The sequence below is a fragment of the Blastocatellia bacterium genome, from assembly GCA_016713405.1.
Taxonomy (GTDB): Bacteria; Acidobacteriota; Blastocatellia; order Chloracidobacteriales; family JADJPF01; genus JADJPF01.
Map to the genome: position 1 here is coordinate 115344 of JADJPF010000022.1, position 377157 is coordinate 492500.

Annotated in this window: 299 protein-coding genes, 1 tRNA gene, 1 other RNA gene and 13 pseudogenes (1 of these 314 cut by a window edge); 151 read left to right on the forward strand and 163 right to left on the reverse strand. The window is 34.8% G+C overall.

Translation table 11 applies throughout. The features are described from left to right. Positions 1-30 precede the first annotated feature (30 nt). Both IPK14_22015 and IPK14_22020 read right to left on the reverse strand, forming a co-directional pair. Entirely contained in the window at positions 31-438 is a 408-nt protein-coding gene (locus IPK14_22015; GenBank protein ID MBK7995952.1) for a RidA family protein, read from the reverse strand. Positions 439-468: 30 nt separating this feature from the next. Next, positions 469-1245: a 3-oxoacyl-ACP reductase FabG gene (locus IPK14_22020; protein ID MBK7995953.1), complete on the reverse strand. Its 777-nt coding sequence runs from the start codon at positions 1243-1245 to the stop codon at positions 469-471. 209 nt (positions 1246-1454) lie between these two features. On the opposite strand from IPK14_22020, the gene IPK14_22025 reads away from it, so the two are divergent. The 3 genes from IPK14_22025 to IPK14_22035 all read left to right on the forward strand — a co-directional run bounded on the left by IPK14_22025 (position 1455) and on the right by IPK14_22035 (position 4022). Then, positions 1455-2003, forward strand: coding sequence for a peroxiredoxin (locus IPK14_22025; GenBank protein ID MBK7995954.1), 549 nt, complete (start codon positions 1455-1457; stop codon positions 2001-2003). A 51-nt stretch (positions 2004-2054) separates the two neighbouring features. Further along, positions 2055-2528: a redoxin domain-containing protein gene (locus tag IPK14_22030; protein ID MBK7995955.1), complete on the forward strand. Its 474-nt coding sequence runs from the start codon at positions 2055-2057 to the stop codon at positions 2526-2528. A 312-nt stretch (positions 2529-2840) separates the two neighbouring features. Continuing rightward, on the forward strand, positions 2841-4022 hold the full coding sequence (locus IPK14_22035) for a hypothetical protein (GenBank protein ID MBK7995956.1): 1182 nt from the start codon (positions 2841-2843) through the stop codon (positions 4020-4022). A 53-nt stretch (positions 4023-4075) separates the two neighbouring features. Here the strand turns inward: IPK14_22035 and IPK14_22040 are convergent, their stop codons facing one another. From IPK14_22040 to tadA, 3 genes are all read right to left on the reverse strand, one after another. After that, positions 4076-4735 carry a pyridoxamine 5'-phosphate oxidase family protein gene (locus IPK14_22040; protein MBK7995957.1) on the reverse strand — a complete coding sequence of 220 codons (660 nt, stop codon included), beginning with the start codon at positions 4733-4735 and terminating at the stop codon, positions 4076-4078. Positions 4736-4897: 162 nt separating this feature from the next. After that, positions 4898-5521: a hypothetical protein gene (locus tag IPK14_22045; protein MBK7995958.1), complete on the reverse strand. Its 624-nt coding sequence runs from the start codon at positions 5519-5521 to the stop codon at positions 4898-4900. A gap of 12 nt (positions 5522-5533) precedes the next feature. Continuing rightward, positions 5534-8074 carry a Flp pilus assembly complex ATPase component TadA gene (gene tadA / locus IPK14_22050; protein MBK7995959.1) on the reverse strand — a complete coding sequence of 847 codons (2541 nt, stop codon included), beginning with the start codon at positions 8072-8074 and terminating at the stop codon, positions 5534-5536. A 150-nt stretch (positions 8075-8224) separates the two neighbouring features. Here tadA and IPK14_22055 point away from each other — a divergent pair. Both IPK14_22055 and IPK14_22060 read left to right on the forward strand, forming a co-directional pair. Beyond that, positions 8225-9524, forward strand: a pseudogene (locus IPK14_22055) (amino acid permease). Then, on the forward strand, positions 9525-10598 hold the full coding sequence (locus IPK14_22060) for a pyridoxal phosphate-dependent aminotransferase (GenBank protein MBK7995960.1): 1074 nt from the start codon (positions 9525-9527) through the stop codon (positions 10596-10598). It begins immediately after the preceding pseudogene. An 8-nt stretch (positions 10599-10606) separates the two neighbouring features. Here IPK14_22060 and IPK14_22065 read toward each other — a convergent pair whose 3' ends face one another. The 3 genes and pseudogenes from IPK14_22065 to IPK14_22075 form a co-directional block, all read right to left on the reverse strand. After that, entirely contained in the window at positions 10607-11785 is a 1179-nt protein-coding gene (locus tag IPK14_22065) for a beta-lactamase family protein (protein MBK7995961.1), read from the reverse strand. A 327-nt stretch (positions 11786-12112) separates the two neighbouring features. Beyond that, positions 12113-14611 carry a hypothetical protein gene (locus tag IPK14_22070; protein ID MBK7995962.1) on the reverse strand — a complete coding sequence of 833 codons (2499 nt, stop codon included), beginning with the start codon at positions 14609-14611 and terminating at the stop codon, positions 12113-12115. Between the two features lie 226 nt (positions 14612-14837). Beyond that, positions 14838-17364, reverse strand: a pseudogene (locus IPK14_22075) (hypothetical protein). A 545-nt stretch (positions 17365-17909) separates the two neighbouring features. On the opposite strand from IPK14_22075, the pseudogene IPK14_22080 reads away from it, so the two are divergent. Next, positions 17910-21183, forward strand: a pseudogene (locus tag IPK14_22080) (glycosyl hydrolase). Positions 21184-21370: 187 nt separating this feature from the next. Further along, positions 21371-22582, forward strand: a complete 1212-nt coding sequence (locus tag IPK14_22085; protein MBK7995963.1) for a PilT/PilU family type 4a pilus ATPase — start codon at positions 21371-21373, stop codon at positions 22580-22582. A gap of 51 nt (positions 22583-22633) precedes the next feature. On the opposite strand, the gene IPK14_22090 is transcribed toward IPK14_22085, so the two are convergent. From IPK14_22090 to IPK14_22120, 7 genes and pseudogenes are all read right to left on the reverse strand, one after another. After that, the gene (locus IPK14_22090; protein ID MBK7995964.1) at positions 22634-24625 is read right to left on the reverse strand and encodes a hypothetical protein; all 1992 of its coding nucleotides are present in this window, start codon (positions 24623-24625) and stop codon (positions 22634-22636) included. A gap of 25 nt (positions 24626-24650) precedes the next feature. Beyond that, on the reverse strand, positions 24651-24872 hold the full coding sequence (locus tag IPK14_22095) for a hypothetical protein (GenBank protein MBK7995965.1): 222 nt from the start codon (positions 24870-24872) through the stop codon (positions 24651-24653). A 26-nt stretch (positions 24873-24898) separates the two neighbouring features. Next, a complete protein-coding gene (locus IPK14_22100) occupies positions 24899-26035 on the reverse strand; it encodes a hypothetical protein (GenBank protein ID MBK7995966.1) in 1137 nt (378 codons plus the stop codon). A 10-nt stretch (positions 26036-26045) separates the two neighbouring features. Then, complete coding sequence (locus IPK14_22105; protein MBK7995967.1) at positions 26046-27374, reverse strand: prepilin-type N-terminal cleavage/methylation domain-containing protein; 1329 nt, start codon at positions 27372-27374, stop codon at positions 26046-26048. Positions 27375-27388: 14 nt separating this feature from the next. After that, positions 27389-27634 (reverse strand): hypothetical protein, encoded by a 246-nt coding sequence (locus IPK14_22110; protein ID MBK7995968.1) that lies wholly within the window; start codon positions 27632-27634, stop codon positions 27389-27391. Beyond that, on the reverse strand, positions 27555-28034 hold the full coding sequence (locus IPK14_22115) for a type II secretion system protein (GenBank protein ID MBK7995969.1): 480 nt from the start codon (positions 28032-28034) through the stop codon (positions 27555-27557). The genes IPK14_22110 and IPK14_22115 overlap by 80 nt, the downstream gene beginning before the upstream one ends. Positions 28035-28364: 330 nt before the next feature. Continuing rightward, positions 28365-29646: pseudogene (locus IPK14_22120) on the reverse strand (glucose-1-phosphate adenylyltransferase). 250 nt (positions 29647-29896) lie between these two features. Between IPK14_22120 and IPK14_22125 the strand changes: the two are divergent. Together IPK14_22125 and der are read left to right on the forward strand one after the other, a co-directional pair. Next, positions 29897-30820 (forward strand): pseudouridine-5'-phosphate glycosidase, encoded by a 924-nt coding sequence (locus IPK14_22125; GenBank protein MBK7995970.1) that lies wholly within the window; start codon positions 29897-29899, stop codon positions 30818-30820. A gap of 8 nt (positions 30821-30828) precedes the next feature. Beyond that, positions 30829-32193 carry a ribosome biogenesis GTPase Der gene (der, locus tag IPK14_22130; protein ID MBK7995971.1) on the forward strand — a complete coding sequence of 455 codons (1365 nt, stop codon included), beginning with the start codon at positions 30829-30831 and terminating at the stop codon, positions 32191-32193. Positions 32194-32249: 56 nt separating this feature from the next. On the opposite strand, the gene IPK14_22135 is transcribed toward der, so the two are convergent. The 19 genes and pseudogenes from IPK14_22135 to IPK14_22225 all read right to left on the reverse strand — a co-directional run bounded on the left by IPK14_22135 (position 32250) and on the right by IPK14_22225 (position 52709). Next, a tRNA-Leu gene (locus IPK14_22135) sits at positions 32250-32331 on the reverse strand. 29 nt (positions 32332-32360) lie between these two features. Continuing rightward, a complete protein-coding gene (gene secG / locus IPK14_22140) occupies positions 32361-32870 on the reverse strand; it encodes a preprotein translocase subunit SecG (GenBank protein MBK7995972.1) in 510 nt (169 codons plus the stop codon). Positions 32871-32894: 24 nt separating this feature from the next. Next, positions 32895-33650, reverse strand: a complete 756-nt coding sequence (locus IPK14_22145) for a triose-phosphate isomerase (protein MBK7995973.1) — start codon at positions 33648-33650, stop codon at positions 32895-32897. Between the two features lie 64 nt (positions 33651-33714). After that, on the reverse strand, positions 33715-34902 hold the full coding sequence (locus IPK14_22150) for a phosphoglycerate kinase (GenBank protein ID MBK7995974.1): 1188 nt from the start codon (positions 34900-34902) through the stop codon (positions 33715-33717). 14 nt (positions 34903-34916) lie between these two features. Then, on the reverse strand, positions 34917-35924 hold the full coding sequence (gene gap, locus IPK14_22155; GenBank protein ID MBK7995975.1) for a type I glyceraldehyde-3-phosphate dehydrogenase: 1008 nt from the start codon (positions 35922-35924) through the stop codon (positions 34917-34919). A gap of 197 nt (positions 35925-36121) precedes the next feature. Further along, positions 36122-36547 carry a type II toxin-antitoxin system VapC family toxin gene (locus tag IPK14_22160; protein ID MBK7995976.1) on the reverse strand — a complete coding sequence of 142 codons (426 nt, stop codon included), beginning with the start codon at positions 36545-36547 and terminating at the stop codon, positions 36122-36124. Positions 36548-36549: 2 nt separating this feature from the next. Then, entirely contained in the window at positions 36550-36897 is a 348-nt protein-coding gene (locus IPK14_22165; protein MBK7995977.1) for an AbrB/MazE/SpoVT family DNA-binding domain-containing protein, read from the reverse strand. A 142-nt stretch (positions 36898-37039) separates the two neighbouring features. Beyond that, positions 37040-38440: an ATP-dependent DNA helicase RecG gene (gene recG, locus IPK14_22170; protein MBK7995978.1), complete on the reverse strand. Its 1401-nt coding sequence runs from the start codon at positions 38438-38440 to the stop codon at positions 37040-37042. After that, positions 38416-39189 carry a hypothetical protein gene (locus IPK14_22175; protein MBK7995979.1) on the reverse strand — a complete coding sequence of 258 codons (774 nt, stop codon included), beginning with the start codon at positions 39187-39189 and terminating at the stop codon, positions 38416-38418. Before IPK14_22175 ends, recG begins: the two co-directional genes overlap by 25 nt. Positions 39190-39219: 30 nt before the next feature. Then, positions 39220-40554: a DUF512 domain-containing protein gene (locus IPK14_22180; protein ID MBK7995980.1), complete on the reverse strand. Its 1335-nt coding sequence runs from the start codon at positions 40552-40554 to the stop codon at positions 39220-39222. A 126-nt stretch (positions 40555-40680) separates the two neighbouring features. Next, positions 40681-41871, reverse strand: a complete 1191-nt coding sequence (locus IPK14_22185) for a class I SAM-dependent RNA methyltransferase (GenBank protein MBK7995981.1) — start codon at positions 41869-41871, stop codon at positions 40681-40683. Between the two features lie 65 nt (positions 41872-41936). Further along, complete coding sequence (gene bamA, locus IPK14_22190; protein ID MBK7995982.1) at positions 41937-44858, reverse strand: outer membrane protein assembly factor BamA; 2922 nt, start codon at positions 44856-44858, stop codon at positions 41937-41939. A 441-nt stretch (positions 44859-45299) separates the two neighbouring features. Beyond that, positions 45300-47648, reverse strand: a complete 2349-nt coding sequence (locus IPK14_22195) for an ATP-dependent Clp protease ATP-binding subunit (protein ID MBK7995983.1) — start codon at positions 47646-47648, stop codon at positions 45300-45302. A gap of 117 nt (positions 47649-47765) precedes the next feature. Continuing rightward, positions 47766-48475 (reverse strand): annotated as a pseudogene (locus IPK14_22200) (ABC transporter ATP-binding protein). 186 nt (positions 48476-48661) lie between these two features. Then, on the reverse strand, positions 48662-49768 hold the full coding sequence (locus IPK14_22205) for an ABC transporter permease (protein MBK7995984.1): 1107 nt from the start codon (positions 49766-49768) through the stop codon (positions 48662-48664). 196 nt (positions 49769-49964) lie between these two features. Further along, entirely contained in the window at positions 49965-50870 is a 906-nt protein-coding gene (locus tag IPK14_22210) for an ROK family protein (protein ID MBK7995985.1), read from the reverse strand. Between the two features lie 237 nt (positions 50871-51107). After that, the gene (locus tag IPK14_22215; protein MBK7995986.1) at positions 51108-51347 is read right to left on the reverse strand and encodes a hypothetical protein; all 240 of its coding nucleotides are present in this window, start codon (positions 51345-51347) and stop codon (positions 51108-51110) included. Between the two features lie 105 nt (positions 51348-51452). Next, positions 51453-52527 (reverse strand): annotated as a pseudogene (locus IPK14_22220) (threonine synthase). Positions 52528-52532: 5 nt separating this feature from the next. Beyond that, positions 52533-52709 (reverse strand): hypothetical protein, encoded by a 177-nt coding sequence (locus tag IPK14_22225; protein MBK7995987.1) that lies wholly within the window; start codon positions 52707-52709, stop codon positions 52533-52535. 93 nt (positions 52710-52802) lie between these two features. Between IPK14_22225 and IPK14_22230 the strand changes: the two genes are divergently transcribed. From IPK14_22230 to IPK14_22245, 4 genes are all read left to right on the forward strand, one after another. Then, the gene (locus IPK14_22230; protein MBK7995988.1) at positions 52803-55523 is read left to right on the forward strand and encodes an SBBP repeat-containing protein; all 2721 of its coding nucleotides are present in this window, start codon (positions 52803-52805) and stop codon (positions 55521-55523) included. Positions 55524-55621: 98 nt separating this feature from the next. Next, positions 55622-56629, forward strand: a complete 1008-nt coding sequence (locus tag IPK14_22235) for a cation transporter (GenBank protein MBK7995989.1) — start codon at positions 55622-55624, stop codon at positions 56627-56629. Between the two features lie 14 nt (positions 56630-56643). Next, positions 56644-57330 (forward strand): histidine phosphatase family protein, encoded by a 687-nt coding sequence (locus IPK14_22240; protein ID MBK7995990.1) that lies wholly within the window; start codon positions 56644-56646, stop codon positions 57328-57330. Between the two features lie 131 nt (positions 57331-57461). After that, positions 57462-58700 carry a GAF domain-containing protein gene (locus tag IPK14_22245; protein MBK7995991.1) on the forward strand — a complete coding sequence of 413 codons (1239 nt, stop codon included), beginning with the start codon at positions 57462-57464 and terminating at the stop codon, positions 58698-58700. 33 nt (positions 58701-58733) lie between these two features. Here IPK14_22245 and IPK14_22250 read toward each other — a convergent pair whose 3' ends face one another. After that, the gene (locus IPK14_22250; protein ID MBK7995992.1) at positions 58734-59111 is read right to left on the reverse strand and encodes a hypothetical protein; all 378 of its coding nucleotides are present in this window, start codon (positions 59109-59111) and stop codon (positions 58734-58736) included. A 335-nt stretch (positions 59112-59446) separates the two neighbouring features. Between IPK14_22250 and IPK14_22255 the strand changes: the two genes are divergently transcribed. Further along, positions 59447-63274 (forward strand): hypothetical protein, encoded by a 3828-nt coding sequence (locus tag IPK14_22255; GenBank protein ID MBK7995993.1) that lies wholly within the window; start codon positions 59447-59449, stop codon positions 63272-63274. A 225-nt stretch (positions 63275-63499) separates the two neighbouring features. On the opposite strand, the gene IPK14_22260 is transcribed toward IPK14_22255, so the two are convergent. After that, the gene (locus IPK14_22260; GenBank protein ID MBK7995994.1) at positions 63500-67135 is read right to left on the reverse strand and encodes an AAA family ATPase; all 3636 of its coding nucleotides are present in this window, start codon (positions 67133-67135) and stop codon (positions 63500-63502) included. Beyond that, positions 67089-67394 (reverse strand): protein kinase, encoded by a 306-nt coding sequence (locus tag IPK14_22265; protein ID MBK7995995.1) that lies wholly within the window; start codon positions 67392-67394, stop codon positions 67089-67091. Before IPK14_22265 ends, IPK14_22260 begins: the two co-directional genes overlap by 47 nt. Before the next feature lie 165 nt (positions 67395-67559). On the opposite strand from IPK14_22265, the gene IPK14_22270 reads away from it, so the two are divergent. Beyond that, positions 67560-68117, forward strand: coding sequence for a hypothetical protein (locus IPK14_22270; GenBank protein MBK7995996.1), 558 nt, complete (start codon positions 67560-67562; stop codon positions 68115-68117). A 136-nt stretch (positions 68118-68253) separates the two neighbouring features. Here the strand turns inward: IPK14_22270 and IPK14_22275 are convergent, their stop codons facing one another. From IPK14_22275 to IPK14_22290, 4 genes are all read right to left on the reverse strand, one after another. Next, positions 68254-68460, reverse strand: a complete 207-nt coding sequence (locus IPK14_22275; protein ID MBK7995997.1) for a cold shock domain-containing protein — start codon at positions 68458-68460, stop codon at positions 68254-68256. 392 nt (positions 68461-68852) lie between these two features. Beyond that, complete coding sequence (locus IPK14_22280) at positions 68853-69722, reverse strand: NAD(+)/NADH kinase (protein ID MBK7995998.1); 870 nt, start codon at positions 69720-69722, stop codon at positions 68853-68855. Between the two features lie 218 nt (positions 69723-69940). Beyond that, complete coding sequence (locus IPK14_22285; protein MBK7995999.1) at positions 69941-70336, reverse strand: hypothetical protein; 396 nt, start codon at positions 70334-70336, stop codon at positions 69941-69943. Between the two features lie 16 nt (positions 70337-70352). Next, a complete protein-coding gene (locus IPK14_22290; GenBank protein ID MBK7996000.1) occupies positions 70353-73379 on the reverse strand; it encodes a sigma 54-interacting transcriptional regulator in 3027 nt (1008 codons plus the stop codon). Positions 73380-73647: 268 nt separating this feature from the next. On the opposite strand from IPK14_22290, the gene IPK14_22295 reads away from it, so the two are divergent. From IPK14_22295 to IPK14_22335, 9 genes are all read left to right on the forward strand, one after another. After that, entirely contained in the window at positions 73648-75036 is a 1389-nt protein-coding gene (locus IPK14_22295) for a sigma-54-dependent Fis family transcriptional regulator (GenBank protein ID MBK7996001.1), read from the forward strand. Between the two features lie 8 nt (positions 75037-75044). Further along, positions 75045-76868: a hypothetical protein gene (locus tag IPK14_22300; GenBank protein MBK7996002.1), complete on the forward strand. Its 1824-nt coding sequence runs from the start codon at positions 75045-75047 to the stop codon at positions 76866-76868. 140 nt (positions 76869-77008) lie between these two features. Beyond that, positions 77009-77488, forward strand: a complete 480-nt coding sequence (locus IPK14_22305; GenBank protein MBK7996003.1) for a hypothetical protein — start codon at positions 77009-77011, stop codon at positions 77486-77488. Between the two features lie 218 nt (positions 77489-77706). Beyond that, positions 77707-78393, forward strand: a complete 687-nt coding sequence (locus tag IPK14_22310) for a zinc ribbon domain-containing protein (protein MBK7996004.1) — start codon at positions 77707-77709, stop codon at positions 78391-78393. Positions 78394-78463: 70 nt separating this feature from the next. Continuing rightward, the gene (locus IPK14_22315) at positions 78464-79852 is read left to right on the forward strand and encodes an MFS transporter (GenBank protein MBK7996005.1); all 1389 of its coding nucleotides are present in this window, start codon (positions 78464-78466) and stop codon (positions 79850-79852) included. Between the two features lie 345 nt (positions 79853-80197). Next, the gene (locus IPK14_22320; GenBank protein ID MBK7996006.1) at positions 80198-80935 is read left to right on the forward strand and encodes an SUMF1/EgtB/PvdO family nonheme iron enzyme; all 738 of its coding nucleotides are present in this window, start codon (positions 80198-80200) and stop codon (positions 80933-80935) included. A 176-nt stretch (positions 80936-81111) separates the two neighbouring features. Beyond that, positions 81112-81522 (forward strand): hypothetical protein, encoded by a 411-nt coding sequence (locus IPK14_22325; protein MBK7996007.1) that lies wholly within the window; start codon positions 81112-81114, stop codon positions 81520-81522. 252 nt (positions 81523-81774) lie between these two features. Continuing rightward, positions 81775-82860, forward strand: a complete 1086-nt coding sequence (locus tag IPK14_22330) for a tetratricopeptide repeat protein (protein ID MBK7996008.1) — start codon at positions 81775-81777, stop codon at positions 82858-82860. Between the two features lie 144 nt (positions 82861-83004). Continuing rightward, entirely contained in the window at positions 83005-83142 is a 138-nt protein-coding gene (locus IPK14_22335; protein ID MBK7996009.1) for a tetratricopeptide repeat protein, read from the forward strand. 57 nt (positions 83143-83199) lie between these two features. On the opposite strand, the gene IPK14_22340 is transcribed toward IPK14_22335, so the two are convergent. From IPK14_22340 to IPK14_22360, 5 genes are all read right to left on the reverse strand, one after another. Then, a complete protein-coding gene (locus IPK14_22340; GenBank protein ID MBK7996010.1) occupies positions 83200-85185 on the reverse strand; it encodes an SDR family oxidoreductase in 1986 nt (661 codons plus the stop codon). Between the two features lie 25 nt (positions 85186-85210). Further along, positions 85211-86179 (reverse strand): ROK family protein, encoded by a 969-nt coding sequence (locus IPK14_22345; GenBank protein MBK7996011.1) that lies wholly within the window; start codon positions 86177-86179, stop codon positions 85211-85213. A 39-nt stretch (positions 86180-86218) separates the two neighbouring features. Next, positions 86219-87934: a HEAT repeat domain-containing protein gene (locus IPK14_22350; protein ID MBK7996012.1), complete on the reverse strand. Its 1716-nt coding sequence runs from the start codon at positions 87932-87934 to the stop codon at positions 86219-86221. Beyond that, a complete protein-coding gene (locus tag IPK14_22355; GenBank protein MBK7996013.1) occupies positions 87873-88343 on the reverse strand; it encodes a serine/threonine protein kinase in 471 nt (156 codons plus the stop codon). The genes IPK14_22350 and IPK14_22355 overlap by 62 nt, the downstream gene beginning before the upstream one ends. A 75-nt stretch (positions 88344-88418) precedes the next feature. Beyond that, positions 88419-91982 (reverse strand): protein kinase, encoded by a 3564-nt coding sequence (locus tag IPK14_22360; protein MBK7996014.1) that lies wholly within the window; start codon positions 91980-91982, stop codon positions 88419-88421. Positions 91983-92250: 268 nt separating this feature from the next. Here IPK14_22360 and IPK14_22365 point away from each other — a divergent pair, with 268 nt between their 5' ends. From IPK14_22365 to IPK14_22390, 6 genes are all read left to right on the forward strand, one after another. Continuing rightward, a complete protein-coding gene (locus IPK14_22365; GenBank protein ID MBK7996015.1) occupies positions 92251-92967 on the forward strand; it encodes an FHA domain-containing protein in 717 nt (238 codons plus the stop codon). Positions 92968-92993: 26 nt separating this feature from the next. After that, complete coding sequence (locus IPK14_22370) at positions 92994-93821, forward strand: SDR family oxidoreductase (protein MBK7996016.1); 828 nt, start codon at positions 92994-92996, stop codon at positions 93819-93821. Between the two features lie 347 nt (positions 93822-94168). Then, positions 94169-94642, forward strand: coding sequence for a MerR family transcriptional regulator (locus tag IPK14_22375; protein ID MBK7996017.1), 474 nt, complete (start codon positions 94169-94171; stop codon positions 94640-94642). Between the two features lie 53 nt (positions 94643-94695). Continuing rightward, positions 94696-95496, forward strand: coding sequence for a ParA family protein (locus tag IPK14_22380; protein MBK7996018.1), 801 nt, complete (start codon positions 94696-94698; stop codon positions 95494-95496). Further along, the gene (locus tag IPK14_22385; GenBank protein ID MBK7996019.1) at positions 95450-96925 is read left to right on the forward strand and encodes a hypothetical protein; all 1476 of its coding nucleotides are present in this window, start codon (positions 95450-95452) and stop codon (positions 96923-96925) included. The genes IPK14_22380 and IPK14_22385 overlap by 47 nt, the downstream gene beginning before the upstream one ends. A gap of 8 nt (positions 96926-96933) precedes the next feature. Then, positions 96934-97140: a hypothetical protein gene (locus IPK14_22390; GenBank protein ID MBK7996020.1), complete on the forward strand. Its 207-nt coding sequence runs from the start codon at positions 96934-96936 to the stop codon at positions 97138-97140. Positions 97141-97387: 247 nt separating this feature from the next. On the opposite strand, the gene IPK14_22395 is transcribed toward IPK14_22390, so the two are convergent. From IPK14_22395 to IPK14_22405, 3 genes are all read right to left on the reverse strand, one after another. Continuing rightward, positions 97388-97699, reverse strand: coding sequence for a hypothetical protein (locus IPK14_22395; GenBank protein ID MBK7996021.1), 312 nt, complete (start codon positions 97697-97699; stop codon positions 97388-97390). Positions 97700-97828: 129 nt separating this feature from the next. Further along, entirely contained in the window at positions 97829-100429 is a 2601-nt protein-coding gene (locus tag IPK14_22400; protein ID MBK7996022.1) for a hypothetical protein, read from the reverse strand. 53 nt (positions 100430-100482) lie between these two features. Further along, positions 100483-101565, reverse strand: a complete 1083-nt coding sequence (locus IPK14_22405) for a hypothetical protein (protein ID MBK7996023.1) — start codon at positions 101563-101565, stop codon at positions 100483-100485. 414 nt (positions 101566-101979) lie between these two features. Here IPK14_22405 and IPK14_22410 point away from each other — a divergent pair, with 414 nt between their 5' ends. Further along, entirely contained in the window at positions 101980-102504 is a 525-nt protein-coding gene (locus tag IPK14_22410; protein MBK7996024.1) for a hypothetical protein, read from the forward strand. A gap of 67 nt (positions 102505-102571) precedes the next feature. Here IPK14_22410 and IPK14_22415 read toward each other — a convergent pair whose 3' ends face one another. After that, entirely contained in the window at positions 102572-103525 is a 954-nt protein-coding gene (locus tag IPK14_22415) for a hypothetical protein (GenBank protein ID MBK7996025.1), read from the reverse strand. Next, positions 103494-104312, reverse strand: a complete 819-nt coding sequence (locus tag IPK14_22420; protein ID MBK7996026.1) for a ParA family protein — start codon at positions 104310-104312, stop codon at positions 103494-103496. The genes IPK14_22415 and IPK14_22420 overlap by 32 nt, the downstream gene beginning before the upstream one ends. Positions 104313-104726: 414 nt before the next feature. Between IPK14_22420 and IPK14_22425 the strand changes: the two genes are divergently transcribed. From IPK14_22425 to IPK14_22435, 3 genes are all read left to right on the forward strand, one after another. Continuing rightward, on the forward strand, positions 104727-105746 hold the full coding sequence (locus IPK14_22425) for an NADP-dependent oxidoreductase (protein MBK7996027.1): 1020 nt from the start codon (positions 104727-104729) through the stop codon (positions 105744-105746). 118 nt (positions 105747-105864) lie between these two features. Further along, positions 105865-108042, forward strand: a complete 2178-nt coding sequence (locus tag IPK14_22430; GenBank protein ID MBK7996028.1) for a hypothetical protein — start codon at positions 105865-105867, stop codon at positions 108040-108042. A 310-nt stretch (positions 108043-108352) separates the two neighbouring features. Further along, on the forward strand, positions 108353-110299 hold the full coding sequence (locus IPK14_22435) for a HAMP domain-containing protein (GenBank protein MBK7996029.1): 1947 nt from the start codon (positions 108353-108355) through the stop codon (positions 110297-110299). Positions 110300-110421: 122 nt separating this feature from the next. Here IPK14_22435 and IPK14_22440 read toward each other — a convergent pair whose 3' ends face one another. Further along, on the reverse strand, positions 110422-111324 hold the full coding sequence (locus tag IPK14_22440) for a universal stress protein (protein ID MBK7996030.1): 903 nt from the start codon (positions 111322-111324) through the stop codon (positions 110422-110424). A 70-nt stretch (positions 111325-111394) separates the two neighbouring features. Next, a complete protein-coding gene (locus IPK14_22445) occupies positions 111395-111622 on the reverse strand; it encodes a hypothetical protein (protein ID MBK7996031.1) in 228 nt (75 codons plus the stop codon). A gap of 306 nt (positions 111623-111928) precedes the next feature. Between IPK14_22445 and IPK14_22450 the strand changes: the two genes are divergently transcribed. Together IPK14_22450 and IPK14_22455 are read left to right on the forward strand one after the other, a co-directional pair. After that, complete coding sequence (locus IPK14_22450; protein MBK7996032.1) at positions 111929-112939, forward strand: DUF2157 domain-containing protein; 1011 nt, start codon at positions 111929-111931, stop codon at positions 112937-112939. Then, positions 112929-114560: a GDYXXLXY domain-containing protein gene (locus IPK14_22455; GenBank protein ID MBK7996033.1), complete on the forward strand. Its 1632-nt coding sequence runs from the start codon at positions 112929-112931 to the stop codon at positions 114558-114560. Before IPK14_22450 ends, IPK14_22455 begins: the two co-directional genes overlap by 11 nt. Here IPK14_22455 and IPK14_22460 read toward each other — a convergent pair. The 13 genes from IPK14_22460 to IPK14_22520 form a co-directional block, all read right to left on the reverse strand. Continuing rightward, the gene (locus tag IPK14_22460) at positions 114544-115410 is read right to left on the reverse strand and encodes a carotenoid biosynthesis protein (GenBank protein ID MBK7996034.1); all 867 of its coding nucleotides are present in this window, start codon (positions 115408-115410) and stop codon (positions 114544-114546) included. The two genes, IPK14_22455 and IPK14_22460, sit on opposite strands and share 17 nt — an antisense overlap. Then, on the reverse strand, positions 115403-117307 hold the full coding sequence (gene shc / locus IPK14_22465) for a squalene--hopene cyclase (protein ID MBK7996035.1): 1905 nt from the start codon (positions 117305-117307) through the stop codon (positions 115403-115405). Before shc ends, IPK14_22460 begins: the two co-directional genes overlap by 8 nt. 142 nt (positions 117308-117449) lie before the next feature. Further along, complete coding sequence (locus IPK14_22470) at positions 117450-118676, reverse strand: serine/threonine protein kinase (GenBank protein ID MBK7996036.1); 1227 nt, start codon at positions 118674-118676, stop codon at positions 117450-117452. 25 nt (positions 118677-118701) lie between these two features. After that, the gene (locus IPK14_22475) at positions 118702-119025 is read right to left on the reverse strand and encodes a hypothetical protein (protein MBK7996037.1); all 324 of its coding nucleotides are present in this window, start codon (positions 119023-119025) and stop codon (positions 118702-118704) included. Continuing rightward, positions 119010-120278: an ABC transporter substrate-binding protein gene (locus IPK14_22480; GenBank protein ID MBK7996038.1), complete on the reverse strand. Its 1269-nt coding sequence runs from the start codon at positions 120276-120278 to the stop codon at positions 119010-119012. Before IPK14_22480 ends, IPK14_22475 begins: the two co-directional genes overlap by 16 nt. A gap of 87 nt (positions 120279-120365) precedes the next feature. Further along, positions 120366-120653 (reverse strand): hypothetical protein, encoded by a 288-nt coding sequence (locus IPK14_22485; GenBank protein MBK7996039.1) that lies wholly within the window; start codon positions 120651-120653, stop codon positions 120366-120368. 139 nt (positions 120654-120792) lie between these two features. After that, positions 120793-121920 carry an MCE family protein gene (locus tag IPK14_22490; protein MBK7996040.1) on the reverse strand — a complete coding sequence of 376 codons (1128 nt, stop codon included), beginning with the start codon at positions 121918-121920 and terminating at the stop codon, positions 120793-120795. 15 nt (positions 121921-121935) lie between these two features. Then, positions 121936-123075: an MCE family protein gene (locus tag IPK14_22495; GenBank protein MBK7996041.1), complete on the reverse strand. Its 1140-nt coding sequence runs from the start codon at positions 123073-123075 to the stop codon at positions 121936-121938. Positions 123076-123099: 24 nt separating this feature from the next. Next, positions 123100-123912 (reverse strand): ATP-binding cassette domain-containing protein, encoded by an 813-nt coding sequence (locus IPK14_22500; protein ID MBK7996042.1) that lies wholly within the window; start codon positions 123910-123912, stop codon positions 123100-123102. A gap of 8 nt (positions 123913-123920) precedes the next feature. Beyond that, the gene (locus tag IPK14_22505) at positions 123921-124691 is read right to left on the reverse strand and encodes an ABC transporter permease (GenBank protein ID MBK7996043.1); all 771 of its coding nucleotides are present in this window, start codon (positions 124689-124691) and stop codon (positions 123921-123923) included. Positions 124692-124775: 84 nt separating this feature from the next. After that, a complete protein-coding gene (locus IPK14_22510; GenBank protein MBK7996044.1) occupies positions 124776-125498 on the reverse strand; it encodes an HAD family hydrolase in 723 nt (240 codons plus the stop codon). Between the two features lie 2 nt (positions 125499-125500). Then, entirely contained in the window at positions 125501-127048 is a 1548-nt protein-coding gene (locus IPK14_22515) for an AarF/ABC1/UbiB kinase family protein (GenBank protein ID MBK7996045.1), read from the reverse strand. Positions 127049-127235: 187 nt separating this feature from the next. Beyond that, complete coding sequence (locus IPK14_22520) at positions 127236-127913, reverse strand: hypothetical protein (protein MBK7996046.1); 678 nt, start codon at positions 127911-127913, stop codon at positions 127236-127238. A 135-nt stretch (positions 127914-128048) separates the two neighbouring features. On the opposite strand from IPK14_22520, the gene rnpB reads away from it, so the two are divergent. The 3 genes from rnpB (at position 128049) to IPK14_22535 (ending at position 133062) form a co-directional block, all read left to right on the forward strand. Next, an RNA gene (rnpB, locus tag IPK14_22525) (RNase P RNA component class A) lies at positions 128049-128499 on the forward strand. Between the two features lie 43 nt (positions 128500-128542). Next, positions 128543-129373 (forward strand): hypothetical protein, encoded by an 831-nt coding sequence (locus tag IPK14_22530; GenBank protein MBK7996047.1) that lies wholly within the window; start codon positions 128543-128545, stop codon positions 129371-129373. Positions 129374-129420: 47 nt separating this feature from the next. Beyond that, entirely contained in the window at positions 129421-133062 is a 3642-nt protein-coding gene (locus IPK14_22535) for a protein kinase (protein MBK7996048.1), read from the forward strand. A gap of 108 nt (positions 133063-133170) precedes the next feature. On the opposite strand, the gene IPK14_22540 is transcribed toward IPK14_22535, so the two are convergent. Next, positions 133171-134109, reverse strand: coding sequence for a MerR family transcriptional regulator (locus IPK14_22540; protein ID MBK7996049.1), 939 nt, complete (start codon positions 134107-134109; stop codon positions 133171-133173). A gap of 493 nt (positions 134110-134602) precedes the next feature. Here IPK14_22540 and IPK14_22545 point away from each other — a divergent pair, with 493 nt between their 5' ends. The 3 genes from IPK14_22545 to IPK14_22555 all read left to right on the forward strand — a co-directional run bounded on the left by IPK14_22545 (position 134603) and on the right by IPK14_22555 (position 136436). Further along, positions 134603-135106 (forward strand): tryptophan-rich sensory protein, encoded by a 504-nt coding sequence (locus IPK14_22545; GenBank protein ID MBK7996050.1) that lies wholly within the window; start codon positions 134603-134605, stop codon positions 135104-135106. Positions 135107-135242: 136 nt separating this feature from the next. Continuing rightward, a complete protein-coding gene (locus IPK14_22550; GenBank protein ID MBK7996051.1) occupies positions 135243-135731 on the forward strand; it encodes a hypothetical protein in 489 nt (162 codons plus the stop codon). A gap of 24 nt (positions 135732-135755) precedes the next feature. Continuing rightward, on the forward strand, positions 135756-136436 hold the full coding sequence (locus IPK14_22555; protein MBK7996052.1) for a lysoplasmalogenase: 681 nt from the start codon (positions 135756-135758) through the stop codon (positions 136434-136436). Positions 136437-136447: 11 nt separating this feature from the next. On the opposite strand, the gene ppc is transcribed toward IPK14_22555, so the two are convergent. Continuing rightward, complete coding sequence (gene ppc, locus IPK14_22560) at positions 136448-139087, reverse strand: phosphoenolpyruvate carboxylase (GenBank protein MBK7996053.1); 2640 nt, start codon at positions 139085-139087, stop codon at positions 136448-136450. Positions 139088-139271: 184 nt separating this feature from the next. On the opposite strand from ppc, the gene IPK14_22565 reads away from it, so the two are divergent. Beyond that, complete coding sequence (locus tag IPK14_22565) at positions 139272-139592, forward strand: hypothetical protein (protein MBK7996054.1); 321 nt, start codon at positions 139272-139274, stop codon at positions 139590-139592. A gap of 15 nt (positions 139593-139607) precedes the next feature. Here IPK14_22565 and IPK14_22570 read toward each other — a convergent pair whose 3' ends face one another. Together IPK14_22570 and opgC are read right to left on the reverse strand one after the other, a co-directional pair. Then, complete coding sequence (locus tag IPK14_22570; protein MBK7996055.1) at positions 139608-140423, reverse strand: prolyl oligopeptidase family serine peptidase; 816 nt, start codon at positions 140421-140423, stop codon at positions 139608-139610. Between the two features lie 24 nt (positions 140424-140447). After that, positions 140448-141554, reverse strand: coding sequence for an OpgC domain-containing protein (gene opgC, locus IPK14_22575; protein MBK7996056.1), 1107 nt, complete (start codon positions 141552-141554; stop codon positions 140448-140450). A gap of 234 nt (positions 141555-141788) precedes the next feature. Between opgC and IPK14_22580 the strand changes: the two are divergent. After that, a pseudogene (locus IPK14_22580) lies at positions 141789-142342 on the forward strand (Uma2 family endonuclease). Positions 142343-142373: 31 nt separating this feature from the next. On the opposite strand, the gene IPK14_22585 reads toward IPK14_22580, so the two are convergent. The 3 genes from IPK14_22585 to IPK14_22595 form a co-directional block, all read right to left on the reverse strand. Then, positions 142374-143792: a tetratricopeptide repeat protein gene (locus IPK14_22585; protein MBK7996057.1), complete on the reverse strand. Its 1419-nt coding sequence runs from the start codon at positions 143790-143792 to the stop codon at positions 142374-142376. Between the two features lie 252 nt (positions 143793-144044). Next, a complete protein-coding gene (locus IPK14_22590; protein MBK7996058.1) occupies positions 144045-144860 on the reverse strand; it encodes an ankyrin repeat domain-containing protein in 816 nt (271 codons plus the stop codon). A 111-nt stretch (positions 144861-144971) separates the two neighbouring features. Next, entirely contained in the window at positions 144972-146408 is a 1437-nt protein-coding gene (locus IPK14_22595; GenBank protein MBK7996059.1) for a PLP-dependent aminotransferase family protein, read from the reverse strand. A 180-nt stretch (positions 146409-146588) separates the two neighbouring features. Here IPK14_22595 and IPK14_22600 point away from each other — a divergent pair, with 180 nt between their 5' ends. Beyond that, on the forward strand, positions 146589-146861 hold the full coding sequence (locus IPK14_22600) for a DUF2917 domain-containing protein (protein ID MBK7996060.1): 273 nt from the start codon (positions 146589-146591) through the stop codon (positions 146859-146861). Positions 146862-146905: 44 nt separating this feature from the next. After that, a complete protein-coding gene (locus IPK14_22605; protein ID MBK7996061.1) occupies positions 146906-147886 on the forward strand; it encodes an EamA family transporter in 981 nt (326 codons plus the stop codon). A gap of 96 nt (positions 147887-147982) precedes the next feature. On the opposite strand, the gene IPK14_22610 is transcribed toward IPK14_22605, so the two are convergent. Continuing rightward, positions 147983-148915 carry a VWA domain-containing protein gene (locus IPK14_22610; GenBank protein ID MBK7996062.1) on the reverse strand — a complete coding sequence of 311 codons (933 nt, stop codon included), beginning with the start codon at positions 148913-148915 and terminating at the stop codon, positions 147983-147985. A 48-nt stretch (positions 148916-148963) separates the two neighbouring features. Next, on the reverse strand, positions 148964-151024 hold the full coding sequence (locus tag IPK14_22615; GenBank protein MBK7996063.1) for a VWA domain-containing protein: 2061 nt from the start codon (positions 151022-151024) through the stop codon (positions 148964-148966). A 440-nt stretch (positions 151025-151464) separates the two neighbouring features. Between IPK14_22615 and IPK14_22620 the strand changes: the two genes are divergently transcribed. From IPK14_22620 to IPK14_22645, 6 genes and pseudogenes are all read left to right on the forward strand, one after another. Beyond that, positions 151465-153198, forward strand: coding sequence for a HAMP domain-containing histidine kinase (locus tag IPK14_22620; protein ID MBK7996064.1), 1734 nt, complete (start codon positions 151465-151467; stop codon positions 153196-153198). A 4-nt stretch (positions 153199-153202) separates the two neighbouring features. Then, positions 153203-153890: pseudogene (locus tag IPK14_22625) on the forward strand (response regulator transcription factor). 155 nt (positions 153891-154045) lie between these two features. Beyond that, positions 154046-155080, forward strand: a complete 1035-nt coding sequence (locus IPK14_22630; GenBank protein ID MBK7996065.1) for a serine/threonine protein kinase — start codon at positions 154046-154048, stop codon at positions 155078-155080. After that, positions 155077-155325: an FHA domain-containing protein gene (locus tag IPK14_22635; protein MBK7996066.1), complete on the forward strand. Its 249-nt coding sequence runs from the start codon at positions 155077-155079 to the stop codon at positions 155323-155325. The genes IPK14_22630 and IPK14_22635 overlap by 4 nt, the downstream gene beginning before the upstream one ends. A gap of 60 nt (positions 155326-155385) precedes the next feature. Further along, on the forward strand, positions 155386-157152 hold the full coding sequence (locus IPK14_22640; protein MBK7996067.1) for a DUF3160 domain-containing protein: 1767 nt from the start codon (positions 155386-155388) through the stop codon (positions 157150-157152). A gap of 146 nt (positions 157153-157298) precedes the next feature. After that, a complete protein-coding gene (locus tag IPK14_22645; protein ID MBK7996068.1) occupies positions 157299-158054 on the forward strand; it encodes an enoyl-CoA hydratase/isomerase family protein in 756 nt (251 codons plus the stop codon). Between the two features lie 71 nt (positions 158055-158125). Here the strand turns inward: IPK14_22645 and IPK14_22650 are convergent, their stop codons facing one another. After that, complete coding sequence (locus IPK14_22650; GenBank protein MBK7996069.1) at positions 158126-158515, reverse strand: hypothetical protein; 390 nt, start codon at positions 158513-158515, stop codon at positions 158126-158128. A gap of 329 nt (positions 158516-158844) precedes the next feature. Between IPK14_22650 and IPK14_22655 the strand changes: the two genes are divergently transcribed. Then, positions 158845-159321, forward strand: a complete 477-nt coding sequence (locus IPK14_22655; protein MBK7996070.1) for a hypothetical protein — start codon at positions 158845-158847, stop codon at positions 159319-159321. Between the two features lie 12 nt (positions 159322-159333). Continuing rightward, positions 159334-160854: an SMP-30/gluconolactonase/LRE family protein gene (locus tag IPK14_22660; protein MBK7996071.1), complete on the forward strand. Its 1521-nt coding sequence runs from the start codon at positions 159334-159336 to the stop codon at positions 160852-160854. 26 nt (positions 160855-160880) lie between these two features. Here IPK14_22660 and IPK14_22665 read toward each other — a convergent pair whose 3' ends face one another. From IPK14_22665 to IPK14_22675, 3 genes are read right to left on the reverse strand one after another with little or no spacing between them, the layout of a single operon-like run. Further along, a complete protein-coding gene (locus IPK14_22665; GenBank protein MBK7996072.1) occupies positions 160881-161588 on the reverse strand; it encodes a hypothetical protein in 708 nt (235 codons plus the stop codon). Positions 161589-161600: 12 nt separating this feature from the next. Then, complete coding sequence (locus tag IPK14_22670; protein ID MBK7996073.1) at positions 161601-162371, reverse strand: creatininase family protein; 771 nt, start codon at positions 162369-162371, stop codon at positions 161601-161603. 4 nt (positions 162372-162375) lie between these two features. Beyond that, a complete protein-coding gene (locus IPK14_22675; protein MBK7996074.1) occupies positions 162376-162735 on the reverse strand; it encodes a hypothetical protein in 360 nt (119 codons plus the stop codon). A gap of 242 nt (positions 162736-162977) precedes the next feature. Here IPK14_22675 and IPK14_22680 point away from each other — a divergent pair, with 242 nt between their 5' ends. Further along, on the forward strand, positions 162978-164294 hold the full coding sequence (locus IPK14_22680) for a tetratricopeptide repeat protein (protein ID MBK7996075.1): 1317 nt from the start codon (positions 162978-162980) through the stop codon (positions 164292-164294). 13 nt (positions 164295-164307) lie between these two features. Further along, entirely contained in the window at positions 164308-165045 is a 738-nt protein-coding gene (locus IPK14_22685) for an NAD-dependent deacylase (protein ID MBK7996076.1), read from the forward strand. Positions 165046-165114: 69 nt separating this feature from the next. On the opposite strand, the gene IPK14_22690 is transcribed toward IPK14_22685, so the two are convergent. From IPK14_22690 to IPK14_22715, 6 genes are all read right to left on the reverse strand, one after another. Beyond that, positions 165115-165606 carry a hypothetical protein gene (locus IPK14_22690; protein MBK7996077.1) on the reverse strand — a complete coding sequence of 164 codons (492 nt, stop codon included), beginning with the start codon at positions 165604-165606 and terminating at the stop codon, positions 165115-165117. A gap of 165 nt (positions 165607-165771) precedes the next feature. Then, positions 165772-166656, reverse strand: a complete 885-nt coding sequence (gene atpG, locus IPK14_22695; protein ID MBK7996078.1) for an ATP synthase F1 subunit gamma — start codon at positions 166654-166656, stop codon at positions 165772-165774. An 80-nt stretch (positions 166657-166736) separates the two neighbouring features. Next, positions 166737-168284 carry a F0F1 ATP synthase subunit alpha gene (gene atpA / locus IPK14_22700; protein ID MBK7996079.1) on the reverse strand — a complete coding sequence of 516 codons (1548 nt, stop codon included), beginning with the start codon at positions 168282-168284 and terminating at the stop codon, positions 166737-166739. 68 nt (positions 168285-168352) lie between these two features. Continuing rightward, positions 168353-168895, reverse strand: coding sequence for an ATP synthase F1 subunit delta (gene atpH / locus IPK14_22705; protein MBK7996080.1), 543 nt, complete (start codon positions 168893-168895; stop codon positions 168353-168355). Between the two features lie 3 nt (positions 168896-168898). After that, positions 168899-169447, reverse strand: a complete 549-nt coding sequence (locus IPK14_22710; protein MBK7996081.1) for an ATP synthase F0 subunit B — start codon at positions 169445-169447, stop codon at positions 168899-168901. 3 nt (positions 169448-169450) lie between these two features. Next, positions 169451-169924 (reverse strand): ATP synthase F0 subunit B, encoded by a 474-nt coding sequence (locus IPK14_22715; GenBank protein ID MBK7996082.1) that lies wholly within the window; start codon positions 169922-169924, stop codon positions 169451-169453. 253 nt (positions 169925-170177) lie between these two features. Between IPK14_22715 and IPK14_22720 the strand changes: the two genes are divergently transcribed. Then, positions 170178-170558, forward strand: a complete 381-nt coding sequence (locus IPK14_22720) for a hypothetical protein (GenBank protein ID MBK7996083.1) — start codon at positions 170178-170180, stop codon at positions 170556-170558. Between the two features lie 69 nt (positions 170559-170627). Here IPK14_22720 and ppk1 read toward each other — a convergent pair. From ppk1 to IPK14_22750, 6 genes and pseudogenes are all read right to left on the reverse strand, one after another. Further along, positions 170628-172752, reverse strand: a pseudogene (ppk1, locus tag IPK14_22725) (polyphosphate kinase 1). A 32-nt stretch (positions 172753-172784) separates the two neighbouring features. Next, positions 172785-173078, reverse strand: coding sequence for a hypothetical protein (locus IPK14_22730; GenBank protein MBK7996084.1), 294 nt, complete (start codon positions 173076-173078; stop codon positions 172785-172787). A gap of 33 nt (positions 173079-173111) precedes the next feature. Then, complete coding sequence (locus IPK14_22735) at positions 173112-175028, reverse strand: sigma 54-interacting transcriptional regulator (GenBank protein ID MBK7996085.1); 1917 nt, start codon at positions 175026-175028, stop codon at positions 173112-173114. Positions 175029-175251: 223 nt separating this feature from the next. Then, on the reverse strand, positions 175252-176550 hold the full coding sequence (locus tag IPK14_22740; protein MBK7996086.1) for a serine hydrolase: 1299 nt from the start codon (positions 176548-176550) through the stop codon (positions 175252-175254). A 21-nt stretch (positions 176551-176571) separates the two neighbouring features. Beyond that, positions 176572-176901: a hypothetical protein gene (locus tag IPK14_22745; GenBank protein MBK7996087.1), complete on the reverse strand. Its 330-nt coding sequence runs from the start codon at positions 176899-176901 to the stop codon at positions 176572-176574. Between the two features lie 21 nt (positions 176902-176922). Beyond that, complete coding sequence (locus IPK14_22750) at positions 176923-177447, reverse strand: putative metal-dependent hydrolase (GenBank protein ID MBK7996088.1); 525 nt, start codon at positions 177445-177447, stop codon at positions 176923-176925. A 194-nt stretch (positions 177448-177641) separates the two neighbouring features. Between IPK14_22750 and IPK14_22755 the strand changes: the two genes are divergently transcribed. Both IPK14_22755 and IPK14_22760 read left to right on the forward strand, forming a co-directional pair. Beyond that, entirely contained in the window at positions 177642-179093 is a 1452-nt protein-coding gene (locus IPK14_22755; GenBank protein ID MBK7996089.1) for a hypothetical protein, read from the forward strand. Positions 179094-179224: 131 nt separating this feature from the next. Further along, positions 179225-179764, forward strand: coding sequence for a TonB family protein (locus IPK14_22760; protein MBK7996090.1), 540 nt, complete (start codon positions 179225-179227; stop codon positions 179762-179764). On the opposite strand, the gene IPK14_22765 is transcribed toward IPK14_22760, so the two are convergent. The 4 genes from IPK14_22765 to IPK14_22780 form a co-directional block, all read right to left on the reverse strand. Continuing rightward, the gene (locus IPK14_22765) at positions 179761-181533 is read right to left on the reverse strand and encodes a GAF domain-containing protein (protein ID MBK7996091.1); all 1773 of its coding nucleotides are present in this window, start codon (positions 181531-181533) and stop codon (positions 179761-179763) included. The two genes, IPK14_22760 and IPK14_22765, sit on opposite strands and share 4 nt — an antisense overlap. Then, positions 181524-183395: a hypothetical protein gene (locus IPK14_22770; GenBank protein MBK7996092.1), complete on the reverse strand. Its 1872-nt coding sequence runs from the start codon at positions 183393-183395 to the stop codon at positions 181524-181526. The genes IPK14_22765 and IPK14_22770 overlap by 10 nt, the downstream gene beginning before the upstream one ends. Before the next feature lie 186 nt (positions 183396-183581). Beyond that, on the reverse strand, positions 183582-185495 hold the full coding sequence (locus IPK14_22775) for a hypothetical protein (protein MBK7996093.1): 1914 nt from the start codon (positions 185493-185495) through the stop codon (positions 183582-183584). 122 nt (positions 185496-185617) lie between these two features. Continuing rightward, entirely contained in the window at positions 185618-187966 is a 2349-nt protein-coding gene (locus IPK14_22780) for a hypothetical protein (protein MBK7996094.1), read from the reverse strand. A 337-nt stretch (positions 187967-188303) separates the two neighbouring features. On the opposite strand from IPK14_22780, the gene IPK14_22785 reads away from it, so the two are divergent. The 8 genes from IPK14_22785 to IPK14_22820 all read left to right on the forward strand — a co-directional run bounded on the left by IPK14_22785 (position 188304) and on the right by IPK14_22820 (position 198101). Beyond that, positions 188304-188528, forward strand: a complete 225-nt coding sequence (locus tag IPK14_22785) for a HEAT repeat domain-containing protein (GenBank protein MBK7996095.1) — start codon at positions 188304-188306, stop codon at positions 188526-188528. 34 nt (positions 188529-188562) lie between these two features. After that, positions 188563-189072 (forward strand): HEAT repeat domain-containing protein, encoded by a 510-nt coding sequence (locus tag IPK14_22790; GenBank protein ID MBK7996096.1) that lies wholly within the window; start codon positions 188563-188565, stop codon positions 189070-189072. A 30-nt stretch (positions 189073-189102) separates the two neighbouring features. Further along, positions 189103-190047, forward strand: a complete 945-nt coding sequence (locus IPK14_22795) for a hypothetical protein (protein ID MBK7996097.1) — start codon at positions 189103-189105, stop codon at positions 190045-190047. A gap of 252 nt (positions 190048-190299) precedes the next feature. Further along, positions 190300-191079, forward strand: coding sequence for a serine/threonine protein kinase (locus tag IPK14_22800; GenBank protein ID MBK7996098.1), 780 nt, complete (start codon positions 190300-190302; stop codon positions 191077-191079). After that, entirely contained in the window at positions 191055-193358 is a 2304-nt protein-coding gene (locus tag IPK14_22805; protein MBK7996099.1) for a tetratricopeptide repeat protein, read from the forward strand. The genes IPK14_22800 and IPK14_22805 overlap by 25 nt, the downstream gene beginning before the upstream one ends. A 10-nt stretch (positions 193359-193368) precedes the next feature. Continuing rightward, positions 193369-195606 (forward strand): tetratricopeptide repeat protein, encoded by a 2238-nt coding sequence (locus IPK14_22810; GenBank protein MBK7996100.1) that lies wholly within the window; start codon positions 193369-193371, stop codon positions 195604-195606. Positions 195607-195615: 9 nt separating this feature from the next. Further along, on the forward strand, positions 195616-196968 hold the full coding sequence (locus IPK14_22815) for a flavin monoamine oxidase family protein (GenBank protein ID MBK7996101.1): 1353 nt from the start codon (positions 195616-195618) through the stop codon (positions 196966-196968). Next, positions 196965-198101, forward strand: coding sequence for a carbon-nitrogen hydrolase family protein (locus IPK14_22820; protein ID MBK7996102.1), 1137 nt, complete (start codon positions 196965-196967; stop codon positions 198099-198101). Before IPK14_22815 ends, IPK14_22820 begins: the two co-directional genes overlap by 4 nt. 66 nt (positions 198102-198167) lie before the next feature. Here the strand turns inward: IPK14_22820 and IPK14_22825 are convergent, their stop codons facing one another. The 3 genes from IPK14_22825 to IPK14_22835 all read right to left on the reverse strand — a co-directional run bounded on the left by IPK14_22825 (position 198168) and on the right by IPK14_22835 (position 201821). Then, on the reverse strand, positions 198168-198545 hold the full coding sequence (locus tag IPK14_22825) for an RNA-binding protein (GenBank protein ID MBK7996103.1): 378 nt from the start codon (positions 198543-198545) through the stop codon (positions 198168-198170). A 425-nt stretch (positions 198546-198970) separates the two neighbouring features. Further along, positions 198971-199510, reverse strand: coding sequence for a hypothetical protein (locus IPK14_22830; GenBank protein ID MBK7996104.1), 540 nt, complete (start codon positions 199508-199510; stop codon positions 198971-198973). Positions 199511-199688: 178 nt separating this feature from the next. Next, positions 199689-201821: a protein kinase gene (locus IPK14_22835; protein MBK7996105.1), complete on the reverse strand. Its 2133-nt coding sequence runs from the start codon at positions 201819-201821 to the stop codon at positions 199689-199691. A 465-nt stretch (positions 201822-202286) separates the two neighbouring features. On the opposite strand from IPK14_22835, the gene IPK14_22840 reads away from it, so the two are divergent. Further along, on the forward strand, positions 202287-203429 hold the full coding sequence (locus IPK14_22840; GenBank protein MBK7996106.1) for a hypothetical protein: 1143 nt from the start codon (positions 202287-202289) through the stop codon (positions 203427-203429). Between the two features lie 201 nt (positions 203430-203630). On the opposite strand, the gene IPK14_22845 is transcribed toward IPK14_22840, so the two are convergent. From IPK14_22845 to IPK14_22855, 3 genes are all read right to left on the reverse strand, one after another. Further along, a complete protein-coding gene (locus IPK14_22845; protein MBK7996107.1) occupies positions 203631-204797 on the reverse strand; it encodes a TIGR02584 family CRISPR-associated protein in 1167 nt (388 codons plus the stop codon). A 79-nt stretch (positions 204798-204876) separates the two neighbouring features. After that, entirely contained in the window at positions 204877-205098 is a 222-nt protein-coding gene (locus tag IPK14_22850) for a hypothetical protein (GenBank protein MBK7996108.1), read from the reverse strand. A 44-nt stretch (positions 205099-205142) separates the two neighbouring features. Beyond that, entirely contained in the window at positions 205143-205316 is a 174-nt protein-coding gene (locus IPK14_22855; protein ID MBK7996109.1) for a hypothetical protein, read from the reverse strand. 1094 nt (positions 205317-206410) lie between these two features. On the opposite strand from IPK14_22855, the gene IPK14_22860 reads away from it, so the two are divergent. Together IPK14_22860 and IPK14_22865 are read left to right on the forward strand one after the other, a co-directional pair. Beyond that, complete coding sequence (locus IPK14_22860; GenBank protein ID MBK7996110.1) at positions 206411-206680, forward strand: hypothetical protein; 270 nt, start codon at positions 206411-206413, stop codon at positions 206678-206680. Between the two features lie 74 nt (positions 206681-206754). Next, positions 206755-207066, forward strand: a complete 312-nt coding sequence (locus tag IPK14_22865; protein ID MBK7996111.1) for a hypothetical protein — start codon at positions 206755-206757, stop codon at positions 207064-207066. Between the two features lie 251 nt (positions 207067-207317). On the opposite strand, the gene IPK14_22870 is transcribed toward IPK14_22865, so the two are convergent. The 6 genes from IPK14_22870 to IPK14_22895 all read right to left on the reverse strand — a co-directional run bounded on the left by IPK14_22870 (position 207318) and on the right by IPK14_22895 (position 213958). Further along, positions 207318-208043, reverse strand: a complete 726-nt coding sequence (locus IPK14_22870; GenBank protein ID MBK7996112.1) for a Uma2 family endonuclease — start codon at positions 208041-208043, stop codon at positions 207318-207320. A gap of 46 nt (positions 208044-208089) precedes the next feature. Beyond that, positions 208090-208512: a hypothetical protein gene (locus IPK14_22875; GenBank protein MBK7996113.1), complete on the reverse strand. Its 423-nt coding sequence runs from the start codon at positions 208510-208512 to the stop codon at positions 208090-208092. A gap of 163 nt (positions 208513-208675) precedes the next feature. Continuing rightward, positions 208676-209443, reverse strand: a complete 768-nt coding sequence (locus tag IPK14_22880) for a recombinase RecT (GenBank protein ID MBK7996114.1) — start codon at positions 209441-209443, stop codon at positions 208676-208678. A 77-nt stretch (positions 209444-209520) separates the two neighbouring features. Beyond that, positions 209521-209715: a hypothetical protein gene (locus tag IPK14_22885; GenBank protein ID MBK7996115.1), complete on the reverse strand. Its 195-nt coding sequence runs from the start codon at positions 209713-209715 to the stop codon at positions 209521-209523. A 253-nt stretch (positions 209716-209968) separates the two neighbouring features. Beyond that, entirely contained in the window at positions 209969-212875 is a 2907-nt protein-coding gene (locus tag IPK14_22890; GenBank protein MBK7996116.1) for a hypothetical protein, read from the reverse strand. Positions 212876-213076: 201 nt separating this feature from the next. Next, entirely contained in the window at positions 213077-213958 is an 882-nt protein-coding gene (locus IPK14_22895; protein ID MBK7996117.1) for a metallophosphoesterase, read from the reverse strand. Between the two features lie 170 nt (positions 213959-214128). On the opposite strand from IPK14_22895, the gene IPK14_22900 reads away from it, so the two are divergent. The 5 genes from IPK14_22900 to IPK14_22920 all read left to right on the forward strand — a co-directional run bounded on the left by IPK14_22900 (position 214129) and on the right by IPK14_22920 (position 219735). Continuing rightward, positions 214129-215004 carry a hypothetical protein gene (locus tag IPK14_22900; protein ID MBK7996118.1) on the forward strand — a complete coding sequence of 292 codons (876 nt, stop codon included), beginning with the start codon at positions 214129-214131 and terminating at the stop codon, positions 215002-215004. A 48-nt stretch (positions 215005-215052) separates the two neighbouring features. Then, positions 215053-215895: a hypothetical protein gene (locus tag IPK14_22905; protein ID MBK7996119.1), complete on the forward strand. Its 843-nt coding sequence runs from the start codon at positions 215053-215055 to the stop codon at positions 215893-215895. Positions 215896-216080: 185 nt separating this feature from the next. Continuing rightward, positions 216081-217868, forward strand: coding sequence for an OmpA family protein (locus IPK14_22910; GenBank protein ID MBK7996120.1), 1788 nt, complete (start codon positions 216081-216083; stop codon positions 217866-217868). Between the two features lie 84 nt (positions 217869-217952). Continuing rightward, positions 217953-218852, forward strand: a complete 900-nt coding sequence (locus IPK14_22915) for an ABC transporter permease subunit (GenBank protein MBK7996121.1) — start codon at positions 217953-217955, stop codon at positions 218850-218852. A 7-nt stretch (positions 218853-218859) separates the two neighbouring features. Further along, positions 218860-219735 (forward strand): amino acid ABC transporter ATP-binding protein, encoded by an 876-nt coding sequence (locus IPK14_22920; protein MBK7996122.1) that lies wholly within the window; start codon positions 218860-218862, stop codon positions 219733-219735. 96 nt (positions 219736-219831) lie between these two features. On the opposite strand, the gene IPK14_22925 is transcribed toward IPK14_22920, so the two are convergent. Both IPK14_22925 and IPK14_22930 read right to left on the reverse strand, forming a co-directional pair. After that, a complete protein-coding gene (locus IPK14_22925; GenBank protein MBK7996123.1) occupies positions 219832-220212 on the reverse strand; it encodes a PhzF family phenazine biosynthesis protein in 381 nt (126 codons plus the stop codon). Between the two features lie 5 nt (positions 220213-220217). Then, positions 220218-220730, reverse strand: coding sequence for a PhzF family phenazine biosynthesis protein (locus IPK14_22930; GenBank protein ID MBK7996124.1), 513 nt, complete (start codon positions 220728-220730; stop codon positions 220218-220220). Positions 220731-220888: 158 nt separating this feature from the next. Here IPK14_22930 and IPK14_22935 point away from each other — a divergent pair, with 158 nt between their 5' ends. The 5 genes from IPK14_22935 (at position 220889) to IPK14_22955 (ending at position 225481) form a co-directional block, all read left to right on the forward strand. Continuing rightward, entirely contained in the window at positions 220889-221581 is a 693-nt protein-coding gene (locus IPK14_22935; GenBank protein MBK7996125.1) for a molybdenum cofactor biosynthesis protein MoaE, read from the forward strand. A gap of 34 nt (positions 221582-221615) precedes the next feature. Further along, positions 221616-222899, forward strand: a complete 1284-nt coding sequence (locus IPK14_22940; GenBank protein MBK7996126.1) for a 1-acyl-sn-glycerol-3-phosphate acyltransferase — start codon at positions 221616-221618, stop codon at positions 222897-222899. Positions 222900-222950: 51 nt separating this feature from the next. After that, positions 222951-223904 carry a dihydropteroate synthase gene (gene folP, locus IPK14_22945; GenBank protein MBK7996127.1) on the forward strand — a complete coding sequence of 318 codons (954 nt, stop codon included), beginning with the start codon at positions 222951-222953 and terminating at the stop codon, positions 223902-223904. After that, entirely contained in the window at positions 223828-224973 is a 1146-nt protein-coding gene (locus IPK14_22950; protein MBK7996128.1) for a site-2 protease family protein, read from the forward strand. The genes folP and IPK14_22950 overlap by 77 nt, the downstream gene beginning before the upstream one ends. Before the next feature lie 79 nt (positions 224974-225052). Then, entirely contained in the window at positions 225053-225481 is a 429-nt protein-coding gene (locus IPK14_22955; GenBank protein ID MBK7996129.1) for a hypothetical protein, read from the forward strand. A gap of 214 nt (positions 225482-225695) precedes the next feature. Here IPK14_22955 and IPK14_22960 read toward each other — a convergent pair whose 3' ends face one another. From IPK14_22960 to IPK14_22975, 4 genes are all read right to left on the reverse strand, one after another. Further along, complete coding sequence (locus IPK14_22960; GenBank protein MBK7996130.1) at positions 225696-226001, reverse strand: hypothetical protein; 306 nt, start codon at positions 225999-226001, stop codon at positions 225696-225698. 24 nt (positions 226002-226025) lie between these two features. Then, on the reverse strand, positions 226026-226394 hold the full coding sequence (locus tag IPK14_22965; protein ID MBK7996131.1) for a hypothetical protein: 369 nt from the start codon (positions 226392-226394) through the stop codon (positions 226026-226028). Between the two features lie 64 nt (positions 226395-226458). Further along, on the reverse strand, positions 226459-227772 hold the full coding sequence (locus IPK14_22970; GenBank protein ID MBK7996132.1) for an ergothioneine biosynthesis protein EgtB: 1314 nt from the start codon (positions 227770-227772) through the stop codon (positions 226459-226461). Between the two features lie 244 nt (positions 227773-228016). Then, a complete protein-coding gene (locus IPK14_22975) occupies positions 228017-228229 on the reverse strand; it encodes a hypothetical protein (GenBank protein ID MBK7996133.1) in 213 nt (70 codons plus the stop codon). Positions 228230-228527: 298 nt separating this feature from the next. Between IPK14_22975 and IPK14_22980 the strand changes: the two genes are divergently transcribed. From IPK14_22980 to wecB, 8 genes and pseudogenes are all read left to right on the forward strand, one after another. Then, complete coding sequence (locus tag IPK14_22980; GenBank protein ID MBK7996134.1) at positions 228528-228869, forward strand: hypothetical protein; 342 nt, start codon at positions 228528-228530, stop codon at positions 228867-228869. A 12-nt stretch (positions 228870-228881) separates the two neighbouring features. Beyond that, a complete protein-coding gene (locus IPK14_22985) occupies positions 228882-229439 on the forward strand; it encodes a cob(I)yrinic acid a,c-diamide adenosyltransferase (GenBank protein ID MBK7996135.1) in 558 nt (185 codons plus the stop codon). A 203-nt stretch (positions 229440-229642) separates the two neighbouring features. Next, the gene (gene gndA / locus IPK14_22990; GenBank protein MBK7996136.1) at positions 229643-231070 is read left to right on the forward strand and encodes an NADP-dependent phosphogluconate dehydrogenase; all 1428 of its coding nucleotides are present in this window, start codon (positions 229643-229645) and stop codon (positions 231068-231070) included. Beyond that, positions 231070-232646 (forward strand): annotated as a pseudogene (zwf, locus tag IPK14_22995) (glucose-6-phosphate dehydrogenase). The gene gndA and the pseudogene zwf overlap by 1 nt, the downstream one beginning before the upstream one ends. A 78-nt stretch (positions 232647-232724) precedes the next feature. Next, positions 232725-233876 (forward strand): glucose-6-phosphate dehydrogenase assembly protein OpcA, encoded by a 1152-nt coding sequence (locus IPK14_23000; GenBank protein ID MBK7996137.1) that lies wholly within the window; start codon positions 232725-232727, stop codon positions 233874-233876. A 61-nt stretch (positions 233877-233937) separates the two neighbouring features. Then, entirely contained in the window at positions 233938-234684 is a 747-nt protein-coding gene (gene pgl, locus IPK14_23005) for a 6-phosphogluconolactonase (GenBank protein ID MBK7996138.1), read from the forward strand. Between the two features lie 164 nt (positions 234685-234848). Further along, entirely contained in the window at positions 234849-235637 is a 789-nt protein-coding gene (locus IPK14_23010) for a hypothetical protein (GenBank protein ID MBK7996139.1), read from the forward strand. Between the two features lie 21 nt (positions 235638-235658). Further along, complete coding sequence (gene wecB, locus IPK14_23015; protein MBK7996140.1) at positions 235659-236777, forward strand: UDP-N-acetylglucosamine 2-epimerase (non-hydrolyzing); 1119 nt, start codon at positions 235659-235661, stop codon at positions 236775-236777. Here wecB and IPK14_23020 read toward each other — a convergent pair. Together IPK14_23020 and IPK14_23025 are read right to left on the reverse strand one after the other, a co-directional pair. Further along, a complete protein-coding gene (locus IPK14_23020; protein MBK7996141.1) occupies positions 236758-237516 on the reverse strand; it encodes a hypothetical protein in 759 nt (252 codons plus the stop codon). The genes wecB and IPK14_23020 overlap by 20 nt on opposite strands. Before the next feature lie 23 nt (positions 237517-237539). Then, the gene (locus IPK14_23025) at positions 237540-237821 is read right to left on the reverse strand and encodes a hypothetical protein (GenBank protein MBK7996142.1); all 282 of its coding nucleotides are present in this window, start codon (positions 237819-237821) and stop codon (positions 237540-237542) included. Between the two features lie 65 nt (positions 237822-237886). Here IPK14_23025 and IPK14_23030 point away from each other — a divergent pair, with 65 nt between their 5' ends. Further along, the gene (locus tag IPK14_23030; GenBank protein MBK7996143.1) at positions 237887-239326 is read left to right on the forward strand and encodes an O-antigen ligase family protein; all 1440 of its coding nucleotides are present in this window, start codon (positions 237887-237889) and stop codon (positions 239324-239326) included. On the opposite strand, the gene IPK14_23035 is transcribed toward IPK14_23030, so the two are convergent. Together IPK14_23035 and IPK14_23040 are read right to left on the reverse strand one after the other, a co-directional pair. Further along, on the reverse strand, positions 239316-239765 hold the full coding sequence (locus IPK14_23035; protein MBK7996144.1) for a hypothetical protein: 450 nt from the start codon (positions 239763-239765) through the stop codon (positions 239316-239318). The genes IPK14_23030 and IPK14_23035 overlap by 11 nt on opposite strands. Before the next feature lie 568 nt (positions 239766-240333). Beyond that, positions 240334-243465, reverse strand: a complete 3132-nt coding sequence (locus IPK14_23040) for a UvrD-helicase domain-containing protein (GenBank protein MBK7996145.1) — start codon at positions 243463-243465, stop codon at positions 240334-240336. 542 nt (positions 243466-244007) lie between these two features. Here IPK14_23040 and IPK14_23045 point away from each other — a divergent pair. The 4 genes from IPK14_23045 to IPK14_23060 all read left to right on the forward strand — a co-directional run bounded on the left by IPK14_23045 (position 244008) and on the right by IPK14_23060 (position 248740). Next, positions 244008-244418: a hypothetical protein gene (locus IPK14_23045; protein ID MBK7996146.1), complete on the forward strand. Its 411-nt coding sequence runs from the start codon at positions 244008-244010 to the stop codon at positions 244416-244418. A gap of 84 nt (positions 244419-244502) precedes the next feature. Beyond that, positions 244503-245471: a thioredoxin-disulfide reductase gene (gene trxB / locus IPK14_23050; GenBank protein ID MBK7996147.1), complete on the forward strand. Its 969-nt coding sequence runs from the start codon at positions 244503-244505 to the stop codon at positions 245469-245471. Positions 245472-245558: 87 nt separating this feature from the next. Beyond that, the gene (locus tag IPK14_23055) at positions 245559-246248 is read left to right on the forward strand and encodes a PIG-L family deacetylase (GenBank protein MBK7996148.1); all 690 of its coding nucleotides are present in this window, start codon (positions 245559-245561) and stop codon (positions 246246-246248) included. A 128-nt stretch (positions 246249-246376) separates the two neighbouring features. Further along, the gene (locus tag IPK14_23060; protein ID MBK7996149.1) at positions 246377-248740 is read left to right on the forward strand and encodes an oligopeptide transporter, OPT family; all 2364 of its coding nucleotides are present in this window, start codon (positions 246377-246379) and stop codon (positions 248738-248740) included. Between the two features lie 205 nt (positions 248741-248945). Here IPK14_23060 and IPK14_23065 read toward each other — a convergent pair whose 3' ends face one another. The 4 genes from IPK14_23065 to gnd all read right to left on the reverse strand — a co-directional run bounded on the left by IPK14_23065 (position 248946) and on the right by gnd (position 255866). Then, positions 248946-252476, reverse strand: a complete 3531-nt coding sequence (locus IPK14_23065; protein MBK7996150.1) for a S8 family serine peptidase — start codon at positions 252474-252476, stop codon at positions 248946-248948. A gap of 255 nt (positions 252477-252731) precedes the next feature. Further along, positions 252732-253391 carry a phosphatase PAP2 family protein gene (locus tag IPK14_23070; GenBank protein MBK7996151.1) on the reverse strand — a complete coding sequence of 220 codons (660 nt, stop codon included), beginning with the start codon at positions 253389-253391 and terminating at the stop codon, positions 252732-252734. 46 nt (positions 253392-253437) lie between these two features. Then, entirely contained in the window at positions 253438-254949 is a 1512-nt protein-coding gene (locus IPK14_23075; GenBank protein ID MBK7996152.1) for a S8 family serine peptidase, read from the reverse strand. A gap of 17 nt (positions 254950-254966) precedes the next feature. After that, positions 254967-255866, reverse strand: coding sequence for a decarboxylating 6-phosphogluconate dehydrogenase (gene gnd / locus IPK14_23080; GenBank protein ID MBK7996153.1), 900 nt, complete (start codon positions 255864-255866; stop codon positions 254967-254969). Between the two features lie 374 nt (positions 255867-256240). On the opposite strand from gnd, the gene IPK14_23085 reads away from it, so the two are divergent. The 3 genes from IPK14_23085 to IPK14_23095 are packed head-to-tail and all read left to right on the forward strand — an operon-like array spanning position 256241 to position 258813. Beyond that, entirely contained in the window at positions 256241-256501 is a 261-nt protein-coding gene (locus tag IPK14_23085; GenBank protein MBK7996154.1) for a hypothetical protein, read from the forward strand. Between the two features lie 27 nt (positions 256502-256528). Continuing rightward, on the forward strand, positions 256529-258304 hold the full coding sequence (locus IPK14_23090; protein MBK7996155.1) for a hypothetical protein: 1776 nt from the start codon (positions 256529-256531) through the stop codon (positions 258302-258304). Continuing rightward, complete coding sequence (locus IPK14_23095; GenBank protein ID MBK7996156.1) at positions 258301-258813, forward strand: hypothetical protein; 513 nt, start codon at positions 258301-258303, stop codon at positions 258811-258813. Before IPK14_23090 ends, IPK14_23095 begins: the two co-directional genes overlap by 4 nt. Positions 258814-258821: 8 nt before the next feature. On the opposite strand, the gene IPK14_23100 is transcribed toward IPK14_23095, so the two are convergent. Continuing rightward, on the reverse strand, positions 258822-259103 hold the full coding sequence (locus IPK14_23100; protein ID MBK7996157.1) for a hypothetical protein: 282 nt from the start codon (positions 259101-259103) through the stop codon (positions 258822-258824). 181 nt (positions 259104-259284) lie between these two features. Between IPK14_23100 and IPK14_23105 the strand changes: the two genes are divergently transcribed. After that, positions 259285-259653, forward strand: coding sequence for a hypothetical protein (locus IPK14_23105; protein MBK7996158.1), 369 nt, complete (start codon positions 259285-259287; stop codon positions 259651-259653). Between the two features lie 86 nt (positions 259654-259739). Continuing rightward, positions 259740-261158 carry a serine/threonine protein kinase gene (locus tag IPK14_23110; protein ID MBK7996159.1) on the forward strand — a complete coding sequence of 473 codons (1419 nt, stop codon included), beginning with the start codon at positions 259740-259742 and terminating at the stop codon, positions 261156-261158. Positions 261159-261164: 6 nt separating this feature from the next. Here the strand turns inward: IPK14_23110 and IPK14_23115 are convergent, their stop codons facing one another. The 8 genes from IPK14_23115 to IPK14_23150 all read right to left on the reverse strand — a co-directional run bounded on the left by IPK14_23115 (position 261165) and on the right by IPK14_23150 (position 269845). Beyond that, on the reverse strand, positions 261165-261698 hold the full coding sequence (locus IPK14_23115) for a hypothetical protein (GenBank protein MBK7996160.1): 534 nt from the start codon (positions 261696-261698) through the stop codon (positions 261165-261167). A gap of 44 nt (positions 261699-261742) precedes the next feature. Beyond that, positions 261743-262069 (reverse strand): hypothetical protein, encoded by a 327-nt coding sequence (locus IPK14_23120; GenBank protein MBK7996161.1) that lies wholly within the window; start codon positions 262067-262069, stop codon positions 261743-261745. Further along, on the reverse strand, positions 262066-265866 hold the full coding sequence (locus IPK14_23125) for a hypothetical protein (GenBank protein ID MBK7996162.1): 3801 nt from the start codon (positions 265864-265866) through the stop codon (positions 262066-262068). The genes IPK14_23120 and IPK14_23125 overlap by 4 nt, the downstream gene beginning before the upstream one ends. Positions 265867-265913: 47 nt before the next feature. Then, positions 265914-267092, reverse strand: a complete 1179-nt coding sequence (locus IPK14_23130; GenBank protein MBK7996163.1) for a prepilin-type N-terminal cleavage/methylation domain-containing protein — start codon at positions 267090-267092, stop codon at positions 265914-265916. 10 nt (positions 267093-267102) lie between these two features. Next, positions 267103-267717: a prepilin-type N-terminal cleavage/methylation domain-containing protein gene (locus IPK14_23135; protein ID MBK7996164.1), complete on the reverse strand. Its 615-nt coding sequence runs from the start codon at positions 267715-267717 to the stop codon at positions 267103-267105. A 20-nt stretch (positions 267718-267737) separates the two neighbouring features. Then, positions 267738-268412 carry a prepilin-type N-terminal cleavage/methylation domain-containing protein gene (locus IPK14_23140; protein MBK7996165.1) on the reverse strand — a complete coding sequence of 225 codons (675 nt, stop codon included), beginning with the start codon at positions 268410-268412 and terminating at the stop codon, positions 267738-267740. Between the two features lie 63 nt (positions 268413-268475). Then, a complete protein-coding gene (locus IPK14_23145; GenBank protein ID MBK7996166.1) occupies positions 268476-268628 on the reverse strand; it encodes a hypothetical protein in 153 nt (50 codons plus the stop codon). A 137-nt stretch (positions 268629-268765) separates the two neighbouring features. Next, complete coding sequence (locus IPK14_23150) at positions 268766-269845, reverse strand: PilT/PilU family type 4a pilus ATPase (GenBank protein MBK7996167.1); 1080 nt, start codon at positions 269843-269845, stop codon at positions 268766-268768. A 408-nt stretch (positions 269846-270253) separates the two neighbouring features. Between IPK14_23150 and IPK14_23155 the strand changes: the two genes are divergently transcribed. Then, the gene (locus IPK14_23155) at positions 270254-271798 is read left to right on the forward strand and encodes an acyl-CoA carboxylase subunit beta (protein MBK7996168.1); all 1545 of its coding nucleotides are present in this window, start codon (positions 270254-270256) and stop codon (positions 271796-271798) included. Between the two features lie 22 nt (positions 271799-271820). Then, positions 271821-272561 (forward strand): hypothetical protein, encoded by a 741-nt coding sequence (locus IPK14_23160; protein ID MBK7996169.1) that lies wholly within the window; start codon positions 271821-271823, stop codon positions 272559-272561. An 86-nt stretch (positions 272562-272647) separates the two neighbouring features. Here the strand turns inward: IPK14_23160 and IPK14_23165 are convergent, their stop codons facing one another. The 3 genes from IPK14_23165 to IPK14_23175 are packed head-to-tail and all read right to left on the reverse strand — an operon-like array spanning position 272648 to position 277651. After that, on the reverse strand, positions 272648-275743 hold the full coding sequence (locus IPK14_23165) for an efflux RND transporter permease subunit (protein ID MBK7996170.1): 3096 nt from the start codon (positions 275741-275743) through the stop codon (positions 272648-272650). A 15-nt stretch (positions 275744-275758) separates the two neighbouring features. After that, positions 275759-276967, reverse strand: coding sequence for an efflux RND transporter periplasmic adaptor subunit (locus IPK14_23170; protein ID MBK7996171.1), 1209 nt, complete (start codon positions 276965-276967; stop codon positions 275759-275761). Between the two features lie 3 nt (positions 276968-276970). Then, complete coding sequence (locus IPK14_23175; protein MBK7996172.1) at positions 276971-277651, reverse strand: TetR/AcrR family transcriptional regulator; 681 nt, start codon at positions 277649-277651, stop codon at positions 276971-276973. Positions 277652-277965: 314 nt separating this feature from the next. Here IPK14_23175 and IPK14_23180 point away from each other — a divergent pair, with 314 nt between their 5' ends. The 6 genes from IPK14_23180 (at position 277966) to IPK14_23205 (ending at position 283454) form a co-directional block, all read left to right on the forward strand. After that, the gene (locus IPK14_23180) at positions 277966-280668 is read left to right on the forward strand and encodes a TonB-dependent receptor (GenBank protein MBK7996173.1); all 2703 of its coding nucleotides are present in this window, start codon (positions 277966-277968) and stop codon (positions 280666-280668) included. A gap of 60 nt (positions 280669-280728) precedes the next feature. Further along, complete coding sequence (locus tag IPK14_23185) at positions 280729-280980, forward strand: hypothetical protein (protein MBK7996174.1); 252 nt, start codon at positions 280729-280731, stop codon at positions 280978-280980. Between the two features lie 20 nt (positions 280981-281000). Next, positions 281001-281441 (forward strand): hypothetical protein, encoded by a 441-nt coding sequence (locus tag IPK14_23190; protein MBK7996175.1) that lies wholly within the window; start codon positions 281001-281003, stop codon positions 281439-281441. A gap of 214 nt (positions 281442-281655) precedes the next feature. Further along, positions 281656-282171: a DUF1772 domain-containing protein gene (locus IPK14_23195; GenBank protein ID MBK7996176.1), complete on the forward strand. Its 516-nt coding sequence runs from the start codon at positions 281656-281658 to the stop codon at positions 282169-282171. Positions 282172-282246: 75 nt separating this feature from the next. Next, positions 282247-282846, forward strand: a complete 600-nt coding sequence (locus IPK14_23200; GenBank protein MBK7996177.1) for an AI-2E family transporter — start codon at positions 282247-282249, stop codon at positions 282844-282846. A gap of 26 nt (positions 282847-282872) precedes the next feature. Further along, positions 282873-283454 (forward strand): AI-2E family transporter, encoded by a 582-nt coding sequence (locus IPK14_23205; protein ID MBK7996178.1) that lies wholly within the window; start codon positions 282873-282875, stop codon positions 283452-283454. A 10-nt stretch (positions 283455-283464) separates the two neighbouring features. Here IPK14_23205 and IPK14_23210 read toward each other — a convergent pair whose 3' ends face one another. Beyond that, positions 283465-284844, reverse strand: a complete 1380-nt coding sequence (locus tag IPK14_23210) for a universal stress protein (protein MBK7996179.1) — start codon at positions 284842-284844, stop codon at positions 283465-283467. Between the two features lie 324 nt (positions 284845-285168). Here IPK14_23210 and IPK14_23215 point away from each other — a divergent pair, with 324 nt between their 5' ends. The 15 genes from IPK14_23215 to IPK14_23285 all read left to right on the forward strand — a co-directional run bounded on the left by IPK14_23215 (position 285169) and on the right by IPK14_23285 (position 302125). Further along, on the forward strand, positions 285169-286788 hold the full coding sequence (locus IPK14_23215; protein ID MBK7996180.1) for a formate--tetrahydrofolate ligase: 1620 nt from the start codon (positions 285169-285171) through the stop codon (positions 286786-286788). 91 nt (positions 286789-286879) lie between these two features. Next, positions 286880-289714 (forward strand): insulinase family protein, encoded by a 2835-nt coding sequence (locus IPK14_23220; protein ID MBK7996181.1) that lies wholly within the window; start codon positions 286880-286882, stop codon positions 289712-289714. A 601-nt stretch (positions 289715-290315) separates the two neighbouring features. After that, complete coding sequence (locus IPK14_23225) at positions 290316-290882, forward strand: carboxypeptidase regulatory-like domain-containing protein (GenBank protein MBK7996182.1); 567 nt, start codon at positions 290316-290318, stop codon at positions 290880-290882. A gap of 64 nt (positions 290883-290946) precedes the next feature. Next, a complete protein-coding gene (locus IPK14_23230) occupies positions 290947-293091 on the forward strand; it encodes a TonB-dependent receptor (protein ID MBK7996183.1) in 2145 nt (714 codons plus the stop codon). A gap of 244 nt (positions 293092-293335) precedes the next feature. Further along, on the forward strand, positions 293336-294040 hold the full coding sequence (locus tag IPK14_23235; GenBank protein MBK7996184.1) for a helix-turn-helix domain-containing protein: 705 nt from the start codon (positions 293336-293338) through the stop codon (positions 294038-294040). A 33-nt stretch (positions 294041-294073) separates the two neighbouring features. Beyond that, positions 294074-294880, forward strand: coding sequence for an SDR family oxidoreductase (locus tag IPK14_23240; protein MBK7996185.1), 807 nt, complete (start codon positions 294074-294076; stop codon positions 294878-294880). A gap of 247 nt (positions 294881-295127) precedes the next feature. Then, positions 295128-295358 (forward strand): hypothetical protein, encoded by a 231-nt coding sequence (locus IPK14_23245; GenBank protein ID MBK7996186.1) that lies wholly within the window; start codon positions 295128-295130, stop codon positions 295356-295358. A gap of 21 nt (positions 295359-295379) precedes the next feature. Next, a complete protein-coding gene (locus IPK14_23250) occupies positions 295380-296006 on the forward strand; it encodes a hypothetical protein (protein MBK7996187.1) in 627 nt (208 codons plus the stop codon). 229 nt (positions 296007-296235) lie between these two features. Next, positions 296236-296862, forward strand: a complete 627-nt coding sequence (locus IPK14_23255; protein ID MBK7996188.1) for a hypothetical protein — start codon at positions 296236-296238, stop codon at positions 296860-296862. A gap of 265 nt (positions 296863-297127) precedes the next feature. Beyond that, positions 297128-297643 carry a hypothetical protein gene (locus IPK14_23260; GenBank protein MBK7996189.1) on the forward strand — a complete coding sequence of 172 codons (516 nt, stop codon included), beginning with the start codon at positions 297128-297130 and terminating at the stop codon, positions 297641-297643. A gap of 12 nt (positions 297644-297655) precedes the next feature. Then, a complete protein-coding gene (locus tag IPK14_23265; protein ID MBK7996190.1) occupies positions 297656-298243 on the forward strand; it encodes an NUDIX hydrolase in 588 nt (195 codons plus the stop codon). A gap of 36 nt (positions 298244-298279) precedes the next feature. After that, the gene (locus IPK14_23270; GenBank protein MBK7996191.1) at positions 298280-299287 is read left to right on the forward strand and encodes a hypothetical protein; all 1008 of its coding nucleotides are present in this window, start codon (positions 298280-298282) and stop codon (positions 299285-299287) included. A gap of 324 nt (positions 299288-299611) precedes the next feature. Then, positions 299612-300547, forward strand: coding sequence for a DUF1906 domain-containing protein (locus tag IPK14_23275; protein MBK7996192.1), 936 nt, complete (start codon positions 299612-299614; stop codon positions 300545-300547). 129 nt (positions 300548-300676) lie between these two features. Further along, entirely contained in the window at positions 300677-301243 is a 567-nt protein-coding gene (locus IPK14_23280) for a sigma-70 family RNA polymerase sigma factor (protein MBK7996193.1), read from the forward strand. Between the two features lie 12 nt (positions 301244-301255). After that, on the forward strand, positions 301256-302125 hold the full coding sequence (locus tag IPK14_23285) for a hypothetical protein (protein MBK7996194.1): 870 nt from the start codon (positions 301256-301258) through the stop codon (positions 302123-302125). Positions 302126-302140: 15 nt separating this feature from the next. Here IPK14_23285 and IPK14_23290 read toward each other — a convergent pair whose 3' ends face one another. Further along, complete coding sequence (locus IPK14_23290; protein ID MBK7996195.1) at positions 302141-305080, reverse strand: serine/threonine protein kinase; 2940 nt, start codon at positions 305078-305080, stop codon at positions 302141-302143. A 43-nt stretch (positions 305081-305123) separates the two neighbouring features. After that, entirely contained in the window at positions 305124-308102 is a 2979-nt protein-coding gene (locus IPK14_23295) for a TonB-dependent receptor (GenBank protein ID MBK7996196.1), read from the reverse strand. Positions 308103-308746: 644 nt separating this feature from the next. Between IPK14_23295 and tsaB the strand changes: the two genes are divergently transcribed. The 8 genes from tsaB to IPK14_23335 all read left to right on the forward strand — a co-directional run bounded on the left by tsaB (position 308747) and on the right by IPK14_23335 (position 315953). Continuing rightward, positions 308747-309574 (forward strand): tRNA (adenosine(37)-N6)-threonylcarbamoyltransferase complex dimerization subunit type 1 TsaB, encoded by an 828-nt coding sequence (tsaB, locus tag IPK14_23300; GenBank protein MBK7996197.1) that lies wholly within the window; start codon positions 308747-308749, stop codon positions 309572-309574. A gap of 13 nt (positions 309575-309587) precedes the next feature. Beyond that, a complete protein-coding gene (gene rimI / locus IPK14_23305) occupies positions 309588-310085 on the forward strand; it encodes a ribosomal protein S18-alanine N-acetyltransferase (GenBank protein MBK7996198.1) in 498 nt (165 codons plus the stop codon). Between the two features lie 20 nt (positions 310086-310105). Continuing rightward, a complete protein-coding gene (gene aroC / locus IPK14_23310) occupies positions 310106-311281 on the forward strand; it encodes a chorismate synthase (protein MBK7996199.1) in 1176 nt (391 codons plus the stop codon). Between the two features lie 35 nt (positions 311282-311316). Then, entirely contained in the window at positions 311317-311829 is a 513-nt protein-coding gene (gene def, locus IPK14_23315; protein ID MBK7996200.1) for a peptide deformylase, read from the forward strand. Positions 311830-311837: 8 nt separating this feature from the next. Further along, the gene (locus IPK14_23320) at positions 311838-312776 is read left to right on the forward strand and encodes a methionyl-tRNA formyltransferase (GenBank protein ID MBK7996201.1); all 939 of its coding nucleotides are present in this window, start codon (positions 311838-311840) and stop codon (positions 312774-312776) included. A gap of 71 nt (positions 312777-312847) precedes the next feature. Then, positions 312848-313834: an acetyl-CoA carboxylase carboxyltransferase subunit alpha gene (locus IPK14_23325; protein ID MBK7996202.1), complete on the forward strand. Its 987-nt coding sequence runs from the start codon at positions 312848-312850 to the stop codon at positions 313832-313834. A 99-nt stretch (positions 313835-313933) separates the two neighbouring features. Continuing rightward, entirely contained in the window at positions 313934-314809 is an 876-nt protein-coding gene (gene yhdJ, locus IPK14_23330) for an adenine-specific DNA-methyltransferase (GenBank protein MBK7996203.1), read from the forward strand. Continuing rightward, on the forward strand, positions 314802-315953 hold the full coding sequence (locus IPK14_23335; protein ID MBK7996204.1) for a restriction endonuclease: 1152 nt from the start codon (positions 314802-314804) through the stop codon (positions 315951-315953). The genes yhdJ and IPK14_23335 overlap by 8 nt, the downstream gene beginning before the upstream one ends. Before the next feature lie 87 nt (positions 315954-316040). Here IPK14_23335 and IPK14_23340 read toward each other — a convergent pair whose 3' ends face one another. The 12 genes and pseudogenes from IPK14_23340 to IPK14_23395 all read right to left on the reverse strand — a co-directional run bounded on the left by IPK14_23340 (position 316041) and on the right by IPK14_23395 (position 332433). Then, on the reverse strand, positions 316041-317150 hold the full coding sequence (locus IPK14_23340; GenBank protein MBK7996205.1) for a PDZ domain-containing protein: 1110 nt from the start codon (positions 317148-317150) through the stop codon (positions 316041-316043). Between the two features lie 111 nt (positions 317151-317261). Then, positions 317262-319163, reverse strand: a complete 1902-nt coding sequence (locus IPK14_23345) for a response regulator (protein MBK7996206.1) — start codon at positions 319161-319163, stop codon at positions 317262-317264. 19 nt (positions 319164-319182) lie between these two features. Then, positions 319183-319629 carry a response regulator gene (locus tag IPK14_23350; protein ID MBK7996207.1) on the reverse strand — a complete coding sequence of 149 codons (447 nt, stop codon included), beginning with the start codon at positions 319627-319629 and terminating at the stop codon, positions 319183-319185. Between the two features lie 11 nt (positions 319630-319640). Further along, positions 319641-321767: a PAS domain-containing protein gene (locus IPK14_23355; protein ID MBK7996208.1), complete on the reverse strand. Its 2127-nt coding sequence runs from the start codon at positions 321765-321767 to the stop codon at positions 319641-319643. 242 nt (positions 321768-322009) lie between these two features. Beyond that, the gene (locus IPK14_23360; protein MBK7996209.1) at positions 322010-325576 is read right to left on the reverse strand and encodes a protein kinase; all 3567 of its coding nucleotides are present in this window, start codon (positions 325574-325576) and stop codon (positions 322010-322012) included. Positions 325577-325641: 65 nt separating this feature from the next. Continuing rightward, positions 325642-327888, reverse strand: a complete 2247-nt coding sequence (locus tag IPK14_23365) for a molybdopterin-dependent oxidoreductase (protein ID MBK7996210.1) — start codon at positions 327886-327888, stop codon at positions 325642-325644. Positions 327889-327933: 45 nt separating this feature from the next. After that, positions 327934-329217 carry an NADH-quinone oxidoreductase subunit NuoF gene (gene nuoF, locus IPK14_23370; protein MBK7996211.1) on the reverse strand — a complete coding sequence of 428 codons (1284 nt, stop codon included), beginning with the start codon at positions 329215-329217 and terminating at the stop codon, positions 327934-327936. 6 nt (positions 329218-329223) lie between these two features. Beyond that, positions 329224-329688, reverse strand: coding sequence for an NADH-quinone oxidoreductase subunit NuoE (gene nuoE, locus IPK14_23375; protein MBK7996212.1), 465 nt, complete (start codon positions 329686-329688; stop codon positions 329224-329226). A gap of 21 nt (positions 329689-329709) precedes the next feature. Then, positions 329710-330945, reverse strand: coding sequence for an NADH-quinone oxidoreductase subunit D (locus tag IPK14_23380; protein ID MBK7996213.1), 1236 nt, complete (start codon positions 330943-330945; stop codon positions 329710-329712). 29 nt (positions 330946-330974) lie between these two features. Beyond that, a pseudogene (locus IPK14_23385) lies at positions 330975-331445 on the reverse strand (NADH-quinone oxidoreductase subunit C). Positions 331446-331507: 62 nt separating this feature from the next. Continuing rightward, positions 331508-332020 carry an NADH-quinone oxidoreductase subunit B gene (locus IPK14_23390; GenBank protein MBK7996214.1) on the reverse strand — a complete coding sequence of 171 codons (513 nt, stop codon included), beginning with the start codon at positions 332018-332020 and terminating at the stop codon, positions 331508-331510. Between the two features lie 2 nt (positions 332021-332022). Beyond that, positions 332023-332433 carry an NADH-quinone oxidoreductase subunit A gene (locus tag IPK14_23395; protein ID MBK7996215.1) on the reverse strand — a complete coding sequence of 137 codons (411 nt, stop codon included), beginning with the start codon at positions 332431-332433 and terminating at the stop codon, positions 332023-332025. A gap of 341 nt (positions 332434-332774) precedes the next feature. Between IPK14_23395 and IPK14_23400 the strand changes: the two genes are divergently transcribed. The 5 genes from IPK14_23400 (at position 332775) to IPK14_23420 (ending at position 336954) form a co-directional block, all read left to right on the forward strand. Further along, on the forward strand, positions 332775-333500 hold the full coding sequence (locus IPK14_23400) for an Rpn family recombination-promoting nuclease/putative transposase (protein ID MBK7996216.1): 726 nt from the start codon (positions 332775-332777) through the stop codon (positions 333498-333500). Further along, the gene (locus IPK14_23405) at positions 333482-333628 is read left to right on the forward strand and encodes a DUF4351 domain-containing protein (GenBank protein ID MBK7996217.1); all 147 of its coding nucleotides are present in this window, start codon (positions 333482-333484) and stop codon (positions 333626-333628) included. Before IPK14_23400 ends, IPK14_23405 begins: the two co-directional genes overlap by 19 nt. Before the next feature lie 218 nt (positions 333629-333846). Further along, the gene (locus tag IPK14_23410; protein ID MBK7996218.1) at positions 333847-335895 is read left to right on the forward strand and encodes a serine/threonine protein kinase; all 2049 of its coding nucleotides are present in this window, start codon (positions 333847-333849) and stop codon (positions 335893-335895) included. A gap of 118 nt (positions 335896-336013) precedes the next feature. Continuing rightward, a complete protein-coding gene (locus IPK14_23415) occupies positions 336014-336445 on the forward strand; it encodes a hypothetical protein (protein MBK7996219.1) in 432 nt (143 codons plus the stop codon). Further along, on the forward strand, positions 336409-336954 hold the full coding sequence (locus IPK14_23420; protein ID MBK7996220.1) for a hypothetical protein: 546 nt from the start codon (positions 336409-336411) through the stop codon (positions 336952-336954). Before IPK14_23415 ends, IPK14_23420 begins: the two co-directional genes overlap by 37 nt. Before the next feature lie 85 nt (positions 336955-337039). Here IPK14_23420 and IPK14_23425 read toward each other — a convergent pair whose 3' ends face one another. Both IPK14_23425 and IPK14_23430 read right to left on the reverse strand, forming a co-directional pair. Beyond that, positions 337040-339028: a fructose-bisphosphatase class III gene (locus tag IPK14_23425; GenBank protein ID MBK7996221.1), complete on the reverse strand. Its 1989-nt coding sequence runs from the start codon at positions 339026-339028 to the stop codon at positions 337040-337042. A gap of 94 nt (positions 339029-339122) precedes the next feature. Then, positions 339123-340188 (reverse strand): annotated as a pseudogene (locus tag IPK14_23430) (class I fructose-bisphosphate aldolase). Between the two features lie 278 nt (positions 340189-340466). Here IPK14_23430 and IPK14_23435 point away from each other — a divergent pair. Beyond that, positions 340467-342545, forward strand: coding sequence for a leucine-rich repeat domain-containing protein (locus tag IPK14_23435; GenBank protein ID MBK7996222.1), 2079 nt, complete (start codon positions 340467-340469; stop codon positions 342543-342545). Here the strand turns inward: IPK14_23435 and IPK14_23440 are convergent. The 4 genes from IPK14_23440 to IPK14_23455 are packed head-to-tail and all read right to left on the reverse strand — an operon-like array spanning position 342542 to position 344920. Further along, entirely contained in the window at positions 342542-343393 is an 852-nt protein-coding gene (locus IPK14_23440; protein ID MBK7996223.1) for a tetratricopeptide repeat protein, read from the reverse strand. The two genes, IPK14_23435 and IPK14_23440, sit on opposite strands and share 4 nt — an antisense overlap. A 17-nt stretch (positions 343394-343410) precedes the next feature. After that, positions 343411-343665 (reverse strand): galactosyldiacylglycerol synthase, encoded by a 255-nt coding sequence (locus IPK14_23445; GenBank protein MBK7996224.1) that lies wholly within the window; start codon positions 343663-343665, stop codon positions 343411-343413. Between the two features lie 24 nt (positions 343666-343689). Continuing rightward, the gene (locus IPK14_23450; GenBank protein ID MBK7996225.1) at positions 343690-344343 is read right to left on the reverse strand and encodes an RNA recognition motif domain-containing protein; all 654 of its coding nucleotides are present in this window, start codon (positions 344341-344343) and stop codon (positions 343690-343692) included. 34 nt (positions 344344-344377) lie between these two features. Next, a complete protein-coding gene (locus tag IPK14_23455; protein ID MBK7996226.1) occupies positions 344378-344920 on the reverse strand; it encodes a hypothetical protein in 543 nt (180 codons plus the stop codon). A 109-nt stretch (positions 344921-345029) separates the two neighbouring features. Here IPK14_23455 and IPK14_23460 point away from each other — a divergent pair, with 109 nt between their 5' ends. The 7 genes from IPK14_23460 to IPK14_23490 all read left to right on the forward strand — a co-directional run bounded on the left by IPK14_23460 (position 345030) and on the right by IPK14_23490 (position 357340). Further along, positions 345030-345479, forward strand: a complete 450-nt coding sequence (locus IPK14_23460; protein MBK7996227.1) for a carboxypeptidase regulatory-like domain-containing protein — start codon at positions 345030-345032, stop codon at positions 345477-345479. 16 nt (positions 345480-345495) lie between these two features. Then, positions 345496-348543: a TonB-dependent receptor gene (locus IPK14_23465; protein MBK7996228.1), complete on the forward strand. Its 3048-nt coding sequence runs from the start codon at positions 345496-345498 to the stop codon at positions 348541-348543. Positions 348544-348658: 115 nt separating this feature from the next. After that, positions 348659-350986 (forward strand): SUMF1/EgtB/PvdO family nonheme iron enzyme, encoded by a 2328-nt coding sequence (locus tag IPK14_23470; GenBank protein ID MBK7996229.1) that lies wholly within the window; start codon positions 348659-348661, stop codon positions 350984-350986. Between the two features lie 3 nt (positions 350987-350989). Continuing rightward, a complete protein-coding gene (locus tag IPK14_23475) occupies positions 350990-352366 on the forward strand; it encodes a PEGA domain-containing protein (protein ID MBK7996230.1) in 1377 nt (458 codons plus the stop codon). 147 nt (positions 352367-352513) lie between these two features. Continuing rightward, complete coding sequence (locus tag IPK14_23480) at positions 352514-355315, forward strand: IPT/TIG domain-containing protein (protein ID MBK7996231.1); 2802 nt, start codon at positions 352514-352516, stop codon at positions 355313-355315. Between the two features lie 140 nt (positions 355316-355455). Then, positions 355456-356628: a hypothetical protein gene (locus IPK14_23485; protein ID MBK7996232.1), complete on the forward strand. Its 1173-nt coding sequence runs from the start codon at positions 355456-355458 to the stop codon at positions 356626-356628. A 22-nt stretch (positions 356629-356650) separates the two neighbouring features. Further along, positions 356651-357340, forward strand: a complete 690-nt coding sequence (locus IPK14_23490; GenBank protein MBK7996233.1) for a YceH family protein — start codon at positions 356651-356653, stop codon at positions 357338-357340. Positions 357341-357408: 68 nt separating this feature from the next. On the opposite strand, the gene IPK14_23495 is transcribed toward IPK14_23490, so the two are convergent. Beyond that, positions 357409-357927 (reverse strand): NADH-quinone oxidoreductase subunit I, encoded by a 519-nt coding sequence (locus IPK14_23495; GenBank protein MBK7996234.1) that lies wholly within the window; start codon positions 357925-357927, stop codon positions 357409-357411. A 53-nt stretch (positions 357928-357980) separates the two neighbouring features. Continuing rightward, positions 357981-358517 (reverse strand): NADH-quinone oxidoreductase subunit I, encoded by a 537-nt coding sequence (locus IPK14_23500; protein ID MBK7996235.1) that lies wholly within the window; start codon positions 358515-358517, stop codon positions 357981-357983. 226 nt (positions 358518-358743) lie between these two features. On the opposite strand from IPK14_23500, the gene IPK14_23505 reads away from it, so the two are divergent. The 8 genes and pseudogenes from IPK14_23505 (at position 358744) to IPK14_23540 (ending at position 368670) form a co-directional block, all read left to right on the forward strand. Further along, positions 358744-359391 carry a hypothetical protein gene (locus IPK14_23505; GenBank protein ID MBK7996236.1) on the forward strand — a complete coding sequence of 216 codons (648 nt, stop codon included), beginning with the start codon at positions 358744-358746 and terminating at the stop codon, positions 359389-359391. Positions 359392-359437: 46 nt separating this feature from the next. Then, positions 359438-360013 carry an RNA 2',3'-cyclic phosphodiesterase gene (gene thpR / locus IPK14_23510; protein ID MBK7996237.1) on the forward strand — a complete coding sequence of 192 codons (576 nt, stop codon included), beginning with the start codon at positions 359438-359440 and terminating at the stop codon, positions 360011-360013. Between the two features lie 136 nt (positions 360014-360149). Further along, complete coding sequence (locus tag IPK14_23515) at positions 360150-360422, forward strand: hypothetical protein (GenBank protein MBK7996238.1); 273 nt, start codon at positions 360150-360152, stop codon at positions 360420-360422. A 251-nt stretch (positions 360423-360673) separates the two neighbouring features. Next, positions 360674-363091 carry an ABC transporter permease gene (locus IPK14_23520; GenBank protein MBK7996239.1) on the forward strand — a complete coding sequence of 806 codons (2418 nt, stop codon included), beginning with the start codon at positions 360674-360676 and terminating at the stop codon, positions 363089-363091. 289 nt (positions 363092-363380) lie between these two features. Continuing rightward, a pseudogene (locus tag IPK14_23525) lies at positions 363381-367173 on the forward strand (FAD-dependent oxidoreductase). Positions 367174-367260: 87 nt separating this feature from the next. Then, the gene (locus IPK14_23530; protein ID MBK7996240.1) at positions 367261-368082 is read left to right on the forward strand and encodes an endonuclease/exonuclease/phosphatase family protein; all 822 of its coding nucleotides are present in this window, start codon (positions 367261-367263) and stop codon (positions 368080-368082) included. A gap of 23 nt (positions 368083-368105) precedes the next feature. Beyond that, a complete protein-coding gene (locus IPK14_23535; GenBank protein MBK7996241.1) occupies positions 368106-368426 on the forward strand; it encodes a Uma2 family endonuclease in 321 nt (106 codons plus the stop codon). Between the two features lies 1 nt (position 368427). Then, complete coding sequence (locus IPK14_23540; GenBank protein ID MBK7996242.1) at positions 368428-368670, forward strand: Uma2 family endonuclease; 243 nt, start codon at positions 368428-368430, stop codon at positions 368668-368670. 19 nt (positions 368671-368689) lie between these two features. Here the strand turns inward: IPK14_23540 and IPK14_23545 are convergent, their stop codons facing one another. Genes IPK14_23545 through IPK14_23575 form a run of 7 tightly spaced genes read right to left on the reverse strand, consistent with a single transcriptional unit; the run spans position 368690 to position 376719 of the window. Beyond that, positions 368690-369430: a DedA family protein gene (locus tag IPK14_23545; GenBank protein MBK7996243.1), complete on the reverse strand. Its 741-nt coding sequence runs from the start codon at positions 369428-369430 to the stop codon at positions 368690-368692. A gap of 15 nt (positions 369431-369445) precedes the next feature. Then, positions 369446-371464 (reverse strand): Hsp70 family protein, encoded by a 2019-nt coding sequence (locus IPK14_23550; GenBank protein ID MBK7996244.1) that lies wholly within the window; start codon positions 371462-371464, stop codon positions 369446-369448. Further along, positions 371452-371964 (reverse strand): Hsp70 family protein, encoded by a 513-nt coding sequence (locus tag IPK14_23555; protein ID MBK7996245.1) that lies wholly within the window; start codon positions 371962-371964, stop codon positions 371452-371454. The genes IPK14_23550 and IPK14_23555 overlap by 13 nt, the downstream gene beginning before the upstream one ends. Then, on the reverse strand, positions 371957-372316 hold the full coding sequence (locus tag IPK14_23560) for a hypothetical protein (protein ID MBK7996246.1): 360 nt from the start codon (positions 372314-372316) through the stop codon (positions 371957-371959). Before IPK14_23560 ends, IPK14_23555 begins: the two co-directional genes overlap by 8 nt. A gap of 3 nt (positions 372317-372319) precedes the next feature. After that, positions 372320-375754, reverse strand: coding sequence for a tetratricopeptide repeat protein (locus tag IPK14_23565; protein ID MBK7996247.1), 3435 nt, complete (start codon positions 375752-375754; stop codon positions 372320-372322). Between the two features lie 21 nt (positions 375755-375775). Then, on the reverse strand, positions 375776-376381 hold the full coding sequence (locus tag IPK14_23570; GenBank protein MBK7996248.1) for a zinc ribbon domain-containing protein: 606 nt from the start codon (positions 376379-376381) through the stop codon (positions 375776-375778). A gap of 26 nt (positions 376382-376407) precedes the next feature. Then, a complete protein-coding gene (locus tag IPK14_23575) occupies positions 376408-376719 on the reverse strand; it encodes a hypothetical protein (GenBank protein ID MBK7996249.1) in 312 nt (103 codons plus the stop codon). A gap of 197 nt (positions 376720-376916) precedes the next feature. On the opposite strand from IPK14_23575, the gene IPK14_23580 reads away from it, so the two are divergent. Then, on the forward strand, positions 376917-377157 hold the 5' portion of the coding sequence (locus IPK14_23580; GenBank protein ID MBK7996250.1) for a hypothetical protein. The gene runs 155 nt beyond the window's last position; 241 of the gene's 396 nt are visible here — the first part of the coding sequence; it begins with the start codon at positions 376917-376919; its stop codon lies off the right edge, out of view.

Below are 377157 nucleotides of genomic sequence, written 5' to 3' on the forward strand. Positions count from 1 at the left end.
AATCCTCTAACTAATTTATTTTACGGCAAGTTAAATTATAGCCATAGCTTCTATTTCAACCTTAGCCTCTGGCTCAAGCAATGACTTAACTTCAACAAGTGCCATAGCAGGAAAATGCTTCCCAATTTCCTTACGATATGCAGCACCAACGGATTTGATTTGGTTTATATATTCTTGTTTATCAGTAACATAGATAGTTAATTTACCAATATCTGTAGCCTCACCTCCAGCAGCTTTTGTTATAGCAACCACATTGCTTAAAGCTTGCTCAAATTGAGCCACAAAATCTTGGCTAACTAGCTTTTGATCCTTATCCCAAGCAATTTGACCAGCAATAAAAAGCACTTGACCAGCTTTTTTTGCCAACATTCCATTGTTATAGCCAAGTGGTTTTGCCCAACCATCTGGATTTATTTTTTCAAATTTTTCTTCAGACATATAACTTCACCTAAAAGGATTAATTTTTAATTAATAAGGAATTGCTCCACCACAAATATTAATGGCTTGGCCGTTGATGCCTGCGGCAGAAGGTGACGCAAGAGCTACAGTTAAAAAAGCAACTTCTTCTGGCTTAAAAAGTCGGCGTTGCGGGGTCATTTGCTCTAAAGCTGTTCGGGCCTGCTCTTTGCTTGCTCCGGTTTTACTCATAATTATATTTATTGCATTTTCGCCCATATCAGTTTCAACATAACCGGGACAAATAGCATTAATTGTAATATTTTTTGTTGCAACATCTTGAGCAGCAGCTTTTGTTAAGCCTAAAACCCCGTGTTTAGAAGCAGCATAAGCACTTATATAAGGTGCGCCAGCTTTACCAGCAATTGAAGCAATATTAATAATTCGTCCCCAACCTCGTTCTAACATTTTTGGAAGTGCCGCTTTCATACATCGAAAAGTGCCATTAAGGTTAACTTCCATTATTTGCGACCAAAGTTCTTCAGTGCATTTTACAATAGGTGCGCTTGCAGCAATTCCAGCATTGTTAACCAAAATGTCACAACCGCCCCATTTTTCTTCTATTTCCCGAAAAGCTTTTTCAACACTTTCAATTTTGGAAACGTCTAGCAAAACAGCTAGAGATGGACGACCCAGGGCATCTATTTCTTGGGCTACTTTTCCAATTTCTTCACTGCTTCGAGCGGCAACAATAACGTGCGCTCCAGCTTGGGCTAAGGCTATGGCACAAGCGCGACCAATTCCACGCCCGCCACCTGTTACTAAGGCTATTTTTCCAAATAATTCCATAATTTTTAATAATTAAAACAGATTTTTTTCAAGATAAGTTGTCAGCCTAGCGCGAAAGTCCGTTTTAAGTCAAGTTATCCTGAAAGCAAAATTTAAGCTATTTCTGGGCGATTTTTCCGGGACTGATTATTGACACTCTTAAGAATCAGAATTATTCTAATTCGCAAATTTGCTAGAAATTAAAAATTCAAATTATACGGAGGACTTATATGTCTCAAGCTAAAGTTGGTCATGCAGCACCAAGTTTTGATATGCCATCTACAAAAAACATTGAGCAACTCAATGAAAATACAAAATCCTGTGATTACAAAGGCCGATGGCTAGTTTTACTTTTCTATCCTTTAGATTTTACTTTTGTTTGTCCAACAGAATTAACTGCTTTTAGTGATGTTTATGATGATTTCCAAGGTATTGGAGCAGATATTGTTGGTGTTTCTACAGACTCAGTTTATTCCCATCGTGCTTGGTTAAGAACCCCACGCAGTCAAGGTGGAGTTGAAGGTCTAAAATATCCTTTAGCAGCAGATTTAACTAAAGAAGTATCCCGCCAATATGGTGTTTTAATTGAAGATAAAGGTATTGCATTACGTTGCCTTTTCATCATCGATCCAGAAGGTGTATTACGTTATGCAGTAGTTCATGATTTAAACATTGGCCGTTCTGCTGATGAAACTTTGCGCGTAATCCAAGCTTTACAAACTGGTGGTCTCTGCCAAGCTAACTGGAGACCAGGTCAAGAAACATTAAAAGTTGGTTAATTGATTGATTAATAACATTTTATTGGCTTGCTTTAAGAAAGGAAAAACCTTATGCCAATGAGAATCGGGACACAACTGCCTTCTTTAGAAGGTGCAACAGAATGGACTAATAGCAACCTTGAAGAAGTAAATTCATTTATTCAAGGTAAGCCAGCTTTAATCCATTTTTGGGCGGTAAGTTGCGGTATTTGCAAGACTAATTTACCAAGAATTGCTGAATGGCGCGACAAATACAAAGAAGATGGCTTAAGAATAGTTGCTGTTCACATGCCACGCTATCCCGAAGACCAAGACCTTGTGGCAGTACGAGAGGCAATAGAAAAATTTGGTATCGTTGAGCCTTGTGCAATAGATAATCTGCACAAAATGCGAGACGCTTTCCAAAATGATCAAGGGTTTGTTCCTGCTTACTACCTTTTTGACCAAGAAGGTAAACTAAAAAGTTTTGCTGCCGGTGAACGAGGTTTAGATATGTTGTCTTCGGCTCTTAACCGTGTGATGACAGCCTTAAAGCCTGCTACTTAAAACTTATAAGCCAACATAGAATAAAAATAAGCGGCCTAAAAGCCGCTTGTTTTATTTTAAAAACTAATATGTCCTGCCAAAACTGGCAATGCTGCCAAAACTGACAAGTAACTTTTCCTGCCAAAACTGGCAAATAGCCTAAATTTAAGCTAAAAATTAAAAATCTACCTTCCATTAACCCATTGTTATACAACAAATAGCTAATTCAAAAATAAATATCAAAATTTTTCCACTATTGGCATTTGTTTTGCCATTGTTCTTGGTCAAACAAACACAAATCAAACATTAAATAAAATCAAGGAGATTAAAACAATGCCATCAATTAATTCTAACTACTCTGCTTCTTACAATAACTATGCTAATAACAACGAAAACAACCAATTTCAAAAAGCTAATACTGCTAAAAACGAGCAAACTGCTAATTCAACTAACACAAACACTCCTAATCCTGATGATTCTGTATTAATCAAAGGTCACGCTCGTGGCGGAGATTTAGCAGCTAATAATTGTGACCCAACAGATCATAAAAATTATAAAGCCGGTGTCATAGCTCCCAAGGATCAACACCAAGAAACTTCCCCCAATTATAACAATTACAAAAACAATCATAATTATGATTACAAATGTAATCCTGCTTATGGCGATATGATGAAAATGAAAATGCAACAAATGTGTGAGCCAAAAAATTCCTATATGGATAAAATGGATAAAGCGAACCAATGTGTTTCCAAAGCTTATGATATGGTCAACAACAACAATAGCTGGGAAAAAGCTGGTATGCAAGAAATGGATAAAAACGGTCGAGCCTACTGCGAACCAAACAAAATGGACAAAATGGACAAAATGGATCAAGCTAAATGCGAACCAGGTCAAGTAGAAGGGCCAAAAGAGCCAAAATTAGGTAAAGTAGTTGATAAAGTATTAGACCTAGTAAAAGATTCCTTAAAAATTGTTAAATCCGTACTTAAACAAAATTCTCAAATCATTGGTTTATTAGAAAAATTAGTTGACAAGCTTAGTGATACAAAAGCCCCAAATTCAACTAATGGTGCTGGTCAAGCTGATCCAACCAAACCAACAACCGGAACTGGTCAAACTGGTCAAACTGGTCAAACTGGTCAAGCTGGTCAAGCTGGTCAAGCTGATAAAAGCAACCCATTTAGCCAAATACTTGATTTATTAAAATCTGTAATTCAAATGTTAAAAGATTTACTAGCAGGCAAACCAGGTGATGACCAAGTTGTTAAACCAGGAATTCCTAAAGAACCAAAAGAACCCGTTGCACCAAAACCACCTCAAATGCCTCCAGGCATGGAGGTTGGCAACCCACCAACTAATAGCAAGGAAATTGAATTAGCAATAGCAGCATTAGAACTAGCTCTTAGTGTGTTAAAGAACAATGCTCAATCACCTGCTGAACAACAACCTCCAACTACTCAACAAGCTCCACAAAATGACATTAAAATGAATATGGCATGGCAAATGAAAGCATAATTATCTTCACTTACTAGTTACTCCCTAGCCCTACCCTACAAGGTAGGGCTTTTTTATTTTATCTTATTTCTATCCATATATTTATAAAGATAATCTGGCACATCTCCAATATTTCTTTCATCTGCAATTAATTCCTTAGTAGCTAGCTGCAATGGCAAAACCCCAGCCCAAACTGGCAAGTTATAATCTTCCTCATCATCAATTGGCTGACCTGTTCGCACTTTTGCAGAAACTTCTGTTAAGGGAAGTGCCAAAACCGAAGTAGCTTTAAGCTCTTGTTCATTGGGAATACGAGCTTCTGACCAGCGGCCCGGCATTATATGTTCAGTAAAAGCTTCTAAAGCTGACATTTTTTCTTCTCTGTCTGTTATTAGCGTTGCACAGCCAAACATCACTACTGATCGATAGTTAAAAGAATGATGAAAAGCCGACCTTGCCAGCACAATTCCATCAATTAAAGTTATTGTAACACAAACATCTATGCCTTCTGATAGCGAGCGCATCATCCTGCTAGCTGTTGAGCCATGAAATATCAATCTATCACCCTGGCGAGCATAACCCGTAGGAATTACATAGGGATTACCATCAGCAATAAAGCCTATATGACAAACAAATCCTTCATCAAGAATTTTATAAACAACATCTTTTTTATAATCACCTCGTTTTGGTAAGCGTTTTAATGTGGTTCGGTCTGTTGGAGTAAATTCTGTCATAAAATCCTCTAAAATTAATTTTATCTAAAGAACCAAAAGTTTCCTTGCTCAGTTTTTTGAATGAATTTATCGTTGACTAAACGACTTTATCAGAAGCAGCAATCAATAAATAAATCAATAAATCATTTAGCTAAAATTCTGTTAAGTTAAAAATTAATTATTTTATTCTCTGACTAAGCTTTGTAAAACACTTCGATCTAGTAAATAAAGTTGAAAGCCTTGGCAATTGTTGTTATTTATAATGGTGTTAAATATAAGTGTAAAAACAACATAATAATCATTTATATTTGAGCAAGCACGAGAAAACACAGTTTCTAAGTTTTTACTCCAATTATCAAAAAAAACTTCTGGTGTGCTAACTAGCGAATCTGCTTCACCAGGAAATGTTAAAGACAAGTTTTTAGCAAAAGAAGTAGCAAAACTTTCAGCTAAAATTTTTAGCACCATTTGAGGAGTAAAAGAAAAAAATGAGATTGGACGGTCACTTTTTGCACCTATTGTGCTAGCAATAATATTTAAGGCATTATCTTTAGAAATAAGTAAAAGGCTAGTAGCAGGTAATTGTCCTTTTATTTCTGTAGAAACAGCAACAGCAATTGTATCAGTAAAATTTAGTTGGTCTTTAATATCTTTGATAGAAAGAAAGTAAACTTTAGCATCTTGAGCTTTAATATTTAAGTTGAGTTTTTTGCTAGCTACAGACACAGCTTGAAAGCTAGATTTTTGGCTTAGTGAGTCCAACATTGTTAGCTGACGGCCTGCAAAAAGTTCTTTTCTATCTAGCATTAGTATTCCTTCCTATCCATAAATAGGCCTTAACACGGTTCTAATACGTGAGCTAAGTTCCTCAGAGGAAAACGGTTTATCTAAGTAATCATCTATTCCTAGAGTAAACCCTAATATTTTATCCTCAATACTATCTTTGGTAGACAAAATAATTACTGGTAAAAACGTAGTTGATGATTCTTGACGTAAAGCCCGTATAAACTCATAACCATCCATACGAAGGGTCATAATATCAACAACAACTAGTTGAGGCGTAAAAGCTAGCATTGATTCTAGGGCTTCAAAACCATCTCTAGCAACTCTAACATTAAAATTTTCACGGGTAAGATAAGTTTGTAAACCAATAACTAAAATCTCATCCCCTTCAACAATTAAAACATTATATTGTGGCCTTTCTGCTACCACATTTGTTTGTTGCTGTGTTGGTAGGTTACTATTAGGTAAAAATATATCTGTTTTATTTAATGGGTAGGATTCGCCTATGATTATTTCCTCCATCAATTCTTCATTGTAATTACTCAATAACAGTTGTTTAGGTGGATTTGCTGCTGAGAGTGAAAGGTTATTTTGATTTATTTTTTGTTCCTGCATTGGAGGCAAGGCCAATCTATTATATTCAGTGGGTAATAGCTTTTGCTGTGGTGCAGCAGCTAATAAATGGTCATTAGCTATAGGGGGAAAAGGTTTTCTAAGGTCAATGCGGCAAAAAGGACAGAGATTCCAATCGGGATCCATTTCTTTTTTACAGCTAGGACAAATATGGATTAAAACATAACTACAATAAGGACAAATACCAAATTGTTGTGTTAAAGTTTTTTCACAACCTGGACATTTATCCCCAATTTTTGAGTCTAAAACAAACACCCTTTCTAGTTCATCAATGGTTGTCACACCATAACGAAGTTTTTCTATACAATCCATTGCCATAGTAAACATACCATTTTCAATAGCTTGTTCTCTAATTTGTATATCAGAAGCATCAGCAACAATTAAACTTTGGATAGAATTATTAACATCTAGCACTTCATAAACACCCATTCGACCACGATAACCAGTATTTGAACATTTATCACAACCCTTACCCTTATAAAAAGTGTAGGAAAAATCTTCTCCTGCCTTTGCTTGTAACTGTTTCATAATATTTGGCTTGGGACTATGAACTTCTCTACAATTATTGCAAATTGTACGAACTAATCTTTGTGCAACAATGCCTGCAAGACCACTAGAAATTTGAAAATTTTCTCCTCCTAAATTCTTTATCCGTGAAATTGTTGAAGCAGCATCATTAGTATGTACAGTAGAAAGTACTAAGTGACCTGTGATAGATGCTTGCAAGGCAACTTCTAAAGTTTCAGCATCTCTAATTTCACCAACCATTATAACATCTGGGTCTTGGCGCAGTGCTGAACGTAGGCCATTTGCAAATGTAAGCCCTTTTTTCTCATTTATTTGTACTTGGTTAACACCTGGAATTTGATACTCTATTGGGTCTTCAAAAGTAACAATATTAAGCTTTTTCTTTAATAGTTCTTTTAGTAAAGCATATAGCGTAGTTGTTTTTCCTGATCCAGTTGGCCCAGTAACTAAAACAATCCCTTGTTTTAGTTCGCTAAAATGAAGCATTAAGCGCATTGCTGATGGAAGTAGTCCTATTTCATCTAAGGAAACTGTACTATTTGAAGCATTTAGCAAACGCATTACTACTTTTTCACCAAACTTTGTTGGAAGGGTTGAAACCCGAACATCAAATTGACGGCCCTCATAAGCCATTATCAACTTACCGTCTTGAGGAATACGGCGTTCAGCAATATCTAGTTTTGCAATGATTTTAATTCGGGAAACAATCCCATTAAGCATAGCTTTAGGGAGTTTCATAATGTCATTCATTATTCCATCAATTCTATAACGAACGGCGACTTCCTGTTGTTGGGCTTCAATATGGATATCACTTGCACCCATACGAGCAGCTTTTTGAAGTATTTTATTAACTATTCTTACGGTAGGAGCCGTTTGACTTTCTACTTTTAGCTTATTTAAGGCCATATTAGAATTGTCATCTTGATCGTTAACAAATTCCGGGCCTTGGCTATAACGAGCATCATTGATTATGTCTTCGATGTCTTCATCTATTGAATAACTTCGCTCTATTGCCGCTCGAATATCGGCATAAGAAGCTACTACAGGTGAAATACTACAGGTTAGCTTAAACTCAACAGCTTGGATAGCATTAAAATCTAGCGGATTGCCCATTGCTAATTTTAGTATTTTCCCAGTTCTGGAGATAGGAAAAATACTATATTTATTAGCTAATTTTACTCCAAAAAGCTGGAGTAACTCTTGATCCACTTCCATATCTGCTGGAAGTTCTACTAAAGGCAATCCTAATTGGGTAGAAAGAACCGATGCAATACCTTTATCAGTAGCATAGTTAAGTGAAATTAGAACTTCCGAAATAGAAACCCAAGGAGTTTTTTCCTTTTCTTTAGTTGCCGCTTCAAGTTCTTTTTCTGTAATTAGCCCCGTTTTAATAAAAATATTTTCTATCTTATCCATTGTGTTTTAGTTAATACTATGATCCGAAATTTGCTAACCAAGTGTAAAACATAATTTAATAGTATCAAATTTGTTTACTATACTTTAATTAATTATCAAAAAAAATCTTTTGCAACCTTAAATTACACTTTTTAGAAAAACTAGAAAAATATGAAAAAAATAGGCTTATTTGACACAACAATGATAGTGATGGGTGGAATTATTGGATCTGGTATTTTTATTAACCCTTATGTTGTAGCTCGTCAAGTTAATACACCAACATTAATACTTTCTGCTTGGGCTGTTGGTGGGCTTATTGCTCTATTAGGTGCTTTTATTTACAGTGAATTAGCTTCTCGTCTTCCAAATGTTGGTGGACAATATGCTTATCTTAAAGAAGCCTTTCATCCAATTGTAGCTTTTATTTATGGTTGGACAATGCTGCTAGTAATTCAAACAGGCGGAATGGCTGCTGTTGCTATGACATTTGCCCGCTACTTTATTGAATTAACTAATATAAACATAAAAGAAGGAATTATTGCAGTAGCTTCTCTAGCTTTCCTTACCTTAATTAATTGTTTAGGTTTGCGTGCTGGGAGTTTATTACAAAGTATTTTAATGGTACTAAAAATTTTAGCAATTTTAGCACTAATTCTTCTTGGTTTATTACTTAGTAGTCCTAGTGTCAATAATCCTACAAATCAGCCAAAAATAATTTCAAATCAAAATGAAATTTTAGCTTTTGCGGCAGCAATGACACCTGTACTTTTTGCTTATGGAGGCTGGCAAACGGCTAGCTTTATTTCTGGTGAAGTAGACAATGTAAGAAAAACCTTGCCCCGTGCTTTAATTATTGGTGTGATGGGTGTAGTAATACTTTATTTGGGTGTAAATTATGTTTGTATAAGTGTTTTAGGAACAGCAGGTTTAGCTAGCAGCACTACGCCAGCATCAGCCGTGATGACAAATCTACTAGGTCAAAAAGGAGCTAAATTAATTGCTATAGCTATTACAATTTCTACATTTGGTTACTTAAGCCAAAGTATGTTAACGGCTCACGAGTCTATTTTGCTATGGCAACAGATAAGCTTTTTTTTCAGCAAGTTGCATGGATTGATCCTGTTAGAAATGTCCCAAGTGTAGCTATTATTTTGCAAGGTTTTTTGCTTCGGTAATTGCTCTTTCAGGTCAGTATGAAGAGATCTTAAATTATGTAGTGTCAACAGATTTTATTTTTTTTGGCCTAGTTGCTCTTTGCTTGTTTAGACTACAAAGCAAACAAAAAACTAAGAACAACCAAGAAATTTATAAAATGCCTGCTCACCCTTTTTCAACAATAATCTTTATGTTAGCCTGCTGGACAATTGTTTTAAGCACAATTTATAAATATCCATTAAATAGCCTTATAGGAATAGCTATAATGCTGCTAGCAATTCCAGTTTATTTCTTCTGGAAAGGAAAACAAACTTAAATGAACATAGTAAAAGAATCTACTTATATGCAATGGGCCAAACTCCAAAGTAGCGGCAAATTTAGCCTAGCACCAAGTGGACTGGAAAATTACTCTATTAAAGATTTACCTGTTTCAATAGACGATTTAGAAATTAGTGGAAATAGCATTTATGGTTATGAACCTTTACTGCAAACCTTAGCAACAAAGTATAACGTTGATTCAAACTCAGTCGTTTTAGCAATAGGGACTTCTCTAGCTAATCATTTGGTTATGGCAAGCCTGCTAGAGCCAGGTGATGAGGTTTTAATTGAACAGCCAACTTATGACCCAATTCTAGCTGTAGCACAATACCTTGGAGCTAAAATAAACCGCTTTCCTCGACGTTTTGAAGATGGCTATCAAATTAACCCAGATGATATTAAAAAAGCTATTACTCCTAAAACTAAATTAATTATTTTAACTAACTTACATAATCCTACTGGAATATTTACTAGTGAAGCTATTTTATCTCAAATAAGCGAAATTGCTTACGGAAAAGCATATGTTTTAGTAGATGAAGTTTATCTAGAAAGTATGTTTGAAAAAACTCCCCGATCGGCTTTTCATTTAGGCCCACATTTTATAATTACAAATAGTTTAACTAAAGTTTATGGTTTAAGTGGACTGCGATGCGGTTGGATATTGGCTAACTCTGAATTAGCTAAAAAAATGTGGCTACTTAATGACTTATTTGGAGTTATGGCACCCCATCCAGCAGAATTGTTAAGCGTAATTGCCCTTAAAAATATAGATAAAATTGCTACTAAAGCCAAAAATTTATTAACCAAAAACCATTTATTAATTAACCAATTTTTAGATAATCAAAAAAATCTTGTTACTGTAAGACCAGAATTTGGAACTGTAGTATTTCCTAAGTTAAAAAATAAAAATGTAGAAGAACTTTGTAAACTACTAAAGCAAAAATATGACACAGTTGTTGTGCCAGGGAAGTTTTTTGAATCACCAGATCATCTTCGTATTGGATTAGGTATAAATCCAACAACACTATCTAATGGATTAAGTAATTTAGCTTTAGCTTTAGCTGAATTATAAGATTCTGGCTATTTCAAAAACATTTTTGCAATTTTCAATGAAATATCTGAAACATCAATTTCATCTGTATTTGCAAAAATAACAACACTTAAATTTTTGCTAGGAACACGGGCAATAACTGTTGCCCAACCATACCAAGATCCGCTATGGGTAATTAATTCTTGCCCAGCAATATCACCTATTGCCCAACCAAATCCATAACCCCATCCATCGGAATAGTCTATTTTTTCACCATTACCAAGCGTTCCAGCACTAAAAGCTAGTTTTAAGGTGTTTGCTTTGACTAACTTCTCTGTATAAAGAGCTTGATCCCATTTATACATATCTTGAACGCTAGTTAAAATACCGCCGTCACCATAACAAAGATCTAGCGAACTTTTCCCAAATTCAACATCCTTGTAATTTGAGTTTTTTAATTTATATCCTCTAGCTAATTTCTCTGGTAAATCCTTACTAGTTGTTATTACAGAACTTTCTTTCATTTCTAAAGGTTGAAAGATTTTTTCTTTTACAAATGTAGGAAAATCTTGTCCTGAAGCCTGTTCAACAATTCCAGCTAAAACCAAATATCCAGAGTTACTATACTCATGCTTTGTTCCTGCTTCAAAATCAGGTTCTTTTTGTTTAGCTAATATTTCTATTGCCTTTTTGGTGATAGCCACCGAATCTGTAAGATTTTCTTTGTCCTTAAAAGTTTCTATATAGTCCGATAGCCCACTTGTATGATAAAGCAAGTGTTTTACTGTAATTTTTTTAGCATAATCTGGAAAATTAGGAAAAAATTTAGTTAAAGGGTCGTCATAACTTAATTTTCCTGCTTCAGCCAAAATCATAATTGCCATAGCAGTAAATTGTTTAGAAACCGAAGCAGTATAAAAAATAGTGTCACCTTTAACGGGGGTTTCATTTTCTAAGTTAGCTATTCCATAGCCCTTACGGTAAATAACCCGACTATCTTTTACTACTAAAATAGCTAGTCCTGGCTCATTTTCTTTTACAGACTTAGACAAGAGTTTGTCTATTTTTGTAGTTATTTTTAATAACTCTTTGTCATCTAATTCTATTAAGTTTTTAGAGTTTATTTTGGTTTCAGTATTTGTTTTATTATCAATAAATTGACCTTCACGACAACTAACAAATAGAAATATAAAAATAATGTTGATTATAAGTAATAAAAAAAATTTCATAAATAAATTAAGTAATTATCTTATTATAAATTAAAATCTTATCTTAAATCCAAATTGGAAATTAATAAGTAACAAAAGCATTGCAGAAAGATCTTTTGAACTTATAACTCAACCACACAAGTTTGCACATTTTTATTTATTTGGTTTAAGAGATTAATAATAAAACTGATTTACTAGAAAAATAAAGCCGCAATACATAATCATTATTCTAAATAATAGTAGGGATATAAAAAACTTTACTTAAATTTTTAATAAAATTAACTTTTTAAAATAAAAGAATCTACCTAAAACTAGGTAGATTCTTTTGACTAAGGAAAATAAGCAAAATTAGTTAGAAGAATTGAGACGACCAGCGTTTTGGCGTTGGAGTTTCAAAAATTCCATTATTTCAGGATTATTACTGAAAATACTTTTCTCAATAGGTTTACCATAAGCTTCAGGATTATAATATAAACCTCGTTGGTCAGCCGGTTTAAGCTGATCTACTGGGGTTGGTTCAAATCCTGGATTATGACGTACTCCTGAAATCTCCCAAGAAACTTTCATTCCTGGTTTGCCACCTGCAATCTTGAACTTATTGTTGGTTACTTCTTTTGCAATATAAAGCTCAGCTTCACTACCAATAGGAGTGATTTGATATCTGAAGTCTTTATTAAGAGCTTCAAACCAATCAGGTAAATTGACCCAAGCTTCGCCATTTTCATCAAGAGCAATAGTGCCACTGTAGACATTTAATGCTTCTGAAGATTGAATGGAAGTATGAGATAAAGTTCTATTAGCAGGATCTAATGGATGATCCATAACAGAAGAAATTCTTCCAGGTAAGCTAAGTGTACCTTGGATAAGAACATTGCCAACAAAAGCACCAGCATTGTTGTTACTATTAGCAGGAGCCATACCTAATATAGCATTACTACCATTTCCTACTGCTACTCTTCCTGCTACACCATTTAAGCTAAGTGGTGAATTCACTGTTCCTTGTATTGCTGAACTTCCTGCAACAACGTTTGTTCCCGTTAATGTAACGGAGAAGGATGCTGGATTTGTTGTTCCTAATACTAATCCTGTTGTTCCTGAGAATGGCAATGCAAAAACTCCAATTGCACCTGTCGCACCTGTTGCACCTGTTGCTCCGGTTGCTCCTGTTACACTCGCTCCAGTTGCTCCTGTTGCTCCTGTCGCTCCAGTTGCTCCGGTTGCTCCTGTTGCTCCGGTTGCTCCTGTCGCTCCTCTTGCTCCGGTTACACTCGCACCTGTTGCACCAGTTGCTCCTGTTGCTCCTGTTGCTCCTGTTGCTCCTGTTGCTCCTGTTGCTCCTGTTGCTCCTCTTGCACCAGTTGCTCCGGTTGCTCCTGTTACTCCTGTGTTACCAGTTGCTCCTGTTGCTCCTGTTGCTCCTGTTGCTCCTGTTGCTCCTGTAATACTTGCCCCAGTTGCTCCTGTTGCTCCTGTTGCTCCTGTGTTACCAGTTGCTCCTGTTGCTCCTGTTGCTCCTGTTGCTCCTGTTGCTCCTGTCGCTCCTGTTGCTCCTGTTGCTCCTGTTGCTCCTGTTGCTCCTGTATCACCAGTTGCTCCAGTTGCTCCTGTTGCTCCGGTTGCTCCTGTCGCTCCTGTCGCTCCTGTTGCTCCTGTTGCTCCTGTGTCACCAGTTGCTCCGGTTGCTCCGGTTGCTCCGGTTGCTCCTGTTGCTCCTGTTGCTCCTGTTGCTCCTGTCGCTCCTGTTGCTCCTGTTGCTCCTGTGTCACCAGTTGCTCCGGTTGCACCTGTTGCTCCTGTTACACTTGCTCCGGTTGCACCTGTTGCTCCGGTTGCTCCTGTTGCTCCGGTTGCTCCTGTTGCTCCGGTTGCTCCGGTTGCTCCGGTTGCTCCGGTTGCTCCGGTTGCTCCGGTTGCTCCTGTTGCTCCTGTTGCTCCTGTTGCACCTGTTGCTCCGGTTGCACCTGTTGCTCCTGTTGCTCCTGTTGCACCAGTTGCTCCGGTTGCTCCGGTTGCTCCTGTCGCTCCTGTTGCTCCTGTCGCTCCGGTTGCTCCTGTCGCTCCTGTTACACTTGCACCTGTTGCTCCTGTTGCTCCTGTTGCACCTGTTGCTCCAGTTGCACCTGTTGCTCCTGTTGCTCCGGTTGCTCCTCTTGCACCAGTTGCCCCAGTTGCTCCTGTTGTTCCAGTTACACCTGTTACACCAGTTGCCCCGGTTGCTCCTGTTGCTCCTGTTGCTCCAATACCGGTTGCCCCGGTTGCCCCAGTTGCTCCTGTGTTACCAGTTGCACCAGTTGCTCCTGTCGCATTAATACCAAAATCTACAACAGGAACAACTTGTGTATCGCTTGTTGAAGCGTAGCGTCCTGTTGGAGATGTAGCAAAAGCCGTTAAACTTGCTTGAACTGAACCTTGGCCTGCTGATGAGGCAGAAATAAAATCTATATGAAGTGAAAATGAATCCCCTGCCGCAAATATCCTACGAGCTCCTGCACCCACAAAAGTAACTATTACCGCTCCGAATTGATTAGGGCCTTGTACTAAAAAATCATTAGTGGTAAATCCAGAGGGTGAAGGTTGAGAAACAAAAGCTTGTGGATTGACCGATGTCACCACCCCAAGAGTAGTATTAAATGTTATGGTAAATGTATCACCATTGGCTATTACGTTTGTACCGCCAACATTAGTAATACTAACAACCGTACTGGTTGCTTGTGATGTCTGAAAAATACCTGGCTCTACTGTTACATTAGGTATTATACCTGACACTTGTGCTTGGGTTGGGAGCGGCCATAACGGACATAGCAAGAGGCTCAATAATATACAGAGACCTACTCTGAGCTTGTGCATTTTTTCCTCCTTGTTTTCTTCTTTCTTTTGGTTATGGCTTTCTCTGCTGAGTTTGGACCTTAATTTCATAATTTTAACCACTCATTAAAGCTTTACCTAAAACCTTACTAAAGTTGTAGGAGTTAATCAAAATAGAAAATTTTAATTTTCACTTTGTACTTAAGACTATAGATTGTCCTTTTTGAAAATGAACAATCTATAGCCCTTAAAAGAAAACAAGTAAAAACTAATTAGAAGAATTGAGACGACCAGCGTTTTGGCGTTGGAGTTTCAAAAATTCCATTATTTCAGGATTATTACTGAAAATACTTTTCTCAATAGGTTTACCATAAGCTTCAGGATTATAATATAAACCTCGTTGGTCAGCCGGTTTAAGCTGATCTACTGGGGTTGGTTCAAATCCTGGATTATGACGTACTCCTGAAATTTGCCAAGAAACTTTCATTCCTGGTTTGCCGCCTGCAATCTTGAACTTACCATTTTCTAACTCTTTTCCAATGTAAAGTTTAGAGTAGGCTCCAATAGGAGTGATTTGATATCTGAAGTCTTTATTAAGAGCTTCAAACCAATCAGGTAAATTGACCCAAGCTTCGCCATTTTCATCAAGAGCAATAGTGCCACTGTAGACATTTAATGCTTCTGAAGATTGAATGGAAGTATGAGATAAAGTTCTGTTAGCAGGATCTAATGGATGATCCATAACAGAAGAAATTCTTCCAGGTAAGCTAAGTGTACCTTGGATAAGAACATTGCCAACGAAAGCACCAGCATTGTTGTTACTATTAGCAGGAGCCATACCTAATATAGCATTACTACCATTTCCTACTGCTACTCTTCCTGCTACACCATTTAAGCTAAGTGGTGAATTCACTGTTCCTTGTATTGCTGAACTTCCTGCATTGATATTCGCTGATCCTGATAGTGTAACGGAGAAGGATGCTGGATTTGTTGTTCCTAATACTAGTCCTGTTGTTCCTGAGAATGGTAGAGGAACTGTACCATTTGCACCTGTCGCACCTGTTGCACCTGTTGCACCTGTTGCTCCTGTTGCTCCTGTTGCTCCTGTTGCTCCTGTTGCTCCTGTTGCACCTGTTGCTCCTGTTGCTCCTGTTGCTCCTGTTGCTCCTGTTGCTCCTGTTGCTCCTGTTGCTCCTGTTGCTCCTGTTGCTCCTGTTGCTCCTGTTGCTCCTGTTGCTCCTGTTGCTCCTGTTGCTCCTGTTGCTCCTGTTGCTCCTGTTGCTCCTGTTGCTCCTGTTGCTCCTGTTGCTCCTGTTGCTCCTGTTGCTCCTGTTGCTCCTGTTCTGTTGCTCTGTTGCACCTGTTGCTCCTGTCGCTCCTGTTGCACCAGTTGCACCTGTTGCACCTGTTGCACCTGTTGCTCCTGTTGCTCCTGTTGCTCCTGTTGCTCCTGTTGCTCCTGTGTCGCCGGTTGCTCCGGTTGCACCTGTTGCTCCTGTTGCTCCTGTTGCTCCTGTTGCTCCTGTTGCTCCTGTCGCTCCTGTGTCACCAGTTGCTCCGGTTGCTCCTGTTGCTCCTGTTGCTCCTGTTGCTCCGGTTGCTCCTGTTGCTCCTGTTGCTCCTGTTGCTCCTGTGTCACCAGTTGCTCCTGTTGCTCCGGTTGCTCCTGTTGCTCCTGTTGCTCCTGTTGCTCCTGTTGCTCCGGTTGCTCCTGTTGCTCCTGTTGCTCCTGTTGCTCCTGTTGCTCCTGTTGCTCCTGTTGCTCCTGTCGCACCAGTTGCTCCGGTTGCTCCTGTTGCTCCTGTCGCTCCGGTTGCTCCGGTTGCTCCTGTCGCTCCGGTTGCTCCTGTTGCTCCTGTTGCTCCGGTTGCACCTGTTGCTCCTGTTGCTCCTTGTCGCTCCGGTTGCTCCGGTTGCTCCTGTTGCTCCTGTTGCTCCTGTCGCTCCTGTCGCTCCTGTCGCTCCTGTCGCTCCTGTCGCTCCTGTCGCTCCTGTCGCTCCTGTCGCTCCTGTCGCTCCTGTCGCTCCTGTCGCTCCTGTGCTCCTGTTGCTCCTGTTGCACCGGTTGCTCCTGTTGCTCCTGTTGCTCCGGTTGCTCCGGTTGCTCCGGTTGCTCCTGTTGCTCCGGTTGCTCCTGTTGCTCCGGTTGCTCCTGTTGCTCCGGTTGCTCCTGTTGCACCTGTTGCTCCTGTTGTTCCGCTTGCACCAGTTGCACCAGTTGCACCTGTTGCACCTGTTGCTCCGGTTGCACCGGTTGCAGAAATATTAAAATTTACAACAGGGACAACTTGGTTATCACCTGTTAAAGTGTATCGTCCTGTTATAGGTGTACTAAAAGCAGTTAAATTCACCAAAACAACACCTTGACCCGCTAATGAACCGGAAGTGAAGTCTATATGAACTGAAAATGAATCTCCTGCTACAAATGTTCTATTTGGGCCTACATAAGTAACAGCAACTTCACCGGTTTGAGTAGGACCTTGGACTAAAAATTGAATTGGACTAAATCCAGAGGGTGAAGGTTGAGAAACAAAAACTTGTGGATTGACCGATGTTACCGTCCCAAGAGTAGTATTAAAAGTTATACTAAATCTATCACCATTGGCTATGGTGTTGCTACCGCCAACATTAGTAACACTAACAACAGCACTAGTTGTTTGTGATGTTTGAAAAATACCTGGTTCTACTGTTACATTAGGTATTATTCCTGTGGCTTGTGCTTGGGTTGGGAGCGGCCATAACGGGCATAATAAGAGGCTCAATAATATACAGAGACCTACTTTGAGCTTGTGCATTTTTTCCTCCTTGTTTTCTTCTTTCTTTTGGTTATGGCTTTCTCTGCTGAGTTTGGACCTTAATTTTTATATTAAGATTTTCCGAACAATTATAATAGTAAGTACAAAAAAGTACAAAAATCTTTCACTAATTGTAAAGTTCAAAGAAATTATAATTGTCTAGCTATGGCTAATAATAGTAGAAGTTGTCTATCATTAAAACAAAAACTTTTACCATTATGCTATCTTTTGTAAGTAATTAAAAACAAAGTATAGTTTGATAAAATTAAAATTACTACTAAATATTTCATTTAGCTGTAATTAGCAAGTTTTTCTCTCAAAAGAAAAATCTTTGCTAATTACGTAATCTTTCTCCCTTTTCAACTTTTGTTACATAGTTAAATATTCCTAATACTAAAAAAGGGTTATTTATTATTTATAAACAGTAAAAATGTTTTATTTTTAATTTTCTCTAAGCTCTTTTCTGTTAAATAGTTATTTGTTAATGTCTAAGGCCAAACTCCGCACCAAAATTTTTATTTTATTATTTTAAGGAGAAAGTCACCGTGAAAATACTCTATTTGTTACTTGGTCTGTTGATATTAGTGCATAACCAAGTTGTTTATGGGCAAAAAGCTACATCAGAAGAAAAAAAAGATCCTTTAAGCTCTTCAACTTTTGGAGGCTTAAAATTTCGTGCCATTGGCCCAGCATTAACTTCTGGCCGTATAATCGCTTTTGCTGTAAACCCTAGCGATCGTAGCCAATATTATGTTGGAGTAGCATCTGGAGGTGTCTGGAAAACTACAAATGCTGGTACAACTTGGACACCTGTTTTTGATAATGAAGGATCCTACTCCATAGGGGCTGTTACTCTAGATCCAAAAATCCCGCTACAGTTTGGGTAGGAACAGGGGAACTTAATTCACAACGTAGTGTTGCTTATGGTGATGGAATTTATCGTTCTGATGATGGGGGTAAAAGCTGGAAAAATATGGGATTAAAAACCTCAGAACACATTGCCCGTATCATTATTGACCCACGTAGTAGCAACACTCTTTATGTTGCATCTCAAGGCCGTTTATGGGGCCCGGGCGGAGAGCGAGGTTTATTTAAGACTACAGATGGAGGAAAAACATGGAAAGCATCCTTAAGCATTAGTGAAAATACTGGTGTAACAGATGTTATCCAAGATCCTGTTAATCCTGATGTGCTTTATGCTGCTGCTTATCAACGCCGTCGTCATGTTTGGACGTTGATTAATGGTGGCCCGGAAAGTGCTATCTATAAGTCTACTGATGCTGGAGAAACTTGGACAAAACTAAAATCAGGTCTACCAAGTGATGACCTAGGTAGAATAGGATTAGCAATTTCTCCTGTAGATAATAAAGTTCTTTATGCAACTGTTGAAGCAGCAAATAAAAAAGGTGGTATTTTCCGTTCTACAGACTATGGAGCAACTTGGGAAAAGAGAAATCCTTTTGATGCTACCGCGCTTTATTATTCACAAATAGTTGCAGATCCTAAAGATGTTGATCGTCTTTACATTCTTAATACCTTTCTAATGGTATCTGATGATGGGGGTAAAACCTTAAATAGAGTTCCTGAAAAATTTAAGCATGTCGATACTCATGCAATGTGGATTGATCCTAAACATCCAAATTACTACCTAGTTGGTTGTGATGGTGGAATATATGAAAGTTTTGATCGTGGAGAAAATTGGAATTATAAAAGCAATTTATCTGTCACGCAATTCTATGATTTAACAGTAGATAACGCCACACCTTTTTATAATGTCTATGGTGGAACACAAGATAACTTTACTTTAGGAGGCCCTTCTCAAACCCGTAGTGCTTCAGGTATTACCAATGCAGATTGGTTTGTTGTCGTTGGTGGAGATGGTTTCCGCGTCCAAGTAGATCCACAAGACCCAAATATTATTTATGGTGAAAGTCAATATGGTGGACTAGTTCGGTTTGATAAGCGAACGGGTGAATTTATTGGCATCAAACCACAAGAAGCAAAAGGGGACGCGCCGCTTCGTTGGAATTGGGACTCACCCTTAATTATTAGCCCTCACTCAAACACTAGACTTTATTTTGCGGCTAATAAGCTTTTCCGTAGCGATGATCGCGGAAATAGTTGGAAAGTAATAAATAATGAGCTATCACGGGCAATTGACCGCAATAAATTACCTGTTATGGATAAAGTTTGGGGTGTTGATGCAGTAGCAAAACATGCTTCTACTTCTTTTTACGGCAATGCTACAGCACTAACAGAATCACCTAAAAAAGAAGGCTTAATTTATGTTGGTAGCGATGATGGTTTAATTCAAATTACTGAAGATGGTGGAAATAACTGGCGTAAAATAGAAAAATTTCCTTCCGTTCCAGATACAACTTATGTAACTAGACTTTTTGCTTCTCAGCACGACACTAACACAGTTTACGCATCATTTGATAACCATAAAAATAGCGACTTTAAGCCCTATTTGTTAAAAAGTACTGACACAGGAAAAACCTGGTCAGCCATTGCTAGCAATTTACCAGAAAACGGGCCTGTTTTAGCTTTTGCCGAAGATCATATCAACCCTAACTTACTATTTGTTGGTACAGAATTTGGACTATTTTTTACAATTGATGCTGGTAAGAAATGGATTCAATTAAAGTCTGGTCTTCCAACCATTGCAATAAAAGACCTTGTAATTCAAAAAAGAGAAAATGATCTTGTATTAGCTACTTTTGGCCGTGGTTTTTATATTTTGGATAATTATTCTCCTTTACGCACAATTACCCAAGATCTACTTTCCCAAGAAACAGTAGTTTTTCCAGTTAAAGATCCTTGGTGGTACATTCAAGCTGAACCATTAGAGGAGGACAAGGAAAATCTTTTCAAGGTGACAACTTCTTTGTAGCAGATAATCCTGCATTTGGCGCAACCATTACTTACTACTTAAAAGATTCTCTAAAAACCAAAAAGCAAAAAAGACAAGAAGCTGAAAAAGAAGCCGAAAAAAATAAACAAACTGCTCCTTATCCAACACCTGAGCAACTTCGAGCAGAAGATGAAGAACCGACCCCGGAAATTATACTAACTATTACTGATTCTAATGGTAATGTTGTTCGCAAATTTACTGGCCCAGCATCCGCTGGTATAAATCGAGTCACTTGGAATTTACGCTATCCTCCTGTCTCAGTTAACAGCCGTCCAAATACAGAAGGAGAATTAGCAGCTAGTTCTTTAGTTTTACCTGGTACTTACAAAGTTTCTTTAGCAAAACAACTAGATGGTCAAATAACCCCTATAGGTGAGTCCCAAACTTTTACTGTAAAAGTCTTAGACACTCAGCTAGCTACACAAAGCGACCGAGTTGCACATGTTGAATTTCAGAAAAAAGCTGTTAGCCTGCAACGTGCTGTATCAGGAGCATTACAGACAGCAAATGAATTAAAAGTGCGCCTTGGTAACATTAGACAAGCAGCTAAAAACTCAAGCGCACCTGATAATAAGCTAATTACGGATTCTTTAGCAGTAGAAAACAAATTAAATGAAATTCTTCTTCGCTTACGTGGTGATAATTCTTTGCGTTCTCGTAATGAAAATGTCCCTATTTCCATTGCTGAACGTGCTAGCAATGTTGTTGATGATCAATATCTTTCCACTGCACCACCAACACAAACGCAGCTTGATTCTTATAAAATTGCATCTGAAGAGTTTACTCAAGAATTAAACAAACTTCGCACTCTACTAGAAATAGACATTAAAAATTTAGAAAAAGCCTTGGATGCTATTGATGCACCTTGGACACCAGGAAGGCTTCCTGACTGGAAAGAAAAATAACTCTTAAACCCACCTAAAAAATCTATTAGCACAAGTTTTTTGCTTGTGCTAATAGACCCAGCAAAATTAATTAGCCTTTATAAAGTATGTCCTTGCTAAAAATTAGGAAAAAATTTACTATTTGCCTTACCTAAAACATTCCCAACTCAAAATTTTCCCATTTCCATTTAAGGAGATATTGCTGTCCATGTCTTCCAGCCAAACATCATCCAACGCTGCAAATGAAGCATTTAATCAAGTTTTACGTGCAATGATTTCTGTCTCTGACAAAGTAAGTGACTTGATTTTTTCACCTGGTCGCCCACCTCAAGTTGAGTTACTAGGTCAACTCCGCGCCGTAAAATTACAAGGATTAGAAATGTTAACCCCTGGTCATACCAAATCTATTTGTGACCTAATGACGGCTAACAATACTGTAGCTAGAGAAAAATTAGAAAAGTCTGGTGCTGCGGACTTGTCTTATAGTGTGCCAGGATTTTCAAGGTTTCGGGTCAATATCTTTATGCAGCGCGGAACTCATGCTATTGTAATGCGGGTAATACCTAATCGAGTACCTACATTTGTAGATCTAGGTCTACCCAATCAACTTAAAAGTATATGTGACTTAAAAAATGGGATTGTTTTAGTCACCGGCCCAACAGGAAGTGGTAAATCTTCTACCCTAGCAGCAATAATTAATATGATAAATGAGAGACATTTCTATCATATTGTCACCATAGAAGATCCTATTGAGTTTATCCACCAGCATAGAAGCTCAACTATTCATCAACGCGAGCTTTATGCTGATTGTCCTGATTTTAAGAGTGCGTTGCGTTCTGCACTTCGTCAAGCTCCAAAAGTAATTTTAGTAGGTGAAATGCGAGATATGGAAACTGTAGAAATTGCTTTAGAAGCGGCTGAAACAGGTCACTTAGTTTTATCAACTCTTCACACAATTGATGCAGCTAGAACAATTGAACGTATCATAGGCGTTTTCCCAAAATCAGAAGAACATATTGTTCGTATTCGCCTATCACAAACTTTCCGCTATATAATTTCCCAACGCTTAATTCCTCGTGCTGATTTGCAAGGTCGTATGGCTGCAATTGAGATACTTAAATCCACACAACGCACCCGCGATTATGTAGAAAAAGGCGAACAAAGCGGTAAAACCCTTGTTGATGCAATGCGAGATGGTGCTATAGATGGTATGCAGACTTTTGATCAAGTTTTAGAAGATCTTGTACGTAGTGGAACTATAACTGTACAAGACGGCATCAACTATTCATCTAATCCAGGCAATTTTCAATTGGCTATTTCAGATTATGTTGACCAACTTGCTACACAAGAAGCTATGGCCCCACCTAGCACATCAACATCAGGTTCATTTAAGGAATTACCCGACGGTTTTGAGAGATAAACTAAATTTAGGGGTGTAAAGAAAAACACTTACACCCCTAATCTAAAATACTTAAAACATAAAGCTACCCATATTAGAGCTAAGGCCATCAACAACAAGCCTAACCGAATTACTACCTTTAATTAAATTAAGCTTTTTCTTATTGCCTTTGATAGTAAATGTAGTATTGGTGACACTACGAGGTGCAATTGTAATTAACTTGTCATTAATAAATAGCTGTAAGGTGTTAGCACCGTTGGACATAAAGCCTATGCCATTGATGGTTAAGATCTTAGCTTGAAATGAAGCTTGGGTAATGGTTGGGTTGATTGTAAATTGAGCCGTTGCTTGACCTGTGTTTCCTGCTGCGTCTGTTGCTGTTATTCGTACTATTGCTTGTGGTGTTGTTAAGCTTAACCCAGCAATATTATTGAGTGTAAAGCTACTATCAGTTGCTCCAAAGCTTGCTACTTGAGTAAAGTTTTGCCCACCATCTAACGATAACAACAAGGCTTGAGACATAACAGCCCTATTATCAGTGCTTTGCCAGTTGACTTGGATAGGTTGACCTGCCATAACTTGTTGATTTGATGTTGGTTGGCTAATGGTTACTGTTGGTGCAAGGTTGTCAACTGCTGATTGAATGCGAAAGTTGTTAGCTGTAATTGCTTGAGATGAATTACCAGCAGCATCCCTAACAATTAAGCGCAGGCGAGCTTGATTTGTTTCAAGTGTTTGAGGAATTGCAAAATTAAAGCTTTGAGTTGAACCGGACAAGCCTGTTGCTAGTGTGGTTGTAAAAGTCATGCCTCCATCGGTTGAAAGAAACAAGTCTTGAGCAACCACCCCTACATTATCGTTTGACATCCAGCTTATTGCTAAATTGCTGCCACTGTTGAAGTTTTCGCCGCCCATTGGAGCAATAAAATTAACTGTAGGTGCTTGAGTGTCGTTATTGCCACTTCCACCCATTCCAATAGTAAAATTACCAGTAATTGAGTTAGCCCTTTTAGCCCCAAGGTCAACGGTTGAGACTCTAATTTGAGCTTTGTTAGCAACTTGGATATTTGGCACTGTCCAGTTAAAGTCTCTAGCGTCTGCTCTAAGTTGTTCTGCTCCAGGAATAACCGTAAAAGTCTGTCCGCCGTCGGTTGATAGTTCTACTTTGTGACTTGCAATTGAAAAGCTTTGTGCTGCAACCGTTGTTTGCCACTCTATTCTAAAGCTTTGTCCCGGCATTAGCTGTTGATTGGCTGTAGGGCTTGTTACTTGAATATTTGGCGGTTGCCCTATTGTAAAATTGCCAGCTAGCTCTATTCCAGAACAGTTTTCTATTCCAGTATCAAACTCGCGTCTTTGAAAAATTGGAGTATCTGTTTTAAGGTCAATAATAGATCTACCAGCCAAATCCGTTATATAAATTAAGCTTCCATCTGAAGATATAGCAAAATTTTGTATAGTAAAAGTATTAGCTGTAAATATTTTAGTCAATACTTTAGAACTTAAAGAATACTTATATAAATCCAATCCTCCAAGCTCAGAAATATAAAGTATGTTACTAGGACTAAACCTAACACCTGTTCTAGTAAATGAAGATGTGCTGTTAATATCAATTCTATCAATAAATTGTAAAGAGTTAATATCAATAATAATAATATTTCTAGGAACAGCCACAGCTAAGAATTTACCATCAGGAGAAACATCTACTTCCATAGGTCTTACAGATGTTATTGAATTAATTGGAATGTTATTAATTGTTGCTACAACTCTTCTAGTTTGTATGTCATAAACATTAATTATCCCTTCTGAAGAAATAAAAGCCTGTGTATTATTAGAACTAAAAACTACATCTCTAGGACTATCAATATTTATTGTGTTAACTGTAACTAAAGTTTGAGGGTCTATGATAATAATCAAATTATCAAAACCAAGTATAGCCCATATTAGTCCATCAGGTGCTAGCTTTACATTAAGAACTGGAAATGAATTAAGTATTGTGCGAATAGTACCTTGTTGTAAATCAACAACAAATAAACCTAAATTTCCTCCATTAAAACTAGGCAATGCTCGTGTAACAAAAGCTTTTGTTTTATCTTTTGATAATTGTATGTTGTCCTGGGCCTGGTAGGTTAATTTCTCCTATGCTTATATTAGTTAAAGCATCAATAATAGAAAGTCTACCAGAAGTTTGGGGATTAACACCTCGATTAATTGTCCTATAAACAACAGGAGTTCTATTTGATTGTTGAGCAAAAATAGGAATATTAAAGACAAAAAGAGTACAAAGTAAGCTTATAAGCCACTTTAGCATAAGAGTTCCTCCCAAATTTACTGCTATTAGTTATAAGTTGAACCTATATGGGTAATTCTAGCTGTTAGGAAAAATACATAACCTGAAGGATCAAGTCCTGATATTCCTTGTCTTCCTGTATTGGCAGAAGCACACCCTATTTGTGGTCTTGTTGATTTTAATACGACTAACCTAAGTGTTTGGTTATTTTCTGCTGGACATTCTATTACATTGAAACTCCCTCCTGTCTCACATAAATCTATAATTGCAAGACCATTAGGCAACCCTGCGGGAAAATTACTAGCGTCATAGCCTGGAATAACACCAGCAACACCAGTAGAGTTATCTTGAGCAACGAGAATGGCACAGGAAAATCTTTTGGGATCATTTGGTGGCATATTTGGACAAGGGAAAGTATTGGTTTGATTGAAGTTACAAGCGTTGCCAGCACCATTAAAACCATTGATGTAAAAATTGTTGGTTAAAGTAACGTCATAATAAATAACTAGGCCGCGAGTGATTTCGCCTTTGTTAGTGTGCATCGCTACATCGGCGCGGACTGACCATTGATATCTTTCTTCTCGCTCGTTGCCAAATCGTCCTCGAGGCATTACTTTTTGTCCTATGTAAATTGTTCTAAGTGTATACTCATAGTCATTTTGTAACTGGTAAACAATTGATTTTCTTGCTTGTTCTAGTGATGGATCTGCAAGTTGTGTCTTATGTTCTGGATAAAAAGCATTTAAGAAATCTATTGTTTTATTTGTTGCTCCATCTAAACCTTCAAAGATTTTTTCTGGTTCACATAAGCCAAATTGACTAGCAAGATTACTGGAAGATGTACCCATTGAAGAAGGAGGAGTAAGGACACCTTGGCAAACATAGGGTTGACCGCTTTGCGCTTTCCTTAAATGATCTACTAATTGTTGTTGGACACGATTATAAACTTCTTTAACGATTTTGTTACGAATTGGACTTGATGTTGCTAAAATCATATCTTCTGACCTAGAAACCGCTACATTTAAGTCAAGATTTTTAAGATGAACAGTGGTTCTAAGTGCAGGCCCTATTGAAGCCATTGTTACAATTATCATTATAAATACTGTAGTAACAAGTATTGCCCAACCTTGACGGCTGTTAAGCTTTCTTAGTAGTTTTTTGAATTTTGATGAGTTCTTTTTCATAACAGCCCCTTTATTCTAAGTTTTGTATAACTATTGGGAAGTTGATTGTTGCTTTTCGTGTAATCTGTTCTGATGCAGCACCTTGACCGGCTGGCAATACCCTAGTTAAAGTAATATTGACTGATTTAATATCATTAAGCCAACTAACTAGTGGTGTGTTTGGTGTTGGAACAGTAGTTAGATTTTTTAATTGGTAAGATACACTAATAGAATCTATTTCGCCTAAGTTGATTTCTGAGCCGCCTTGTACAACAAAATTGCCATTTCCATCAGGTAAAATTACCCCACCATCATTTCTTACAACTCTGCTGCTCATTTGATCTTGTTTTAAGTAAAAACTTGTTACTTTGATTGGAACTAATGTTGCGCCAATGTCAAATTCTGTTCTAGGTGAAATTACTGGATTAATTACTGAAGGGAAAACATCGGCACATTCTCCATTTGCACAAACATTGTAGGTTACATTAATAAATTTACGTGCTGCCGTCCCTGCGCTTTGTGTAGTTTGAGTTGCACTTACTATTTTTACAAATCTAGAAATAGGTCTAGTAGGTTCTACTGCATCATCTGGCTGATAAGGTGGTGTGCTGACCAATAGCATTATTTCGCCTGGTTGAAACATATCTGGGTTGGGAATCCAAGCTAATCCGTTTAAGGTTTGCTCTAATGGGACATTGGGCGGTGTATCTGGTTCATTTGAGCTTGGATCAGGTGTTGGGGTGTTTCTAGGGTTTGGGCTAGAGGTTGGGGATGAACTTGGGCTTGGAGTTGGAAGATCTTTAACTGGTGGACGTTGGTTTTGCTCTGCAATTGTTGAATTATCTTCTTTATCAGAACCAGCACCGGGTAAAAAAGTTGTTGAAACATTAGAAGGTAAAGCAATTCTAGCAGTACCAATATTACCAAGTTGGCTAGCAGCTTGAGAGAGAGAAAAACGAGGACGTTTAGCATCAGCATAAACAATAGTAACAGCATCAAAACCATTGACTTTATAAGGCGTTACAACTCCTAAAGTGATAGGTGTTAGCTGTCCCTTATCATTAGGTATCGAGCCAAATGCGGGTAAAATTGGGGTATTAAAAGATTGACCATTTGAAGTAGCAAGTCCCCTTGCTGGAAGGGTAACTAGGGATTGTTCTAAAGTAGTTTGAGTGCTTGCAAGAGATTTTTCTACATCAATTAACCTGGATTGCCTGAGATCTAGCTTAAGCCATTTGACATAAAGGCTACCTAAAGTAGTTAGTAGAATTGCACCTATAACAAAAACTACAATTGCTTCAACTAAGCTAAATCCTTGATGGCGTTTAAGATATGTTTCAATAAATGTAATGTTTTTCATGCTTCTTATTCCTTTTATTGCTCGGTTGAGCCATCAGATTTAGTAATTATGTGTGTACGTGCAATGGTTTGTGTGTCTTGGTAAACTACAATTACACAAGCAGTTACATCATTAGGATTTGGGAAATCTTTTCTAATTAACCATTGGCGACGAAACTTAGGAATAAGAGATTGGCTTGGATTAAGTACAGCAGAGGTTGAACAATCTAGCGTAGTTCCCCCCCCCGTAATTTTGCCTATTGTTTTTGTTAAGGTTACCAATAGGGTTTGTTTTGCCACCTTTTCCACCTTTACCGTCATCATCTTTTGGGCTGTCATTAGGGTTTTGAACAAAAGCACCTAGAAGACAACCTGACTCATTAAGTAGATCAAAGTAGCCATTTACAGGGTTATTAGGATCGATAGAACCAATTTGAGTTTGATTTTTAGGGATAAGATTAGCTTGGTTAACGCTGTCGTTATAAAGTTCAGTAGCTTTTTTTAAGGAAAGTAGATTAACATCGGTTAGTTTTTGAGAGAAACGGCCATTATTTATTGTGGATAACATGATTTTTCCAACACCAGCAAACATAATACCTATAAGGATCACAGCTATCATATATTCCGTTAAGGAAAAACCTTGTTGTTTATGCGTTCGCAAATACCTTAGTTTTTGAGACATAAAGGTAATCTCTAAACATTTTTATTAAACTTAATGGAAATGTACTAAACTGAATTTATTAACCAAGCCGTGAGTGCAAAATTATGCAAGTATTATAGCGGGATTATTTGGTTAATAAAAGTTTGTTGTTCTGAATTTTGAATTAATTTTTGTCTGAATTTTATTTGAGCTAACAGCAAGTTTTATACCTAGAACTAGTTAAAGTAGTTGGTTTTATAATTCAATAAGTTAGAGCTAAAGCAAGAGTTTTTAATATGACATTAATACCAAAAATGGCAGATTAGCAAGTGTCAAATTTGACTTGTCTGCCATTTTTGGCATTGATGGAAGCTAAATTACAGTACCATCTGCAATAGTAGTATTTTTAGGGATAATTACTATTCCTTCTCGGATATAATAATTTGGCCCATCATAATCATCTAAGCCTTTTTCATTAATAATACGCACATTAGCACCCACACGAGCATTAGTATCAATAATAGCTTTACGTAATGTAGTTCCTTCACCAATGCCAATCCAGGGAACAGAACTACGGCGATCTTTTTCAAGTTCTTCTAAAGATTGATAGGAATCTGCTCCCATTATCAGGCTATTTTCTATTTTTGTGCCTCCACCAATTCTACAGCGTAGTCCAATGACGCTTCTTTCAATATAAGCTTCATTGATAATACAACCATCAGCAATTATTGCATCACGTACTTTACAACCACGCATTTTAGTAGCAGGTAGAAAACGAGGACGAGTATAAATTGGTGCAGAAGTATCAAAGAAATTAAACTTAGGTAAAACACCAGTCATATCTAAATTAGCTCGATAAAACGCGCCTATAGTCCCAATATCTTCCCAATATCCGCCAAAGAGAAAAGCTTGTACATTAAGATCTTTTATTACAGCCGGAATAATTTCTTTGCCAAAATCAACACAGCTAGTATTTTCATATAGGAAGTTTTCAATAAGCTGACGATCAAAAATATAAATTCCCATTGAAGCAAGGTAGGGACGTTGCTTGGCCTCTTCTGGACTAAGCCCAAAAAGCGTTGTATCAACTTTCATCGCTTTTAGAGCTTCACCTGTAGGTTTTTCAGCAAATTCAATGATTCGACCAAATTCATCGGTTTTTAGTAAACCAAATTCGCTAGCTTCATTTTCTGAAACAGGAATGACAGAAATGCTAACATCTGCTTTTGTTTGCCGGTGTTTAGCAACAAATTCTCTATAATCCATACGATAAAGATGATCGCCTGACAAAATTAGCATTAATTTTGCTGCTGGATCAGTAAAATGACGTAAGCTTTGCCTCACGGCATCAGCAGTGCCTTGAAACCAGCTAACATTTTCTGGTGTTTGTTCTGCTGCTAAAACTTCAACAAAACCATTAGAAAAAGCACTAAAACGATAAGTACGGTTAATATGATTATTAAGGGAAGCTGAATTAAACTGTGTTAGCACATAAATTTTAATGATATCGGAATTTATACAATTACTAACAGGAATATCAATTAAGCGATATTTTCCGCCTAGCGGGACGGCGGGTTTAGAACGTTCTTGGAGTGAGTGGAAATAGTCTTGAACCCTGTCCACCACCTAAAATGACCGCAAACACATCTCTCATAAATCTCTTTTCCCCTTGCGGTTAGAATATGGTAAATAAACTCGTTTAAAGTGAGCGAAAAAATTATAATACCGTTTTCAAAATATGCTAAGTAATCAAAGCTTTTAATTAGCCCTGCCCTGAAAGCACAGAGCTATTATCAAAAGCCCTACTGAGGGTTAAAAAATAATAGATCCTCAAATGTTACATCATAGCGTTTAATATTAGGCAAGCCCTTCAGGGCTTTTGCATGTATTGCTTGTCTTAGGAGATAGCTTTGGCAACTAATTTAGTCATTTCTGATGATATTCAAATTGCACTTTCAGAAGGTGAAGCTGTTGTAGCACTGGAGTCAGCCGTAATTGCTACTGGGCTACCTTCACCACATAATTTAACGGCAGCTTATCGTTGTGAAGCAGCAATTCGTTTGCAAGGTGCTAAACCTGCAACTATTGCTATTTTAGCTGGAATGGCTAAAGTAGGCTGTAGTTCCGATGAAATAGATGATCTAGGTATTCGTGATGATGTTGTAAAGACCAATTTAAGCAACCTTAGTGCTATTATGGCTCAAGGACGTTGGGGAGCAACTACAGTTTCTACAACTATGCACCTGGCAGCACAGGCTAAACTTATGGTTTTTTCAACGGGTGGAATAGGTGGAGTCCATAAAGGGGCAGAAAAAACTTTTGATATTTCTTCTGACCTCTTAGCTCTTTCTCGATATCCCCTTATAGTTGTTGCTGCTGGAGCTAAGTCAATTTTAGATTTACCTCGTACAGTAGAAGTGTTGGAAACTCTAGGCGTTCCTATAATTGGTTATAATACTGATGAATTACCTGCATTTTACTCACGTAAAAGTGGTATAAAACTTGATATTGTAGCCCAAGAGCCAGCCGATGTTGCTCGAATTGCTAAAGAACATTGGCAATTAGGTTTAGGAGGAGGGTTATTAGTAGTAAACCCTATAGCAGAACATCATGAAATTCCCGCTCAGGAAATGGAAGAAATCTATAAGACGGCTATGGATAATGCCGCCCTTGAGCAAATAACAGGAAAAGCTGTAACTCCTTATTTACTGGCTAAACTAGGCAGTTTAACTAATGGTCGTACAATTACTAGTAATATAGCATTACTAGAAAATAATGCTCGCGTTGCTGGGGCAATAGCAGTAGCATTAGCAGAACAATTAAAATAGGTAATTTTATGGAAACAACAGAAATTTTAGAAGATTTAATAGAAACAAATAGTAATGATTTGCCCTCAGTAGTCATAGTTGGCCGTCCAAATGTTGGCAAATCTACGCTTTTTAATCGATTAACAGAAACTCGCCGGGCCTTAGTTGCAGATATTCCTGGTCTAACTCGTGATCGAATTTATGGACGGGTGCTTTGGTCTGGATGTGAATTTGAAATTGTTGATACAGGCGGAATTATTCCTGATGATGAAGCAGAAATCCCTATCAACATCTTGCGCCAAGCCAAAGTAGCATTGGATAAAGCTAGTTTAATTTTGCTTCTAGTTGATGCTAGAGCAGGAATTACATCTCTTGATGAAGAGTTAGCATATTTACTTAGGGGTTTAGGTAAACCTGTTTTTGTAGTAGCTAACAAAGCAGATGCTCAAAAAATAGAAAGTCATGCTGCTGAGTTTTATGCTTTAGGTTTTAATGAAGTTTTTCCTGTTTCCGCTGAACATGGAAATGGTACAGGTGAATTATTAGACGATGTGGTTAAACTGCTCCCTTTTGCAGAAAAAGAAGAAAAAAAAGTAGAAGAGATTAAAATAGCTATTATTGGTCGTCCTAATACCGGTAAATCATCACTTGTCAACAAGTTACTGGGCCAAGAACGAGTAATTGTATCTCCAATTGCTGGCACCACAAGAGATGCTATTGATACAGTCTTAGAGCATGACGGAAAAATCTTTCGCCTTATTGATACAGCAGGCATTCGCCGCAAAGGACGTACTACAGAAGTACTTGAAAAACTTTCTGTAATTATGGCAAAAAAGAGTATTGAAAAAGCTGATGTAGCAATTCTAATGATTGATGGTGTAGAAGGCCCAACAGCACTTGATGCTAACATTGCTGGCTATGCTCATGAAGCAGGTTGCTCAATGATAATTGCTGTTAATAAATGGGATTTAGTAGAAAAAGATACTTACACAGCAATAGAGTATGAAAAAGATCTAAGAGAACATATGAAATACTTGGATTATGCTCCTGTTACTTTTATTTCTGCTTTGACAGGCCAAAGAGTAACTAAAGTATTGGATATTGCTGCAAAAGCTTATCAAGCACGAAATGCACGTGTTAGCACAGCAGAATTAAACCGATTTTTTGAAGAAAATATTGCTCAACCTCGTGCTAGCACACCTAGTAAAAGCCCTGTTAAAGTACGCTATATTACTCAAGCAAGAACTTCACCACCTATGTTTGTACTTTTTACAAACACAAGTACAAAGCTACATTTTTCCTATGAAAGATATATTGAAAATCGTTTAAGAGATGAGTTTGGCTTTTTTGCAACACCAATTAGAGTTAAACAAAAAGGAAGGATAAAAAAGTAACTGCTAAAATCATAAAAATAAAAAAGGGAGAAAATTTTTCTCCCTTTTTTATTTTATGCCGGAGGGGGGACTTGAACCCCCACAGGTTGCCCTATACGCCCCTCAAACGTACGTGTCTGCCAATTCCACCACTTCGGCAAGTTATTAAAACTTTAAATATCTAAAGACTATTTGTTGTCTTTTTTAGCATCTTTATTAGCTTCTGGTTTAGAAGCATCTGTTTTAGTTGCACCTTCAGATTTGGCTTTATCTTCAGCTTTATTTTCTGCTGGCTTTTCTTCTGTTTTACCAGTTGCTGCTGGGCTTGCCGCTGGTGTTGGTACAGTAGTTTCACCAGTAGCAGCATTAGCACCTGGGCTAACAAGTGGAGATGGTAATGGTGTAGGTGTTGTTGCAGGTAAAACTGGGTCATCATCTAAGCCGGAAGCAACTGACCCTCCGCCTAATATTCCAGGCATAGAAAAAAGAAAAGATAAAATCATATAAAGACTAGCAGCAACTAAAGTAACTTTAGCAATTGTGCTTGCTGCACCTCTAGGGCCAAAAGCGTTTTGCGCTCCACCTCCACCAAGTGCTGATGCTATATCCCCTTTGCCTGATTGAAGTAGTACAGAACCTATTAAGGTTAAAGAGGCGAGTATAAAAAGTGCTAACAATAACCAACTATACCAATGCATGAAAATATATTACCTAACTTTTACTTACTTGTAGTTTACGATTTGTGCAAAACTAGTAGCGTCTAAACTCGCACCACCAACTAAAGCACCATCTATATCAATTTCTGCCATTAAACTAGCAATATTGTCCGGTTTAACACTACCGCCGTAAAGAATAGGTAGTTTTTGGCTTAACTCATCTCCCCAATTATCAGCAATCACATTGCGGATAAATTTGTGCATTGTTGCTGCAATTTTAGGTGTAGCTGTTTTGCCAGTACCAATAGCCCAAACCGGCTCGTAAGCGATGAGAATAAGCGAAAGTTCTTTAGCTGTCAAGCCCCTTAACCCACCCTTAAGTTGAGAACCTACGACATTTTCCATCTCTCCACTTTCACGATCTGCCAAACGTTCACCAACACAAACAATAGGTTTAAGTCCTGCATCCAAGGCAGCACGAACTTTTTTATTTATCATTTCATCTGTTTCTTTGTAATATTGCCGTCTTTCAGAATGCCCAATAATTACATAACTACAGCCTAAATCTTTTAGCATCTCGCCAGAAATTTCTCCTGTAAAAGCACCTTGTCCAGCACTTTCACAAAGACTTTGCCCAGCAGTCTTAATATTTGAACCTTCTAGGCGATCATTGACGGTTTTTAGCGCGGTAAATGCAGGAGCAACAACAATATCGCAGTGGCGTGAATTAACCACTTGAGGCTTTAAGTCTAATACTAATTGCACCGCCTCAGATAATAATTTGAACATTTTCCAATTGCCTACAATAACAGGTCGGCGCATTTTTTCCTCTTTTCACATAAATAGAATTTTAATAGCGTAAGGTTAAAACCCTACGCTATATATATTAAACTGCATCATTTAAGGCTTTTACTCCTGGGAGTTCAATGCCTGAAAGAAACTCTAAACTTGCTCCACCACCTGTTGAAACGTGGGAAACTTGATCTGCTACACCTGCTTGGTTAATGGCTGCAACTGAGTCACCACCACCAATAATTGTTGTACCTTGACAGTCTGCAACTGCTTTTGCAACTGCCATTGTACCTTGAGCATAGCTTTCTTTTTCAAATATTCCCATTGGGCCATTCCAAACAATGGTTTTTGCGCTAGCAATTTCCTTACAATAAGTTGCGACTGTTTCAGCACCGATATCAAAACCTGCTTCATCTTCGACTGTTTCACTAATAGAACAAGTTCTTAAAGATTCTGCTGTTTCCATATTTTTAGCAACAACATGATCTGAAGGTAAAACTAGTCGAACTCCACGACTTTCAGCCTTAGCCATTAATTCTTTAGCCAAGTCTAATTTATCGTCTTCTACCAATGATTTACCTATGCTCAGACCTTGAGCTTTTAAGAAGGTATAAGCCATTGCACCACCAATTAATAAAACATTGGCAGATTTCAATAAGTTTTCAATGACTTCTATTTTATCAGACACTTTTGCACCACCAAGAATAACTACAAAAGGGTGTTCAGGTGAATAAAGAGCTTTGCCTAAATATTCTAACTCTTTTTCCATTAAAAACCCTGCTCCAGCTTTAGCAGTAAAGTGAGTCATTCCAACCGTAGAAGCATGCGCACGATGAGCAGTGCCAAAAGCATCATTGACATAAATGTCACAAAGCGAAGCTAATTGACGGGAAAAACTTTCATCATTTTTTTCTTCTTCAGCATGAAAACGTAAGTTTTCTAGTAGCAAAACTTCGCCATTAGCTAAGTTATTTACTGCTGTTTCAACTTCACTACCAACACAGTCATTAGCAAATTTAACTTCTTTTCCAAGTAGTTCTGCTAGACGATCTGCTACAGGTTTTAAGGAATATTTAGCATTAACTGTGCCTTTTGGCCGTCCAAGATGCGAGGCAAGAATTAGCCTCGCACCTTTTTCTAAAGCATAATTAATTGTAGGAAGTGCCGATGTAATACGGGTATCATCGCTTACTTGCCCACCTGATAGAGGAACATTAAAATCCACTCTAATAAATAGACGTTTACCGCCAAGGTCTAAATCTCTAATAGTTAATTTCTTCATAGCCTACCCCTAATTTATAAACCCTTTGCTACTAAGAAGTTAATTAGGTCACGAACTCGACAGCTATAACCCCATTCATTATCATACCAAGCCATAACATGGACTAGGTGACTATCTACAACTTTAGTGTAACCAGCATCTACAATTGAAGAATGAGGATTACCACGAAAATCAATAGAAACAAGTTCTTCTTCGCAAAACTCTAAAATATTTTTCATCGGGCCGTGTGCAGCATCTTTTAGAGCTTGGTTGACTTCTTCTTTAGTAGTAGCTTTTTCTAATGAAACAACTAAATCTACAACTGATACATTAGGAGTAGGAACACGCAAAGCAATTCCATCTAGTTTTCCTTTTAGTTCTGGAACTACTAGCCCTATAGCCTTTGCTGCACCTGTTGTAGTAGGAATTATTGACATTGCAGCAGCACGAGCGCGTCTTAAATCTTTATGAGGTAGGTCTAAAATCTTTTGGTCATTGGTATAAGAATGAATGGTTGTCATTGAGCCACGAACAATAGTAAATTTCTCGTGTAGCACTTTAGCAACGGGAGCTAAACAATTTGTGGTACAAGAAGCATTAGAAATCACATGATGATTTGCTGCATTATAAGCCTCATCATTAACGCCTAATACTAATGTAATATCTTCGTTTTTACCTGGAGCAGAAATAATTACTTTTTTTACTCCATCGCGTAAGTGTAAAGCGCATTTATCTCTATCAACATATCTTCCTGTAGATTCAACAATAATTTCTGCACCAACAGCACCCCAATTAATTTTTGTTATATCTGGCTCGCTATAAACTTTGATTGTGCGACCATTAACAACTAAATCATTTTCATGTACTTCAACTTTAGCGTCAAAAGTGCCAATTATAGAATCATATTTTAGTAAGTGAGCTAGAGTTTTAGCGTCCGTAAGATCATTTACAGCAACAAACTCTATTTCTGGGTTATTAATTGCAGAGCGTAATAAATTGCGACCAATACGACCAAATCCATTAATACCAACTTTGACTGACATAAATAGACTTCCTCCTTGACCAACTTTGCATTGGCCTTAAGTAATTTTCATAAGTTTTTTAAAATAAAACGATTATTTGAACAAAGTTTAGAATTACCATAAATGCGCTATTTAGAGCAAATAAACAGCGCGGAAATTTATTTAAGGAAAAAGTTATATTGTGAAGTGTTTTAAGAATTGAACACTTAAAAGTTAAATTAGATTACCCAGTTTTCCACTTGAAATAAAGAAGGAAGATGTTTGAAGACTAAATCATTGCTAACAAGAATATAGCCATAACGATGAGCAATACAAGCAATCAGTAAATCAAAATCCTTTATAGGAGTAGCTTTGTTGTTCAACACAACTTTAGTTTTAGCAAAAAGTAACCAACAATCTTTATCCGTTATAACTGGACTAACAGTTAACAGAAAAGTTTCAATTCGTTGATAAGTTTTAGTTGGGTTAATGCTTGTTTCAGCACCAAAATACATCTCTCCTACCACTACATCACAGGTATAAGCAGGTTGGGAAAGATTTTCAAAAGCAGTGATAGCTTTGTTTTCTTGTTCTTTACGGTAAATGGGTTGTTTGTAAGAACCATTAATAATGTAAGAGCAATGGTTAGTATCTAGTAAGTACATAGTTAATCAAACTCAACTACCTTATCTGAAAAAGTCCGATTTTCTTTAATCAAATCAATATTAATATCTTCACTATCATCAACAGCATTTCCTTCAAGAGCTTTCAACATAGCTAAACGATCTTCTTTGCTTTGAGAAGGAGATAAAGTAGACTTTAAGTCGTTCCAAGTAAGAGGCATTGTCATGGATCGTTTCAAGCTTCTAGCGTCAACTAATTTTTTAGCTCTAATGATAATTTCATCATTTTTTTTGACAAACTCTATATAATCACCGGATTCAGCACCTAAAGCATTACAAATGTCTTCAGGTACAACTATTTGTCTTTTTGAACTCAGTTTACTAAGTATCATATTATTCCTCCTTACTTTACTGCTTAGTTTTATCTTAAATCTGTAAAGTAGTAAAACCAAATGTAAGTTAATATTTTTATTCTACAAGTTCAATTTTATATATCACTAAAGCAGTCCATAGCTTAAAGACTTAAAAAAATAACTATCCAATTGAGGCTAAACCAAAGCGAGGTTGTTCTATGACTCGTTGGATTAATTGATAGGCTAGTTTGTCATTATGAGAAAGTGTTAAGAGTAAATCTGCTTCCTGACGTGCAAGTTCAAGTAGTTTGCGGTCTCGGACAATGTTAGCTACTCGAAAAATCTGTTCACCTGATTGACGTGTCCCTAAAATTTCACCTGGGCCACGTAACTCTAAGTCTTTTTCTGAAATCTTAAATCCGTCTGTAGTTTGTTCTAAAACTCTTAATCGCTCGTTAGATTCCTTAGATTTACTTCCGGCAGTCATTAAAATACAGTAAGATTTTGCTGCGCCACGTCCAACACGTCCTCGGAGTTGATGAAGTTGTGAAAAACCAAAACGCTCTGCATGTTCAATCATCATAACACTAGCATTTGGAACATCTACGCCAACTTCAATAACAGTTGTAGAAACTAAAATATGACTTTGCTGAGCAATAAAATTTTTCATTACTTCTTCTTTTTCTTGAGGTTTCATCCGTCCATGTAGAAGACCTATAGAAAATTGAGGAAAGATGTCTTTTTGCAAGACTTCTGCCATTTTGGTAGCAGCAGCTAAATCCATTTTTTCTGATTCTTCTACCAAAGGATAAACAATGTAGCATTGACGACCTTGGCGAACTTCTTCAGCAATAAATTGATAAACTTTGTCGCGCGAGGCTTCGCCCCTAATTCGGGTATCTATTGGAGTACGTCCGGGCGGGAGTTCATCAATAATTGAGACATCTAAATCTCCATAAACCGTCATAGCTAGACTACGTGGAATCGGTGTAGCAGTCATTACTAGAACATCTGGGCGATAGCCTCGGCGGATTAATTCGGCTCGCTGCATTACTCCAAAACGATGTTGCTCATCAATCACAACTAGCCCTAATTTAGCAAACTTAACATCATCTTGAATAACTGCATGTGTACCAATTACTAATTGAATTTCATTAGCGGCAATTGCGGCTTTAACGGTTCTTTTTTCTTTTGCTGTTAAGCTTCCTGTCAATAACTCTACTCTATAGTTAGTTTTAGCAAATAATTTTTTAATATTTCTAGTGTGTTGCTCGGCTAGAATTTCTGTCGGAACCATTAACACGGTTTGATAGCCATTCTCTATTGCTACCACTATGGCTTGGGCTGCTACTATGGTTTTTCCTGCGCCAACATCACCTTGAAGCAGCCTATTCATAGGACGATCAGAAGCTAAATCTGTAACAATTTCTTTTAACACTCGTTTTTGTGCATTGGTAGGCTTAAAAGGCAAAATATTTAACACCGCTTGACGCACAGAATCATTAATTTCAATTTTTGTTCCTTTAGGCTCTTTCTCTCGTTCAGAACGCTTAACAGCTAAACCAAGTAATAGCCAAAAAATTCTTCAAAAATCAATCGTTGATGAGCAGGTGAAATTGCTTGATTATAATTATCTAAAGAAACATTCTCTGGTGGGAAGTGTATTTGTTTTAAGGCTTCGCCGCGAGTAAGCAAATTATTGCGGACTAGGATTTGTAAAGGCAGATTTTCCACTACGGTACTAAAATCTATTTTTTCCAACAAGTTATGCATGATGCTACGTAGTTGTTTAGTGCGAATGTCGCCTAGTTTTCTATAAACTGGGACAGAACGCCCCATATGGATAGCATCTTGGCTTGGGTCAGTTTCCTTATCAATAATTTCATAATCAGGACTCTCTATGGTTAAACTATTACGGTAAGTGTCATATTTCCATTGACCAAATAAAATTACTCGGCTATCACGAAGAAAAGTTTTTTCTAAAAAAGGTTGATTCCACCAAAAAGCGCGTATTCGCCCAGTTTCGTCTGAGCCAGAAAGCTCAAAAATTTTATGTTGATTAGCTTTTCCTACACGGTAGTTTCCAGCTACTTTTACTTCTACGGCTACAGCGGCTTCCATTCCTTCGGCTAAATCAGCGATTTTGGCTAAATTTGACCGATCTTCATAACGCATTGGAAGATAAAGTAGCAAATCTTCAACTTTTGCTTGAGCAGAACTAGAGCAAGCATTTAGCAAGGCTATTGATCCAGCCAAGTTTTGTGCCGTTTTTTTACCTACTCTGGGCAGTTCGCTTTCTAACTCTAAAATAGGTGTTGATAAGGTAATCATTAAAAATACTAGGTTAACTTTATTAGAATTTTACTTCATAAGAGAAAAAATAGATTTCCAACCATCTTTATAAACTGGTATACCTAATTTTTCTCTTAAGTCCAGTAAAGTCATATCATCTAGGAAACGTTCTTTTTCACCTGTTACACATTCTGGGGGTAAAACTAAAAAATCACCAAAAATATCTTTTTGTGCTAGCACAAAATCGCGCCCAGAAAGCAGCCCAGCAACAGTTGCTTCATCTCCAAAAAAGTCATTGACTACGGCGATAGGCTTTAATTCTGTTCCAAAATTATTGTTAAATTCAATGATGCAATCTTTTAAGATAGGATAAAAAAGTGTGCCTGTTGCAACTGTGCCGCGAATGGGCTTTGAGGCTGTTTTTTTACGTTTTAGTAGTTTTTTGAAATCTACTAAAAATCTACGCACCATTCCTACACCGTCTTCTATTTGTGGAGATTGACCATAATGGGCATTATTAGGAATTTCTCGGCCTGCTCTTAAATAAAATTCATCTCCAAGAAACGCAAAACGAGTTCCATATTTACGTTGAAACTCCTCTTGCCAAGGGCTAACTTGATCAATAACTTCAGCAGACCATTCAGGCGTTACGGGTGTAAGCAAATGACGACGTTTATGATGCTTATTTAAGCCTAGCGGGACAATGGCAGCAGATTGGACACCTGGATAAAGCTTAACTAAATCAAAGACGGTTTTTTCTAGCTGTTTTCCATCATTTATTGTTGGACAAAGCACAATTTGCGCGTGTAGTTCAATGTCATGCTCGACAAAATAACGCATTTTATCTAGTACATCATCAATTCGCTCACGTCCAAGCAAACGACGACGGACTTCTAAATCCGTAGCATGAACAGAAACATATTGAGGTGAAAGGCGTTGCTCAACAATACGATTTATTTCGTCACGGCTCATATTTGTCATAGTAGTATAATTACCGTGCAAAAATGATAGGCGTATATCTTCATCTCGAAAAAATAAAGATGGTCGTGCGTCTGGTGGGTTCATTTCACAAAAACAAAACAAGCACTCATTAGCACATTGACGGGGCATAAAAGTTTCAAAGTCTAGTCCCCAAATTTCCCCTTCTTCTAAATCAACATCTAAATTCCATTGCTCGCCAGAAGCTTTTTCTACAGCTAGTTTTAGTTGTTCTTCTGAGCCTGTAAAAAACTGGAAGTCTATATAATCTCGTAGCTTACGACCATTGATAGCAAGTATTCTATCCCCTACTTCTAAACCTAAGTCATAGCCTAAGCCATCTATGTCAACTGCGGTAATTTCTACGCCTCGTCTTCTTTTTAATTGGGCAACTGGATAAATACTATCAAATTGATCGCTATACATAAAAAAATCCTGACTAAAAAAGTAATAATAAAGGTGAAATTGGAGAATAAAAGAAGAATGCTAGCCTAGTCAAAAGCGATTGGCAACTATTTTGCCTGCTTTTTATTGAAATAGAAATATTTACCACTATTTTTTTAAGCTAGCTACAGTTTCTATATGATAGGTTTGAGGAAATAAATCTATGCCTACAACATTATTTAATTGATAGCCACAATCGGCCAAAACTCGCAAATCCCTCGCTAAAGTAGTTGGATCACAAGAAACATAAACAATTTCTTTTGGTTGTAAGGCAACAATGCTAAGAAGCGTTTTCTTAATTATTCCTACTCTTGGCGGGTCTAAAACTATTAAATCTGGCTTGATATTTTGACGAGACATTTTAGCTAGCCATTTTTCAGTAGAAAAATCATAAAACTCTAAATTATTGATTTTATTTTCCTTAATATTATGGGTTGCCCATTTGACAGCCGTCTTATTTACTTCTGTTGCAATGACTTTTTGATAATTTTTAGCTAGTTGTAGGGCAAAAAAGCCAACTCCAGCATAAAGATCTAGTGCGAGTTTTCCTTTTCTTGTGCCTATTACAATATTAAGAAGTGTCTCTAAAAGATGTTGATTAACTTGGAAAAAGCAATTTGGTTCAAAATAATAGTTAATACCTAAGACTTGTTGAAAAACTTCTTTTGTATCTAAGCTAGCTATTTTTTGGCTAGCTGATATGTTGTCAACTCCTTTGATCAAGTCAATTTTTGTGTAAGGAATTTCAGACAAAGCTATTTCATCTTGGGCATTTCGTAAAGTTTCTAAGGCTTGATTAAGTTCATTAGCTAAAATTAAGCAATTTTCTATATCACAAACCTGATGAGAACCAGCTTTATAAAAGCCTATTTGCAAGGGTTTTGTACTACGTTCTATTTTTAATTGTACTCGGTTTCTATAATTAAATTCTTCTGCATGTTTTACTTCAACTCTATTAGACAAAGAAAAACGTCCTATGCGCTTAAGTGAATCTTCTATAAAACTAGCTTTAGCTTCTAGTTGTGCAGAGTAATTTATATGTTGTAATTGACAGCCTCCGCAAAGATCAAAATATGAACAAGGTGCAACACGTCTCATTGAAGAAGAATTAAGAATTTCTACAACTTTAGCGCGAAAAAAGTTTTTTTCTGCTTCAGTAATAATAACTTTAACTTTATCTCCTGGAACAGTTTCAGGAATAAACAAAGCTACATTTTCTAAACGTGCTAGACCTTCTGCACCATAAATTAGTTTTTCTATTGTTACTTCATATTCTGCACCAAGTTCTATTTTAACCATAAACTTAAAAAGCACAGTAAGCAATAAAGCTACTGTGCTTTTACTAGCAACTCCTAAGAAAATTATTAGAAAGTACGTCCAATGCTAAAGCGAATGACTCGTTTTTGTTCAATAAAGATTTGACGTGGGTCATTACGATTAGTTCTAGCATTTGGGTTATAAGCAAAAATAAGCCGGAAAGGTACACCAACAACAGGAACTTGAACCCGAAGTTCAGCACCTAAAGAGCTACGGAAGTTTTGACCAATGCCACTAATTGCATTATTTACTCTAACTACAGAAGTATTAGTAACTTGTCCTTGGAAAGTAACAAAACGAAACCCTTTTGGCAAAGCTGTCAAAGGTGTTTCAGGAGTACGAGCATCATCAACTTCTTTTTGAGTAGCAACTAATCCACGAGGATTAAGAATAAACACTGTTTGTGGGAAGAAGGATGAAGGATCATCAGGAACAACAGTTCTAAAAGGATTTGACACTAAGCTTTGGTCTTCATCGTTACTAGTATTAAAAGCAGTTCCAGCATCAGCAAATAAAGCCATTGTTAGAGGCCCGGCTATAGGCAATCTATACTCAAGATTATAGAGTATTTGTGTATCGCCTCCAATAGGGGTAAATTCTGGAAAACTTTGATTGCTTACTAGTCTATTATTAAAAGTAAACTTATTTAGTACAGTAGCTTCAACACCTCGTAAACGTCTTCCAGGTTTTAAGACCTTTAACACTTTATTAGTACCAAGTTCTACAGCTTGAACATCTGTTGCAGTAAAGAAGCGGTCAACTTGGGCTAAAGGAGAAATTGAACGAACATTATAACCGCGCAAGGAATCTTCACCGCCTAAGAAGAAGCGATTAAAGATTGGAACACCGCCTATAAAAGCTAGTGAATTGGTTGCAGGAGAACCTCCAAAGGAAGACACTTTTTGGAAAGAAAATCTCATGCCTAATACATGGGGTTTTTCTCGTTTTAATATAGGAGTAAAGTATTTTACTTCAACTGAAGGGAAGAAGACCTTAACATCTCCGCCTAAACCACTAAAGGCAAATGAAGCGGCTAAGCTCATACCTGTAGTCGGATCAATAGGGCTGTTAAGAGTATTATAGTTAATAGTCGGGGTAATTGTACTAGTAGTAATATTTGGTTGAGTAAATGATACAAAAATATCATTAGCCATATCAGCATCTCGGTTAGCTGGTGGGTCAATAACTTTAGAAGAACTAAGCCCATAACTTAAGCCTACACGAGTAAACCGAGTATATTTGATATATTTTCTAGGAATAAAATAAGTTAATGGTGCTGTAAAATTTACGCTAAACCCTGTTGTGGTACGGGTAAAGAGAGCATCATCAAAATTATTACCAAATACAGATCCTATAGTTGAGCCATCAAAACCATTATTTAAGCCTCCGCTAAAGAATTTTAGCTTACTGGTAAAAACTGAAATCCCAGCACTAATTGGGCGGCCTTTTAAGTAAGGTTCAGTAAAACTAATAGAAAAATTTCTTTGTCTATTACCAGCTTGAACATCAAAAGATAGAGATTCACCATAACCAAACAAGTTATTGGTTGAATAGGTAATTCCTATAAAACTTCCACCAATACCAGAAACGCCACCTGTAAAAGAGATTTGTTGACGACCTTTTTCTTTTACTTTTACAAGTAGGTCAACAAAACCACTTCTATCATCGGTTTGTATTTGCACATCTTCTTCTTTAACTTCTTCAAAATAGCCTAATTGGTTAAGACGTAAACGACTAAGGTCAAAAAGTTCTTGGTTATAGAGATCGCCTTCATTAACTAATACTTCCCGACGCATTACAGTATCACGAGTGATTGTATTGCCAGCAAATTCTAAACGGCGGATAGTAAAGGGTTTACCCTCATCAATTACAATAGTAAAATCTACTGTATCATCTGCATCATTAAAATTTTGCTGTAAATCTGTAGTAGCTTGAATATAACCTGCTCTACCATAAAGTTTACGTAAACGTTCAAACACACCTTCACGAATAACTTTAGCTGAAGCGACTTCACCAGATTTCATTCCAGTAACAGCTAAAATTAAGTCATTATTATAGAGTGAGTTACCTTCAACATTAATTTTGCCAAAGTTATAGCGTTTTCCTTCATTAATAGGAATTTCTACTTTAACGCCTTCACCTTTGCGGCCAAAAATAGGTATTGGTTTACCAACTTTTCCAACATTTTCTAATTGAGGTTCGCCTATTTGAGGGCGAATATAACCTTTTTCACCTAGAAAGATTCTGACTCTTTGCAGATCTTCATCTAATTTGCGTTTATCATATATATCTTTAGAGTTAAAAGTAGTAAGAAAGCTAGATTGTTTTACTAGCTTCATAGATTTTCTTAATTTACGGTCAGAAAAAACTTGATTACCTTCAAAGTTAATTTTAACAATTCTAACTCTTTGACCTTCATTAACTACAAAGTTAACAGCCACAGTAGTAGCAGAAATTTCCTCAACTTGATCATCTATTTGAGCGTTTGGTTTACCTTTTTCTGCTAAAAGTTCCTGTAAGACTTTCTTAGCATTTTCTACTGTTACTGGGTCATAACGGGATTCTTTAGAGACTTGAACCCGGCGTTCTCGAAAACGCTGAATAACATCTGATTCTTGGACTGATTTTAGCCCATCATAAGTAATATCCCGAATAACAGGACGTTCTTTAACATAAAAAACAACTACTATGCCACCACGCGGGCCTTCTTCTTTGAAAACACGGCTTTCAAATTCATCAAAAAACCCTTGTCCAAGTACAGCTTGAAAATCTCGTTGTACTTGAGCATCGCTATATAAATCATCTCTTTTTGTTTGAATATAAAGGCGGATAGTATCTGTTGGGATTGCACGATTACCACGAATTTCTACATCTTCAACTCGTGATTGGTCTTGAGCTAATGCAGATTGAGTAAATAAGGCTAAAGTTACTATGATCGGCATTGCTGCCATAAAAAACAACCGCTTCATAAAAAGCCCCCGTAGAGGATATTAAATATTAAGTTTAATAAGCAATTTTGTTAATAATACTAGAGTTTATTTTGTGATATAGAGTTTATTCTAACAAAATAATCTGAATCTTAACTTGCCTAAGATAGGATAAAACTCTCAAATTAAAAGATTTTAGTTGGACAAAATAGGAAAAGCAAGGCACAGATGCTAAAGACTACTAATAATGTAAATGTTGCTATTTTCCCTAGCTTGTCAAACACGCTTTTATTTTACTATCCTAGCAATAATTTACTGGAATAGTTTATAAATTTAAGAATTTAGAGTTTTCACTTAATATTTTAATCATCATTTAATAGCTTCTCTCATCTTGCTTAAACCTAAAATCAAAAGTAATAGTTCAAATAGAAAAGAGCGCGAAACGCGCCCTTTTTATCATTATTTAATTATTTAGCTTAGTTTTTAGTGTGTTAGTAAAGGATCGGTTTCCTCTACATCTACTAAGCGATATTGAAGTTCTGCATTTTCTAAATAAATTTCTATATTTGAACCTTCACTAAATCGGCCTTGAATTACTGCTTCAGAAAGCGGATCTTCAACATAGCGTTGTAAGGCTCGTCTAAGAGGACGCGCACCATAAGAACGATCTGAACAAGTTTTTTGCAATAACCAACGTTTAGCATCATCAGTAATATTTACTGCTAATCGTTTTCGCTCTAAAGTTTTGTTCATTTGTCCTAAAAGCATACCTACTACTTGCATTAAATCATCTTCTGTTAGTGGATCAAATACAATAATTTCATCTAAACGGTTAATAAACTCTGGATTAAAGGTTTGGCGGACTGCTCCCATTACTTCTTCTTCTATTTTTTCATTTTGAGTTTCTGTAGAAGCTTGAAAACCCATATGACCACGTTTTTGGATAAAACGCGCTCCAATATTAGAAGTCATAATAATGATTGTATTTTTGAAATCTATTGTATTCCCAATAGAATCAGAGAGTTGCCCATCTTCAAAAACTTGTAATAGGATATTAAAGACATCAGGATGAGCTTTTTCTATTTCATCAAATAAAAGTACCGAATAAGGATTACGTTTAATCCTTTCCGTAAGTTGTCCGCCTTCTTCGTGTCCAACATAACCGGGAGGCGAGCCTATAAGCTTAGAAACCGAGTGTTTTTCCATAAATTCAGACATATCAAAACGAATCATTGCCCGTTCACTAGCAAAAAGAAATTCAGCTAACGAGCGTGCAACTTCGGTTTTACCAACACCGGTTGGGCCTAAAAATAAAAAGCTACCTACAGGACGAAAAGGACTTTTTAGTCCTGCGCGACTACGCCGAATTGCTCTTGCTACTGCGGAAATAGCTTTTTTCTGAGAAACAATCCTTTTATGAAGTTCTGCTTCAATTCTAAGAAGTTTTTGCATTTCTTCTTCTTTAAGTGAAGAAACTGGAATGCCTGTCCAACGAGCAATAACATCTTCTATGTCATCTTTAGTAACTACATGGCGGGAATCAAATTCATTTATTTCTTGCTCATAAAAAGATCGGTTATTATAAGAACGCGCAGTTCTAACTAACTCATAAGAATTAGCATTTTGTGAGTAACGAAGTTTTACCCTTGCACCTGCTTCATCAATAATGTCAATTGCTTTATCTGGTAAAAATCGGTCTGGAATATAACGGTTTGATTGATATACGGCTGCTTCTATTGCATCTTGCTCATAGCGAACTTTATGGAAAGATTCATAGCGTTCTTTTACACCTTCTAAAACACCTACAGCTTCTTTTTCATCTGGTGCAGGGACTTTTACAGCTTGAAAACGACGTTCTAAGGAACGATCCTTTTCTATTGACTTACGAAATTCTGCCGGAGTAGTTGCTCCAATACATTGAATTTCACCACGAGAAAGAGCAGGTTTTAAGATATTAGCAGCATCTAGTGAACCTTCAGCCGAGCCTGCACCAACTAAAGTATGTAGCTCATCAATAAATACTATATATTGTGGATTTTCTACAAGTTCACGCATAATAGTTTTTAAGCGTTCTTCAAATTGTCCACGATATTTAGTACCTGCAACAACTAAAGAAAGGTCTAGAGCCAAAATTCTTTTATCGGCTAAAAATGAAGGAACATCGCCCGACATAATGCGCTGTGCTAACCCTTCAACAATAGCGGTTTTACCAACCCCAGGTTCACCAATTAACACAGGATTATTTTTAGTTCGACGGCACAAGATTTGTACAACTCTTTCAATTTCATTAGCACGTCCAACTAATGGATCTAACTGACCTTGTAGGGCTGCTTCGGTTAAATCTCGGCTAAATTCAGCTAAATGAGGAGTTTCTTTCTTTTGAGCAGCATGACGCTCATTGCTACTAGAGCGTGTTAACTCATCTCGAATAGCGTTAAGGCGTAAGCCTCTTTCATGTAGTATTTCTGCGGCTACACTTTTCTCTTCCCGTAACAAACCTAATAATAAATGCTCTGTGCCAATATGACGGTGCTGTAAGCGTTCAGATTCTTCAGCAGCATAGGCCAAAACTCGTTTTGCTTCAGGAGAAAGAGGTAAATCTACAGAGGTAGAAACTTTTTCTCGCAAAATTGTACGGCCTTCAATTTCCTTACGAATAGATTCTATAGAGGCTTGAGAGTGGCGGAAAAATCTATTGGTAAGACCTTTATCTTCACGCATTAAGCCTAAAAGTATATGTTCAGCTTCAATTGCTGGGGCACCAAACTGACTCGCTTCATAGCGAGCAAAAAAGATAACCCGACGAGCTTTTTCTGTATATCTTTCAAACATGCCTATCTTTCGCCTTAGTTTAATGCCGTGTCTTAAGCTTGAGCTTTATGTCACGGGAATGAACGGATCTAAATAAGGGTTTTAATCTTATTTAATTAACTTAAAAAGAACTGCTATTTACGAACGTAAACGTCCATCTTCTAAATGCAATACCCGTGAGCAAATAGCTGCTAGACGTTCATTATGGGTAACTATAACAGAAGTTAGTGAACATTCGCTGTGCATTTGTTTAAGTAACTGATGAATTTCCTCGCCTGTACGACTATCTAAATTTCCACTAGGTTCATCAGCCAAAAGCAACTTAGGTTTTGTTACTAATGCCCTTGCTAAAGCAACTCTAGCTGCTTCACCGCCAGATAGCTCGCCAGGGCGATGTTCTAGTCTAGTTCCCAAACCAACCTGTTTTAATATACTACTAGCAAGTTGAAAGCTTTCCTTTTGTGTCAGGCCCCAACTAAAAGCGGCATCATAGTATTTTCAACTGCTGAAAACTCCGGTAGTAAGTGATGAAACTGAAAGACAAAACCTATGTCTTTATTTCTCACTTTAGCCAAGTCTACATCAGAGAGTTTACAAATGTCAAACCCATCCATAAATACAGATCCTTCAGTTGGTTTATCTAAACCTCCTAGCAAATGTAGCAAGGTAGATTTACCTGTTCCAGAAGGGCCAACAATTGCAATCATTTCACCATACTTAATTTCTAGAGTTAAGTTCTCAAAGATAGCAACTTTATTTTTACCAAGTTGGTAAGTTTTGGCAAGTGCCTTAGTATAGAGTAAAACACTTTTTGAATCTTTTGAATTTTTTATTTGTTCAGCACTCATCAAAAATTAAAATACCTAAATGTTAATTCTTAGTTAATACTTATTAAAAAGTGTTTTTGTTATTATTCATAACGCAAACTTTCAACAGGTACTAACTGCGAAGCTTTCCAAGCAGGATAAATAGTTGCTAAAAAGCTTATTACAAGTGTAATTGTAGCAACTAGAATTACATCTAGCAAACGAGTATTAAAAAGGAAGATAAGAAATTGAGTAAATTTTTGGGTCAAGTTGGATTAATTGATATTGATTGGCAAAATGGCTAGCCAAAACACCTGCAATAATACCTACTGTCATACCTACAATGCCAATAATTAAACCTTGAAGGATAAAAATTATTAAAATACTTCGTCGAGTTGCTCCCATACTCATTAGAATAGCGATATCTCGGTTTTTTTCTACTACCATCATTATTAAAGTAGTGATGATATTTAAGGCTGCAACTAATATAATCAAGCCAATTCCAACTAAAAAGCCTAGTCGTTGTAAATTTAGAGCAGCAAAAACAGGTTGATTAAGTTGTTGCCAATCTTTGGTTTTATAGCCTGGGCCAACACTAGCTAAAATTTGAGCAGCAATTTCTTTTACTTGATAAATATCTGTTAATTTTATTTGAATAACCTGGGTAGGTTGTTGGTTAGAAATCAGTTCTTTCATTGCATCTAGCGAGATATAGCCCCAATTGGAATCATATTCATAGAGACCTGACTTAAAAATTCCAACTATAGTAAAAACTTTTTGACGAGGAGCTAATCCGGCTGGTGTAAGCCGTCCTTCGGATGAAATAATAGTAATAGTTTCACCTAGTTTTACACCTAAATCTGTTGCTAGTTCTGCGCCTAAAATAATGCCTTCTTCGCCGGTTTCATTAGATTTTAGGCCATCAATTGAGCCTTGTGTAATGGTTTGGAAAATTTCATTAGCTTCATTTTTAGCTGTTAGGTCTACAGCTTTAACAATCGCACCCCGTGAATCTATTGCGCCATTTAAGTAAACTCCTGTATAAAGCGTAGCAGCAGCAGCCTTAACACCTGAAACTTCTACAACCTTACTAATTAGTTCATCTGGATTATTAAACGCGCTTTCATCTTCACGAAGCAAATTAAGGTGTGCAGTACCTCCAAGAATTTTATTTTGTAGGTCTTGTTCCATTCCACTTTGAAAAGATAAAACTATAACTAATGCCCAAACACCAACCATAATCCCTAGCATAGAAATTAATGTAATCACAGACAAAACGGCTTGACGACGTTTTGCCCGCAAGTAGCGTAAGGCAATAAAAAACTCATAACGCACTTTGGGTTTACCCTCTTTGCTTATTTTTACCTGCAACTAGATAAGCTTTCTCTGTTGGAACACAGGAAAAAGCAAAGTAGTTTACTTTATTTTTTAATGCTTTTGGAAATTTGTTTTGAACAAATAAAAAATAGCAGCCAGAAATTTCTAGCTGCTATTTTTATAAGTTTATTGAAAAACTCTTTTTGCTTTTAACTTAATATCGCCATAGCGCGATACCGCCTAAAATGCCAGCTTCATTACTAACAGTTTTTACATTTGTAGGTAAGTCACCTTCTAGTTTCTTAGCATTACCACCACCAATATAAAGCGCGCGGTAATTGATGATTCTTGCTAAAAGTTCAATAGCAGTTTTGACTCGTTTATTCCATTTCTTCTTGCCTGCTTTATCTAATGCTATGCGGCCTAATTGTTCTTCATAGGTGCAATCTTTACGGAAAGGATGATGTGCTAGCTCTAAATTGGGAACTAAGCGACCATCAACAAAAAGTGCTGATCCAAGACCTGTGCCAAGTGTAAGGACTAATTCAACACCTCTACCTTCAATTGCTCCATAGCCTTGAACATCGGCATCATTAGCAACTCTAGCAGGTTTGCCTAATACTTGAGCTAAAGTTCCAGCCAAATCATAACCGCGCCAGTCTGGATCTAGATTAGGTGCTGTATAAACAACTCCATCATGAACAACACCAGGAAAACCAACTGAAATACGGTCAAAACTTACTGGTTGAGCGTTAGCTAGTTCTATAATTACATCTACAATTGGTTGAGGTTTAGCAGGTTGTGGGGTATCACGTCGAGCGCGTTCTGTTAGCGGTACACCATTTTCATCAAGCACCATCATTTTAACGCCACTACCGCCAATATCTATTGATAATGTTCTTGGCCCAACTGGTGCAGCATCACTATTTTCAGAAACAGGGCCTTCAGCTACTACTTCAGCAATAACTTCTTCTGATGATGCTTCTGTAGGGCTATCAACAATAACGGCTGCTTCTACTACTGTTTCTGCTGACGGTTCAGTTTCAACAGTTTCAACTTCAGTTACATTAGTAACAACATCTGTAGATTTAGCGGATGATTTTTTGGTTCTTTTTTGCATATTATTTTCTTTTCCTGCCTTTCTGCTAAATGCCTCTCGGCTTGTCTGACTTGGTTATAATGAAAATGGTAATTCAAAAATTTTAGGTGATAAAAAAGTTGTGAGTTTGAGTAGTTTTAGATAACTAGGCAAACAATTTTAATCCAAAAATTTTTTTAGTCTACCAAAATATATTTATTTCTCGGAAAATTCCCCTATTAAAAATCTAGCAGCAAAAACTACCAGACTCATGGCTTATCAAAAAGTTTGAGGAGGTAAAATAACAGGTGTTTTTCCTGCTTTTAGGTGATCTTGTTTAGGCATTGCATAGAGTGTTAAACAACGCCTACAACGATAAAGCCCTTGTTTAGCAGGCAGTTGCTTTTTTAAGCTTTCTGGTGCTGTTAAATATTCCTTCAAATGCCCTGCACAAGACTTACCTTTGTCATTTTTTATAATACAATTGGCAATTATTTTATCTAATTTAGTAATTTCCATGCTCTTAACCTCTAAAAACTATAAGCCTAAAACTTTTTTTATAGCTTCTTTTTCATTTGCAACCATTATTGGACGATTAGCAAAAGCTGCTGGGATTCTATTTTCTTAGTAAGTTACTTCTGTTTTAGTTTTTGAATATTTACAAAGCGAATCTAGATGATAATTAACCGTGTAATCAGGATCTTTAAGCAAGTTTCCAGTTAAAATTGCTACTACTCTTTCATATTTATCTATTACACCATCTTCAACTAGCTGGCGAATCCCTGCTAATGTCACGGCTGAAGCAGGTTCGCAGCCTATTCCATCACTTCCAATAACAGCTTTAGCATCAGCAATTTCCGTTTCAGAAACTTGATGACAGCCTCCGCCCTGGCACCAATCTAAAGCACGTAAAGCTTTTTTCCATGACACTGGACGACCAATTTTAATTGCTGTAGCTAGAGTGTCAGCCTTTTCAACAGGAATTAATTTTTCTCGCTCGCCTTTTTGCCACATTTGCGCTAGTGGATTTGCTCCTTCAGCTTGAATAATGTGCATTTTTGGCATTTTATCAATTAGTCCTAATCTGTAAGGCTTCGGCAAAACCTTTACCAATAGCAGAACTATTACCTAAATTTCCACCTGGAATAACAATTCTATCTGGAACTTGCCAGCCGCATTGCTCTAAAAGTTCAAAAGCAATAGTTTTTTGTCCTTCTAAACGAAAAGGATTAACAGAATTAAGTAAATAAAGGTCACTTTCCTGACTAAGTTCTAAAACTAACTGCATTGCTGCGTCAAAATCGCCATCAATTTGTAGTGTTTTAGCTCCATAATCCAAGCTTTGAGAAAGTTTTCCAAAAGCAATTTGTCCGCTAGGAATAAAAACGGCTGCTAGCATCCCTGCTCTTGCTGCATAAGCGGCCATTGACGCAGAAGTATTGCCTGTACTAGCACAGGCAACAGCCTTTGCACCCAAAGCATGAGCTTGTGCAACGCCTGTAGTCATCCCGTTATCCTTAAACGAGCCAGTAGGATTTAAGCCTTGATGCTTAAATATTAGACTGTGTAAATTTGCATATTTAGCACTTTTTGGGGCAGTGTAAAGCGGCGTATTGCCCTCAAATAAAGTAACTATATGGCGTTGGTCGGCTAAAAATGGAATTAGTTCACGAAATCGCCAAACCCCGCTTTGATCCATTGGTATTAAAGAAGAACGACGAGCGCGAAAAAAAGCTCTTTTAAGCTGTGAGGATCATCTAGCCCTGTAAAATCATAATTAGCGTCTAATAAATCGCCACAATGCTGACAATGATAGATTTTGCTAGTAATTGGGAATTTTTCCCGACAATTTTCACTTATACACTGTAAATAAGCTGTCATGAGTTTATCTTTCTTTAGAGGCAAATTTTTTTGAGCTATCTTATCAGAAATTTTCTGTTTTAATCAAAATCCTTCAACTGTTTAGGAGTTTCTATGGTTCGCCAGTTATTAATTTATCAAGCTATAAAGCTAGTTGTCCTAACATTAATATTAAGTTCATTTAGCTATTATTTAACTAACAATTATAAAAACATAACTAATAACATTTCTGCTAAAACTTCCTTAAAAGCCCCATTACCAATAAGTTTTGAAGAAAATTTAGGTCAAGCAGATAAGGAAGTGAAATTTATCTCTCATGGCAAGGACTACAACCTTTTGCTAACAAGCAGCAAAGCTATTTTACTAACAAATGCTAAAGAATTTGAGAGCCTAGAACTAGAATTTCTTGGAGCAAATAGCAATACTCAACTTATTGGAAAAAATAAACTAACCACTAAAACCAATTATTTATTAGGAGATAATGAAAATAATTGGCAAAAGTCTGTTAATAATTATAAAGAAGTCGTTTATAAAGAACTCTATCCAGGGATTGACTTAGTATTTTATGGGAAAGAAAAAAACTTAGAGTATGACTTAGTAGTTGCTCCAAAAGTTGACCCTGGTTTAGTAAAACTCCGCTTTCAAGAGCTTAATAACTCTCACCAAACATCTATTGAAATAGATAAACAAGGTGATTTACTAATTGAAACAAAAAGCGGCTTAGTCCGTCAGCATAAGCCTTTTATTTACCAAGAAATAGAAGGCCGTCAAATCGCTATTAATGGTAGTTATAAAAAACATAATGACAACACAATTGGATTTTCACTAGCAGAATATAACCAGGATTTTCCATTAGTTATTGACCCAGAAATTTCATTTTCTACTTACTTGGGCGGACAGCTAACCGACCAAGCCAGCGCGATTGCTGTTGATAGAGAAGGAAATAGCTATATTGTTGGAACAACTAGTTCAAATAACTTTCCTTTAGTAAAACCTCTACAAGCTAGTCCTGGTGGAGGCCCGCTAGATATTTTTATTGCTAAACTAAGTGCTGATGGTAGTAGCTTAGTTTATACTACTTATCTAGGTGGTAGCAGTATTGATCAAGCTTTTGATATTGCAGTAGATTCATCTAATAATATTTATATAACTGGTCTAACAATTTCCTCTAATTTTCCAACCAAATCAGCATTACAAGCCCAAAAAGGCGGCGGAGTTTTTGACGCATTTGTTACTAAAATAAATGCTTCTGGTAGTGAGTTAGTTTATTCAACTTATCTAGGTGGCAATGATGATGACCAAGGATTTTCCTTGGCAGTTAATCAACAAGGCAATGTTTTTGTTACTGGTAGCACTGCTTCGCGCAACTTCCCAGGAGTTACAGAAGGTGTCTTAAATGGCATTACAGATGGCTTTGTCACTGAGCTAAACCGACAAGGAACAGCCGTTATTTATTCTCGTTTCCTAGGTGGTAATGATGAAGACGAAGCCTCAAGTATTGCTATTGACTCTCAAGATAATGCTTATATTACTGGAGACACATTTTCCCCTAATTTTCCGGTTAAAGACGGTGTGCAAGCTAATTTAGCTGGCGGACAAGATGCTTTTATTAGCAAATTAAACCCATCTGGTGATGTTATTTATTCTAGTTATTTAGGAGGAACTGGAAATGATTCTGCTATTGATATTGCTGTTGATTTAGATGGAAATGCTTATATTACTGGCTCAACAGCATCAAGTAATTTTCCTATTAAAGATGCTTTACAAATAGCAAATGCTGGAGGTGGAGACGCATTTATTACTAAAATAACTGCAAATGGTAAGGAATTGATCTTTTCAACTTATTTAGGTGGAACACTTACAGATAATGCTAGTTCTATTGCTCTTGATCCATCAGGAAACATTTATGTTAGCGGAACTACTTTTTCAACTAACTTTCCTATGCTAAGACCTGTTCAAGATAAAAATAAAGGTAATAATGATGTTTTTCTAACTAAAATAAATTCTGTTGGTAATAACTTACTTTATTCTACTTACTTAGGTGGAGCAGGACAAGATGATAGCCTTGGAATTACAGTTGACACTTTAGGCACAACTTATTTAGCAGGAACATCTATTTCTACAGATTTTCCTGTTGTTAACGCTTTGCAATCAGTATCAGCAGGAACAGCAGACGCATTTATTGCAAAAATTCTTGAGCCACTTGGCCCACCAGTCCCAGATTTTTCTTTAAGTGTTACTCCTAGTACACAAAATATTTTTGCTGGTAGTGCAACTAGTTTTACTGTTAACTCTAGGTCAATAAATGACTTTAACCGTCCTATTAATTTATCTGTCAACTTAACACCATCTGCCAGTAATTTAACTAGTAGTTTTGCGGAAACCACAATAATTGCTGGTCAAAGTACAACTTTAACAATTAATACTGATGCTAACACTCCTGCTAGTAATTTCGTTATTACCATTACTGGAAGATCAGACGACCTTGTTCGCACAACTAGAGTTATGTTGATGGTTCAAATGCCTGCTCCAAACCCAGATTTTTCTATTAGTGTTAACCCTTCTCAAATTGATGTAAATCGTAGACAAACTACAACAGTCAATATTAATGTAAACCGAACAGGTAATTTTGCTGGAAACGTTACAATAACAACATCTAATAACATTCGTAAAATTTTGTTAACTCCGACTATGCAAAGCACTTCTGGGGCAAGCGTTAGTTTTAGCTTTAAGGTTAAACGCCGCGCTCCGCGAGGCACTCAACAAATAACTTTTGTTGGTAGGGATGATAATGGTCGGACTAGAATGGCAACTCTAATGCTAAATATTAGATAGATTTTAGGTATTTTAGCCTTACCTGTCTTAGTTTGGCTTGAGAGGTGGAAAAAACCTTAATGTTAAAGCTATACTAAGTCGGGTAAGGAGTAACATAGATGTCAGAAGTTAAACAATCCATTTGTTCAGTCTCTCATATTACTCACGACTGTTATAACTTAGAGCAAACTAATTGTAATAACTCTACTAAACATACTCATTCTGACGATCATTCACATCATAGCCATTTAGGACATCATCACGGCTTAGATCTTGAAAAAGTTAACCTAAAACTTAAAATTTCTACTTTTGTTACTGTGTTATTTGTAGTAATTCAAGTAGCAGCAGGGCTTTATACTAATAGTATTGCGCTAGTGTCTGATGCTATTCATAATTTTACTGACGCATTATCTTTGATTATTGCATTATTTTCTATTTGGTTACAAAAACGCCCTGTTAGCTTGTCAAAAACCTATGGCTACAATCGGGCAGGTATTTTAGCTGCCTTTATTAATTCTTCTAGCTTAATGGTAATAGTTGCATTTCTTTGTTATGAATCTGTAGAACGCTTGTTTAACCCTCGTCAAGTAGAAACACATACAATGTTTTGGGTAGCAATTGTTGGACTAATTATAAATATTGGTATTGGTTTAGCTCTACATAAAGATAGCCAGCACGATATTACAATCCGTAGTGCCTATATTCATATGTTAGGAGATGCTGCAAGTACAGTTGGGATTATTATTGGTAGTATTGCTATTTATTACACTGGTTATATGGTTATTGACCCAATTATTAGTCTTGGGATAAGTGCTTTAATTTTATGGACTTCCTGGGATATTTTACAAGAAACTGTTCATTTATTATTAGAAGGAACACCAAAAGGAATAAGTGTAGATAATGTTAGCAAAGCAATTGAAACTGTTCCAGGTGTTCAAGCTGTTCATCATATTCATATTTGGGCTATTGCATCACAAGTAACCGCGCTTAGTTGTCATATTCGAGTTAATGATATGAATTTAAGCAATTGTCAAGATTTATTACTAAAAATAAATACTATATTAAAAGATAATTTTCAGATAAATCATACTACTTTGCAGTTTGAAACAACTTCAGATAAAAATTAAAAAAGATTAAAAATATGGTGACAAAAATAACTTTAGTTAGACATGCTCAATCTACAGGTAATGCTAAAGAATGTTTTACAGGACAAACTGATGTAGATTTATCAGAACTAGGTCATAAGCAAGCAGAACTAACAGCACAAGCTTTGGCTGATGAACAATTTACGGCTATTTATTCTAGCGACTTAAAACGAGCTTATTTAACAGCTAAATTTATAGCTAAATTTCATAAGTTAGATATAACAACTACACCAGATTTAAGAGAAATAAATTTAGGTATTTTTCAAGGTAAAAGTTTTATAGAAGTAGAAAAAGAATACCCTGAAGAGTTTACAGCTATTTCCCGTCGGGACTTAAATGTAGTAATCCCAAATGGTGAATCTCATGGAATGCTGCGAGATCGAGTAATTAAAGCTTTTAATAAAATAATTTCTAATCATATTGGAGGAAATATTTTATTAGTTGTACATGGGGGAGTTATTTTTCATATTAATCATTATATTTTAGGGATTGCACCAACAGAAACTTTTCGTCTTTCCTATAAAATCTCTAATTGTTCTATAAGTTGTTATGAAATGATAGAAAAAGAGCGTTGGAGATTAGTATCTTTTAATGAAACAGCACACTTAAATGAGTTAAAACAAGCTAGAAGTGTTAATTCTCAATTTTTAACCACTAGCGAAAAAATTTTTGGTTGTAGTTAAATAAATAGTTGCCAAAGACCTATCTTGATAGATTGCATTTTTGCAAAGCAAAGCCTTATTATTGGCTTTTAAAACCAGCATTTATTCTTAGTCACATCTTAAAGTAAGTAATTTTACAAGGAGATTTTTTAATGAATAAAAATAATAATTTTGATTTTAAGGCATGGTATAACCAAATTATTTGGGAAAAACAGCGTTTAGAAACAGAATTAAATCGTATTAGTAAATTAACTAATATCTTAGATTCATTCATTAACGAACAAGAATCTCCTGAAGCACAGTCTACTGACGAAAACACACCTATAACAAACGAATTTGAACAATTAACAACAATAAACAAAAAAATACAACTGCTTTATTTTCTATTAGATACTGTTAGAACACTATCTGCTGAAGTAGATTCAGAAAGACGGCTAGATTTAATTATGGAAAAAGCAGCACAACTACTTAATGCTGACCGGAGTATGTTGTTTTTACTTGACCCTGAAACCAAACAATTATGCGCTCAAATAGTAGATGATCAAGGTCAGAAAAATATGAAATTCTTGCGTAATCTAGGTGTAGTGGGAATTGCAGCCACTAGCGGACGCACGCTAAGTGTTGCTGACACAACAAGAGATGCAAATTTCAAACCTGAAATAGATGAAAAACCTGCCTATCATGCTAAAAATATTATTGTAACTCCTTTAAGAGATTCTACTGGAACTATTTTTGGTGTTCTACAAGCATTAAACAAAAATGAAGGCCGTTTTACTCCTGATGATGAGTATCTTTTCCAGGCTTTTGCTACACAAGCATCAATGGCAATTAAAAACGTTGCTCCTGGTATTGGCGCACCTCCTTTGGTAAGTAATCCACTGCTTTTAATTATGAAGGCTCTTTCTACAGGTCTTGGAATAGATAATCTATTACAAGCATTGATGAAGAAAACTACCCAAGTAATGAACGCAGACCGTAGCACTTTATTTATGGTTGATTATGATAGACAAGAAATTTGGTCAAAAGTTGCTGAAGGTGCAGGTATTAGTGAAATACGTTTCCCTTTAGGAGTTGGAATTGCTGGACATGTTGTTAATACTAGCGAAATGGTTAATATTGCTGATGCCTATAAAGATCCTCGTTTTAACCAAGATATTGATGCTAGAACAGGTTATTACACTCGAACAGTCCTTTGCGCTCCTCTACTTGATGAAACAAATAGAGTTATAGGTGTATTGCAAGTTCTAAACAAAAAAGATGGAACATTTAGTAAACAAGATGAATTGTTAATTGGCGCATTTGCTAGCCAAGTAAGTAAAGTAGTTAAAAGCTCTCAATTAGTACTTAATTTACTTGCAATATTAGAAAGTGAACGTGCTTTTGTTAAATAAAATGGCGGGGCAAAAAAGGTATTTTGTTATTTTTTAGCTACCTGGAGAGGAGCGTTTTGCTACTTGCTCTTTTAGCATTAATACTCCAGAAATACGCTTGTTTTCTAGTTCTAAAAAGTGCATTTCTGTTTTTAGCCTCTCGATAGCTTCTTGATGTTTTTCATGGTTACTTTTTATTGCTACTTGAAAATTTTCTTGAACTTGTTTTAGCTGTTCTTCTAACTGTCTATTTGTTTCTATTAATGGGTTTATCTGAGTCAATTTATTGTTTTGTTCATTAAATTTTACCTGCATTTCTCCAATTTGCGATAAAAGTTCCCTAGTGCGATATATATGATAAAAACCTAATGGTACAGGTAAAATAAAACCCATTGCTGCTAGTAATCCTAACCAAAAAACTTCTCCCTCCAATTGATTTATCCTTTCTTTTGAGTTTGAGCATTATTAGCTTCACTATTTATAGAAGTTGAATTAGAAGGTTTTGATTCTTGAGCTAAAACACTTATGTTTAATATTAAAAATAATAAAGTACTAAAAACTAATTTTTTCATGTTAAAATCCGCTATTATAAGTATTTATTCGAGTTATAGCTTGATTATATTATTAAATAATTAATCTGCAATAGTAGAAACTTATTTTCCCGCTTGGGAAAAACTTTGTTGCTCCAAAACCTTTATTACTCTAAAATTCTACTTATTTACCTTCACCAATTTAAATTAAAGTCAAGTAATATAAGCTGAGGAATTATGCTTAATAATAAATTATCCATTTCTTTTGCAAAACGGATAGTGTTATTTTCCTTATTAATTTTACTCTTACTAGTAGCTTATCCTAATCCACAAACTGCACGACTAGATAATACAAAATTAACACTAACTCAAGCACAACAAGCCATTTACAAAACACCAGCAGATAAATTACATAATTTTGCTATTGTAGATGGTTCACTCCTCTGTGCAACAAACCTAGGATTATTAACTTTTGACGGGCAAAAATGGAAGCAATTGCTAGGAGAAGAAACTTTTGCTGTTAAAGTTATTAATGAAAATTTAATTATAGGAACAAGGGAAGGAATCAAAATTTCTACTGATGGTGGAAAAAACTGGTATCTTTCCAATGAAGGCTTAGCCAAAGGTCTAGTCCCATTAGCAATTGAAGTTACACAGGCAGATAAAACAATTTATATTGGAACAGATCGTCATGGGGTATTTCGTTCAATTGATAGTGGAAAATCTTGGCAAGCAAGCAATAAAGGGTTGCCTCCATCAATTGGAGTAAATCCTTTTGCCGTAGTTAAACGCTTGTCTATATCTCCAGATAACCCAAACTTGCTTTTTGCAGCAACTGATTCTGATGGACTTTATTTAAGTTTTAATGGAGGAGAAAACTGGCAAACAGCTAAATTAAATCTGCCAGGTGCATTTAGCCATAGAGTTATTCCACCTTTTATTAGCTTTGATAAAGAATCTCAAAGTATCTATACCTTGGTTAATTTCCCTATACATTCACATTTACTTGAAAACCGTGTTTATAAAAGTATTGATAATAGTCAAAGCTGGGACTTAATTGGAAAATTAGAAGCAAATCAAAATTTCTATGATTTTTCTGTCACCAATAATGTTGCTACAGTAAGAACTAACAAAGAACTTAAAACAATTGATCTAAATAAATTAGCAGAAGAAACCCGTAGAAGCTTTTTAACTCTCTCATCTATTCAACCTCTAGCAACAAGCGTTCCTGGTACAGAACCAGATTATGAAATAAATGATCTTGCTGTTTTACATGATGATGGTAGTTTTACTAGTTTTTTTGAGCAAAATCTAACAGGTTTTGGCAGGGAGATAACAAAACGTTTCTATCAGCGTCATGGGGATGATTATGACATTATTGTAACGTTTTTAGACCCAGATTATGGTTTTCCATTTGCTGCTGGAGCAGTAGCTTATAATGCTCCAATACAAAATCAAGTTGGAGGAATTGGACGTTCAACAGGTGTTTTTAACGGCGGCCCAAGTGCTTATGGTAGTAAGGGGCGACTACGTGCATTCTGTAATTTAAATTTAATTTCACAGTATCCTAATAATTTTAATGAAAGTTTCTTTTTTACTAATTCGGCTGTAGATGTTCTTAGCCATGAAATGGGACATACATGGTCAGCTTTCTTAGATTTTGATGATAACGGTCTAACTGGTGATGAGCTTTTAGGTCGTCAACTTGCTCATTGGAGTTTCTTTTTTAACTCTGGCTCTTCTCAATTAGAAGGAAATTCTTACCAAGATTTAGGTAATGGTAATTTCCGCATCAATGGTGCTACTTCTCGTTATAATGATTTTGATCTTTATGCAATGGGGTTAAGCTCTGGTGTTGGTAATGCTTTTATTGTTAGTAGCCCCACAAATATAGATCCACAACTAACTTTAGATGGAGTTAACCCTTTAGATATTAGTCTATTAGAAAATCGTGGACTACCTCCTTTAGCTCCACCTGATTTTCCTACTCTTACTGTAACAGGTACTCGTAAAAATGTTACTTTAGCTGATGTGACTAAAGTAGAAGGCCCTCGTATCCCAAGCCAAGAAAGCGGAAACTTAAAAATTGCGTTTGTTTTAATTGCCCCTCCTGGAAAAGAACCTAAAGACCAAACAATAGAACAAGTTAACAACTTGCGTAAAGCCTGGATTAGTCAATTTTCCTCAATAACCAATAATAGACGTAAAGTAGATAGTTCCATAGCGTTTCAAGGTGTCTCAGACACTACTCCACCTCAAATAGTTGTTAAAGGCCCAAGTGGTGGTGATGTTGTTCCAGCAGGCGCAATTATTACTATTAGCTGGGATTCAAAGGACAATAACACTATTGCTAAACATGATATTCTTATGTCCTTAGATGGTGGTCAAACTTTCCCAATTGAAGTAGCTAAACTACTTAATGGCACAACTCAGGAATTTGATTATGCTTTACCACCAGAGCTATTTTCATCTAATGCAAGCATTAAAGTCATAGCTGTTGTCCATGCTGGCAATAGAGCCGATGACACAACTGATATTGCTTTTCAAATTGAGAGAGAAACCACTCCTCCAACAGTTAAAGTAAATAATCCTAATGGAGGTGAGCAAATTCTTGCAGGCTCCCCTTACTTAATTACATGGACTTCTACGGATAATGGCATGTTACAAAGCCATGACGTTAATGTTTCTTTAGATGGTGGCAAGACTTTTCGTAGCATTTTTAGTGGTATACCGGGTCGTACTCAAAGCTTTATTTGGCAAGTTCCAGCAGATTTAGTTGCTAGTGATGCCCGAATCCAAGTTGTTGCTAAAGATTCTGTTGGAAATATTGGAAATGATACCTCAGACAAATCCTTCTCTATAGTTCCAAAAGACAACACTAACCCACAAGTAAAACTGCTTAGTCCTTTGGGAGGTGATAATCTGCAAGCTAGTGGCAGATTTAATATTACTTGGACTAGTTCAGATAACCTTAAAGTAGCAAGTCATGAATTACAGTTATCTACTAATGGTGGACAAAGCTTTGACACAATTATTGCTACTGGCTTAAGTGCTGCAACACAAAACTTTATTTGGCAAGTTCCAGATTTAGAAATTACTACTGCTCGTGTCCGTATAACTGTTAAAGATGAACAAGATAACGTTGGACAAGACACAACTGCCAACTTAAATATTACTAGACGTGATGTTACGGCTCCAACAGTTAGAGTAATTTCTCCTAATGGCACAGAGAATATTAATGCAGGTGAAAATTTACAAATCAACTGGCAAGTTTCAGACAATGTAGCCATACAGTCACAAAGCATTAGCCTTTCTTTAGATGGTGGAACTAGTTTTTCTACTACTATAGCTGATGGCCTACCAGCTAATACTAATAGTTTTACATTTAAGCTACCAGATACAATTCAATCCACACAAGCAAGAATTAGAGTAACTGCTATAGATACTGCTAATTTAGCTGGTAGCGATGTTTCTGATGCTAACTTTATTATTAATGGTAAGGACACTGTAGCACCTAAAGTAACAGTAGTTTCTCCTAATGGTGGCGAAGTAATTGCTAATAGTGAGCCTGTTAAAATTACGTGGCAAGTTTCAGACAACTTAGCTGTCACTTCTCAAGATATACAAATATCTCTTGATGGCGGTGTAAGCTATAGAACTCTAAATAGCGGCTTAGCAGGAAATATTCAAGAATTTATTTTAGACCTAAAAACCCTTCAAAGTGAGCAAGCTAAAATAAAAATTGTTGCTCGTGACAACCAAAATAACATTGGTTCAGATGAAAGCAATAATGTTTTTGCCCTTTTAGCTAAACCAAGCATTTTGGATGTTAAATATAATTCTACTAGCCAAAACCTAAATATTTTTGCTAGTGGCATATCTGCAAATACAACAGTAGAAATTAATGGGCAAGCCATCCAATCAACAGCCAAATTTAAGGCTAAGAAAGGTAATTTAGTATTAAATGGTAGCCTAGCTGTATTAAATTTACGTAGTGGCGATAATATTATTTTAGTCAAAGAACGGGGATTAGTATCAGGTGCCTTTAAGCTAAATATTAGGTAGCCTAAAAATTACCAAGGGGCGAAAGAGTTTTTCAGCACCAAGAAAAACTCTTTCACTGCTTTGCAACTTTAACTGTGTATTAAAAATTATAATACCTGCCAAATTTAAGTTAATACAGCGTAAACTAAGTAGTCTTATATTCTTAAATCTTAAGCCCCAGCGAGGCGGCATATTTGTAGTGCAGGGCTTCAACCTTACGTATGATAGCGCAGCATAACTCTGTAGTTAATTAGAACCCTTCCATTTTCCGGGAGCAGACACATTAATAATTTTTTCTGGGGCAACAAATTTTTCTTTTGCAAACCAATCCATTGCTCTTTTTTGCAAGGCTTCTTTTTCTGATGTGTCAATTAATTGGCTACGACGATACCAACAAACGGCTAAATAAAGCTCCATTTGTGTAGTTTCAAAACCAACTTCAGCATCTAGCAAATAATTAATAGCCTGCTCTTTCTGCCCACGAATATCAGCAATTGAAGCAAGAATTAAACTAGCCAAAGCATTTCCCCAAGAGGCTTTTTCTTTATAAATTCTTTTTGCATCCTTTTGAGCTATTGTTAAATATTTGTTGGGGTCTTGTTGGCTATTTTGTGCTTGTGTTGCTAGTGCTAAAGCTGTTCGTGCGCGAAAATGAAAAGATTCAATTGCAATAATTTGTGTACGAAGGAAAAAAGAGCTACTTAAAGCAGGCCAAATTTTTTGGATACGTTGCCAAGCCGATTCAAAATTATTTTGATATAGATCTATTTCTACTTCTGTGTAAAGTCTCCAATAATGTTGGAGGTCAAAACTTTTTCTTACCCAACTTGCCATTGCTGCTTTAATTTCCTTGCTTGCTTCTTCTGGCTCATCAGCCGCTAGAAAAACCATATGTGACCAGATCCGCAAATTAGTAGCAGCAAATAAATCTCCTCGCTCCTGTGCATCTTTTAAGAAAGTAGAAAGTTGTTGAGTAAGCTCTGTAATTTTGCCTAAAAAAAGCAGAGTACGAACAAGAAAATAATGTGCTGTGTCCATCTCCCAAGTCACATTGGTACATTGTTCTTGTAAAATAGGCTCTGCTTTAGTAAACAATTGATAAGATTTTGCCCAATTGCCCTGCATATAAGCAGCAAAACCTGTTTCAAGTATTGAAAGCGCGGTTGTATGAGGCCGATTTATCTTTTTTGCTAATACCAAAGCTTGATGACAAAGTTGGTTAGTAAATACTTGACTACGAGAACCTTCTGTAGCTGAATGTCCTATTTCTAGAGCTAATGCACGAACTACGCGATAAGGTTCGCCAGCATTAAGAGCCATAAGCAAATGTCGTGCTTGAAAATCTATTGCTCGTTTGGTGTTAACATAGGCTAGTCCAACAATTGCAGACCAACAAACATCAATTCTTAAAAGTTCTTTACTATCTACTTCTTTTTCGGCACGTTCCTTAAATCCTAGTCCGCGTAACCAAACTTGAAAACGTGTAAATAAATAAGAAAGCAATGCTCCTTGAGTGGTTTCTGGTAATTTTATATCTACTTTTGCTAAAACTTTACGAAGTACAGAAATTCCTTCTTTAATATAACCATTAATTAAAAATTGCTCTGCTGCACGCCTTTCTAACTCAATTGCATCGCTACTTATAGCAGTTTTAGCAGCAATTAAATATGCTTGTGCTGCTTCGGCTCCACGACCAGCATTAGCTAAAGCATCTCCTAATTTAACTTGCAGTTGCTGTTCTTTTTCCTTTGGATTTAGACCCAAAGCCATTTTATAAAATCGTGCAGCATTATCAAAGGCAAGTGCTTTTGTTGCTTCCTCAGCAGCAACAATTGTGTAATACAATGCTTTTTCTACTTCTCCCGCAGCATTAAAATGAATCGCTAAACTCTTAGCATCTAGCTCGTTAGGTGTTTCTAGAGCCATTGCTAAATCCTTATGATATTCCACTCGTTCCAAATCTTTAATTTGGGAAATGACACTTTCTCTAACACCTTCATGATAAGGAACTAGCTTTTCTCCTGACTCATTGCTAATTACTCTAATTAAGCGGCCTACCCTAAGCAAAGAAAATGCTTCTTGTTCGTGAGAGTCTAATTTTACAGCCTTTTTAACAATTTGCCTTTCTATAGGTTGATCAGCAATTGCCACTAATTCTAAAAGCCGTTTAGCATCTTTTGGCAGTTGTAAAACTCTTTGTTTAACTACACGTTTAATTAAAGAAAATCCACTTTCAGAAAGGCTATTTTCTCCAATACTGCTTATTAGTTCATCATCAATACTAGAATAACGAGCAAGTTCATCAATCAATAAAGGAATACCTTTAGATTCTTCTGCAATAATTTCTGCTAATTTTTTAGTATTAGGTTGTTTATCGCTAAGTAGTGATAGGGCTAGCTCTTTGGCCGAGCTTAAAGATAATTCCTTAATAGCAATTTCTCGTGTATCAATAGCAGTTGCAGCCATAAATTGAGCATTAAAAAGATGTTTTAGAAGTAAACTATTTTCTTTATCTTCAATTCTATAGCTTGCAATTAAAAGCATTTCTGGTGCTTCAGGTGGACGAAGCAGTTCACTAAGTAAAACTCCACTGTCAACATCACCCCATTGCAAATCATCAATAAAGATAACTAAGTCCCGTTTATCGGCTAAGCGTGCAAGTAGCTCTCTTAGGGCTGAAAATGCTCGACGGCGCAGTTCTTGAACATTAGGAATATCTACTAGTCTCTGACGAATAGATGTAGCAGCTAAAACTGGTTTTAATACAGGAAAAAGCCTTGCTAAAACAGCCATATCTCTAGGCAGCAAGGCTTCTACTTCTGTTGTTGGTAGGCGTTTTAAGTATTGGCTTAAAGCATCAATAACACTATCTAAAGCTTTATAAGGAACATTTTCTTGACCATAACAACGCCCAAGTAAAACTACTAAATTTTGTTCTTTACTTTGTAGTTCATCAATAAAGTAATTGATCAAAGCTGTTTTACCAATGCCCGCACGACCTGGTAAATAAACTGTGACTGCATTACCAGCTTGCACAGTTTGAAAAGCATCCATTAAAGCAGCTAATTCCGTTTGTCTACCGCTTAAAGTGGTGTTTCTTGCTCCACTGCTAGCAACAATAGCAATGCTTTGCTCATCCTTGCCTAAACGCCGTAAAACTTCATCACCGCTTGGACGCAAAGCCGGATCACGGAACAAAAGTTCTTGACAAAGCTGATTTAAGTCTATAGGTACATTTTTTACTAGTTCCGATGGTGCTATAGGGTCTGTAGTTTGTCTTTTAATTAAAATATCCAAAATAGAACCTGTAAAAGGAGTCCGACCTGTTAAGGCTTCATAAAGAATTACACCTACACTATACCAATCAGAAGCCTTGGAAACAGATGATTTACTGCCTTGTTCAGGTGACATATAGGCTGGCGTACCAACAATATTCATACTTTCATGAATACCTTTTCCAGCAATTTCAACTGCCAAACCTAAATCCAAAATAACTACTCGACCCTGTGGAGTAACCAAAACATTAGAAGGTTTTAAGTCTCGGTGTAACTTTCCTGCTTCGTGTAAAACAAATAAGCCTTCTGCCAACTGTCGTAAAGCCGAGCGTAAGCGGCTTTCATCCAAAGAAAACTCTAAAAAATGAACGTCTGTAGATTCATTAGCAATCTTTTGGCTAATTATATTAAAGTCCTGACTACTAATTTGCTTTTGGGTTAAAGTCTTTTCCTGCTGTAATGTGTTTGACGGGTTTTTCTGTGTTAGTATTTCTTCCCCATCTGCTACACGTACTGTGTTTGCATTAATAATAGAATCTATGGACTCTAAACCTTTTTTATTATTCCAAAGATATTCTAGAAAATTTACCCCTTGAACTAGCTCCATGGTAAAAAAACCACTGATCTTCATCTGACATTAGTTCATAAAGAGAAACTAAATTATGATGATGGATGTCGGCTAGAGTGCGAAACTCTTGCTTAAAGCGATAAAGAGATTCTGCATCTGTTTGATGAAGCGTTTTTAAGGCTACAATGGTTTTACGCTCTTGATCAAAGACTTGATAAACGCTGCCAAAGCCCCCAGAGCCAAGTTGACGTTGTAATTGAAAACGTTTTGTACCAGTAAATTCAGATTTTATACCCATTAAAATTTTTATTAATTTTTGTTGAAAAACTTCTTTTCTTGACTTGTTAAATTGCTTTAATTATCTAAAAATATTAAGAATTATCTAGCCTATTTAGCATTGACACTAAAATAACTTGGGCTACACTAAAAACAAACTCAAAGCCAATTTCCGGGGACGTTAACCTTGACAACAGACGAATACTTAGACCGATTAGAAGATGATATGCGAAAATTACGCATAGAGTTTGATGTCTTCTTTAATGGTGGGGCAAAGAAACCGCCTTATGATACCAAAAATCGTGTAGAATCGCTAATCAAACGTTTTAGTGATGATCGTAATATGAGTTTTTCACAACGTTTTCGCTATAACTCTCTAGTAGCACGTTATACTTCTTTTCGTGAACTATGGCGTAGAAATATGCAAGCTTATGAGGAAGGTCAAAACCCTAATGCTAAATTAGCAGGCACTTTTGCTGAACGTCCCAGCGGGGGTTCTAGTTCTACTGTAGCACCTCCTGCTACTACGGCTAGAGCAGGATTTAGAGCAACAACTGTTATTTGTAAGGATCCACAACAAGAAGTTGATAAAGTTATTTCGCTTTATAATAGTGTGATTGATGCTAAACGCGCTTGTGGAGAGCCAACAGACAAACTTTCCTTTGAGCAATTCCATAAAATTATTGTAGTTCAAAGCTCAAAACTAAAAGCCAACTTCAATGTCCATCAATTAGTTTTTCAGTAGAAATTGATCAAGGTCAAGTAAAATTTAAGGCTAAAGGAAATACTTAAACAGATATTTAAATAATATAAAAATAAGAAAAGCCCTGACACTTCGGTAGTAGTGTCAGGGCTTTTTTAGCAGTAACCGCTAGCAGAAGTTATATTTTAATAACATTTTCTGCTTGAGGTCCTTTTGGGCCTTGTGTAATCTCAAATTCGACCATTTGTCCTTCATTTAAGGATTTATAGCCATCTTCTTTGATTGCTGAGTAATGTACAAATACATCACTGCCGCCAGGTTGTTCAATAAAACCATAGCCTTTGCTATTATTGAACCATTTTACTTTTCCTTGGGTTCTTGACATAAAACTGCTTTCCTCCTCTGATATTACGTGTGCCACAAACTTGCGTTAAGAAGGCTTGGCGTGTCTAGTATCAAATAACCCCATCAAACCCTTAGTAGCAAACTAATAGCCGCCAAAGGAGGAGTTTAAATTCCTCTGGCGGCTATAGTTACTTTTTTTGATTATGATAGCGGTACTGCACAAAACAAACTACCTAAAAACCAATACTTTTACTAATAAAATCTGCGTCACACAACTTGGGGCGTATAGTATCCGCTATGGATCAATATGTCAAGAAGAATGTCACCCATTTAACCTAACTAACTGCTAAAGCAAATTATATTAATACTTTACTTGCTTTTTTATGGTCATTTATGATTAGTTTTTATCACCTTTAATTTTAATTAACTAGATCATCCGCCCCAGCTTAACTTACTCTTTAGTATACTAAAGTAGTTTTTATTTGGTGATTGAATTAAGTGGAAGTAATTTTTATTTTTACGAACACTAATACGATCTTGATATTTTAAGGAAAAACCTATCTGACCATCTAAAGTTAAAGTTACTTCCTCGCGTGGTGTCATTAAAATTAATTCAATTGGTTCTTCATCTGAAATTACAAGTGGTCGATTAGTTAAAGTATGTGGACAAATTGGAGTAATTAGCATTGCATGAATACTAGGATGAATTAAAGGCCCCCCGGCTGAGAGAGAATAAGCAGTTGAGCCAGTAGGAGTAGAAATAATAAGGCCATCAGCGCGAAAACGTGTAATTAATTGTCCTGTCACCCAACATTCTAAATCTATCATTCTAGCTAATGCAGATTTATTTACTACTACATCATTAAGCACTACACCGTTAGCTATAAGCTGACCATTACGGGTTACTTGTGCATCTAGTTGGACTCGTTTTTCTATTTGATATTCATTATTTATTACTTTTTCAAGCATTGGAAAAAGTTCTTCTACTGAAAATTCTGTCAAATAGCCAAGCAGCCCAAAATTAATCCCCATAACAGGAACACATCGCCCAGCTAGTAGCCTAGCAGTTGCTAGCATTGTTCCATCACCACCTAAAACAATAATTAATTCTGATCTTTGGGCTAGTTCCTCACGAGAAACTAAAGATAAAGAATGATTATGATTAAGAAATTTACGTGTAGATTCTTCTACTAGGAAAGTAACACCCTTTTTAGTACACCATTTGCTTATGTCTGCAACTAGTTGCCAAGCATTTTTTATATTTGGTTTTACTAGTGCGCCAATACAATTAATCCGGCTCATTTTTATCCTGTTCAAAGTTTATTTCTATAGAATTACTGTTAGATTCATTATTAGATTTATTGAGTTTTGATTGTATTTCTTCAGCAATTTTTACTAGCCAAACAGGAATAGTAGCATAAGTTAATGGTTCTTGGTTGTTATATACACGATTATTAAGTTGTTCTACACGTCGTTCTACTTGTGCAAAAGCCTTTGTATCAGGCAGATCTTGCCAATCTTCATAACATCCATAGTTGAATACAAGGAGCAGGTTTAGCTTTCCAATGAACTAAACAACCAATTCCAGTTTCAAATAAAGGGCAGCTATAGGTTTGGCTAAAAGTATCTCCTAGCTCACTTAAGTTATAAGTTTCAATGCTTTCTTTTGCTCGGTTGATAATTTCTAGAAATTTTTCTTGATTAACCCGCGAGCTATTTTTTAGGGTTTGCCAGATGGCTAAGGCTTCTAAACGAGTGATGTTAACATTAACAAAACTTGAATCCTTACAACAAACTGTTTGACAAGTGCGACAATCTTTTGCTTTAGCTGTATAGTTTTGATTGATATAGCGAGAAAACCCTTGTTTTACTCGTCGTAGTTGTACCAGGGCTTGTGTCTGAGTCATATTTTTCATAATTATTTATGGCTAATTAATCATTATCATCGATATCTGGACTAACAATATTTAATCTTTTTTTCTTTAAGATTAGCCCTTGACGAGTTAGGCCAAGATCTTTTGCTGCACGAGTAATATTACCGTCATGACGTTTTAGAGTTTGTTCTATCATATAGCGTTCCAGACTATCTACAGCTTCAGACAAAGTAGTTGTGCTACTTAAATCCATAAGACTTTGCCACATTCCGCTACTAGAACCGCCTTTTGGTTGTAGAATTTCTGGGGAAAGATGTTCTGGGATAATCAACATTCCATCTTCAGTAAGGGCGGTAACTCGTTCCATCTCATTTTTTAATTGTCGAACGTTACCGGGCCAAGGAAAAGCTATTAGTGCTTCCATAGCCTTAGCTGAAAGGGTTAATTGCTTATTACATTTTTTAGAAAAATCTTCTAAAAAGAAATTTACTAATATTGGGATATCTTCTTTTCGTTCTCGTAGTGAAGGGATATGGATACGAATTACATTAAGTCGATGAAAAAGGTCTTCCCGAAAAAGCCCTTCTGAAACACATTTTTCTAAATCTCGGTTGGTAGCAGCAACAATTCTTACATCAGCTTTTACAGGTCGATCCTCGCCTACGGGATGAATTTCATGTTCCTGGAGAAAGCGTAACAATTTAGGTTGGACATGCATGGCAAGTTCGCCAATTTCATCTAAAAACAAAGTTCCACCCGTTGCAGCACGAACAATGCCTAAACTATCTTTATCTGCCCCAGTAAACGCGCCTCGACGATGACCAAAAAGCCGACTTTCTACTAATTCGGCTGGTACTGCGGCACAATTAAAAGGTAAAAAAGGTTTTTCTGCTCTTTTACTATTATTATGAATACTACGCGCAATTAGCTCTTTACCTACTCCTGATTCTCCAGTAATTAAAACTGTTACATCTGAAGAGCGGATTTTTTGGATTCGCTCTAGCACTTTATTCATTGACGCGGACTGAGTAATAAAAGTAGCAAAAGCCTTTGAGGAAACAGCTTTTACGGCTGTTGTATTTGTTCGGTTTGTACTACTGCGGGCTAGACTTCTTAATGTGCAATTTTCTAAACCTTGCTCAACTAGTTTTATAAGCGACTCAAAATGTCCAATTCTGGCGGGATTTTTAGCTCGGTCAATTGTGGTGTATAAAATAAAGCGGCGTGCAGGAATGTCTGACTGGTTAGTATTATCTGATAGCAACCTAACTTTTACGCCTTCTGGTAGTTGTTGGCTTTTATTTAGAAAGCCTTGAACTTGTTCTGTAACTCGATCTACCACTTTTTGATCTGCACCACGAGCAGTAATTAGTTTTAAGCTATTATCTTGAGCCAAATCATAAATTATTGCTTGCTCATTTAATTCATCTCGAATAATAGTAGCAAGTTCACGTAGCAATAAGTCATGTGAAGAAGTAGCGGCAATTAAACGCTCAACCACTAGGGCATCAAGTGTCAACATTGGCAGATAAAGACGACCAGACATAGAAGTTCGTCTCATATCTTCAATAGCTGCTACAGTTTTAGCGCGAGCCGGTTCAGCACGTAGATCAGAAAAAATCTTTAATGCTTTCTCTAAATGGCCTCTAGCCCGCTGCCTATCGGCAGTTTGTGATAGCACTAGCCCTATTTCATAATGAGAAAGACCTGCCTCATAGTTATAACTAATAGATTCTAAAATAGAAATACTTTGGGCAAGTGTAGAAATAGCTTGATCTTGAATTGCTTGTTGAGATTTAAGTTTCCCTTCAAGCCTGGAAACTATTCCAGAATGATAAAGATTTGGACTATCTTTCAAAAGCTTTTGGGCATTTTTTAAGCATTCTTCTGCTTCTGTAAGCTTATGTAGAGCAATATAAGTTTCTCCTAAATAGCCGTAAGTTTCTGCCATATCAACAATACGACCTATTTTAGTTTCAATTGCTAAACAATGCTGAATATTGTTTAAGGCCCCTTCATAGTCAGCACGAGTAAAGGTCATTTGCCCAAAGGCTAACCAACTAGCAGCTTCCAGGGATTTTGCACCGCTTTCTACTGATAAAGTTAAAGCTCGTTTTAGGCTGCTTTCTGCAAGTTCAAATCGCCCTTGAAGAAAATGCAGTTTTCCTAAAGTAATAAATACAGCAGCCTCATCACGTCGGCTTTGTCCACCTTTTAAGAGACGCATTGCAGATTGAATAGTAGATTCGGCCCTTGACCAATCACCAGTAAAAAGCAAAGCATCTGCTAAATTATTGTAGGCTAATGCACTAAAGTTTTTATCCTCTACATGCGACCAATGTTCTATAGCACGTTCATATTTTTGTACAGCTTTATGGATATTGCCTTCTTCAGTGTCGATAAAAGCTAAATTGCTAAATAATTTTCCTAAAATTAAATGGTCTGGAGGTGTTAATTGGTGGTCTTCTTCTTGTTCAAGAAGACTTAATCCCATTAAACAATCCTTTTTAGCTTCCTCTTGTCGGCCTTCAGTGCTATCAACTAAAGATAAATTCCAGTAAGTTTGTGCTAGTGAACGCACATCATTAACTAGACGTTGGGACTCCAGGGCAGTTAATAAATAATCTCGTGAGATTGAATATTCATCAATCATCCAATAAACATAACCTAGCAAAGCATTAGCTGTACCAATACCAGCATCAAAGCGAAGCTGTGAATAAATACGTAAACTATTATTAGCATATGAGATAGCTTTGGGAGGCTCATTTAGCCAACGATACAGGCTAGCTAAACGAAATAGCACTTGTGCCATGTTTGGGCGAGGAATATCTAGTAGATTGACGCTTACCTCATACTTAGAAAGCGTTTTTAAGGCTTCTTGGTAGCGGCCAACATTTTCTAAAAGTTCAGCTAATTGACAACGAACTTCTACTTCCTGTTCAGTAGTTATTCTACCTGTAATTAAGACTTCACTAAGTAGAGCAATAGCTTTTTCACTATCACCACTTTTTAGTGCTATACGTCCAGCAGTTAATTTTTCTGTTAACTCTGTTGAGAGTACAACCCATCGGCCTGTTGTCATCATGTGTCCTCATTTTGGTTAGCTGTAATTTGCTAATTTATATATTTTTTAATGCTAACCATAAATATCCTATCAATTTATGTAAGAAAAAATTTTTGGAAATTTGTTGATATTAAGACTTAAACAGAAGGAAAGTTTACAATGATGAAACAATTATGCAATCCAAATATTTGTATTTCAAGATTTTTCCGAAATCCTAACACATTGCTTTTGTGCTAAACTTGGTAAACAAAGCCCAAAACAAATCTTATTACCTTATAAGGTTAAAATTATGCCTAAACCCAAAGTAACAATTGTTGATGATGAAGCCAGTTCCAGGCAAGGATTAAGCGAACTTTTAGCAGCCTGGGGTTATGAAACTTCCCAAGCTGTTGATGGGATGGAAGCTTTTCATCTAATCCAATCTATTAAGCCTGATGTAGTAATTAGCGACGTAATTATGCCCCGTTTAGACGGCTTTGGATTGCTTCGTGAAATTCGTGATGTAATGCCCAATATCATAATTATTATTCTTACAGGTCAAGGTAATATTGAAATGGCTGTTCGGGCAATTCAAGAAGAAGGTGCATTTTATTATTTAGAAAAGCCTGTTGACCCACTAAAACTTAAAGTCGTGTTGTCAAAAGCTGTAGATTATGGTTCAACTCGTCGGGAAAATGAATCTCTTCGTCGCCAACTCTCAGACTATGGTATTTTTGACCATTTAGTTGGGGCATCGCTTCCAATGCGAGAAGTTTACACATTAATAGAACAAGTCGCCCCAAGTTCTGCATCTGTACTAATTACAGGTGAATCAGGAACAGGTAAAGAAATGGTAGCTCGTACAATTCATAATCTTAGTCCTCGTAAAGGTGCGCCATTTGTAGCAATAAACTGCTCTGCAATTCCTGAAACATTGATGGAATCAGAACTTTTTGGTCATGAACGAGGAAGCTTTACAGGAGCTTATGAAAGGCGTATGGGATGTTTTGAGCTTGCTCATACAGGAACATTGCTACTAGATGAAATTGCAGAAATGCCGCCAATTCTACAAGCTAAGCTCTTAAGAGTTCTGGAAGAACGTCATGTTCGACGATTAGGCAGTTCTAAAGAAATTCCTGTTGATGTTCGTGTAATAGCCGCAACTAATAAAGATCCAATGGAAGCAATAAAGAGAAATGAGTTTAGAGAAGACCTTCTTTATCGTCTCAATGTAATTACAATAAAATTACCTTCTTTAAGAGAAAAGCGAGATGATATCCCTCTACTAGCTCAACATATGATAGATGACCTTTCACGTAAACATCGCCGTCCAGTACGTATTATTACTTCTGAAGCTCTTAATATGCTTTTAGCTCATAACTGGCCCGGTAATGTTAGAGAATTACGAAATGTGATTGAAAGGGCTGTAATTATTTGTGATAAAGACCAAATAGAAAAACGCCATTTACCACCACATTTATTAGACCGCGAGCCAGAATACCCAAAGGAAATTCTGTCAATTCCCGTAGGTATTCCATTAGAAGAAGTAGAACGTCAAGTAATTCTAAATACTTTAGTGAAAACAGATAACAATAAAACTAGAGCAGCAGAAATTTTGCAAATTAGCTTAAAAACTCTTCATAATAAACTAAAATTTTATCGTGAAGCTGATCATAAAACGGACGATAAACAAGAATAATTATTCTTATGACTTCAAAATCACAAGTAATTTCCCATCAATTAAAATTAATAAGTGTGTTAGTTTTTAGTGTCGTTTTACTATTACTTATAACAAATCTCACTTACTTAATTACATCTAAACTAGAGTATGTAGACTCACGAGTAGCTTTACATAAAACAGAAATAGCTGCTTTGATAGAAACCTGCATTAAAAGCGAAAAAGACAAGTCTGCAACAATACTAATTAAATCAGACAATAATTTACAAGCAACACTGCAAACAGCCCTAAATCAATTAGAAGTAGCTAAATATATTGCTATTACAGATGAAAGCGAAAAACCTTTGGCTGTTGCTGCAACAAATCAAGTAGCAGAACTAGATTTTTCAGAGCCAGATATTAAAAATCTTAGAGACTCTAATATTTTTATTCAAGCAATTGTTTTACTTTGGGGTCAAAATTCTTATCAATATTCTTTTCCTCTTACGCTAGGGCGTGATGAAGAAGGCCAAAATTATGGTGTAAAAATACGTTTTGCTATTTTAACCTCAAATATTAGAATGCTTTTTTTAGATGCTTTGTTAGTTAACCTAATTTTACTTTTTACCAGCATTGTTGCTGCCGCAATCATCGCGCTTAAATCTGCTGATTTAATTACTAAACCTTTAGACGCACTCTCCAATCAATTAGAAAAGCTTGAAAAAGGTGAAGTTATCCAAGATGAAGAAACCTCTAAAATTCAAACTATGCCTAATAGCTTAAAGTTAAAGCTAAAACTACTTGGCAACCGCATGGCAGGCGAGCGCAACGAACTAGAAACAACTAAAGGACAGCTAACACAAATTATTGGAAAAATAGAAGAGCGTCTTTTAATGCTTAACCCTGATAAACAGGTGGTTTTAATGAGTCCAAAAGTTGATCATTTGCTAGGTGTAGCAGGCATTGATTTAGTCGGAGCAAAATTAAGCGATCGACTAGGCTCAAACCATCCTCTTATTGATTTAGTAGACCGTGTAGACCAATCACATACTTCTGTGGAAAACCTAGTTATTGTTAAACATATAGGTGAACAGGCGCGTCAAATTCTAGCTTCTGCCCAATATATAGAAGATCGTTCCGGCCCCATTGGAATTTTAATTAGCTTACGCGACTTTGATTCTTTTCGACAATTTCAGTCTCAATTAGATTATTCTGATAAGTTAGCTGCATTAGGTCGTATTACTTCGGGTGTAGCCCATGAAGTTAAAAATCCACTTAATGCAATGGTAATTCATCTAGAAATTTTACGCTCTAAACTTGACCAACCTGGTGCAGATATTACACCTCAGCTTGATATTTTAAGCTCAGAAATTAAACGTCTAGATCGTGTAGTACAAACCTTCTTAAACTTTACTCGTCCAGTTAAAGTTAACCTAGTCCCAATAGATCTTAATGACCTAGTACATCAAGTTACTCGTTTAGCCGCAGCAGAAGCAGCCGCTAGCCAAGTTGATATCTTAGAAGAACTTAGCCCAGAATTTTTACGCGTCAATGGTGATGCTGATCTATTAAAACAAACTTTACTAAATATTATTATTAATGGTTGTCAAGCTATGCCCAAAGGAGGCCCTCTAACAGTAAAAAGTAAAAGAACAGGTAACTATGCTGTAGTAACTATTTCTGATCGTGGTGTAGGTATTCCACCAGAACTACAACATAAGATCTTCCAACTTTATTACACAACCAAACCAAAAGGTAATGGAATAGGTCTAGCAAACGCATTTAGAACCATTCAGCTACATAATGGACGTATTGAATTTGAGTCAACAACAGATGTTGGAACAAAATTTAAGATCTACTTACCAGAAGTTTAATTTTTAGTAGTAGAAAAGTTTCTGATCGGCCAAGTGGCTTGTTTTTATAGCTTTTTGACAATTTGCAAATAATTTAACTTTTAGACTTGCCTTTTAAGTCAACAAGTGTTTTACTATGTTTTAGATGGAGGTAAAAGTTAATGTTATTTATCAAGAAAATTTCACATCTTTTCTTAGCTTTATTTTTAGTAGCTACCCTAGCACAAGTTAATTTAGCTAAAGCTACTGATAATGACGATGATGAGGAAATCATAGCAGAATCAACAGAAAGTAAACGTCCTCGCCGAGTACGTGCTGAAAGTGTAGAGGATTCTGAGCGTAATAGCGTAAGTGTAAGCCGTAATAGAAAACATGGGATTGTTCGACGTGGTGTAGTTGGTACAGGCAAAGGCACAGCTTATTTAGCTAAAGGTGGGGCAAAGGGTGTAGCTGGCGGAGCTAGAGGAGTGGCTATTGGTTCTAAAGGTGCCGCAATAGGAACAACTATTGGTTCCACTGCTGCTGCAAAAGCAACAGCTACCGCAGCAACCTCAACCGCAGGTGGAACAGCCTATTTAGCTAAAGGTGCTGCAAAAGGAACTAAATCTGGCTTTAATGCTGTAGTTGGAGCATTTAAATAGGCAAACAAGACCTGCCCTAAAGGACATGTCTATTACCAGGTGCTACTACGTAGCACAAAAGCTTTATTTCTTATAAGCCCTAGAAGGGCTTCTGAAAATAGACCTGTCCTTCAGGGCGGGTCTATTTTATTGAGCTTATCAGGTTTAGTTGATAAGCAACTTGACACTTTTGCAAAGCATCCCACCGCCAAGCAAATTTACTGGGAGGCGATCCGGGTATGCAATGTCAAGGTTGTGGTACAGCTATTAAAAAAGCTGGAAAAAATTGTCCTGCTTGTGGAGTAGAAATAACAGCTATTTCTACAGCTATAATTGCTCCACAAATTCGCACAAATACATTAGAACCAAGTTTTATAAATGAATTATCTCCTGCCTTAGCATCTGGAATAGGAGCTAAAGTTAAATTAAATGGTCAAGTTAATAATGAAAAATTAGCTTCTGCTTTAGTTACTGAAAAACCTTTATCTAATTCTTTTGCTAGCAATATGATTAACCCTCCTCCATCAGCAATGACTAAAGAAACAACTCCCCCTACAGAAGTTTTACAATTTACCTGTAGACGCTGCAACAATGAGTTAAAACCCGCTGCAAAATTCTGCTCCGTTTGTGGTACAACAACAGAACCAAGTACACTAGAAAGAAGTCTTAAGTATATTCAAAATATTTCCCAAGATGGCTTTAGCTTAGCAAAATCTCATATTAGTCAAAACACTTTACCTATTGCTACAACTATATCAGTAGTATTAGCTAGTCTTTGTCTACTAGCAGCATTTTTTCAATATTTGATCCCAACAAGTGTTGACGATCCATCAGCCTCACCATTAATCTATCATCTACGTAGTATCGAATTTCTTCTAGTGGCACTAGTTTTTGTGGTAGCAGGTTCAATTTTTAATCGTCGTTAATTGTTTTTAATTGTTCGTCGTTATTAATTGATAAACCCTGTTGCCTAGCTCCTTGTGCCGAAGGCAACAGATGCAAAAAAATAGCTCTACTCCATCACCCGCTAGTAGCAGCAAGCCTATTAGCGCGGCATATTCTTATTACGCGCTAGTCATCTTTTCATTGCTTAATCTACTTAATTATGTTGATAGATTTATCTTTTCCGCACTAATACCAAATATCAAAGCTGATATGCACTTTACAGATGCACAGATAGGTTATATGGGTAGTGCATTTACTATTGTTTATACAATTTTTTCTCCTCTTTATGGGTATTTAGCAGATCGACGCGCTCGAACAAGTTTAATTTCTTCTGGTGTAGCTATTTGGAGTATTGCAACTGCGGCAGCAGGACTAGCACAAAATTATTGGCAAATGTTGATTGCTCGTGCTGCTGTTGGAATTGGAGAAGCTAGTTACGCAACTATCTCGCCTGGTTTTCTTTCTGATTATTTTGACCGTAGCAAAAGAGGGATTGCATTTGGTATTTTTTTTACTGCTGTTCCCTTGGGTCAAGCTCTTGGTTATATTTTAGCAGGTAAACTTTCCCCACCTGATGTTTTGGGCTGGCGATATACTTTCTTTGTTGTAGGTATTCCAGGTCTATTGATGGCTCTAGCAGCACATTTTTTACGTGAGCCAGAACGAGGAAAATTAGACCAAGTTGAGCAAGAAAAACCCTTAGAAAAAACTGATAGCAATTCTAGTTCCCCAGCAAATGACTCTCTATTAAGTAGTTATAAAATCTTGATTAAAACCTATCCTTATATAATTGCTACTTTAGGTTATTCTGCGCTTACCTTTGCATTAGGTTCTCTATCTTATTGGGGACTAGAATTATTAGTTTCCAACAAAGGAATAGAAAAAGAGATTGCCAGCGTAAAACTAGGACTTTATGTTACTTTTGGCGGGCTTTTAGGGACGCTTATGGGTGGTTGGATAGGAGATAAATTACTTAAATGGTTTAAAGGAGGCTATTTTTTAGTTTGTGCCTTTAGCGCGCTTTTATCATCTATTCCTCTAACCATAGTGCTTTCATCATCTAACCCAGACACTATTTTTACAGCTATTTTTATTACTGTTTTTCTATTCTTTTTAGGTAACGGGCCGGTAAATGCCATTGTAGTAAATTCTGTGCCGCCTCATGTTCGTGCTACTGCTGTTGCAACTACAATTTTATCTATCCATGTTTTAGGTGATGCAATTTCCCAGCCGTTAGTAGGTATAATTTCTACTTGGATAACAAAACAAGGCTATGTCCCTGCTTTTATAACACCTGTTACTAATTTATTAGGCTTAGGTGCTAATCAAAGCCTAGCAATTGCAATGTTGATTACTCCAATAGCTTTAGCAATTTCTGGCTTACTATTTTTTTTAGGCTTAGTTGACAGAGAAAACTTTAAGAAAAATCATGATTTCTAGGAGCAAATAATCAACAAAATTAATACAGTGTAAACAAAAAGATTTTGTGTATTATTAAATCCCCTTTAAGTTCAAGGTAAGTTATGTCTAACGAAGTAGGTTTACCAGACAAATTTACTACAGCTAATAATCTATTTGTCTTTGAAAGTTAGAAAAATCAGAAAAACCTAAACAAAAAATTTATCTCAAACTCAAGTAGTTGCAAAAAAGCCAGTTAGAATAATTTCATTTTTATTATTTGGTCTGTTTTTAATAATTTACTGGTATTTTTTTATTAAACAAAGATAATTAATTTACCACTTATCTTTTAGTGGAATATTAAATTGCTGTTAGCTAAATAGTGTAATGAAAAAACAACTAATATTATTACTTGTTATTATTGTGTTTTCGGCCATTTCAGCTAAAACAGATGATGATCCAGAAGCTATCCTTGCTGCTAGCAAACCAGAAGATAAGCCTCGTCAAAGTGATAAGTTATTTGGAATCAAATATAAAGATATTTTAGTGCCGGAAACAGTTTTTATTAAAGATGGAAATTTCAACCGTGGTCAACCTAATCCAAATCTTGGTTGCCGAGATTGTGCGCGTAATGAACAACCTGTAGTAAAAATTCATATTTCTAGTTTTGAGATGGGGCGTTTTGAAGTAACTAATGCTCAATATGAACTTTTTGCTAAGGCAACAAACAGAGAAACAGCCGAATGGCGGCAATATTACAAAGAGAAAAGAGAAAATCATCCTGTAGTCAATGTTTCTTGGCAAGATGCACAAGCCTATTGTGCTTGGCTCCAAGCTAATACTGGCCGGGAATATCGCTTACCAACAGAAGCAGAATGGGAATATGCTGCGCGTGGCGGTCATACAGGTAATTATCCTACAGGTAACGAACTTGATCACAAAGATGCTAATTTTGGTGGTGGACAAAGCACAGTAGAAGTAAACAAATTTAAGCCTAATAGATTTGGTCTTTATAATGTGATTGGAAACGTTTGGGAATGGTGTTCTGATTGGTATAGCGAGACTTATTATAGCGAAAGTCCTACACAAGACCCTCAGGGCCTAGTCAAGGTCAATACCGTGTAATTCGTGGCGGCGGCTGGGAAGCTAAAGAAGACCATTGCCGACTAGCTAAACGTTTTTGGCATAATCCTGGCTTTCTGCTAAATGGTCGTGGCTTTCGTGTTGCAGTCACTATAAAACCTGCAAAATCAAATGATGTTAATGATGCAACCAAAATTTTACCTAACCTAAATAACTAAATGATTAAAACTGACAATAAAGTAGTAGCAATTAGCGAAAACCAAATAAATGATGCTGTTAATACCTTAACACTTGCTTTTGAAAAAGACCCTTTTCATCGATATGTTTTTGAAAATCACTTAAAACATTACCGAACTTTAGAACAAATTTTATTTAAGTATCTTACGGTAGTTAAATTTAAGCATAGCCAAAATATTCTTGGGGTGACAAGAGATAATAAATTAATGGGTATTGCTAATATTGAATCACCTGAATATAAGGAATCTTTTTGGAAAAGCTATATTTCACCTGATGTTAGCAGTTTGCTGTTACAAATGATTTTAGTTTCTGGCCTTGTGCCAACTTATCGATTAATTAAATACAGCCAACTAATAGGAGCTAAAAGCCAAAAAAACCTCATTTTTATTTAGTAGCATTAGGGTTAATCCACAAGGTCATGGTCAAGGCTATGGTAAATCTTTACTTAATCATTTACACGAATTATCACAACATCATCAACTTCGGTTGAGTTGCTCTAGACACGGCTAACCCTGATAATGTGCCGCTATATGAGCATTTTGGATACAAAGTAATTTCTAAAGAAACTTTTGGAAAAAGTCAATTTATGGTGTATGTTCAGAGCAAATAAAAATGAAAGGTAATGATAATATTAATACAAAAGTATGGCTAAAAATCAAGAAAACTTGCTAGTAAAATATAACAAAGCTATAAAAAATAATCCTACAGATATTTTTAGATATAAAGATCGCGTTGATTATTACATAGTACAAAAACAATTAGATAAAGCTTTAGATGACTTAAATAAAATTATTGAAATAGAACCTAATAATGACCTTGCATACACTTGGAGAGCAACGTTTTATGAAGAACAAAACGAGCTAGAGAAAGCATTAAATGATTATAATAAAGCTATAGAAGTAGAGCCTAATATTGCTTATAATTATACTTGTCGTGCAAATTTTTATACAAAGCAAAATTTCCTAGATAAAGCTTTAGATGACTTAAATAAAGCTGTCGAGGTAGAACCTAAATATGCTTATAGTTATAGTTGTCGAGGTGATTTATATAGTAAGCAAAATATATTAGATAATGCTTTAGATGATTATAGTAAAGCTATAAAATTAGATAAAAATAATGCTTATTGTTATAGAAGACGTGCTGATATATATAAACAACAAAATTTGTTAGATAAAGCATTGAAAGATTTAAGTAAAGCTATAAAATTGGATCCAGATTATGCTTATGCTTATGTTTCTAGAGCAACAATATATATAGAGAAAAATTTATTGAGTAAAGCATTAAAAGATCTTAATAAAGCTATAGAATTAGATCCAAATTACCCATATTATTATAAACGACGGGGTGATTTATATATAGAACTTAGATTATCAGATAAAGCCTTGGAGGATTATAATAAAGCTATAGAAGTAGATCCAAATTATAAATATTGCTACTCTGACAGAGCAGAAATATATTATGCAAAAAATGAATTAGATAAAGCTATATATGATTTTAGTAAAGCTATAGAATTTGGCTTAGGAACCGCTTATATTTATGCTTATCGTGCAGAACTATATATAAAGCAAAATATCCTAGATAAAGCTCTTATGGATCTAAATAAATCTATAGAATTATGTTCGGAAAAACATATCCCAGACCTAGACCAAATTTATAGTAATCGAGGGCTTGTTTATTTACGTGCTGGACAATCCTATTTAGCTTCATCAGAGATTACTAAAGGCTTATAACTACTAGAGTTAGCTTTAGCTGATTTTAACAAAGCCTTAGAAATAAATCCTAGTCTTGTACAAGCTACTAACAATAGAGGGATTGTTTATTTAGGCAAAGAAAAAATAGATGAAGCTTTGAGAGATTTTAATAGGGTTATAGAAGTGTTAAACCCAAATTTTGCAGAAAGCTACTATAATCGAGGCATTCTTTATAAAGTTATAGGAAATTTAGAACAATCTACAATTGATTACAACAAAGCTATCGAGTTAGAGCCTGCTTATAAAGATTTTCCTTATTAAAAACATCGCTTTGGGGGCGAGCAAGATGCTCGCGTTCCCAAAGGCTTAAACTCTTAATTAGAAATGGACTCCTCGCAATATTTCTTGTAGTGCAAGTTGCTCTGTAGTCATTTGAGAAGCCTTGCCATCTTTCTTTCCTTTTGCAGCGTCCGAATCTGGAAACATACGAAAACTTGTATTCATTATAATCTGTGCAATCTTTGGAACTAAGGCATGAAGAATTTCTCCAAAAACACCTAACCGAGTAGCTATTCTTACAGGCTTATGGACTATTGCATCTACAATTAAATTTGCTGCTTCTGTTGGCAGTAGTGCAGGAACATTTTGATAAATTTTTGTTGGTGCAATCATAGGAGTTTTTACTAGCGGCATATTGATAGTCGTAAATTTAATACCAACATCAACAAACTCTGATGCAGCGCAACGAGTCCAAGCATCTAGTGCAGACTTTGACGCTACATAGGCTGAAAAGCGTGGGGCATTAGTCAAAACGCCTATTGATGAAATGTTGATAACATGGCCTCGCTTTTGAGCTATCATTTTTGGTAGCAAGCCCATTGTTAGCCGCAATGCACCAAAATAGTTAAGCTGCATAGTTCGTTCAAAGTCATGAAATCTATCATAGCTTGATTCAATGCTACGACGAATTGAACGCCCTGCATTGTTGATTAATATGTCTACGCTGCCATGATTTTCTATCAATAGTTTTATAAAACGGTCACAATCCGCCATATCAGCAACATCAACAGCATAGGTGACAACATCTAAGCCATGCTCATTGATTTCTTTTTTAGCTGCTGCAAGTTTTTCTTCATCCCGACCACAAATAATAGTTGTAGCACCAGCCTCAGCCACTCTATAAGCTGTAGCTAGTCCAATTCCAGAAGAGCCGCCTGTTATAACTACAACTTTGCCTGCAACTTGACCACGCAGGGTTTTATCAATTGAAAGGTCTGGATCTAGGTTTCGTTCCCAATAATCCCAAAGTTTTTCTGCATAATCATCTAATTTTGGACAGCTAATTCCACTACCTTTAAGTGCTGCGGCTGCATCACGATTATCAAAACGGGTTGGATAATTTACAAATGAAAGAATATCTTCTGGTAGTCCTAAATCTGTCATTATAGCGTCTTTAACTCGTCTAACTGGAGCTAATGACATCATCCCATTTCTAATAGCTTTAGGGATAAAACCAAATAAAGCTGCATTAATACGCAGGCTCATAGTAGGAGCATGTGCAGCACGCGCCAAAGTGTTAAGGACATCTCCAATTCTCATTGGTTCAGGGTCAGTTAAATGAAAACATTTGCCGTCTAAATTTGGTTGATGGGCTATGTAGTCCATTGCATCCACTACATAATCAACAGGGACAATATTAATTCGCCCGCCTTCAATGCCTATAGTTGGCATCCAGGGCGGTAAAACTTGGCGGATACGTTGGATAAGCTTAAAGAAATAATATGGGCCATCGATTTTATCCATTTCGCCTGTTTTAGAATCTCCAACTACTGAGCCTGGGCGATAAATGCGAAAAGCTCCTTTAACTTCTTTACGAACAATCTTTTCTGATTCATGTTTAGTTGCAAAATATGGATGTTGTAGATTTTCAGCTTCTTCAAACATATCTTCTCGAAAAATGCCTTCAAACATCCCGGCTGCTGCAATTGAGCTAACATGATGGAAACACTTTGCAGCAATTATATTTGCTAAAGCGCTGGTGTTATGAGTGCCTGTAATGTTGACAGCTATTTGCTGTTCGGCACTAGCTTTTAGGTCATAAACTGCTGCTAAGTGAAAGAAATGATCTACTTTATTTAAGTTTTTTATATCCTCTGGAGATAAGCCTAGATTAGGCATTAACAAATCACCAAAAACGGCTATTGCTTGTTCTTTAGTAACACCCCAGTAACTAAGTAAAGCATCAATCTTACTTTCGCTTTCTTGTCTAATAAGAAAATATACTACACTATCTTTTCTTCCTAATAATTTTTTGACCAAGCGTTTACCTATTAAACCAGATGCTCCAGTAACAAAATACTGCATGTTTTATCTCCCTTTTTTCAAATATTTATTGTCGCATTGCTGTTTCTACATCATAAGCCATCATTGCGGCGCCTATTACGCCAGCATCATTTCCTAAACCGCCATCAGTAATTTTGCAGTCTGCAAGAAGGTGAGCAAAACTATATTTATTAGCTGCTTGCTCAATAGCAGTAATTAAAAACTCACCTGCTCCCATAACAGGGCCGCCCAAAACAACTATTTCTAAATTAAGCAAATTAATAACATTAGCAATAGTTAAGCCTAAATAATTAGCAGTTTCCAGCAAAATAGCACGAGCAAATTTATCACCTTTGCTAGCGGCTTCTACTATATCTTCACAAGTAAGCTTATTTTTCATTTGACTAGCTAGTAGTGATTCAGTAGCAAAACATGGATCAACAAAAAGCTGTTCTCTAGTACGACGGACAATATTTGGCCCAGAAGCAATTGTTTCTAAACAGCCTTGTGAACCACAACTACAGTCTAGGTCTTGGCTGCCTATTTTCATATGCCCAAATTCACCTGCATAACCTCGCACCCCGTGTTGGAGTTGCCCATTTAATACTAGTCCGCTTCCAATACCTGTTCCTAAATAAATATAAATAACATCATTCATATTTAATGCTGCACCACAACGCCATTCACCATAAGTTGCAGCATTAGCATCATTATCAATAATTACAGGTAGCCCAATAGCTTGAACTATTTCATGATGAACATTTATATTTGAAACATCTGGTAAATTAGGCAAAACTTTAACTTGTTGGGCTTGATAATCCACTAGTCCAGAAACTGCTAGTCCAACGGCTGCAATAGGCAGTGGTGCATCAGCACGCGTTTGTTTAATTAAATCTATAAGCCCATCAACTAAAGTTCGTCCATTTACAAGTTCTGTTGGTACTCGATCTTGCTTAATAATTTTTCCAGCAGTATCAACTATAGCTATTCGTGTAGAACGTCCTAAATCAACACCTATATATAAAGTATTATCCATAACCAACAGCCTTCTTTTATATATTATCAGACACAAGTTTTAATAATTAACTTTTTGAATATGTTTAATAGCCCAAAAAGCCTTTGCTCTAACGCCTTCATCTTCATCTTTGCGCAAGCGGTCTTCAAGTGCTGGTAGAACTTGCATTTGAGCAATTTCGCCTAAAGCTTGAGCAGAAGCAAAACGGACATTTGCATCTGAGCGCAGTAGAGCTTCTGTAAGTTCTGGACAAGCACGAGCATCTTTTAAGTGACCTAGGGCTAAGGCTGCTTCGCTTGCTAGTAAACTAGCTTCACTTGCTAGAGCATCTATCAACAAAGGGACAAGTTCAACACTAGCAAGACGACCAGCCGCGGCAGCGGCAAAGCGAGCAGTATCAAAATCATATGAACGCATTGCACTTTCTAGCTGCATTTGAACGGCAGGACTAGCAGCGCGACCAAAACGGGCTAGAGCTAGAGATGCTGATCCTTTTACTTTAGGACTTTTATCTTTTAATGCTGCGGCTAAAGCATCTATTGCTAATAAATCTGCCGAATATTTTAACTTAGAAATAGCATCTAGCCGGATTTCTTCATTTTTATCTTGCAAGAGTTCAAAAGGACTACTTTTTTGCTTTATTTGTAAAAGCAAAGTTTGACAAATACCATCTTGTGAAATAGAACTTTCACTGCTTACATCTGCTTCAACTTTTTTAGACCAAACAATTGCACCTGTATGAGTATCAAAAAGTTGTGCAATAACATAAACCTTGTCTTCAACAGAAATAAAGCTTGTAGTTAAAATAGCATCAACACCAAGTTCTTGGCCTATTTCAGAGGGGTTTATTTCTAGATTAATATATTTAGCAACTTGACTTGCAGGGCGAACAGACAAAGACTTAAATTTGCTAAATTCTGTTATTAAAGTTTCTAGTAAAGCCATTCCCCAAATTTCATCATAAAGCCCACCAAGTTTTTTTGGTGGCATAATGGCTAAAGTCTTGTGTTGACCAGCAATTAAAGGAAAATCATCATCAGAAGTTAAGCTATTTTGATTTTCACCTGCAAGGTCACTAATAACTATTTTAGTTGGAGCAGTTGCAGCATTAACCTCTTTATTACTACCACTACTAGCATCTTGTTTACTAGCTTCTTTACTAACTTCTTTAATAACAGTAGTTTCCCGTATATTACTTGGTAAAGATAGTCCTAATGTAGCAACTGGACTAGCAGCAGGTTTTGATGTTCGCCGCAAGGATTTTGGCAAAAGTCTATCTAACCAACTAATTTTTGCATTTTCTACAGGAGCAAAAGGTTTAATAATTCCATCTGGTACAGCTTTGTTGGCAGAGGCTTCTGAACCAATAAACTTTAAGTCTGCAATCATTTCTGGCATTGATTGATAGCGTTTATCAGCGTCTTTTGCCATTGAGCGTTCTAAAAGCTCTTGAAAGCCTGGTGCAATATTGCTGTTTAGTTCTGTTACTGCACGTGGAGTTTGTTCACAAACAGATTTAATGATGTCTCGTGGATCCTTACCTGTAAAAGGTTTTATACCTGTTGCCATTTCATAAAGAACTGTTCCAAAAGAAAAAATATCACTACGTCTATCAATTCGCTCACGTCTAGATTGTTCTGGTGACATATAGGCAGGCGTGCCAGGAGTCTCAATTATTCCCATCATATCTAGCTGACGGGTAAGAGAATTTTTCTCATAAATATTTTTTGCTAAGCCAAAATCTAACACTTTTGCCTGACCACGAGGAGTAATCATTATATTTTGGGGCTTGATGTCTCGGTGAACTATTCCAACATATTGCGCTAGAAAGCGCGTCTGCTACTTGTAAGGCAATAGAAATCAATGTGTTATTAGCTAGAGGTTGGTTATTTATAGTCTGTTTTAAGGTTTGGCCTTCTACATACTGCATAACAATAAAAAACTGGCTATCTTTTTCCTGAATTTCATAAATCATACAAATATTAGGGTGATCCAGTACTGAAGCTAGCCGAGCTTCACGAGCAAATCTTTTGCGGGCCGTATCATTGGTTAATAAATCACTAGAAAGCAGTTTTAAGACTACTGTCCTATCTAATTGGGTGTCATGTGCCTTGTAGACTTGTCCCATACCACCTTTACCCAATATTTCTAGTATCTTGTATTGAGCTACTGTTTTTCCAATCATTTCCAGCCCCCTTAAAATATTGGCTCTAGTAAAATTAACTTATTTTAAGCACAATTTAGAGAAAAACAACTACCATTAAGAGCTAGATTTACTTTTTATTAAAGTTTGGTATTTATACTTTAACAATGGATTTTTCTCTATTGCCTCATCAAGTAAGGTCTTTGACTCAAGCAAAACAGTTTCTTTTGATATGTCAAATTCGGCTTTTAATGATAAAACAATAGATTTTAATGCTTTTGCTTCCAATAATTTATCATTAAATTGCTCGGCTTTTGTAAGTAATTCTATAGCTTTTTGAATTTCTAAGGTAATTTTTTCTTTTTTCTCCCTTTTCCAATAAGCTTCTTGATAAAAACATTCTGCTAATTTTAAGTAAATTTCTGCGCTTTCGTTATTTAGCTCTAAGGCTTTTTGAAAATTATTTTTGGCTTGCTGAAAAGAATCTTTAGGAGAAAGATTTTTGATTATTAAATTACGGGCAGTTAATGTATCAACCTCAGCTAATCTTAAGTAAAGTTCTGGGTTGTTTTTATTACGATTAATCCCTTCTTCACAAGCAAAACGAGCTTTTTTTAAGCTTTCTGTAGCATCCAGGTTTTGATTAATACTATATTCAGCCGCTACTAACCAGGCTTCAGATAAAAATCTATATCCATCAGCAAAAGGGCCTAGTTTAAGACCTTTTTCAAAACTTTCTACTGATTTTTTTACTGACTCTGTTGGGTCAAGTCCTGCGGCTAGCTCATAACGTGCTTTGGTACGAAAAGAAATGCCTATGTTATTGTGTGGATAAGGATGATTAGGATTAATTGCTATAGCATTTTGATAGGTTTCAATAGCTAAATTTAGCCATTTTTCAGGATTTGTTCCACAAAATAAGTCATATTCTCCCATAATTTCATAGGTATTTCCCAAGGCATTATGGTTAAAAAGGTCTGTTTTATTAAGCTCTATAGCTTTTTTATGGTTCTCTATTGAGTAATTTAATGAGTTAATAGCATCAAGCCCTATGCTAAATTCATAACGTCCTTTTTGCCAGTAAATATCACCTAAGTTTTTATAAATAAAATCATAGGATAGGTTTTGTTTTAGAGCAGTGTTATAAGTAGCTAGAGCTTTTTCTAGAGTTGGACGCGGATCTTGGCCTAGAGTCATTTCCTGAGAAGCTTTTCTATAGTAGGCTGCTCCTAAATAAGCATAAGGAATGCCTGCTAGTTCTCCAGTAATATTAGTTTTTTGAGACTTAGCTTTCTGCTCATTAAGGTCAATAGCTTTTTGAGCCATAACAATAGTTTTATCAAATGCTACTGGATCTTGGCCTAATCTGATTTGATATAGCCCTAATGTATGGTAAATCTTAGCTTTAGTTATATGTGTGCTACTATTTTCTGGATTAACAATTAAAGCTTTATCACAAGCAGCTAAAGCTTGCTCAGATGTAGCTTCGGGGGATTCACCTGTGTCAAACATAATTTCCATTAATTTTAAGTTTCTCTCTGCTTCTAGTTCATAAAGCCCTGCATCACTGCGAGCAATATCTATAGCTTGTTGAAAGGCTAGTTTAGCTAAATCTAGGTCTTGTGTAGCAGATTTGTAATCACCATTTTTAAGCTTTCCCACAGCCATTTGTTGATAAATTCTGCCTTCTAAGCGTTTAGCATCATATAGCCAGGGTAGTTCTGTAAAAGCATCTTTAGATTTTGCCAAAGCAATATCAAATTGGTCTTGATAAAAGGCTATTAACCCTTCTGCATATAATCTATTTACGCTATTTTCACTACCGATTTTTAAGTATTTAATGGCAGGATCACAATATAAAGCTTTTAGTTCTGCTAATCTACGTTCTTGAGCTTCTTTGTTAGAAATAAATTTTACTTCATTACGTAATTTTTGGTATAGTTCAGCTAAAACATAACCTAAAACATAAGCATTATCAGGTGTTTTATAATTATTCTCCCAGGATTTTTCTAAATATAGCCGGGCCATTTCATAATCTTGCAAAGCTAAATAGCCACAACCAAGAGAGTAGTAGCCTGGGCCTTTTGCTAAATATCCTTCTGACGCAATTTTTTCATTAATCGCCTTAAGTCGTTTTTCTATTAAAACTCTTGCTCCTTGAGTGTTATTAAGAGGTAAAGAATTTGAATAGCGCAAAAGTTGTTCTATTTCTTTTACTTCCTGACCAAAAACTTGTGTAATTCTTTCTCGCTCTTTAGATAGCCAACTAGTCCTAATCCACATACCTGTAGAAAACATAATTAATAGTGCTACTAGAGATGCTATTGCTACTTTTGCTTTATGTTTTTTTATAAATTTTTTTAATCTGTAGGTTTTTGATGTTCTAGCTGTAATCGCTTCACCATTTAAGTAAAGCTCTAAATCTGTAGCTAGTGCTTTTGCTGATGGATAACGAAGTTGAGGATCTTTTTCTAAACATTTCATTACAATAATATTTAGATCCTCGGCAATTGCATCATTTATTTCTTTAAGTGGAGTTGGAGCATCTTGGGTAATTTTTAAAATTACATCAAAATAGTTTTTTCCCTTAAATGGAAGTTCTTCCCCTAAAAGCTCATATAAAGTGACTCCAAGACTATAAACATCCGTTCGACGATCTAAAAGATGTGTTCTGCCTTTTCCTTGTTCAGGTGACATATAAGAAGGTGTACCTAATATTACCCCTGCACCTGTTCCATTAATTTCGCCAACCTCCCGGGCTAAGCCAAAATCTACAATACAAGGCGACCATCCTTTATCATCAGTATTTTCAACTAATATATTTGATGGTTTTATATCTCGATGTATAAGTCCTTGTTTATGTGCAGTATGTAAAGCTTCTGAGACATCTTTAATAATTTTTACTTTCTGCTCAACACTTAATGTTTCCTTAGCTCTATCCAAGGAAATACCATTAATATATTGCATTGCAATATATTGACGACCTTGAAATTCTCCTATTTCATAGATTTTACAAATATTTTCATGTTCAATTCTTGCTTGAAGCCTAGCTTCCCGAATAAATCTAATTACTAGATCTGCTTCATCTTCGACTAAAAATTTTAGTGCAACAATTCTGTTTAGTTTTGGGTCAACAGCGCGAAAAACTTTTCCCATCCCCCCAACACCAATTAATTTTAGGTCTTTATAACGTTCCCAGCCGCTTAGCAAAGCTTCTTCGCTTAGTTCATCTGTAGTAAATAATGATGCTTTTGGTTTAGGTTTGCTATTATTTGAAGTTGTTGGTTTTATTATTGTTACTTGTTGATAAATATTTTTTTCTGTACTTAAATCATCTCCATTTAAGTTTACTAAAGTAACTGCTGTAGATGGCGTTTTATCATTAAAATTTTTAAGTTCTTTACTAGTAAGATTTTCTTCCTCTTTTATTTCTTCTGTTTGTCTAGTGATTATTATTTTTGTTTCTTGTGCTAAATCTATATCTTTAGCGAGTAAATCTAACGTCTCTTCAGAAATCAAACCTATTTCTAAGAGTCTTGCTATTTTATCCCCCCATTTTTCTACACGTTCAGAACTAAGCTTTATTGTTTCGCTAGACTCTTCTAAACAGCAATCCTCTTCTAACAATAACCCTTTTTCTACTGCTTGTTTTAGAATCAAATCTTGTAACTGCGAGTCCATATATATTTGCCCAAAAGTAATTACTTAATATAAAGTCTACTAAATTTATTTAATAGCTAAAAGCAAGTCCTTAAAATACCAACGCTTTATAGAATACAGCAATTTTTTATTAACACCAATTTTAATAAATACCTACTTTTTTCTTTTATTAAACTATTGCACCTTGGCTTGCTTAAATAGTATATTGCAACACCTTTCTTAGTTTTATAAACCTACAAATTAATAATCTCTCTATTGCATTAGGAGGCAGTAAAATCATATTTACTGTATGAGATTTACTGAAGTAGTTATGAAGGAATACATAATCATCAACCATTTAATTGGCTCAAAAGCTGGTCAAGTTGAAGGGTTCTTAGTTAGTACTTATTCAGAAATAACTATTGGTAGGGATTCTTCCTCTGTACTTAAATTTGATAAAAATAAAGATATTATGATCTCTTCTCGTCATGCAAAAATTACTATTTCTAATAATCCTCGCCAATTCTCTTTGCTAGATCTTGATAGTCGTAATGGTACTTTTATTAATAAGCGTAGGGCTATTGGAGTCACAAAATTAAAATTAGGAGATATTATTCAAGCCGGTTTAGATGGCCCAGCCTTTGAATTTGACTTAAACCCTCGTCCAAATTTACCTGATATTCCCAGCACTGGACAACTAAAACGAATTGTCCTACAACACTTATCAGGCTCAAGAATTAATCAATCAGACTTTATTTCATTAAATGATTTTCGAGAGTTAGTTATAGGTCGTGGCACTACCTCTATGATTAAGTATGATCAATATCAAGAATATATGCTCTCAAGAGAACAAATTAAAATAACTCCTGATCTTAAACACTCTGGACAATTTATTATTACAGACTTAGATAGCAAAAATGGGACTTTCTTAAATAATGCTAAGCTATTAGGCTCTGCTCCAATAAAATCTGGAGATACAGTAACTTTTGGTGGTGATGGCCCAAGCTTTTTATTTAAGATACGTTAAAGATTTTTACACCCAATGGAGGAAAAATGCGATTAAAAAATAAAGTAGCTCTAGTTACTGGTGGAGGCTCTGGAATTGGACAAGAAATTTGTTTGCTATTTGCCCGTGAAGGTGCAACTGTTGTAATAAATGATATTGTACCTTCTGCAATAGAAAAAACTCTCCAACTATTAGGGGATCTTTCTACCAACGCCCTAGCAGCACCAGCCGATGTTTCTGATAGTAGCCAGGTAAAACAAGTCTTTGCTGATCTGCTAGCAAAATATGGTACGCTAGATATTTTAGTTAATAATGCTGGTATTGGAGAAGTTAGTTCAGAAAAAGAAGGAATCCTTAACCGTGTTGCAGAAGCCCAACTAGCAGAAATGTTTGAAGGAGAAATTAAAACTCATTGGGCAGTAACTGAAAATTTATCAGACGAAGACTGGGATAAAATGCTTAAAGTTCATTTATATGGAACATTTTATTGTACAAGAGAAGCATTAAAGATTATGTCAGGAAAAAACTATGGTCGGATCATCAATATGGCTTCAATTGCAGCAACATTAGGGCTTGAAGCCTCGCCACACTATTCAGCAGCTAAAGCAGGAATTCTTGGTCTAACTCGTGCTGTAGCTCGTGAAGTTGGCACACGTTCAATAACGGTTAATGCTATTGCACCAGGTTTAATTGAAACCCCTATGACAGATATGATTTCACCAATGATAAAACAAGCTTGGATAATGGGAACTCCAGCAAAAAGAGCAGGCAAAGTTAGTGAAGTAGCTAGTGCGGCACTTTATCTTGCAAGTGATGAAGGTAGCTTTTTTACTGGACAAGTGCTTAGCCCTAGTGGAGGGGCTTGGATGGCCTAAGCTAATTGATCTCAATATTTAGGAGCATAGACAATTTTTCTAAATTACTGTTATATGTTCCTAATTCAACCTACATTAAATTATTTACTTACCAATAGTTGCATATACATTATTATAACTATAACTATTTAGTAGCTTTATCAGATCAAACTTTACCTTCTAAGAGATCACTTCTATTTTCTTAATTGTTTGTATCTAAACAAATTACCAAAAACAAGTTTTTTTATTTGTTAAAAATCGTGTTTTTTGATATTTAAAAACAAACAACAATACTTGTTAAAAGTTATTATTAAGTTGTTGTCTTCCAAAGTCTATCAATTATGACCCATTATAACTGGAGTAAAAAAATGAGAACACTTACTAAAGAAGGGAAGTTGCGTTCAGCTAGGTTTATTTTGCCAGCACGTACTTATACAGTTGGAGAATTAATGCAAATTACTGGTATGACACGACAACAAGTAAGCTATTGGTCAAAGTTAAATATTGTAATCCCAAGTATTTCTCAACATTCTGAAAGCACTGGCCCAGGCTATAAATCTCTTTATGCTGTTACGGATGTAATCGAAGGATTAGTTGTATCTGAACTACGCCGTTCAGGTTTTTCTTTGCAAGCAATTCGTAAAGTTGTAGCTCGTCTTAAGGCTGAAGGAATAGAACTTTATGAATCCGCTCCGTTTCTTCTAACTGATGGTCGATCAGTTTACTATGCCTATAGCGATAAAGAGGTAGTAGATTTACTTCGCGCACATCGCCAGCAACTACTACTTTTATCACTAGAGGAACAACTAGGCAAAGTTCCTGATATTCGCAAAGCCGCCTAATGGCAATTGCTGTTGGCAAAAGTTTTGTTTTATTCATTTTAAGGAGAAATTTAATGTCCACCGTCATTGCAATTGCTAATCAAAAAGGTGGTGTTGGCAAGACGACCACAGCAGTCAATTTAGCTTGTTTTCTAGCCCATCCTCAATCAATTAAAAAAACAGCACGAGTCTTGATAGTTGATTGTGATCCTCAAGGTCATATTGCTAGATCTTTTGCTATTGATTCTAACTCTATAGAAAAAACCCTTTATGGTGCGTTACTTGGACGTTGTGAACCAGTAGAAGCTATTAGAGAAGTACGGGGAAATTTAGATATTTTGCCATCTAACCGCGAATTAGCTATTGGTGAAATTGAACTACGTGAAGTAATTAACCGTGAACGTAGATTGCGCCAAATGCTATCTAAACTAACTAATTATGACTACATAATTATTGATTGTCCTCCTGGATTAAACCTACTTACTATCAATGCTTTAGCTGCGGCTCAAATAGTCCTAATTCCTGTTTCTACCTGGCTTGCACTAACTGGAATAGGCGATCTAGCTGAAGTGCTAGCAGAACTTGTCCGAGAATTTAACTTAAATGTCACTATTTTTGCTGTACAAACTTTCTTTCGTTCAGGTGTAAGAGAATCAGAGTCTTTAAGAGAAAGGCTTAAATCTGACTTTGGAACTAATTTACTTAATTCAACTATTAATCTAAACACTGCTATTTCTACAGCAACAGCAGAAGGTCGCCCTATAATTGATTATCCAAACACGGCTGGCTATGTTGATTATGCTCGATTAGCCAAGGAGGTTGTTACACGTGTCGCAAAAGAAGATAAAGCCGCGCGCAAAGTCCGCAAAGGCTGAGGATAATATAAAAACAGACGCTTCCTCAGAAGCAACTATTCGTAACACACCAGCTACTCGTGCATTAAGGTTCCTTTTAGGCAAAGAACCTTATTCAGAGGAGTTAGCTCAAGTAGATTCTTCTGTTGGCGATCTTAATGATCTTGATGATCTTAATGATCTTGATCAGTCGTCAACTCAGTTGATCTCTAGCCCGATCTCTACAGCGATCAACCCAACTCCCCAATTGATCGAATCTCAAAAAAATGATCCTGCTTCGATCTCAGATCAGCGATCTAGCCTTGAAAATACTACGATCGCTAGCACTCAAAGAGCTAGCTCTATTATAGATAGCTCACAGAGCCGGCTCACACAGACACTTTCTCAAACTGAAAGGCTCACAGAGAGCCAGCTATCACAGAGCCGGCTCACAGAGAGCCAGCTATTAGCGAGCCAGCTAGAAAAAACTATACCTTTACCAGAATTAAAAACACAACCTAATTTACTAGAAGAATCCGAACAAATAATAGATATTCCTCTACCACAACGCCCAACACCTTTAGGTAAAATCGAAGCTAGCCCTATAAATATTAATTGGCGTAGTGTAGAACATAGCCGAATCCCACAAGTTGTTTTTGACGAAATTTTGCCACAACTTCCCCCAATGACCCATACTCCTTATTTACAACTATTGCGTTTAACCTTTGGTTTTCAAAGAAATAGCTGCCATATTAGCTTAGAAGCTTGGGCGGCTCGCTGTAATCAATCTTTAGCATCTATTAAAAGACAAGCTGTTATTTTGCAACAAAGAGGATTACTAAAAAAAGAAAGTGTTGTTTTTGGAGGTTCAGCTAGAGGTTCATATTTTTGTCCTGTTATACCAGGTATTCTTAATGATGAAGAAACTAGTAATAACACCAGTAAAATACCTCTTGAAGTTAATAATAATAATTCTAGCCGGCTCACACAGAGCCAGCTATCAGACAGCCGGCTCACACAGAGCCAGCTACCACAGAGCTACATGAAAGATCATGATCATGATCTTAGAAATAAAAAAGATCATCTCGAAAAGCAGGTGATGATGATTTATCAAGAGTTAACTGGAAACCGTCCAACTTTAGCTGACCTAACAGCTTATAGAAAAATCGCCCATCTTGGACAAGAAAACATACTTGTGTATATGAAACAGATTTTTGAACGAAGTGTTGAGCCTATAGGCTCGTTTGCTTATTTTGGCAAAGCTATAGACAAGGCTACTCAAGAACAGCAACAAACCCGTGCATCACAAAGACGCAAATTAGAAAGAATAGTTGAACAAGTGCGCCAAAGTCGTGTAGGTGGCCGCGCACTTTTGTCAGACCTGCTAGAAAGCATTAAACAAGCTTGTATTCGAGATAATGTCACTTACAATAATGATTTAGTAAATGAAATTTTAGGAGTTGCCAAGTAGGGGTGATTATGAGCAACAGAGATGATGATTTTAAGAATCGTTTTTTTTCCAATCTGCTAAAGGAATATGAAAAAGTACCAGGCTATGAGTCTGCCTATGAAAAATGCCCAGAATGTGAACGTCTTGTGCCACGTTCAGAGCTAGAAGCTTTTGTTGGGATATGTGGATGGTGTAGAGGTTATTATTTGCGAGAAGAATTAAAATTTGATTTATAGCTAAAATGAGCTATAAATCCCCTCAGAACATTTTTTGAAACTGTTCTAAGGTGGTAGGCTGTTTTTTGAAATCTTGCCAGTAAGAAGAGCCTTCTAAGCGTTTTGAGAGAGGATCTTTTAAGCGTATTAGAGAGAAAAAAGGGATAATTAAAAAATAGATTAGAGTGAGCAAAATGGTTGTTTGAATTTTGCCCAAGATATATGCAAATCTTTTCCAAGCTGCCCAAATAGATTTAAGTATTTCCTTCTATGCTTTTTTATCAGTTAAAAGAATATTTTTTGCTCTTGCCGATTTTAAGACATCGGTTTGTGGGTCAAGTTGTAAAAATTTAGCTCCAGCACCTTTACAGCCATCAGCAAAGACAGAAATTTGTGTAGGAGCAATCATTGCAACACCATGACCGCGTACACGAGCAAATTCTAAAAAACCTCGTGCTAGTTCCATAGAGCTAAATATAGGTACAGTTAAGCCTTCTGAAGTTTCAAAGCCATAGACAGCTTCCCCAAGGTCACGTTTTATATAGAAAAATATTTGACTAGCAATAGGTGGACTACTCATTGAATTTGCTCCTTAAGCTTTTTGTTGGTTATCTTAATCAGAATCATAGAAAAAAGTAAAATGCCAGTTGCAAGAAAAGCAACTGGCACAAATGGACATTAAAATTTTACAAATGGACAAGGATTTGTCCTAGCGGTTCCATTGAGCTTCAAAAACTTTTGCAAAGTCTGCACGACTAGCAGTTTTATTATTAGCCCAAAGGGTTGTAAATGAAGTGTTAAATTTTTGTTCTTGAGGGCTACCGGCTTGGATACCAAGTTTTTGGTAAGCATCGCCATATTTGGTAATAAAATCAATTTGTTCTGAAGCTTTATTACCATTTTTAGCTACAAAGTCTGGTGCCATACCTCTAATTTTAGCCGCAGCAACCGCTGTATCTGGTGCAACGCCTGCTCTAATTTGTAGTAGAGATGACATAATACCTGAGCGATATTTACTTGAACTGCTGTCATGAATATAAACACCATTAGCACTGTTTGGATCAGCTTGTTGGGCTTTTCTTGCATTATCAACTACTGAGAATAGTTGATTAATTTGGTTAGCTGTTGGAGTGCTAGCATCTGAAAGAGGAATATTTATATATTGTAATCCTGCTGCACGAGCGTCAGTTTCAGTTGTGCCAACTTCATTGGGTTCACGTAAGTCAATTTCAATACCAATTTGACGATTGTTTTTAACCCAATTAAATGGATCTGCTGGAGGGCCATCTTTTGCAACAGGTGCTGTGCTAGGTGCGCCACCTTGGTAAACACCTGGTTGGAGTAAGAATAGACCTTTAACCCCATTTTGTTCTGCATCCATATCTACAGGGGTACGAGCTACTTCATCAGCTAAGAAGGTTTGTGCCATTTGAGCAGCAATCTTTGGATCATCAAAAATTTGTCCTACTTCGCGGTTTCTAATTAAACCGCCACCAGTAAAGTTTTGTGAACCAATAAAGGTCTTATCATCAGCAATAATTCCTTTAGCATGTAGGTAGTTACGAGACATAAAATCAGCTTTTATACCAACTGCACTTAGTTGATCAACAGCCTTTTGATTTGGTTGAATTGGGCGTTCAGGGGTAGTTTCTACTTTACCCACTAGTACACGAACATCTACACCACGTTCTTTAGCAGCAATTAGTTTATCTATAAGTGCTTGATCTGTAAGAGTTTGGTTATAGACATAGAGACGATCTTTTGCTGAGTCAATTAAGTCTCCAATACGAGAATTAGCATTATCTGGAGTTAAGACTAAATGCTTAAAGGTAATATCAGAAGTGCTTTGACGGTTCCAGTCACGCTCAAAGAGTGTTGCACCTTCCTTAACAGCTTCTGCGCGGGTATCTTCTACCCAAAAATCAATATTATTCCATTCAGGTTTAGCACCTTCACCCAAGCCACCTTTAGTAAGATTACCTGTGCCAAAGAGCATATCCCGGTTATCAATGATCATAAACTTGGCGTGATCAACATTCATGTTGGTATTAAATTCTGGTGGAGTTTCTCTTACATCTACACCAGCAGCACGAAGCTCAGTAGCTTTTTCTTCAAAGTTGTTATATTCACCAACTGGTTTAGGCTCAAGCATTACCCGAACTTGAACACCACGTTTAGCAGCGGCTTTTAATGCTTCTGTTACACCAATATCTGTAAGTAGGTAAACTTCTAAATCTACAGTCTTGGTTGCACTATTGATAGCATCAATAAGAGGTTTGCTAGTAGAGTCAGGCATTCTATGAATACGGACTTTTTCAGCTTCTTGAGTAATATCACCAGCAATAATACCTGTAGTCTTTAGATCTTTAATAAAGATATTTTCTAGGTCTTTTACTACACTAGGAGTGTCAACAATTTGACCAAATTCTCTATTATTATAAAGACCACCGCTAGTAAAGTTTTGAGAACCAATATAAGCCTTATTATCAGCAATCATTGCCTTAGCGTGTAAGGTTTCATATTGACGATAGTAAGCAACATCAATACCGGCTGCTTCTAATTTAGCTTTAGTTTGAATAACTTTATCTGTACTTCCACGAGGAGCATTGACCATTACTTTAACATCTACACCACGTTGTTTGGCTGCAATGATACGGTCAATCATTGGCTGGTCTGTTAAGCTTTGGTTATAGACATAAAGTTTTTCTTTAGCATTATCAATAAAGTCAAAAAGTTTTTGGCTAGCATTATCAGGAGTTACTACTAAATTCTTAAAATCTATACTTGTAGAGTCTCGACGATCCCAATCAGCATCAAATAGCTGACTTGCTTCACTAACAGATTGAGCGCGTGTATCTCTAACCCAGAAATCACGGTTATGAAAATTAGGATCACCTTCACCTAAACCGCTTTTTACTAAATTACCTGTACCAAATAGGAGTTCTTTTTTATCTACAACAATAAATTTAGCATGGTCAACTTTGTTACCTGCGCTAAAGATTTCTGGAGTAGTTTTTACTTCAATTCCAGCAGCACGAAGTTGATCTTCAGTAGGTTTATTTGCATCTTTAATACCTACTACTTGAGGTTCTAACATTACACGAACCTTAACACCACGAGCAGCAGCTTGTTTAAGAGCATCCATGACTTTAGGTTCAGTAAAGAGATAAATAGAAACATCAACGCTATCCTGAGCGCGGTTTATGGATTCAACTATTGGAGCGGCTGAAGAGTCTGGCATTGGGAAGAGTTTAACTTCTTCCATGCCGGGAATATCGGTAGGTTTAGTTTTCTTTAACTCTTGTAACATTTGATCAAAGCTTAAGCCAGTAACTCGGGTTTGCTCATCACCAGATAAAGCTCTTAATGTATCAAATTCTGCTTGGGGCAGGTCGCCAACTTTTTGGCAAATTCTTGCTCAATAGTCATGTTTTTCTTGCCAGTATTTCTTATTAGTGACTCATCCATTTGAGTTAATCTAATAGCAGTAGTGTCTGGCAATTTTTTAATTGTAGTCAGAGAAAACCCTAGTTCTTGTAATCGGGTACGTGCTGCGCTAGCATCACTAGGAGTTGGGCCAGGGGTTGGTGTAGGAGTTGACTTGCTTAGCTCTGCTACCATTTGATCCAAACTTAAATTAGAAATGCGGCTTTGTTCTACACCTGGCAAGCTACGAAGTTTGTTATAAGAATCTGAGGGAAGAGAATCTATTTTTTGAGCAAATTCTTGTTCAATTGTAAGATTTTTCTTTGCTACTTCAGTTAATATCCCACTATCTAAACCAGCTAATTTTGTTGCAGATTGGTCAGAAAGCTTTTTAGTAGTGGTTTGTGAAAAGCCCATATCTAATAAGCGGGTTCTAGCTTCTACTGCGCCAAGAGCAGCAGCGGCATTTGTGGTGCTTGGTTGAGCAAGAGAATCAACTGTTTGCTTCATTGAAGCTACTACTTCATTAAATGAATCAAGCACTTTATTTATTTGGCTTAACACTTGTGTTTGTTGAAGTGCAGAATCTGTAGAGGCTAAGACTTTACCTGCTTGTAATTTATCAATATCGCTACCAAAATCAACGGTATTTTTTACAGTGCTAAGAGATTGCTCGGTTTGAACTTGACGAAGCGCGCTAGTTTGTTGGGCGGCTCCAGAAATGTTTTTCATATACTGAGTTAAATTTTCACGAGTATAGCTAGTAGGTTGGTTTAATGAAGCCCGTTGAGCAAGTTGTGAGGATAATTGCTTTTGAATAAAGCTATTACCAACACTTAGTTTTCCTCTTGTAAATTGTGATGATAAACGGTTGCTACGATTAGGATCTGCTACTTGTTGAAAATTTTCTGGTTGTGCTTGGGGTGTAGTGCTGGGTGTTGGTTTAGAAGTTTCTTCTAGTTGATTGCGTAAAGTTTCTATAGCTTCGCCTGACCTTAAATTCACATCCCGAACAGACATAAAATCTCCTTAAATCTTTATTTAAATCTTAATTTAGATAGGAATATATTTGTTTTGTCTAAAAAAAATTAGACAAAACAGCTTACTTTTTTATAAGGTAAGTTTGATGCTTAAGGATAGATGAGGTGTATGGATATATGGATTTTAAGCGGCCTTACTGTCCTACATTGGTAGGAAGGTTTTCTTTTATAATTTTATTAAAATATGTTACGGTTTTTACACTCAAATATCTATCCAAATTCTCAGAAAATAATAGCATAACTTATTTTTCTTGGATACCTTGTATTAGTAATTTTTTGAAAATTTTTGCTAAAAATATTTTTTTGTTTTTTATGAAACATTATTTTTTAATAGTTAAAAAATTGTCTATTAATAATGGTAGAAAAATCTAACTGATTTAGGAGAAAATAATCTATGAAATATCAGTTGCCTACAGTTTTATTACTACTTGTATGCTCATTTGCTTGTATTGGTAAAGAATCTAGTACTACTCCTAGTATTTCTAGTCCAACCCCTAGCGCATTTCCAATAAGTAATATAGATAGTAAAAAAACTAGTGAAGTAGGAGCAGAAAACTCTTTTATTGGTTCAATAGAGAGTATAGAAAATAAGAAAAAATTAATTGCTTTGATTGAAAAAAGTGAAAATAAGGAAATTAGTTTAGATTTAAGTTTATCTAATGCTCAAATGTTAGCTATTTATGATTTAGGAGAAAAAGATAAAATACTAGTGGATTTAGCTTATAAAGAAATGCCTGAAGATCCTTTTCCAAATGCTGGCTATCAGTTGATAATAAAATTTTCTGGAGAAGATCCTAAAGTAGTTTTTCAAGACCAAAACATAGAAACTCATAGAATCAAGGCTAAAGTAACAATAGGAAGTTTTGCTGGCCCTAATCAAGGAATTATGTCAGCTACAGGAACTACTGTTGTAAATTAGTTCTACGGTAGTTTTATATGCTAGAGTGGAATAAGTTTTGTATTTTATTCCACTCTAGCACCATATACTATAGCTTAAAATAATTTATAACTATCTCAGGCAAATACATTTGATAATCTGTGCCTTTATAGCCACCACGATTATGATGTGCTGTTTTACGTACCCAACCAAGTAAATTAAATATCTCTAACACATCTTGAATACGTCTTTTGCTTAAGCCAACTTCTTGGGCTAAAAGCGACTGGCCTGCAAAAAACTTTCCTTTTGCTGTAGGATCTCCAAAAGCTTTTCTATAACAATGCCTAAGAGTTAGTTTTGAATCTTTATCCAAATGAGTTATTACATTATCTTCTATCCAATGCCAGGCTTGAGCATAAGCATACCAATAGTTTGAGGAAATATTTTCTTCTTCTGGAAGAGCTTGCCAATTAACTAAAACTAAGCGTTTTAACATTGCTACATCTGTTCTTAAACGTTGAGGAATTTCTTCTAAATTTATGTTAATTTCTGCTACAGTAGCATTGTCAACTACAGTGGCAATTTTGGTTTCTTGAACAGTTACTATATTATTTACTTGTTCTGCTACAGTAGCAGTATTAACTACAGTAGCAGAAACTAATATAGATAATTTCTCTTCGTCTGATAACGGCACATTATCTTTTAAGGAAAGAACAGATTCTACAGTAGGCACTGATGCTATGGTAGTAACAGAATCCACAGTAGTTTTTATTTGCTCATCCTTATCTAAACTTAAATTTTCTATGGTAGTAGATGCTATAGTAGAATTAAGATCTACAGTAGTTTCTATTGCTGCGCTATCTAAATTTGCTGAATCTTCCACGGTAGAGGGCTGTTCTACAGTAGTATTAGAATCAGGCTTTAAATTATTAGTTTTGGAAAAAGCTTCTGCCATAACTTCTTCCATAGATTTAGGACGCTGCATAAAAGCAGGTTTTATTTCCAGGTGTTCACCAAAAAAGAGTTTTTTCTTATCCAACTTGTCTGTTTGCTTGCGAGCCAATTGAGAGTACCTCCTGAGGTGAAGTTTGAGCAATTTTAAGAGCTAGACTTTTATAGTCCTCTGCTGCACGAGAACGAGAGCTATATTCTAGTATTGTTTCACCTTGAGCCGCGGCACGAGTTACTTTAGTATCAAGGCGCACAGGTGGAAGCACTAGTTGTCCATAAGTTTCTACTAAATAATCAACTACAACTTTAGCCACACTTGTAACATTATTTTGAAAAGTTGGTACAATGCCAAGAATAAGAGGATGGCGACGGAAAAATTTTTCTGTATGTTCTATGGATTCAAACGCATGTGCTACACCTTGAACAGAAAGCGTATCAGCAGCACAGGGAACTAGTAGTTCATCAGCATAACAAAGAACATTTTGCACCATTAAAGAAAGTGAAGGCCCACAGTCCAAAAAAACAAAATCATAATCAGAGGCAAAATTATGAAACTGTCGTTCAAGTGTCCATTCGCGTGCTGGAAAAGCATGCATTTGCATTTCTGCCATAGCTAATTTTTTATTAGAAGGAATAATGTCAAAGCCTTGTCTTATTTTTTGTACTACTTGGCTAATAGGAAATTCTGAAATCAAAATATCATAAAGTGTAGGGCTATTATCCCTATCTAACTTTAACCCTACTAAGCTAGAAATATTTCCTTGTGGATCACAATCAATAATTGCTACCCGATATTTTTCTTGTGCAAGAAAATGAGCTAAAGAAACGGCTGTTGTAGATTTACCTGAGCCGCCTTTATGGTTCATTACTGCAATGGTTCGAGCTTTATTTTTCTTCATGTATTAAGCCTTAAATCTGAAATTTTTTATTATGCTACAGTAGTTTTTTATTCTAGTGAAGTGCATTTGGCTACTGTGGAATAAACTACAGTGGCAAGATAAACTATAGTAAATATTAAAATAATTATCAATTTATTACTTTGGCTATAAAATAAACCACTGTAGCATAATAAACTATAGTTATATTAATTATTTTATTGATCGAAAGAGCTTTAGTCCGATAATATAGTTGGGTTATCTAAAATAAAAATCAATAACAAATCAATAAGGGCGGTTAATAAATGGTGTTTAGGTATGAAAATTTTTATATCTTATGTTAAATAACCATACTAAGAATTATTAATAATTTGATAGCAATATTTGTAAGTAACTCAATAACTTATTGTTTTAATTAAAAATTTAAGGAGCTTTTGTATGACAAACATTAATCGTCAATGGCGGCTAACTTCCAGGCCCGTAGGTTTAGTAAAGGATTCAGATTTTGAATGGAGAAAAGAAGCTTTACCCACACTAAAAGAAGGTGAAGTGTTGGTAAGAAATATTTATTTATCTTTAGACCCTGCTAATCGAATCTGGATGAATGAGCAAGATAGTTATATGCCTGCTGTAGGAATAGGTGAAGTAATGAGGGGTATGGCTTTAGGCGTTGTAGAAGAATCTCAAGATAGTAATTTTCAAAAAGGGGATTTAGTCCAAGCCATGATAGGTTGGCAAGATTATGCTGCTTTGGATGGAAAAACTTTAACCATAATTCCAAAAGGATTACCTATACCACTTACAGCTTATTTAGGGCTTTTTGGACACATTGGCTATACAGCATATTTTGGGCTTTTAGACATCGCTAATCCTAAACCAGGGGAAACTCTAGTTGTTTCTGCTGCTGCTGGTGCTGTTGGATCGCTTGTAGGGCAAATTGGAAAAATAAAGGGCTGTTATGTAGTTGGCATTGCTGGAAGTGATGAGAAATGTCAATGGATTAAAGAAGAATTAGGTTTTGATGCAGCCATAAACTATAAGACAGAAAACGTTTTTAACCGCCTTAAAGAACTTTGTCCAAAAGGTATAGATATTTATTTTGACAATGTTGGAGGGCAAATTTTAGATGCAGTGCTAGCACAAATTAATAAATTTGCTCGCATTTCTCTTTGTGGCTTAATTTCTGGCTATAATGTGGAAAAGCCTGCACCAGGCCCTTATTACTTTCCTAATGTCTTAATTAAAAGTGCTAAAGTACAAGGTTTTATTGTTATTGATTATTTAGACCGCGCCCAAGAAGCTAATAATGATCTTGGTAAATGGTTTATTAGTGGTAAGCTTAAGTATAAAGTAGATATTGTAGAAGGACTAGAAAAAGCTCCTCAAGCAATTAACAAGCTTTTTGATGGTTCTAACCAAGGGAAATTATTAGTTAAAGTTTCTGAAGAACCTAGCTAAAAATTTTTATATTTTATCTTAAATTAGGCTTGACTTTTCGCTTGTATTTCGTATATTCTCGCCTAGTTTAACCTTAATCTATATAGACTGAAGATCTCTATTTTGAGGGAGGATTTTGATGCGATACTTAAAAATAAAAGATAATCTTTATTTATATGAACAAATTGTTCCACAACAAGAAAAAACTACTAAGAAAGATACCTTAAACCATATTTGGATCTATGATCGAAGTGGTTCAATGTACTATTTGCTTTCTGGATTAGCAGATGATTTAATCGTCCGCGCTCAAACTATTCCAGTAGGCGATACAATTACTTTAGGTTGGTTTAGCAGTGAAGGAGAATTTAGATTTATCCTTAAAGGTTTTCGAGTTACAGAAGAAAGAGATTACAAAATAGTTGCAGATACAATTAATAATAATAAAACTACACTTGGTTGTACTTGTTTTTCAGAAATTCTACTTGATACAGAAAATGTAATTAATGATTTAGCAGCAATTAGCCCTAATTTTGCACTATGTTTCTTTACTGATGGTTATCCAGTTGTGAGCAATTATAAAAAGGAAGTAGCTAATATTCAAAAAGCTATTAGCAATATAGAAGCATCTTTATCTTCAGTCTTATTAGTAGGTTATGGTGATTATTATAACAAAGAATTAATGAGTGATATGGCAGAACGCTTTGGTGGAATGTTATGCCATTCTAAAGATCTACCTTCTTTTAACGTTTCAATGGAGAGCTTTTTAGTTGATGCTAGAGAAAAAGACCTTAAACAAATGGTAGATCTTATTAGCCCATCTTCTTTAGGTGTAATTTTTAGTGTAACAGGAAACGCTGTTAATATTTATCAACCAAATGACTCTCAACAAATTCGGTACTCTCCTAAAAAAGACTCTGATAATAGAATTTATGTACTTTCAGATACTTACTTAAAAGGTACAGAAGTAGTTTTAACAGATAAGAATGTTAGAGGTGAAGATACAGAGACGGAAAGCTTTGTTAAAGCGGCTTATGCTGCTGCAATGATTTTAACTCAAAAAACTAAAACAGAACTTGCATTAGATATTCTAGCTTGTTTAGGAGATAAAGCTTTTATCAGTGGTGTTAATAACGCTTTTACTAATGCTGAATATGGAAAAGTCGAAGCTAGCATTCAAAATGCTATTAGCAATACAACAGAAAGATTTTCTCAAGGGCGTGATACTAAATTTTTGCCAGCAGCAGACGCATTTTGTCTTTTAGATATGTTGGAACTTTTAATGGAAGACAAAGAAGCTTATTTCTACCCCTACCATGAAGATTTTAACTATAAACGTATTGGAATCCCTACCAAGACAAAAGAAGGCTATCCAAAATTTGTGGCAGAAGAAAATGTCAAATGCCCACTAGATGGACTAACTTGGAATAGCACAAAATTAAATTTATCTATCAGAGCTAAGATAAATGGAGCAGTAGAATTAAAGGAAGGCTATCAAGAACATGGTTTTGAACAAATATTTCGCACCTGGATTTATAGAAATTATTCTTTAGTAAGAGATGGTTTTCTTAATATTTTAGTTTTACCTGTTTCTATGTCTGAAAACTCTTTTAATAGATTAAAAGCAGAAGGAGTAATTGATCTTGAAGAAACCTACTCAGATTCAAATAAAATTTACTCTCTTCAATTAGATAGAATTCCTGTAATGAACCGAGCTATTGCCAATGGTAGGACTTCAGCAACAGATATTTGCCGTAAGTCATATCAAGAATTAGAGTTAGAAGCTAAAATCAAAGTATTAAACTTCCTTAAAAATGAACTTGACCCAGAAGGAACTAAGCTACAAAAAACACCCTACACCCCAGAACAAGAAGCTTTTTTAGAAACTAACGGTATTGGGCGAAATGGTTATGCTCCACCTACAGAAAAACAAGAAGCGACCGATAAATATATTGCTAAAGAATTTGAAATAAAAATTGCTAAACATTCCTCACTTCCTAAAGTTGATGAAATTCGCACCAAACTTAAAGATGGTAAAGCTATTAATGCACCTGGTCTTTTAATTAAAAAAGGCTTAGAGTTTTATCAAGCCAATGCTGCTAATCTATCAGAAGAAGAGCAATTAAAATGGTTAGATGAAAATGTAATAAAACTAAAAGTTGAACTAATCAGACTTAGAAATGATATGCAAAAAACGAAATTTGCTATTATGCTGGGTAAAAAATGGTTTGATGAATTTACATCCAGAGAAAATAATACTCTAACCCTGGACGGCATAGAATATAGCATCTCTGTTCGAGAAATAGAAGTTCCACTATAAAATAATTTTTTATCAAGTCTAATACTTGTAATTTATTCATTATGAATAAATTACAAGTATTATTTTATTTAAAAACTATCAAATGCTTAAAGCTTCAAAATTAGTACACAAGAATTTATTTATTGTTCGATTCTGAACTTTAATGTTCAAAAATGAACACTTGCATTTCCTTAATTAATCGTCTATTTTTGCTTAACTTAAAGTCCTACAACAGTAAAAATAAATTAATGAATGGCATACTAATTTCTTCATAAATAGACTTTTGTAAAATTTTTGAAATAGTAAAACTTTTGTTTTCTAGGTAAAAATTATGAAACTTGACATTAGACTAAAACTTTTTGGTGCTTTTATAGTAGTTTTGATCCTTGGTGTTACAGTAGTTTTTACTCTACTAAACCTACTAGTAGGAGTAAGTCAAAATTTAGAAAAGATTATTTCTGTAAATTTTGCACTTGAACAAAAAATGAAAGAAGTTAAGTATCAAATAGTAAACACTAATGATGCTATTCATAGTTTAATGTTAAATCCAACTGCAACCACAGAACTAGAAAGACAAAGCAACGCTATACAAAGAATTTTTACTAATTTAGCAGAATTAAAGCAGTTTGCCCTAACCCCAGAATTTGGTAGTTTATTAAAAGACTTAAATGACCTAGAAAATAAATCGGCTGACATAATTAAAGAAAAGCTGATACCTACAATTCAAAAACCTGATCTTGAGGCAGCAAAACAAATTTTTCAACAAGAATACTTACCCATATATAAGCAGCAAGAAACCCTAGTAGAAAACATTATTGCATTATCTATTACTCAAAGAACTAATTTATCACAATCTGCAATCAGTAATAGAAATTTAAGTAAATGGGTAGTTCTAGTAGCCTCTTTAGTCTTTAGTTTAGTATGTTTACTAATGGCAGCTTTTCTTAATCGCACAATTACTGTTCCAATTGTTCGTCTAGCATCACTCTTAAAACGTGCTGCTAAAGGCGATTTAGTAGATAACTATCGTTATAATGAAAGAAATGATGAAATAGGAGAGTTAAGCCGCTCATTAAATAGTTTTTATGAATATATTCGTGAAATGGGAGTAACAGCTATTAAAATTGCTAGTGGCAATTTAACTGTTCAAGTCAAACCTCTTTCACAAGTTGACAGTTTTGGAACAGCTTTTAGCACTATGATAGAAACCTTACAAACAGCTATAGGTGATTTACGTAAAACCTCTGACCAGCTTTCACAAGCAAGTAGTCAAATGGCAGCAGCATCAGAACAAACTTCCAGGATGAATGATATGGCATCATCATCTATTGAAGAAACCTCTGCTGCTATGCACCAAATGAGTGTAAATATTGAAAATGTAGTTAATAGTACACAAACGCAATTAGAGTTTGTTACTGAAACTAGCCACCGTATTGAGCAAATGATTGTCTCTATTGAAGAAGTAGCAGAAATGGCAAAGAAAATGTTTGCTATTGCAGAAAAATCTAGTAAGGAAGTAGCCATAGGCGTAGGGGCAATGGCTAATAGCAGCGAAGGTATTGTAAAAATAAATGCGAGCATAAACCGCACAGCAGAAACAATTAAAGCTTTAGAAAAGCGTACAGAAGATATAGGTAAAATTGCAGATTTAATTGGTTATTTAGCTGATCAAACCAATTTACTTTCTCTAAATGCTGCTATTGAAGCAGCTAGAGCAGGTGAGCATGGGTTAGGGTTTGCAGTAGTTGCTGAAGAAGTTCGTAAACTAGCTGAACGTAGTGCAAAAAGCACTAGAGAAATAGACCAAATTATTAAAGGTATTCAAGGAGAAGCTCTTAAAGCAACTGAAGATATGGATAAAAGCACAGAAATTGCTTCTCAATTATTAGGTCAAGGTCAAGAAGTAACGACAGCACTAAAAAGAATTGAAAAAACAGTAACAGAAGTTTGCCAATATTCTCAAAATATTGTTAATGCTACTGAGCAACAAAATGCTGCTTCAGAACAAATTGCTCAAGCAACAATAAAACTAAGAGAACTAATGCAAGAAATTAATGCAGCAGGGCAAGAGCAATCTGTAGGTGCAAAACAAGTTGCTAAAGCTGTAGAAATGTTAAGAGAACTAATTGTTCAAAATGCTTCTAGCTCACAAGATTTAGCTACTAGCGGCCAACAATTAGCTAAACAAAGCGACCTATTACAAAATGTTATTGGTCGTTTTGCAGTTGAAAGCCATAAATTAGTAAAAGAAGAAAAATCCCAATTAGTTATGGTTTAAGAATAACTACACCGTAAACTAAATAATACGTAGGGTTAAAACCCTGCACTACATATCTATCGCCCCGCTGGGCTTAAGATTAAAATATCAGAATATTTAATTTACACTGTAATAACTAACACTTAATTTTCTTCGGTTTCATTTATTGGTAAATGTGCAACTAATACAGGACAACTTGCTTGGCGCAAAACTCTATCAACATTTGAACCAAATAATGACCAAATATTATTAGCTTCTTTTCCTCGCGCTCCCATAGCAATTAAATCAATATTGTTTTCTTGAGCATAACTAAGAATTTGCTGATAAGGTTGCCCTGTAACAATTACAGGTATTAATTTAGACCAAAGTTCAACTTCCGAAGGGATCAAATTACGCAAGTAAGCAAGCTCATTACTATAATCAATAGGCTCAGATTTATCTGTTTTATCAGGCAAAATATTCATTAAATGTAATTCTGTTTGAAATTCTTGTGCTAAGGAAAGGCCATAATCTAAGGCTAAATCAGCGTGTGAAGAAAAATCATAAGCTACTAATACTTTTTTTAAGCCTATTTCTTGACTAGATACATCTACCCATTCACGCTCTTCTTGATGAGTAACTAAAACAGGGCAAGGTGCTGTATGACAAATAGCTTCAGTTGTAGAGCCTAAAAGCATTGCAGCATAAGGGCGGCGACGAGAACGCATAACAATTAAATCTACTTGTTTTTCTTTTGCTGTCTCAATAATTACTTGCTCTGGCTCTCCATTTGAAATTATCCCTTCCCAATTAAGCCAGGGAACGTCTGTCTCGCTGATATATGGAGCAATAGAATCAACAAAAAACTTATTAACCTCCTCAAGAGGCATTAGCTTAGAATCTTCTGCTACATAACAAAGATAGAGCTTTGCGTTATAGGCACGAGCAAAAGCTACGCCGTAACGCAGAGCCTCATCTGAGGTTGGACTAAGATTTGTTGGACAAAGGATGTTATTAATAACCCGACGCTTACCTGTTTGTATTTGATCCTGAGATTCTATTGTCATTTTTACCTGCTATTTTTTCTAAGATAATTGGCTGACAGATTATAATTAACAACCTTTCAACTTGGCAAACTTAGATAGCTTTATTATTAGTAAATTTTCTAGTTTGTCGTCCAGTTTCTTCTGCTAATTTTAGCTGTTCAACAGCCTTACTAACAGGAATCCCAGCATTTGTACAAACATCCCAAAGCGAACGATGACTATTATGAAAAGAGTCAATACCTAAATTCTTTAGAATTTGGTTGGCTGTTGGGTTTTCATATATTATGTCCCCAATTTTCTTTCTTGCATCTATTCTCATAACTCACCTCCTATTTAGAGCTATTATTTAATTTCAGCAAATTTTGTGCCGAGCCAATAAGTCTTGATTTTGAAGGTGTAAATGCTACTTGATGTGGATTTTTTCTTGCATCTATGAGGAACTTTGCACATTAACGATATCTATAATATTAAACATCTTAGGCAGAAACACAAAGTCAATTTTTCATTTGTGACACTAAAAAAACTGTAATATTTTTCTAAAATATTGCTAAGAAAAAATGTTATAAGTTTTGCAACAATAAATTGGGATAAATCGATCTATTTTGGCCTTAAGAAAGATAAATTTATGAGTAATGATCCTAGCAATTTAGATAAAAAAGCAGATGCTTCATTAATCCAAGATCTTTATAGTGCTAATTACTTAGACGAACAAGCAAGAAAAGAAGCTATAAAACTATTAAATCCACCTAAAATAATGTGGCAAACCTGGGCAGATAGAATGCTTTTGCTCTTTAGTGCTGCATTAATTCTTGCAGGCATAATATTTTTCTTTGCTTTTAACTGGGCTTCAATGCCAGCTTTCTTAAAGTTAGGCTTAATTCAAAGCGTAATGGTAGCTTCTCTAACGGCTACTTTAATAAAAGGTCTGGATAACTTAGTTGGAAAAGTTTGTCTTTTAGCCGCATCAATCTTTGTAGGAGTTTTATTAGCTGTTTATGGACAAATTTATCAAACTGGAGCCGATGCTTACCAACTTTTTGTTGGCTGGGCTTTGTTAATAACTCTTTGGGTTATACTAGCTAAATTTGGGGGATTATGGCTAATATACTTATTATTACTTAATATAGCAGTAATTTTATTTTTTAATCAAACTGCGACCGATAAAGAACATCAATTAGTTAGCACTTTAGGCTTTTTAAATATATTTGCTTTAATTCTTAGAGAATATGGAAACTATAAAAAACTAAAATGGATTTCAGCCCCCTGGCTACGTTGGGTTATATTAGGTGCAACTCTTTTCTTTCTTACTTCTTTTACTGCTGCACTTATTATAGAAATACCCCAAGAAACTACTTATTGGACAGCTATTGCACCTCTTTTACTAGTTATTTTATTAGGCTTAACTAGCTATTACTGCCGCTATTATTCTAAAGATCTTTTTTCTCTTACTATGGTTGCATTAAGTATTTGCTCAGTAATTTTAACTTTTATTGGCAAGGCTATTTTTGAGGTAAACAACGATGCAATAATAGTGTTAGGTTTTGGATTAATTGTTTTGGCTGTAGTTAGTCTAGCAACTTTTGTTTTACGCAACATTGGTAAAGCAATGGAGAAAGAAGCTATTTATGGAAATTAAAATTACATTAAAAAATTTGCTCCAACAATTAAATAAACAAGCTTTCCTTAGCAATGAACAACTGGAGGCAATAAACAATTCAAATTTATGGCAAAAAGCTACATCTGCCTGGTATATCCGTTTAATGATGGTGTTTGGAGCTTGGATAGCATCAATTTTCTTCCTATTAGCTATATTTATAGCCGAGTTAGTGAAATCTGCTGAATCTGCTTTAGTAATGGGCATTATATGGATTATGACAGCAGTTTTCTTACGCAGAAAAGCTAGTCAAACATTTCCTGTACAACTAGCTCTAGCTCTAAGCGTAGCGGGCCATATAATGTTTTGTTATGCGTTAGCAGATATTTTTAATGATGCGTTAGCCGCAGTAATTTCAATGATAGTTTTATCAGTAGTTTTATATCCTCTTTATAAAGATGTTTTACATCGCTTTTTATCTCCTTTATCAGCAATAGCTTTTATAATTTTTTGGGTATATGATGAAAAGTTTTATTGGATGTTTCATATATTAATACTTGTAGAAATTATTGTAGTAGCAATACTTTTTACTAATGCAAAAATAAAATCTGATTTTCGCCCATTGGCTTATGCTTTTGCTGTAGCAATACCCTCAACTTTGCTATTAATTTTAATTGGTGAGCCTATAAGACTGTTATTTCGTTACAATAATTGGATTAGTTTTGACTGGTTAATTGCCAAAATTATGTTTTCTGTCGCGCTGCTTTGGCTTTATCAATGGGCTTTAGGCAGCTTAGAACGATTAAAACAACAGCCTATTTTATTTGGAGTAATAGCAACTTTAATTTTAGGTTTTATTTCTACTCCTGGGTTACTAGCTGCTTTATGGCTTATGATTTTAGGGTATAGTTTACGAGATTATATTTTAATAGCTTTAGCAATAGCTTTCTTCCCAGTTTTTATTACTATTTATTATTATAATTTAGATCTAACTTTAGATATAAAATCTTATATTTTAATGGCTAGTGGAATAGTACTTTTATTAATGCGTTGGTACTTGTCTAAATTTAAGGCTGAAGAAAAAGGAACTTTAAGTATTTTTCCATCTTCACCAATTAATTTTCGTAGTCCTGCACTTTGGTCAACTTTAGCAGCATTAATAGTCATTTTATTTGTAGTAAATGCAATGATAATACAAAAAGAAGGTGTTTTAGCATCAGGAAAAACAGTTTTACTTCGTTTAGCACCTGTTGACCCACGCTCTTTAATTCAAGGTGATTATATGGTGTTGGATTATGAAATATCTCGTCAGTTTACACATGAAGAACTAAAAACTGTACCTAGAGAAGGTAACTTAGTTATTAAAATTGATACAAATAATGTAGCTACATTTTTAAGGTTTCACAAAGGCGAAACCTTAAATCCTGGTGAGCATTTATTATATTACCGGGTTAAAGTAAGTAAGTATTTTTCAAGGATGCAACTAGGTGCAGAATCATTCTTTTTTCAAGAAGGGCATGCAAAATATTATGAAACGGCTCGTTATGGAGAATTAAAAATTGATGCTAAAGGCAATAGCGTTTTAGCAGGGTTAAGAGGTGAAAAATTTGAAGTATTAAAACCCACTAATGAAGCTAAAAAAGCTTCTACTTCAATAAATTAGGATAAATGGTTAATAATGAGCTATTAGGATAATCTTTTTTATGATCTTTAAGTGATGGGTTGGGGATAAATCTTGCACAAGCAGAAATATGTTGAGCAAAAACTAATGCTAAAAGTAAGCAAATAAACGCACTAGCCCAACCCATAGTAATTTCTTTAATTAAAAATGTCATAGTTAGGTTAAAGCCTAAAATTCCAAAATATAAACCAGCAGGACAAAGCCCCTTAAATGGGTAATAAAGAGTTTTTTCTTGAACACCTAACCATTTTTCTAAAAATAAATAAATTCTTAAAATTGCTACACAAACAAAAAACCAACCAAAAAAATTAGCAATTGTCACTCCAAAATATTCCCCACCTTCTGGGTAATAGTAGATTTTACCTAAGAACCATTTTTCACCCTGAAGTGCAACAGGATCAATAACAATGTCTAAATACATCATTAACAAGCCTGCTAGAAGGCTTGTTGTCCAAGAATTAGTGATTTTTTTTGTTAAAACCATTTGAATATCACCACGTCGCACTATTAAAGGTGAACGAAGTAGCAAAGCCATTTGATAAGCAACAAAAGAAAGAAAAGTAAAAGAAAGCGAATCCATAAAGGGAACGCCAGCAATCCATAACTCTTGGCTATAAGTAGTTTCAATGTAGTAGTAAAGCCCAAAAGGAAAGCCATTATGAATTGAACTATACTCACATAAAAAAGCGATGATAAAAGCAATTATGCTAAAAAGTGCAGTACGTCGCCAGCCTATAGCCGTAATTGCTAGAAATAAATAAGCAGCAAAAAATGTAAAAACATAGGGACGTAGTAACACCGTTCCCCAAAGTAACTTTAAAGTCTCAAGCATGATGGAAATATCTCCCTAAAGCCATTAAAGGGAAATGATTTCTATAAAAATGATAGTTAATATAAAAATGTCCAGGAAATCCTGTGCCAGTAAATTCTTCTTCGGGCCAACTACCATCAGAATTTTGTTTTTTAACTAAATATTCAATTCCACGACGCGCACATTCCGAACGACCTTCACCGCCAGCAATTAAACCTATTAATGCCCAACCTGTTTGTGAAGGGGTACTTGGGCCTTGTCCCATTAATTTACGGTCAACATAAGAATTACAGGTTTCTCCCCATCCTCCATCTTCATTTTGTACTGAATTTAGCCATTGAGTAGCACGCATTACGTAAGCTTCCCGGTTGTCTATACCCATTGCTACTAGCCCACTTAAAACAATGCTTGTTCCATAAATATAATTTACTCCCCAACGTCCAAACCAACAGCCTTCAGATTCTTGCTCGGTTTTAAGAAAATTAATTGCACGATTAATTATTGCTGGATCGGTCTTATAGCGGGTTCGTCCAAGCATTTCTAACACTCTACCAGTTAAATCTGCTGTGTTAGGGTCAATCATTGCCTTTAAGTCCCCGTAAGGGATTTGATTAAGTAAGTCTAAATCATTGTTGATGTCAAATGCTGCCCAACCACCTTGTTTACATTGCATACTTAGCACCCAACGAGTAGCTAAATCTATTACCTCACGTTTTTTCTTTTCATCAGGTAACTGCACTTTTTCAAGTGCCATAATTACAACTGCGGTGTCATCTACATCAGGGTAATAATCATTATAAAATTCAAATGCCCATCCGCCAGGTTTACCAGTTTTATTTTTAATTGCCCAATCTCCAGAACGAAGAATTTGTTTAGAAATTAACCATTCACCAGCTTTAACTAGTGCTGGATGATTAGGAGGTAGTCCGCTATCACAAAGCGCGATGGCTGTTAAAGCTGTATCCCAAACAGGAGAAACGCAGGGTTGAATGTGGAATTCGTCGTCTGTTTCAATTCCAAAATCATCAATTGATGCTAGCCCTTTAACCATAATTGGATGATCAGGACTATAACCAATTGAATATAAACCTAATAAAGAGTTAAGCATAGCAGGGATAATTCCGGCCCAATCACCACTAGTTTCTTGATGTTCAATTACCCAACGTTCTGCTATTTCTAAAGCACGAGCGCGGCCAGGTACAAAGCCAACTTTTTCACAAAACTTAAAGATTTTATCTAATTGGACAAATACTTTGCCAATAAGAGCATCCCCTGTTGGCAAGCAAAGATCTGCTGTTTCTCGACCACCAACATAAAGTTCATCTACATTGCTATTAGGTGCAGCCCAAACAGGCTTTTTATCACAAACTAAAAGTAGGGGGACGGTACTGCTACGCGCCCAACTAGCCATTTCATAAATAGTAAATGGCGACCAATTAGGTAGCAGCATTATCCAAGGTGGCAAAGTAGGAATGCCTTTCCAATCATATGCACCAAAAAGAGCTAAATGTAGTTTTGTAAAAATTCTGGTTTTAGTTACTCCCCCCCGTGCAAGTATAAAATCTCGTGCAGCCTTCATTTCTGGTTGATTTGTAGAAACGCCTAATAATTTAAGAGCAAAATAAGCTTCAACAGAAGTGCTTAACTCCCCACCATCACCCCAAAAAAGTTCCCAACCTCCATGATTTCGTTGTTGATTAAGTAAATATTTGGTTATTTTATGAAAAGGACGGTTGGCGGCTGTTCCTAAAATAGTATGCAACATTACATATTCAGCCGTTAAAGTTACATTGGCCTCCAGTTCAGCCCACCAATAACCATCAGGATATTGTTTAGATAATAAATATTCCTGTGCTTTTTCTATTGTAGTTGCTACGGCTGGTAGTCCAGCTTCTGTTACTGTTTTTGCAAAACTCATTTTTTACCACCAATTTTAAGATACTTAGAAATTAGGCAAGAAATTCAAAACTTGGATAATAGCATAAATCCTTATTGGCTCGTAGTCGGCTAGGCAGTATAAGATAAGTCTATTAAATACTTAAGTTATAAGAAGATTTCATTTAAGACATAAGCAATATAATAATCGCTATTATTAAAATAACAATTACTAAAAGAATTATCCCTATAACTAAATAATGCCAATTATTTTTAAGTTCTGTCTTAATTTGTTCTGAAGCAAAATGATTAGGAATAAGTGATTTTTCTGGCTCAATGTATTCTACTATAGAAAAATTGTTGGATTGTTGTTTAACTACAGGTATTAAATTAGGTGATTGACTATTTAATAATTGTTTTAAGTCAGGAGCGCGAGAAATATCTGGAGAAATTGAAGGTTCTAAATTAATTGCATCTTCAAATTCCTGAGCAAATTCAATAACAGATAAGGGTCGTTTTAAGGGGCTTTTTTCTAGTGCATGCATTATTGCCCTTTCTACACTACTAGGTAGACTAGGACGTTTTCGCTTTAAGCTTGGCACGGTTTCTTGAGCATGTTTATTTAATAGAGCTTGTGGAGATGCGTCTATAAAGGGAGGCATACCAGATAATAATTCATAAATGATAATGCCTAAGCTATAAATATCAGAGCGTAGATCTATTTGTTGACCTTTACATTGTTCTGGTGACATATAACGAGGAGTCCCCATAACAATATTTGATGGCGAGTATTCTGCTGTAATAGATTTATCCCAATTAACTTTAGCAATTCCAAAGTCTAATAATTTAACAAAACTAGGGTTATCATTTTGTTTAACTAGCATTATATTGTCTGGTTTAAGGTCACGGTGAATAATTCCTTTTGTATGAGCGGCTTGCAGGCCCTCGCAAATTTGTCTAACAATAGTTTTGGTTCTTTCTAGTCCAAGTGGGCCGCTTTTTTGTAATTCTTGTTTTAATGTAACACCTTCTAGAAGTTCCATTACCATATACATCGGGCCAGTACCTAAAATATTAGCGTCTAATAGTTGGACTACATTAGGGTGTTGTACTTTATGAGCAGCACGTACTTCATACTTAAATCGGGTAATAGATGCTTCATCTTTAGCTAGAGTGGGGCGTAGGATTTTTATTGCACATTGATAGCCAGACTCTAGGACTAAAGCACGGTAGATATTACAAATGCTTCCTTCACCAATTTTAGATTTTATTTGATATTTATTATCTAATATTAAATCAATAAATATATCTGTAGAAGTTTCAGGATTATGTACTAATAAGGATCCATCATAGGGACAATTGACAACTTTATCTAAAAAAGAGCGATGGCACTGCCGGCACTCCTTAGACATTATCCCACCTCATTAAGCAATCTGATTATTGCTTTAAGTAAAACTCTTCTGAGTTCCAAGTTAAAGTTGGTATTATAGGTGCAGGCTTAAAGTTTGCTAAGTTTTTTTGAGCCGCAACCAAAACATTTTCATTGACTAAATAAATAATTGGGTATTTGTCAGCCCAATCTTTTTGTATTTTATTATAAATATCTTGACGTTCTTTTAAGGAAGATTTTTTCAAAGCTTCGTTTAAGTCTTTTGCTACATTGTTAAGAAAAGGATCACTTCCAGCCATACCTTTAAGATTAACATCACTGCTATCATCAAAATAAAGATATTTTCCTGATTTACTTAAGAAAGGTTGCATAAAAGCTGGATCTTATTAGCATTATCTCTTAGTGTGTTATCTGAGGAGTTGGAGAATTTTGCAAGTCCTAAAAATTTTTTAGCAACATTTATATCATAAGGATATTTTTTGGCTTCATTATTAAACCAAAGTTGATTATCTGGTGTAACTAATCCATAAACAGGACGACCCAAAGAATTAAAAACATCTGAGACCATTTTATCTCTTTGAATCAGTGCAGAAATTGCCCAACGAAAATAGCTAGTACGCGCCCAGGTGGGTTTAATGCTAAAACTCCCAGGTTGTTGTTCCAAACGCCAATTTAGCACTAGTTGCCAAACAGCTAGAGAGGGGCCTGCATCTTTAATAATAAAGCGATCATTACCTTCAAAAGCTTGTTTTTGAGTAGGTATTAATTCTACGGCATGATATTCATTTTTAGTTAGTAAGTTATTTTGTTGGCCTTGACGAGAAACTTTTAAGTCATAAGTAATACCATCTAAATAAGGTAATGCTGTTCCAACATTATCTACTTTCCAATAATATGGATTATAGACAAGTTCAATTTTTTGTTCTGAATAGCTTTTTAATACAAAAGGGCCAGAAGAAACTATTTTTTCTGGGGCTGTGGTCAATGTATAAGCTGTTTTAGGATCTCCTTTTAAGAAAGAATCTTCCATTGAATTTTTAGAAACTATTGGGATTTTAGAAAGTAGTTCTTTGATAGGTTCATAATGTTCAGCAAAAGTAATTTTTACTGTTAAAGAATCCATCTTACTAAATTCTGGTGCTTGACCATCTACTTTCATAAATTCGCCATAAATTGAGCCTAAGCGATTATCTAAAGCAGCTTTTAATGAAAAGATGACATCTTCAGCCGTGATTGGTATACCATTAGAAAATGCTACTCCTTCGCGTAAGTGAATTACATAACTACTACCATTTTCTAAAGTATCAACCGATCGTGCTAAACCATCATTATTAGCCTTTTTATTAACATTGTCATAGTCTATTAGGGTAGCAAAAAGCTTTGAAGTTATTTCATAAGTTTCTACAGAAGGAGAGATAAAAGGATTAAATGTTAATGGCGCACCTGAAAGAGCTAGTTTTAATGTTCCTCCCCATTTACCCGGCTCACAAGGAGCTACTTTTGGGTCTTTAGGTATATGTACAATATGGGTTGGGTTACTTTGCCCACAATGTAGGTTTACTAAGGCAAAGCTAAATATTAATAGAAAGCTTAGTACAATAGATAAGAAAGAACGTTTTTTCATTCTTCTAGCTCCTTAAAATTAGTGATTTTTCGCATGGAAACTTACTAGATTAAATAGCTTACTAAAACTTTAACTTCTAATGAGTTATCAAAAAGTTTCTTCTTCTACTTCAAGTTCTCTACCATCAACTATATCTAGTTTACGACTATTATCACCTTTATTACAAAGCCCATCAGCTTCTTCTTTTAGCTTCTCATGCCTACTTTTATATTCTTTTTTAAGCTTTTCATTTAATTCACTGCTATTTTTATCAGTGAACCACTCAGGATGAGTTTCTTTAAGTTCTCTGTGCCAAGTTTTTTCTAATTGGATATGTAAATTAAGTACAGATGGCAAAATAATTTCACCACAAAGCGGACAAGAATTTTCTCTCATAAAACCCTCTAAAAATTACTTTAATAATCTTGATTTATTTTTTGTTGGTAAAGGATAAAGCAAATTATACACAGCAAGTAAAAGAAATAAAGATAAATAAAGAAAAAATTACACTAAACCTTTTAATATTAATATTTTATTAAAATAACGTAAATTTAACATACTTTCTTGGTTTTTGCCGGATATCATAAGCTAGTTTCGCCATTTCTATAGAAATAGTACTAATATTTTCTGAAAGTCGGGTGTCATTAATAAATAGATTTAAACTGCCTTTTTTGTTGGTCACTTTAGTTAAAAGATGGTTAAAGTTTGTTTCTAGCTTATTAATATCATTTCTAAATTCTTGATTATTAAGGAATTTAGCTGCTGAACCATTACCTTTTTGTGCTTTTTCAGCAAGTTTTTGAAAACGATCCAATAATGTTTTAGCACGATTTTCTATTAAAATAACACGATTATCTAACTCTTTGTCTTTAAGAAATTTTCCTGTTGAACCGTTACCAGTTTGTATTTGGTCTTCTAACTCATCAACTAATTTGGAGAATCTTTCTATTCGGTCAGCAAATTCTTTATCTTGTTGAAATTTTCCTACAGTCCCTTTTCCTTTTCTAATTAATGGTTCTAAAGAATCAGTTAATTCTAATAAATGTCTAAGGTTAAGTTGAGCTTCATTATTTGGCTTATTATATTTGCCTAGAGTACCTTTGCCATCGTTAATCCATTTGGCATTATCTTCAATAATTTGCTGGATGCTTTCAAACTTCTTTCTTATGATACCTAAATTTGCTGAAATCATAGCTGGAGTTAACTCTGTTTCACCTAAAATATAATCTCCATTAACTACACCTGGTGCGTTAATTGTGCCAGGTATTATATTAACTCCTCTATCACCTAATGCACCAACAATAATAATAATTGCTTTAGCATCTTTGCGAATAATTTTTTCTATAGGTTGACCGTTAATTTGTGGGCTTAGTTCTAATGTAAGCTCAAAGAGATTTTCATCACCTTTTGTTACAGGAACACCTAGAAAACGAATATTTCTAACATTGCCAGCCTTAACACCAGCACATTGAACTTCTGCACCAATTTTTAAACCGTCTGCTTCCTTAAATTTAGCTTTTAGCACAAAACCACTAGTTCTAGTAAAAAAAACAAAGTAGCTTACTATAGACAAAGCTACTACTAATATTACTAAAACCGTTAAAGCTTCACTTTTTTCAGGAGGCTTAACTATAGGTTTTTTGATTGGTGTTTGTGCTGACATAAATTTTAATTAGTTTTAGAAGATTCTAATTTTAATAGTTAAATATTTTTTAGGCTCTTTTCTAAAATCTTGTAAAAGCTTAATAGTTTCACTAGAAGCATCTGTTAAATTGTTATATAGAGTAGGATCTTCTAATAATTTATTTACAGAGCCTTTGTTATCCAAAGTTTTCTCTAGTCTAACTGTAAGCCGATTTAGATTAGCAACAGTATTTTCTGTTTCTTTATATAATTTATCATTATTAAGCAATTGGCCTACTGTACCTTGACCAGCATCTACTTTATTAGTCGTTTCTTCTAGTTTCGTTACAATGCTATCTACTCTAGATAAAATTTGATTAGTACGAGTATATAACTCATCATCTGTAGCAAGTTTACCAATAGTTCCTCGCCCGCTAGAAATATCTGTAATTAAAGTTTCAGCCTTTTTAGTTGTAGTTTGTATTTGATCATAAAGCATAGGATCATTAAGCAATTTACCTACTGTTCCACTACCATCACGGATACGTTCAACTAATTTTTGTGATTCTAAAATAGTGGCGTTGGCATTATTATAAAGCTTATCATCTTTAACAATTAAACCTAGATTGCCTTTTCCTTGATTGATATTTTGGGCAATTTCTTTTACTTGGTCAGCTAAAGTATCAATATCTTGTAGAATACTGCTTGCACCAGATACTACTTGAGTAAGAGAAGCTTCCTGATCGCCTTGAACTAAATCGCCATCTTTAATTGCATCACTATCTTTTGTTCCAGGGCTAATATCAATAACTTTATCACCTAATAAACCAACCGAACCAAGTTTAACTAAAGAATTTTTGCGTATTCTTTCTTCTGCTGGTAAATCATCAATTAATTTATTGATTTTCATAACTACTTCAACGCTTTGAAGTGTTTGCTTGTCTTGTTCACTTGGAGCTATTGGTAGCAAGATTACGTCACTAACTTGGCCTATATAAACACCGGCTAACCTTACTTCTGTACCAGGACGTAAACCATCCACTTGAGGGAGTTTAGTGCGAATTGTAAGGGTTTTCTTAAACAAATTTATGTCACCACTAATAGTTAAAATAGTGGCAATTATTAGACCTACAGTTAAAAGGACTAGTAAACCTACTCTTAGTTGTGCAAAACCAATAGTTTTTTTGCTGGACATAAGATTACCTCCAAAAATTTACCCTTAAGTAAGAAACTCTTTAATATAAGGGTCTTCAGATGCCCAAAGTTGTTTAGCTGAACCGTTAAAAATAACTTTTCCTTGTTTTAACATAATAAACTTGGTGTTAGACATTGTTCCTTTTTCATCTTTACGTACAACTACTTCACCTTTTTCATCTATTGTTACATATTCTGATGCGAGTTGTAGTGCATCAGGAATACGATGTGTTACAAAAATTGAACTTACACCTTCTAAATCACGAAGTTTCATAGCTAGTTCAACAATAGTTCTTGCTGTAGGAGGATCAAGTCCTGCTGTAGGCTCATCATAAAGGATAATCTTAGGTTTTCCCACTAGAGCGCGAGCAATACCAACACGCCGTCGCATACCACCAGAAAGTTCAGAAGGCATTTTATAAATAGCATGTTCTAAATTAACAAATTTAAGCATTTGCCTAACAATATGTTCTACTTCTTTTTCCTCAGCACCTTGCTCAAAGAGACGATAGCCTACATTTTCAAATACATTTAAGCTATCAAATAATGCCCCTTCCTGGAAAACCATGCCGATTTTTTTTCTTATCGCCATCATTTTGCTTTCTGAATAGCCAATAATATTTTCACCATCTACTAGTAAATTCCCTGATTCAGGTTTAAGTAAGCCTAACACTAATTTTAAGGTTGTTGATTTACCACTGCCAGAACCACCCATTAAAACAATACTTTCACCTGGTCTAACAGAAAAACTTACATCATTAAGGATTAATTGATCCGAAAAGCCAAATAAAATATTTTCAAATACAATTGCTTGATTACTAAGATTTTTTTCACTCATAACTTAAATTAATATACTGAGCTAGGGCCAAGGGCTATAAGCAATTTAGTTAGAAAAAAGTCAGAAATTAAAATTAGCAAAATTGCCATAACTACAGATTGTGTTGTAGAAAGTCCTACACCTACTGTTCCTCCACGTGTGCGAAGTCCACAGCGACACCCTACAACAGCTACAATAAAACCAAATACAACAGGTTTAAGTAACCCTCCAAAAATGTCATGGTAATTTAATGCGTCTCGTGCTGATGTTGTATAAACAGAAGTAGGAATATGTAAAATAGTTAAGGAAATAATTAATCCTCCAATTATCCCTACTATATTGGCAAAAACTGTTAATGCTGGCCCCATAATTACTAGAGCAATAATCCGAGGTAAAACTAATTTACGTAAAGGATCAGTTCCTAAGGCACGCATAGCATCAATTTGCTCTGAAACTGTCATAGAACCAAGTTCTGCTGCAATACCTGAACCAATTCGGCCTGCAAGTAAAATACAAGTTAATACTGGAGCAAGTTCACGTACTAGCGATGTTGCTACTAGTCGGCCAGTATAATTTTGCGCTCCAAAAGCTTGTAGGGTTGCTGCGGTTTGTAATGCTAATACTGCACCAATAAAAAAACCTGCTAACATTACAATGGGCAAACTACCTACACCCACTAAATCCATTTGTTGAACAGTTTCTTTAATATAAAATGGCCGGCGCACAAAACCAGTTAAAGCACGTCCTACCATTAAGGTTGCTTCATGAGTTTCATAAACAATTTTTAGAGCTAAGTTCATCTGCTTTAATTAATACCTTTATAATCAACTAATTAACTTAATTTCCTCAACTAAAAACTTTTTTACTATTTGCCTACTCTAAAGCTAAAGTGTGGCTAATGCCGAAATTACTTTATCTGTGTCTGATAGAGTTTCAAAGAGTAAATCTGGTTGAGCATTAGCCAACTCTTCTTTAGAAAAATTCCCAGTGGCTACAGCTAACACTTTTGCTCCAAAATGACGTGCGCAAGCAATATCTCGTGGAGTATCACCAATTATAATAAATTGTGATGGTGATAGATCAAAAATTCCTAGAAAGTTAGCTACCCTATTTGCAGCAATACTTGGTAAAAATAATCTATCTTCATGATCGCTTCCAAAAGCTCCGGGACAAGAAAAATACTTTTCTAACCCTACTTGATTAAGTTTTAACTTAGCTAATGATTCAATATTGCCAGTTAATAAACTAAGTTGGTAACGCGGATCTAGCTGCAATTTTTCTAGCAGGCCCGGCATTCCTGGACAAGAACGAAACACAGCAGATGTTTTGCTTAAAGTCTCTATAATACTTACAAATTGCTTTTCTATTTCTGGTAAAGCTTCCCAAATTTCTTTAAGCGTAATACCTTCATCTGATAAAGCTTCTGAAATAATATGTAGGTCAGTTTTTCCACTAAAAGAGACCTGGCTAATTTTTCCTGCTGTTCCAAAAATATTGGCTACAGCTTCAGCAACTTTAGCTCGGTAAATACTACGATGTATTGTAAAGAGCAAAGTTCCATCGATGTCAAAAAGTAATATTCGTAAATTGTGAGAATTAAGAGACACGATTATTTTGGTTTATCTCCATATAAAAAACGGTTTATTTTTGGTTCAGCCCAAAGTTGCCAGCCTAGTTTAGCAAGTTGAGCTAAACGTCCCCAATTTACTTTGCCGGAGCCAACCTCACGTAAATTTTCCCAAACTTGTTTACGTAAATGTGCGCTTTCTTTGCGGAAAAGAAAATCGCTAGCATAGGGCTTGGCTACTTCTAGGAAGTTAAAAGTTGGATTCATTTGGATACTAATGCCTTCTAAAGTCATTAATGCCCGAATAATAAATGTAAATGCTGCTGGGGTAGAGATAGGATATTTATAAATTATTTCTCCAATTTCATAAGTTAATTCCTTAAAGTTTACTTGGCTTAAATCTAAGTCTATTTTACGTGCAAACATATCGCGGATTACTTTACGAAATTCAGGAATATTAACTTCTGGTTTAAGAAAATTTAAGGAAATTAAATCATCTACTAACCCATCAAAATCTCTTTCTAAGATATGAAAGAAGGCTGAAACCATGTGTTGTTGAAGGGTAGAGGAAATATTTCCTACCATACCAAAATCAAAAAATGCTAGTTTTCCATTAGGCATTACTAATAAATTGCCTGGGTGAGGGTCAGCATGAAAAAAACCGTCTTCTAGCAATTGCTTAAAATAAGTACGGTGCATTAACTCATTAATCTTTTTAGCAGAAAAACCAGATTTTTCTAAGCTCTCTATATCAATAATTTTTGTACCAGAAATAAATTCCATTGTAATAACACGTGAAGTTGTATATTCCCAATAAATTTTTGGTACATGAATACCTGACCAATCAGCAAAATTTACTCTAAATCTATCTGCATTAGTCCCTTCTAGCTGATAGTCCAGTTCTTCATTAATAACACGCTCAAACTCATCTAGCATTCCTAACCAATCATTGCCCTTCATCATCCATGAGGTATGTTTTAGTAAAAATTTGATAATTCGGCGCAAAATCAGTAAATCAAATTTGATAATAATGCTTAGGTTTGGACGTTGGATTTTTACGGCTACTTCTTCGCCTGTTTTTAAGTAAGCTCGGTAAACTTGTCCTAAACTAGCTGCTGCAATAGGGTTAGAGCTAATTTCTTTAAATAATTCTTTAGGATGACTTGCTAATTCTTGCTCAATAATAGAAAAAGCTTCTAAGTTAGAAAAAGCAGGAACTCTATCCTGTAATTTAGATAATTCATCAATGTAGGCTACAGGTAGTAAGTCTGCTCTAGTGCTTAGAGCTTGACCAATTTTAATAAAAGTTGGCCCAAGACTTAAAAGTCTTTCCCCAAGTTTTTGTGCTTGAACTCGAAGTTTAGCTTCCCTGGATTTTTCTGAGCCTTTTAACCAGCCCTTAAAATCTAAATAAACATAAAAAAGAAAAGTAAATAATGTCCAAACAATTTTTATTGGCCGGCTAAATCTTTCTTTACGGCTTAAAGTTGAACTAGTATAAACAATTAATTTATTAGTGGTAGGACTAGGTAGCAATTTTTGTGAGCTAACAGAATTGTTTTTAGAAGATTGTTTTATTAAATTTCCCATGCAGCTTTCCTACACAGCTTTTACTAAGTTAAATAAATTTCCTTTAATTATGGGGGTCATTAAAAGCTAATAATAGCAAAATGTTAAGGATGAGTCTATTGGTAGGTAAAAATGTAGTTGCTAGGCTAAATCAACAAATTAAAACCACCCTAAAACTATTTAGAGTGGTTTGTCTTGGTTAAATAACTTATTGAACTTTATCAAACTGATCTATTGCATCAGTAAGAACTTTATAAATTTTTTCATTTCCACCTTTAACTAACAAAGAATAATTCTTAACTTGTAAATACTTACGATCGTCAACAGTTAATTTTTGCATAAAGCCTATACCAATTTTTTGGTTTTGAGGGTCAATAAATTGGGCTATAAGTACCGCTACTTGAGGTTCCTTAAAAGTAAACTGTAAAACATCATTAGCCTTAAATGCACTGGCACCACCAATTAAATCTTTAGGAGGATTTAAGTTTAGTCCCCGAATATCGGTTAAAAAATTATAATATCTAATTAATGCTCTAGAATTATCAGTTCTATCTGCTAGCAGTTGGCCTTTTCTTCTTTCCTCATCTGTAAGCTCTCCTGGTGCTGGAAGACGTTTACGTAGTTCTGACTCAGGGATAGAAACTTTTACAGGTTCATCGCTATCTTTAATTTTCTCATTATTTTGTGGTGTTGGTGTGGTTGTTGCTGTACTAGTGGGAGCAGGCGAAGCATTTGGAATAGGACTAGTAGTAGGAGTTGATACTGTAGTTGGATTATTATTTTGAGGTGTACTACTAGAATTACTAACTGTAGTTGGCTGATCGCAAGCTAAAGAGGTTAATAAGATTAAAATAAAGACAATTTTAGAAAGTCGAGAAAAAAACATAACTTTCTCCTAAGAAATTAAAATAAAGCAAATTGAAAGTTAGCACAAAGAGTAAAGTTTGGTAAAGATTAGCTGTGCAAGTGGGTAGTGACGGGAAGTTAAATTTTAATCTCTATGTTATAATTTTTTTGTGTTAGAGCAAATCAAGCGATCGCTGTTCTCTTTAAGTCTAAATTAGTTACTAATTTGGATTTAAGGGAAGAGAGGAAAGTCCGAACACTACAGGGCAATGGACTGGTTAACTGCCAGGCGGGATAACCCGACGACAAGTGCAACAGAGAATAGACCAGCCGATGGCTAGCTTGCTAGTACAGGTGATGGGTGAAACGGTGGGGAAGCAATTCTTAATGTAATAGCCCACCAGCGGTTGTGGTGACACAGCCGGCTAGGTAAACTCTCCGTGGTGCAAGACCAAATAGGGAGGCGTATGTAGAGTGGCCCGCTTGAGTTTATTACTGCTTTGGCGGTAATAATACGCTCTCCGGGTAGGTTGCTTGAGCTAGTTGGTGACAGCTAGCCTAGATGAATGATCGCTATCTTAGCGTAAGTTAAGAAACAGAATTCGGCTTATAGATTTGCTTTAACACACCCTCATTTATTTTAATAAAACATTCAAAATAGGTACTTTTATGTCAGAAAGCAAAAAACAAAAAAATACACCAAGTAAAGAAACCTCTCCAACTACTAATCCTACTAATGCTAGTACTAATCCAATAATGTTTGCAATGATAGGTATATTACTAGGTTTAGTTGTAGGTTATGTTTTTACAGATACAGTTAATAAATCGGCTCCAGCGACTACTAAAGCAAGTAAAGCCGGGCCTCTAAAAGGCAATGAAGATATGCCTGCTAATCATCCAAGTATTGATGAAGTAGAAGGACAAATTAAACAGGCTTTAGAATTTGGTGAAAAAAACCAAGACTATGACTCACAACTTAAAGTAGGTAGCTATCTTTACTCTCAAGGGCGTATGCTTGAAGATGCAAAACGTTTTTTGCTTAAAGCTAATGAATTAAAACCTAATGAATTTGACCCTTTAGCCCAATTAGGCAACTTACATTTTGATATGGGACGAGAAAAAAACGATCCTAATCTAATGAAAGAAGCTATTAGTTGGTATGAAAAAGCAGGTAAAATTAAGCCAGATGACCTAAATGTTATTACTGATACTGGCATTTCTTATATGTTTCTTAATCCTCCAGATATTAAAAAAGCAATGGAATATTTAGATAAAACTTTGTCTAAAGATCCTAAACATTTGCAAGCTCTTTATCATAAAACAAAAGCTTATATTGACTTAAAAGACTTAAAGTTAGCTGAAGAGACATTTGCAAAATTTAAGGAATTTGCTAGTGCTGATCCTAATGAAATGGTAAAAGAAGCATTAAAAGGTTTGGAACAAGACTTAAATAAAGCTAAAGGTGGTGGTGGTAGTTCTGTTCCAATTCCAACGCACTAAATTTATTGATTAGATAAAATTTACTGTTATTTGATTACGTGGTTTTTATGAAAGACACGCTATTAATCATCAAATTAGTCTTTTTAACAATTTGTTTTTTAGTTTTTTTTGGTGAAAAGCTTGTTTTGGCACAACAACTACCATATCGCACTTATACTACTAGCGATGGGTTAGCAGAAAATACTATCTTAAAAATTATTCAAGATAAAACGGGCCGTCTTTGGTTTGGTACTAAAGGCGGTTTTAGTATTTATGACGGGGTACACTTTACTAATTATACTAAAGAAGATGGTTTAGCTGGAATGCGAGTCTATGATATTTATCAAGAATCAGAAAATATCTTTTGGCTAGCAATGGAAGAAGGCATTAGTAAAGTAGAATTTAAAGAATCAAAAGCCACAATTAAATCTTTTAATGACAAACAAGGGGCTAGTTCAAAAAGCTTTTTTGCTGTATTGCCTGATAATGATAATTATTTATTTGCTGGAGAAGACGGTTTATTTCTCTATGATGGCAAGACTTTTGAAAATATAACCAACAAATATCAATTACCAAAACAGTTTCGCTGTGCAATTAAAGATAAAGAAGGGAATTTTTGGTTCGGTGGAAATAATTTAGTTAAGCTAAATCTAACTAATAAAACTACTACTATTTATAAAGAAAAAGATGGTTTATCAGCAAGTCGAATACGGGGTATTTTCCAAGATAAATTTGGGGATATTTGGATTGCCTCTACTGAAAATGGTATTGCTCGCTTTTTAGGTGACACACAACAAAGTAAATTTCAATACTTTAATACTGAAAATGGCTTACCTTCAAATACTTGTTTTAGTATAACTCAAGATCACTTAGGTAATTACCTAGTGGCTACTAATCAAGGTGCTGTAAAATTTTCCGCTATTAGAAATACTCTATCAAATGAGCTAAGCTATATTGAAAATCTTTCTTATTACAAAGTTGATAATGGACTACCAAATAACATTATTTTGCCAATTTTTGTTGATGAAGAATCTACTATTTGGTTTGGTTCTCATAACGGATTAAGTAAATTAACTAGTGAAAAATTTATTAATTACACTGATAAGGATGGTTTAATTGCAAATAAGGTTAACTGCACTCTACAAGACAAGGATGGAGATATTTGGATTGCTACAGAATTAGGCGTTAATATACTTTCCAAGGGAAAATTAACTAATCTATCAGATTTTCAACCTAACTTGCCAAAAGAAAGAGCCAATGTTTTAGTAGAAGATAAAACAGGGTTAATTTGGATTTCTCATTATTCAAATATTGCTGCCTACCGCAAAAAAAAACAATCTGACAAAATATCTATAGAATTAGTAAAGATTTTAGACAAAAACATTGGCCTAAGCGAAGATGCTGCTTATTGTTTACTAACTGATGACTTAGACCAGTTATGGATTGGAACTAATGAGGGTCTAGTAATTTATAATGATAAAACTATAAAAAAATATACTAAAACAGATGGCCTTTCAAGTAATACAATATATAACTTAAATAAAACATCTGATAATCAAATTTGGGCAGGTACTTCTGACGGTGCTACTTTAATTAGTCTTTTACCTGATGGTAGTTTAGCTTTTAAGTCTTTTCAAGAATCTTCAGGTCTAAAAGCTAAAGCTGTTGGCTATATTATAAAAGACAAGAAAAATACTACTTGGATCTCAACAGAAGGAAATGGACTTTATAAATGGGATGGAGAAAAATTTAGCTCTCTTAGCGTTGCTAACGGGCTTTCTAATAATGTTATTCATTGGATATATGAAGACAGCAATGGGGCCATTTGGGTTGCTACTAATAATGGTATAGATAAATTTACTAATGGAAAGATCCAGCATTATAACTACAAAGATGGTTTTTCACAAAAGGCTAGTGCTACACAACATATAATGGTAGATAAAGATGGAAATTTCTGGCTTTCTACCACGCATGGATTGACTAGGTATAATCCAAAACTTGAGCAAATTTTTTCAACTGCTCCAAAACTAGAAATCACTAATATTAAAGTAAGCCAAAAGGTTATTGACTATCAAGATTACCAAAGTTTAATTACTGGCCAAACAATATCTTTTGGACATAATAAAAACAATATAGAAATAGATTTTGTGGCACTTTCTTTTATTGATGAAGAAAGAAATAGTTATAAATACCAGTTAAAATCTATTAATTCACTAGAAGAATCTGTTTGGTTATCAACAAATGTTGGTAATGCTAAATACTCAAGTTTAGCGTCAGGAGATTATTTATTTAGTGTAAAAGCTATTAATCCAAGTGGAATTGAAAGCCAAGTTAAAACAATAGCTTTTCGTGTAGAAAAACCTTTTTGGTTACAAAATTGGTTTTTGCTAACAAGTTCTTTTTTATTAACTCTAAGTGTTTATGGCACTTATAGATTAAGAGTTAGAGTTATTGAAGCTAAAAATCAACGCTTAGAAACAATTGTTAGAGAGCGAACTAATGAAATATTAGAGCAAAAAAACCAGCTAGAACAAAAAAATCAAGAGCTAAAAGGTAAAAATGAAGAATTAATTTTGTCTCAACAAAGGGCTGATCGTATTTTTTCTGCTTTGGCTGAAACCTTACCCGGAACAATACTTGATGGTAAGTATCAGCTAGGTGAAAAAATTGGCGCGGGTGGATTTGGTGCAGTTTATCGAGGCACTCATTTAATAATGAAGCGAGCAATTGCAATAAAAGTGTTTCGACCAATTGCAGGAAATGATTCTGTAGAGGCTCTGGAACGCTTTCAACTTGAAGCTATATCAGCTAGTAAAATTAGTCATGCAAATGCAATTGCTGTTTTAGATTCAGGTGTTTCAAGTGAAGGAATTGCTTATCAAGTAATGGAACTTCTTAAAGGACATTCCTTAAAAGAAGAATTAAAAAGGAAAAAAGCTCTTTCGCTTGGACGTGCTTTAGAAATTCTAATACCTGTTTGTGACGTACTATCAAAAGCTCATAACCTAGGAATTATTCATAGAGATATTAAGCCAGATAATATTTTTTTACATCAAACACCTGAAGGAGAAATAATTAAGTTATTAGATTTTGGCATTGCTAAGTTAATGGGGCCTAGTGAAGGATTAGATGTTAAAGCTTTAACAGCAACAGGAAGAATTATTGGAACACCTGCTTATATGGCACCAGAACGGTTTGAAGGTAAAGCAGATATACATTCAGATGTTTATAGTTTAGGAGTCGTTTTGTATGAAATGTTGACAGGTGAAGTCCCATTTCAAGAACATTTGGACAATATCTATGTTTGGTTAGGGGTTATTTTATCCAAAGAACCAGAAAAACTTTCTGTTCTAAACCCAGTTATTTTGCAAGAAGTTGAAAATGTGGTTATGCAAACTATTAGCAAAGACAGAAATAAACGCCCAACAGCCAAAGAGTTAGCAGAAAACCTATTAGTAGCAGTAAATATTGATCCTGTGTTTGCTACTAACCTAGGTCAACTTAGCGAGCAACTCCACAAAGTAAAAGAGATTTGGCAAGCACCAAAAATTACAAAATTAAGTAATTTAGAGGCAGAAACGCTTATTACAAACATTAATATGGAAGCAGAAACAATAGTTAACACCCAAACAGCAACATTAATTTCTGGAATTGATGATAAAAAAACAGCTATTTTTGTAAATACAACAAAAGATAAGCAAAGTAATTAATTACACTGTAAACAAAGTTTTCTGAGGTTTTATCTCTTAAAGGCCCAACGGGGCGGCATAGTAGCGTAGGGTTTCAACCCTACGTATGATTGTATTAACTACACTGTATTAAATTTTGTGTTTATTAGGGCTACGCAAACTATTTAGAAGTTGACGAAAAGATTTTAAGTTTGTAACCACAGTTGCATTTATAGACTTAATAGTTGCTAAATAACCCTCTGTTGCTTGGCCTCCTATGATTAACTGAACTTGTGAGCCTAACAAACTACGAAGCTTTTTTAAGTCTAAATGTAAGTAAGGATCGTCAACAGGGTAAATAATGCTTAAAGCTACTAGCTTAATTTTGTGTAACTGTGCAGCTTTAGTAATTTCTTCTACTGGAAGATTTGCACCTAAATAAATTACTTTCCAGCCCTCATAAGCGGCTGTAGCAGCGGCTAGCAATGCTCCTAGCTCATGCCATTGTCTAGGAGGTGTTGCAATAATTATTTTTGGTGCAATGTTAGTAGGTTGTAAGTCAGTTTTTATCCTTCCCAACAAATTACGAATAACAGCCGAGGCTAAATGTTCTTCAACAATTCTTAATTTCCCTTCTTGCCAAAGGATTCCTATTTTATAAAGCAGCGGGACAATTAAATCATCAATCAAAATACTAGGATTTAGTTCTACTTGAGCTTTTGTTAATATTTCGTCTAATTTTTGTGTATCTATTTCAGCTATTGCTGCTAAACAATTCTCAATATATTGTTCTATGCTTTGATTGCTAGTACTAATGCCTAGATCTAGCGATTTCTCTGGTGTAGCTATCATCTTAGAAATTTGATCATTAGATAAATGAGCAATCTGCCCAATACTAAAACCCTTTTCTATAGCTTCTCGTAACAAAGATAGTCGCTCTACTTCTTTATCAGTATAAAATCGCCTATTAGTAGTATTACGACTAGGAGAAACTGCACTATAACGTTTTTCCCAAACACGAATGACATGTTGAGTTAATCCTGTGCGTTGAGAAACTACTTTTATTGGTAACATTTCTTGGTTAGACATTAAAAAACCTGCTTGTTAAAAATTTGTCTATTTTTCTATCTTAATCAAAATATCCTTTGTCAATCAACATTTATTTGTCAAATTTTAGTAAAGTTTAACTATTTTCAATAACTACCAACATTACTAACACTTAACAATAATTTTTTCTTAATTAATTTTCATAACAAGATTAAACAATATTTTAATTGAATTTTTGTCTAATTTTTGTCTAAAAATTGTTGACAATATATTGAACTTGATTTATTCTTTGCAACATAAGAGTTAGCTTGTAAATTTAAGAGGGTGTTAGAAAGATTTTTGAAAAATTTCGGGGGTACTACTAATCTAATTAGCTATATTGTTTAGATTAAGTAGTCAATGAGTTACCAGTTAATGAGCAGAGCCAAACCTATGGTTAAATGGAGGGTCTAGCTGTAGTCGCCAATTTTCATAATAGGACAATTGGTTCTTTGGCCTGCTCAACTGGTGTTTCTTTACAAAATTAGGTGACAAAATGGAACAAGCAATAAGTTTGCAACAAGAAAAAGCCAACAAGCATTTTATTAGTCTGCTACTTTTTTTAACAATATGTTTTTCTGTTGCTGGGGCTGGGGCGGTTTTAACTAACACATCTGTTAGCTCTTGGTATTTAACAATTAATAAACCTAGTTGGACACCGCCTAATTGGTTGTTTGGGCCAGTTTGGACTAGTCTTTATTTTATGATGGCTCTAGCTGCTTGGCTTATTTGGCGCAAGGTTGGAAGCCTTAAAAGCCTGCCCTTAGCTTTATTTGGCTTGCAACTATTTCTTAACCTAATTTGGTCAGGTCTTTTTTTTACCTTACAAAATCCAAAACTTGCATTTGTTGAAATTGTGTTTCTTTGGCTATCAATTTTAGCTACATTAATTTCTTTTTGGCGTGTTAGGTTGGTTGCTGGATTGCTACTACTTCCTTATATTCTTTGGGTGGGATATGCGGTTATGTTGAATTTTACAATTTGGAAAATAAACCAGTAAATTTTTCATGTTTTTTGTAACGTTAAAGTAAATAAGGCATAGTTATGTAGGGACAAGCTAAAAGCTAGTCCCTATTTTTTTTTCTTGCTTTAATAATCTAAAATCCATCGATAACTATAAATTACAGGAAAATTTTATGCGAAAATGTCTTGCTATGTTATTTATTATAATTAGCTTGTTTACTATAAATTACAATATTTTTTCATCTAACCTAGCTTTTGCTCAATCTCAAACAAAAATAAATAACTCACAAGCTAAACAAATGTTAATAGGTAAACATAGACTGCAACTACAATGGCTAAGTTTTTGGAATCGTAAAGAAATGGGGACTGTAGAAATTAAAGAAACAGATGGAATATTATCTGTAGTAGGTAAACAAACTAAAGGAGATGATTTTTTAGAAATAAATGGAAATATTGTAGAAATCAATCCAAAAGACTTTGTATTTGATGGAAAAATCACTATGAGGGTTAATTATAATAATGATGGAAAACCTTGTATAAGAGAAGGTAAACAATTATTTAGAATTTCTGGAGCAAGAAAATTTTGGCGACTAAAAGATATGCTTAATCCTTGTGATAATACTACAACAGATTATATTGATATTTTTTTTAAGGATAATTAAAACTAATTAATAGCTTAGCCATAAATGACTGGGCTATTAACAAAAGCCACTAACGTGGCAAAAAATGATTTTATGCTAACTATATTTTTATCATTTCTAACACTTATTTCTGCTATTTTGCATATTAGAGCAAAAAGATATACTACCAATTTTTATATCTTTAAGCCTCTAACAATGATCTTTATTATTTTAATGGCTATCCAACTGCCAGCTAATCTAAATCCTAGTAGTTACAAATATTTAATAATTACTGGACTTGTTTTTTCTTTGCTTGGTGATGTTTTATTGATGTTACCATCTGATAGATTTGTAGCAGGTTTAGTTAGCTTTTTAATTGCACATATTTTTTATATTATTGCTTTTGTTTTAACAGGAATAAACTTATTTTCTTTACTTTATACAATACCTTTTTTAATCTACGGAGCAGTACTTTTTCTTACCTTACTTCCATACTTAAAAGAAATGAAACTACCTGTTGCTGTTTATGCAAGCGTGCTTCTGATAATGGGTTGGCAAGCCTTTAGTCGTTGGTTAGACGTTGGGCCTGTGGGGAGTTTTACAGCTTTTATTGGAGCAGCATTTTTTATGGCATCAGACTCTATTTTAGCTCTAGATCGTTTCAAAGGTTCAGTTCCACAGGCACAAATTTATTTTATGACCACATATTTTTTTGCCCAATGGTTAATTGCTTTATCAATTTGCTAAACTAAAAAATTTTATCCAGTGTTCCGCATTCCAGCAGCAACGCCATTAAAAGTAACTAGTAGAGCATCTTGCAGTGTTGAATCTTCTGCATTAGCCCGAAGTCTACGTAAAATTTCAACTTGTACAAGATTTATTGGATCTACATAAGGATTACGTACATCTATGGAGCGACGTAGAACGCTATTAGATTCTAATAATTTTTGATGTCCAACAATCTTTAAGATAACTTTTACAGTTTCATCAAAGCGATTTCTTAAATCTGCGCCTAGCGATTTTAATTCTTCAGGTACTAGTGCTTCATCATATTGTGCTGCAATAGCTGGCTCTGCTTTGGCTAGCACCATTTCAAGTAAATCAATAGTAGTCTTAAAAAACGGCCATTCATTGTACATTGTTACAAGTTCAGCTTCTCGACCTTGTTGGATTATTTTGTTAAGAGCATCGCCAACACCTAACCAGGAAGGTAACATTAGCCTTGTTTGAGTCCAAGCAAAAATCCAAGGAATAGCACGCAGGGATTTAATTCCACCATCAACACGCCGACGAGCCGGACGACTGCCTATTTTAAGTGTTCCAAGCTCTATTTCAGGAGTTGCAGCACGAAAATAAGCAATAAAATCTTTATGGCTTAAGACTTCACGATAAACCAAGCAAGCTATGTTGGCTAATTCTTCCATCAAACTGCGCCATTCTGCTTTAGGTGCTGATGGTGGCAACAATGTAGCTTTTAGAGTTGCACTTGTATAAAGTTCTAAAGTTCGCAGTGCAATGCCAGGAATACCAAATTTAGCTTGGATCATTTCGCCTTGTTCAGTAACTCGAATTTTTCCATCAATTGAGCCAGGCGGCTGAGAGTGGATTGCTTGATAAGTTGGGCCGCCGCCGCGCCCTACCGTACCCCCACGACCATGAAAAAGGGTTAATTTTACATTTTCTTTTTTACAAAGCTTTGCCAGATTTTCTTGCGTTTTATATAGACTCCAAGCGGCTGTTAGCAGCCCTCCATCCTTTGCAGAATCAGAATAACCAATCATAACTTCCTGTTTTCCTTGGATATGACTATGATACCAATCAATTTTAAGTAAGTCTGCAATTACTGATTCTGCACGGTTTAAGTCGTCGATACGCTCAAAAAGTGGCACTACACGTAAGCCTTTTGTAATTGCAAATTCTTTTTTAAGTAACTCAACTGCTAGCACATCAGAAGGATACTCAGACATTGAAATTACATAGGCCCCTAGCGACTCATCCCCAATTTTTGCAGCCATAGCAAAAGTGTCCAACACTTCTTTTACTTCCTGGCTAGCTTCAAAATTATGTGCAATTAAAGGGCGGCGATTATTAAGTTCTTTAATAAGAAACTCTTGACGTTCTTTTTCACTCCAATTTGAATAACTACCAAGTGATAAATATTCAGTAATTTCATTAAGTGCTTCTTTATGTCTTGTAGATTCTTGGCGTAAATCTAGTTTAACCAATGTCAGACCAAAACAAGCTAAACGACGTATTAAATCAAGTAATCTTCCATTAGCAATAACACTAGAATTAGTTTCTACAAGCGACCGATAACATAAATGTAGCGGCTCACTTAATTCAAAGCTATATTGGAATACTTCATCATTAGAGGGGTTATTTCCTGCAAAAACTTCCTCTAAATATTTGATTGTTTTAGTCATACGCTTTCGCAAGTTCCCAATTATTACCCGATAAGGCTCGTAGCTATTGCCAACCTTATCGCGTAACTCATCGCTACATTTATTCATTGAAAGCTCATAATAAAGCGCGTTAAGTTCTTGAAAATAAAGATTAGCTGCTTGCCAACGAGCTAAAATGCAGGTTTGCCAAGTAATTTCAGCCGTTACATTAGGATTTCCATCCCGATCGCCTCCCATCCAAGAACCAAAGCTAATTAGAGCAATATCAATAGGCAAATTTCTACCAGTAAATTTTTTTAGATCTTTATCAAGTGAGCGTAAAAACTTAGGTACTGTGTCCCAAAGAATTTGCTCCATTACCACAAATCCGCGTCTTGCTTCATCAAGCGGCGAGGGCTGTCTACGTCGGATTTCATCAGTCTGCCAAATAGCTACAATCTCTCGTTTTAACGTTTCAAACACGCTGTTTTGCTCATCAAGTGTAAGATCTCGTCGATCTCGTTGTTGGAGGGTTGCAGCCACTTGATTATATTTTTGGATTAAAGTTCTACGCATAACTTCAGTAGGATGAGCAGTTAAGACCATTTCAACTTGTTGGGAGCAAATAGCACTATAAATTTGCTCTTGGCTAATGCCTCCATCTAGCAAAGTTTGAAAAATCTCTGTGTTAGATGCTCGTTGAGCTTTGCTATCAGGATTAAGTAAATATTGATTACGTCGTCTAACTCTGTGATGTTGTTCGGCAATATTAGCTAAATTCAGGAAATGAGAAAACGCCCTAGCCATCAGTAACGCCTGCTCTGTAGGTAATTTGGTTAATATTTCTGTTAGTTTATTAAATGAATCAGAATCGGCTTCACGAGCCGTTTTTGATAGGACTCGGACGTTTTCAACAGCTTGAAAAAACTCTTCTCCTACTTGAGTTTTTAGAGTTTCGCCTAACAATTCACCTAACAATTTAACATCTTCTCGCAAAGCTAAGTGTGGATCAGACATTTTTATCCCTCCTCTAAAATTAGCAACAAAAATATATAACAACACAAAGCAAAAGTAGCAAAACATTATTTTGCTAAAACAGTTAAAAAAGTGTCACAACAAAAATTTCTTGAAGTTAGAAGCACTGTTATTATTTAACCAATCAGTCAAACAATACTTATAATCTATTGAAGGAGATAAACTTATGAATTCTGATCGTCCAACCATTAATGATAACACCCCAGCTTGGATGGCTTTTGTTTGGATTTCTTTTGCAGTTGCCATTGTGTTTATGTGCTTAGGTATTTATCACTTACCAGTAGATTTATGGATTAGAGGTTATATGGTGATGGGATTGTTTTTTTGTGTTGGCTCCACCTTTACTCTTTCCAAGACTGTTCGGGATAACCACGAAGCCAAAAAATTAATTAATCGAATTTCTGAAGTAAAGGCTGAAAGATTAATTCAAGAATTTGAAACTAAAGATGTTAAAGATGTTGCTGTTGGACAATTTGTTAGAAGATAAATGCTTTATTTAGCTTTACTTAGCTAAACTATGGGAAAGTAGCCAGGCGATAAAATCTATTTCAGAATAAGCTTGATCCCAGCAGTTATGGCCTACTCCGCTGTATTCGTTGTATTTGGTTTCGTTATTTAAAGTTTTTAATGCTTCAGCCATTTTTTGGGATTCGCTAACCATGACTACATTGTCCATATCGCCATGAAATAGCCAAACAGGAGTTTTTCCTATTAGTTTAGCCATAGCCAAGTAAGGGTCTTTTTCTTGATTAATAGCAGTAATATTTTCTGGCAATTTACTTAATGATGATAGATTGGTTGGTGGTACGACCCAACCGCAAATAGGTGCGATAGCTGCAAATTTGTTAGGGTTAGCTGCTGCTAAATACCAAGTACCGGCCCCACCCATAGAAATACCTGTTAGATATACACGTTGTGGGTCAATATTAAATTCTTGGATAGTTTTATCTAGCGTTTTTAAGGCTTGTTTAGCCATCAAAGGTTGTGTCCAATGTCCATCACTAGGGCATTGAGGCATGACAACAATTACAGGAAAGCGATCAACATAACGACGAATCGCTTGGGCAATACCAACATCAGTTTGTAGTAAACCATCTTCGCCACGTTCCCCTTTGCCATGAAGAAAAAGCACAACAGGCCATTTTTTATTTTTTGTATATTGAGAAGGCACATAAACTTGATAGCGATAGGTTTTTTGCTCAAAAGTTAAACTACGGTTAAGAAAGCCTGTTTCCACTTTTTGAGCAAAAACAAAACTTGTAGCAAAGGAAATAATCATTCCAGCTAATAATAGTTTTATGGGTAACTTAAAACTCATTGCCTATATCCTAATTTATTAAACTTACGCTTTAGCACTACAAGTAGTGTCTTCTACAGTTTGATAATCACGGTAAAATTGATGAAGTTTAGCAGGTATTGCCAAACTTAGTACAACAAGAAATGTAGCAAAAAAACCTGTAATTTTAGGTAAAGAGCTAATTTGCATTGGTGCAAGCAGGAAAATAAGCCCAACATGAAAAGTAAAAACTTGTAGTGAATGTTGTCCCAACTCAGCTAACCAACGCCATTCAAATAGCAGGCTAAATTTTGATCTTAACATCCCTACTAGGTAAACTAGAGTAGCAAAATTGATTAGTCTAAGTAAACCTAATCTTTCTTTGGATGTGATAACTTCACTTTCAAGAAAATTTATTGCTATTAAGTCTTGTCGAAGTAAAAATAATAGAGTAGCTACAACTAGAGAAATAATTACTAACTTATTGTTTAATAAGCTAGTTAAATCTCTTTGCTGATATTTCAAAAAGCCTAAATAAAGACCACTAACAAAAATTAATTGCCACGCAAGTATATCAAAAGCTCCTAAGTGAATAGGCAAATATTTAGCAACTAAACTTGTAATTAAGCCTAAAACGCCAAATTGAGCTATTAACCAAATACCAAGGCTAGCTAAAATGACCATTAAACTACGACCTTTGATAAACTGCTCGATTAGAAACGGCATTAAAAGCACTAGAATAAAATAAAGTGGCAAAACATCTAAAAATGTAGGTTGATAAAGTAGAACTGAGCCTAAAACTAACGCTAGAAAAGGCTTATTCAGTAGCAATGGATCAGCAAAATTATAAATATTTAATTTCCAAGCAGAGACAAAAAAATTGCTATAAAGTCCTGTAAATAGAAGGAGTAAAAAAACGCTGATATGAGCTAAATAAATGGTTCCAGCGCGTTGAAGTGCTGCTTGCCAAAGTTGCTGCTTACCGTAATTTACCCTTAATTTTGTATAAACAATGCCTGCAACATATCCAGAAAGAAAAACAAAGCATTCTGCAGCACTAATAAAGCCTAAAGCGTGGATTGTATAGCTACTTAGAGGAAGGGTTAAGTGATCAATTGTCATTATGGCTAAAAATAAGCCTCGCAAGCTGTCTAACGTAATATCTCGGCGCATAAGTTATTTATAAATTTACTGTTATAGAAAACAATTTATTGGTTAAGAAAAACAGTAAATCTATTAAGTTTTATCTCTCTAGTCAATTAGTTAATTAATATAAGTTAGTCTATGGGGTTAGAGTTACTAAATTATTTGGTTGGATTCTTATTTTATAAAATGACAGAATTTACTGTAAAATAGCGATTTGTAGATGTGGCAATAGAAGAGTAATATTAAATGTAAGGAGTAAATATGACTAAAGTAAAAGAACAAGCCACAATAGAAGATTTGTATAAAATATCTGAGAATAGAAAAGCAGAATTAATAAATGGAGAGATAGTGCTAATGTCACCAACAGGGATCTTCCTAACATAGTTGCAGGAGCTATTTATGTAAGTCTACGGCTATACTCACGTAATACAAAATTAGGTAGAGCATATACTGATAATATAGGCTACAAAGTTAATTTACCAAACAGAAATTCTTTCAGTCCAGATGCTTCATTTTATGTAGGAAATTCCGCAGGGATGAAGTTTTTAGAAGGATCTCCAGTTTTTGCTGTGGAAGTTAGAAGTGAAAATGATTATGGAAATAAAGCAGAAGAAAATATAAAGAAAAAAAGGGAAGATTATTTTTTGGCTGGCACTCAAGTTGTTTGGGATATAGATTTACTTAGCCCAGATCTTATTAAATCCTATCGATATGATGTACCTGATAACCCTGTGATTTTTCGCCGAGGTGATATTGCTTATGCAGAACCAGCATTACCAAATTGGTCTATTGCAGTTGATGAAATGTTTTTATAACTTTTGTTTTTTATCAGATTTTAATAGTAGTTTACCAGCCACTAGCCCATTGGCGAAGTTTAGAAATTTTTTGTTTAACTTCCACTCTATCTACTTCTTCAGGGGCGATATCAAGATATCGAGTAAGCGCGTCTGCTGCATCTGCAAAACGTCCCTCTTTTTGTAGTGCTGCCGCATAATTAAGTATTAATTCTGTGTCGTTTGGGTCAAGATCTGAGGCTTTTTCAAGAGAAATTACACTAGCTTGTAAATCACCTGCTTGAGCAAGCGAAGTTGCTAAAGTTGTATGGGCAATAGAATCATAAGGATTAAATTTTAATAGTAATTTGCTTTCTTCAATTGCTTGATTTACTTGTCCGCTAGCTAGTAGCGTTCTAGCTAAATTTTGTCGAGCTAGGGCGTTTGTTGGATCAAGTTTTAAGACTAATTGAAGTTCTTTTTGAGCCATTTCAAAATTTTGTTGCTGACGAAACAAATTAGCAATGTTAATCCTAGCTTTATAGTCTTCAGGGTCTATTTCTAATGCAGTTTTATACTCTAACAACGCGCCAGTAAAGTCTCCCTGCTTTTGTAGAGTTAATCCAATATCATTAAATAAATCTATGTTAGAAGGATCTAGTCGTAATGCTTCCCTTAAAGATGTTAAAGCGTCTTTTAAGTTTCCTCGCGCTTTAAGCAAAGTTCCTAGTGCATAGTGAGCAAAAACATCATTAGAATTAGCTTTAACACGGGTTTGATAGACAACCAAGCTTGCTTCGTCGCCTGTATCTTTGGAAATTACATTGACGCTAACACTACCTACAGCATCTTCTTCAGTAAAATAAGGGGCTAGGCGTTTAACACGTGAATAATAATTTCGCTCTATTTCAGCTTTGCTACGTAGCGCGGCTGATAGATTTTCTACTACGCCGCAAGTTGGGTTTAACTCTAGAGCTTTGCGAAAAAGGCGGATAGCCTTGTCCATTTCGCCTTTTTGCTCTAGCAATTTGCCTATTTCAGCACGAGCAAAAGCATCTTGAGTGTCAAATTTAGCAGCAGCACGAAAAGCGTTTAATGCTTCATCTAATTTTCCTTCCTCCTTAAGAATTATTGCTTGAGAAAAATGGCTAACTGAGTCTGTAGGGTCTATTTCTAAAGCTTTAAGCAAAAATTGTTTTGTCTGACTTAAATTTCCTAAAGCTTTTTTTGTAATAGCAAGTTGTCTGTAGCCTGCTGCCCAATCAGGTTTTAACTCTAAGGCTCGTGTTAAAGCTTTTTCTGTTGCTAGAAAATCTCCAGCTTGCCAAAACTTATCAGCTAAGATTTTTTGTTGTTCAAAAAGTTCTTCAATTTGTGATGGAGGTTCGTTTGTCTCAACAAGTGTTACTTGAGCAAATGCAGTGTTAGTTATAAAAAATACTATAAATAATGTAATTACAAATAAATAGATGTTAAATTTTCGGCTAAACATAACATATCCTTGAATGTTTTAAGGGAGTGCTATTTTGCTAGTATAGCTAAATTTTTACTTGTAGAAAGAGAAAAGTTTATCAAAATAACTAGCTTTATTTGCTACTGTGGTGTAAAAAACTATAGTAGTTTATAAAACTATAGTAGCTTAAAAAACTATGGTATAGAAAATAACTTAGAAAAAAATAGCCCTGAAATTAGGGCTATTTTAATACGATAGAAAAAATGCACTGATAAAACTTATTACTGTTAGCTATTCTTTTGCACCTGCTGAAGTTAAAACTTGAAACATTTCAGCATCCATTGTTTCTGCTACTTGGTTTAAGGCAGTAAAGCCGCGAAAATCTTTAATAGTAACATCTGCTCCGGCACCAATTAAAAAGCTAACATTAGCCACCTTTCTAGCTCTAACAGCATACATTAAAGCGGTTTGACCTGAATTATTGTCATTAATGTTAATTCCAGTTGCTACAAGTGTGTTTAATGAGGCTACATTTCCTTCCATTGCAGCTAAAATCAAAGCTGACCAACCCCAATTAGTTGTAGCAGTTGGATCTGCACCAGAATCAATTAATTTTTGCATTATTTCTGTTTGGCTATGTTTAGCAGCATACATAAGGGCAGTCCAACCTGTAAGACTTTTAGCATTAACATCAGCCCCAGCATTTAGTAAAAGCTCTGTAGTTTCTAGTTTTCCCCAACCAGCAGCAAACATAAGAGCCGTCCAGCCTTTTAAGTTTTTGGTGTTAATATCTGCACCTTGTCTTAAAAGTAAATCAATAGTTTCTGTTTCTCCTTGAAGTGCTAAATACATTAAAGCCGTCCAACCTTGTTCATCTTTAGAGTCAGGATGCACGCCTTTTTCAAGTAGGCTTTTTACTTGGTCTAAATCATTTGCTTTAGCTGCGGCTACTATAGCTTTATCAAATACTTGTGAAATTTTAGCAGTTTTAGAGTTACTGCTCTTTGTAACATCTTTATTTATTGTTAACGCAGAAGTATTACTAGTAAAACTAACTACAGTAATTAATGAAAAAACTAATATTAAAGCAATTCTTTTATAAGACATTAAAACACCTCCAAACTAAACTGCTTTGGTTGAGAGATAAATTTATGGAATGGGAAGTAGTATTCTAACTTTACCTAGTTATTAGCTGCAACCCTTGTTTAATATTTATTATTAAAACTTTTTAGCTAGATTGCCTAATTCAATCATTGCCATTTCAATTTCTTTTGACCAGGGATTTCCGCAGCTTATACGAATAAAATTATTATATTTGCGTGTGGTAGAAAAAATTGGGCCTGGAGCAATGCTAATTTTTTTTTCTAAAGCACGTTGATGTAATTCCAAAGAATCTACTTGTTTAGGCAATTCTACCCAAAGAACAAAACCTCCTGTTGGACGACTTACTTTAGTTCCTATGGGAAAATACTTACAAATGGCTTTTAGTGTTGTTTGAATTTGTTCACAAAAAGCTTTTCTTAGCTGGTTTAGATGACGTTCATAGCTTCCATCTCTTAAAAATTCTGCAATTACCATTTGAGGTAAGGAAGATGTAGCAATTGTTGTCATAGACTTTAATCTTTCTATTTTTTCTTTAAATTTTCCTGGTGCCGTCCAACCAACTCTATAGCCAGGTGCTAAGGATTTAGAAAAGGATGAACAAAGTAGCACTAACCCTTTTTTATCAAATGCTTTGGCTGTTTGTGGTCTATTGCAACCAAAATGCAGTTCCCCATAAAGATCATCTTCAATTAGCGGAATATTTCTTTTGCAAAGCATATCTACTAGCTGCTTTTTATTTTCTGTTGGCATACAGCTACCTAAAGGGTTATTAAAGTTTGTTACTACTAAACAAGCTCTAATATCATTATTATTTAATGCTTTTTCTAGGGCTTCTAAACATAATCCTTCATTAGGAGTTGTAGCAATTTCTAAAGCTCTCATACCTAAACTTTCTATAGTTTGTAAAACGCCATAGTAAGTAGGAGATTCTAAAGCAATTGTGTCTCCAGGCTTTGCTACTGCTCGCAAACATAAATTTAAGGCATCCATACAGCCAGAAGTAATCACAATATCATCAGCCGTTAAGTTACCTCCCCAGGTAAAAGAGCGTTGAGCAATTCTTCTACGTAGTAGTTCATTGCCGGGAGGAAATTCATATTCCACAGCACGATCTCCATATTTTCTAGTCATAGCAACTACTAAGCGATTTAATTTATTAACTGGCAAAATTGTAGAACTAGGACAAGCTGCACCTAAAGGGACGATATCGGGATGGCGTGCTGCTTCAAAGACTTCTGTTACAAGTTCATCAATATCAACATTTTTTGCTATTAATGGTGGATTTGTCCGGCTAGGTTGGGGAGGGAGATCTTTATTTGCTAGTCTAACAAAAAAACCGCTACGGGGCCTGGATTCAATTAACCCTTTGCTTTCCAATAAAAAATAGGCTTGAAAGGCTGTTGACATACTAACATTTTGTTGGCGTGACATAGCACGTACAGAAGGAATTTTTTCTCCAGCACGTAGTACGCCTTTTTCTATCATTTGCTCAATACGCACTGCTACTTGTTGATAAAGCAAATCATTTCCTAAACGGGCTATTTGTTCCATATAAGTATTGTTCCTAGTAAATTTAGTTGCCCAAATACGTTAATACAAGCTTTTAGGTTTCGTTATTTTTTATATTAATCAAAAAATCTGATCTGGTCAAAAATATAAAATCTGAATCTGTTTTGTTAATAAATTTTATTTTAATCTTTCTATCAAGAAAAGTAATTGGAGGTAAAAATTATGATAAGTCTAGTTGATAATAGTGTACAGAATGAAAAAAAACATTTTGAAACAGATCAGTTTGGATTAAAAAAAGGTGAGTTATGGAAGAGTCCAAATAACTTTCATCTTCTATTAATTGATTGTCAACAAGGTACGCTTTGGATTACTCAAGCAGGTGATATGGAAGATCATTTGATTGAACCAGGTCAAAGCTTTAAGACTTTAACCTCTGGATTAGTTGTAATGCAGTCACTTTCTGATAATTCTTGTGTATCAGTGTTGCATAACTAAAAATTACTTAAATCAACTACATTTTTTATTAGGAAAATTAATTTATGAGCCTAAACGAAAAACCTTCTTTGTTATTGCTAGTGTTAGCTTTTGCGGCTGTTTATATAATTTGGGGTTCAACTTATATAGCTATTGTTTATGTGTTAGAAACCCTTCCATCGTTTTTAATGGCGGGAGCAAGATTTCTCTTAGCTGGAGGTTTACTTTATTTCTGGGCGAGGTTTAGAGGTTCTGAAAAGCCTACTTTAACCCATTGGGGACAGGCTTTGCTTATTGGGGGTATGTTATTTTTAGTTGGTAATGGTACGGTTGTTTGGGTAGAACAACATGTTGCTTCTGGTATAGTGGCACTACTAATTACAACTGAGCCTATTTGGGTTGTACTACTAGAGTGGTATTTAGACAACAATCGACCTAACCGAAATGTTGTTGCAGGCTTGTGTTTAGGCGTTATTGGAACAATTGTATTAATTGGGCCAAGTGCAATTAGCGGTTTAGCTAATACTAGTTTGTTAGGTTGTTTCATGATTTTAGGCTCATCTTTCTTTTGGGCAGCAGGTTCAATTTATTTATCTCGTGCAGCACTTCCATCATCTGCCTTACTTTCAACAGGTATGCAAATGTTAGCAGGGGGTTTTCTGTTAACAATTCTTGGGACAAGTTTGGGAGAATGGTCAAAGCTTAATATTGCTAATGTGTCTCAAAACTCAGTGCTTGCTTGGCTTTATTTAACAATATTTGGTTCATTAATTGCTTTTACTGCTTATAGCTGGCTAGCACGTGTTGCACCTCCTAGCCGTGTAGCGACATATGCTTATGTAAATCCTGGTATTGCAGTTTTATTAGGTTGGTTTCTAAAAAATGAACCTGTTACACAACGCACTTTACTGGCAGGATTATTGCTAATCTCTGCTGTAATATTAATTACAACTAATCGCCGAAGTGTTAAGAAAGATTTTTCTATAAAAGAAGAAAAGGCTACTAACAAAATTGTAGATAATGAAGCAGTTTGTTTGGTGGAATAATAATTTTTAGATTTGTGAGGAGCTAGTTTTTAGTAAGATGAATTACTAAAAACTAGCTTTCTAACTTATTAGTTTTAGGGCAATAAATTTCAATTTCTATCTTTCAATATAATAACTTTGGCGTGTTTTAATTTTTACTTTTGGCCGGGTAACTTCTACCCTTATATCATGTAAGTCATTTTCACTAATGCTATCAGGATAAAAACCAAGTTGATACTGGTTTTGCAATTCTCTGCTAATAATATTAAATATCTTTCTAGTATTACTTTCTTCAGCTTTATAAAATTTTCCTCCAGTAAAATTAGCTAATTGTTCCATAGTAGTTCTTGATTTTTTATTAGTTGATGATGTGTTATATAAAATATTGTAAATAACAACATTAGAATTAGCTAAACTGTAACGTAATTTAGAAAGCGATCTACGGCTGTTATTATCTATTCCATCCGTTAGTAAAATAATTGCTTTTCTGCTTTTTCCAGACTTCTTAAGATAATTTTGGACAACTTCATATAAAGAATCATATATAGAAGTTCCAGAAGCACTATGAGTAGCTGACATATTACTTATAGATAAGTTTAGAAGGTCGTGGTTATTAGTAAAATTATTTAAAACATGTAGCTTAGAGTCAAAAGTTACTATCATTGCTCTATCGCTAGGTCTTAAGATTTTTACAAAATTTGCTGCGCTTTTTTTTATATCGTTAAAATGTTGTTTTATACTATCACTAACATCAAGCATAATAACTACTTCAAGTGGATCTTTGTTTGTTTCAAAAATAGATATAATTTGTCTTTTTTGATCAGAATAAACTCTAAAATCTTCTATAGTTAAATCATTAACAAACTTATTTTCTTTATCTAAAACGACTACAGGCAAATTGACCAAAATAGAATCTATTTTGATACTATCTTCTCCAAGCTCATCATCAAATTCAGCTTGTTGTGCAAAAGTCTGACAAGATAGTAACATCATCATTATAGGAAATAAAAAAAATATATATTTTATTATTTTATAAATTTTAGTAGACATAGTTTTTCAACCTTTATTTACCACTATTTTATTGACTTAATTTTTGAATTATTCTGATATTTCAAAGTCTATTTCCTGGGTTTGAAAGTGCTTTTTATTTGCTAAGTCAGTAACAAGAAATTGAAAAATATATTTTCCTGGGGGCAAATCTTTCTTTAGTAAAATTTTGCCTTCAATTGGCAAGTCTTGGAAATTTTCTTGAGCTTTTGTTTCTAAAGAAAAATCATTTGAGAGAACTTTTTTACTATCTTTATAAACAGTTGTTTGTATTTTGAGGTTGGGAGTTTTAGTTTTTGAATCAATAGGTGGGTTATAAATATGACAGTTATATTGCAAAGTTGTACCTGACTTAAACTTACGCCTTGCTAAAGCTAATAATGCTGGTTGTTGGGTACTAGTGTCAGCTTTTAGATTAATTTCATCTGCTAGAACTACCCCTGATAAAGACATGTCTTTTGAATTTACATCAGGAATAAATACTAGTTGTCCGGCAGTCCCTAAATTATTACTAACAGCATCACGGACAACTACTCTTAGCTGGTAAGTACCAGGTGTTTTTACTATTGTATTAAGAGAAAAAGCAAAGCCATTATCGAGTAAAGACTGGTGTTTTTCAGTAGGAATAGTTATGTTATTTTTATGTGTAATTTGATTAACTAAATTACCATTTTGACTAAAAATATAAATTAATGCTTCAAGGGAAAGTTTTTTTGTTTGTTCTTGATCAATAAAAGACAAATTTGGGCAATCAATGTGAATTGTTGAGCGTAAAATATTGCCTTCGCTCTTGCTATAAATAAAAGTTGGTGTTAGCTGAATATTTATTCTACTGTTATTAAGCGGGGAAATAGCTGCTTTAAGAAGTTCTTCTTCTGGAGTAATTTTCTTTAGCTCTTTATCCTCTACAGCATAAAAACCGCTACGAGTTCTTACAGTTAAACCAGATTTTTTTACTTTAACAGAAAGTTTATGATAAGCATCTTTGTTGCTAAAAGTTTCTTTTTTAGGAGTATAACCAATTAGATAATAACCTTGTTGGTCATTTAAGGCGGTTTTAATTCCAATTTCAGGCTCTACGGTAAAAATACCATTTGTAGCACTTGCTAAAGTTCTAAGTCCTTGTTGGGAGCGTTTTATTGCCTCTGGTTTTTCTTCTATTACAAATTGTGCTGCTTCTTCATTTTGGGTTGTTCGTGTGGTAGAAAGAAGATCTAAATTGTCTCCCGCTGTTACACCTAAAAATTTATTTCCCCTAACATCATTAGTGTAAAAAACTACAGAGGATCTATTAGCTACTTCTATTAAATTATTAAGCTCTTGCCTTGCTTCTGATAAACTGCTTAATTCATTACCAGGAAATTCGGCAGAAAATAAAACTACTGATTTTCTACCAGGCATTTGTTTTAAGGCTTCTATAACAAACTTAATTTCTGAAACAGAAGTTTGAAAAGATACTAATTCGTTAGTGGACTCTGAACTAGCTCCTTCAATCTGTAAATTGGGAACGGATTTAAGATCACTACGGTTTAGATAGGTTATATTTCCTTTTATTTCTTTTGCTGCTCTATAAAGTAATTCTTTGTTACTAGTAAATTGTTGTATCCCTCTAGCACTTGCTCCTATTCTAATAATTGCAACCAGGTCTGTAGGTAGTATTTGATTATCTATAAATTTTTTTAGTGCATCACGTATATTTGCTATAGTATCTGTAGGTATAGCTATTTCATCTACAACGATTGCAATTGTTCGTCCTATTTGATTTTTGCTTTGAAGCTCTTTATTTGGTAGTGGTGTTTCAACATTTGATGTTTGTTTTGAATTATTTTGAGAAGTTTTAGATTGTAAATCTACAAAAGAAAAGTTGGCAATTTCTTGAAGTTCTTTATCTTCATATATTTCAAAATCTTCTGGTTTAAGGTTTTTAACAATATTTCCTTTTTTATCCTGAACTATTACATCAAATTGCACTAATTCTGTGCTAATACGTACAGCCGTTTCTTCTTCTTGAAAGTGTGCAGAAGTTCTTATAGATAAGTAAGTTAAGAGTAATATTAGCAAGGCAAAAATAGAGACTTTTTTTGTAATATTTAAAGATATAAAGTTTTGCATAATGTTTATTTATCCCAGTTTTTAATTAAATTATTAGTAATATGTAAAATCTAGTGCAGAAAAATTAAAAACATATGGTGCAAAAATTAAAAAATAAGAAATTGCACCAACTGCTATTTAATTTTCGTAAGTGAGGTTACTATAAGCATTGTTTTGATAATAATGAGCATTATTGAGAAAATGAAAGAAACAACCTTTCTTGCAATCATTTTCTTAACTCATTAAAGTTTATAGAGTTGTATTCTAAGGAAAAAGCAAGATTGAATGGTTAAGAGAAGGTAAAACTTCTTTAAGATTGTAAAGAATGTAAAGTCTTCTAGGTAGTTGATTTCTACTATAACAACTTAAACAACAGAATAGGGAGAGTTATTTTAACTAATTAAGGTTTTTTGCTAAATTTCATTAAATAAATTTAACAAAATATTAATAATTTTATAGTTATGAGTATCTTAAAAAATAAGTCTTTATTATTAGTCTTTACAGTTATATTACTTATTTTATTACCTTTACTCGGCGTTTTACAATATCGCTGGCTTAATCAAATAAGCCTGTCTGAACGTGAGCGAATGAGAGTAAATTTACGCACAACAGCAATTGCATTTAGTCGAGAATTTAATAGACGCATTAACAATTTAAATTTTTGTTTTTCAGATTCTTTAGATTATCAGGAAATTTGTAAAAGTTATATAAATTGCTATGAAAACCTAAATAAAAAGGGAAGCCCTAAAAAACTTGTTCGAGATATTTTTTTTATTAATTTTGACAAAAATAATCACATCCGTAACATAACCAAAGCTAACTTATTAGAAAAACGTATTGAGGAGATTAAACAACCTCCTGAACTTGTTAATTTATGCCATAAACTTGAAGATAAAAAATACCTAAGTAATATTACAGCATATAATTTTAAAGGAACAGATGAAGAAATTCCTGCACTAATTAATCCTATTGTGTTGAGTGGCAGCAACTATGAAAGGCTGCTTGGTGTTGCAGTTGTAACTCTTAATTTGCATTACCTTAAATATGAGTTTATCCCTAATCTAGCCAAATACTACTTTGGAGATGGTGAAAATTTAGACTATAACTTAACATTTGTTAACAAAAGTCGGCCAACAGAAATAATCTATCAATCTTTACAACAAACCCAAAACACAAATAAAACTTCTCCTACAGGGGATGTTACGGTTAAGGTTTTGGCTATGTTTTTTGAGGATTTACCTAAAGAAAAGCCTATTAATAATCAAGGATCTGAAGGCTTTCAACCTAGAAATACTGATCGAGAATATATAACTAGTGGTAAATGGCTTTTAATAATAAATCATCCAGAAGGCTCATTAGAGCAAGCAGTAACCAACATAAAACAACGTAATTTAGCTGTTGGCACCAGTATTTTATTATTACTTTTTGGTAGTCTAATAATGTTTTGTATTTCAACTCACCGCGCACAAACATTAGCTAAACAAAAGGTAGAATTTGTTACAGCTATGTCTCATGAATTACGTACACCTTTGGCTGTTATTCGTTCTGCAAGTGAAAATTTATCTGACGGTATAATTACTAATTCTCAAGATATTAAAGAATATGGGGAAATGATTAATCATGAAGTTAATCGGTTAACAGATATGGTTGAGCAAGCAATAGAATTTGCTCGAATACAAAAAGGTTGGAAACCTGCCAAACTACATCCAATTGAAGTAGAGGATTTAATTAATAGTGTTATTAAAAATTTAGACCAATATATAAAAGAAAATAAAATTCAGCTAGAAACCAACATACAACCTTCACTTCCAATTATAAAAGGTGATTGGGCTTCCTTACATCGTTGTATTCAAAATTTAATTAGTAATGCAGTAAAATATAGCAACCAAAATCGTCATATAAGTTTGATAGTAGCGTTTTCACCAAAGGAAAATTTTTTGCAAATAATTGTTAAGGATAATGGTTTAGGGATTAATAAATCTGATTTATCACATATTTTTGAACCTTTTTATCGTAGCCAACAAGTTGTTTCAGAGCAAATTCCTGGTAGTGGCTTAGGCTTAAGTCTAGTAAAAAATGTTGTTGAAGCTCATAAAGGACGAGTAACAGTAGAAAGTACCCTAGGAAAAGGAAGTAGTTTTACTTTACATTTGCCTGTTCAAGTTGTTAGCAACTTAGAGGAAAAAGTATCTTAAAGTTATGAAAAAGAAGATTTTACTAATAGAAGATGAAGCTGGGCTAGTTCGCACTTTGACAGATAGATTAGTTAAAGAAGGTTATGAGGTTGAGTTAGCACGTAGTGGGGATGTAGGACTTAAGAAAGCAATAGAAAAGTCTTTTAATCTAATTATTTTAGATATTATGTTGCCACAAAAAAAATGGCCTGGATGTCTGTAGGGATCTTCGCCAGCGTAATATTCTTACGCCTATAATAATGTTAACTGCTAAAGGTGAAATTACAGATAGAGTTGTAGGATTAAAGTTAGGTGCTGATGATTATTTAACTAAACCGTTTGATATGTTGGAGTTACTAGCAAGAGTAGAAGCTTTAATTCGTCGTAGCAATATTTTAATAAGCAGTTCTGTAGATACATATGAGTTTGGATTAATACAAGTGGATATGCGTAAGTCAAAAGTTGAGCGTCAAAATAAAATAGTTGAACTATCAGCAAAAGAATTTGCCTTATTACGCTATTTTATTGAACATAGGGAGCTTATTATCTCTCGAAATGAATTACTAGACGCTGTTTGGAGTTATGATGCAATGGTTTCTACTCGAACAGTTGATGTTCATGTTTCATCACTACGGCAAAAACTAGAAGTTAACCCACATCATCCACAACATATAGTAACTGTTTATGGCTTAGGCTATAAATTTACTGGATAGACTCTAAAAATTTATGCAGATTTTACTTTTCTTCAAACCAATACTACAAAGTTTCTATTAGCCTTAAATCAATCAAACCTTGCATATTTTCTAGCGTTTGCTTAATACTGAACTTTTCTTTTATAAAATCTTGTCCAAAACGGATGATTATTCTGATGACTTTAAGTGATATTTATCTTTCAGGTACTATTATTAATAATCGGTATGAGGTAGTTAAACGAATTGGTAGAGGTGCAACAAGTAGGGTTTATTTAATTCGTGACTTAAAAATGGATAATGCTTTTTTAGCATTAAAACAAATGAATGGTGAGTTTCTCAACTATGAACAGTATATAAAAGCAATGGAGGACTTTAATCGGGAAGCAGACATATTATCTAAACTAGAACATAGATCAATTCCTACACTTTATGACTACTTTTTATTTAATGGCGACTTTATTTTAGTAATGAAATATATTGAAGGTAAAACCCTAGAGCAAAAACTAAATCAATCTCAAATGAGATGGTTAGAAGAAGAAGAAGTAACGATTTGGGCTATTCAACTATGTGATACACTTAATTATCTTCATTCGTTAAATCCTCCTATAATATATCGAGACTTAAAACCACCTAATATTATATTAAATGAAACACTTCAGCAAGTTTTCTTAATAGATTTTGGAATAGCACGATTTGTTAAGTCATCTGCTAACTTTGTTACAGCAATTGGAACTTTAGGATATGCACCTCCAGAACTTTATCAAGGTAAAGTAGAAACTACTTCAGATATATACTCTCTTGGCGCAACAATGTATCATCTACTTACAGGGATGATTCCAGAAATCCCTGAAGAAAAAAATAATTTTTCACTAGGAATATTGCCTAGAAAGTTAAACAATAATATTTCTATTGAAATGGAGCGAATACTAGTAAAAGCACTTGCAAAAGCGGCTGAAAATAGATTTGCTTCAGCGCAAATAATGAAAATGGAGCTAGAAAATCATTTAAATAACCTAATTGAGCAAAGGCTTTCTACAGAATGTTTTGATACTACTTTGAAATATCCGCCTAGTGAGTGGAAAGCAAAAGTTCAACATCAACCTACACTAAGTGCAAGACTTAAAATTTATTGCAAGAAAAAGAAAATAAATGAATTATGTTTTATTGCATCTAATTACTCAATTGGAAGAAAAGATGCAACAAAAAAATAATTCCTGACCTAGATCTTTCTGACATAGATGGGTCAGGTAAAATTTCTCGGCAACATGCACGAATATTAAAATTAACCAATAATTACTATTTTGAAGACACTGGTAGCACTTATGGGAGTTCGCTAAATGGGGAAAACCTTAATCCTTATGAGAGAAGGTTATTGCGCTGCGGAGATCGTATTAGTTTAGGTGAAACTACTCTTGAATTTATTATTGAAAAAGGTACTGATTATATTGGTGGTTAAATTTGTAGCTTGGCGTTATAGGAATAGAAGAAATAAAAATTAAGAAACAAATTTTAGCTTATGAAAATACTTAGATTTTTGTTTGTTTTACTTATCTGCTTAAACTTATTAAAGGTGCCAGTCCTTTGCCAAGAACCAAAAATAATTGGTAAAAATGTAATTGAGTCTGATAAACAAGCAGTAAATTACTTAAATGAAAAAGGCTTTGTTGCAAAGCCTCCTTTTAGTAAACAAGTTTATCTTCCCTATTTAACTCATAGCCTGCCAGCTTATGTAACAGCAGACTCGCTTTTACAAACCTACTATATTATTTATCGAGAAGCAAATCTAAGACTAGTAACTATTACTAATGCTAAATTTTTGATGCTGATGCAATTGTTGCAAGAAAAGACTTTAGCAGGGCTTTCTATTAACCCTAATGCAAAAACTAAATTAGCCATAGAAAAAACAGTAGAAAAACTACAACTATTAAGTGCCATTTTAGAGAATCAGGAAAAGCTGCCTAACTTGGTAAAAGATGAGCTTGAATTAATTAATTGTGCTGATTCTATAGGGTTATCACCGCTATTAGGTATAGAAATAGATTATAAAGTTTTTCAAGTACCAAATAATATTGATAGCAATCAAGCAAAGTTGTTTCAATTACTTACTTGGTTAGAGAATTGGCAAGTTATCTTAAGTGATGATCTGGCTGCTGAACAAACTTTGCTACTAGCACTAGAATTTGATAGCGATGAGCGATTGTCAAGACTTTGGCAGGAAATAGATCTATCACTTAATTATTTAATAGGGAGTAGAAAAGGTGTAACTCTATTTGAACTTATTCCAACCGTTGATTATATTTTTGGAGATGACTCAATTGCTGTAAATGAACTATCTACGCTACATATAAAAACTTTCCAACGCTTAAGTGAGCGTATAAATTTTACTAAAGAGCCTATTAAATTATTTGGCGAAAGAGTTTCTTTAGCCCAAGAATTAAAAGATGTTTTTGGAGCAGAAATTTTACTAAAGCTAGATTTTTCTAGTCTTTATCATACTGAAAATCTTGAAGATGAAAAACTAAAAGTATTAAAACAGATTCTTTCTTGGCAAGAAAAAAATCCTAATTCCCATTATACCCATTTAGTTAATTGTTTTCGTAGCTTGCTAACAACAAATAAGGATGGACGGTTACCTAAATTTGTTAATTCTCCTGCCTGGCAAGACCGTTTATCAACTACAGTTTCTGTCAGTTGGTTTAGTTACCAACAACCTCTTATAGAACCAATAAAAAGCACTGCTACTAGCCATAGCTCTAATCTTTATCGCCAGGACTTTCATGGCTATGTGGAGCCAAATAAAGCCTTTTTTGCTGCTATCTTACATATGGCTAATAGTTTGCAAGGTGTGCTTTTAAAAAACCGAATTTTTATTTCAGAAGTTGATAAATTTATTAATGTAAATAAACTACTTCTTAGAATTGTAGAAAAACAATTATCGGCTATTTCGCTTTCTGAAGATGAAATAGATTTACTAGAAAATTATGGAGAAACTTTAGCAGAACTTAGTTTTGTCTTAGGTAATTATGGGTCAAAAGAATTTGATCAAATTTTTAACTTAAAAATAAAAAATGAAACTTCAAATTATCAAATTATAGCTGGACAAGTTCTAAACCTTTATGTAGTAATTACTTACCAAGATAAACAATACCTATGCCAAGGAGCAATAACTAATTATTGTACGTCTGATAACCAACAGAATATTATTAAACCTTTGATAGTAATTACAGAAAATATAATCATGCCTTATCAACAAAGCTATATTTCTACAACTACAACAGAATAAATAAGTTTAATAAAATATGACCTAACAGATAAAGTAAGTTTCGGTGAATAGCTGGTTAATTAATAGTGATATTCATTGGTGACTAGATTAATATTTAGCAACTTAAGTGATTTAGAAGATATGCTCTTATATTAAGGAGTAGTTTTATGCAGGTAGAATATCGAGATAACATAGCAATAGCAAGAATGCAGCTAGGCAAAGCAAATGCAATGGGAGCAAGTTTTTTAACAGGGCTAACCCAGATTTTAGATCAATTGCAGGAAAAACCCGCTGGATGTGTGATTTTAACGGGCTATGACCGATTTTTTTCAGCCGGTCTTAATTTGCTAGAACTTTGGGAATATGACCGAGTAGAATTAACACAATTTCTAAATAAATTTTCTAGCACTTTTATTCGGCTAGTTAAATTGCCTCAAGTCGTAATAGCTGCAATCAATGGCAATGCTATTGCTGGAGGAGCTATTTTAGCTCAAACAGCAGATTATCGAATTATGGCACGTTCTGAAATAAAAATTGGTGTTAATGAAATACAGCTTGGTATACCTTTTCCTCGTCAGGTTTTAGAAATAGTTAAAGATCGTCTACCTGTAACTTCACATTTTGATGCAATTTATCGAGGATTGCTTTACTCACCAGATGAAGCCTTAAAAGTAGGTTTTATTGATGAAGTTTGCGAAAGTGACGAGCTAGAAAAACGAGCTTTTACTTTAGCTCAAGAAATTGCTAGTAAACAATGGGATGCTATGACTTGTATTAAGCAAGAATTACTAGCTAGCCGAGTAGAAAAACTTGAAATGCTTGGTAGGCTTGGAGATAGCGATTTTATTAATATTTGGTTTTCTAAAGATACTCGCGCTCGAATGGGAATGCTGGTTGAATCACTAAAGGCTAAAAAGAAGTAACTAAAAAGTAAAAACCGTGTAAGAGCATGTCTTACACGGTTTTGTTTTTTAGAAAGAGATAAATTTTAAGTTTACTCTGAACCACCTTTTTTATCTTTTCTTTGAATAACTAAAGGTTCTTTGGTTTTTTCTCCGTCACGAGAACGAGGAGAATCATTTCTAGGAGAATCATTTCTAGGAGGTGGATTATATTCCCGTGGTTGGCTTCTCGGGCCTTCATTTCTACTGCCACCATAATCTCTGGAGCCACCGCTATCTCTACCGCCGCCATATCCACCATCTCTACCACCGCCACCGCCGCCTCTTCCACCTTGATCACCACTGCCGCCTCTATCTTTTTGATCATCTACTACTACGCTAGAGGTATTAAATGTAGAATTATGAATTATTAGCGCGGCAGCATTTGATGTTAAACTAGTGACTAAGAATAATAAAAATGTGATTTTAGCAATTAACTTCATAACAAATTACCAGCTTTATTTAATTTATTGGGATGAATTGTTTTTTTTCTTATCAAATTGCGTGCCAAAGTAATAGAAATTTTAACATCAAATTAAAATTAATACTATCAATTAGTTGGCGTTATTTCTATAGGATGGATAAGTTTTTTTTATCCCAATTTTGTTTGTTGTTACCCGATTACGTGTAGTGCGTTACAAAAATTGTATATAAATCTTAAATAAGTGCAATCTCTTATTGCTATTGCTTCTAATAAAATTCTAGGTAAAATAACTAGCGTATTTTGAAATTTATATAAATTTTTCAAATTTAGTTTATAGTAAAAAGCATTATGGAAAATCAAACAGTTACAATATCTGTTGTCCTACCAGGAAGACTGCAACAACTCTTAACTACAAGTTTAGCTGCTTTTAACCAATCAGATCTTCAACTTTTAGCCCGTCCAATGGGTGTAAGCATAGAAAATTGCCAACTTGCTAGTAAAGTTGGACACAGTTTATTAAGCGGTAAAACCGAACCCTTAACAATTTCTGAGCTAAAAGCTTTGATTATGTTACTCACTTTTGCAGAACGTGAATTAGCAACAGAATTTCATATAACTATGCAAGAATTACAAAAAAAAATGGCTGAAATTGTTATTTCACGAAGTAGTAAAGAAATTGATCATCTTGCTGAAGAACTACCAAAAGAAGCCGAACGCGCTAAACGTGCTTTGCGATCAGTAGTAAAAAATCGTGGTCAACTTCTAGATGAATGCCAAAGCTTTATTAAAAAATTAACTAACCAATTAGAATTAGCTAAATTATAAGGAGTAAGGAATATGTTATTTTGGCGAGTATTATTACTAGTCTTAATTTTAGGGGTTTCCGCTAAAGAATTAATGGCACAAATTCCAAATATTGGCCCTATAGAGCCTATCAAACGTGCTGGAATGGGCTTTAGTTTTACCGAAGGCCCTGCATCAGATATTGATGGGAATGTTTATTTTACTGATGTTGCTACTAGTCGGATCCATAAACTTGACTTACAAGGACGTGTCACCACTTTTTTAGAAAATTCCCAAGGTTGTAATGGTTTAATTTTTGATAGCAATAATAAATTACTGGCATGTCAGGGAAATACAGGCCGTATTATTTCTATAGATATTAATAGTAAAAACATTTCAGTTTTAGCAGATAGTTTTCAAAATAAACGTTTTGATCGTCCTAATGATATTGTTATAGATGGACAAGGTGGAATTTATTTTTCTGACCCTGTTTTTTCTGGGCCAATGGTTCAAGATAAAATGGGGGTTTATTATTTAAGCACAAGTGGACAAGTGACAAGAATAATTGACAATCTTTCTCGACCAAATGGGGTAATTTTATCACCTGATGAAAAAACGCTTTATGTCCTTTCAGGTCAGCCAACAATGATGGTTTATCCTGTTACTTCACCTGGACAAATAGGACAGGGCAGAACAATTACTTTACAATCAAGCAGTAATGGCGATGGAATGACAGTAGATTCCCTAGGCAATATTTATGTTACTCGTCCCGGCATTAGCGCAATAGAAGTAATTTCACCTGATGGAAGATCTTTAGGGTTAATTCAATTTCCTGAAGCACCGTCTAATTGTACTTTTGGAGGTGCAGACCTAAAAACTCTTTATGTAACAGCTAGAACTTCAATTTATACTGCAAAAATGGCTGTTACAGGTCATAGATTTGCTACAAATACTTTTAATTTAGGTGTTAACCCTACAAGCCAAACTGTTGTAGCTGGAATGTCTGCTAGCTTTGATATTAGCGTTCAAGCTTTGGGAATGTTTTCAGACTTAGTTAATTTAAGTGTTACTTCACCAAATAATCAAATTACCGCTATACTTTCTCAAAATAGTTTAATGCCTGGCACAAGTGCAATGTTAACAATAAATACTGATGCAACAACTCCACTTGATACTTATAATTTAACTTTGAGTGTCACATCAGGAAGCATTACTAAAAGCCAACAGATTAGTTTACTAGTAACAAGCACTAGTCCTAGCCCAGATTTTTCCTTAAGCTTTAACCCTGCTACAGTAACAATTGCACGTGGAAAAAAGGCTGATCTTATGCTTAACATCCAAAGAATTGCCGGATTTGCTGATAGTGTAACGGTTACTGCTCCATCGGCAGATATACAAAAATCATTAAAAATAAAAATTACACCTTCTACACAATCAAGTAGTAGTACAAGTGTTAGTTTTAGTCTTAAAACAAAGAAAAAGGCTGTTACAGGGATGCAGCAAATAATATTTACAGGAACAGATAGTTCTGGTCGGGTACGTACAACCACTCTTAACTTAATGATAACTCAGTAGTTAACTATAAAATGCAAAGTTAAAGTTTATTGTTTTTTAGGATTTTGTAAATGATAAACTAGCCTTTGATTTAAGTGTTGAAAATAATCTGCTGGCACGTTTACTAGGGCTTTTTGTAGTTGTGCTGTTACTCCAGTGCGTGCTTCAGCAGATTCAACTGTTTCTGCTGCTTTTTTCAGGTCTTCTTCATTTGGCTTTCCTGTAATTTTAGAAAGATTTTTCCAAAGTATATCAGCAAGCTCTTTTATTGTTTGTTTGGACTGCTTAAAAGTTGCTTGAATAGCTTTTTCTATTGGATTTGTGCCTATCTCACTACAAGTTGCTTGAATAGCTTCCCGAATTTGTGATGGGGAATAACTGCCCAAAGGTTGACAAAAATCTTGCTTAAATGAATATTCTAGTAAATATCCATAATGATATGTGCGGCTAATAATATCTATAGATCGTTTTATTTCTAAGAAAAAAAAGACTTTACGAAATATAAACTTAAATGGATAAATTAGTATTGTAGTTAAACAACCTGATAAACAACCAGATTTTTCCTCATCAACCAATTCTTTAATTGCTTCATCAGAGAGATTTTTTTTCTGCTCACTAGCAAGACTACGCACTAAACGACGCTGAAAATAAGTTTTTGCCAGATCATCAGCAAAAGGAATAGGAATTAATGGAGTAAGACCTATTAATATTGCACTAGTAGAAATAGTTAGATTATGTTCTATTTGTTCTGCCATTATTGATTAAAATTAAGTAGATTTATTTAATTCTGGGAAAGTTTCAAATATTGCTGTTATTAACATATCTGATAAAACTTGGTAAGAGGCTTTTCCTTCCTCTATAGAAGCTTCTGAAGGGATACCAAAATAGGCTTGCTCTCCGCCAGCTTGCTTAAAAGTAGTTATACCGGCTCGTATAGCTTCAGAAAGACTAATATTATTTGGAGGTAAGTTTTGGCGTATTTCTTCTTTAACAAGTTCTGGAGATACTGCCATTACTAAAGAACTTTCATAAGAGCCGGCATGACAGGCACCAGAACGAAATTCATTTGTAAGTTTACTAGCCCAACGACGGCGACATTTATCAGGAAAACAAATATTTACACCTATTTCTTGGCTAATTTCCTGACAAGCTATTTCAATAGATTTAATATGGGCTGGCTCAAGATGGCTGTTGGCTACAGCGATATAGAAAAATCCTTGTTTAATTACTGAGCGAAAAATGTCTTTTAATACTGCTTTGGCTGTTTCTATGGAAATAGAAATCGATCCAGCAAAATCAGCACTAAAATCTGTTACGCTATAGGAAATAGTGGGGAGAACTAAAGCTTTATACCCTAGGTTTTCAAGTTTTTCTGCTGTACAAATAGCCATTTGACTAGAAATAATGCTGTCTGTTGCTAGTGGCAAGTGTGGCCCGTGTGCTTCAGTTGAGCCTACAGGCAAAAGCAAAATAGCTTGTTCTTCGATATACTGGCTGATTTCCACCCAAGTTTTGTTACTAAAAAGGTATTTGGACATAAGATTACTTAGGCGATTTTATATCTTTTGATTGATTAAGATAATTTTCAAAAATATTAATAAAAATATTAAGTTTTTCTTCTGTTTGGGCGTGAGTTTGAACAAGTTCTAAAAATTCATTATTAACTTTTTCCTGACATTTAGCTAAAAAAACTACATTGTTATCAGTTTTTTCTTGAACTCCAACTAATCTTTCTAAAAGATTAGTAAGTTTTTCTAGCGAATTAGCATTAGCAACAGCTATATCTTTTAGTGCTATGACGTTATCGGCTAATTGTTCTATTCGAGTAAATAACACAGCTTGTTGTTCAACAATAAATTCTAAGGCTTTCTTTAATTCGTCTGTCTTTAATGTATCACTCATAGTTTTTACTTATGTATTAAAGAAATTGATAAAAAATGTAGCTCATTTTATCACAAGTTTACATAAACTATAAACTTGCCCATTCAAAATATTTCTTAGTACTATTGGCTAAGTTTCTACATTTATTTTATTTAATTGCCCAAATTCTATAGGTTGTTGTATGCTTTATAAAAATTTTTTATCCTAAATATAATCCCTAAAACTTTTTTAAAAATAAAAATGGGCTTTAGTTGGAGGTAATTATGTCTGACATAAAGATCAAGACTGTTAATGTCCAAGAACGGTGCGAAGTTTGTCACCAATCAGATATGTTTGATGTAGAAACACAGTTTTGTGGCCGTTGTCAACATATTGCTTTAATTAGTGCTAGCAGAGAAGAAAAAGTAAATGCTGCTCCTTTACCAGAATTTCTAGTTCGTCGCCTAAGTTCTAATACTCCTATTCGTTGTCGCAATTGTAACCAATTTATTATGAGCCGGGATGCTTCTTGTCGTCATTGCGGGACTTATGTCAGATTTGAAGAATCAGCCGAAGCCGTTCAAGCAGAAAGATTTTTGGCAGATAGTTTTGAACAACTTAATAGCTGTAAAAGTGCTGCTGGAGTTAGTTGGGATTTCTTAAAATTTCATTTTTGGTTTTTCCCTCTATTAATACTTACTCCTATTACTGCTATAGCAAGTTTTGTTTTATTTTTAAGAACACTTTGGTTTAGTAGTAGATGTGGTATAAGAATTTATAAGTTTTTGTCTATAAATGATAAGCGCATTAATGAAAGTTTTCGAGACTTAAAATTAGCAGTTGTTAAGAGTGGAGGAGCTTTTTTAATTACTGCTACTTTAGGTATAGTAGTTGCGTATAGTGGTTTAATGGCTTTACCAATGTTTTGGGATAATTATGCTAAAGGACAAAGAGAGTTTACTGTACGTAATTTTGAAGATGCAGAAAAACTTTTTGCTAAAGCTTTAGAAAATAATCCAGATAATTTAGATGCTCATATTTATTATGCTCGTTCAATTTGGAATCAGTATATAAATGATTCTAATGCAGATAAAGAGCGTAATAAAATTTTCTTAGATCGTTCTGTAGGGGAGTTTCGACTAATTTTACAAAAAACCAAAGATCTAAATAGAAAAAATGAAGTGTATCTTGAATTAGCAAATATTTATAAAACTACAGGAGATCGGGAAGAATATGAGCAATGGCTTTTAGCTAGAGCGCGTATGCTAGAGCAAACTCCTAGAAATCAATCAGATAGTTATATGAAATTAGCTCTTGCTTATGCTAATGACGTAACGGATTTGATGCAAATATATATAGTTAAAGAACGTGTAGGACGTACTTATCATCCAGTAAAAAGCTGGAAAACAGAAGATATAGAAAAATTACAAAATTCAGCTAAAAAAGCATTAAATTATTTGGGGGAAGGTTTAGCTATAGACCCGCAAAATGAGCAAATAAATAGTTTACAATTTAATTTATATCGTGAATTTGAAAAAATTCGGTTGAAAATTATAGAAAATGGAGAGGGGAAAGATAAAACTTATCAATTTAGTTTTTAACTAACCTTGTAAGATGAAACCGTTAAATATCAATAACTACAGACAAATAATAATTTTAACAGGGGCAGGAATTTCTGTTGCTTCTGGGTTGCGCCCTTTTCGTGGCCCAAATGGACTTTGGACAGAAATGAGCGAAGAAGATATTCCTAATGCTATTAATGTCAGGAAAAACCCTAAAGCAATTTGGCAGTTAGTTTTAAAAATACGTAAACAACATTTAGAGATAAAGCCTAATCAAGCTCATTTAGCAATTGCTTATTTACAAAAAAATGCTTTTGCTGGGCAAAATATAACTTTAATTACACAAAATATAGATGGTTTACATAAAAAAGCAGACTCAAAGGAAGTAATAGAATTACATGGATCAGCTTTTAGAACAAAATGTAGTAATACTAATTGTGATTTGGTTTCTTATGAAGATGATAAAGTTTATGATTTAGATATTTTACCTATTTGCCCTAAATGTTCTAGTGTACTAAGACCAGACATTGTTTTATTTGATGAGCCTATAGGGGCTAAAGAAGAATGGTTGTCAAAAGGAGCTTTAAGAGATTGTGATCTTTTTATTGCTGTAGGAACTTCAGGTACAGTATATCCAGCTAGTAATTTTGTTAGATCAGCAAAATATGTTGGAGCGCGTACAATATTTGTTAATTTAGAAGCAACGAACCCACCTAATAATGTTTTTGATGAAGAAATAATAGGAAAGGCAGAAGAAATATTACCTTTATTATTTGGTATGGAAGTTTAAGAAAATAAAAGGGATTGTTAAAAAGAAAGCAATTCCCCTAATTTTTCTTAGGGGAATTATTAGAGAAGTTTATTGGCGAAAAATCTTCTTAGCTAAATTAGCTAAATTAGTCTCGGTATTGCTGCTTAACTGAGGTGTTTGATTAGATTGTATTTCTGATTGTCCCCTACGAATAGCTGCAACAGCTTTATTTGCTGCAACGTCCTGTTCTAAGTATTTAGAAATCTTACTACTATTAGTATTATTAAGCGCAAAATCTAGAAGTTCTTCATTAGTTGGTGTTGATTGTGCTTTATTTGTTGCAGAATTAAAACTATAACCTTTGGTTTTAATATTTGATGAATCAGTTGCAAAAGGTGACTCTACAGGTGGTTGAGCAACACTAGCACTTAAGGATTTCTTTATATTTGCGTCTAACAATGGTGATTCTGTTGGAGGAAGAGCCGCATTAACATTTTGTCCTTGGAAATTACCGCTGCGATTTAAGGCTTGTTCTAATTTTACTTCTTGGTTAAGAGGTTGAATCTTAATCGCAGAATCATTAATTTTTATATCTGACATAAGTTGCTCCTTGTTTGGACGCAATTGGAAATTTTGCTCGTAAAGTTAATACCAGTAAATATAAAAATTGCATAAAATTTTTCCAGTAAAATAGAAAATTTTTCCGCAAAATAAAAAAGCACAAGAGATTTTCTTGTGCTTTTTGAAATAAACTTAAATAAATTACTAAAGAGCCGCAGCACCGCTAACAACTTCAATAATTTCTCTAGTAATTGCAGCTTGACGAACTCGGTTCATTCCTAGTGTTAGCTTATTAATTACTTCTGTAGCGTTCTTACTTGCAGAATCCATTGCTGCCATTCTTGCGCCATGTTCGGCTGCTACAGAATCTAGTAGTGCGGTAAAAAGTTGAGTTTCTACATAATGTGGTAGCAATTGACTTAAAATCTCTTCTGGAGGTTGTTCATAAATATAATCTGTTGCACTTGCTGCTACTTTGTCATCTGTTTGGTTATTTAGTGATGCTAAAGGCAGAATCTGGTTAAAGATTTGGTTTTGTTGAATAGCAGACTTAAATTCATTATATAGAATAAATATTTTGTCTGGACGAGATTTTCCTTCTACTTCTTCAGTAAACAGCTTAATAACTTCTACAGCAATTTCTGATGCTTCTGTATAAGTTATTGTTTTAGATATTAGTCCAACATATTCATTAATAATAGGAAAAGATCGACGACGGATAAAGTCACGACCTTTACGGCCTATAGTAAGAAACTCTACTCTTTTATTTGGATTATCTCTAATAAATTGTAGGGCTGTTTTTAGTAGGTTGGTATTAAATGCACCACATAGACCTTTATCTGAAGTAACCACTACAACTAAATAATGCTCATCACCCCGCACTTCTAATAATGGATGTTGATATTCCCCAGCACGAGAAGCTAAATTACCTAACATTTCCCTTAATTTAATGGAATAAGGTCTAGCGGCTGTAATACGGTTTTGAGCGCGTGATAGCTTAGAAGCAGAAACTAACTTCATAGCTTTAGTAATTTGGCGCATATTTTTGACTGAGCGAATACGTCGTCTAATTCCCTGTAGATTAGGCATAAGATTCCTAAGATTTTACTAAAAGCTAGTTGTATAGCTAGCTTTTAGTTGAGATAGATTAAGATTTTAAAGTTAACTTTTTAAGCCTTAGCTTTAGCTAATTTGCCACCATCGGCTGAGTAAGTTTGCTTAAACTCTTTAATTGCTGAAGCCATTTCGCTCTTGATCTCGTCGGTTAAGTCTTTCTTTTCACGAATCTTTTCTAACAAACTACCTTTTGAATTTTCTAAAAATGATAGTAGTCCACCTTCAAATGCTCGGATTTGATTAACTGGAATATCATCTAAGTAGCCTTCTTTAGCTGTACCTGCCCAAATAAGGAAAACTTGTTTTTCTACTGCTAAAGGTTGGTATTGATTTTGTTTTAATAATTCAGTTAATCGCTGACCACGAGCTAATTGCTGTTGAGTAGCTTTATCTAGGTCTGAACCAAATTGAGCAAATGCAGCTAACTCACGAAATTGTGCTAAGTCTAGTCGTAGAGTACCTGCAACTTGTTTCATAGCTTTAATTTGTGCTGATCCACCTACTCTTGAAACTGACAAACCTACGTTAATTGCTGGACGAACACCAGCATTAAAAAGGTCTGTTTCTAAAAATATTTGGCCGTCTGTAATTGAAATTACATTGGTAGGTACATAAGCAGAAATGTCACCTGCTTGAGTTTCAATAATTGGTAGTGCTGTTAATGACCCAGCACCTTGAGCATCAGAAAGCTTACAAGCACGCTCTAATAAACGGGAGTGAAGATAAAACACATCGCCTGGGAAAGCTTCTCGACCCGGTGGGCGACGTAACAAGAGTGAAATTTCTCGATAAGCAGCAGCATGTTTAGAAAGATCATCATAAATACATAAAACATGTCGCTTAGAATCGCGGAAATATTCTCCAATAGAACAACCAGCATAAGGTGCTAAATATTGCATAGCTGCTGGTTCAGATGCAGAAGCAGAAACTACAACTGTGTAATCCATTGCTCCATGTTGTTTAAGCTTTTCTACTACTTGGGTGACTGTAGATTTCTTTTGTCCAATTGCAACATAAATACAAATTAAATCTTTACCCTTAGAATTAATAATAGTGTCAATTGCTACAGCGGTTTTACCAGTTTGGCGATCCCCAATGATTAATTCGCGTTGACCACGACCAATAGGCACCATAGCATCAATAGCTTTTAAGCCTGTTTGCATAGGTTCTTTAACAGGTTTACGGTCTACAATACCTGGTGCAATACGTTCAATAGCGTTAAACCCAGTGCTGGCAATAGGCCCGCGTCCATCTTCTGGTTGCCCTAAAGCGTTAACTACACGCCCTAGCATTGCTTCACCAACAGGAACAGACATAATGCGTTTGGTACGCTTAACCGTGTCACCTTCTTTTACTTTATAGTAATCACCAAATAACACTGCCCCTACTTTGTCTTCTTCTAAGTTTAGAGCAATACCAGCAACACCATGTGGTAAATCGAGCAATTCACCAGCCATTACTTTTTCTAGGCCATGAATTTCTGCAATTCCATCCCCGATTTTAACAATAGTTCCTACTTCTGTTACTGTTACACCGGGTTGGTATCCTTCTATTTGTTGACGAATAATTTTACTTATCTCATCTGCTTTGATCGTTTCCATAACTTTGCCTTTCCTATTAGTTAACCATACACTAGAAAAAGTGTGACATTAATTTGATGGTTTTAGCTTTATTGTTGACTAAGTTTTGTTCGTAATTGTTCTAGTTGGTTACGAATAGAGCCATCATAAATTTGACTACCTATTTGGGTTACTACTCCACCAATTATTGTTGAATCAGTAGCGAAACTTAAGCGGACTTCTTTGCCTGTTAGCTTGCTTAACTGAGTTTTTAATAAATCTTTTTCTTCTTGACTAATTTCGCCTACTGTTGTAATTGCTGCTGTGACAATATTTAAGCGTTCATCTAGGGTACGAGAAAAAGCGACACTAATTTGTGGTAAATATTGCAAGCGGTAATTTTGTAGCAATACATATAGAAAGTTTGAGGTAGTTTCTGTTGGTTTAGTGCGAGCAATTAAGGTTTCTAACAAATTTTTTTGCTGTTGTTGGGAAACTGTTGGGTTGGAAAACACCTCGTTAAGTTCTGGGCATTGCTCAAACATATCAGCAAAAGAAGTTATTTCATTTTTTACTTCTGTAGGGATATTTTTAGCTAAAACTACATCAGCAAGCGCACGTCCATAACGATTTGCAATAGTAGTAATGCTCATGCTTTATCTAGCTCCTTCTAGCTCTTTAGCAAAATCGTTAACTAAACGTGCTGCATCTGCTGGCTTTAATTCTTTGCGAATAATATTTTCCGCTAGTTCTATAGCCTTTTCAGCAGCAAATCGTTTTAACTCTATTTGTGCTAGTTTTGTGGCCCCATCAATTTCTCGGCTAGCCATTGATTGTAAACGTTCAGCTTCCTCTTCAGTTTGTTTACTTAAACGCGCATATTCGGCTTGGGCCTCTTTTGCTGCGTTATCTTTAATTTCCGTTATTTCATCTTGTAGTCTATTAAGTCGAGCTTCAATTTCTCGTAATTTGATTTCAGCCGCTTCTTTTTCAGCTTTGGCTCGCTTTAATTCTGACTGAATAGAGCTTTTACGATCAGCCATTGCTTGGGAAAAAGGTTTTCGTACTAGCAAAAACATTGCTGAAAGAAAGACTACTAGGTTTATTATTTTCCAGTGTAATGGTACACCGTGGGCACCTTCGGCCCAAAAGAAAACAAAAAATGTTGCTAATTGGGTTTGCCAATAAAGAATCGCCGTAAACATTAATTAAAAGGCTCCTCCTAAAGGACGTTTAAGCAGATTGTGGGCTATTGATTGTGCAATTTGTATGGATTCTGATTCTAATTTAGTTTTAGCTTGACCAGTAGTATTAGTAATTTCTTGTTTACTAGCTGATATTTTGTCGGAAATAGCTTGTTTTACCTGTGCTAATTTTTGGGTTCGCTCATCTAAAGCAGTTTTACGTTTATCTTCTAGCATTTTATAGCTTTCTGCACGAGCAGCACGGATTTTTTCTTCATAATTTGCTAGTTGTTTATCATAATCATGTGCAGCTTTTTTAGCTTCATCTACCGCTCCAGTTGTGAGACGTTCCCGTTGGTCTAAAACTTTAAGAATAGGTTGAAAAATAATTGCATCTAAGGCATAAACTAAAACGATAAATATTGCTAAAACTACCAGTAAAGAAAGGTCTGCTGAAAGCAAGCCTTCTGCTGAAATTGCCATTAACAGGGTAGTCATTAGTTGTCCTTTATATTTAAGATTATCGTGTTAAATTTCAATAGTTTAATCAAGCAAGCGAAAATATCATATGATCTTTTCGAGTGTCAAGGGTTTGGGACGAGAAGCTTGCTAGTTATACTAATAAAATACCATTGTTACAAGATCTTAGTTTTCGCTTTTCTGTCTAGAAATTGTTTGTTGTTAAAGACTAATGATTTAAGATAAGTGTTAGAGACTAAGAAAATAAATTACTTTATGGTTTAGGATTTTTATGACTAAAATAAATAAAAGAAAAATAATAAATAAAGTACCAGAAACTATAAAACTAGTGTCAGAAAAACATACTGTAAAAGTACCAGAAACTAATTTTGATCGCCTTCCTGTAAAGTTAGTTTCTTTACTAAAAGACCTAGAATATACAATTAGTCATCGTCGTTATGATGAAACAGAACGTATAGCTAATGATTTACTAGATTTATCCCCATCTGAAGAAGTAGATAGATGTATCCATGATATTATTACTAGTGCTACAGTAATAACTGATGCAGAAGACGAGATTAATTATCAGTTTAGTGATCTAGAAACAGCTTTACAAAATACCACAGATGAAGAATTAACTACAATTAATGAATCTGACATAGATGGATTATAATTACACAAATTATAATCCATCTATCTATAAACAGAGACAAACCCATGTGTTTTACTATGTCTAATATGCTTAATCCATTATAGAAGGACACATTTGTAGGAATGTCATTTGAGAGTTTATTGTAGGCTCATTGGATTTAGGTTGTAGACGTTCATAACTGCCATCTGATAATAACTTACGCGCTCCAACATTATCCATCAAAGAGATTTCTAAAATTTCATTTTTTAATCTTTGTTTTAGTTTTTCGTCTTCAACAGGAAAAATTAGTTCAATACGGCGATCTAGATTTCTTTGCATCCAATCAGCACTACCAACATAAATTTCCTCTTGGCCGCCATTAGCAAAATAAAATATTCGGCTATGTTCTAGGAAACGACCTACAATGCTAATTACACAAATATTGTCGGAAAGACCAACAATACCAGGGCGTAAACAGCAAACACCGCGAACAATTAAGCTAATAGCAATTCCTGCTTGAGAGGCTTCATAGAGTGTACGAATTATTTTAGTGTCAGTTAAACTATTGATTTTAATAATGATACGACTAGGACGACCCGAACGATGATGTTCAATTTCTCTTTCAATTAGTCCAACCATTCTTTCACGTAAATGAATTGGAGCAACCATTAATTTACGATAATTTCTTTGCCGGGAATAACCTGTTAGAAAATTAAAAAGTTCTGAGACATCTGCCCCAATTTGAGGATTAGATGTAAGTAGCCCTATGTCAGTATAAATTTTTGCTGTTGTTGGGTTGTAATTACCCGTACTGAAATGTACGTAACGGCGAATATTGCCTTCTTCTTGACGAACAACCAAAGCTACTTTGCAGTGGGTTTTTTACACCAAGCAAACCATAGACAACATGAACGCCAGAACGCTCCATTTTACGGGCCCAAATGATATTATTTTCCTCATCAAATCTAGCTTTTAATTCAACAATTACAGCAACTTGTTTACCTGCTTCACTTGCAGCAATTAAAGCCGAAACTATTGGAGAATCCCCACTAGTTCTATAGAGAGTTTGCTTTATAGCTAATACTTTAGGGTCAACCGCAGCAGCTTGTATAAAATCAACTACTGGAGCAAAAGAATCATAAGGGTGATGTAGTAAGATATCTTGTCTACGTAAGACATCAAAAATATTTTCCTCATTAGCTAAAGCAGGAGGTATAGCAGGAGTAAACCCACGATCTTTTAATTGTGGGTAGTCAAGTTTGTAAAGTGCTAATAAATCTGGTACATGGAGCGGGCCATCAACAATAAAAACATCTGTTTCCTCTAAGTCAACTTCTCTACGCAAATATGTCACCATAACAGGAGGCATAGTTGTATCAACTTCAAGACGAACACAAGACCCAAAACGACGTTGGCGCAGTTGTTGTTCTACGGTTTTTAGTAGGTCATCGGCTTCATCTTCTTCTATTTCAATTTCTGCATTTCTAGTGGTACGAAAAGGATGACAAGCAATAATATTCATTTCTGGAAATAAAGAATGTATGTTTGCAGAAATAACTTGTTCTAAAAAAACAAACTTATGCCCACTGTTTGTGGTAACAGGTATAAGCCTAGGAATAACAGGCGGGACTTTAATACGAGCAAACCGAGGCGGCATTTCTTCGTCATCTGGCCCAACAACAAAAACAGCTAAGTTTAAGCTTAAGTTAGAAATATAAGGGAATGGATGCGAAGGATCTACTGCTAAAGGAGTTAACACAGGAAAAATATTTTCATGGTAATAAGTATCAACCTCAGTTCTTTCATTGCTATTAAGTTGATCATAAGCAATAATACGAATACCAGCATTTGCTAGCTCTGGCAATATTTTTTCTTTTAAGCATGACATCTGAAGTTCAATTAATGGGTTTAGCGTAGTAGCAACCGCTAGTAATTGTTCTGCTGGACTCATTCCATCAAGCGATATAATAGGCATTTCGGCTTCCATTTGTTGTTTTAAGCCAGAAACACGAATCATAAAAAACTCGTCTAAATTGGTAGAAAAAATTGCTAAAAATTTAAGTCTTTCAAGTAGGGGACGGCTTTGATCTAAAGCTTCTTCTAAAACGCGACGATTAAACTCAATCCAACTTAATTCACGATTAAAAAGTAAATTTTTTTCTAAAGCTAAGCTATTAGTTTTTTTTGATGGTGTAGTAACAGGTAAAGCGGTTGTTGAAATTTCTGATGCCGCCATGATGACTCCTTAGGATAACAGCTATTTAATGTTTATTTTGGAACTTCAGACAGAAGTTGGCGGTCTGTCCATTCTCCAATGACTATATCTACTTCGCCTAACCAACGTGGGCGAGAGTTTGCGTTAGAATGAAAACAAATGCTTATATGTCCTAAAACAAGATCTAATGATGCTTCTTTAATTGCTGACCAAGGGATAGTAACATCAACGCTTTCTGGAATTGCTAGAACTATCCCATCTGTAGTACGAAAGCGAAAAATACATAGTACACGTCCTTGAGGACTTTTTAACGGCACACCATCAAGATCAATACGCATTCTTTGCATAAGTTAACAGCCTTTCTATTAATTTTGTATTGGCTAAAAATCGTCGGGGCGAGTATGTAATTTATGACGTTGAACTGCACGCCAAAAGGTTCTTTCACTCATTCCTAAAGCATTAGCAGCAAGTTTTTTACTCCATTGACAGGCAGCTAAGGCTTGGGTAAGTAGTTGACGTTCAAAATTAAGCATAGCTTCTTCAAAATTAGGAATGTCTGACATAGATGCTATTTTATAAGGCTCAGAGCTATTTTTGTTACTTTTGCCAGTAGAACTACTTTGTTGTTGATTTAATTGTGAAAAATTTTCTATTTCAAACTCTTCACAAATCATTGAAGCATTTATAATAGTAGTATTTGCAGCACGAGCATTGCCTATGCTACGGCGAATGTCATTTTCTAAAACTCGGATATTACCGGGGTAGTCTTTTTCCAGTAAAAATTGCTTAGCACTGGAGTCTAATTGATAATCTATGCCATCACCATAGCGGTTTAGAAATTCTTGGGCAAGAGGCAAGATTTCTTCCCGGCGTTTGCTTAAAGGTGGGATGCGAAGCCGCCAAACAGATAGACGATCTAGTAAATCTTCTCTAAAGTTTCCTGATTGAGACATTTCGTCTAAATCTCGGTTGGTTGCAGCAATAATGCGGGCATTGGTAAAAATCTCACTTGTTCCACCAACGCGACGAAACTGGCGCATTTGCAAGACTCTAAGTAATTTAGTTTGAGATTGTGGAGGAAGCTCACCAATTTCATCTAAAAATAAAGTTCCATCTTGTGCTAGTTCAAAGAGACCTCGTTTTTGTGTTGCTGCTCCAGTAAAAGCCCCTTTTTCATAACCAAAAAGCTCACTTTCTACTAATTGATCTGGCAATGCTCCACAGTTTATAGCTAGCATTGGCCCACTTTGTCTGGGGCTAAGTGAATGGATAGATTGAGCAAGCATTTCTTTACCTGATCCGCGAGGGCCTAAAATTAAAACCGGATCACGCTCTGCCGCGCTGATTGCGTCTAATCTAAGTCTAATTGCTCGCATTGAAGCTGAAACAAATAAACAATCGCCTACACGGTCATGATTTGTTGCTTGAGCAGGTTTTTGACTTATAGAAGTTTTTTTAAGTTTTTCTTCTAGCTCATTTACACGAGTTTGTGCTGCACCTGCTTCACGATTACGCCCAAGGGATTTTAATTCTTTAGTTGCTGCACGGGCTAGTTCTAAAGCCTCGGCTAATTCAATATCACAATGAGAAAGCTCTAATTTAGTTAGTGCTAAAAAATAATGATTAATTATTTGGTTTTGAAATATATCTACAGCTTCTTGTAGTTTTTCAACGCGGTTTTCAAGTGCCTTTTCTGAAAATCTTCCTAAACATCCAAATAAATAAGAAGCAAAACCTTGTAAAAATGGATCGCCACAATCTTCTAAACAATTATTGATGGTTCGCAATGCTCTTTCATGTGCGCCACGCTCAATATCTACACGTGCGTCTAGCAGTTCAACCATTACAGAGAGACATTGACGGTCAAGTCTATCTTCAAAAGAGTAGCGACGAGCGCGGGAAATAGCGTAATCTACGGAATCATCATCACCTAAATCTAAAAAAAGATTTGCTAAAGAAATATGGGCCCAGCACTTATTAATTCCTGATAATTGATTAGCTGCTTGATGCAGAAGTTGTTTAGCTACAGTAGTTTCTTCTTGCCATGCAGCACGCATTCCTTTAAGTAAAACTCTTTCTGATTCTGTTAAACCTGGTTGATTGATAATGTTTTCTGCAAAATCTTTATAGCCTCTATGCAGTTCTTCTAGTAGCAACCATTGTGGGGTTTGCTCACGGACTTTTCCACTAACTGTTTTATTTGTTGAGGTTTGTGGGACAGCAGTTTTTGAAATAGTATTTGGTGAGGTAGTAGAGGTTTCACGTTTTAGCTTTTTGGCAATGTCTTGCATTCTCATAAGTTTGTTAATTTTCCCACAAATTATCTTAAGCTATAGTGTCAAGACTACTAACATAAACTAACTATTAATGTCAACTGTTTGAATAATTAATAGTATAAGTATTATATATTATTAATAAAATTGACTAGCTATATATTACTTATATCAAAGTAAAGTTATTTTATATTTGCAAATGAGTTTAGCATAGGAAGAAGCAAGTTTTGAGATAAATTTTATAATATCATTGTGAGTTTTTAAGTAAATCAATAGAACTTTTAGTAATTTTAATTAATTTATTTTGGTCAAGAGGAGCATTTACATTATTCCAACCTAAAGAAAGAAAAAACCATTCTCCTTTGCTAGACTGTAATAAGTAAGTAAGATTTAGTACACCTGGTTCTGAGCCACCCTTATAACCAACATAGGGCCAGTCTTTTTCTGAAATATTTATACCAGGATTAATTGCTAAAACACCTCTTGCTGTTTTAGTTTCTTCGCTTTCTGTTTGTTCACGTAAGTAGTTTAACAAACGGGCTAAGTCATTTGCAGATGCAAACCACTCTAATTTATCAATATAAAGAGGTTTAGAAAAAGATTTTAAGTTTTGTTTATCTATTTTAGATACATCATTGTTTAGCATTTCACGGCGAGCATTAGCGTCTTTAGCAATATAAATGTCTGCCATTTTTCCAGAAGGCTCTAACTTTAACTTAGACATTTCAATGGTTTTTAAGAAAGGAATATTAAGTTCTGGTTTAGTATTGCCAGCAGCGGTTAACATCTTTTCTATTTTTTCTCTACCAAGAAATTTTATTAACTGATCAGTAGCAGTATTATCACTTATTGAGATCATCAAGGATGCTAAAGTATGCAAAGTAATGGGAGAACCTACAGGCCATTTTTGGAGCATTCCTGATGGCAAAGACCTGGAATCTTCTTGCAAATTAACTACTTCTGTCCATTTATGCTCACCTGCTTTAATAGATCTTAGTAGTTCACTTAATATATAAAGCTTAAATGTAGATCCTATAGCTAAAGGTTTATCAGCATTATGAGAAGCTAAAGTTTGTAGTTTTCCATCTTTAAGTTTAGCTGCTATAAAAGAGGTTTCACCTGGAAATTTTTTAAGTTCTTCAACTATTGCATTTAAGTTTTCAGCTATGGGAGTTGCCGGATCTAAAGACAAACCTGTAATGTAATAAGGTTGTTTAGAATCAACAATAATAGTCATTTGAGCAGAAAAACCTTTTTCAAAAATAAGCTCAAATTTATTAACTCCAGGTTGTTCGCTTACAAGACGATTAATTTTTATACATCGACCAAGTTGATCAAAAGACTTAGTAAAAAGTTCTGTTAATTGATCTTTAGAAACTTCTTTAAGAAATTCTTTATCAAAAATTTCCTCATATTTATCAGGAGTTTTACTAAATAACCCAATAACATCTTCAACACGTTTTTCTAAAGGAGTTTTATCTTGTGCAACTGCTATACAAGCCAAAAATAAACATAAAATTAAGGAAACAAGAAAATTTTTAATCATTTTAGGTTTATCCTATTTTTATTATCCACCATTACTATCTGTAAGGTTTAGCTGATAATAATAGTTAATACAATATATAGCAATTATACATATTAAGTATGTAATAGTAGCTATTAATAATTTTTTACCAACATCTTTTTTTGAAGCTAAGTAGCCTAAATAAATAAAACAGAAAGCCAAAATAATACTTACTGTAATAAATACGTAGGCTAATTGTCTTTGAGCATACTCTAATTCTGTTATAAAACCATCGGGAAAGCCTAGCATAAATACATATTGCATATAAATAAGCAATGACAAGGCTAGAACTATAAGTCCAATTAAATAAGCAAAAATATTGTTTAATTTCATATAACAGACTAGATAAATTTACTAGTTTTTCCAGCCATTTCTTTCTTTAAGGAAAGCAATATGTGCTGTGTGATGATTTCCATGCCAAGCATACAAAGCTAAACATTTGTTTAAGTCTAGTTGGCCGATTTCAGGATGAGTTAAAGTTTTTTGGTAATCCGTTGCAGTCATTGAATTTAATAAAATAACCCATCTTTGATGTAAAGAATTTATTAGGTCAAGAGATAAATTTATTGGTATTTTAGAGTCTGATAACTCTGCCCATAGGTTTTCATCATAAGGCTTTATTACAGGGTTATTCTCAGTTAAAGCTAGCTTAAATCTAATAAAGCTATTCATATGACTATCTGCTAAATGATGGACTACTTGTTTGATCGTCCAACCTCCTTCCCTATAAGGGGTGTTGAGTTGTTCTTCTGTTAGGTTATTTAAGACAGCGGTTAGTTTTTCTGCTAGTGTTGCTATTTCATTTATAAATTTATCTCTACTATTTATTACTTCTTCTTCATTATATTGAAATTTTCCTATGGGATATCTTAAGTCCATATAATCTATTCCTTTTAATTTTTAGTTTTAGGTAAAATTGGCTAAATACTTCCAAAAAATTGACTTTTATGTTACAGTAACAGCACTTGCCTTGAAAATACTTAAATTATTATTTGAATTTTGTAATCTATAAATACTAATTTAGGAGTTTGTTAGATTAGCAAACTAACTACCAAAATTTCTTAGGAGGCCTTATGCGTCAATACTTGGTAGCCCTGTTTTTTTTGTTAGCATTTTGTCATACAGCTTGGGCGCAAAAAGATTTTTCTTTAAGTTTGTCCCCACCTAATCAAACAATTAACGCTGGTCGTCAAGCAACTTTTACAGTTACTTCTCAGCCTATTAATGGCTTTCGCAAAGCTGTTCCACTAGCCGTTACACTTTCACCTTCTTCACCTGATGTTACAGCTACATTAAGTAGTCCAACAATTAATGCTGGCGGTAGTGTAACAATAACAGTCACCACTTCTCCTACAGCTAATGCTCAGAACCTATCAATATTAGTTGCTGGAACGAGAAAAAATAAAGTTAGAAATACTAGTGGTAGCTTAACAGTTAATGTTCCTCAATTTAATTTAACTGTAACTCCTCCTAATAGCGTTGTTTTGCAGGGTGATCCAGTAAACTTTACTATAAGAACTCAAGGCGAGACAGATTTTGCTAGACAAGTTTCTTTAAGTGTACTTACTACGCCAAATGTTCCTTTTCAGCTTTCTAAACAAACACTAGATGCCCCTGCTGATAGTGCTACGCTGCAATTTGCTAGTGCTAATCTTCCTGTTGGCGGCTATAGTGCTTTAATAACTGCTACAGCAGGACAAATTCAACGAACAGCAACTATTTCACTTACAATTATGCCTAGACCAGGTGGCACTAACCCTATGGCAGTAGTCCAAGTTGTACCAGGATCTATGCTGCTACGTGCTAACCAACAAGGAAAGTTAATGGCATTTGGTTTTGTAAGAAATAATGGTGGGGCTGATGCTGCTTTTGTTCAAGTTACTTTAAGAGTATTTGATGGCGGTGGAAATCTTCTTGAAACTAGAAGAACTTTTGTTAATGGATTCTCTGGAATTACTTCTGCTGGAGTTTTTACACAAACAACTCTCCCACAAGCACGTTCAGCCAGCTTTAGTCAGCTTTTTGACTTACCATTTTTGTCAGATACACAAAGAGTTGATGTTTCTGTAGACTTTATGACGGATACCATTACACCTCCAAGAGCTAATTTAGTTATAGATCGTTTGACTAGAACACTTAATAATCAAAATGGATCTGATTTTTCCGTAGTAGTGCGTAATACAGGCACTGTTGCTGCTCGCGCTCCTCAAGTAGTAATAGAAAGCCTTAACCGAGTTGACCAGGTTTTTGACATTACATTTGCTGGGAATGGTGAATTAAGCGATATTCTAGCAGCAGGTCAAACACGTACATTTATGGTGACAAACAATGAAACTCAGTTTGACTTAACTAGAGTTAATACTCAACATACAATTTGGATTGATGGTACTAGCACCTCTACTATAGTTACTGAGTCTTTAGCTGGTCTTTCAGGTGAAGAACTTGACAAAAAACGTAATGAAATTGCAGAAATGCAAAGACTTGCTCACCTACTACTTAAGAAATTAAGTAAGGAAAATAATTAAGTTTTATATTTATGACAGCCTAAATTTTTAGGCTGTCATTCTCCCGCTTTCGTAGACGTAGTGCAAACTTTTACCTGAATCTGGGAGAAGTTGGTAATGAAAACCAAATATTACTAATTGTATTAATTATTTTGCTAACCATTACAGTTAGCTTTGGACAAACAATTACAGCCTCAATAAAAGGTACAGTAAAAGATGATTTTGGCAAACCTGTCACAGGTGCAACTATTACTGTAAAGGATGAAGAACAACAAGTTATTACTAGTGTAACAACTGATGAAAATGGAGGCTATCAAATTTTAGATCTCTCTATAGGTAGTTATAAGTTGGTGGTGGAAAAAGATGGCTTAAAATCAGAATCTATCACTAACATTAGTCTTAATGCTGCTTCAGAAGAAGTTTTTGATTTGCATATGCAGGCTAGTCTTGAAGGTAAAGCTATAAAAAAAGTAGCAGCTACTTATCCTGATGTTGCTAAACTTACTCAACAACAAGGCCGAGTAATTGTTGGAGTTTTAGTTAATGCTGAAGGTAAAGTAGATAAAGTATTATTTTTAGCAGGTAATAATGTCTTTAAATCTTCTGCTTTACAAGCTGCTCAAAAATGGATTTTTGAAAAAAGTAATAACGGATTTTCTGGACGCATAGCTTTTAACTTTAAGATTAATTAAGCATTTATAGCTTCTTTGGAAAGACTATCTTTTTTACTACCTAAGAATTTTGCTGTAGTATCAATAATTATATGAAATTCAGCCCCTTTTCCTTTTCCTTCGGACTCTACCCAAATTTTTCCAGAATGAGCTTCTAAATAGCTTTTAGCAATTGCTAAACCTAGTCCTGCACCTCGCGCACCAAATTCATATTTTCCAGATTTATGATGAATTGTGTCATGCCCTGTGTAAAATTTTTCAAAAATATGATCAATTTCACTAGCAACTATTCCTATACCACTATCTTTGATGATCAAATGCAGTTGGCTATCTTCTTTATTTGCAATTATTTCTATTAAACCATTGTCATGAGTAAATTTAATTGCATTTTGAATTAAATTTAACAAAACTAACCTTATTTTTTCTACATCTGCTTCTAAGATCAAAGCTTCATCAGGCACTTTTATATTTATTTTTAGGTTTCTTTTCTCTACAAATGGTTTTATTTCATTAACTATATCTAAAATAAGGTCTGATAAATTAAAGTTTGTTAATTTTAGGCTGATGCACTTTTCTTCAATTCTTAGCATTTCCAAAATATCATTAACAATATTAATTAGTCTTTCTATGGTTCTTTGGCAGGTTTGCAAAGCTCGCTTTTGTGAAGCAGAAAGGTTTTCTGGCTGTAGGTCTAAAAGCACTTCATGATAGCCCTTTAAGACTGTTAAAGGTGTGCGCATTTCATGAGAAGTAACAATCATAAAGTTAGTTTTTAACTCATTGACTTCCTTTAATTTATTGTTTAATTCTTGTAATCGGCGGGTGACTTCTTGTTCATTGCTATAGAGTTTTTCTATCTCTTTTAATGATTCAATAATCATTAAGTTTTTTTCCGCAAGAGAACCGTAAAGCTCTGCATTTTCAATAGCTACAGCAACTTGCTCGGCTAAAGACTCTACTAAACGAGCGTCTGCAAGATTAAAAGCAACTCGATTAGCTCTTAAGCGAATATCTAAAACACCTATTACTTTTCTATCACGACTATAAATAGGTACATCCATAAAGCCTTGTAGGTTATATTTTTTAATTAATGCTGGATAAATCACTCGGCTATCTTGCATAGGGTCATTAACAATAATAGTTTGACCTGTTGCAGCAACAAGCCCAGCAATACCTTGATTAAGAGGAAACTCTAAAGTAGTTTTTTCCCAATGATCTTTATACCAGACATGCTCAAAAACTAGTTTATTTTCTTTAATTAATCCAATTCCTCCAGCCTCTCCACCAACTAAATTAGCACTTTCTGAAACAATATTTTGTAAAACCAGTTGTAGGTCTAGTTTTGAGTTAATAACCCTAATACTTTCTAGTAGTTGTGTTAGGCTCTCTATTCGTTGGTTATGATGATAATTTAGTCTACTGACACGCCAAGAAAAAATACCAGCTATTAAAGTTACAGTGCTAAAAAGTAGCAAAAGGCGAAACCAAGTTGTTTGCCAATAGGGAGGCAAGATTTCTACTAACAAAGTTTGTGGTTCACTCCAAAGCCCTGAGCTAGAGCGAGCTTTGACCAAAAATTTATATTGACCTGCGGGAAGGTTGGTAAAACGTGTAGTGCGTTCTGTGCTAGGTTGTGACCACTCACCTTCAAAGTTTTCTAGTAAATAACTATAACGCACTAAGTCTTCATCCGTAAAAGATAATGCTACAAAATCAAAAGAAATTGTGTTTTGATTATAGGGTAAAGAAATATTTGGAGCAGATGAAACTAAAGTATTGCCTAAGCGCAAACCATTAATATAAACCCTAGGGCCAGGGATAAAACTGTTTCTTTAACTTGGCGGTAGCGTGAAACACCTTCTGCTGTGCCAAACCAGATACTTCCATCACGTCGCCTAAGAAAAGTTGATAGAGAAATATCATCACTAATTAAACCGTCTTTAACCGTATAATTCTTAAATTTGCTGCCATCAAAAGTTGATAAACCCCCAGATGTACCAACCCAAAGCAAACCTTCGTTACTAGTAATAGTACGAATAAAGTTGCTAATTAGCCCATCCTTGATTGTATAGTTCTCAAACTGCTTTCCATCAAATCTAGCCAGACCTCTAGCAGTTCCAACCCAAAGATTGCCTTTTTCATCTTCATAAGCACAAGTAATTAAATTATCTGGAAGTCCATCTTTTCGGGTGTAATTAGTAAAGGTTTTGCCATCAAAACGGCTTAAGCCTGAATAAGTGCAGATCCAAAGATTTCCAGCTTTATCTAAAGCAAAAGAATTAATTTGATTGTAGGCTAGACCATCTATTTGCGAATATTGAGAAAAATTTTTTCCATCATAAACAGAAATTCCACTGCTTCCAGACCAATTTGAGCCAAACCAGATATGGCCTTGAAGGTCTTCTATCATTGTTGTAATTCGGTTTGTTTGTCCTATTTCTGCTAAGGAAAATTTCTTAAATTGATTTCCATCATAAAAGCTTGCTCCTTGATGGCCTGATGTCCAAACTCGGTTTTTGCCATCTACGATTAATGCCCAAATATCGTCTTCTAGCAACCCTTCTTTATTAGTAAAATGAGTAACTTTGTTAGTTTTATCAAAGCTAAATAAACCAATATTAATAGAAGAAAACCAAAGTACCCCCTTAGAAGATTCTTCAACACCTGTCATTAGACCATCTAAACCTAGAGTTTTAGTATAGTTAGCAAAAAGTTCATTGCCAAACTTAAAACCTCCATTCCACATTGTCCCACCCCAAATATTACCTTCGTAATCTTCAAAAAGAGTAATTAAGTAATTATCTGGAAGCCCATTATTCCGATTAAAAACACTAATTTTTTGGTCTGTTTCTACCCGGCTAATTCCTCCTCCATAAGTAGCAAACCAAACTCGGTTATGACGATCTACTAAAACCCCGCTACCACGTTCACTGCCCAATCCATCAGCAGTTTTATAGCAATGAAAGGTTTTTCCATCAAATTGACAAAGACCTTGACCAGTGGCTAGCCAAAGGTTATTTTTTTCATCCTTTGCCATACCGAAAATATTTAGATCTGGTAAACCTTCAGCTAAACCAAAAACAGTAAAAGTTTTTCCATCAAATTTAGCTAATCCACCTCCACGAATACCTGCCCAAATTACCCCATTATTATCTTGAATTAATGAGCCAACTAAGCCATTTGGTAAACCTTCAGCTACACCATAATTAGTAAATTTTTCTCCATTATAATGACTTAATCCATTAGCAGTACCAAACCAAAGTGTGCCATCTTTTGCAAGTAGAGCAGAGCGAGTTTCATTATGTGCTAAACCATTCTCAGTAGTGAAGTTAGTAAACTTTTGTCCATCATAACGACTTAATCCGCCCCTAGTCATTAACCATATGTTATGCTCACGATCTTCAATAATTGCTCTAACAATAGGGTTAATTAAACCTTGTTTGGTATCAAAAACCTTATATTCAACTCCATCATAGCGGCATAATCCGCCTTCTGTCCCAAACCAAATATAGCCAAGATGGTCTTGAAAAATACTATAAACTTGATTATTAGGCAGTCCACTAGTTGAGTTGTAGACCTTAAATCGGTATATCTGGGCTTGTGCTATAGTAATAGATAGTAGGCATATCACTATAGCTAAAATATATCGCATAGTATTTTTAAGCTATAAGAAGTAGGGCTAGGTTTTTAATATTACTAAGTTTATCAGGTATTTTGACTATTTATCTTAATTATTTTTATTATTTTGTAGGTTTAATCTTAAAGATTCCAGAAATTCCTTCTCCAACGTTTCCTGCTGCATCTCTAGCAATAACTTTGATTAGTCCTTGTTTAATTTTCATATTTGGAACAGGAATAGTAAGCGATTGTAAATTACCAGGTAGTCCTTGTGCAAAAGTAACAAAATTTGCTCCATTGTCTGGGAAAACTGAAAATCATGTGATACAACTCCTCGATCATCTGAAGAAGTAAAAGTAATAGTAAACATAGTATTTCCTTTTAGCTTTTCTTTATTTTTTGGGGCTATAACTATTACTGTAGGGTTAATGCCATCTGTTTCAATAATTAGCGGCATAACAGTATCACTTCCAACATTACCTGCTAAATCCAGTGCTTGTAATCTAATAGCAGCATTTGTTGTAGCAATATTGGGAATAGTAAATTGAAATGAATTTGTGCTTCCAGCAAGTCCAAGTATTAAAGGCTCAAAAACATCTCCATTAATTGCAAATAAAATATTATGTGAAATTACACCTATATCATCACTAGAAGAAAAATTGATGGTAAATTTACTGCTGCTCTCAAATTTTTGCCCAGTAGATATATTTAAGATTTTTGCAGTAGGTGAAAGCTTATCATTGCTACCTGGTACACCTAAAACAAAGCTAATAGTAGCTACATTTTCTCCCATTTTTGGAGCAGCAAAGACTTTCATTTCTGAGCTAGGTTGACCTGTCCCATTATCTTTAAGTAGTGCTACACCGCCGTCAGTAACTATATTTCCAGTGCTGTCAAAACTGCTAAAAGCAAATAGGGCTTGTCCATCGCTAAAATCTAGTTTACTTGTTGTAATGGCGGAGGTTTCATTGCCAAAAAAACCAATAATGCCTTGAAATTCTGAAGTTGCCGTATAAAAAACACTTGGCCCGCTGTCAGCTTTTAAGTCTTGGTCTAAATCGTTGTATATCACAATTTGAGAAGATTTAGCTAAAACATCATTTATTCCATAAACATAAAATTGTTGTTCGCCTTTTGCATTAGTTATTGGCACAATTGAACTTGCTGTTGTTGGATTACTATCAGTTGCAGTTGCAGTTGCAAAAATACTAGCTTTATCAGGGATTTGATCATTGTTACTATCAGTAAAACTCATTATTGCCCCAGTTAATTGTGTAATACTGCCAAACTTAAATTTAGAAGTGACATTAGCATAAAGATTGCCTTTGCTATCTAGGGCTAAGCCACCAAAACCAAAATTAATTGTACGATTATTTAATAATGAATTAGCTGCTAGTATAGTTACTTTATTTTTACCATCAGGAACACCATTAGAATTAGGTAAATAAGCTGTAATTGTATAGCTATCCTGGTCATTTATATCAAATAAGCCTTGTGAAAAGAATAAACTAGCAACAATTAAAACGTCCCCTTTAGTTGTATTAAGAACTGTTAATCCCAAGGGTGTACCTTTACCAGTAGAAAAACTAGACTCTTTACTTGCCTTAAAATCGCCTTTGCTATTATTTGTAATTACTATTTGACCATTTTGTTTATTTGGCCCATCAGCAGCAACAAAACCAATATAGATTTTTCCTGTTGTTCTACTAATTGACATTGCTGTAGGGATTTCATTAGCTGGATCATCAGCAGCAATAAAAGTGTCATTGGTTTCAGGCACTCGATCTTCATTAGTATCAGCCGAGACAATTACACTACTACTTGAATCAACACCATAAAAAGAAACTTTACTTAGAGTTATTCCAGAAGGTATTGCTAGAGGTGCTATGTTGTCAGAACTTTCTTTATTAGCTGTATTTAACTTAATGACTCGCTCTTTATTTATAGTAAAAGTAGGTAGTGAAACTTTAGTTTTTATCTTTATAGGTTTATTTTGTTTAAGTTGATCTGCAAAAACATTGGTCTGATAACTTAACAGTATTATTAATAATAAAAATAGTAAATTTAAGTTTTTTGTTAATGATTTAATAGATTTAATAGATTTAATAGATTTAATAGATTTAATAGATTGCATAAGGTTTCCTAAAATTGGAGGTAGATTAATTTATATTTTAATTTTTAATTACAAAATAAAAAAGGAAAGGATTTAAATCCTTTCCTTTTTTGTTTAGATTTAACTAAAAATTTTACAATTTGCTATCTAGTAGCTTTAATCTTAAATGCTGGAGATGTACCAGAACCCATATTGCCAGCAGCATCTCTAGCAACTACACGAATAGCAGCAGTTTTCTTGGTCTTCATATTAGGAATAGTAACCATAGCAGAAGTAGCTGTACCAGGTAAGCCAGATGCTAAGGTCATAAAGTTAGTTCCATCCAGTGTAATTTGAATATCATGAGAAGCTACACCAGTATTATCTTGAGAAGTAAAGGTGACATTAAATTGGCTATTACCATTAAGTTTCTTGTTTTGTGCATTAGGTGAAGTAACTGTAACGGTTGGTGCTTGAGTGTCTGTAATAACTGTTAATTGCCCAACGGTTGCATTACCTCTATTACCAGAGCTATCAACAGCTTCAACACGAAGAGCAGCAGTTGTAGAACTTATGCTAGGAACTCTAAATGTAAATGAAGTAGCAACACCAGGTAAACCACTAACTAATGTGGTGCTAAAGTTAGTTCCATCAGCAGCAAATAAAATATTATGAGAAGAAACAGCAACATTATCTGTAGAAGTAAAATTAACCGTTGCCATACTTCCACCATTAAGCATTGCACCTGATTGAGGTGAGCTAATCATTACAGTTGGAGCAGTACTATCAACAACAGCAGCCCTAACAACAGTAAAGTTAGCATCACTAGCATCAGTAGCCATATTACCAGCAGCGTCTTTAGCTACTACTTGAACACGGGCCATAGGAGTATCTAATGCTGGTGGGACAGGGAATGTAAAGCTTTGGACATTACCAGCTAAACCAGAAGTGATAACTACTGGGAAGGTTTGACCACCATCGGTTGATAAATTAATGTCGTGAGTAGTTACAGCAGTATCATCAGAAGAAGTAAAGGTAATTGAAAGATTAGTTCCACCCATTACCATTTCACCACCATTAGGTGAGGTTACTGCAACAGTTGGAGGGGTAGCATCAGCAGGAACAGAATTATTTGGTACACCTCTAACAAGGTTAAAAAGACCCATAGCAGCAGGATTTTCAACAATAGGAGCAGTTCCTGTACCAAATCCATTACCATTATCTTTTACAAAAGCGACACCAGCTTGAGCAATATTGTTACCAGCTACAGTTATATAGCTAAAAGCTGCTCGGTCATCGCCAAAATCCATAGTAGTGCTAAATATAGCGGATGTACCTTCACCAAAATCTGTGAAAAATCCTCTAAATTGTGTTGGAACGGTTAAAAATATTCTTGGTGGGCCATCAGCTACTAAGTCATCATTAGCATCAGTGTAAACAGCTATTTGAGATCTATTTAATCCTCCAAAAATTTCATTATTACTGTAAGTAATCATTTGTGTACCTACACCATTTGGGCCAGGTTTTACAACAATACTACTTGCAGAAAGAGGATTTAGATTATTAGCATCTGAACGGCTAGCAAAAGCTTTTCCTGTATCTGGTATAAAATTACCATCAGTATCTGAGAAAACAGCTATTAAACCATTAAGTGCGCCATTAGTTGGACTAATTGATACTAAGTTAATAAAAAGGTTTCCTTTACTATCAGTAGCCATACCTCCAAAAGTAGCATTAAAGGTTTGTGTGTTTATGGGTATAACCATTGATTGTGTTCCATCTGGTACACCATTAGCTCCTGGTAAATAAGCTGTTACGGTGAATTTATCAGTAGCAGCAAGGTCAAAAACAGCAGCTTCAAAGAAATAGCTTGCAACAACTAAAATATCGCCTTGGGGTGAATTTATAAGAGCAAGTCCAATAGGAGTTCCTTGACCAACAGAAAAACTACCAGAAACAGTTCCTTTATAAGTTGAATCAGCATCATTATCAATTATTGAGATTTTGCCCATTCCAGCATCTGGGCCATCAAAAGAAATAGAACCAGCATAATGTTTTTTAGTTCTTCTGCTAACAGCCAAAGATGTAAAAACGCTGTTTTGATCAGCAGTAGCAAAGGTTTCACTTGCTTCTGGGGTTAAATCATCATTAGTATCAGCAAATGCTGTAAGTTGACCAGTAGTTTCATTAGCTGTAAAAGTTACTCGATTGGCTCTAGTTCCAGCAGGAACTACTTTTGGCTCTGGTTCTACTAAACCTCTTAAACGGTTTTTTTGTAATGATTGTCTAATTGTAGACATATAGTTTTTGTCTATAGCTACATCAGGCATTGTTAGAGCATTTTCAAGAGAGTTTTCTTGTGGATTTTGAGGGCCTTGACTAGCAGCTTGGGAATTAGTTTGCAGTGTAAATAAAGAAATAAACAAAGCAATAAATCCAACTAAACCAACAGCTATTTTGTTAAAGCTTGATTTAGATGGACTGGATAGTTTTTTGTAAACAGGCGAATTCATTAAACAGTCCTCCAACTTAATTTAAGAGTTATTTGATTTGATTTTGTAATTTAGATTTTTTTTAGGAAATTCAATTATTTCATAACTATTAACTGGTTGTATAGCCTGTTTTATGTTTTTCTTAGGTTTTTTATTAAACATTACTTATTGTTTCCAAAGATTTTAAGGTTTTTTACGGAGTACATATAAAATTTATCAGCCTTTAAGCAATGTTTTAACTGCTCTAGTTGCTCAAGAAAAATAACTGCGTTATCCTTATAAAAATCTAACAAATTTGCTATTTGTTTAAGTATTAATACAAAATTTTCTATTAACTATCTTAAAATTTTAAGTAAAAATGATTACTTGGTATGATTTTTTTGAGCCAAAAATTAATAGTTGGGAAAAAAACAAAGACATCCCTAAATTAATTGTTGCTACATCAGATACAGATTTAGAAGTTAGATGTTTAGCCTATGATGCTCTAGGGCGTGTTGGTACAAAGGAAAATATCAACCGCTTATGTAAAGCTGTACTAGAGAAAAAAACGCATCTGCAAGGGCTAGAGGAGCAATTGCTTTAGGGCGTTTAGGGGATGACATAGAGTCAAAGCTGTTTTGTTTCATCTACTTAGAGATGAAAGCTCTGAAGTTCGTGCTGCTGCTACTAGAGGTTTAAGCCGTCAAGTTAACCAAGAATTGTTTTCTGTCTTTTGTGCTTTACTAGAGGATGAAGATATAAATGTTGTAGTAGAAGCAATTTATGCACTAGGTCAATTTGGAAATCATCGTGCTGTAACTCCAATACATAGAATATTTGATCGGTGTGATAGAGCTATGAAAGAACTAGCTTCTTCTGCTATAAACTCTATAAATCTTAATCAACCTATGGGCTGGCCTTCAGATGAGGTTTACTTTTTTACTTATTCTAGACGAGGATATTTAATTTGTGAATGCTATTCTTATAAACTTGTAGCCTGGCGTAATTATTGGCGTAGACGCTGGCGATATCCTTTTGCAAGAGATTGGGGAATAGGTTGTTGGGAAATTTCTAGTTTAGAAAATGAAATAAGAGGAAAAGTTCTACGTCCTGGATTAAAACTAAAAATTTATGATCAGCGTGCTTAAAGCTAAACTGTTTTATTTGGAAAGGTTGTTATGTTAAGTAATAATTGGCGTTTTATTGCTGCTCGTTTAATGGAAATACTTGTTGGAGGCGTTTTATTAGTTGCAGGCTTGATTAAAGCTTATGAAATGCTGGATTCAGTAAAACAAATCCTTAGCTATAATATAATCACTCAACCTACTTTAGTTACTATAGCTGTTTGGCTATTAGTAGTAGTTGAATGTGCTTTAGGAGCAGCTTTAATAGTCGGTTACTTAAGAAAATATGTTGTAGCTTCTACAGCAGCTTTATTTGCTGTTTTTCTTACTTTTATTAGTTGGTCATGGTATACAGGCTCAACGGCAAATTGTGGTTGTTTTGGTTCAAAATTTCAACATAGCCCAAAGGAAGCTTTTATTTTTGATGCAATATTATTAGGCTTCTTAATTGCTACACAAGTATTAGCTTGGAAGAAAATGAAAGAATCTATTTCAAACCAAAGTTGGAAATTAATAATTGTAACGGCTAGTGTAGTGCTTGGTTTAGGAGTTTCTACTTATGCTAGCTTTAGTCCTAAACAATCCTCTGACCCTGTTTTAAGACTCCAAGTAACAGAACCAAACCTTTTTGAAAATATTGCGATTTCAGATTTAGATAATGTTGATATCCGTAAAGGTACACAAATAGTAGTTTTAATGGATACGGGCTGTGATCATTGTCAGGCAAATGTACCAAATTTTAATCAAATTTTTGACGATTCTGCTAATTTAGCACCACTTGTTGCAGTTTGTCCTAATCGAGCAGATGAGGTAAAAGGTTTTCAGAAAAAATTTAATTCTAAATTCCCTATTGGACGCATTTCAGACACAGACTTTTTTAAGTTATTAGAAAAAGGTGACACTCCACGAGTTTTTTTACTAAAAGATTCTAAAGTGCTAAAAATTTGGGATGCTAAATCACCAACAATTGATGAATTAAAGGCTGCTTTACCAAAATAATAATTAAAATTTTGTCTAATTAATAATCACTAGAAAAAGTATTTTCTTAATAAATTTAGTTAATCTGCCTAAGTATAAAGTAATATTGATACTTAGTTAAAATTTTCTTTTGAAATCTCAGTTTGAAAAAGAGTTAAATCAAGGCTAATATCAAAGTTTTAAGAAAGAAATTCACGCCTTTTAATAAATAAAATAATGATTGGGCAGAGCATCGGCAAATATAAAATTGAGAAATTGCTTGGGGCTGGGGGCATGGGCGAAGTCTATCTGGCCCTGGATACAATGCTTAATCGTACAGTAGCACTTAAGTTTTTACCCCGTGAATTAGAAACCCGTGAAAGAGTAGTAAGACGATTTTTACGCGAAGCACAAGCAACCGCTAGACTTTCTCATCCAAATATTGCCACACTTTATAATGTAGAAGAACATAATGGCCGTCACTTTATTTTAATGGAATACATTGATGGTGAGCCGCTCTCACGGTTGTTAAGACGGGAAAAAATTTCTATTAAAAATGTCTTAAAATATGCAATACAAATTGCTGAAGCCTTAGCAGAAGCTCATGAACATGGAGTTTTGCACCGAGATATAAAACCTGGCAATATTTTAATTAATCGAAAAGAACAAGTAAAAGTCCTAGATTTTGGATTAGCTAAATTTATTGATACTTCTATAGAAGGCACTATGTCTGCCGATGCTGCCAATGATGATTTAACTCGTGAAGGTGTTTTAGTTGGAACTCCTCGCTATATGTCACCTGAACAAATCCTTGGTAAAGAAGTAGATCAGAGAGCCGACATTTTTGCTTTTGGAATACTTCTTTATGAAATGATTGCAGGCCAACACCCTTTTAAGGTAAGTAATAATCAACAACTTGTAGTAGCTATAACTACTGAAGATCCTCCACCAATTCGTTCTTATAATGCAGATGTTCCAGAAGAGTTAGTTGCTGTTGTAAGTAAAGCTTTAAACAAAAAAGTAGAAGATAGATATAAAAGTGCTAGGAAATGGGCAAAGAATTACGTGCCTTAGCAATTAAATTATTTACAGAACATTATTTTGAATATTCTGGGGCAGATGATTTTCGTAGTGAAACACCTAATCAACGATCTACCATACCTCCAACACCTGTTGAGCCAAGTGCTAGAAAAACTAAAGATGGCTTAGATGATATTACTGTAGAAGAAAAATTAATCAAAACAACAATTCAAGAAACGCCTAAAACTATTAAAAAAAGAACTTTTAAGATTGTTGTAGTAACACTAGCTTTACTACTAGCCTTAACAAGTGGGATTTTAGCTTTTAAGTATTATAATAGTGCAAGTGTAGGAAATGAACGTCCATTAATTGCAGTAATGTATTTTGATAACTTTACTAATGACAATAGTTTAGAGTGGTTAGGACGTGGTTTAACAGAAATGTTAACAACAGACCTTGCACAAGTTAGGACAATTGAAGTTGTTAGTAAACAGCGACTTTTTGATACATTGCAAATCTTAGGAAAACAAAATGTTCAATCTATTGACCGCACTACTTCTTCAGAAGTAGCTCGTAAAGTTGGGGCATCGGCTGTACTTTCTGGATCAGTAATTAAAATTAATAGTAAACTTCGCTTAAATATTACATTAGAAGAAGTTAAGTCTGGCAAAATTATCCTATCGGATATTATCGAAGGCAATAATATTGATGAGATATTTACCTTAGTTGATGCTATTACAGCTAAAGTCACACGTCATTACAACCCAGAAAATATTAATGATGAAACACCAATGTTAGGCAAAGTAACAACTACATCTGTAGAGGCTTTTCGCCTCTATACTCGAGGTGTAGAACGTTGTTGGCTAACAAACTTTGATGAAGGGTTAGATGATTTAGAAAGAGCCGTTGAAATAGATGGTCAATTTGCTTTAGCTCATTTACAAGTTGGAAATGCAAAATTTGTCCGTAATGATACGGCTGGAGCAGGAGAAGCTTTTAAGAAAGCACTTCAATATATTGACCGCGCTGGTTATAGAGAACAATTACTAATTCGGGGTGTAAATGCTTATTATAATGCTTATAAAGATGGAGACTATAGCCCAGCCTTAACGATTTTTGAACAAATGGAAGCTAATTATCCACGAGATAAAGAAGTTCATTTATGGAAAGGGTTGTGTTTATGGCGTAATGGCGATTATAAAAAGGCTATTGATAGCTACAACCGAATTTTAGAACTAGCTCCAGAATTTAATGTTATGTATGTTTCTTTAGCTCAAGCCTATGCAGATGATGAAGATTATATTTCTGCTAGCTCTATGATGCGTAAATCCATAGCTTTACATCCGGGTCAACCTGAAGGGCGAAATCTATTAGGTAATATTTACTTTCGTATGGGAAAATATGAAGATGCTCTAAAAGAATATGAGGCTATGGTAGAAATTAAAAGAGATTTCCGAGGCTATAGGGCTTATTTAGATTTAGGGCAAGCTTATTTATTAAAGGGTGAAGAGGAAAAAGGCAAACAGTTACTTAAAGAATATATTGAGCTTAGTGATGATATTGCTGGCACAGCTTGGGCGCACTTAGCTTTTTATCGATTGGCTATTTATCAAGGTAAATCTAAAGAAGCAGAAAAATATTTAGAAAATGCTTTAGTAGCAGCAAAAAAATCTAAAAATATTTCTGTAGAAACCCAAGTTCGCCTATATCAGTCTGACCTCTATTTGTTTTTAGGCAGAATCCAAGATGCAATTACAGCGGCTCAAGAAGCTTTTACTATTTCAAGTTTTGCAGGTTTTGATGTTGGTGGACGTGAAGCATGTCAACAACTAGCTATTAGTCTTTTAGCTGAAGGTAACACGGAAAAAGCTTTAACTACATTAAATGAATATATTAAAAAGCTACCTTCTAATAGTCAGAAAACAGCAGAAGACCAACGCCGGATTATTGATGGAATAATTGCTTATAAAGCTGGGGATTATTTGCATAGTGAAAAACTTTTTATCCCTCCTTTAAAATATAATATTCGTCTTTACTCACGCGCTGCTATGACTCAGTTTCAAGCTAAAAAATATAAAGAAGCTACTGAGCAATTTAATAAGTTAATCACTCGTAATGGTTTTGACCCGGAGCGTCGCGGGGTTTATTGGTCTTATCAAAACCCAGAACATGCTATTGTATTAGCATATTACTACTTAGGACGTATTGCAGAAAATGAAGGTGATAACAATGCGGCTCGTAAATATTACCAGCAATTTCTAAATTGTTGGGAAAAGGCTGACTTTTCTAGAGAAGAAATCACGGACGCAAAGAATAGACTAAATACTTTATAAACTAAGAATTATGAAAAAAACGACGAAAGAAAAACAAAGTAAAAAAGTAGACTTTTTATCTGAAAAACTTAATATAAATCCTACCCCTCCAACTATTAACAAAAAAGACCCTAAAATTTTAATACCTGCAATAACTCCTACTAAATTTTCAGATGTGGCACGTCAATTATTTGCTTTATTTGCTTTAATTGCGGTTGTTACAACTATAGCTTACTCTAATCATTTTCATAATGGATTTCACCTAGATGATTTTCATACAATTGTAGAAAATAGCTATATTAAAAATATAGATAATTTACCTTTATTTTTTAAGGAAGGTAATACTTTTTGCTCTCTTCCAAGTAATAGATCTTATCGTCCGCTAGTTACTGCTAGTCTAGCTATAGATTACTGGCTAGGTAATGGCAGCCTAGAACCCTTTCAATATCATCTCTCTATGTTTATTGTGTTCATTTTACAAGGCTTAATGATGATACTTTTCTTTTGGAAGCTTTTAGAAATGGCACAACCTGCTAAATATAATGTTTTAATTGCTGGTGCTGCTACAGCCCTTTATTTATTACATCCAGTTAATGCTGAAACTATTAATTATGTAATTTCTCGCTCTGATAGCTACTCTACTTTTTTTATTGTTCTTGCTTTTGTAATGTATTTATATTCGCCACTTTGTCAAAAATTACATCTTTATCTAATACCTGTAGTTATAGGTGCTTTAACTAAAGAACCCGCCATAATGTTTGGCCCGCTTCTAGTGATATATAAGCTTTGCTTTGAATATCCAGTAGATTTTAAGAAATTAATTTTTGATATAGTAGAAGAACAAAAAATAGAAAAAGAAGCTATTGATAAACTTAAAAAAGTAGTGATAAGTAGCTTACCTGCTATTATTTGTGTTGGATTTCTCTTTTTATTTCTTAATCATATGCGACCTAAGACTTTTAGTCCTGGTGGATTTTCTGTCTTAGATTATATTATTACTCAACCTTATGTAATACTTCATTATGTAGTCTCTTTATTTTTACCTTTGTGGCTATCAATTGATACTGATTGGACATTAGTAGAAAGTGTTTGGGATATTAAAGTTTATGTTGGTGGAGCTTTTATACTGACACTTATTTACTTAATGATTATTACTTCACAAGAGCAGAAATTAAGATTAATTTGTTTTGGAATTGCTTGGTTTTTACTTGCATTACTTCCTACATCAGTAATTCCACTAGCAGAAGTATTAAATTATCACCGTCCATTTTTTCCTTATGTTGGGTTAATAATCGCGTTATTTTCTGCCTTAATAGTTTATATTTTGCCAAAATATAAGCTTGTGAATTCTAGTCAACAACTTAGTTCAGCTTTTCTGACTTTGTTAATAATAGGAGTAAGTATTTATGGAGTAGGTACTTATCAACGTAACAAAGTTTGGAAAACAGAAGAAAGTATTTGGTTTGATGCTACGGTTAAAAGCCCTAAAAACGGGCGTGCTTTAATGAATTATGGATTAATACTTATGAGCAAGGGCGATTATGTCGCAGCAGAAAACTATTTTATTAAAGCACAACCTTTTATTCCTTATTATTCTTATCTTTATGTTAATTGGGGAATATTAAAAGAAAGAATGGGCAAATTAGAAGAGGCAGAGAAAAATTTTCAAAAAGCTGTTGAATATGGGGGAGTTTATCCAACTACATTTTATTTTTATGGTAAATTTTTAAGTGATCAAAAACGTTATCCTGAAGCAATAAATAACCTTGTCAAAGCTCTAGAACTAGCACCTAATCATAATGCTTCACAACGATTATTAATGAATTTATATCAAGAACAAGGGGATTTTGCTAATTTAGAGAAGATAGCCTTAATGGTTTTACAACAGGATGCCAACAATTTAGAAGCAAAATTTTATCTTGATGCAGCAAAAAATAAAAAGAACCCTTTGCAAACACTTCAAGATCATGCGGCTGCCAGTAAAACGCCTGAAGCATATTTAGATCTTAGTTTAAAGTATTATCAAGCTAAACAATATGAAAAATGTATTGAAGCAGCTAATGAAGCATTAAAGATAAAGCCAGATTTTCCAGAGGCTTACAATAATATTTGTACTGCTTATAATGAATTAAAACAATGGGATAAAGCTATTGTAGCTTGTGAACAGGCAATAAAATTTAATCCTAATTTTACGCTTGCAAAAAATAATTTAGCCTGGGCCCTAGAACAGCAAAAACAATCAACAAATAATTCATCTGTAGAAAAATAAGCTTGGTTAATGACAAATAATGATTTTTGTGATGTTGTAATAGTTGGAGCAGGTTTTGCTGGCCTAACAGCCGCACGTCAATTAGTGCAGGCTGGAAAAAAAGTAAAACTCCTAGAAGCTCGTGACCGAGTTGGCGGGCGAATTTATACAAAACAAATTGATGAAAAAACTTATGTTGACCTTGGTGGTCAATGGATTGGCCCAACACAAGACCGCATTTATGCTCTTGCTAATGAATTTGGTATCAAAACCTTTCCTTCCTATCATTCAGGAACTCACTTAGTCGTATTACAAAATAAGCTAAAACGTTACCAAGGTTTAATACCTAATATAGATTTTTTATCACTCTTAAACCTGGATTTTGCAATAAAAAAGCTTAACCGTTTGTCAAAAACAATTTCTTTGAGTGAGCCTGGGACAAGCCCTAATGCAAAAATACTAGATAGCCAGACTGTAGCAACATTCTTAGATAAGAATATTTATTTTTATAATGCTAGACAAATCTTAGACATAGCATTAGAAACTGTTTTTGGTTGCAGTATGGCGGAAATCTCGCTTCTACATGCACTTTTTTATATTAAATCTGGAGTGGATTTAGAACATCTTTTTAGTTTAACAGGTGGAGCGCAACAAGACCGTATTGTTGGAGGGGCGCAAACAGTCGCTAAAGCTTTGGCAGAAGAAATAAACCATGTTATTAAATTTTCTAGTGTGGTAAAAAAGATTGAGCAAACATCTGATAATGTTTTAGTTATAGGAGAAAATTTTCAATATAAAGCTAAAAAAGTTATTGTAGCAATACCTCCAACTTTAGCAGGAAGAATTACTTATAACCCATGTTTACCTTGGCAAAGAGACCAATTAACTCAACGTCTACCAATGGGTTTTGTTATTAAATGTTTTGCTATTTATGAAAAACCTTTTTGGCGAGATAAAAACTTAAGCGGGCTAGCTGTGTCTGATAGTGGTTATTTACAGGCTGTTTTTGATGGCTCACCTGTAGACGCTAGCAGAGGTATTTTACTAGCTTTTTCTCTTGCTAGTCGAGGTAGAGAATTTATTAAGCTTCCACTAGAAGAAAGAAAAGAAGCTGTATTAAGCACTTTTGCTAGATGGTTTGGTAAAGAAGCAACAAAACCAATTTATTATTTAGATCATTGTTGGGCAGAAGAAGAGTGGAGTAGAGGCTGTTATGTAGGGTTTATGCCGCCAGGCGTTTGGACAAACTATGGTAAAGCTCTTTCTAAGCCTGTAGGAAGAATACATTGGGCAGGTACAGAAACTTCTGATATTTGGAATGGCTATATTGAAGGAGCAATTCGATCTGGTGAGAGAGTTGTTAAGGAAATCCTTACTTTATGAAAAAAAAGCTATTTTATTTGATAATTAGTATTTCTGTTTTACTTTTCTGTTATAACATTTGGAGTTTACTTGATCGTAAGCCACCAAATGTTTTTAGCGAAGGCTGTTCAACAGAATTAGAAGAGTTTGGAACTAATTCTGGACAAGGTAATATAGTTGGTATCCAACCTAAAGTTTCACCTATTGATTTTGCTAATGAAACAAATTTTTTTAATAAACTGGATGCTTATCTTCAAGAAGCAAAACAAGCAAATTATTTAATGGAAAATACTGTTGTTTTATTTCCTGAATATATTGGCACTTGGTTGGTGGTAGCAGGAGAAAAAGAAGGCGTTTATACAGCTAATAACGTCACAGAGGCAGCTAAATTAATGATAAGCAGTAATTTAGCTAAATTTTTACTAACTTATCTTGATGCTCCTCAAGTGCCTGACAGGGTTAAATATAGTCTTTTTGCTATGAAATCGGCAGAGATGGCAGATATTTATCATCGTACTTTTTCGCAGTTGTCTAACAAATATCAAGTAACTATTGTTGCAGGATCAATTTTACTACCAGAGCCAATTATTAAGAATAATACCTTAAAAGTGAGTAAAGGAAATCTTTATAATGTTTCTGTTATTTATAAAGCAGATGGAAAGCCATACTCAGAAATAATAAAAAAAGTTTTTCTTACCTCAGATGAACAGCCATTTACTAAATCTAGTAAAATAAATCAATTACCAGTATTTGACCTTCCAATAGGTAGAACATCTGTTTTAATATGCGCAGATTCTTGGTATTTAGAAAATTACCAGTATTTAGACTCACAAAAGGCAGAAATAGCACTTATTCCTTCTTTTTGTTCGTCAGATGGAAAAATGACAGAAAAATGGAAAGGTTATGATGGTTATCCAACACCTGATGATGTAGAAAAATCAGATATTGGAACAATATCTGAGCAAAACGCTTGGCTAAAATATTCTTTATCTACACGTAGCAAAGAAACTAGTATTAAACAAGGGATGAATGTTTTTTTACGCGGACGCTTATGGGAAATGGGTTCGGATGGAAACACAATTATTTTAAAGGATAAGGAGACAAAACTTTCTGCTTCAATTAATGGTGCAACAATTGTTTGTTTATGGCTCTAAATAGAAAAGGGATAACAATTTGTTATCCCTTTTTTCTATGTTAATTTTCTAAGTAACCTTTAGTGCTTAGTAACGATCATAACCACCACGGCCACCGCGATCACGGCCACCGCCGCCGCCGCCACGATTAAAACCGCCGCCGCCGCCACGATTAAAACCGCCGCCGCCGCCACGATTAAAACCGCCACCGCCACGATTATTTTCTTGTGGCTTAGCTTCATTTACTTTAATGGTGCGACCATTTAGCATATGACCATTGAATTGAGAAATAGCACTTTCGCCTTCACTACGATCAGATAGTTCAACAAAAGCAAAACCGCGAGATTGACCTGTATCTCTATCAGTCATGATTTTTAAGGATTGAATATTGCCTACTTGAGAAAATAAAGCGGATAGTTCCCCTTCAGTAGTAGAAAAAGCTAGATTACCAACGTAGAGTTTCATAAATAAAAAATACCTTTCTTGGGTTTAAGAAGAACTGACAAACTAATAAACTAAATATCCAACTGTAGATACCAAAGGGAATGGAATGGGAATTAGAAACCTATCCTTCGCAATAGCGAAAACATTGCCAATTTTCCAAGATATTCAACATCAGAAGTTTTTTGATAGCAGTTCTCTAAAAATATAAATTTTAGGTGTTTAACACCCCTTCTGTTTTGCTAAAAGCATTTTAGTATAATTTTGTAGCAAAACACAAATTTTTATTTCCTAGAAAATGCAAAAAAATAATAAACTCTTTAGAATAAAGTGTTTAAAAATGCAAAAATTTTTAATTTAAGCCAATTATTAGCAGTATATATGATATTTTTACTCTTAAGACAAAAAATCGATCCCTTAAAAGTAGAATAAAACAAGATAATTAAAAATTAATTTACAGGTTTTGAGTTATAAACATAATCACCCTCAGGAGTTTTACTTTCCCAAAAGCTATTATCTTCATATTCAATTTTCTTAATCCTAAAGCCTAGTTTAACTTTTGTAGGAATAGAAGCTGTATTATAAAAAATAGTTTCTTCTATTTTTTCCTCATTACTAGGTTTAATCTTCTTTTTACTCTTAAATTTATTTGAGACAGGCTTATTTTGTGTATTAAGGAAAGATGCTTCCCATTCAATTGATTTGATAGTCTTATCACCAGAGGGGTTTTTAGCTACTAAAACAAAGGCTACTTTTTGTTGGCTCCCTACACCACTACCAATAGCCCCACCAGATGCCCTCATGTTCCCACCAATTCCAGTAGCTGTAATATTTCCTGTCCCTAAACCGTTAGCATTACCTACTACTAGCTCTAAGGCAAGTACATCTAAAGGCCAAGGAGATTCTGTATTAGTTGCATCTTGGCAAAGAAAGGGCTTATTTAATAATAAAATTAACAGTAAAGTTAATAAAATTTTTCGTGCTGCCATAGCAGCAACTCCTTAAAACTACAAGTTTGTGATTAAGTTAGGTTATTTAGATCTGTAGAATTATTTAGATTTGTAGTGTTGGGATAATTATATATATTTTTTTATCTTTCAGACAAGTAACAAGTGGAAAAATAATTAAAACTTAATAAATTCATAATAATTACCCTAGTTATTTATATTACTTAGCACAACTTAAAGGTGTGCGGTTAAGACGTAGCCTGCTATCATATTGTTTCTTGGTAAAAGGATTGCTCAATACACGATAAGCAGAACAAATATAGCTATAAAGCTTTTCTAATTTTGGAGCTAGATCTAAGTTGTATTTACATAATTCTGCGTTAGCTTCAGGATGAAATTTCTTTGTAGCTTCCATATAAGCTTGGCGAATTTCTGAATCTTTTGCATATGCACTAACCCCTAATAAGGCATAATAATTAATATTGTCAAGGCTATACATAATAGACTCTACTTCATAACAAAACATAGCAGCATTTTGAAAATTATATATTCCTACGCTGGCATGTAATTCATTAAGTAATCGACCTATAGAATCTATATTATGATCTGTTTTCTTTTCATCCATTGACCATTTTAATAGTCCTACTACTAACAAACCGCATAGGGCTTTTAATACTTCTAGTTCTGGCAAACAATTTAATAAAAGTAGTTCTGCAATAGAAATATTGGTACTAATCCGAGATAAAATAAAAGCTTCTTTTGGAGTTAAATTTATTGTTTTAGTTATTTCATTAGGTATAGGATTCAGTATTACTGTGCGTGAAAAGTCACCTAGCCAGCTTTTTAGTAAACAACTATCTTCTAGTTTTCGGATTGCCTTAAATACCAAGTCTATAATTGGTAAAGATGCTTTGTTAGGTAGTATATTAATAGACTCACAACGTAGTTCATATTGGCCTGATTGCCAATTAAAAAGTGAAAGAGCTATTTGAGAAATTTGTAATGTATGTAACTCTTTTAGTTCTGTAGGGGAAATAATTTTTAGTCTAAGTAACGCCTCACTAAAAGAACAACTATTTGTAAACATTTCATCTCTGGCTTGTTGAAAATCACTAGGGGCAATATTACTAATGCGTATTACCAAATCATTAAGCTGATCTATAATTTCTGTACTATTAGCAGCAATAATATTACCTTGATGAAAGACAATGTTTTTAGTCACCTTTTCATTAGTACAAATCAGAGAACCACTTAAACCATCACGTAAAATTCTTTGCAAAAGAAAAATAAAAGGCTGTTCTTTTAAGTTACCAAATTCTATAGAAGTTTTACCATCATTTGTATCTTTTTCTTGTTTTTCCTGTTCGTTAAAAAGTGTTGGCAAAGAAGCACAATCAAAACTCAACGGATTAGGTGTTTTTGAGATATATTGAGGACGAGGAGAAATTGGATTACCAACAATTTTAGGTAATGGTGGTAGAAGTTGAAGCCTCCATTTTAACTCGCCTGCACTATGTAACCTTTTATTTGGATCAGGAATCAACAAATCATTAATAATACTAGCAAATTCTTTACTAACATTAATAAACGGTTCCCATTGACCTTCTTTTGGTTTAATAGCTGAGCTAATAGACTCACTAGTAAGTAGCCTAAGTATAGTCGCTCCTACAGAATATAAATCGCTTTGTGTCACTGCATTTCCAGCAATTTGTTCTGGGGCAGTATAGCCTGGAGTATAAATTAAGGTTTTATTTGGATGATTTTCTACAGATTGGCAAACTGCTCCAAAATCAATTAATAATATTTTGCCGCTTTCATGCCTCATTAAGTTTTCAGGCTTTATATCTCGATGAATAATTATAGGATTGTGTGTATGTAAGTATTCTAAAATTTCAGCAAGTTCCACAAGTAAAGCACGAGCCTCTTTTTCATCAAATGGATAATTTCTTTCTATTACTTCTTCAGCTAATGTTTTTCCTGGAATAAAATCTTGTACTAAGTAGGAATAACCCTGGTCAATAAAATAGGCATATAATTTAGGAATACCAGGATGTTTTAATTTTAATAGCACTTCAGCTTCACGCTTAAATAATCTTTCTGCTATTTCATTGGTTTCTGGATCATAATTATTATTGTCAAATAATAATTTTAATTGTTTTAAGACACGTACTTCCTTAAAACAATCTAAATCTTGCACTAAATAAGTGATGCTAAAACCACCTTTACCTAGCATTTTTTTAATTTGATAACGATAACCAACTAAAGAATTTATTGATAAAGCCTGACAGTTAGGACAATGAGTTTCATTACTTGACCATTGGTTAATACAGCTTATATTAGCGCAAGTTGCCATGAGCTATCCTTTCTGCGGTTGGCTAGAATAATTTGCTAGGCTAGCATCGTTAAATCTGCAATCATAATGCCAATATTAATGATTGAAAAAAATAAATTTTTCTTCTTATAAATCAAATGCTTGAGAGTCAGTAAATCTAATAATAGCTTAAGATAGGTAAGCAAAATGCTCTATTAATGCTATGTAAAATATTCATAGTGGTGTGTAGAGAATACATAGTTTCTAACTTTGTAAGTGAAAAAAAGATAAAAAATAAGTTTAACTAATAGTTAAAAACCCTAACATGATCATATAGCTAAATAGTGATTTTACTAGCCAAAATGACTTACTAAAATGGCGAAGTTTTATCATTAGTTTTTAATTTTTAAGCTTTTAAGACTTTTTCTAAGAAAGATAAATCTTACTTGCTCAGTAGTAAAAAACCGATGTATATTTTTTCATTAACATTTAAGGAGAAACTTTTTCATGCAGTTTAACAAATTCCTATATTCCATAATGATTTGTGTTATTTTGCTTACAAGTTATAACTTTGTTTTAGCAGAAGAGCCTGATGAAAAAGAAAATAATACTAAAACTATAAAATCTACAGAAAAAACACCTGATACATCCACAAATAAAAAAATTACAGTTAATGGGGTAAATATAGTTTTTACAGGCAATAATGAGGCATTAATAGAAATTAATGGACAAATGGTAAAAATTGATACAGCAACGCAAAGTGCCGTTGGAATGTCTGATGATTTGACTAAATCCATAGTAGAAAATGCAACACCAGATTCTACTACTAATGAAAGTACTACTAGCGAAAATACTACAGCCAGTAACGAAGGCCAAACCTCTGAAGAAGTTGAAAATATAGAGCCTAATCCAGAAGACCAATATGCTTATGAACTAGTTAATGTACCTACGCCTAAGCGTTATGAAAAAGGTGCATTTAGCGTTCATTTTACACATAGATTTACCCAGTCCCCTTTCTTAAAATCATTTTCAGACCTATTTGGATTTGATAGCTTTTCGCTGTCAGGATTTGGTTTTAATTATGGTATTACTAATCGAATTTATGCCAAAGTTTATAGAACTCCTCTTTTTCGCACTATAGAAATGGGTGGAGGCGTTCACCTAGTCCAACAAAGTAAGAAAGTTCCTGTAAGTGCTACCTTTTATGCTAGTGTTGAAGGACGAGATAACTTTGATGAGCATTTTACAACTAATATTTCTGGTATGTTTGGCCGTTCTTTTTCACGCTATGGAGCAGTGTTTTTTGCTCCAACGGTTTCATTTAATAATAATGCCATTCCTGGTAGTAATCCTGGCAATACAAATACAACAGGTTCTTTTGGATTTGGTGGGCAAATTAATTTTAGACCTACAGGAAGTTTTGTAATGGAATTTGTTCCACGTGTTGGTTATAAATCCCCTGGCTCTGTTTCATCTGTTGCATTTGGTTTGCAGAAACGCACCTACCGACACACTTTTACACTTACTGTTTCTAATAGCCAAGCCACCACAACTAGCCAATATAATGCCGGTTTTGGTTCAATTACAGATCGAAAAGAATTTGCTAGAGGCTTAGTTGTAGGTTTTAATATCTATCGTCGGTTCTTCTAAAATTAATTAGAAAACTAGTTAAAATACATATTAAATAAACTGCAATTTATCACAAACTAAAAAACATGATAAGTTGCAGTTTATTTGATTTAAACAAACTGAAAATAGATAGAAAACATTTCTAAATTATTTTGATTTGTTCAGCACTAACTGTTTTGTTTAACCCATAAAGAACTTCTTCCTTAGTCCTATTACAAGTAATTAAGTATTTTTCAGGGATTCTTTTTTACGAAATTCTTTTTTAATTCTTGAAATAGGTTGTAACCAAGCATCGCTTAAATCTTTTTTAGGATCAGTATTTTTGTTAAAACTTTTAACTTTAGGATTTGAAAAAACTTCTATTTTTTTGATTAATTTAGGGAAAAATTGAAACTTAACAGGAATAATTAAATCATTATTTTTTAAGTCTAGCACCCTACGCAAATCTGCCTCTAAATTGCTATTATTGTACTCAATGCTATTAGCTAAAAATATTGTTTGTAAGGTTTTTTCTAAGTCAGAAAGTGCAATTTTACTTAAGGCAATAAAACTATCTTTTCTCTTTTTTTGTCTAAGTTGAGCAAAAAATAAATAAATAAAAAATTCTCTTGGAGTAATAATTTCACTGCGGTTTTCTACTGTCACAGTATAATGCTGTAAATCTAACCGCAGTTCGTTAACTGATTGCAACAAATCTAAATCTTCTTGAGCTTTTTTTACAAACTCACTGTAATTAACACCACTTTGATTAAGCCAGCTAGATATAACACCTCTAAGCCTAATAAATGGAATATCTGCTAAATCAATTCGGGCATCTTTAGTAGAAATGGACTTAATTTTATTCCCTTGAAAATCTTTAACTTCTAACTCTTGTGCTATAGGCGGGATATAGTAAAACTCTGAGTTAGTTTCAAATTCTTCATTTACCAAAACATGAGAAAGTTCATCCTGTGGTCTACCAAAAAGCTGCATTGCTGCTGTCAAAAGTATCCCCATACTTTTGCGCCCTCCTGCAACAGAAGCATGTAATTTGCTGTTTAAGTCTTTAGTTAATTGTGAAACTATTTCACAAATTTGATTTGCTGCAACTTGATTATCTTCAATAAAGCGTATGTCTGATAATGTATTACCGTCAGACGCTTTGAGTAGAAAAATATTGTTTTCAGAAAAGTTAATTTTTTGTGAGTCAATAGCAAAATCTTTGCAAAACTGCCAAAATTTACCCGTTTTTGGATCTAAAAGTGTTTGCCTAGTCTTTTCATAACCCTTTAGTGTTGTAATAGCAAAAATCTCATCTACAAACTCGCCACGTTGTTGAGTCAAAACATAAAGCGTTTTTGTAATGGTTTGAGGTGTTAGCCCAACAACACAAAGCAGTATATTCTTCATTCTATTTAAGTGTTCAGTAACATAAATAAAAATATTAAATCTTAAGTCTAAAGCGATAGCACAAGTTATATTTAGGTTGCTACTTAAATATAGCTTGAGGAGCTTTATATTCCTTGTCCCAACCATCCCAAGCAACATCTGTAGCACCAATAACATAAACTACCACTTTCCATTTCCCAGCTTCTTTATGCAGCAAAGCACATATCCCATCATCAAAAAGACCTTCTTCTAAAGCTTCTCTATAAGGAGTAACTTTATAATCAATAGCTTTTCCATCAACACCTTGCGGTTGGCCCCTCATAAATGCCCAGTCTCTTTGTGTTTTTAAGCTATCAACTTTAAATTTTACTTTTGTTTTAACTCTTTTTCTACAGGTGCCCTTAAAGTATCCAAGATCAATGTTCTTTCCTGACTCCCTACTTTTGGGCTTAATACCTGTTCTTGTACACGCCCTTCTATAGGTTTTTCTAATATTGTAGTGATTGTAATTAATATTAGAAATATTATTATTTTTTTCATAGATTCCTTATAACTACATATTATTTCCTAGTTTAATATATTATTTTATATCGTAATTTTATATCGTAGTTTAGATTTTTATACTAATTCTATTTTTTATGTCTTTTAGCTAAATTTATAAACTAGTAAAAGCCTAAATAAGTTTGAGGGTATTTAGATAAAAAACTAAATACCCTCTGCTACATCAATTATTCTTACTATCTACCTAATTATTTTTCAAGCTATTTCTAACTAATTAGTGTTGAGATCCGCAGCGAGCCACGTCAATTATTCCTACGCGTCTTAACCCACACCTATCACCCCTTTTTTGGCTTAAAGCGTTTGTTAGGTTTTTTGCAGACTAAGACCATAAATTTACCTTAAACTTATGAAAATACTGTGTTTGTAAGTTTTCGCTAATCTGTCCATTATTTTGCTATTTTGGAGGTTAGCGAAACTAGATACTTAAGTAATTTACAGTATCTAGTTTTCTTTGTCAAAGCTTTTTTAGCATTAAATTTGCGAAATCTTAACACATCTTTTTGCTAGCTATAAAGCTATTGTTTATATTTGGCAAATGTCGAGCCAGCAAGTTTGCTGAACAACAAAAGTAAAATTTTTCTTGTATATTTCTTGCGAAGCTTATCACTAATTGAAAAGAGGAAAAATTTTTATGTCACAAACATTAAATAATGACAAAAAAAATCTCTTTTATGTCAACAAATAAGTAATATTTAATTAACAAAAAACAATTTGAAATAAATGAAACTGCTTGTTGCTAAAATACCGTTAGAGCGTGCAGATAGCGTCTGCTATTACGAACTTTGTCAAGCTTGCAGCATAACAAGTTATTAGAATAGGTAAAGCAAAAGATTTTCTTAAAGAAGAAATATTTGTTTTCTAAAAAATAGTATAAGTCTATGTAAGACTTAAGAAAATAACTTTTATAAACTATAAAAGAGGTATTGCTATGATAGAAAATTTGATTAAAAATGAAGTTTGTCTAAATGAATATGAAATTTCTAAACCTTATGTTTACAAAAGCTTAACAATATTTTTGCTTTGTGGAGAAGATAAAATAAAAAGGAAAAAGTTTTTGGACATTACAAGAAGCTATGGAGCAAGAAAAAGTTATTGTTCATGAAACAGGAAGTGTAAACAGATTAGAAATTGAGAGTCTTTTGCTAGATGAGGAAATTTTTATTCAGTCAGGAGATATAGTAAAGGGAGGTAAGCAAGATAGAGTATTTGCTTTTGATTTTATAGTGCCTGCAAAGTCTGGGAAAATGCCAATAGATGCTTTTTGTGTGGAAAAAGGCCGTTGGAATCAGCGAGGCAGGGAATCTTCAACTCGTTTTACTACATCATCAGACCGCTGTTACTAGAGACTTAAACATCTCAATTAAGCTACCCCTCACAAAGTGCTGTTTGGAACACTGTAGGCAATACTCAACGTTTTTTGACAGGTAGTTTAGGCCGTAATGTTGAGTCAAGAGAATCTGCATCTAGTTTGCAACTTACACTTGAAGATCCTAGTGTTAAACAAGCTACAACTGAATACTTAGATAATCTTTCTGGTGTGATTGATAATCATTTTAGCGTTTTAGGTTATGTAGTAGCAATAAATGGAAAACTTACAAATAGTGATATATATATTTGCAATGGACTTTTAGAAAATTATGGCCTAAACTCCTTAAAGCAGGAGCAGTTGAAGCTATTATTCATAAACAAGAAACAGTATTTAAGCCAGAAATTAGTGTTAATGAAGTAAAAAAAATTTTACTTAATAAACCATTGCCACAAGTTTCTGAAAAGTAGTATCAAGCCGCGTCAAAATGACTACACAAGAATTTATAGATAAAATTCGTTTTGACACTATGGATCTAGAAAACCAAACTTGTGTTCATACTAATTTTGTCACTAAGTAAGATAAACTAGATAAAATCAAGACTAATTAGTCAATATCTATTCCTAAAGCACGTAATTTTTCAGCTAATTTATTGGCTCTATTTTTTTCTTCTTCTAACAGCTTTTCAGCTTGTTCAGCACGAAGGCGTTCTTGTTCAGTGCAGTGCGTTCATCACCTGTTGGGAGAAGGTTGCCTTGGATGTCCCAAGCACGTAGCCAAAGAGCATCCATACCTCTATAAATACCAGGCCAGATGCCAAATTCTAAGCCTAATTGGTTGATAGCAAAGCGACCTTGTTCATTAGTAGGCATTAAAGAATAATGGCCTGCTGATAGTTGGTAAAACTCAAGGCTAGAATTAAAAGCATCAAAGATGCCATAAAAAGGAATACGTAAGATTTGCTCGTAGATCCAAAACTTACCTTGATAAGGTGTAGTGTTTCGTTCTTCGCTACCGTCGCCAGAAACAAATTCAATAACTAAAAAAGGCGGTATTAACTCTTGCCACATAACATAGCTACGACGAAAACGGCCTTTTAACATTTTAGGAACATTAGGAACATAAAACCAATCAGGACTTATAGCCCCACGTAGAGGATTTTCATCAGGATTAGGTATTCTCCAGTATATCCCACAATCTTGACCTATACAGTAATTTCCATCTGTATGTTGTTTTATTAAAACAGGCTCTAAAGTATCAGTAAGAAGTATGCTTTGAGGGTGTTCTTGAAAATTATTCACAGGTATCCCATCCCTATCAGGTAAATCTTGGTCGGTTGGCAAAGATTTTGGCAAAATTTCTTCAATTATTTGTGGGTGTTGGGTTATTGTTTCACTCATAATATTTGTCTTTTCACTTGCAAACGGTTTATTTACTATATTTTAACTAATTTAAAGAGTTTTGAGAAAGATTTGGTTTTACTTCTTTTAGCTTTGTTAATGAAAAACGACTAAATAGAACATTTGAACTACGTGGAGAAGATGCTATAGAAATCATTCCCAAACTAATATCCTTAAAGAAAATAAAATTTGCTAATCTATTTTCAATGAAAAAAGCTCCATGATAGAAATTTTGCTTAATCAATCCAATTACACATAGGTTAGTAATTTTTGCATCTGGTTTTATGACTAATTGTTGAGCCACTTGTTGAAGAGTTGTTGTTAATTCAGGAAATTTAACTCTTTTGCCTAAGTCCATAAATTTACTATTTTCTCCAAAATGGTCAAAAAAATAATTCCAAGGATCTTTAAAGTTTTCAGCAGAAACCATTTTTTCTTTTAGAATTTCTAACTTTTTCAAATCTAGCATAATAAAACCTACCTTAGCTTATTAATCTAATATAAATTTGCATTCATTTTATGTTTTTTAGCCATTTAAGGTATTTAATTTATTTTTATTTACTTAGTTTAGCAAGCTAAGGTTAAACTTGGCAATCAGCTAGTAAATAGAAATTTATCTAAAATTAAGTATTTTAGATATTTATTTCTTCTAATTCTTCTTCTTCTATAGCTGTAGTATCAATAACATTAACCTTATTAGCATAATTTACTGTAGGTTCTTGATTACGTGCTTCTATTTCTGTAGCTAGCTCTATTTTATGTAGATTAGGTAAATTATAAGGTAAAAGTTTACACAGTCTTTTTATCACGGTTTTTTTAGCCATTTCGTCATAATCTGTTGTCCAGGGGCCGGAACTAGAGCTACGAGATTTTGAGCGTATATGGTCTACTTGTACTTTGCTCATTACTACATGTTTAAGAACTCCATTGACAAGACGGGCAATAGCATAAACGGCAATAAAATTACCACGAGGTTTTCTTATAGAAGCTTCATGTTCAATATTTGGGTGTGAGCCAAGCACATATCTAAAACGGTCATTTTCATAAACACATTCAGCACTAACATCTAAGACAAACCCGCTTTCAATTACTAATTGAATATATCCCCTATAACCTATTTGCAATTTAGCTTCATTGCCAAAAGGTACTAGCCATGCAAGTCCTAGTTTATTAACTGGTAGACCCAAAGTTGCAGCATCATAAGCAGCTAAAGCAATAGATTCAGGTGAACATTTTTGTAAGCTTGGACTGCTTGCTACAGTTGCAATTACGCTACTAATTTCTTGATCAACGTTTCGATTTTTAGGAAGAGCTTGGATTAATTTATCTCGGAATTTACCTAAAGTTACAGAAATTTTATTTAAGGGCTTTTCTTGTGTTTGGGTCATTAATGTAGACATAATTTATTCCTTTTGTCAGATAAAATACTTTGTACATTTTAGTTAAAGTAAAAAGTTAGTAGCTTAAGAAAAATTTCTTAAGCTACTTGTTTAGTGGGTGTTAAGACTACAGGTTCTTCTACTTCAAATTCTTCAAAATCCCAGAAATTTATAATGGGTGTATTATTTAAAGATTTAGGTTGTTCTTCAAAAATTTCTTGGGCTATTTCTTCGCTAAGTTGGCGAATTTTTTGAAAACTTGTAATTCCTTCAGCATCGATTAATTTTGCCATAATTTTATCTGCTCACAAAATTATTTCTGTTTTATTTTAATTTAATAAGAGTAGATAACTTTTTACTAAAAAAAATGTCATAAAAAGAGCAATTAACACTTCGCTTATATTACACTAAATAAATTAAATAAATCAATATATTTTGCTATTATTTTGTTTGTTATTACAATTTATATAAAACGGATAGATGCAAAAAATAAAAAAGCCCAGTCAAAATGCTGGGCTTTTTGTTGGAAATTATTGAAAAATACTGTTAATTAAGGCGAATCAGGCTTTTACCAACAGAAATTTTATTATCAGGATTTCTAACGGTTATTTCTACAGTGCCGCCTTTAGGTATCAGATCGCCTATAGTTTTTCCGCTAATAGAGCCTTTTTTCTTTTTCTTTACTAAAAATCTGGTAGCTTCTTTAGTAAATTTCAATTGGTATTCATCCGTACCATCTACAATTAAAACCGCTCCAAGTTGGATAAAGGAGGAAGCAGCATCTAAGAAAATTGTATTTTTAGTAAAAATAGGATTTCTAATTACTGGAAGTTCTGTTCCCGTAGGTTGCGAACCTCCGCTCATTTGTCCATTGCCAAAAAAGCTAGTTACTGAGTAAGTGAAATTACCAGATGAGCTTGCTCCTACAGTTGTAGTATCTACAAAAGCTAGATCATCAGGATCTAAAGTAGCAACTAGGTTTTCATCTTTAACCAGATCATTTGTTGTAAGTGGGGGTTGATCTGATGTTGGAGTTGGCAAACGGTAGACTTTATAACCTGCTAGATCACCATCAGCTAAAGGATTAGGTTGACTAACTAGTAAGTTAGTTAAATTAGCATTAGCAGGTTGAGGGCTAGAGGGTTTTAGCTCACTAGCAATTACTCTAACATTTTGAGGAGGAAGAACTTGACCTATTGGAGGCGGGTCAAAAGTAATAATTACTCGCAAAGCGGCTTGGCGCACTAGTAAAGTTACGGTTTGAGTTACAACCGAGTTTGCAGATTGACCAGTAATGATAATTACATAAGTACCTGGTAGAGTATCAGCACTTGTTCTTATGGTCATAAAAGTATTTCCACCAGCATTAACAGTAATGGAGGCAAAATTAATTTGAATATTTGGATTTGTTACACTAGCACTTAAATTTACAGGTTGGTTAAAACCATTGCGACCTACTACACCAACAGTAAACATAGTTGCTTCACCACTTGCAATAGCACGGGAATTAGGGGCAATTGCTAAAGAGAAAGGATCATTTGTTGGCGGTGTAACAGTTAATGTAAAGAGAGCCGTTTTTACTATTGAACCAGATGTTCCAATAATTTTAATAGTGTATTGACTAGGTAATGTATTGGCTGTAGTAACTACAGTAGCAGAAACATTTCCATTAGCCATAACACTATTATTTGTAAAAATTACTTGGAGCGTGCTATCTGGAATTTCTGTTGTCAGGTTAACTACGTCTGCAAAAGAGTTTTGGCCTAAAATACTTAGATTAAAGGAAGTCACCTTACCAGCAGAAATAGTCTGGGAGCTAGGGTTAAGTGTTAGAGTAAAATCACCTGTTAAAGCAGGAGTAACGGTTAAGGTAAATGTTGCTGTTTTAGTAATTCCACCACCACTAGCAGAAACTCTTAATAAATAATCCTTTACTTCTGTATTTGTATTTGTTCTAACTGTAATACTAGTAGTTCCATTAGCTGGTATAATGTTGTTAGTAAAACTAATAGTTATATTCTCAACACTAGTTGCCGAAAGAGAAATATTTCCCGTAAAACCACCCATAGCAGTTGCACTTAGAGAAAAATTAGCTGTTGAGCCAGCCATAACAGATTGTGTTGTAGGTAATAGAGAAATATTAAAATCTCCAGGGCTTTTAACTATTAGGCTAACTCTAGCACTACGTTGTATTTGACCTGTTGAGCCAAGAATATTTATATCATAAGTGCCAAAGGGCGTATTAGCTCCAACATTAAGTGTTACTCTTGAAGTAAGACCTGCTCTAATAACATTACTATTTATGCTTGTTGTAATGTTGGGATTTGAAGATGTGACAACTAAATTAACCGCATCAGTAAAATTATTAGTAGCATTAAGCGAAATATCAAAACTAAGAGTTTGTCCTTGAGAAGCTGTTAAAGAGCTAGGATTTACTACTAAAGAAAAATCAGAAGCTGCATTAACGAAAACTGTTGTTGAAACCCGTTTTTCTACACCATTTGACCTAGCAATAATAGTTACTGGATAAGAACCTGCTTGAGTATCACGCGAGGTAGAAACTAAAAGACGTGTTGCTCCGCTACCAGTTATAGAACTATTGGCTAAAGATGTTGTTAAGTTACTTTGCGTAGTTAAATTAACTGGTTGGTTAAATCCGTTTAATGCTGATATGTTAACAACAAGCTCTATTTGCTCGCCTGCATTAATTGTAACTGCATCATTATTAATGCTTAGTAAGAAATCTGGAACGGCTCGAACTTCAATGCTAGCATTAGCTGTAGCAATGACAGAGTTATTTAACCTAGCTGTTAATGTTATTGGATAAATACCTGCTGGTGCAGTAGCAGGTATATCAACTAGTAATGATGTAGAACCAGGAATAGAAATAGTAGAGTCAGTAAAGTTAGCAGGAAATTGGCTACTTATGGCTATGGTTATGGGATCTTGTGGAGGTTGAGAGTCATTTAATGAAACTGCAACTAAAAATTCAACAGTTTCACCTTGGTTTGCAACAATTCTTTCTGGACTAATTTCTAAGGACAGATTTACTTCAGAAACTTGGATAGTAACAGATTGAGTTTTGCTTATATCACCACCAAACCCATTTACATTAATTGTATAAGTACCAGGTTTAACATTTTGTGAAACAGCTACAGCCATATTTATATTAGCTGGCGGTACAACTTGATTAGGTGAAAAAGTGACCGTTATTCCACTAGGTGCTGAAGCAGAAAAATTAATAGGTGAGTTAAACTGGCCTGTTGCAGTTAAAGATATAGAAAAATTACCAGTGCCTCCAACATTAATTGTTCTAGTAGTTGGACTGATAGAAAAATTAAAATCTCTTTGTGTTTGTGCTTGGTTTGTTGTAGTAGTAAGTAGTGCAATTATTGTGAATATTATAGTTAAAGATAATAGACGATATTGGTTGATAATTGAAAATATTGTCATAAGGGTTTCTCCTTTAGAGCATATAGGGGGGCTTTTATAAGTAGGTTTTTGTTAATAGGTTTGTGTTGCTAACAGTTGCTTTAGTTCCTCCTTAGTTTTTTAGAAGGTGGTTTTTAAGTTGAAGTTGCTTTTTGGTAACTTTCCAAAAACAAAAGCCAAGAACGTAAACTCTTAGCTTTTGTTTTAAGAATTAATCTTTAATTACTTAGTTATTCCGCTATCAACTATTTTTCCATTGTCGCTAATAGTTTGAAATGAAATTTCTTTGTCGTTAATTTCTACTAACATAAAATGCCAGCCTACATAGCTTTCTGCACGAAATGGGCTTTTAACATCAATATCATAAAGAGTTGCACCACCACCACCAGTTACAAAATGTTGGATCCCATTTTGCAAGTAGGTTCGCTCATAAATATGGTCATGTCCAGCAAATGCAACATTTACTTTATATTTAACAAGCAATGGCTCAAGAACTTTTCTTAATGCTAGGGCTGAACCATGATGAGTACCTGAAGAATAAAGAGGGTAATGAAAAAGTGCTATTTTCCATTTTGCTTTACAGAGTTTAAGAGAATTTTCTAGCCAAGCCATTTGTTTATTACTTAGGTTAGTAACATCTAGCATAAAAAATTCTACTAGTCCTTGGCCTCGTTTTAGTGAATAAAATTCCCGTCCTTCCATATTAAATAATGGATATCGAATTTGATCTTGTCGGCCTACAATCACATCATGATTTCCTAGAGTAGCAAAAAACTTGACATTATTTTTAAGTAACCCAGCGTAAACTTGTTCAAAGAATGCTGTATAAGATTGTTTATTGCCATCAGGATAAATATTGTCTCCAACAGTTAAAACAAAATCTATAGGCTTACTTTGATGAGCTAACAGCATTTGTTTAGCTACTCGAATTTGTGCAGGACTACCACATCCCCAGTCACCAAGGACAACAAAACGAACCTGATTTTTTACAGGAGTTGCAGTAATTAAGGAAGATGGACTAATTAAAGTGCTGGCAGCAATAGCACCAACAGATTTTATTATTTCACGACGTGAGAGCAATAGTTGTGGTTTTTTTTGATCCAAAATTACACCTCTAAAAGAAAGTTAACTCTAACTATAGACTACCTTATAATATTGAATTTACAGCCAAATTAAGTGTTATAATAACAAACTTCTTTGTATTCATAAATAACAAGAAACCAATATAATTAGCTTTACTAGTGTATTTTATTTAGTGGGCAAAAGGTGAATTAATGTCAAATCGTGATGTAAATTACCTAAAAATGCTTTTTCAAAGCAACACTAACTTAGTTTTTATTGGGGTTATGGTGTTTGCTACGCTAGTTTTTAATAGCGGATTTTTATTTTTGTTGGTGGCAGGTGAGCTAGGACTTGTAATGCTATCTCAACTTTCTATTACACAAAAATACTTAGCCAAAAAAGCAGAACTACTTTGGCATCAAGAGCAAGAAAGGCTAGAACTTCAAATAATTGCTGGCCTTGGAGAAAACTACAAAAATGATTTTTATCGTATGAAACAGCTTTGTGGAGAAATTGAACGACGTGCAGCAGAAGTGCAAACGGATAAAACGGCTGTTTTTGCTATGGATAATCTATCAGGTAAGTTAGTAGCTTTTCGTTCTGAGTATGTAAAAATGTTACGCGCTCATTACTTACTATCTACACGTAATTTTAAGTCTATGAAAAATAAAGTAGATGAGGAAATCAGACGACTAGAAAAAACTATTAGTAATGAAGAGTCTGCACAAGTTCGAGCAACACTAGCACAAAACTTAAAAATCCTTCAGCAACGTTCTAATAAATTAATTCAGCTTGCTGATCTAGTCCGACTATTAGAAGCTAGATTGCAGGTTATTCGCAATTCCTTGCAATTAATACAAGATGAGGTTTATAGTCTTACCAATGTTCGCGGCATTTCTGAAATGGTAGATGGGCTTTTAACTAACTTAGAACTTAGTGATGAATTTCGTTCTTATTATGATGATGTTTTAAGTGAAAAGAGCTTTTCAGGACTAGAAAATAATAGTGATTTAGTCTTAGAACCAGATTTTAATTCCAATAATAAGGGTTATGATTCACCTCAACAAAGACAAAAAAATAGAGCATAAAACTATAAAAAATTAATTAAAAAGTTTATTAAAATATTAAGGAGAAATATGTCTGGAAAACCAAAATCCCCAGCAGAATTAGAAAAAATGTTAAAGGAAATGGAGTCATTGTCTAAAGGGCCTACTGAGACTCCAAAACCTGCTCGTGAAGGTGGCGGAGCATTAAAGTCTTTGTTAGGGTTTTTTGTCAAAATCCATGATGAAGAAGAGGATGCACAACCAGCAGCAAAAATAGCACCTCCAACAACAACACAGCCTCTTAATACTAAAACACAGCCTCTTAATACTCCTACAAGTAAAATTGAACCACCCGTTAAACGAGTCTCAGACTTAGTTAGTGATGAGCCTCCACCAAAATTTAACTCTCCTGCTACACTTGACCAAGGAGAGGATTTATCTAGCAAAACCTTTGAAGAGATTTACTTACAAGCAGGTGTTATTAATAATCAGCGTTCTGTTGATGAGATAATCAGCTTAATGCAAAGTCCTACAGTAGCTAACCAACCTCTTTCAGTAAAGGTAGTTGCTGTTAATTTAGCTTTAATGGCTAAAGGAACAAAAATAGATGATTATATTGCTGATGCAGTACGTAAGGATCGAGCTTTAGATGCTTATCAATTAATGCTTAATGAACGTTCCAGAGAAGTAGAAGAAAAGACTAAAACAGGAATTGAGAAAATTCAAAAAGAAGTTGAAGAATATCTTAAGAAAAAACAACAGGAAATGGAAAAACTCCGCGCCCAAGCTAGCGAAGCAGGCCGACAATCAGTTGAGTTTTCTGTACGTCGTCAAGTAGAGGAACAACGCCTGGCAGATGCTATTAGCCCATTTTTAGAAGGTAAACCTAATCCAGTATCTGTTGGAAATACTCCAGAACGTTCAGATGTGTAGCAATTAGGGTAAATTCTATAAAGTTAACTTATTGTAAAATAAAGCTATTAGCGTAAATAACTTTTTAATCACTGCTAAAACAGTAGACTATTACTAAATAGTTCGCCCATAGCAAAAAATGTTTTTGGTGATAAATTGTCAGACATTCTATTGCTAAATTTCACAGATCAAAAATGGAGGCGGTTATGAGAGTAGGTCGTTTTGAACTTGGCCCTGGTGCGATTATTTTGATTTTTTTAGTAATGGCAGGACTAGTTTATGTTGGTTTAGATAAACTTGGTGTAATGGATAAGGTTAAGGACACTGTTAACCCACCAGGTGACAAAGTTGGAGATTCAAAAATCCCAGAAAAACGCGCTAATCTAGGTGATTATAAAGATATTCCAGGTTCAGAAGTTAAAGCCCCTGAAAAGACTACAGATAATCCAGAAGTAGTTATAGGAATTTGGACTTGGCAAACCGTTAGCGGTTTAATTGATGCTGTAGGCGGCCCAGGCAAATCAGGCGACCATAAAGATAGTTGTTTATGCCAAGCTGGTATTACTAATACACAATTAGTAGTACAAAATGATACAGCAGAACAAGTTAAAGCCCTAGCAGCAGGTCAAATGCAGCTAGTCACCACAACAGGCGACCAATCAGCCGTTGATATTGCTGGAGCTAATAAATTACTTCGTGGCAACAAAGCAAAAGTTATTTGGAGTGGTGGCTATTCATTTGGTGAAGATTGTTTAATGGGGCCAGAATCTTGGAAAAAAGACCCACAACTTGCTCGTGGTTCTGTGATTGTCACGGCAGTTCCTTATTGTGATTGGAATGTAACGGTAAATTGGGCAAGTGATAATCAAATCCCTGTTAATCCTAATGAAGAAGTTTATGATCCTCAAGCTATTAATTTTGTTAATGCGGTAGACCATATTGAAGCAGCACAAAAATTTGTTAAAAATTCAAAAGTTAGCTTAACTAATCTTGCTACTAATAAAAAAGAAGATTTTTCTATAGACGCAGTTGCTACTTGGACACCAGGCGATGTTACAGCAGCTAAAGAGCGGTCAAAAGTAACTTATAAAGGCAAACAAGAAAAACTACAAAAAATTGTCTCTACCAAAGAATATAGCTATATGATGCCAAATATTTTATTTGGTAATGAAGATTGGTTAAATCAGCATCGTGATTATGTAAAAACCTTATTGCGCTGTATTGCTAGGTCTAATGAAAAAATTAAAACCGATGATAATTATCTAAAAAATAGAATTGCTCCTCTTAATGCTTTAACTTTTAATGTTGAAGGCGCAGGGCCTACATTTTGGTATGATTATTTTAAGGGTAAAACCGAAGATGACGTATTTTTAGGCGGTTCACGGGTTAATAATTTGGCAGAAGTTAAACATTTATTTGGACTTGCTAATAATTTGCCAATAGAGCAAAGCATTTTTGGTATTACTTATACAGATCATGCAAAACGGCTGCAAAAGATTCTACCTAATAGACTTGAAAGCTATGCTGCTGTTAAAGATGTTGTAGATTTAAGTTTTATTAAAGATATTTCTGATGAACAAAGCGCGACACCTGTTTATCAAGCTAAGTTTGAAGGTGGGCAAAATACAGGAACTGTTGTTAGAGCAAATTACCAGATTACTTTTCCTTCAGGTTCTGCTACTGTAACTTCATCAGAAACCAAGGTGCTAGAGGAAATACGTAGTCTATTAATTCGTGCAAGTGATACAAAAGTAATACTTTATGGTCATACCGATAATTTAGGCGATGATGCTACTAATATGAGGCTTTCTAAAGAGCGTGCGCAGTCGGTTTGGCAATGGTTAAAGAAATCTGACCCTAGTGGTGTAAATATAAATGATAATCGATTGCAAACAATTGACGGTTTTGGGCCAACTAAACCTTTACCAAGCAATCAAAACCGGGATGAAAAAGAACGTGCTGCTAATCGTCGTGTGGAAATTGTCTTAAAGTAATTTAGTTGGCAACAAATATTTATTCTTAAATAGGCCAACAGAAGAAAAATCTGTGGCCTATTTTGTTTAAGAGAAGGTTGATTTATGGAAGATATTGCAAATGTTCAAATAAAAGAATCCAATGACAAGGCTAGTCCAATTAAAGAAGCTTTTCGTGTCTATGGTCAAGTTAGTAAGCTAGTACGCTCTAATTTAATTCTAATTTGGGGACTATTTTTTCTTGGACTTTGGCTTTTAAGCGTCGCGCTACGTAATAACATGACTGCAACCATAAGTTCTGCTGATCTTTTAGATAATTGGCTTTATAACCTAGTCCGTCCTTTTCCTTCCCCTAATGAAGTAGGTGCTGCACTTTATAAAATGTGGTCAAGGCAGCAACTTCTAAGCCATGTTTGGGCAACTATAAAGCTAAATGTTGTTGGTTTAACCTACTCTACTATAATTTCCCTAATTATTTCTTACTCAAGCGTTATTCCAGTATTTCAGCCATTTAATAAAGTTGTTAAGTTATTACGTTATATACCATTTATAGGCTTTACTTTGATTTTCTTTTCTCTTTTTACTATTGGTTGGCCTACAAAAGTTGCAATGTTAACTACAGGTATGACATTTTTTCTAGTTACAAGTATGACGGATGCTGTAAATGCAATTCCTAGAATGAAATATGAGTTAGCTAAAGTTTTAGGCTACAACGATTGGCAAATTTTTTATAATGTTGTGGTGCGTCCAACTTTACCGCAAATGATTGATATGGTTGCTCAAAATGCTGCTATAGGCTGGATTATGATTACTTCTATAGAAACCTATAGCCGTAATGAAAAAGGCATTGGAACACAACTTTATGCTTATTATTCAACAAATAACTTACCTGAAGTTTATGGATTATTGATTATCATTGCTGTTATTGCTTTAGCTGAAGATGGAGTTTTTTCTTTACTTAAACGCTATTTATTCCCATATAGCGTAATTGCTGAACGAGGATAAAAAATAAATGGTAGAACGCGAAAAGGTTATCACCGGGCCACTAGATAAAATAGGGATTTTAGAGCCGCTACTTGTTTTAGATAATGTTTCTCAAGAATTTACCTTAAATACAGGTGCAAAATTTCCTGTTCTAAAAAACCTTTCTATGTCAATAAAAAACATTGAAAGTAAGCCTCAAATTGTTAGCATTTTAGGCCCTTCTGGAATTGGTAAAACTACAATACTTCGCATTGTTGCAGGCTTAGATCGTCCAACTAGCGGACGGGTTTTAATTACAGAAGATAAACCCAATATTATGAGAGATATAAGAATTGGGGATGTAGGCGTGGTCTTCCAAAAATATCCCCTTTTTGATGACCTGTGTGTTTTAGAAAATTTAATTCAGCCAGCAATTAGAGTTGCAAAACTAGATGCAAAAACGGCTCGTGAACGTGCTATGCAATATTTAGACCAATTTGGACTTTTTGATCAAAGCTTGTCCTGGCCCGTTCAGCTTTCAGGCGGACAACGCCAAAGAGTTGCAATTCTTCAACAACTTATTACAAATAAATACTTTATTATTTTAGATGAACCTTTTTCTGGCCTAGATCCAGTTAGCATTAGCAGTGCTATAAAACTAATTACAGATATTGCTAATCAACATACCTTAAATACTTTTATTATAATTACTCATGACATAACTTCAGCCTTAATTATTTCTGACACAGTTTATTTACTAGGTCGTGATAGAAATGAAAAAGGAGAAATAATTCCAGGCGCGAAGATTATTAAAACCTATGATTTAATTCAAGAAGGAATTGCTTACCAACGAAATATAGAAGATTTACCAAGATTTACAGAAATTCGTAAAGAAATTAAGCTAGATATTTTTCCTAAATTATAAAAACTAGTATTAGTGTGACAGTTAAAAAAGCGTCTGGTGTTAAGTGCTAAAAATTAACATATTTAGGCTATAAATCAGGTGACAGTTAATTTTGGATTAAATTAAAAATTCGCCTTTTGCCATAAGAATTACATCGCCACCAACTTTTATGGCAGAAATAGCACCATCATTAACTTCAAAAGTAGTAGTAAGTTTGCTAGGACGGCCAATTTGATAGCCTTGCTCGGCAGCAACTCGATATTTAGAGCCACGTTTTAGCATGTTGTTCTTAAAAAGATAAGCTGTCAGTGGGCCTTGAGCCGAACCTGTTGCAGGGTCTTCGTTTACTCCTAAACCAGGAAAGAAGGCTCGAACTTGAACTTGTGAACCTGCTTCGACGGTTTCGGTAGAAAAGCAAATTAGTCCTTCTACGTGTAATTTTGCTAGTAAAGATTCTAGCAATGCACCATTAGGACGAGCGCGTTCTAAGGCACGCATTGATTTTAGGGGACGATAAAAAATGAGACTGCATTAGCAAGGATTTCTGGTGGATAAGGGGCTATATCATCGCTAGTTAAACAAAGACTAGCAGCAATGGTTGAAAGGTCTGAAACTGTGCCTCGTGATTGTGGAACAGGTTGTTCCATTACTGCACGACCGCGGTTTGAGTCTTTTAAGTCTATTGTAACTCGTACTAGACCAGCTTTTAACTCTAAGACTAGGCTTTGATCTTTGTCTAATTTAGCTGCACCGGTTGCAGCCAAAAGAAAAGCTGTTCCTAATGTAGGATGACCAGCAAAAGGAAGCTCTGCATTAGGTGTAAAAATTCTTACAGATGCAGCAACTTCAGGAGATTTAGCCGGAAGTACAAAGGTAGTTTCGGAATAATTCATCTCTCTAGCTAGTTGGGAAAATCGGTTTCGAGGAATATCAGCGGCATCAGGAAAAACAGCTAATTGATTGCCAGCAAAGATTTTAGGTGCAAACACGTCTAGTATATAAAAATTCATTGGCATATTTAATTTTCCTTGTGAGATTTAGAGATGAGCTTGTATTCTACCTGCTTTTTATGGAAATATAAACTACTCAAAAAAAGAAACTTTAACATTTATGTTATGCAATCATAACATAAGCATTTTCCTAGTATTTATAAATTTTTACTTGGCAATCTTTTATGGCAAAAACTATTACAATAAATCTACTGTTTTTTGGTGCTTGTCGGGAAATATTTAACACAAGCGAAATGTCAATAAATATATCAATAAATAGCACAATTAATGATGTTTTTATTGATCTAAAAAGTAAATATCCTGAAATAGCAAAATTTGGCGAAAGGCTTCTTTTTGCAGTAAATGAAGATTATGCTGACAAAAAACAAGTGCTAGTTAATGGTGATAAATTAGCAATTTTTCCTCCGGTTTCAGGTGGTGCAGAAGATGATGAAAACACAGATATTTGTGAGCTAACACAAGAAGAAATAGACTCTCGACAGCTAGCTTTAAGAATAATTAAACCAGCAGATGGAGCAATTGTTACTTTTGATGGAGTTACTAGAGATAATAATAAAGGTCGCCAAGTTTTATTTTTGGAATATGAAGCTTACCAACCGATGGCAATTAAAAAGATGCAAGAAATTGCTAAAGAAGCCCATAATCGTTGGCCCATTGATAAAATAGTTTTAGTTCATCGTCTAGGACGGGTTTCTATTAGTCAAACTAGCGTTGCTATTGTTGTAACTTCTGCACATCGCAAACCTGCTTTTGAAGCTTGTCACTTCTTAATTGATCGACTTAAGCAAATTGTACCTATTTGGAAACGAGAGTTTTTTACTGATGGTGCTGTTTGGGTTGATCCTGAATTACAATAAATGCTAACTAATTATAAATAATAGGTTTAACAATATGATCAAAATACTTAAGATTTTGTTTCAAATGTTTTTCCGTCTTTTTTTCACTGTAGAATATTATGGAATAGAGAATATTCCAAAAACGGGTGCTGCCGTTTTAGCTGGTAATCATCCTAGTTATTTAGACCCAATATTAATTTATGTAGTCTCACAAAGACCTGTAAGATTTTTAGCTTGGGATAAAATATTTAAGATACCGCTATTAGGATTTATTGTAAAAACTTTTGGTGCCATTCCTGTAAACTTAAGCAAAAAAGACTCTAATGCTTTTGAGCAGGCAATGAAAGTTTTAGCAAAAGGTGATTTAATAGCCCTTTTTCCAGAAGGTCAACGCTCACAGCGGGGTTATATGGAAAAACTAAAAAGCGGTGCTGCAAGGATGGCTATTTTTAATAAATGCCCACTTGTACCTATTACAATTACTGGTGCTTATGAGGCTTGGCCCGTAACACGTCTTTTTCCTAGGTTACGAAAAATTACTGTAAAATTTCATGAACCAATACTTTTAGATTCAAAAGAATGTGAAACTAGACAAGATGACACAGCCTTTTATGATGAAATAACCGAAACTTGGCGAAAAACTGTAGACCAACGCCTAGTCCCAGGCCTTAAAGCCCAAGAATCCTTAAATAAACATTTTGCTCGTCCTGCTTCTTACTTACGTATTTATGAAGTAGTCCCAATAGGCGTTTATTTTATAATGGCGACTGTTATTTTGCTTTTTCAGCCAAACTTGTTTCTTTGGTTGACTTTGCCTTTTATTGCTTACTATGGCTACATACTTTTAGATGTTATGGTGCTAAAACAAGGTAGAAAAAGCAAAATATTACGTGATTTAGCTACACCTTTTTTAATGATAGTTTGGTATCCATTAATTGTAAGAGGGTTGGATGTAACTATACTTGCTCCAATAAGTTTGCTAGCTTTTATTTTGGGAATTTGTTTTCCTTTTTATTGGACAAATTATTATGATACTCAAAGATTTCTACGCGGTTTATCTATGATCTATTACTTAAGTTTTGTAATAGAGCTTTTTAAGCAAGCAGATTTTGGGCTTCATTGGGCAATGGCTGTTTTTGCGTTAGGTTATGCAATTTATCATTTACCTTTGTTTTGGTATTTGCAACTTGTTTTGATTGTACTTTATGGAGGATTTGTTTATTGGATTATGGGCAGTCAAGTTATGGCAAATCACTATTTTTATATTACTCTAGGAATAGTTACAAATATTTATTTAGTCTTAGTTAAATTTACTGCTCATGATGGTAAAGTTGTTTAACTTTGCCTAATAGCGCAGAACTTTAGGTCTGGGCATAGGAAATTAATAAAAATGTTTCCACTACGTAAAAAATACCAATTAGCTTTACCTGATCAAATACTTAATTTAGGTGAACGTACTCTAGTAATGGGTGTGTTAAATGTAACACCAGATTCTTTTTCTGATGGAGGAAAGTTTTTTTCGCTAGAAACAGCTATAAATCGAGCATTGGAGATTGAAAAAGATGGTGCAGATATTTTAGACATTGGCGGCGAATCTTCACGTCCTGGGGCTGAAAATGTAGATTTACAAACAGAGCTTAACCGAGTAATTCCAGTTATTGAAGCTCTAAAAGGTAAATTAAAAATCCCTATTTCCATTGACACTTATAAAGCTCAAGTAGCTAAAGAAGCACTAACAGCAGGGGCAGAAATTGTTAATGATATTAGCGCGTTAAGATTTGATCCAGAACTTGCAAAAGTTGTTGCTAAAACAGGTGCTGCTATTTGTTTAATGCACATGCGAGGCAATCCAAAAAATATGCAGCAAATTCCTGCTAGCAACGATATTTGGAAAGAAATCTTCCAAGACTTAAATTTAGCTGTTGAACAAGCTATTAAAAATGGAATAAATAAAGAACAAATTATTTTAGACCCTGGGATTGGTTTTGGTAAAACTATGTCTGATAATCTAAGAATTTTAGCTGAGCAATTTAAGTTAGCAGAATTTGACTTACCAATACTTATAGGGACTTCTAGAAAATCATTTATAGGTAAAATTCTTGGTAATTTAGCTACAGAAAGATTAATGGGTACTGCTGCAACTGTAACAACAGCTATTTTACAGGGGGCGCATATCGTAAGAGTTCATGACATAAAGGAAATGGTAGAAGTCGCTAAAGTTAGTGATGCAATTTTGATGCAATTTTTAGTTATAAAAAGTTTAATTTATGAATTGGGCAAACTGGTTTTCAAAAAAGCTATCTATTTTTCGCATTTTGGGCATTCCTGTCACGCTGGATTATAGTTGGTTTATTATTTTCTTTGTTTATAGCTGGACAATTGCTGTTGTTTATTTACCTAACAACGCGCCACAGGTGACAAAATTGTCAAGCTGGATGTTAGGCGTAATTACTTCACTACTTGTATTTATTTCTGTGCTAATCCACGAGTTAGGGCATTCTTTAATTGCTCAAAAAGAAGGAATTAAAATAAAAGGAATTACTTTACATATTTTTGGAGGGCTAGCCTATTTAGAGTCTGAGCCAAAAACAGCTTTAGCAGAGCTAAAAATTGCTATTGCCGGCCCTGTAGCAAGCTTTTTATTGTCGGGACTTTTTTATTTACTTACTTTAATTTTGCTTAAAACACCTTATAAAGCTTTAGATCAAGCTTTTTTACATCTTAGCCAAGTTAATTTTCTACTAGCCTGTTTTAATTTGCTTCCGGCCTTTCCAATGGATGGGGGAAGGGTGCTACGGGCAATACTTTGGTATTTTGACAAATCTTATGAAAAGGCTACACGTCTAACAATTGTTTTTGGGTTTGTTTTTTCTGTTGCGTTAGTGGCTTTAGGAATAGTAAATCTTTTGGGGGGTTATAATACAATTATAGGTTTTTGGGCTTTGTTGGGAGGCTTTTTAATAGTTAGGTTACTAAACCAATTGCCACCAGATCTAATAACTACTCCTGGTAAAAAAACTAGACAAAGCAAAATAAAACAAAAGCCTGTTAAAGAAGTAATGACAAAGAAATTTACTGCTATTAGGCCAAATGTGACAATTAAAGAAGTTATGGCAATTTATGAAAAAACTCCAGCCAAAACATTTTTAGTTGTTCAAGACGAACGCTTACACGGAGTTTTATTTATGACGGATATAGAGAAGTTGACAGAACTAGAGCAAACAAATACAGTTGTTTCAAAGCTAATGAGAGTTGTTAGCCAAGAGTATTTTGTTACTCAGGATTTATCTATCCAAGAAGCTATTAACTTGTTAAATAACAACACATTAGAGCATCTTGCTGTAATTGATAGCGATAGTTTAGTGGTTGGGGCCTTAAGTTTAAGGGAAATTTATTTGACTAAATTAGGATAGGTAAATTGACTTTTTTCTTTTCTCAATGCTTAATTTATGTTTTGCTTCTTGCAAATTAATTGAAAGGGTTTAATAACAGATGTCAGATTCAGCAGAAATTGTTTATCAAATTTTTTGTGATGATGTTCGTTTAGAAGTAGGTAATAAATTTAGTTTAATGGGCATTTTCCAAGATATTTATGTCCAACAACTTCCAGTTGGACTACCAAAAATGGCAATAATTACTCAATGGCGTGGTAAAGGTGACTATTCTAGCGAAGTTCGCGTACTTACCCCAAAGAAAAAATTATTAGCCGCTTCACCTGTGACTCAATTCCAAATCCCAGAAGAAGGCTTTGCTAATAATGTTAACTTCTTTATTACATTACAGTTTGATGAAGTTGGTGATTATACAGTACAAACATTGCTTGATTCTACCCCAGTAATGGAGCGTAAGATTAGAGTTGGCGTAGTTCCACAGCAAGCCGATGCTGCTGCTGCCGCTGCTGGTGACGATACCATTAACTAAAATACTTAATCTAAATTAAAATAAAAAATAAAGGGCAAGGAAAAGACTAAAACTTTTCTGTTGCTCTTTATTTTTTGCTAGCTTTTTTCTGTAACTACATTATTTGTCATAGTCTTAGATAAATCCCACAAAGCTAAAATCAACCCCACAGTTAAAGCCACTGGCCCAGCATCTTTTAATCGAAAATAATCAAATATATAGTAATTCCAAGTAGCTAAAAAACGCCAGTCACTAAAGAAGCAGTAATTAAAAGTCTTAGAGTAAGTAAAACAATTACTTTTATATCTTTAGCTTGTTTAGAACGTTTTAAGATTCGTAAACTCTTAACAATGCCAATTATTAAACCAATAACTAAACCTGCTACAAGCCATTGTTGAAGGCTAGGTAGCCCAGAAGTATTTCTTAGACGAATAAAAAAGTAGTGTATATCTAAAAGTCCAGATGCAGTTAAACTAACTACAGTTCCAGAAAATAATACTGCTATAAATCTACCTATAAGTTTAAGAGTTTGTTTTATCATAATTAAATTTACTTAAGTTAAAAATTAATTAAATTGAAATTCCTGAATATTTGCTTTTACTTTAGGAGTTTCTACTTTTACTGCTTCATCATCTGGCTCAATTCTTAATTTTTCTATTTCTGACCAATCTATTAAACGGCCTTCAGTTAGTTTAGCAGTCGCGCTTTGAGGTTCAACTAACCAAACAGAGCAAATTCCTTGAGTGCTAAAGGTCTGCTTAATGGTTTCTACTAGTTTATCTGTCACCATAACAGCTTGGTAAAGGTCTAGTTCTCGATTAAAGCTACGTGAAATAGCTAAGGTTTCTTTGCCAGACCAAACAGCTAAACGTTTAGTGTCTAAGACAGTAAAAAACTTACCTGAAGCACGTCTCATAACATAAATTTTAGGCATAAAGTTTTGCTATCCTTAAATTAAATTGGTAAATAACAAATGCGGTAATTCAATAAACTAACCTTTACAAAGTTTTAGCACAACGAAATCCAGATAAAAACCAGCGTTCTTGAGGATAAAAATAATTTCGGTAAGTTGTACGTGCATGGATTTGAGGTGTAGCATAAGAAGCACCCCGCAAAACTTTTTGGCTAACAAACCATTTGTCAGTATATTCATTAAAATAGGGCTTAAACCCTGGATAAGGCACATAGTCTGAGCTTGTCCATTCCCATAGATCTCCTATCATTTGATAGCATCCATAAGGACTTACACCATCGCTAAAAGCACCTATAGGTGTAACATCCCAATAATTATTTTCAAATAAATTTGCTTTAGAGCTATCTGCTAATGTATGTCCCCAGGGAAATAAAAGTTTTTCTTTTTTTTCTGGCTCAAAACATGCTGCTTTTTCCCATTCTGCTTCTGTAGGGAGTCGTTTTCCTGTCCATTTAGCAAAAGCGGCAGCCTCATGAAAACTTATATGTGAAACAGGATAATCTAGTTTTTTGCTAACTTTATGTAGCGCGTGAAAATCTCGAATATACCATTCACCATCAATAAATTCCCAATAAAGCGGGGCTTGCCAGTTTTCTTGCTTAAGTATGTTCCAGCCTTCAGCATACCACCAACTAGGATCTTGATAGCCACCAGCTAGAATAAATTCTAAAAACTGCTCATTATTGACCATTGTTTTATCAATTGCAAAGTCTTGTAAATAGACTTGATGAGCAGGTTTTTCATTATCAAAAGTAAATTCGCTATCTTTATTTCCTAGCCAAAATAATCCGCCTTCAATTTCTGCCATACCTGTTATTTTTTTACCGTTAGGAGGTATAGGAATTTCACCTGGCACTTTGTAAATATCACAAAGCAAATGTTTTATATCATAAACAAGTAACTCTTGATGCTGCATTTCATGTTCTAGCCCTAATCGTACAAGCGGCAAAATCTCGTTGAGTTTAGGATCTGTGCTTAAACTGCTTAAAAAACTAATCATTAGTTCATCTATATGAGTGCGATAGCAAATAGTTTCTTTAACTGTTGGCCGTGATTTAGTCCCACGTTTAGCACGCTCAATGCGTATGCCAAATTTGTCATAGTAGGAATTAAAGAAAAAAAGATAATCCTCTGAATAAACTTGATAATTAGCTTTATATTCTTTTAGAAGCATTTCAAAAAACCAACTAGTGTGTCCAATATGCCAACGTGGGGGACTCATAAACGGCGCAGTTTGAATAACATAGTCCTCTATTTCTAGTGGTTCAACTATATACATTGTTTTAGCACGGACACTCTTATAAAACTCTATTAACTTTTCTATCTTGTTGGTAAACATTAAATTCTCCAAAAAATTATTAATTTTTATGGATTTCTTTGCTGGATATGAGGAAATAATAACAACTAAAAAGCTGTTATGCCAAGCTTTAGTTAAGCTTTAGCTATATTGAATGGTAAAAATATGCTGTGGATAATACTAGCTTATTTGAAAAGACTAATAAAGTTACAACAATTTATGTTGTTGAATTTAGGGATATTAAAGTACCAATAAAGCGAAATTAACCAAACTTTGTGAGAATAACTTAAAGGGGACTGATTAATAGTTTTTTTTGTTGTACTACAGGAATTTGTATGGATTTAATTTCCTGACGTACTTTATCTAGACAACTTTTGCAAATTGTGTGACTTTGACATAAAGTGCCACGTTCAACATCTTTTAGGTTTTCATTATTTAGCACTTCATCACACCAGGCACAAATAACGATAAATTTTTCTAAAGTAGAAGTAGCATTCATGGTATTTTTCTTTTTATTTTTAAGGTTTTTTGCGTGAAATTTCGAGCTTTGGAGAGATTGATTAAAATTTTATTAAAATTTCGTTAAATTTTATTAGTATAGTTCTCTATTGTCAATAATTTTTTCCCAAAATATTACCTAATCTTCAGAAAGTACATTAAAACTTGTATTTAGCTAAGTAAAATTTCTTTCTTTTAGGAAAAAAACGATCCTTTTTTTAGGATCAATTGACTTTTAACAAAGTTTCTTATATGGTTTGCAGTAATTTTAAAGCTAAATTCTATAAAATAAAAATTTAATGATGGAAAAACAAAATCAAACAAAAACTACTACAAAAACTACTAGTAAAACCCAAAAACGACAACTAGATATACCAACTTACCCCAACGCGAATTTGCTGCCAGCAGAAACTGCTCCAAAAGGAATAGAAATTATAGAAATGACAACACAAGATAACTGGCAACATGTGTTAACTTTCTACAAAGAAAAATTTATAGAAAAAGGTTGGTCTATCTTTGCTTCAGAACACTTAAAAGACTTAGGTACTATTAGCTTTCACCCTACAACTAAAGAAACGGTTACTGTTTTGGCAGCTTGCGAAAATTCGCTAACTCATATCCGTATCTATATACAAAACTAGGAAAATTTGTCTATGCGTATTACTAGAGTATATACCCGAACTGGGGATCAAGGAAAAACAGGTCTAGTTGATGGAAGTCGTGTTAGTAAGGCTAACATTAGAGTTGATGCTTATGGTGATGTGGATGAGTTAAATTCACTGCTAGGACTTGTTAGGGTTAAAATAGATGATGAAGAATTAGATGGGGTTTTAGCTATAATTCAAAATGATTTATTTATAGTTGGTTCAGACCTAGCTAGCCCACTTTCAATAAACGTTCCTCGTATAGAACAAATCGCTATTGAAAAGCTAGAAACTTGGGCAGACCTTTATTTAGAAAACCTTCCTCCATTAAAAGAGTTTGTTTTACCAGGCGGCTCTGAAGCAGGAGCATTAGCCCATTTAGCCCGAACTGTAGCCCGTAGAGCAGAGCGAAGAGTTGTAGAATTAAGTGATGCAGAAGAACTTAACCCTTTAACCATAGCCTATCTAAACCGTCTATCAGACCTACTTTTTGTCTTAGCGCGAGAGATAAACCGGCGTAAAGCAGTAACAGAGAATTTTGCTAATTTTTCTGCTCGTAATAAGTAATAAATTTAATTCTCTAATTTCATTTAAAGCCTTTAGTCTAAAGAAGCTAGTACGGAAAAATCCTCAAAATGTAGGGATAAAGACCTTGTAATAGTTAAATAGTTTAGATACGATTGCCACCTTAAGCAGCAATTTATACTCAGTTCTAAATCTCTTAAATAACTTTAAAATCTCTTAGGTAAAAATCTTTAGGAGGATTATTTATGGCAGAAGCTAAAATTGGTCTTATTGGCCTGGCAGTTATGGGTGAAAACTTGGCTCTAAACATTGAGCGTAATGGCTACCCTATCGCAGTATGGAATCGTAATGCAGACAAAGTAAATACTTTGTTAGAAACACGGGCCAAAGGTAAAAAATTTATTGGTTGCACATCAATAGAGGATTTTGTTAAAGCTATTGAAAAACCCCGTAAAATTGTACTTTTAGTAAAAGCTGGTGAAGCAGTTGATTGGACTGTAGCGCAACTTAAGCCTTATTTAGAAAAAGGCGATATTATCATTGATGGCGGTAATTCCTGGTATCACGATACAGAAAGACGCTCTCGTGAACTAGCAGCCGATGGCCTACATTTTATGGGTTCTGGGGTTTCAGGCGGTGAAGAGGGTGCATTATGGGGCCCATCCCTAATGCCAGGTGGCGATACAGAAGCTTATGAAAGCTTACGACCAATTTGGGAAGCAATTGCTGCTAAAGTCGATGACGGCCCATGTGTTACTTATATTGGCCCAGAAGGTTCAGGACACTTTGTTAAAATGGTTCATAACGGCATTGAATATGGCGATATGCAGTTAATTGCTGAAGCTTATGACATGATGCGCCGTTGCTTAAATATGTCTGCAAGTGAAATTGGAGACGTGTTTACAGAATGGAATAAAGGCGTTCTTAGCTCCTTCCTAATTGAAATCACTGGCGAAATTTTCAAATATGTTGATGAAGAAACAGGTAAACCACTTGTAGATTTAATTATGGACAAAGCTGGTCAAAAAGGTACTGGTCTTTGGACTTCAAAAGTAGCTCTTGATTTAGGTGTTGCTATTCCTACCATTGAATCTGCTTTGGTTGCTCGTATGATGTCTGGACTTAAGACCCAACGTATTGAAGCTTCTAAAGCTTTAGCTGGCCCAGAAAATAATGGTTATGAAGGTGATAAAGCTGCCTTTATTGCTGCTATTCATGATGCTCTTTATGCTTCTAAGATTTGTTCTTATGCTCAAGGTATGGCATTAATTAAATTAGCTTCAGATACCAATAATTGGAATCTTAACCTAGGTGAAATTAGCCGTATTTGGAAGGGTGGTTGTATTATACGCGCTCAATTCTTAGATAAGATTAAACAAGCTTATCAACGCCGTACAGACCTTCCAAACCTCTTATTAGATGCAGATTTCCGAGATGCTGTTAATGCTGCTCAAGCAGGCTGGCGCAAGGCTGTTACTACAGCAATATCATTAGGCGTACCTTGTCTAGCTATGGCATCTAGTTTAGCTTACTATGATAGCTATCGCTCTGAAAACTTACCTCAAAACTTAACTCAAGGCCAACGAGACTTCTTTGGCGCGCATACTTATGAACGTGTAGATAAACCAGATGCAGGCTTTATGCACACTGAATGGAGAAAGAAGGCTGAATAATGATACACCCTGAAGTAGAAAATCCGTTACGAGAAGAAATGCGTATGGAGCGCAAAGCTCCTCCCTGTGTAGTGGTAATTTTTGGGGCTTCTGGCGATCTTAATAAACGTAAATTAACACCAGCCCTCTATAGTCTTTACCAACAACACTTGCTCTCTAACGGGTTTGCTATGGTGGGTTTTTCCCGCACAAAAATGGATCATCAAGCCTTCCGGGATTTAATGACAGAAACAACCAAAGAATTTGGTGAAGGTGGAATTGGTGATCCTAGTGTTTGGGAAAGTTTTTCTCAAACACTTTTCTATATTTCGGGCGATCCAAACAATCCAGAAGCTTATCAACAACTTTCAGAGTTGCTAAATAATTTGGATCGTGAACATGGCACAGCAGGAAATCGAGTATTTTATCTTTCTACACCTCCAGAACTTTATACCCCGATTATTAAACAACTGGGCGCGGCCAAATTAAACCAAGCCGTTAGTCCAGAAAGTTGGGTTCGTATAATTATTGAAAAACCTTTTGGTTATGACCTACCTTCAGCACTTCGCCTTAATGGTGATGTTGGAATAGTATTTAATGAAGAACAAGTCTATCGTATAGATCATTACTTAGGTAAAGAAACAGTACAAAATATTTTAGCATTTCGTTTTGCTAATGGTATTTTTGAGCCTATTTGGAATCATAACTTTATAGATCATGTTCAAATTACTGCGGCTGAAGCAGTTGGTGCAGGTGATCGGGTTGGTTACTATGAAGCAGCGGGTGCATTGAGAGATATGATTCAAAATCATTTGCTTCAAGTATTTTCATTAGTTGCAATGGAGCCTCCAGTTTCACTAGATGCTAATGCAATTCGGGATGAAAAACAAAAAGTAATGATGGCTGTTTATCCTTTTGGGCATGATGAGGTTTCTCGTTTTGCTGTTCGAGGTCAATATGGTGCTGGTACTTCCAATGGAAAGGCTGTAGCAGGTTTCCGAGAAGAAATCAAAGCTTTTAATGAAAAAGCAAAGGGCATACATACAACGAAGAGTCAAATACAGAGACTTATGCTATGGTGCGTTTGATGGTTAACAACTGGCGGTGGGCTGGTGTGCCTTTCTTTATTCGCTCTGGTAAACGTATGCCTAAACGGGTTTCAGAAGTTGCCATTCAATTTAGGCGTGTCCCTCATTTACTTTTCCGTCAAACTAAAGCCGACCGTATTGAGCCAAATACTTTAGTAATTCGTATTCAGCCAGATGAAGGAATTACATTAAAATTTGGTGCTAAAATGCCTGGTCAAGCAATGCACATTCGAGAAGTAAATATGGACTTTCAATATGGAGAGCAATTTGGTCGTCATTCTCCAGAAGCCTATGAACGTTTGTTGCTAGATTGTATGTTGGGAGATCCAACATTGTTTGCTCGTCGTGATATGGTGGAAAAAGGTTGGGAGTTACTTACACCTGTTTTAGATGTATGGCGGGATGAACCTGCTAGTTTCCCAAATTATGAAGCAGGTAGTTGGGGGCCAGCCGAAGCAGACACCTTTATTTCACATGGCGCGGCTCATCGCCGTTGGCGAAAACCATAATAACCTATTTGGAAATCTCTTACTGCTAGCTTTTGGGCTAGCAGTAAATGTTTTCCAGCATCTTTTTAAGGGGGGTTTATGACTGCAAGCAATACAATAATAACAACAGACAATATGATGAAGCCTTTTGACCAACGTACAATTGAACGGGATATTAGAGAGCTTTGGAAAGAAAAAGAACAAGACGCTGCTAGTAAAAAAGCTACTATGCGTGCTTGTGTAAGCAACTTGTTGATTTATGAAGACCAGCAGGACGAAATAGGAAGTTTGACAGAAACCATAATTGATATTACACGTCATCATCCTTGCCGTGTAATAGTAATGTCATCACAACCTAATGCAATAACAAACAAACTAGAAGCAGGTGTTTCTGCTGTATGTAGCTATATTCCAGGCCGAGGCAAGCAAATTTGTTCTGAACAAATTATGATTAATGCTGAGGGTGATACAGTAAAACGTTTGGCTGCAAGTGTAATGCCGCTATTTGTTTCTGACCTTCCTGTAACTCTTTGGTGGCGTGGGATGCCGGTAGATGCCCAACCTTTTAGTGGGTTATTAAGTTGTGCAGATCGAGTTATTTTAGATTCTAGTTATTCTAATCGCCCAACTATTTTCTTATCTGTACTAGCAACATTAGTTCGAGAACGCTTTAAGGAAGTTGCTTTTAGTGATATTAATTGGTCACGTCTAACACAATTAAGATCACATTTAGCAGGACTTTTTGATGTACCAGACTTGCTTGCCTATTTACGCGACCTATCAAAAATAACTATTGAATTTCCTGCTGCTAAGGCTGATCAAGACCTAGCTTCTCCACAAGCAATGTTGCTTGTAGGCTGGTTTATGAGTCGTTTAGGTTGGGGACTTACCGAAGATATTTTACGCTCAAGAACTGGAGCAACTATCTTAAAATTCTTACGCGGTGAGCGTGAAATTACTGTAGAGATGATGCCATCAGCAAAATTAGTAGACCAAGACTTAAAGTTAACTCTTACCATGACAGACAATACAGGTTGGCAAGAAGCACGTATTGTAGTTAGTCGCAATTATGCCCAAAATGCTATTGAAACTAAGTTAGAAACTCCAACTATTTGTTGGTTAAAAAATGTTGCTCGTTATGAAATGCCAAAAGAGGCAGAATTAATCTTAAATGAATTAGAAATTCTTGGGCATGATGTTATCTATGAAAATGCTTTGGAATGTGCTGGGCAAATCATCGACAAAATGTAAGTTAACACTACGCTTAATATTCAAAACAAAACTAGTTGTGCTTTGTTTAGGAGAAAAATCAATGACGCATCTGGAAATTAAAGTTTGTAAAAACCAAGAAGAAATTTTTACTAAATCAGTAGACATGTTTATTGAAATAGCCAACCAAGCTATTGCTGCAAGGGGGCATTTTAGTATCGCGCTTTCAGGTGGTTCAACTCCGAAAGGTATGTACGCGCTACTTGCTAGTGATGCTTATAAAGATAAAGTTGATTGGAATAAAGTTTATCTATTTTGGGGTGATGAACGTTCGGTTGCTCCAGATAATGACCAAAGTAATTACAAAATGGCAAACGAGGCAATGATAAAAAAAGTGCCTATTCCAGCAGAAAATGTTCATAGAATGGAAGCTGAAAGACAAGATATAGAACAAGCAGCAAAAGATTATGAAGCTGCCATAAAACAAGTTATGCCTTTTGCCGATGGTGAGCAACCTTGCTTTGATTTAATTTTGCTTGGAATGGGTGATGATGGTCATACAGCTTCACTTTTCCCGCATACTAAAGCCTTATCAGAAAATACTAGAACCGTAGTAGTAAATTGGGTAGAGAAATTTAATACAAACCGGATGACTCTAACGGCTCCAGCTATTAATAATGCTCGAAATGTTGTTTTTATGGCAGCCGGCGCAAATAAAGAACAGCCCTTAAAAGAAGTTTTATCTGGTGCGCCAAATTCAGACCTTTATCCTTCTCAACTAATTCGTCCAACAGATGGAAATCTAGTTTGGTTGGTTGATGAGGCAGCAACAGGAAACAATAAATATTAAAAACTACTTAATTAACTTAAATATCTTAACAATAAAAGCCGACATTCGGCTTTTTGTTGTTTATAGACAACTCTAAATTCCTGCGTAATAGCTTGCTAAAGCTTCAACTAATTTGTAAGCTTGACGGTTAAAATTTTTAACTATTTTTGGGCAGTTTTCTAAACATGCAATCAAACACTTCAGAAGAAAATATCTTATTAGATATAGCTCCTTTTATTAGAGCAATTTGGAAACATAAATGGCTAATTGTGGGTTTATTGCTGCTGGCAGTTGCAGTAAGTAGTTTTCTTTATTATAGAGAAAAGCCTATTTATCAAGTGAGTGCAGATATTCGACTAGGGCGAGTTTGGAATGAACCTGTGGTTGATGCAAATGTAGCAGTTGAACTAGCTAATAAAACAGCATTTTTGCTTAGAGTAAATGAACGTTTAGAAAAAAAGAAAAATATTGGAGTGCTAACACGAGCAATAAAGGCTGAAAAATTAGAGGCTGGCAAAGGGCGAGCTAGATATGTTTATTTACTTAGATTAACAGTAAAAGCTGCAAATGCAGAACAAGCACAAGAGTTGATTAAAGCTGCATCTGAGCAATTAATTGCAGAAAGCAACCAGGCTTTTGAAAAGGCAATTACTGTTTATGAAAATAGAAAAAAAGAGTTAGAAGCTAAATTAACTTTATTAAATGAAAAAGCAAGCACTAGTCCTACAGAACTTTATGAAAAGCGTTTGGAACAAGAACTGTTAGCCCAACAAATAGCCGAAATAGAAATTAACAACAAGTCGCCATTAAAAACTTTTCCTAGTGCTTTAGCCGATGAAATTGAGCCTGCTAAATTAGTACAAGGCAGCAATATTTCTAAAATACTTTTAATAAACCTTGCTATTGCTTTTGCAATAGGCGTTTTACTTGCCCTAAGCCTAGAATTTGTCTTGCCAATAGTTAAAAAGGCTTAAAGTTTGGAGAACTTAAATTTTATGTTAGAAAAAAAATTAAAATTAATGTGTATTGTAGGAGCGCGTCCTAATTTTATGAAAATTGCTCCTATAATGGATGAAATCGCTCGTTGTAGGGATAAAGTAACAGCAGTTTTGGTTCACACGGGCCAACATTATGATGAACTGATGTCAGATGCTTTTTTTGCTGATTTAGAAATTCCCCGTCCAGATATTAATTTAGCTGTTGGTTCTGGCTCACATGCAGAACAAACCGCAAAAATTATGCTAGCATTTGAAAGCGTTGTCTTAGCCCAAGAGCCAGACTGGGTTTTAGTCGTCGGCGATGTTAATTCCACTATGGCTTGTACTTTGGTTTGTAGCAAATTAGGAATTAAAGTAGCTCATATAGAAGCTGGACTACGTAGTTTTGATAGAAATATGCCAGAAGAAGTTAATCGGCTAGTTACAGATGTTTTAGCTGACCTTCTTTTAACACCTAGCCGAGATGCTGATGTAAATTTGCTTAAAGAAGGAATTTCACCAGAAAAAATTAAGTTTGTTGGTAATGTAATGATTGATACTTTGTACAAATACTTACCAAAAGCAAAACATTCACAAATTCTAAATAATTTGGCCTTAACGCCTTATAGTTACGGCGTTGTCACCTTACATCGACCATCAAATGTAGATGATAAAAAAATTTTTCAAGGAATTTTAGAAGCTTTAGGAGCAATTTCTTCTAAACTCCCATTAGTTTTTCCAATTCATCCTAGAACTCGTGAAAGAATTAAGCAATTTAAGCTTGATAAAAAGACTAGCAGTTTTAACATTAAGTTTATAGATCCGCTAGGTTATTTAGATTTCCTCCAACTCTACAGTAATTCAAGGCTTGTACTAACTGATTCAGGTGGAATACAAGAAGAAACAACTGTTTTAGGTATTCCTTGTTTAACTTTGCGAGAAAATACAGAACGGCCAATAACAATTAAACAAGGTACAAATCATTTAATAGGGACTAAGCGAAAGAAAATAGAGCAGGAAGCTTTTAATGTCCTCTCACAACCAATAAATGAGCCAAAAAGACTAGAATTTTGGGATGGACAAGCAGCAGAAAGAATAATTGAAGAAATCATTGCTGCTAGTGGCTTAACTGGTTAATTGCATTTCTTAATTGATCCTGTGCATCAGGATTAGTTTCTTTTTCCAACATCTTTTTAAGATAAGGAATTGCTGATTGTGCTTTTAGTTGTGCCAAAATGTTAGCTGCTAGGAGTTTATTTTCTGGGTCAGAGAGCATATTAATAAAATAGGGAATAGGGTTTTTAGCGTTTTTTGATACACCTTCAATTGTTTGAGTTTGTAGATCGAGTGAAAATTTTTCTGAATCAAAAAACTCTATTGGGTATTGTTCGTCGATTTTATGAGTAAGTAAATTACCACTGCTTACAATTAATTTATTTCCAGACCATTTTTCTATAGTGATATAACTTGGGTAAGGGTTAATTGTCCAAATAGTTTTGCATTGTTGTCTAGTTATAAGTGCTGCTAAATCAACGATATCTAAAATGGGGTGTCCCTCTCCTACCGAGATAATTGCTAAAAACCGACCATCAGGAGAGGCTTTAATCTCAGAAACTTGAAGCATTGAGCTAGGTTCACAGTTTAACTTTTCTTGTCCATTAGCAGAATCTATTAACCACTCTGACCATAAATCAACAATTTCACTATCTTTAGTTTGTTGAAAAACATTGACAGTCAGTTGATATTGCTGACCCGCTAAGGTTACATTTTCCTTCCAACTAGCAAGCTTTTCTGTACTTGTTGATTGTGCAAAAACAGAAAAAGAGGAAAAGAAAACCACTATAAAAAAACAAAACTTTAACCAAGAATTTTTCATACAACTTCCAAAAAATTATTTTGTTAACGTAAAAGTTTTAAGCTAAAAGCAAAAAAGCCCATTAAAAAAGAAAAACTAAGTCTTGCCCAAATATCACCAAAAACCATATAAATAAACTTTAAGGCTACTAAATCTAGTAAAACTAATCCCCAAAATGTTGTCCAAGGCCATTTTTGAGCAAATCTAGTATTTGTAAGTAAAGTTCCTATAACCATTCCCAAAATAGCACTAATAGGTAGTAAGTAAAACTGTAAAGTTTTTATTGGTGGAAGCAGGTTGATAACAAAATTATTGTCCAGTAGCATAACAACGTTTTCCTAAAAATTTAGGCAAAGTATAGAATCAACCAAACTTTTCTAGCAAGCTAGCAATGCTAAATATATTGTTTTCTGAAAAATTAAGTAAATTTAATCCTAGTAACTTTTCTAGTCAAAGTGTTTTAGTAATGTTAGCATTACTCTTAACTATACTTAATGCTTTTCTTATCTACCAAAATAATTCTCAATTAGCTTTAGTCCTTTGTGCTTGTTTAGCAATTAGTCTTTTAAGCCAGAAGTTAGAATTTTTATTTTGTTGTTGGATAGCGTTTTCACCCTTGCTAGATTACTTAATCCGTTATCCAGATCAGCAAGCTTTTATTAATTGTGCGCGTGTTTTTGTGATGTTGCTAGCTTTAGGTACAGTTGCTCGGCTGGTAAAACAAGATCAATTAAAACTTAATCTAGGTCTAATGGAAATTTCTTGGCTTCTCTTTGCTACTTACACACTGCTAGATTGTTTGTTACATGGAAGTTTTTCTTTTTCTACATTAAAAATTGCTGTTGATGGTTTTTTACTACCTACAATTTTATACATAATTGTTCGACAAAGTTTTTCAATCAAAGAAATAGAAAAGAAAATACTGTTTGCATTAATTATACTTGCCTATTGTATTTTACCTATTGGAGTTTATGAATTAATAACAGGAATAGACTTATTTGCTTATCCAGGCGGTCAACTTATTTATGATGGTGTTATACGTCCTAACGGGCCATTTTTATCAGATAATTCTTATGCGTTGATTTCATTGCTTTTAGCTTTAACCCTAGCATATTGGCCTACGGTAGCAAAAATTTCTATGGCAAAAAAACTTGCTTGGCTTTGGCGCGGGGCGGTTGTAAGTGCTTTTTTAGCATCCTTAGTTCCACAATTTAGAGCAGTAATGTTAATGATAGTTATTTGCTTAATGTTAGGACGAGGGTTAAACTTGGGTTGGCGATCGCTTATAAAACCAACTGTCTTAGCAATTGTAGTTATAATAGCTGCAATTCCCGCTTGGCTAATTTTTAGTACTACAAAATTTTATGAGTCAAGAATTGCTGATTCTGCAAATATTTCTAGTAGGATTAATACCTATAAAAGAGCCTTAGAAATTGCTCGCAGTAATATTATACTAGGTGTTGGACTAGGTAATTATGAAAACTATTTTAATCAACGTTGGGCAATTAAAGAGCAACCAGAAAAAGAAAAACTTGGAGAACTTGCACAAAGCACCCCACACAGCAATTTTTTATCTGTATTAGCGGAATTAGGGATTCTGGGCTTTATGTTTTATTTACTGGCATATTTAGCTTCTTTTTACATTGCTTGGAAAGTAAGAAAATATAACAATAAAGTTGCTGGCACAGCAGTAATTTTACTAATTATAGCTTATACAGGAGTTGGATTTACTTTAACAAGTGGTTATTATCCAGATCTTAATTTATTTTTCTTTTCTTCTATGGGGATGCTATTAAAACGAGGTTTAGAAGATTTTCCAGCTACTTCTTAAACAACGCATCAAAAGCTACACGACCCGGACTAGCAGGTTCTTTAGTTGCTTTCTTTTGTTCTTGAGGCTGTTGTTTTTCTACAGAAACTTTAGTAGCAAATTGTAAACATACATTGCCCTCAGCCTTTTTAGCTACACGTATTTCAATGGGTTTTTGACATTCAAAACGCGCACCAGGGTCAAAATAGCGGCAATTTTTACAAGAATGTAGATCTTCACCACATTTTTTACATTGATCATTAAAAGCAATACTTCCAACTGATTCCACAATAGTAGAACAATTTGAACATCTGACTACTTCCATATATCTAGTTTCAATACGTGGAGAAGGGCGCGACCCATAACCAACTTCTTGTTTTGGACGCTCTGTTTTAGCAGATTCTTTTCGTTCACTACTTTCATCTTGCTGATAACCTTTTTGGCGGTACTTACGTTCCATAGAGCTTTCTCCTTAGTGAGTCGTCTAGTCAAAACTTTTATCTTTTATTGTTTGGGGCATCAATATTACTTATTTGGGTTTATTTCTTAGCTCGTTACCTTTTTCAGGTTGGTATTATTTGGTATTACAAGGATGGTTGCTAACAATTTGTAATATTTTATTAAGTAAAAATTTTGCGAGATTAATTTTTATAATAAATAAAACTGCCTGAAACTATAACAAACGAACTTTAGGAAAAGCAAATTATAACCAAAACAGACGCTAAATTTCACCTATATTAGCAAGTTTTTTCCAGATTCTATAAAAATAAAAAGAGTTAATAATTTAGGTTAAAAAACAACTTCTAAACACTTAAATTTTAATTGCCTTAAGCAAAATCTAAATATTTATTAAGTGTTTTTGGAAGCATTTTAGATGTGAGTTATCACGCTAAGTGTACCTATTAAATAGCTTAGACGCAATCAAAAAGATACAAATAGAGAAAAAATTTTCTTACTATTTTTATTCAGACTTTAACATACATATAATACAAATATCTTTTATACTTAAATATATTAGCATAATATAACTAACTTTGGCTAGTGTTAGCTCCAAACATTTCAAGAAGAAATTCAGAAGCTACCTGAGCATATCCATTGCGTAAATTAGCAGTAGTAAATACTAACTGTTCTTTAGCACGAGTTATTGCTACGTAAAGGAGTCGTCTTTGCTCAGTTAATTGATCAGGACTTTTGCTACCAATAGCATAAAAGCTAGGAATCATATTTTGTTCAAGTCCAGCTAAATAGACTCTGGTAAATTCTAGACCTTTGGATGCGTAAATGGTCATTAAGTTTACTGCGTTTCGTCGAGTTATGCCGTCTTGTTGTTGGTAAAGAGCAGCAAAATCCAGGAATGCAATAATAGATTTTTCAAGCGATCCAACCGTTGGATTTGGACTATCAAAACGAGAGACGATTTCATCAAAATGCAAAAAAGCTCCAAATCTATCTGCATTTCCATCACCTTCTCTTAGATGCTCTATTTTTGCTTCTTCTATATAAGCTCTAAGTAAAGTTACATCATTTCCTTGCTCAATTAGTCGTTCAAGCAGTGTTGCACTGGGTGCAGCTAGACGGATTAGACCCTCTTTAATTAATATTGCTTGGGAGTCTACCAAGCGATTATGTTCAATAATTGAGCCTGCTGCAACTAGATCTAAGCAGGATTCGCAAGCTGTTCGACGAAGACGCGAGGCATGTTCTTTTTTTAATGCTTCAAATACATCTACAAGTGACAAAGTATCATCATAGGCGCGATGACGCTGTCCCGTATCAATAGAAAATAAACTTGCAAGAGCATCTAAACTTGCTCCTCGATCTGGAAAAAGTCGGCTAGCCATTGGTAGAGTGTCAAAAGTACGGTTTTCTAGCCGTTTATTAACTTCTCTAAATTTTCTTTTAATACAAGGAAAATCAAAATTATAGCCATTATGCGCAACTAAAGTATCTTGTCCAATAAAAGCAAGAAATTTTTCTGCTATATCTTGAAATCCTGGAGCATTGATTAAGTCTTTTTCATTAATTCCATGAACTTTTTCTGCATCTGCTGCTATTGGACGATTAGGTTTTAACAGCGTATGAAACCTAGCTACAGGACTAGCATCACGTACCCGAATAGCTGCTATTTCAATTATGTCATTGTTTTCAATTTCTTTATCTGTTGTTTCAATATCCAGTGCTACATAATCTGGTAAAAACTCAGCATTTCCAATCCAGCTAGTAAGTTGACAAAGCTTAAAAAGAAGTAAGATTGCTGATGGCTCAAAACCTCGCTCAACGGCTGATAACTCTTCAGGATTAACTATAACTGCATTTATATTACGAAGCTGTTCACGAATAGCAGGACTATAATCTGTTCCAAGATAAATTATTGTTTGACAAGCTTTTATTGTGTCTGTTAGCAAATTTAATTCTTTACCATCTAAAATAATTAAAAGAGGGCCTAAAGCAACTAATTCTATTTTTGAGTCTGCCTTAGATTGGCTGATTTTTTCAATCTCATAACTATGTGCGCTATAAGCATTTATTCCAAGTGAACGTTTAAGCATTTCTATTGCTAGAAAATTAAGCTGTGAATTACTTGCAGCAATTAAAACTACTTGAGCAAAAGCCCTTGCCTGATATACTGCTCGTGCTGCATCCCGCATTCTATTATAAGTAATAGGGTCTGTTAATTGATCTACTAGCTTAGTTAAGGTTAAAACTTCTTGATTACTTAAAGAACTTAAAATATCTGCAAACAGGTCTGATAAACGTTTTCCGGGTATATCTTTTATAGACATTAAATTAGAGATCAGGCCAATAATTCTATCTATTTGTCTACGTTCCTGATCAGGAATGCGGGTACTTTTCCGAAAGCGATCTAGAGAGATACGAAAGTCTGCCAGGTGTTCTTCTAATTGAAATGCTTTAAGCCTAGTACTAGTAACTTCGTCTACTTCTCTACAAACAAAATTTTCTAAACTAAACTGGTCTTTAGGGTTATATAAAACACGCAGTAAGCTCATTGCGCGAACAATTTCTAATTGGTCAAAGCAAGAGCGTCCCTTTACTAATTGACAAGCTATGTCAGCTTTCATAAATTCACGTTCTAAAAATTCGCCTACTGAGTGACGTGCATAAAGCACAGCAAAATCAGATAAAGATAGATTAGGATTTTTTTCTAGCTGTGTTTGTATATCTTTAATAATAAATTCTGCTTCATCAAAATCATTAGCAAAATGTTCTAATCTAATAGCAGGTAAATCCAAAGACAAATTTGCTTGAGTAGCTTTAATATTTTTTTGTGTAAGGCGAGAGTGTTGAGATATTAAATGTTGTGCTTGGCTTATAATTTCTGGTCGAGAGCGATAATTTTCTGTTAGCACTATGATATTATCTCTAGCAAAATCACGCAAAAACAAATCTATATTAGTAGGGTTAGCACCTCGCCAAGAAAAAATTGACTGGTCATCATCAGCAACTACAAATAAGTTTTGATGGTCGCTTACAAGTTGCCTTAAAATTTCATATTGTACTCGGTCAGTGTCTTGAAATTCATCAACTAAAATAGCATCAAAAGCCTTACGATAACGGCTTAATATTGCAGGGTTTTCAAAAAATAGACGTTGCGTTAGAAAAAGAATGTCATCAAAATCTATTAAGGCATTTTTCTTTAGTTCGTTATCGTAGCGTTTTTGTAGTTGTTGTTCTAAGGCAGTAAGAGGTTTACCCTCATTTGGATTAAGACGTGAGCCAGACAAACGGGAAATTAAATAGCGCATATGCCGTTCACCAGAAAGCATTGGAGCAATACGCGCTACAATTCTTAGTTGGCAATCTTCATCTGCAATAGTGAAATGCTTAACTAGTTTTACCTTCTCATGGCATTCACGTAAAACACTTATGCAAAAAGCATGAAAAGTGCTAACTTGAAGGCTCATTGCTTGGTCTTGAAGAGTAGCTTTTAACCTTTCACGCATTTCTTCAGTAGCTTTATTTGTGTAAGTTACTGCTAGCAATTTATCAGGACGTAAATGATAATGGTCAATAAGTGCTGAGATTCTAGCTATTAAAGTGCGTGTTTTACCTGTGCCGGGCCCAGCTAAAACTAGCCAAGGGCCAAGCGGAGCATAAGCAGCACGCTTTTGCATCTCATTTAGCTGATTAAGTATCTCCACGTAGCAACACCTTACAGGTAATTAAAATAAGGTAATTTAATATTTATATTTAAGTACATTGTAAACTAAGTAATGTAGCAATTTTATATTCTTAACTCTTAAGCCCCAACGGGGCGAAATAACTGTAGTCTAGGGCATAAGCCCTAGGACATAATAGTTAAGCATTTTTAAGCCCTGAAAGGGCGACATAGTCTTTTAATGTTAAGAAACAACTCTGTCGCCCCGCTGGGGCTTAAGAGAATATTACATTATCATACGTAGGGTTTACACCCTACGCTACGTATCTGTCGCCCCGCTGGGGCTTAAGATTAAAATATCAGTAAATTTAATTTACAGTGTATTAAGTTTAGATATGATTTCGCCTATTTATTGTAAGTAAGCAGTTGATTGAATGCAATAGGCTAGCGAAAAATAGGTGAGTGTAAAGGTTTTAATTAATATAACTATAAAAATTGCTCTAGTGAAATAACTTATTAATTTTAAAAAATTCTTTCTACTCTTTTTAATGACAACTACTGAATTTTTGGATATACTTTTGCGCGATGTGGACACTAAATATCCTATTTTTTCTAGCAACAGTAGTTACTATTTTATTATCTCGGCATGAAATTCGCCGTTATACAGACGCACGCATTGCAGGGACGGTTCTGGATGCTGACAGGCGGCGTTTTACTCGTCGAATGGTTGGGACAGGTGTTTTAACTATTGTGCTTGCAATGACTTACTTTGGTTATACTAATAAAGAAGCCTTTATAGGCCATCCCTGGTTTTTTGCCCTCTATTGGCTTAGTTGTATTGTACTTGCCCTATCATTAATTTTTCTTGCCATAATGGATATTCGCGCTATTTTTCGTCAAAGTGTTAGTCAATACCTAAATGAAGGTAGTGAATCGGAACGCTTAGAAAAGTTTTTGGCAAAGGAACGAGAAAAAGCAGCACAACAAAAAGAATAATGCTTTTATCAAGGTGTCTGCTAGGTAGTCTCGATTTTAATCGCTTACTGCTCTACAATAGCCAATTCTATATAGTTTGGTGAAATGGGGACATTGGTAATGGAAAAAGAAAGAGAATTAATAATTATAGGTTCTGGGCCAGCAGGGTTAACAGCAGCTATTTACGCTGCACGAGCTAACTTAAAGCCACTTGTTGCAGCCGGCGAACCCGTAGGTATAAACCTTCCAGGCGGTCAATTAATGCTTACCTCAGAAGTAGAAAACTACCCAGGTTTTCCAGAAGGAATTGACGGCCAAGAAATGATGGGAAAATTCTTTGCTCAAGCTGAACGCTTTGGCACAGAAGTTATTAAGGAAAATGTTACCCAAGTAGAATTTAAAGATAAAGGCCCCTTTCGTTTATTACTTGGTAAAGAATGGTATATTGCTAAATCTGTAATTTTAGCAATGGGTGCTACTGCTCAATGGCTAAATGTTCCTGGGGAATATAAATTAAGAACTTCTGCTGGCGGAGTTTCTGCTTGTGCTACTTGCGATGGGTTTTTCTTTAGAGGTAAAGAATTAATTGTTGTTGGTGGCGGAGATACAGCAGTAGAGGAAGCAGTATTTTTAACTAAGTTTGCTACTAAAGTAACAATGGTTCATCGTCGTGATAAACTTCGCGCTAGTCAAGTAATGCAGCAACGAGCTTTAACTAATCCCAAAATAGATTTTCTTTGGAATTCTGCTTTGACTGAATATTTAGGCGATAAATCTATAGAAGCTGTTCGTGTTAAGAACTTAGTTACAGGTGAAGAAACTGTACGCCCTATAGGTGGGGTATTTGTTGCTATTGGACATAAACCTAGTACAGATTTTCTTAAAGGTGTAATTGAACTTGATGAACAAGGTTATATTGTTACTAAGCATAATGTTGAGACTAATATAGAAGGTGTTTTTGCTGCTGGAGATGTTCATGATAAACATTTTCGCCAAGCTATTACAGCAGCAGGTTTTGGATGTATGGCTGCTATTACAGCAGAACGATGGCTAGAAGCACAAAAGCTAGCTTAAGTAATTTTAATAGATAAAATTTTAGAAAATAAAAATCGGGTGGATAAATAACACCCGATTTTTTTATGTATTGTTAGTTTATAGCTTATGACAAAATCCTTAGAAGTAATAGAAGCAATTTTGGTGATTTCTCCACATCCTGATGATTTAGAAATTGCTATGGGAGGGACGGTAGCCAAAGAAATTGCTCAAGGTAAAAAGGTAATTTCTATAGTTTTAACTGATGGGCGACGTTCCCAACGCTCATTTGTTTGCAGTGATGAAGAGATAGCAAAAATTCGTCAGCAGGAAGTTAGAGAAGCTGCACAAGTGTTGGGAATAAGTAAGTTATATAATTTAGAACTAGAAGATTTACATACATCAGAAAATCAGGAAAAATTAAATAAACAATTATCAAAATTAATAAAACAATATAAGCCTAAAGAAATTTATCTGCCTCATCCAGAATTAGATCGTCATCCAACACACCAACTAGCAGCAAGACTAGTTTTTAAGCTAATAGAAGAATTAATAAATAATAATAAAGACAATGATTTAGCTACAGTAAAAATTTGGGCATATGAAGTTTGGGGACTTTTTGCTAATTGGGATTTAGAAGTAGATATTAGCGATTTTGCAGAAAAAAAACTTGCCGCTATCAACTGCCATAAAAGTCAAATAAAAGATCTTGCTTATAGTGAAGGTGTGTTAGGCTTAAACCGTTGGCGTGCTGTATTTAGCAATCCTCATAGTATATCTAAAACGACCTACAAGGAAGTTTTTATAAAATTAAAATAACAAAAGTAAAAAATCAGCTAGAAAAAGTTTCTTTTCGCTAGTTTACACTTGACGCATTTGCCCAAGTACAGAGATTATTTAATTTCACCCCAAGAAAAATCCTTAAATTAAATTTATATGGAGTAAAAATGGCTACAGATAAAAATGAGCTATCAAGTAATGTCGCATTTAAGCCTTATATCAGTGCCAAAGAAATAATTGCAGAAATGACCCCTAGAGCTTTGCTTTTAGGAGCATTATTTGGCATTTTATTTGGTGCTTCGTCTGTATATTTAGCATTAAAAGTTGGTTTAACTGTTAGTGCTTCAGTACCAATTGCAGTGCTTTCTATTACGGTTTTACGCTTATTTGGTCGAGCAACAATTTTAGAAAATAATATTGTACAAACTACTGGATCGGCTGGTGAGTCAATTGCAGCGGGTGTTGTATTTACTTTGCCAGCATTACTTATATTAGGACTAGATTTAGATGTAACACGAACCTCATTAATTGCTCTAACAGGCGGGTGTTTAGGTGTTTTGCTAATGATACCGCTTAGACGTTCATTAATTGTAAAAGAGCATGGAAACCTAGCCTACCCAGAAGGCACAGCTTGTGCTGAAGTGCTGGTAGTAGGTGAAAAAGGCGGCACAGATGCTAAAACCGTGTTTTTAGGTTTTGGTGTTGCCTTCTTTTACAAACTTCTTATGGTCGGTGCTAGATTATGGAATGAAGCCCCAAGTAAAGTATTAGGTTGGTATCAAAATGCTCGTATTTCTGCGGAAATTTCTCCTGAACTCTTGGGAGTTGGTTATATTATCGGGCCAAAAGTTGCTTCTCATATGGTTGGCGGCGGTATGTTAGCAGCACTAGTAATGATTCCTACCGTAAAATTTTTTGGTGCTGGCTGGGTAAATCCTCTTTTTCCAGAATCTGTTAAATTAATTGCTGATATGAGTGCTGGAGAAATTCAAGATCGTTATGTTAGATATATTGCTGCTGGTGCTGTTGCAACAGGTGGTGTTATTAGTCTACTTAAATCACTTCCAACAATTGTTAATGCACTAAAAGCTAGTGTAAATGATTTTCGTGGCATTCAAGACGTAGGTGGTCAAGAACGTACCGCAAAAGATATGCCTATTGCTTATGTTGGAGTTGGCATAGTCGTTTTATTAGTAGCTTTAGTTCTATTACCACAGCTAGAAATAGATATTATTTCTGCTGCATTAATTTTAGTATTTGGGTTTTTATTTGTAACTGTTAGCTCTCGTATTACGGGCCAAATAGGTGCTTCATCTAACCCGATTTCAGGTATGACAATTGCTACATTGCTTTTTACTTCATTGATTTTCTTGATTTTAGGTCGTGCTGGTGCAGAACAAAGAATAGTTGCTTTAACTGTTGGCGCAATTGTTTGTGTTGCAGCCGCTAATGCTGGTGCAACCTCTCAAGACTTAAAAACAGGCTTTTTAGTTGGTGCAACACCAAGAAATCAACAACTAGGCTTATTAGTTGGTGCTACAACTTCAGCTTTAGCAATAGGTCTAACCTTAACGTTCTTTAATAATTCAGCAGTAAACTTGTTACCTGTTTATTATCCAGAATTTAAGATTCCAGCAGAGCAAAAAATTGGTGAAGTTTGGAATGATACTATAAAGCCCGAAGATGGAAAGACTTACCGTACTTTAAGTTTACCTGTGGAATATGGAGATGGTAAAGGTGGCAAAGTTGCAGCAGGAAAATACTTAGTTGATGACAAGGGCGAACTACATTTCTTTGTTAATCCTGGTGTAGGTGGTGAAACTAGCCAATTAATTAAACCTAATGCTGAAGTTGCAGCCAAGACTTTTGTTGAAGGAACGGATGCAGGCGTTAAAAAAATAGGCCCTGCACGTGGTTTAGACGATAAACTTTATAGCTTGGTTACAGTCACACAAGCAAACAATCCAACAGAACCTCTAAAAGTATTAGTTGATGATGCAGGAAAACCTGCTTATGTGATTGATGGAAAAATTACTAAATATCCTGCTCCAAAAGCTGCTTTAATGGGAATTTTAGTTGATGGAGTGTTAACACAAAGACTTCCTTGGTCACTTATTTTAATAGGTGTTTTTATTTCCTTAACTCTTGAAATGATAGGCGTTGCTGCTTTACCTGTAGCAGTTGGAATGTATTTACCAATATCTACTTCTTCAACAATTTTTGTTGGTGGTGCTGTTCGCGCACTTGTAGAAAGAGTTCGTCGTCGTGAAGGTCAAGGAGAACAAACTATGGTAGAAGAAGAAACCGGACGAGGCGTGTTATTTAGCTCAGGTTTAATTGCTGGTGGTGCAATTGCTGGGTTAGCTTATGCTTCTTTAGCAATACTAAAAGTAAGTGACTCATTTGCTATTGGGCCTAAGATTTTAGGAGAACATTTAGCAGAAAATAATATTATCGCCTTAGTTATATTTGGCTTGTTGGCAGGCTTGCTATTTATGGTAGCAAAGCAAAATAGCAATCAAAGTAAGTAGTTAAAGCAATTAAAGTAATAAATGAATCTACTTTATAAGTTATTGAAAATAAAGAAGAATCTTTGATGCTCTGTAAGGGTATATGATAAAAGCCCAGTGATTTATCGCTGGGCTTTTATTTTTAATGTAGAGCAAAATAAAATAACCAGAAAGCTTAAAACTTTCTGGTTATTTAAGGGTTTATCTTTTTTAAGAATAAATAAGGTTACTTGACGGAAGCAGTATCAACACGGAAGGTTGTGATAAGGCTGCTGTCAGTGGCAACACGGAATTGAATGCGGACGGTTTGACCAGCAAAGCTAGCTAAACTAAAGCTTCTTTGTGTATAGGCAGTAGAAGAAGCAGTTTTGTTTAAGTTGCTAAATGTTCCTAATGTGCCAAGTAAAGCTCCTGATGTACTACGAACTTCAACAAACAATCTATCATATTGAGTTGTAGTTGTAGTTTCAGCAGATGTTACATTAAGGAAGAAAGTTAATGTTTTACCTGCACCACTTGGGAGTGCTATTTGTTGATATGTTTGGCCTGTTACGCTATTTGCGCTGCCAAAATAAGCATATCCTGTTCCTAAGTGTGGTGAAGCTCCATTTGCAATATATAATGCTCCGCTTCCACTTCCTACCCAAGGTGTTAAGCTGGTTTCAAATCCACCATTAGTAAGTAATTCTGTAGCACCACCAGCATTAACGGTTAAAGTAACAGGAACGGATAAAGGAGAATTTGTAGCACCAGTTGCTGTAACTGTAATTGTTCCATTATAAGTACCTGCGGCTAAACCACTAATATTTACAGAAGCAGTTGTAGCAGAAGGAGCAGTGCCAGTAGTTGGGCTAAGTGTTAACCATGCAGCGTTATCACTTACTGACCAGTTTAATGTTCCAGTTCCAGTATTGCTAATATTAAGAGCTTGATTAGCAGGGGTTGCGCCACCAGCAGTAGCAGTAAAGCTTGAGGTTGTTGGGCTAACTCCTATAGTTGGATTACTAGCAGGAGGGTTAACGGTTAAAGTTACAGGAACAGATAAAGGGGAATTAGTAGCACCAGTTGCTGTAACTGTAATTACTCCATTGTAAGTACCTGCGGCTAGACCACTAATATTTACAGAAGCAGTTGTAGCAGAAGGAGCAGTGCCAGTAGTTGGGCTAAGTGTTAACCATGCAGCGTTATCACTTACTGACCAGTTTAATGTTCCAGTTCCAGTATTGCTAATATTAAGAGCTTGGTTAGCAGGGTTTGCGCCACCAGCGGTAGCAGTAAAGCTTAAGGTTGTTGGGCTAACTCCTATAGTTGGGCTACTTTGGGTTGCTGAAGCATTATAGACTACTAAAGCAAAGTCTTGGTCTGTAGTGTCAGCATTACCTGGAACGCCATCACCAGCAATGTTAGTGCCTCTAACGGTTACTGTAAAATTACCAGAAACGCCAGCAGGTATAAATACTGATTCAGAATTATTTCTAATGTCGGCTGTGCCACCTGTAACAGAGTTTGCACCAGAAAAAACATTGCCTCTATAAGTATTACCATTTATTGTTACTTCTAGGTCAAGGTTATTTACCCAAGGTGCGCCAGTTGTTGGCCCGGGTGCATCTGTCCAAGCTAAAGTAACGCGGAAAGGTTGGCTGGTGTTAGCAACAGAACCAGTCACTTGGACAGTTTGGCCTGTTGTACCTAAAACTTGATTTTGGTCAACTAAAATGCGGGATACACCATCAAAAGCGCGTCCCAAGTTCATTCTACCCATACCTTGGTTATTTGAAGGTAATGTATCATTAGCTCCAACACCTGTCATATGAGTTGTAGAGTTCATTAAATAAGCTTTGACCATAGCTGGGCTTGGAGCAGCAAGAGCTTTATTAAGGAAATCTTGATAAACCAGTGCCGCACCACCAGCTACTGCTGGACAAGAATGCGATGTACCACTTGACCAACCGTAAAGTGTTTGGCCTGATGGGAAGAATTGATTACAAACACTACTACCATCATAGTTTGATTGTGGAATACCTGCTTCAATGTGTGTTCCAGGAGCCATAATGTCAGGTTTAATACGGCCATCACCACCACTGGAGTTAATTGGCCCGCGGCTAGAAAAGCTGATGATATCATTAAGATTATCTGCGCCCGTATTACCTATACCACAACCATCATTACCAGTTTGGCGGAAGTTTTCACCTGCACCAACAGTAATTATATTTTTAGCTGTTGCTGGACTACCTACAGTATTAGCTCCACTACCATCATTTCCAGCAGCAAAAACTACTGTTAATTCTTGTAGTCCAGTAACACCTGTTTGAGCATCTCGAACAATGCGGTCAAATTCTTGCGCACTAGCGTTGTAACGGCGGTTAGTTGAACCAATGAAACCCCAAGAGTTGCTAGAGATTCTTGCACCTTGTCCATAGGCAGTATTTTCCCAGTTTGTTGGAGTAGCAGCAGCATCACCAAAAATAGCTGTAACACCTAATCTAGCATAAGGAGCAATACCTAGGCCATAATTATAGCCGCTAGCATCTTCAAAAGCTGAGCCTGTGCCAGTATTTAAACCACCAACAATATGTGCATTTAAGAATCCATGTCCGCCTTGTACGGCAGGTTGTGCTGTAGGATTGTTTTGGAACACAATTCTTGTGTTTGGCACATCAGGATGACCAGTAAGAGAAGCAGAGTCATCAACTACGTTTACAGCAAAAGAACCAAATTGACTGCTAGTAAAACCTTTGCTGGTTAACCAGGAAAGATAACCTGGGCCACTTGGAGCATTACCAGAAATATTATTAGCTAAAATTTGTCCTTGGGCTTCATCTAAACGCTTTCTTTCAGTTCGTTCTTCAACAGCAAATACATTATCCATATGAGCAATTTGGGTTAATTTGCTGGAATCTATTTTAATTGCTACGTTGTGATAATTAAGAACTGGTTGAACAAAAGCTACTTCATTTGCTAAAGCTTTTAATTCATCAATAGTTGCTTGAGCATCAATTCCATCTACTACTTGAATAGTAACATCTACTAAATTATTAGTTGGTAACTGGCGGATTGCTCTTAAATCAGGTGAAATACGGAAAGCAGGCTCATAAGCTCCAACAAATTGCACAAATTGATTTTGTTTTAGTATTTGTGGCAATGTTTCTGCTAAAGAAAGATTAGCTCTAACAATATAAGCATTTGATGGAATATAAGAAATAACATCAACACCTGATAATTTTAAGTTGTCTAACCATTCATCTTGTATTGGGCCAACAAATTGAACAATATACATTGCTGAATTATTAGGTCTAGCATTTTGACGAATAGCTGTCGAACTATTATCTTGGCGTAGTTCTGTTGGCAGTAATTTATAGGTTTCGTCAGGGTTTTTTGTATTTAATATATAACCATTTAAAGGAATTAAATCTTGATCGTCACGTATTGCAACAGATAAGTTTTTTAACTCTTGTTTTCCACCTAATGAATTTTCATCAACTATAACTAACTTAAAAGAACCATACTCAATTTCTTTAGTAATAGCACCTTTAGAAAGTAGTTGTTGATAAAGTTCTTGATCTTGACTGCCAATAATTAATTTATGTTGGCTACTTTTATCATTAATATAACTTTGTGGCAAAGCGTCTACTACAGGAGTAGAATTAGTAAAATCTTGTTGTAATTTATTCTTAGACTGCTTTTGCATTGTTGCTGTGGGTACAAAGAACACCAATGCCATTAAAACGCTAAATATTAAAAGCGTTAAACGCTTCATAGATAATTTTTCTCCTCTTAAAATTTCCAAATTGATTATTAGTTGAAAGTGAAGCTAAAATGGTTTTAGCTGAAAATAGAAAAATACTAGTTTATATTAAGGATCTTTTATTACTTAGACAAGTGTATTTTAATAAGTTTAAACGAGTGGTAACAAATTCCAAATGAATGGGTTTATCATCATTTAAAAGAATAATAAACAGAATAAAACAAACTCTAATTTGTTTCTAACTTGTAAGTATTTAAGCGGGCATAATTAGCCTGCTTTTTTTATATGATGGTAAAAATTAATAGTAAAAATTAATAGTATACTAGAAAGTAAATATCCGGCAGTAACATCTGTAAACCAATGCGCCCCAAGATAAATCCTTGAAGCACCAATGGATAGAACTAAAAAGGCGGGTAGCAATATCAAAATTATTTTCAATGGTAAGTTATTGACTTTTTTGTAGATTACAAAACATAAAAAACCATATAAACAAACATAGTGCATTACATGACCTGAAGGAAAACTTAAGGTTTGTTCATTAACTAAAACTTGGACGCAAGCTTCACTTGCTGGGCGTGGACGAGCAATTAATAACTTAATTACTGCATTAGTTGATTGGCCTACAGAGGTAATTAGTAAAAGTAGTTTTGCTTCTAAGCTTTGTTTAACAAAATGAAGTAGGGCTGTAAACGTTAGTACTAATGCAACGGCAACAAAAAAATTATCTCCTAAAAAGGAGATTGTGCGCATAAAAAATTCTAGATTTACATATGCTTGTAAGGAACAAGTAACTAATATATCTATATTTAGTGGTTTATGTTGATAGGCAAGGCTAGCTAACACAGAAAAAAAAGCTATACCTATTATTGAGTATACTTTTTCTAGTAAGTGAAACTGCTTAATTATAGCTTTAATAGATGCTAACATAATTACTTAATTGCTAGGTGTTAATTTCTCTTAAAGAATAATTAATTTAATCAGAAATTACAACAATAGAGTTAAAGCCCTTAAACCCGTCTGGCTCACGTTTACCATTGCCAGGGTCATCAATCCAAGTTTTACCATCAATTAAGTATTTATAGCGGTAAACGCCTGGCTCAGGACAAGGCAAACTAACACGCCAAAGGCCAGGTTTTAATTTTTTCATTGGTGTTTTGGTTGTACTCCATTTATTAAAATCACCTGCTAGATGTATAGAACTAGCTTGGGCATTATGGTAAGTAAAAACTAAACCTCCATGCTCAATAATGGGGGATGGGATAACTTTATAGTGGATTTCTGCATGTTCCTTACGTGCTTCTGCTACAGCATTGCGAGCATCTAAAATTCCAAAGCCTTGTCTTAGAAGTGGGAAATAAGGTACACGATGAGCAGTTGATATAAGGATTTGTTTTACCATATCAGGGGTAAGTTTTGGATTAGCTTCTAGCATTTGAGCAACAATTGAAGAAACTATTGGAGCAGCAAAAGAAGTTCCATCAACGTGTTGATAATAAGGAGTAAGTAGCTTATCTTCAGCTATTTTTTCTGACAAATGCTTAAGAATTATTGGAGGGGTTCTACTATGAAGTTTTTCAGGAAGGTCGGCTACTTCCCAAAGTTCCCGAACACGTTTATTAAGCAAATGTCGGGGCGTATGAAAAAGCTCCCATAGAGCTACAGCACGTTTAGCTTGTTTAGTTGTTGGCAAAATAGGTGCAGGAACCCAAATAGCAGGGGCTATTAGTTCAGGTTTTAAGTTACCATCAGCCGTATAGCCAAAGTTTGAACAATACATTGTTGGAAGTTCATCACATAAGGTTTTATGTCCAGAGCCTCCAGGACGGTTATTATCATCATAACCACCTACAGTAATTACAGAAGGTGAATTACCTGGGGGAGTTAGATTTGGTCTATCGGTACAGCCCGAATTACCCGCGGCAACAACAACAACAACACCTGCTGCAACTACTGCTTCTGCTGCTACATCAACTTCACTGTCTAGGTATGGAATATCTTCATCACCGCCAAGAGAAATATTAACAATACGAATATTATATTTATCTTTATTTTCTAGTACCCATCTTAGACCAGCAGCAATATTTTCTGGCTCAATACCTTTTTTAGACCCAACTTTTACTAATACTAACTTAGCTTTTGCGGCAATACCTCGGTAATGACCATCTGAAAGATAGCCATTACCAGTAGCAGATACACAAGTTTGTGTTCCGTGCCAACTTTGATTAGCTGCTTTATAGAGTTGGCGATCCCCATCTTCAGGATTAGTTATATCTATGTATTTAAGAATACGGGTTTCAGGTTGAATTAAGTCAGGATGAGCATAAAAACCAGAATCTAAAAACGCAATAGTAATGCTTTCACCTTGTAAATTAGGATCTGCATCTAGTCTTTGAAGAGTTGGAATAAGGCTAAATTGGCTTTCAACAGCTTGTTGTAACTTTCTAGTTTTTTCATAACTTTTGTATTCTGCTAGTTTGCCACTCATAACACGTTAGTCTTTCTTTAATCTTTCTTTTTTACACCATGACCACCAAATTCATTACGTAGTGCTGCAATTACTTTGGCTGAGAATGAATCTTGTTGGCGGGAACGGAATCTAATCATCAAAGCTAAGGTTAGTGCAGGTGCAGGGACATTTTTATCAATTGCTTCCATAATTGTCCAGCGACCTTCTCCGCTATCTTCTACATAACCACGAATTTGTTCAAGATCTGGATCACGAGTAAAAGCATTACCACATAGTTCTAAAAGCCAAGAACGAATTACACTACCATTCATCCAAAGATTAGATAATTTACCTAAATCATAATTAAAGCCAGAAGCACGTAGAATTTCAAAACCTTCTCCATAGGCTTCCATCATTCCATATTCAATACCATTATGAATCATTTTAGAATAATGACCTGCGCCAAGCGCACCAACGTGCATATAACCATTTTCTGGTGCCAAGGTTTTAAAAATTGGTTCAAGTCTTTGGAAATCTTCCGTTTCAGCACCTATCATCATACAGTAACCTAATTTTAAGCCCCAAATGCCGCCACTTGTACCAACATCCATATAATGGATACCACTTTCTTTTAAGTCTGCTCCACGGCTTAGTGTATCTTTATAATTAGAATTTCCACCATCAATTAATATATCTCCTGCACTAAGTAAGGGTTTTAATTCTGCAATAGTATTTGTAACAGGGCCACCAGATGGCACCATAATCCATATTGCGCAAGGATGCTCTAGTTTTTCTACCATTTCTGCTAATGAATTTACTGCTGTTGCCCCTTTTTCGGCAAGGGAATTCATTGCTTCTACACTGCGGTCATAAACTACTATGTTATGTCCATCGTTAAGTAGGCGTTGCACCATATTGGCCCCCATTTTGCCAAGCCCGATAAATCCAAGTTGCATAGTCCCTCCTGATTTGATTTGTAGGTTTTGATTTAATTTCTTGCTAGGAATTTACTACTAATTTGTTACTAAAAAAGAGTAAAACAGAAAACTAAGAAAACTAAGAAAATTTCTCTAGGTGCCGCATAACAATATCAGAATTTTGTTATTAGGCGAAGACAATAAAGCTTGAAATTAGCAGTATTTTTTTACTGATCTACAGCAAAATAAAATAAATAAAACTAAGAGTAACTTTTGGCCTGCTACTACAGCCATCAAATCAATAGTTTCTTGAACTTAGTGTTTTTTTTAACTTGATTAATGTGTAATAATTGATAAAAAATAAAAAAAAATTAATAAAAAATTAATAACTATTATGCTAGGGGATTTTATCCATGAAAGCTGATGAGAAACCTTCTGCCCCACATCCAGACATGATTTGTATAAAATGTAAAAATTATGACACTGTCTGGTTTAACTGCATTTTATTAGGGTTTGATGGGATTAGAGAAAATCCTAATATGAGATGTAATATAGAAATTGAAGTTGATGGGCAAAAGAGATTTGCTTTTGAAAAACGTTCTACTCAAGAACTAAAAATTGATATTTCAAGAGCAAATATTCTTAGAGGAGATGACCCAATAGATATAGAATAATTAACCTAAAAAAGCTGAAAAATCTTTATGAGTGAAAATCCAATCAGAGAAATAGATTTAGACAGTTTGCAAAAAGCTTTTATTAGCTATTTACAAGGTGTTCCTTTAGCCTCAGTAAAAGAGTTTTTGTCTTTAACACTGAGAGTTGAAGATCCTATTTATTTTCCTCCTAAAGATGTTGCTCAAATAGTGACTAATTGGGCATTACTTAGGTCTAATGCTGACGGTTATTTAGTACATGAGTATTATCTAAGAAGTATTGAACTAATAGCGGCAGCAGATCATAGCAGGGCTTTAGACAGTTTTGATCCTTCTAAATTTTATATGCCATATTTTGAAGGGTTGGTTCGTAGTTGTCCTAAAGAAGAAAAAGAAGCTTTTCGTCAAAAACTAAAAACACTTAGAGAAAGACTAGCTAGTGAATGGGGTTATCAATTCCGTCGTTTAGACACAAATGAAATAAGCATTGTTCCTAGTAAAGAAAATACTTCTGTAAAACCAATAGTTGGCTCTATAGAAGAAAAATTAACTTATTCTAGTAAAGAAATAGTAAATAGCCAACAAAATGTAACTACTGGCTTATATGCCCCACCAGAAAATCTAAATCAACCTCAGCCAAATAGGGGTTATTATCCACCACCAGCTACTTTAGCCAATAATGCTTTACCAGATTCACCAGTATCATCATTTAGTAGCTATCCTAATAACACAAATCCAGTAAATGCTTATCCTTCATCTAATAATTATGGGCAATTGGCTCAGTCTTTGCCTGCTTCGCCAATGTCATCATTTAATAGTTATCCTAAAGCTAATGTTTCAGCTAGTAATTATCCTATTGCTGCACCTCCAAATAGCAATTATGGACAAGTAGAAGAAACTCCAAATAGTGAGGCGATATCATCCTTTGGTAGTTATCCTACTCAATTATCTGTAAGTAACTATGGAAAAATAGCAGAGCCTCCAGCAGGCTATACAACTAGTTCATCTACAAGTAGTTTTAGTAGTAAAAGAAATGATATTACGGCTGTTGATATAAATAATTTAACTACTTATGAAGTAATTTTTGACCTAGCAGATACAGTTGATAGTTTTGATAAATCCTCTCAAACAAAAGAAGAAGAAGAAACCCAAGCAACACCAGAAAAAATTAGTGCCAAAATTCATAAGCTTAGAATGTCTTTATTAAAGCTTTCTGTAGAAGAACAAGATAGCTATATAGCAGAACTTCAGTCACTAATTTTTGAATTAGCTACAAAACAGCTTTATTTAACACCTTATTTAGAAGCTTTAATAGACATTTCCATCACTAGTTTTAATGCTGGGCAAGGAGTTTTTGGAGCGCAACTTTTATATATTGTTGAGCAAGTTTATTATTTAGAAGGTTTTGATGAAAAAGTCCGTTATGGATTGCGCAAATTTAGGGCAGCAACAGAGTTAAGCGAGCCTCATATGCGTAGCATGTCAAGTGATCCTGCATTAGTGCCAGCACTGCGTATTTATCTGGCACATTTTGATGAATTAGCACCTGATAAACTACTAGAAAACCTAATTTATGAAACTGATAGACAAAAACAAAGATTTTGGATGCTTCTTATAGAAGCTCATAAAGAAACAGCTACCTCTCATCTTTTACAGCAATTGTCAAAACTAGTAGCTAATAATGATAATTGGCCTATGATTAGGAATTTAATAGCAGTAATTGGACGCATTCCACCCCAAGAAAGAATCGCACAAAGACAAGCTATTGGCTTATTAGGTAATTACTTAAAATCCCTTTTATTCAACTACGTTATGCTTCTTTGACTAGCTTAGAGGCTCTAGCCATAGATGATGCACTCCCTTATATTACATCTATTTTTGATGAAAAACTTTATTCTGATAGTGAGTTAGAAGAAACAGAAAGACTTATAGCCTACTTAAAAATGGTAATAGCTTTAATTGGTAAATTTAATTCTGAACGAGCATTGAGGATGTTAATAGAAATCTCTTTAGGTAGACATATTAGTTTTGTAAATGTTAAATCTATACAACAACTACAACTTCAGGCAATGCAAATACTTGCTAGCAAACGTCATTTGCTTTCTGCAAATCTAGTTAACCCTTTTATAGAAAGAATACGTGCTATTACTAATCCTTGGAAAAAATTAATGTCTCGTTTTTTAGGTGAAGATGAAATGGAATTACTAGCTATGCTAGAAGTTGTAGGAACAATTAATACACAAGAAATAAGACAATTATTAGTAGAGATAAAAGATAAATATGCTGGTCAAACAGCAGGAAGAAGAGCAGGGGAATTACTTATAAAACTATAATAACCAGTTTATTTTTCTTCAGTTTGGTTATTATCTGAGCTTACTTTAGCCGGGCCGCTTTCCTCGACTCGATCACGGACTCTTTGAGCAAGGTCTCTAACACCTTTTTTACGAACTATTAATGCGGCAGCAGCTTCTGCTGATGTTTGGGCTGCTTCTTCGGCAGCATCCATATCGCCTGCTTCCATCACCATACGCATTATTTCATCTGATTGATTGATGAGTTGGTTTAATTGAATAGTGTTTTTTTCTATTGCAAGCTTTTTGATATCATTGGGTTTAATTGCCATATATTTATCTCCCTAATGAGTTATAAGTATATTAGGTAAGAAGCAGATAAACTTAACATATTTTTTCTTGGATAACAATTAGGGATTAAATTAAAATGTTTCTATTTCTTATCTTAAAGATGCTAATATCTTTTATTCCTTAAAAGTATTTAATAAAAATTTAATAAATTAGGAGGGCAAGTTGTCTGAGGAATTATTTAAAATGCGTCTTGCTATGATTGAAGCTCTACAACATGCTACAAGGGAAAAAAGATTAGATTGGATTAGAACTAATCCAGATGAAGTGGAATGGAAACCCGGTACTGTTGAACAACGCTATGCAATGATTTCAGAAGAAGGTATTTTTGTTACTTTTTCCCGTATGCGTTCAGGTGCTATGGATTTATTAGTCCAGTTTCAAGAAGAAGGTTGTTATCGTGAATACCAAATCTCAGAAGAAGATGGAAAAGAAACCTTAAAAGCTTTAGAAGTTCTCTATGATCTACTTCCTAGCACTGGGAAAATGATTGAAGATTTTCGATTGATTACACAATATCTAAAACCACAATAATTAGAAAGCAAATAAATTTGCAACTTATTCTAAAACTTAATTTTGTGGATTAATAATTTGGGTGTTAGAAAAATTCCGAGGTGTTTATGAAGCGTTGTTCAGCTTGTAATAGAAAATTTGAAGATGCTAACGCTTTTTGTCCCTATGATGGTCAAGAACTAATAACACTTCTTGCACAACAAGATATTATTGGGCGACTAATAGACAATAAATATTTAATTGAAGCTAAAATTGCTCGTGGTGGTACAGGTACGGTTTATAGAGCAACTCATGTTCAATTAAATGTTCCTGTTGCTGTAAAAGTCCTACATAGCGACCGAAATAATGATGCTTTGGCTGTTGAACGCTTTCGCCGAGAAGCTTATGCAGCAATGCAGGTGCGTCATCCTAATGCTATTGCTGTTTTTGACTTTGGTGTTACTACTGATAATCTAGTTTATGTAGTGATGGAATTACTTAATGGTATGAGTTTGCGCCAAAAGCTAAAACAGATGTGCTATGTATCATTAATAGATGTAAATAATGTAATTCAACAAATTTGTGCTGCTGTTGCTATTGCCCATAAACATAAAATCATCCATCGAGACTTAAAACCAGAAAATGTTTTTTTACATACTGATGGAGATGAAGAAATTGTTAAAGTAGTAGATTTTGGACTAGCAAAATTACGTGGTTTTGTTGAAGATGCTGATTCTCCTGCTCTTACTCGAGATGGTTTAGTTATTGGCACACCTCTTTATATGTCCCCTGAACAAAGCCGGGGCCGCCCTGTAGATAAACGCTCAGATATTTATTCTCTAGGTGTAATGCTTTATGAAATGCTTACAGGCACTTTACCCTTTAGAGGAAAATCTTTAAGTGAAATTGCCATAAAACATGCTACTGAAAAGCCTCAGCCTATATATGAAGTTCGACCTAGTTTACCTGCTGTAGTAAATGCAGTAGTAATGCACTCATTAGAAAAAGTGCCTAAAAATAGACCTAATAATGTTGTTGAATGGGCCATTTCTCTACAAGCTGCTGTAAAAGCTGTTACAGAAGGGCAATTTAGAGACCTTTTCCTTAATGCTAGTGATGAGGATTTAGAAGCAGCTATCTTACTTACTGGCGAAATGGGACAATTGCCAGAGAAAAAACCTAGTACAGGAGATTTACCAGAAGGTGTTGGATTAAGTGAAATAGGAAGTAATGAAACCTCTCCAAATGTAGTTAGTAGTGTTGATGCTGATCTTATGGGACAAACAACTCTTCCAGAAGGATTTACTGTAATTGAAGAAGGTAAATCTATTTTTAGTAGCCCAGAAAAAACTTATTCTATTGCGTCTGATAACTTGCCGGTTTATTTATTTGCCGCTTCACAAGAAGCAACTATGGCTTTACAAGCAATAATGGGACAAATAGCAAAACAACAAAACGTAGATAGCGGGGTTTTGGTAGATTTGGAAAAAGCAACTAAATCGCTTACTAATATATTAAAGCAGGCAAAAGGTTTAGCAGCTAAGTAATAAACCCTAATCTAATTCAGGTTGTGTTTGCTGTGGTGTTTGCTGTGGTTCCTGTTGTGGTTCCTGTTGTGGAGGATCCGTTATTAAATTTGGATTTTCTATAGGATTAGTAATTTGGAAATATCTTGTTTCAGTCTTAAAGTTATAAGACTGTTCTATATCTGGGTTAGAAATAATTACCCAATAATACTTACGGTCTTTTTTTAGAAATGATAATTGGTACTCATCAGGTTTATAATTTTGCTGGTCAGTAATTTGACGCATCACAAGTTCGCCTTCGTCATAAACTTCAATAACATAAGAAATCCCAGATTTGTTACACTGCCAACGAAATTCTAAATCTTTTGCATCAAGCGTTTGATAGTTAGTAGGAGAAATTAACTTAACTGAAGGTTGGGAAAAGAATTTATAACCAATTGCAACAACAAAAAGTAATGCGATTGCCCCTAAAACTTTCCAATGATGTTGTGAAAATGTTTCTGGTAGATTGGAATCTTCTGGGTTAATAAATTGTGGTTTCTTAGTATTCTTTTCAGACATAAAGTAAGAGAGGGGCAAAGAGCTTGCCCCTCTAATCTCCTTAATTAGTTTGTAGGTCTTTGTATTTGGCTTTGTTGGAATCCTTTAAAGTCTATTAATTGCAGGAATGGAGATCCTGGAGGTAGAGTACAAGGATTATTAAAGTCAGTGTCAAAGATCCAATCTCGGTTAGGTGGACGATAAACATAATCCACATTATCTGCTGTGGTAAAATTACTTGCAACACTTGCAGAACTAACACGCTTAAAAGCACCATTAGCTTGAGTACTCTTATAGATTCGGATTAATGAACCAGCATAAGTAGCAGATTGGATCCGAGCAGTACCGCTATTTTGTCCCCAATCTTCTAAGAAACGAGGGAAGTTATTCATAGCACCTGATGAATACTCAGAACTATTACCTTGATGAATATCATTAACATTTGTTCCAGTTGCAGTTGTCCAAAACTGAGGATACCAGCTAGAGTATAACCACTAACTAAAGCAAAACGATAAGCAGTGTTTCTAGCAGGACGATAACCAATTGCTTGATATGGGCTAGTAAAAGTACGAGCATCTAACCAACCTGCATAACCACCTGCTCCACCCCAGTTAGGTACGCTTGTACCAACAGATGGATTAGATAGCAATGAGATTGCATCAGCTACTATTGCAGCAGGAACATGGCAATTATTTCCACAAGTATCAAAATTAGCACCATTATATTGGGTTGCAGGTGTTGGGCTTTGAGGAGTCCCATTTATACCAGGGAAAGTATCTAAGTCATTTACTTCAGCAGCAGGAGCATTATAGTTACCAAGTACATAAACAGGATTTTCTGAAATTACATTTATTCCTAATGGAAAACCACAGGTTCCCATTCTTGGCCCTGTTGGAAATAAGTTGCTAGCATTAACTAAGCGTACTCCTCTACGAAATAGCTCTACTCTTTGATCACCACGAGTCCCATTAAAAACTGTAGGAGGTTTTCTAGTCCAAGTTACTTGACCAACGGAATTTGTTGGTACTTGAGTAAGGGCTATCATATTTCCTAGTCTTTGGACAGTATTGACAGCAGTTCCATAAGTTCTTCCACTATCATATTGATCTTCAAGAGTTACTGTTCCGCCTCCACTATGGAATGCTGAGCTATAAGCAGCAGATTCACTAAACCCATTTGATTCTGTTTGTATCACACAATCATTATTAGCATCTTGAGGAGATTTTCCTTCATCACGGTTGTTAGTTAAATAATCTCCTGTACAACCTGTTTGTCCGCCAAGCGCACGAGGAACAGCAGAATTAGTTCCACTTGTTGTGTTACCGCCATCACTCCAAACAACATTTTCTCTTTGATATTCCCCATCCCCAATTAAGCTAATTCTTCCTTCTGTAGGAGTTGCATCAGCCATATTAGGAGCAGAGGCACCAGCACCAGGTTTATTTAAATTTGTTGTCAAAACTGGTTCATCACCGCGACGGTCAGAAGCATAAAATAGCCAACCATTGTCTTGTAAAACATCAATATTATCTCTTAAAGCAGCAGCATTTAATGGACTACCAGTAGCCATTCTAAAAGGGGTATTTCCCATTTGTCTAAAAAGATCATCAAAATCACCTTTTAATAATCTTCCTAGATTGCCCATATCTATTTCCATTAAATTCATTGTTCCTACTTTAGTAACTGCAAACGGTGTTAACCCTGGTACAGGAGTAGGGCCATTACCAGAATTATTAGGTTCATGAGGTGTACCTTCACGAGAATCAAAAATATTGATTGGGAAAGGTATAAGTCTATGCCTAGCGTTTGTACTATCGTTAAGTATCCAGGTGGTTTCTCCATCAACAAAAGCTACAGATTCTGTATCATTTATAGTTGGTAAAGATCCTGGAGTAGGACGGTTATATCTACGTTTTGGAGTGTTTAAGTTTTCTCCAAAAAGGTTTGTTCCTTGACGAGTAGTTGAAGTATTAGCATTACCATTAAAATCAATTATGTGACCAGGTAAAACGTTACTTGGTAATATTTGAGTGCCATTTGTTGGGTTTATACCTGTGTAATAGCCACCTTGATCATGTTGTGGTTCTGAATAAGGTTGTGCAGTTGCAGCAACACGAGTTCTATATTTTCCAGTTGGAAACATTGGATCTGGTGTTGTATCTAAATTGTCTTCTATACCAAACATACTCAAACCCGAAGTTGCAGGGTTGTTATAAACTCTTCTTGCCATATTTGAGTAATAATCAGATACAACATTATTAGTTAAAGCGTCTAGTCCAGGGTTTAGGCCAACTAAATCAGCAGGAGGATTAGTTGTAATATCTGGAGCAGGGTTTTGTCTATAAGGAACAGCAAAACGTTGTAAGTGAATGATAGAATTTTCATCTGGAAATGGCCCGACACCAAATCCTAATGGCCCTGTTTGATACGCTGTTGGCGGAAAGCTTGGATTGGTACGTGGATAATAAAATGTAGCTGGGGTAGTTCCAGTATTATTAGCAGAATAAGGAACTGTAACACCAAGGTTAAGTATTTCTTGAGTGATATCTTGAGTTACTCCATTAGCACGAACAACTTCTATCTTAATCCAACCATGAACACGATAACCATTAACTCTAGCACCTGTTGGACGAGGTGTTCCATCATCGGGATTAACAACTTTTGGCTGAAAACCACGTGGTAGAGGTCTATATTTATTTCCACCTTGGGTGTCATCTAGCATATAGTGCCAGTTAGGGCTGCCATTTGGAAACCCTTGTACTTGTACTTGAGGGTTGCCTGTTGGATTTGCACGAGGTAATTGTCCAAGTGTAAAGTCAGGAGCATCTAGCTGTACACCACCAAAATCACCTGTAGGAGCAGCAGGATTGCTGATATCCCCAGGTAAAACTGTTCTAGGAAGTTGTGCTTGATAATCTGCTAAAGTTACGCGAATTGTAGGTTTATAGTAGTAACGAGCAGCAAAATATGGAGAACTACGAGCAGGATCAAAATCTGATGCTAGTCCACGTCTAATTAATTGAACTGGATTAGCACCTAAAATGTTTTGGATAGGCAAATTTAATCTAGGTGCATCTACTCTTATAGTTGGATCGGCTTTACCACCAACTCTACCAGCACCAGGTGCTGATACTACACAACTTGTTCCAGGAACCGCATCAATGGCAGGAGCTTCCACACCATTACAATTATTTATCAATCCTCCACCTAGCGCGCTACCTTGATTAAATCTTTGTAAACCACCAGTGCTATTTGTAGAAACCGTTAAACGGCTGTTGGCACGGGCTTCATTGCCAGATTTTGTTTGACCAAGGATCATATGTTTACCTACAGTAATTTTTGCAGCAGTTTTAATTACTGTAGTACCACTAGCAACATATTGTGAAAAAGAAATTGTATCTCCACCAGCAGTAAGACTAGCATTTGTGTTACCAGTAAGGTAGAAGTTTTGGTTAGTGTGTACCCAACCACCAAACGCCCAGTTAGGAGGAATATAAAGTTCAAAATCAGAATCAGTAAAGATTCCAAATTGAAATAGTGGAAGTAAAAAGTTAGTAAAATCGCGGGTAAGTTGTACGTTTGCCCCACCTCGGACTTGGTTAGTAACTGTAGAAACTTGACGGTATTGTCTAGCAAATGCCTGCAATCCAGCATAGGTTCCATCTTGGATTTTTACTGGGTAAGGAGGACGTGCTGCAACAGTGCAACCTGAACCACTAGGATTACACACATCAATTACACAAAAATTGGATTGACCTATCCAGCCTAAATCAAAAAGATTTGATGAGTTAAAATCAACGCCAGGATAACCTGGAACACAATTAGAACCTGGAGGACAGCTAACGTTAGGTTTTACTACACGGAAATTATTTAATACATCTGGCGGTGCTAAAACTACTCTGCATAATGAATCATAAGTTGGACTAGTTGAAGTAACAAACAAAGAGCTAAAATCACGTGACATTTGTTCTAATTTAGCAAAAGCTGTGTAATAAGCACGTTGTTGAGCTACTTCAAAGTTAGAAGATACAGTATCTGTAGTAGTAATTGTTAATGAAGCACTTACATAAATTGTTAGCAAAGCTAATAGAAGCGTGACAATTATAAGAGCAGAGCCACGTTCTTGAAAAGCTTTTGGAGACAGCAATTTACGAAGCTTTTTACGCCAAAATCTTCTTACTGCTCGCATAAAAATTCTCCTTAAAAAACAATAAAATAAAAATAATTATTAAGTATTTATGGATTTGGATTTGTTCCTGGTGGATCAGGAACATAATTAGTTTGGAATAGATTTCTAACTCCAAAAGTGCCATTTAAGCTAAAGCGATATAGATAACCTTGGTTTGGATTATATTGATCACGAAGTTTAGTATCTCGGTCTGCTGCACGTACTTTTAAGGAAACATTGACTTGACGAATTTCAGCTAGTCTAAAAGGTTCACCCATACTTAGATTTCCTGGAGAACCTAAAGCACCAGGGTCATCTATTGGTTGAACAATACCTCCTATTTGGCTTCCAGTTACATTGTAAGTAAATTGCAGATCTTCTATACCTGTAGCAATTATATTGTCATAGTAGCAAGTACCAGCACAATTATAGGTACGTAGGTCAGCGGCAATTTCTTGAGGGGAAACCGCAGGATTTCCTCCTGTTGGAGTATGTGGAGGAGGTAAAATTTCTCGTCTAATTAAATTACCATCAGCATCAACAAAGAAAGTTATAAAATTAAAGCGATAAGCTAAAACAGGGGGTTGTATGGGAACGTTTTCAATATCTAAAGAAACACGATTTAAAGGGTCAGTCATTCCAAATCTATTAATTTGAAATGGATCGCCACCAGAAAAAGTTATTTGACCTGGACTACCACTATTAACATTTGAAACAACACCTATTGCAGAAATTGGGCCCCGGCTAAGAATAATTAGATCACCAGCAAATAAGTTTGCTAAAGTACCAGAGGTAAGCGTATAAGTAGCATTACCACCGGTTAAATTATAATTACCTGTTAATGGTAAACCATTGTTAAATGTTTGATCTACATAAGCTAAAGTAATTTGATCGGTATTATTAAAAAGACTTGGGCCAACACGGACACGATTTAAGTTATTACCGGGAATAATAGGGGTAAGTAGAGAAGTTCCACCTTGTAAAGAAGAAACCACTGGTACTGTTCCTAGATCAATTTGTGGAGCAAAATTAAATCCTGCATTAGTTATGTCTCTTCCCATTGTAATCATTGCAGCACGTGCATTTTGTTCTATATCTGTTGTTCTTAATGTTACAGAACGATTAGCTTGCCCTACACGAAGAAATGAAAAAAGTGGGCCAATTAAAATTAACAATAGTACGGAGGCAATTAAAATCTCTACTAATGTAAAACCACGGCTACTGGAATATAAATTTTGTTTTTTCATAAGCTATTCCTTAGTTATTTGAAGGTAGAGTAAGTATAGCAAAATCACTAATTTGAGTGCTTAAAGTGACTTGTTCACGTCCACCTGTAGCATTAGGGTAACTAACCGTTACATCAATTTGCTTAGAAGCAGGGCCAATATCCATAATATCTACTCTTCGAGTAAAACCAAGAAGAGGGACTCTTCTATTATCAGCAGCAAATGGAGGAGGATATTGACCATCTGGGCCAGGGTCTATATCTAGTGTTTCTACTTGTGTTCCTAGCCCTGGGCAATTATCATTATAAGCCCCTGTTCGACCATCATCACAAGTACCATATACACCATCTGGGCCAGGTAGTAAAACTGCTCCAACGCCACCTGTAAAACGTCCTCCACTCATCATTGGCATAGTAGAGTTAAATTTAGAAAATACATCAAAGCCTGGTTTGGCAGTTTCTTTTGCAGTGATAATGGTATCCATAATGTTGTTAGCTAATTGTTTGGCAATAGATTGTTGGCGAGAGCGTTGAGGCAAAGTTACGCCAACTACTAAAGCACCTGAGAGAGCTACCAAACCTATAGTAATAATAACTATTGCAATTAAAACTTCTATTAAAGAAAAGCCTTTTTGGTTAGTTTTCATATAATATATTTAACAACCTCCTAACTATTTATATCAATTTTTGTTGACCATTTATTAGGTGCGCCAGTAGGAAGATAACGCCAAAGCTTTACACCACCAGTAGCACCATACAAAGTTACTGCTCTAAGTAAGGTAGGGCCTTGAGTTAGGTCAATGTCAAATGAAGAAAAATAAAATGTTGAATAAGTTTGAGTTCCTGTTCCATCGGCCAAGGTTACTGCACGACCGGCTGGGTCAAAATAGGTGACAAATGGGCCTGTAGCAAAATCATATTTGGTAAAGTTACGTTCTGGAGCAGGAAAATCCATATTTGGTATTGGAAAGTAGCTAGCATTAACAATTACATCTGGAGGAAGTTGTTTGGTTAGAATAATTACTTCATCACCTGGTGCAAGTTCTCCCATATCAACTAAAGAAACACTTTGGGTTAAAAATGTTAGATTAATATTTGAATTGTTTAAGGTTAGGGTTTGATCTGTATTTGCAGTATTAACAACTACACCATAAAATTGACGACGTGTAATAGATTGGATACGAGCTTGACGCATTATATTAAAAACTGCTGCTGCCCCATCTTCTGTTTTTACCATTCGTCTTGTAGGATTAAGTGTTAGTACTGTTACGGTAGTTAAAATAGCCAAAATAATAAATACAACTAAGAGTTCTATTAAGCTAAATCCTTTATATCTTTTCATGAGAATAAACTCCAACTCACAGCTTATTAAAAAGTAACAGAGTTAAATTTTAGTTTTGGATTATTAGAAGTATTTAGTAGTAGCTGTAGAACAACTTAAATTTATTTTATAAGTAGAAATATTGTTAGAAGATGTATTAATTTGAGCTTGAGTTACTACTAAGTTAAGTTGTTTGAAAGCTACACTACTAGCTTTATAACTTATCATAAGTAACATAAAAATGACTGTTTAAGCAACGATAAAGTCCTTAAAATAGCAAAAAAAATTAATAAAATCTTAATTTTTCTCCTACAACTTTTTTTAGGTATTTTGTAAGTACATTTTAACTACAAAATGTTTGATTTTTATAAGAATTAAGTAGTACCGTTTAGTGTTAATATTCGCTCAATTTCTGTTGGACGGCTAGCCGCAGTTTTAGCTGTTGTTAAATCAATTAAGCCTGCTTGATAAAGTTCTACAATATGCTGGTCAAATGTTCGCATACCGTAATAGTCCCGTCCTTTTTCCATATAGCTAGTTATTTCTGAAAGCCTATCTGGGCTACGTAAGCATTCGGCAAGTGTGCTATTCATACGTAAAATTTCTATTGCTGGCACCCGTTCACCACCTGTTATAGAAGGCAGTAAACGCAAACTAATAATTGCAGCTAAAGTATTAGCAAGGCGATCTTTAACAGATTGTCGCTCCTGTTCTGGATAAAAGCCTAAGATACGACCAAAGGTTTTTTGAGCATCTGTTGTGTGAATAGCACTAATTACTAAATGTCCTGTTTCAGCCGCAGTTAAGACAGCTTCAAAGGTTTGGCCGTCTCTTATCTCTCCAATCATAATTACATCAGGACTTTGACGAAGTGCTTGACGAAGTGCTGTTTGATAGTCGTTAACGTCTTCTCCTATTTCTCTTTGAGTAATTAAGGAACGAGATTTTTGATAAGTAAATTCTATTGGGTCTTCTACTGTAATAATATGTGTTTTACGAGTACGATTAATTTGTTCTAGGATTGCAGAGATAGTAGTAGATTTACCTTGTCCAGTAGCACCCGTAACTAAAATTAACCCACGAGGTAGGTCTGCAAGAGAAGCAATTTCTACAGGTAGATTTAAGTCAATAAATGTTCGTACTTCTACAGGAATTACTCTTAATACAATGCGAAATAAGTTACGTTGCTTAAAAACACTAGCACGAAAACGACCGATATCTTCTAATTCATAAGCAACATCAGCGGCAGTAAAAGAATTTAAGTCTTCAAAATGGTGTTGCAGTAGTAGTCTTGCAATTAGCTCTGTATCACGGGCTTCTAAAGCATCAGACCTTACATCTATTAAAGTTCCGCTATAGCGAAACATTGGTGGTTCGCCAACAGCCAAAATAATATCGGAAACACCATCTTCAATGGCTAGTTGTAAAAGACTATCGAACTTTTTTCGGTTCATGAAGACTTCCTTAAGAAGAAATAGGAAAAACTTTGGCCGCAAGATTTTATCTTATTAAATCCTAGGTTGCCAAGGTTTTCTACTATATTAGTAGAAATATGATTATTAAAATAAAAATTATTTTAGACTAATTTTCCATCTATTTTAGCAAACTAAACTATAAGAAAATGATTATCTTAGACATTAGCTGTAAACAGCAAGATAATAATTTATAACAAACGCTTGCTTTGGCACTAGCATCTTTAAGCTAGTGAGTTGTATCTGATCAGTTGATCGCAAAACATCTATCAGATACAATGCAATCGCAAATGGAGTAATACTTCAAGTTTTATTAGCTAACTTATAGTAATCTTGGTAATTATCTAAATTAGCAAAAGACATTTAACCCCCCTTTAGGAGTTAACTTTAATGACTGACAAGCTCAAGTTGTTAAACGAACGTAGAGAAGAATCACTGCTGGCTGGAGGTCAAGAACGAATTGACAAACAACACCAGGCCGGAAAAAAGACTGCACGAGAAAGAATAGAATATCTTTTAGATAAAGGTACTTTTGAAGAATTTGACCAATTCAAAAAGCATCGTTGTGAAAACTTTGGCTTAAATAACCAACAATATCCTGGTGATGGTGTGGTAGCAGGTTATGGTCAAGTAGATGGACGACAAGTTTTTGTTTTTGCCCAAGATTTTACAGTTTTTGGTGGATCACTTTCTGAAACTAATGCTGAAAAAATTTGCAAAGTAATGGATATGGCTATGAAAGTGGGCGCACCTGTTATTGGACTTAATGATTCTGGTGGCGCACGTATCCAAGAAGGAGTAGTTTCTTTAGCTGGTTATGCTGACATTTTTTTACGTAATACTTTAGCTTCGGGAGTAGTTCCTCAAATTTCTGCAATCATGGGGCCTTGTGCTGGTGGTGCTGTTTATAGTCCGGCACTAACAGATTTTAATGTAATGGTAAAAAATTCTAGTTATATGTTTATTACTGGCCCAGATGTAATTAAGGCAGTTACTCACGAAGATGTTACTAAAGAGGATTTAGGCGGGGCATTAACTCATAATAGTCGTAGTGGTGTAGCTCATTTTGCTGCTGAGGATGAAGAAGATTGTCTTAACACTATTAGAGAGCTACTTTCTTTTATGCCTTCTAATAATATGACTGACACTCCTCGACGTGCTACTACAGATCCGGTAGATCGTGCAGATAAAGAGCTTAACTCTATAGTTCCTGACAATCCAAACCTACCTTATGATATTCGTAAAGTTATCAGTAAAATTGCTGATGACGAATATTTTTTTGAAGTTGCAGAACATTTTGCAAAAAATATTGTTATTGGTTTTGCTCGTTTAGGGGGCTACTCAGTAGGAATAGTTGCTAATCAACCTGCTATATTAGCAGGCGTTTTAGACATAGATGCTTCGGTAAAAGCTGCAAGATTTGTCCGGTTTTGTGATTGTTTTAATATTCCATTAATTACTTTTGAAGATGTACCAGGGTTTTTACCTGGCATTCAGCAAGAATATAGCGGCATTATTCGACATGGTGCAAAGCTACTTTATGCTTTTGCTGAAGCTACAGTACCAAAATTAACTGTAATAACACGTAAAGCTTATGGAGGAGCTTATTGTGTTATGGCATCTAAGCATATTCGAGCAGACTTAAATTTTGCTTGGCCTAGTGCTGAAATTGCAGTAATGGGAGCAGAGGGAGCAGTAAATATTTTATATCGTCAGCAAATTAATCAAGCTTCAGATGTAGCAACAGCTAGGACAGAAAAAATTAAGGAATATCAAGATAAATTTGCTTCACCGTATATTGCGGCTGAGTATGGATATATTGACGAAGTGATAGAGCCAGCACTTACTCGGCAAAAATTAATCCGTGGCTTAAAGTTACTAGAAAATAAACGAGATACTAACCCACCCAAAAAGCATGGCAATATCCCTTTGTAAAGATTTTAAGGAGTTTAATTTTATGAAATGGCCTAATTATTTTATTGCTTTTATTTGTTTACTTTTTATTACTTTAACTGTTAATGCAGACACTATAAAACTAAAAAATGGTACAGTGGTAAAAGGTAAAGTAATTAGTTTTGCTAGTGGATCTTTTACTGTAGCTTTAGATTTAGGTACTAGTAGTCAATCTAAAGTAATTTTAGATACTCGTGATGTAGAAACAATTGAATTTGACGGGCGTGGGGATGACACTAGCAATGTTTCATCAGTACGTGAAAACAATATTCCTAGGCCAAGTGCGCCAGATGATGATACAGGACATAAAGCAAATAATGCTCCTAGTCGTCCAACACCAGTAGTTACTAAGCCTATTACTAATAGCCCTACAACAAACACGGCTGTTAAAGAGATAGCAACACAAGTGACAGCTAAAGATGATTGGAGTTATGCTAATTTAACAGTTCGCCGAGGCGATCGTATTCGTTTAATTGCTTCTGGGAAAGTAAAGCTTTCTTCTTCACGTGAAAGCGGGCCAGAAGGAATTGAGTTAGAGGATAAAAATAAACTGCTTTTAGATAAGCCTACAGGATCCTTAATTGCTGTTATTGGTGATGATAATGATGATTTTATTCACATTGGACGAGAAGGCGAGTTTGTTGCTAAACGCGATGGAAAGTTATTCCTTAGCGTTAATGAAGGTGATTTAAGCGACAATAGCGGCCAATTTAGTGTCCAAGTAAAAATAGAACCAGCACGCTAAGAAATAACCAAGTATTGTTTATATAAAATAAAAAAATAGCCCAAAATTTTGGGCTATTTTTATTTAGTTCTAGCTAATTCTAATTATTATCTATCTAGTTTACTTAAGAAAGGAAAGGTTTTAACTAAATTTTGCCATGATAAAGTTTCAGTTAAGCTATGAAATAATGAATAAGCTACAGGTGTTACTAGCAAAGTAAGAAGTAAACAAAGTGATTGCCCACCTATAACAATAATTGCTACTGAACGCCGAGAAGCTGAACCCGGCCCTTGACCTAGAGCCATTGGTAACATACCAGCAACTAAAGCAATAGTAGTCATTAAAATAGGGCGCAATCTATCTTGACAAGCTCGAATTACTGCTTCATAAGTGCTTAAGCCGCGGTTTCGTAGTTGATTAGCATGGTCAATTTGCAAAATAGAGTTTTTCTTTACTATTCCAAAGAGCATTAAGATTCCTAGAGCAGAAAAAATATTTAACGTTTGGTTAAACATAATTAATGAAAGCAGAGCAAAAGGAATAGAAAGGGGTAAGCTGAGTAAAATTGTTATTGGGTCAAGGAAACTTTCAAATTGTGCAGCTAAGACCATATACATAAAAACAAATGAAAGTATAAAAGCAATTAAAAAGTTTGTTGCTGCTCGCCCTAATTCACGGCTTCGACCTTGTACACCATATTGATATTCTGGAGAAAGGTTTAACTTAGAGACATGCGCGTCTATTATTTGTAATACTGGGCCTAAAGATTGCCCACGCTCAATATTTCCAGAAATTATTACTTGTCGTTGTCGATTATATCGGTCAATTTGTGCTGGGCCCGTACCTGCTTGAATTCGTACCACTTGATCTAAGCGTACAGTCCCTTGTTTAGAAGATGGAACTGTTAACAGACTAAGAGCATTTGGACTGTTACGGTCTGAAAGTTGAGCGCGGATCTGAATATCATAACGGTCTTCACCTTCTCGAAAATTAGAAGCTTGGTCATTACCACCAATAAGTGTGCGAATTGTTGTAGCAATATCACTAATTCTAACGCCTAAATCTGCAGCACGCTCACGGTCAATATAAATTCTAGTTTCCGGCTTACCTGTAATTAAACTATTATCAACATCTACTACACCAGGAACTGTTTTTACAAAGTCCATAACTTTAGCTGAGTATTCAGTAAGTTTATTTAGGTCTGGGCCTCTTAAACTATATTGAATATCAGAATTTTTCATAGAACTACTAGAAATACTAGCAACATACAAAACAGAGGCTCTCAAATCTTTATATTTGCCCATTAAACGACGTGCTTTTTCCATTACTTCAGCTTGAGGATAGTCACGCTCAGTAACATCAATAATTTTTACATAAATACTTGCAGCATTAGGGGTTTGCTGGGCATCGCCTCCAATTGTAGTAAGTAAGTTTGTTACTCCTGTAAGTTGACGTAGCTCATCTTCTATTTTGCTAAGAGTTTCAGAGGTTGCTGTAAGTGAATAGCCTTCTGGAGCGCGAATATCAATTTGAAAATCGCTTGTATCATCTTGTGTAATAAAGTCTTTACCAACTCTTTGAAATAAAGGTACAGTAGTTAATATAACTACAATGGAAACAACTACAACTAATAACCTATAGTTCATACAAAAACGTAGCATTGCCATATAACTACGTTCAATTAAGCTATAGAAGAAAGACTGTTTAGCACTATGAGCTTTTTTGTTAACTTTAAGAAAACGTGCTGACATCATTGGAGTTAGAGTAAAGCTAACAAGTAATGAAACACCTATGGCAAAAGCTGTTGTTAGTCCAAAGCTTTTCATAAAACGTCCAACAATACCGCCCATAAAAGCTACTGGAAGAAAAATAATTATTAAAGAAAGAGTTGTTGCCATAACAGCTAGCCCTATTTCATGTGTTGCTTCACGGGCCGCTTGAAGTGGCGACATCTGCTTTTCTTCCATAAATCGGTAAATATTTTCTAGTACAACTATAGCATCATCTATAACTATTCCAACCGAAAGCACTAAGGCTAACATAGTCATTTGGTTAAGCGTAAAATCCATGTAGTACATCAATGCAAAAGTTGAAATTATTGAAGTAGGAATAGCAATAGCAGCAATTATGGTAGAACGGAAGTTACCTAAAAATAGCAATACTACTAAAGCAGCTAAAAACCCTCCTAAAATTAAATGTTCTTTAATAGCTTCAAAAGAGCCTTTAATAAAACGGGATTGGTCACGAATAATTTGCACTTGGAAATCTGGAGGCAAAAGTTTTTGAATCTCTGATAGACGTTCTTTTACATTTTCAACTACTTGTAAAGTATTGTTTCCAGACTGTTTACGAACTTCTAAAATAACAGCTTCGTTTCCATCTAACCGAGCCATTGTACGAGGTTCTTCAATCCCGTCTTCAATATAACCAATGTCAGAAATTCTTACAGGATTATTATTAATTGTAGCTATGATAATTTTACTAAAGTCTGCTGTGTTAGTAATACGCCCTAGAGTACGAACCACTTGTTCGCGGCTGCCTTGGTCAATACGTCCACCGGGTAACTCTATATTTTGGCTAACTAAAGCAGCCTCTACTTGTGGGATTGTTAAGTTATAAGCTGTTAATTTTTGGGTATCTATCCAAATTTGTATTTGTCTTTTACGATCACCTATAAAACGCACTTGTACAACACCACTAATAGATTCAATAGCTTGCTTGATTTTTTTATCAGCAATTTCTGTAATTTCTCTTGAACTTCGTTTAGCAGAAACAGCAATTGACATTACAGGTGTAGCATCTGGGTCAAGTTTTTCTACAATAGGCGGGTCTATTTCCTGTGGTAAATCTCCTAGAATCGTATTAACTTTATCTCTAACATCTTGAGCCGCCTGGTCAGTATCACGCTCTAAAACAAAGGTAATAAAAACTAATGATACTCCTTCTGTAGAAACAGAGCGTAATTCATCTATACCAGGTAAAGTATTTACAGATTCTTCTATTTTCTTTGTTATTTCTGTTTCTACTTCTTCAGGAGAAGCTCCACGTAGTGTAGTAGTTACAGTGATAGTAGGGAAATCAACTTTAGGGAATAAATCAACTCCTAAAATGCTATAAGCAAAGCCACCTATAAAAGTAAGTGCTAATATAAGCATTGTGGCAAAAACAGGACGCTCAATACAAAGTTCTGCTAATTTTTGCATAAAAATCCTTTCGGTCTAGTTACTTTGTTGATTTACCACAGTGCCATCAGCTAGCTTATCTAAATTACTAGTAATAACTGTTTCATTAGCACTAACACCAGAGATTATTTCTATTAATTCGCCATCTTTTTGGCCTAAAGTGACTTCTCTAGCTTGAGCCTTTCCATCAGCTAAAACATAGATTTTATTTAGACCTACAGCAGTAATAACAGCTTTTTGAGGTACAAGTAAAACAGGTCTTTTTTCTCCAAAAGTTAATTTAACACGTGCAAACATTCCTGCTTTAAGCTCTAATTTAGGGTTTTCAATGGTTGCTTCTACCATTAAGGAACGAGAGTTTTTGTCTACGGCTGGACTAAAACGAGTAATTTTTCCTACAAATTGTTTATCTGGCAAACTATCTACGGTAAAACTTATAGTTTCACCTGATTTTAATTGTTGTAAATATTGTTCTGGAACAGTAGTACGAAGTCGCAAAGGATTGATTTGAATAAGTTTAACTAATGGCTCACCTTTTTTAACATATTGTCCTGTAGATGCTAATCTTTCTTTAACCGAAGCCGTTATAGGTGCATAAATAATAGAATCTTTTAGTTGTTTATCAGCAAGCTGTAAGTTGGCATGAGCTTGTATTAAATTAGCTCCGTAACCCTCTACTTGAGCAATTGCCGTTTCCCAACGTGCGCGAGTTTGGTCATATAATGATTTATTACGGTCATATTCTTGACGAGAAATTACCCCATCTTTAAGTAATTGTTCTGTACGTTCAAAGTCTATTTTGGCTTTTTCCAGTGCTGCATAAGCATCACGTACTGCTGGATGGGAATCATTAGACTCGCCGGGTTTACCTGCCTGACCTAAAGTTATTTCTGCAATAGAAAGATTTGCTTTAGCCTGCTCTAATTTCCAACCCAATTCACGTTCATCTAAAGAAAAAAGTTTATCGCCTTTTTTTACGTAACTACCTAAATCAATGTGCATGCTTGAGAGCTTGCCGTCTAATTCACTGCTAACAATAACTTCTTCCTGGCCCTCTAATGTTCCAGTAAGTTCTAATGCACTAGATAAACTACGTTCAATAGCAGAACTAGTAGTTACACTTATAGAAGTTGGAGCAGTTGCTAAAACGCTAGCTTGGCTTGTGTTTGCTTGTGCTGGTGGTTCTGAACGTTGACAAGCAGTAAAAAGTAATAGTGGTAGTAATAAAATAAGTGTTTTGCTCATGTATTATTCCTTAGCTGAACGAGAATTTTGGTCTTGTAAAATCCCAAAAAGGAAAATATTAGTTATTTCTTCTGCTGCTTCCCAAGGAGAAAGCTTTTGCATTTCGCTATCTTGAAATAATTCTCTAGAAATGCCCCATTGCTTTACTAAACTAAAAAAAAATTTAGCTGTTAATATAGGATCTATAGTGCGAAATGCTCCGTCTTCAATACGCTGCTTTATATACTTAATAGCAGGCTCTCTAACTTGTCTTGCCGTACTTTCTAAAAAGGCTTGTGCTAATTGATGTTTTTCTAAAGCACTATAAAAAAGTAGTCTTAACAAAGTTTGATCCTTGTGCATCATTTCTAATATCTGAGCAGCTAGCCTAGTAAAAACTCCTCGGTCATCTTTCTTCTGCATTAACTCTACGCAATTTAACCACAGAGGTTGCATGAGTTCGGTTGTTTTTTCGTGTAAAATTGCAGAATAAAGATCTTGTTTGGTGGGAAAATGGCGAAAAATAATAGCTTCGCTTACGTCTAATCGCTCAGCAATTTCTTTGGTAGTAGTTCCATTAAAACCTTTTTGAGAAAAAATTTCTGCTGCTATAGATAATATTTGCTCTTTGCGGTCTGCACTACAAAAGCGTTGCTTTTTCTTAGTTTCTTTAACTTCTTCAACTAATGTTTTTGTGTCTTCCATAATATTTTTACCAAGTAAGTAAGTGATTACTTACATTAGCATAAGAGAAAAATAATTTGCAACGGGGTAGTGATAACTAAATAAAGTTAATATTAGGCAAAGTTGGTAGGTTTATTTTTAGTTATTGTAGGGAATTTAGCCGGAATATTTATTAAGGTTTTATTAAAATTTTGGAGATGAGTTATTGACGATTTTTATATTTGGAAATACCCTAAGAGTTCTATAAAATCCTACTAATTTTAGCCTGAAAAATTGCCCCTTTTAAGTCAACTGCAAAGTAATTTGATTAAGTAATTTGCTGTAAAGGAATAATTATGTTTAAGACTATAAAAGAATTTCACTGTATATTATTAACTATTTTGTTTTTCTTTATGTTAGCAACACCTAATATACTAGCGCAATCTTCTGGATCAACTAGTAGTGCAATTAATGGGCAAGTAATTGACGGCCAAAAATCAGCCATAAGTTCTGCTACCTTAACAATAAAGAATATAGCTACTAATTTTACTAGAGAAATTATTCCAAACAGTGATGGATCTTTTAGTTTTCGCCAGTTACCACCTGGTAACTATCAATTAACAGTTCAAGCAGATGGTTTTGCTACACAAGTTATTCCTATTACTTTAGTTTTAGGCACTACAGCACTTTTAGATGTGGAGTTAGCTTTAGGGGAATCCACTCAAGTTATAGAGGTTTTAGCTAATAGCCTTGTAGAAGGTAAAACAGAAGGCAGCACAAATGTTGACCGAACTACAATAGAAAAACTACCAATTAATCGACGAAATTTCTTAGATTTTTCTACTACTGCGGCGCGTGTTGTGTCAGATGGTGGGGCAATAGGAGCAACTGCTACATCAGGACTTTCATTTAATGGGCAATCGGGACGTTTTAATAATGTTACTATTGATGGGTTAGATAATAATGATTCTGGCTCTGGTTCAGTCAGAGCAACATTTAGTCAAGATGCTGTACAAGAATTCCAAATTATTTCAGATAACTACTCGGCTGAATTTGGCCGGGCTTTAGGCGGAGTAGTTAATATTGTTACAAGGGGTGGCACAAATGATTATCATGGGGGACTATTTTTCTTTAACCGCAATGATGAAACTAGTGCTAAAGAGCCTTTTTCTGATATTAATCCAGAATTTCGCCAATACCAATTTGGGGCCGTTTTAGGTGGGCCAATCAAAAAAGATAAAGCTTTCTTTTTTACTTCTTTTGAACGACTAACTATTAAGCAAAATACTATTGTAACTATCAGTGATAATGTTGTAGCAGCAGCTAGAAGGCAAGGTTTTTCAGATGTTCAAAATGGCCCAAGACCTTTTTCCATTGGGACTACAACCCTACTTGCTAGAGCAGATTTTCGCCTCAATCCCCAAAATTCTTTGTTTGTTCGTTATAATGGTGGATTTTCCTTTAACTCTGGTTTTGATTTCTTTGGTGGTCTTATAGACTATAGCAATAGCGGAAGACAAAGCTTAGATGATAATACGTTAGTTGTTAATAATGTTTACCTTAATACAGGGCTAAATTTAGTTAATGAAACAAGGTTTCTTTTTACGGTTAGAAATCAAGATGATTTTCCTCTAGATCCTGGGCCACAAGTACGAATAACAACAGAAGATGGGGTAAACACTTTTGGAAGAAGTTCTTTTTTACCGCAGCCTAGAGATCAACGCTTTTACCAATTTGTTAATAATTTGTCTTTAACTAGAGGCCGTCATCAAATTAAATTTGGGGGGGATCTCTTTGTAACTGCGCCTCCAGAAGGTAAATCAGCCTTGCCCTTTATTCCTGGAGGACTAGCGGTTTTTGGCCCGTTAAATTTTACTGCTTTAACAGGTATTCCAAACCTACCTAGTTTTACAGGCTTAGAAGCCTTTGATTCTAATTTACGTAGTCCAGCACAATTGGCTTTTCTAACTGCTGCCGCAGCATTGCTACCTAATCTAGCTCCAGGGCTTCCAGCAAATCTACCACTAGCACAGCTTTCATTACCTACAGCTTACACTCAAGGTTTTGGTGATCCTAATGTAGTAACACCATCTAAGTTTTTTGCAGTTTTTGCACAAGATGATTTTAAGATAAAGCGTAATTTACTTATAAAAGCAGGTCTTCGCTATGACTTAAATCGATCTCGTTTTGTTCCAAACAACAATGGTAATGTTTCTCCAAGGTTAGCTTTTTCTTATAGTCCAACAAAATTTACTAATTTAAGACTTCATGCTTCTTATGGGTTATTTTTTGCTGTACCCGTCACTGGTGTTGCTGTTGGTGTAAACTTACTTACTACAGGTAGAGTTAAAGTTCCTGTAATTCCTTTTCCTTTCTCTATTATCCCTTTTTCCTTACCAGGCCGTAAGTTTCCAGACTCCTTTAGCTTGCCTCCAGGAGTTTCTCTAGTTCCACAATTAAGCCAAACTACTACCTATGAGCCAAACTTACGTAGCAGTTATACTCAGCAAGTAAACTTTGGTATTAATTATTTTCTAAAAGATAAATATGCTCTTTCTGTAGATTATGACTTTGTTCGAGGGATAAAATTATTTTCTACTAGAAATATAAATCCTGTAGTACGTCCTACTAATAGTCTTACAGATAGCTTAATTAATGGACGAGTTAACACTAGTCAAGGCGATATACAACAATTTGAGTCTGCTTTTGATAGTTATTTTCATGCCTTAACCATTTCTGTAAATAAACGATTTGACCAGCGATTTAGCGTGCTAGCAAGTTATACTTTTTCTAAATTAATTGATAATGTGCTAGATTTTGGCACACTTTCACGGGAAGTTGTTGATCCATTAAATATTGCTCAAGAACGTGGTTTAGGTGTAATAGATACTCGTAGCCGGTTTGTTATTTCAGGAATTTGGGATCTTAGTTATAAGCAAAATGTTGTGTTAAATGGGTTACAACTTTCTAGCATTGTTACTTTAACTTCAGGCAAACCTTATAATTTGCTAGCAGGTGTTGACTTAAACCGTAATTTTGATAACCCTCCAGGCGATTGACCACTACAAGGTGGTGTTAGCATTGGGCGTAATGCTGGAATTACTCCAGGTTTTGCTAATATGGATATGCGTTTAACAAAAGTTTTTAATATTAAGGAAAGTTACCGCTTAGAAGCTTATATAGAAGCTTTTAATTTATTTAACCGAGTTAATATTGATCAAAGCACAATTGCACGTGTCTTTATGCCTGACGCGCAAGGTAATTTTAACTTACCTGCAAAAGATGGGGGCCGTTTTATTGTTCCTAGAGAGCGGTTTAGAGGTGCTTTTGCTCCTCGTCAAATACAATTTGGTTTTCGCTTTAGCTTTTGAAAGTTATAAAGGTGTTCTAAATGCTAGATAAAGAAGAAGTTATTTCCTTTATTCATAATATAAAGGTTCCATTTTCAAAAGATATATACGGTGGTTTAGCCAAAGCTACAGGTCTTATGGGGCTTAGTAAAGAAGGTGTGGTTTTAGAATTTGAAATTGGGGAAGCTATTTTTGATTCAAAGTTGATAAAATCAGATGTTAAATATAGAGTAATTCCTTTTAGAGAAATAGATTATATTAACTTAAAAAAAGGGTTATTTTTTACTACTCTAACCATTAGAACCAAAGGCTTAAAAGCTTTAAGTGATATTCCAGGAAGTCATCAAGCTGAAGTTAAATTTCGCATTCCCCGCAAATGCCGCAATATTGCTAGTGAGTTTGTATCATGTGTAGTGTTGAAAATCTCTGAGCATGAAATAGAAAAAATACAAGGCCAAAACTTAAATTTACTAGATAGTTAGTACTCTGTAAACTAAATTTACTGATATTTTAATCTTAAGCCCCAACGGGGCGACATAACTGTAGCCTAGGGTGTAAACCCTAGGAAATAATAATTAAGTCTCTCAAGCCCTGAAGGGGCGCGCATAGTCTTTTCTTAACATTAAAAAACTATGCCCGCCCCGTTGGGGCTTTTGGGAATGCCTGATTATCATACCTAGGGTTGAAACCCTGCGTATGATTTATTTAATTTATGCTGTAGTTAGTAAACAAAAAATTTATATGGTTACTCAAATATCAAAACTCCTTTTAATTGCTACTGTAATATTCTTAGGTCTTTCTGCTGGGGCAATGCTTACAGAAGCGATTCTTTTTGTGCCTTACTGGAAAAAAATGCCGGCTCAAGATTTTTTGGCTTGGTTTAGAAATAATGAGCCTCATTTAGTTAGTTTTTTTGGTACATCACAGATTTTAGGATTAATTGTTACTCTTTTAGTTACTATACTTTACCAACTCCAACGCCTTCCAAATAAGAACTTGCTAGCTATAGCTACACTAATTAATATTTTTATTTTGCTACTTTACCCAATATATTTTAAGCAAGCTAATGCTAGTTTTGCTGCTGCAACTATTGATCTTAATAATGTTTCACAGGAACTTATAAACTGGGGTATGTGGCAATGGGTTCGTACTTTTCTAGGAATAAGCGCATTTTTTGTAGCAGTTTTAGCATTAAAAGAAAAAAATAATTAAAATATTTTGTCTGTCTTTATAGATTAAGTTATATTTTGGTTTAGAAAATAAATCTTAAAACAATAAAGTGTTTTCATGAGCCAAGATTTACTTAATGGTTATAAATTAACAATAGAAAAAGCTTTTTTACTAGTTTTAATAGCTTTTATTGGCTATTTATTATTTAGTTTACTTTATCCTTTTTCTACAGCAATACTTTGGGCATTTACCTTAGCAATTGTTCTTCAACCCTGGCAAAAATGGTTAAATAAAAAAATACCTAATAAAACAGTTGTAGCTTTGATTGGTGTTGCTACTGCTGTAACGGTGATTATTGTTCCATTAGTTTTTGTTTCATTTCAAATAACTAAAGAAATAAAAATAATTTATCAATATTTCCAAAACCCTCAAAATGTTGATGCTTTAGTAGAATTAGCAAAAGATAACAAAATACTTATTTGGTTAGACAAGAATGCTAATATTTCTCCTGTGGATATAAAAGAAAGCTTATCAGAAAAAATTAGTACAATATTAAATTTTGCACTTCAATATGTCACCAAAATAATTTCTAACTCTTTCTCTTTAATTATTAATTTTATTTTTACTCTTTTTACTTTATTTTTTCTTCTACGTGATGGAGATAAATTTCTACATTGGTTATTAAAACTTCTACCTATTAGTAATGAAAAAAATTAGAACTAGTTGAAAGAGTAAAACTAGTAATTAATGCTACACTTTTTGGAAATGTTGTTGTAGCTATTACTCAAGCTAGTTTAGCTGGTTTTATGTTCTATTTATTGGGAGTTCCTGCTGTATTAATTTGGACAGTAATAATGGCAATCTTAGCAATGATTCCAATGGTTGGAACTGCTTTTATTTGGATACCTACAGCTATTTGGCTCTTTTTAACAGGATCTGTTGCTAAAGCAATTATTTTAGTTTTATGGGGTATTTTTGTTGTTAGTACAATTGATAATGTTCTTAGACCAATGCTTGTTGGTAGACAAACTAATTTACCTACAATAGTTACTTTTTATAGTGTTTTAGGTGGAATAAGAATATTTGGCCCATTAGGATTAGTCTTAGGCCCACTTATTGTAGCTAGCTTTGTCACTTTACTTAATTTTATCTTTCCAAAGAATGAAGAAATAAAACCAACTACAACAACTCAAGAAATAAAGCAGACAACACAACCAGAAAACCCAGAAAAACTAGATGAATTAAAAGAAGTTACAGAAAATCATCAAGTTGAAAAAGATAAAGAGCTTGAGACTGATAAAACAGTTTCAACTGTAAACGACTAGTTAGTTTTAATTAAGTGGTTAAAGTCTCCTTAGCTTCTTTAGCTTCTTTGTTTGGGTTATCTTCCATTATTGTATGTTGTGGATTTTTTACAACTATTACAGAGCAATGAGCATTATTAGTAACTTTTTCTGCTACTGAACCAAGTAGAAAGCGAGAAAGTCCATGTCTTCCGTGAGTTCCAACAATTATTAAATTAGCACCCCATTCTTTGGCTTCGTTAATAATTTCATCAGCAGCAAAACCACCTCTAACATGGCGAGAAACAGGTAAATTTGTTTTTTGTAGCTTTGTAGCTGCTTCTGCAACTAAATTTTCAGAAGCCTGCATTAACTCAGAAGCTAGCTTGTAATGTGTAACAGCAGGCCCAAGGCTAGATAGAGGTTCAATAACTGTAATAACTCTTAATTCTGTGTTTGCAGGCCAAAGCCAACTGGCTGCATAATTAACTGCTTCCTCAGCATAAGTTGAACCATCAGTAGCCACTAAAACCTTAATTTTATTTGAAGCAACTTCTTGTTTATGAGTTTCAAAGGGACGTACTACTAAGATTGGGCAAGAAGACTTTCTTAGCAATTTATCTGTGGTAGAACCAAAAAGTAAAGAGCTTGTAGTAGAAAAAACGGAAGGGGAATAACTAGCTTCACGAGTAGCTAAACAAACTAAATCTATTTTATGGCTTTCTATATATTCATTAATTTTTTCATAAGCTTTACCTCTAACTACTACATATTTAACCAAATTAGAATTAATATCTGATATAGGAAAAGCTTCTTTTAGACGATTAGTAGCGTCTTCTAAATCAGCATGGGAGTCTTCAACCGCATGTAGGAGGTGAAGTTCCGAGTTATAAGTTTTTGCAAGAGTTAAGGCATAGGCTAATGAAAAGGGTGAGTGTTTAGAAAAATTATCAGCAACTAGTATTTTTCTTATATCAGCTTTTTTACTATCAGGATTAACTAAGGCTTGTTCGCCAGGATGAGTAATTAATATTGGACAAGGTGCAGTTCGACAAATGGACTCAGCGTTTGAACCAAAAAGGGCTGCTGTATAAGGATGCCTTTTAGCATACATCACCATTAAATCTATTTTGTGGTTTTGTGCTATTTCTGTAATGGCTTCTGCTACATTTCCTTCAGTAATGATTACTTCCCATTCAATTTTTTTGTCTAAGTGAATTTGATTTTTCTCCATTAAATCTGCTAAATAGTTTTTAACTTTTTGTCCACCTGCTGGTAAAGGCTCTTCAGCACAATAACAAATGTAAAGTTTAGCTTGAAAATCACTTGCAAGTGATATTGCATAAACTAAAGCTTGAGTTGATTCTGGAGAAAGGTTTGTCGGCCATAAGATTCGATCAATTTGATAATTAATATTTCTTAGACTTGTCATAATTGCCCCCTAAAACAGCCTCTAATTTTAAGCATAATCGCTGCTTAAACTCTTACTAGGCAATAGCTGTACCATAAAATTAAAGCTTTTATTGATTAAACAATTTTAGTTAAACCCTTAAGTTTTACTTATTGATTTTAGTAGCTTTATATTCTAGCTATCAACTAATTCTAGTTAGAAAAGTTTTAAGGTTTTATATATCTAAAATATAGCTAGATTACGTAGGTTATTAAGTTGTTGTGGATATTTCCCCACTTTGTTTAATTTCTTTAACTGCTATAATCAATAAGCATTTTTTATCTTACAAAGTTAAGTAAATCTAATATGTTACCAATATCAGAAATAGCAGAAAAACTAGCAATTAATCAAAATTATTTAGATTATTATGGAAAACACATAGCTAAATTAAAGCTGTCTTTGTTGGCAGATAAAGAAAAAAACAAGGATGGCAAAATAATTTTAGTTACAGCAATGACTCCAACTAAACAAGGAGAAGGTAAGACAGTTGTTTCTATAGGTTTAGCACAGGCAATAGCAAAACTAGGCAAACATTCAATTGTTACTTTACGCGAGCCTTCTCTAGGGCCTTTATTTGGAATAAAGGGAGGTGCAACAGGTGGAGGAAAGTCACAAGTTCTTCCAAATGAAAAGATTAACTTACACTTTACAGGTGATTTTCACGCTATAACTTCGGCTCATAATTTAATATCAGCTAGTCTTGATTCACATATCTATCATGGAAATAACTTAAATATAGATATAAATAACTGTTTTTGGCCTCGCGCCCTTGATATGAACGACCGAGTATTACGACATATCATTGTAGGCTTAGGCGGTAGTGCAAACGGTATTCCTAGAGAAAGCGGTTTTGTTATCACTGCTGCATCAGAAATAATGGCTATTTTAGCTCTAGCTAATTCACAAGCAGACCTTCGTAATAGATTAAATGAAATTGTTCTAGCTTTAGACTTAAATGGAAAGGCTGTAACAGTCGCTCAACTAGGCATTACAGGTGCATTAATGGTCTTACTAAATGATGCAATTTTACCTAATCTAGTACAAACTTCTGAAAATACTCCTGCAATTATTCATGCTGGCCCTTTTGCTAATATTGCTCATGGAACTAGCAGTATTTTAGCTCAAAAAATGGCATTAAAACTTGCAGATTATGTTGTTAATGAATGTGGTTTTGCTGCTGATTTAGGGGCTGAAAAATACTTAAATATTGTAATGAGACAGTCTGACTTAAAACCTTCAGCAGCAGTTTTAGTTGTTACAGCTAAAGCAGTTCTAGCTCAAGATAACCAAAATAATCAAAACACTAACACCTATGAAACAGAAGGGTTTAGCAATTTAACTAAACATATAGAAAACTTAAGGAAATTTAATTTATCAGTAGTAGTAGCAGTTAATCGATTTCCTGATGATAAAGAATCAGAGCTAAATAAATTAATAGAATTTTGTCAAGAAATAAAAATTCCTGTTTCTATAGTAAATGTTTTTAATCAAGGTGGAGAAGGTGCTTTAGATTTAGCAAGTAAAGTTATTGATGCAGCTAGCAAAACAGATTTAAGTAAAATTAATAGTTTATACCCTAGTGAACTTAGCTTATTTGAAAAAATTCAGATAATTGCTAAAGAAATTTATGGTGCTAGCAATGTAGAATTAACTACTATTGCTAGTAAAAAGCTTAAAAAATTTGCTGAATTAGGTTTTAGTAATTTACCTATTTGTATTGCTAAAACACAATATTCTTTGTCTGATAATGCTAAATTATTTGGTGCGCCAAAGGGTTGGATATTAAATATAACAGATGCTCAATTATCGGCTGGAGCAGGCTTTGTTGTGGCTATAGCAGGAAATATGATGTTAATGCCAGGGCTACCAAAGTTATCTCAAGCAACAAAAATGGATGTAACTGATGAAGGGCAAATAATTTTTTAATTGCGGAAAAATTTGCATCTAGTTGCAAATCACTACGTTATACTTACAGCACTCAGCTAAAAAAATCAAAAATTATAAAGGAAAGATCTTTATGCAACGATTTAGGAGAATAAGAGTTTTTTCTCTGTTACTTCTATTAGTGCTATTTGTTAGCGTAACAAAAGCTCAAGAAGTAGACATAAAAAACCTTAACCAATCCATTCCAATGAATCCAAAGGTAAAAATTGGAACATTGCCTAATGGATTAAAATATTATATTCAGAAAAATGCTAAACCAGAAAAACGTGTTGAAATTCGCTTAGTTGTTAATGCTGGCTCTTTACAAGAAGATGACGATCAGCTAGGAATTGCTCATTTTGTTGAACATATGTGCTTTAATGGTACAAAAAACTTTAAGAAAAACGAGCTTGTAAATTATTTACAATCTGTTGGAGTAAAGTTTGGCGCACACCTTAACGCCTATACTTCTTTTGATGAAACGGTTTATATCCTTCCAATTCCGTCAGATAAACAAGATATTTTAGATAAAGGTTTTCAAATTTTAGAAGACTGGGCCCACAATGTTAGTTTTGAAGGCGAAGAAATTGACAAAGAACGTGGTGTAGTTATTGAAGAGTGGCGTACCGGACTAGGCGCACAACAAAGAATTAGGGATAAAACTTTCCCTGTTATTTTTAAGGGTTCTCGTTATGCCGAAAGATTACCTATAGGTAAAGTTGAGATTTTACAAAACTTTAAACACGATGCTGCAAGACGTTTTTACCGTGATTGGTATCGTCCAGATTTAATGGCTGTTATGGTTGTAGGCGATATTGACCCAGTAGAAATGGAAGCCAAAATTAAGGAACATTTTAGCCGTTTAGTACCTGTAGAAAAACCAAGAGAAAGAAAAAATGCTGAAATCCCAGACCACAAAGAAACCTTAGTTGTTACTGCTACAGATAAAGAAGCTAATTTTACCCAAATGCAAATTATCTTTAAGCAACCTGCTGAAAGAACTTTAACTTATGCTGATGCTCGCCGAGATTTACTTTATCAATTGTTTTCAGGAATGCTTAACCTTCGTTTAAGAGAAATTTCCCAAAAAGCTGACCCACCTTATAACTTTGCTTCTGCTGGTTATGGTGGGTTTTTACGTACAAAAAATGCTTATACCCTTTTTAGTTCTACTAGTGAGAAAAAAGTAGAATTAGCACTAAAAACCATTTTGGCAGAAAACAAACGTGTTATTGATAATGGTTTTACTAGTGGAGAACTAGAAAACTATAAAAAACAATTACTTAACTTCTATGAGTCAGACTATAACGACCGAGATAAAACCGAATCAAGCCGTTATATTGGTGGTTATGTACAAAGCTTTTTATCTGGTGATCCTAGTTCAAGTATAGAGTGGGATTATGAATTTGTTAGCAAAGTATTACCTACTATTAAAGTAGAAGAAATTAATCCATTGATTAAAAAATGGGTTAAAGATGAAAATTTAGTTATTGCTATAACTGGCCCAGAAAAAGATGAGTTAAAAGCTGTAACAGAAGGCAATATTCGCAATTTACTAAAAGAAGCATCTGAACTAAAAACCGAGGCTTATGCTTTCAAAGAAATAGCACAACCTTTAATGGCTAGCACACCAACAGCAGGCAAAGTTACTAAAGAAACAAATATAGAAGCATTAGGAGCAACAGAATTTGTTCTTTCTAATGGTATAAAAGTAGCTATTAAATCTACTGACTTTAAGAATGATGAAATAAGAATGTCAGCCTTTAGCTTTGGAGGCTCTTCTTTAGTAGAAGAAGCAGATGATTTTTCTGCTCAATTTGCTTCACAAATTGTTAATAGCTCAGGGCTTGCTAATTTTTCACCCATTGATTTACAAAAAGTCCTTAGTGGAAAAAACGTTTTTGTAGCACCTTACATTAACCGAAATAGCGAAGGGTTTTTTGGTAGCAGTTCCCCTAAAGACTTTGAAACCATGCTCCAACTCACAAATTTATACTTTACAGCCCCTCGTAAGAGCAAAGAAGACTTTGATTCTTTAATGGTTAAATTTAAGACCATATTGGCTAATCTTTTTGCTAACCCAGAAAGCTTTTATTCTCGTCAGCTAGGTGTATTATTAGCTCAAGATAATGCTCGTGCCAAAGCACTTGCAGGTTTTGGCCCAGATGACCTAGAAAAAATTAATCTTGATAGTGTCTATAAAATCTACCAAGATAGATTTGCTGATGCTAGCGATTTTAATTTTATTTTTGTTGGTAATATTGATGCTAAAACAGCTAAACCTTTACTAGAAACTTACCTTGGAAGTTTACCTGCTAAAAATCGCACTGAGTCCTATAAAGATTTAGGTGTCCGACCACCAAAAGGGGTCATTGAGAAAGAAATCAAAAAAGGTAAAGATCCTAAGAGTATAGTAACAATGATTTTTGCTAATGACCTAGCAGATAAAAAAGATGAAAGATTTATTCGCTCTCTAGCTCAAGGTTTAAGTATTAAGTTAATTGAAAACCTGCGGGAAGAAAAAGGTGGAGTTTATGGTACTAGCGCAAATGCTGGTATTGAAAAATATCCTCATCCTAGTGCTTCAATCTCAATTAGGTTTACTTGTTCCCCTGATAATGTTCAAAAGCTTGTAAATGCCGCTTATGAAGAAATCAAAAAAGTCCAAGAAAATGGCTTTAGTGCTGAAGACCTAAATAAGATTAAAGAAGCTCAAAGAAGAGACTTAGAAAGAAACCAAAAGGAAAATTTCTATTGGGTTAATTTGCTACAATCTGTTTATCAAGATAAAGAAGATCCTCAAGAATTAACTCAAGCGAATTTTAGTAAAAAAATCGAAGAATTATCTAGCGAAAAGCTTAAAGAAATTGCTCAAAAGTATATGAAGCTAGATAACCGAGTTATTTTTACCATGAACCCAGAACAATAATTTACACTGTACTTAATACAGCGTAAACTAAGTAATCTGAAATTTTTATTTCTTAAAGCTCCAACGGGGCGAAAGATATGTGGTCTAGGGTTGAAACCCTAGGTATAATAATCAGGCATTCCCAAAAGCCCCAACGGGGCGGGCATAGTTTTTTAATGTTAAGAAAAGACTATGTCACCCCGTTGGGGCTTAAGATTAAAATATCAGTAAATTTAGTTTACAGAGTATTAATTGCAGCGTAAACAAAGTAACTTAATATTTTTAATTCTTAAGCCTTGAAAGGGCGTTTTTAAGATTAAAGGAAAAGAGCAATTGCAAAGTAACAAAGGTCTTGCAATCGCTTCCAACCAATTCAAAGAGTTTGCTAACCATAATCACTATACACGTAGTTAATTCCTGCATAACTTTTATACCTATTTAAAGATAACGAAAGTCACTTTTATTTTCAAACAATAGGCCAAATTACTTGACAAATTTTTCTCCTCTAGGCATCATTTGATTTCTTTGTGGAAAATGAAAGTGATTTTCATTTTACTCCAAAAAAATCATAAAATCTTAATAATAAAAAACTTACTTCATATAAAATGAGGAGCTAGCAATTATGGTTAGTCGGTATTTAGCAAGATTAATAACAAATCTTCTATGTATAATTTTAATTCCTGCAATGGTTTATGCTGTACAACAAGAAGCTAAATTAAAAGGTAAGCTTGTTGATCCTTCAGGTAGTCCAATTACAGAAGCTACTTTAATTTTATCAACTGCAAAAGGAACACAAGTTGCGCAAACAACAGTAAATAGTGATGGGACATTTGAATTAGGAGTATTAACGGGAAACTATGTTTTACAAGTTGATGCTAAGGGATGGTCACAACAGCGTTTAGCTGTAAACTTAAATGATAATCCTGAAGTTGATCTTAATGTCCAAGTTTCTGCCTCACCTGTTGAAGATCAAGTTACAGTAACAGCTAGTGCAGGTGAAGCATTAGAAATTTTTGAGTACCCAAGAGCAATTTCTACAGCTTCAGCAGAAGAAATGCGCCGTCGTCCAGTTGCTATGTTGCCACAAGCTTTAAGAGAAGAACCAGGAATACACGTCCAACAAACCACAGCTAGCCAAGGTTCAGTCTTTATGCGTGGTTTAACAGGTCAACGTAGTTGCTTTAGTTGACGGTGTTCGCTATAACAATGCAACTTTCCGACCTGGCCCAACTCAATATTTAGCTAATGTTCCCTTGCAAACTGCTGGAACAGTAGAACTAGTACGCGGGCCAGCCTCAGTTCAATATGGTAGTGATGGATTAGGCGGAACAATTAATGTTTTAGCTGAATCACCGTTTTTTGCTCGTCAAGGAACAGAAATTCATGGTCAATTTGGACTACAATTTGGATCAGCCGATGTTAGCGGTGGGCCAAGCTTTAAGGTAGGAATCGGTAATCAAAAATTTAATCTTACTACTGCCGGGTTTTTTAGTAGAATAAATGACTTAAGAGCAGGCGGAGGAATTGACTCTCACTCTGCTGTAACTAGATTTTTAGGCATTTCTTCTAAAGTTTTAGGCGATAGACTTCAAGACACAGGTTTTACTCAATATGGTGGTGAGGCTAGACTGTCTATTAAACCCACACTAGACCAACAAATTACAGCAGTTTACCTAAGAAATGATTTGCAAAATACCCGACGTTATGACCAATTAAATGGTGGAAATGGGAATTTAATCCAAGGTTTTGACCCACAAACATTTGATTTCTTTTACACTCGTTATCAAAAACAAGCTGTAGGATTTTTTGATACTATAACAGGAACATTTTCTCTTAATCGTCAACGTGATGATCGCCAATCTCAAGGTGGAAATGGTGATCCAAGAGGCACAATAACTTCAGAATTTAATAAAACAGACGCTTTTGGTTATAACTTAGTAGCGTCTACTCACACAGGCAAAAATAATATAATCATACTTGGTGCAGATCTTTATGATGAATATGTTGACTCAGTTGCTTTTACAACAAGTCCTGTAACAGGTAATTCAGCGGTTGCTCGTGGGCGTTTTCCAAATGATGCTCGTTATAAAACCTTTGGTTTTTATGCTGAGGATACTTTTGACCTTATCCCTAGAAAATTGCGGTTAATTGGCGGTATTCGTTATGGTGCTACTCAATTTAAGACTCGTGCTAAAGATGATCCAATTATTAATAATCGTCCTGTAGGGCTAGATGTTTCTACTCGTCAAGATGATGTTACTTTTAATATTGGAGTATCAGTTAATCCCCGTCCTTGGCTTTCACTCTATACAAATATTAATCGTGGTTTTCGCACTCCTAATGTCAATGATCTAGGCGGTGTGGGAATTACTTCAAATGGATTTAGTGTTACTGCTGCACAAGCAGCCGAAGTTGGCGCAGAAGTAGGTAGCGGTGCAGGTGCAACAGCCCGTACAACAGGCGTTAGAGTTTCTAGCCTTTCTCCAGAAACAGTTATGAACTATGAGGGCGGCTTTAAGATTAAAACTGATAAAGTTGAAGCTTCTTTTGGTGGGTTTGTATCTGATTTAGAAGATGTAACAGTTGTACGAGCTTTAGTTGTGTCTGGAAATGCTATTGGTAAAACTATTGCTGGTCAAACCATTGTTTCTCAATCCTCTACAGGTGTGATTTTTGTTGCAGGTTCTTCACAACCTGTTATTGCTCGTGTTAACGGTGGAGAAGTAAGATTTTCAGGCATTGAAGCTTCAACTAGAGTAAAACTTAATCAGGATTTTTCTATACAAGCTAATGGTTTTTACTTGCGTAGTAGAGATAAAAACCCTATTCCTCTAGCAGCACCTCCAGCCGGAGTAGTTTTGATTCAAAAAGCAACTGATGCACCTGATTTTGAAGGAGGATTGCCTCCTTCAGGTGGATTTTTAAGTGTTAAATATCAGCCTGCTGGCAAACGTTATTGGGTGGAAATGTATTCAACACTAGCAGGTAAACAAGATCGTCTTTCCTCAACAGATCTTAATGATCAGCGTCAAGGAGCTACTCGTAGCCGTGCCAATATTGCTACTTTCTTTAATAATGGTGCTAGAGCGCGTGGTTTAGTTGGAGCCGGTGCTGATGGTCGTATGGGAACAGCAGATGATGTTTTAATTGCTACAGGTGAAACTTTAACTCAAGTTCAAAACCGGGTTCTAGGTGGTAGCAATATTATGAGTGCGCCATTTTTCTTAACTACACCAGGTTATGCTACGCTTAATTTCCGCGCAGGTTTTAGAGTAAATGAAAATTCTGAGTTTATTTTTATCCTAGAAAATGTTTTAGATAAAAATTATCGTGTTCACGGTTCAGGAACAGATAACCCAGGTGTAAATTTTGCTACTCGTTATCAGTTTCGTTTCTAGTCAGCTAGTAATAAGCTAAAAATACAAAATAACCCTCATTGCCCAGTGTAATGAGGGTTTTAGCTTTTTAAGAATGTCCAAAAATTAAAAACTTTGTTTAAACTAGTTGACAAAAATGTCTCAATTAGTATCAAATTAGAAAATCAACAATCTTAACAGATCAATTTATCAAATAAATACATTAAAACAAGGAGACAGTAAAATACTAAGTGTTAGACATTATTGTCTAATAAGAGTTAATCCCATGAAAAACGCGAAAGTAAAAAAACTACCTGCTGAAAATAAAATAGAAATAAAACCTATTGAAAGTGAAAATCTTACAAAACTATTAGAAGAAACTAGAAAAAGACTAGGCTTAGCTGCAACAGATATGGCTGTTTTGTTAAACACTACAGATCGTAGCTATAGACGCTGGGAAAGTGGAGAAAGCGACCCTAGCGGCCAGGCTATTGCTAAAATCTATGTTCTAAGAAGTCATTATCCAGAATACTTTAAGGATGATAACAGAATAGAGAGAGGTAATTTTAATGGTGATTGGAAAAGAGAGTTGGCTGTTGAATTAGGTAAACAGCAACAAACATTAGTAAAAGAATTAGCTGAAACCTTACTACAAAATCAAAGTAAGCCACAGGAAAACAAGGAAAATAAAGAAAATAAAGTTTTAGAACAAAATAAAACTTTAGAACAAAATAAAGTTTTAGAACAAAATAGACTCCAAGAACAAAATCAAAAACTCCCACAGCCACAATATCAAAACCTTATTAAAGCACAATACCAAATAGAAGCTAATCTTAAGGGCAAGTTTGCAGATGTTAATGAGATGGATAAAATGTGGCAACGAGTTAATAAACTAGAAAAAAGACTTGTTTTTCTAGAAGAAAAATGTGATATCCTTACCAACCACCACAATATGAAAATACTTATCGACGTGGAAGATAAGAGCCTCTAAAAATAATAGTTTAATTTTATCGAAGGGAATTTTATGTCAAGCACATTTGATTTTTGGGACAAAGTTGTCTTTGTTGCTGGTGGAACTAGCGGTATTAATTTAGGAATTGCTCATGCTTTTGCCCAAGCAGGAGCAAAATTATCAGTTATTTCTCGCTCTCAAGATAAGGTTAATGCAGCGGTTGAAACATTAAAAAGCTATGGTAATCAAGCTATTGGTTTTGCTACAGATGTTCGAGATTATGCAAAAACACTGGAAACACTAAAACAAACTCATGAGCAACTAGGCTTAATAGATATATTAATTTCTGGTGCTGCTGGCAATTTTCCTGCTCCAGCAATGGGAATGTCCCCAAATGGCTTTAAGTCTGTAATAGATATTGATGTAATGGGAACTTTTCATGTTTTACATTCTGCATTTGAATATTTAAGAAAGCCAGGTGCCTGTGTAATCAATATTTCAGCCCCACAGTCTTATAATCCAATGGAATTTCAAATGCATGTTTGTGCTGCTAAAGCTGGTGTAGATATGATAACTCGTGTTGCAGCAATGGAATGGGGAGCAATGGGAATAAGAGTAAATTCTATTTCTCCAGGGCCAATTGATGATACTGAAGGAATGAATAGATTAGCTAAAACAAAACAAATGCGCGAACTTGTAATAGATTCAGTTCCTTTAGCTCGTTTTGGTACTAAAGAAGACATTGCTAATGCCTGTCTTTGGCTTGCAAGTCCAATGGCATCCTATGTAACTGGGGTAGTATTGCCAGTTGATGGTGGCTGGAGTTTGGGCGGCACAAGCGTTTCTAGTGCTGGAATGAAAAAAATGTTTGGGTTTTAACCTGCTTTTTAACTTTTCCAAAATTATTTCTATATTAAGAGGAAGAGATTTCTCTTCCTCAAGGAAATATCCTACAAAAATCTCCTAAAAATTTTTCCAGGTTTATTGTCGTCTTATCAAAAAATAAATCGCCTTACTTAATGAAAGCAATAAAAGCTAATAGAAAATAAGTCTAACTGGGCTTAAAAATATTAGTAGAAAGATAGCGTGTGTTACTTAGGAATTATTAAATCTATTAGGAGGGAAAATGCCAACTTGTCAAGTTTATGGAAATAAGCCAGATACAGGGCCGGGTCAATTATCTGCTCAATCAGCAATGGATGATGTTAATCAAGCACATGCTGCTTGGGCTGTAACAATGAATTGGACGGCTGATAAAACTACTTACACTTCTAATGCTGCTGGTGTTACAGGCGATGATTTAGAACAAGCCTTTAGTCCACATTTCCAAGGTTACCATGTAGTTGGATCTGATTAACTTTTTGCTATGGAGTATTTTATGGGAGTAGTAACTAAATTAAATTTTGTTAATTTCTCACATGATTTTAACAACAGTAAAATAGTAATTTTTCAAAAAAATGTTGCTACCAGTTATGATGAATTAGCAGTAGCTTGGAAGACAATTGAAAACTGTGGTGTAGGTAGCACACATCCTTTTGATTATCCCTGGGATGTAACAGTAAATGCTATAGATAGCTATGGTAATCACACTCGTAAGCTTTTAGCTAGCCCAGGACAAGCTTTTGAAGTCAAACTTAGTCATTCTGGTTATGTTATAAGACCGTCTCACGCTCCAGCAGCAAACTCGCAAGAAATAGAAGTCTTAAATACCTTAGCACGAGGTAGCATTAATGTTGGAGTTTATCGTAATAACAAATTGTTAGCTATGAAGAATAATGTTGTACCAAAAGAAAAAGCTGTATTTCAGTTTGAACCAACCCTTTGGATTGGTATTGCTTCAGAAGTCCAGCTAGGAGGAAAAATGAATTCTGCTGTGCTTTCTTGTATTAATACAGAAATCTGTTTATTAGGTATTGCTGAAGCAGATATTGAAATGAGAGGCGGCGGAGCAGGTATTTCTTCTCATCCATATAGCTTTATTCTAACTAATGTACACTACTTATAGTAGTTCAAATATACACTACTTATAGTAGTTAGAGATCTACAAATATCTATTACTAGTTTAATAAACTAGCAACTTAAATATTTTAAGTTTTCAGTTAGAAACTCAAGAGTTATTTAAGCTCTTAAGAGGAAACTTTTGTCGCTATTTTTAAGCATTACCAAATAATTTGGATAGCCAAAAATCTATTTCTTTGTTTAGCAAAGATTAAAATTAAAGTGAGGTATTTTTTATGGGAACAGTCGTCAAATTAAACTTTATCAATAATTCAAATGATTCAAATAACAGCCAAATTGTTATTTTCCAAAAAAATGTATCTACTGGTTATGATGAATTAGCAGTAGCTTGGACTGTAATTCAAAACTGTGGTGTAGGTGATAATCATCCATTTAGTTATCCTTTAGATATGAAAGTTAGTGCAAGTGATAGTTATGGTAATTTTACCCCACAACTACTTGCTTACCCTGGTCAAGCTTTTGAAGTTGTTTTAGATCGTTCAGGAGACATTTTACAACTAGCTGATACTCCTTCTGCTAGTGTTAAAGATGTTGAAGTACGTAATAGTTTAACTCAAGGCAGCATAAACGCTTGTGTTTACCGCGATGGAAAAATACTAGCAACAAAAACTAATGTCGTGCCTTTAGAAAAAGCAGTATTTCAATTTAAGCCTACAATTTGGATTGGAGTTGCAGCAGAAATAGAAGAAGGTGAAGTAATGAATTCAGCTATTCTTTCTACTATAAACACAGAAATTTCTCTCTTAGGTGTTGCCTCAGCAGACATTGTTATGACTGGTGGCGGTGCTGGTTCTACTTCAAAACCTTATACCTTTAAGCTTATGAATGTACGTAACTTATAAAGCAAGTAAACAAAATTTGGGAAGGTTAGGTATTAATAATATGATGCCTAACCTTTTATATCACTTACTAAATTGCTAAATAGAAGTCTAAATTATTATAAATCAATTAGTTATGCTTAGTTAAAAAGATAAGAAGTTGTGAGGGTGTCTTGATATTAGATACACAATTAAAAATAATTAATTTATCTGATAGTCCTAGACCACAAAACATAATTTTATTCAAAAAAATTGTGCTTCAGGTCAACAAGATAACTCTGTTATTGCCTTGTATGTAATTAATCAATTAGGTTATGACCATAACTGTGAAATAAATTTTTCTCATAAATTATTTGCTTCCGTTAGTGATTATTATGGCAACCATAAACCACAAATTAAAATCCGGCCAGGCTATTTATATAAAATAGTCCAGGACACTAAACAAACAAAATTTATTGAGTCTGGTTTAGGTACTCATCCTTTAGAAATACAAGTAGAAAACACATTAAATCAAGGGGCTTATAACGTTAATATTTTTCGTAGTGACAAGCTTCTTAGTCGTCATCCTTCGCTAATACCACAGGAAAAAACATTTTTCCAATTTAAGTATATTCTTTGGGTTGGGATTTTGCCGAAAGTTCAAGAAGGCGAAATACTTCTTTTATCAGATATAGAATTAAACACTAGGTTCCAACAATTTTATTTAATAGGTGTAAAAAAAGCCGAGCTAATACTAGCTGGAGGGGGTTTTGGCCCGGAAAGTAAACCATTTAGTTTTCATTTAATAAATGTAGAAATGTTTTAGGAGGTAATTAAAATGGCGGATTATGTATATGCAATTATTTACGACAGTACAGGAAATTTTGCTGCTTTTACAAAAAATGCTAGCGGCTATTTTTTCTCTGATGGAAATAGTAGTGGAAATATTGTTACAGCAGGCCAACCATTAAATGGAGGGGGGAAATTTGCTTTCCCTGGAGGGGCATTAAATACAAATGAAGACACTACAGCAGGAGCAATTAGAGAGTTTAAGGAAGAAACAAATTATGATTTAACTAACAATTATACAGATACATTTTTTGAAAAATATCTAACTGCTAGTGCTACATATTATGGGGTGTATTTTAAGGTTGCTAGTTTATCTACAATAATTTCGACTATCACGGCAAATTTATTACAAGGTAGTCAAGCTATGGCAGATGTTCAAAGTGGCAAAATTACAGCTTATGCAGATATTTTTACAGCTTATCCTAACTGCCCGCCAGATAATGAGTTAGCTACAGTTGCAAGCTGGAATCTAGTTAATGATGAAATCAAGATCCAAGCCTTAAATGATGATACAGATACAGACTGGTTTTATGACATTTTAGATTATTTGTATGATAGAGAATTTCATACTAGTTAACATAACTTAAATATTTATAAGTGTTTAAGGAGCAGTATGCAATTTGATATAAATAGTTTTTGGACACAATATAAAAAATATTTTTCAAATCCAACAGATGATGAACTTTATCATTTACCATTTATTCTTAACCTTGCATCACAGGATAAAAATATTGATGGTGTCTATCAATTAGCTTATATGTTGGCTACAGCAATGTGGGAAACAGGACAATTTAAGTATTTAGATGAACAGGGTAGCGAGAAATATTTTTCAAAATATCAAAATAAAATAGGCAATACTCAAACCGGTGATGCACAACGCTATCGCGGACGTGGCTATGTTCAATTAACAGGGCGAGCTAATTATAAAACGGCTACAGAAAAGCTTAATTTGCCAGGCGTTAATTTTGAAGATAGCCCATTTTTAGCAGCAGACCCTAAATATGCCTATCAGATAATGGTAAGAGGATGTTTAGAAGGTTGGTTTACAGGTCGCAAACTTTCAGATTATGTTACGGTTGATGGAAGTAAACGCGATTATAAAAATGCTCGCAATGTAATTAATCCAGGTGAGCTAAAAGAGGAAAACGCTCCGGGTGTAGAAAATACAACACTTTGGGCCGGTTACTTTGAGTTAATTTTACAAAATTCTATTGCAGAAGAAGCATTGCCAGAAATTCCCCCAGAATATATTGAAGATGCTTCAGAAAATACAAAATCTTCTGTTCCTAAACTAGTAGTGCAACCAACTGCCCAGATTCCAGCTACACAAGCTGCTTTTAGTTCACCAATAGCCGCTTATGTTGATAAAGCAAAAGAGGTTCTGCCAGCTTCTATTACTACAATAAAGAGATTTGGAGCAATGCTAATTGGATGTCTCAGTAGTATTTCAATGAGTGTTGCAGCTTTTATTAAATCAGAGCCTGTTATTAGCGAAATAGTCATAGGAACAGCCTTAGTTTGTTTAATTTGGCTAATTTCTTTCTATATTTATACTGAACATGTTTTGGATTCTAAGCGAATGCAAGCAACTGCTAGCCCAACAAAAAATAGTGTTAAGTAAAAAATTATTTTTATTTAATACAGTGTAACTTAAATACTCTGATATTTTTATCTAAAGCCCCAGCGGGGCGACATATTTGTAGCGTAGGGTTTCAACCCTACGTATGATAATGCGGGGCAATAGAGTCACGAATGTGACGACATAATTAACCTATTGTATTTGTTAGATTTATTATGTCGTCGCTACGCGACTTTAATTATGTATGATCACTATACCTAGGGCTTACGCCCTAAGCTATATATCTATCGCCCCGTTGGGGCTTAAGATTCAAAAATATAACATTTCTTAGTTTACGCTGTAATTACTTTGCTTTATGGAAATTTTATGAAAGGTCTGGATACTAATAGAAATTGTACAGATTTAGCCAGTTGCTTAAAGCAGAGTGGGATAGATTTTGTTGCTCGTTATTATAGTCGTACTACTAAAAATGCTGATAAACATCTGACTTTAGCCGAAGCACAAGCCCTAAGCCAAGCAGGGCTTTATTTAGTGACAGTCTATGAAGATAGCCCAACTAGCAAAGATTATTTCTCTAGTGATCGTGGCAAAAGTGATGGGAAAAGTGCTTATGCTTATGCACAAGATATAAATCAACCTAGAGATTCAGCCATTTATTTTGCTGTTGACTATGACGCTACAATGGCAGACATAGAAGGCCCAATCATACAATATTTTAATGGTGTATATGATGGGCTTAAAGACTCAGCTAATGCTAAACCAATTTATAAAATTGGGGTTTATGGTTCAGGTGCCACTTGTGATTATCTGCGTAAAAACTTAAGTTTTGTTGAATTTTCCTGGCTTTCCTGCTCTACAGGTTGGTTAAATTCAAAAACTTATAGTAATTGGAATATTAAACAATCCCTTGCCACTACTTCTTTATGTGGACTAGATAAAACAGCATGGGATAGCAACGAATCACAAAGCAATTTTGGACAATTTACTTTACAACCTGCTCAACTAACCAACAATTTACCTACCAATCAACCAAATCAAATTCCAATAACAAATACAGGTTTCTTAAATGCTTCTACAGGTACGCTAAACCGCTTACTGCTAACTCAAACAGGTGTTGTTGGCAGCATTGTTGCTACTGTTGGAGCATTTATCAAAGCTGAACCTGTTGTTAGTGCTGTAATAATTATAATTGCACTGCTGGGAATAACTTGGTTAATCTCATTTTATATCTATTTGGAATACTCATTAGACTGCCAAAGAATTGATATTGCAGCAGATCCAAATAAGCATAATGTTACATAATCATAATCTTTAATCAAAAATTAATTAAATAAAATTTACTATTATCTACATAATTGTATAACTGTAGTTGCTTTTCTCTAGTTGATAAGTTAAATTCTACGACTACACACGATTGATTTAGGAATAGTTATGTCTGCGCCTTTACCTGGGGAAGTAACTCAATTATTAAAACGTTGGAGTGATGGAGACAAGACAGCATTAGAATCAATAATGCTTGTACTCTACGATGATTTGCGTAAGCTAGCTAGTAGGTATCTAAAAAACGAGCGTAAAGATCACACTTTACAGCCTACAGCCTTAGTCCATGAATCTTTTTTAAGGCTAGTCAAAGAACAAGATATTAATTGGGAAAGTCGAGCGCATTTTTTAGCTGTTGCTGCACAAATAATGCGACATATTTTGGTAGATTATGCTCGCAGTCGCAAGGCTGACAAACATGGTGGTCAAATGACTAGACTAGTTTTTGATGAAAGCTTTGATAAACCAGCAGAAGAGGATTTTGACCTAATAAAGCTAGACGACGCTTTAATTTATTTAGCAAAACTTAACCCAACACATAGCCAAATTGTAGAAATGCGATTTTTTGGCGGTATGACAATAGATGAAATTGCTACTGTAGTGGGAGTTTCTTCACGTACAGTTGATCGTAGTTGGTTGATGGCAAAAACTTGGCTTTACCAAGAATTAACAAAATAAGGGGTATGCTTTATGTTTAGTCTTGTTGATGTTGAAAGTGTTGAAACGGTTGAAAATATTGTTCCATTTAATGGAGTAATTATTAAAGTTAGCGGCGGTGGGTGTTTGTTAAATATTACTGGAAACCCTATTTTGGGCTATGATGTGACATTAGGGTTAGTTTCTCCACCAACTACACCTTTGTCATTGCCAAAAATAAAAGCTAGTAGATATAGTTTAGATGGTAAATTAATATCTGAAACACCTTTGGCATTAACAGCATTTGCTGGTTTTGCTGATGAAAATAAAGGCTTACCTACAAAAAACGATACATTAAAAAATGATCCTGGGGAGTCTGTTAAATCTCGATTAGCAAGTTTTCGTTATTTTCCTAATTTTTCTACTTTGTATAAAACACCTAGTTTAGGCTTTAATGGAGATCTTTTTATTAATTGGGAAAAAATACCTTATAAAATTGAATTTCAAGCTAGAGGCGTATTTTCCACTTATAATTTAGCCACTACGCAAGGTTTAATAAATGTAAAATTTTCTAGTGAAGAAGCCACCAAACCCTTAAATTTTGGTAATGTAGGAAGCAATATTGCTTTTCTAGTTGAATTTGTATCCCCTACACAATCAATAGTTTATACAGATAAGAAAAAAATATTATATTCAACAGACTTTCTTTCTAATGTCTATACATTGATAGAAATAGAAAGCTGTTTTGGTGAAGCAGATCCATTAAGTTTCTACTATGACGATATTATTTGGTATACCCCTAGTGGAGCTACTGAACCTACTCCAATTAGGGAATCAGGTATTTATCCAATAATATCTGGCAGTATGGAAGAAACTGACAATGTTTATTGTTCACCATTAGTAACATCAGGCAAGCGCCCTTAAAAATAACCAAAAGAGTTAGTTTGTACAATCTAATAGGTTTAGAACTAAATTTTCTACTAATTCTTTTTCTTTTGGATTGTCATTAATAACAACAGAATTTAGAAGCGAGATTAGATCTAAGTTATTTTTTGCTAATTCTTGAAAATACTGACTAGCTAAAGCCTTATTACGTAAAGCAGCAGGCTCGCATTTAATTAATAGCCAGGTTAAATTAGTTAATTCTAAATTAGAGATTTGTTTATTTGTTATTGTTAATTGATATTTTTGTAAAATATGTTGTGTAATAAGAGTTGCTTCTGCAATGTCTTTATTACTAACTAAAAACTTTGTTAATTGGTTAAAAGTGTCTAAGAAATTTGTTTGGAAATAAATATTATCTGGGCTTTTATCAACTAGTTTTTGGTATAAATCAAAAGATGTTATTAGATGTTCTTTAGCATCATTATTTTTATCTGTAGCTACATAGTTAAGGGCTAATAATTTATGTGTATAAGCTAAGTAACTTTGGTAGTTACTATTATTTGGATCATTTGTAAATAGTTCTTGATAAATATTTTTAGCTTGTTGACAAAATGTTATTGAATGATCAAAAAGTTGTTTCTCTAGCTTTATATCAGCCATTATCCGATAAGCATTAGCTTGTAAAAATAAATATTGTTTATTTTCAGAATCACTTTTTGCTAATTTTTCAAATATAGAAATAGCTTCTTCTAATAAAGAAATATCATCTAAATCCCCTATTTGCAATAAAATGGAAGAATTTTGTAAATAGCATCCTGCTAATTCACTTTGTAAAAACGGGTTTTCAGGCTCATTTTCTAAGGACTTTTTAGCTGTTTCTGTAATTAACTGATTATAATATAAACATTTTTCTAATAACTTTTTACTGACATTTATTTGGCCTATTCTTTTATTAATTAAATCATAAATATTTTGATAAATTAGAATAAATCTGGCGTGAATAGTAGCTAGTCCGCGATGATATTTTTGATTATCAGGTTCTTGTTTTACTAGATTGGTGCGAATTGATAATGTTTTACAATAAAGCACCATAGCATTAACAAAATCTCCGCGAGTAGCTAAATTATCTCCAATTTTTGTATAACAACTAGCTAAAGAATAAAGATACTCTAAATTACCTATATTTTTACGGACAATTTTTTCCCGAATAGCTAAAGCTTTTTGAAAATATTTCATTGCCATATTAATATCACCTGTCCTATCTAAAGCTTCTCCAACCCTTTCTAAAGAGTTTGACAAATCTATTTCTAGTTGAGGATTATTAGGGGCAATTTGGGCTAAATCTTCAAAAATTTTTAATGATTTCTGATAACTAATTAATGCTGCTGAGGTATTACCTAAATTAATTCTAAAGGGGCGGCCTTGAATATCTCCTACTCGTTGGTAAGCTAGGGCTAACTCTCTTTGTAGCTCTAAATCTGTGTTTTGTAAACTGTTAAGCCCATCTAAATAATTTAATGCTTCGCTAATCATTTGCTGGCGCAGTGCAGTAGCTCCAGGTAGTTTTTCTAGCTCATCATTATACTTAAACATTAGAGCATTACTTAAACTACGAATATCTTTTGCTCGCTGACTAGCTAATTCACTTTGAGCTTTTAATAACTGGCCTTGAGCCTCAGCTTTAATTTTTTCTTGTTGTGCTTTTTTTGCTTGCCAAAGAGTTGTTGTTATTCCAGCAAAAATTAAAAAAATAATTAAAATGCTAGTGACTAAATATCTAAAATTACGCCCAATAAATTTACTAGCACGATACTTAAAAGTATCTTTACGAGCAATAACAGGAAAACCGTTTAAGTAGCGTTGGATATCTTGAGCAAATTCTGAAACGGACTTATAACGTCGCTCAGATTCTTTTCTTAAAGCCATTAGCAAAATATTATCTAAATCACCCATTAAGGTTTTAACTAGCTGTTGCTCTTCTTTTTTGCTTAATTTTTTATTTTCTGTAACTGCAATGCTAGGTTTTAATGGGATTTGCTCACAAATTACTTTTTCAATTGCCTTAAAGGAATTATCTTTAATTTGATAAGGTAAATTATTGGTAAGTAGCTTATATAGCAATATACCTAAGGCATATATATCAACTGAAACTGTAGTTGGCTTGCCTAAAATTTGCTCTGGACTAGCATAGGCAGGAGTCATAAGCCTAGAACCTGTTTTAGTAACATCAACATTTATATCATTATGTTTAATAATTTTAGCAATACCAAAATCTAGTAGTTTTGGTGTTGCATTGCTTGTTACTAAAATGTTGCTAGGTTTTAAGTCACGATGCACGACTAAATGTAGATGTGCATATTCGACGGCTTCACAAACTTTAAGGAAAAGTTTTAAGCGTTCTATAACATTTAATTTTTGATTTTGACAATATTGGTCAATTGCTTGACCATCAACAAGTTCCATTACTAAATAAGGTAAATTATCATTAGTTTTACCATTATCTAATAAGCGTGCAATAAATGGATGCTCCAAATTAGCCATTATTTGGTATTCCATATTAAAACGCTCTTGAATAGTTAAAATATTGGTTGAGAGTATTTTAATTGCTACGCTCTTGCTATCTGGTGCATCACTTCGTATAGCTTCAAAGACAACTCCCATTCCTCCTTCGCCTATTTTGCTTTTGATTATGTATTTATCTACTTTTTGACCTATAAAATCTTTTAGCTTTTTAGCTTCTTTAGCTTCTTTTTTTTCTGGGCTTTCAGTAAGTGTTGCTAAATCAAGTTTGGCTATAGGTTTTTCTAAAAATGCTTTAGCAGGAGAATTATTTTTTATTAGTAACTCTACTTCTTTTAATAACTCAGTATCATTTGCACAAACTTGAGACAAAAAATCAGGGCGTTCTGCACTTGAACAATCTAGCGCAGCTAAAAAAACTTCTGTAAGTTTGTTATATCGATTTTGAGCATCAAGCATTTTTTCGCTTAACATATTCTTAGCAAATAGACTTATAGCCCAATATTTTTACATTTTGTCAAAAAGTAAAGCGAAATCCAAGTTGCAATTGTCTGGACGCAAATGCTCCACGAAAACGATCTGGGGTGACAGTAAATCTACCATCTCTTTGTGGTGGTAAATTAAAATTACCTTGTGTGTCAGGTGGAAAAGTGCGAGCAAAATCGCTTATGTTAACTCGGTTAAAAAGATTAAAGGCTTCAAAAATACCTTCTATTTGGTATTTTTCCTTGAGGTTGAATTTTCGAGTTAGCCTAACATCTACATTTGCAAATCCAGGAGTTATGCCTAAATTACGACCTATGCTAACACCATTCATAAAGGGTCGATCCCCTGGAGGATTATCACCACTTCCATTTAGGTCTACACCTGCAAGCAAATTATATGGGCGACCCGTATTAAGTGTAATAATTGTTGATAGCTGCATTCCTTTTAAAAATCTATTTTGACCATAACTAAGATCTACTGTTCCAGAAAGAACAAAACGGCTACGAGTATCTTGTAATGAGAGACTACGTTCGTCTCTTAACTTAAAAGAATTTACTAGCTCAAGTAATCCTGACTCAATACGAAAATCTATAAAATTATCAATAGATTTGGAAAATGTATAACTTGCTAATAAGTTGAGTCTATTTTTTAGCTTTTGGTTAAAAGTTACAGTAAAGCCATTAAAATAACTATCAAAAGCGTTTTCAAACTCAAAATTATCTCCCTTAGTTGGGTCAACACGTCCAGTTAAAAAGCTATTAAATGGATCATTAGGGATTGGCCGAACAATAGGGTTAACATTACGTGCTGAAAATACCTTTAAGCCACGTACATAAGTATATTGTAAGGACAAAGAAGTTTGATCATTAAAGAAGTAATCCACTCCAAAGTTAGCTTGTTGTGAATAGCTAGCACGTTGATTTGGTTGTAATGTAAGCACTTGGGTAAATTGTGGCCCAAAATTTATTGCATCTGGTACTTTGTCACCATCAGGGAATTTATGCCCAGGTAGTGCAAAAGGAATTATGGAAAAAGGAAAAACAGCTATAGCAATGTTAAATTTTTGGGATGTTGTACTATTAACTGGGATAGATGGCCCAAGAAAAGGAACACCAAAAAATATCCCATAAGCACCATGTATATTAACATTTGATAATTTTGCTGGTCGGTAAGAAAAAGCAAATCTAGGGCTAAAATTTCCATTATTTCTACTTTGTAGCGTTACACGGTTAAGATCATAACGAATTCCCATCTTTAGTAAAAATGAGGAAGTAATTTTTATATCATTTTGAAAAAATGTTGAGAAAAACTTACTAGTTCCACCTGAACGGCTATCACCAAAGCCTTGAACATAAGCAACAGGTAAAGACAATCTATCTAAAGGCAAAAGTGGAAACCCTTGTAACGATAGTCCAGCAGCAAAAACTTGTAAAAATGCCCTTTGTTGTGGGCTTCTGAGTGAAGGATCAAAAGCCTCTAACCCAGAAAATGTAGGCCCACCCAAAAAGCGCAAATCAATAGGATTAAATTGTGCAAATCCACCTGGCACAATAGGCACATTAGAAGTTTCTGGATTAAATTTTAAGTATATATAATCTACTCCAAATTTTATTTGATTTCTTCCCTTAGCAATAGAAGTTATATTAGCAATTTGATAAAGAGGTGCTTCACGGTTTTGTGTTAAAAATGTCCCACGACCAAAAATAGCCTCTCCTTCAGTTGCAACTAAACGCACTTGAGGCCCAACATCCGTTGCTATAACATCTTGGTTACGCTTATTAAAAAGAAATTTTGTTTCATTTACTAAATTTAGCCCAGTATTTATATATGTGTTGCTAACAGCAACCGAATTATCATCTAATTTTTGTACACCTGAATTAGTTTGTCCTATAAGGCCGCCAAACGGCTCCAATGCACCATTATAAATAAATCCTCCTGTATAACGGACTTTTAAGGAATCTGTGTCTGATAAACGAACGTCAAGTCTTGCCAGTAATGATGTATTGCCTATGGAAAAAGGAATTGGCCCATTTTGCAATGGTAAACCTATATTGTTTGCAGATCTTACGGTTTGATTAGAAATAGTAACAAAATTATTTTGCTTAAGTGATAAACGTTCAAAAGAAGTAAAATAAAAAACTTTATCTTTTTTGATTGCTCCGCCTAAAGTTGCCCCAAATTGGTATTGGTCAAAATTAGGCTTAAAGCTAGTAAAAACATCACGAGTATTTAGGCCATCATTACGATTAAAGAAAAATACTGATCCATGAGTGTCATTAGTACCACTTTTAGTAACAATATTTACAATTCCTGAAGATGCCCGGCCAAATTCAGCAGAAAAGCTATCTGCTAGAATTTGAAATTCCTGTATAGCTTCCTGGCTAAATGTTGATCTAACGGCCCCTGAAGCACTTTCATTATTGTCCAAGCCATCAATAGTAATATTGTTATTTCGTGCAGGTTGTCCATTAAAAGAAAGCCCAGAATTAGCTGCTACGCCTTGTGTTGGCACTCTATCAGCCGTTACACGTGAAGATGTAAGGGAAAAATCTAAAAAATTTCGCTGGTTTATCGGTAGAGAAGATATTCTTTGAGTGTCAATATTAGTACTGCTCTCTGTACGAGTTTCATTTAACATAGCAGAAGCCTTAACTTCAATTACTTCTTCTGTTCCTGCTGGCAATAGTACAAAACGACTTACTAGAGTTGTTCCTATAAGCAAGTTAAAACTTTGGGTTGTTGGTTTAAATCCTTCAATTGCTACAGTTATAAGGTAATCACCTGGTGGAAGTTGTATAAAACTATAGCTACCATCTTCTTGTACTTGAGCCGTTCTTTCTGCATTTGTGCTGATTTGCTTAGCTGTAATGGTTGCTCCTGCTAAAACTGAGCCTTGAGCATCAACCACTGAACCTGTAATTGCTCCTGTTGTTGAACCTTGGGCATAGGTTGCAACAGCAAAATAACTAGTGATAAATAGCGAAAGTAATATATATAGACTTTTACGCATAGCGAACCCTCTTAAACTCTGGATTTATGAGATTTTTGGATGGGGCAAAATTAGATATTTTAGAGATAATTCTTTAGGAAGATTATATTTTAAAAAGATTATATTTCAAGCCAAGATTGTTTATAAAATTTAAGTAAGCTAACTAATGGTATTATTTATGTTATGCTGTATTTAGTATGTGCTTTTATTGCTTTTACCAAAAGCCACTGTGTAGGATAAAGGTTAGGTATTTCTTTTGACAACCTTTAGTTTTTTTACCTTTTAATATTTCTTTTGATTATAAGGTTAGATATAGTTTTTGTTTAAGTACTCTGTAAACTAAATTTACTGATATTTTAATCTTAAGCCCCAACGGGGCGACATAACTGTAGCCTAGGGCATAAACCCTAGGAAATAATAATTAAGTCTCTTCAAGCCCTGAAGGGGCGGGCATAGTCTTTTCTTAACATTAAAAAACTATGCCCGCCCCGTTGGGGCTTTTGGGAATGCCTGATTATTATACCTAGGGTTGAAGCCTTAGGCTACATATCTTTCGCCCCGTTGGGGCTTTAAGAAATAAAAATTTCAGATTACTTAGTTTACGCTGTAGTAAGTTATAGTTATGGTTACAATTTATCCTAACAAACTTGGCAATTAGATAAATCATGGCTACACTATCTGACTTAAAAACTATGACAGAAAAACCTCAAAACTTAATTTTAACTTTAGATACTTCTAGCCCTCGGGCTAGTTTAGCTATTGGCTATGGTGATAACCTTCTAGCTCAAATGGGAATTAGTGGAAATGAACGTCGCTCTAGTAACTTACTTAGCGAAATAGATTATTTACTAGCTCGTGCAGGTTTAAGCATTAAAGATATTGCTGCTTTTGCTGTAATAGTCGGGCCAGGAAGCTTTACAGGGCTTCGCGTTGGTATAGCTACTATTAAAGGTTTTGCTCATGCTTTGGGTTGTCCAGTTATTGCTCTAAAATCTACTGAAGTACTAGCTAGAATAGCTGGAACTACTAATTGTAGCGCGGTTTTACTTGATGCTCATCGCAGTGAAGTCTTTGCGCAGCTATTTAATGTTGATGAAAATGGACAGGTAAAAGAACTTTGTGACCTTCTGATTGGAAAAGTAGAAAAAATCTTGTCTGTATTTTATGAATATCAACAAGAAGAAAATTTACCTAGGATGATTTTTGTAGGTGATGGGGTGAATTTACATAAAGAAGTGTTATTAGACTATGCTAGCAAAAATTCTCTTCAAATTCATCAAGCAAAACTCTTGACAGCTAATAATTTAGGATGGATATTACATAGGCCAATTAATTTTCTTGCCCTAGAAGCTGCACTTTATGCACAAGAAAAATTTGCTCTAGGAGAAACAATTTCTGCTGATGAACTATCTGCTTATTATGTGCGGCCAGCAGAGGCAGAAGTTAAGCTACAATTAGGCTTAATTGGAAAAAAGAAATCAAATTTATCTTAAAGAAGTAAGGTTTATGTCTGTCGCGCTATCTGAAAATTTATCTTTGGTTAAGTATGAAATTACACAAATGCTAGAAGCTGATCTTAGTTGTATAGTTGAAATAGAAGAAACTACTAAGTTAAGTCGTTGGGGATATGAAGCTTATCGGCAAGAATTATTTGGCAACCCTACGTCAATAATGCGTACTGCTCGCGGAATCACACCTGTAAATATCTATCGTAAAGTTTTAGGTTTTATAGCTTCACGAGTGGTTTTTGACGAACTACATATCAATAATGTTGCTACTCATCCTACTTTTCGCCGTCTAAAAATAGGTACTACTCTTATGGAGGCCGCCATTAAAGAAAGCCGTATTTATGGAGCGCGTCGCTGTTTGTTAGAAGTACGTAGTGGTAATGTTGCTGCTCAAGAACTCTATAATAGGATGAATTTTCAAATAATTGGCCGACGACGAGACTACTACACTAACCCTATTGAAGATGCTTTAGTTATGCAGTTTTTATATTACTAACTTTTTCTTACTTTAATTTTATGATATTTCGTTTTACTACAGCGGGTGAATCTCATGGCAAAGCTTTAATTGCTGTAATAGAAGGCTTACCAGCAGGCTTGCCTATAGATATTGATTTTATTAATAACCAACTCTGGCGACGGCAACAAGGTTATGGCCGAGGCCATAGAATGAAGATTGAGTCAGATAAAGTAGAAATAATGTCTGGTGTTCGTCATGGGTTAAGCTTAGGTTCACCTATTGCGTTAATGATAGAAAATAAAGACTTTAGTAACTGGCAAGATGTAATGTCGGTTGAAAAAGTTGAAATTGCAGAAGAAAAACGCACTCGTAAAGTAAAACGCCCTAGACCTGGACATGCTGATCTTGTAGGTGGACAAAAATATCAAACGCATGACCTAAGAGATATTTTAGAACGTTCTAGCGCACGAGAAACCGCAGCAAGAGTTGCTGTAGGAGCATTTGCTAAACTTTTACTAAAAGCTTTTGATATAGAAGTTATTAGCCATGTAATTATGCTAGGTGGTATTCCTGAAGTTCCTATCTTAGCTAGTTGGGAAGAAATTGCTAAAATTCAGCAAGATACAGATTTAAGATGTGTAGATAAAGAAATTACCGAAGTAATGAAACAACATATTGATAAAGCCCGCGAAGCAGGAGATACATTAGGCGGAATCTTTGAGGTAATTGCTAGTAATATTCCTGTAGGCTTAGGTTCACATACTCAATGGGATTTGCGCATGGACGGACAACTTGCACAATCTATAATGTCAATACAGGCTGTTAAGGCCGTGGAAATAGGCTTTGGGACAGAATCAGCGCGTTTGGCTGGCTCGAAATTTCACGACGAAATCGGCTATAATAAAGAGAGAAGCCAGTTTACACGGCTAACTAACCGTGCAGGCGGTCTTGAAGGTGGAATGTCTAACGGGGAAGAAATTAGAATTAGAGGTTATCTAAAACCAATTTCAACCTTACGTAAAGCACTACAAAGCGTAGACATTGACACAAAAGAGCTTTCAGTGGCGGCTTTTGAGCGTTCAGACATTACGGCTGTTCCGGCTGCTGGTGTAATTGGTGAAGCTGCGGTAGCTATTATACTAGCTGATGCAATGCGTAGGAAATTTGCAGGTGATTCATTAACAGAAATGCAGCAGAATTTTTTTAATTATAGAAAACTGTTATCAACTTATTAGCTTCAAATTAAGCAAATAGTGGTAGGGATGGATTTATGATTTTACCAATTGTTAAATATGGTGAGTTAGTCTTAACTAAAAAGGCTGCACCAGTAACAGAATTTAATGAAGAGTTACAAGAATTAGTCAAAAACATGTTTGAAACCATGTATGCTGCTCCAGGTGTTGGACTAGCAGCACCTCAAATTGGAGTTTCAAAACGCTTATTTGTAATGGATTGTTCTGGAGGGAAAAACCCAGAAGAAAAGCTAGTATTAATTAATCCAGAAATTGTTCAAACAGAAGGAAAACAAACAGGTGACGAAGGTTGTTTAAGTTTTCCTAATATTTACTTTGAAGTTACTCGACCAAAAAGACTTGTAGCACGTGCTTTTGATGCTACAGGCAAAGAGTTTACCATTGATGCAATGGATTTAACTGCTAGATGTATTGCACATGAAAATGATCACTTAAATGGCGAATTATTTATTCAATATCTTGGGCCATTAAAAAGAGAATTAGTAATGCGTAAGATCAAAAAACGCATCAAGTTAGGAGATTGGAAATAACCAACTCTATGAAAATAGTATTTTTAGGGACACCTGAATGGGCTGTCCCTTCCTTTGAACGTATTATTGCAGATGGACATGAAGTATTAGCTGTTTTTACTCAACCAGATAAACCGGCTGGACGTGGTAATAAACTTCATCCACCACCTGTTAAACAGGCGGCTTTAGCCCATCAACTAACAGTTTACCAACCAACCAAAGTTCGCACTCCAGAGTTTCAACAACTTTTTGATTCCCTAGCCCCAGACGTTGCAATTATTGTAGCTTATGGGAGGATTATTCCTGAATGGATACTAAAAATTCCTAAATATGGTTTTATTAATGTTCATTTCTCATTACTTCCAGCTTATCGAGGTGCAGCACCTATTAATTGGGCAATTGTTAATGGAGAAAAGCAAACAGGAATCACCACAATGCAGTTAGTTCCAGAACTTGATGCTGGAGATATTTTACTTCAACAAGCAACAGAAATTTCTGATTTAGAAACGGCTGAAGAATTAGGTAAACGGTTAAGTTTTTTAGGTGCTGAACTACTTTCGCAAACTTTAGACAAGTTGCTTTCAATTACTCCTCAAAAACAAGATCATGAAAAGGCTACCTTTGCGCCCATTCTTAAGCGGGAAGATGGAAAAATTAATTGGCAAGAAATGACTGCTCAAGAGGTGGCTTTACGTGTAAGAGGCTTTCAGCCCTGGCCCGGTGCTTACACACTCTTAAAAGGTACTAGGTTAATTATTTGGCAAGCTAAGGTTAAAAATGCAGTTTTATCTGGCAATAATCAGCCAGGAACGATTGTTCAAGCCGATAAAAATGGTATAGTGATAGCTTGCAATCAATCCACTGCATTAACAATATTAGAACTTCAACTAGAAGGACGTAAACGCTTACAAGTAAGAGACTTTCTTAATGGGATTCCCTTACAAGTAGATGAATCACTTGACGGATAAATAATATGTTAGTCTTTGAATCAAATCCCCAACTCCTAGCAGGAGTAAAAACGCCTATGTCTGTCGAGCTAATGAACGATACAGAAACTTTAAGCTTAGAAAAAGAACTACAAAAACTAGAGCAACAAATTAATGAATTGCTAAAAAACCGTTCTGAGCAGAATTTATCTACAGAACTAAAAGCAGAAATTGATGTTTTACGCTCTAGGATTGATGAGCTACAACAAAAAATCCATTCACGCCTTAGCCCTATGGATAGAGTGCGAAATGCTCGACATCAGGATAGGCCCTACACTTTAGACTTTGCTCATTTGGTTTTTGAAAACTTTCAAGAAATTCATGGCGACCGACGTTATGCAGACGATTCAGCGTTGGTATGTGGATTTGCTCAATTTTTAGGTGAACCAGTGATGATTATTGGACACCAAAAAGCAAATCTTAAAAGTCGTAAAACCGAAGATCGCAAGATGCGTAATTTTGGTATGCCAAAACCAGAAGGTTATCGTAAAGCCTTGCGGGTGATGAAGTTAGCTGAAAAGTTTAACCGTCCAATTTTTTGTTTTATTGACACACCAGGTGCTTATCCAGGCATTGAAGCAGAAGAACGAGGACAAGCCGAAGCTATAGCAAGAAATTTAATTGAAATGGCTAGAATTCGTGTTCCAATAATCATTACTGTCACTGGGGAAGGTGGTTCTGGAGGGGCATTAGCTATAGGTGTTGGTGATATAGTTTATATTTTAGAAAATGCTGTTTATTCTGTAATTTCTCCAGAAGGTTGTGCTGCAATTTTATGGAAAGACTCAGCTAAAGCAGATAAAGCGGCTGAAAGTATGAAGATAACAGCACAGGATCTAAAAGCTTTAGGTATTATAGATGAAATAATTCCTGAACCTAAAGGCGGCGCACATAAAGACTATGAAACAATGGCAAATATATTAAAAGAGCGTCTTGCTATTGCTTTAGCAAGTATTCGTGAACTACCTATCACAGAAATGCTAGAGCGTCGTTATGAAAAATTCCGCTCTATGGGTGCTTTTGAAGAAAGATTTTTATAAGTTTTAAACCTATATTGTTGAGTCCTTTTGTTTGACTTTTAGCACAATACCAAAAAGTAAAATAGTTGGTTGATTATGCTAAAAGCACACTGGAAAGATATGGATAAGTTTATAAAACAAGTAAAAGAAACAGTTGCTATTTACAATGGAGACTGTTTTGATTGTCTTGGAGATCTAAAAAACGAGTCTATAGACCTTATCTTTGCTGATCCTCCTTACAACATCGGAAAAATTTTTGGTGATTTTATTGATAGTTGGCCGTCTGATAAACATTATGCTGAATGGTGTTACAAATGGTTAGAACTTTGCATTAAAAAGTTAAAACCTAATGGTAGTCTTTACGTAATGACTAGCACACAAGCAATGCCATATATTGATTTATGGTTGCGCGAAAGATTAACGATTCTTTCACGCATTGTTTGGCATTATGATAGTTCAGGGGTTCAAGCAAAAAAACACTTTGGTTCATTGTATGAGCCAATTCTTTTTTGTGTAAAAGATCCCAAAAACTATACTTTTAATGCTACAGATATAGAGGTTGAAGCAAAAACAGGCGCCACACGCAAGCTTATTGATTATAGAAAAGAAATACCTACCCAATATAAAACTACTAAGGTACCAGGCAATACATGGTATATACCTAGAGTACGATACCGAATGTTAGAATATGAAAATCATCCAAGCCAAAAACCAGAAGCTCTTTTAGAGAGAATTATTAAGGCTAGCAGTAACCCAAAAGATATTGTACTTGATCCATTTGCAGGGACTTTTACAACTTGTGCTGTTGCACAAAGATTTGATCGTAAATCCATTGGCATTGAGTTGCAATCTGAATATTTTAAGATTGGATTACGAAGACTTAGTATTTCTAGCCATTTTAATGGGGAAGAACTGAAACCTTTAGAAAAAAATTTTATAAGAAAAAGTAGTAACCTTTCTATAGAACTAAAACAAGACAGCCTTTTTGATGTATAAATTTGAAATTACTAATCACACATTTACATCTGTTATTCTTGGTATTCTTGAAGTGCATTTTGGGGATTATGCTAAAGATGTATTTGAGGCAAGCCCTTTACTTGGATATTTAAACAATAAAACAAAAGCTGCAAATCGAGGCTCAAAAGCGCGAGGAGCTTTTGCAAATCATTATGCTTTATATGTTGTGATTGAAGATTATATAAATAATGGCTTTTTTTATGAAAAAACAAAACTTTCATACTCAAAATATGAAGGGGCAAAATTCTCTGATTTATTTCGTAGACAAAGAGAATTACCTTTTGGTAGAAAGCTACAAAACCATGCTCTAAATGCCCGCTTAAATGATGAATTTAAGAAATTTTATCCTACACTGGGCAAACAACCTATAGTTCGTGATGTTGAAAAACAAAGATATTGGATTCAAGAAGATTTGCTAAAAGTAAAAATTAGAAAAAAAGATGGTGAAGACTTTACTTACAACATAGCAAAAGCGGTTATTAACATAATTGAATCTTATATAGCCACAAAAAAAGCTGCATTTGAAAACTTTCTTGAAGTATGTAAAAAAATAGTAGATTTTGGAGAAGAAAAAGCTGATAAGGCAATGGAGTTTATTGTAGAGCAATTAAACCCAGATGTAGATGCAAGAATTTTTGAAATTGTTAGTTATGCTGTACTTAAAGCTATGTATGAACAACAAACAATTTGGATTGGAAATGAAAAAGAGACAGTTGTTGAAAAAGCATTAACTTTATATAAAACAGGAAGGACAAATGCTAATGATGGGGGGATAGATTTTGTTATGAAGCCCATAGGTAGGTTTTTCCAAGTCACTGAAACAACAGATGTAAGCAAATATTTTTTGGACATTGACAAAGTGCAAAAGTTTCCTATCACTTTTGTTATTAAATCAGATGAAACAACTAATAAAATTTGTGAACAAATTAAAATTCAAGCAATGGCAAAATACAAGATCGAGTCTGTAGTAGAATCTTATATGCAGGCTATTGAAGAAATAATTAACATTCAAAGCTTGGTCAGTATTTTTATGGAAATTGTGAAAAGTGGAAAAATTGAAAAAGTAATGAACGAAATCGTGGTTCAAAGCAAACTCGAATTTAATTACAATGAGGAAGTCTAAAAGGTCAAAATAGAAAAGTCTTGCCAAGTTTCAGCAGACGCATATTTGCTACGCCTGCTGAATTTCTGAAAAATTAGCGAGTTAAGCTTAAAGATAAATATCAAGATCTCCAACAAAGTTTTCGTCAAAGTCAAAATTAAAATCAGGGATGTGGATCTCAGGTAAATCTTTTAGTTCTTTTAATTCAATAGGTGGAATAGGTGGAATAGGTGGAATAGGTGGAATAGCAAAATCTTCCAACTCTACTAAAGCTTGTGGTTCAGCAGGAAAATAGAAATTAAAATTTTCTCCTGGTTCAGGTCTAGCTTCTAAATTGGCTCTCAATTCTATCTTTTGTCGATTACGTATAACTATTAATCGTGCTTCTCCAGACTCAATCTTACTTACTTCTTTACGTAAATCACGACTATTTCTAATTACATTTCCATTAATTTCAACAATTACATCACCTGCTTGAAGACCTGCTTTAGATGCTGGGCTATTTTCTGAAACATTAGAAACTAAAACTCCTTGCTCTTTTTCTACTCCAAAATATTTGCCTAATTGATCAGTGAGTTCTTGAACGCTAACACCTAAACGACCACGCCCAAAAGCAAAAAAGAATTTGTCAGTTTTACCTTCTGCACGGGCTTTTTCAAATTCTTTTTTGTATTTTTCTATGGCTTCGTGGGACTGTTCTAAAGCTTTTTTGCGAACTTCCCCTGCTTTTTCAAGAGCTTTTCTATGTTCTTCACCTCGACCATATGAGAAAGCATAAAAGTCTTTTTCTAAGGATTTATCTAAAGTAAAACTTAACAGTTGAGAATTACTACCTCGAATAATACGTAAAGATGTAGATTTACCAAATTCTACTTCTTGTAATTTTCTTCGCAGGTCTTGATAAGATTCAATAGCTTTACCATCAAGTTCTACAATTACATCTCCAGCTTTTAGTCCAGCGCGATCTGCTGCGCTATCTTTTAGTACCTCTTTAACTAAAACAGCACGTTTTTCACCAAGGTTTAGTTCTTGAGCGCGTTCTTTAGATAAACGGCCAGCAATAATTCCTAAGCGTTTGCCTCCAAATACCATTGTTATTTTTGATCTAGAGTTGTCTAATTCTTCTTTTTTCTTATCAGTTTGTGCTGTTGTTGCAGTTTGTAATCCAAGTATTAAAGAAAGTGCTAAGGTTAGTCCTAGTTTTGTGGACTTAAACATATATATCTCCTTACCATTTGTTTATATATTTTGCTGGGGTTTATTGGACTTTCACGCAAAACTATGCTTAAAAGTTCCAAAAGCTTTGGAGATATTTTGTTTTATCAAAGTTTATTGGCTTAGTACCTCTTTAACAAGTTTTAGTAATTTTTCTGTAGTATAAGGTTTTTGTAGCACTCCATTGATATTATAAGCTTCATCATTTACTACATTTATTGTACTAACACCACTAGCAAGAATTACTTTAATAGTGGGATCTATTTTTCTTAGAGCTTTTATTGTAGTAAGTCCATCCATAAAAGGCATAATATTATCTGTAATTACTAAAGAGATTCTTTCTTTTTCTTGTAAATAATTTGCAATGGCTTCTGTTCCATCATTTGCAGTTAAAACCTCATAATTGCTGGCTTCTAAAGTAGCTTTGGTGATTTCTCTAACAGAAATTTCATCATCAACAACTAATATCATTTCTCCTTGACCAGCAAATAAATCATAAGGCTCTTTTTCTGCAACTGAGACTTCTTTTACTTCTGATGCAGGTAAATGGATCTTAAACTTAGTTCCATATTTAATTTTACTCTCTAGCGTAATAAATCCATCGTGAGCTTTAACTATACTTATTACTGTAGGCAGACCTAAACCTGTTCCTTTACCTATTTCTTTGGTGGTAAAAAATGGTTCATATATTTTTGACATTGTTTCAATTGACATACCTTCGCCAGTGTCAGCAATTTCTATAACAACATGTGGGCCAACTTTTGCTTCCTCGCTAATTTGAGCATAATTTTCATCAATAAATAAATTATCTATACTAATAGATAGAGTACCTCCATTAGGCATAGCATCGCGAGCATTAACACAGAGATTCATTAAAACCTGGTGAATTTGTGTAGTATCAGCTAAAACACTCCAAATATCTTTTTTTATACTAATTAATGGGTTGATATTTTTAGGGAAAGTTTCTCTAATAACTTTCTCAACTTCTGAGACTAAATGGCTAATTTGTATTGCTATTCTTTGACTTTCTAGCCCACGTCCAAAAGAAAGTACCTGTTTAACTAAATCAGCACCTCTTTGAGAACTATCTTCCAACATATTAAGTAGTTTTTGGCTTCTCTCATCTGGAAGACGTTTTTTTAATATTTGGATAAACATCATTATTGGAGCAAGAACATTATTTAAGTCATGAGCAATACCACTTGCTAAAGCTCCAATACATTCCATTCTTTGGGCCCGTAAAAATTGTGCTTCTAACTTTTTTTTCTCTGTAATATCTGTATTAACTACTAGTAATGTTTGTAAGAAACTAGGTTCACCTTTAATTAAAGCTTGACGACTTTCTACAATAATTTCTCTATTAACTTTATTAACTTGTTTTAATTCCCCAAACCATTCTCCTTTTTCAAGAACATTTTTAGTAGTGGTAGAAAAAAGGGAAGGCTCTTTCTTAAAAGTTATATCTTTAATATTTCTACCAAGGGTTTCTTCAGCCGTCCACCCATAAAGACGTTCTGATCCCTTACTCCAAAACAAAATATTACCTTCTAAATCTAGTTCTTGAATTGCATCAGGAACAATATTAATTAAAGTTGCTTGCCTATGAATTTCTACTTCTGCCATTTTACGTTGAGTACGCTCTTGTTTTTCCCGTAAGGCACGAAAGACAGAAGGAATAAGTTTTGAAAGCCGGTTTTTAAGTACATAATCAGTTGCACCATTCTTAAAACCTTCTATTGCTGCATCTTCTCCAATTGTCCCAGAAATATAAATAAATGGGGTATCAGGGGTTTTTTCTTTTGCTATTTCTAAAGCTTTTGCTCCACTAAATGAAGGTATAGAATAATCTGAAAAAATCAGATCAAACTTTTGTGTTTGAACAGCTTTAACATATGATTCCCGATTGCTAACCTGTAGGATTTCAAACTTTACGCCTTCAGAATCTAGTATCTCTTTAACTAATTCTGCATCATTAGGGTTATCTTCTAGGTGTAGTATTTTAATTTTTGTTTCCATATAGTTTTATATTAATAACTTATACAATTTTACTTGGAGGAGGTTCATTAATTACAGCCCAAAATAAACCAATTTCTTTAACAGCAGTAATAAATTGTTGAAAGTCTACAGGCTTTACCACATAAGCATTTGCTCCTAAATTATAACTAATAACTAAGTCTTTTTCTTCTCTTGAAGAAGTTAACATAACAACAGGGATTGTTTTTAATTTTTCATCATCCCGAATTTGTTTTAGAACTTCTAACCCATTAACTTTTGGCATTTTTATATCTAGGAGAATTACTGCGGGGTTTCCATTTGTTCTGTTGCTAAAGCTTCCTTGGCAGTAAAGATAGTCTAATGCTTCTGAGCCATCTCGCACAACTATAACTTCATTTGCTAAATTATGTTCACCTAATGCTTCTAATGATAGTTCAACATCATTAGGGTTATCTTCTGCCAGTAAAATTTTATGTACTTTTGCCATAAATTAAACTCCTAGTTTATTTTAGGTAATGAAAAATAGAAGGTTGCTCCTTCATTTAGTTTACTTTCTGCCCAAACTTTTCCTTTATGCCGATGAATAATACGTCTAACAGTGGCTAGTCCAATTCCAACACCTTCAAATTCATCTGCACGATGCAAGCGTTGAAAAACCCCAAATAGCTTATTAGCATATTGCATATCAAATCCAACTCCATTATCACGAATAAAGATTATTTCTTCCATAGACGAAGTTTCTGATCCTATTTCTATTACTGGAGTAGAGCATGTACTAGAGTATTTTATAGCATTAGAAATTAAGTTGTTTAAAACAACTCTTAACATTGCTGCATCTGCATCAACCTTTGGTAAGTCATTGATAATCCACGTTATATTATCTTTTCCTGACATTTCTATTTGTGTTTTGACTGCTTCCTTAACTATTTCTCCAAGCTCAATTATTGTAGTTGACATGTCTTGTTTTCCCATTCGAGAAAATGCAAGTAATTCATCAATCAAAACTCCCATTTTTTGTGCTGCTTCAGAAATAATCTTAATATATCTGTTACCTTTTTCATCTAGCTTAACAGTAGCATGTTTTTCTAACAATTGAATAAAGCCATTTATATGTCTTAATGGTGCGCGTAAATCATGCGATACAGAATAACTAAAAGCTTCTAGTTCTTTATTTGTAGCATTAAGTTGTTCAGTACGTTCTAAAACTCGCTTTTCTAACTCTACATTTAATTTTTCAATCTCTTTACGAGATTTTTTATGCTCTAATATTTCTTCTTGCAACTGTTTATTTGTTAATTCTAATTGTTTGGTTCGCTCTTCAACTTTCTTTTCCAATTCTTCAGTTAGCTTACGCAAATCTTCTTCTAACTTTTTTCTTTTTGTTATATCTGTTGAAATACCTGCTAAAGCATATGGTTTGCCATCAGCATCAAAAATAGGAAATTTTACAGAAAGATAAGTACGTGCGCCATTTTGATGAGGTGCTGTTTCTTCATAAATAAGAGCTTTTTTTGTTTCAATTACTTTTTTATCATTTTTTAGATATTCATCTGCTGCTTCTTTAGGAAAAACTTCATGCATCGATTTACCTACAAGGGTTTTTCTAGGTATCTGAAATTCCTTTTCAAAAGGCTCATTCATTAAAATAAATCGACCTTCTAAATCTTTAAGATATATTATGGATGGAGAATTATTTAATATTGCTTGTAACTTTTCTTCACTTTCCTTAAGCGCCATCTCTATTTTTCTTCGAGCAACATCATTTTGATTTAATGTCCAAGCTTGCCAAAGAATAAAAGATGTAAAAAAAACTATTGTTGTAATTGCATATATTGTTAATCCAAATTCAGTATCATAAAATCCTAAATCCTGCCCCTTTAATCTAATCCAACCTAAAACTAATGGCATAAAAATAGCTACAGGCAGTAAACGTCTTGCTACTGTACTACCATAATAACTACCATTAAGTATACTAGCTATAGCATTGTTAGGGTAAATCCAAAATATTCCAAAAGATAGAACTAGTAGTGATATTGCTGTATGTAGAGCTATTTGTGTATTAAGTTCTTGCCCATAAAAAGTAACAGAATGATAAGCATAGCCAGTAATAGAAAGCAAAGAAAGAAATCCAGTAGTTAAGGTTAATATTTGTGCTGTAGCATATTTATGTAAAACTTTTGTAGTAAAAGAGAAAAAAGCTACACTTAATAAAATAAAATTTATCGCTGTCATAGGGGCCATTGGCCCGAGTCTAGTATTTCCTACTTGCTTAAATGGTCGCCAAAATAAAACATGATCTAAGCCTAAATCTCCCTTTAATAAATATTCTCCCAGTGATAATAAACTTATTAACATTATTAACATTGAAGAAATATAGATTAAGGATTTTTGTTTGTTGTGTAAGTTTCCAACTTCTGATGAATTACTTATAGATGCCCAAAGCATAAAACTAGATAAAATAAAGCAAATAGCTGTATTTGGCTGCATTGCAGCAAATGCAGGGGTTATCCTTAATAAACTTTCAATAGAAAACCCCCAACCAATAAAATTAGTTATTCCTATTAAAAAACAGAAAATAGAAACTAACTTACAAAAAGACAATGTCTTAAAGTATTGAGTAAGCATTAAGGTATTTCCTGTCTTAAATTAACTTACTGGGATTTTTACTGTATTTATTACTTGTATTATATATTTTAGGAAAATATGCGTATCATTTTATCATCTATAACTTAAGTACAATACTATAAGCCAAAGGTCTTTTCAAGATATTAATATATTGTTATTAAGATTTTTGATTTATGTATTTGTAAACAGAAGAGTTATTATCTTTTAATTTTATTTGATAGATAAAGGTAAGACTTTATGAATTATTTTGTTAGGGTTGAATTTTTATTAAGGGTAATAGTTATATCTTCACTGGTCGCATTACTTATTTTCATTGTATTTGCTTCTAAAACATTATCCTCATTTGCTGTAAGAAATACTTTTCCTGTAGTTTTTAAGTTAACTTGAAAACCTACAAGTTGGGCAAACTCTTTAGCTACTTCTTTAGCTTTGGGCCGGTTTTCAGGCTCTTTATCAAGTAGCCTCATTACTAACTCTTCTATTTCTAGTGAAATACTTGAATTTATATTTCTTAACTTAGGAGGGTTTTCTTTTAAGTGCATTAAGGCTACGGCCCAAACATTATTTTTATCCTCTATTTGAAATGGAAGTCGTCCTGCTAACATCCGATAAAGCATAACTCCAACACTGTAAACATCTGCTTGCCCATCATAATGTTTATTAGATAATCTTTCTGGAGCAATAAAAGTTGGAGTTCCAACAATTCCACTTTGGGTTAATGTATCTAAATCAAAATTTAATGTGTCACCTACAAGTTTAGCAATCCCAAAATCTACTACTTTAACCACTTCACCTTGTGGGGATTGATGAAGAAAAATATTGTCTGGTTTTATATCTCTATGAACAAGTCCGCTTGTATGTGCAGCCTCTAAAGCTTCACATACAGGTATGATAATTTCTGCACAACGCCAGGGGGTAAGAATTTTTTCCTTTTCTAATTCTTGTGTTAATGTGTGGCCTTCTAAAAGTTCCATTACTAAATAAGCAATTCCACTAGTTGAAACTCCTGAATCTAGCACTGCAACAGCATTTGGATGATTAATTCTTGAACCTGTTATTCCTTCTCGGCGAAAACGTTCTAGGCTTTCTAAAGATGTATTTGCTGATGATGGACGAAAAATTTTTACTGCTACTTCTCTCATTAAAGTTAAATGTGTAGCACGATAAACTAGTCCAAAACCTCCTGCTCCAATCTTTTTTTCAATTCGGTATTTTTCGTCTAAAATAGTTCCTGGTAAAACGTCTGATAAAGCACTAAAAATTAGTTCTGCTCGTTTATTTGATTGTATTATTTCATCACGAGAACGAACTAAAGCAGCATTTTTACTAGCTAATTCTTCATTCTTTTTATCAAGTTCATTATTTTTACCGTCAAGCTCTAAAAGTTTTCCTGCTAACTCATCGTTTTTCTTGTCAAGTTCTTTAGTTCGAGCTATTACTTTTGCTTCTAATTCTAAATTGCGTAGCAAAAAGCGACGTTCCCTAAAACGAACACCTAAATAAAATAATCCTAACAAACCAAAAATTCCACCACTATAAGCCCAAGGTGTTTCCCACCAATAAGGGTTAATAGAAAATTGGTAACTTGCTCCAGCTTCATTCCAAATACCATCACTATTACAAGCCATTACCTTAAATATGTAATTTCCTGCTGGCAAGTTATTATAGACAGCAAAACGTAAATTAGTTTCATTTGACCATTTTGAGTCAAAATTTTCTAAAATATACTTAAATTTAACTCTCTCAGGAGCAATAAAACTAAGGGCAGTATAGTAAAACTTAAAGGTTTTATTATCTTGAGAAAATGACATCTTTTCTGGATAAAAAGCTTGCTCATCAACTGTAATCTGCTCAATTACAACATTTGGGACAAGAGAGTTCTTCTTTTCAAAGTTAGGATCAATTGAAACTAAAGCTTTTACAGTAGGAAACCATAGACGACCATCTAAACTTCTACACCCAGCAGGTTGTGAATTACCATTACATTGATTTGTTTCCATCCCATCAGCTTTACTAAAAGCTCTATAAGTTATTTTAGCAATTTTACTGTTTGAATAATCCATTAAATCTTGTCTGCTAACTCGGTAAATTCCCTTGTTACAACTAATCCAAAAGTTTTCTTTGTCATCTGTTAGGATTTGAAAAGCAACATCATCAAAAAGACCAGATTTTATAGAGTAAAGGAAAAATTCGCCATCCTTAAAACGGTTAATTCCGTCTTGAGTCCCAATCCATAAATAGCCATCTTTGTCTGAATAAATTGATAAAACACTATTTCCAGATAAACCATTTTTTTCATTGTAAATAGTAAACTTCCCATACTTAAAACAAGCTAGTCCTCCGCCTTCTGTACCAAACCAAATATTTCCTTGTAAATCTTCACAAATAGATCGGACAATATTACTTGGCAAACCATCTTTAGTTGTGTAATTGCTAATCTTACTGCCATTTAAAGAATAAATGCCATTTCCATAAGTACCAACCCAAATATTGCCTAAACTATCTTGAGAAATAGAAAAAATATCATTGATTGGATAATGAGAAAATTTACCTTGGCTAAACTTATTTAATCCTTTGTTTGTCCCAATCCAAATATTTCCTTCTTTGTCTTCATAAACTGTGCGAACAAATTTATTAGCTAAACCTTGTTCTAATGTATAGTTAGTAAATTGACCTTGGTAAAATCTACTTACTCCACCGCCATCTGTCCCAACCCAAATACTTCCATCTTTAGCCTGATAAACAGAGCGAATATTATCACTAAGTAATCCATTTTTTGTTGTATAGTTAGATAATGCCCCGTCCCTTAACCTACTTAATCCGCTATTAGTTCCTATCCAAAGACTACTTTCCTGATCTTCATATAAAGACCTAATAATATTATCTGAAAAACCTTGGTCAGTAGAAAAAGTAATAAACTTGTTTTGTCTATAAGCAATTAGCCCTGTTCCATAGCCACCAAACCAAAGCGTGCCATCACGATCTTCTAAAATAGAGGATATACTGTTGTAAGAAAGCCCATATTCTTGACCAAAATGAGTTATTTTTCCTTCCAGAAAAGATTTAAGTCCGCCATTAGTCCCAATCCAAATCATTCCTGTTTTATCTTCAAAAATTTTATTAACAAAATTCCCTATAGCAGTATCATCTAGCTTATAGCTAGTAAAAGTACTGTTAGAAAATTGATTAATTCCCGCTCCTGTCCCAAACCATAATGTCCCAGCCCTATCTTGGAAAATTGCAGAAACTAAATTGTTAGATAGCCCATCTTTAGTTGTATAAATGGTAAATTTACTATCTTTATAGCAAGCTAGCCCTTGATTTGTCCCAATCCAAAGGTTTTCTGAACGGTCTTGATAAACTGAATAAATTGTATTTCCTGGTAGCCCTTCTTTAGTCGTATAAGAAGTAAATTTACCTTTTTGATAACAAAGTAATCCTTTACCAGTCCCTACCCAAATATTACCTAAGTTATCTTGATGAATAGCATTGATTCTATTATCTTGAAATTGAGGGGTGTTTTTTTTATCAAATACTGTAAAAGTCACCCCATCAAAGCGTACTAGTCCTTCATAAGTAGCTAACCATAAATAACCATCTTTACTTTGAATAATATTTCTAATTACTAAATGAGGTAGCCCATCTTGCCAAGAGTTAAGAATATATTGGTTTAGGTCTTTTTTAGGGTCAAGAGCAGATATTTTTATGGGTAAAATTAAAAGAAAAACTAAAGGAATGAAAAAAGAAAAACAAAAAAAGTAGAGCCATTTAGGTAAACATTTGTTGGCTAAATAAAAATAGGCTCTCATAAACTTGAGAATAAAAAATAAAACACTGATTTTAGAAGTCAGTGTTTTATTTTTGTTGAAAACTATTAAGCGTTTACTGTTGCGGCTTGCACCTCTTCATCTTTGACAAAAGCATCATGCATTACTGGGGATTTTCTCATCATTGTGCCAATACGGAAGAGTCCTTCACCTTGTGCAACATTTGTTCGATTTAGGTCAATGCTTGTATCAATTCTGGAACATTCTGAACGTAAATCTTCACAAAGTTCTACAACCTCTCTAGCTTTTGTTAAAATTTTGGTTGTTTTTATAGCACTTTCTTTCTTGATACGTTCATAAGTAATACCTTTGTAATCAGCAATTTCCGCAGCAATATCACGGAAAATAGAAACAGACGATCCTTTTGCTCCAATATCAACTCGCATTTCACGAGCTAAAGCATTAATTACCATCCAATCAGGTCTTACTTGTCCTTCTCCCTCAATTGCACGTTGGACACGTTGAACTTGAGTAGTATTATTAGTAAAAGTACCATCTTGTTCTGCAAAGCTATTTACTGGAAAAACTACATCTGCCATTTGAGCAGTTTCTGTTAAAAACATATCAGCAACAGCTAAAAACTTTAATTTCTTTAAGGCTATTTGCCAGTCTGTTCCATATTGCTCAACCGGGTTGCTACCGGCTAAATATAAAGCTTGGATTTGTGAACCAAAAGCCCTCATTAAACTATGTCCATTAGGAGCAAGTCCCATATCAATAGCACCCATTGTATTATTATAAGTTGCTAAAGGTAGATACTTAATAGGTCTTTCTTTTTGTTTGTTAAGAACTTCTGCTAGTTGAGCTAAGGCTGCAAGGGTTGCTCCTCGTACTTCTGGCCCAACAACAATAAGTAGTTCTTCGCTGTTAAATACTTGTTCACGAAGCTTTTGTAATTGTTCAACTTTTACTTTTGCTAATTCAGCAAGTCTTGGAAGTTCTGTTTCTGACTCAAAAAGCGAAGCTACAATAGCTGCTTCTGAATTTGGGCGGATATGCAAAAATTGCTTTGCTTGTCGTCTAGCAATCTTTGTCCGACGTGAATTAACAACCATTAAACGAGCATTATGTTTGCGCACAGCATAACGAATGACCATGCCAGACAGCGGATGATTTTCTGTAGCATCTCCACCAATCATCAAAATATTTTTTGCTTTTTTAACTTCTTGATGTGTAGCTATTGGGGCCGTTAGATGAGCAAAAAACTGATGCCAATCAGCATCGGCAACCTGTCCAAAGCTACGTGTCCCAATACCTTTTTCTGCAAATCTACGTAAAGTGAAATTAGCTTCATTTGTAAGTCTTGGGCTTCCTAAAACCGCAACAGCATCTTTACTACTAGCAGAAATCTCTTTTAATTTTTCAGCAGTAAATTTAAGGGCTTCTTCCCAACTTACTTCTTCTAATTGACCGTTTCGGCGAATCATTGGTTTAGTAAGGCGTTCAGGGTTAGAAATAAAAGAACAACCATAACGACCTTTAACACAAAGAAATTCACCGTTAACACCAGTCATATCTTTAGAAGCAACTCTTACGTAGTTGTTACCGCGAGTGCCTAAACGCATTTGACAACCATCACCGCAATGTGTGCAGGTAGTGACGGTTTCTTTCATATCCCAAGGACGCGAACGAAAGCGAGAATCAACCGAAAGCAATGCACCTACTGGACAAATTTCTACACAATTACCGCATTGCTCACAATCTAAGGAATAGCCTTTGTCCATTCCTTCTTTATCCATCCCTAAGCCATAAGGCCCTATAACTTCATGAGTACCTCGGAAAATCTTACCTAACGCATTAACGTCCATTACCTCAGTACATTCTCGGATACAACGATAACATCTAACACATCGTTGAGGGTCATAAGCAATAAATGGAGAAAGTCGCCATTCTGGAGTATTGTTCTTTTTTACATTATAATGAGCATAAACTGTACCATGCTCAAACACCATGTCTTGTAATTCACATTGTCCGCCTTTATCACAAACAGGACAATCTAATGGGTGATTACCTAAAATAAAATCCAGCATGCCTTTACGAGCATCATGTAACTCTTCTGATTCAGTAGTGACATTCATTCCTTCACCTACTTCTATTGTGCAAGAAGTAGCAAGCTTGTGCATTTTGTCAATTCTTACTAAACACATTCGGCAAGCAGCTTGAGGGGTTAAATCTGGGTAATAACAAAAATTAGGGACATGAATATCATTTTCCAAACAAACTTCAATTAGAAGCTTTCCTTTGGGTGCTTCATAATCTTTGCCATTTATTTTTAACTTTACTGTATCACTCATAATTGTTTCCGTTTGTTGATATTAAAGAAAGCAAGATCTATTTTATTACTTAGCCATTGACACTACTGGTAATGATTTACGCACATGTAAGCGTTTTTTGAAATCTTCAGGGAATTTCTTTATAGCACTAGTAATAGGCCAAACAGCCGCTTCACCAAGTGGACAATGGGAACGACCTTCAATATTAAAGCAAAGCTTAAGGATTAGATCTAAGTCGGATTCTTCACCCATTCCAGCTTTTATTTTCTTAAAGATTTTCATTAACCAGTCTGTACCTTCTCGGCAAGGGGTACACCAGCCACAAGATTCATGGTTATAAAATCTAATTAAATTAAAAGTAGTCTCAAAAATATCAGTGGTTTCATCCATTACAATTACACCACCTGAACCAAGCATAGTACCTACACTTTGGCAAGATTCATAATCTAGATTACATTTAGCAGAATCTTCAGCATTAATTATTGGTACAGATGAGCCTCCAACAATTACAGCTTTTAGTTTTTTACCACCGCGCATTCCTCCGCCTTCTTCATTTATAAAATCCATTAATGGATAACCCATTCTGACTTCATAATTGCCTGGACGGTTAACATGACCGCTTAAAGAAAACATTTTTGATCCGCCACTTTTTTCTGTTCCAAGGCTGCGATACCAATCACCACCCTTGTTAATGATATGGGGGACTGCTGCTAAAGTTTCCACATTGTTGACTACTGTCGGACAGCCATAAAGACCAACCACAGCAGGGAAGGGAGGTTTAATACGTGGATGACCTCGTTTACCTTCAAGTGAGTTAAGCAGCGCGGTTTCTTCACCACAAATATAAGCACCTGCTCCTGGGTGAACAATAATGTCATGTTCAAATCCAGTACCTAAGATATTTTTTCCTAGATAACCACGATCCCTGGCTTGTTGGATAGCTTTTTCTAAGATTGAGATCAAATACCAATATTCACCACGAATATAGATAAATGATAGGTTTGACCCTAGAGCATAACCACCAATAGCCATACCTTCAATTAATTGGTGTGGGTCATATTCCATCAGTGGACGATCCTTACAAGTCCCAGGCTCGCTCTCATCAGCATTACAAACCAAGTATTTTGGTTTATTTAATTGACGAGGAACAAAACTCCATTTTACACCAGCAGGAAAGCCTGCTCCACCTCGACCACGTAAGGCGGACTTTTTGACCTCGTTGATCACATCGTCTTGGGTCATTTTTAATGCTTTTGCTAGTGCTTGATAACCCCCATCTTTAAGATAAGTGTCAATATCTGCTGAATTAGGGGTATTAAATCTTGCTGTAAGAACTTTTAATTCTGCCATAGTCACCTAGGGTAATTTTGCTAAAATTTGATCTACTTTTTCAGTAGTAAGATTTTCGTGATAATCAAAATTAACTTGCATTGCTGGAGCCGTAGAACAAGAGCCTAAACATTCCACTTCTGTTAAGCGGAAACGTCCGTCTTTAGTCACTTCTCCATTTTTAATACCTAATTTATTACGTAAATGATCCAGGATGTCATATGCTCCACAAAGCATACAACTAATAGTGCGGCACACTTGAAGGTTATATTTGCCTATCGGATCTAGAAAATACATGCTGTAGAAAGTTACTACCTCATAAACTTCAACTGGCATAAGATCTAACTTTTCAGCAATATAAGCAATTGCTTCTTCTGTAATTTGTCCTTGCTCATTTTGAGCAATATGGATTAAAGGCAAAAGAGCAGAACGTTTATGAGGGTATTTATTGATTGTAGCTTCTATTTTTTGTTCAATTTCTGGTGAAAACATATTTAATTTTTTAATCACTTTTTAGCGATCAATTTCTCCTAAAACAATGTCTAAACTACCTATTATTGCTACGGTATCTGCTATCATTTCGCCTTTAGCCATCATTGGCAAAGCTTGTAGATTTACAAACGATGGGCCTCGGACGTGTACACGATAAGGATTTTCTGAGCCATCACTAATTATATAAACTCCATATTCACCTTTAGAGCCTTCTATAGCATGATAAGCTTCACCTGGTGGAACTGTAAAACCTAGTCCTGCTAGTAAAAAGTGATGGATTAGTGCATCCATTTGATTAAGCATTACTTCGCGGTCAGGTAAGCAAACTTTAGGAGTGTCAGCTTTTACCGGGCCAGGTTCTAGGCGTTTTAAGGTTTGTTTAACAATTTTATGGCTTTCCCTTAACTCTCTCATCCGCACCATATAACGAGCAAATACATCTCCATCTTTTTCTACAGGTACATCAAAATCATAGTTTTCATAGCCACAATAAGGATCATATCTACGTACATCATAATCTATACCAGAACCACGTAAAGAAGGCCCTGTTACACCCCATGCTATTGCATCTTCAGCAGTTATTATTCCTACTCCACGAGTACGATTTTGGAAAATCTTATTGCCTGTTAACAAAGTGTCATATTCTTTTAAGGCATTTGGGAAGTTATCACAGAATTCTTTTACTAGTCCTGGAACAAAATCAGGAATATCATAAGGAAGCCCACCTACACGGAAGAAACTAACTGTCATTCTACCGCCACAAACTGCTTCAAAGATATTAAGTATTTTCTCTCGTTCTCGAAAACAATAGAAAAACATACTCATCGCGCCAATATCTAAAGCATGAGTGCCTAACCAAACCATATGAGAGGCTATTCTTTGTAGTTCTACTAGCATGACTCTAATAGTTTTTGCACGCTCAGGGATATCGTCAACAATACCTAGCAATTTTTCTATACACATCACATAACCTAGATTATTTCCCATAGGGTTAAGATAATCCATGCGATCAGTAATGGTAATATTTTGTTGGTATTTCTTGGTTTCCATAATTTTTTCCATTCCTGTATGCAAATAACCTATATCAGGAATGGTATTAACTACGGTTTCACCATCAAGAACAACTTCTAAACGTAGCACACCATGTGTAGAAGGGTGTTGTGGCCCCATGCTAACGGTAATATTAGAATCTAGCGCAGTTTCACGAACTTGTTGTTCAAATGTTTTAGTAGGGGAATATTCCAACACTTTGGACATATTAATATCCTCTCAATAGCCGAATTATTCTAGTAACCTCTTAATGGAAAATCTTTACGTAGTGGATGACCTTCTAAATCGTCTGGAGTAAGTATTTTTCTTAGGTCTGGATGTCCATCAAAACGAATTCCCATTAAATCAAAGGTTTCTCTCTCATGCCAATTTGCTGTAGGCCAAACTCCTACAACAGTTGGAACATGGCAATCTTCTTCGCTAACACGTACTTTTAAGCGTAAACGGGTGCGTTTAGGTAGTGAAGTTAAATGATAAACCACTTCAAACCTGGGGTCTTCTTCTATACCTCAATCAACACATGTTAGATCCGAAAGTAAATTAAATTGAAAACTAGGGTCATCCCTTAAAAAGCGACAAACATCAGCAATGTTTTCTCGCTTTATATAAACAGTAGTTTCACCGACATGCTTTTTTATATCTTCTATTGCAGTTTCAAATTTTTCTTTTACTTGCTCAATAGCTTGTTCAACTAGTGATTTTGGCACAAGAGGAGCATCTGTTGCTTGTGCTTCAACATTAGAATCAGAATGTTCCAGAGATCCGTGGCTCACGCAATAACCTCCTCAATTTTATCTCTGCGATTTCTTAAGGATTCTGTTTGAATTTTTTCTTGTAATTTCATAATTGCATAAATCAAAGTTTCTGGTCTTGGTGGGCAACCTGGAATATAAACATCAACAGGAACAACCTGGTGAACTCCTTGAACAATTGCATAATTATCAAAAATACCGCCAGCCGTAGCACAAGCACCCATAGAAATTACCCATTTAGGTTCTGGCATTTGGTCGTAAATACGACGTAGCACGGGTGCCATTTTTCTAGAAACACGGCCAGCAACAATCATTACATCAGCCTGGCGTGGGCTAGCACGAAAAACTTCTGCTCCAAAACGAGCAACGTCAAACCTAGCACTAGTCATATTCATCATTTCAATAGCACAACAAGCTAGTCCAAAAGTAGCAGGCCATAAACTAGACTTACGCGCCCAGTTAACTAAATCATCAAGCCTTGCGGTTAAGACTTCAGGTAAAGCTTCGGCAAGTTTATTTTCTAAACCCATAATTATTTCCTCCAGTCCAAAATGCCTTTTTTCCAAACATAAATGTATCCGACTAGAAGTATAGCAATAAAAACTAACATCTCCCAAAATACAAACATTTTGGATAGGTCATTAGCTGCTAAGTTATAAATTTTACCAGCAGTTAAATCTGCTGCTAATTGACGAAAGATTACTGCCCAAGGTACAAAAAATATTGCTTCAATATCAAATAAAATAAAAAGTAAAGCAATCATATAAAACTTAACAGAAAATCGCTCGTGTGCTGAACCTACAGGATCCTTGCCGCATTCATAAGGCATTAATTTTTCACGTGTAGGAATATATTGACCTAATAATTGAGAAACACCAACTAATGTCCCAGCAACAACTATAGACAAACCCAACATCATTAAAATGGGAAGATAATTAATCATGGTGTAAAGTCCTACTTAATAATTACTGAATTAGGAGACTAACAAAATTTGTTGCGTAAGTTATTTCAGCTATTAGTTTTTCGATCTATTAGTTTGAGTTGAGATAACTGATTCTAAAATCAATCTTTTCCAGACAGCACATATTATTACAACCTCTTTGTTAGTGTCAAGCAAGCCCTGTTTTGCTTTTGGATAAGCTTAATTAAGTTGGTAGATTTACCAGACTGACTCTGCAAATAAAAACTGCTTTTCGGAAAAATAAAGAAAATTTTTGGCAAAAATAAGCGAAAAATTTGCAAAAAAATCCATCTATGCTAAAAAATAAAAGCAAGGTGTGAAAAATGAAATATGACATAGTATTAAAAGAATTATTTCAAGCAACATCAAATAGATTAGTACAATTGCTAGTAGGAGAAAATTTACAAGTAGTAGAACAACTAAACATAGAGTTTGCAGAAGTAGCAACACGTAGAGCAGATCTAGTAATGAGATTAAGTAATGGAAGAATTTATCATTTGGAACTTCAAAGTATAGATGATGAAGAAATGGTTTTAAGAATGCTAGAGTATTACTGGCTAATCTTTAAGCAATATAGACAAATTCCTTTGCAACAAGTTATCTATGTCGGAAATAAAGTATTTAATGGTACTACCAGTATTTCTCATCCTAATTTACAATTTAGCTATCAACTTATTGATATTCGTTCTTTTCCTGCTAATTTTTTATTAGAAAGTAATTTTCTGTCCGATAATCTACTAGCTATTCTTTGTCGTTCAAGTGATACTCGGTTTGTTATTGCTCAAATTCTTGAAAAAATTTCCCTTCTTCCTCGACATGATAGAGAAGATGCTTTAACTAAACTTTTTATTTTATCTGGTCTTAGAAACTTTGAAACCCTTATTTTACAGGAGCTTAACTCTATGTCTACCTCTTTTGATATCCGTGATAACTCTTTTCTTTCTGGTATTTTCCAGCAAGGCCATCAAGAAGGCATTAACACTGGTCTTCAACAGGTCTTCAACAAGGTCTTCAAGAAGAAGCTGCAACAATCTTACAAAAACTCTTAGAACGCAAATTTGGAACACTTCCGCAATCAGTTGTTGATAAGATCAAGTTGGCTGATGCTTCGACTTTAGAAACTTGGGCTATTAATATTTTTGATATTAATTCTTTAGAGGAGTTTTTAACACTTTAATATTAATATTTTATTTTAATAAACTATTAATATTGTCTTGGAGTTATTCGTTATAATTAATAGCAAATAAATTATTTTTGTATTTTTTAGGAATGTTAAATCTCCTTTGTTAACACCAGGCACATAGAAAATGCTTTTCTAATAAGATTTGCTAAAATATTGGCTAAAGTTACCCAAATAACATTTAGCTTCTTTAGTAGACAAAGGCTTGGGATAAAATGCACCCCGCATCATTAATAGGTCAAGTATTAGACCAAAAATACCGCATCGAATCCCAACTTGGTCAAGGTGGGATGGGAGCAGTTTATGTTGCTACTCATCTTGGTACAAAACGACCTGTAGCCTTAAAAGTAATTATTCCTCAATATATGGCCTATTCTGAGTTTGTAGAACGCTTTCGCCGTGAAGCTGAAGCTGCTGGAAGACTTTGCCATCCTAATGTTGTTAATGTTACTGACTTTGGTTTTGCTGATTTTGGAAAAGATCGTATTACTTACCTTGTAATGGAATATTTACAAGGTTGTACATTGGGAGAAGTGCTAAGAGAAGAAAGTAAATTACGTTTAGAATTTGTTATTAATATTGTAGAACAGATTTGCGCCGCTGTTGAAGAAGCACATAGCCAAGGTATTATCCATAGGGATTTGAAACCAGATAACATTTGGCTAGAACCTGATATTCAAGGTAATTATACGGTAAAAATTTTAGATTTTGGACTTGCTAAACTTGAAGATGAAATAGCTCCTATTAATAGCCTTAAGGATAATAGCTTATATAATATTGTTATTCCAAATAATACTAATAATTCTTTAGCAACAGTTGCTCAAAGGGGTAATACTTTATCACAACTGCAAGAATCTAAAACTTCAATTCAACCACTTGTGGATAAAAGTAGTAGTAGTAATGTGGCAAATTTGCCTGTAAGTGATAATGATGAAGTAGCAACACATATACAGTTATCTAATCCTGAAAGTAATTCGGAGCAAACACAAAAAAACAATTTACATCTCACAAAAAAACAATCTTCTGAGCAACTTACTAGAATAGGTTCAATTCTAGGAACACCTATTTATATGTCGCCTGAACAATGCCGAGGCGAGCAATTAGATGGACGTTCTGATATTTATAGCTTAGGGGTTATGGTTTATGAAATGCTAGTAGGGGAAACACCTTTTAAGGGAAACTTAGATCTACTAATAAACCAACATTTGACGGTTTTACCTGACTCACTTAGAAAAAAACGTCCTGATGTTCCTAAAGCTGTAGATAAATTAGTGATGTCTGCACTTGCAAAAACACCTTCAGAACGCCCTGCTAATGCGGCTGCTTTTGCTCGGGCTTTACGTTCTGCCTCAGAAGGTACTTTTGCTTTATTTAGACAAGCTTTTGGTTTTTATAGTGAATATTTCCCACAAATTTTTCGCTTATCTGTAGCAAGTTACTTAATAGTGATAATTCTAGCTATTTTACTTTCAATTAGTGCTGCAAATTCTGAAGGTTCTGTATCTTTACAACTTAATCAAGAAGGCTTTTCTAAAAGAAATATTTCCTCAAATATTCAACTTGTAGCTATATTTGTAACAGCTATTTTTTATGGTTTTGGGCATTTAGTAGCCGCTATTATTAGTCAACTTGTTTTTGTAGAAAAATTAACTCAGCTAAAGTTTTTCCCTCTTAGATCTATACAAATAAATATTCGTAAAACTATAAAAAAATATTTACGACCTGTTTTAAGAACTGTAATTCCTTTAATTATCATTACTTCACTAGGCTATATACTATTAATTATTCCAGGGATAATAATAAATATATATTGTCTACTTGTATTTCCTGTATTAGTAATAGAAAAACGGCAAGGATTTGCAGCATTAAAAAGGTCTAAAGAATTAATAAGCCGAGTTCCAGCAACAGCCTTTTTAACATTTTTGTTAATGTTTGCCGTTCCTTTTTTAGTTGCTACAGTTATTGAAGCTCCTGCTATGGAACTTAAACTAATAAAAGTTAAGTCATTAGCTTTAGACGCTTTAGTAAATTCTATAGCCTCTTTACTAGAGCTTCTACCTATAATCTTAATAAATCCTTTAGTTTATATAATGACAATTTTAATTTATTTTAAGGCTTTGCATTTAGGTGGCGAAACCTTAACAGAAAGCTCTCTGCAAGCAATTGAGGAAGATGCACCACCAGCAAAATGGCAAAAGTTGGTACAAGAAAGATTTCGTATTCGTAATCGTAGCACTATTAGTAATAAACCTAAATCGTTGTAAAATCTGTAATTTAGCTAATTCGGAATTAATCTGCTGTAACTATTTGAATAACAGACACCTTCTATTAGACAATGAAAGGTTTACTATCACACATAATTTGTTTTAGGAGGAAAAATCTATGAGTAAAGAGGCTAGTGCCTCTACATCTGTTCAAACTACCTATATTAGGGAGTTTGCAGGACATACTAATCATGTCAATGTGATAAGTTTTTCAACAGATGGGCAACAGTTAATTTCTGGAAGTTATGATCAAACAGCGCGAGTTTGGAATATAGCTAATGGGCAAGAGTTAAAAGTATTATCAGGGCATACAGAATGGGTTAGATGTGTAGCTATTTCAACAGATAACGCGCTAGTAGTTACTGGCAGCCTAGATCACACAGCTAAAGTTTGGGACGCGCAAACGGGCAAAGAAATTAGTAGTTTTTCTGATGAAAGTATTATTCAAGCTGTAGCAATTTCCCCAGATAAAAAGCTAATTTTTACTGGTAGTGAAGAAGGCATTGGGCGTTTGTGGAATTTAGAAAGCAAAAAGAAGTTTTTTGTTTAGCTGAGCATATGACAGCTATTTTAACAGCTAGTTTTTCCCAAAATGGTAAATTAATTGCCGAAGCAACAGGTAAATCTATACATGTTTGGGACAGCCAAACAGGTGAAAAAGTAGCTAGTTTTGATACTAATAAAGCTCGTGTTTTACATCTTAAGTTTTTTGGTGATAGTCATTTAGTTTCTGGTAGCGAAGATGGTATGGTGCGTCTTTATAATATTGCTGATCAAAAAGAAATACGTCGTTTTAATGCTTACAATACGTGGTTACAAAATTTTGCTATTTCTTCAGATGGAAAATATGTTTTTGCAGCTTATGACAATTGGACAAGCGGCGATAGCCCTCAAATTATAGTGCGTCGTTGGTTGCTAGAGAGTGAGAAAGATTTTCAAGATCAACACTTTATGGGACATAGAATGTCAATTTCTTGTATTGCTTTTTCACCTGACTGCAAATATTTTGTTTCTGGTAGTTCAGATAAAACTATGCTTTTATGGGAGCTTAAGTTTTAAGAAATTTTTATTATTATAAAAACTAAATAGCTGTACATTACTTTTTAATGAGTAGGTTACAGCTATTTTTGGTTTAGAGGTTTTATTAATTTCTAATAGGTTGTTGTTCAGTTATAACATTTTCCCTATAAGCTTTAATTAATTGTTCTATGGTTTCAATTTCTCGGCGAATTTCTTCGCCTTTTTCCGTATCACCTACCCGACGAGGATTTTCATAAACTCTTACATCTTCAATTTTAGGAATAATATCTGATCCCTGTGTAATTGCATCTGTAACTGATTCAAAATGATGGTGTTGTGCAAGATAAGTTCGGTTAGCATCTAAAATAAGTGTATAACCTTTGTCTCCATAAGCTTCAGAAAAAGCACCATCAATTGTTATAGCTTTGCCGCTTTTTTTCAGGGGACTTTCACCTTGCTCAAGTTTTACAGGAACATGACCATTAACAATTAATCCTTCTGAAGGAGAAATACCAAATTCTGTAAAGATTCTTTCACAAAAGTCTTTTGTATGAATTAACTTAAAGTATGGATTTTTGGTTTCTTTATGAGTAGCTTTGTCAGCTATAAAATAAGTCTCAAAAGTTGCCATTTTATCTTTTCCAAACATTGGGGAAAGCTCGCCTGTCCATAAATACCAAAGCATATCTACATCTTTTTCTGCTTTGTTGCGAAAAGCCCGCTGTACTACTATATTAAGCACATCAAACAGTGTTTTACCTTCATAGTTATTGCCATCAATAAACATACTTAAAAAATTGCCTTGTTCATCAACAGGAACACAGCCATGGAAAATTAAATTATGGTCACGGCGCAAATACATTGCTCCATGTTGTGCTACATAGCTCATTTGTCTCCAAAGCATTGGACTAAGTAAGAAAGACTGACGCAAGCGATTTATACAAGCTTCTTCTTCAGGAGAAAGTTTATAAGGATCTGACCAATCAATTGTTGGGAAATGATCGTCTAGCAGTGGATAAGTCTTTCCCTCAATTTCTACTGTTTTTTCTATAGGATTAATTCTATGTAAAAGATTGCGATTCTCCATTTTATATTCAGGATTGCGCAGCACTGTTTGGCCTTCTAATTTAAATTGAATGATAGAGATAGCCTTTTGCATCCTAGCCATTAGTTGAGGATCTCTTAAACCTTCACCTTTGCAATTAAACCTAGTTACAGGATCATCGGCGTAAACGGTTCGAGCCAGTTTTTCTAGTGGTGCCGCAGGAATACCATAGCCTTCTTCAAGTTGTGATAAACGACGATAACGAAGCGAAACCCTCATCACAGTTGCAATACAAGCATCTTGCCCAAGACAAGCTCCCATCCAAGAAACATCATGATTTCCCCAAGTGATATTGACTGTTGGTTGGCGCATAATGTAATCAATTACTCGGTCAATACGTGGGCCACGATCACCTAAATCACCAGCTACAATTAATTCTGAAACTAACAAATTACGCACAACATGCGCTGCTAGTCCTAATACGTCTAAATCCTTATTATGTCTTACTAGTTCATCAAAAATAGCATTAAAATATTCTTCTTTGCGGTTCATTAAGGGTTCAAAAAGCAGTTCTCTAAAAAGAATTTTATAAGGATCTGGAAAGAATTTTTCTAAAGTTTTTTGACTATATTCACTAGCTAATTTGCGCAGTAACTCAAACTCTAATCGGATAGTACGACGAAGGAACGCACTTCTAGCTTGTCTATTAGAAAGTTCAGTTGATAGATTAGCAAATGTTTCTCTAGGATAATAAATTAAATTAAGTAGATTTAATTTTTCTTCTTCGCTCAAACGATCACCAAAAGTTTCTTCAACTAATGGACGTAGTGAGCCAGAAGCGTTGTTAATAATATGTTTTAATTTCTTAAATTCACCATGTACATCACTAACAATATGAATTGTACCTTTTGGCAAGGTTAAAACAGATTTAAGATGGGCAATTTGTGCTAATGCGTCATCAGTTGTTGGGTAAAGTTTGCTTAAAAATCTTAGTTGGGTCAAAGTTTCTTCTGTAAATGGTAGAGGAGGCAAGGGTTTAGTATCAATTTGGCTTTTGGTGGTACTCATAAATTTATCTCCTATCAAATTTTCCTAACTAGTAGAAAGAAATATAGCCACAGAAAAATATTTGTTAAATTTCTGTGGCTATGTTTTTTGTTAATTAAGCAACTGTAACATTTTTGCAAAGATAGACATCTTGAATAGTATTAAGCAACTTAATTCCTTGATCCATAGGGCGTTGGAACGCTTTACGTCCAGAAATTAAACCCATTCCACCAGCACGTTTATTGATTACTGCTGTACGAACAGCTTCAGCAAAATCATTATCACCACTTGCACCACCAGAATTAATTAAACCTTGACGACCCATATAACAATTGGCTACTTGGTAACGGGTTAAATCTATTGGGTGATCGGTAGATAATTCTGAGTAGATTTTTTTATTAGTTTTACCATAAGGACTTTCTTTGGAAGAAAGAGCATTATAACCACCATTATTTTCTGGGAGTTTTGTTTAATAATATCAGCTTCAATAGTAACACCAAGATGATTAGCTTGGCCGGTTAAGTCTGCGGCTACGTGATAGTCAGTAGAGCCAATCTTAAAAGCATTATTACGTAAATAACACCAAAGAATTGTTGCCATACCTAGCTCATGTGCGCGATGGAAAGCTTTGCTAACATCTACGATTTGTCGGCTAGATTCTGCTGAACCAAAATAAATGGTAGCACCAACAGCAACAGCACCCATATTCCAAGCTTGTTCAATAGAACCAAACATTATTTGGTCAAATTTATTTGGGTAAGTCAAAAATTCATTATGATTAATCTTAACAATAAATGGAATTTTATGAGCATATTTACGAGCGCAAGAACCAAGTACCCCATAAGTAGAAGCAACCGCGTTGCAGCCACCTTCAATAGCTAGTTTTACAATATTTTCTCCATCAAAATATATTGGGTTTGGAGCAAATGAAGATCCTGCGGAATGCTCAATTCCTTGATCTACGGGTAAAATAGACATATAGCCAGTATTGGCTAGTCTGCCAGTTCCAAATAGTGCTTGCAGACTACGTAGCACTTGGGGAGAACGGTCAGTTTGTATAAAAATACGATCAACAAAATCTGGGCCAGGTAAATGTAGGGATTCTTTAGGAATGCCTTTAGACTCATGTTCTAATAAATTTTTGCGTCATCTCCAAGATATTGCTCAATAGTTTCTATCATAAATATTTGCCTTTCTATTTTGCTAACCGCGCAATACTAAACGGGTTGCTTTGATAAATTATGGATGGTTTCTAAAATGGGCATCATTCTATCACTTAGTCAAAAAAAAACTGAAGGCAGGTAGGGAAGTTTTCTGAGCTAAATTTTCAGCACAACTTAAAATTTTTTCTTACAACTTTACAAGTTATAAGTTAGTATATTTGACATTTATTTTTATTATTTTTTGCATATTTTAGTTTAATTTTTTACCCTTCAGAAAGGATTTAACTTAATTACTTATGACAAGTAAAACAGCACAAGAGCTAATTAATGAAGCAAAAGAAACTAAAGCTAGAAAACTAAATCTTAGAGGTAAAAAGTTAAATGTTTTACCAAAAGAACTATTTGAATTAACTAACTTGGAATTTCTAAACCTTAGCTTAAATAATCTTACTAGTATTCCTAATGAAATTTCTAAACTAACTAAATTAAGATACTTAAATTTAGAAAAAAACCAAATAACTACTGTACCTTCAGCACTTAGCCAACTAAAAAACTTACAAGACTTAAATTTATCAAAAAATCCATTAAATGAATTTCCTGTAGAGTTAGTTAATATTATTAGCTTAAGAAGATTAAAATTATATGATACAGAAATTAGCAAAATTCCTAGTAAGTTTAATGGTAAATCTATAGAGTTTGCTAAGTGGTCTAAGCTTGCATACTTAAACCTAAATAGTAATTACTTAAAAGATTTACCCGCTAACCTATGTAATTTGTGGAGTTTAAGAAGAATAGATTTAGGCAACAATGTTCTTAATAAAATACCTAAATTTATTATTAAAGCAAAAAACTTAGAAATATTGGATTTAGAACAAAATTATATTAAGTCTTTAGATATAATTTGGGAGAAACTACCTAACTTAAAAAAATTATATCTTTGGGAAAATAAGTTAAAAGATGTTGTTGATGAAATAGGAGAATTAAAAAATTTAGAAGTTTTATACCTATCCGATAACCAAATAACCAAAATACCAAATAGCATTGGAAAACTAACAAAACTAAAAGAATTATATCTTTATGGTAACAAACTTAAACAATTACCTAAAGAAATAGATAATCTTAGTAACTTGACTATTTTGGATGTAGGCACTAATTCAATAGATAATTTGCCAAATTTCTTAAACTTAACAAACTTAAAAGAACTCCATCTAAAACATAACAAGATTTCTGACTTACCAACTAACTTATTTAAATTGAATAGTTTAGAGGAGTTAGGGCTAGGACATAATCAGCTATTAGAAATCCCTAAAGTAGTTTTTCAATTAACACACTTAAAAAAACTATATCTTTGGGAAAATAAAATTTCAGAAGTTCCAGAAGAAATTGCTAATTTAGTAAATTTAGAAGTCTTAGAAATACAAGATGGTGTCCTAGAGAGTCTGCCAGAATCGATTGGTAAATTAACAAAATTAAAGACTCTTTCATTATGGAACAATAAGCTAGAGAGTTTACCCAAAGAAATAAGTAAATTAAGTGAGTTAAAAGAGCTAAATATTACTAATAATCAAGTTACTAGCCTTCCTAAAGAAATGGGGAAAATGGCAAATTTAGAAAAACTTCATTGTAGAGAAAATTTGCTTAGTGATATTCCCGTAGAAGTTACTAAAATATCAGGCTTAAAGTCTCTTGGATTAGGCAAAAATAAATTAACTAGTATCCCTAAAGAAATAGGCAATCTAACTAACTTAAAAGAGCTATATTTATGGGAAAACCAAATATTAGAATTACCAAAAGAGATAGGAAATTTAGTTAATTTAGAACTATTGGAATTACAATTTAATCAAATAAGCTACTTACCTGAAGAAATAGGAAATTTAGTTAATTTGAAAAAGCTTTTTTTGTGGAATAATCAGCTTACCAATCTTCCTTCAACAATAGCTAACTTACAGAAAATAAAAAGTTTAAACTTAACAGATAATAAGCTTCAAGGTTTGCCAAAAGAAATTGGCAAAATGGAAAACTTAGAGGAATTACACTTAAGAGGAAATCAATTAGTAACTATTCCAGTGGAACTAGGAAATTTAATTAGTCTAAAATCATTAGGTCTTGGGTTAAATCAGTTAACTTCAATTCCAGCAGAAATAGGAAATTTAGCTAATTTAGAAAAACTTTATTTGTGGAACAATCAGCTTACCAAAGTTCCACCAGAACTAGGTCAATTAACGAAACTGAAACTACTAGAATTAAATGATAATAAATTAAGTAGCATTCCAGAAGAGCTAGGTGATTTACCTAATTTAGAAGAAATATTGCTATATAATAATAACTTAAACAGTGTTACAGGCTTTCGCAAAAACTTAACTATTCATCTTTAAGTATATTGCTTTGGGTCTAATCTTTTAGCAATATCAAGATCTTGATTAGCTAAATCAATTTGTCCTGCTCTTTTATAAACTATGGAGCGATTGTAATAAGCCATAGCATTTTTAGGGTCAATTTCTATCACTTTATTAAAATCCTGAAGTGCTTCTCTAAATTGGCCCCTATCAGAATAAAGAGCGGCGCGGTTGTGGTAAGATATAGTAGATATTGGGTTTATTTCTATTTCCTTAGAATAATCAGCTATTGCTTTATCTATCTCCAAAATTGTTGTATAGACTAAAGCACGATTAAAATGAGCTAATAAGTAATTTGATTTTAGTTCAATAGCTTTAGAATAATCTTTTATAGCTAAATCAAAAAATTTCTTTTTATGATAGGTTATACCGCGATTAAAATAAGCTGTTGCATAGTTTGGATCTAAATCAATGGCTTTAGAATAAAGTTTAACTGCGGCCTTAAACCATTTTCTTTTATGATAGGCTAGGGCTTTATTGTTATAAGCCATTGTAAAATTTGGATCTAACACCAATGCTTTGTTGAAGTTAGCGATAGCTTTTCCTAATCTTTCTTCAGAATAATAAATAATCCCTCTATTGTTATAAGCAAGTGCATAATCTGGATTAAGTTCAATAGCTTTATTATAGTTTTCTAAAGCTTTATCATAGTAACCACGATCATAAAAATCATTACCTAAGTTTTTATATGCAGTTAAAATTATAATGTCTTGTGAATATTTTGTTTTATCAAGATTAATTATTTGCTCAAAATAATTAACAGCTTGTTGATAATCTTTTTGCTCAAAAAATTTTTTTCCTAAATTATAATATTCTTCGCTATTCATAAATGATTGTTTTTGAATTACTTAGCAATAGAGGAATCTTCATCTTCAATATAAAGCTGTATACCTTCATCTTCGGCTAAACCTGTTTTTAGCAACTCAAGTAAATCTTCATCTGCTCCGGTGTCTGTTAAATAGTCTATAGTATTACCATCTATATAGTAAGTATCATTTTTACTATTTTCTTCTTCTAATTTATCTATTAAAAGTTCATGTTGTTCTTCATTAATTTTGCCTATAAAGTCCCCATTTTCAGCATTATAAACTTTTATCATAAAATCGTTTTACCTCTAAAATACTTATAATTTGTGCCAAAAAAAGTAAATTATAAAAGATAAGCCTGTAATTGCTAATATTGAAAATATAACCATAAACCAAAAAAATGGATTGCTAGAGTTGGACGGGTGATTTTCTTTTGGGTTTTCGACACTTTTTTCAAGAGTTAATGGTGGATTTGAGCTATAGTCTTGAGCATCTCTATCATATTTAGAACTAAGGGCTATTTTCGGTTTAAGCTCTATTAAATCATTCATAGTATAAGCTTTAGTTTTACTAGCTGTACCAAAACTATTTTCTGTTACTTCTTTGGTTGAATTATCTAAAGTTTCTTCATTTTCAATAAGTTCTTTTACTGCACTTGTACTTATCTTTTTAGGAGGTCGGCTTTGTCGCCAAGAATCGCTCATTTTAGAGAGGTCAAAATCTGCTGCGACATATTTAACACGTAAAACATGTTTATTAAGCTCTCCTCCATTCCACTTAACTATTACTTTACTAGCCTCTTTTTCTGTAGCCATTTCTAAATAAGCGGTTTGATTAAGTCTACCATCTTCAGGAGCTTTAACATACGCCCAACTTACTTGTCCTAAAGGCTTTAACATCTCTCTTAGCTCAGATGAAGTCATCCCTAGAGGCAAGTTTTCCATAGTTAAGATTTTTTTTGGTTCTGTCATCAATTTTTACACTAACAATTAAAAATAAACTAAATTACCAAGGATTATTTCTAATGTATTCCTGATTGCATTTATAACAAACATCATAAAGAAAATAAGGATCCTTATCTTCTGACCAAATTAATTTTTTGCATTCTTTACAATGATAATTTTTTATTATTGCAAATTTTATCCATTCTTTTTCATCCTCATAAATTGCTTTGTCTGCCTCATCAAAATTATAGTCTTGTGGGTTTATATTTAGCATTTCAAGATTAATTTTGTCTAAATCTTCTAGTTCATCAAAGGAATAAGTAAAAGACTGTTTGCTATTAATTCTTCTTCTTAGATGACGACCCTCTCTTTTTATTTTACAAGTGAACTCAGTTATATTTGATCTATATGATAAAGAAATACTTATTACATCATCTGTTATAGAATATTTCCCAATACCTTGTGACCAACCAACAGGACTTCTTCCAAACCATTTACTTAAATTAATTTGGTCTATAGAAGAATTAACAGATATTACGGTGTTATCTTCATAAAATCGCAAACATTCTCCGTTTGCACGATAAACTCCATTAGTTTTTATCATTCTTTACCCACTACTTAATAAAACAGATTGGAAATATTGCTATCATACCATAAAATTTTTTAGCATTATCAATAGTTACTTAAGCTTTTATTATCTTAAATTATACAAAATGCAAATTAACAAAATATTTTTGCCTTTGCTAATTTTGGCTTTGTTGCCAACACAAACTAACGCAACGCCAAAAAAGCTTTTGATCTTAAAACACAAAAGAGCTATTCAAACTACTACAGGAACTTTGGTTGGAACTGTAATTGATGAAAAATTACAACCAATTAGCGGGGTTTTAGTAAAGGTAATTAATGTAAATAATGGTTTTAGCTTTGGTCGGCGAACTAGTTTAGATGGAACTTATCGCATAGACTTTTTACCCGCAGGTACTTATGACATTACGGCTCAAGCCGATGGCTATCAGCCAAATATGCTTTCAAAATTCCTAGTCGAAGTTAATCGGGAAAAAATCATTAAACCACCTCCAATTGTTCTAGTCCCTCTAGTTTCTCCAACTGTCACAAATACACCATCCTACAAATTTACCTCAAAATATATTCCTTCAAGCTAACATTGCTGACGCTACTTTGCGTGGTAGTGCGACAACAGAACTTCTTACATCACTTCCAATTGCAGGAATTAGAAGTTTTGATAGCTTTGCTTTTCTAGTCCCAGGGGTTTTACTAGCACCTCAAAGCATTGGGAACACCGGCCCCAGCATTGGCTCAGGTGTTGGTACAACAGGGCAATTTTCTGTTAATGGTCAAAGAGCTAGAAATAATAATTTTACTATTGATGGGTCAGATAATAATGATCAAGATGTTGGCATTCGTCGCCAAGGATTTACTAGCAGCATTCCACAAACTATTGAAAGTATTACAGAATTTCAAATTACTACCTTGCTTGCTGATACTGAAGCAGGTCGCAACACTGGCGGACAAGTGAATGTGGTTTCTCGGACAGGAAAAGCTAATTTTCATGGTGAGTTTTATAACTTTTTTACTGATTCAGCCCTTAATGCTCGTGATTTTTTTGATATAAATATAGCCGCTTTAACAAATAATCCTGATCAGAAGAAAAATGCTTTTACTCGCAACCAATTTGGAGGAAATTTTGGTTTTCCGCTAATAAAAAACCGGCTAGCTTTTTTTGCTGCTTTTGAACATCAGGATTTGAATCAAAATAAGTTGCTAAATTTTGCTGTCCCAACCTTAAACGAGCGTAACCAAGCTTTTAGCTTTGCACAACGATTTTTGGGGATGGTTAGCCCTTTAGGACGTGATGCTCTAGCACTTTATCCGCTACCTAATAATGTTGGTGGTGCTTATGGAGCAAATACTTTTTCTAAAATTACTCCTGCTAACGGAGATGGGACGGTTTTTTCACTTAGACTTGATGACCAATTAAATTTATTAGGCAAAAATAATACTCTAACCTTACGCTATAATTTTACTGATGATGATAGTCGTATTCCTGCTATAGCGGAAAGTCTAAATTCAAGCCTAGATGCTTTGGTTAGAACTCAGAATTTAGCAATTACACTTAATACAGAAATAAGCCAACTTACAGCAAATCAACTTCGCTTTTCCTATGGTCGTACATCGCTTAGTTTTAATGAAGTTGCGGGTAGTCCATTTATTTTTCAGACCTCACCAACATTTCCTGATGTTAATGGTGATGGAAAAGATGATGGTCGAAGTGGCCCACTTGGACGGCTAAACATATCTCCTTTTAGCCCAATAGGGGTTGATACATTAACTTTTCCTCAAGGACGGGCTAATAATACCTTTCAGTTTGCTGATACTTTTATAATTTCTTTTAGTAAACATACGGTTAAATTTGGGATAGATCTGCGACGAGTACAACTTAATAGCTTTTTAGACCGAGGCTACCGCGCACAACTAACTTTTAATTCTAATGTTTTGTTAGACATCAACCGAGCTACGCTTTTTTCACAATCTGGAGCAGATTTTGCGGCTATAGGTGCGCCGTCTGATGTCTTCCAAACGCTAGCCGTGACTCCAGATTCAACAATTGCGCTACGTTTTACAGAAACAAGCTTTTTTATCCAAGATAATTTTCAACTAAACAAGCGAATAAACTTAAATTATGGTCTTCGTTATGAGCTTAATAGCGTTCCAACCGATGCAACAGGGCGAATTGAGCAAGCATTAAGACAAGATCCAAATAATTTACCCTTTGGATTTGCTAATGGATTTGCTCAAGCAGGTTTTTTGCTAGCTTTTAATGCTCAAAACCAGGCTTTTGATGGCAGAAATAAGATTTATCAAGTAGATAAAAACAATTTTGCTCCTCGAGTTGGTATTGCTTGGGACTTAACCGGCGATGGTCGGACGGCTTTAAGGGCTGGTTATGGGCTATTTTATGATCAAATCTTAGGTAATATTGTTAGTCAATCTCGGAATCTTTTTCCAAGTTTTGTACCTGTAAATTTAGGCATAACCCAGTTTTCTACCAGTAACTTAGCAACTAATCCAGCATTTTTTACTTTTACTTTGCCTAATCAGCCAAGGCAATTTTTAATTGCTCCAAATACTATAAACACGCTAAATGCTAGCAATTCTCAAGTAGGTTCTGTGCTAGGTGCTTTGTTTGGAACAAATAGCATTTTTGCATTAGCCTTTACTTTACCAGCTAAAAACCTTCGCACACCCTATGTTAATCAATATTCTGTGTCCTTAGAGCGTAATTTTGCTGATAAATATGTTGCAAGTCTTTCATATGTTGGGACAAATGGAAGCAAATTATTACGTTTTCGCGCTCCTAATGGTGGGCAGTTTGTTCCTTTAGCTCTACTTAGAGCAGGTGCAACTAGCAGTTTGCTATCTTTACTAAGAAATAGCCAACGTCCAACAGTCGGGCTAGGTGCAATTACTATGTTTGATAACTCAGCCACTTCTAATTATCACTCACTACAAGCATCTTTTATGCGTCGTTTTAGTGATAGTGTTGGATTTCAGGCTGCTTATACCTATTCACATGCAATTGATGATGTCTCGGATCTATTTGATATTGCAGGCACTTCTGTCTTTGCTCAAGATGAAATAGTCCGTCATGAAGGATTTAAGGCCGAACGCGGCAACGCTAGCTTTGATACTCGTCATCGTTTTACTTTAGCAGGGGTTTATCAAGTTCCTAGCACTATTAAATTATTGTCAAATATTGAGTTATCAGGAATTATTACTCTACAAACTGGACAACCATTTACCGTAATAACTAGCCTAGATATCAACCAAGATGGCAACCGAACCGACCGGCTTAACACTTTGCAGGGCTTAATTTTGTCTGAAAATGGTCGCAATCGAATAAAACTTGCTCCAAACACTGTACCAACTAGCCTACTTGCACGCTTTATTACAACTAACCCTCAAAATGGAGCAGTTGGACGTAACACTTTTCGTGCTGCTGGAGTTGGAAGTGTAGATTTAGCCGTCCAAAAAACGATTGCAATCAAAGAAACTAGCTTAAAACTCCGGTTAGAAGCCTTTAATTTATTTAATCGAACACATTTTGCTATTCCTGTAAGAGTTTTAGAAGCACCAAGTTTTGGCTCATCGGTTGCAACGTCCTTGCCAGCAAGAATATTACAAATAGCCGTGCGTTATTCATTCTAAGATTTGGGTTAAGGTTAAATGTTTACTTCTAATTTTTTGGTTAGGTGGTAAAATGCTACTACTTTTTGTGCATCTTAGAAGTCAAAATAATTAAAAGTTATATTTAGGGATATTTATGCAGTCCTCATTGCCAGACTCAGGAAAAAAAGAAAAGGAAAAAGTACCTACCCGCAAAGTTGCGCCTGAAGACTTAGCCGCTTCTTCTGAGTCTGCAAATAGTGAGAATAAAAAATCTCCAACACGCAAAATAGATGTTTTTGATGAAACTCCTACAGGTCGTCTTACAGCAGAAGACAACGAAGCTAGAGGGACGACAGATCAAGACCAGACATTAAGAGATATTGCCGAGAGAATTTCCTTAGCACAAGCTATTACTAGCTCGGATAATGAAGAAATAAAAAAAGGTCGTAAAATCCGCGAAATAGTCCCAATAGGCAGAATTTTTCAAGGCAAGTACCAAATAGTTAAAATAATCGGCTCTGGTGGTATGGGACAAGTTTACATAGCTAACCATACAAGTTTAGCGAATCAAGTTGCAATTAAAGTGCTAAATAGTAATTTTGTAGCCGATGATGACGAAGAAGCTATTGAACGTTTTAAGCGGGAAGCACGCGCTACAGCATCAATTGACCATCCAAATGCTGTAAAAGTTTTTGATTTTGGGGTAGAAGAAAATATTTGTTATTTAGTGATGGAATATTTAGCAGGGGAATCTTTACGTAAGCGACTAGCAAAGCGTAAACGGTTGCCTTTTGCAGAACTGATTGTTTTAGTAAAACAAGTTTGTAGCGTTTTAGAAGTAATGCACCGTAAAGGCATTGTTCATCGAGACTTAAAGCCAGATAATATTTTTTTTCATACCCAAGAAGACCAAGAAATAGTCAAAGTGCTAGATTTTGGTATTGCTAAAATTAGTGGTAGTACGTTAAACGAAGGTAGACTTACTACTACAGGGGCATTACTTGGAACACCACATTATATGTCGCCCGAACAATGTCAAGGGATGAAACTTGATGGACGTTCAGATCTTTATGCTTTTGGAATAATTGTTTATGAGTTAATTTCTGGAAGATTGCCTTTTGAAGCGGAAAATACCTTAAGTATGCTATTTAAGCATGTTCGAGATACTCCTAAGCCATTAAATGAATTAGTCCCAGAAATACCAATGGCAATTGTTGAAGTTGTGATGAAAACTTTAGAGAAAAACCCTAAAGATAGGTTTCAAACAGCAAAAGAATTTGAGCAAGCTTTTTGTCAAGCAGTCGAAAAGTCTTCTCTAACGGACGAAAATAAAATTAATGCTTCATCAAAAATAGGAAAAACAAATGAAATAAATGTTGAGGAGACTATAGAAACTGCTATTTTACCAATTGTAGAAGGCCAAGAAAGCCAGCAAATTCAAATAGATAACAAATCTAAAACCTATGATGTTGCAACACGTAGCCATCAAGCAACGGCTACACGTCCTGTTGGGCGACCTATTGAACAACAAATAGAGCAAAAAATTTCATCATCTCCACAAATTTCAGAAGAAAAACAGCAAGAAAAATCAACACTTGTAAAATATTTAATTCCAATAAGTTTAGTATTAGTGATCGTTATAGTAGGAGTTTGGAAAATGCTGGACAATCAGCCAACACCAAACACTAACAAAATAGATACAATAAACACGCCTGCAACTAGTCCAACACCAACAGCTAACCCAAACTTAAAGGATTTTGTTTTAATTAAAGCTACTCAAGTAACTATAGGAAGTGATCGCAGCGATTGTAAAAATATTCCTAACTGTAAAATAGGAGAATTTGAAAAGCCTGCTTACTCTGTAAGATTAGCAGATTATTACTTAAGTAAGTATGAAATTACTAATGCTGAATATGAAAAATTTGTGCGTGCTACTAAACGAGAATTACCTATCAATTGGGACAAAGCAAGAAATAGTTTTCCAATAGGTACAGATAAACTTCCAGTAACTTTTATTAGTTGGGAAGATGCACAAGCTTATTGTGAATGGCGTTCTAAAGAGGAAAATTTAGAATTTCGTCTGCCAAGTGAGCAAGAATGGGAATATGCTGCGAGGGGTGAAGATGAACGGTTTTTTCCTTGGGGTGATAATTGGGATCCTTCGCTAGTAAATGGAGCAAAACCAAAAGAAACAGTTACAAGCCCATCTTCAGTAGATCTTGCACCTAATAACACTACAGATCTTAGCCCATTAGGAATATTTGCTATGGCAGGTAACGTAGCAGAATGGACTAGCTCAGACTTCAAACCTTATCCTAAAAGTAACTACAAGGCGACAAACAAAGATCTTGCTTGTAAAGTAGTTCGAGGAGGCTCTTTTAATGCTGCTGCGGCAGACCTTCGCGCTAGCACTAGATTTTGGTATGAACCTACAAAAAAAGACTCTAATATAGGTTTTCGTCTAGCAGTGAGCGTTAAATAAAATATGGTTAGTCAAAATACAAAAAATATTTTAATTAGTTTACTGAGTATTTTTCTATTTTCTTGTTCAGTTTTTGCACAAAGAGAAATTACAAAAGTTGAAAGTAAAACTACTCCAGCGCGTCCAACACTTGGAGCATTAACTATTGTTACTGATCCAGCAGAATCAATAGTTTACCTAAATAATAAAAAACTTGGAGCAACAGATAAAACTGGGGAATTAGCTAAATCTAACTTAAAACCAAGTCTTTATACAGTAGTAATAAAACATCCAGAATATGAAGAATTTCACCAGCAAATTAAAGTAATTGCAGGTGAGGCACAGGTATTAAACGCTAAGTTAAAGCCTACATTTGCGTTGATTTTATTGACCCTAACAGAATTTAGCCAAGACCTAGAAATTGAACTTGATGACAAGTTAATAGCCAAAGAAAATTTAGTCATTGATAGAGAAAATAAAAGTATTCGTCTAAAAACAACTCCGGGTCAACATCAAGTAAAAGTTAGACGAACAGGTTATTTACCTTTTAGTAATGAAGTAGCAGCAAATGTTGAGCAGGAAAGCATTTTAGCTGTGTCATTAAGTCGCGTGCCTGTAAATTTGTTGGTTAAATCTTTAGCTGGAGCTAGGCTTTATCTTAATGATGAACCACAGGGTAAAATCCCGCTAACAGGTAGTCTAAAAATTAGCGACCTACAACCCGAACAAAATTATAAAGTTAGAATAGAATTAGAAGACTATGAGGCTAAAGAGGAAAAGATTACAACTTCAATAGATAAAGATGTAGAGCTAAACTTAGATTTAACACCACTTCCAACAAGTGCAGCTTTTAGCGATACATTTTTAAGTGGATTAACTTTTTGGGATGCTCCACAAAGTTGGAAAACAGATAAAGGATTGCTCTATGTCCAAGGTGAAAGCGGTGTAGGACTGCCAAAAAATAAGCGTTATCGAGATTGCAATATTTCTTTTGGGCTTAGATTAAATAAAACAGGTGGTGCAGCCTGGGTTGTTAGGGCAAGAGACAAGAAAAATTACTATCTGTTTTGCTTAGGTAGCACTGATAGCAATTTAGCTAATCAATTTTCTGTCTATATTTGCCGTGATGGGGTTTTAACACCTGGCGACCCTGCTTTACCATTACCTATAGAATTAAAGCCAGGGGACGATTACCGCATCCGTATTCAGATTGTTGATAATGTTATCCAACATTGGATCACACCTAGTAATATTGGGGAAGAATATTCCTTAAGTTTATTCAAAGACCCTAACAATACTTTTCCTATTGGTGGGGCAGGTTTCGCGCTCTTAGATGGGCAAGATTTTTTAGTAAATGCTTTTGTAATTAGCTTGCCTACAGATGCTAAGGCTATTAGATAAAAATTTCCGACTTTTTAACTATTTTAGATCTCCAAAGTGCTGGTAGTGTCTCTAAAATAATTTAATGAAAAATACGTTAGTCTGATAACTATTAAAATTGTAAAATTTAATAAAGAAGTTATGTTTGTTAATCTAAGGAGTTTTGCTATGAGTAAATTAACTTGGTTTCGAGTAGCATTAATCACCTTGTTGCTAGTAGCATTAATACCTATACCTACAGCTTATTTATCAGGAAATAATATTAAGCCTAGAGCTATTAAACATTTATTTATAGCACCATTACAAAGCAGCAACATAAAGATTTTGGCACCAAATGGAAAAGCAAATCCGGTGGTAAACCAAGGTAATATGCTTAATTTACGCATAGTTGACGGCAATAACCAACCTGTAACAGGATTTACCATTACTTCAGGGAGTCCTGATGTTGTTTCTGTAGTTGATCCGGCTCAAGGCTTGATTATGGGAAAAAAACAAGGTTATGCAACGCTTACAGTTCGTCGAGGCAGCGAAACTAGTTCAACTTTTGCAATTGTGACTCAAGTAGGTAAGGCAAAAGGGGCTAAGGTTTTAGGACAATCAGACCAGGATGTTACAGGAGCAATTTATTTAGCTGACCCAATAAAAAATCAAATTTTTAAGGTAGAAGATATTCAACAACCTGCAATTATTTATGCTGGAACTGGTGTAAAAGGAAAAAGCGATGGCGAGAGAAAACAAGCACAATTTGCCGGGCCTATAGGAATATCGGTTGATGATAGATCTAGAAATGGAATTTATGTTGCAGATACGCTAAATCATTCAATTAGAAGAATTAGTTTTGATAACAAAGTAGAAACAATGCTTGGTACAGGTACACCAGGTCTTGCTGCTGCATTAACTAGCAGTGATGAAACATCTTTTGTTGCTTCAACCGACATTGCATTAAGTGGCCCACAAGGTGTTGCAATTGATACGGGTGGCAATATTTTTGTTGCTGATACAGATAACCATGCAATTTATTATGTAGATTTTAGTAAGACAAAAATTCATCTAGTCGCAGGCCAACCAGGTCGCTCAGGTCAAAGTGATGGATCAAAACGAGACGCTTTATTTAACTCACCCACTAGCATTAGTCTTAGCCCTGATGGAACATTGCTTAATGTTGTAGATAGTGGCAATAATGTAATCCGACAAGTAAGCCGGGATGGTGTTGTAATCACACTTGGAGCCGTTACACCTGGTGCAAAAACTTTTTCTCGAATGTCAGCTAGTGAAGATTTGAGCGAGCAATCCACAAATAACCAACCTTTTGTTTTTAATAAGCCTATTTCGGTTACTCAAGATTTATTTGGGACAATTTATGTTACTGATCAAGATGGGGTAGATGTAATTGTTCCAACCAAAAAAGGTAGGCAAAGATTTTCTTTAGCTCAACCAGGGGCAGCTAGCTTTGCTCAACCAACGAGCGTAAATGTTCGCGGAACACAAGTTTTTGTTTCTGATGCTGCTGCAATTAATAATGATGAGGCTTTTAAGATTGTCACTATCGGCGCACCAACCATAAGTTCAATGAGTCAAAATCAGGATGTTTTATCTGGTGGTGCAGAAGTTATTTTAAGAGGTGAAAACTTTGGCCCTGAAAGTCGCATTTTTATTGGTGATAATGAAGTTGATATGCTGGAGGTTGTTGACGCAACAACAATTCGGTTAATTGTCCCTCCTCAAAAAACTCCAGGAAAAAGAACTCTTACTCTGCAAACTCGTGGAGGAATGGCACAAAAGCAATTTACTATTGTTGCTAAACCACTTTCAGAGTTGGTTGCAGGTCAAATTACTACAATTGCTGGTGGGATTCCTTTTATTGGCGATGGAGGACTGGCACGAGCAGGACTTTTGTTTTCTCCGTCAGGTGTAGCAGTGGATGGGCAAGGAAATATTTATGTTTCAGATGAAAATAACAACCGGATCCGCAAAATTAATACTCGTTCAGGTATGATTACTACAATTGCTGGCAATGGCGCACCTGATTTTAATGGGGATAAAGGCCCAGCCATTGTTGCTAGCTTAAATAAACCTGCTGGACTGGCAATTGATTTACTTGGAAATATTTATGTTGCAGATCGTGCTAATAGTAGGGTGCGCAAAATAGATGCAATTACAGGTGACATTGACACAATTATTGGTAGTGGCAAAAGAAAAATTGATGCTAAAACAGAGCCTCAAGAGGGAATTGATGCTCTAAAAGCAACTATTGACCCTGTAGCATTAGCTTTAACTCCAACAGGAGATATTTTTATTGCTGATGCGGTTAATAACCGAATTAGGGTTTTTATTAATTCCAACAAAAAAATGATTACTTTTGTTGGAAGTGGCGAACAAGGTTTTAAGGGCGATGGCGGACTAGCTAAAATGGCTGCTCTAAACAATCCAACAGATTTAGCTTTTGGCCGTCAAGGTCTTTTAATTGCTGATAATGGCAATGGTCGGGTTAGGCTAATTGCTCCATTAGATATAAATAAGGCAATGATTAGCACTATTGCTGGTTGTGGTTCTCCTAACCCGCGTGATTGTCGAATGGAAGACAACATTCCTGCTACACAATCTGCTATGAGACCTATTGCAGTTGATGTTGCTGCTAGTGGAGATTTGGTAATTTCTGATGAGGCTAATTTTTCGGTTAGAGGTGTTAGCCTCTCATCAAACATTATTATTACATTAGCTGGGGGAAGAACCGCTACTAGGGATGTAGATTCTGGCCCTGCTTTAGATGTACGTATCTTTCCTCGTGCTGTTGCTGTTGTAGGTGATAGCAATTTAGTTATTTTAGATAATGATCCAAATAAAGCCATAATTGGAAAAAATCGTGTCCGAGGATTTCAGCTAAGAATTGACTCAAGAACAGGTGCTAAAAATAGTTCAATTATTACATTAGCTGGTGGAGGGATGGCGGACTTAGAGATGATGATTTAGCTACAAATGCTAGCCTGAATGTTGCTTTATCCTTAGCCATTGATTCTCAAGATAATATTTTTATTGCTGATTTAGGCAATCGTCGTGTCCGCGAAGTAACTTCATTTGATGGAAAAATTTCTACGGTTGCAGGTGGAGTTGTGTTTGATGGTCGCTCACTTGGGGATAACGATGCGGCAAATTTAGCTACTTTATTTGCTCCAACTTCAGTAGCTACTGATAACATTAGACTTTTTATAGCTGATGCTGGTACGGATCGACTTGTAGGACTTGGAGATAGCCGAATCCGCTTAGTCCAACCTGCTAGCGGACTAGGTACAATCTTTACTTTTGCTGGTGGTGGCAATAACCCTTCTGATGGAGTTTTAGCAAAAGACGCAATGCTTGACCCTGTTGTAAGTATTGCTATAGATAAAAATGGTAATGTATTTTTGCTTGAACTAGATGTAGATAGACGTAGAGATGATAATTCTGGCGGACGCATTAAACGTATAGATGTGGCAACTGGTGTAATTAAAGTAATTGCTGGTACAGGTGAACTTGGGTTTAGTGGCGATGGAGGACAAGCTATAAATGCTAGATTTGGCCGTCCAAGCGCGATTGCTGTTGATACAAATGGAAATTTATTTGTTGCTGATACAGGTAATGACCGTATTCGCCGAATTGATGCTACAACCGGCATTATAACTACTGTTGTAGGTGGTGGAACAAGCAAGGATGAAGGCATACTAGCTACACAAGTTAGCCTTGGTAAACCTTTAGGTGTGCTGGTGGATAAAGATGGCAATATTTTTCTTTCAGATACGGCTAGCAGTCGTGTAAGAGTAGTTGAAGCTAAAACTAATAGGATTCGCACTATTGCTGGAAAAGGTAGGGCTGATATTGGCGGTGATGAAGGCGCGGCAACTAATGCTGGACTAACACTTCCAAGCGGACTAGCCTTAGATAGCCAAGGAAATTTATATATTGCCGACATTGGCAATAGCTCAATACGAGCAATCAAAGGGCCAATTATTGCTCCAAAACCTGTGCCTGCAATTACGGCTGTTAACTATAAAAAGCCTAACTTAACTATTTCAGGAATGAATTTTGGCGTAGGTAATTCAGTAATAAGCATTAATGGTATTGAGCAGAATAATACTGTTGTAGGTAGAACAGAAAACACTCTTTCATTAAAAGGAAATATAAAGAAACTTAACCTTGAAAAGAAAGAGGATAACTTAATCACTGTAACAGTGGATGGAGTTGTTTCAAACACCTTTATTTTTCAGTTAAAAAAGAGTAAAACTTCTGCAATCGAAGAGGAAGAATAGTTTAATAGTTGAGGTAAATTTTGTGGATGCTACTTTAAGTGCTAGTGAAGTTAGGGTGTTAGGCTCATTGATTGAAAAACAGCTTTCTACACCAGATTATTACCCTTTAACCTTAAATGCTTTAATGAATGCTTGTAATCAGCTTTCTAACCGTGAACCAGTTGTGTCTTATGATGAAGATACTGTATTAAAGGCAGTTGATGGTTTACGGAAAAAAGGTTTATCTAGGGTAATTACTGGGCCTGAAATGCGTGTGCCAAAATATGCCCATAATATGGAAGACCTTTTTAACCTGGCTGTACAGGAAATAGCTGTTTTAGGCGTGTTAATGCTACGAGGGACACAAACCGTAGGTGAAATTCGAGGGCGTAGCGGACGATTATATGAATTTACTGACCTTTCAGAAGTAGAACTAACTTTGCAAGGGTTGATTGACCGTAAACCCCAAGCTTTAGTAGCACGTTTGGCACGTCAGCCAGGGACAAAAGAATCACGCTATAGCCATTTATTAGCCGGGGATGTTGTAGCAGAACAAAAAGAAGTTATTGTAAAAGAAGTAGTTACAGTAAGACCAACAGAAATAATTAATAATAATATTGATAATGATACTGATGAAAGAATAGGGAAGCTAGAGAATGAAGTAAAACAACTAAAACAGCAGCTTGCTGCATTAGTCGAACAATTTCAAGAGTTTAGACGGCAATTTGAGTAATTATACTGATAGAAGCAAATAAAAATAGCCCAAGTAATAGTGCTTTAGCTTACTTGGGCTATTTCTATTTATTTTCCTACATATTTTGAGCGCATTTGCTCATCAATAATAATTACAGGCAATTGACTTTCTCTTTCACGGTTCTTAAGTAAATATTCTTTATTTTTAATTAAGTCAGCAAAATTAGTTACAGCCATTTCAAAGTTATGCCCGTGTTTGATAGCATCTTTTGGACAGGCTTCTACACAAAAACCGCAAAGAATACATTTACCGTAATCAATGTTATAAACTTTGGCAAAACGTTCTTCTTTAGATATGCGTTCTTCATAAGGTCGTAGGTCTTCATCTGCTTCAATATAGATTGCATTAGCAGGACAAGCAGCAGAACATAGAAAACAGGCTACACAGCGTTCTTTATTATGTTCATCTACATTTAAGTAATGTTCCCCACGATAAGCAGAATACACTTGTATAGGTTCATCAGGGTATTGATTGGTAAGTTTTTCTTTAGGAATATAGCTAAGTGTGACTTTAAGCCCTTGGGCAATGGCTTTGACTGTTTGGACTACTTCACCAATTAATGACATAAGTTTTTCTCTCTCAAAAATAATTTTGATCAATGCCTCTCGGCATCAACAGATTAGTTATGTTTTTTACCATAGCGAACTATTTCACGTCCCTTTTCCAGCATTTCACGATCCCAAACTAGACCAGAACGCGAGTAAGTTGCTAACTCAAACTCTTGAGTTAATTCTATGCAATCTGTGGGACAAATTTCCACACATAAATCACAAAACATACAACGAGAAGTATCATAAACAAAAGTAGTTAAAACCTTTTTTTTCTTTTGTTTACCATCTTCTGTATAAAGTCTACTTGTAGCACCAACATTAATACAGTTTTCTGGACAAACCACAGCACAAAGATTGCAAGCAATACAAAGAGTTTCCCCGCTTTCAGGGTCAAGATTAAGACGAGGTGCGCCGCGAAAGCGTTCGGCTACTTTGGGTCGTTCTTCTGGATAACATTCTGTATAAATAGGGCTAGAGGGGTTTCCACCTTGGCGGGCTTGGGTCAAAGCTTTGAAGTTATACTTAAAAGTAAGGGCTAGCCCCTTGAGCAAATCTAACATCAAGAGCCGGGAAAGTTTCTTTTTTAAGTTAAACTTTTCTTTCATTGCTAAAACCTAGCCACTAAAGGGTTATAAGAAAACCTTAAAAAAATAAGGGAATTTTCGCTTTTGGTATTTTTGGGATTGTAAGACTTTTCATAAAATAGTGCTAGTCTGGCTGGAAAAGTCTACTAGAATAAAATAGATAAAATGCTAGTTTTGTAAATAAATTATAGTAAAATCTAAAAGATAGTTACTTAAAGTTACTTAAAGCAATATTAATTATAAAATTATGGCTAAATTAAAAATAATCTCTCAATCCTTGCCAACACGTTGTGAAATTTGTCATCAAACAGATCAATTTGATGCAGAAACAGGTTATTGCTCCCGTTGTTTTGTTGTAATTGTTGGAGAAAATCCATCTATAAATCTCTCAAAAATAGAAAGTAATGAAAAAATATTTACTAAAACTAAGAAAATATCTAAACCTAAAGAAGTTACTTTAGAAGTAAATAATAATGGAATAACTATATCTTATAGCACTTTTGATAAAGATACAGTCTTAGGATTATCAGTATTCTTATTAGTTATTAGCGCAATTATTTATTTTGGTTTTTACTGGGTTGGAGGAGTATTAGCCTTAATGATGGGCTACGCGCTACTAGCAACTGTTCTAAATACTAGAGTAATAAAAGTAGACAAAGATAAAATAGATGTTTTGGAAGGCCCGTTTCCTATGGGTATCAATAAAGAGGTAAAAGTTAATCTTATTAAACACCTTTTCTACAAGAAAAATTCTTTGGATGATTATCAACTACAAGCAGTTTTAATAAATAATAATGTTATTGAAATATTACCAAATATCATTACTAAAAAAATTGCCAAATATCTAAAAAGTCAAATTGAAAAATATTTAGATATTCCTGAAAAACCAAATTGAAAAATAATTAAAATAATTAATTTAATAAACTTAGGAAAAATATTTTATGAATGAGATGATACGCACTTTTATTTGTATTGAACTGCCAAACAACTTAAAAACACAATTAGAAAAAGTAACAGAAGAACTAAAAAAACAAAGTAAAGCAAAAATTAGCTGGGTTAAAGCTAGTAATTTACATTTGACTCTAAGATTTTTAGGAGACGTTACTAAAGATCAAGTTTCTACTATTAAATCTTGTGTTGAACAAGCTAGCCAAAATACAAATAGCTTTGCCATTACTGCATCTGGACTAGGAACTTTTCCAAATACAAAACGGCCTAGAGTGTTTTGGATTGGCATTAATGACACAAGCAAAAGTTTATTATCATTGCAAAAGCATATAGAACAAGAATTAGTCAAAGCAGGTTTTGGTAGATCAGATTATCCATTTTCGCCACACCTTACCCTAGGGCGAGTTAAAGAAGGTAATGCACAGGAACTAGCTGAGAAATTATCAACAATGAAATTTGATCCAATAAATTTTGATGTTTCAGAACTTATTGTTATGCGTAGCGATTTAAGAGCAGGTGGATCACTTTACACTAGACTAGCAACTATAAAATTACTTAAAGAAAATTAATTAGCTGTAAAAAATTCCTCTTATAGCCAATGTCGTCTTTATTAAAGCTATTTCGCTTTACTCAGTAAAGATTTATGTAGACTGAAAACTTTATTTACTTACTTAAATAAGTAAGTTATAAACAGGAGGAATTTATATGGCGTTATCAGGAACAATGACAGTTGATATTAAACAAGGCAAGTCAATAACTGGGAGAGGAACGCTAGATTGGGATAATAGCGGCCAAGTTTGGTTTGATTATAGCGCGAAAAACTACCCTACTTCTATTGATTGGAAAAAAGCTACAAACTTAACTTTTACACCTGATGTAGGGAAAGTTAAGACTTATTCGGCATCAGAAACAGAGTATTTTTTTAATGGCGGTTGGGTTGGGCCAAGACTTGTACTTAAAAGAGCTAACAGAGTTTAGTTATTTGTAATTATTTGGGACGGTGTTGTCCCATAAACGGTCAAAATTTTAGAATTAGCATTTAATAATAATAAAAATAACTACTTTATTTTCTTAGACTAGGGAGAAATAAAATCTTTGGCATAGGAATTGACATTAAAATAATTGCGAATCGGGGACTAGGGATTGGCGGAGTGTAATGCGTTATCTAAATATTTACCAGTCCCCGATTTCTATTTTTAAAGCATTTTTAATTTCTGGAGGCATTTACTATGCAGCTTTTTATTAAAGATCTCCAATATGGCTTTCGGATGTTAAAAAAGCATTGGGCTGTGTCAATCATTGCAATAATTGCTCTAGCTTTAGGTATTGGTGCTAATAGTGCTATTTTTAGTGTAGTAAATGCTGTGCTGCTTCAACCCCTACCTTATGAAGAAGCAGAGAGATTAATCTTTCTCTCAGAAAAAAGCTCTCAATTAGACAACATGTCTATTGCTTATCCTAATTTTGAGGATTGGCGAGATCAAAATAGAGTTTTTGAATCTATAGGGGTATTTCGTAATCAAAGCTATAACCTTGTAGGCGAAGGAGAACCCGAACGAATAGCAGGTTCTCAGGCTTCACGGGAAATGTTTGTAGCATTAAGAGCAAAGCCAATACTAGGACGTATTTTTTTACCAGAAGAAGATAAACCAGGTGCAAGCCCTGTTGTTATATTAAGTTATCAACTATGGCAAAGCCGCTTTGGTGGTCAAAGTGATATTTTAGGGAAAAATCTAACACTTAATAACCAAAGCTATACAGTTATTGGAGTTATGCCACCAAAATTTGAATTTCCTCGTCAAGTAAGACTTTGGACTCCTGTTGGATTAAGTGCGAGTGACCCTAATTGGAATCGAGGAAACCATCCTGGTTTATATGGTGTAGCTAGATTAAAGCCTAATGTCACAATAGAACAAGCTGATAAAGACTTAGCTACAATTGCCGCAGAGTTAGAAGAACTTCATCCTAAAACTAACCCAGATAATAAAGTAGTAGTAGTTTCATTGTATGAGCGAGCTACTAGAGATGTACGACCAGGCTTATTACTGCTTTTAGCTGCTGTTGGAGCAGTTTTGCTAATTGCTTGTGCTAATGTAGCTAATTTAATGCTTGCACGTGCTGTAAGCCGTGGTAAAGAAATAGCTATTCGTAGTGTTTTAGGTGCAAATCGCTTAAGAATAATTCGACAACTCTTAACAGAAAGCTTGATTTTGTCATTAACTGGAGGATTATTTGGCCTGCTAATTGCAATTTGGGGAATTGATGCTTTAATAGCTTTTGCTGGACTAGAAAACATGCCTCGCGTGTCTGATATTAAAGTAGATGGATATGTGCTAGCTTTTACTTTGGGCCTATCTTGTGCAACAGGGATAATTTTTGGTTTAGTTCCGGCCCTACAAGCTACAAAACTAGATTTAACCGAATCATTAAAAGAAACAAGCCGTAACACTACCAGCCAACAACAACAAAAATTGCGTAGTTTGTTAGTAATAGGTGAAATTGCTATTGCACTAGTTTTATTAATTAATGCAGGGCTTTTTATTAAAAGCTTTGTTAATTTACAAAGGCTAGATACAGGGTTTAATCCAGATAGCATTCTTACTATGACTGTTAATTTACCTAAAACAAAGTATCCAGAGCCTACTGACCGCATAAACTTTCATAATCAATTACTTACGAAATTAGCGGCTGTACCAGGGATAAAATCTGTAGCTACAATCAATAGACTTCCACTGCAAAACGGAGGTAATCAAACCAGTTTTTCTACAGAAGATTTTCCTGTAACAGATGGCAAATTACCTTTAACAGAATTTGGAGCAATTTCACCAGATTACTTTAATACAATGGGGATAAAGCTAATTGCTGGGAGGTTTTTTACTGAGCAAGATAAAGCTGATACTCCTGCGGTAGCAATTATAGATGAGCGTTTTGCTAAACGCTTTTGGCCCAACACTTCAGCAGTAGGTAAAAGGCTAAAAAGTGGTGATCATACTAAGGAAAATCCTTGGATGGAGATTATTGGAGTAGTTTCTAGCATTCGTTATGATGAATTAACAGAAGATGAACACTTAATTCATATGTATCGCCCATATAATCAAACACCTATTAGCCAAATAAATTTAGCTATTAAAACCATGACGGATCCGCTAGGTTATTCTAGTGCTATTCGTAGTGAAATTTTAGCTATAGATAAAGATCAACCAACTTTTGATATTAAAACAATGAATCAAAGAGTAGGCGATTCAATTGCTTCTCGGCGTATTGGAATTGTTTTATTAAGTCTATTTTCAACAATTGCTTTAGTGCTTTCATCAGTGGGGATTTATGGCGTAATGTCCTACTCTGTTTCACAGCGCACACATGAAATAGGCATTCGTATGGCACTAGGTGCGCAAACACAAGATGTAGTAGGAATGGTAATTAAACAAGGAATGAAACTAGCCTTAATTGGTGTAGGGATTGGTTTAATAGGAGCAATAGCTTGTAGTCGTGCTATCAGTAGCCTTCTTTATGGTGTTAGCACTACGGATCCAATAACTTTTATTTTAGTTTCAGGCTTTTTAATCTTAGTCGCTTTAATTGCTTGTTATATTCCAGCACGTCGAGCCACAAAAGTTGATCCACTTGTTGCACTGCGTTATGAATAATAATTGTGCCAACTCTAAAATATCATAATCAAAAACTTATATACATTTTTAGCTTGAGATTTGTCTCTTAGGCTAAAAATGTTCCTGCTTTTGGCTTCCAAACTAATATCTTTGAGCATCAAAATTTGGAAAACCAACTATTTAGCATTATAGCTTTGATAAGTTGTTAGAGTGATTTTTGCTATGATAAAATTTCAAGTTTTCCAACTACAGCCCCAACTGTAAACTTAAAATTAATAATAAAGCAAAGGCCCGTATCTAAAAGAAAATGAAAGAACTTAATAGCATCATGAATTTTTCTCTTTCTGATTTACCCACTTTTTCCATAAAAGAAAATCAAAATTTTCAACTTGGAATAGGCAATTTTCATTACTCAGATCTTTATAAACCTGAGAAGCTACAAGAGTTGGCAGATTTGTTTTACAAAAAAGTAAAAGAAGATGCTCCAGAACTTTGGCAAATTTGGGAACCATATTTGGCTAGTGCAGGAAAAAATCACACTCTAACACCAAAAGCAGAATCTGACATAATTGTTAGAATGGCTCAACAATTAGGCACATTTTTAGAAAAGCTTTTTCCTGTTGGAGAAGAAACAGAGAAAATAAAAGCACAAACAGAACGAGAAAAATTAGTTATGCAACTAAAGCGTAATTTTATGTCTCGCTCTATGAAAAAATATACTTTGGCACAGTTGCCAGAGCTAGATCTTGTGTTACTTCGTACCCAAGCCCAGGTTTTGCAACAAGTGGCTTTTGCTGATACTCTTTGGGAAGTTGATGCAGAGTTTGGTATGGCTCAAATGGTTGTAACGCTAGTTAATTGGGAAAAGGAATATGATAAACACTTTATTAATCCTGCTAAAAACCCTTTAATTGAAGCTAGCCGTGAAAGTGTCACCAACCTTCATAAAGTGCTGCAAAATCAAGCAATAATGCAAGTTTTATTATTAGATTGTGAGTTAACAGAAAAGGAACTTGAAACTTATCCAGCAGAAACTGTTGCAGCACGAAGTGAACATAAATTTATTAAGCGTCTTTTGACTATGTTAGAAGCTTGGTCGTTTGTACGTTATCACTCATCAGAAACTCATCATGAAGTTGCAGATTGGCTTTCTTATAAACATCCAGAAAATCTTGAATATCAACAACTTGTTAAGCTAAATCGCCCTAAAAAAGATTTGCAAGAAATGTTTTTTGGCCCAGAAAAACTTTTACGCCGTCGAGATGGCTTTAAGCTAACAGACCGACGAAATAACTTTAAGCAGGTCTATCATGAAGTAGATTATTGTCTTTATTGTCATGAACGTGAGAAAGATTCTTGCTCGAAAGGCTTTGTAGAAAAGGATCTTAGCTATCGTAAAAATCCGCTTAATATTCCATTAAAGGGCTGTCCTTTGGATGAAAAAATCTCTGAAGCACATCTCTTAAAACGTGATGGACATTCCCTAGCAGCACTAGCAACAATAATGATTGATAACCCAATGGCACCCGGTACAGGCCACCGGATTTGTAACGATTGTATGAAAAGCTGCATTTTCCAAAAACAAGAGCCTGTCAATATCCCTCAAGTTGAAACCGGAGTTTTAACCGATATACTTAATTTGCCTTATGGATTTGAAATCTACGGCTTGCTAACACGTTGGAATCCGCTAAATGTTCGCCGTCCTTATATGCTTCCCTACAATGGAAAAAATGTTTTAGTAGTTGGAATGGGGCCAGCAGGCTACACCCTAGCACATTATTTACTTAATGAAGGGTTTGGAGTCGTTGGAGTTGATGGACTAAAAAATTGAGCCATTACCAAAAGAATTAACTGGCGATGAAAAAACTTTTCCCCAGCCAATTCAAAATATTCAAGAATTTTGTAAAGAGCTAGACGAGCGTATTTTATTAGGCTTTGGCGGTGTTTCAGAGTATGGAATTACAGTCCGCTGGGATAAAAATTTCCTATTTATGATTTATTTAACTTTAATGCGTCGCAAAACGCTTAAACTATATGGAGGTGTCCGGTTTGGCGGAACATTTTCAATAGAAGACGCATGGGAAATGGGTTTTGACCATATTGCTATTGCTACTGGGGCTGGTAAACCTACCATTGTACAAATGAAAAATAATTTGATTCGTGGTATTCGCAAAGCTTCAGACTTTTTGATGGCACTTCAATTAACAGGGGCTTATAAAAAATCTATCCTTGCCAATCTCCAAGTCCAACTTCCAGCAATTGTTATTGGTGGTGGGTTAACTGGTATTGATACAGCAACGGAGCTTTTTGCTTATTATCCTATCCAAGTTGAAAAAACTTTAGATCATTTTGAAAAAATGTCTCAAGAACTTGGAGAAGACCGAATTTGGTCAATGCTAAATGAGGAAGAAAAGCAGATTCTACAAGTATTTTTAGACCATGGTCGTCAAATCCGGGAAGAACGTTTACGCGCTCGCCGCATAGGTGAAGAGCCTAATTTTGTCCCGCTAGTTCGTTCTTGGGGTGGGGTTTCCTTAGTTTACCGTAAAACTTTGGTTGATTCTCCTGCCTATAGATTAAATCACGAAGAAGTAATCAAAGCCTTAGAAGAAGGCATTGCATTTATAGAAAATCTTAGCCCTGTTGAAGCAATTCCTGATAAATATGGTGCTGTATCTGCCCTACGTTTTGAACGAGCAAAATTAAATGAAGAAGGCAAATGGCAACAAAGCGGTGAATTTGTAACTTTACCAGCTAAAACAGTCTGTGTTGCAGCAGGTACTAGCCCAAATATTATTTATGAGAAAGAGCGACCTGGCACATTTAAGTTAGATAAATGGAATCAATTCTTTGCTGGCTACAAAGAAGAAGTTGATGAAAATGGACAAATTAGTCTTGTTGCTGGTGCTGGAGATGAAGCTTTCTTTACTTCTTATGAAAAAGATGGTCATTACATTAGTTATTATGGTGATAATCATCCTGCCTATGCTGGAAATGTTGTAAAGGCTATGGCTTCAGCTAAACACGGCTATTTACACGTTTGCAAGATTTTTGCTAAAGACTTAGCTAATTTAGACCCAACTAAACAAGCAGAGAGAGACGAAAGATTCCAAACTTTAGTTGATAAATTAAATGATGAGCTAACAGCAGAAGTTGTTAGAGTTGATAGACTTACCTCTACAATTGTTGAAGTTATTGTTCGCGCACCATTAGCAGCTAGAAAATTTGAACCAGGCCAATTTTACCGCTTACAAAACTTTGAAGTAGATAGTGAAGTTATAGATGGTTCTACTTTAATGATGGAAGGTCTAGCCTTGACAGGTGCTTGGGTAGACAAAGAAAAAGGCTGGCTTAGTATGATTGTACTAGAAATGGGTGTTAGCTCGCGTCTTTGTGCTAGCTTACGACCAGGACAAAAAGTTATCGTCATGGGGCCAACTGGCGCACCTACAGAAATCCCTGAAAATGAAAAAGTTATGTTGGTTGGTGGCGGTCTTGGAAATGCTGTACTTTTCTCTATTGCCGAAGCACTACGTAAAAATGGAAATTGGGTAATTTATTTTGCTGGTTATCGTAAGGCTGGTGATATGTACAAGCGCGAAGAGATTGAAAAAGCTGCTGATATGGTAATTTGGTCTGTAGATGCTGGCGAAATGATCCCTACTAATGAAAATCGACCTCAAGACCGAACTTTCCGAGGCAATATTGTTCAAGCTATCCAAGCTTATTCAAGTGGTGAAATGGGTCAAACCCCAATGCAACTTTGTAAAATTGACCGAATTATTGCTATTGGTAGCGATAGAATGATGGCAGCCGTTAAAGATGCCCGTAGTAGCATTTTGGCTGAACAATTTAGCCCTAATCATATTGCTATTGGAAGTATTAACTCACCTATGCAATGTATGATGAAAGAAGTTTGCGCTCAATGCCTACAAAAGCATATTGATCCTGATACAGGAAAAGAAAGTTTTGTTTTCTCCTGCTTTAATCAAGATCAAAAGCTAGACCTAGTAGATTTTCCTAATCTAAATGATAGGCTACGAGCAAATTCTTTGCAGGAAAAGTTATCTAATTTGTGGCTAGATTATCTGTTGCATAAAAAGCAGATAATGTTAGTATAGAAGCAGATTTTTTTGTTAGGGAAAACCATTTTTCCCTAACAAAACTGTAATTTTGCCTAAAGTATAAGTAGTGTAGTAGGTAAAAAATTGATTGAGTGGGTAAGAAAAAAACAACAACTAATAGGTAGTTTAGGTCTACTTTCTTCCACAAAAGAAAATTTAGAAGGTCTGCTCTCTGATGATCAACAAGTTAGAATTGTTAGCCTTAATGCACATTGTGGAAAAAAGCTAGAACGGATTATTGATGAATTACAAAAACCTAGACTAGCTCTAGGAGATGTTATTTTACTTCAAGAAGTTGAAGAAAAACTTCGCTTAAACCAAACAGAACTTCTAGCTAATAGACTTGGCTATCATGCTTGTTATTTACCTGCCCGCTTAACTCGTCGGGGTACACACGGCCTAGCAATCCTTAGCCGCTACCCGATGACAGATATAGAAATCCTTCCACTACCTCGTTATGAAAGATTAATTAAAACCCGTAGTCGTGTTGCAATGGGTGCAACTATACTAGTTGGTAGTGAAAAAATCCGGGTTTATAACGTCCATTTAGACACACATATCAATGCTCTAAAACGTAGAGAACAACTTTATCCTGTGATTTCTGCTTCAAATGAGCATTATCATATTCCAACAATCATTGCTGGAGACTTTAACACTTTTCGACCTCGACACACTTCATATTTAGATGAAATGCTAGCCGATGCTGGCTTTTTCTCACCCTTCTTATTTGGCTCTCATTACACAGCTAAGTTTCTTTTCTGGCGACCTCAATTAGACTGGATTTACACACGTAATTTACAAATTACTAGGGCTAATGTTGAACAGGAAAGTAACTGCTCTGATCATCGTCCGCTTTGGGCTGATGCAGTTTTACCTAGCAGCGAACTTTCTTTAATGTCAAGATAAAACTTAAAGTGAGGTAAGTTTTTATGTCCGCTATTAAAACTTTAATGACAGCAAATGAATTATTACAAATGCCAAAAGATGGTTTTAGATATGAGCTAATCCAAGGAGAATTAAGGAAAATGTCCCCAGCCGGAGGTAAACATGGCGTTTTAGCAATGAGATTTGGAGCAAAATTAGGTATTTTTGTAGAGGATAATGATTTAGGCACAGTTTATGCAGCAGAAACAGGTTATAAAATAAAAACAAATCCAGATACTGTAATAGCACCTGATGTTAGCTTTATTAGCAAAGAGCGTTTACCAGAATCAGAAATTCCTGATGGTTACTTAACTTACTGTTCCTGAATTGGTTATTGAAGTCATTTCCCCTAATGATGCTAAAAAAGAGGTTGAAGAAAAAGTTCAAACTTGGCTTGATTTTGGTGTTAGCGTTGTTATTTTAATTAACCCCAAAAAACGCGTTGTAACAGTTTATCGCTCTTTTACTAGCTTTATCACCTTACAAGAAAATGATATGTTAGTTTTAGATGATACTGTTACAGGATTTTCTTATCCCATCTCCAAACTTTTCTTAAAAGAAAAAGCATAAATAACTAATTAGTTTTCTACTAAGCTTTTTGATCTGCTGCTGCAAGTTTGCGTTTTTTATGGTATCTATAAGCAATAAAAGCTATTATCGCTCCACCAATAATAAATATTTTTGCTTGTCCAACTAATTTTAATACATAAGGTAAATTGCTAGCTAAGTGATAACCAAGTTGGGTCATAATAAACACCCAAACTACTGCACCTGTAGCGTTATAAAACATAAAACGTCCAACAGGCATACGAGCAGCACCGCTTAAAGGGCCAGCTGCCCAACGAAGTCCAGCAATAAAACGCGCAACAAATACAGTTTTGTCTCCATAACGCTCAAAAAAACCTTCTAAATTGTTTAATTTGGCTTCTGTTAGCCCTACGTATCTACCATAGCGTAAAATCAAAGGTCTGCCGCCTCGTCTACCTATCATATAGCCGATATTGTCGCCAAGAATAGCACTAACAATGCAGACGATTACAGCCACTTCATAATTTAGCCATTTTTCATGTGAAGCATAACCAGCCAAAATAACAGGGGATTCTTCTGGCACAGGCACACCCATATTTCCTAACATAACTAGCGCAAAAATTGTGTAGTAACCATATTTTTTAATTAATCCTGCAATAACATCTATTGTTAAATGTTTGTGAACTTCAATAGCTGCAACAATTAATACAGATAGGACACCTAATAAAATAAAAATAACAATAGCTGCACGAATTTTATTAGCTTTAATTAGCTCAATAATATTTTTTAATTGTTCTTTCATTAAATCCTCGTAAATTTAGCCGCGTCTAATTCCTGCTCTAAGAATTTTTTGTTTATCAATTTCCCCTGTATCTTGTGGCAGTAATTTACATAGCTCAATAATATGATCTTTTAACTGCTCCCATTTTTCTTGGTCTAAAGCCTCACGAGCTTGACTAAAATGTTTTTCTGCTAGCTCTTTATTGGTAAAAACAAAATGAGGTTGGCTTAAATGCTCTAAAGTTTCTTTCCAAAAATCATTTTGCTTAAATCTGACTCTCCAACTAAGTGACTCTAGCTCACTACGAACTTTCTCTAAACCTGTTTCATCTTCGCGCTCAACATAACGTTCAGCTTCTCGGCAAAGTAGCTCAAGTTCTTTCTTTTCTAGCTTATTGCCCCATTTTTCTAGCACCATTTGAGCATCAGCTTTTTCCCATTCAAACTTGCGAAGTGCAAAAAGCATTTTTCCTTCCGTCTGAAGCGTTCTTTCTATATCTCCCATTCGTCCGCGCACTTCACGAAATTCTTCAAAAACTACTCTAGCATCTCCTGGATCTTGTACTTCTGGATTAGCTAGATGGCGATGACCAGATAAATAGATGTCTTCAAGTTTAGCTCTTAATGCTTTTAGCTCTTTTTTTAGAGAAAGCAAGTCTATTTCTTCAGCCATTGATTCTAAGTTATTTAATTTATGGAAGTAACGGTCTAGCTCAAATTGGATTTTTTTAACCTTTTCAATTACTTTTTCTTTGCTTTCATCAGGAATATAAACACCTTGTGAAAAATGCTGGTTTAAAATTGGGACAAATGCTTCTACTTCCATAAGTCGAGATGTATTTATAGCAATGCTTAACTCTATGTCTGAGCCTTCTGGCAAAGGTCGGCGGATATGTGCAGCACTAATTTTTAATGCTCCTACCCAAATATTTGCTTCTGGATCTGGCGATTCACCTTCCCAAATTTTAATAGCAATATAGTCTTCTGGCTGGCTTGGTCTAAGGGTTTTATCAGCTTTGCAATGAACAATTGTTTGTGCTGGAAGCGGGGTAGAGCGAGGAAAAATTTTTTCTACTACAGTAGAGCCATCTAAACGAACAAATTCAGCCCCAATTGAATGTGGCAAAGGTGGTTCAGACAGTACTAGGCCATGACGAATAGCAAAAGAGTCTGGATTAACAGCTAAAATATTGCCTTTTTCATCTCTAAGCGAAATTTGGAAATTAGTTGTTTTTTCTATTAAAAGTTGGACATTGGTTTCAAAATAGCCATCAACAACAGGTAGCCATCCACTTGTCCAATGTTTACTGTCCGACTCAATCAACACTTCTAACTTAGCTGTTGTAGAGTCTAAAATTTGACCAGCAACCAAACAACTAGTCTCAGGCCAAACGCTTTCATGAGCTAAATCAATATTTATAGCGTTGCTTTTTGTTAAATTAATTTTTGGTGTTTGTTTAGGTAGCGTTCCAGCGTAAATTGCTGCACCTCTAGCAACTACCGTCATTGGATCAATACTAAAATCTAGGGGAACGTTTAATTCTGCGCTCAACATATCTCGAATAATTGGCATTTGAGTCGGGCCACCAACCAAAATAATTTTAGCTATGTCTGTTGTGCTAATTCGTGCATCATTGATCGCTTGATGACATAACTGGATGGTTTTAGCTATAAGCGGCTCTACCAAAGGGTTTAAGTCCTTTCTAGTAATTTCTAGCTCTGTTTCAATTTCCTTTGAATCTTCATCCGCGCCAACATTAAAAATGCTAACAGTAACTTTTTCTGCAAAACTTAAATCGATTTTAGCTTGCTCGGCTTCTCGATGAAGGATTTGAATTAACCGACGATAAGACGAAATTGCTTTGCTAACATCTGGTAAATTAAAAGATTGCTGTAACTTAGGCCAAAAGAGTTTTCTAACCAATAGACGATCAAAATCTAAGCCTCCAAACATATTATTTCCACGATGTTCTAAAACGGTAAGTTGACCTTCTTTAGTAGAAACTACTGCAATGTCAAAGGTTCCTCCGCCTAAATCATAAACTAAACACCGCATATCCTCATATCAGGGCTAATTCCATAAGCAATAGCGGCTGCAATAGGTTCTTGGAGAAGCGGAGATTCTGCTAAACCTGCTAAATTAGCAGCGCGAGCCGTTGCTTCACATTGCAATTGTCCAAAAGCCGCAGGAACAGTTATCACTGACGAAGAAATTTGCTCATCACTAGCTTGGCGAGCATCTTCTAACACAGATTTTAGGACTTCAGCAGACAACTCTTCTGCTGTCAAAGATTTATTAGCTGCCTTAAAATACCTTGGATCGCTTTGTCCCATCCAACGCTTAAAACCGCTGTCTACATTTTCAAAATCTTCATAGAGAAGTTGATAAGCCCTTTTACCAACAATTATTCGTCCACTTTTTTCTATTCTAACAACAGACGGCGTTACATCCATCTGATCGCGGTTCTTAAACACTTTAACATCATTATTTTCATATTTAGCAATGGCAGAATTAGTTGTTCCTAGATCAATACCATAGTTGATTGTATTACTCATAACGGCCCTCTAAAGTTGGTTTAGCTAAAATTACTTGCCCTGATACTAATAATTTGCCTTGAAATAAAATAATTGGTACAAGCATTTCTTTAATTATTAGTTCTGTTAAGTCTGTTGTTTGGTTATCTGATTCTATATCAACAACTTCTATTGCTAGCCCAGAATCATAATTTTTTCCTGTTAAATCTAAAAATACACATCCTTCTACTTCTAAAGCTTGACGAAGCTTTCTTAGTGAATAGCGCAAAGCTACTATATTTGTAGGTGATTTTTCTATATTTTGGGTCAATCGCCATACTTCTACTGCAAAAGTGGCTAGCATTTCTTTAGGTATAGCCAACATTTCAGACATAAACTATTTTCCTATTTGATTAAATAATTCATCTGCAAGGCTTGCATCGAGATTTTTTAAGTTTTCATATTCAGCTAAAGCCGCGTGCCCATCCTGAATTAATACATAAGTTAGCCCCAACCCATAACGCGCTTTGGCATTTTCTGGGCTAAATTCAATGGTTTTTTGAAATGCTGCTATAGCTTCATCATAGCGTTGAGACTTTCGGTAAACAGTTGCTAAATTATAGAAACTATTCATATCTTTAGGGTTAGTGGCGATTGCTAACTTATAAGCTCCGATAGCTTCTTGATAAAGAGCTATTTTGCTATATGCGACACCTAAAGCAAAATACGCAGCCGCAAAGTCATTTTTTAATAAAATAGCTTGTTGCAAGGATTTAATAGCTTCTTGATATTTACTTGCTTTGCTATAAGCAATTCCTAAATTATATTGTGCCATTACATCATTAGGATTATTTTTAGCTATTTCTTGGTAATTTGCTAAAGTATTTTGTATAGCTTTATTAGAATTTGATGAGCTATTTTGCTGATTACTTTTAGAATTATTTGATGAAATAATATTTACTACAGGAAAACTTGCTTCAAAAGCTTTTTGATGAGAACTTAAATTACTTTCAATAGCTTTTAAGCTATTTTTTGCTTGTTGGTGATTTGGATCAAGTTTCAATGCTTTTTGATACTCTTGTTTAGCATATTGTTGACGGTTTAATTTTTCATAAACTAAGCCAAGATTATAATGCGTTGCTGCTGTCTGTTTATAACGTAATGCTTGCTTAAAATTGTCTAACGCTTCAAGGAATTTAGATAATTTCCGGTAAACAACTCCTAAATTATAATAGGCGTTGGCGTGTTCTGGAGCTAAATTTAATACTTGCTTGTAGGCTTCAACTGCTTCTTTTAGCTGGTTTATTTTGCTGTAAGCTACTCCTAAAGCAAAATGTGAGTCAACTTGGTGGTTATCTAACCTAATAGATTGATGATAGGCTACTATCGCTTCGGAAAACTGGCCTGCTTTACTATAAGCTACCCCTAAATTATAAAAATTTTTTGCCTCTTTGGGAGAAAGCTGCGTTAATGTCTGATAAACAAAAATTGTTTCTTGATAACGTCCTAATTTATTGTAGATTTCTGCTAAATTATTGTGTACTTTGATATTATTTGCTTGATGTAAAATAATTTGCTTGTAAATTTTAATAGCTTCTTGATAATTTTCTGTTTGAGTTTGTTCTAAAGCCGTCTGAAAAAGTTCAGAAAAATCTAAGGTTGATGAGCTATAAGAAATATTAGGTAAGCTATCACTGTAGTTAGTTGCTAGTTGATCCACACGCTCTAAAGCTTCAATTGCCAACGAATAATTACTATTAAGTTTTATAGCTTGTTTATAGCTATCAATAGCTTCTTGAAACCGAGTTTGTTTTTCATAAATTAAGCCTATTTGAAAATAAGCTTCTTCATAGCTTGGCTGATGCTCTAAAGCTTGATGATATGCTGTTAAGGCTGCTGGTAAGTTGTTTAAGTGAAAATAACATAAACCCATTTGAAAATAAGCTTGTGAAAGTTTTGGACTAAGAATAATTACTTGTTTATAAATATTAATTGCTTCATTATATTTGGTTGTTGCTAAATAAAGTTTTGCTAAACAAAAATGGGCTTCTACATCGCTTGGTTTAAGGCAAATAGCTTGTTGGTAGGCTGCAATAGCTTGTTCATAATTTGATAATTTTTCATAAACTTGACCAAGCTGATAAAAAGCTTCCTCATAATTGGCTTTATGACGAATAGCTAATAGAAAAGAGTTAATAGCTTCAGTGTATTCACTTAGTTGAAAATATAATAACCCTAAATTATAACTGGCTTTGCTATTTTCTGGATTTAAGCGCAAAGCCTCTTGGTAAGCTGCAATAGCTTCTTTATATTTGTCCTGCTTAGTCAAAGTAACAGCTAGTTGATAATGTGCTTCTGGATAAACATTTGTAAAACTAATTGCTTGTTGATAAGAAACACTCGCTTCTTCAAACTGTCCTAACTCATCATAAGTTATACCTAAATAAAAATATGCTTCCGGGTAATTTGGTTGTAGTTGGATAGCTGTTTGATAAAAAGGTAGTGCTAAGGAAAACTGCGCTAGCTTAGTATATAAAAAAGCTATATTAAACTGAGCTTCGCTATTATCAGGATCATAAATAATTGCATTCTTAAAAGCGTCAATAGCTTCTTGATAACGTGCAAGCTTGCGGTAGGTTAACCCTAAATGAAAATAAGCTGTTGCTGAAGTTGGGTTAATTTCTATTGCTTCCCGATAAGTGTCAATAGCTTCTTGATAGCGTTCAGCATTGTAATATTTATTACCTGTTTCTAAATAATGTTTAGTACGTCGGTCATTTACTTGAGCAAGATCTTGTTTTATTCGCTCGGCTAAAATTGTTTCTGGAATTAAGGCCAAAGCTTCTTTTAAGAGCTTTTCATAATTAGAATAACTTTCTGCTTCTATTAAATAACTATTAGCAATTTTTTTTAAGCATTCTGCTAGTTTTTCTTTTAGGTTGCTTAGTATATCTGATTCTAAATCAAGTAGTTGCGAAATATAGTTTAATCTAGGTAATAGTTCAGCTTTATAGGTTTGATAAGCTTGATCACAAGCCTTGCGTTTACTTTCTAATAGCTGGCCTTCTTTTGCAAGAGACTTATTTAAGGAGCTAAAAAGTTTGTCTAATGTTCGAGATGTGTTTGCTAAAATTTCTTCAAAAATAGACTTTTCTAGACTTTTAATTAAATTTTTCGGCAAATTACTAATAGTTAATAGCTTTAAAAGTTGTTCTGCGATATATGTATTTTCGCTAGCAATTGCTTGAGTCAATTGATGCTGAAAAGGCTCTAAAACCAATGATAAAGCCTGTGTGCGAAATTCTCTTAAGTCTAAATTAGTTGCAGGAGGTTCAAACCCGCTAGTCATTTCCCAGTCAGTAAAAGCTAGCCAAAATTTTTCACTTGCTAAAACTTCCTGCCAAAGTGCTAAAGCTTTTTCCCAGTATTTTATTGTGTTATTAAAATTTGCCACTATCAAAAATAAATATAGTCGGGCTAAATTTACTTTTGAATTTATTTGATCGTCCATCTGCCATTGATCAATAGCTGCTTGTAACTCATTAGATAAAAGAAAACTTAAAGCTTTTTCATCAATGTTACAGGTATTTGTAAACCAAAATAATCTTGCTTTCAGTCTTTGATTAGGCTTATCTAAATAGCTGGTTGCCTCCCTAATTATTATTTCTGTTGCTGTAATATTACCAAGAAAAGCTAGGGGGTCTTTAACAGTTATTTTTTGCTTTATTTTAAGCCTAGTTCGTAAGAATTGTTGTAGCTCTCTTAAAACTCTTCGAGATATATTAGCATTAACACCTAAGATTCTAAATGGGTTTTCAAGATGACTTTTCATAAACTTGTAAGATTTATACAGTTAACTATTTTTTTGTCTAAAACGATTTAATTCATTTTGATAATAAGTTAACTCTTTTTCCATCTGAAAATTTTTTTCTTCTAGCTTTTTAGCCGCTAAAACAATAGGTTGCCAACGTTGTAAAAATTCTATTGGGATTTCTATTTGTTTGGCTATGAATTTTTGTCCATAAAATCGTACCACCAAATAACCAATAAATGCTAAATCTACTGGCAATAACAACCCCCAAATATTAGTGGAAAAATACCAGGCTGGAAGACCTAAGATAAATAATAGCGCAGGAATAATTAAGCGAGATAGCTTTTCTATTGTAGTAGCCTTTTTGTAAAGTTGGTCTAATCGATAAAATTCTGCTAAATCAAACTCTAACTTAGCAACTTGTTTAGTAAAATGCTCTACGGCTAAAAGCCGAAAATCACTATTACATTGCATACAATTTTGAAAGAGTATTGAATTATTTGTTTGACAGTTAATACATAGAACCGTTAATTGCTTGCCACACTTTTGGCAATGGGTACGCCTCCCCATCTGATCAATAGCATGGGAACAATTTGGGCATTGAACCATTTCTAAAATAGGAAATTTCTTAATTGAAGATGGAAGCATAAACCCTTACTTAAAAACTATTTAACTTAAGAACGGCTTAAGAATCTACTTAACCAACTTGAACCCCCTTCTTTAGTTTTAGGTTGAGACTGGGTTTCTTCTGTTGTTTGAGCTTGTGCTTCTGGATCTGGCGTTTTTGAGGTGTCTGTTACTAATTCTGTTTTTATAGCAGTAACAGTTGCTACACTTGAGCTAGACATAGGTGCCATTTTAACTGCTACTGGAGAACTAGCCGAAACCCTCATTTCAGCAGTGATTGATAAACCACAAGTAAGACAATATTTGGTAAAGGTTGGATTACTGCTTTGACATCTAATACAAATAGCAATTTCTTCCATAAATCACCTTGTTTTTAAGTTTAAGACTTTTTGATCCTAGCATAACTTATTGCTAGAAATTTAATTTTTATTTAAGAAAATTTACAAAAAATAATAGTCTTTAAGATAAAAAGGAAATCGTTTTACTTAATAGCAAAAATTGTGTAATTTTGCTCTTCATACTTTAATTATATATTAAGTAAAATTAAGAGGTTACTGTGAATATTGTATTTATCTCTGATTGGCTGGCAAAAAAATCAATTCGTGATTTTGCACAAGTGGAAAGACTCTTACGCCGATTTGATCTACAACTTACACAAATAACTTGTTTAGAACCAGAAAAAATCTCTCTGGTAATAGAACAAACTCTAATATCTTATTTCTTGATCAACCAAATAAAAGCTTCTTGCCTTGCTCTTTTACCTGCCGAAGATCAAAGCGATCTAATAAAAATATTCT

Bases quoted from the DNA above. Each gene is read 5' to 3' on its own strand.
- IPK14_22015 (MBK7995952.1), bottom strand. From the start codon at position 438: ATGTCTGAAGAAAAATTTGAAAAAATAAATCCAGATGGTTGGGCAAAA.
- IPK14_22020 (MBK7995953.1), bottom strand. From the start codon at position 1,245: ATGGAATTATTTGGAAAAATAGCCTTAGTAACAGGTGGCGGGCGTGGA.
- IPK14_22025 (MBK7995954.1), top strand. From the start codon at position 1,455: ATGTCTCAAGCTAAAGTTGGTCATGCAGCACCAAGTTTTGATATGCCA.
- IPK14_22030 (MBK7995955.1), top strand. From the start codon at position 2,055: ATGCCAATGAGAATCGGGACACAACTGCCTTCTTTAGAAGGTGCAACA.
- IPK14_22035 (MBK7995956.1), top strand. From the start codon at position 2,841: ATGCCATCAATTAATTCTAACTACTCTGCTTCTTACAATAACTATGCT.
- IPK14_22040 (MBK7995957.1), bottom strand. From the start codon at position 4,735: ATGACAGAATTTACTCCAACAGACCGAACCACATTAAAACGCTTACCA.
- IPK14_22045 (MBK7995958.1), bottom strand. From the start codon at position 5,521: ATGCTAGATAGAAAAGAACTTTTTGCAGGCCGTCAGCTAACAATGTTG.
- tadA (MBK7995959.1), bottom strand. From the start codon at position 8,074: ATGGATAAGATAGAAAATATTTTTATTAAAACGGGGCTAATTACAGAA.
- IPK14_22060 (MBK7995960.1), top strand. From the start codon at position 9,525: ATGAACATAGTAAAAGAATCTACTTATATGCAATGGGCCAAACTCCAA.
- IPK14_22065 (MBK7995961.1), bottom strand. From the start codon at position 11,785: ATGAAATTTTTTTTATTACTTATAATCAACATTATTTTTATATTTCTA.
- IPK14_22070 (MBK7995962.1), bottom strand. From the start codon at position 14,611: ATGCACAAGCTCAGAGTAGGTCTCTGTATATTATTGAGCCTCTTGCTA.
- IPK14_22085 (MBK7995963.1), top strand. From the start codon at position 21,371: ATGTCTTCCAGCCAAACATCATCCAACGCTGCAAATGAAGCATTTAAT.
- IPK14_22095 (MBK7995965.1), bottom strand. From the start codon at position 24,872: ATGCTAAAGTGGCTTATAAGCTTACTTTGTACTCTTTTTGTCTTTAAT.
- IPK14_22100 (MBK7995966.1), bottom strand. From the start codon at position 26,035: ATGAAAAAGAACTCATCAAAATTCAAAAAACTACTAAGAAAGCTTAAC.
- IPK14_22105 (MBK7995967.1), bottom strand. From the start codon at position 27,374: ATGAAAAACATTACATTTATTGAAACATATCTTAAACGCCATCAAGGA.
- IPK14_22115 (MBK7995969.1), bottom strand. From the start codon at position 28,034: ATGTCTCAAAAACTAAGGTATTTGCGAACGCATAAACAACAAGGTTTT.
- der (MBK7995971.1), top strand. From the start codon at position 30,829: ATGGAAACAACAGAAATTTTAGAAGATTTAATAGAAACAAATAGTAAT.
- secG (MBK7995972.1), bottom strand. From the start codon at position 32,870: ATGCATTGGTATAGTTGGTTATTGTTAGCACTTTTTATACTCGCCTCT.
- IPK14_22145 (MBK7995973.1), bottom strand. From the start codon at position 33,650: ATGCGCCGACCTGTTATTGTAGGCAATTGGAAAATGTTCAAATTATTA.
- IPK14_22150 (MBK7995974.1), bottom strand. From the start codon at position 34,902: ATGAAGAAATTAACTATTAGAGATTTAGACCTTGGCGGTAAACGTCTA.
- gap (MBK7995975.1), bottom strand. From the start codon at position 35,924: ATGTCAGTCAAAGTTGGTATTAATGGATTTGGTCGTATTGGTCGCAAT.
- IPK14_22160 (MBK7995976.1), bottom strand. From the start codon at position 36,547: ATGTACTTACTAGATACTAACCATTGCTCTTACATTATTAATGGTTCT.
- IPK14_22165 (MBK7995977.1), bottom strand. From the start codon at position 36,897: ATGATACTTAGTAAACTGAGTTCAAAAAGACAAATAGTTGTACCTGAA.
- IPK14_22175 (MBK7995979.1), bottom strand. From the start codon at position 39,189: ATGATTACCTTATCAACACCTATTTTAGAGTTAGAAAGCGAACTGCCC.
- IPK14_22180 (MBK7995980.1), bottom strand. From the start codon at position 40,554: ATGTATAGCGATCAATTTGATAGTATTTATCCAGTTGCCCAATTAAAA.
- IPK14_22185 (MBK7995981.1), bottom strand. From the start codon at position 41,871: ATGGTTAAAATAGAACTTGGTGCAGAATATGAAGTAACAATAGAAAAA.
- bamA (MBK7995982.1), bottom strand. From the start codon at position 44,858: ATGAAGCGGTTGTTTTTTATGGCAGCAATGCCGATCATAGTAACTTTA.
- IPK14_22195 (MBK7995983.1), bottom strand. From the start codon at position 47,648: ATGTTTGAAAGATATACAGAAAAAGCTCGTCGGGTTATCTTTTTTGCT.
- IPK14_22210 (MBK7995985.1), bottom strand. From the start codon at position 50,870: ATGCAAAAAAGAACCAAAAAATCATCCGCTAAATCTACAGATGTTGTT.
- IPK14_22215 (MBK7995986.1), bottom strand. From the start codon at position 51,347: ATGGAAATTACTAAATTAGATAAAATAATTGCCAATTGTATTATAAAA.
- IPK14_22225 (MBK7995987.1), bottom strand. From the start codon at position 52,709: ATGACAGCTTATTTACAGTGTATAAGTGAAAATTGTCGGGAAAAATTC.
- IPK14_22230 (MBK7995988.1), top strand. From the start codon at position 52,803: ATGGTTCGCCAGTTATTAATTTATCAAGCTATAAAGCTAGTTGTCCTA.
- IPK14_22235 (MBK7995989.1), top strand. From the start codon at position 55,622: ATGTCAGAAGTTAAACAATCCATTTGTTCAGTCTCTCATATTACTCAC.
- IPK14_22240 (MBK7995990.1), top strand. From the start codon at position 56,644: ATGGTGACAAAAATAACTTTAGTTAGACATGCTCAATCTACAGGTAAT.
- IPK14_22245 (MBK7995991.1), top strand. From the start codon at position 57,462: ATGAATAAAAATAATAATTTTGATTTTAAGGCATGGTATAACCAAATT.
- IPK14_22255 (MBK7995993.1), top strand. From the start codon at position 59,447: ATGCTTAATAATAAATTATCCATTTCTTTTGCAAAACGGATAGTGTTA.
- IPK14_22260 (MBK7995994.1), bottom strand. From the start codon at position 67,135: ATGGAGCTAGTTCAAGGGGTAAATTTTCTAGAATATCTTTGGAATAAT.
- IPK14_22265 (MBK7995995.1), bottom strand. From the start codon at position 67,394: ATGGGTATAAAATCTGAATTTACTGGTACAAAACGTTTTCAATTACAA.
- IPK14_22275 (MBK7995997.1), bottom strand. From the start codon at position 68,460: ATGTCAAGAACCCAAGGAAAAGTAAAATGGTTCAATAATAGCAAAGGC.
- IPK14_22280 (MBK7995998.1), bottom strand. From the start codon at position 69,722: ATGAGCCGGATTAATTGTATTGGCGCACTAGTAAAACCAAATATAAAA.
- IPK14_22285 (MBK7995999.1), bottom strand. From the start codon at position 70,336: ATGAAAAATATGACTCAGACACAAGCCCTGGTACAACTACGACGAGTA.
- IPK14_22290 (MBK7996000.1), bottom strand. From the start codon at position 73,379: ATGATGACAACAGGCCGATGGGTTGTACTCTCAACAGAGTTAACAGAA.
- IPK14_22295 (MBK7996001.1), top strand. From the start codon at position 73,648: ATGCCTAAACCCAAAGTAACAATTGTTGATGATGAAGCCAGTTCCAGG.
- IPK14_22300 (MBK7996002.1), top strand. From the start codon at position 75,045: ATGACTTCAAAATCACAAGTAATTTCCCATCAATTAAAATTAATAAGT.
- IPK14_22305 (MBK7996003.1), top strand. From the start codon at position 77,009: ATGTTATTTATCAAGAAAATTTCACATCTTTTCTTAGCTTTATTTTTA.
- IPK14_22310 (MBK7996004.1), top strand. From the start codon at position 77,707: ATGCAATGTCAAGGTTGTGGTACAGCTATTAAAAAAGCTGGAAAAAAT.
- IPK14_22315 (MBK7996005.1), top strand. From the start codon at position 78,464: ATGCAAAAAAATAGCTCTACTCCATCACCCGCTAGTAGCAGCAAGCCT.
- IPK14_22320 (MBK7996006.1), top strand. From the start codon at position 80,198: ATGAAAAAACAACTAATATTATTACTTGTTATTATTGTGTTTTCGGCC.
- IPK14_22325 (MBK7996007.1), top strand. From the start codon at position 81,112: ATGATTAAAACTGACAATAAAGTAGTAGCAATTAGCGAAAACCAAATA.
- IPK14_22330 (MBK7996008.1), top strand. From the start codon at position 81,775: ATGGCTAAAAATCAAGAAAACTTGCTAGTAAAATATAACAAAGCTATA.
- IPK14_22340 (MBK7996010.1), bottom strand. From the start codon at position 85,185: ATGCAGTATTTTGTTACTGGAGCATCTGGTTTAATAGGTAAACGCTTG.
- IPK14_22345 (MBK7996011.1), bottom strand. From the start codon at position 86,179: ATGGATAATACTTTATATATAGGTGTTGATTTAGGACGTTCTACACGA.
- IPK14_22350 (MBK7996012.1), bottom strand. From the start codon at position 87,934: ATGATTACTCCTCGTGGTCAGGCAAAAGTGTTAGATTTTGGCTTAGCA.
- IPK14_22355 (MBK7996013.1), bottom strand. From the start codon at position 88,343: ATGATTGGAAAAACAGTAGCTCAATACAAGATACTAGAAATATTGGGT.
- IPK14_22360 (MBK7996014.1), bottom strand. From the start codon at position 91,982: ATGGACTCGCAGTTACAAGATTTGATTCTAAAACAAGCAGTAGAAAAA.
- IPK14_22365 (MBK7996015.1), top strand. From the start codon at position 92,251: ATGAGATTTACTGAAGTAGTTATGAAGGAATACATAATCATCAACCAT.
- IPK14_22370 (MBK7996016.1), top strand. From the start codon at position 92,994: ATGCGATTAAAAAATAAAGTAGCTCTAGTTACTGGTGGAGGCTCTGGA.
- IPK14_22375 (MBK7996017.1), top strand. From the start codon at position 94,169: ATGAGAACACTTACTAAAGAAGGGAAGTTGCGTTCAGCTAGGTTTATT.
- IPK14_22380 (MBK7996018.1), top strand. From the start codon at position 94,696: ATGTCCACCGTCATTGCAATTGCTAATCAAAAAGGTGGTGTTGGCAAG.
- IPK14_22390 (MBK7996020.1), top strand. From the start codon at position 96,934: ATGAGCAACAGAGATGATGATTTTAAGAATCGTTTTTTTTCCAATCTG.
- IPK14_22395 (MBK7996021.1), bottom strand. From the start codon at position 97,699: ATGAGTAGTCCACCTATTGCTAGTCAAATATTTTTCTATATAAAACGT.
- IPK14_22400 (MBK7996022.1), bottom strand. From the start codon at position 100,429: ATGTTACAAGAGTTAAAGAAAACTAAACCTACCGATATTCCCGGCATG.
- IPK14_22405 (MBK7996023.1), bottom strand. From the start codon at position 101,565: ATGTCTGTTCGGGATGTGAATTTAAGGTCAGGCGAAGCTATAGAAACT.
- IPK14_22410 (MBK7996024.1), top strand. From the start codon at position 101,980: ATGAAATATCAGTTGCCTACAGTTTTATTACTACTTGTATGCTCATTT.
- IPK14_22420 (MBK7996026.1), bottom strand. From the start codon at position 104,312: ATGAAGAAAAATAAAGCTCGAACCATTGCAGTAATGAACCATAAAGGC.
- IPK14_22425 (MBK7996027.1), top strand. From the start codon at position 104,727: ATGACAAACATTAATCGTCAATGGCGGCTAACTTCCAGGCCCGTAGGT.
- IPK14_22430 (MBK7996028.1), top strand. From the start codon at position 105,865: ATGCGATACTTAAAAATAAAAGATAATCTTTATTTATATGAACAAATT.
- IPK14_22435 (MBK7996029.1), top strand. From the start codon at position 108,353: ATGAAACTTGACATTAGACTAAAACTTTTTGGTGCTTTTATAGTAGTT.
- IPK14_22440 (MBK7996030.1), bottom strand. From the start codon at position 111,324: ATGACAATAGAATCTCAGGATCAAATACAAACAGGTAAGCGTCGGGTT.
- IPK14_22445 (MBK7996031.1), bottom strand. From the start codon at position 111,622: ATGAGAATAGATGCAAGAAAGAAAATTGGGGACATAATATATGAAAAC.
- IPK14_22450 (MBK7996032.1), top strand. From the start codon at position 111,929: ATGAGTAATGATCCTAGCAATTTAGATAAAAAAGCAGATGCTTCATTA.
- IPK14_22455 (MBK7996033.1), top strand. From the start codon at position 112,929: ATGGAAATTAAAATTACATTAAAAAATTTGCTCCAACAATTAAATAAA.
- IPK14_22460 (MBK7996034.1), bottom strand. From the start codon at position 115,410: ATGCTTGAGACTTTAAAGTTACTTTGGGGAACGGTGTTACTACGTCCC.
- shc (MBK7996035.1), bottom strand. From the start codon at position 117,307: ATGAGTTTTGCAAAAACAGTAACAGAAGCTGGACTACCAGCCGTAGCA.
- IPK14_22470 (MBK7996036.1), bottom strand. From the start codon at position 118,676: ATGTCTAAGGAGTGCCGGCAGTGCCATCGCTCTTTTTTAGATAAAGTT.
- IPK14_22475 (MBK7996037.1), bottom strand. From the start codon at position 119,025: ATGCAACCTTTCTTAAGTAAATCAGGAAAATATCTTTATTTTGATGAT.
- IPK14_22480 (MBK7996038.1), bottom strand. From the start codon at position 120,278: ATGAAAAAACGTTCTTTCTTATCTATTGTACTAAGCTTTCTATTAATA.
- IPK14_22485 (MBK7996039.1), bottom strand. From the start codon at position 120,653: ATGAGAGAAAATTCTTGTCCGCTTTGTGGTGAAATTATTTTGCCATCT.
- IPK14_22490 (MBK7996040.1), bottom strand. From the start codon at position 121,920: ATGTCAGCACAAACACCAATCAAAAAACCTATAGTTAAGCCTCCTGAA.
- IPK14_22495 (MBK7996041.1), bottom strand. From the start codon at position 123,075: ATGTCCAGCAAAAAAACTATTGGTTTTGCACAACTAAGAGTAGGTTTA.
- IPK14_22500 (MBK7996042.1), bottom strand. From the start codon at position 123,912: ATGAGTGAAAAAAATCTTAGTAATCAAGCAATTGTATTTGAAAATATT.
- IPK14_22505 (MBK7996043.1), bottom strand. From the start codon at position 124,691: ATGAACTTAGCTCTAAAAATTGTTTATGAAACTCATGAAGCAACCTTA.
- IPK14_22515 (MBK7996045.1), bottom strand. From the start codon at position 127,048: ATGGGAAATTTAATAAAACAATCTTCTAAAAACAATTCTGTTAGCTCA.
- IPK14_22520 (MBK7996046.1), bottom strand. From the start codon at position 127,913: ATGTTTTTTTCTCGACTTTCTAAAATTGTCTTTATTTTAATCTTATTA.
- IPK14_22530 (MBK7996047.1), top strand. From the start codon at position 128,543: ATGTCAGAAAGCAAAAAACAAAAAAATACACCAAGTAAAGAAACCTCT.
- IPK14_22535 (MBK7996048.1), top strand. From the start codon at position 129,421: ATGAAAGACACGCTATTAATCATCAAATTAGTCTTTTTAACAATTTGT.
- IPK14_22540 (MBK7996049.1), bottom strand. From the start codon at position 134,109: ATGTCTAACCAAGAAATGTTACCAATAAAAGTAGTTTCTCAACGCACA.
- IPK14_22545 (MBK7996050.1), top strand. From the start codon at position 134,603: ATGGAACAAGCAATAAGTTTGCAACAAGAAAAAGCCAACAAGCATTTT.
- IPK14_22550 (MBK7996051.1), top strand. From the start codon at position 135,243: ATGCGAAAATGTCTTGCTATGTTATTTATTATAATTAGCTTGTTTACT.
- IPK14_22555 (MBK7996052.1), top strand. From the start codon at position 135,756: ATGACTGGGCTATTAACAAAAGCCACTAACGTGGCAAAAAATGATTTT.
- ppc (MBK7996053.1), bottom strand. From the start codon at position 139,087: ATGTCTGATCCACACTTAGCTTTGCGAGAAGATGTTAAATTGTTAGGT.
- IPK14_22565 (MBK7996054.1), top strand. From the start codon at position 139,272: ATGAATTCTGATCGTCCAACCATTAATGATAACACCCCAGCTTGGATG.
- IPK14_22570 (MBK7996055.1), bottom strand. From the start codon at position 140,423: ATGAGTTTTAAGTTACCCATAAAACTATTATTAGCTGGAATGATTATT.
- opgC (MBK7996056.1), bottom strand. From the start codon at position 141,554: ATGCGCCGAGATATTACGTTAGACAGCTTGCGAGGCTTATTTTTAGCC.
- IPK14_22585 (MBK7996057.1), bottom strand. From the start codon at position 143,792: ATGTTTAGCCGAAAATTTAACATCTATTTATTTGTAATTACATTATTT.
- IPK14_22590 (MBK7996058.1), bottom strand. From the start codon at position 144,860: ATGTCTTATAAAAGAATTGCTTTAATATTAGTTTTTTCATTAATTACT.
- IPK14_22595 (MBK7996059.1), bottom strand. From the start codon at position 146,408: ATGGAACAAATAGCCCGTTTAGGAAATGATTTGCTTTATCAACAAGTA.
- IPK14_22600 (MBK7996060.1), top strand. From the start codon at position 146,589: ATGATAAGTCTAGTTGATAATAGTGTACAGAATGAAAAAAAACATTTT.
- IPK14_22605 (MBK7996061.1), top strand. From the start codon at position 146,906: ATGAGCCTAAACGAAAAACCTTCTTTGTTATTGCTAGTGTTAGCTTTT.
- IPK14_22610 (MBK7996062.1), bottom strand. From the start codon at position 148,915: ATGTCTACTAAAATTTATAAAATAATAAAATATATATTTTTTTTATTT.
- IPK14_22615 (MBK7996063.1), bottom strand. From the start codon at position 151,024: ATGCAAAACTTTATATCTTTAAATATTACAAAAAAAGTCTCTATTTTT.
- IPK14_22620 (MBK7996064.1), top strand. From the start codon at position 151,465: ATGAGTATCTTAAAAAATAAGTCTTTATTATTAGTCTTTACAGTTATA.
- IPK14_22630 (MBK7996065.1), top strand. From the start codon at position 154,046: ATGACTTTAAGTGATATTTATCTTTCAGGTACTATTATTAATAATCGG.
- IPK14_22640 (MBK7996067.1), top strand. From the start codon at position 155,386: ATGAAAATACTTAGATTTTTGTTTGTTTTACTTATCTGCTTAAACTTA.
- IPK14_22645 (MBK7996068.1), top strand. From the start codon at position 157,299: ATGCAGGTAGAATATCGAGATAACATAGCAATAGCAAGAATGCAGCTA.
- IPK14_22650 (MBK7996069.1), bottom strand. From the start codon at position 158,515: ATGAAGTTAATTGCTAAAATCACATTTTTATTATTCTTAGTCACTAGT.
- IPK14_22655 (MBK7996070.1), top strand. From the start codon at position 158,845: ATGGAAAATCAAACAGTTACAATATCTGTTGTCCTACCAGGAAGACTG.
- IPK14_22660 (MBK7996071.1), top strand. From the start codon at position 159,334: ATGTTATTTTGGCGAGTATTATTACTAGTCTTAATTTTAGGGGTTTCC.
- IPK14_22665 (MBK7996072.1), bottom strand. From the start codon at position 161,588: ATGGCAGAACAAATAGAACATAATCTAACTATTTCTACTAGTGCAATA.
- IPK14_22670 (MBK7996073.1), bottom strand. From the start codon at position 162,371: ATGTCCAAATACCTTTTTAGTAACAAAACTTGGGTGGAAATCAGCCAG.
- IPK14_22675 (MBK7996074.1), bottom strand. From the start codon at position 162,735: ATGAGTGATACATTAAAGACAGACGAATTAAAGAAAGCCTTAGAATTT.
- IPK14_22680 (MBK7996075.1), top strand. From the start codon at position 162,978: ATGTCTGACATAAAGATCAAGACTGTTAATGTCCAAGAACGGTGCGAA.
- IPK14_22685 (MBK7996076.1), top strand. From the start codon at position 164,308: ATGAAACCGTTAAATATCAATAACTACAGACAAATAATAATTTTAACA.
- IPK14_22690 (MBK7996077.1), bottom strand. From the start codon at position 165,606: ATGTCAGATATAAAAATTAATGATTCTGCGATTAAGATTCAACCTCTT.
- atpG (MBK7996078.1), bottom strand. From the start codon at position 166,656: ATGCCTAATCTACAGGGAATTAGACGACGTATTCGCTCAGTCAAAAAT.
- atpA (MBK7996079.1), bottom strand. From the start codon at position 168,284: ATGGAAACGATCAAAGCAGATGAGATAAGTAAAATTATTCGTCAACAA.
- atpH (MBK7996080.1), bottom strand. From the start codon at position 168,895: ATGAGCATTACTACTATTGCAAATCGTTATGGACGTGCGCTTGCTGAT.
- IPK14_22710 (MBK7996081.1), bottom strand. From the start codon at position 169,447: ATGTTTACGGCGATTCTTTATTGGCAAACCCAATTAGCAACATTTTTT.
- IPK14_22715 (MBK7996082.1), bottom strand. From the start codon at position 169,924: ATGACTACCCTGTTAATGGCAATTTCAGCAGAAGGCTTGCTTTCAGCA.
- IPK14_22720 (MBK7996083.1), top strand. From the start codon at position 170,178: ATGACTAAAATAAATAAAAGAAAAATAATAAATAAAGTACCAGAAACT.
- IPK14_22730 (MBK7996084.1), bottom strand. From the start codon at position 173,078: ATGCAAAGAATGCGTATTGATCTTGATGGTGTGCCGTTAAAAAGTCCT.
- IPK14_22735 (MBK7996085.1), bottom strand. From the start codon at position 175,028: ATGAGAATGCAAGACATTGCCAAAAAGCTAAAACGTGAAACCTCTACT.
- IPK14_22740 (MBK7996086.1), bottom strand. From the start codon at position 176,550: ATGATTAAAAATTTTCTTGTTTCCTTAATTTTATGTTTATTTTTGGCT.
- IPK14_22745 (MBK7996087.1), bottom strand. From the start codon at position 176,901: ATGAAATTAAACAATATTTTTGCTTATTTAATTGGACTTATAGTTCTA.
- IPK14_22750 (MBK7996088.1), bottom strand. From the start codon at position 177,447: ATGGACTTAAGATATCCCATAGGAAAATTTCAATATAATGAAGAAGAA.
- IPK14_22755 (MBK7996089.1), top strand. From the start codon at position 177,642: ATGCGTCAATACTTGGTAGCCCTGTTTTTTTTGTTAGCATTTTGTCAT.
- IPK14_22770 (MBK7996092.1), bottom strand. From the start codon at position 183,395: ATGCGATATATTTTAGCTATAGTGATATGCCTACTATCTATTACTATA.
- IPK14_22775 (MBK7996093.1), bottom strand. From the start codon at position 185,495: ATGCAATCTATTAAATCTATTAAATCTATTAAATCTATTAAATCTATT.
- IPK14_22780 (MBK7996094.1), bottom strand. From the start codon at position 187,966: ATGAATTCGCCTGTTTACAAAAAACTATCCAGTCCATCTAAATCAAGC.
- IPK14_22785 (MBK7996095.1), top strand. From the start codon at position 188,304: ATGATTACTTGGTATGATTTTTTTGAGCCAAAAATTAATAGTTGGGAA.
- IPK14_22795 (MBK7996097.1), top strand. From the start codon at position 189,103: ATGTTAAGTAATAATTGGCGTTTTATTGCTGCTCGTTTAATGGAAATA.
- IPK14_22800 (MBK7996098.1), top strand. From the start codon at position 190,300: ATGGGCGAAGTCTATCTGGCCCTGGATACAATGCTTAATCGTACAGTA.
- IPK14_22805 (MBK7996099.1), top strand. From the start codon at position 191,055: ATGGGCAAAGAATTACGTGCCTTAGCAATTAAATTATTTACAGAACAT.
- IPK14_22810 (MBK7996100.1), top strand. From the start codon at position 193,369: ATGAAAAAAACGACGAAAGAAAAACAAAGTAAAAAAGTAGACTTTTTA.
- IPK14_22815 (MBK7996101.1), top strand. From the start codon at position 195,616: ATGACAAATAATGATTTTTGTGATGTTGTAATAGTTGGAGCAGGTTTT.
- IPK14_22820 (MBK7996102.1), top strand. From the start codon at position 196,965: ATGAAAAAAAAGCTATTTTATTTGATAATTAGTATTTCTGTTTTACTT.
- IPK14_22825 (MBK7996103.1), bottom strand. From the start codon at position 198,545: ATGAAACTCTACGTTGGTAATCTAGCTTTTTCTACTACTGAAGGGGAA.
- IPK14_22830 (MBK7996104.1), bottom strand. From the start codon at position 199,510: ATGGCAGCACGAAAAATTTTATTAACTTTACTGTTAATTTTATTATTA.
- IPK14_22835 (MBK7996105.1), bottom strand. From the start codon at position 201,821: ATGGCAACTTGCGCTAATATAAGCTGTATTAACCAATGGTCAAGTAAT.
- IPK14_22840 (MBK7996106.1), top strand. From the start codon at position 202,287: ATGCAGTTTAACAAATTCCTATATTCCATAATGATTTGTGTTATTTTG.
- IPK14_22845 (MBK7996107.1), bottom strand. From the start codon at position 204,797: ATGAAGAATATACTGCTTTGTGTTGTTGGGCTAACACCTCAAACCATT.
- IPK14_22850 (MBK7996108.1), bottom strand. From the start codon at position 205,098: ATGAGGGGCCAACCGCAAGGTGTTGATGGAAAAGCTATTGATTATAAA.
- IPK14_22855 (MBK7996109.1), bottom strand. From the start codon at position 205,316: ATGAAAAAAATAATAATATTTCTAATATTAATTACAATCACTACAATA.
- IPK14_22860 (MBK7996110.1), top strand. From the start codon at position 206,411: ATGGAGCAAGAAAAAGTTATTGTTCATGAAACAGGAAGTGTAAACAGA.
- IPK14_22870 (MBK7996112.1), bottom strand. From the start codon at position 208,043: ATGAGTGAAACAATAACCCAACACCCACAAATAATTGAAGAAATTTTG.
- IPK14_22875 (MBK7996113.1), bottom strand. From the start codon at position 208,512: ATGCTAGATTTGAAAAAGTTAGAAATTCTAAAAGAAAAAATGGTTTCT.
- IPK14_22880 (MBK7996114.1), bottom strand. From the start codon at position 209,443: ATGTCTACATTAATGACCCAAACACAAGAAAAGCCCTTAAATAAAATT.
- IPK14_22885 (MBK7996115.1), bottom strand. From the start codon at position 209,715: ATGGCAAAATTAATCGATGCTGAAGGAATTACAAGTTTTCAAAAAATT.
- IPK14_22890 (MBK7996116.1), bottom strand. From the start codon at position 212,875: ATGACAATATTTTCAATTATCAACCAATATCGTCTATTATCTTTAACT.
- IPK14_22900 (MBK7996118.1), top strand. From the start codon at position 214,129: ATGTCAAATCGTGATGTAAATTACCTAAAAATGCTTTTTCAAAGCAAC.
- IPK14_22905 (MBK7996119.1), top strand. From the start codon at position 215,053: ATGTCTGGAAAACCAAAATCCCCAGCAGAATTAGAAAAAATGTTAAAG.
- IPK14_22910 (MBK7996120.1), top strand. From the start codon at position 216,081: ATGAGAGTAGGTCGTTTTGAACTTGGCCCTGGTGCGATTATTTTGATT.
- IPK14_22915 (MBK7996121.1), top strand. From the start codon at position 217,953: ATGGAAGATATTGCAAATGTTCAAATAAAAGAATCCAATGACAAGGCT.
- IPK14_22920 (MBK7996122.1), top strand. From the start codon at position 218,860: ATGGTAGAACGCGAAAAGGTTATCACCGGGCCACTAGATAAAATAGGG.
- IPK14_22925 (MBK7996123.1), bottom strand. From the start codon at position 220,212: ATGCGTGCCTTAGAACGCGCTCGTCCTAATGGTGCATTGCTAGAATCT.
- IPK14_22930 (MBK7996124.1), bottom strand. From the start codon at position 220,730: ATGCCAATGAATTTTTATATACTAGACGTGTTTGCACCTAAAATCTTT.
- IPK14_22935 (MBK7996125.1), top strand. From the start codon at position 220,889: ATGGCAAAAACTATTACAATAAATCTACTGTTTTTTGGTGCTTGTCGG.
- IPK14_22940 (MBK7996126.1), top strand. From the start codon at position 221,616: ATGATCAAAATACTTAAGATTTTGTTTCAAATGTTTTTCCGTCTTTTT.
- folP (MBK7996127.1), top strand. From the start codon at position 222,951: ATGTTTCCACTACGTAAAAAATACCAATTAGCTTTACCTGATCAAATA.
- IPK14_22950 (MBK7996128.1), top strand. From the start codon at position 223,828: ATGAATTGGGCAAACTGGTTTTCAAAAAAGCTATCTATTTTTCGCATT.
- IPK14_22955 (MBK7996129.1), top strand. From the start codon at position 225,053: ATGTCAGATTCAGCAGAAATTGTTTATCAAATTTTTTGTGATGATGTT.
- IPK14_22960 (MBK7996130.1), bottom strand. From the start codon at position 226,001: ATGATAAAACAAACTCTTAAACTTATAGGTAGATTTATAGCAGTATTA.
- IPK14_22965 (MBK7996131.1), bottom strand. From the start codon at position 226,394: ATGCCTAAAATTTATGTTATGAGACGTGCTTCAGGTAAGTTTTTTACT.
- IPK14_22970 (MBK7996132.1), bottom strand. From the start codon at position 227,772: ATGTTTACCAACAAGATAGAAAAGTTAATAGAGTTTTATAAGAGTGTC.
- IPK14_22975 (MBK7996133.1), bottom strand. From the start codon at position 228,229: ATGAATGCTACTTCTACTTTAGAAAAATTTATCGTTATTTGTGCCTGG.
- IPK14_22980 (MBK7996134.1), top strand. From the start codon at position 228,528: ATGATGGAAAAACAAAATCAAACAAAAACTACTACAAAAACTACTAGT.
- IPK14_22985 (MBK7996135.1), top strand. From the start codon at position 228,882: ATGCGTATTACTAGAGTATATACCCGAACTGGGGATCAAGGAAAAACA.
- gndA (MBK7996136.1), top strand. From the start codon at position 229,643: ATGGCAGAAGCTAAAATTGGTCTTATTGGCCTGGCAGTTATGGGTGAA.
- IPK14_23000 (MBK7996137.1), top strand. From the start codon at position 232,725: ATGACTGCAAGCAATACAATAATAACAACAGACAATATGATGAAGCCT.
- pgl (MBK7996138.1), top strand. From the start codon at position 233,938: ATGACGCATCTGGAAATTAAAGTTTGTAAAAACCAAGAAGAAATTTTT.
- IPK14_23010 (MBK7996139.1), top strand. From the start codon at position 234,849: ATGCAATCAAACACTTCAGAAGAAAATATCTTATTAGATATAGCTCCT.
- wecB (MBK7996140.1), top strand. From the start codon at position 235,659: ATGTTAGAAAAAAAATTAAAATTAATGTGTATTGTAGGAGCGCGTCCT.
- IPK14_23020 (MBK7996141.1), bottom strand. From the start codon at position 237,516: ATGAAAAATTCTTGGTTAAAGTTTTGTTTTTTTATAGTGGTTTTCTTT.
- IPK14_23025 (MBK7996142.1), bottom strand. From the start codon at position 237,821: ATGCTACTGGACAATAATTTTGTTATCAACCTGCTTCCACCAATAAAA.
- IPK14_23030 (MBK7996143.1), top strand. From the start codon at position 237,887: ATGCTAAATATATTGTTTTCTGAAAAATTAAGTAAATTTAATCCTAGT.
- IPK14_23035 (MBK7996144.1), bottom strand. From the start codon at position 239,765: ATGGAACGTAAGTACCGCCAAAAAGGTTATCAGCAAGATGAAAGTAGT.
- IPK14_23045 (MBK7996146.1), top strand. From the start codon at position 244,008: ATGTGGACACTAAATATCCTATTTTTTCTAGCAACAGTAGTTACTATT.
- trxB (MBK7996147.1), top strand. From the start codon at position 244,503: ATGGGGACATTGGTAATGGAAAAAGAAAGAGAATTAATAATTATAGGT.
- IPK14_23055 (MBK7996148.1), top strand. From the start codon at position 245,559: ATGACAAAATCCTTAGAAGTAATAGAAGCAATTTTGGTGATTTCTCCA.
- IPK14_23060 (MBK7996149.1), top strand. From the start codon at position 246,377: ATGGCTACAGATAAAAATGAGCTATCAAGTAATGTCGCATTTAAGCCT.
- IPK14_23065 (MBK7996150.1), bottom strand. From the start codon at position 252,476: ATGAAGCGTTTAACGCTTTTAATATTTAGCGTTTTAATGGCATTGGTG.
- IPK14_23070 (MBK7996151.1), bottom strand. From the start codon at position 253,391: ATGTTAGCATCTATTAAAGCTATAATTAAGCAGTTTCACTTACTAGAA.
- IPK14_23075 (MBK7996152.1), bottom strand. From the start codon at position 254,949: ATGAGTGGCAAACTAGCAGAATACAAAAGTTATGAAAAAACTAGAAAG.
- gnd (MBK7996153.1), bottom strand. From the start codon at position 255,866: ATGCAACTTGGATTTATCGGGCTTGGCAAAATGGGGGCCAATATGGTG.
- IPK14_23085 (MBK7996154.1), top strand. From the start codon at position 256,241: ATGAAAGCTGATGAGAAACCTTCTGCCCCACATCCAGACATGATTTGT.
- IPK14_23090 (MBK7996155.1), top strand. From the start codon at position 256,529: ATGAGTGAAAATCCAATCAGAGAAATAGATTTAGACAGTTTGCAAAAA.
- IPK14_23100 (MBK7996157.1), bottom strand. From the start codon at position 259,103: ATGGCAATTAAACCCAATGATATCAAAAAGCTTGCAATAGAAAAAAAC.
- IPK14_23110 (MBK7996159.1), top strand. From the start codon at position 259,740: ATGAAGCGTTGTTCAGCTTGTAATAGAAAATTTGAAGATGCTAACGCT.
- IPK14_23115 (MBK7996160.1), bottom strand. From the start codon at position 261,698: ATGTCTGAAAAGAATACTAAGAAACCACAATTTATTAACCCAGAAGAT.
- IPK14_23120 (MBK7996161.1), bottom strand. From the start codon at position 262,069: ATGAATAACTTCCCTCGTTTCTTAGAAGATTGGGGACAAAATAGCGGT.
- IPK14_23125 (MBK7996162.1), bottom strand. From the start codon at position 265,866: ATGCGAGCAGTAAGAAGATTTTGGCGTAAAAAGCTTCGTAAATTGCTG.
- IPK14_23130 (MBK7996163.1), bottom strand. From the start codon at position 267,092: ATGAAAAAACAAAATTTATATTCCAGTAGCCGTGGTTTTACATTAGTA.
- IPK14_23135 (MBK7996164.1), bottom strand. From the start codon at position 267,717: ATGAAAACTAACCAAAAAGGCTTTTCTTTAATAGAAGTTTTAATTGCA.
- IPK14_23140 (MBK7996165.1), bottom strand. From the start codon at position 268,412: ATGAAAAGATATAAAGGATTTAGCTTAATAGAACTCTTAGTTGTATTT.
- IPK14_23145 (MBK7996166.1), bottom strand. From the start codon at position 268,628: ATGTTACTTATGATAAGTTATAAAGCTAGTAGTGTAGCTTTCAAACAA.
- IPK14_23150 (MBK7996167.1), bottom strand. From the start codon at position 269,845: ATGAACCGAAAAAAGTTCGATAGTCTTTTACAACTAGCCATTGAAGAT.
- IPK14_23155 (MBK7996168.1), top strand. From the start codon at position 270,254: ATGACTGACAAGCTCAAGTTGTTAAACGAACGTAGAGAAGAATCACTG.
- IPK14_23160 (MBK7996169.1), top strand. From the start codon at position 271,821: ATGAAATGGCCTAATTATTTTATTGCTTTTATTTGTTTACTTTTTATT.
- IPK14_23165 (MBK7996170.1), bottom strand. From the start codon at position 275,743: ATGCAAAAATTAGCAGAACTTTGTATTGAGCGTCCTGTTTTTGCCACA.
- IPK14_23170 (MBK7996171.1), bottom strand. From the start codon at position 276,967: ATGAGCAAAACACTTATTTTATTACTACCACTATTACTTTTTACTGCT.
- IPK14_23175 (MBK7996172.1), bottom strand. From the start codon at position 277,651: ATGGAAGACACAAAAACATTAGTTGAAGAAGTTAAAGAAACTAAGAAA.
- IPK14_23180 (MBK7996173.1), top strand. From the start codon at position 277,966: ATGTTTAAGACTATAAAAGAATTTCACTGTATATTATTAACTATTTTG.
- IPK14_23185 (MBK7996174.1), top strand. From the start codon at position 280,729: ATGGATATGCGTTTAACAAAAGTTTTTAATATTAAGGAAAGTTACCGC.
- IPK14_23190 (MBK7996175.1), top strand. From the start codon at position 281,001: ATGCTAGATAAAGAAGAAGTTATTTCCTTTATTCATAATATAAAGGTT.
- IPK14_23195 (MBK7996176.1), top strand. From the start codon at position 281,656: ATGATTTATTTAATTTATGCTGTAGTTAGTAAACAAAAAATTTATATG.
- IPK14_23200 (MBK7996177.1), top strand. From the start codon at position 282,247: ATGAGCCAAGATTTACTTAATGGTTATAAATTAACAATAGAAAAAGCT.
- IPK14_23210 (MBK7996179.1), bottom strand. From the start codon at position 284,844: ATGACAAGTCTAAGAAATATTAATTATCAAATTGATCGAATCTTATGG.
- IPK14_23215 (MBK7996180.1), top strand. From the start codon at position 285,169: ATGTTACCAATATCAGAAATAGCAGAAAAACTAGCAATTAATCAAAAT.
- IPK14_23220 (MBK7996181.1), top strand. From the start codon at position 286,880: ATGCAACGATTTAGGAGAATAAGAGTTTTTTCTCTGTTACTTCTATTA.
- IPK14_23225 (MBK7996182.1), top strand. From the start codon at position 290,316: ATGGTTAGTCGGTATTTAGCAAGATTAATAACAAATCTTCTATGTATA.
- IPK14_23235 (MBK7996184.1), top strand. From the start codon at position 293,336: ATGAAAAACGCGAAAGTAAAAAAACTACCTGCTGAAAATAAAATAGAA.
- IPK14_23240 (MBK7996185.1), top strand. From the start codon at position 294,074: ATGTCAAGCACATTTGATTTTTGGGACAAAGTTGTCTTTGTTGCTGGT.
- IPK14_23245 (MBK7996186.1), top strand. From the start codon at position 295,128: ATGCCAACTTGTCAAGTTTATGGAAATAAGCCAGATACAGGGCCGGGT.
- IPK14_23250 (MBK7996187.1), top strand. From the start codon at position 295,380: ATGGGAGTAGTAACTAAATTAAATTTTGTTAATTTCTCACATGATTTT.
- IPK14_23255 (MBK7996188.1), top strand. From the start codon at position 296,236: ATGGGAACAGTCGTCAAATTAAACTTTATCAATAATTCAAATGATTCA.
- IPK14_23265 (MBK7996190.1), top strand. From the start codon at position 297,656: ATGGCGGATTATGTATATGCAATTATTTACGACAGTACAGGAAATTTT.
- IPK14_23270 (MBK7996191.1), top strand. From the start codon at position 298,280: ATGCAATTTGATATAAATAGTTTTTGGACACAATATAAAAAATATTTT.
- IPK14_23275 (MBK7996192.1), top strand. From the start codon at position 299,612: ATGAAAGGTCTGGATACTAATAGAAATTGTACAGATTTAGCCAGTTGC.
- IPK14_23280 (MBK7996193.1), top strand. From the start codon at position 300,677: ATGTCTGCGCCTTTACCTGGGGAAGTAACTCAATTATTAAAACGTTGG.
- IPK14_23285 (MBK7996194.1), top strand. From the start codon at position 301,256: ATGTTTAGTCTTGTTGATGTTGAAAGTGTTGAAACGGTTGAAAATATT.
- IPK14_23290 (MBK7996195.1), bottom strand. From the start codon at position 305,080: ATGTTAAGCGAAAAAATGCTTGATGCTCAAAATCGATATAACAAACTT.
- IPK14_23295 (MBK7996196.1), bottom strand. From the start codon at position 308,102: ATGCGTAAAAGTCTATATATATTACTTTCGCTATTTATCACTAGTTAT.
- tsaB (MBK7996197.1), top strand. From the start codon at position 308,747: ATGGCTACACTATCTGACTTAAAAACTATGACAGAAAAACCTCAAAAC.
- rimI (MBK7996198.1), top strand. From the start codon at position 309,588: ATGTCTGTCGCGCTATCTGAAAATTTATCTTTGGTTAAGTATGAAATT.
- aroC (MBK7996199.1), top strand. From the start codon at position 310,106: ATGATATTTCGTTTTACTACAGCGGGTGAATCTCATGGCAAAGCTTTA.
- def (MBK7996200.1), top strand. From the start codon at position 311,317: ATGATTTTACCAATTGTTAAATATGGTGAGTTAGTCTTAACTAAAAAG.
- IPK14_23320 (MBK7996201.1), top strand. From the start codon at position 311,838: ATGAAAATAGTATTTTTAGGGACACCTGAATGGGCTGTCCCTTCCTTT.
- IPK14_23325 (MBK7996202.1), top strand. From the start codon at position 312,848: ATGAACGATACAGAAACTTTAAGCTTAGAAAAAGAACTACAAAAACTA.
- yhdJ (MBK7996203.1), top strand. From the start codon at position 313,934: ATGGATAAGTTTATAAAACAAGTAAAAGAAACAGTTGCTATTTACAAT.
- IPK14_23335 (MBK7996204.1), top strand. From the start codon at position 314,802: ATGTATAAATTTGAAATTACTAATCACACATTTACATCTGTTATTCTT.
- IPK14_23340 (MBK7996205.1), bottom strand. From the start codon at position 317,150: ATGTTTAAGTCCACAAAACTAGGACTAACCTTAGCACTTTCTTTAATA.
- IPK14_23345 (MBK7996206.1), bottom strand. From the start codon at position 319,163: ATGGAAACAAAAATTAAAATACTACACCTAGAAGATAACCCTAATGAT.
- IPK14_23350 (MBK7996207.1), bottom strand. From the start codon at position 319,629: ATGGCAAAAGTACATAAAATTTTACTGGCAGAAGATAACCCTAATGAT.
- IPK14_23355 (MBK7996208.1), bottom strand. From the start codon at position 321,767: ATGCTTACTCAATACTTTAAGACATTGTCTTTTTGTAAGTTAGTTTCT.
- IPK14_23360 (MBK7996209.1), bottom strand. From the start codon at position 325,576: ATGAGAGCCTATTTTTATTTAGCCAACAAATGTTTACCTAAATGGCTC.
- IPK14_23365 (MBK7996210.1), bottom strand. From the start codon at position 327,888: ATGAGTGATACAGTAAAGTTAAAAATAAATGGCAAAGATTATGAAGCA.
- nuoF (MBK7996211.1), bottom strand. From the start codon at position 329,217: ATGGCAGAATTAAAAGTTCTTACAGCAAGATTTAATACCCCTAATTCA.
- nuoE (MBK7996212.1), bottom strand. From the start codon at position 329,688: ATGTTTTCACCAGAAATTGAACAAAAAATAGAAGCTACAATCAATAAA.
- IPK14_23380 (MBK7996213.1), bottom strand. From the start codon at position 330,945: ATGTCCAAAGTGTTGGAATATTCCCCTACTAAAACATTTGAACAACAA.
- IPK14_23390 (MBK7996214.1), bottom strand. From the start codon at position 332,020: ATGGGTTTAGAAAATAAACTTGCCGAAGCTTTACCTGAAGTCTTAACC.
- IPK14_23395 (MBK7996215.1), bottom strand. From the start codon at position 332,433: ATGATTAATTATCTTCCCATTTTAATGATGTTGGGTTTGTCTATAGTT.
- IPK14_23400 (MBK7996216.1), top strand. From the start codon at position 332,775: ATGAAATATGACATAGTATTAAAAGAATTATTTCAAGCAACATCAAAT.
- IPK14_23410 (MBK7996218.1), top strand. From the start codon at position 333,847: ATGCACCCCGCATCATTAATAGGTCAAGTATTAGACCAAAAATACCGC.
- IPK14_23415 (MBK7996219.1), top strand. From the start codon at position 336,014: ATGAGTAAAGAGGCTAGTGCCTCTACATCTGTTCAAACTACCTATATT.
- IPK14_23425 (MBK7996221.1), bottom strand. From the start codon at position 339,028: ATGAGTACCACCAAAAGCCAAATTGATACTAAACCCTTGCCTCCTCTA.
- IPK14_23435 (MBK7996222.1), top strand. From the start codon at position 340,467: ATGACAAGTAAAACAGCACAAGAGCTAATTAATGAAGCAAAAGAAACT.
- IPK14_23440 (MBK7996223.1), bottom strand. From the start codon at position 343,393: ATGAATAGCGAAGAATATTATAATTTAGGAAAAAAATTTTTTGAGCAA.
- IPK14_23445 (MBK7996224.1), bottom strand. From the start codon at position 343,665: ATGATAAAAGTTTATAATGCTGAAAATGGGGACTTTATAGGCAAAATT.
- IPK14_23450 (MBK7996225.1), bottom strand. From the start codon at position 344,343: ATGACAGAACCAAAAAAAATCTTAACTATGGAAAACTTGCCTCTAGGG.
- IPK14_23455 (MBK7996226.1), bottom strand. From the start codon at position 344,920: ATGATAAAAACTAATGGAGTTTATCGTGCAAACGGAGAATGTTTGCGA.
- IPK14_23460 (MBK7996227.1), top strand. From the start codon at position 345,030: ATGCAAATTAACAAAATATTTTTGCCTTTGCTAATTTTGGCTTTGTTG.
- IPK14_23470 (MBK7996229.1), top strand. From the start codon at position 348,659: ATGCAGTCCTCATTGCCAGACTCAGGAAAAAAAGAAAAGGAAAAAGTA.
- IPK14_23475 (MBK7996230.1), top strand. From the start codon at position 350,990: ATGGTTAGTCAAAATACAAAAAATATTTTAATTAGTTTACTGAGTATT.
- IPK14_23480 (MBK7996231.1), top strand. From the start codon at position 352,514: ATGAGTAAATTAACTTGGTTTCGAGTAGCATTAATCACCTTGTTGCTA.
- IPK14_23495 (MBK7996234.1), bottom strand. From the start codon at position 357,927: ATGTCATTAATTGGTGAAGTAGTCCAAACAGTCAAAGCCATTGCCCAA.
- IPK14_23500 (MBK7996235.1), bottom strand. From the start codon at position 358,517: ATGAAAGAAAAGTTTAACTTAAAAAAGAAACTTTCCCGGCTCTTGATG.
- IPK14_23505 (MBK7996236.1), top strand. From the start codon at position 358,744: ATGGCTAAATTAAAAATAATCTCTCAATCCTTGCCAACACGTTGTGAA.
- thpR (MBK7996237.1), top strand. From the start codon at position 359,438: ATGAATGAGATGATACGCACTTTTATTTGTATTGAACTGCCAAACAAC.
- IPK14_23515 (MBK7996238.1), top strand. From the start codon at position 360,150: ATGGCGTTATCAGGAACAATGACAGTTGATATTAAACAAGGCAAGTCA.
- IPK14_23520 (MBK7996239.1), top strand. From the start codon at position 360,674: ATGCAGCTTTTTATTAAAGATCTCCAATATGGCTTTCGGATGTTAAAA.
- IPK14_23535 (MBK7996241.1), top strand. From the start codon at position 368,106: ATGTCCGCTATTAAAACTTTAATGACAGCAAATGAATTATTACAAATG.
- IPK14_23545 (MBK7996243.1), bottom strand. From the start codon at position 369,430: ATGAAAGAACAATTAAAAAATATTATTGAGCTAATTAAAGCTAATAAA.
- IPK14_23550 (MBK7996244.1), bottom strand. From the start codon at position 371,464: ATGCGGTGTTTAGTTTATGATTTAGGCGGAGGAACCTTTGACATTGCA.
- IPK14_23555 (MBK7996245.1), bottom strand. From the start codon at position 371,964: ATGAGTAATACAATCAACTATGGTATTGATCTAGGAACAACTAATTCT.
- IPK14_23560 (MBK7996246.1), bottom strand. From the start codon at position 372,316: ATGTCTGAAATGTTGGCTATACCTAAAGAAATGCTAGCCACTTTTGCA.
- IPK14_23565 (MBK7996247.1), bottom strand. From the start codon at position 375,754: ATGAAAAGTCATCTTGAAAACCCATTTAGAATCTTAGGTGTTAATGCT.
- IPK14_23570 (MBK7996248.1), bottom strand. From the start codon at position 376,381: ATGCTTCCATCTTCAATTAAGAAATTTCCTATTTTAGAAATGGTTCAA.
- IPK14_23575 (MBK7996249.1), bottom strand. From the start codon at position 376,719: ATGGAAGAAATTGCTATTTGTATTAGATGTCAAAGCAGTAATCCAACC.